The following is a 324,814-nucleotide window of genomic DNA, read 5'->3' on the forward strand; positions in this document are numbered from 1 at the left end:
TGTAGGCCAGCCCGCAAATGGTAATCTGCAATATTTAAGGTGTCAATGTGAAATTGGCTAGAAAATATTTAATTAATTATTGTTTTTCATTTAATTACACAATTAAGGAAAACCTTAAATATTGGCTTAATAATTTAAATTCTACTTTTACAACATCAATATAAAGTCCTCTCTATAACTTTTACCAAGCTAGATATATTTTTAAATAAAAAGATAATGATTAGAATGATATGTACTATAAAAATGGGCAAAATTAAAACAGGCATGTCCATCCCTTTTCTTTAATAGTTTTAATGGGTAATCTATGATTTTCAGAATAACTTATTAAAAATATGAAAAAGGGATTTAGTGTTCATAAGTATGTTGTTTCCAACAATAGAAAAGGTTTTTATCTTTGGGCAATCAAAAATGATAAAAAAGAGCTTTTTGAATCAATTTCTAAAGATTGGGTTGCATTAGAAACTTTCTCAGGGGACCGAGTTCCACTCGAAATAATCAGTCAAGAAATAAGAAACATGGCAACTCTTGCCAATGAACCGAATCTAGGTCTTAAAGTGATCGACAGTGGTGATATTAAACTTTCACCTTTTTATAAGATTATCAGCTTAAGCTTAGGGCCAGCCTTAACTAAAAAAATAGATTTACCTTTTATTTTTATTGTGCGATTAATTGTTCATTATTTCAGTATCTTAACAGAGGTTGTCTCTATTGATTTACAAGAATCTGGCAACAGTATCAATATCAAATTTAAGCCCAACTTACCTGAACTCTTTAGTTATCATCAAATTGAAGGATCTATGCTTGCAGTTACACGACTTATAGCTCATTTGCAAAACTTTTGGCCGGATCAAATCGAATTTCAACATAAGCCAGATGTTGTCCATTTAGATATTTACTTAAAAATGTTTAAAGCATACCCACTATTTTCAAAAGAAAAAAACCAATTAATTTATGATTCGACCAAACATGTCTCGTTAGATTCACCAATAGTTATCAATCCTTTCATAAACTCGATCGAGCAACAGTTTCCAGAAATTTCTTATAAAGAAAAAGTAAGTTTGGTGCTTTGTACGACATTAGGTTTTCTATTACCTAATATTAAAGATATAGCCACATCAATGAATATTAGTATCAAAACACTGCAAAGACGATTAAACAATGAAAGTACGACTTTTAATGACATTCTCTTAGAAATACGAAAAAAAAGAGTCATTGAATATCTGGCAACTGAACAGTTTACCTCTCAACAAATAAGTACCTTATTGGGCTATAAAGCAAAAAGCCAATTCCTAAAAGCATTTCAAATTTGGTTTGGGATGACTCCAAAAGAATATAAGGCGAGAATATTTCATCTCGCCCCATAATATTTATTTCATTAGAAATTTAATTTTTGGTATGCATTACATCCTAGAGCTTCAAACTCTGCTTTCGTGAAGTATTGCGCTTGTGGTAAGTACTCACCCAGTACAGTACTTTCGTCTCCTGGGGTTTTCGTATTTTGAACTGCATTATGGAAATTGCTCGATGGCAACATATTACGGATAACAATTCTCGCATCATTTTTATTGTCTGTACGACCTTGAGCAATCGAGAATCCATCTCCATTTTCAGACCATTTCAAAAAGTCTACACCACACTCTTTGGTTGCATTGCTTGGGCGATCACTACTAAGTCCCGTAACAATTGTATATTTCCCATCTGGATTAATTGTAATATTTTCATCAAATAAACAATCAGTTACTTTCTGAGAGTAATATTCATTCTGACACATTGACCAGTAACGGAGTTGTGCATTTTTACTATCAAAGCGATCCTCGCCATTAAATGTTTTTGGTACTTGTGGAATTTTGCCACGAATAACAACAATTGGTTTAATACTACGATCTAAGAATGTGCCTATGTACTGATTATCCAAATTTGCATAAAAAGCTACGCTTCGAACAGGGTTAGTATCGCATTTCCCACCAAAATCACATTGGAGTGAAAAGGCGGTGTTATAACTAGAACGCCATATAGGAACATCTTTAGCAGGATTGTTTTTACGAACTTGAGCATATGTTTCTGCTGGAATAAATGGAATACTAAGTATCTTATTATCACTATTCAATGCATTACAGGCTGCTTGTCCAGTTAATACTTGTCCTTGCCGTGTGGTTAACTCAATTTTTGGTAGGCTTACACCACCTAATAAGTTTTTCCCTTTATTTGGTATGTATACTCGATAAAGCAGTACAGCTGCTGCTCCATCTTTAGCGTAATCATACATCGTATTTGCAGCCCGACTTGCAGGGGCTTCGCCAGCCGCAACGGTTAAGGTGTATGACCGATTTGAATTGTTTCTAGCACTACCATCAACAAATGGATTAACGCCATTATTATTAGGAATAATTGTACTATCACTAATAGCATCAGCAGGTGAAGTATCAGCTTTATAACTATTCATAGACATATATCGAGCGTAAGGGAAATCTCCTTTTAGTCGAAGTACAGCACCTTCAGGTAAGCTATATTTAGCGCTCCAATATGCGCTGCCAGTATCAGGAAAAGCAAAGTTAGTGGCAGGATTTTCTTTTACATAGGGGCCTTGCCAAAAACAATCACTTGTTTCAACTGGTGGAGTGATTGTGACGTTTTCTTCACTCGAATTATCTCCGCATGCACTCAACCCAACTGTAATTAAACAAAGACTCGCGATAAAATTAATTGCTTTATACATATGTCCTCCTAACATTTTGTTATTAGCAATAACAATAATGATAGACAAAATATTTTTATAGATAAGTCGCTATGGAGGACATTTTTCTCTAAAGAGGTCGCATTTAGCGACAAAAGAATATTTCTAAACTACTTCTTTGAAATGAAGTGGTAGCCAATACCCTTTTACTGATTTTTCCTCCACCTTAATTGAAGATCTGTATCAACTGCTGCAAACCAAATATGCGTTGAATCATGCGCTTGATCCTATTACTTGGCTGAAAACAGCCTCTTGCCAATTGACACCAATCCTTAAGGTTAAATCCACAAAAAAAAGATCCTTTAATTTTGAATTAAAGGATCTTTTTTTGAATTCGTTTTGGTTTTAGGTAGTAGTTGATATCTGCGCGATCTCTTTCTTTTCTAGACGATTTAGCAATGTGCCAAAAATTGCTGCAACAATGTACATAAATAATGAATAAACTGCTGCTGGCATAGCGGCCATATTGCTTGCCATTACTGTAAATGCAATGGTCATGGCTAAGGTACTGTTATGAATCCCAATTTCAAACGCACAAGCTTTTGCCTGAAAGCTATTTACACCGAATAATCGTGGAACAAAATAGCCAACCATTAAACTACATACGCAGAACAGCAAAGTTGCCAACCCAATTTGCCCAATATATGTCATCAGATTTTGGTAATCTCGCGCAATTGCCAATATGATGATGGATACGAGAAAAACGATAGCAAAAATACGGACTGGTTTATTGAGCTTTTCAGCCATATGCGGTGAAAAATGACGGACTAACATCCCAATACCCACAGGTACTAAAATAATGAGAAAAACTTGTATGATTTTAGAGAATTGCAAACCTACATTTTGTCCATTTTCCATAAAGTGTTGTATTGCAAAATTCACGATTAATGGAAGTGTAAAGGCAGCAATTACCGAATTTATAGCCGTTAAAGTAATATTTAAAGCGATATCACCTTTATAGAGATAACTAAATAAATTAGCAGTTGGCCCGCCCGGTGACGCAGAAAGGAGCATTAATCCAACAGCAAGCATTGGTGGTAAAGCAAGAACCTTACAAATAATAAAAGCAATACTGACTAAAATAACCAGTTGGCAAAATAATGCGATAAAGACTGCTTTGGGGTGTTGTCGTACACGTTTGAAGTCATTTACGGTCAGCTCTAGACCTAAACCAGCCATAATAATTGCAAGTGCAATTGGTAAAAATACGGTAATTAATCCTGAACCCATAATCTCATTCCTTTTTTTCCATTTATTGATGGACCTTCTAGTCCTATACGCTTATGTTTTTAATTAAAAAATTAAAAATTCTTATTAAACCTTTAGTTCTTTTCTTAAAATTTTACCCACATTCGACTTTGGTAGTTCATTAATAAATTGAATATAGCGTGGTTGTTTATAACCTGTCAGGTTTTCTTTTGCATAGGTCTGGATTTCTTCAACCGATAAAGAGTCATCTTTTTTAACAATAAAGGCTTTAGGCACTTCACCCGACTTTTCATCTGCAATGCCGACCACGGCGACTTCTAAAATTTTTGGATGTTGAGCCAAAACTTCTTCAATTTCGTTCGGAAAAACATTAAAACCTGAAACTAAAATCATGTCTTTTTTACGGTCAATGATTTTGGTATAGCCTTTTTCATTCATGAAGCCAATATCACCCGTTCTAAAGAAACCGTCATCGGTCATGACTGCTTTAGTTTCTTCAGGTAAATTCCAATAACCTTTCATGACCTGCGGGCCACGAATTGCAATTTCTCCAGTTTCACCGGGTGCTAATTGATCACCTTCATCATCCAAAATAGCAATATCTGTACTCGGTACAGGAATACCAATCGTGCCACTAAAAAGATTAGAGATTGGCGGGTTAAAGGTAGCAACAGGCGATGTTTCTGATAAGCCATATCCTTCACGGATAATACGTCCTGTCAGTTTTTCCCATCCATCGGCAGTGGATTTTAAAATTGCCATACCGCCACCTGTGGTAATTTCTAAACGGCTATGGTCCAATTTATTAAAGCCTTCATGATTAAGCAGTGCATTAAATAAAGTATTTACGGCAGGAAAAACTGTAGGGCGATATTTTTCAAAACAATGCACGAGAGCATCTAAATCACGCGGGTTTGGAACTAAAACAGTGGCATAACCTTTATTCATTGCACTGTGCAATAAACACACAGTAAAACCAAAAATATGATAAAGCGGTAAAGCACAGATCGCTATTTCATCTTCAAAAGCATCTCGGTCACCAAAATAGCTTTTAAAAACCACATTATTTTGTAATAAATTGGCGACAATATTTTTATGGGTTAATTCCGCACCCTTTGATACACCTGTTGTTCCTCCCGTATATTGCAAAAGCACAGTATCATCAAGAACAAGTTCAGGACGTATATAGTCTTGGGCATTCACCTTCAATAAGATTTGCTTAAAATCGTAGTTTTTTGAATCTGATGTGTCTAATTCAGCAGGTTGTTCGACTAACATTTCAGTCATCGTGGTGGTAATAATCTGCTCAACCAACACTTGCTCTTTGATAGCCTCATAAACAGGTAAAAACTGTTCCAATATGAATAAGACTTTTGCGCCTGCATCATTTAATTGATGCTTTAATTCACGTGCTGTATAGAGTGGATTAATATTGACCAGAATGTAACCTGCACGAATTACGGCAAGTGAAATAATCGGGTATTGAATAATATTGGGCATCATTACGGCAACACGTGTACCTTTTTCTAGCCCTAAACTTTGCAAGAATGTTGCTACTTGTCGGCTATATAAATCGATTTCAGCATAAGAAAAAGATTTATCTGCAAATATAAAAGCATTTCTTTGCTGAAACTTATTAAAACTGTTGTCCCAAAAATCGAGAAGTGAAGTTTGTTCATCAGGCAATGTAATCGTACTTTCAATCTTCCATTGCTTATATTCATCTAACCAGATCTGATTTGTCATCTTATCGTCCTTTATGATAGAGAGGAATTTCGATTTTCTTCTGTGTCATCTATGTCATTATTGTTAAGTTAAAATTTATAACCAATTTTCAAACCATAACCAATTGAATAGTTATTTTTATATTCACCGACATAATATTCACTGCCTGCCTGAGCGCCAAGCTGACCTTTGGCATCACCTAGCCATAGATACTTCATTCCACCTGAAATAAAGTATTTTGAAGTTGGACTATATTGCGCACCAAGACCAACATTGTAATAACCTTTCGCTGGCCCGCCTGTGGACACACGTTCTCCTGCGCCCGAATCCCAACCAACAGAAACTGAACCTGACCATTTATCACTTAGACGTTGCCCAATGCCAAGATTGGCAGACCATTGATCGTCATAATAACGAACCAAATTAAAACCATTTGGACGACTTGGTGTTGATAAAACACCAACTACTTCTGAGATTTCGCCAAAACGATAGGGTTTAAACTCAAAATCATTCCAGTGAACCCAACGCACGTTACCAAACAATAAAGTGCCTTTGCGTAATCCGGTCTGAAATTCCAAATTCACTGACTCTGGTGCTCTAAATTTAGTTGGACCTGAGGTTCCTGCATCTGGTAAGCCCGCCACAATATGATTGAGCGCTTCTTTACGTGATTCAGTGAGTTGCCCTATAGAAACCATATACGCCAAATGCTGATCAAGAAAATCACGGCCTTGCTGCGTACTTAACATATCAACCATTGGTGCATTTTCATTGGCAGTCACTTCATGCATAATTTCTGAACGATAGGTCAATGAGGCTTTAATGGCTTTCTCGGGGATTTGATAAGCCAATCCTGCCGTCCATCCCCAATCTCCCACTTCTTTGGCATCAAAGTCATAGCCATTATATAAACTGAAAACTTGACCTCTTAAATTGACGTTACTTTTAAAAGTTTGATAAACAGGACCTGCATAAAAATTCCAGTTTTTATTCGGTTGATAACCAAAAATCAGACTAAAATTTTGCATAACAAAATTCGATTTGGTATTCCCTGTTACGACTTCTCCACCTGTCTTTTGGGCAAGTGTTGCAGAATTAATGCCTGGTACTAAAACCGTATCGTTCGGGGTAGCAACAAAGCTGTTCTTTCCATAATATTCGGAGTCGGATGTAAATGGCTGATCATAAAGAAAGCCAAATGAAAACTGCGGGGCTAACTGTAATTTCAAAGCTGCACTGGGGCGATAATCAGAATTTGCAATATCAGAAATAGCATTACGCGTTGGATTTGTACCCGCTTCTTGTCCTTCTAACGAAGTGTCTGAAACAGATAAACTTGCCTCAAAATAATTATCAGGTTGTAGAAATGCAGAAATTGATTGTCCTGTTCGATCAAATGCTGCTGCATAGAGTGGGCTCGTACAAAATGAAGCCATTACCATGACTAAAGTTTTCTTTTTCATCTTTTAATCCGTCCTAGATTTTTTATTTTTACTTATTAGGGCGCTCTTATACCGAACGCCCGAAGTTTGTTTCTACATGGTGGTTCTTATTCGGCAACTTCAAATAAACTGGCTGTTTCCACATCTCCCATTGATACCACGACATAACACATCTTCAATACACTTAGGTCCTTCTCCTGCCCATTCAACGGCGCGCTTAAGGAATGGTTCTTACTAGAACCATTCTTCTGCCATAGTGAGTGGAGTCGTCTCTACTGGATCAAGCACTGCTAACCAACTTATAATTTTTGGCATTTCCCAACCAAAGAAATAATCACAAGCTGCAAGCTTTCCACGCAGAAAATCAGGGTCTGTTGAATTTGGCATGAGTTTATGAATGACTACGGCTTGATCAAGCCATAACCACCCCACCACAAGATGCCCAAAGGCTTCCAGATAATTGGCGGCATTTGCCAGTTGGAGTTCTACATCGGTTAAAGCATGTAATTTCTCTGTTACATTCTGGATGAGTTGCCACTTTTGAGCTAAGTGATCTGCATGATCTTTTAACGAAGGCTCTGCTTTGGCTTGTGCGATCGTATTCATGATTTTTTCATGTAATAGTTTCATCGACAGCCCCTGATTAAGACGAGTTTTACGTCCTAATAAATCGAGTGCCTGAATACCAAATGTTCCTTCATGGATTGGATTGAGTCGATTGTCCCGATAAAACTGTTCAACATTATATTCACGGGTATAACCGTAACCACCATGAACTTGAATTGCTAAATCATTTGCTACAAGTCCCCATTCAGAAGACCAACTTTTCACCACCGGAGTTAATAGATCAAGTAATTGATTGGCTTGATTACGCTGCTCGGCATCTTCAAGTGAGTGGATATCATCGGTTAAGCGGGCTGCATATAGGCACAGTGCCAATGCACCTGAGACATATGCTTTTTGCGCCAACAGCATACGGCGGACATCTGCATGTTGAATGAGCGGGATTTGTGGAGAACTTGGATTACGTTCGCTACGAGAGCGACCTTGTACTCGGTTTTTTGCATAATCTAAAGCATGCAGATAACCTGTATATCCCAATGCTGCCGCCCCAAGTCCAACCGAAATTCGGGCTTCATTCATCATATGAAACATATAGGCCAGCCCTTTACCAGCTTCGCCGACTAGCTCGCCAATTGCACCTGCTTCTCCTTCGGGTGTGAAACGACCTTCCCCAAAATTCAGCACACAGTTAACTGTTCCCCGATAGCCCATTTTATGGTTAATTCCAGCCAATACCACATCGTTACGTTCGCTTGGCTGCCCATTTTCATCCAGTAATTTACGCGGTACGGTAAACAGAGAAATGCCTTGCACACCTGCTGGTAATTGTCCATTTTCATCTGGAATTTTTGCCAAAACTAAATGAACAATATTGTCAGAGATATCGTGCTCGCCGCCGGAAATCCACATTTTGTTTCCAAACAAGCGATAACGACCATCTTCTGTTTTAATCGCACGTGTACGGATATCAGCAAGACTTGAACCTGCTTGTGGTTCAGATAAACACATCGTTCCGAAGCATTTACCTTCCATCATGGCGTTGACATAGGGTTTCACTTTTTCAGGTTCACCATGAGCCATTAATAAATTTGCATTACCAATGGTTAAAAAGGCATAGCCTGCTGTTCCTGAATTGGCACCGAGTAGATATGCTATACCTGCACGCTCAATGGTATTGGGTAAGTTCATCCCATTCCAATCTGATGGAAAAGCTGCACTCATCAAACCCGCATCAGCAAAGGCCTTAAGCGCGACTCCGACTTCAGGATTGACAGTCACACGCTCACCATCAAAAACAGGTTCGTTACTGTCATTTTTTTTATTATGAGGAGCAAATAAATCGGTTGCCAAAGCCTCGTAAACGTTTAAAACAGACGTATATTCAAAACGGTCCTGTCCTGCAAAAGAATTGTGTTGACTAAGTTCTTCGACTTTTAGCCAATCGAATAGCAAAAAATCTACATCACGACGAGAGAGAATTAATTCATTGCTCATGGTTTATTCCTATACGTTCACAAGTGTAAGCCACTCTGTAACAAGTGCTGGCTTGGCTTGGTTTTCAATTTCAATCGTGACTTCCATGATCAATTGATAAACTCCCTTATTTTTTTCGGAAACATTCTTTAAGTGAAAATGTCCGCGCACACGCTTACCGCTATGTACAGGGCTGATAAAACGCAAATTATTGATGCCATAATTCACGGCAGATTGCTGCCCTTGTACAGTAGGAATGACTTGGGCGGCCATAGCTGAAAGTAAAGATAGCGTTAAAAAACCATGTGCAATCGTGCCACCAAAGGGAGTTTGACGAGCAGCTTCTTCATCCACATGAATAAATTGACGATCCAGTGTTACATCAGCAAAGGTATTGATCATGGTTTGCTCTATTGCAATCCAGTCTGAGCTACCGAGTGCCTTGTCTTGTAACTCAAAAAGCTGGTCGATGCTTAATGTATTTTTTGTCAAAATTATTCTCCTGCCATTAATGAAGCCTTTTTCAGCTCAAGCTCACCCTGAGCGCCTCCTCTGACAGGCACAAACTCATCTGTTCGGTCTGAAACATCAGCTAAACGGTGTGCTAAAACATGAGGAACTTGTTCATCTGTACCTAAATAAATTCCTTGTGTGAGGGTGATGTGTGCTGCCTCAAAACTACCTGCGCCAGCGCAAAGAATCATACGGGTAGGTGCATCTTCGCTAACCAAAGTCGCGATTGCAGGACTGACCGCACTTGGCGCAAGAGCTTTAAGTGCTTCTTCGGGTAACAACCCTTCAAGCATACGAGTTGCAGCTGTTGGTGCTAGACAGTTCACCCGAACATTAGATTTTTCACCTTCTAAAGCAAGCGTCTGCATTAAACCAACCAAAGCCATTTTTGCAGCACTGTAGTTGGACTGCCCAAAATTGCCATATAGACCAGAGGATGAAGTGGTCATGACAATACGACCATATTTTTGCTCACGCATGATATCCCATACCGCTTTAGTGCAATTTACCGCCCCCATGAGATGCACATCAATTACTGTACGGAAGTCATCTAGTGACATCTTACTAAAGGTTTTATCTCGAAGAATTCCAGCATTATTAATTAAAATATCTACACGACCCCAGCGGGCAATTGTTTCATCTACCATCTGTTGAACTTGTTCAATATCAGTGACTGAAGCGCCATTTGCCATCGCCTCGCCACCCGCTGCAATAATTTCATCCACGACTTTTTGGGCCGCCATGGTTGAGCCACCCTTTCCGTTTACATCACTACCCAGATCATTCACGACCACTTTTGCACCCAAACGAGCCAGTAACAGCGCATGTTCTCGCCCTAGACCAGCGCCAGCACCTGTAACAATAGCCACTCGATTGTTTAAATTAATTGTCATGATTTTTTCCTAAATAAATGAATAAGATGTATTTAATAAATGTTTTAATAAGCTGTCACGCCGCCATCAATTGCAATGGCTTGACCTGTGAGATATGAGTTTTCTTTGGCACACATCATCAGCATCATTGCCACCACTTCGCTGGGATGGCCAAGACGCTTCATTGGCGAGGCCTGCGCTAAAAAGTCTTGTTTCTCTTTGAGTTCACTGTCGACCACCATCGGGGTGGTTGTATAAAATGGACAAATTGCATTAACTCGAATGCCTTTATTTGCATATTCAATCGCTGCAGTTTTGGTTAATCCCACCACAGCATGCTTTGCCGCAGCATAGGCAGCCAATTTGGGAGCCGCGCCTAAACCTGCAACAGAAGCAACATTCAGAATAATGCCACCACCTTGTTGCAACATCTGACGAATTTGATGCTTTATTCCAAAGAACACACCTTTGGCATTGATGGCAAAACTCAAATCCAGATCTGCTTCATCGGTATCAATAAAGCTTTTCATCGGCGGACTCATACCTGCATTATTGATCCCGACATCGATTCTACCAAACTGAGTAACTGCACTTTGCACCAAAGCCTGTACATCTGCTTCACAGCTGACATCACACACTTGCGCAACCACCTCCACTCCTGCTTGGCGTAGCGGTTCAACTACCGTATTTAACCCTTCAATATTCAAGTCACCCAACACTAATTTTGCACCATACTTTGCCAGTTGCTCTGCCAGCAATGCACCAAATCCACTCGCCGCACCTGTGATTAAGACCACTTGACCTGAATAATGTTCGTACATTGCTATTCTTCCCTAAATAGTTAAACCGCCATCAACCACAATACATTCACCATTGGTATAACTTGCAGCACCGGACACAAGATACAGTACGGTACCCGCCATTTCACGTGGTTCTGCGTGACGGCGTAATGGAATTGAACTCATCCAGCTTGTATAAATATCTTCATTTTCAAATAGTGCTGAAGCAAATTTAGTCTTGGTAAGACCCGGCAATAAAGCATTCACTCGAATGCCCAATGGTCCGCATTCTTTTGCAAATGCTTTGGTCATATTCACCACCGCAGCTTTGGTAATAGAATAAATACCTTGTTGGTCTCCGGGTTGTAGGGCATTCACAGATGCGGTATTCACAATTGCACCGCCACCCTGTTCTTTCATTAATTTGCCGGCCTCGACAGACATAAAGAAATATCCACGAATGTTGACTTCAACCGTTTTGTTATAGGCCGCAATATCCGTATCCAAAATATGCCCAAAATAAGGATTGGCAGCTGCATTGTTGACTAAAATATCTAAACGACCATGTTCTTTACGAATATATTCAAAAATTTCTGCAATATCTTCTAGTTTACCCACATGACAAGCAACTGCTTCCGCTTTACCATTTGCTGCAATAATTTCATTAGCAACGCGTTGGCAATCTTCAACCTTGCGACTAGATACAATCACATGTGCGCCTTGTTCAGCTAAAAGTTTGGCAATTTCCTCACCAATACCACGACTTGCACCTGTAACTAAGGCTATTTTTCCAGTCAAATCGAATAAATTTGTAGCCATATCATTTCCTTATGTTCATGGGTTTTGTAAAGTCAGTTGTAAGCAACGCTCATATAAATTTTCGACAAAAATCCAAAAATTTTTAAATTCAGGATTTTGAGTTTCTTTATGGTAATAACGATAGTAAATCTGCTGAAGAATAGCGGCTAAACGAAATAAGCCAAATACCTCGTAAAACGTCCAATTATTGGTTTGTAAACCTGTTTTTTGCAGATAATAGTCCACGACTTCCTGACGTAAAAACATACCTTGTAAATAGGTTGGCTGACGACGCATAGATTTCAATGTTGCGTTATCGGCATCTTGTACCCAATAGGCCAAAGCACATCCTAAATCCATAAGTGGATCGCCCAGAGTCGTCATTTCCCAATCTAAAACCCCAATAATAGAAGTAGGTTGTTGTCGATCTAAAATAAGGTTATCAAATCGCCAATCGTTATGAATGACACAAGTCATACTATCTTGAGGGACATGCGCATGTAGCCATTGTCTTATCTCACTGAAATTTGGTACATCAGGCGTTAATGCTTTTTCATAACGCTTATCCCACCCTTCAACTTGGCGACGACAATAACCCTCGCCTTTACCTAGCATTTCTAAATCAGTGCCTTGATAAGGAAGTTGATGTAAGGCAATTAGAGAATCCAGCATATTTGTACAGAGAACTTTGAGCTGGTCTCTACTTAAACTTAGGTCTTGGGGCAGATCAGCACGAAGAATTATGCCTTCGATACGTTCCATCACATAAAAATCACAACCAATGACGGTGTGATCTGTACACAATGCCACCATTTCTGGAACCATAGGATAAAGTGGCTTAAGTGCTTTTTGCACCCGATATTCCCGCACCATATCATGAGCAGACTTTGCTTTTGTGCCTGATGGTGGGCGCCGTAAAATCAAATCGTGATTATCGCATTCAATCCGATAAGTCCAATTAGAGGCCCCACCCGAATATTGAGTTATTTTGGGTATACCTTTTAAACAAATACCTTGTTGAAACAGCCAGTCTTGTATAGCAGTTATATTGAGTTCTTCACCCTGACGTACCTGACCACCAACATCAATCACAGACATGGTTATTTCCCCTCTGCTCGATGGTGGCTATATCCACGCTTTTTTAACTCGATTTTACTAATAACACGTTTATGAACTTCATCTGGACCATCCGCTAAACGTAAAGTTCGCGCAAGAGCAAAAAAACGAACTAACGGCGTATCATTTGATATTCCCATTCCACCATGAATTTGAATTGCCATGTCCATGACTTGTTGCATTACATTAGGGGCAACTACTTTAATGGCTGAAATTTCAGTCATAGCTGCGACATTTCCCACAGTATCCATTTTCCACGCGGCATACAAAGTCAATAATCGAGCTTGATCAATCGCAATTCGGGCATCTGCAATACGCTCTTTATTGCCGCCTAATTCTAAAATTGGTTGACCAAATGCTGTACGGCTCATGCCACGATCAATTGCCAACTCTAGGGCACGTTCCGATGCTCCCACACAGCGCATACAATGGTGTATTCGCCCTGGCCCTAAACGCCCTTGTGCAATTGCAAAACCTTGTCCAGCTTCGCTAATGAAATTACTCACGGGTACACGTACATTATTAAAACTAATTTCACCGTGACCATGGGGTGCCTCAGTTTCATTAAAAACTGGAAGCATTCTTTCAATCTTGATTCCAGCCGTATCGATAGGTACTAAAACCATCGAATGCTGTTGGTGTTGACCTTTATTTTCATCGGGTGTACGTGCCATCACAATCAATATTTTAGCGTTCGGATCACCTAAACCTGATGACCACCATTTTCGACCATTAAGAACGATTTCATCACCCTCAATAACTGCGGTAGTTTGCATATTGGTGGCATCACTTGATGCAACTTCAGGCTCGGTCATACAAAAAACTGAACGAATTTCACCTTTTAATAATGGTTCTAACCATTGTTTCTTCTGCGCTTCATTCCCATAACGCCATAAAACTTCCATGTTGCCAGTATCAGGAGCATTACAGTTAAAAACGGTAGGAGCTAAAAAACTACGCCCCGTTTGTTCTGCGATATGAGCATATTCTTGAATATTCAAACCCGCACCTAATGTGTCATCAGGTAAGAACATATTCCACAAACCAGCTTCCTTTGCCTTATTTTTTAATGTTTCCAAAGCAGTCGGCCACTTCCATGTAGTCCAATCTTCATGGTCGCAAGTCCGTCGAACCTCAGCCCAAAACTCATCTTCAATAGGCTCAATTTCAGTTGCCATGAATTGCTTAACTTTTTCTAAATATTGTTTACCACGAGCGCTAAGTTCAAAATTCACGGTTTTAATCACTCTATTTGTTGTGCTATTTCCTGAACATACCTAACTTGCTACAATGAATAAAATGAATTGTTTGAATAACAAACCATGAATGAAATGAATAATAATGTCGCCTCTCTCGCTCGTATTGATCTCAATCTATTTCGGGTGTTTGTCACAATTTATAAAGAAAAAAATCTAACACGTGCGAGTGAACAACTTTTTTTAAGTCAACCTGCTGTTAGCCATGCGTTGGCTCGTTTACGCGATCATTTTAATGACCCACTTTTTATTCGAGATGGGCATGGTGTTGTTCCATCACCTTTAGCCAAACGTTTATGGCCTAAAATTGAACAGTCATTGCAACTGATGCATCAAGCAATTCAAAGCACTTATGACTTTGTGCCAGCACGAGATTTAAAGCATCTCACCATCGCTATGAATGATGAATATGAAGGGATTTTTTTACCCTCTATTATTCAACACTTAACTCAATTTAATCCTAATTTGCAGTTAAATAGCGTACGCATTGATCGTAAAAACTTAAGACATGAGCTTTCTACGGGTAAAATCGATTTTGCGATTGATGTTCAACATTCTGTTGAAGAGAGCATTGGTTATGAATGCTGTACTGAAGATCAGTTTGTGGTAATAAGTCGCAAGCAGCATCCCTTATTATCCTCTACTGATCTAACCAAAGAAATTTATTTAGATGCTAAGCACATTACTGTGTCCTCTCGTCCCACAGGTCGTGTCTTCGAAGATTTTTTCTTATCTAAACAAGGGATCAAAAGAACAATTAGTTTCCGCTGCCAACAATATGAAACTGCAATCCGATTAATTACACAAACGGACCATTTACTCACGATTCCTCAATGCCAAATTGCTTATTTTAAAGATAATTATCCTCAAATTAAGGTGCATCCACTCCCCATTGATATAGCTGGATACCAAATGAATTTATATTGGGATCAGCAAAAGTCCCATGAACACCAAATAGTATGGTGTAAGACGCAACTATTGCAGATTATGAATAATTTATAGAATTTTTTTCATAACCTAACTCTTTAGATTTATTTTTGAATTTAATACTTTGATTGATTCAGTTCCAATTTCAGATATACATCTCTAAGAAAAATTCATCATTTTTTAAGTTTCTTATTTAGTAAAAACAGTTATGTACTGTTTTTTAGCTCAAATTGCCCTACAATTATTTTTAAGTCTTACTTTATAACAAAAATCTATTACAGGGATGGAATAACTATGACAAATATCAATGATAGCGAACCTATATCGCCTCAATATAGCTTGCGCTTATCTTTAGAACTTCGCGAAAAACTTACAAATGCAGCAAAGAGCAATTCCCACTCGCTAAACAAAGAGATAATTATAAGACTTGAACAATCATTAATTTTAGAAAAGTGCCCTGAGTGTGTTAAGTACTTACAGACAGTGAAGAACCATGAAAAAATATTTGAAGAGCAATATAAAATGTTTGAGGAGTTAAATAAAAAAGATAAAGAATAGAAGTATGAAAATACGTTTATGCTAAGTCACATATATCCTATGTACAAAAAGCCCACCTTCCGATGAGCTTTTTATTTAATTAAAATTAACGGTATGTATTAGGCGTTAAATTCTGCTAATACAAAGTTTTTTACTATTTCATCAAAAGTTGGTTTCAGAAGAGCTGGCTTGCTATTTTTTATAGTTTCATACCAATAACTCGCTGCAACTCCCATACTGAACAAAGCTAACAATTTCATTGCTCACCTCACTTATTGGGAAGAGTGAAACTTAAAGTATCATTCGCGTTTGTAGCCTTCCAACTCGTTTTAGCGAGGTTTCTGTATATATTTCAAGCAATGTGTAATAAAAAGCGTACATCTTTGGGAGCTTTAGTTAGTTTACTTAACTACAAAAAATTTATCTGTATCGTTTCAATCAAATCATCACCTATCACTTCAAATTCTTTAATTTTTGCAGAATGAGTGTTCATTAAAGGATGATTTAAAGATATTTCATCTAATTCATCCAATGCCCTTAATTTATTAATCACATGAATTTCAAGTGGCAATAAAGTAAACGGAGGGCTAATAAATTTTGGAGGATACTTACGTAAATCATTATCTATTAATTCTTCACAGTGTAAATTTGCTATATCTATAAGTAATGGTTCTAAAAATACTGATTCACATGACCAATTATTTATCAAATCTTTAAATTTTCCGCCTATTTTTGCTTCTAATGTAAATTCTTCATTAATCCATTTGTAATAAGCCCATAATGAAAAATAGTCATAACTTAAAGGATAGTCAGATAGAAATTGTTGTTGTAAGCAAAATTCCACTTGGCGTGCTAATTTCTTTGCTAAATTTTTATTATTTAATAGAATCGCCCAAAAAAGTAATGCAGAAAATTCTGAAAAATACTTCTTTAACTCATGTACATTCATTTTATCTAAAGGTTTTCTTTTAAAATCTTTTAATTGTAATTCTCTTCCCACTTCTGCATACATCAAGGCAAGATTTAAACTATTTAAAGCATCTATATCTGTATTATTATTTTCAATTTTTAAGAATGCCAACTGGGCATAAGGTATAGACATACCTACTATATGATAGGGAAAAAGTATATCTTCCCCTTCTAAGGAATTTACTATATTTTTTTGATAAAATTTTAATGAATGAATCAAACTTTCAATACTATATGTTTTATAACATTTTAATAATTTATTTAATTCTCTTATTGCTTTCATCAGATAACCCCAATAGTTTTCACAATATAAAAAATTCTTTCTTAAGAATAGTTAACTTAATGATTATAAATTTAAAAACCAATATTTCTGGATAAAATAATTTAAAATTCATAAGATAGTTTAAATATATAGGTTGCAAGAATTTTTATAAATAAATTTGTATTATTTCTACTTAAATTTAGCTAGAAATCAATAATCTTCCTGTTGTTAACTCATCGAATAAAGTAGGATCTTCATCACCTCGAATTGTTCCTTGAGTTGAATATGAACCTAAACTCTTCCTATATCGAATTAAGTAATTAAACAGTGTTCCAAATCTTTTTACTGTATTAGTATTTTCATTCCACTCATAAACATAATCATTATCATCCTTTGTATACATGAAGAAAATATTAGCATGTTCATTCTCACCACAAATCTCAAAATATTGTTCTTCAGCTAAATCTAATTTCTCACCATTCTCTCTATAATTGATAGCAAGTTCTTCATCAGCCATTAAATTTTTTTGCCTTTGTATATTAAATCCAGCATTTCTATAATATCTATATATGTAAAAATCATCACCTAAAAATAAGCCTCCAGAGCACTTCCCCATTGTTATTAAAAACTCTTTTAACTGCCCATGTATAGAAATATTATTTAATTTCTCAATTTCAGCGATTTCTCGTTCTGAATATCCATTAACCTTTTCTAATTTTTCAATAAAATAATTTTTTTCAGCTTTAATAGAAGAAAGCATAGTCACCAAATTACTCATATAAAGTACCTTTTAGATTGGGAAGCCTTAAAATAGTTCTATAAACATTCAAAACTTAGAATACCAAATTAAAAAACTTTTACACATAATTACCATTCTCATCTAGTTCATCTTTTGGTCTATTATGATAATCAGAAATTAAAAAACTAAAATAATCCATCATATTAACCATGATACTTCTTGAAAAATCCAATGTCATATAAAGCCCATATTTTATATCTCTATGCGAATCAAAAAAAGTTTGCACTATTATATTAAAAAAAGCCAACCAATCCTCATCAATATTTTTATTGTTTTTATTGGTTATAATTACTGATAAAATTTCATCTCTTTTTTCTAGAAAAACACCAATGAGACATCCTCTTAAATAGTCATGAAATGCAGACAAGTTACTTCCAAAATGTTTTGTATTTGCATGAATGTCATTCAAATGCTCTCGATTATTTCCATATATTTTCTCGCCAAAAAAATCATAAACTTGTTGAAGTTCATCAAAATCAGAAATGTCAAAGCAAACTTTAATAAGTTGCTTACTATTTGTTTCTTGTTCATAAAAAAAATGGCATGAATCATTTTTAATTTTTATATTTTGCACAATACAACTCCAACACTATGAAAATATTAACGTATTTTTCATTTACATATATAGGTATTTAAGTTTAACGGAAAATTTAAATTGAAATTCACAAAAACTATATTTTCAAACAATTCAGTTTAAAATTTATACCTCAAAAAACCTCTCCACCACCACCTCCCTATCCTCCAAACTATTTGAGCTTAAAATCTGGAACATCAAGCCATCAATAAGATTTAAAACCATGTTGGCATCGGGTTTTAATGGGCGGTTTTCCAAACTAAAAACTAAATCAAAAAGCTCTCGAATCAGCCATTTTCTATACTCAATTGCCATTTGGTAGGCCTGAGAGTAAATCTGTTTAATTTCAAAAATGGCTTTAAGCAATAGATAGTACAGACTATTAAAATTGACATGTAAAACAATAATCTCTTTGATTTTATCGCTTGAGGTTCGGTAACGGCTTGAGTAAATAATTGCCAACACTTCTTCTTTCAATCGGCTTTTTTGAAAAGATACACACCTTTCAACAAGTCGCTCTTTTGAGTGAAAGTAGTTATAAAAAGTGGCTTTAGGAATTTTGGATTTTTTGGCGATTAAGTCCACGCCCGTATTGTGAAATCCATAGAGATTGAACAGCTCTATTGCAGTATGAATAACATGTAATTTTTTGGAAGATGTTTCTAAAGTTGGCATAGTTTTACCGTTATAAATTCTTGTTGTTTCTAAAAGAGATACTTTTTTGGGAGAAAAAAAGGCATAGCAAAGCCGTAAAGACTGTGCTTGGCACATCTCAAGTTTTATTGTTGAAATAAGTTTTTAGCCGTAATGACTTAAAGTCTGAAAAGCCGATGAGCCTTCAAACTGTTTAAAGATGAATTAAGTGGTGTCGTTATAGCTTTTGGCAATGGCTGCCAAGAAAAAATGAATGTGCAAAGCCAACTCCTTCTATTGGGAGTTCTGCCAAAGCATTATAAATTATGGTGGCAGAACGGAAGCAGGTTGACAGACTGGGTAAGACTCCAGCACACCCGAAGGTGTCCCACTCCCGTCCTACCGCTACGGGAGGGAACGGGTGTGCACACATAAAACTATCCCTCAGAAAGGAACAAGTCTGATGCGGTCTTACTACATGGTCTGTCAAAACCAGCTGGCAATGTAGGCCAGCCCGCAAATGGTAATCTTCAAAAATTAAGGTGTCAATGTGAAATTGGCTAGAAATTATTTAATTAATTATTGTTTTTCATTTAATTACATAATTAAGAAAAACCTTAAATATTGGCTTAACAATTTGCTTTTATAACAGCATTCCAAAGCCTCTCTATAACGTTTATCGAGTTAGATATATTTTAAATAAAAAATATAATGATATGTACTATATAAGATGACTTAGAGTTAAACGCACACTGTAGGTTTGTGTAGTACTCTTACCCCCTACTTTGTTATAATTACGAGTGCCCTAAAAAAAGAGACAAAGTATAGGGATCAATGGAAATGAACTTATCTTCTGAAGACCTACCAATTGACAGTGCTGTTTTAGTTAGCCTGATTAAACATATTCTAGACAATGCCACTATGTTCCAAACAAGCAGAGAAGATCTACTCTCTGCAAGTGGCATTGATGAAGAATCATTAGTTGATCCCAATGCATGTATTCCACTGTACTATTTAGAACGTATAGTTACCTATTGCTATCATATTAATCATGACCCACTTATTGGATTAAAGCTTTTACAGCGGCTTGATCCGGCAGCATATGGAGTTTTAGGTCACCTAGTTCCTTTAAGTGGTACGCTAGGCGATGCCATAGAAATGATGCAACGATATCAACAGTTAATAGGAAGGATTGGCAAGATATCATTAAAAAAAGAGTCTGGTCTTATTTATTGGGGATGGGCGTGTAGATCCTTAAATCCAATATTTATACGGTGTGCAACCGAATACAATCTCGGTTATTGGTCTATGCTAGTACGCTTGGTACGAGATAATGGATATCCCAATTTACTCGCCGTACATTTCAACCATGAAATTGCAAATAATAATTTAGATTTACTACGTATTTACGAACAAACTTTTCAATGCCCTGTATATTTTGGCCAGCCAGAATCAGCTTTAATTCTTTCCGAAAAAGCCCTTAGCATGCCATTGCGGACTATGAATGCCGTCTTATATGACACAGTCGAACAATTAGCTAGAAAGCTCATAAAACAGATGACCATAAAAACAACTCTGGTTGAACAAGTACGCTCCAGAATTCGCCTTATGCTTCATCAAGGTAAAGTATCAAGAAAAATTATAGCCTCACAACTAGGTATGAATGAAAGAACTTTAAGTCGAAATTTACAGCTAGAGAGTAATAGCTATAGTCAAATCTTGGATGAGGTTCGCTTTGAACTCGCTAAAATTCATCTTCACAATAAAGAAAATACTGTCGAATCAATAGCTAAATCTTTAGGATTTAATACAAGCAACTCATTTATAAATTGGTTTAGAGCATTGACCTCTTCCACTCCGGGGCAATATCAAAAAAATCTATCTCCCCAAAATGAATAACTATATATTTCATCTTGCGAGGTAAATATCTTCCATTATCTATAACATTTTAATAATGCCCTAAAATCACAATCTCATGTCCCATATACATTATTCTTTCTTTTTTTATTTACATTTATCATGATGGTTCATTGAATAATATCAGTACTTTGGAAAAGTATAAATCAGCAAAGGGATTGTGAAAAAATTTTAGCCTTGTGCTTTAAGTTGCAGATCATTATTGAGTCTTGTCTAAATCCAATTGAAAACTTATAGCATTCAAAAATTAAGATAAAACCACATATGGAGAAAGGAATGTAACAACGAAGAATATCGTAGGAACGATTGCCGGGAAAAGTGATGAACTTATTGTCCTCAATAGTCATACTGACGGTACAAATGGTGTTGAAGATAATGTCCCTAATGCTGTTATTGATATAGCGCAATATCTAACGAGGCTTCCTAAAAAATCATTAGACCGCAGTATCATGATTATGCTTTCAACAGGCCACTTCTATGTAAGGATTTTAGATTAAAAAGAAAAGTGTGAGACTTCTATACCACTTTGCTATAAACAACAATCATTGTAAGGATACAAAAAATGTTTAAAAGAGCTTTCGTTGTAAGTATTTTAATGTCTACTTTATGTCTAACAGCATGTAATAATGATAAGACAGATAGTCCTATCGTAGAAACATCACCAACAATTCCCAATAAAGATAATTTTGAAGTCAATAAATATTTACAAGTTAACACTTTAGTTGAGCATGGAGATGCCACTAGTCATGTCCGAATTTATAGCTTAGTAAAAGGCCAAGGAGAATATGTCACTATTCTTCCCTCATTAGGTCGAGGTGTTGAAGATTTTACAGAAGAATACAAATCTACAATTACATCAAAATTAGTTAAAAGTGGTTATCAAGTGATTTTAATCCAACCTAGAGGGATTGGACATAGTACAGGTGATTTGACACCAGCAAATGCTTCAATGAGTATGTTCGCTCAAGATATTATCAAAACATTTCAAAAATTAGGGATCGAAAAAGCCAGTTTTATTGGACATGCTTTTGGAAACCGTTTAGCAAGAACAATCGCAACTTTATATCCTAAATCTGTTGATAAATTAGTTTTAATGGCATCAGGTGGGGAGGAAGATTTAAATCAAGCACAAAGAAAATGCCTGTTAAATTCTTTTAATTTAAATTTACCAAGACAAGAACGATTAGATGCTATTCAATGTGCCTTTTTTGCCCCAGGAAATGATCCAAGTGTTTGGTATACAGGTTGGTACCCTAATCTTGCATTAGCACAAATTAATGCAGGTCAAATGATGAATGGAGAATTCTTTAAGAAAGCGGGTGGAAAAGAATTCTTAATCATTCAAGCTGGTGAAGATTTCATAGCTCCTCCTGAATTAAATGGTCAAAAATTAAAACAGGAATTAGGTGATCAGGTCGTATATGTTGAAATACCACATACAGGTCATGCTCTTAGCTCAGAAGAACCTGATTTAATTTCAGATTATATTATTAATTATTTTAAAGGCACTTTGAAATAATTAATTAAGTTCTTTTATAGTTGTTAAAAATACCAATGCTTGCTCAGTCGATCCCTCATTTAAAGGATTATGATGAGGCTTAAAGTATCGCAAGCAGGCACGTATTATATCGTCAACCTTAGGCACACGATCTTGTCGAGCTGCTCGGAAATAATCTTTGAAACGAAAACAATGTGGTAATTGCGCATCTTGTTTTACTAGATTTTCGACAGCAACATAAGCCAAAACAATAAATAGGGGGAACGTGAAAACCGCTGCCCCCACTCGAAGTACATTGCTATTGCTAAAATATCTAAACATTGCATCGGCTACTTCACGGTGTTCTACCTCTTCGGCCCCGTGCCATTGCAACAGACGTAGCATTTCTACATCGACAGGTGCTTGTTGTAGTCCCTCTGCATTGAGAACCCAATGTCCTAACACTCCAGTTAGATGTTCGGCAGCAGCCACCATTGCTAATCGGGTCGTTAGCCACATCGACTTTAAGCGTGGATGCTTCAATTCATAGCCTAATGGTTTTGGGCCAATCATGTCATTAAATATCCAATTCGTCATCTGGGTATAACGACTTAAATCAATCCCTAACGCCTCTATGTGCCGAGTTCCGAGAGTGTGCCCATAACTATGAGCGCCCTCTTGTTTAATGAAAGCAATTGCTGCCTCTTTAAGTTTTTCATCTTGAATGTAAGGCAATGCATCTCTAAACGTCTGACAAAACCAACGTTCTGGTGCAGGTGTAATCGGGTTAATTGAATTTAATATTTGTGAAACTATTGGATCGTCATAAATCCAATGCGTTGGCGTTTCAGTAAAATTAAATACAGGACGCCGCGGAACAATGACATGGTTTTGTCTGATTAAACTATTCATGATAACAACTCCTTATATCAAAAGCGCTTACCATTAATCCTGAGTCAAAATGTTAAAGCCCATGCGTGGACCAAAGGCAATCAATGTTCGTACTAAGCCCTTAATCGCTTTGGGTTGTTGCCCACTGCTAATACGGCGAAATTGCGAAGCATGCCAAGCAAGTTGCAAATAGGCATCAACGGGTTTGTATCCAATGGCTGGAATTTTTGCTAGTTTTAATACCGATTTTCCGGCTAACAGTTGTTTTGCTAAATCTGGCTGTACTGCAAAAGGCCGAGCCAACCCAACCAAATCAACCGTACCATTGGCAACAATGTGATTCATAAAATCTACATCTCGCAGTCCACCTGTTAACATCAGTGGTAATTTGCTTTGTTTACGAAGTGCGGTGGCATAGTCAATAAAATATGCATCACGTTGAGCAGAACGATCTGGTGCATAGCCTAACTGTGCAGGAGATTCATAATTCCCGCCTGAAATCTCTAATAGGTCGATCCCTTCTGCTTCTAAAGCTAATGCAATTTGTAGAGACTCTTCCTGACTTAAGCCGCCCTTTTGAAAATCGGCAGAGTTGAGTTTTACGCTTAATATTTTGTCTTTGCCTATTGCAGCCCGTACAGCTCGAACTGTTTCGATCAACATACGGCGTCGATTTTCAGGACTTCCTCCCCACCCATCTGTCCGAACATTTGAGAGTGGTGACAAAAATTGCGAGAGTAAATAACCATGTGCGGCATGTACCTGTACGCCATCAAACCCTGCTTTAACAGCAAGCTCTGCGGTTGTAGCAAAACGTTTAATTTGCTCCAAAATATCTGCTTCAATCATCGCTCGTGGAATACGAATAATATTCATAGCAGGTAAATCAAGCCCGACTGCTGAGGGCGCGATCGGCTTTTTCAAAAGTGGCAAAACCGCAACACGACCCGGATGGTTAATCTGCATAATGATTTTACTGCCATTGGCCTTAGCAGCCTGAGCCCATAACTTATTTGCTTGTAAAAATTGCTCATCTTGCAAAACGACGTTTCTTGGTTCAACAAAGGCACGATGGTCAATCATCACATTGCCCGTAACTAACAACCCAGTTCCACCTCTTGCCCATGCTGCATAAAGTTGCTGTAAGTCTGTGGTGGGTGAACCGTGTCGATCTGCCAATTGTTCACTCATGGCCGACTTTGCAATACGGTTTGGTATGGTTATGCCACATGCCAATTTTAATGGTTGCTGTAGCGAAGAATTTGTAAATGTAGACTGTGCCATGGTAATTATTCCTAAAATTGTTTGTTCTGTAGGGGCTGAATAAGCATCAACTTTTGATTATTTCAACAGCTCTTCATTGAAATATTGTTTTTTTAATAAGTTCATCATCTCCCGATTGTCATGCTGCCAAGGGTGAAAATCTGCGGAGAAAAAATCGCGATAATTTTTACCAATACGTCTGACTAGACCTTGTCCTCCAAACAAATAACGAAGACCTTCATAAAGTTCTTTTAAATCTCGTTGTTTTCCAGAAGCTCGTAACAGTTCTGCTGTTCCTCTGGTGGTAATGACAAGAAAAGAAAGCGTGGTTTCTATCATGACCCATCGCAAGAAATAAGGTCTATTGATCAAAGACTGATATACATCAAAAGCTACAGCCTTATGTTCCGTTTCCTCAATCGCGTGCCATGCCCAAATTTTTCTTATATGGGTATTAAATAATTCTAAATCTTGGGGCGCGGTACTAATAAAATAGTCAGCTAGAATTGCTGTGAGGTGTTCCATACATACGGTGCATGCAAGCTGATGAGCTGTAGAGAATTGCTCTTGCATTAAGCGATTCATCTTTTTAAAGCGCTTATAAATTCGGTCTACCGGATAGCCTTTTTTCAGCATGACCGCATTGAGCGCGTCGTGTTCTTTACCGTGATGTGCTTCTTGACCAATAAAAGCACGGACTTGTTTAAGCAGAACAGGATCTTCAATTTTTGCCTGATAATTACGTACACTATGAATAAATTGACGTTCACCATCTGGAAATGCGCTTGATAATGCAGTCAACAACATTGTGAGTAAAGCATTGTTATTAAACCAGAACTCAGGAATTTCATCTGAAAAAGTAAAATCCATTGTTCTTACAGGAATATCAATTGAAGCCGAGATTTTAGAAAAATCATGTGTTTGTTTTGACTTAAAGAACGCATTCATCTTTATTCTCCAGTTATAAAACGCGAGGATTAAATTGGCGCAATAAAAATAACGGCGTGCGTAGACGAGGTATTTGAATTGGAGGAATTAACCCGCCTGATAAATCAACTCGATGCAATCTTGCTTCAATGACTTTCCCTAGTCCCATATCATGTAAAGGATCATTTTCAGTACCCGTAAAACGTAAGTTCATTTCTACACGACGGACTTCAAGTGGATGTTCTTTCGGGGTAAATCGAACTTCACGTGGTAGACCAAGGCCCAACCCACCTGTGATATTACGATGTGGTAATCCTAAAATTGGAGGTGCATCATCAATGACTTCACCAAGCTTAGCTTCCATTTCAATGAGCGTTGTACCGCGGCGTGAAGCATTGCTAACAATACATTTTCCGTCATTTTCCCAACTAATCTCACCCATCTTTTTAGGATAGCCAAGCAACTCACGTCCAATAATCATGGCGCGATCATCGTCTAAAATCATCCAAGGGCAAAAGATTCCTGTTTTATTGCCTACTTTAATATGAACGAATAAACCCGCTTCATGGTAAGCACCCGTATAGACGTTTTCCGGGAAATAAGCACAGAACAAATCAGCTCTTGCAGGTTGAACCAGTGTCATTCCAGATGGTAACCAACGAGCCATCGCTTTTTCATCCACTTCAACAACAGCCGTCAAATACTGAGCATTGTGATAAAGCTTATTGCCAAGATTGGCTAAGCCCACTGGAACACTTAAATCATTGATGAGTTGTCTCATGATTTTAATCTCGAAAATACTTGTTTCAGAATTGGGAGCAAGATGATGCGCGGGGTATAACGTCCCCCAAAAGTTTGCGCCTGTGCTACAAACCCCGGAATCACAATACGGCGATTGCAATCCATGCCTTGAATCGCTTCTTTAGCTACTCTTTCAGCCGTTACCCAAACAAAATTTCCACCGACTCCATCAATTTTGGTAATTCCAGCAACTTCATTAAAACCTGTTTTAGTAGGACCCGGAGCAAGTAAAGTACAGGTCACGCCTGTACCACTTAGTTCGCTATGTAAAGACTCTGCAAATGAGTTTGCAAATGCTTTAGTTGCCGCATATGTGGCATTTGCCGGAGTGGGTTGATGACCAGAAGTAGAGCCTACAATCAGTATTGCTCCGGATTTTCGTTTGAGCATTTGTGGCAACACCGCTAAAGTTAGGTCGTGAATTGCCACACTATTGACTTCGACTTCTTCACGTTCTCGATCTGCATCTAACTCTTGAAGTCTTCCAAAAGTTGCAAAACCTGCGTTATTACAAAGAATGGAAACCTCAATACTTTCTAAATACTGACGAAACTTAGCTCTAGCTTGTCTATCTCCCAAATTACATGGATATAAATCTACAGATATTTGATATTCAGCTTTTAATTTTTCAGCCAGTACTTCTAATTTTTCGACACGGCGAGCGACTAAAACTAAGGAATAGCCTCGTAAAGCGAACTGTTTTGCTAACTCTTCACCAATGCCCGATGAAGCACCTGTAATCACAACGCGAGATGAGGCTCGTGGAATAGGTAGACTCATAATTCTTGCTCAAAATAGAATAAATTGATTATTCCGAAGTTTTAACTTGAGCGTGAGATGTAGATCAGACATACTGATAATCATTTTCGGCCACAACAAAAAAAAGAATATGAAAGATCCCTATGGGCTATCCAAAGCCAGCATTCCTATTTCTTATGCTCATTTATTATTAGAAATTATGGTGGACAAAGGGTTTTCTGCGCTTGAAATTTTGAAAAAAAGTAAAATTCCCTTAACACTTTTAGACCAATTAGACGCCCGAATTACCCCTATGCAATGGTCTAAACTGGCATGGGAAAGCTTAATATTGTCAAAAGATTCTGGCTTGGGATATGAGTATGGAATAAAACTGCGTTTAACTGCCCATGGGCCAATGGGATATGCCTTAATGAGCAGCCCCAATTTACGACAGGCCATTGAGGTTTCAACACAATTCTTTAACATGCGATTAAAAGATTATCGGATTGCTCTGCTAGACGGGCATGAATTTTCTATTCTTGAAATTAAAGAAACTCACCCTGTTGTCAGCAATCAAGCCGCACAAGCAGAAACGCTAAGACGGTTTTTTTATGAATGTCTAATGATTGGCGTGATTCAAGCTGGTCAATTTTTAAGAGAACATGATTTAGCTGATATTGAGTTATCAGTTGACTGGTCAGAACCTAGCTATCACAAAGCTTATCAACATTTATTACCTTCCATTCATTTTAATCAACCGACTAATCAAATTCGGTATAAAAAACAGCTTCTAGATTTACCCATTAAAATGGCAGATCCCTTTGCTTTCAAACAAGCTCTAGCCCAATGTGAAGCTGAGCAACTCCGCTTTTCCGAACAAATTAAAGATATATGCCTGACCGTAAAAGCAGAGTTAAATTTAAAACCACAGTTGGGTTATCCTTCATTTGATGAAATTGCGAATCGCTTAAATATGTCTAGCCGAACACTAAGGCGCCACTTAAATCAAGTCGGTTCTTCATATGTGCAATTACTCGAAGAAGCTCAACAAAAAGAAGCTGAAAACTTATTACTTAATAGTGATATGGAAATACAAGAGATTGCGCTTTATTTGGGCTATATCCAGCCCACAAATTTCACACGTGCCTTTAAGAAATGGACAGGAATGACGCCAATCCAATTTCGAAAGAAATATAAAAACTAAACTATCACAAACAAACGTGGGCATCGTGCTTCAAAGCATTTGATTTGGTTGTTATTTACTGACTCAATAATTTGGTCTACCCCGACTTTATGAAAGCCGTATTTATTAAAATATACAAAAGGCCTAAATCGGAAAAATTTAAGCCTTTTTGTTTTTAGATAAGAGTTATAGCGTTAACTTAAGACAAGAATTCTTTAATCGTCTCTTGCATACTTGTAGTGGCACGACCAATTAACTGGTGCAGATCTTTGCTATCACTATACAAGCCTCCTTTGGATACGCCTTCATCTGAATCTGCCAAGATGCCAGCAAATCCTTCTGGTATACCCAATTGTACCAACAGCGCTTTATATTCCTCTTCTGGTAGGTCTTGGTAAATGACTTCTTTTTTGCTAATTTCACTTGCCCATTTTGCTACATCATCAAGGGTATAACTCGTATCACCTGCTAGTTCATAAACTTTATTTTCATGCCCTTCTTGCGTTAATACCACAGCGGCAGCAGTCGCATAGTCTAAGCGTGAAGCAGAAGCAATTTTGCCATGATGCGTTGCCCCAAAAATTTTGCCATGCTCAACTGCTTGTGCAAGTCCCATTGCATAGTTTTCGCTGTACCAGTTATTACGTAATAGTGTATGTGGAATATCCGTTTTTTTTAAATATTGTTCAGTTTCAACATGTTCTTGTGCTAATAGAAGTGGTGATGTATCTGCATTTAATAAACTCGTGTAAACAATAAATTTTACGTCTGCAAGTTTTGCCGCATTAATCACATTTTGGTGTTGTACTGTACGTTGACCAATTTCATTTGACGAGATTAATAAAAGCTTATCAATACCAGCCAATTGAACCGAAAGTTTATCTGCGTCATGGCCATAATCAAAAGCACGCACTTCGATTCCTTTTGAGCTTAAATCTGATGCTTTTTCTGGACTACGAACTAATGCGACAATATTTTTTGCCTCAGTCCGTTCGAGTAATTGAGAAATAACCAATTGGCCGAGTTGACCTGATGCACCAGTAACTGCAATACGCATGATGATCTCCATCTGAGGTAGTTGATATATTTCAATCATCGTAGTACCTTAACTTACTAAAAGTAAGTACTTACCTAAAAGTAAGTTTAGAAACAAATGTAAACTTTTGTAATTAAGGTGGTGCACGATGAAAGGATACGTTTTTGCAGCAGATTGTCCCTCTCGAAAAATTTTATTAACTCTCACTAGCCGTTGGAGTGTTTTGATTTTAGTTGCACTTCGAGATCAACGTCTGCGTTTTAATGAGTTAAAGAAACTAATTGATGGCATTAGTGAAAAAATGTTGGCACAAACCCTAAAAACGCTTGAGCACGATGGTTTTATCGTACGTCAGGATTATGCAGAAATACCGCCTCGTGTAGATTATCAATTAACAGACTTTGGACGAGAGGCTTCCGAACGACTTTTTGATTTAACTACTTGGCTTGAAAATAATTTATCCAAATTATTAGAAAGTCAGCCTAGTGCAGACATAGTTGAAAATTGACTCGGGACATAGAGTTATTATTGTATATTAAGCATTCAAACTCGCTTAATTCGCCACTTTGTGTTACTATTTTTTTAGTAGTCACCATTAAGTTGATTAATGTTATATGAGTAAAAATATCGATCTAGAAGTCTGCCCAATCGCCCGAAGCCTTTCTGTACTAGGTGATGCGTGGAGCATGTTGATTTTACGAGATGCGCATGTAGGATCTACTCGTTTTGATCAGTTTCGTAAAAGTTTAGGTATTGCACCTACAATGCTAACAAAACGTTTGTCTGTGTTGGTAGATGAAGGCTTACTTGAAAAAAGACAATATTCTGAACACCCACCGCGTGAAGAGTATGTATTAACTCAAGCAGGCAAAGACTTCTTACCAGTTTTATTTGTGATTGGCGCATGGGGTCGAAAATACAAACCTTATGAACAGCCTGAAAAAATGGTGACTTTCCTTGATGCAGAACAAGGTACTGAAATCAAACCTATTGTGTTAGACCAAATGACGGGAGCTGAAATTGGCACTCGCCCTATTCGCCTAAAAAGCGAATAATATAAATATAAAAAAGCACTCAGTTAGAGTGCTTTTTACAGATTAGAGCTTGTTATATTCATTCATTATTAATTTACTCAAGCATGCCCAGATAAACTGGCGTTTCGGCTGTCAGTCCAGCATGCACGTTTTGGTTAATCTTATCTGCCAAGAGTTCAGATTCCCCTCTCTCTACAGCAGCTATCGTCATTTGTGCAATAATCTCAGGTGAAGTTTTATTTCCAGCTAATCCACGAACCATGTCTGTGTCCATGAAAGCAACATGCAGCGACAAAACCTCTGTTCCCTGTGCTTTTAACTCTTGTCGCATAGCATTGCTCAAAGCCCAAGCAGCTGCTTTTGAAGCACTATAACTACCTGTAACGCCAGGTAAAGTAGCCCAGCTTAACGCTGAGATCACATTGATTACAGCACTGCTATGGTGAGTAGCTAGAACTGGTGCAAATGCCTGAGTTACCCGCAGTGGCCCAACTGCATTTGTTTCGAACTGATCTCGAAGTAAATCGATAGATGATGGGGAAAGAATAGCCCCATGTCCACCGATACCTGCGTTGTTTATTAATAAATTTACGTCGCCCAGTTTTCGTGCTAACTCTTCAGCCTCATCTGGACTGGTCACATCCAAACGAACAGGTACTACACCTGACTCAATTGTTATGCTCGATGGATTGCGCGCTGCCGCATAGACTTTGCTGGCACCGGCAGCGAGTAATGCACGTACAAAAGCTGCACCCAGCCCTCTATTTGCACCTGTAACAAGTGCGACTGAACCTTTAGTATTCATAATAATATCTTCTATAAATTTAAGAAATTAGGCGTGTGAAGCCAAATGAAGCATGACGTAGTGCTCATAATGGCCGACACCATTTTTTACGATAGGGTCTTGTGACGTGAAGCTAGCGATATCCTCTTCATCTGCAATCTGGTAAAGCGAAAGGCCGTACCCATTCCCATCATTAATAACGGGACCATGGGCGACAATAACGCCTTGATCGAGAAGTTTATTTAAAAAATCGCCATGCTGTCCCATCCATTTCTTCTCATCGTCAGACATCGTTCCGAGAAAATCCGCACGTGGTGGGATCCATTTACATAAGTAATTTTTCATTTCATATCCTTAAAAAAAGAATGAGTAAATTGCGTAAATATTTAAGTATCTACTTGGCAGTTTTGACATTTTTAGTGCTGAAATATCTTTTCTATTAGGCTTTGGGGACTCAAACTCTTTTGCCCGAGCGTTTCAGGCAATTTATCCTAATGAAAAAATTGGTTATTTTGCTCGGCTACGTTGGGTTGCATACGTTCCCCAACCACTAAGTAAAACTGATTTAATAAATGCCCATAACCCACTTTCCTTAGGTTTCGGCTCTTTACCTTTACCAATCCGTTTGAGTTGTTGGGTATACCAAAGTACTTCCATAATCCCCAGACTATCAATTTTTTTGATGCCAGTTTTGATGGGTTGCACTGACTGAAAACCATTTTTTCCTGCCAGTAAAGATTTGGGTACATCAGGTTCAATTGCCATAAGTCTTGCAATTCCAATGACATCACATGCATGGGACTGCAAAGCTTGATCCATACCTTCTACAGTTCGGAATCCACCTGTTACCATCAATGGCGTTTTTACGAGTGTTCTCACTTTTTCTGCGAAATCAATAAAGAAAGCTTCGCGTGCGATTGTCGATGCTTTTTGTGGAGCTTTGGCTACTCCAGATTCGTAGGTACCACCCGATATTTCAATCAGGTCAATGCCTGCATTCGCTAATGCCTGAATTGTTTCTAAAGAATCTTGCTCGGTAAACCCACCTTTTTGAAAGTCTGCCGAGTTAAGCTTAATCGCAATAGGAAACTCTTTACCGACTTGTTTTCGGATCTCTGCATAAACTTCCATTAAAAAACGGCGACGTTTTTCTGGTGTACCACCCCACTCATCATTTCTTAAATTGTGCAAAGGTGACAAAAACTGGTTAATCAGATAACCATGTGCAGCGTGAATCTCAACTCCACTAAATCCAGCCTTTTTACATATCGCAGCACTACGCCCAAAACGCTGAATAATTTCTAAAATCTCTTCGTGTGTTGCTTCATCAGGTGTTGCAAATAAAGACTGCATTTCTGCACCAAATGGCACTGCCGATGCAGAAATGTTACGTACATTTAATCCTTTCGGTGATTGTTTTCCCGGATGATTTAACTGTGCCCACAATTGAGAACCTTGTTCGGTCACGGTTTTTGCCCATTTCTGTAAAATTGCAAAATCACGCTCATCCTCAACCACCACATTTCCAGCCTCACCTAAGGCTTTGCGGTCAATCATAATGTTGCCAGTTATGATCATCCCAATCCCTAATGCGGCCCAACGCTGATATAGCCGAACATGTTTTTCGTTTGGATTATTTGAATAGCTGGCTAAAGTTTCACTGGTTGCAGCCTTCGCTAACCGGTTTGGAATGATGACACCATTCGGTAAAGTTAAGGGCTGCTTCAAAAGATTCGTTTTTAATTGCAGATGAGTCATGGCTTATCTCACACAGTTAAAGAGGGTTTTGAATGGGGTTGAATAAAGTCCACTAAACTTTGAAACCACATCACATCCACAAAATTTCCGGTAATGACAAGGTCTTGTGTTTTAAGTGCAGTTAAAAAAGTGTTTACACTGTCTTTCGCTGACAACACGGCAAACCCTTTGCTACCCGTCTTAAACGTAAAGGTAAAACTTGGTAACTTGGTTAGCCCTGAGTAAGAGTTAATCTTGCCGTTTTTTACTTCGAAATAGCGGCCTTCACCACTTGCTGTTTGAATCTGAAAAATGACATTTTTATCTTTCACATAAGCTGCGCATTTCGGGTTCTTTTTTACAGCACGCTGCATGAGCTTGGTCAGCATCCACAGCAATAATTTAAATTTCATCATTTTTATCTTCTTGATTCATCAAATTGAATGGACCGAACTCATGGGCATTATTCATCTAAAAACTGGATTGCATGTTTTACGAAGCGTTCAGGGTACTGAAATTGGGCACCATGTCCTGCATCGGGATAAATAAATAGCTGAGCGTTTGGAATGTTAAGTGCCATGTGATATGCATTGATGGTCGGAATCATCACATCATCGACACCATTTAAAATGAAAGTAGGTTGTTTAATCTCACGTAAATGTGCAAAAGGATCTTGTTCATCAAGTTTAGGTAAAAAATGCATATTGGCTTCTATTTGTGCCTGCATGACTTCAACTGAACTTGCTGGATCTTGGTTTTTACGCTCATGGCGACGTTGCCAAAATTCATGACCTGCCTGAATAGCAGCTTCAGATCGGCCAAAAAATAAAAAGAGGAAGTTTTCTTCAGAAGGCACAGCAGTTGTTGCATACTTCAATACCAAAGCAGCGACTTCTGGATCATCTCCACGTGGTTTACCGCCTCTTGGTCCAGTACCTAAAAGTATGAGTTTTCTGACGAGTTCAGGATGTCGGCGTACTAAATCTTGTGCCTGAAACCCTCCCAGTGAAAAGCCTAATAGGTCAACCTGCTTTAAGCCTAATGCACGAATGACTACTGCCGCGTCGTCTGCCATATCTTCAATGCGAGTACGGGGCTGGCCAGTAGATGAAGCAACGCCGCGACCGTTAAACAAAATGACTTCACGCCCTTGCGCTAAACCATCAGTAATCAGTGGATCCCAATTGTCTAAACCACCTCGGAAATGCTGAAGAAAAAATAGCGGTGGTTGCTCTGTATTTGCATTACCCCATCGACGATAGGCAAAATTTTCTCCATCTACTTCAATGAATTGGGTCTCGGCTGTTTGGTGTGTAATTGTTGTCATGGTCATAGTCCTAAATTTAAGTTCTTATTTAGCTAAGAATGTAAGTGATTGTTTTACAAAATCTTCATTAAACTGAAATATTCCCCCATGACCTGCATCTGGATAGATTACAAGTGAACTATTCGGTAAACGCTTTGCTAAATCATAAGTATTTACTGTTGGCACCATTCGGTCATGATCACCATTGGCAACAAGAACAGGTTGTTGAATCACAGAAAGGTCAGCAGGTTTTTTACTTCCCCATTTTTTTAATGCTTTAAGCTGGGCACGATAGGCAGAAATGGTGATTTCTTTATCTCGGTTTTCAGTACGTTCATTAATACGTTGAATAAAGGCTTTTGCAGAAGCTTTACCATTTTCTGTACGAGTGAAGAAAAGATAAACCTTCGGGTCTTGACCAGTCACCATTCCACGAACTAAATCCCAATTAGAAATTCGCCCGACTGTACTAATTCCCGTACCGCCCGCAGGGCCAGTTCCCGATAAAATCATTTTTCGAACCAAATTCGGCTGTTTTAGCGCAATCTCTTGTGAAATCATGCCGCCCATCGAAAAGCCAAATAAATCAACCTGCTTAAAGCCTTTTGCTTGAATGAAAGCAATCGCATCATCTGCCATTTGTTCAATTGACTTTGCTGGTTCACCAGTCGAAGCACCAACGCCGCGATTATCAAACACAACAACATGATGTTTTGCCGCAATTCCATCAATAATTCGTGGATCCCAGTTATCTAGTACAGCAGCTAAATGGTTTAAGAAAATGACAGGCGTTCCACCGTTTTGTTGACCATATTCTCGGTAAGCGAAGTTAACGCCACCTGCACTAATAAATTGAGTTGGTACATTCTTCCAATTTGTATCTTGCTCGGCGTGTTGCCCTGCTTGCGGATTGCTAACAGCACTTGATGACACTTTATGTGCCTGAATTGATGGTTCATTAAAAGAAACCGATGGCACAACTTCTGCCTGAGTTAAGGGAGCACTAAAAATAGATATCGCCGTCAAACTCATAGCAACTGTATTTATTAAAAAATTCATTTCTCTGATCCTCAAATTTAATTCATTGATCTGATTCATCTGTTTTTATGAGTGATCTTTCAAAGGGAGAAAAGATAAAAACAGAGTAAGTATCGATTTAATACCCACTATACGCATGTAAAAAAATATTGTCACTATCTTTTTAGTAGTAACTATTTTATTTTTAGATTATGATTAAAAAATCAAGTCGAAATTCATTCGTTAATTGACTACAAAATTTAAGTAAGGAACATGATATGACTAGCAAAGTAGTTCTAATTACAGGCGCATCTTCTGGTATTGGTTTAGCAACAGCAAACCTTTTACATGAGGCTGGATTTATTGTTTATGGCACAAGCCGACAAGCAAAAGATTCATCAAAATACAAATTCCATCTTATTGAGTTAGACGTAAATCAAGACAATTCAGTTGCCCAAGCCGTTGAGAAAGTAATAGCAACCGAAGGAAAAATTGATGTCTTAATTAATAATGCTGGGTTTGCAATAGCGCCTGCTGGTGCCGAAGAAAGCTCAATGCAACAAGCACAGGCTATTTTTGATACCAATTTTTTTGGTGCGGTTCGAATGACTCGTGCAGTGATTCCACATATGCGCCAGAAAAAATCAGGATTGATCTTAAATATCAGTTCAATTCTTGGGCTTTTACCTCTGCCTTTTGGCGCACTTTACTCTGCATCAAAACATGCACTTGAAGGTTACTCTGAATCTTTAGATCACGAATTAAGATCTCAAGGCATTCGTGTGTCACTTATTGAACCTGCTTACACCAATACGTCTTTGGGAGTAAACTTACTCGAAGCAGACAATAAAATTTCTTTTTACGATCAAACGCGTGAAAAGCTACATAAACAAATGATTAATTCAATTAATAAGTCAGATGACCCGAGTGTGGTTGCCAATACAATTTTAACCGTCATTCAAAGCCAACAGGTCGTACCACGCTACACAGCAGGAAAAACTGCAAAAAGCTTAAAAGCGTTAAGACGATTTGCACCTGCAAAGATCTTTGACAAATTAATTCACCGCAGCTTGAAAGTTTAGAACAAACCCAAGCCTATAAAACTTTAAAAATAATTTCGAGAAATAGAGGTTTCAAATGAAAGCAGCCTACATTAGCCGTTATGGCAACATTGATGACGTACAGCTCAATGAACAATCTCAACCACCACTAACAGCAGACGCTGTGCTTGTTAAAGTTCATGCTGCAAGTATTAACCCTCTCGACTTAAAAGTTTTAGAGGGTGAACTTAAAGCAATTCTGCCACTGAAGTTTCCTTTCATATTAGGCAATGATTTTGCAGGTACAGTCGTAGAAGTTGGATCGAACGTTACTCAGTTTAAAGCCGGAGATGAAGTCTATGCCAAGACAGATTTAAACGGTGCTTTTGCTGAATATACTGTGGTTCAACAGTCTTCACTTGCACTTAAACCTCAAAATCTTTCTATGGAGCAGGCGGCCTCTTTACCTTTAGTTACATTAACAGCATGGCAAGCTCTGGTTGAAATGGCAAAAGTTCAGCCAGGACAAAAAGTACTGATTCATGCAGGTTCAGGCGGTGTTGGCTCAATCGCAATTCAACTTGCCAAATCGTTAGGGGCTATTGTTGCAACTACAACAAGTGGTAAAAACGCTCGTTGGGTTAGAGAGCTAGGCGCCGACATCATTGTTGACTATAAAACGACAGATTTTGAGCAAGAACTTAAAGACTATGACGTGGTTTTAGATACGCAAGGTGGAAAAGCCTTAGAGAAATCAGTCAATGTACTTAAACGTGGTGGGCGACTTATCAGTCTTGCAGGTCCACCCGATCAAGCAACTACAGACGCATTTAATCTGAACCGTTTTCTAAAATGTGTTATCCCACTTCTAAGCTGGTCAATCCGACATAAAGCAAAAAAACGTGGCGCTACCTATTCATTTCTATTTATGCAGCCAAATGGTCAGCAGCTCTCAAAAATTTCCGAATTGGTCGAAGCTGGAAAAATTAAACCCGTAGTTGACCAAACCTATGACTTTATTCAAATTAAAGAAGCGCTCCAATATGTAAATACTGGACGAGCAAAAGGGAAAGTCGTTTTAAATAATATTGCTGAACTTTGAGCATTTATTTAAATAAAAAACACTACGAATGGTCAAATCATTAAAGATCTTAATTACTCGACCATTCGTAGTAGCTTTATAAAATCAAAGAGGTAAATGATTCATCCTCTCTAACTCACGAATTAAACCAAAATGATCAAGCTCGCCGTCTCTAGCTCCCACCATATTTTGAAATAATTGACTGACCAATTCAGCAATAGGCAAATTCAACTCTAGTGATTTGGCATAGGTAAAGGATATTCCTTAAATAAAAAATCATGATATTTATAGGATGCTTTCTGCTACAAGAAATCGGCTTAAATACGTATAAAAAACCTCAATGAGATATTGAGGTTTTTTTATACATTTTCGATAGTTTTATCAGTTTTGCTGATCTTTTTGCCGCTGTATATCTTTCTGATCTTTCACGTTTTGTTGCCGCTGTTGATTTGGTATATGGTGTTGGTATTGGTGGTTTTGTTGCTGTTGTTGATCCTGTTGGTTTTGCTCGAATTGTTGATCTTGCTGTTTATTTTGGCGATCTTGATCAATCTCTTGTTGCCGGTGTTGATCATTTTTTTGATTAGCCATATTAATTGTCCATTCTTTAATATGATTCATTTTTAAATTTACATCCTTATCATTATAAAGCTACCTCCTTCATGTGACATTTCCTTTCATTGTAAATTTTATGATTGAAGATAAAAATATATGACTAATAAAGATGCATTTATTTAAATTTTCTAAAAATATAAATTACATTGACTACTTGATAAAACAAATTTTATTTTAGATTCATAGATTAAAATGCTTTTCTCTCACCCCAACCCCAACCCCAACCCCAACAAAAAATACTCAAGCAACCTCTCCCGTTCATCTGGTTTACTGGGGTCTAAAAGCTGAACCATTGCTCCATCAATCACAAACAAAAACATGTGCGCATCTTGTTTTGAAGCATTTACATTGGTTGTTAAAAGCAGATTATAAATTTCCTTGATCAACCAGTTTCGATAGTCAATTACGACCTGATACGCCTTTGGATGTGTTTTCGCAATTTCAAAAATAGCTTTAAATGGCAAATGATATAGCCCTTCTAAATCGGCATGTAAAAAGTATATTTTTCTAAGTTTTTCAACTAGCGTTAAGTCTTTTTGAACATAAATAATTGAAAGTAACTCTTCTTTTAAACCATCTTTTTGAAAGGTCAGACTCATTTCGATAAGACGTTCTTTTGAGTGAAAATAATTATAAAACGTGGCTTTCGGGATTTTTGCTGCTTCAATAATTCGGTCTACCCCGACATTGTGAAAGCCATGTTTATTAAAAAGATATCTTGCAGAATGAAGTACGCTTAAAGCACGAAATGGAAGATCTGAATGTGGCATAGTTTTACCGTTATAAAATAGATTTTTGTTGTATATAAATGAGATATAAAAAGCCTTGACTCTTTTAAGGGTAAAAAAGGCATAGCAAAGCCATAAAGACTGTGCTTGGCACATCTCAAGTTTTATTGTTGCTAAGTTTTAGACGTAATGATTTAAAGTTCGACAAGCCTAAAGGCCATCAAACCATTTAAAGATGGGTTAAGTGGTGTCGATATAGCTTTTGGCAAAGGCTGCCAAGAAATAATGAATGTGCAAAGCCAACTCCTTTAAGTATGGAGTTCTGCCGAAACATTATAAATTATGGTGGCAGAACGGAAGCAGGTTGACGGACTGGTTTGAACTCCAGCACACTCGAAAGTGTCCCACTCCCGTCCTACCGCTACGGGAGGGAACGAGGTGTGCACACAAGACTGTTCCTCAGAAGAAATAGTCCTGATGTGGTTCAAATATCGGTCCGTCAAAACCGACTGGCAATGTAGGCCAGCCCGCAAATGGTAATCTGCAATATTTAAGGTGTCAATGTGAAATTGGCTAGAAAATATTTAATTAATTATTGTTTTTCATTTAATTACATATTTAAGGAAAACCTTAAATGTAAGCTTAACAATATAAAATAAATCTATAATCTTTTTAAAATTCTGAGCTTATTGGCGTGTTCGTAAATTTGACCTCCTCTACAAAACATTTCTTGCACTCTAGCTATTTTTATGTATGATTGAGTAATCACTCAATTAATTTATTTGTGTATGGCTCGTCCTCGTAGTGAAGATAAACGTAATGCAATTTTAAGTGCTGCTATTGAAACATTGGCAGAGCTTGGCGAACGTGCGTCTACCTCAAAAATTGCCAAAGTCGCTGGCGTGGCAGAAGGCACTTTATTTACCTATTTTAGTAGCAAAGAAGAGTTGCTTAATCAGCTCTATCTTTCACTAAAAGCTGAACTGCGTCAGGTCATGATACTCAATTACCCTGATCACTCCGATTTGCAAACACAAATGTCTCATATTTGGCAAAGCTATTTGGACTGGAGTTTAGAAGCTCCACTCAAACGCAAAGTAATGGCACAGCTTTCAACTTCTGAACAAATTACCGAGCAAAGCAAACAAATTGGTATGCAAACCTTTTGCGATCTGACCCAAAATATTCAAGAACATATTAATGGCGGAACACTACGTGATTACCCACCGTTATTTATTGCTTCAATTTTGGGGGCGCTTGCCGAAGTCACACTGAATTTTATTGCCCAAGACCCTTCTCAAACCGAGCGTTATCGCAAATCGGGTTTTGAAGCATTTTGGCATGCAGTTTCAATATAAATAAAAAAATAAGGACCTACGGCGTCCTTATTTTTGAACCAATTAATGAGTGAGTAAATACTCATTTATATAGATATTAATAAGTACTCTTAAAGTTCTTATTTGCACATATAGGTTTATTCCACTAAAGGAAAAACAAGATGACTATTTCAAACACAACAGACTTGCCTTCTCCCTTAATGCCGTCACAGCAACACGATGGCAAATTTAGAAATACACGTCCGAACCAGCACAAGCCTTCTTTTGGTAAGTCGCTTCAGTTGATGTGGAAGTTTCTATTTAACAAACCGAAAGACACAGTTCCAAACAAACAAATTCCAGTTTTAAGCTTGTCAAAAGAACAACTTCTTAGTGCACCTGACCGCTCTCTCTTTCGTCTGGGGCACTCGACCATTTTGTTAAAATTACGCAATGAATTTTGGTTAACTGACCCTGTTTTTTCGGAGCGTGCATCACCTTTTCAATGGATTGGGCCAAAACGTTTTCACCAACCACCAATCAGCATTGCCGAACTACCGCCAATTAAAGGCGTGATTTTGTCGCATAACCACTATGACCACTTGGACTACCACGCAGTAATGCAACTTAAAGACAAAGTTGAGCATTTCATAACACCGCTTGGTGTGGGTGATGCCTTAATTAAATGGGGAGTTCCAGCAGAAAAAGTTCAACAACTCGACTGGTGGGATACGACACATATTGATGGTTTAGAACTGGTTGCCACCCCTGCACATCATTTTTCGGGCCGAAGCTTGAGTGACAGTAATGCAACGTTGTGGGCATCGTGGGTAATTATTGATAATGATCTACGTGTATTTTTTAGTGGTGACACGGGATATTTTGATGGCTTTAAAGAAATCGGACATCGATATGGCCCCTTCGATCTGACCATGTTAGAAACTGGCGCTTATGACCCAGAATGGCCAGATGTACATATGCAGCCCGAGCAAACGTTACAAGCACATATCGATCTAAAAGGACGTCATTTGTTACCTGTGCATAACGGTACTTTTGACTTGGCGCTTCATGCGTGGGACGACCCGTTTGAACGTATTGTCGGTTTAGCTAAAGAAAATGCGTTAGCGATTAGCACACCGCAAATGGGTGAAGTACTCAATCTAAACGAGCCAAATGTCGAAAATTATTGGTGGCGTTCGTAAGTTTTTTTGATAGTTTTTAAATTATTTATTTCTCTTTAAAGGTATTTAAATTCAGATATATAACGTCAATTTTCCTTATTTGCATTCTCTTCAAATAAAACTAAGACCAACTTTGTCTTAGTTTTATTGTTGACTATAAACACAGACCGAGTTAGTCTGTGTTTGTAATTGATCAATTATGAAATTAAATGGCTTATATCACTAGTAGCGTCGAGTATGCGATTCACTGTCTTCTTTTTCTTGTGAACAATGAAGATAAACCTTTGAGTAGTAAGGATTTGGCTGAATTACAAGGAGTCTCTCCGAGTTTTATGGCTAAGATTTTTCCTAAACTTGAAAAGGCAGGTCTCGTTATTGCTCAAGAAGGTGTTCGCGGTGGATATTTACTGGCCAAACCGGCTCATGAAATCAGTTTTTTAGATATTGTGAATGCAATCGAAGGTGAAAAACCGCTTTTTGAGTGCCAAGAAGTCCGTGGGAAATGTGCGGTCTTTAATCATGCCCCGCCAGATTGGGCAACCAGTGGTGTGTGTGCAGTGCACGCCGTGATGTTACAGGCCGAAAAAGCCATGCGAGATGCGCTAGGTGCTCATACACTTGGCGATATTGCAGACCGTTTTGGCCGTTATGCACCCGACGTATTTTTTAGTGATGTAAATGGCTGGATCAATGAACGCATCGAAGGAAGAACAGCAAAAATGCGGAAAAATAAAATATCGCGGGACACCCCCGACTAACGAGCTGATAGGGCCTCAAACCCTGACATAAAACTCCCCTAATCGTTTTAAACGCCTTCTCAGATTCTTCGGACAATCAGAGAAAGGATTCGCTCACCCTAAATTTTGTGATGAGCTGGAATTTGTTGTCCGAAAAATCGATCAAAAGGATAATCAAATGAGTAAGCGTATTATTATTGCAGGTTCTGGCTTTGCTGGTTTATGGGCTGCACTTGCGGCACAAAGAGCAATTCATTTAGCTTCGCAAGAACAAAATATTGAAGTAGTGATGGTTTCTCCTAGCCCGAATGTTGGTATTCGCCCTCGTCTTTATGAAGCTGTACTAGAAAACATGAACCCTGATATTTCAGAGTTACTAGGCGTGGTTGGGGTTAAATATCTAGCAGGTTGGGTAAATCAAATTGATGGCGACCAACAGACCATTGAGGTTTCAACCACCGATGGCAGCAAACAAACTTTAAGCTATGACCGTTTTATTCTAGCAACTGGAAGTACCACTTTTATGCCTCCTATACCGGGCCTTACAGAATATGGCTTTAGCGTAAGTACACTAGAAGATGCTGAAAAACTAGATCAACATCTTAAAAACTTAGCCAATAAACCTGCAAATGCAGCACGTAATACTGTGGTGGTTGCAGGTGGTGGGCTTACTGGGCTAGAAACTGTCACAGAAATGCCTGAACGTCTGCGTAGCATTTTAGGCGAAACTGATGTGCGTGTAGTTTTAGTAGATTCATCTACAGAAATTGGTGCGGCAATGGGTGACCAAGCTGCTACAGTTATTCGAGAAGCTCTTAGCGAGCTGGGTGTGGAAGGTAAAGCTGGTCTACGAGTTACAGCACTGGATGCATCAGGGGTAACGCTTTCAAACGGCGAAAAAATTGAAACAGACACCGTGATCTGGACAGCGGGCATGAGAGCTAACTCGCTCACCTCTCAAATTGCTGGTGAGAAAGATAATTTAGGCCGTTTGATTGGGGATGCTTATTTACATGCACCTGAAGCAAAAAATGTTTTTGTGACTGGTGATACTGTAAAAGTTCCAACCGATGATTTAGGTAATTTTAACGTGATGTCTTGCCAACATGCCATGAGCCTAGGCCGTGTAGCAGGTTACAATGCTGCAGCAGAATTGGTTGATTTACCACTTCATGCATATAGTCAACCGAAGTATGTGACTTGTGTTGATTTAGGCCCTTGGGGTGCTCTCTATAGCGAAGGTTGGGACCGTCAGGTTCAATTTATTCGTGAAGAAGCCAAAAAAATTAAGCAGGAAATTAATACTGTCTGGATTTACCCACCTGCGGCAGACCGTGAGGCTGTGTTTGCCATAGCAAATCCTGATTTTGTTATTGTTCCTTAAAGTTAGCTTTTCAAAATAGAACAATCCCCAAAAGTTGTAAGTCATGATTGACTTCTCTTTTGGGGATTATTTTTAATACATAAAACTTAAGTCTTTTCTAAAGTTTCTATAATTTCTAAAGCCGTTTTTTTAGCAGAAAATGGGTTCTGACCTGTAATTAAATTTCCATCTTGAACCACATGCGGTGCAAATGGAATTAAAGCCTTTTCATAGTCTGCACCATACTCTTTTGCTAACTCTTCGGCATTGTAAGGCACCTTTTTTGCTACCCCTGCTAAAATTTCTTCACTCCATGCAAAGCCAGTTAACTTCTTCCCGTCTATAAGCCGTTTACCATTGGAAAGCCTTACATTTAATAGACCACAGTAGCCATGACATACACTTGAAACAATACCGCCTTTTTCATAAATATTTTTGGTGATTTCTTGAAGTTCTGGGTTATCTAGAAAATCCCACATTACCCCATGACCACCCGTGTAATAGATCACGTCATAATCTTCCCAATGAATATCTGACGGTTTATGTGTATTGGCAAGCAAGGTCATAAATGCCTGATCATCTTCTCTCGCTTTTACCGATTTATCGGCAACCAATGCACCTAGTGATTTTGGTTCAATAGGTGTTTTTCCGCCATTCGGACTCACAATATCCTGAATATATCCTTGTTTTTCAAACTCATCATAGGCGTGGGTAAGTTCACCTAACCATAGGCCTGTGGGTTCATCTACATCTTTATAACGTGAAACATTGGTCACGACATGTAATATGCGTTTAGACATCTTTTCACCTCATTTTTGATATTTATAATTCTGTTCATTGATTTATCAAAGCATAGAAACCTGTTACTGAAAGTGTGTGCTTGGTAAAGTTATGAACTAAAAAAAGAGGCATTCAGCATGCCTCTTTTCAAAATCTGTTGTCTTTATTTTTAATTATTCACGGATAAAGGCTAATAAATCGGCATTAATAATTTCATGGTTCACGGTTAACATGCCATGAGAGAAACCTGGGTAGATTTTGAGTTGGCTATTTTGAAGCAATTCTGCCGATTTCACTCCAGATGTTTTATAAGGTACAACTTGGTCATCATCACCATGCAAGACTAAAACAGGAATGGTGATTTTCTTTAAATCTTCGGTAAAGTCAGTCTGTGAGAACGCCACAATACCATCGTAATGTGCTTTTGCTCCCCCCATCATTCCTTGACGCCACCAGTTGGCAATTATCCCATCAGATGGTTTTGCATCAGGTCGGTTAAAACCATAGAACGGCCCAGATGGAAGATCACGATAAAATTGTGCACGGTTATTCAAAACCTGTTTTTGTAAGTCATCAAATACATCTTTTGGTAAACCTTCGGGATTATTTTCAGTTTGAACCATCAGTGGCGGCACTGCGCTGACAAGCACAGCTTTTGCAACATTTCCTTCACCATGACGAGCGATATAGTGAACCACTTCGCCGCCGCCTGTTGAGTGGCCAATATGAATTGCTTTTTTAATGTTGAGATGTTTAACCACCTCTGCAACATCGTCTGCATAGTGGTCCATATCATGACCATCCCACACCTGACTAGAACGACCATGTCCCCGTCTATCATGAGCTACAACACGATAACCTTGTCCCAAAAAGAAAAGTAGTTGTGTGTCCCAATCATCTGAACTTAAAGGCCAACCGTGATGAAAAAATAAAACTTGGGCATCTTGTGGTCCCCAATCTTTATAGAAAATGTCTACGCCATCTTTTGTGGTTACATATCCCATCTTTATTCTCCTGCTGAAAATCTGCTTATAGGTTCGTTATTAAGGTTTGAATATTTATATCAAGCTTAAAGTTAACTTTAAGGCCAATCATCTTAATCGTATTTTAAAAATAAAATTTATATGAAGACTCTAATTAACTTTGTATCTTTTTAATCTTTAATTGTTTTTATTTTATTTCTTTTTAATTTCAAAGATTTTACATACCAAAATTAAAGCCTTGAATTTCAAGTTAACTTCAACCTTATAGTTTCTAAAAAAGTTCAACTAAAAAAACGATGGACCTTTAACAAAGTTGCTAAATGAACTAGGTGCCTCGACTATCTTACGTTTAGACGTTGTTGAAGATGCTCAGGTAGTATTAAATCTACCAGTTAAAATTTAGTAATCCGTTATTCAATAAGACTAGGAACAGATAAGGCCAAATCCTATCTGTTCCTAGATAATTTAAGCAACATTTTGATTCACTTTTATCTCTTCTAATATTTTTACCAATTCAGTTAAGTTTTGATTTGGATCTAACCACCAATCGACCGTCCAAACCGATAAAACTTCCCAACCTAATCCATTTAAAACCGTTGGTCTAAGTTGATCTCGATCTCGTGCAGTAGCAGCTTTAGCATAGTTTTCACCATCTACAATAACACCTGCAATATAACTACCCGAATTCAGATCATCCTTAATAGCTAAGTCTACACAGCTATCACCCTGTCCTATTCCAAGATCCACACTCCAGCCTTGTTCTTGTAGCTTAGTTTGTAGGTACTGTACGAACTCTTTTTTAGTCTGCTTTTTACTTTGATCAACATAATTTAAATGCAACTGACCACTGCGAGCAAAAACTAGGAAGTCTTTTAAATCTCTTACGCCCTCACTATTGGTGCGTGCCAAATTAATTTCTTCTGGACTCAAGGCAGAGAAAACATGTAAACCTTGACGGGCGCGAGTAATTGCTACATTTAGACGGCGCTGACCGCCTTGACGGTTAAGCGCACCAAAATTCATTGATAAGCGACCATCCTGATCTTTTGCATAGGTAATGGAGAAAACGATAATATCGCGTTCATCTCCTTGCACATTTTCTAAATTCTTAACGAATAAAGGTTCAATGCCTGATTTACTGAGTGTCTCTAACTCAGGATGATTTGCTAGCTCATTATCCAACAAATCTTCAATCAACTTTTGCTGCGTCATATTGAAAGTCACAACACCTAAGGTCAAAGGGTTCTCTTGTCCTAACTGTGACTGTAAATGCTGAATAATAAATTCAACAATTGCTTTAGCTTCATTCGTATTGGTACGCGTATCCCCTTTGTCGTAGACACCCTCAACCATATGAAGTTTTACAGCGGTATCTTTAGCAACAGGTGCAGGGAAAGTAAATAAACCACCTTTGTAGTATTTCTGGTTACTAAACTGAATAAGACTTTCATAACGACTACGATAATGCCAGTTCAAAGCCAATTCAGGTAACTGAGCAGCAAGACATTCATCCAGAATACTTTCTAAATCTTCAGTGACTTCTTCATCAACCTCTTCTTCAGAATCTCCCTTACCAAAGAAGCTTGTTGGCGGCATTTGTTTATTATCACCCACCACAATTGACTGCTTGCCTCTCGCTAATGCACCAATCGCATCCCATACTGGAATCTGTGAAGCTTCATCGAAAATCACCACATCAAATTTTGCTTCAGTATCCAGATATTGAGCCACAGATAACGGACTCATTAATAAGCATGGCTTTAGCCCCACTAATACGTCAGGAATCTGGCGCATTAGTTCACGTACAGGAATATGACGACGTTTCTTGCCCAATTCTTTATTTAGAACAGTCCACTGTGCCTTATATTTATCTTGTTCACTAAAAATAGCATTCCAACGATGAATAATCTCATGACTCGCAGCAAGCTGGTGTTCTCTATCTTGCTGTGCAAAAGTCTGAATTTTCTGTTCATGTTGCTGGCTATTGAATTGATTTAATTCTGGATGTTGACTAAATTGATGAGTAATCCAGTGTCTTGCTAAATTAATATTCAAGCTTTTTAAAGCAGCATCCAGTTCCAATCGGGTATTTAAAAGTTCAAAGGCGAAGGGTTTTAATCCTTGTTTAATCAACTGGCTCTTTATAGCTTGCCAATTTAACCAATGTCTCCAAGATGAACTGTGTTGCTGTAATTGCTTTTGTCTTTCAAGAATTTCACTAAAATTAATATCTAGATATGGAGTGAGTTGGATATCGCCTTTCAGTGCATGATCATTCAACAATTGACCGAATGTATTTTCCACCTGAGCTATATTTTGTTTTATTTCATCCAAACTATTATTTTTACTAAACTCTACAGCTTTTAATAAAGTTGCTTGATCTGTAATTGTTGATGCAACGATTTGCTTAATTTCTTGCCACTGATTGTGAATAGTTTCAAAACTTTGCCATGCACTATCTTCACCCTGCCAGTAAGAACCCAATTTACTTGCCAACTGATTTTCACATTCAGTGAATTGTCGTTGTTGACTTTGGATATGTTGCAATATTGGCAAGTCATGAGCAACTGCCAAAGCTGTAGGACGTTGAGTTGAGTTTTGATAAGTTTTGACTAAGTTTCTCAGTTGGAATTTAGCGAACCATGAAAATGGGAAAATTTTTGATTCTGCTTCACGCCATTTAAAGGCAATTTGATTTAAATCTGCTTGATAAACTTGAGATTGGTATTGTCCAACTAACGAAGAACGTTGCTGTTTTAAATCTTGGACTAACTGCTTCGCTTGTATAATCGTGTTTAAATCTAAATCTTTAATAACACTTAATAATTTTAAATCAGTTTGCTGAACAAGATCGGATAATGCCGTAAAAATAGAGACATCATGTTTAACCTGACTCAGATTTTTCTTTTCCCCAAATCCATAAACTTCTTGCCAAATAGAAACTGAACTTTGCAAACGCTGTATCTGATCTACAAGTTGATCTTGCAATATTTGATATTGTTCTTGCCATGCTAGGCTCCAAATCGGCTCAGACAAACCTTCCGCAAAACCATTCAATACATCTTTAACATTTTCATTGACGAGCTGACGTAAACTTACAGCTTGTGTCACGCTCTCACTCAGTAGCTCACGTTTTTCTGCTGTTAATGTCGCAATATTGATATCAGGAAAACGTAAATGCGGTGTATCCCGATAACGAAGTTCATCACTCATTGCGGCATACAAACTCCAGCCAATAGGGTGTGATGTATGGAGATTTTTTACATGTTGATTCAGCTCATCTCGTGTTTGAATTAATCTGTCTGAAAGTTTCTGCCATTCTGTTGTTTTAGGTTGAGCACTTAAAAAGTAAGGATCATTATTTTTCTGCGCTCTTTCTCTCAGTTGATCCAGTACTTCCATTTTTTGGGATTTGGATGAGTGTAACTGCAAACACAATTCACTTAAGCCAATTTGTGTCAAACGGCGATAAACAACTTCTAAAGCAGCCATTTTTTCAGATACGAATAACACGGATTTACCATCCGCCAAACATTGAGAGATCATATTGGTAATGGTCTGTGACTTACCTGTACCAGGAGGACCTGACAATACAAAGGTGCGTCCTAATGCTGCGGACATGACTGCAGCTAACTGCGAAGAGTCAGACGATAAAGGAGTAAATAATTGTTGTGGCTTATATTGTTGGTCTAATTGAGCAGGTTGAGGGAATTCATCTTGTTTAATAAAAGGTTCCCGTGGGGATTCAATTAGATGATTTACTACTGCTTGATTTTTCAGTTCATCCATCCGTGAAGACAAATCAAGCCACATTAAATATTTAGAGAATGAGAATTGACCAATAGCAGCCTCAGCTTTTACTTCCCATCCTGCTATATTTACAATCGCCTTCCGTACAATATGTAAAACCTGATTGACATCTACACCGGAGTCATCTGCTGGTAATGGATTCAAGCCAGCAATATCAAGTTCAAAGTCTTGTCTTAATAGTTGTAATAGAGTGGAGTTAAAACGTGGTTCATCATCGTACATAAATAGACGATAGCCTGTTTTAGCCGTCTCACGCGTAATCTGTACAGGAATAAGTAGTAATGGGGCCTTAAAAGTACGTTTCGAGCGTTCTGACTCTTTCCACTCAAGAAAACCAACCGCAAGAAATAATGTATTAGCCCCGCCTTCCTCTAAAGCAGTACGCGAAGCACGATAGACTTCAATCAGGCGCTTTTCTAATAAGGGTGTATCTAAAGGACTAAATAATAATTTTCTAGAAAGGCTTTCATCAACATACTGATAAATATGTTGGCTTTCATTTTCACGCTGGACATCTTTTAGCGAAATACTATCAATACTCTTAAATAAAAAACCCTCCTGATTTGCAAGCGCATCTTCAAGTTTGCTTAGTGTTAACTCAGAGCACTGTAAAGGAATACTGTAACGGTTATCTTTAAAATTTAAGAGTTTATTACGAAGACTTAAATCTAATAATCGACGTAACCAACGATCAACCCTTGTAGTTTTACTTTCAACAGAACGGTCAACATCGTAATTAGGAATAGATGCAGATGCCCATTCAATCTCTGTTTCATCTAGGTGATTCTGCTTTTCCAGATGTGCAGAAATTGGTTTAATACCACGCAATCGAGACTGACGAACATCAATTGCAAGATAAAATTTATTCTGACGAGATTCATCCTTAATATACTGTCTTGCAGTTTCAAGTGCGGAAGTGAATTTTGCTTGTTGTGTAAGTAACGTCGTTTCTATAAAAACGATCTCACCCAAATCATAACGTTTTCTTAATGCCTGAATATCATCAATAATTAAATCAACATTTGGGGTTTCATTTAACCAAACACCAAGATAGGCATGTCCTTCTTCAATAATAATTAACGTATCAAGACCAATTTGTTCAGCCAAGGCACTTAACAACATTGTAGTATCTAAACAGCACGCCAGTTTTTCTTCAAAAATCTGCTTTGCCAAACGGATTCGTTGGCCCGATTTAACAAAGCTTGCAGGGTTAACAATATAATGAATATCTTGTTGTAATAAAGATTCCCATAGTGCATTCAACTGAGATAGAACAGAATCCCGATCTCGTTCTAAATATCCACTTAATGAACCGAGTTGTTTTGTTTTTAAGATCTCACTCGCTTTAACTAAAATTGGGCTGAGTGCTGAAGAATTAGGTTGTGAAAAACTCGCCAACAACTCAATTGGCTGACGTTCTCCGCCCCAAGTATCAATAGTTAATACATCTATTTCTAACCGCTGTTCTGCCAGCACTTCTTCTTTTTCATTCAACCAGAGTACGTCAATACTCCCTTTCATATTTTCAGGTAGCTCTTGCAACATTTGAATATCAAAAGCTAATTTTGGTTTATCTAGAGCTAAGACTTGATCACTTTCTAAGCTTGAAATATGGATGGTATGTTCTTTGAAATATTCAGGATTAGAACGAATAATAATTCGAGAGTCAGAAATTGTTTCAGTAGAAGATATTAGAACTTGTCGGATTAGGGGCACTGAATTTTGCTGTAAAACGAAACTCAAAGCTGAAGCACAATCAACTTGTAATGAATATTCAGAATTAGTTTTTTGTTTATTGTCAACTTCTGACATTATTTACCCCTTATCAATTTTATTAGATCTAATTAAAGATGTGCTTAAAAACTAAAGGTACAATATTAAATGATTTATGTCTTATTTTAAAATTAAACAAACAGCAATATTAAATCTTTCTTGGCTGAGAAAAGTAAATTCTTAGTCTTAACAGGAGATTGTTTTTAACTACGCTTGAAAGTTTACAGATGACTTTCAAGCGTAGTTAATCAGACCACTATTGATAAGTTTAACTTAAAAAACTTTTTTTACAGACACTGTAAATGTTGAGTCAATCGGATTTGAAATAGGTGCATCTGGCTCACCATTACTATACTTTTTATAGAACCCATTTTTATCCCAAGCTTTGGTATAGGCCACCCCCGTATTCCAACCATCGCCTAAATCCTTAATAAGCTCGACTTTTATATCTTGGAAATTAGCTTCCGAGAAATTTTTAATTCTTTCATAGCCATAATGGGCACCAAAAGTCCAAGTGTCATTTATTGGCTGTGTAAAAGTTAAATCCAGATATGTAGTTCCTCTTGAACGTTTACCCTCAGGGCCGCCCATCGTCTTGGAGTTATAGCCAGCATAATCTGGGGTGTAGGTAATAAAGTATTTAAGCGTTAAAGGTCCATAACCAATTTGAGGCACAATTTCGCCATAGTTATAACTGGTACTGCCCGTTTCAGGCGTGCTTTCAGCTCCCGGATAGTAGTAATAAAAAACCGTCATGCCAGCCGAAAACTTATCGAAAGTTTTTATATAACCTGCATAAAAATCCCACTCAACTGAAGCATCTCTAAGATAGTTAGAACTCACATTCGATGCCCAAGTACCTACAAATAATCCATTCGGATTTGCATAATCTAAACCAATCTGTAAAGCTGGCTTACCCCATGTTTGTTGGAAACCACGTGATATATATTGACTCGCGAAGGTTACATTTGCACTGTATGGAGAAATTTGTTCTTGTTCATTTAATTGTTCAGCATGTACAACACCAGTAGACATAATGAGAGAAGCTAGTCCTAAAATTTTTCTCATTCAATAATTCCTTTTACATATTACCTATAGGTTTAAAGTTTTAAAATAACATGAAAATTCAATTTTAATCGTATTAAAAAGTTATAAATTCAAATTTCTAGACACTTGTTCTTCGCTATAGATCTCTTCAATACAATCTAAAATTTTAGGAATATACGAACTTTGATCCATGTTGCGCATAGATAGAGAAATAGGACTATAAGCTTCTAAGTCTAAGATATTTAAGTAAGTTAGATTCTTCATTCCAATGTCACAGGCACTTTCCGGAATAATACAAATACCCTCACCCGATGCCACTAATCCCAATGCCATATGAATTTCGCGGACTTCTGTAAGTTTGGCTGGAATTAAACCCAACTTGGTAAATAAAGCTTGAATGGTGGTCGAAAAATTTGGCTTAGGTGTAGTGGGATAAGAAAAAATCGTCTCATTAATGATTTGAGATAAGTAAATTCCTGAATCTTGAAATTCACTTAATGGATGCTTTTTATGAATCGCTAATTTTAATTTTTCTTTTCTGAGTAAAAGTCTCTTAATGGCAGGATCACTAATGGGTAATCGACCAAAACCTAAATCGATTTTGCCTAACTTTAAAGCTTCAACCTGATCTCGTGTTCCACATTCAATCAGTTCAACATGGATGTCAGGATTTTTTTGTCTAAATAGATAAATGACCTGTGGTAAGCGTCCGTAAAGAAGTGAACTAACATAGCCAACTTTGACAATGTTCTCTACCAGCTTCATTTTTTTAGCCATAGAAGCTGCTTGAGCCGTATGCGTTAAAATCTGCACAGCATGTTGGTAAAAAAACAGACCTGCTTCTGTCGCTTTTAATGGACGAGAGCCCTTCACAAACAAATCAATGCCTAACTCTTCCTCTAGTTTTTTGATTTGACGTGTTAAAGGTGGCTGGGCAATAAAAAGCTTTTCTGCGGCTTTAGTCAGACTTTGTTCTTCAACAACGGTAACAAAATAACGTAGATGTCTTAATTCCATTAATATACCTTTTTAGTATCTTAAAATACCGTTCTATATCTATTTTAGGCTATTACATTCTTCTATGGTATGTAAACAAGTTTGAAATAGTTGAAACTTCATGTATAGAACCATAGAAACCATACTTGTGGATATTCCAACTATCCGTCCTCACCAGTTGTCTGTAACCACAATGCGTACTCAGACTTTGGTGCTCGTTAAAATTACGACCATGGATGGTATTGTCGGTTGGGGTGAAGCGACCACCATTGGTGGACTGAACTATGGTGAAGAAAGTCCTGAAAGTGTCAAAGCCAATATTGATACTTACTTTGCACCATTACTCGCATCAGTTAAAGATTTAAACGTTGCTCAAACACTAAAACTGATTCGTAAAAATATTAATGGTAACCGTTTTGCGAAATGCGCCATTCAAACTGCCCTACTTGATATTCAGGCAAAACGTTTAGGCGTGCCATTAAGCGAAGTTTTAGGTGGTCGTCTGCGTAATAGTTTACCTGTACTTTGGACGCTCGCGTCTGGTGATACAGAAAAAGATATTGCTGAAGCTCGGAAAATGATTGAGTTGAAACGTCATAACACGTTCAAACTCAAAATCGGTGCACGCCCTTTGCAACACGATGTTGATCATGTGATTGCAATTAAAAAAGCACTAGGTGCAGATATTAGTGTACGTGTCGATGTAAATCGTGCATGGTCAGAGCTGGAATGTATCCAAGGTATTCAACAGCTGCAAGATGGCGGAATTGATTTAATTGAACAGCCCTGTGCTATTCAAAATACTGAAGCACTTGCTCGTTTAACACATCGTTTTGATGTGGCAATCATGGCGGATGAAGCTTTAACTGGGCCAGACAGCGCATACCGTATTGCAAAAAGCCATGGGGCTGACGTATTTGCGGTAAAAATTGAACAATCTGGTGGTCTGATCGAAGCATGTGAAGTGGCCAAGGTTGCAGGTTTGGCGGGAATCGATCTTTATGGCGGTACCATGCTTGAAGGCCCTGTAGGTAGCATTGCTTCTGCTCATGCATTTGCAACTTTTGAAACATTAGCATTCGGTACTGAATTATTTGGTCCGTTATTGCTTACCGAAGAAATTTTGAAAGAACCGCTACGTTACGAAAACTTTGAATTGCACTTGCCAACAGCTCCGGGCTTAGGCATTGAAATTGATGAAGATAAAGTCGAGAAGTTACGTCGTTAAGGCAACAGGATAAGGAGTTTCCCATGTTATTTCATGTACGTATGGATGTGCATATTCCACTTGATATGCCAGCCGACAAAGCAAATGAAATTAAGGCCGTTGAAAAGGCTTATTCGCAAGATTTACAACGTCAAGGTAAATGGCGTCACATCTGGCGAGTTACAGGCCAGTATTCAAACATCAGTATTTTTGATGTAGAGAGCAATGAAGAGTTGCACAATATTTTACAGGGATTACCTCTCTATCCTTACATGAACATCGAAGTGATGGCACTTAATCGTCACCCTTCTTCTGTTCGTGATGATGATTCGTAAACCAAGAAGAATTTTTTAAATGTGATTTCTGAAGTCCATTTAAAAACTAAGCATATTTATTCAGAAGGTAACAAGGAACGTGGCAGCAACAATTCGCTAGCAAAACAAAATGCCCGCAACACTGCCACCCAAAACCGTATTGCATACTTAAGGAGTTTTAGTATGAACCGTCAACAAATTGATGCGCTTGTAAAACAAATGAATGTCGACACAGCTAAAGGCCAAGTCGATGAACGTGTTCAGCAAATTGTAGTGCGCCTTCTCGGGGATTTATTTCAAGCCATCGAAGACTTAGACATCCAACCTTCAGAAGTATGGAAAGGTTTGGAATATTTCACAGATGCAGGTCAAGCAAACGAACTTGGACTTTTAGCAGCCGGCTTAGGTTTAGAGCACTATCTTGATTTACGTGCAGATGAAGCTGATGCCAAAGCTGGTCTTACTGGTGGCACACCTCGTACCATCGAAGGTCCACTTTACGTAGCTGGTGCGCCTGAATCTGTTGGTTTTGCGCGTATGGATGATGGCACTGAAACAGGCAAAATCGATACCTTAATTATTGAAGGTACTGTGACTGATGCCAATGGCAATATCATTGAAAATGCAAAAGTTGAAGTATGGCATGCTAACAGCTTGGGTAATTACTCATTCTTTGATAAGTCTCAATCTGACTTCAACTTACGCCGTAGTATTTTGACTGATGCTGATGGTAAGTATGTTGCGCTAACGACTATGCCTGTTGGTTATGGTTGCCCTCCAGAAGGTACAACTCAAGCCCTTCTTAACAAATTAGGCCGTCATGGTAACCGTCCATCTCACGTTCACTACTTCGTTTCTGCGCCAGGTTTCCGCAAGCTGACTACTCAATTCAACATTGAGGGTGATGAGTACTTATGGGATGACTTTGCCTTCGCTACTCGTGACGGTTTAGTTGCAACAGCAGTTGATGTAACTGACCCTGCTGAAATTCAACGCCGTGGTTTAGATCACGCTTTCAAACACATCACATTTAACATCGAACTTGTTAAAGATGCCGCTGCTGCACCTTCAACTGAAGTTGAACGTCGTCGCGCTAGCGCTTAATTGAAAGTGTATGTGAGTTAAAAGTTCGCTTTTGACTCACAAAATTTATTCCATTTATTACTACCATTAAGAATTTAAATAAATTTTTAGCGGTAGTAATACATCACGTTACCTCATGCTCTAAGGTTTCTCACATGATTGACAAAAGTAAGTCCTCTCTTAGCGAGGTTCTATCGCAGATTAAAGATGGTGCTACCATCCTGATTGGTGGTTTTGGTACCGCAGGACAACCCGCTGAACTCATTGATGGACTGATTGAACTCGGTGTTAAAGACCTGACTATTGTCAGCAACAATGCCGGTAATGGCGATTACGGTCTGGCTAAACTGCTTAAAGCTGGTTCGGTTAAAAAAGTCATCTGTTCTTTCCCACGTCAGTCAGACTCTTATGTGTTTGATGAACTGTACCGTGCTGGGAAAGTAGAGCTTGAAGTAGTACCGCAAGGTAATCTGGCTTGCCGTATTCAGGCAGCTGGGATGGGGCTTGGTGCTGTATTTACCCCAACAGGCTTTGGAACACTTCTAGCTGAAGGCAAAGAAACCCGCCAGATCGATGGCAAAGACTACGTACTTGAATATCCAATTAAAGCTGACTTTGCCTTGATTAAAGCCTACAAGGGCGATCGCTGGGGCAATCTGGTTTACCGTAAATCTGCACGTAACTTTGGCCCAATTATGGCTATGGCTGCTGATGTCACCATTGTTCAGGTTTCTGAGGTAGTAGAGTTAGGTGGATTAGATCCAGAGCACATCATCACCCCAGGTATTTTTGTACAGCACGTTGTTCAAGTACAGCCCGCACAGTAAGCAATAAGGAGAAATAACATGAGCTACCAGAAACTCAGCCGTGACCAGATTGCAAAACGTGTGGCACAGGACATTCCTGATGGTGCATATGTGAACTTGGGCATTGGCTTGCCAACCAAGATTGCGAGCTATTTACCCAACGACAAAGATATTTTCCTTCATTCTGAAAATGGTTTATTGGCTTTTGGCCCACCCCCAGTGGAAGGTGAAGAAGACCCTGAACTGATTAATGCGGGCAAAGAATTTGTGACCATGCTTGAAGGTGGCAGCTTTTTCCACCATGGCGACTCATTTGCCATGATGCGTGGTGGACACCTTGATATTGCGGTACTTGGAGCCTTTCAGGTTGCTGCTAATGGTGACTTGGCGAACTGGCACACGGGTGCACCGAATGCGATTCCTGCGGTGGGTGGTGCGATGGATTTAGCTGTGGGTGCCAAGAAAGTATTCATCACCACGGACCATGTGACCAAGCAAGGTGAGCCGAAGATTGTGGCTGAGCTGAGCTATCCGGTAACGGGTAAGCACTGTGTTGACCGTATTTACACCGACCTGTGTGTGATTGATGTGACCAAAGATGGTTTGAAAGTGATTGAGAAAGTTGAAGGTCTTAGCTTTGATGAGTTACAGGCTTTAACGGGTGCAACTTTGATTGATGCCACGAATTAAGTTTGTAAATGATGTAGTCGCTACAGTTAATAAATAGCATCACGGCCTTGAATTACATTGATATTCAAAAGCCTTTTGTATAGGCAATACCTTACTTTTCAAAGATGAAAAGTAACAAAAATCTATGTTGAACAGAGGAGGCTTCCTTGCCTCCCTGTCCAACGGGTGACATCCATGTCACCTGTCACGATAGCAAACTGCTAGTGGATACGAGGTGGCGACATGGATGTCGCCTCGTTGCTCAGCACAACAGGGATGTTGTGTCTGAGTAACAAAGGGTTTTGTCACTTTTGCCCTGTCAAAAGTGAGGCATTGCCTATGCAAAGGAAGAATGGATAAACCCATCATTTGTGGCAATGACAGCAACAGATTTCAAAATGGAAATGTAAGAATGAAAAATGCTTATATCATCGATGCCATCCGTACTCCATTCGGCCGTTACGCCGGTGGCCTTGCACCTGTCCGTGCCGATGACCTTGGCGCTGTGCCGATTAAAGCGCTCATGCAGCGTAACCCGAATGTAGATTGGGAACAGGTCGATGATGTGATCTATGGCTGCGCCAACCAAGCCGGTGAAGACAACCGTAACGTTGGCCGTATGTCAGCACTTCTAGCTGGTTTACCGTATCAGGTTCCAGCAACCACTATTAACCGTTTATGTGGTTCATCACTCGATGCCATTGCCATTGCTGCCCGTGCCATTAAAGCAGGTGAAGCAAATCTAGTGATTGCAGGTGGTGTAGAAAGCATGAGCCGTGCACCTTATGTGATGGGTAAGTCTGACAGTGCTTTTGGCCGTAGCCAGAAGATTGAAGACACCACCATGGGCTGGCGTTTCATTAACCCTCAATTTAAAGAATTGTATGGTGTAGATACCATGCCCCAGACTGCCGAAAACGTGGCTGAAAAGTTCAACGTGAATCGTGCAGATCAGGACCAGTTTGCCTTGGTGAGCCAACAACGCACCGCAAGCGCGCAAGCCAAAGGCTTTTTTTCTAAAGAAATCGTGGCAGTTGAAATCCCTCAGCGTAAGGGAGATGCTGTTGTGATTGATACCGATGAACAACCACGTGCTTCAACCCTTGATGGCTTAAGCAAACTTAAACCAGTTGTAAAGGCTGATGGCACAGTGACTGCGGGTAATGCTTCGGGCATTAACGATGGTGCTGCAGCTCTACTCATTGCTTCTGATGAAGCAGTTCAAGCTTATAACTTAAAACCGCGTGCCAAGATCATTGCTTCAACAGCGGTGGGTGTAGAACCACGCATTATGGGTTTCGCTCCGGCACCTGCGATTAAAAAATTACTTAAACAAGCCAACCTGACTTTAGAGCAGATGGATGTGATTGAGCTGAATGAAGCTTTTGCTGCGCAAGCATTAGCAGTGACCCGTAATTTAGGTTTACCTGATGATAGCAACAAGGTCAATCCAAACGGCGGTGCAATTGCTTTAGGTCATCCACTCGGTGCTTCAGGTGCACGCCTAGTCACTACAGCTTTAAACCAGCTTGAACAAACAGGTGGACGTTATGCCTTATGTTCAATGTGTATTGGTGTAGGCCAAGGTATTGCTTTGATTATTGAACGTATTGAAGCACTTTAAGGAGAAACAAATGCCATCTTTCCAATCTGCCGATGCACAAATTAACTATCAAACTTTTGGCGAACCTTCTTCCCCTGCTTTGGTGTTTTCCAATTCTTTGGGCACCAACTATGGCATGTGGCAAAAACAGTTTAACGAGTTAAAAGATCATTTTTTTGTGATCTGCTATGACACACGTGGTCACGGTTCATCATCTACACCTGACGGCCCATACACTGTAGAGCAGTTAGGTCAAGATGTTGTTCGATTACTGGACCATTTAAATATTAGCAAAGCTGCTTTTTGTGGTATTTCTATGGGCGGTTTAACGGGGCAATGGCTGGCAATTTACTACCCTGACCGTTTTAGTCATGTGGTTGTGGCAAATACTGCCGCTAAAATTGGGCAAGAACAAGCATGGCTTGACCGTGCAAGATTAGTACGTGAGCAAGGTTTACAACCGATCGCAGCCACAGCAGCTTCGCGATGGTTTACAGATCCCTTTATCCAAAGTCACGCTTCAATTGTCAACAACCTGTGTAACGACTTAAGTGCTGGCAGCGCAATGGGTTATGCCAATTGTTGTGAGGCTTTGGCTAAAGCGGATGTCCGTGAGCAGTTAAAAGACATCAAAATTCCTGTATTAGTGATTGCTGGAACTCAAGACCCTGTAACGACTGTTGCAGATGGTGAATTTATGCAGCAACGCATTCCGCAATCAAAACTTGCAGAAATAGATGCCTCACATATTTCCAATGTCGAGCAGCCAGAAGCCTTTAATAAAATCTTAAAAGATTTTTTATTAGGTTAATTTTAATAGCTCAAAAGAAATGGCCTATAAAGGCCATTTTTTATATCTCGTAGAATCTTTAAACTTAATAGCGAATCATGACCGATTTTAATTCGGTGTAATCTTCAATAAATGCATCCGAAAACTCTCTACCAATTCCTGAAGCTTTCACGCCACCAAATGGAACCGATGGGTCTAAGAAAGTATGCATATTCACCCACAAGGTCCCTGCTTCAATTTTAGGAATTAAACGTAAGGCTTTAGACAGATCATTTGTCCAAATACTTGCAGTTAAACCAAAGCGCGACTGATTCATAAGCTGAATAAGCTCTTCATCAGTTTCGAATGGCATTACTCCGACCACTGGTCCAAAGGTTTCCTCTGAAAATAAAGGATCATCGGTATTTTTGAAGGAAATTAAAGTCGGCTGCACAAAATATCCTGTCTGATCTAAAGCCTCACCCCCTGCAATAATCTGGTTGTTTGCTTTTGCCATATCTAAATAATGTTTCACTTTATGAAAGTGTGGCTGATTAGAGAGTGGGCCAAACATACTTCCCTCATCCATTGCTGACCCAATTTTGAATTGAGATAGTGCTTTAGAAAGTTTCTCGACCAGTTCATCATATTTTGTGTGGTGTACAAAAAAACGCTCTGGAGATGCGCAAACTTGACCTTGATGCACAAAAGTTGCTTGTAACAGAGTCGGTAAAATCTCATCGATATTTGCATCAGCCAAAACAGCTATGGCATTTTTACCACCCAGCTCCAGACTGACACGGGTTAAATCACTGCTCATCGCGAGCTTACCAATGGCAATGCCCGTTGATACTGAACCTGTAAACGAGACTTTCTTAACGAGTGGCGATTCAATTAAATATTGTCCTGTATCCCCTTTACCCGTAACCACATTAATTACACCAGCTGGAATACCTGCCTCGATGGCAAGTTCGGCTAACCGTAATAAAGACAAGCTGGCAAACTCACTTGGCTTAAGCACAATGGTACAGCCAGTTGTTAAAGCTGAGCCAATTTTCCAAACACCAATCATCAGTGAAAAATTCCAAGGCACAATACCTGCGACTACACCAATCGGTTGTCTTAAAGTAAAGGCCGTATATTTTTCACCTTGCATTGATGGAATAGAAGGTTGCATGGTTTGGCCATTAATTTTGGTTGCCCAACCAGCAAAATATCTTAAGAAAATAACAGATTGTGCCACTTCAAGATGGCGGGAAATATTGATGAGTTTTCCAGTAGATAAAGTCTCAAGCTGAGCAAGTTCTTCACCATATTGCTCAATTAAATCTGCCAACTTGTTCAGTTTAACGCCACGTTCATACGGCGTAGTTTCGGCCCAAGCATTTTGAAAAGCATGTTCAGCACTTTTCACGGCACTTTCGACATCGTGTTGACTACCAATACTAATTTGAGCAACCACTTGTTCAGTCGATGGATTTACAATATCTACTTTATCTAAATGCTCAGCAGCAACTAATTTTCCATCAATAAAATGTCCATGTTGACGCGCCATAAATTGCTGTACGCTTGCTAAAATTTGAACTTCACTCATTTTTATTTCTCTCAATTCATTTAAAAGGATCTATTAATAGATGTATTGCAGAATCAACTGTGCATACACATTGGTTTTGTCATCGTAGTTTTGAGTGCCGCCACTCTGGATATCCTGTTTAGGCTTATAGAGTCCAACCAACGGAATAACGTTGAATTTTTTATTGACGGACCAAACCGAGAACACATCCAGCTCATGTCCATCCACATTACTTAAAAACTTATTTACTGTTTTGAACTTATAGGCCAAAGCACCTAACATGAAATTTTCTTTTAGATTCATACTGTAAGAGACTTGATGGATATCTGCATTTTTATTAAATGGGCCAGCATAATTTCCAGCAACTTCTCCCTGAAACCACGTGCCAAAACCGACCGTATTCCCATAAAACATTGGATCGTATTGGTCTGAAAAATGGCTAAAACGGTAACCTAATGAGGGCGTATATTTTGAAGATAAAAAGTTATAGTTCAGCCCTACGTAACCTGCATTTTCTTGACTATCTTTTTTATCTTGAATAACAAACTCAGACTTAACTTGTAGCTCTGGTAAAAGTTGATAATTCAAACGCAAAGCATAGTTTTTAAGATCTTCGCGCCCTGAGACGTGTTCAGCATCTTCAAGGTCTAATACATTTAAGTAAGTAAATCCAACGCCCTTATCTTTAAGCTGATACATCAGATCAGTTACAAAGAGTTCAGATGAAAATTGTGCTTTATTATTCGATTTTAAATAAGCCAGTTTTAGCGTTGTATTCTCTTGCGGTTTGTATTGAAGCTGACTGGTAAAATCAAAACTTCGCCGAGCTGCCAGATAATATGCTCCGCCTCGGTCTAAGGCGCCATCTGCTGGAGGTTTTCCGAGATTTAATGCATCACCCGCAATGAAAAAACCATCACCAATCATGATATTTTGTCGACCAATACTTAAATCATAGGTCGTTAATTCATCTTTATTGGTACCGTCTTTAAAGCCAATGATCCATTCATTTACATCTGTTTTGCGCTCTTTGCCATTACTATTTTGGCCTGCGTCACCATCGCCAAATGTTGCTGAGCTTATACCGCTCAAACTTGCATAGAGCTGATTGTTTTTAAAGGTGTATTGTCCTTTCGCACCATATTTAAGATGGCCTTCTTGCCAATTGATTCTTTCGTCATCTAGGTTTTCACCGTTGTAACTTTTACCGCTGCTAAAAGCCCCAAAAGTTGCTTCAAAAGTCGGTTTAATTTCAAGCTCACCAGCATGCACAGTTGAAAAAAATGAGACAAAGAGAGTCCCTCTCATCACTTGAGAAAGTAGAGTTTTCATACAGAATTCCTTTTTGCGAACGGCTTACCAGCGCTCAGGAATGGGTAACTTATTCTTTACCCATTCTGGCTCATGCACATTTTTAGTGATGGTCGTGCTGCGTGTTTTGCTCTTCTTCACCCAAGTTTAAAGTCGGGGTGTTGTCAAAGAAGTTCCAAGGTTTGATGAGCGTATTGACCCACTCTGTAGGCATGATTGGCCATTCTTCAGCACGTGCCACATGCGTTGTCCCAGTTGTCATCCAAACCACGAGGTCTTTATTTTCAATATTTTCGTTGTTGCCAATGAATTGTCCTAACCCTGTGTCATGAGTCGAACGGTTTGAATATTTACCTTCAGGATAGCGCTCGTCTGGATTGTACTGAGTCACCCAAATTTGCTTATCCATAAAGTTCAAACGTTTAAATAACCATTCGTCTTTAGAAAAATTAGCACCTTTCGCAACAGGGTGTGTTCCACCCGCAAACGGAATCAATTGGTAAGAAACCGGATTACCTAATTTATTTTCCTTATTGAAATTCGTGAGTAAGCGAATAGTGGATGGATCAAATTTTTCAGCCGCATTTTGCTCATTCGTAATGACTTTACTGTCAATTTGCATTGAGCTTGTACGAACACCACCTTTGTCATTGGCTTTCACTACAGGGTCCATATGCATAAAGCTGTTGTTTTCTCCATCTACGTCCATGTCTAAGCGGAAGTTATAGATGTGTTGATGCGTTGTACCCACAATATTATGGTCAATTAAAGTTCCATATTTAGTGTCTTCTTTTGCGGTACTGTCATGCATGGTGCGTGATTTAACGCCTTTAACAGCTTCAATACCCGTTGCACCCGCATTAATTCCAATTACACCATTTTGGGCAAATACCCAGTCAAACATGTAATCATAGTTTCCAACTGTACTAATCCAGCGCACCACAAGTTCACGGCGGGCCTCACTGGCATCTTGATTACCAAAAATTTCGTGATGTTTATATTCAGGTCCAGCATAACGTTCAAATACAGCAATGGCATTTGGAATTACTTGTGGCTGGCCTTTATAGTCTGCAATCACGGCATCAAGTAAAACTGCGTTGTCGGGCGCATCTGTTCCCGGAAGAATAGATGAGGTAAGTGTTCCCATACCATATTCGCCAGAGTCTAAATAAGATTTGAAGTACCATCCAATATCAGGGTCGCCATATGGAACTACCATTCCACCCAAGTTCCCTTCATACATGACTTTCCGCTTCACACCTTTATCCTTATAGGTCACCGTTGAAAGCTGCAAGCCCACACGAGAATCTAGTGCCACATGTAAACACCAGTTCCCCCAATGTATGGTTTGACCTGTAATGCTAAAGTTCTTACCCTCTGGTTCAGTAATATTGAGTGGTTTTAGCTTACTTGCTACGGGCTTATTCGACATATAAGGTCGATTTGCCATTGGCACAGGAATGATCGCACCTTCTTCAATCTTAATAATTTTTTCTTTATCTAAATCGACTACAGCAACTAGGTTCTCAATAGGATGTGCCCAGTAGTTACCATCTCCAGTGTCTAGGTAAGCGACAACTTTTAATATATTGAGTTGTTTATCAAGTCCATCTTTACCGCCAAAATATCCAACAGTTAGTGGTGTAGCAATCACTTTCTTCACATCGGTAATGCCACGTTTCCGTAAAGCGTCTTGATATTCTTTACTTGTCTCAATTACACGCTGTACGGCTTCAAAATTATCTAGAAGCACCATTCCATGAGTGTCTTTAAGTACATTCCATTTTGTGACTTGTTGAGTGTTAAGATTAACTTCACCTTCAATCGCTTGACTGCCCTTTAACAAAATAAATGAGGCAATACGATCTTCTTTAAATTCTTTGTGATTAATAAAGTAATCCCAGACTTTGGCTTTTTCCGGTTCTTTTAACTTTAACTCGGCAAAACGCATATTTTTATAGGCGTATTTCGAGCGGTTAATCACATCAAATGTCTTTTTAATTTCGTTAGAATTTAAGCTATTGAGTGGATGAAAGGTATTTTCAATTTTAAAAGTTTGATCTAAACCAGACTGGAATACTTCATTAAAAAAATCTTTTCCAATAACAGGTTTACCATCTTTAATTAATAAAGGCACGCTGAGCTTGAAAGGTTTGCCATTCACCAAAACCTGATCTGAATTAGGTTTAGCTCGAACCACCATAGAACCTTTGGTGATCATATAAGTATTGGTAAAATCATCTTTTACAACTTTAGCGCCCTGCTCACTCATGTTTTGATAAAGTGACACCATTTCAGCCTTTCCACCATGAGCATAAGCTTGAGTATTTAATCCCCAAAAGCTAGCAGCTATTGATAAGTTAAGTGCCAATATTTTTTGTATGTCATTCAATAATCGTTGTTTACGCATTGGTTTCATCCTTTTCATCTATCCCTGAACTATCTGAATCAGACAGTTAAAAATGCACTTTCCTGTGAGTGAAATTCATTAGACTAACTTAATAGTTTTAAGGTTATTAAGCTTATCTAGCCTGCTCTAATGAATTTAATTTCAACACAGTTACATAGGGCTAGCTTGTTCAGGAATGACCCAGAACTTGTCTAAAAATGACATCAAGAGATGAAAGATTTAAGCCGACATACCCTCTCTAAATTCTTTAGGAGAAATACCATAAGTCTTCTTAAATATTTTTGAAAAATGCGCGCCATCCCAAAAGCCCCATTTCAAAGCAATTTGGGTAATCGAGCTTTGTTTATTTCTTTTATCGAGTAAATCTGCTTTTACTTTTTCTAAACGTTTGAGCTGTATATATTTGTTAATAGATAAATTTTCTTGAAGAAACAGACGATAGAGATGACGTAACGACACCCCAATATGTTCTGCAATTAATTTAGGTGTTAAATCCGGTTTTGCTAAGTTTTCTATAATATAGCGCTCGGCTTTTTCCATCAGATTATTTGAGCTATTAATATTTTTATAATTGATTGTGGGTTTGATTAAGGCAATCAGCGCATCTTCAAAAGCATTACCATCTTCGGTTGCGTACCAAAGTTTGATGTTTTCAGCAGACATATTTTTCAAAATATTCTTGAGTAAAAAACCACTCATATTTTGAGTAATCAGTTTTCCAAAATATTCAGTACTAATATTTTCTTTAAGTAATTTTTCACGGGACAAATGCACTGAAATCTGGCTAACCAACCCTTGCGGGTACATCGAAATTGTTTCGACCGGGTCCACCAACACAATATCGCCTTCATTCAGGCTTAGCGTTTCATTTTTATACTCGAGCAGCATTTTTCCCGAATACTGCAAAATCAAAAAACAAAAACGATTATTCACTCGATCGATTTCATCGGCTTTTCGGACAATCTTATTTGCATTATTTCTGATAAAAGCAATTTCGGTATCACCCAATAAGAAACATTGAACTTCTCCAATGAATAAATTACGGGTGCCGTCAAAATCTGTTTCAAAATTTCCGCAAACATTCTTGATATGGTGTGTCCAATTCAACAATGCATCACTTACATATTGGTTCATCCCTTACCTCTCTATACACGTGCCACCGCGAAATATTTTCTTTCGCTGTAGTTCACTGTCTTGGCTTATTTGCAATCATGTTTTATTGATAAACAAATTGTGTGCCAAAAATTCCTTATCCTTGGAATTCTTTTGATTATAGTCAGCTAGATGTAAAGAAGCTGATAAATCAATTCAATTTATCAGCTTAATGGGGCTTATGCTACTCCTGCAAAGTCTCGCAGCATGGTAATAAAAATATCCTTTTGTTCCTCAGAATATTTTTTAAACACTTCATTTTGGTGGCTATCGGCAATATCAAATAAATACTGCGCCGTTTGTTTACCTTTCTCGGTCAGTGCGTATAAATTATCGTGATCGACCAGTAATCCTTCAAATTTTAAAATTTCAGCCGATCTCTCTACCTCTTGCATTGGCATGGCAATATCTCGTGGTAAATCTTCTTTACTCGAAGCTGTACCACTTGCCAAAACAAGTAAGAGACGTGATTCACTAGTACGGAAACCAGAAGCCATTTGCTTAGGAATATAGTCCGTTTGATAGGCTTTAAAAGCACGGCTCATTAAGTAACATACATTATTATATAAGTGCCCATAATGAGTCTGGTCTACGCCATTTTCTTCAGTCTGTTTAACTTGAAGGCTTGGATGCGGCATTACACAAGAATATGCGCCTTGGTGGTAAACCAGCGGACTTCTGCCTTGATCATGGAATCGAACCACTTTACCAACAATAATCCAGTGGTCACCACCTTCAATAACCTGATAACGTTCGCACTCAAACACCGCAGAACAATTTTCTAAAATTGGTGCGCGTCCAGCACCAAGTTGAAAGTTTGTATCTGCAAATTTATCAATATTACGTCTCGAAAACTTATTAGACAGTTCAATTTGCGTGCCCGATAAAATATTGACGGCAAAATGTGTCGCTTCTTCAAACACCGAAAAACTCGAAGATTTTTTATCAATACTCCACAAAATAAGTGGTGGATCGAGTGACACCGAGTTAAAACTATTTGCGGTTACACCGACTTTCTCGCCTTGTGCATTTTGTGCAGTAACGATGGTAACGCCTGTTGCAAAATTTCCTAATGCCCGTCGGAACTGTAATGGATCGACCGTAAACTCATCTATTTGTTGTAATACATTCATCATCTTTCTCCTAAACCTTCTCTTACATCCATATAAATCACGAGAGCATTAGATATCTAAAACTAACCTCGGTGTTTTAGAGCGCGAACAGCACACCAATATTTGTTCATTACTGGCTTTTTCTTCATCAGTAAAATAAACATCTCGATGATCAGGTTCGCCTTCAATCACATCACACATACAGGTTCCGCATACGCCTTGCTCACAAGACATTTCAATCTCGATGCCTTCTTTAGCCAAAGCCTGCAAAATAGTTTCGCCAGCTTCGACCATAATGATTTTTCCGCTACGCTCAGCAACGACTTCAAATGAATCTCCCGAGGTGTCGGTTTCAACTTGGAAATATTCTTTGTGGATTTGCTGCTCAGGGAAATCGTGAGTCGTGGCAAGGTTAATCACCCAGTCCATGAAACCGACTGGACCACACGTGTAAATATGGCTTTCAAGATCAATATCTTTAATGGCAGATTCAAAAAACGCTCTGTAGCTTGCACCTTCGGATTTAAAATGGAAGGTTGTATATTTTGCTAACTCACCATTTTTAATTTCATCAACAAAAGCACAGTTTTCAGGGCTAGCACCACAGTAGTGAAGCTCAAAGGATGTGCCTTCAGAGGCAAGTTGATATGCCATTGTGATTAACGGCGTAATTCCAATTCCACCACCAATCAATACACTGTGTTTGGCTTTTAAAAGTGGAAATAAATTCTTTGGCTCACTAACCTGAATTTGCATGCCATCTTTGATTTCATCAAAAGCCGAGACTGAGCCACCACGTGATTCAGGATCTCGTAAAATTCCGAGGCGGAACTTACCTTCGTCATTTGGATTTTGACAAAGTGAATATTGACGCACCATCCCATTTGGTAAGTGCACATCAATATGCGCACCCGCTTCAACTTTTGGCAATGTTGCAGAAGTTGCAGATTCAAATTCCATGACTGCAATATTTCCGCCTTCCACATGGCGATTTTTAACGACAACATCATAAAGTGTAATCATGATTCAACTCCCTTTTCATGTGTAAGCTACGTGCTTAGCGCATGAATAAACCACCGTTAATATCCCATGTTGCACCAGTCACAAACCCCGCATTTGGACTCGCGAGCAACCCACAAGTTTCAGCAATAAAATGCATGCTACCTAAAGCTTTCACAGGAATATTCTGGATGAACTGTTCCATTTTTTCGTCTGACACCACACTATGAACAATCGGTGATTCCATTGGTCCCGGTGCAACCGCATTGACCGTCACACCTTTTGCAGCAAATTCTTTAGCAAAAATTTTGGTTAAAGTGACAATGGCACCTTTGGTTGCCGCATAGTGTGCACCCGTTGCAGTGCCACCGTTTTGCCCCGCTAAAGACGCCATATTAATGATGCGTCCATAGCCTTTTTTAGCCATATATTGGCCAATAATTTGGCAAGCCTGAAAAGTGCCACGTTGGTTAACTTGAGTCACCCAATCAAAATCGGCTGCGGTAATTTCTAATACCGGAGTTGCCTTGGTGACAGTTGCATTGTTAATCAACACATCAAGTTTAGAAAACCTCTCTTCAATCCATTGCACCACGGCATGAAAATCTGCTTCGACTGAAATATCTAATTTCACAGGAAACATATTTTGTGCATGCTGGCTTTGCGCCTTGGCTTTTTCGGCCTTTTCAAGCGTACTGGCTGACAAAATCACTTGATGGCCTTGGCTTGCAAAATATTCAGCAATAACATTACCGAGTCCAGAAGCAGCCCCTGTCACTAAAACAACTTGTTTCATTTGCTGCTCCTAAAGAATGTAGCTAATACCAGCCAAGGTATCAGTTGAATTAACCAAATTAATGATTTTACGATTAATTTTAAAACCTGTAGCCGCATCACGAACTAAATGGTAAGTAATATCTGCGGTATAATGTTTTAGGTTTTCTTTGCGAAACTCACGTAAGTTTTGAGCACAGCGTAAAACGATTTCATTATCTTGCTCTTGAATAACACGTACACGAGACACACTGCGCACGGTATTTGCCTTAGGTGCAGTTGAAATTGCTTCACCATTTTCAAGACGCTCTACCCGTAATGTGCGCATGTGGTTATCGTCATAGGCATAATTTAAGTTGTTTTCGTAGTCAGTTAGGTTTGGGTCAATCGGAATGATATAAACGCCTTTTTCATTCCATAAATTAAGCCATTCACGATATTCACTGTGGTCTAACATGTCTGCTTCAGCCCAGATGAAAGCAGTGACTTCATTTAATAATTGCAGATTCATATTCATTGCTCTCTCCTTAAGCCGTCATCATCTTTTTCCACTGCTGATATGCAGCACGCATACCTGTTTCAGCACTGACATCACTTTTTAAGCCATCTTCAGTTTTGACTTCACCCGGTAAACCACGATTCAGCATGATCCATAAATCATTGCCTGCATTGGCGCCGTGTTGTACGCGCTCCCAAGCTTCAGAGTCATCTGGCGTACCAAAACCAAATGGGCCTTGGAAATGTTCATGCAAACGTAAGCGATATTGGTTGGCAATTTGCGGACCACCATCCATCGTAATCACCGAGTGATGAATTTCTGTTTCAGCAACTGAAATTGGCTGCAACACACGGAAGAATGCCATTGAACATGCAATATTAGGGAATAAATTCAAGTTAAAGCCAGAACCACCGACTGCACGCACAATACGGCGCACTTCTAATTCTTCATGACCTTCATCACGCAAAGCTTGAGCCAAGTCTTCAAAACGCTCTTGAATTGGACGCTCCATGAGCTCTTCGTCTAAATCAACCAGTTCAGGAATCATTACCATCACACTGTGACCATTTCCTAAATCTTCAACAAAACCCGGCTGGTTTTCGAAGTTAAAGAGTTCTTCAGTTTTTTCATCAACAGAGCTTAAGAATGACTTGTGTACCAACGGGAAGTGATATGCATCGGTGGTATTTTCAAGCTGGATTTTCCAGTTACCAGGGAAACGGAAACGGTGTTCACCCAAAACTTTAATTGGATAACCCGCACCTTGTTTCATAAACAGGTCAATCCATTTTTTTGCTGGCCCAAGAAATTCTTCAAGCGGTTGAATGTCTTCTTTAAATGAAGCGAAGATCATGCCGTTATATTCTTCTACACGTAGACTCACCAACGGTAATTCAGATTTATCTAAACAATCACCGTAGCTTTCCGGAGATGGCACACCACGTAAGCTACCATCAAGTGCATAACTCCAACCGTGGTACGGACATACAAAACTATTGGTTTTTCCTTTTTTATGTTCGCATACGGTTGCGGCACGGTGACGGCAACGGTTTAAAAGCACATGGACTTTCTTTTTACGGTCACGTACCGCAACAACAGGTTGTTTACCAATATTAATGGTTTTATAGCTTCCACCTTCTGGAATTTCGCTGGCATGAGCAACCCACACCCAAGTGCTATAAAAGATTTTTTCCATTTCTTCATCAAAAATGCGTTCATCTTTATAAAGAGAAGTATGGGCACGGTCACTTTTAACTAAAGTTTCGTAATCAGTGCCAATGTTATGCGTTGGGATAATACTGTTCATATCAATAGTCCTTTTAAATATGTCCTGGGTCATTCCTGGGAAGGTACTGGCAGTTCGGCTTCACTGTGCCAATGCGATACGGGACGACTGAAAATATTCTGTGTTTGGAAATGTTTAATTTTCCATGTTCCATCTGCTTGCTTTTGAAACTTCACATTGAGCTTTGCTGCATTCAGATGACTACGGCCATCTTTAAAAGTTGAAGTTTGCAACATAAGCCATGAAGCTTTCGCATCATTTTGATTTACATAAATTTGCTCTGAATTTAAAAAGTGTGCATTCATAACAAAGTGAGACTCTTTTTGGGTGTAGCTTTTAAACATGTCGTAAATCGATTGCCAAGAATCATATCGACCAAAAGATTTGGCATATTTCTCACCAATACCTTCCCAAATGCAGTCCTGATCAAAAAGATTCATTAACTCATCAAGATCTGTATTTGCATTGAGCTCGTCGCAGATTTCCATATAACGGTTCAGGCAGTTACGAATGGCGTTATGGGCTTCTAACTGTTCTAGCCGCTCTATGATTTCTGCAATATTCACTTTGTCATTCATTGCAGTCGCCTTAACGTTGGATAATTAATTCGCGTCCAACACGAGCTTCAACTTTGCAATATTTCCAAAGTTTGTATGGACCTTCACCCACCACCGTAGTTCTAAACAAGTTACAAGCGGCATGTACGGTTTCAATATCTGGAACATCTGCAAGCAAGTACGTTGTCCAAGGCCAACCTGCACTTGGACCAACCATGCTTTGGTCATCATCAAGATTTCCAAAAACATGCACACCTGGTAAGTCATGAATGCCATTCCACATTTCACCAAATGCTGCCCAAACTGCTTTTGCTTCAGCAGGTTCCGCATCAAAAAAGTTTTGGTTAATACCCATGCAGAACAAAACGCGTAATGATTTTTTAGCTTCCATCTCAATATCCTTTTAAAAATTAAACTTATAAATAACCTGGGGTTGGCTTTAACCCGAAACTGATTGAGCCTGCATTTTGTAAAGTCGCATCACCCATAAAGGCATGCTGGGTCACTACATTGGTGTCGTTTACAAAACGGCTAAATGGATTGTTGGTATAAATTGCTGTCATGCCCGCAAGCATTTGCATTTTTCGGGTCACTTTGGCGCAAACTCGAGCTGCATGGGTACATGCCAGACGCATATCGCTAATTTGTTCAGCAGTTGCCTCATGTCCAGCAATAATTTCATTCCAAACAATGTCCATGGTTTGATAAAACCAAGACTTTGCAGCCTGAAACTCTGCGTCTGCTTGAGCGAACTCATATTGAGTCACTGGGCGGTTGGCAATTTCTGATCCACCTGTAATAGATGCTTTACCAGGTGCCAATTTTTCAAATTCCTCTAATGCAGCAGCTGCAACGCCAATACCCACCACCGTTAACACTTGAGTAGCTAAAGAGAGTGACGGATATTTAAAAAATGGTTCACTTAGTTTTGAAGGTTCACCACGTACAAAGGTCCATTTCTTTTCGACCAATACATCTTCGACTACCAAATCGTGGCTTCCCGTACCTTTTAGGCCAACGGTGTCCCATGTCATTTCGATTTTGGCTTTTTTGGCAGGCATCACTGCCATGCGTGGTAAGCCTTGCATTTCATTGTTTTTAAGCGGTGAAATTCCTACCCCAACAATGTCAGCTCCCATACACCCACTTGAGAATTTCCAGCGTCCACGAACTACGACACCTTCATCGGTAATTTCGGCAGGCTGCGGCGGAAAAATACCTCCAGCAAAGACCACATCCGGTCCGTTTTGGTACAATTCTTTAAGCGTTTCTTCAGGCAAACTTCCTAAATACGCAGGGCTCATACCGAAACTTGCCACCCAACCCACTGAACCATCAGCTTTAGATAAAGTTTCAATCAATTCACAAAACTGCCGTGGCGACCGTTCTTCACCACCAAAACGTTTAGGAACTAATGCACGGTAAACACCAATCTGCTTAAGTTTTTCGATAATGTCTTGGCTCACATACGCCTGATTATCGAATTCGCCTGTACAGGCACGCTCACGAATTTCTTGACACAAAGCATCTAAGTCAATTGCTTTATCTTGAGAAGTAAACTCCATTTTAGATAACTTATTCATCATCTAACTCCTTGTAATTTATTGTATTGCATCAACACAAAATTTAGCTATTGCGCATAATTTCTCATCTTTTTGATGCTTCGATACAATCTGTAAGCCCACAGGTAAACCTTCACTGGTTTCAAGTGGCACTGAAATGGCGGGATGTCCTGATAAGTTAAATGGACGAACTAAAGCCGTCAGATTCAAAAAAGCGACTGTATTTTCAGCTTCAGCAACTTTGGGTGGAATTTGCGGAAGTGTTGGTAAAATCAATGCATCATATTTTTCTAATAAAGCATCGAGTTCTTGAGTCAGTTGCGCTCTCACAACTTCGGCTTGTTTTACTTGCTCTAAAGTGGTGTGTGCTGCTTTTAATAAACGACCATTTACATCAGAACCAATTAAACCTGTTTTGGTTAACTCACCAAAAGCTTGCCAATTTTCATAATTAATAATCTGCATGCCTGCGTCATAAGCCGCGTCAAAATGTTCAACTTTTTCTAAAGTGGTCTGTAAATTCGCTTTTTGAAGCGCTTGATGAATACAGTTCCAAATAACGTCATCTGCTTTTACATCGAGAACAGCAAGTTTTGGTGCTTGAGTACATTCGGCAGGCTTAAAACTTGGGTCAATAATTTGCATGGCTTTTTCAATCATCTCGACTGAATTTGCAAAAGGACCAACACAATCTAAAGAACTGGACGGCGGATATACGCCTTTGCGACTTACCCGACCAAAAGTCGGTTTTAAACCAAAAACTCCGCAACATGCAGCGGGCATCCGGATAGAACCGCCCGTGTCTGTGCCTAGAGTAAAGTCAGCTTGTTTAGCAGCAACTGCCGCAGCCGAACCACTTGAAGATCCGCCTGGGATAAGTTCAGAATATTTAGGATTAATGGGTGTACCAAAAGCGTGGTTAATGCCCGTAATTCCAAAAGCCAATTCGTGCAAATTTGTTTTTGCAATAATTTCACAATCTGCTTTTAAGACGTTTTTAACGACCTCAGCATCATCCTGAGCAGGTTCAACATCTAATAAAGCTCGACTGCCAGCAATGGTTTTTAGACCCTGAATATCAATTGTATCTTTGACCATCACCTTGAGCTTGCCATTTCCTTTATGCACTCTTTGGCTAATAATATTCATTCACTTTTCCATGTATTTTTATCCATTGATTAAAATATGTGAAAATTTAATGGAATTGTCAAGTATTTTTTATAATTTGTACTCAAGGAAATATGCAAAATTTTGTTTATAATAGGATTACCCTTTTTCCTAAGTTATTGCTTAGCTATGCTTGATCATTTAGAACAATTTCTTCCTAATAAAGAACCGTCGAGTATTCAAAATTTCCCTTTTTTTTGGATTTCCCAAGTTAATGGAAAGTATTCTCAACTTATTGAAAAATCAATAAAAAAACTAGGTATCGACAATACACGCCGTAAAATTATTTTAAGTACCAATGCCCTTGGAGAAGCAAGTATTACCGATATTGCTAATCTTTCGACGTTAAAATTAACCACTGCAACCAAAGCTGTATATCGGTTAGTTGAAGATGAAATTGTTGAAGTCTACTCTTCTACTTCGGATGAACGGATCTCAATGGTGAAATTGACCGCTAAAGGTGTTGAGCTGGTTGAACAGATTAATCAGATTAGTGTTGTGACCTTGGCTGGTATTTTGAATGCTTTTTCAGAAGATGAGCTCCACAATCTAAATAACCAGTTGAAGAAATTATTTGATCTTATGCCTTCAAGCTAACTTAGGTCTCTTATTCATCTTGTTTTAAGCATGAAAGAGTAAGCAGAAAACCGATATGAGCTTCTGCTTACTTTTTTTAAAATATCAATATTTATCAAAAATTTAAAATCATAAAACATCATTTTCTTCCTATAAATCATAATAATTTCTAAATTTTCCGATTGTTTAAATACCTATTAGGTATCCAAACATACTTAATAAGTAATGGAATTTTACATATAAAAAGAAAATAATATTTCCATCATATAGGAATTCTAACCCTCTTCTTTAACTATCTTTGTCTGTATATGCAGTTTGTATGTAAGGCAATTCTTCAATCAAACAGGTTATTTATTTTTCAAAAGTTATTGGGGGGACACCAAACTATCTTTTAGGAAACATAGATAGCCGAGATTCAACTTCTCTAAAAGAGTTTTATACATAAGGATTAAGTGTATGAACCAAAGTAATATTGCTGTTGAAAGGACACAAAAGAAAACCAATGCATATGCATGGTACGTGGTCATACTTTGTATGTTGGCCTATATATTTTCATTCATTGATCGCCAAATTCTGGCACTTATGATCGAGCCGATCAAAGCCGATCTTCAACTTTCAGATACCCAGTTTAGTCTATTACATGGCCTTGCCTTTTCACTGTTTTACGCCGTAATGGGTTTACCTTTAGCCTATATTGCCGACCGTTTTTCGCGCCCAAAGCTTATTTCAATCGGTATTATTGTCTGGAGTTTGGCAACAGCCACTTGTGGTTTAAGTAAAAACTTTATTCAACTATTTTTAAGTCGTATGGCTGTTGGTGTAGGCGAAGCTGCCTTATCTCCTGCTGCATATTCAATGTTTAGTGACATGTTCAGCAAGGACAAACTAGGTCGCGCTGTTGGTATCTATTCTGTTGGAGCGTTTTTAGGTGGCGGTATTGCCTTTTTAGTCGGCGGTTATGTCATTAATTTACTTAAAGGCGTGACTTTAATTCAAGTTCCTTTATTAGGCGCACTTAAGGCATGGCAAATCGCTTTTTTAGTGGTGGGTTTACCCGGCATCATTATTGGTTTGTTATTTATTCTGACGGTTAAAGACCCAGCACGTAAAGGTCAGCAGCTGAACCAAAACGGACAAGTTGACCAAGTTAAATTCACACAATGTCTTCAGTTTATTAAAAAGCATTCGAAAACCTTTGCCTGTCACTATTTAGGTTTTACCTTCTATGCTATGGCGCTCTACAGCCTAACTAGCTGGACACCTGCATTTTATATTCGTAAGTTTCAACTCGCACCGACTGAAACAGGCTATATGCTCGGTACCATTCTATTAATTGCAAATACATTAGGGGTGTTTTGTGCAGGTTGGTTAAATGATTGGTTTATCAAAAAAGGACGCCAAGATGCTCCGATGATTACGGGTGTGATTGGTATTGTTGGTCTTATTATTCCAATTTCGTTTTTTACCCAAACAGATCAGCTTTGGTTGTCGGTTAGCTTATTAATTCCTGCGATGTTCTTTGCGTCTTTCCCTCTGGTAATTTCGGCAACTGCCTTACAAATGTTAGCGCCAAATCAATTTAGAGCACGCCTTTCAGCTCTCTTCCTTTTGATCAGTAACTTAATTGGGCTTGGTATTGGCACAACATTGGTCGCAATCATTACAGATAAAGTTTTTGCTAATCCTTTAATGGTTGGCTCATCTTTATCTATTGTCGGTGGGTTCTCTTGTGTGCTGGCTTTAATTTTACTTTTCAAAGGCTGCAAATTCTTTAGTGAAAGTATGAAGCTTGAAAAATTAAATTAATTGAAGAAATCACCCGCTATTTAACAGTGCTCCCTTTAAGAACTTAGGGAGTACTACACAAATATTTCACAATACGTAATGCCTAGGACTGGCGCATAGATTTTGGAAATGGATTATGGAATTATTACACCGCTTTAAACCGCAGCCTTTAGCTATAGCAACTTTAGTATTGATGTGTGGCAATTCATTCGCTGCAAATCCAAATCAGCAGGCTGAAGATGAATGGAAATTCACTTTAAAAAATGCCTACATTAATCGTAATTTTGATAACGATGCACTCAAAGACACAGGTAGCTGGTCTCAGGCAGCCTCTTTATTTTATAAATCGAAAATGCATGACACCCCACTAGTAATAGCAGACAAGCCAATCACCATTGGTGCAGATGCTTCTGTTCAGTATGCAGTACGTTTAAGTTCAGACAAACATGTCGCCGACACCGTTTTACCTTTTAATAAAGAAACACAATCTCAGGCATCAGACTATCTAAAATACGGTGGGACCTTAAAGCTGGGCTATGACAAAACACTTTTAAGTGTAGGTGAACTTTGGTTGGATTTACCCGTAACTGCTGTCGATGCCAGTCGTCAGTTACTCACTTCATATTGGGGAACCAATCTTAAGTCGCAACTTTCAGATCAACTCTATGCCGAAATTGGTCGGGTTGAAAAAGTCTCGCCACGAAATGAAGAAGACTTTAAAAAGTTTTCTTTCACTGCAAATGGAATTACTAAAGAATCTGATGGTTTGAATTATATTGACCTGCGTTATCAATTTACGCCGTCTTTAAAGGGTGAATATTACTTTGGTAATTTAGAGGATCTGTATAACAAGCATTATGTAGGACTTGAGCATACATGGAAGCAGCCAACTTTTGCCCTAACTTCCAAGTTTAAATACTTCAATGCCAAAGATGATGGCAATACTTTTGATATTGATGCGCAGAACATCGGCTTACTTGAAACTGTCAAAGTAAAAAACCATACCTTTGGTTTAGGTTACCAACAAATTATTGGTGAATCAGCTTATCCACTACCAGATGGCTTCTTACCTGAAACCTATTTCATTAACTGGAACGCAACCGGATTCTTTAAAGAAGATGAAAAGTCTTACCATGTGATGTATGGCTACGACTTTAAAGATTATGTACCAGGCTTAAATGCGATGGTGAAATATGTGTATGGCCATGACTTTAAAGCAGCCAATGGCGAGAAAAACCAAGAAACTGAGTCGAACGTGATTTTAAACTATGCGTTTCAGCAGCCGTTCTTAAAAGGTGTTGCTCTGCAATACATTCGCATTGATTACAATGTTAAACATGGCAATGACTTTGGTGAAGACCGTTTATTTGTCAATTACACCAAGAAGTTCTAAATATAAAAAATTACCCCCTAAAATTTAGGGGGTAATTTCTATCCTAATTTATTGACCAACCTTAAAGGCAAAACCTTCATTGCAATACTCATTGGCAACCATGGCCACTGCGGTACATAAGCTTTCACTGGTTGTTTTTCGATAGCTTTGACTAGTGCTTTGCACCCTGTTTTAGCATCGACTTCAAATGGCAAATGTTTAGCACCTTCATTCATTTCAGTGCGAATGTAACCTGGGAAAATTGTAGAAACTTTAATTGGCGTATCCAGTAATTCAGCACGAATACCTTCAGCCAAGTGAGCAACCGCAGCTTTACTTGCTGCATAGGTTGACAAATGTTTTGGTAATCCACGCATGGCACTCATGGATGACATCACCACCAAATGACCTGCGTTTTGCTCTCTAAAAATTTCAACCGCCGCTTCACACTGCGCTAAGGCAGAAATAAAGTTGGTTTCAGCGGTGGCTTTGTTAATTTCAAAATTGCCTTTACCAATACGACGACCATTTCCGACTCCAGCATTGACAATAATTCGGTCCAAATAACCAAACTCTTGCTTAAATGCACGAAAAACTTCGAAAACCTGATCGTAATGAGTCACATCTAGACTTTTTGCAATCACCTGAATGCCATATTCATTTTCAAGTTCGGTTTTTAAAGTCTCTAATCGATCTAAACGGCGTGCACAAATCGCCAAGTTATAGCCTTTCGCTGCAAATTCATGAGCCATACCCGCACCCAACCCAGAACTTGCACCTGTAATTAAAATTGTCTTTGCCATGCTTTTATCCTTATTTTTAAATCCATGTCAGTAAATCTGGACGCTCAGCTTTTATAAAATGATGTTCATTTAAACTTAAAACCTGAGCTTCATTTCCAACTAAGCGTAAAGTGGTGAGACTTGTATTGGTAATTGCCCAGTTCAAGGCAAAAGTTCGATTTGGACTCAGTTCAAGTAATTTGCCAATTGCTACAGAAATCACACCACCAGAGGTAAAAACCACTGCATAACGAGGTTTGGTTTTTGCCAATTCATCACAAAGTTGTTGTAGTGCCATTTCAACTCTGTCTTTAAAATGCGGCCATGACTCATCATATTCATGATGAAAATCGCCATCAGTCCATCGTCCAATTGCGCCTTCGAATATTTTGGCAAGATATGCACGCGGGTTCTGTTCTTGTGCTACGTCAGCTTTTAACAACTCAGGCTGTTCAAAACGTGGTTCATAGCGTGCAAAAACCTGCTGATGATTAAACTCGTTCCATAGACTATTGTGATCAATCACAGCATCTGGAAAGCATTCATTTAATGCGAGTTGTGCAGTTTGCTCGTGGCGCTGCATGGTTCCGGCCACAACATAAGGTTGTTCTTTCAATATTTGCTTAAAGTATTGCCCTAATAAAGTCGCTTGAGCCTCACCATTTTCAGACAACTCATCATAGTTACTTTTACCAAATGATGCCTGTCCATGTCTTACCAGATAAATTGTGGTCATTTTCTTAAAATACCCTGTATTTTCTGTAGAGATTGCTGGGCAAATTCCGATTCTTGAATTTTTTGTTGCCCAATAAGTTTTAAAGCTCTGATATGTAACGCATGAATGACGATCCAGAAGTCTTTAAACGCTGGGTTTCGGGTTTGTTTATGGTAATAGCGGTAATAGATTTGCTGAGCAATCACTGCTAAACGGAATACGCCAAATACCTCATAAAAAGCCCAGTTTTGAGGGTTCAAACCTGTTTTTTTCAGGTAATAATCAACAACTTCTTTACGAGAGAACATTCCCTTTAAATGGGTAGGTTGACGGCGTGTCGATCTGAAAATCATATTATCCGTAGGTTCAACCCAATAGGCTAAAGCACTGCCTAAATCCATTAATGGATCACCCAAGGTTGCCATTTCCCAATCCAGCACGCCAATCACTTCAGTTGGATGTTCTGGATCTAAAATCACATTATCAAATCGCCAATCGTTATGAATAATGCAAGTCGTGGAATCTTGAGGGACATTATCTTTCAACCATTTTCGAACATATTTAAATGAAGGAACGTTGAGCGTTCGAACCTTTTCATAACGCTTATCCCAACCTTCGACTTGTCTACGGCAATATCCTGTACCTTTGCCCAGTTCAGCTAAAGGCGTGTTTTCATAAGGAACTTGGTGTAATTCAATGAGCTTATCAAGCACATTTACACAAAGTTGGTGAACATCCTCTTCATTAAAACCAAGCTCGGGCGGCAATTTTGCACGGGGAATAATACCTTCAATACGTTCCATGACATAAAAATCACAGCCAATAACGGTTTCATCCTGACAAAGTGCCACCATTTTAGGAAGCACCGGATAATAAGGCGCAAGATTTTTTTGCACCATATATTCACGGGCCATATCATGAGCCGACTTCGCTTTTGTTCCTTTTGGAGGACGTCGTAAAATTAAATCGGTATTTTCATACTTTAAACGATAAGTCCAATTTGAAGCACCACCTGTATATTGGGTCACGATTGCTGGGCCAACCAACTCAACACCTTGGTTCTTTAACCAACTTTCAACTGCTCCAATATCAAGTTCTTCACCTTCACGTACTTCACCGCCTATATCAATTACCGACATTCTAATTTCCTTTAAACTTATACTTTCTTATGACGACCGTAACCACGTTTGGCTAACTCTAATTTGGCAATCATGCCTTTATGTACTTCATCTGGACCATCAGCTAAACGTAAACTACGCGCTTGAGCAAAGAAACCTGTTAATGGTGTATCTCTTGAAACGCCCGCTCCACCATGTAGCTGAATCGCCATGTCGACTACTTTTTCTAAAACACTTGGAGCGACCACTTTAATTGCAGATATTTCTGTTAAAGCGGCCATATTCCCTAAAGTATCCATTTTATAGGCTGCATACAAGGTTAAAAGCCGAGCTTGGTCTATCGCTACTCGCGCATCAGCTACCCGTTCGAGGTTCCCACCGAGTTTTAAAATTTCTTTGCCAAACGCCGTTCTAGACATACCACGGTCAATCATCAGTTCTAAAGCTTTTTCAGCAGCACCAATACAGCGCATGCAATGGTGAATACGTCCTGGTCCTAAACGGCCTTGAGCAATTTCAAAACCTTGACCCGCTCCACCAATAAAGTTATCAAGAGGCACTCGAACATTATTAAAATGGACTTCACCATGTCCATGCGGTGCATCGTAGTCTCCAAACACTGGTAACATACGCTGAATTTCAACTCCCGCCGTATCAATAGGCACTAAAACCATGGAGTGTTGATGATGACGGTCTTTGCTTTCATCTGGGGTATGAGCCATAAAAATAATGACTTTGGCATTTGGGTCACCTAAACCAGACGACCACCACTTTTTGCCATTTAAAACGATTTCATTTCCGTCGATGAGCGCAGTAGCTTGCATATTGGTTGCATCACTTGAAGCAACGTCTGGTTCAGTCATACAAAAAACAGAGCGAATTTTTCCGTCCAGTAAAGGCTGTAACCATTGTTGTTTTTGCTGTTCACTGCCATAGCGCCATAACAATTCCATATTCCCTGTGTCAGGTGCGTTACAGTTAAAAACGGTGGGTGCCAATAAACTACGACCAGTCAATTCGGCTATGTGTGCATATTCTTGAACTGATAACCCTGCACCGAGTTTGTCATCTGGTAAAAACATATTCCAAAGGCCAGCTTGCTTTGCTTTAGATTTCAGTGTTTCTAGAAGTTCGGGCCACTGCCATTTTTTCCAGTTTCCATCCGGATTTAGCTCATGAACTTCTTCCCAAAATTGGGCTTCAACAGGTTCTATTTCTTCTTGAATAAATTTTCTTGTCCGCTCGACAAAATCTTGAGCTATTTTTGAGAGTTCAAACATTATTTTTTTCCTTTACATCATTATCTTGCCTTTACATCAACATAACTTGAAACTTAATATGAATGAAATGATTTTATTAAATAACTCATCATGAATAATATTCATAACTTATATGGGCTCGACTTAAGCTTTTTCCATCGAATAGATATCAACTTATATCCGCTTTTTATCGCGATTTATGAGCAAAAAAGTATTTCCAATGCTGCAAGCAGCCTTAATATTACGCAATCGGCAGCAAGCCATGCCTTGCAAAGGTTACGTCAACAACTTGAAGATGATGTATTTATACGTGTAGGTAATAAAATGTCTGCAACGCCCTTTGCAGAACAGATTTACCCCACTGTGAAGCAAGCGCTTTTAACCATTCAAAATATTAGCCAGCAGAAACATGTCTTTGACCCAACCAGTTTAAAAAACTTAAAAATCGCCGTGCACGATGAAATTGAGCCTATTATTCTTCCAAGACTTGCTCAACATTTTCAAAATCTTAATTTAGATTTGCAGTTTGTAAGTATGAAGCTAGATCGAAAACATATTATGACGGACTTGGCGACGCAGCAGCTCGATTTCGTGATTGATTTGGAACAACACTTATCTCCAAAAATTACCTTTGACCATCTGGTAACAGATGAGTTTGTCATTTGCAGTCAACTTAAAGAAGTCGATTTATCTAATTATATCAATGGTCGACACATCGGTGTTTCGTCACGCCGTACGGGTGCTTTACTTGAAGATATTTATTTAAACCAACATCAAAAAATTTCAAGAAATGTATTTATGCGCTGTCAAAACTATTCAACGGCGTTACAAGTTTTGGGAGCTCAAGCTAATGCAATATTGACTATGCCCCGAATGATTTTGCAGCATTTATCCTATAGTTCAGAAATTCGTTTGCATTCACTCCCATTTGAGATAACCAATATCAAAATGGGGATGTTTTGGCATGAAGATTTAAGGGATAATTTAAGGCATCAATTTTTGCGACATGAAATTATTAAACTTTTTCAGTAAAGCAAATTGATCTACTAACGTCTACATCGTACAAGGACCAGTCATGAGTAAAGATGAACGAATAATCCAGAATCAGGACAACAAGAAAACTATTCGTCATGAAGATTACATTGCTGGCATTGGTAAAGGCATGGCAATTTTAGATAGCTTTAGTAGCAATCAACATCGCCTAAACATTTCTATGGCTGCTGAAAAAACCGGGCTTACCCGAGCGGCAGCAAGACGCCATTTATTAACCTTAGAATATCTAGGTTACCTTGAGTCAGATGGCCACTATTACTATTTAACCCCCAAAGTCCTGAAATTTTCAGGAGCTTATTTAGGTGCTGCTCAACTTCCCAAAGTATCGCAGCCTTTATTAAACCTATTAACTAACCAAACCTCTCTTATTTATTCAGTGATGGTACTTGACGGTTATGAAGCCATTACCATTGCACGTAGTGCCGCACACCAACAAACCGACCGCGTAAATCCATACGGCCTACACTTGGGTAACCGCTTACCTGCTCATGCGACCTCAGCTGGTAAAATTTTACTGGCACATTTAAGCCAAGAAGAACAATTGGACTGGCTTCAAAAATACCCACTACAGCGTTTAACCAAATATACGCATATTGAAAACGATAAATTTTTAGAGTTACTACAAGAGATTCGAGAACAAGATTGGTGTTATTCACGTGAAGAACATGAATTAGGTGTTCATGCACTCGCCGTACCTATTTATGGGCAAGACTTTAAAGTCGTTGCAGCTTTAAACATTGTTTCTCCAACCATGAAAACAACTGAAGAATATTTAATTCAACACATTTTGCCTTTATTGCAAGAGACTTCGCGGGATTTGAGACAAGTTCTTTAAGTCTTACTTAGGCTATTTTTATGGGATAAATTTTATTATTTGCTTAGGCTATTTTGTTAAGTGGTAATGATCGGATGAATTTGCTTAGGCTATTTCTAAAAGTAATTAAATGGAATTTTTAAATAACGGATACCATTCGCTTCAGGTTCCGGAAAATTTCCACCGTTCATATTAATTTGAATTGAAGGGAGAATTAATTTTGGCATTGCTAAAGTTGCATCTCTTTCTTGACGCATTTTTATGAATGACTCTTTAGAAACTTGTCGGTTTAAATGAATATTGCTTTGTTTTTGAGTTTTAATGTCTGTCTGGCATATATATTCATCACGACCTTCTGGCTTATAGTCATGGCACAAGAACACACGCATGTTATCAGGAAGTGTATAAAGCTTTTGTACCGAGTCATAGAGCTCAGCAGCACTCCCTTTAGGAAAGTCACATCTGGCCGAACCATAATCGGGCATAAATAAAGTATCACCCACAAAAACAGCATCAGCAATTACATAGCTTAAGCAAGCAGGTGTATGCCCTGGCGTAGGAATGTTATAGGCGGCTATATCCCCTATTTTAAAATGCTCATGGTCTTCAAATAAATAATCAAAAGGCTGATTTTCATTAAATTTTTTAAAATCAAAATTATAAATAGCAGAAAAAGTTTCTTGTACTACTGAGATTTTTTGACTAATGGCAATTGTGCCACCCAATTTAGATTTTAAATATTGAGCAGCAGTCATATGGTCGGCGTGGACGTGAGTTTCTAAAATCCATTGCACTTTAAAGTTTTGAGCCAAGATATAATCGACTATCAGATTAGCATTGGTTGTTTTTGTAGTTGCTGAAGCTGCGTCGTAGTCAAGTACACTGTCAATAATAGCGCATTGATGCGTAACCAAATCCGCAACAACATAGCTAAAAGTATTAGTATTTTCATCAAAAAAATCTTTTACTAAAGGTTGTTGCATAGGTTTAATTTCCTTTATTTAAAACTCGGTAAATAAACATTCCTAATAACATTGCGACAATAAAATAAAGCGCTTCAAAATGTCCTAACCCAATAAGCGTTAAAGCGGGCGCTGGACATATGCCTGCTATTCCCCAGCCTATACCGAAAATAAAAGCACCAACAATTAGCCTTTGGTCAATCTGTGTATTCATTGGTAATTGAATTTGTTCATTAAAAAGTGTTTTTGGACTTTTTATAGCCTTTTGAAACGGAATAAATGCTACAGCAATAGCACCTAACATTACAAACATTAAGCTGATATCCCACTGTCCAAATATATCTAGAAAACTTAAAACTTTTTCAGGATTAGACATGCCAGAGATCATTAAACCCAATGAAAACAAGCTACCAAATATAAAAGCAAAGATATTTTTCATAGGATTACCCCAACACATGACGAATGATATAAACAGTTAACATACCAGCAAACATAAAAACTGCTGTCGCTATCATCGAGCGTTTTGATAACCTGCTCATGCCACAAATACCATGGCCACTTGTACAACCAGATCCTAGTCGTGTTCCAAAGCCCACAATTAGACCTGCTAAAATAAGTGCATATGTGTTGGCTTTGATTTCAATTTCAGGCTGATAAAAATAGCCATATATGAAAGGTGTAATCACCAATCCCGCAATAAACCAAAATGCAGAACTTTTAAAGGTGTCTTTAGTGGGATTTATGATTTGAGCAAGCAATCCACTAATTCCAGCTATACGACCATTTATATATAAATATCCAACTGTTGCGATGCCGAGTAACAAACCACCCAAAAAGGCATAGACAATATTTGACATATAACCACTCTTAATAATATATGTTTTTATAATCTGTATTATACGCTGATTCTTTTAGAAATACTTAAAACAAAACTCTCAAGTATATAATTCTTCTTAACAAGAAAAAGCCCCAATATTTTGGGGCTTTCATCATTAAATTAGATCTTTAATGCCTAATTGTTCAGGCAGCTTTTCCATGACTTTATTCAGTCTATTATTCGCAGGAGAGATACAACCTGTGTAATGGCTTAATTTTGTTTCCGTGCCATTTGGTTGAATCCATGAAATGTAATAGCTAGACATATCAGTTGCAGTTTGCTGGCATCCACCAGTTTTCGCTTGTGTGCCTGTTTCTGGGCGATAAGTTTTTAAATCATCTGCAAGTTTTTGATAGTCTTTTACACTGCCTTGAATTTCTTTAACACCTATAGCTTTAGTATATTGCTTGCCTTCAAAACGAATTAAACCCGTAGGTGCTACTTCTACAGAATAAATTGGGCATGCGCCAAAGCATGGACTAGAAGCATAACGAATAGTTTCTTGTGTATTCGGTGCTTGTTGAACAGATGCACAACCCATCAAAGCTAAACCAGATAAAGTTGCAAGAACCAAAAATCTCATCGTATCACCTATTATTATCAAGTGTCTTTAATTTATCAAATCACACACTTCTTGTCATTAAAGACTATTTTTTGTGATTGTTTTCATTAATTAATACACACCACTGCTTAGGCTATTTTTATAATAATAAAATATTATGATCAAAATCGCATAAAAAAAGGCCCATCTTGCGATGAGCCTTAAGCCAATAAAAGCTTAAATTCCTGAAATACAAATTATTACTGGGTAGTAATAACCTGCGACGACCATTCTAACGTAATGCTATAAATTATATAAATATAATATAAATATATATTTACGATTGTTTTTTCAGCAAAAAGTTCCTACTTTTCAAGACTAAAAAGTTAATAATGTTTATTTCTAATTAAAATTCACAACTTTAAGTTAAACAAAACTTAATAAACAAATAAGATTTATTTATAGGTAAAACATTGTGAAAAAATATCTAACAGTTCGACTACATCTAGTGTTCAAGCGTTATCAATCTTAGGAATATTTTAGGTTTTGCAATAAGTTAAAGCACTTTTTTACTAGTTGGTAAACCTATCTATATAAAACAATAGAACTTACTCTCAAGCTTTAATACAAAAAATATATTAAAGTTAAAGGCAAAAGAGAAATGCACTCTTTTGCCTTATTTAATTACTGTTCTAAGCTATAAGCGACTACATAATCACCATGATCAGGAGACTGACGAGCACCGCCTGCCGTAACAACCACATATTGTTTCCCTGTTTTCGGTGAAACATAGCTTATTGGGGTTCCTTGGCTACCTACTGGCATACGTGATTTCCACAGTTCTTTACCTGTAGATGAATCAAAAGCACGTAAGTAGTAATCTTGCGTTGCAGCAAAGAAGACCAATCCACCTTGTGTTGCCATTGGTCCACCAATAGTTGGCATACCAATTGGTGCTTTTAAGCCCATTTTGATACCCATAGGCCCTGTATCTTCAACCGTGCCTAGCGGTACTTGCCATGCAACTTGACGTGTTTTTAAGTCAATCGCAGTCATGGTACCAAATGGAGGTTTTTGACACGGAATGCTAAGAGCCGACATAAAGCGGTTTTTATTCACTTTATATGGTGTACCTTTCATTGGCACAGCGCCCATACCCGTATTTACTTTCTCTCCACCACTCGCCTGAATCTTAATATCTTCAGGGGTCTGTTCCATTAACTGAATCCATAACCCAAGACGCATATCGTTGACGAACATATAGCGATGTGTCGGATCAAATGCGATGCTACCCCAGTTCATGCCACCCAAAGAACCTGGGAAGCTTAGTGAAACATCAGTGCCTGGTGCAGTAAATAAACCTTCGTAACGCATTGACTTAAAGTTAATACGACACATGAGTTGGTCAAACGGCGTTGCACCCCACATATCTGATTCGGTTAAAGTCTGATTACCAATTTGAGGCATTTCAACTGAACGTGGTTGAGTTGCACTGTATTGCTCACCCGGGATATTGGCAGGCTTAACTGGCTGTTCAATCACTTTAGTCAGTGGTTTACCTGTTACACGGTCAAGCACAAAGAATTGACCTGATTTGGTTCCAATCACAACAGCAGGTTTAGTCGTACCATCTTTCAATGGGAAATCAACTAGACTTGGTTGCATTGGTAAATCGAAGTCCCATAAATCATTATGAACAGTTTGATATACCCATTTTTCTTTACCTGTTGTTGCATCAAGTGCCAAAACAGAAGTGTTGTACTTATGATCTAATGGGTTACGGTTACCACCCCAAATGTCGACAGATGAACTACCCATAGGTAAGAACACCGTATTCATTTGCGGATCATAAGACATTGCAGCCCATGAGTTTGCCGAACTACGTTTATAAGTTTCACCTGGTTTAAGAACATAGTTAGGATCTGGGTTACGTGCGTCAAATGCCCAGCGAAGTTTACCGGTAATCACGTCATAACCACGGATAACACCACCCGGCATATCTGCAGCAACGTTATCGGCAATACGGCTACCCACTACAATGGTTGTACCCGCAATAGTCGGTGCAGAAGTCACTTCAAAACGTGGAGCTTTAGTTCCAGCTCCTAGACCTTCTAACAGATCAACCGTTCCATTTACACCAAAATCAGCACAGCGCTGACCGTTATCTGCATTGACTGCAATTAAACGACCATCAGGTGTATTGGTATATAAACGGCGTGGACATGCCGTATTGGTTGCAACTGTGGTTACTGCATTCGCACCAGCCGAAGTTGGTTGTACAAGTGGCTTAGTCGAATCAAAGTATGCAACACCACGGCAGCGCTCCCAAGCATCCGCTTTAGAGTTCACTTCAGCTTTCCAGAGCTGTTTGCCTGAATCAGCATCGATCGCAAAAATATTATTATGCGGTGTACATAAAAAGACTTTATTCCCAACTTGTAGTGGGGTCATTTGGTCTTCAGCACCATTACCACTACCCGTTGTAAAATCACCTGTTCTAAAACGCCAAGCTTCTTTTAGTTTATGAACGTTATCTCGGTTAATTTGATCGAGAGCAACGAAACGACTACCACCAGCATCATTACCATAGTTTTCCCAATTCACCTGTTTTTTAGCAGGGTCAACTGGCACTAAAGGTAGTTTTTCACCTGAACTTGCTACTGTTGGATGTGGTTGGAACATTTGATAGAACGCAATCAACATACCAACAACAACTAATCCACCTACCGCATAGGATGAAGATGCCAAACCGCTTTGGAATTGGTAACGTCGAATTGAAGGTAAGGTAAATAACAATGCAGCAAATAGACCAGCAGGAAACATTAACCGTGAGAATAACGGCCAGAATTCCCAACCTGCATCAATCAGCGACCAAATTACGGTGCCAACGAAAACAGCCGCAAAAATCCAGACACCAAGCGCCTTTTTACGAAAAATACTAAATGCAGAAATGGTAATAAACAGCCCAGCGACTAGGAAATACCAAGATCCACCTAACGACACTAGCTTTCCACCGCCTACGATGTAAAAAACACCAGTAGCCAATAAAACTAGGCCTAATAGAAAACACCATATTTTGAATAAGATATGAAACTTAGAATCTGACTCAGACATAGATCCTACTCCACATATACTGAACACAATAGTTCAAGCATTTGGGCCAGTTAAACTATGTCTAACCAGCCATCAACATTGTTAAAAATTGACTTTTACGCTAAGACCAGCCACCCAAGCATCATCGACCGCTTTTACACCGGCAGGTTGATGGATATATTGAATGTTTGGACGTAACATAACGGCCGGAGACCATTGATAGGTATAGTTCAACTCGACATTTAGTTCGTCGTCTTGAATTGGAATATAGTCAGATGCAATCGCATCATAGCTATAGTATCCACGACTTTCGTTCGTTGCGATCTGCTTATCTTTAGCACGATCATTGACCACATAATTGGCAATACCAAAACCAATCGAATCATTTGGACGACTATCAAACGGCCCTTTATACCAAAGTGCAAGTTGTTGTGTACTTTGAACAAAAGTGGTTGCTTTATCATTTACAACACCGTTCAAGCTTACGTATAAACCACGTTTAGGGTCTTCACCTTTATGGGTAAGTTGTTGCTGAGCATTAATCCAGAAACTTTGTTTTCCATCATGAACTTTGCCCGCAGTTTTAATGTCATTCGCTTCTGCGGTTGAGTACAACGCCCCTACTTTATATTCACCCGGTAAGCCATTAAAAGCAGCAAGTTTTGGTTTCCATGCAAGCTCAACAGGTATGGTTGCACCCTTCACGTTGTTCATATCCAGATTAAAACCATCACTGTTTGATTCGGTTTTAATGTTGTCTGGATTTACCTCATAAACACCGACACCCAATGTCCACTCAGGCGCAAACTGATATTTAACGTTTGTAGCCCAAACACCGACTGGTGAGTTGTACCAAATTGAACCGATTGATTTTCCTAACTGCCCACCGCAAAGCAATAAGTTCTGAAACTCACATTGAGAACTATTAAAGTCCTCTGACATACCCATACGGCCCACTTTGACCTGTACTGTGTTATCAGCGAAGCCTTTTTTGACCCATGCTTGAGATAAACGCCAGATTTTACCGCGGCCATAAATCTCTTGAGCATTGCCTAATTGACTAGAACGTGGGTCTTTAATCCGCTCTAAAGTGAGTGCATTCCCGTCACGTTTAGTCACGACTAGGCTCGCTGTTGTATCTTTCCATCCAGCAATTTTTTCTAAATCGAAGTTTGCACCTAAAGAAAGTTGTGCAGCATTTTCAAAAGTATTGCTGTCGTTGTAACCACCATCTAAATTTGTGGCAGCTTGGCTCATAATAGAAGCTGTAAATTTATAACCCTGTTGCTCTAGTTGCTGACGCTCACCATTCCAGTCGCCAAGCAACCATTGACGATCTTGCGACCACGGCTCATTCGCAAGCGCAAATTGGCTACCTAATACAGCGATTGTTAATACACTCAGTTTCATTAAATTCGGCATTTTAAGTCCCTTTTATCATTTCTATATTTCTATGCTGCGCCTCAGTTTGAGGCGCTTTCCTTATTGTTATTTAACACTTGTAAAACCAAGCTCAGAAGTTGCACCAAAACGATCAGTGATATTCGCTGTAATTGAGGCAACTTTTACAGTTGGCTTCCAATTCGCTTTTGCGATTCCTTGTGCATCTGTAGCAACTGTTATTGCCCCTAAATATTGCTCAGCTTCTTTTGATGCCGCATTTTGATTACCAAAAAATTCAACTTGGTAACGTTGATTTGGTAAACCATTAACTTCTACTGCAACTGAACCTTTATTCGCAGTTAATTTAGGAGCTTTAATACCCTGATTAGGTTGAGCATTACAGCCTTGTTGATTTGGTTGAGTACATGTTTTTTGTTGTTTAGATGGATCAACAACCACACCACCACCACGAGAACCTACAAATCCTTCGTGCTCAAGTGCAGGTACAGCAAATACAATTGCACCTAAACGCTGATTCGGTACACATGAACCACCCGCTTCACAGCGCTTAATATCTTTACCATTGTCCCAAATCAGGTTTTTAGTCAATGTAATTTTTGCAGTTGCATCTTTTTCAGAGCGAATCGCGACACCAATACGGTTACCATGAACTTTGTTGCTATCGAGAATGTTGCCATCGCCAGTCATGTTAAAACCAATCGAGTTATTGGTCATTTCGTTGTAGGCAATATAATTACGCTTACCCCAGTTAATCTGTAAACCATCCGAATAGTTTTCGAATTTATTACCGACTACGGCATTATCATTACCCCACAAAATTTCAATACCTTGTGATGGCTCTGGGTTTGCTTTAGTTGAAACAAAATGGTTATTTGCAATCAGGTTAAAAGCTGCACCACGGGTTAGTTCTAAACCATCGCCATTGTCTTGGAAGATGTTGTCTAAAACTTTGTTGTTATTGGTCGTGGTTGCCGTTGGGTTACCTTGTCCATCATCACCAGTAAGCATGACACCAGCACCACCGTAGTTATTGCTAATACGGTTGTGCTGAATGAGATTATTGCTTGAACGGTTAACCAATACACCAATACAGAAACGATGAATATCTAGACCTTTTAACGTGACGTTATTTACATCGCGTAGTACTAAGCCCGGTAAAGTCATCGTACGCACATTGGTCCCATACTGTTCAGGGTTTGCGCCTGGGCAAGCTTTCGCACCTTCGCCTTTAATATAGTTTGAACCATCGATAGCGATATATTCACCAGTTTTATCCCACTGGGTACCAATGATTTTGACCGGTGCTTTAATCTCAGGAAGCGCGCTGTTTAATTTGATTGCATAGGGTGCTTTGCCCACTGCCTGAATCAAGATTTCGCTCGCATCGGCTGAGTTAGCATTGGCTTGCTCAATTGCCCAACGTAAAGAACCTTTGTTGCTGTCGTCCTGATAACGGTCAACAACATAAGTTTGCGCAGCAGCTACACCTGAAACCATCAAACCTAATGCAAGAGTAGTTAAACGTAATGTATTCATTTCATCATGTCCTTATGATTTATGGGTTTGTTGGTTGAACGGTTTTTAAAATCTGTTTGAGCTTGGTCACATCAATTTGCCCCGGTGCGGATGCTTCACCAATCATGCCAAAGCTATAACTTCCGCCCATATTGGCTGTTGCAACACGAGAAATCGTACCTAGTTGGCCCATTGACATGGTCAATAAAGGTTTAGTGGTTTGCTGACTTACTTTTAAAGTCGCGTTCATTAGAGTGAAAACGTCTTGTTTAGATTTTGGCATCACTGCAATTTTGAGAACATCTGCGCCCATCTGATCTTGTTTTAACAAGCGTTTTTCAATTTCATCTTGGCTTGGTGTTTTCTGGAAGTCGTGATTAGACATCACAACCAACACTTTCTTTTGATGCGCTTTTTGAACGATTTCTGAAACTACTTTTTGATCACGGAACATTTCAACATCTAACCAGTCCATGAACGGATTTTTTAAATAAGCCTGATAGGTCTTACCATAATCCACATCACTAATTTCAAGTTGACCACCTTCGTTTTTAGTACGAATTGTGGCAATCATTGGCTTATTGCCTAAAATCTTTTTTAATTCGTGACCTAACGCAATGACTTGTTTTGTATCACTAGCAAAACTGAGTAAATCAATACGAAACTCTGCCAAATCAGCATCTGCCGTATTTGCAATAACTTGAGCTTGCGCTAAAGCTTGTTCTTTAGTTTTTGCTGTAATCGGAACAATCGTTTTAACGGCTGTACTCGCAGGTTGTGTTTGAGCGGCTAAAGCAACAGGTTCAGCATTCACCTGAGCTGTAAAAAATGGGAGTGCAAGCAAACTTAAGCTTAATAATGTTTTCATGTTCATATCATTCATCCTTAAAAAGGCTACACGCATCCATAGACGAGCATGTGTAGCCTTGGGTGTTTCTTAAATATCAAAAAATACGGTTTCGTCATCGCCTTGAATACGAATATCAAAGCGGTAAACAACTTCACCATTTTCTTCAAAACGCTTTGCAATAAGAGTTTGACGACGTGGTGCCCATTCAATGCTATTTAAAATCGGGTCATTGGCATTTGCTTCTGCTTCATCTTCAAAATAAACACGCGTATTAAGACCTAAATTAATACCACGAGCGAAAATCACTAAAGCAATATGAGGTGCCTGAGTTGAACCTTTACGGCCTGCTGTAGCGCCCGGTTTAATGGTATTGAAACTCCAAATACCTGTTTCAAAGTCTGCACCAGTACGGCCCCAACCTTGAAAAGCTGGGTCAGCTTTTTGCTCACGTGTATCAGCCTGACTTGGGTAAATACCATTTGCATCGGCCTGCCAAATTTCGATAAGCACATCGCGTAGAGGTAAACCTAACCCGTCAAATACTTGCCCTTCAAGACGGATACGCTGGCCTTGGGTCTGGTCTTGTACAAGCTGGTTATTAAAGTTGTTTTCAAAAACTTCGATATTTGCTTGTTGTGGTAACAAACCAATGTGAACGTAAGGACCACCCGTTTGAGATGCTGTTTCTTTTAATTCCTGAAAATTCCAGTTATTCATGCTAAGGCTCCTGATTAAGTCAATTCGTTTTCGAAGTAAGTCGCTCGACGTCCACGTAAAGTGATGTCAAAACGGTAACAACGGCTATCAGCTTCGATAAAGTTGTTTTTATCTTCTAGTGCAATTAGTGCACGACGTTGATCTTCAGAAGGAATGGTTTTTAAAATCGGACAAGAGTCGATTAAAGTATCACCTTCAAAATAAAACTGTGAAATCAGGCGCTGAGCCCAACCATCAGCAATTAAAGAGAAATGAATATGTGCCGGACGCCATTCATTAATACGGTTACGCCACGGATATGGACCCGGTTTAATGGTACGGAAAATATAAAAACCGTTTTCATCCGTTAATGTACGGCCACAACCACCGAAGTTAGGGTCCATGGCGCCAATAAATTTATCGTTTGGATGACGGTAACGACCTGAAGCATTGGCTTGCCATACTTCTAAAAGCGCATTTTTTACAGGACGACCAAATTGATCACGAACATAGCCATGAACAATGACACGCTCACCAATTGGCAAACCATCTTTGGCATAGTTCAAAATCAAATCGTTATCTTTTGGACCAAACAGATTTGAAGAAAAATGCGGTGCAGTGACTTCAGTTAAAGTCTCGTTAATAGAGATCAACGCATTTTTTGGCGAACGTAATACACTTGTTTTATAACCTGGCGTATACGCTGGTGGATGATCATCTGTATTACGTTGGGCGTAAGCACCCCAGCTATGTTGTGACATCTTTATCTCCTTAATCCTGTTCTTTCGCTGCAACTGGGCTTACTTCTATTCCCAATTCTTTAAAAACTTCTTCAGCCATATGCATTGCAGCGTTTGCAGCAGGTAAACCTGCATAGAGTGAGCTATGTAAGATCAACTCTTTTAAATCTTCTTTGGTTACACCATTGTTGAAGCAAGCACGTAAATGCATGCGTAGTTCATCTTCACGACCAAGCGCCAATAAAATTGCGATAGTCACTAAACTACGTGTGTGACGTGGTAAGCCTGGACGAGACCACACCTCACCCCATGCGTAACGGCTAATAAAATTTTGAAAATCTTGGTTAAAGTCATTCAAGTTCTGCAAAGACCGACCAACGTGCTTTTCACCTAAAACTTCAGTCCGCACTTCAATGCCTTGTTTATAGCGTTCTTCATCATTCATTGTGATAGACCTCCATTAAGTTGCATCGGTATGCGCAACAAGTGATTTAACAAATACAGCAACAGCCGCAGCAGTCGCTGGAATCAGTAATAAACTGAGAATGGCAGTAAACGACCAATCATTACCGAGTAGTACTGCACCAATCCAAGCACCAAATACTGCACCGAAACGTCCAATACCCGTCATCCAAGACACACCCGTTGCACGGCATTGGGTTGGATAGAAACGTGCACTTAAAGCTGGCATTGAGGATTGCGCACCATTAATTGCGATACCTGCACAAAGCACCAATACAGCAAGTAAAGTTGAATTTCCTAAGCTTTGACCCACAGCAATCGCAAATAGACCCGCAGTGAAGTAGAAAATAGCAATCACTCGGTTCGGGTTGAATTTGTCCATCGCCCAACCAATGAATAATGCACTTACCACACCACCGAACTGGAACAACCCACCAATAAATGCAGCACGCTCCATTGAAGCACCTGTTTCACGCATAAGCGTTGGTAACCAGCTTGTAAGCAAGTAAACAACAACCAATCCCATGAAATAGGTCAACCAAAGCAAAAGTGTTCCTTTCGCATATGGTTTAGAAAACATAATTCCAAAAACATTTTTCTTTTGAGCTGTTTCAGTTTTTTCTTCTGGAACATAAAAAGTGCTAACGTCTTTAACTTGAGTTGGCGCAATATGATTTAAAATTTTGCGTACTTTTTCAGGATCTTTACCTTTAACAATTAAAAAACGGTAAGACTCAGGTAAAACGAAAATCACTAAAATCATTAAGATCAGAGGTGACCAGCCACCCAGCAAAAATAGACTGTGCCAACCGTAAGTCGGAATAAGCCAGCTACTAATAAAGCCACCGGTTGCCATACCTAAGTTGTAGCCACAGAACATGCATGTCACCAGTAGTGAACGAATGCGTGTTGGACAATATTCAGAGAATAATGTTGTGGCATTTGGCATAGCTGCACCCAGCCCAATACCTGTCAAAAAGCGCAATACAACAAGGCTATCCAAATTTGTTGCATAGGCAGATGCCAAGGTAAAACCACCAAAAATCAGCATTGAAACGGCCAAAACAATTTTGCGACCGAAACGGTCAGCTGTCGGGCCAGAAACCAAAGCTCCAATAATCATTCCACCAAGTGCAGCACTCATTACTGGGCCTAACTGAGAACGATCAACGCCCCAGTCCTGAGCCAAAGCTGGAGCGATAAAACCCATTGCAGCAGTATCGATCCCATCAGTAAAAATAATTAAGAAACAGATGATTGCGATCATCCATTGATACTTACTGAGTGGAGCATCATTAATCAGTGCTTGAGCATCGATACTTTTGTTTGGTGCAGCGTAATCCTGAGACGCCATATTTGCCTCCTTAAGGCCAATTCCTTTTAAATCACTAAGCTATTAGATTTGCTGAATAAACCTAGTCAATTCCTGAGTAAATCTTTGTGGTTGTTCAATATTAGAAAGATGAGATGCTTCCAATTTTGCAAGTTGGCTATTGTTGATAGCACGCTGCATAAACTCAGCGTCTGCTACTGTAGTCACCGGATCATATGTCCCTGCAACCAGCAGTACTGGAATTTGGATTTGTGCAATTTCATCTCTTAAATCAGCATGTGCTAAAGCACGACATGCATTGGCATAACCTTGTGCTGGTGTGTTTGCGAGACTTTGAATCGTCGTTTGTGCAACCACATTATGTTGATAGTCGAATTTTTCGCTAAACCAACGTGTGTGCGTGGTCTTAACCAATTCAGCTAGTCCATTTTGTTCTACTGATTCAGCGCGGCTTAACCAAGCATCAGCCTGCCCAATTTTGGCTGCTGAATTTGCAACAGTAATGCTATGAAAGCGTTCTGGATAATGAATACCTAACCAAAGCCCTGTAATTCCACCCATTGAAATTCCACAAAAATGAGCTTTTTCAACATTTAAGGCATCTAAAATATCAGCAACATCTTCACCTAAATTTTGTAAAGATGATTCAGCGATTACATCACTTTGGCCATGACCACGTGTGTCGTATGTAATGACATTAAAATGACTTTTAAGCTTATCTACTTGCGGTTGCCACATTCCATGATCTGTTCCTAACGAGTTAGATAACACAAGCGCTGGAGCATCTTTTAATCCATCGGTATATACAGCGAGCTGTTTACCTTGTCGATTGGTTATAAGCTGTTTCACTTTATATCTCCTCCTTGTGCTTCTTGCAGAACAGCATCAATTTGAGCCTGAATGTTGCCCAAATAGTTTTCTGCTTTAAATATTTCCAAAATTTCTGTTTGACTAAAATGTTCTTTTACTTCATCTAACTGACTAACAACCTCAGATAAATGCTGCTTTTGAACCACGGCTGTTTTACACGCAGCTTCAACCACATGATGAGCATTTAAACGTCCAATTTTTGGAGCAAGCGCCATCATCACAGCTTCTGCCATGATTAGTCCGCTGGTACATTCAAGGTTCTGTTGCATATGCTCAACATTAACTTCAAAACCTTGTAAAACTTCACCAGTACGACTTAAAGCTCCAGCACAAAGCTGAAAAATTTCAGGGATTGCCAGCCATTCTGCATGCCACGCACCTAAGCTACGCTCATGTTCCTGCACCATACTTTGATAGATGCTAGACATAAGTGCAGGCACACGATTTGCTGCTGCAAGTACTGAAGCTGCTGCCACTGGATTACGCTTGTGTGGCATGGTCGATGAACCACCACGACCTTTTGCAGTTGGCTCAAACAATTCAGCAATTTCTGTTTGCATCATGAGTGACCAATCACGAGCCATCTTGCCTGTATTCCCAACAATCATGCCGAGCACACTTGCGATTTCTACAATACGGTCACGCTCACCATGCCATGTGCTTGTGGGTACAGTCAGATTCAACTGCTTAGCAAATGCATTTACCACAAGTGAACCTTGATCTTGCAAAGAAGCTAATGAACCCACAGCACCACCTAACTGAGCAGTGAGTACACGTGGTTTGATTGCTTGTATACGGTCCAAATCACGTTTAAATGCAGAAGCCCAACGTGCAAGCTTATGTCCTAAAGTAATTGGCAAAGCTTGCTGTAACCAGGTACGCCCAATCATGACCTGATGGCGATATTGCTTAGCTTGTTGTAATGCAGTGGTGTAGCACTGTTGAAGTTGTGCTTCCACAATGTTCAACGCATCACGGCATTGCAAAATACATGCTGTGTCTAAGATATCTTGACTGGTTGCGCCCCAATGCACATAACGTGAAGCATCTTCATCAACATCTTTAACTATTGCTGTAAGTTGCTTTACAAATGGAATTGCGATATTTCCAGCTAAGCCAGTTGCTACAGCCAACGCTGGAAAATCAAACTTTTCTAGTGCCTGCTCAGCTACTTGGGCAATTGTATGAGCAGCATTTTGAGGAATCACGCCAACTTGTGCCTGTGCTTGAGCTAGCGCAACTTCAACCTGAATCATATATGTGATTAAAGCTGAATCACTAAAGATGTCAGTGACGTCTTTTTGATAAAACAAGCTGGCATATAACTGGCTCATGATTAGACTCTCTCAATAATGAGTGCAATACCTTGGCCTACACCAATACACATTGAACATAAGGCATAACGACCGCCTGTTTGTTCAAGCTGGTTTAATGCTGTGGTCACTAGGCGTGCACCTGAGGCACCTAACGGATGACCCAAAGCAATTGCACCACCATTTGGATTGACCTTGTCAGAATCATCTGGCAAGCCTAAATCACGGGTCACTGCCAAAGCTTGTGCAGCAAAAGCTTCATTCAACTCAATCACATCCATCTGATCTAAAGTCAGGTTGGCTTGTTTAAGTAATTTTTTAATGGCAGGTGCCGGAGCAAAACCCATAATGCGTGGTTCTACACCCACCGCTGTTGAAGCAATGATCTTGGCACGCGGTTTTAGGTTATAAGTTTGAACTGCATCATCAGATGCGATCAGTAATGCTGCTGCACCATCGTTAATGCCCGAAGCATTCCCCGCAGTAACTGTACCATCAGCCTTTACAACTGGTTTAAGCTTGCTTAAACCTTCAAGGGTTGAAGCACGTGGTTGTTCATCGGTATCAATCACAACAGCATCTCCCTTACGCTGAGGGATTTCAACTGCCACGATTTCTTTAGAAAAAAAGCCTTTGGCTTGCGCGCTTGCGGTGCGTTGTTGGCTCGCCAAGGCAAACTGGTCCTGATCTGCACGATTCACGTTGAACTTTTCAGCTACGTTCTCGGCAGTCTGGGGCATGGTGTCTACACCATACAATTCTTTAAGTTTTGGGTTAATGAAACGCCAGCCCATGGTGGTGTCTTCAATCTTCTGGCTACGGCCAAAAGCACTGTCTGACTTACCCATCACATAAGGTGCACGGCTCATGCTTTCTACACCACCTGCAATCACCAAGTTTGCTTCACCTGCCTTAATGGCACGGGCAGCAATGGCAATCGCATCGAGTGATGAACCACACAAACGGTTAATAGTGGTCGCTGGAACCTGATACGGTAAACCAGCTAGAAGTGCTGACATACGGCCGACATTGCGGTTGTCTTCACCGGCTTGGTTGGCACAGCCATAGATCACATCATCGACCTGTTCCCAATCTACAGTTGGGTTACGCTGCATGAGAGCCTTAATCGGCACAGCGCCAAGGTCATCGGTACGGACAGGAGCAAGGCCACCGGCGTAACGACCGAATGGAGTACGGATGGCATCGATGATATAAGCGTTTTTTAAAGTCATTTCCCTACTTCCTTACCCTTGAGTCGCATCAATCAAAGTTGCACCTGTTAAAGCCTGTAACTCATCAAAGCTAAGACCTTCTACTTTCTCAATCACTTTCAAACCATCTTTGGTCACATCAATCACACAAAGGTCGGTGTAAATACGGTCAACACAGTGTTTACCCGTAACTGGGTAGCTCAGTTCAGCCACAATCTTCGGCTCACCTTGCTTGGTCACGTGGTCCGTGGTGATAAATACTTTTTTAGCACCAACCGCCAAATCCATCGCACCACCCACCGCAGGAATCGCATTCGGTGCACCCGTGTGCCAGTTCGCCAAGTCACCATTAGCAGCAACCTGAAAGGCTCCAAGTACCGCAATATCAAGATGACCACCACGCATCATGGCAAATGAGTCGCCATGGTGAAAAAAGCTACCGCCTTCAAGCATGGTCACAAACTCTTTACCTGCATTAATCAGTTCAGGGTCTTCTTCACCTGCCGCTGGTGGTGGCCCAAAAGCCAATAAGCCATTTTCAGAATGAAGGAAAATATCTTTATCGTTAGGTAAATAGCTCGCAATCTTGGTTGGTAAGCCAATACCCAAGTTCACATAGGCACCATCTGGAATGTCCTGTGCCACACGTTTTGCAATCTGGTCACGGCTGAGTTTCTGGTAGCTCATGTTATTTCTCCTTATTGCTTACTGTGCGGGCTGTACTTGGACAACGTGCTGTACAAAAATACCTGGGGTGATGATGTGCTCTGGATCTAATCCACCTAGCTCAACCACTTCAGAGACTTGAACAATCGTGACATCAGCAGCCATGGCCATAATTGGGCCAAAGTTACGAGCAGATTTACGGTAAACCAGATTGCCCCAGCGGTCGCCCTTGTAGGCTTTAATCAAGGCAAAGTCAGCTTTAATTGGATATTCGAGTACGTAGTCTTTGCCATCAATCTCGCGTGTTTCTTTACCTTCAGCTAGAAGTGTTCCAAAGCCTGTTGGGGTAAACACAGCCCCAAGTCCCATACCTGCTGCCTGAATACGGCAAGCCAGATTACCTTGTGGTACTACTTCAAGCTCGACCTTTCCAGCACGGTACAGTTCATCAAACACATAAGAGTCTGACTGACGTGGGAAAGAACAGATGACTTTTTTAACTGAACCAGCCTTAAGCAGTTTAGCCAGACCGTAATCGCCATTACCGGCATTATTGCTAACAATAGTCAGGCCTTTAACACCGAGTTCAATCAGTCCGTCAATGAGTTCAGCGGGTTGTCCTGCGGTACCAAAACCACCAATCAGGATGGTGGCACCATCTTTAATCTGCGATAGAACCTCGCTTAGAGAGGACTTACTTTTGTCAATCATTAGACAACTCCATTGTGCTCATTGAAGAAGAGATAGGTAAGAGAGTTAGGCACACTGAGGCGAGAAGAATAGATAAATATTTCACTCAATCCCGAGTGTTTCCCTTAGATTTCCCTTTTAAACATTCTTGATAATTTTTATAATTTGATCTAGTTATCGCACTATGGTTTTGTTCGGTATAAGTGAAATTTGTTCGATGATCGAACATTATCTAAGATAGTTGTATAATCCGAATAAATCGTAAAACTTATAAATGTAAAAGAATATGAGTTGTTATAAATAGATATGTAGAAAATTTTCTTAGACGATTTAATCATCCAAGCAATTTAAAAAATAATAGAATTAAGATTGAGATTGGAGAATCAAACGCGCAAGTTCTAAATCATCGGGATAGGTAATTTTTATATTATCAGAACGTCCCATCACGACCCGTACAGTTTCACCCATATATTCAAGTGCACTTGCTTCATCTGTAATAGTGACGTTATTTTCTAAAGCCTGTTCAATTGCTTTTTTGAGTTTACCGATTTTAGTAATTTGAGGGGTTTGGGCTTGCCATAATGAGTCTCGGCTTACTGTTTTATCAATATGATCGCCTGTCTTAACTTGCTTTAAAGTATCACGAACAGGAATTGCTAAAATAGCACTATCATTTGATTCAATTGCCTTTGCCACAAGTGCATTTAAACAATCAATTGTTACACAAGGTCGAGCTGCATCATGCACAAGGACCCAATCATTTTCATCGGCAAAATTTAAAAGATGATTTAATGCATTTAATACTGAATGAACTCGCTCAGCTCCACCAGTGCAAAAATGCGCCTTATCTATATTTTGAAATGCAAGAGTCTGAGCAAAGGTATCTTGTGTACCAATAGCCAAAACATAACCATTTAACGGAAGTTGACTTATACGCCGAATAGTGTGTTCTAAAACAGTCCTATCCTGAATATATTGATACTGCTTCAATTCAGTTTTAGAAAATCGACTTCCTGATCCTGCAGCTGGTATAACTGCCCATAATTTAGTCTGGGATATCTGGGGATGCAGGTGTCTCATTCGTTTCCAAATCAACTTTAGCGTTCGGGTCAATATAAATAGGTTTGTAATGGGTACTGATTGTACTCATTTGAACAAATGTCTCGTGAGGTTTAACCAAACCAAGATCAAGGCGAGCATGTTCTTCTATTGCTTCTGTACCATTTTTCAGGTCAAAAACCTCTGCTGCCAAAATACGGTTCCGTTCTTTAAGCTCTTCATTTACCTCAGCTTGTTGCTGAATTTGTTGCATGAGAGCTTGATGAGGGATATAGCCACCCTCACCTAACCAAAATTGATATTGCAGTATAGCTACTAAAACAATAACAAGTAGCAATATCAGTTTGCTTGAAGTGGATCGAAATACTTCTAACATATCATTAAGATTTTTAATTAAAAACTTTCGTTAAGAGTTTGTATTGTATAGTAATTAACAAACAACATGCGCAATTCCTGAAAAAATTTAAGCAAAATTATTAATGGGCATATTACTTTAATTGACCATTGTGACATGTTTCATTTTGTCAAAAATGAATGGAATTTGAAAGGGAAATAATATTTATAAGTACAATTGCTTATAAATCAATCTATGCACCTAAACACCAGTCTAACTATGATGAAATTATGCTGAGTAAATATAGAAAAGCCCTCATTAAAGGGCTCTTATAAATCGACTGCTTATGAGAGTCTAAATCAGAAATTATAACGAACACTCAACGTTGCATTTCGTGGTGTTCCCCAATTCATTGAGTTAGCACCAATACCTTCATAATACTTCTCATCAAAAATATTATCGATATTAAATTGAAGTTTGATATTTTTATCTACTTGATAGCCTAGCATTGCACTTGCTAAAACATAAGCATCCTGCTCAATACGGGAGCTTCCACTACCTGTATAGTATTTACTCTTATAATTTAAACCAAGTCCTGCACTCCATTGATCAAGTTTGTACTTAACAAATAGATTCGAGGTTGTTCGAGAGTTTGTCGTATTAACCTTTGTGCCTTTTGCATCTTTTGCTTCAAAATTAGCAATACCAAAGTTAATACCCCAATTGTCGTTAATCTCGCCATCAGCTTCAAACTCAAAACCTTTACTTTCAACCCCATCTACAGCTCGATAGGCCTGCTCTGTAGTTTGTGTACCATTGCGAATAATGAATCTGTCAGGTATGAGTTCAGCAAAATTAGACTGCTCGATCCGGAATACTGATAATGCTGTATTTAAACGCCCTCCAAACCATTCGCTCTTTAAGCCAGCCTCATAACTCTTACCTGTAATCGGATCTATATATTGATCATTTATATCTTTACGTTCTTGAGGTTTGAAAATTTCTGTATAACTCGCATATATAGAATGATCTTGGGCAAAATCATAAATAGCTCCAACATATGGTGCTAATTCATTGTTAAATTCACGGTTACCTTTATCATTTTCAGATTTATATTTCCAATTTGATAAGCGTGCCCCAGCAATAATTTTTAAAGGATAAAAAATTTGAAATTTTCCGGCAATATATGCGGCAGTTTGTGTAGTTTCATTTAGTGCATTTTTACCATTTAATACTACTGGTTGAAGCAACTCTTGAGCCATATCATTATAGTTAAGTGGTCCACCTAAATATTTTTCAATGTCTTGGTCTGTGTTAGATCCACCAAAAATATCCTTTGTTTTCTCATTCTTATTCCAAGATCCACCAATAATGATTTCTTGTGGACGATCAAAAAGCGTAAATGGAGCATTGATAAAAACATCAATATTGTTTTCTTCATTTGCAGCTTTTGCGCCATATACAGAAACATAATCAGGTTTATTCTTCTGATTATCATTTGGATTTTCTAATGGACTGGTATTGGTTGCCTTGTCTACTTTTCCAGCTGTATATAGCAACATGGAGGCTGTATCTTCTTTACGGAAGGTATAAGCAATATTTAAATTAACGTCATTAAATAAATTCTGCTTTAAGTTCGCAAATACTGCCGTTGTATTTACATCCCAATAAGTCCAAGGTGCACTTACTGTTAAGCTTCTAGAAAAATTGGTACGAGTCCCATCAGTATAAAAAGCCGGTGTCCCACCCCAGCGAATACCATCACGATGTAACTCTTGATAAGTAGCACCAAGTGACATGCTTGTTTTGTCACTCAAGTCATAATCAACTGCACCATAAAACACATTCCGTTCTTTCTCATAAAAATCCATAAATGATTTTTCATCAGAATGCTTTACAAACATACGACCACGTAATGATCCATCTGCATTAAGCGGTGTGGAAACATCCGCTGAGCTACTCCAAGAATTCCATGAGCCTAAAGATGTGCTGACATTACCAGTGAGTTCTTTTGAGTTTGCATGTTTCCGAATCATGTTCAGCGCCATCGCTGGGTTTCCAGCACCTGTGGTTAGGCCATTGGCACCCTTTACTACTTCGATACGATCATAAATATCTAAATCTAAATCACCAGTGCCTAAGTTTGTAGTACTAGGTATTCCATCAATTAAGTAATAATCCACCTCAAAACCACGTGCATAAACTCTTTGACGCTCATCAGTACGTGAGGTTGAAACACCCGTAATATTATTCATTAAATCTTGAAAGGAATCGATTTTTCGATCATCTAAATATTCACGGGTTAAAACTTTGACCGATTGAGGAGTTTCACGAAGAGATAAATTTAATTTTGTAGAAGTATTTGAACTTTTTGCTGTATAGCTGCCCGAGCCTTCAGTAACAGCCGGATTTTCTTGTTCTGCTTGTACTTTTATCGTTGCTAAAGTGGCTGTTTCGATTGGTTGTTCTGCATAAACAAATGAAGGTACCGTTAAAGCCATAGAAAGTACTAAAGGGTGAACTTTAAATGCTTTTCTAAAGGGCGGATTGTACATAAGAAAATTCCATAATAACTAATGTGCTGAACCATATTTTTAGCCTTCCACTACCTTGTTCCTTGTTACACAGTAGTAAAAGTTCGGCACAAAAATTAACACGAATGATAATTGTTATCAACTTTAAGTTAATAATTATTCTTATTTGCTTAATATGATTTACTAATCAATATTGCATAAATCACAGAATCGCTATCCACACATCAAAATTTGGATGTCTAACGGATTGAATACTCATCTTGTTGAGTCATGGTGCTGCAGCCATGGGCTTTATATTATTGATTCAAAAATATATAAACCAATTTTCAAATTCAAATTGACTATGGAACTGCTCAAGAACATGAGAAATAAAAAACTACACAGTATTTTCTTTTATATTTTATTATTCTTCATAAATCTCATAAAAGAGAATAAAGGTATAAACTGTAGTGCATAAAATTTTAGCATTTTCTTTAGCAAGCTTAGGTTTAAGTGCTTGTAATAACCCTACTGATGATAGCCCTTCAAAAATACTTAATATGGAGAGTAATCAGACACAACATACATCAGCCACCCCTTATATATTTGAATATAATGATATTGTGTACACACTAAAAGCTGGACAAGATCCAGATACTGTCCATTTAAAATTTAAAAACTTATTAAAAAAAATTCCCTCTAGCGATAATAATTTAGATATTTTAAAAACCAAACGCAAGGTACTTATTCACTTAGGTTGCCTTAAAGGAGCATATATAGTTACCGAAAAAATTCTAAATAAAACAGATAGTTCACAACTACAAGAGATGCAATGCATTTTCTTAAGAAAAATGAAAAAAGATGCTCATGAAATAAAAGAATGTTATGAAAAAACGGCCCATAGCTATTTAAACGAAATAAATTTAATTCCAAAGGCAGCTGTACGATATCAATATGTATTGTGGGGACATTATGCAGCAATGTTCCATGCCGGCCATATCGAATATAGAGATAAACTTCAAGAAATTATTGATTATCACAACATTGAAGATCACAAAAAAACATATCAACAAATGTATGAAAATATACTGAATGCCAGTGCTTTTCAAAAACGTTTAGATGCTATTCCGTATAGCCCGAATTGTCAGTAAAGTATATTAATGGATGTTATAAGCCACCATCCTCCTCAAAATTTTAGCTTGCTTTTAATAGAACCTAAAATAATTGAGATTAAAAATAAAACAGTATAAGCAAAATCCTCTGTATCATCCGTAGCTAAATAAATTTTCCATAATTAATCATCATAGATAAGATCATTTTCATCCACATTGATATAATCTGGCTGGGGATCCTTATCAAATTGTACAGCACATATTTTATCCTTACCTAAAATTTTTGCTTTTCCCACCCTATGCATACCATCCATTATTCTACCCTGTGAACATATTATTATTGGATAAGACAAATCTGCTTCTTGAATTAGTAGCATATGATTAATAATATCTTGAGTAGTAGGATGAGAATCTGGATACCAATATGGTTCATTTAATTCTTTTATTTCGGAAAGTAAAATTTCTTTTACTTTAAAATCTCTAGTTAATTCTACTAAATTATCTACATCCCAAATATAAGTATCATTTTCAATTTTTCTAAAATGATATTGTTTTCTCATGATATAAAATTCCTCATAAAATCCAAAAATATTAAAATATATCTATTAATATTAGATATTGTAAAAACGAAGTGCCGTAATTCCTAGCCAATATAGAAAAAGATATTTAAAATTAAAATAAATACTACTTTCATCCTATTCGACAACTTCAACAATCATTCTGTCTTGCTATTTATCTACAATTAAAACCCACGCTATATGTTTATTCTAATGCATAGTTTGAAAATGAAATTTATACAGAATCACAGAGAGTTCGAATTTTTAACCAATAACTACTTAAAAAGTATATTTTTTCTATTTTTAATTTGCTAAAAATTTTATAAAGACTTCATCCACCTATTAAAAGGAGAAAAAATGGATTTTTTTAATATTTTCATAGGTGACACCACATGGACCTTTATTTTGGAAATTTTGGTTCGATGCTTCCTCATGTTTATCATTATTATTAGTTTTTTAAGACTATCAGGTAAGCGTGGTGTTCGCCAACTTTCCCTTTTTGAACTCGCAATTATTTTATGTTTAGGCTCGGCTGCTGGTGATCCAATGTTTACCAAGGACTTACCTATTGCCCATGCTTTTATCGTATTTATCGTTATTCTTTTTCTCTATCGCCTAGTAACTTGGGCCATGGTGAAGCATAAGAAAATTGAAGATCTATTAGAAGGAAAAGCACTTTGCGTGGTCAAAGATGGACTTTTAGTCTACAAAGATTTCCAGAAACAATCATATTCACATGATGAGTTTTTCTCAGAGATGCGCCAACAAAATGTTGAGCATTTAGGCCAAGTGAGAACAGCTTTATTGGAGTCTGACGGTATCCTTAGCTTACTGTACTATGAAGATGAAGAAGTAAAATGGGGATTACCACTATTCCCTGATGCTTATTGCAAAGCTAACATACTTAAAATCGATAGCTTTTATTCATGTATGAAATGCGGTGAAACTAAAATTCTAAATACACTCGATCAAGAGTGTTCTCGTTGCAAACACCATAGTTGGGCTAAGTCTTTAAAAACCCGTCGTCTAGGATAATAAAAGAATTGAGTATTATAAGTGTCAGATATTAGGTTTTTCTAAAAAGGATCTAATAGATAGAATTTTGTATTTTCGAGATGCAATAAAAGAAGTAATAGAAAATGAAAAATTAATTTATTTTTATAAATTAAAAAGGCGCTATTTCCTATTAAAAGAGAGAAATAGCGCCTTAAAATGTTAAAAAACTAATTTTAACTTTTTATTTAAAGATTAGTTTAAACCTTTAAACTCAGCTTTACCGCGGTAAGCAGCTTTAGTCAACTCTTCAATACGAAGTAATTGGTTGTACTTAGAAACACGGTCAGAACGGCAAAGTGAACCAGTCTTAATTTGACCAGCCGCTGTACCTACTGCTAAGTCAGCAATAGTTGAATCTTCAGTTTCACCAGAACGGTGAGAAATTACAGTTGTATAACCATTTTCTTTAGCAAGGTAAATTGCATCTAGAGTTTCAGTCAAGGTACCAATTTGGTTGTATTTGATTAAGATAGAGTTACCTACTTTCTCATTAATACCACGTTGTAAAATCTTAGGGTTTGTAACGAACAGGTCATCACCAACCAATTGGATTTTGTCACCAAGGATAGATGTCAAGTAAGACCAACCTTCCCAATCTGATTCATCTAAACCATCTTCAATTGAGATAATTGGATATTGGTTTACAAGGCCTGCTAAATAGTCAGAGAACTGGTTGCTTGTGAATGCTTTATTACCTTCACCCGCAAGAACATATTGACCATTTTTGTAGAATTCTGAAGATGCACAGTCAAGCGCCAACATAATGTCAGAACCAGCTTTGTAACCAGTTTGACCAATAGCTTCAAGAATAACAGTGATTGCTTCTTCGTTTGAACGCAAGTTTGGTGCAAAACCACCTTCATCACCAACAGCAGTGTTTAAACCTTTTTTGTTTAAAACTGATTTTAGTGAATGGAAGATTTCAGCACCTGCACGTAATGCTTCAGCAAATGAAGTGAAGCCTACTGGCTCAATCATAAACTCTTGAATATCAACGTTGTTGTCTGCATGTGAACCACCATTGATGATGTTCATCATTGGTACAGGCATAGTCAAAATCTTTTGACCACGTAAGTCAGCGATGTATTGGAAAAGAGGAATTTTCTTTTCATCAGCAGCAGCACGTGCAGCAGCTAATGACACAGCCAAAGTTGCATTTGCACCCAACTTTTCTTTGTTTTCAGTACCATCAAGTTCGATCATCGTATTATCGATGTCTTTTTGTTCAAATACTGATTTGCCCACTAAAGCGTCACGGATAATCGTGTTTACGTTGTTAACCGCAGTTTTAACACCTTTACCTAAGTAACGCGATTTATCACCGTCACGTAGTTCTAGAGCTTCACGAGAACCAGTTGAAGCACCAGATGGTGCACATGCACGACCAACAACCCCAGATTCTAAAATTACGTCTGCTTCGATGGTTGGGTTACCACGAGAGTCCAAAATTTCACGTGCACGGATGTCAACGATTTGGCTCATGAACAATTCCTCTGTTGAATGAATATGAGCTGCGATTAAAGCAGCGTAAATGAGTAAAAACTCAATGGGTGTCTAACTTTTTGAATCCTTTAACCAAAGTATCCAATTCTTTTATTTGTGCCAAGAATGGCTCAAGCTGTGACATACGTAACGCACAAGGTCCATCGCATTTTGCATGTTCTGGGTCTGGATGACCTTCCAAGAACAATCCAGCCAAGCCTGTTGCCATTCCAGCGCGTGCTAAAGTTGTAATTTGAGCACGACGACCACCTGCCGAGTCAGCACGACCACCAGGAGTTTGCAACGCATGTGTTACATCGAAGAAAACAGGAACATTCATTTCTTTCATTATGTCAAAGCCAAGCATGTCTACAACAAGGTTGTTATAACCAAATGCTGAACCACGTTCACAAAGAATAAGTTTATCGTTTCCTGCTTCTAAACATTTATTTAGGATATGACGCATTTCATGAGGTGCCAAAAACTGAGCTTTCTTAATATTAATAATAGCTTGTGTTTTTGCCATCGCTTCAACAAGATCAGTTTGGCGACTTAAGAAAGCCGGTAACTGAATAATATCAGCTACTTCTGCAACTGCTTCAGCTTGGTGTGGTTCATGAACATCAGTAATGATAGGCACATTAAAATGTTTTTTAATATCGCCTAACCATTCAATACCTTTTTCAAGTCCAGGACCGCGGAACGAATGCAGACTAGAACGATTTGCTTTATCGAAACTCGCTTTAAATACATAAGGAATATCTAAGCGTTTGCAAATATCAACATAAGTTTCTGCAATTTCGAAAGCTAAATCTTTTGATTCAAGTACGTTCATTCCGCCAAATAATACAAATGGCAAATGATTTGCCATTTGTATATCGCCTAAACGTACAACTTCTTGTGGTTTTAATTGTGACATTTAAACTTTCCCAGTTTATTTAAAATCGCATTATTTACTTTTTTGATGCTGTGTTTTCGCAGCGTCAATAAAACTAGCAAATAATGGATGTCCATCACGTGGTGAACTTGTAAATTCCGGGTGGAATTGTACAGCAATAAACCAAGGATGTTCAGGAATTTCTACTGTTTCAACCAAATGTTGTGCCGAAGAATAGCCTGAAATCTTCATACCAGCTTGTTCAATCGACTCAATGAAACGGTTATTCATTTCATAACGGTGACGATGACGCTCAGTGATTTCTGCTTTACCGTAGACTTCACGTGTTTTTGTGCCTTCAACCAATTCAGATTTTTGTGCACCTAAACGCATAGTTCCACCTAAGTCAGACTCTACGCTGCGTTGTTGTAACTCGCCGCGCTCATCTAACCATTCGGTAATTAAACCAATCAATGGATACTTTGTAGAACGGTTAAACTCTGTAGAAGATGCTTCTGGCATAGCTGCAACATGACGTGCATATTCAATTACAGCCAATTGCATACCCAAACAAATGCCCAAGAATGGAATTTTGTTTTCACGTGCATATTGAATAGCTTTCATTTTGCCTTCAGTACCACGCTCACCAAAGCCGCCTGGGACTAAAATTGCGTCAGCTGTTTGCAAAATAGAAACGTCTTGGCTTTCAAGTTCTTCAGCATTGACATAATCAATCTGTACTTTCACACGGTTTTTGATGCCTGCATGTAACAATGCTTCATTCACAGATTTATAAGCATCTGGTAATTCAACATATTTACCAACCATAGCTACACGTAAAGTGTATTCTGGGTTAAGTAATGCTTCGACTACATTGTCCCAATCTTCTAGATTTGCTTCTGGAAGATCATTAAACCCAAAACGTTCACAAATGAGGTCATCAACGTTTTGTTCATAGAATGTACGTGGAATTTGATAAATCGTTTTCGCATCTTTACATACCACAACGGCACGCGCTTCCACGTTAGTGAACAATGCAATTTTACGTTTAGTATCAACATCTACATCATATTCAGTACGGCAGATTAAGATATCTGGCTGAATACCAATTGAAAGTAACTCTTTCACTGAATGTTGAGTTGGTTTGGTTTTTAACTCAGCCGCAGATTTGATATATGGCAACAAAGTTAAATGCATCAGCATGGTACGTTTATGACCAAGCTCAACCATTAACTGACGGACTGATTCCATAAATGGAAGTGATTCGATATCACCAACCGTACCACCAATCTCAACGATTGCAACGTCGTAACCTTCACCTGCGCGAAGTACGCGTTCTTTAATGTTGTCAGTAATATGTGGAATAACTTGAACCGTACCACCTAAGTAGTCACCACGACGTTCTTTATTTAGAACATCTTGATATACACGGCCACTGGTAAAATTATTCAGTTTGGTCATTTTCGCACGACGTAAGAAACGTTCGTAATAACCCAAGTCTAGATCAGTTTCGGCACCATCCTCTGTGACAAAAACTTCACCATGTTGGAAAGGACTCATTGTCCCCGGATCGACATTAATGTAAGGATCCATTTTAACCATTGTGACTTTTAAGCCACGGGCTTCCAAAAGTGCAGCAACTGAAGCAGCAGAAATACCTTTACCTAGCGATGAAACCACACCACCAGTAACAAAAATAAAATGGGTCATTAAGTTTCTCGTACAATCAAGCCGAAATCGGCCTACAATGTTGGGCAATTTTACTTTACTCTGCCCCTATAAAGCAAAGTCAAACCGCATCAATTCAAAGATCATTAAACAACTGGTTATTCTATCAGCATTTTTAATAAAAAATTAGGTCCATCTCACATGATTTTTTCATTCTCTTTTACTGTTATAATGCCAGCTCCTCAATTAAATGTTGTTTAGGACAATGGCAAATAAAAAACTTTTAATCTGTGCTGCAATTGCAGCTGGACTATTGTTAACCGCATGTGTCAAAAAAGAAACACCAGAAGAAGAGCAAGAAAAGGTTGAAACTGCTGTTTCAGAACCTAAGCCTGCTGAACCTGCAAAATTTGAGTCTTTAGAAAGCGTTAAAACTGAAGAAGCTCAAACGCAGGAACCAACGCAAGTTGAAGTTCATCACGAAGAAACAGCGAATACCACAACTGAAATTCGCCGTGAAACTCGCCCTGCCCATTCTGAGCAAAATTCACAAACAACTGTTTCTGAACAACCTAAAGCAGAGCCGAAGCCTAAGCCAGAACCTAAACCTGAGCCAAAAGCAGAACCGAAGCCTGAAAAAGCTCAGTCAAAACCAGCTAAGCCAGCAGAACCATCTCAAACTGAAGATGATGCTGTTGCCGCTGCAATTGCTGCTGCTACACCAGCGCTTAAAAACTAAGTTCCCCTATGAATATGCCCAAATTGAACAGTTGATTTGGGCTTTTAAAATATTATTAAAATTATCAATTCAATAATCAGTTCTACCTTTCTCTTTCTAATTTGTCTTTAAAGTTTTCCTAGATATCAATTTAGGACAATCTACTTATTCCCCTTGAAAAAGCATTGACGTTACTCACACTGAGATGTAGTTTTTTAACAAGTTCCTTTTTGGAACCTCAATTAAAAGAAGATTGGAGCTTAAAATGACTACTGTATCAAACCGTGCACCTGCCTCATTTCCAGTCCGTCGTATGGACTACAATTTTGAAAATACACCTCGTTACTGGTGCAATAACGAACCCTCTCTTACCCACTATTTTACGGGCTTATCTACATTGTTCCCTGAGGGTGAATCATATTTTGTTCGTTCAGTTCGAGCCTTACGTGCCAAAGCAAAATCAAATGAAATTCTAGATCGCGAAATCAGCGCATTTATTGGTCAAGAAGCAATGCATTCAAAAGAGCATCATGCCTTTCATATCAGCGCCCAGCAACATGGCCTTGATCCCGAGTCTTTGGAAAAAGCAACTGGTATCGTTTTAAAAAGTATTGAAAAAGTTTTTAGTAAAAAATGGAATTTGCTCGTAACAGTTGGCTTAGAGCACTATACAGCGGTACTTGTAGTTAGCATGATGCAATCTGTTAATGAACTGATGACAGACTCAACGATCCGTAATTTATGGTTATGGCACAGCATTGAAGAAACCGAACATAAAGCTGTCGCCTTTGATCTTTATAAACACTTATATGGAAGTGGGCTGAGCGCCTATCTCCCTCGCATTACTGTCTTTACTTTAAGTCTATTTTTAATTACAGGCTTCTCAACAATTTATCAATTCGTTCTTATGAAACGAGATCGCCAACTTCTAAACTTTAACTCTTGGCGTAATTTCTTTAGTTTTGCTAATAAACAATATAGAGCATTGATCCCTAAATTTTTTGACTATTATCGCTTTGATTTCCACCCTAACCAAACAGATGAAAAAGACCTCGTTGCTAGTACCAAAATCAAAATTGGACTGAAAGATCCAAAATTGCTTTTATCTTGAGCTGATAAAATCATAAAGCCCATTCAATAGATGGGCTTTATTTAATTTATTACAGCAACACCGTCATTGTTTATGATTAACCATAAAATAATTCGACATTAATTTGGCAGCCCAAGAGGTACTTTTCCAACCCTCATAAAAGCCACAATGACTTCCCTTTTTAGTGGTTACAACTGCAATATTACTCATTTGCTGAATAGTTTCTTTATAAGGCTCTAAATTTTTAATAGAACATACCGGATCATCTTCAGCATTAAGAATCATTAATGGAATTTTGACATTTTCAAATACATAAATTGGATTAATTGCCTGACAATAACTTTGATAATCCTGAAAGCCAGCCATTTCAAAGTATTCTTTTTCAAACTCTTCCAGACTAGTCGTCGCTAGAACTTTTTCTAAAGAAGGAATCTTGTTCCAAGTACTTTGATAAGGGTGAATAAAATATTTGAATAACTTTTTGGTCATCATTTTGCTATAGAACGGATGAACATTTTTAAAACCAATCTCAGTGTTATAGCCTGGACACATTGCAAAAGCAGCTTTAAATGGTGTGTCAGTGCCTTGCTCTCCCAAATAACGAACGAGTAAGCCAGTGCCTGCCGAAGAACCCACTGCATACAAATCTGATTCAGGAAACAAATTTTGAATATGCGTAAGCTGCTCTTTAAGATCACTTGTTGATCCAAAAAGAGAAATCTGTGGTACAGGCATAGGTAAACCAGCATGCCCACGGCGTAAGCAAAGCGCTATTCTCCACCCAGTATATTGATGTAAATCTTTCACCAGTTCACGCATACTTTCAGGTGTTCCTGTAATGGTATGCATAATGACAACTGTAGGAGTAGATTTTGGAAGATTATAGCCATACCATGCGATTGCAGTTACACCGCCATCTTTCATGGTGAGCTGATCAATACGGTCATATTCAAGCTTGATGGTTTTTTTTCTAATAATATCGAAATATAAAAGATGAACATGATTATTACTTAACCATGGCGTAGGACGATATTTTTGCTTAAGTTGGGGCAATTTATCCAAAACATCTTTAATTTTCCCTTGCGGGTCATAATAGACTTTTGGCTGTTCAGCACCTAGTACCGAATCAAACAATTCTGAACCGAAAGCTTTAATTTTATTTAAAGTAGATATGCCCATATCCAATCACGACCTCTGATTATGAGTTAAATGATTGCCGCACTAATGCTGCAACCTGCTGCCCCCAAATTGCATAAATTTCTTTGCTTGGATGAAAACCATCACTTGCCATAGGCAAATTCATCGCTTGAAAACTTTCAATATCATATTGAATGAATCTAAATTGGTTTTGTGATTCTAACCATTTATATAATGCCTGATTCATTTGCTCCGCATATTTTCCAAATAACCAAGCCAATGGATTCGGCAAAGCTGGAAAATGTTGCATTGGCGGCACGCCAGATACGATAATGAGTTTAGGTTGAAAACGCGTCTGTATTTGTTGAAACAATTGCTTTTGTTGTTTTAACCATAGATTTGCTGAGGTTAGTTTTGTCACATCATTAACACCAATAGATGTGACTACAACATCATAATTTTGTTGCTCTAAATGCTGTAGAGCTTGAAAAACCTGCTTGGTTGTATCGCCTGTTTTTGCATGAAGTTTCCAGCATAAAGAATACTCATCTTGCAACTCAGAAATAATTGCACCAGATAAAGCATCTTTTTGTGTTTCAACTCCAACGCCTGCCGCTGCAGAATCACCTAAAATAAGCAATGACAAAGGTCTTCCATCTCCGCATAGACCTTCACGCTCGCCAATGGCCTCTAATAGACGTGGTGTATTCTTACGAACCTTTGCGCCTTGTATAAATAATACAGGCAATAAGACTAATGTTGAAAGTTTTAACCACATTCTAATGACCTCAATAATATTACTTAGGCTATTTGCTAAAAATCATTGAGGTTGAAACTTGGCAATTCTTATACCCATTTGTTCAGCCAGCGCAGCTAATCCACTCATTGGACGAATCATTACCTCAAAATCAATAATTTTGCCTTGCTCATTAAAACGTATCATATCAATACCTTTTAATGACTTCCCACTTACATTTGCACTGAACTCAAGTACCACATTTTCGCCATCTTCCGTATAAAACTCACGATGATAAGTAAAGTCTTGGAATACCTGAATAACATTGCTCAGAATGAAGAAAACGACTTGCCTTCCTTCATAAGGTTTATGAGCAACAGGAGAACGGAAAACGACTTCATCTGCCAGTAAATCATTTAGATCGGACAAGTTACCTGCCTGAATCATGTGATGCCATTTTTCTAAAGAATGTTTTGTTGTTTCAAGTGCCATTATTATTTTTTCCTTTAGCTTACTTAATGAAATTATGGGCATTTCCTTTTCAAAGAAATGCCCATATAGATTTATAGTGTCGCTGCTAATTCAGCACCTTGTCGTATAGCTCGTTTTGCATCTAATTCACCGGCTTCTTTAGCTCCACCAATTAAATGAACATTTTTTCCGTCTTCTTTTAATTGTTCATACATTGCTGTAAAGGATTCTTGACCAGCACAAATCACCACATGATCAACTTCAAGTACACTCGGTTTTCCATCTACTGTTATATGAAGACCTTGATCATCAACTTTGTCGTATTGAACCCCACCAAGCATTTTGACTTGACGATTTTTCAGGCCTGTACGGTGAATCCAGCCAGTAGTTTTACCTAAACCAGCCCCTACAGCAGCAGCTTTACGTTGCAGTAAATAAATTTCTCGTTCCGAATCTTCAACTTTTGGCTGTTTTAACCCGCCAACATGCTCATATTGAGTATCAATTCCCCATTCAGCATAGAACTTTTCTGGGTTTAAGCTGCCACTTTCACCTTCGTGAGTAAGATATTCCGCCGTATCAAAACCAATACCACCCGCCCCAATAATCGCTACACGCTGCCCCACAGGCACACGTTCTCTTAGAACTTGTAAGTAGCTCAGTACTTTAGGATGATCAATGCCTTCAAATTGTAATTGACGAGGAGTTACACCTGTTGCAACTACAATTTCATCAAAATTTGCTTGGCTCAACTCTTCATAAGTTGCTTTATGATTTAATACAAGCTCAATATTTGGTCGCAATTCAATTTGACGGCCAAAGTAGCGTAAGGTTTCATAAAACTCTTCTTTTCCAGGAACAGTCTTTGCAATATTAAACTGACCACCAATTTGATGACTTGCCTCAAAAACTTTGACTTTATGCCCGCGATCAGCTGCATATACTGCAAAACTTAAACCTGCCGGACCCGCACCAATAACAGCAATATTCTTTTGAATCTGTGCTTCTTTAAAGATAAGTTCAGTTTCATAACATGCGCGAGGATTCACTAAACACGTTGCGATTTTCATTGAAAAAATATGATCTAAACACGCTTGGTTACACCCAATACATGTATTAATTTCATCGCTACGACCTTGGCTTGCTTTTAAAACAAACTCAGCATCGGCTAGCATTGGACGTGCCATTGACACCATATCAGCATGACCCGAAGCCAACACGTGCTCAGCCATTTCTGGGGTATTAATTCGGTTGGACGTAATCAAAGGAATAGAGACTTCACCTTTGAGTTTTTCAGTGACCCACGTAAACGCAGCACGAGGTACTTTGGTTGCAATGGTTGGAATACGTGCTTCATGCCAACCAATCCCTGTATTAATAATTGTTGCGCCTGCTTTTTCAATTTCTTTTGCAAGCTGAATCACTTCATCAAAACTTGAACCACCTTCCACTAAATCAAGCATCGATAGACGATAAATAATAATAAAATTTTCACCAACCAAAGCACGCGTACGTTTTACAATTTCAATGGGGAAACGAATACGATTTTCGTAACTACCACCCCACTCATCATCACGATGGTTAGTACGTGCAGCAATAAACTCATTAATTAAATAACCTTCAGAGCCCATGATTTCTACACCATCATAACCTGCATACTGAGCAAGTTTGGCGCAGTTTGCAAAATCATCAATGGTCTGTTGTACTTCGGCAGAACTTAAAGCTTTAGGCTTAATCGGGTTAATTGGTGCTTGAATTGCTGAAGGTGCAACGTTATTTGCCTGATAAGAATAACGCCCAGTATGTAAAATCTGCATAGCGATTTTACCGCCAGCTTCATGCACAGCTTGGGTAATCACTTTATGTTTCTCAGCTTCTTCAACTGTATCGAGCTTGGTACCGTGGCTAAATACAACACCATCATCATTTGGAGAAACACCGCCAGTTACGATCAATCCAACATCACCTTTTGCGCGCTCAGCATAAAATGCTGCCATGCGCTCATATCCCTGCGGTGCTTCTTCTAACCCAATATGCATAGACCCCATAAGCACACGGTTTTTTAAAGTAGTAAAGCCTAAATCAAGTGGCTTTAATAAATGTGGATAAGCTGACATATTTTCTCCTTTGGCTAGCAATTAGCTTGCTAATGCAACTTGTTGCATTAATTTATAATCAAATTTTGACTTTTATGCAACATGTTGCATAATCTCATCAGTCACACTTTACTTTTGCTTACAAACCGGATTGCTATGTCACTTCCTCATGTTTTATTGACCAGCTTGCTTGAACGACCAAGCACAGGGTTCGAACTTGCCCGCCGCTTTGATCGTTCAATCGGTTTTTTCTGGAATGCCACCCATCAGCAAATTTATCGTGAACTCAACCACATGCTCAAAAAAGGTTGGGTTTCAACGTTAGAAAATGAAATGGAAAATAGTCGAAAAAAGACTTATCAAGTTGAACAACTGGGACGTATTGAGCTAGCTTCATGGATGACACAACAAAGTGAACCTGCGCAGCTTCGTGATGACTTGATGGTTAGATTGCGTGCTGAAGCACAATTGAGCAATAATCAGATATTACCTGAACTGTTACGACACCTTGGTCTACATCAGGAAAAGCTTAAACTTTATCAAAGTATTTATGATAAAGATTTTAAAGACAGCAATGATCTAAATGACCGTGTGTTATACATCCATAAAATGATCTTAGAACTTGGAATTACGATGGAAAGTGAATGGATCAAATGGTTGGAACAAGTCATCCCTCAATTAAAACGCTTCGCCCAAGATAGCGTATCCGGAGAATAGCCATGCCATATTACACCATGCCCGATCGGGAAAATTTATTTGTACGTCGTGTTGGTCGTGGTGAACCAGTTTTGGTTTTATCTGGTCTTGGTATGCAAAGTTGGCAATGGCTACCTTTTATCTATGCAAACCGTAAAGATTATGAGTTTATTATTCCAGATTGGCGTGGGTTTGGTGGTTCAAAAAATTGTGCAATCCCTGAGCAAGATGCAATATCAAGTCATTGGCAAGACGTTGCTCATTTAATAGAACAATTAAAACTCGATAATTTTATCTTGATGGGTTATTCAATGGGCGCCACGACGGCCATGCATGGTATGAAACATGCTCATCTCGCACAGCAACTAAAAGCATATTTACATATCGACCAAACACCCAAAATATCTGTCGATTCAACATGGGAATATGGTTTATTTGGTTCTCACCATACTCAGTTCAAACAATTACTAAATGATATCTATCAATTGTTATCAAAGCACAAAAATGCCAAATATCTTTATGAATTATCACTTCCAGATCGACAGGAATTGGTTCGCCTTTGGGTAGATTTTATTGATTTACAAAGTAGTAATCCATTTAGCCCTTTAGTTTTTAAAACAGCGCTAAAACAACCGTTTCTACAAAAATATTTATTACCTATTCAGCGTTTAGATTATTTATTTTGGTATGTGGAAAATTATCTTTATCACAATGAAGATTATCGTGAAGCTATCCAGCAATTAGAGTGCCCAACCACTTTCTTTATTGGTCGTAATTCGACGCTTTATCCAGAAACTGGGCAGACACTTATTGCACAGAGTGTCGAGCATGCAAAAGCAATATATTTTGAGCGCTCAGGCCATACACCTTTATTGACCGAGCCGAAAAAATTTGGGCATGAAATCACAACATTCTTATCGGAATTAAAACATGCTTCTTAAAAAATAAAGGGATCTATTCGTAGATCCCTTTTTAAATGTGTAAATCATTAAGCAGAATGAGCTAACTCTTTCACTTTTAATTGCTCAGAAACACTTAACAAAAGTTGCTCGGTTTTTTCCCATCCCAAGCAACCATCAGTTACTGACTGCCCATAAGTCATATCACAAGAAATCTTTTGGCTACCATCAACCAAATGACTTTCAATCATGACACCTTTTACTTGTGTTTTTAAACGTTCAGCAACGATTTGCTGTAAAACTTCTGGCTGACGTAACGGATCTTTACTGCTATTACCATGACTACAGTCAATCACTAATGCAGGAAGATTTTGTTTGTGTTTTTCTCGTATTGCCTGAATTGAAGCTAAATCATAATTTGGTCCATGATTCGCTCCACGCAAAATCAAGTGTGGCAATGGATTGCCAGCACTTTGAATCACTGAAGGTAAACCTTGCTGATTCATCCCTAGAAATTGATGTTCATTTTGTGCTGACTGAATTGCATCTAATGCAATCTGAATTGAGCCATCAGTACCATTCTTGAAACCAATACTGTATGGCATGTGGCTTGAGATTTCGCGGTGAATCTGAGATTCACTTGTGCGAGCACCAATTGCACCCCAAGCCAATAAATCATCAAAATAACCAGTTGCCATTGGACTTAAAATTTCACTCGCAATTGGCAAACCCTTTTCAATAATTTGCAGGTAAAGTTCGCGAGACTTTTCTAAGCCAAGTTGTAAATTTGATGAACCATCTAAATTTGGATCATACATGAAACCCTTCCAACCCACAGTTGTACGTGGTTTTTCAATGTATGCACGCATCACGATAAAAATCTGATCTTTTACTTTTTCTTGTAGTTTTTGCAATTTTTCAGCGTATTCAAGTACTGCAACCGGATCATGAATGGAACAAGGCCCTGTAATTACCATTAACCGATGATCTTTGCCGATAAGAATATTTTGAATAGTTTGACGGTGTTCGGCAATTTGACGCACGAAACCGTGTGCAAGCGGATATTTTGCTTTTAACTGGACAGGTAAACTAACTGGAGTTTCTTTTGTATTGCTTTGTGTTAATAAAGTATTTAGGGCATTCATTGGTTTTTCCTTGGGACTGCAATCTATTCAGTCCGATCATTTATTTGAGCGTTTTGGATCTATTCGTTGGTAACGGTAAGCAAAAGTAAAACCAATAAAAGTTGCTAAAGTATGAATAAGTCATGTTGTTCATTTTAAGTTCCTCGATTTAAAAAGATAAAGCATAAAAAAACCTGATCGGGGTTGCCGATCAGGTATTAACTGTGATGGGCAACTTTCTCATGCCCGAATACGCTCAGGCAACTATCTAAATTGCCAAAAATAATAATATGCGTTAGTGTTCACAGATAGATTTAACATCTTTATCTCAAATATAAAAATATGTTCCTTAGATCTAAAATACGCATTGTTGAGGGCTTTGACAAGTCTTTTTTTTGAAAAAAACCTCTTATTTTCACGCTTAAGATTTGATTCACTCATTGTCTTAACGAATCAGCCCTTGAGGTTGCAAAATAATTAAGCCAGCTCCACAAAGCACGATTAGACCACCTAATATATCCCATCTTGTTAATCCGACTTGATCAACAAAGCGCAGCCACATTAACGCAGTAAAAATATAAATACCGCCATATGCAGCATAAATGCGCCCTGAAGCCGCTGGATGTAAGGTCAATAGCCATACAAAGACAGCCAAACTTAAAACTGTAGGTAACCACAGCCAAGCCGACTTGCCTTCTCTTAAAATCAGATAAGGGAAATAGCAACCCAGAATTTCAGCAATTGCTGAAATAATAAATAACCCGAATACACTCAGTATTCGGGTTATAGCAAGACTATCAATTAACATGAGTTATGCTGGTTCTGCCGTATGATGATCTTCAAACACTTCAAGTTTTAAGCCAACAGCTTTGCCATCTTCATTTTTCACTGATACAGCCACATTACCACCATGATCTGCCAGTTCACCAAACAAAATCATTTCAGCTAATGGTTTCTTCAAGTGTTCTTGAATGAGGCGTTGCATTGGACGTGCACCCATCAAGCGGTCATAACCATTTGTTGCCAACCAATCACGAGCACTTTGATCGACATCAAGTACAACTTGTTTGTCATCCAGTTGAGCTTGTAACTCTGTCAAGAATTTATCAACCACAGACTCAATAACAGTTGTTGGTAATGACTTGAATTGAATAACACTATCTAGACGGTTACGGAACTCTGGTGAGAAAGCACGTTTCATTGCTTCTTGGTTATCAGAACTATGATCTTGTTCAGTAAAACCAATACTCGCGCGAGAAATACTCTCTGCTCCCACATTCGTAGTCAGGACAATAATAACGTTTCTAAAGTCTGACTTACGTCCGTTGTTATCCGTTAAAGCACCATGATCCATGATTTGTAGCAATAGATTAAACACATCTGGATGTGCTTTCTCAATTTCATCTAGCAATAAAACACAGTGCGGGTTCTTATGGATCGCATCAGTTAACAGCCCACCTTGGTCATAACCCACATAACCCGGAGGTGCACCAATCAAACGTGAAACTGCATGACGTTCCATATATTCAGACATATCGAAACGCACCAGCTCCACACCTAACAACTTCGCCAGTTGTTTAGTGACTTCAGTTTTACCCACACCTGTTGGGCCAGCAAAAACAAAACTACCTACTGGCTTATCTGGTGATTTCAATCCAGCACGAGATAACTTGATCGCTGAGCCTAAAGCGGTAATCGCCTCATCCTGACCAAACACAACACGTTTTAAATCACGCTCAAGATTTTCAAGCACTGACTTATCATCTTTAGAAACAGTTTTTGGTGGAATACGAGCGATCTTGGAAACGATATCTTCGATATTCTCTACCGTAATCAAACTATCATCACTTTCAGCCTTCAAACGACGCTGAGCACCAGCTTCGTCAATCACATCAATTGCCTTATCTGGCAAGAAACGATCATTAATGAATTTAGCAGAAAGCTCTACAGCTGATACCAATGCTTTATCGTCATATTGTACGTGGTGAAAATCTTCAAATTTAGATTTTAAGCCACGCAAAATATCAATTGTTTCAGAAATACTTGGCTCATTGACATCAATTTTTTGGAAACGACGTGATAACGCATGGTCTTTTTCAAAAACCTGACGATATTCTTGGAACGTCGTTGAACCGATACAACGTAAAGTACCATTTGCCAAAGCTGGTTTGATGAGATTCGAAGCATCCATTGTGCTGCCCATACTCGAGCCCGCGCCAATGATCATGTGAATTTCATCAATGAATAAAATCGCATTTGGATTTTTCTTCAAAGCATTAAGCAATTGTTTTAAACGTTTTTCAAAGTCACCCCGATATTTGGTCCCAGCAACTAATGCACCAATATCTAAGCTATAGACTTCAGCCTGACTCAAAGGTTTAGGCGCCTTACCATTCACAATTAACCATGCCAAACCTTCAGCAATCGAGGTTTTACCAACGCCCGGATCACCTACCAGTAATGGATTATTTTTGCGACGGCGGCACAGAATTTGTGCTGTACGCTCAATTTCTTTTTCACGACCAATAAGTGGATCAGTTTTGCCTTTTTGCGCTTCAACATTTAAGTTCAGCGTATAAAGCTCTAATGGCCCTGCATTGCCCGTACTCGTTTCACCCTCAATATCTTCAACTTCTTCTTCAACTTGCACTTCATCTTTACGTGTCCCATGAGACAAGTATTGAGTCAATGTCAATCGATTGATTTGATGACGTTTAAGCAAATACACAGCAAAAGAATCACGCTCTGAATACATTGCGACCAAAACATCCGCACCTTCAACAGTACGATCGCCGCCACTTGATTGCACATGGAAAATAGCACGTTGCAAAATGCGGTCAAAACTTTCTGTTGGATGAGGCGCCTGCTCGCTATTTTCGCCAAGCTTAGGAGTATGTTGTTCTACATATTCTTCTAATTCTTTACGTAAAGAAACTATATCAGCCCCACATGCTTTTAATGCATTCACGGCCGAATCGTTGTCGAGTAGTGCTAATAATAAGTGTTCAACTGTAAGAAACTCATGTCTCTTTTGACGAGCCATGCTAACAGCCAAACGTAATGATACTTCTAATTGACGACTGAGCATGTAACCCCCTTATGCTTTAGGCTCAATCTGGCAAAGTAATGGATGACCTTGCGATCGAGCGTAATTATTAACAAGGTTTGCTTTGGTTTCCGCGATGTCTCTTGGATATACCCCAGCAATACCTTTACCTTCATAGTGTACTGTTAGCATTACTTGAGTTGCTTGGTCAAGATTCATTGCAAAGTATTGTTGTAAAATTTCAATTACAAAGTCCATTGGCGTGTAATCGTCATTCATTAAGACGACTGCATATAACGGCGGACGCTTGAGTTCAGGAGGTGCTGTTTGTACAACAACCTCTCCGTCATGATCTTCGTTTTGCGAATCACTTAAGCGTGGATGGAAGTGCCAATCGACATAACCAGACTGCTGAAAAGAAGCCTTGATATCTTTTAAGTTTGTTTGACGCTTATTTGTTCGCATAGGATGTTACTATTGTGAATTTGCTTCAGCTTGAGGAATTTCTGCCACGAAAGCAGAAGATGTTTCGACAGGTTTACCGCGCTGCCAACTAAAACGTTTAATAACTGGTGTATCAGAAACGCCTGTTAAACGTACCTCAATAAATTGAGGCGTAAAACCTTTAGGCATAGTCCAACGACCTGTTAAACGCTCAAAGTCAGTAAAGTTAAAGTTTTTAGCTTCAAGTGGCACAACCAAAACTTCTGTATCTTTAATGAGTCTTATCTCAATCGATCCTGAAGCACGGCGCTTGCTTGGGCTCACCTGCACTAAATCTAACTGATATTCATAAGCATTTTCAGGCAGAGGTTTGATCGCCAAATTTTGAATGGTCAAGCTTAGACCACCGCGCTGCCTCAAGATATCACGGTAGATATTACTCATACCTTCTTGCTGCGTTTTATCAGCATTGGCCTGGTTAAGGGCTTCAAACAGATCATTTGCATTTGTTACAGCAACATCACGCTCTTGTACTGCAGCGTTGAGGCTTTTATTAACTGCATCTAAAGCTGTTTTTTGCTTTTGCACCACTTCAACCAATTGCTCTGCATCTGCATCGTAACCTACAACAGTTAGACCTTGACGGTGCCCAATTGTATAGCCGAGCGCAAGACAGCCACTCATTAAAATAGCCGCACCAATAAACAAAGGTTTATTGGTATTTAAAAATTTTTTCTTTTGCAACGAACTTTCTGCCGAAGTCGTCTGTCCAGAGTTTTGCATCGTCATCTCAGTGTTTAAGATCAGAGTCAAGACACACATTTAAATCGAAATTTAAATGTGTGTGAAGCAAAAAAGAGTTTTTTATGGTAATAAACCAATCCCTTGTAAGCCTTCATCTTCATCAAAGCCGAACATAAGGTTCATATTTTGTACAGCTTGACCAGATGCACCCTTCACAAGGTTATCTTGTACCGCAAGAATAATAAGTTTATTCGGCTGCGGCTTATATAAAGCAATACGAAGCTCATTCGCACCGCGCACACTACGTGTTTCAGGCGAACTGTTAGCAGGCATCACATCAACAAATTTTTCATTTGCGTAAAATTGCTCATACAATGCCTGAATATCAGTTTGTTTTCCAGTTTCTGTCAAATCGACATAAATTGTGCTGAGCATACCGCGAATCATTGGAACTAAATGAGGAACAAACAAGAGCCCATCAAAACCACCTTTTTGCCCAGAAATATTTTCTAATGCTTCAACAATTTCTGGATGGTGACGGTGCCCTGCAACCCCATAAGCCTTGAAGTTATCAGCATTTTCGCTATAGATCATGCCTAAGCTTGCTTTACGGCCTGCTCCTGAAACGCCAGACTTCGCATCAATAATAATATTTTTTGTTTCAATCAATGCTTGTGCTGATTTCAAAAGTGGAGCCAAACCCAATTGAACGGTAGTCGGGTAGCAACCAGGGTTACCAATCACTTGCGCCTGTTTAATTTTTTCGCGGTTTAATTCAGCCAAACCATATACTGAGTTTTCCAGAATGTCTGGGCAAGCATGTTCCATGCCATACCATTTCTTAAACTGCTCAAGATTTTGTAAACGAAAATCAGCAGCCAAATCAATAACTTTAGTACCAGCTGCAATCAATTCTTTTGCATGCTGCATAGCAACACCATGAGGAGTCGCAAAAAATACAACATCACACTTTTTTAAATCATCAATATTTAAATCTGAAAATTGAAGATCAGTATGTCCACGTAAATTAGGGAACATATTTGTAACTGGTTTGCCCGCTTCTGTACGTGAAGTAAGAACTCGAACCTGCGCTTTAGGATGTCGTAATAAAATACGTAATAGTTCAACGCCTGTATAACCCGTCCCACCAACAATTCCGACAGAAATCACGTGCATTACCTCAATTTTTGAATCTATACTTGCGCAGTAGTATGACAGGATGTCCAAGCTTACAAAACCATTTCATGCTTGGTAATTTTAATTTTTTTAATTTTAGCGACAATTAGATAGAACTTATTGAACTGTCATAACTAAACAAATATCAGCAAATAAATACCAGATTTAATTGGAGAGCTAGGATGCTTCATCAATCAAAAGAAACAAAATTACACACTTACCTTGGCTTGAGCACATTAATTTTAAGTGCACTACTTGTAGGTTGCGGAGGTGGAGGCAGTAGTAGTGGCAACTCACCAAGCACTCCAACACCCGTTGATCCTACTCCGGAGGCAACGACTGATGTTACTCTTAAATCTCCTGTAGAAATGCGTAATATCCAACTAAAAGTATATGACAACACCACTAACTCTGTTTTGGTAGATACTTCAATTGCAAGTTTAAACAGCTTTAATGTCAAAATTCCTACCGCTAAATTAAGTCGTTTATATCGTGTAGAAATTACGACTCAAAATTCATCTCAAGTATTTGATCCAATTACTTCAACATACCAAAATTTCTCTGGCGTTTATCATGCGTTTATTACACCAAACAGTGTAAGTGGCAGAACCCTATTCATCAGCCCAAGTAGTGAAGCGATTTACCAACGCGCTGTTATACGTTCAGGACAACTTCCTCAAGAGACGATTGACCCAACACGCATTGAGCAATTGCATGTGGATTTAGCTTCTCAAGACGTTTATAGATCTCTTCTTAATGCGTTCAAAGATGCCGACATTCCAAGTTTAAGTCCAGTCAATACCCTCACAGTTCTAACTTTGTTGCAATACTCCACTAAACAGCCTAGTACGTATGTAGATAGCTATCTTAGCTTTGGCTACTTACAATATTGGTCAACTTTTCATAGCGGATTAACTACATACCAAGAACTCATTAAAAGTTTGGCAACAGATTTAAAAGATGGCTTTTTAGATGGGAAAAAACTTCACGGCGATCAAACGACATTCACCCCTATTTTCACGCCTGCTCCAGATAATATTGATCCGGTTAAAAATACACTGTTAGATATCGCAGCCAATCAAAAAACAACACGCGATTCTTTTGCAACCAATTTAAGAACCGCTACTTTAAAATTGGCAGATACCCAAAGTTTAGATCAAATAGGCTATGACTTACTGAAAAAGAAACTATATTCAGGGGTCGTACCTTCCGGAAATACGACTGACTTTTTCCGTATAGAGGGGGCTGGTGATTATCGTCGTGCTGTAGGTTTTAGCGGTATTACAGCAACCTGTAACGGTTCTATATATCCTTGTAAACAAGGTTTGACTAGCATTAATCTTTCCGACCCCAAACTACCAGCTACAGACTATTTAGTAGGTCACTATGAAGACACCTCAACAGGTTGTCAGCTTAATTTCCGTGCGAATGGTCAAATCGAACTTATTAAAGGATCACAGACTTATCGCTCTGCTTTAAGTGCGGATAGTACAGATAATTTATTGCAAACAGATGCTGCAAGCTCAAGTTATTTACTCAACTCAAGTTCAGCCGAACCAAATAACTCAACGCAGCAATACAACTTTATACAATTATCGATTAAAGCAAATAAAATCGTGAGTGCCAAAGCGGGTCTAGATAGCCGAAAAGCACCAGATAACTTACAAACACCACAATTAGAATGTAGTTTTAGTTAATTTGAAACATACCACCATGCAGGCAATGGATTTGATTTAAGTTGTCTGCGGTGTCTTTGAAAATATGGATCGTATTTTTCAACTTCTGCCCAAAATGCAGGGCTATGATCAAAATGTTTAGTATGAGCTAACTCATGAATAGCGACATATCGAGCAATCTCATATGGCATGAGCACCAAACCTGCATGCAGCATAATATTATGCTGACTACTACAGCTTCCCCAACGAGTTTTGGGACGGCGAATTGAACATTCGCTGTAATTTAGACGAGTTTGCTCACTTAAATCGTTTAAAAGCTTTGGTAATTCTTGTTTTGCAAAAGCAATAACTGCACTTTGCAACGCCAAATATGGCTGCGTATCTTTAATAAATAGACAGTTATTTTCCCAATCAAATTGGAAAACACGATGTTGCTTTTGAACAATAACTTGAAATGGTTGCTCTTTATTAAAAAAATAAATTTCTGAAGGAATCTCAAGCGAATTAGATTGAACGTGTTGTTGCTTATTCCACGTTTCGATCAACCATTGCTCAGATTGTGCTAAAAAAAGTTGAATTTGATTCTTACTACAAAACAAAGGAACTGTCAGGCATATTGAAGCTGGCTCAACACGTAAGCGCAATTTTCTTGCTCTTACGTGTCGAACGATTTTAATTTCTGGCATTTTTGCAGACATTACTGTGCTGTACGCTCTTCAATACCATTATTTGTTGCAACAATTGCAATCGTTGCTGGGTTTAAAGCGAAAATACCATTAGTCACAACACCTGGAATGTTATTAATGGTTTTTTCTACATCAATCGCATTTAAAATATTAAGATTAAATACATCCAAAATCACATTACCGTTATCTGTTACGACGCCTTCGCGATAAACCGGATCACCACCTAAAGCCACTAGTTTACGAGCAACTGCCGAACGGGCCATTGGAATAACTTCTACTGGGAGTGGAAAATCACGGCCAAGTTGATCAACCCACTTTGAATCATCAACAATACAAACAAATTTCTTAGCAATTGAAGCTACAATTTTTTCACGTGTTAATGCAGCACCACCGCCTTTAATCATATGCATATGACGGTCAATCTCATCTGCACCATCAACATAGGCATCTAAACCACCTACATGGTTCATATCTACAACTTCAATGCCTAATTTTTTAAGGCGATCAGCAGTTGCCTGAGAACTTGCCACAGCAGCTTCTAACTGTAATTCAGGCAATAAATCAATTAGAAAGTTTACTGTACTTCCAGTCCCCACCCCCAAAATGCCACCTTTGGGTAAGTGTTTTAAAGCAGCTTTCGCAGCAGCTTGTTTCTTTTCATCTTGGGTTGCGTATAGACTCATGACATCACTCAACTATTTTTTGACATTTATGCACCAATAATCGGCGCAAATGCACAGGGGTTTGCTACAATAACTTCCTATTTTAAACTGTTATAGGGAAGATGAACATGCTGTCTCGTGTGGTACGACAAATTTTACAAGCAACGGTTTATGATGTTGCAATTGAAACACCTCTCGAAGCAGCTCCACGAATTAGTCAAAAATTAAATAATATTATTCGTTTTAAACGTGAAGATTTACAACCTGTTTTTTCTTTTAAATTACGCGGTGCCTATAACCGTATTAGCCAATTACCTAAAGAACAACTCGAACGTGGGGTAATTTGTGCATCTGCTGGTAACCATGCTCAAGGCGTAGCATTATCAGGTCAACGTTTAGGAATTCCAGCGATTATTGTCATGCCAAGCACGACTCCGGACATTAAAGTTCAAGCAGTTAAACGCTTGGGTGGTCAAGTTGTGTTACATGGCGATAGTTTTGATATAGCAAATAAATATGCTCAACAACGTGCCGAAGTTGAAGGCCTTGTATTTATTCCACCTTATGACGATGAACTTGTCATTGCTGGTCAAGGTACTATTGCAAATGAAATCTTACGTCAATGGCGTGATGTAGAATATGTGTTTGTTGCTGTAGGTGGTGGTGGCCTTATTTCAGGCGTAGCGGCTTACCTTGGTGAAGTTGCACCTCACGTGAAAATTATTGGCGTTGAATATGAAGAATCTGCGTGCTTAAAAGCAGCCTTAGAAGCAAATGAGCGCGTAATCTTGCCACATGTAGGCTTGTTTGCAGATGGTACTGCTGTTGCACAAATTGGTGCTTTACCATTTGATATTATTCGTCTGCGTAAGTCTGATAATTCTGGTCCAATTGTTGACCCTGATATTGTAACTGTAAACACAGATGAAATTTGCGCAGCAATAAAAGATACCTTTGATGAAAACCGCAGCATTGTTGAACCATCTGGCGCAATGGCCCTCGCTGGTATCAAAAAATATATTACCGAACATAAAATCAGCAATAAAAACATTGTGTCGATTGTATGTGGCGCCAACATGAACTTTGACCGTCTACGTTATATTGCTGAACGTACCGAGTTAGGCGAACAGCGTGAAGCCATTTATGCGGTGACACTACCAGAAGAAAAAGGTGCATTCCTAGGCTTCTGTCGCGCTTTACAAGGCCGTAATATTACCGAGTTTAACTACCGAGCAAACAATACAGAAGAAGCGCAAGTCTTTGTTGGTATTAGCTTAAAAGGTGGTGACGCTGAGCGCCATGAAATTTTAGAACAATTAAAACAACAAAATTATGTGGTAGATGATCTATCTGATGATGAAGTTGCCAAACTACATATTCGTTATTTAATTGGCGGTCATGCAAATCTGGATGATGAAAGATTGTTTCGCGTTGAGTTCCCTGAACGTCCAGGCGCCCTCTTAACCTTCTTAACTCGTTTAGGCCCAACCCATAATATTACGCTATTCCATTATCGTAATCATGGTGCAGCAGAAGGACGTGTATTAGTCGGTTTACAAGCGACCGATGCGAAACAAAATCCTGATGGGTTAATTGAAACTCTTGAGCAGATTAGCTATCCGTATGCAGAAATTACGAATAATGTTGGCTACAAACGTTTCTTGAAATAATCTTTGATTTTGATAAATAAGCCGACAAATTTGTCGGCTTATTCTTATAATTATTTTAATATTCCCATCATATTTACATTGCCTCTCTTTATCTCAAAGAAAATATCCTTAAAAATAAACGTCTAATCAGGAAACAAGGACCAACATGGCACAGTTTGCAGTCATTGGCTTAGGGAGTTTCGGAGCAACTGTTGCTCAAGAGCTCACAAAATTAAATCATGATGTTATTGGCATTGATACGGTAAAAAAGAATGTTGAAAATCTTGCCAACGTTTTAACTCATGCCGTCATTGCCGATGCGACCGACGAACATGTACTTGATGAACTTAATATTCAAAATTGTGATGCAGTTGTGGTCGCAATTGGTGAAGATATTGAAGCAAGTATCCTATGTGTCCTGAATTTAAAAAATTTAGGTATGGACAAAGTTTGGGTAAAAGCAAAAACTAAAGCACATCACACCATTTTGTCGCACCTCAATATCAATAAAATCATTCATCCTGAAGAAGATATGGGGGTACGAGTCGCTCAAGCCCTAAACTATCCAATGGTGAGTCGTTATATGTCCTTAGACGATGACCACTACATTATTAAAATTGAAATTCCAGAGAAACTTAATGGCATTAACTTATATGGCATTATGCAGCAAGCACCACAGGTCAAAACATTGCTCGTAAAAAGACAGCAGCAAATTTTGTTTGAGACCGAAGAAAATTTCACCTTGCAAACGCATGATATTCTTATTTTAGAAGGTCATTTACCGCAGTTAAAGAAACTTTCTAATTGCTTCATATAAGAAACGAAATCTAGAATATGTCTATATATCCCAAGCCCCATAAAACATTAAATTTAAGCCCTCCTTCACTCTTGGCACTGGGGTTTCTGGGCTTTATTATTTTTGGCACGTTATTACTAAAGCTACCGTTTGCCAATACAGGTCATGTGAGCTGGATGGATGCGCTCTTTACAGCAACCTCAGCAGTCACAATCACCGGTTTATCTGTTTTAAATATTCATGAGTCTTTTACCCTGTTCGGGCAAACTATCATTTTGTTGCTCATTCAATCTGGTGGTTTAGGTTTCATGACTTTTGCCATATTGGCGGCACTAAGTTTGTCACCTAAAGTTGGCCTTAAACAACAAATGATGGCGCAAGATAGTCTCGGACAAACGAGCCTGTCAAAGGTTACTTTTGTTGCTAAGGGAGTTGTCACTTATACCCTTATTTTTGAGCTTATTGGTACAATTATTCTCACTATTGCTTTTACACCGACTTTCGGCTTTGCACGTGGATTGTACTATGCGATTTTTTACAGTATCTCCTCATTTAACAATGCTGGTTTTTCATTATTTTCCAATAGTTTAATAAGCTTTCAAAGTAACTACCTTATTTGTATAACTGTTAGCATACTTTATACATTAGGCGGGCTGGGCTTTTTGGTTCTCATGGACATTAAGCAAAATAAAAAATGGAAAAAACTCACGCCGAATAGCAAGCTAATTCTTACCACTATTACAGTGATTAATATTATTGCCTTTATTTTAATTTGGGCTTTAGAAGCTCAAAACCCTCATACCCTAGGAATGCTCAGTATCGGTGATCAAGCATTAAATGCTTGGTTTCAAGCCACTGTTCCACGCTCGTCAGGATTTAATACCATTGATACAGGAGCAATGACCAACAGTAGCTCCTTACTCATGATGTTACTTATGTTTATTGGTGGTGGCTCGCTTAGTACCGCAGGTGGAATCAAAGTTGGAACCTTTGTAATTTTAGTGCTCAGTGTTATTTCATTTTTACGGCGCACAGATGAAATTCGAATATTTAATCATTCAGTCTCACACGAAACGACCTATAAGGCTTTAGCTGTAACTGCAATTACGAGCATACTCATTTTCATGGGGTTCTTTATTATTTTGCTTTTAGAGCCTAAAGCAGACTTTATGAACTTGTTGTTTGAGGTTGTTTCCGCAGCGTGTACTGTGGGGCTTTCTCGCGGAATCACGCCGGAGCTACATAATGGTAGTTTGTTCATTTTAAGTTTGCTGATGTTTGCTGGGCGACTCGGACCATTAACACTGGCTTATTTAATTGCCACTCCGAAAAAAAGTCGACTCAAGCACCCTCAAGCCAATATTCAAATTGGATAATAAAAATGCCGCTATAAAAGCGGCATTTTTACAAGTAAAGACTTAATACCAGTTCATGAGTGAAACACCCAAGCCCGCGTAAGTTGCTCGATGGTTATAGTCAATTAAGCTTTCACCGTAACCATTAAACAACTGGAAGTGTCCACGCAGTTTGCCACTGATTGGAAAAGCCCAATCAAATTGAACAGCACCATGAGAATCATCACCACCTTTTAAAGAATGACGCAGCATTAAAGAGAAGTCATTTTCCTTCCACTTATAAAATGCTGTTAAATCACCACGACCGATGTAATTTTCCATATCAGGGTTATTATCGTCTTTGCTGTCTTCTTCAATGCGCACCCACGGACGAAGCATTAAAGCAAAGTTACCGCGCTCTAATCCCACATTGAAGATTACGCGATTCCAGCTACGAGATAATGGATCTGAACGACCATTTGATTGGTGGTTTAAAGTGACTCCAAGCAAACGACCATCTAGACCAAGCAGTTCATAGTTGGTTCTAAACATTAAACTTGCTTCAGGCTCATAATTCGTTTCACGGAAAGGGCGAGATTCTTCAGCATTAAATGTCTGCCAACGTGAAGATTGTGTATAACCTAACCACAAATCACCATTGTTGCCAAAAATATTTTCCCAAGCTTTGGTCTTTAAAGAAATCTGAAATTTACTTTCTGTCGATTTCAGATTTTGATCTTCTGTCACCGTATTGTTTGGGTTTGGACTATGTGGCAATTCATTTTTGTCACTGGTCCAGAATACAGGTAGCAAATAGACTGGTTGATAAGCACGGATATTCCAAACCCCTAGTTTACTTTTTTCAGACAACTCCCAACGTTGATCTAGTAAAGAAGTAGTAGGTTCAAGTTTTGGTGCTTTACCAATTATTTTGATATTACTCACTGTATCTACCACCTTCTCTTTAAAGGTTTCAGGTGGAACAGCAGGTGCATCAATTTTTTTAACAGGCTCTGGTACAGCAGCAGCTTGAATAACTGGTAAAGCTGCTGGTTTAAATACAGAGTCATAACAAGCCAGACGATCGGCATTCGAAGCAAGAGAAACACATGCATCTACTGTCGCAGGGGTTACAGGTGCCAAGGTGTCAGCATATGTCACAGACGCACACAAACAGCTAAGCACGATTCCCATGCTTAGCTGTAAAGATGTGCGTTCAAATTGTCTGAACGCCATGTTCATCTCCAATTTTTATTTTAATTAACTTGTTGAATGGTAAAACCTAATTGCTGCAATTCATCGCGTTTTGCAAATGGCGCAACTACAGCTTTTACAGGAGTTTGCTCAACCAAATATTGACGAGCAACACGTTGTAAATCATCTAATGTTACATGCAGTAAGCGTTCACGTAAGGTACGGCGGAAAGTTGGTGTTCTTGCATGCAACAATGCATAACATGCAGTAATCGCCTCACCCGCTGGTGAACCTGGTTTATCCATACTTGCAACGAGTCCAAGAATCGCTTCTTCAAGCTGATGAGGCTGTTGTTCCGCATTTAATAACCATTGCACACTTGCTTCGAAGTCTTTGAAAGTTTCTGCTAAACGTGGGTCACGGTAACTATAAAAACGGAATGAACATGCATTCCCATCATAACTTGCTCCGCCACCATAAGCACCGCCTTTTTCACGAATGGCACTGTGTAAGAACCCATTACGTAAATAAGCTGCCAATACCATTAAGGGAGCCGCATCTGGATGCGATACATCGACAGCCTGATAAGCAGAAGCACAGAACTGAACATTTGCCTGAATTAACCATGCTTCATGATTATTATCATTTGCTTGTTCTACGTGAGTTAACTCTGTTGCAGTTGCATCAACGTTTAGTTTATCCCAAACATTTTGGATTTCTTCAACCAAACGTTCAGACTGATGTTCTTCACATACAAGCAAGAACTGTTTAGGCGCTTGCAATAATTTACGATGAATACGCTTTAATTCTGCAATCAGCTCATCATAAGCTGCATCATTTTGGGTAATTTTAGCAACAAGCTCACCCAACCAGTTTAATGCACCTAAACCAGTGTTTTGATAATCACGTTGAGCCAAGGCACTCATATTACGTGATGCAATTTGCATTGCATAACTATGACCTGCTCCAGACAAACGAGATTGCCAACGTGTTTTACGCTGTTGCAATAACTCAATAATGCGCTCTTTCTCGTCAAAACGAAGCTGTTCAAATGCTAACTTTAATAAATGAATTGCATCATTTTTTTGAGTTAAAGATTTAGTTGTTAACGTTAACCAAGCACTGATTTTATCTTTATCATCGACTTTACTACGTAAAGAAGCCCCCATTCCCAAACCACCACTTACAGCTGTTTGTAAGTTTTGCAGCTCAAGATAGTCATACTCACCTGCACCCACTTCGCCCATCAAGATAGAAAGCAAATTGAAATAAGGTGACATTACAATATCTTCAGGAATTTGAATGAGTACTTGTTGATAGTAAATACCATTCGTACCAGCATGATACAAATTCAACGGCGTATCCATGCGATTGCAAAGAATCTCGCGCAATTGACCCTGCACAATATGTAAGTCAGCAGGTACATCTTCCAAGCCTACTTTGGGTAATAGTTCAAGGTTATCTGGAGTATCCTGACGCTCCTCTAAAGCCTTGGTATTAGCGATAATTTCAGCCTTATCAGCATCTGTTAATTTTTCACCAATAGCAGCTAAACGTGCTTTTTCTGCCTCTTGCTCTTTTACAGACTTAGTTGGGTCTGGAACTAAAGTCATCTGTACGCGATGTGGGTTGTCTAGCAAATGCGTTTGAATCAGATTTGATAACCACATTGGGTCTTTCAACTCTTCTTTAACTTGTGCAATTGCGCTGTCAACATCCCAAATTTGAATTGGGTCATTGTGGTGAATCGCACCGCTTAAGCCATTTAAAATTAGACTTAAACCATATGGTGTACCATCACCATTAATTTCACGTTGATGTAATTCAATTTGATGTAAAATTGCATCGACTAAATCGCTATCAATTGGTTTTGCAGCGACATCACGTAAAATATTTAAAACGCCATCTCTAAAGCTTTCAGCATGTTCAGGATTTGAACCTTGAACACCACAATAGAAAGTCATTTCAAAGTTACTGTCGTCTACACCCATTAATGGACCGGTTGATTGAGCATATCCACACGTTTCTAAATAATGGCGCAGAGGTGAAGCTGAATTTTCTAATAAAATTCCTTCAACTAAACGCATTCCCAAACGCAATTTAACATCGTTTGCTTCAGGTAATAACCAAGATAAGACATGATAAGTTTTATCTTTTAAATCATCACTATCAACGCCATAATTTTCTGTTACTTCAATTGGCGCAGCTAAACGTTTTTCAGGCTTAGAATATAAAGTTGTACCCGCAGAAAACTTATTTAGAGCTAGTTTTTCAAATTGCTCTTGTAACTCATAAGCTGTTTGATTCCCAAAAGTCATAAACACCGCATTACTTGGATGGTAATGAGTCTTATAAAACTCGACTAACTGCTCATACGTTAAATCAGGAATATCTTTCGGGTCGCCACCTGAATTGTAATGGTAGGTCGTTTCAGGAAATAAATGATGAGCCAACTGGTGATAAAGTTGGTCAGATGGCGCACTCATGGCACCTTTCATTTCATTAAAAACCACACCTTTATAAACAGGTTGTCCATTTTCCAGTTCAATACGAATACCTTCTTGAGCAAAATCAAGTGGATTCAAATTAGCAGCAAATGCCGCATCAAGATAAACAGAAAGTAAGTTTTGGAAATCTTTTTTATTTTGAGTAGCAAATGGATATGCTGTCCAATCTGCTGCTGTAAATGCGTTCATGAACGTATTTAAAGAACGGCGAATCATTAAAAAGAACGGATCACGTACCGGAAACTTTTCAGATCCACACAAAGCGGTATGTTCTAAAATATGTGCCGTGCCTTTAGAGTCCATAGGTTGTGTTCTAAAAGCAACAAGAAATACATTTTCATCATAGTCAGTTGCCAAGTGATAATGCACAGCACCTGTAACTTTATGCTTATATTCAGACACTAAAATATCTAATGCTTCTACATGGTGCTGACGTAGCAACTGAAACGCAGGGTGAACAGTTTGAGAAATGGTTTCAGTGACATCTACAGTCATGTGATCTCCTAACATATCGGATAAGTGAATAAGTCTCATTATAGCCTGAGTCAGCTTGAGATTGGCGAACAAAAGCCAAGTAAAATACTATGTTTTTGTTGAGTATTAGTTTTCATTGGCAGGGCTTTGATATCAAGCACATAGCCATGAACGTTTTATCCTACCAGAACAAAAGCTTTTAATTCTATTTATATATTACCCAATAAATAAAAAAGCCCATCAAGTCGATGAGCTTTTAGAAAAACTTTTACTTAAAAACGATAACGAAGCGCAATTTGAGCATTTAATGGATCGCCCATCATGTTTGAATCATTGGCTCCACTATGTCCTGAAACAAAGTAATCGCGATCAAATAGATTATTTAAGTTCAGGTTCACATCATAACGTTCACTTTGATAACCTACTGCTGCATTTACAACAGCATAACCTGGTAAAACATTCTTGTTATCTGGAGCACTAAAACGTGAAGATTCACCACGTCCACCAACAGCCGCATACCAATGATCATTAAGTTGATATTTCAACCATAAGTTTGCAGTGTTATTTGGGGTAAGCGCAGAATGATTGCCTGTAAATCCAATAGCCGATTTTTCAATCTTACCATCCATATAAGAATAACCAGCTAATACTGACAATTGATCAGTCAATTGACCTGTTAATGAGAGCTCAACACCCTTGGTTTTTTGCTCACCTGCTAACAATGCTTGATTTGGGTTTGCTGGATCTTGGTTTTGAATATTCGTTTGGCTCATTTCAAATAAAGCCAATGTCACATTCAATTGATCATTTACATCCCACTTTGCACCAACTTCAACATTTTCAGTTTTTGTTGGGCTTAAATCATCACTATTTTTATATAAAACAAATGAATCAGCTAAAGGCTGGAAAGATCGGTTATAAGAAGTATAGAAGGAAATATTACTTAAAGGCTGATAAACCACACCAATTCGCGGAGAATAAGTGTTATCAGTACGGCTTAGATCCAAATTCGCACTCGTTTTATCATCGCGATCTTGTGACAAATTATCGTAACGCAAGCCAACTAAAACTTTAAGCTGATCTGTAACTGTCATTAAGTCTTGCAGATAGATGCCATAGTTTTCAAAGGTGTTACTATTGTTATTACGTGCAGCTGTTGTGCCCGTATTAATGGGTGCCCAATACTCTAATTCAGGGTTATACAAATCAGTAGTTGTTTTAGCCCCTTGCCAAAGTATTTCATCTTTATGCTGCTTACTATACTCGGCACCAATCAAGGTATTGTGCTTTAAAAACCCTGTACTAAATAAGCTACTTAATTCTTGTTGAACATACACGCCATCTTCATTACGCAAACGTTTATTTTGAGTCAAAGTAATTTGTGACTTATCAGCGGGATGTGAATCAACACTGTATTGGCGGTCTAATGAGTAGTTATAGTGACGAACTGCTCCATGATATTTTAAATTATCATTAAACTCATGATCTAAACTTATGGTTTGGCTTGAGATTTCAGTATCAACATCACCGACTTCTTTACCGTTTAATGCACCATAAAAAGTTTTAGGATTTGTTTTAACAGGTTTACCTGTAATTGGATCTGTCGGAAAACCTTGATCTGCTAAACGATTATCATGCAAATAATCAGCCTGAATTAAAAGCTTCGTCTTATCTGAAATATCCCATTGTAAAGACGGAGCAACCGCTTGGCGTTTTAAAAAGGCCTGATCACGATAACCATCTGAATCTTCAACTGCGCCAGTTAAACGAAACTTAACATTCTCCGCTACTTTTTCATTCACATCGACTTCTGCACGGCGTTGCCCTGTTGTGCCCCCAATGAGACTCACCTCACGCAAAGATTCGTCCATTGGTTTTTTATTAATTTTATTGACTAACCCACCAGCAGAACCACGTCCATATAATACAGAAGCTGGCCCTTTTAATACTTCAATACGCTCAACATTCGACATGTCGCGAAAATACAAGGCATCATCACGAATACCATCTACATAGTTATCTGTAATTGCAGAAAAACCACGAATCATGACCTGATCACGTTGCCCATCCCCCACACTAAAGCTCAAACCAGCAACGTTTTGCAAGGCACCTTGCATTGAAGTGACAGTTTGCTCTCTTAAAACTTGTTTAGGCACCACATTTACGATTTGAGGAACATCTTTTAATTGCATAAGTCCTTTAGTTGCGCTCGATGCTTGTCCCACTTCTTGTTTTAAGCTTTGTTCCTTTTCAGCTTTTACTGAAATTGTTGGAAGGTTTGTTACAGCCTGTTGCTCTGCCTCTACGGCATATACATGGCTTGTCATCACCCCAACTGATGAAATAAATAAAATAGAACGCTTCATGTAAGTTCGCTAAGAAAAATTTCATGCGAAGTTTCAATGAAATACACTGTATTTGTAAATATTAGCAAGAATCATTATTAATTGATAATATTTATTAAAAATATGAATTCAATGGCCTTGTTAAATCAGACCTGAGTTAAAAATCATCTTATTTTTTTAGAAAATTACCATGCGGCCTATTTATTTCGCTAGACCCTATTTCTTAATAAAGTAATGGCTGCATCGAATCCCCCTCCAACTCACTGATGGCGATAATGAGAGTGCACATAAAAACGTCACTTTCTGAATTAACTGAATTTTATTCAACAAACTACAGCAAATCCAAGCAATGGTGTAAACTTAGCTACCTGATTTTTTTATTTGTGACAACACATATGGCAACTGTAGATCTTTTTGCAATTGGTAATGCATTAATCGACCAAGAATTTAAAGTGTCTGATGATTTTCTTAATCAACAAGGCCTGCAAAAAGGCACAATGCAGTTATCCGATGGTGACACTCAGTCTGCTCTATACGCAGAGTTAAAACAGCATCAAGACTACAAAGGTCAAGCAAGTGGTGGTTCTGCAGCAAATACGACTGTAGCTTTTAGTGCATTAGGTGGAAGCGCTTTTTATGGTTGCCGTGTTGGTCATGACGATTTAGGTGCGATCTACCTACAAGGTCTAAATGAAGCTGGCATCCAGACCACACCAAAATCGATCAGTGAAGGCGTAACTGGCACATGTATGGTGTTAATTAGCCCTGATTCTGAACGCACTATGCACACCTATTTGGGTATTACTGCTGAACTTTCTCAAGATCAAATCGACTTTGCACCATTAAAAACAGCAAAGTGGCTTTATATTGAAGGTTATCTTTCTACAAGTGAAACGGCTCGTAAAGCTGTAAAACAAGCAAGAGAAATTGCAAAAGCAAATGGCGTTAAAATTGCCCTCTCTCTTTCAGATCCTGCCATGGTGCAATACGCTCGTGAAGGCTTGGAAGAACTTATGGATGATGGCGTAGACTTACTATTTTGTAATGAGCAAGAAGCCTTAATGTATACCAATACAACGTCTGTAGAAGATGCTCTTGCTCAATTACGTTTTAAAAATCATACCGTAGTCATTACACAAAGTGCCAAAGGTGCATTAGTTTCTAACCCAACTCAGCACTTCCATGTTGCGGGACGTCATGTTGAAGCAGTGGATACAAATGGTGCAGGCGATGCATTTGCAGGCGCGTTCCTTTATGCCCTAAACCATCACCAAGATTTGAATGCTGCGGCTCAGTTAGCCATCTTAATTTCGAGTGAAGTAGTCTCTCAATTTGGACCACGTTTAGCTGTAAATGATTATGCTAAACTTCTTGAAAATTTTCAGAAGGAATGTGCTTGAAATGGAAAGGATCTGTATGACGGAAGAAGTTCCTGAGCGTGAAGCTAGAGCTTTTGACACTTTACAAGGAACTACTATTTTCGTTACGCAACGTGATGGCGCATTTTATGCTTATCAGAATTTATGCCCTCACCTACAAACTGAGCTTGAATATTTAGAAAATCAATTTCTCGATCAAGACCAAGAATACATCCAGTGCTCTACTCATGGTGCTTTATTTACTGTGGAAACTGGCGAATGTATTTCAGGACCATGTTTAGGTGATTTTTTAAATAAAGTTGAGCTTAAAGTACATTCAGATGGCGGTATCTATATCGTAGACTGAAGCTATAAACATTAGAGTTTCTGCCATGGCTGATTTCTTTTTCAATTATTATCTTATGCCATTTCACTTAAGTGTAGTGGCTTTGATATTGCTCAGCGTGGTAGAAACCATTGGTATGTATATTGGACTCCGTCCAAGTCAGTTACTTAAAAAAATTGCACCGGATTGGCTTTCTAACTCACCACTACTTAATGTTAAATTTTCTAAAGCTCTAATTTTCGTTTTTTTACTCATCAACTTCAGTTATGCAGGTTACTTTTTACAACTCTCTTTCTTCGCAATACAGCATTATTTTATTTCACCATTTTATTTAATCGTCCCAGCACTTGTGATCGCAATCTTTTTTACTGTGTTCATGATTCACTGCCTTGACCAAGTGATTAAGCCAAAGCTTACACATACCAACTATAACCTTTTAGGGCGATTAGCGACTATTTCCAGTGGTAATGCCAGACCAGGTTTTTCTGCTCAAGCACGCGTACGTGATGAATTTGGTCAACTTCACTATGTTCAAGTAGAACCAGAATATGGTGAACTCGAATTATATTCCCAAGTCATTCTTGTCAAAGTGCATAAAAGCCATTATGTAGCCAAAAAAATCTCTATCTCAAACGATCTTTTCGCACCCGATTAATCCTTAATAATTCTTCTCATCCATTATTGCTTTTTTGCAGGCTTTATTACGGCCTTATTTTATTATTTTCTTTTTTAATTAATTATTTATTATCCCGACTATTTCAGTTAGAAATAAAATTAACAAATATTATATACAACCATTTTAGTCGGAATTAAATTTAAAACAAACCATTTTAATCAACTTAATAATTTTATTTACAAGTGTTTTAGTAGGAATTAATAATCAATTCAAACTATTTTAGTATAGTATTATTTTTCAAATATTAAATATTTGTTTTTTATAAATTAATTATTTAAATATCCATTTAAAATATATTTATTGTTTATTTTTATTATATTTTGATTAATAATAAAATTAATATCAAATGAGGTTTAATTAATGAGCCTTAATTTTCAAAATCTTAATAGTCGTTTAATTAAAGAAATCACTATTATTCTAATAATAAAAATAGTGCTTCTTTTAACGATTAAACATATTTGGTTTGATGCTCCCACCATCCCCAAAAATTTTGACAATCAGGTCGCCGAGCATATTGCTGGCGATAACATTTCCAACATTAAGGAGACACGTTGATGATTTCTGAAAGCGTGGTTGATCTTTCGCGGTTTCAATTTGCAATGACCGCAATGTATCACTTTCTTTTCGTCCCTTTAACTTTAGGTTTGGCATTTATCCTTGCCATCATGGAAACAACCTATGTCATTTCCGGTAAAGAAATTTACAAGGATATGACTAAATTTTGGGGAAAATTATTTGGTATTAACTTTGCTTTAGGGGTAACAACTGGCTTAACCATGGAGTTCCAGTTTGGAACGAACTGGGCTTATTACTCACATTATGTAGGTGATATTTTTGGTGCGCCATTAGCCATTGAAGGCCTGATGGCTTTCTTCCTTGAGTCGACATTTATTGGTTTATTCTTCTTTGGATGGGACCGTTTAACTAAGGTTCAGCATCTAGGTGTAACATGGTTAGTTGCGCTCGGTTCTAACATGTCAGCGCTGTGGATTTTAGTGGCGAATGGCTGGATGCAAAACCCTGTAGGTGCTGCATTCAATTTTGAAACGATGCGTATGGAATTAGTCGATTTCGGCGCGCTTATCTTTAACCCCGTAGCTCAAGTTAAATTTGTACACACTGTATCAGCAGGCTATGTAACTGGTGCGATTTTCGTACTAGCTATCTCAAGCTACTACTTGCTTAAAAAACGTGATCTTCCTTTCGCTCGTCGTTCATTTGCAATTGCTGCGATTTTCGGTCTTGCATCTACACTTTCAGTGATTTTACTCGGTGATGAATCTGGCTATGAATTAGGGGATGTTCAAAAAACTAAACTGGCTGCAATTGAAGCTGAATGGGATACTCACCCTGCTCCAGCTCCATTTACTTTATTTGGTATACCGAACCATGAAGAAATGCGGACAGATTATGCAGTTAAAATTCCATATGCATTAGGTTTAATTGCAACCCGTTCAACAACCAAAGAAGTTACTGGGCTTAAAGATCTCATGCAGCAGCACGAAGTTCGTATTCGCAACGGTATGCTTGCCTATGCCGAACTTGAAAAACTACGTGCGGGTGATCGCTCACCAGAGTTATTAGCTTCGTTTGAAAAAAATCAAAAAGATTTAGGTTATGGCCTACTTCTTAAGAAATATGCACCAAATGTAGTTGATGCAAATGAGCAAAATATTAAAGCTGCTGTAAAAGATACAGTTCCAAATGTTACAGCACTATTTTTCTCTTTCCGAGCAATGGTTGCCTCTGGTTTCTTGATGCTATTACTTTTCATTTTAGCAACTTGGGCTGTAGCAAAAAGAAATGCTGAAAATAAACCTTGGCTACTTAAATATGCATTGTTTGCTCTGCCACTTCCATGGATCGCTGCGCAAACAGGTTGGTATGTAGCTGAGGGTGGCCGTCAACCTTGGTCTATTGGTGAAATTTTACCAACTCACCTATCTACTTCTAGTTTAAGTAGTGGTGATGTATGGGGGTCGATTCTTGCGCTAGCAGCGTTCTATACCGCACTTTTAATTATTGAAATGTACTTAATGATTAAATTTGCTCGTCTAGGGCCAAGCTCTCTGCACACTGGTAAATATCATTTTGAAAAGCAAGAACCAAAAGCAGCTGTTAATGGGGAGGCCTTATCATGATTGAATATGAACTATTAAAAATCATTTGGTGGGTTTTAGTTGGTGTACTTCTGATCGGCTTTGCTCTCACTGACGGTTTCGATATGGGTTCCATGGCTCTGATGCCTTTCGTTGGGAAAACCGATAACGAACGACGTGCGGCCATTAACACGATCGCGCCTCACTGGGATGGCAATCAGGTTTGGTTTATTACAGCAGGTGGTGCATTATTTGCTGCATGGCCAATGGTATATGCTGTAGCTTTCTCTGGTATGTATTGGGCATTACTACTGGTTTTATTCGCCCTTTTCTTACGACCAGTTGGCTTTGATTATCGTTCCAAACTTGAAAACACCAAATGGCGTAATTCATGGGATTGGGGCCTATGCATTGGAGGCGCTGTACCAGCGCTTGTGTTCGGTGTAGCCTTTGGCAATTTATTTCTAGGCTTACCTTTTGGTTTAGATGACACTTTACGCTCTGAATATACTGGCAGCTTTTTTGCTCTTTTAAATCCGTTTGCATTAGTTTGCGGTATTGTCAGTCTTTCAATGCTCTGTGCCCATGGCGGTGCATGGCTCATGTTGCGTACAGACGATGCTTTAAAGCAACGCTCTGCAAAAGCAACCCAGATTATGGCAATGCTATTTTTAGCTTGTTTTCTTGTTATTGGAGCTTGGTTGTATTTTGGTCAAATACCCGGTTATAGCTATGCAGTAGCAATTGATCCAAATGCTGCACTCAACCCTTTAGCAAAAGAGGTAGTTACCAATAGCAACCCTGGTTGGATGAACAACTACAGTACCTATCCAATTACTAAAGTTGCCCCAGTTCTTGCAATATTAGGTGCAATCATTGCAATTTTTGCATCCTCAAAAGCAAAAGCAGGTTTAAGTTTCACTGGTACAAGTTTAATGATTGTAGGAGCAATTTTAACCGCAGGTTTTGCACTATTCCCGTTCTTACTGCCATCTAGCATTAATCCTAATTCTAGCTTGACGATGTGGGATGCTGTCTCAAGCCACCTTACTTTAGGCGTTATGACTGTAGCTGCTGGCATTTTTGTACCACTCATTTTGATCTATACCAGTTGGTCTTATTACAAAATGTGGGGAGTCATTACCAACAAACACATCGAGTCAAACTCGCATAGCTTGTATTAAGGAGAAGCAAATGTGGTATTTCGCATGGATCCTTGGCATTTTGATGGCATGTTTTGCAGGTGTACTCAGTGCACTTTATATCGAGCACCATCAAAACTTAGATGAGGAATAAATCATGGCAAAAGCAATGACAGCATCAAATCATCGAAAAGTTCAAGCATTCGCAATGGCCCTTTCATTTCTGTTGGCATTGCCTCTTGCTGCAATTTTGCTGGTTTACCCTTCACTCATGTTAGATGCAAACGGACACTACAATCATAGTCAGCTGATGTTGGTGATGATCGGTATTTCTGGTGGTTTCATTTATGGAGTAGGGTTTGTACCAAACTTCTGGTTATGGAAATGGTTATTTAGTCCATGGATAGCATGGCCTCTCATGCTTTTAGGCTATTACATCTGGTTTCTAACCTAAACAAAAAAGACCTCATTTGAGGTCTTTTTTCATTTCAATTAATTTAATAGGTACCATTGGTACCCCTACATTTGCTTCAACCGGATATGGCTGTTCATTACCCGTTTTCACATATCCACGTCGTTCATAATAAGCAATCAACTCTGAACGTACATCTAGCACATACATTACGGCATTGACCAAACAAGGAACTTCTTTCAATGCATATTGCTCCGCATATTTTAAAACAGAGCGACCCACTCTCATATTTTGAACATCAGGATCTGTACAGAATGTCCCAACCTCAACCTGATTGTTTTCAAATGTAAGTCCAATACATGCAACAATTTTGGAAGAGTTAGTTTCACCTACCAATAATGTCGAATTCGAAAGTTGTAGCTGTTCTTCTAATTGGTGCTCTGTAATACGTTGCCCTTTTACAAACTCAAGCTCAGTTGTCCAACTTCTGCCTTGCTGTTCTCGATAAGACTTATTAATTAAATCTACGAGCTGTGGAATATCAGCGAATTGAGCTAAACGGAAATTTAAATTAGTCATAAAATATACTTAGGCTATTTATAAAAATTCTAAAAATAAAGCCGATATTAAATCGGCTTTATTTTAAATAGCAATTGATTAATTTGATTGTTCAGCTAGCCAAGCCATAAATTTTTGACGCTCAGCTTTTGAGGCTTTCTGCCAAGTTTCAACTAACCGTTGATCATTCGTTTGTGCTATCCCTGTTACTGGCATAGACGTTGGAGTTGGCACAACAACTTGAGCGGAAGTAGGTTTAGCCGATGCATACACTGCTTCAGGCTGTGGTTTAGATGATTTAGTCGTAAAGTCAGTTACTTTACCCAATAGGCCAGTTGCAAACCATGGTTTTGCTTCATTGTTTGCGCCCGTTTGTTTCACAATTAATTCATTATTTGCACTGTACAAAGCAACTGTTGGTTGTTCTGCATATTTTTTCGCATTTTCAAAGTCTTTAGGGACATCTACCATCGAAAGCTTGTAAGTTTTTCCATCTTGCAATGCAGGTGTTTGAATTGTGACTACACCAGATTTAACAATGTCATGCTCGCCATTTAAATGTTCAAAATATTCTTGGTAACGCACGCTTAAGCTAGTCTCACCCGCATCGACTTTATAGTTATTTTTAGATGAACGAAATAACCCAGAATTGACTTCTTGACCATTTACCGCAAGGATTACAATTTCCTCTGGTGCTGTAATTGTAACTGCTGAAAATACTGAACCACTGAGTAATAAACCAATTGCAGCAACACCTAATCTTAAAGTCATCTGTTTCTTTCTCTGTATTTGATAAGCTATTAAATCATGAGCAATATGCAATATGATTGTGACTATTTTATGACAGTGCAGTTATTGGCTAATTTTCAGATTTATTATTTTTAAAATATATATTTGAATTTCATCAGTTTCCGTTTTATTTAGTCCTTGCATTAATTCTCAAAACGTAAAAAAAGAGCACCTAAATAGGTACTCTTTTTTAAATTTGAATTAATTGAAAGTTTTGAAACGATCAGCATCATTAATAAATGCTTTTTCGCCTGCTGGCGCTTCAACTGAACCAAATACTAATTGAGCACGTAATTTCCAAGTTGCAGGCACATCAAATGCTTCAGCTGCTTCAGCATCAACAATCGGGTTATAGTGCTGCAAAGATGCACCTAAACCAAGCTCTGACAGCGCAGTCCAAGTTGCAAATTGAGCAATCGCGCTTGAATGTTCAGACCATACTGGGAAGTTATCTGCATATAATTCGAATTGCTCTTGTAAATTTTTAACAACAGCCTGGTCTTCATAAAATAAAACCGTACCAGCACCCGCTACAAAGCTATCAATTTTTGTGTTTGTACCAGCAAAAGCGTCTGTAGGAACAATTTTACGTAATGCTTCACGAACCAAATTCCAGAATTTAGCATGAGATTCACCATATAATGTCACCACACGTGAAGATTGCGAGTTAAAAGCTGAAGGGCTATGTTTAACCGCCTCACGAATTGTCTCTTCAATTTTAGTGCGATCTAATGCAACATTTTTACCAATTGCATAAATAGTACGACGGTTTTTAATTTTATCTAAGAAAGTAGACATTTTGTTATTTCCTACCTATTTGATTGACCATGGGCCGTTGTTTGGGAATGAATACAGTGTATTGAACTCATTTTTTATAATCAGCATTAAAAATATGACAGTTCGTTTTATTTTCGCAACAATAAAAAAAGATATAGATATAAAAAAGCTTCACCATTTAGTGAAGCTTTTTATTGCTGACAACCAATTATTTATCAGTTTCAAACAGCGCAGCAACAAATGATTTAGCCGAGAATGGTCTTAAATCATCAATTTTTTCACCGACGCCAATGAAACGAATTGGCACATGGGTACGGCTTGCAATATTAAAGAGCACGCCCCCTTTCGCGGTTCCATCTAACTTGGTAATTGTAATACCAGTTAAACCCACAGTCTGGTCAAACTCTTGCACTTGGTTAATCGCGTTTTGCCCTGTACCCGCATCTACGACTAACATAATTTCATGAGGTGCAGTCGCATCAATTTTTTGCATAACGCGCTTAACTTTTTTAAGTTCTTCCATCAGGTTGCTTTTATTATGTAAACGACCTGCTGTATCTGCGATTAATACATCAATTCCCTTAGCACGAGCACTCTCAAAGGCATCAAAAATAACAGAGGCACTATCAGCTCCATGACCTTGGGCTACAACTGCGATATCGTTACGTTCACCCCAGATTTGTAATTGCTCTGTCGCTGCAGCACGGAATGTATCACCAGCAGCCAACATCACTTTTTTACCTTCACCTTGCAAACGTTTCGCTAATTTACCAATAGTTGTGGTTTTACCAACACCATTTACCCCAACCATTAAAATCACATAGGGTGATTTGTTCGGGTCAATATGTAAAGGCTTAACACGTGGAGCCAACAAAGCAACCAACTCTTCTTGTAAAGCTTTATATAGAGAGTGGGAATAGATCAAATCACCACGAGCAGTACGCTCTGTTAAATTGGTAATGATCGTTTTAGTTGCCTCAACACCAATGTCTGCAACCAATAATTGCTCTTCAACTTCTTCGAGTAATTCATCGTCAATTTCCTTTCCACCAATCAGGATATTAACCATTCCATCAGCGAAATTACGACGAGTTTTGGTTAAACCTTCTTTCATCCGGCCAAAAAAACCAGATTTTGGTTGTTCAACCGCTGTTTCTGTTGAAGCCGATTCAACTTTGGCTACTTCAATGTTTTCTTGTGATTTAACAGGAGATTCAACGATGGGAACATCGATAGCAGGTAAATTAGGTAATGTGACATCGTCATCACCGATCTCAGCATCTATCAAGAATTTATTTTGCATATTCGATTGTTGCTCCATGCGGATTCCTTGAAAAACAGCGCGTTTAAAAAGAGAAAGTTTAGCATAAATTCAAAATTTTGCCTGCCACAATAGTGCTCAAAAAGCTTTGGAAACCAAGATTTAGCCTGATTAACCCAATTACTGAGTATCTTCCTGAGCGAGTGCCGGATATTGCTTAATATGAGCACCCTCAAATTGGTAAGCATGCATTAACTTTAAATACTCAGCTCGATGAATTTCTGACTGAGCTATAAGTAACTCAGCCATGTCTTGAGTTCTTGGATAAGTCGCCTGATGAGAAAGTTGTACAATTCGTTGATATTGATCCGGACTAATAGGCCGAAGTAATGCTAAATATGACAGCACAAAAATACAGCCAATGACAATAACCACAAACAGGTTAAAACATTGATCAACTTTTAACTCAGACTTTAATTTAAGAAAATTTTGTTTGAATATGAGCATGACCTACCTCGAATTAGTGTAGTGTAGGGTTCAATGCACATAAGCACAAGATCAAACATCCAGTAAGGTTAATAATCGTACCTTACTGGATAGTATGCTTAACTTATTAGTGAACGAATGACAGAAAAGTATAAAATTGCCGCAATAATAACCAAGACTAAAAACATGGCAAAAATACTTAACCCTTCTTCTGCATCTGCTGGATGCAACTCGTCTTCATCGGCAATTTTTCGAAGCTCCCCATCATAGACTTGATAAAACCAATTTTTTTGGGTGGGTTCTAAATGTCCTGCAAAATCAAATACCCTTTTGCGCTGTGCAAGACAATAATCCCCTAAATGGATTTCCTGATGAAAGATAGCTTCATCTAATAATTTACGGTGATAATGGGCCAGTTCTATGATTTGTTCCTCTTTAGGCGGAGTATCAAAAACAAAGCCATCGATTGTATTTGTCATATTTTATTCTCCTTGTCTTTTATTCTCATATTGATTTTAATCAAAATTATTTGTGAATAATGTTTAATCATGTATCCTAATAGTGAACTAAGCGATATGCACTAATAGTTGACAAATCCATCAATTTGTAATATTAGTTTAATAATTCTAAGTTAAATTAATTTAAAGGCAGTGGCCTTTAGAAAAAAGTAATCATAATTACAATAAGGAGTTTTCTATGATTCAACGTATCTCTCATCATGATTTAGAACATGTATATGCAACTGCAGTAAACACAATTCATTCTCAAATGAACTTTCAAGATGCAGTTACACAGTTAGAAGAAGTTGCTCGCGCTGGGCACGGTAAAGCTGCTCTATTCTTAGCAGAATTGTATTATCAGGGTTTCCGTGTTGAACGTGACTCACTTAAAGCACAATATTGGCAAAAGTTAGCCACAATGCAAGCATAAAGAAACGTCACTTAGGTGGCGTTTTTTTATGTCTGTAAAAATTCGATATAAACCAATTCATCCCTTATCTCTTCTTGCGCTTCACCAAAGCTTAATCGCTTTGTTTTGCTCAGGTGGCGTTTTTTATGCCTGTAAAAAACTTTCTATAAATGTAGCTCCCTACGCACTTCGTTTGTCTTGCACCAACCAAAGCTATAATAGCTTTAACTTTTAGGTGGCCTTTTCTTTAGCTGTGAATATTTGTTTACGATTTGATACCTGTTTAAACTGAAATGTCATCTGATTTTTCTATAATAAGCAAGACAAGTTAAGAACCATTAAATTGACAATGAATAGTTTAAGCAATCTACAACCGGTTTCAAAAGACTTGATGATTAAGATTTATATTTTAAGGACCATGATGTACTGCGGAGTTCTTTGGGGATTATTTCATGAAGGTTGGGCAATTAAATCGGATAATGAAGATTTTATTTTTCCTTTCTGGCTCAATGGATTGCAAGCTCACCGCTACGCCAAAGAACATTGGCCACATTACAAACCAAGAAGGATTACCACCAAAGATTTTCATGAATCTTTATTACCAACATTAACCCGACTCAACGTTACACCAGCTTTGTTTAATTCTTCTCACAGGAAGTTGAAATTATCTACTCAGCAAATGCATCATTTCTTTTTTAAACATCCGCACTGGCAAGAAGCCTAAAGTTTTCTTTAAGTTCTTAACCACTATATAGAATGCTTTTTGAACGCTTGAATGTAAAACTTGTATTTGAATGACTATCAAGTCTTTGCATTTTTATAAAATCAAGCTAATTTAAAACAAAATGATAAAACACGGGATAGAAGAAATGACAATCGTTGCACAAGTAATCAAAAACAAATCAGAGCAAGATATTTTTACAATTTCTCCAGAAGCCACTGTCCTTGAAGCTATTAAAATCATGGCTGACAAAGGAATTGGTGCGTTAGTCGTAGCCGATGGTGAAAAAGTTGTCGGAATTTTATCTGAACGTGACTACACGCGCAAAGTGACGCTTATGGAACGTTCTTCATATAGCACTACAGTCGCTGAAATTATGACATCTAAAGTACTTACTGTAAGTCTAAACAACACAGTTGAAGAATGTTTACAGCTAATGACAGATCGCCACTTACGTCATTTACCAGTATTGGACAATGAAAAATTAGTTGGTTTTATCTCTATCGGTGACTTGGTAAAAGCAGCAATGGAAGATCAGAAAAACTTAATTGAACAGTTAAAGCAGTATATCTCTGGTTAATGCTTTGAAATAAAAAATGGGCACATTAAGTGCCCATTTTTTATACTAGAACTTAAAGATAGCTATTAATCAAAGCAACTAAACGCTCTAACAAGTCATCGGCCTGCGCTTGAGTCATATTAATAGGCGGTAATAGACGAACTACCGAACCTGCTGTAACGTTGATAATAAGCTTATGTTGATCACGAGCAATAGCAACGAGTTCAGCACAGTCTTTAGGTAATTGAATACCAATCATCATACCAAAACCACGCACTTGAACATTCTTGTCAGCTAACTTTGCACGAAGTTGATCAACAATATAGCGTCCTACTACCGCCGCATTTTCTACAGCATTCTCTTTTTGAATTGTATCAATGACTGTATAAACCACACGAGAACCTAGTACAGTACCGCCATAGGTAGAACCATGACTACCAGGTCCCAACAAACCAACAGCTTTACCTTGTGTCATTACAGCACCTACTGGAAAGCCATTTCCAAGTCCTTTCGCAGTCGTCAGGACATCAGGCACAATGTTGGTGTGCTGATATGCAAAATATTTACCAGTACGCCCATTACCTGTTTGAATTTCATCTAGCATCATAAGCCAGTTATGCTGATTACAAATATTGCGAACTTCCTCAAGATAGCTAAAGCCTTGAGGAGCGGTATTAATACCACCCTCACCTTGAATTGGCTCAATCAAAATTGCAACAATATCTGGATGCTGCAAAGCGGCTTCCTGAATTGCTTCCACATCACCAAACGGCACACGAATAAAATCATTCACCAAGGGGGCAAATCCATCTTGTACTTTTTTATTACCAGTTGCTGAAAGTGTTGCCAAAGTACGACCATGAAATGATTGTTCTGCCACAATAATTTTTGGCAAACGTACACCTTGTTGGGTACCAAATTTACGAGCAATCTTAATTGCACCTTCATTTGACTCAGCACCACTGTTTGAAAAGAAGATCTCTTCCATGCCAGAAACCTCAGCAAGCTTCTGAGCAGCAGCAGTTTGCCAAGGGATTTCAAATAAATTACTTGTGTGCACAAGTGTTGCAGCTTGTTCAGCAATTGCTTCTGCAATAACTGGGTGCGCATGACCTAAACCACATACCGCAATACCAGTTAAGGCATCTAGATATTCTGTACCATCTTCAGTATATAGATATGCCCCTCGGCCTCGTACAAAACTGATCGCTTGGCGACCGTAAGTAGCCATTAAGTGTGATGGTTGATCAGGTTGTATTGGAGCTAGGGTAATATCAGTCATAACGAACTCTGTCTGTATGAGGTTTTAAGAAGGGTTTATATAAGCAAAAACTGGCTCTGATGAAAAGTCTCATCAATCATTTATCTAAAATTTCGTCCGCTTTTCGCTATCACTTCGGTTTATACAATAAAATATTGAAGATTCAATGCAACTTTAAGTAATCAGGTGGTTTGCAAAGCGATGTAAACACCCCCTATAATGCTGCTAGATTAGTTGAGGATCTATTTATGACTGAACAAGCACGTGATACTGAAGCGTTAATCCGCGATCAAATTGCGAAGCATCCCGTTTTACTTTACATGAAAGGCACTCCACAGTTTCCACAATGTGGTTTCTCTGCACGTGCTGTAGAGGCGCTCAGTCAAATTGGTCGTCCATTTGCATATGTAAATATTTTGGAAAATCCTGATATTCGTGCAATCTTACCAGCAATTGCGAATTGGCCTACATTCCCGCAACTTTGGGTAAATGGCGAACTTATTGGCGGTAGCGATATCATGCTTGAAATGTTCCAAAATGGTGAATTAAAACCATTAGTTGAACAATATAGCGCAGCGCCAGAAGCGTAAATAATAAAAAAGCCAATCAATAGATTGGCTTTTTTATGCTCTCAACTTTAAAAATCGCTCACTCCAACATACCGAAATAAACCCTCCACACCTAAATCAGATTTTAAAACAATCAGATTCTCATAAGGTGTCGTAGTTAGAGCTTCAAAAATCTTCATATTTGGATCTTCGTGTAACTCATCCACACTCTGATTCATGCACTCTTCAAATCGATCTGCAACAAATTCGAATCCCAAATCCATAGCAATAAATAAAGTATGTTCACATGGCTGAACGTATTGTTCTTGTGCCCAGTCAATTATCGCTTGTTTGCAAAATGGGCACTCAATATTCGTAGAGGCATCGTTAAGTTCTATCAATTGATAAGGCATTAGATTTGAAAAGTAGAGAAAAATTATAGTGTAGAAGAAATTGATTAATAGTTCTATAGACAACCCATAAACCCAATAAAAAAACACACATTAAAATTACAACGTAATTACGGTATAATTTCAAATTTATCTCCAGCAATTTGATAATGAATTTATCTCCTGCTTACAAAAAATTTAGTTTAAGAATTATCGTTGCAAAAATAATGATGTAAAATCATGGTTGTTGCAGAAATAGGATATTTTAATGCTCACTGATCTCGATGATTTTTATTGTTTTGCTCTCGTTGTTGAGCATGGTGGCTTTAGTGCTGCTGAGCGTGTAACAGATATACCAAAATCAAAATTAAGTCGTCGTGTGTACAGCTTAGAAGAAAACTTAGGCGTTCGCTTAATCCAACGTAGCTCTCGTCATTTTGCCGTTACAGATATTGGAATGGATATTTATAGACATGCTCAAGTCATGATGAATGCTGCACAAGCTGCTCATGATTTGGTTGATCATTTAAGTATTCAACCTAGAGGTGTGGTGAAGGTTAGTGTGCCCGTTGATATTGCTCAAAATCAACTTCCTAAAATCCTACCTGCTTTCTTAAAAAAATATCCTGAAATTCGTTTGCAACTTATGGTCAGTAACCGCCGAGTGGATGTCATTAATGAAGGGATTGATATCGCTTTACGTGTTCGCTCAAAACTAGATGATGATCCGAGTTTAGTTCTTAGACAGTTTGCCCTTATAGAACAAAGTTTATTCGCAAGTCAGGCATATTTAAATGAGTTTGGTGATATAAAAACCCCTGAGCAGCTCAGTGAACACCGTATTTTAAGTTTGTCTGAAGAGCATCTCGATCAACAATTCATCCTACACGGACCTGACAATCAACAGAAGAAAGTCAAAGTTAGCCCTATTGTAATGGGTACAAACATACATATGTTGGCTCAATTGGCGAGTCAGAACTGTGGTATCGCCTTACTGCCAGAGAGTGCAGCAGAAGATTTTCTGAAGTCTGGCCAGCTTTTACAAATCTTACCGGAATGGAAAGCACCTCATGGAATATTACATGCCGTATATCCATCACGCCGAGGATTACTACCCGCTGTTAGAGTATTCATTGACTATTTAGTCGAACATCTTTCTGAGCGTTAAAATAAAAAAGTTCGATAAGTTATCGAACTTTTTTATATTTTTTAAATTGCAGGATAATTCCCCACACCTTCGGGCCATGGTGTTAATAGTTCAAAGCCAGTATCTGTTACTGCAACCATATGTTCCCATTGAGCAGATAACGAAAGATCTTGAGTAATGACTGTCCATCCATCATTTAACTCTTTCACTTGCGGCCTACCTGCATTCACCATAGGCTCAATGGTAAAGACCATTCCTTTCTTTAAAACCAAACCTTGCCCACGCTGCCCATAGTGCAAAACATTAGGTTGTTCATGATAGACCTTACCAATCCCATGCCCACAATACTCTCGAACAATACTATAGCCCTCTCGGTGAGCAACCGATTGAATAGCATAACCAATATCACCTAATGTAGCTCCTGGCTTAACTGTATGAATACCAGCAACCATCGCTTCATATGTTGTATCAACAAGTTTTTTTGCTTGTGGGTTTACATTACCCACAAAATACATGCGGCTCGTATCACCAAAATAACCATCTTTAATTATTGCCACATCAATATTAATAATATCGCCATCTTTTAAGATTTTATTCGGCGATGGTATTCCATGACAAACAACTTCATTGACTGAAGTACATATCGTTTTTGTAAAACCGTGATATCCCACATTAGCAGGAATAACTTTTAAATTATTTACAATATAATCATTACAGAGGTTATCTAAATATTCAGTAGATACGCCTGGTTTAATATAGGCCTCTATCATTTCTAAAACTTGCGCAGCCAAGCGTCCAGAAACTCTTAATTTTTCCAGATCTTGTTCAGTTTTAATGGTAACAGTAGAAGCTCTCATTCAATTCTATCCTCGCAGACAAGAAACATGCCCGTCCCTACAAAACCTAAGGTAATTCAAAATATTTTAGGATGAATATAAGTCAGACCAAAAGCCTAAAATGCTCAAATATCCAGCATTCACAGTAAAAATTTAGCTTTTTATTCTTACATATTTTTTATAAAAAGTCAGAACTTAAAAAGAAGTTCTTTTGCCCTTTTAATGGCTTTTCAAGCACATACTTTAACCAAACAATCGCGTATAACACCATATATCGTTTTAACCACCCGAAAAAAAGCTTTTTCACATAAATTAGCGCTTGAACATGATTACTTTTGCTCTAAAATTCCTTCTTTTTTATTCACTTTTAATTTATGCAACATCTTCGCACTGGAGATATTATTGCCTTAGGTTTTATGACCTTTGCCCTTTTTATTGGTGCTGGCAATATTATCTTTCCTCCCATCGTCGCTCAACAAGCTGGTGAACATGTCTGGTTAGCCGCTCTAGGCTTTTTGATTACGGCTGTCGGCTTACCTGTAATTACCATTATGGCACTCTCTCGCATGCAGGGATCCATTGAAATTATTAGTTCTCCCTTAGGTCGAGTAGCAAGCCTGATTTTAACTGTTGTTTGTTATTTATCAGTCGGACCTCTATTTGCTACCCCACGTACAGCTACTGTTTCTTATGAAATTGGTTTTTCCTCTTATTTTGGAACCTCAAGTAGCAGTCTTCTAATCTATAGTGCAATCTATTTTTCATTTGTCACTGTAGTTTCACTCTATCCAAACAAGCTTTTGGATACAGTAGGACATGTACTTGCACCGCTAAAAATTATTGCTTTAGCAATTTTAGGCATTGCAGCAGTTATGATTCCTGCGGGTTACGTACCTGCTCCGATTAACCATTACGTTACATCTCCGGTTTCAGAGGGTTTTGTAAACGGTTATCTCACAATGGATACCTTAGGTGCACTCGTATTTGGTATCGTTATTATTCAAGCGATTTACTCTCGCGGTGTAACTGATAAAAAGTTAGTCACCAAATATGCAATTATTGCCAGTCTTATTTCAGGCGTTGGTCTTACTTTAGTTTATTTAAGCTTATTCAAATTAGGTTTAGGTAGCCATGAAGTAGCACCAAATGCAGCAAATGGCGCAGTAATTTTACATGCATATGTACAACATGCTTTTGGAAATATGGGTTCATTATTCTTAACTGGTCTCATCTTTTTAGCATGTATGGTTACAGCAATTGGCTTAACTTGTGCGTGTGGTGAGTACTTTGCTCAGTTAACGAAATTACCATATAAGCTTTTAGTCTTTATTTTAGTTGGTTTCTCTTTCATTATTTCGAATCTTGGCTTAACTAAACTGATTGCTATATCAGTACCTGTCTTAAGTGCAATCTATCCACCTGCAATTGTGGTGATTATGCTGAGCTTCTTTTGGAAATTTTGGCACAAACCTTCTTTTATTGTCGGTTCAGTAACAAGTATCGCTTTAATTTTCGGCATTATCGATGGTCTTAAAGTTGCAGGCTTCAGTAATTATTTACCTGAATTTCTTCAGCATTTACCATTAAATGAACAAAACTTAGCTTGGTTGATCCCATCTTTAGTTGTTCTTGCAATTACCGTAATTATCGACAAAGTTAAATTCAAAAACATTTAATCTAGTGGCTTTTTTGAAATCGAGTTTTATCCAAACATGATTTTATATATTGAATAAAATGCTGTGTTTACCCAACCAGCATTTTATTTCCACACTCATTTTTAATGACAAATCAACTATAGATATAATCAATTTTTACTGTAAAATTACACTAAAATAATTTTTAGCTTACTCAGGAAAGAAGAGCAACAATGAAAACTAAATATTACTTAACATTAGCAGATGCAGAGTTTTTAATGGAAGAAGCTCAAAAATACGCAATTGAACATAACTTTAAAGTCAGTATTGCAATTGTTGATGAAACAAGCTCCTTATTACTCATGAAACGTTTAGATGGTGCCTCTCCTTTAAGTTCACATCTATGCTTAGAAAAAGCAAAATGCTCTTCAATATCAGGTAGGCCCTCAAAGTTTTACGAAGAACTTCTGCAAAATGGACGTCTTGGTTTTTTAAGTATGCCCAGCGCTCAAGGGATGCTAGAAGGTGGAAAACCTATTCTTTATGAAGGTCAAATTTTAGGTGCTATTGGTGTATCTGGTGTTCAATCTTTTGAAGATGCGGAAATTGCTCAACACGCAATTGACACCTTTTTTAAAAAACAAAATAGCTAAAATAAAATGATAGGAAAGAGAAATTAATATACTTTTCACTTAAATAATTTCTCTTTCCTAAAAGAATAAGTATTTCATACAAAAATATTTAATATTTACTTTTTTAATACCTTAAGCTTTTATAAATATAGAGGTTTTTATAAAACTGCTCAAAAAAATTGCTATTCGCTATTGAATTGTATGAAAAATAGAAGTACAACATTAAACTTAAAACAAATTCTTGACTAAAACATTAGGTTTTAGTACCACCACAAGGAGGGATGGAGATGTTATCATTACATTTCAACAAACAAGTCTTCATTAACACTCTGAACAGCAAAGATTCAGTTGTGTATGGAGTAACGCCGCTTGCTCTTATGCTGACTTTACTGTTTCAAGGTATGATCAAAGGAAATTTAAAACCTGAATACTTTATGTATGCGATGGTTGTTTCTTTCATATTTTGTCTGTGGGCCTTTGTCGATCATAAGATGCGAAAATTAGCTAAACGACGTCTTAGTCAACAATAAATAATTGTAAGATTAAAAAAATGGATGAGTGATCATCCATTTTTATATACCTAAAAATAAAAAAATTGTTCCCATAACTAAAATAGCTGTAGCTAATAATTCAGCAATAATCAATGCAACCATCATTAAAGACATTAACCATGAAGGTAGGTTAAAGCAACCTAACCGATGGGGTTGTTTAAATTGATTTGTCGTGTCCTGTAAGTACCCATGTACGATATAAACTAAAATTGAAAAACTAAAAAACAAGAGATTTGCTAACACACACCACAAAGTAATATTTTCGCTTAAAACAGTAAAATAACTTAGCACAGCAAGAATTAAGCTGGCAGCTGCGTAAAGTAAGCTACTTCGATGAGCAATATCCACATAATAATGTGCACGACTTAATTCCGAACGGCGTATTTGCCAATATTTCCATACCCCTGTTAACATTCCTATCCATAAAAATATGCCACTAAAAACAATCGCTAACTGTACAGCTTTCGGTAAATCCATCTTTTCCCCAATTATTCGTTTTATTAAAATTTAATGAGCTGTATAGCATAAATCCTGACTTTATAGTCACATTTTAATCAAGTATCATTTTAGAACTCATGTAAATTAAAGTCATCAACAAGCTAATCATTACTTAATATTATGGATAACACTTTTGAATCATTTTGGATAACCTGCGAAGATGGTTATCAACTTGCCGCACAATTTTATCCAGCTCAATCAAAAAAATCGGCAAATCCTGTTTTGATTTGCCCAGCTACTGGTATTACCAAAAATTTTTATCATGCTTTTGCTACATGGTTAAGCCAACAAGGTTATGAAGTATTAAGTTTTGATTTCCGTGGAATTGGAGACTCATTGCATGGACCTTTAAAGCAAAGCGATGCAAGTATTAATGATTGGGGAACGCTTGATATTCCTTGTGCAATTGATGCTTTATTAGAAAAAACACAAGCAGAACAAATAACTCTTCTTGGCCATAGTGCTGGTGGGCAACTGTTAGGAATTGTGCCTAATTTTCGCAAAGTAGCAAAAGTTGTTGCGATAGCAGGTTCTACTGGCAACGTAAAAGGCCTAAAAGGTAAAACCAAGTTTCTGGCACCTGTCATGTTTAAGGTTATCTTTCCAATTTCTAGTACTTTAAAAGGTTATGGCGCTACTCAATTTATTGGGATGGGTGAAAACTTGCCTAAAAAAGTTGCTCAACAATGGAGAGAGTTTTGTAGTAACCCAGGCTATGTAAAAAATGCCATTGGTAAAACTGTCTTTCATGACTTTCATACTGAGATTATTTGCCCGATTACTTCGATTTGGGCAAGTGACGATGAAATTGCCACTCAACAGAACGTTGAAGAATTATTAAGTTTATATCCTAATGCATCTACTAAAATGCTAGAACTAAACCCTCTAAAACTCGGATATAAATCAATCGGACACATGTTAATGTTTAAAAAATCACATCAAAAGATCTGGCCTCTTTTAGAGCAAGAAATTCAATACTAATTTTCAATTCATCATTTACTTTTTGCCTCTATACCAGTAATCCGGTTTAGAGGTTTTTTTTATTATTAAAACGCCCTTCTCTTTTATAAAATAATCTTATTAAATTTATAGTTATCACAAGAAAGTAAAATATATTCGACATTCACTTCTTTGTATTAAAAACGAGCATTTTTTTACGTAAATACGTCGATATAGCTTTAAAGTTCTGCTATGGTAATTTATCTGAAGCTGTTGTTTAAAAACGGTTAAACTAACCTATTTTAATACAAACAGCTTCTTTTTTTCTGTTTTAGCTAAAGCCAAAGAAATTGTTCAAGGATAATTATGCTAGCACTAGAGCCTCAACATATTCATATGAATCAATATGCTGTTGATAAACAACATGCATTACAGTGTCTAGTAGATATATTAGTGAAAGATGGGCTGGTTACTCCTGACTATATAACAGGACTTATCAACCGTGAACAGCAAAGTGCGACCTATTTAGGTCAGGGAATTGCAATCCCCCATGGGACTCCTCAATCACGAGAATTTATTTTAAAAACTGGTATTCGTTTAGCCCATTTTCCAGAAGGAATAATATGGGATGGCGAAAATACGATTTATTTAGCTGTTGTTATTGCAGCAAAATCCGATGAACATTTACAAGTATTACAAATATTAACTAGAGCGTTAATGCAGGATGTAAGTGAACAAGTAAAAAATGCATCACAACCTGAGCAAATTATTGAACTATTACAAGCTCAACCATTATCTTTAACACTACATGAAAATTTAATTCAAACTGAAATTGAAGCTCATGATATTGAAGATTTGTTTTGGGCAGCAACTCAAGTCCTTAAAAAACAGAATTTCGTAAAATGTGGTTTTTTAAGTTCTCTAGATCCAGAGCAAGTCATTCAGTTGCAAGACCAGATCTGGTCTGTTTCTAGTAATCAGTTTGTTCAACAATCAGCTATTAGTATTGTAAAACCACGTCATCCCTTAGATTTAAACGGGCAGAAACTAAATACTTTAGTCTGTGTTGCTGCAAATGATCAGTTAGATAGCCAAAGATTTAATCGGCTGATTGATATTTTATTTAATCCAGAACAAGTTGCACAATTAGATCAAGCCCAAGCACCAAATGAAATTGCTAAAATTATTGGTGCGGAAGTGATTCCCGATTGGCCAAACCGTTCAGTTGTATTGGCCAATGCACATGGATTACATGCCAGACCCGCGACTCATTTAGTGAACTTAACAAAAACTTTTCAAGGCGATATTCAAGTCGCAGTAGATGAAGGTAGTTTTGTTTCAGCTAAGAGTTTGACTCGCTTATTGGCTTTAGGATGTAAACGCGGTCAAACTTTACGTTTCATTGCTGAACCAGAAACAGATGCAGTAGAAGCCTTAGATAAAGTGATTTTGGCAGTACAACAAGGCTTAGGGGAAGAAATTGAACCGCTACTCTCTTCAGATACCAAAGAAGACCAAACACCTCAAACCGTAACATCATTACCAAAAGCATTGAGTACAAATACCGGCATCCCAGCTTCTAGTGGTTTAGCTTTTGGCCCAGTACATGTCATTAAACCTAAAGTTTATCAATATGAACGTATGGGTTTAAGTGTTAAAGCTGAGAAAGAAAAACTTGATATTGCTCTTCATGCAGTTAAAAATAATATTCACCAAGTAATTGCGAAATCTGAAGCTTCTGAAATTAAGCAAATATTCCAAGCACATTTGGAAATGCTTGATGACCCCGATCTCATTAATGGTGTTTATCAAAAGATTAACTTAAATCTTTCTGCCCCTGCTGCTTGGCATGAACATATTGAAGCAGCAGCTAAAGAACAAGCCGCTTTACCAGACCGTTTACTGGCTGAGCGTGCTACAGACTTACGTGATATTGGTGATCGAGTTTTGGCTCAACTCTGTGGTGAAGTTATCATCGAAGAACCCAAAGAGCCTTATATTTTAATCATGTATGATGTCGGGCCAAGTGATGTCGCTCGCCTTAATAAAGATCGTGTTGCTGGTATTTTAACAGCTGTTGGCGGTGCTAGTGCCCATAGTGCTATTGTTGCGCGTGCTTTAGGTATTCCTGCCATTGTTGGTGCTGGGGATCAAGTATTAGATATTGAGCAGAAAAGCTCTCTTCTAATTAATGGAGACACGGGAGCTTTCGTTTTAGATCCAACTGCTCAACAAATCGAAAACGCAAAACAGGAACGTGAGCTTCAACAAAAAATTCGTGAAGAGGCTGAACGCCATAGCCAAGAACCTGCGATTACTCTAGATCAACACCAAATCGAAATTGCAGCCAATTTAGGAAAAGTTCAAGCCACAGCCCACGCAGTAGAATGTGGTGCCGAAGCAATTGGCCTACTTAGAACAGAGCTGGTTTTTATGGCTCATAGTAGTGCCCCAAATGAGGCAGCCCAAGAAGCAGATTATCGGGTTGTCTTAGATGCACTTGCTGGTCGCCCTCTCGTAGTACGCACTTTAGATGTAGGAGGTGATAAACCTCTGCCTTACCTACCAATTGCGGAAGAAGAAAATCCGTTTTTAGGACTAAGAGGCATTCGCTTAACCTTAAGACGACCTGAGCTATTACGTCAACAGCTTACTGCTTTGCTTAAAGCAGCAGATGACCGTCCTTTACGAATCATGTTCCCAATGATTGGCCGTGTAGAGGAATGGCGTGCTGCTAAAGCAATTCTTGATGAAGTAAAAGCTGCATATACATGTGCGAACTTACAAGTTGGCATTATGATAGAAGTTCCTTCTGCCGCATTACTTGCCCCTATTCTTGCGCAAGAAGTGGACTTTTTCAGCATTGGAACAAATGACTTAACTCAATATACCTTAGCCATTGACCGTAGCCATCCTATCCTCTCTGCTGAAGCAGATGGTCTTCATCCAAGTATTTTGCAATTGATTGATCAAACAGTAAAAGCTGCACACAAACATGGCAAATGGGTAGGAATATGCGGTGAGCTAGCAGCTGATCCAAAAGCTGTACCTATTCTTATGGGATTAGGTGTAGATGAACTCAGTATGTCACCGAATAGTATTGCCTTGGTAAAAGCACAGATTCGTACACTAAACTACAGCCAAGCTCAAATACTTGCACAGCGTGCACTTGAATGTGATAGCGCCCCTGCTGTACGTCAGTTATCCGAACAAGAACTGTAAAGATTAGGAATGGTAATGGCTAAAATTTTAACAATTACTTTAAATCCTGCAATTGATGTCACGATACAACTCAATGAGTTGCAGATAGGTGAAGTAAATCGTCAAGAATCTGTAGAGATTCATGCTGCTGGAAAAGGGCTTAATGTTGCACAAGTTTTAAAAGATTTAGGACATGATGTTATTGTTTCCGGTTTTCTAGGAACTAGTAATCGACAGATTTTTGATACACATTTTGAGCAAGTTCAATTTCAATCTGAATTTATTTATATTGAGGGTGAGACGCGCCAGAATATAAAAATTGCTGAACATTCCGGTCGTATGACCGATTTAAATGGAAAAGGATTTTTAGTATCTGAACTGGATAAAAAGAATCTATTCCAAAAAATCGAAATGATTTTACCGCAAGTAGATGTGGTTGCTATTGCTGGTAGCCTTCCGCAAGGTTTTAGTATTGATGAGTTTCAAAAGCTTATTAAGCTCATTCAAAAACATGGTAAAAAAGCTGCCCTTGATACAAGTGGTAAAGCGTTAGTCGCTGCAATTGAATGCCAACCATGGATGATTAAACCAAACACCGATGAGTTAGTAGAAAGCTATCAGCTTCCTGCCACAACCTATGTCCAACAAAAAGAGCTTTTTAAAAATTTAGCTAAAATTGAGCATGTCGTTATTTCGATGGGTGAAGACGGTGTAAACTGGCTACATGAAACACATCCACTACATGCCCAAGCCCCTAAAGTGGTCGTTAAAAGTACCGTTGGTGCGGGCGACTCTCTTTTAGCTGGCATGATTCACTGCTTAATAAATAACTTCTCTGCCGAAGAAACATTGAAAACAGCTACGGCAATTGCGAGCCATGCTGTAACACAAATTGGCTTTCGTATTCCAAATGCTGAAATGCTAAACCAATTAAAAGCCCAAACTACAATCAATTCATTGAGTGAATCTGATGCCAACTGCTAAACATTTATTATTTGTCATTAATAGTCCGCAACAGCAAGTCAATGCTTTGATTTTAGCTCGAAAGCTTGCACAGGTAGCATCCCAACAGGGTTACGAAAATAATATAATTTCGCTCGATGAATTCGAAGAAAATCAAAACTTTGATCAAATCATTGTTATTGGACAACGTCCGAAAAATCTTAATATTTTTGGTACACACTCTTTATCTTTAATTAGCATTGAAGAAATCAAAAATGATGCTCATTCAGCTTTCCAAGCTGGCTTAGATAATTTAAAGCCAGCTCAAGATTGGCAGAGTGATAATACGCCATCGCCAAATAAATCGACTAAATTTGTTGCAATCACTGCGTGCCCTACAGGTGTTGCACATACCTTTATGGCTGCTGAAGCATTACAACAAGGTGCAGAAAAACTTGGTTATGATATTGAAGTAGAAACACAAGGTTCCGTTGGTGCAAAAAATATTTTATCAGCCCAAGCTATTGCTGAAGCAGACATCGTGATTCTTGCTACTGATATTGAAGTTAATACAGACCGTTTTGTGGGCAAGCGTGTTTACCGATGCGGTACTAGTTTTGCATTAAAGCAAACAGATAAAGCTTTTGCTGAAGCGATTAGTAATGCACAAGTTTTAGATCAAGGTAAGCAACAAACATCAACAGAGAACAAGGATAAAACCGAAAAAGTTGGCGTATATAAACATCTCTTAACAGGTGTTTCTTATATGTTACCTATGGTGGTGGCTGGTGGCCTTCTAATTGCCCTATCCCTATGCTTTGGCTTAAATGCTGCTGAGCAAGCCGGCAGTTTACCAGCCATATTAAAACAAATTGGGGCCGCTGCATTTATGCTCATGGTCCCGATGTTATCGGGTTATATTGCTTACTCCATTGCTGATCGCCCTGGCCTCGCACCTGGTTTAATTGGCGGCTTACTCGCTTCTCAATTACAAGCAGGCTTTTTAGGCGGCATCGTTTCAGGTTTCCTTGCGGGCTATATCGCACTTTTTATTGCAAAAAAACTCAAACTTCCTACTAGTCTAGAAGCACTTAAACCGATTTTAATTATTCCTTTATTAGGTACATTATTTGTTGGCCTTATTATGTTCTATGTGGTTGGACAGCCTGTAGCACATATTTTCGAGCTCATGAAAGACTTCCTAAATAATATGGGTACAACAAATGCTGTGTTAATGGGAATTATATTAGCAAGCATGATGTGTATCGATTTAGGTGGCCCAATCAATAAGGCAGCCTACGCTTTTACTGTCGGATTATTGACAACAAATACCTATATGCCTATGGCAGCAACAATGGCGGGCGGTATGGTCCCTGCTATTGGTATGGCTATTGCGACTTTCGTGGCTAAAAATAAATTTAGTACAGGAGAGAAAGATGCCGGAAAAGCCGCTTTTGTATTAGGCTTATGTTTTATTTCCGAAGGTGCTATTCCCTTTGCAGCCAAAGACCCAATGCGCGTTATTCCAACTTGTATTTTAGGTGGTGCGGTGACTGGAGCACTTGTTGCACTATTCCACTGCGAGTTAGTTACTCCTCACGGCGGTGTATTTGTTCTTTTAATTCCCAATGCAATTAATCATGCTTGGTTATATCTTGCTGCAATTGCTGCAGGTAGTATCGTTACAGGAATAAGCTATGCAATTGTTAAGAAAAAAGTAGAAGAAAAAATTGTGACCATTTCATAATTTAAAAAAAAGGGAGAATATTAATTCTCCCTTTTTTTTAATTAAATACTATTCAACAATCTGTTTTAATAGTGCTTATATCACTTAATCTGAGTAGCTCTCGCCATAATCTGTGCAGGTACTTCTTCTGCTAACATAACAGTTAAAGTTGGTTCTTTTTTGGGGATTTAGTAGATGAGCGACATACTGCCTGAGTAAAAATTGTTAAAAATATAATTTATAGACAAAAAAGCTAAATTTATAACGCTAATCATTCAACTAGTTTTTTAATTTTATATAAAAAAATTAATAAGTTACTAAACAAACCCATTTTATTTTGCTAAATAATAGATGATTCATGTTAAATGTATGGTAAATTCCACCAACAATAAAATAAACTAAGGTACTGATATTTATAAATATTTTTTATTTGAATATCTTGATTTTTCATAGTTATGACTTTAGAGACAAAAACTATCTCGTACAATGCCACGGTCAAATCATAATTTTTTTTCTACGATGCGTTTGCAAGCCAATATCGTTTAATTAACGATCAAGTAAGCCTAGATGCAATCTTGTATATCTGTTCAAAGATTTTAAGGAATTAATGGCTATGACTTATCAAGTCACATTAATTTTCAACAAACTTTGACTATAGAAGAAAAGTATTTGTAGTTTGTGCAAAGTATAGGGATGTTTATCAAGACAAGCGTAACTAAACCATGTCATTGTTAAATTTAGCTATATAAATTTTGCTCAGCAAGCAAAGTCCTGATATAACTTGCTTGATGAAACTATATTTTTCAACTATTAAAGATAGTTCACCAGAAATGCGATCCACCAAGGTATGGGGAAAAGTCAATGACAAAGAAGTATGCGCGTTTTTTACCTACAACAGAATCTTTTACTCTTGAAGATTTTCCATATTATTGGATTACTCAAGTACATGCTCAGTATGTACAAAATATTGATAATGCTTTAAAAAAATATGGTTTAGATAACTCACGTAGACGCATTATGTTGGCTTTAAGCAGTAAGCCCCATGCGAGTGTTTCTGAACTTTCAGACATGATTATTTCAAAAATGTCGACGACGACTAAAATTGTCTATCGTTTAAAAGATGAAGGTTTAGTTGAAACTTATTCTTGTCAGACCGATGGTCGAATCACCCGCGTGGTACTTACAGAAAAAGGTACCGAAATGATCAATAAGATTAATGATCTAACCAGCGTAGTACTCGAGCAATCATTCGAAGGTATCACTCCATTGCAATTAGAAAAAATGATGGAAAGTTTAAAATTACTTTTAAAAAATCTTTCTCGTTAAAAATGGAATAGATGTTTTACTCGTTAGCAATAACTAAGCTCTCTGTCAGGAGAGCTTTTTCTATTGTAATGCCTCGTTTAAGCATTGATAGAAACAATACCCTACATAAAATAATCAATTAACTTCACATCTGTTGACTTGAGCTCTTAACTCCAGTAGAAATTCTCTTTCAATAACTGAATAGCAAATTTTTGAAAATGGCTAAAAGAAAATACAAAAGTGACAAGTTTCAAGTGCGCCGTATTAACCGTCAATGGTGGGTACTTGAAAAAGACCTCGAATCAAACTGCTATTTAAAACATGAACAAGTGGCAACCAAAACCTTAGCAAACAACTATGCAGATGATTATATTGAACAATACTATATGAATCTTTACATTCAACAAGAGTTGAAAAAACCTGAAACTGTATAAAAAAGCCATTTGGCTTTTTTTATTTTTAATAGTTTGAAATTATAAAATCAAAAATTAGGAATAAAAAAAACCTACATCTTGGGGAAAATGTAGGCTATAAAATGCACAAAAAGGAAATATATATCCTTCTTGATAAAAAGAATTTTACGATAATATAAGCCTTTATTTTATATTACTTTTGTAAACTTAATGGTGGTTATTGTATTTATTTAGAATTTTTTAAACCTGCCCCTCTTTATATATTATGGTTAAAATTTGAGTTATTAAAATTTTAATCATCACAATTTACTTCTCATCATTTTATAATTTATTTTCATTAGTTTTATTAAGATAGGTTTCTAAAGACAATTATAAGTTTCTGTTTTAATAAGTTTTTTACAAAAATAAGCATAAATCTTTTTTTAACTTAATACAGATAAAAATCAATAAATAACAAAAACATAAATTAAATATTAAGTATATAATATATTTAACACCTCAATTTTAGTTCAAAAAAAAGACAGGTGAAATTTATTTATTGCTGTTTTGATTACTACAGAAAGATTACAATAATGACTTATAAATAGATTAACCCCATACAATCTTTCTAGGCATGTTATGACTTCAATGTCGAACAACACCCAAAAGCATTTTATTGTTGAGCAAATTCCACTACCGACTTGGGTAAGTGATGAAAATGGCTTGATATTATATTGCAATGTAGAGTGTACAGAATATTGGCAGGATACTTTTTCTCCATTACCTCAGCAATGGTTAGATTTTATATCTCCTGTCGATTTAGATGAAGTCAAAAACAGATGGCTCGAAGCAATTCGCCTGCAAAAAAGAATAGAATTAAAATGCCGACTTTTACAAAGTGGCAATCAATATAGATGGTGCAAACTTTCTATTCAAGCCTCCAAATATCGCGGCTCTTCTCTAGCCAGTGAATGGTATGTCAGCTTTTTAGATATTGATCACGATATTCAAGAACAACAAAACTTGCAAAAGAATATTGAAATACAAAATCAAATGTTAGACATCAGTGTTGATTGCATTAAAGTATTAAATGTTGATGGCACAGTTTCTCATATGAATAAATCAGGATGCCTCGCTTTAGGCGTTCCTGTTGATGAAACAGAATTTGGAATGAAATGGCTTGAGCTTTTGCCACCTCATATTCGTAAACGTGGACGCGTTGCTTTAAAAAAAGCCCTTCAAGGCAAAGTTGCCAGATTTGCTGGAATGAGCTGTTTACCAGATCAGGACCCCGAATATTGGGATAATATGCTGACCCCGATTCATCGGGAAAATGGTGAAATCGGACAAATACTTTGTGTATCTCGTAACGTTACTCAACAGCATTTGACAGAAAATCAGCTCAGAAATATGAGTGAAAGAGATGACCTGACCGGTTTATGTAATCGGCGCTCATTTAAATTTCAACTTAAACGAACCCTTGCATATTCAAAAGATAGTCAAACAAGTGTGGGTTTACTATTAATTGATCTTGATCATTTTAAACATATTAATGACACTTTAGGGCATAGCGCAGGCGATCATCTTTTAAAAGTCTTATCCAAACGGTTTAGTCATTGTGTTGATGATGAAAGATGTTTTGTTGCACGACTGGGTGGAGATGAGTTTGCAGTTATTATTAATAACCTCAAATCTGAAAATGATGTACGTGACCTAGCAGCCATTTTGCTTCAGCAGTTAAATCAACCTATCACCTATTTAGGTAATGTGCTAAATGGTGGTATGAGTATTGGTTGTGCAATTTATCCTCAAGATGCCGTAGACCAGTCAGGTTTACTCAGTTGTGCAGATATGGCATTGCATGACTTAAAAGCGCGTGGTCGTGGTGGTATCCGTATGTATGATCCATGCATGATGCAAATGACCGAAACAGTTGCTTCTCAACTCAATTTAGCACGTCAGCTTATTCGTCATCATACCATCCAGCCCTACTACCAACCCAAAGTAGATTTAAGAACTCATCGTGTTGTAGGTTTTGAAGCTCTATTACGATGGCATACTACTTCAGCTCAAAGAGGTTACCCTGCACAAATTGCAGAGGCTTTTAAAGATTATAATTTAGCGAGTAAGATCGGTGAAACTATGCAACATCAAGTTTTACGTGACATCGCCAAATGGATAGATCTTGGTATTAAACCTCTTCCTGTTTCGCTCAATGCTGCACCAGTTGAGTTCTTAAGAGACAACTATGCTGAAAAGCTTTTGAAAAAGATCAATCAATTTCAAATACCGACACATTATATTGAAGTAGAAGTCACCGAACATATGCTAGGTGACCGAGGTTCAGAATATGTGATCCGAGCACTTAATAAATTAAAACAGCATGGCGTAAGTATTGCATTAGACGACTTTGGTACTGGTTTCTCATCGCTCACCCATATTCGCGATTATCCAATTGACAGTTTAAAAGTAGATTGTAGTTTTATACAAAAGATGCAACATGATCCATCAATTTATGCGATTGTCCAAGCAATTGGTTTACTCGCTCCAAATTTATCACTGGGGCTCATTGCAGAAGGAATTGAAACTCCAGAACAAGAAGAACTACTTCGACAATTTGGATATAGTATAGGTCAAGGATTCTTGTTTGAGTCCGCTATAGACGCTAATCAAGTCATTTCAATTCTCAAACAGAATCAACCCTACCTAGAAAGTCATTACAATGCTTTAAGATAAAATCTTTAATAAACTTTCTCGCTTCTATTCATACTAAAAATAAACAATAAATCTTTAAAAATTGTTCATAATATAAGCATAAAGATAATAAATCGGTGTTTTGGCACCATACATTGTCATAGGACAATAAGGAGCAATATATGAGTTATCACCATATCTTGGTTCCAGTCGATGGTTCTCCTACTTCACTCATTGCTGTCAACCATGCAGCAGCACTTGCTAAAGCCTTTGGTAGTAAAGTGACTCTAGTATATGCGCTTACGATAGATCCTTTCATTTCTGTAGAATTCATTGATAGTACAGAATTAGCACAGGATTATTTTAATAAAGCTAGAGCATCAATTCAGGGTATTTTAGATCAAGCAAAAGAACAATTTAGCCAACATGGAATTTATGTTGAGACAAAAATTGTTGAGGGTCAAACAATCCACACAGAAATTATTAAAGCAGCGACCGAGCTCAAAGCAGACTTGTTAGTCATTGGCTCTCATGGTCGAAAAGGGTTTAAAAAGTTCTTCTTAGGAAGTGTGACTCAAGCTCTTTTAGGAGAAATTCATTTACCGGTATTAGTCGTAACTGAATAGTTTTTCTGAAGCTGAAAAAAAAACCGATCTTATGTAGATCGGTTTTTTAATAGCCTATTTTACTGGGCTTTATATGTAAATCTAATCAGAGAACCTGGATTTTCCAATGTATTCGTTACAGAGCCATCATCTTTTTGGACATTTCCGGAAGTATCAGTCAATACATATAAAACATTCCCATCTGGACTTGCAATCACGTCACGATAACGGTTATTGCTCTTAAACATCGGCACAGCATCATCATAAGTAGCACTGTAAGTTGGATCTAGCTTAATACGGAAAATAACACCACGCTTTAAAGATGGAACCAATAATGTATTTTCCCAACCAGAAATTGCTTTTTTGCCTCCCTTATAGACATAAGCAGATGATGGCGCAACTGTTGGCCAGCAAATGTAGGTCATATCCCCACAAGTTGGGTCATTATAGTTATAGGTATCTTGGACGGTATATAAAGTTTTTAACGGCGGTACAAAGTTTTTACCAGTCCATTCAGACTCTTTAGTCACTGGAACGCCAGCTGCCACTTTTAAACCATTTTGTCCTAAATCTTTAGTTTGTGCTTTATTGCTTGCTGCTGAATAATTTGCATAAGCATAACCACTATCATCTTTATAACCCGCTACATTTGGCCAGCCATAGTTACCACCTTTGACAATGAGGTTAATTTCATCGTCAGAGTTTGGACCCTGTTCAGATTGCAACAGTTTACCATTTGGAGTAAATGCCAAGCCCTGTGGGTTACGATGACCGAGCGTATAAATATGGCTAATTACACCGTTAAAGCTTGGATTATCTTTTGGAATACTTCCATCCAGATTTAAGCGTAATACTTTACCCATATAGGTATGATAGTCTTTGCCGCTCAGTTCCTGTTGAGTCGGCGTATGCTGTGCTTGATTTGGCAAGAATAAATAAGCAAGCTGGTTACGCCCCTGATCACCAATCGTATAGTAAATCTTTTGGTCTGGACCAATCACAAGACGACCCGACTGATGGTCTTTCGATGAAGGTAATCCTGCTAATAAATCTACTGGTTTCTCAAGAGTATCTCTTGCTTTGTTATAGGTATATCGACGGATAATCGTTTGATTCGGTAATTCTTTATCTGTAGATTTCGGATTTTTAAATGTACCTGAAACATAGATATAAGGATTATTTTTAAAGTCAGGATGAAAGGCAAAACCCAATAAACCGTTTTGTCCATCAGCATCATTTACAATCTCAGGAACCTGAAAAACTGTTTTTACACTGCCCGACTCTGGATTAACTCTTAGAATCTTACCTGTTGCCCGCTCCGTTAACCAAATTTGATTATCAGGCCCCCACAACAAAGCATGTGGCTTATTTAAATTAGATAGAAGAACTTTCTTGTCAAAGCTTTCTGTTTTCGCTTTAGCAAATTGAGATGGAGTAAGAGGGACATCAGCAAATGCTGAATTGAGCGTAAGTAACTGAGCAGCACCTAATAAAGTAATTTTAGCCAATAAATGTTTATTCATATGTCCACCTTATAAATTGTCAAAATTTTCCGAGAATTTTTAAACCGTTAATAAAGGGTTTGTAGGAGTTCTCTATATGATTTGTATTATGATGAATAACGAATCTATTAAAATCTAAATTTCTGAAAGGCTCTGTTGCATAAAAGTAGCTATTAAAAATGGATAAACACTCTTACAAAGTCTTTTTAAGATGAGTAACTTAAAGCTAATTTTGATCTATTTTTATACACGCTCAATTAATTTTATATCTTAATGTTTTTTGAAATGGTCTTCTAAAGTTAGCACAATATAGCTATTAACCATGAATACAGATCAGTGTCCTCTCATAAAACAATTTAATAAACCCAATGATGAAAAACATTCAATTATAAAGTTTTTGCTATGCTAATTTCCTAAGCTCAGGTTAGTCAACCTTAAAAACTTATGCTATTCTTCGGCCACTTTTTAAAGCCTCAAATTCTCTATCATCATGACACTTACGCCACCTTAAGTTTATTTACCCTTACCCATTGTAAATAACTCATCACTGTTTAGTGATGTGGTGTAGTCGTTTGTGTTGATATATCACATCACTAGCCTTTTCAAAATTTAGAACTATAGGCTATCCCCCTCATGTTAACGAATGTCCGAGAACAATGGTTCTCTAATGTCCGTGCAGATATTCTTTCCGGTCTCGTTGTTGGTCTTGCTTTAATTCCTGAAGCAATTGCATTTTCAATTATTGCGGGCGTAGACCCCAAAGTTGGCTTATATGCGTCTTTTTGTATTGCAGTCATTATCTCATTTGTAGGCGGTCGTCCCGCTATGATTTCGGCAGCTACGGGTGCCATGGCTCTAGTCATGACTACACTGGTAAAGGACCATGGACTTCAATACCTATTTGCAACAACTGTTTTAACTGGCGCCATACAGATCTTAGCTGGATATTTCAAACTCGCCAAACTCATGCGTTTTGTTTCCAAATCAGTCGTTATTGGGTTTGTTAATGCCCTAGCCATACTCATTTTTATGGCCCAACTACCAGAATTGGTAAATGTGACGTGGCATGTCTACTTATTGGTAGCAATTGGTTTAGCAATTATTTACCTATTCCCTTATGTACCCAAAATTGGAAAGTTTTTTCCTTCCCCTCTTATTTGTATTGTCGTCGTTACACTACTCGCCATTTTTCTAGGTATTGATATTCGAACAGTAGGTGATATGGGATCATTACCAGATACCTTACCTATATTTTTAATTCCAGATATTCCTTTTAATTTAGAAACACTGCTTATTATTCTTCCCTATTCATTAGCCCTTGCTGCTGTTGGTTTACTTGAGTCAATGATGACAGCAACAATTGTTGATGAAATGACAGATACTCCAAGCGATAAGTTCCAAGAGTGTAAAGGTCAAGGCATTGCCAATATTGCCTCAGGCTTTATGGGAGGAATGGCTGGTTGTGCCATGATTGGTCAATCCATGATTAATGTAAAATCTGGTGGTCGCACACGTTTATCTACTTTTTGTGCAGGAATATTTTTACTGATTTTAGTTGTATTTTTAAGTGATTGGTTAAAGGTGATTCCTATGGCAGCTCTTGTTGCTGTCATGATTATGGTGTCAATCAGTACTTTTGAATGGAAGTCGCTGATTCACTTTAAATCGAATCCTAAAAGTAGCAATGTTGTTATGATTGCAACTGTCATTGTTGTTGTGGCTACCCATAACCTAGCACTAGGCGTATTAATCGGTGTTTTACTTTCCGCGTTATTCTTAGCCAATAAACTTGAAAATGATATTCATGTAAATACGTCCTTTGAAGGTGAAATGCGTGTGTATGATTTAAGAGGACAAATATTTTTTAGTTCTTCTGAAAAGTTTATGCAAGGATTTAACTTTAAGGAAGATATAAAAGAAGTCATTATAGATCTTACACACTCACATATTTGGGATGTAACTTCAGTAGCAATGCTTGATTCGGCTATCAATAAATTTCAAAAAAATGGCATAAAAGTTACTGTACGCGGCTTAAATGAAGCCAGTTCCATCATGATTGATAAATATGGTACTCACGCTAAAATTTAAAAAAGGTCCTTCGGGACCTTTTTACGATCTACAGATTACATTTTTTATTAAGGAGATTTATACAACAAACGATTTGGACTACCAGATGGATTTTTTACCACATTACTACTTGCTTGATTTAAAAGATTAGTAGAGATGGTTTGTGGTGTCGCAGTGGGTATGCTTTGCAGCATTTCAGCAACGACACCTGCAACATGTGGCGTAGCCATCGATGTTCCATTTAGAACTTTAGTAGCCGTATTACTGCCTATCCAAGAAGAATTGATTTGGCTTCCGGGTGCAAAGATGTCAACACAGCTTCCATAATTAGAATAGCTGGCTCGCGTATCAGTATTATCTGTAGCAGCAACTGTAAGTGCTTTACTTACTCTTGCAGGTGATGCACTGCAAGCATCAGTATTTGAGTTTCCAGCAGCCACCACCATGACATAACCATTATCAAATAAATTTTCAACTGCACTATCTAAAGAGGTACTCGCATCCCCACCTAATGACATATTCACAACAGCCGGTTTTTTACCATTTTTTAATATCCAATCTAAACCAGCAATCACATTACTAGATGCACCAGAGCCATCACATCCTAAAATCCGGATTGGAACCAAATTTACATTCTTAGCAACACCATAAGTACTTCCGCCAACCGTTCCTGCGACATGTGTACCATGCCCATTACAGTCAGTTGTACCATTCCCATCCGATATTGCGGTATACCCGCTTAATACCCGCCCAGAAAATTGTTGATTGCTAGACAATATACCTGTATCAACAATATAAGCTGTCGTGCCAGAACCCGTCTGTAAATATGAATAAGCAGAATTTAAAGGTAAAGCTTTTTGGTCAATACGATCTAGTCCCCAATCCGGATTACTCTGAGTAGTGGCATCAATTTTCATGACTATATCGTTTTCTACAGATAGTACTTTCGGATTTTTTTTCATTGCTTCGACAAAAGCAGTAGCCGCTGTATCGGGTAAATAAATTGCGAAACCCTTAAGTACAGTGTCATACGACTGTAAGACCTTAGCACCATGTTGCTTAGCAATATTTTGGGCAAAATCTATAGATGGTCCAGCATCTTTATTAAGAATAACAATGTATTGGTTTTTAATAATTCCCTTTGCTTGAGAAGAATCTAGTAAAGAATTGGTTGTGTTTGGTGCTGCATGGACTAGACTGATGGCGGCCATTGTTAAGAAAGCAGCCGATACTTGGCAAAACTTCATGAAAAATCTCCATATCTTTTATTCATACATCGTTGTTATGATCTGTACTGTCGTTATATTTAAGAATTATTTTTTTGGAAAGAAATTTTGCTTGAACTCCCATGTATCAAAACTAAATCATATTTTCATAAAACTTTGTTTTATACAACGCTAGTATCTTTTTTCGATCAAAAACGTGAACCAATTCTAAAAATTAGAGAATTATAGGTTTGCGTTTAAAGATTAATTATTATTCTTACCTATAAAACTTCAAGAAGGATCTACAATATAAAAATATATAATCATTACCAATAATATAAAAATAGAAATTGCAAGATAGGTACCAACTGTATTAAAACTTCGCAAAAATTTCCAGATATCCATAAACATATAATAAAACAATTGTTTATAAAAATTATTTCAGACTTTAAATAAAGCAGCAACTAGAAGAGATTTACAAATTTTTTAACTATAAAGGTTCAGTATCAAATACGTAAAAAATATTACTTTAAAAAAAGACAAATAAAAATAAATATATTATCCAATTATAAATTATTCTTGATTTTTAGTTCAGGCAATTCCAATTTTTGTCCCGCTAAATAATGTTTACAATTAAGAGAGTATTCAATAAAACCTTCTTCTATAAAATAATGACAACGCCCAATGATACTTATGCTTGGATTAAATGTTGGTTTTTCAAGGCTACCGTTAAAGAACCACTGATTCCCATTAGAAAAGGGGTGCTCTACCGGAATATAGTGGAAATGCCCACAAGCCGGACACATATGTACATACATCCCACCTTCAAAATATTGTACTTTCATAAAGGCTCCTTTTTAAATAAAAAAGCCAACCCATATGAGCCGACTAAATCTATCCACGTAAGAACACTACCTATTATTTAATTATTCTTTATAGTTTTCTCTTTTTTTTCTGCTTTTACTTTAACCAAGAGATATTACAGATTGATGAAGATTTTTTTAATTATATTTTACATAAATTTTATTATGAAATGATTTTATAAGCACACATTTAAAACCCATAGATTCTAAATAAGTTCTAAAATTAGAATAAACAACTATTATATTTTACTTTTAATTAAAAAATAAAAAAGTCCGTATCTTGGGAAGCTACGGACTTAAAAACTCATCTAAACAACAGCTAAACATTTTGTCGCTTAGTGAGAAAGCACTATCTTTTTAATCTAATTAAGTTCTATATTCAGGTCAAGAACAACTCACACTTTCTGTAAAAATCAGGGTAAGTTGTGATTTATCTCACATTTATCTTATGATCAGCTTAGGTTAAGAATTTTATAAAACAATATTGCATATATTATTTTTCAAATACTTAACTTAATATATGCCTAAAATAATACTCTAAAATCGTATAATGATTAATGTGAAGAATAAGTGTAAAAGATACTAACCCCTGTTCTTGATCTTTTTTACTTTCAAAATAGTTTTGGCTTTGCCATTTCAATTCTTCGAGTTCAAGTTCTCCACATAAAATTTTGCACGGGATATCAATCCGCTCTTTATGATGAATAGGGCTATATTTCAAAATATCTTCTTTTGTCAAATTCAGTGCATGATTTAAATGTGTCTTTTGTATTGGCTCTAAATCATAAATTCCACTTAATAAGACCATCTCAGATATGAGCGGATGGCCTACAACTAATGCGCCGAGATGTGCTCCAGCTGAGTGACCAACCAACATAACCTCATCAGTTATCCACTCTTGCTCTCCAATGAAATCGAGAGCTTGATGAACTTGAGTCACAATAGCTGCTATTTTACTCTGTGGCGCCAGATCGTATTCCAACAGAATACATTGAATACCTTGCGCTAAAACATGTGGTACGACAAATGCAAAATCTGATTTCTCACACCACTGCCAATATCCACCATGGATAAAAATAATGGTTTTATTCGCCTGTTCTACAGGAAATAAATCCAACGTTGATCTAGGATGAACACCATATTGAATATCTCGGATATGTCTATATTTTTGATAGTTCACCAAGCTTCTTAGCTGAAAGTCAGTCAGTATCTCATCCTCATTAGGCACTGTCGTCGCATTATCATATTCTCTCATGCTTTTCTCACTTTAATGATTCTTCATGGGCACTTAAAGAGAGCTTGGCTGATGAGCGTTTTAAATAATAGAAAAAAGTAAGAACGATAATTAGAGGAACACCAAATTGTAAAGTTGACTTAAATTCGTTAGTAAACCAAGTCGTAACCGTGATACTTAAAATTGCAATTAATCCCAACAAAGAAATTAACCGACTAGCAGGAACTTTAAACTTTAACTGCAAGCCTTGTTGCGCCATATTTCTTCTAAAAAACATGTGGGTAACAAAAATGCTGCCCCACGTAAACAATGCTCCAAACATGGATAGCGCAATCATGATCGGGAAAGCCGAAGCAGGATTAATCGTATAAACAATGCTCGCAATACCAATACCAACTGCAGACAAGAGTAGTGCGTTAACTGGCACCCCATTACTACTAATACGCCCAAAGAGTTTTGGTGCATCACCAGCTCGTGACAAGCTAAACAACATACGTGTTGAGATATAGAGCATACTGTTCATCGCCGATAGAGCTGCGACAATTACAATGAAGTTTAAAATACTGTCTGCATATGGAATGCCTACAATCTTCATTACCATTACAAAAGGACTAGTCGCCTCAGAACCAATTAAATCCGTCCAAGGAACGAGTGCTACAATTAAAAATAAAGATAATAAGTAAAACAGGATTAACCGAATAGCCGTACTCTTAAAGGCTGTTTTAACAGCTTGTTCTGGATCTTTAGCCTCGCCTGCTGCAACAGCAATCATTTCGATACTTAAATAGCTAAATATTGAAATAATGACCCCAATCCAGACCCCACTAAAGCCGTGGGGAAAAAAGCCACCATGTTCTGTTAAATTGGAAATGACTTGCCCAGTTCCTTCATGACTTTGAGTCAAGATACCAATAGACAAAAGAATAAATACAATAATGGCAAAAACTTTAATGATCGAAAACCAATATTCAACCAATCCAAAAGCTTTAACACTATATGCATTCACCACCAGCAAGGTCATTGAAAAAAAAGCAATCCAGATCCAAGAACCGACATGTGGGAACCATAATTTCATATAGTCAGCAACTGCTGTGATTTCTGTGCCCACGGCTAATACAATGCATGCCCAATAGCAATAACGGACTAAAAACCCGGCAAGTGGACTAATATAATGTTCTGCATAGGCTCCGAAGGAACCTGAAGTGGGATGCTGAACTGTCATTTCAGCTAAACAAGCCATGATAGCAAATGCAATTAAACCACCAATGGCATAGCTTACAATGACTGCTGGGCCAGCAAAGCTGATTGCAAACTTGCTTCCCATAAACAGTCCTGTACCAATCGCTCCACCAATTGCAATCATTCCCATTTGTTTTGCGGATAATTTCTTATGTAAGCCCGCTTCTCTATTTTGTATTTCGTCAAAGCTACCCATAGGCCCTCCTAGCCTTTTGCTGATTTTAATTCCTGAATATCAGGTCACTTCGCCTCTAACCAGATAACGCTCATTTTTCCATTCGTTATTCAGCATAATCTGCTTAAGATGCTGTACAGCATTCCAGACATCTTCAAAACCTAGGTATAGGGGAGTAATTCCAAAACGTAATACTTCTGGCTCTCGATAATCGCCGATTACGCCTCGGGCAATGAGTGCCTGAATAATTTCATAGCCATATTCGTGGCGATAACTCACATGGCTACCACGATATTGATGAGTCAAAGGTGTAATGAGTTCAAAACCAAACTGACCACATTCTTGTTCGACAAGTTGGATAAATAAATCGGTCAATTTAAGAGATTTCTCGCGTATTTTTTGCATATCCACTTGCAAGAAAATATCGACACCACATTCAATCAAACTCATAGAAATGATGGGCTGAGTTCCACATAGGTAACGACGGATACTATTGGCTGGCTCATAATGCTGTGCCATATCGAATGGCTTCTTGTGACTCCACCAACCTGATAAAGGTTGCCAAAACTGGTCACGATGCTTTCGATTTACCCATAACAAAGCTGGAGAACCAGGGCCACCATTTAAATATTTATAAGTACATCCAATCGCAAAATCACTATTACTCTGGTTTAGATCCATAGGAACTGCACCAACTGAGTGACATAAATCCCAAATAATCAAAGCATCTTTAGAGTGAATTTGTTGATTAATAGATTCCATATCATAGAAATATCCGGTCCGATAATTCACATGAGAAAGTACAACTACTGCTACGTGTTTTTCTAATACCCGTGATAAATCATCTACGCCATCAATCAATTCAACTTGATAACCTTGGTGAATTAAATCAATGAAACCCTCAATAATATAAATATCTGTTGGGAAAGCATCTTTTTCCGCCACAATAATTTTACGTTCTGGAAATTTTGCGGCTTGAATTTTTACCGCAGCTGATAGAACTTTAAATAAGTTCAGAGTGGTAGAGTCAGAAATAACAACTTCACCCTGCTCTGCACCAACAAGTTTAGCTACTTTATTGCCAAGTCGAGTAGGTAAACCCCACCAATCTGCTTTGTTCCAGCTATTAATTAAGTCCTCTCCCCATTCTTGGGAAATAATATGCTGAGCGACATCTAATGATTTCTTCGGTCTCGCACCTAAAGAATTACCATCTAAATAAATCACTTCTTTTGGAAGCGCAAATTCCTCTTTAAATTTTTTGAGTTCATCTTCCTGATCCCAATAGAGACACTGCTCATGAGTAATCATTGTTATTTCACCTATTTCAACATTTCCTTTGTTTTTGAATTTTATCATGGCAATTCTTATGATTTATTCGATAATATTTGATTAAAATCTTTAATTTTCGTATAAAATTCTAAATATAATTAAAAAATACGGATGAAATTCTAAAATGAATGTAGATGCAATCGATCTAAAAATCTTAAAGCATTTGCAAGATAACGCGCGGTTAAGTAACCAAGAACTTGCCGATCTCGTTAATCTTTCAGCATCGGCTTGTCATCGACGCGTTAAAATTTTAGAGGCAAATGGAGTAATTGAAAAATATCAGGCAAAAGTTAATTATGAAAAATTAGGCATAAAAATTGAGGCAATTGTCGAAATTAAACTTGCACAATTAACCGAAAACGATCACAACTTTTTTTTAAGTCAGATCAAAAATTTTGATGAAGTCATTAATGCTTATATTATTACAGGCGAATCTAATTATGTTTTGCACGTTGCAACTAAAGATTTAAATTCGTTTTCCCATTTTGTCATTAATACCTTAAACAAAATTAAAGGTGTCGTCAGTATTAATTCCAAAATCATTTTACAGAAGATTGTGCAGAAACCGCTTTAACCTTCTTATGAAAAAATTATCGTTTATTAAAGAGTTATTCTATGATTGAAACTGAACGTCTAATCCTAAGACAATGGAAAGAAAGTGACTTTGGACCTTTTATCAAAATGGGCCTAGATCAAGACGTCATGCAATTCTTCCCAAGCCTCCTAACACCTCAAGAAAGTCTTAACTTAATCCAGAAAATTTCACGTCTCATTGATGAAAATGGTTGGGGCTTTTGGGCAGTAGAATTAAAAGAAAGCCATCAATTTATCGGGTTTATTGGTTTACACAACCAACCTGAGCAATTTGATTTTTCTCCATGTGTCGAAATCGGTTGGAGACTTGCAAAAGAATTCTGGAAACAAGGTTACGCTACCGAAGGAGCAAAAGCAGTTTTAGACTATGGTTTTAATATACTTAATTTAGATAAGATCGTTTCATTCACAGCTACTCTTAATACACCTTCTCAAGCTGTAATGGAGCGGATAGGAATGCAAAAAGTTAAAAACTTTGATCATCCCAAAGTGCCCCTCCATCATGAATTAAGAGCGCATGTGCTATATGAGATCACTAACTATTCATTCAATTTATGATTAAAGTTAAAACTTACGCCTTTAGACAACTAAAAATTTAAAAATGCTTACTCATCGAAATCATACCCAACAGAAGTAGACTGTTCCCAATATTCATGGATTTTATTTGCTATTTCTTCTTTTTCCATTGTAGTCAGTACGTAAAAGAGTTTAGCCTCTTTATTTTTTCTTAGAATTAATAAGTTGTAATAATCATACTCGGGTCCACTAAGCCCTAGTGTAGGTTGCGATTCACAGTGTTTTTCTGCTTTGTAGTGCCATTCAAGCTTATAAGTATCGAGGCCATCGGCAGCATTGATTACGATACCGTCATTGGTTCCACCAATAAATCCAATTTTCATTGCTTTCTCTAAATTCTTATTAGGATAATTTTCAATATAGCGCTAATTGAGTACTCTTCAATTTATATATTGTTTATCAAAAAGTATCGTATGTAACTATAATTAGAGAAAACTATTAGATAATCATTTGGATTTCTAATTTAGAAGATGCTGACTATTGTTTTACTCCAAATAAAGGAAGAATTTTCTACTAAACTGTTTCATTATTATTTTTTGTTTTTGCAAACTTCCGCGTTATAATTTCAAACCATTTATCTTCCCTATCCATACCATTAATCTATACAATTTTTAGAAAAATTAATGGATGGAGCTTTGAATTAATTTATGATTTTAAAAGGATATATGGTAGATGTGTCTTAAAAAGTTTGCTTTGAATGATTTTGGAGATATTTAAAAATATGTCTAAAATCATAATGTTTGACATGGATGGTACGCTATTAGACTTAGCTTTTGATGACTTCATTTGGAATGAATGTCTCCCGATGAGACATGCGCAAATACATCAAATTCCCCTCGCCGAGAGCAAAAAAAAGCTATATCAGTTTTATCAATCACATCGGCACACTCTTGTTTGGTATTCATCAACCTATTGGACTAAAACAGTAGGCGTTGATGTACTCAAATTACAACAAGAATTTCAATCTAAAATCCAAGCTCGCTCGGGCTGTCTTGAGCTTCTACAGCAACTTAAAGAACTAGGATACACCTGTTGGCTAGTGACTAATGCTGACCGCCCTAGCTTACGCTTAAAACTCGATAATATTGCAATCGAACATTTTTTTGACGTAATCATATCAAGCGAACAAGTTGGTTATGCAAAAGAAGATATTAATTTTTGGAAAGAACTCCAACGATTACACTCCTTCAATCCAGATGAAACAATTTTTATTGACGATACGACTCCCGTATTAAAAACAGCAGAAAAATTTGGTATTAAACACTTGTTTACTATCTCACAGCCCTCAAGTCTAAATGTTATAAGACAGCATCAGGAACTAGAATATAAAGCACTAGATCGACTTACAGAGTTGCTGTCTATATTGAATCAAATTGATAGAAAGGATAACGATGTCAAAATTGCGTGAAGACGATGCTGTAGAGACCATGCGTGTTGACAAATGGTTATGGGTTGCTCGTTTTTTTAAAACTCGTTCAATTGCTAAAGCAGCAATCGAAGGAGGTAAAGTACATCACAACAATGAACGTGTAAAAGTTTCCAAAGAAATTCGAGTGGGAATGGAGCTTATTATTCAGCAAGGGTTTGATAAAAAAACTGTTGTGATAAAAGCGCTTTCTAATACACGTGGCCCAGCGCCAGTTGCACAGCAACTTTATGAAGAAACCGAAGTGAGTATTGCTAGACGGGAGTTGATTGCATCCCAACGAAAATTGCATAATCTAGCTCGACCTGACCATAGACCGGGTAAAAAGGATCGTCGACAAATTATTCGGTTTAAACAGGAGAATGATCAAAATTGGTCATACGATGATGAATAAAAACGTCGAGTTGTGTCGCACACACACATACAACACATAGAAGCTATAGAAAAAATCTGTCACTATTAACCTAGTGAAACAAGTTGAGATTCAATGCATCCACTTGGGTTAAACGTGATGAACATAGAGTATTGAGGTTTTTGAGATGGATGAGAATAAAAGCAAAGCATTACAAGCCGCGCTAAGTCAAATTGAGAAACAATTTGGCAAAAATACGGTGATGCGTCTCGGTGACAACACTGTTCAAGCTGTTGAAGCTGTATCTACAGGCTCTTTGACTTTAGATATTGCATTGGGGATTGGAGGTTTACCAAAAGGCCGTATTGTTGAGATTTATGGTCCAGAATCTTCTGGTAAAACCACAATGACTCTACAAGCGATTGCACAATGTCAAAAAGCTGGCGGTACTTGTGCATTTATCGATGCAGAGCATGCATTAGATCCACAATATGCGCGTAAACTCGGTGTAGACATTGATAACTTGCTTGTATCGCAGCCTGATAACGGTGAACAAGCTCTCGAAATTGCGGATATGCTAGTTCGTTCTGGCGCAATTGATATGATTGTTGTCGACTCAGTCGCTGCACTTACCCCTAAAGCAGAAATTGAAGGTGAGATGGGTGACTCTCATATGGGCTTACAAGCTCGCTTAATGAGTCAGGCACTTCGTAAAATTACTGGTAATGCTAAACGCTCAAACTGTATGGTTATTTTTATTAACCAGATTCGTATGAAGATTGGGGTAATGTTTGGTAGCCCTGAAACCACGACTGGTGGTAACGCGTTAAAGTTCTACGCTTCTGTACGCTTAGATATCCGCCGTATTGGTCAAGTAAAAGAAGGCGATGAAATCGTCGGCTCTGAAACTCGAGTTAAAGTTGTTAAAAACAAAATGGCTCCTCCTTTCAGAGAGGCTCTTTTCCAAATTCTCTATGGTAAAGGTACAAACCAGCTAGGCGAACTTGTAGATTTAGCTGTACAGCAAGATATCGTACAAAAAGCAGGTGCTTGGTATTCATATCAAGGTAATAAAATTGGTCAAGGTAAGAACAATGTTATTCGCCACTTTGAAGAGAACCCTCAAATGGCTGGAGAGATTGAACGTAATATCCGTGAACAACTTTTAACAACAGGTACTAATACGGCTCAAGTTGAAGATGAAGAAGAAGCTGATCTTTTATTAGAATCTTAATTGCTCATTCTTCATAGAACGCCCTTCGGGGCGTTTTTTTACAAGGGAATCCTAATATGTTCAAAAGAACAGAAGAACAGTCTCAACAACGAACTCCGCTTACTGGCCAGCGTTTACGCTCGTATGCATTTGCTTTACTAACTCGCCGAGACTATTCAAAAGCAGAACTTACTGAAAAATTGACTCGTTATGCCCAGAACCCAGAAGAGGTTAAGCAACTCGTTGAAGAGCTATCTGAACAAAATTATCAAAGTGATCAACGTGTTGCTGAACAAATGCTTGCTAGCCAAATTCGTAAAGGTAGAGGACCAAAACGCATTCAACAAGCTTTAAAAACTAAACAGCTTGAAAATGATTTAATTGCAGATGAAATTCATGATATTGATTGGGTAGAGCAAGCGTATGAGCTCAAAGTGAAAAAATTTGGTGAAGAAGTGGAAAAAGATCCAAAGCTTAAAGCAAAACAGATTAGATTTTTACAATATAGAGGATTTGATTTAGATGTAATTATTAAAGCAGTCCAACGGAGAGTGGACTAATAGAAATGGTGGCAGCCCCACTAGCAAAACTTCGGCACATCATAGATCTGCTACCGTTGCTACCTTCCGGTCCTGGCGGGGTTCACAGAGTACAATTGCGAAGCCACCAGCAGGGCTACCATTGCCAGACAAAGTATAGAGATTTTTAAAAGAGTTGCAAGCCTTCTTCCCAGTTTTAAGCAAGTTTATGTTTCGATTGATTAATTCATCAGCAAAAATACATAACTTTCTATACTTCTCTCTCCTTTATTCTTTCTTGTATCTTATTTTGGATAAAATATGCTTGAAGATTGTAAACTATTCTTGCATTTATATTGTTAGCTGTTTTAATTGCATTAACCAATTAAAACCTTAGATAGTTAAGTGAATAGTTTATATATTCCTTTCTCAAGTTGGCTTTTACATAAAATTATGGACCTATACTCATGCGATTGATGAAGCATTCTTTATTATTTATTGCCTTAATGAGCACTACCTCTCTCTATGCCAACATTCCAATTGAGTCTCGCGGTTTAAGCCAAAGCGGTGGCAGTCCAACTAACACGTCTTCTAATAATGTTTCGGTACCTAGTAATTTAAACTGGGAATTAATGCAAAAAACCCAACAATTAGAGAATGATATACGTACCTTACGTGGGCAATTAGAAGAGCAATCAAACGATATTGAACAATTGAAAAAAGATTTATCTAATCGTTATACTGACCTAGATCAACGCTTAGAGCTACTTAATCAGAAAGTTGATCCGGAAAGTGCGCCCTCAGATAATCCTGCAAACAGTGATACTCCAGCTTCAGCAAGCACAGAAACCTCCACAGTAGATAATAAAGTAGTAAATGCCACTCCAACAAGCAGCCCTTCTACCACTCCTTCACCACAACCAGAAGCGTCTCAACCACCAGCACAAAATCAAAACCCAGTAGAGCTTGAAAAGGCTGCTTATACTGTAGCTTTAGACGCCTATAAGCAAGGCGGCGCAAAAAAAGCCATCGCTCCAATGCAAAACTTTATTAAAAATCATCCAAATAGTGTTTATACGGGAAATGCTTACTTTTGGTTAGCTGAATTTAATTTAGCAACTGATCCAGTAAACTACAATGAGGCAAAAAAGAACTACAATGTAGTAGCAACTCGATATCCAAATTCAAGTAAAGCTCCTCGTGCCCTGTATCAACTCTATAGCATTGTTAAAGATGTCGATAAAAATCCAGCCTCAGCAAACCAATATAAAACTAAAATCCTAAATCAGTATCCAAAATCTGAAGAAGCCAAATTTTTTAATAAATAATAATTTTAAGCAAAAAAAAGACACTGCATATTGCAGTGTCTTTTTTTAATATATTGTCTTAGCGCACAATACCACGTTCTGACTGTTCAACAGAGTCAATTAATAATTGAGCTTCAGGAACATTCGGAAGAATATCATTTTTAATCTGCTCAACAGCTTGAACAGAGGTAAGCCCTGATTTAAAAATTAACTTATAAGCCTCTCTGAGACCTTGAATTGTATTTTTAGACCAACCCTTTCTACGCATTCCTTCGATATTAATACCAAATGCATGGGCTGGGTTACCAGAAGCCATAACGTAAGCTGGTACATCCTTTAAAATTAGTGATGCTCCACCCACCATACTGTAAGAATCGATTTTACAGAATTGATGAATGCCAGAATTACCACCAATAATGATATGATCACCTATATGTACGTGTCCGGCAACACCAACATTATTCGCGAAAATATTATGATCACCAACGATACAATCATGCGCAATATGTGTGTTAACCATCAATAGGTTATGACTTCCTATTTTAGTTAAAGCATTATCTTGCACAGTTCCTCTATGTAAACTGCAATGCTCACGAATTAAATTATGATCACCAATCTCTAACCAGGTTTCTTCACCTTGATATTTCAAGTCTTGGCAAACTTCACCAACACTTGCGAACTGGAAAATCTCATTATTTTGACCAATTTTGGTAAAACCACCCACTACTACATGTGAATGTAGCTTAGTACCCGCACCAATCGTCACATTTGGACCGATAACGCAATAAGGTCCTATCTGGACATCTGGAGCAATCACTGCAGATGGATCAATAATGGCCGTAGAATGAATTAAGTCGTGATTGCTCATGCCTGCTCTGTTTTTTGGTGTGAAATCATAATTTCAGCGGTTGTTGCTACAATACCGTCAACGGTAGCCGTACAGTTATATTTGTAGATACCGCGTTTTTGCATTACTAATTCAGATTTTAATACAAGTTGGTCACCGGCAACTACTTGTTTTTTAAATCTAACCCTTTCCGCACCAGCAAAGAGGAATAAAGAACCAGGTTTTGGCGTTTCATTGTTCATAATAAACCCTAGAACGCCTGAAACTTGAGCTAATGCTTCTACAATTAGAACACCAGGCATAATTGGATATTCTGGGAAATGTCCCTGTAGGAACTCTTCATTGATAGAAACATTTTTATAACCAACAATACTATTGTCAGTAACTTCAGTCACACGATCAACCAATAAGAATGGGTAACGATGCGGCAAATATTGACGAATCGTTTGAATCTGCATTGGTAATTCAGGGATGGCAAATTTAGGTGTAGTTGACTCGGTCATAATATTCTATTTACGCAAATTAAAGGTTGATTCAAGAGACTCTATTTGAGCTTGTATATGATCAAGTCGTTTAGTGATTTGGGTCAATGGCACATCTGCTAATTGTCGTAAGCGTACAATTGTCTTTTTCCAATGACTATTTTCAAACAATCCAATTCCTGAAGAGTAAGTACCAGCTTCAGAAATATTTTTTGTGACCATTGACATTCCTGTCAAAGTCACATTATCGGTAATAGAAAGGTGCCCTGATACACCGCAAGCCCCTGCTAGAATACAGTTTTTGCCAATTTTAACACTACCAGCAATTCCGCATTTAGCAGCGATAGCTGTATTTGAACCAATATGAACGTTATGAGCGATTTGCACAAGGTTATCAATAATTACCCCATCTTCCAAAATTGTGTTGTCGAGTGCGCCTCGATCAATACTACAATTTGAACCAATGCGAACATCATTACCAATAATAACTGAACCCAATTGAGCAATGCGATGCCACTTTCCTTGATATGGTGCAAAGCCAAAGCCTTCACTACCAATTACAGTACTTGCGTGAACTCGCACACGATCAGATAATTTAGATTCACCAGTAATGGTGACATGAGCATCAATAAAACAATCTTTTCCAATTTCCACATTATCATCCAGTCGAGTATGAGACTGAATAATCGTATTATCGCCTACCACACAATTTTCGCCAATTACGACGTAATGACCAATATATGCTGTTTCAGAAATGATCGCCGAAGGATGAATTTGAGCTGTACTTTCTATACCTACCGATGTGATTTTTTTCTCAAAAACATGAGTAAGTATGGCAAAAGCTAAGTAAGGATTATCAACAATAATAAAATTTTGTTTGTCAGGAAGCTGTTCTTTAATAAGACTTGTAACAATGTACGCACCCGCACGGCTAGCCTTTGCTTGGTCAATATACTTTTCGCCATTCACGAAAGCAATTTGATGAGTTTCAGCATTTTCTAAACTTGCTAAGTTTATAAACTGAAGACTACCCGTACCTACTAGCTCACCATTTACGAGGTGAGCTAGTTCATCTAAACGATAATGTTGCACTTTCATTAATTTATTTCATTGAATTAACCTTTTGTATCATTTTATCAGTTAAATCATATTTAGCGTCATAGGCAACGGTTGAATTTTTATTCAAAATGAAGTCAAGATTATTTTCTTTTCGTAATTGTTCAGCTGCTTGCTTCACACGACTCTCAAAAGTTGAGTTCATTCCTTGCAAACTAGTTTGAACTTTAGACTGCAAACCTTGTTGAGTAGAATTAAATTCATTGAGTTTTGTCTGATATTGCGCTTGGAGCTTTTTAATATCATCTTCTTTCATTTTTTGCCCTTGAGTTTGGGCTTGACGTTGAAGACCTTCTAATTCTTTGCCTAACTGCTCAAGACGAGTTGTAGTTGGCTTAACTGATTGATTTAAACTTGCGTTTTGTTGTTTCAAATAAGCACTGCTTTCAACAACTTTAGCAAGATCAATAACACCATAACCCGCAGCATTGGTCATAGCAGAAACTGTCAGACCTAGTCCTAACATTAATATATTTAATTTTTTCATTTAAATTTGTGTCCTTATTTCATGTTTAGTCAAGTCGTACTTAGAAAGTACGACCGATTTCAAACTGGATCTCTTTGGTTTCATCACCAGGCTTATCATTTAGAGGGAATGCATAGCTAAGAGATAATGGTCCAATCATGGTAATCCATGTGAAACCAACACCTACGCTATAACGCATATTACCTAAGTCGAAACCATAGTTATCTTCACAGTATTTTTTAGCGTCTGCAATTTGCTGGCCATTCATAATCATAGAATAAGAACCAACGTCGCACTTGGTATCGAATACCTGACCGCCTTCAGCAAAAATAACTGGTCTCACTTGGCGAGTCCAATCTCCTTTAAAAGGTAATGGTAAAGCTAACTCTGTACCAAATTGTACAAGAGCGTTACCACCCACTTCCTCTGGAGAAGTGTCATCTTTTTGCTCTTCTTGTAAATTTACACTCGAATATTTTGGACCCAAGGTACTATTATCATAACCACGAACAGAGCCATAACCGCCGGCATAGAAGTTTTTATAGAATGGTAAATCATTACCATAGCCAAGCTTACCATAGCCACGAAGTACAAAACCTGTACTACCGATAGGGAAGAATGCTTGAGCATCATAAGTTGCTTTTTGGTATTCAACATCACTACCCGGCAAACCGATTTCCAAACCTACACGATGTGACATTCCTGATGTCGGGAAAATTGGGCGGTTTAATGTATTGTATGACCAACCTAAATTCAAGTTATAGGTAAAGAACTCACCTTCAAAAGCATTGTCATACTTAGTAAGATCTAACGCATCATTATTCGAATTTACACACTTAGTTGCAAGATCATAACCTTCTGGCTTAGTAGTTGGAGGTGTAGTTCCATTTGCTTTATCAATATCAGCTTGAGACTTATAACTTCCTGAACAGTACTCTCCTTTACCAGTTGCCTTCCCGCCATTTTTTAACAAATAATCACGTACATAAGTTGATACAAATGCACCAGTAGTTACCTTAGTATTATCAATACCAACAGAGGCACTTAAACTTTGGTTTTCATCAATCGGATAACCAAAACTTAAACTACCACCAAAACTATCGGTAACGTAGTTGTTAACGTTATAGTCATCATTTAGTTTTGTTTTACGATAGTAAACGTTATAACCGCGGCTTACCCCATCAATTGTAAAGTAAGGATCGGTAACGCTTAAGTTATAGTAATCTTGAGTTTCTGAACGAGATAAATCGATCGCAACACGGTTACCTGTTCCCATAAAGTTAGTTTGACTCAAACCTGCTTGGAATGTGATACCACCACTTTGTGAGTAACCTACAGCTAATGTTGTAGTTCCCGAATGTTGTTCTTCAACATTTACGTTTAAATCCACCTGATCTGGTGAGTTTGGAATACGCGCTGGTTTAACATCAACCGTCTTAAAGAATCCTGTACGTTCTAAACGAACTTTAGACAGATCAATTTTTTCATTACTCGCTAAAGCACCTTCCATTTGACGCATTTCACGACGTAATACTTCATCGGCAGTTTTACTATTACCTGTAAAGTTAATACGACGTACAGTAACTTGCTGACCTGGGTTTACATAGTAATTTAAGTCAACAACACCTGTGTCGTTATTAATTTGCGGAACAATATTCACATCTGCAAAGTAATAACCAGCATTACCATATTTACGCAACAATAATTGCTTAACGGCATTCACTTTTTCTTGTGAATAAGTATCACCGTCTTTATAGATTTTTAGAGCCTGCAATTCTTCAGGCTTGTAAAGTGCATCACCTAAAAACTTGGTTTGACCAAATTTAAACTGACTGCCTTCCTCTACAGCAACTTCAATAAAGATGTTCTTTTTATCTTCACTAATATTAAGCTGTGAGTTATTGATATGGAAATTGATATAACCTTTATTGAGATACATCGCACGCAAAGCTTCAAGGCTCGCTGCCATTTTCTCTCTCGCATAACGGTCATTACGCGTTACAACAGAAGCCCAACCACTTTCTTTAACTGCAAAGGCTTGTTTAATTTCGCTGTCTTTAAAAACAGTATTACCAATAATATTGATATTAAAAACTTTAGCGGCTGTACCTTCATTAAAATTTAATTTAAGTTCAACACGATTATTTGGACGAGCGATCGTATCAACGGTTACATCAGCATCGTAACGACCCTGCTGGGTATATTGCTGCTCTAATTCAGTTTCAATTGTTTGCAAAGCTGATTTTTTGAAAACTTCGCCTTCAGCGATTCCCATTTTTTTGAGGCCCTGTTCCAATGCCTCTTTAGGAATAAGTTTATTACCCTTAAATTCAAGTTTTGAAATAATTGGGCGTTCTACGACATTAAAAACTAAAGTATCGTTATCTCTTGATGCTTTAATATCGTCAAAAAGTCCAGTGGCATACAATGTTCGAATTGCTTCTGCGATCATCGGTTCATTAACGCGATCGCCACTGTTGATTGGCAACATGGTATAAACATTTGCAGGAGTAAGACGGACCAACCCATCTACGCGAATATCTCGAACAACGAAATCATCAGCTGCATATGCTTGTTGTACCGCCGCCATAGCGCTAACAAGTGCCAAAGGCATTAAAAAATGTGTGTGCCGCATGCCAGTTTTTTCCAGTAAGTTATAAGTCCATATACGTTTACAAACGCATAAAATCATTAAATAAAGCCAAAAGCATCATACTACCGAGCAGTACCATACCAATTTTTAGACCAAACATTTGTATTTGTTCAGAAACAGGCTTCCCTCGAATAGCTTCAATAATGTAATAAACCAGATGTCCACCATCTAGCATTGGAATTGGTAATAAATTTAAAATTCCAAGACTTACGCTCATTAAAGCCATAAATGAAATAAAAGTCTGCCATCCCATTTCTGCACTTTGTCCCGCTACTTTCGCGATTGTAATTGGTCCAGAAAGATTCTCTAAACCAATTAAACCCTTAACCATTTTTACTATTGAACTCAATATCATGCTAGAGATTTGACCAGTTTTATCTAGTGACATCTCGAAAGCTTGTATTGGAGTATATTGAATTGTTTGCTTATATTCGTCAGGAATTGTAATTTTTCCTGCATCACTTTTCACGCCCAAAACACCGCTCACTTGCCCCATGTTATCCCGTTTCCCTTGAGGCATGACTTGCAAATGAACTAATTGACCATTACGCAACACATCAATATTGAGTAATTTTTCTGGAGAATGTTGTACTACCTCTACAACATCAAACCAGTCTTTCATTGCTTGACCATTAATTGAAGCAATACGGTCACCTACTTTCATTCCTTGACGAATTGCAGCTCCATCTTGAGTCAATTCAGTGACAACAGCTGGAATAACAGGACGATATGGTAAAAAACCTAACACATCTAAAGCTGATTCATTCTGATTTTTTAAGAAGTCTTTAATCGGTAAAACAATATTTTTCTCAGTACCAGCACGGTCTACATCAACATTTACACTACCCGTTTCACCTACACGATCAATCAAAGCAAAGTTAAGTTTTTCCCAAGTTTGCGTTTCTTTTCCATCAACCGCAATAATCTTGTCACCTACTTGCATTTGTGCAGTGGCTGCTGGTGAGTTTGGTATGACTTTACCAACTCTAGTGTTTAGTTGTTCTTGTGCTGGTAAAAATAAGATCCAGAAAAGTAAGACAGCAAAAATCAAGTTAATTAAGGGACCCGCTGCAACAATTGCTATACGTTTCCATGGTTTTTGACGGTTAAATGCATAAGGTAAATCCTGCTCTGCAACATTACCTTCACGCTCATCGAGCATTTTGACATAGCCGCCTAATGGTAAAGCTGAAAGCTGGTATTTGATTCCAGATTTTTTTGATGTCCATTTGAGTAAGGTTGGTCCAAAACCAATCGAATATACTAAAACCTTAACACCTAGTTTTCGTGCCACCCAGTAATGGCCGAACTCATGGATTGCAATTAAAGGACCAAGTAAAAGAGCTGCTGCTGCAATCATAAATAATGCGCTCATTTCAGCCTCCTATACTTGATATATATTGCTGTGCTACGTGTCGTGCTATTTCATCTTTATCTAAAATGCACTCAATATTTTCAGCAACTGAATTTTCCAATTTTTGCAAAGTATGTTCTACCACTTGTGGAATATTTGTAAATCCAATTTGTTCCTTTAAAAATGCAGCAACAGCAACTTCATTTGCGGCATTCAAAATAGTAGGTGCCAAACCTCCCTCACGCATTGCTTGACGTGCCAAATCAAGTGCTGGGAATTTTTGAATATCTGGCGCTTGAAAATTAAGCTGAGAATACTCAAATAAATTTAAAGCAGGAACATTAGTCTGTAAACGCTCAGGCCATGCTAGAGCATGCGCAATTGGCGTACACATATCTGGATTACCCATTTGTGCTAATGTTGAACCATCAACATATTGCACCATAGAATGAATAATACTTTGTGGGTGAACAACAACTGTAACAAAATGTTCAGATATTGAAAACAAATGGCACGCCTCAATCAACTCTAACCCTTTATTCATAAGAGTAGCCGAGTCAACTGAGATTTTCTGCCCCATAGACCAATTAGGATGCTTACAGGCTTGCTGAGGAGTAACTTCTTTTAATTGCTCTAAAGAATGGTTTAAAAAAGGGCCACCAGAGGCTGTTAATAATATTCTAGATACACCCTGCTGTGGCTGCCCATTTCTTTCGGCTTCTAAATAATTATGAGGTAATGACTGAAAAATAGCGTTGTGTTCTGAATCTACTGGCAATAACAACGCCTGATGATCACGTGCTGCTTGCATCATGATTTCACCAGACATAACCAAAGCTTCTTTATTCGCTAATAATACCCGCTTACCAGCTTTTACAGCAGCCAGAGTGGGCAATAAACCTGCAGCACCAACAATTGCAGCCATAACCACATCAACATCTGGATGTGAAGCAATACTTACCAGCCCATCTTGACCAACCAGAATTTCAATATTTTGTAATTTATTATCTGCAAATAATGCTGTTAATTCGACAACTTTTTGCTCTGGAACAACCACAACTTTTGGCTGGAACTGCTTACAAATTTCAACCAACTCAGAAATTCGGCTATGAGCTGAAACTGCAAACACTGAATACTTATCAGGATGTTGATTTAAAATTTTTAAGGTACTTTGACCAATGGAACCGGTTACACCTAATATGCAAACAGATTGTGTCATCTATAAATCTACACCAATAAGTTTTAATATATACATTCCCGTTGCAAAGATCGGGGCTGCAGCAAGTAAAGAATCAATACGATCTAAAACACCACCATGACCAGGTAGAACACGGCCAGAATCTTTAATACCGGCACGACGTTTAATCATTGATTCAAATAAGTCACCCAAAACTGAACCAAATACTGTAATTAATGACAATATAAGAAACAGAATTTGCTGAATTAAAGTTAAATTTAGATAATGATATTGAACAACTAACATTATTACTACGGTCGTAATAATACCACCGTACAAACCTTCCACTGATTTGTTAGGGCTTACAGTCGGAGCTAGTTTTCTTTTCCCAAACTTGCGACCAACAAAGTAAGCACCACTATCTGCGCCCCATACGAGCAAGAACAGATACATTAACCACCATGGTGAGCTCTGCCATACTACAAAAATTGAGGTTACCGCAGCACAGACTAAAATTATGCCAATCACATACAAGGTAGCGTTATACCAGCCATCAAATTCAGGAAATGACTTAACCCAATATACACTTACAATCCAAGTCAAAATTGAAGCAGACCACAAAAGTAATGCAATATCATGGAAAAATAGGGCAACACCTGAAACAAATGCAACAAGCAGACCGTAGCACCAAGCTTTGGGTTTAACAGCATTTGCAGTTTCGCGAGGCATTAATTTATACCATTCATACCCCGCAACCCCTGCTGCAACAATCATAAGAACCAACATTGGATAATGTGATTGCGTAGCAAACATACAGCCTAAAACAACTGCAACAAGTACCAATGCGGTAACAATCCGCTCTAACATTATAAATTCTCTATTTTCTCTTGCTGAATTTGTTCAGATGTTTTGCCAAAACGACGTTCACGCCCTGAAAAAACATTCAATGCATGATCGAACTCTTTTACTGTAAATTCTGGCCATAAAGTATCCGTAAAATACAGTTCCGCATAAGCTGCTTGCCATAACAAGAAATTAGATATGCGATAATCTCCGCCTGTACGGATTAATAGGTCCACAGCCGGCAGATCGTTTAGACTGACATATTTTTCGAACAAATCAACATTTATTTGATCAGCACCAAATTCACCACGGGAAACTGCTTGAGCAACCTGTTTTGCTGCATTTGCAATGTCCCACATCCCACCATAGCTGATTGCAATAGTTAGAGTCATAGTGTCATGGTGTGCTGTCTGTTGCTCTGCATCTTCCATTAAGGCAACTAAGTGTGAGGATAATCGAGAACGATCACCGATAAAACGCAAAGCAATATTAAATTTCTTCATGCGAGGTATTTGCTCATGAATACTTTCTTCCAGAAGCTTCATAAGCAGATCGACTTCATACTGCGGTCGATTCCAATTTTCACTTGAAAATGCAAAAACAGTTAAAGCACGAATACCAGTTTTTTTACAATGTTCAACGATAGGATCGAGAACATTTTTACCCTCCCGATGGCCATCACCTTTTTGCATTTGATTTTTTTTTGCAAAGCGGTTGTTGCCATCCATAATGATGGCAACATGCTTGGGAAGATGATACTCTTCAGAATCGGTCATAAAAATTAGACCTTCATCAATTCTGCTTCTTTCGCTGCAAGACGCTTGTCTACTTCTGCAACATATTTGTCAGTAATTTTCTGGATATCATCACCTGCACGGCGTTCATCATCTTCAGAAATTTCTTTTTCTTTTAGCAATGCTTTGATATCACCCAATACATCACGGCGAATATTACGAATCGCAACTTTTGCATTTTCAGCTTCATTACGCGCAACTTTTTGCATATCACGACGTGTTTCTTCTGTTAATGCTGGTAAAGGTACACGAATTGCATCTGCTGTAATCGGGTTTAAACCAAGATCACTTTCACGGATTGCCTTATCAATAGCTGAAACCATTGTACGCTCAAATGGCTGAACAACAAGCGTACGAGAGTCTTCGATACCCACGTTTGCTACTTGATTTAAAGGCACATCAGAACCGTAGTAAGGAACCATTACACCATTTAAGATTGATGGGTGTGCACGGCCGGTACGAACTTTAGCAAACCCTAGTTCCAAAGACTCTAGAGTTTTTAACATACGCTGTTCGCTGTCTTTTTTCAGATCGTTAATCATATGATCTACCTTACTTATTTATTCAAAGATATATTTAACAAATTTAATTTAGCGCTAGTATAAAGAGCTTTAGGTAACACGTACATTATTTAGTAACGCGCGTCCCTTCTTTTTCACCCATTACTACTGACAATAACGCACCTGATTTATTCATATCAAAAACTTGCAATGGCACATTATGGTCTCGACATAAACAAATAGCGGTCAAATCCATAACACCAAGTTTTTCATCTAACACCTGATCAAAGGTTAAATGATCGTATTTAACAGCATCTTCAAATTTACTTGGATCTTTATTATAAACGCCATCTACTTTAGTCGCTTTTAAAATCAAATTGGCTTCGATTTCAATACCGCGTAAACATGCTGCTGTATCCGTTGTGAAAAATGGATTTCCTGTACCTGCAACGAAAACACAAACTTCACCTTGACTCAAATGACGAATCGCATCACGACTTGAGTAAGACTCTACCACTGTACCAATTGGCAATGCAGACATAAGACGAGTTCTGATATTACGACGAACTAGAGCATCACGCATAGCTAAGCCATTCATTACAGTTGCAAGCATACCCATTTGATCGCCTGTTACACGACCAACCAGGCCATCTTTTTGCAACTGACTACCACGGTACAAATTACCGCCGCCCACAACGATGCCCACTTGCACACCTAAACCAACCAAGTGTGCAATTGAAAGGGACATATGATCTAAAACTTGGGCATCAATACCCATGTCTTTATTACCTGACAATGCCTCACCAGATAATTTTAATAGAATACGTGAATAACGAGGGCTAATTGTTTCCGCCATGACTTTGCTCCAAAACCTCTTAAACTGAATGCTCTTTAATATATTTCGATTAAACCGATTTAATTTTAATTAACTTTGCAAATAAATCGTATTCATCCGCATCGGTGATTTCGACTTCCAACATATCGCCCGGTTGAATAGTGTTCTTATCGATATCTTCGACAAACACATTACCGTCAATTTCCGGAGCATCAGCATAAGAACGTGCAACGGCAACAGGATATTCATCTTCTAAACTATCGACCAAAACAGTCATCGTTTGACCAATACGTTTTTGCAATCTGGCAGCAGAAATTTCTTGCTGGACTTGCATAAAGCGCTCGTAACGCTCTTGTTTAATTTCTTCTGGCACATGATCTGGCAAATCATTTGCCGTTGCACCTTCTACTGGTGAATAGGTAAAACAACCCACACGATCAAGTTGAGCTTCTACGAGCCAATCAAGTAACAGCTGGAAGTCTTCTTCAGTTTCACCTGGGAAACCCACCACAAAAGTAGAACGGATCACAAGATCAGGACATTTTTCACGCCACAACTTAATTTTTTCTAGTGTATTTTCACTATGAGCCGGACGCTTCATTAACTTAAGAATACGTGGGCTTGCATGTTGGAATGGAATATCTAGATATGGCAGGATTTTACCTTGTGCCATTAAATCAATTACCGCATCCACATGTGGATATGGGTATACATAGTGTAAACGCACCCAGATGCCCAGTTGGCCTAGTGCTTCACACATGTCGAAGAATTTTGTCTTAACAGGCTGACCATTCCAGAAGTCAAGTTTGTACTTGGTGTCTACGCCATAAGCTGATGTATCTTGAGAAATAACCAAGATTTCTTTAACACCCGCTCTTTTAAGTGCAGCAGCTTCTTCTAATACACTACCGACTGGACGAGAAACCAAGTCACCACGCATACTTGGGATAATACAGAAGGTACAACGATGGTTACATCCTTCAGATATTTTTAAGTAAGCATAGTGCTTTGGTGTTAAGCGAATTCCCTGTTCAGGAACTAAGTCAACAAACGGGTTATGTTTAGGTGGTGCTGGTACATATTCATGCACAGCTTCCATCACATCTTGATAAGCTGCTGCACCAGTAACCTTTAAAACGTTTGGATGCATTTGACGAATTTTATCTTCGTCTTTACCTAAGCATCCAGTAACGATCACTCGACCATTTTCACTCATGGCCTCGCCAATTGCATCTAGCGACTCTTGTACCGCAGATTCAATAAAACCACAGGTATTAACAACTACTAAATCAGCACCATCATAATCTGATGCAACTTGATAACCTTCAGTCTTTAACTGAGTTAAAATTCGTTCAGAATCTACCAATGCCTTAGGACAACCTAAAGAAACAAAACCGACTTTGGGGGTCTTCATGAATCTGCGCTCCACTTGAATGCGCGTATTGTATGTCTTTTCTTGTCTCAAGCATAGGTGGAAAGCCTACTCTTTGTGTAATGCACCAAAATACAACCAACATTTGCACCAAAACTCATCTTTGCACCAATTTAGATCATGTTATTATCTAAACTTAAGCCATCCGCTTTGATCAAAAGATATAAAGAACGATTTCAGCGCGTTTTTAAGTACCTTAAAACTTTAAAATAACCCATAAACAAAGTTGGCGTATATTTTGCATCGTCCATGTTCTATAACGGTGAAAATCCGATAACCAAGAAGATGCCATTGCGCTATTTTAAGACAGGAACGATTCGCTAATGGATCAACACAACCCTATCGACTATCGCCTATTGGTAGACAATTTAACTACTGCGATTTTATTAATCGATAGTAACTTGAACATTTTTTATTTAAATTCAGCCTGTGAAGCACTATTTGACATTAGTTTGCTCCGTGCTTCAGGACAGCCCGTTTTAAACTTGCTTCATGCCCCTGACGATACTTTTAATACGCATGAAGCTTTATTGAACACCATAAAAACCGGACAACCCTATACGCGTCGAGAAGCTGTCATTAATGTCAACTTTAAAGACCTCCATGTGGATTACACAGTTTCTCAATTAAATGCAGGTAAAAGCTACCATCCATTACTGTTGATCGAACTTAACCCAATTGATCGCATGTTAAAGATTTCAAAAGAAGAAAATCTGGTTCAACAGCATCAGGTAGCTAGACAACTCGTGCGTGGTGTTGCACATGAAATTAAAAACCCACTTGCAGGTATTCGGGGAGCAACCCAGTTACTCGCTCGTAGTTTAAATGATAAGACTTATGCAGAATTCACCGATGTCATCATTAATGAAGTAGATCGTTTAACTAACTTGGCTGATACCATGTTAGGTTCTAGACAACTACCAAGCTATGAAAATGTTAACGTACACGAACCCTTAGAACGAGTACGCTCTCTTATTGCAAACCAGACAAAAAAGAAAATTAAAATTATACGTGACTATGATTTGTCATTACCTGATGTTAATGCCGATCGAGATCAGTTAATACAGGTCATGCTTAATATTAGTGTAAATGCAATTCAAGCCATTACAGAAAACAAAGCATTTTTTATAGATCAGGAACCAGAGTTAATTCTACGTACGCGAATACAGCGTCTTGTCACGATTAATGGTGTACTGAATCGATCTACCGTTCGGGTCGACATTGAAGATAATGGACCAGGCATTCCTGAAAGTATTTTGGAGTCCGTGTTCTATCCATTGGTTACTGGACGAGCAAAAGGTACTGGGCTTGGCCTGAGTATTGCACAGAATATTATGCATCAACATAACGGAATGATTGAATGCCAATCTGTTCCTGGAAAAACTATTTTTAGCTTATATTTACCTTGGGAGTCAGACCGTGTCGCGAAATAAAATATGGGTTATTGATGATGATCGCGCCATGCGATGGGTATTGGAAAAGACCTTTAAAGAAGAGGGTTTTGATGTTACCAATTTTGAAGAAGCTCAAACTGCGCTTGAACGCTTGCATCATGACGCTCCCGATGTCATTTTAACTGACATACGCATGCCTGGGATTGATGGATTAACTTTCTTATCTAAAGTCAAAAACACTCATCCAGACTTACCTGTCATTATTATGACTGCACACTCCGATTTAGAATCTGCTGTTTCAAGCTATCAAACAGGTGCATTTGAATATTTACCAAAGCCATTTGATATTGATGAAGCTTTAGCTTTAGTAAATCGTGCAATCTTGCATATCAACAAGCTACAACAGCAAGAAGCTACAAAAACAGCTTTACCTCTTCAATCAACAGAAATTATTGGTGAATCTCCAGCAATGCAGGAGGTTTTCCGCGCCATTGGCCGTTTATCTCAATCTCATATTACCGTTTTAATTAATGGTGAATCAGGTACAGGTAAAGAACTAGTTGCGCATGCTTTACACAAGCACTCCCCACGCCGTGCTAAGCCTTTTATTGCTTTAAATATGGCTGCAATTCCAAAAGACTTGATTGAAACCGAGTTGTTTGGTCATGAAAAAGGCGCTTTTACAGGAGCAAACACTCAGCATCAAGGCCGCTTTGAACAAGCAAATGGCGGAACACTATTCCTTGATGAAATTGGTGACATGCCATTTGAAACACAGACTCGACTACTTCGTGTCCTTGCCGACGGTGAATTTTATCGTGTAGGTGGACATATCCCAGTTAAAGTTGATGTTCGAATCGTTGCAGCAACGCATCAGGATTTAGAAAAGCTGGTAAATGAAGGCCGCTTCCGTGAAGACTTATATCACCGCTTAAATGTGATTCGCATTCACATTCCTAAACTTGCTCACCGTAGCGAAGATATCCCAATGCTGGCTCAGCACTTTCTTGCGCGTGCAGGTAAAGAGCTTGGCGTAAGTCCAAAAATCTTACGTACCGAGACAACAGACTATATGCAACAGTTGCCATGGCCCGGCAATGTTCGACAACTTGAAAACACATGCCGCTGGTTAACTGTAATGATCACCGGGCGTGAAGTGTATCCAGAAGATTTACCTTCTGAACTCAAACAGGTTCCATTGCAAAAGAATACTGATGCTGGACAACCTGCCCCTTCATTTGAACGCATTTCTTTACACCATTGGGATGAACTGTTAAACCAGTGGGCAATTCAAAAGCTTAAGAATGGTGAAATGAAGATTTTGGATATCGCTACACCAATGTTTGAACGCACCTTAATTAACGCTGCTTTACAACAAACACGTGGACGCAAACGCCATGCTGCAGAATTACTGGGTTGGGGCCGCAACACTCTAACTCGCAAGTTAAAAGAACTTGGAATGGATTCTGCTGACGATGATGAAGAAGATGAACATAAGGTTACCCAAACTGAAGCCTAAAAAGCTTATTACCTAAATTAAAAGCGGCTAAGGTTGTCTTAGCCGCTTTATTTTTTTATTAAATTTAAAAATGAACATCAGGTTACATCATTAGAGCACCCTAAAAATAGATCTAACCAACTATTTTATATAAGTTAATTTTAAAGTTATTTTATTTAGTGTTCAGCAGTTGATCTAAAAAAATAGTGATGACCATCCTTAAAGATAGTTTTGCTATACTAAATAAGCAAAGTTAGTCGTTGTTATTAAATTTTATGCATGATTCAGTCCTTGAGTCACATCATTCAGTATGTGAAAAACCTCAAACACGCCGCGGTATTGAACGTCGTTTAGCTCTTCTGTTAAGCGCGACCGAGCTGTTCTTGGAAAAAGGATATGATGCTGTTTCACTTGATGACATTGTTAATCATGCCGGTGGCTCTAAGGCTTCTATTTATAAATATTTTGGCAATAAAGAGGGGCTCTTTGCCGCTATTTGTGATCATAAACGTGAAATGTTTTTTAAAGATGTATGTATTCCATTCCAACCAGAAAAAAGTACTTTAAGAGAATATCTTATTCAAACACTCAATCGTGTTTATGTTCACATTATTCAACCCGAACATGTTGCTTTTTTAAGACTTATTATCGAACAGACCGAGTGTAATACTGTGCTCATACAATATCTATATGACAAATGGGTACACAATTTACAAAACACGCTTACCCAAGCACTAGAGTCTGCAGATAAATCAGGGGAAATTACATGCAATTCTCCCTATTATTCTTCACTCATGTATTTTGGGATTTTACGCGATATTGAATGGCGTATGATTATGGGTATGCCTGCTCTACCAGATGAGAAAGAAGCTATTGATTATATTGAATATTGCGTAGATATTTTCCTCAAGGGCCACCATAAAGTCTAATTCTTTTGCATTTTAAAATGCTTATAGTATAGTAGACTTCTTTTTTCCACATCCACCCAGCCAACAACAGATAATTGTTGTATTTCCTAACAATTATTATGGAGTAGCTACATGGCTCTAAGACATTTCCTGACTTTACGTGATCTATCCACTCTAGAACTTAATCGCATTTTAGAACGCGCAAGCGAGCTTAAAAAAATGCAGCATGACAATAAGGTATTTCAACCTTTTGTTGGTAAAGTATTGGGAATGATTTTTGAGAAATCAAGCACGCGTACACGTATCTCTTTTGAAGCAGGCATTAATCAATTTGGTGGTAGTGCGATTTTTCTATCGCCTCGCGACACACAATTAGGTCGTGGTGAACCGATTGAAGACTCAGCACGTGTAATTTCAAGTATGCTTGATATTGTGATGATTCGTACTTTCGGTCATGACATTGTTGAACGTTTTGCATCGTATTCAAAAGTTCCTGTTATTAACGGTTTGACAGATGACCATCATCCTTGCCAGTTACTTGCAGATTTACAGACTTATAATGAACACCGCGGTAGCATTAAAGGCAAAACTGTTGCTTGGATTGGTGATGGCAATAATATGTGTAACTCATATATTGAAGCTGCACACATGATGGGCTTTAAACTCAAAATTGCATCGCCGAAAGGATATGAGCCTAAACCTGAATTTCTAGCAGAGTTTGGCCATTGTGTTGAAGTTTTTGACAATGCAGAAGACGCTGCTGTAAATGCTGACCTCATTGTGACAGATGTATGGGCAAGCATGGGACAAGAAGAAGAACAGAAGCTTCGTGAAAGAGCCTTTGCTGCTTTTCAGGTCAATGAAAAATTAATGGGACTTGCTCATCCTGACTGTTTGTTCATGCACTGTTTACCTGCCCATCGTGGTGAAGAAATTTCTGAAACAATGCTAGACCATAAAAATGCAGTGGTGTGGGATGAAGCCGAAAACCGCCTACATGCACAAAAAGCCTTGATGGAATTTTTATTAAATGAACATCTGAAATAAGCTTAATTCCTTTCTTTAAAAACAGCACTTTTATCGTGCTGTTTTTTTATTTTCTAAATTACTTCTTTTGTTTAGTATAATTTTTTTAATATTCTTGTTTAGGCTGATGAATATATAAGCAAGCCGTATTTTATCTATCATATATAATCGTGTATAACATTGAACACAATAAGCCAAACTCACTCTTGCTGAGTACGATCATGACCACTCTTGAACAATCATTAGCTCAAATCCCTACTTTTTCTGTTATTCATGAGCACTTATTTAGTTCAGCTCAACCCTCAATCGAACAACTGAAACTGATTAAAGAATATGGTTGCAGTACAGTCATTAATCTCGCTTTAAGTAACGCACCAAATCATATTGAAAATGAAGATCGCATTTGTTTAGACCTCGGTTTAAATTATATCCATATTCCAATTGATTGGGAGACTCCATCTGCCGAGCAATGTTTATTGGTACTCGATCTCATTGATCATTTAGTCCAGAATGAAATTGTCTGGATTCACTGTACTAAAAACGATCGCTCTAGTTGCCTCATGTATGTATATAGACAATTTTATATGAATATGGACATGCCTACTTCTCAAGATTTACTCCATGAAATTTGGGAACCTAATGAAACTTGGACAGGTCTTATTCATAGCATTACCTTACAGCTACAAGGCCGTAAGGCAACTCTAGAGCTTCAACAGTCTTTGCAACAGGTCGATCACTTAGTGTGATGAGAGACTAGAACAGTTGCTGTAGCTAAAATACCCTCTTGACGACCGGTAAACCCAAGTTTTTCGGTTGTCGTCGCTTTAATACTGATTTGATTAACATCTACATTTAAAACATCAGCAATACTTTGACGCATTTCTAAATTATGCTTAGCTAATTTGGGACGCTCACAAGCCACCGTAATATCAGCATTATTTAACTGATAACCGCGATCCAATATGAGTTGGTAAACATGCTTTAACAATACTCGACTATCTGCGCCTTTGTATTCTGGGTCAGTGTCAGGAAAGTGTTGTCCAATATCTCCGAGTGCCAGAGCACCCAACAAAGCATCACACAGAGCATGAAGAACCACATCGCCATCAGAGTGTGCTTTCAAGCCATGCGTATGTGGAATTTGAATGCCAGCCAATGTAACGAAGTCCCCCGCTTCAAAGGCATGTACATCCATTCCTTGTCCAATTCGAATTTGAGCAACCATATAACTATTACCTTCCATAAAAACTTAAGAAATCTTGTATTCAGCCTTTCTGTTTCGCTATAGTACACCTAGCAAAGTAGACTGAAAGTATAAGCGATCATGCTGTCTAATACTGATATGAATCAATTGAAAAGATTAAGTTTTGCCGTGACACTGAGTTGTTTATGTTCATCTCTTGTCTTTGCAGAATCAATAGACTGCTCCAACTCTGGAACTGAGCTTAAAATCTGCTCAAAAACATTTAGTGAATCGAAGAAACAACTCGATAATAAATATCTTTCCGCATATTTAGTTACTGATGCCCCCTTACAGCTTTTACAGGATACACAAAAGTTATGGTCTAAACATACTCAGCAATGCAAGAGTAATACATGCATTCAGCAACAGTTTGATTTACGTACTGATGACTTAAATTTTTATGCATCACTTAAGCAAACGCTTACCCAACATTATCTTAAGTTTGAAAATGGACGTATAGCTGCACAACCTGTTCACATTCAAGTCCATCAGCTTGCAAAGGATAAAATCAAGATTGAAGGAATCACATACCGCAATCCAAATAACCGTAAAGAAACTCAAACGATTTCCTTAATGGCCTATAGTTCACCTGAACAAAAAAGTGAAATTTTGGACAATGAGCACAACTGTAAATATCAGTTTAATTTTCAAAAAGCTTTACTTAATGTGAAAACCCAACAAAAAGGCTGTGAGCGTTTTAGCGGAATCTATCGATTATATGATTAATTTAATACTTTAGATAAAAGCCAGTGTTTGAACACTGGCTTTTTACTTTCTAGACCGGATATTTTTGAGCAATATCCTGACCAACTAAGACTGCTGTCGCCGCAGACAAAGTCCAACCTAAGTGCCCATGTCCGGTATTATAGAAAATACGAGGTTGTTTAGACTGCTTCACCACAGGCAGCATATTAGGCATCATCGGCCTTAGCCCAGCCCAAGGTACGACATGCTCAGTTGAAATATCGAAATTACGGTTTACCCAATTTACTAAAGGTTGAATACGATCAGCCCGTATATCGCGGTTGTAACCATTAAATTCAGCGGTTCCCGCCACGCGCAACCGATCTTTACCTAAACGAGAAGTCACGATTTTAGCACTTTCATCTAGTAAACTTACCCACGGTGCATTCTTTACACTTTGCTCATCTTTTAATTGCACGGTAATTGAATAACCTTTTACGGGATAAACATTTACTCGCTCACCAATCATATCGGCGAGTTGATAACTCCCTACACCACCACAAACCACAAGCACATCACCTTCGATCTGGATGCTCTCAGATTCAACAAGATAAGGATGCTCTGCGCTTGGCTGACAACTTACGATCACTTTGTCTGGATGACACTTAATATCTGTGACTTCCAAACCAAATTTATACTCAACACCATATTGTTTAGTCTTTTCAGCCAAAGAGGTTGAATATTTATGGATATCCCCCGTTGCATCACTTGGTGTGTAATAACCACCAAAATATTCACCCGTTAACGATGGCTCTATCGTTTTCATTTCATCAGGTGAAACTGAATAGCGTTCCAATTTACCTTTATTCAAGACATCATTGACTTGTTTAGCGGTCTCATAATCGGCCTTACTATGATACATATGAAGAATGCCACGTTTCTCCAAATCAAACTGAAGTTGCTCTTTTTCTGCAACTTCAAACAAGCGCTTACGGGCGAGTAATGCCAATCGGACCGTCTCGATCGTATTCGCTTCATAGTTTTTAATATGGGATAAGAACTCAACCAGCCAACTATACTTATGCAAACTAAATGAAGGATTCAGTAATAGCGGCGCATCTTTTTGTCTCATCCACTTAAAGCCCTTAACTACAGTGGCTTTTTGGTTCCATACTTCGGCATTACAAGCCGATAATTGCCCTCCATTGGCAAATGATGTTTCCATTGCAGGATATAGATGTCGATCAATCACTGTGACTTGATAACCCAGTTGCGATAATTCATAGGCAGAGGTAACCCCTGTGATTCCCGCACCTATCACAATAACATGTGGCATAACAGACTCCTCAGAAATGCAAAACATTTCATCAGTACAGCCCATCTGTCATTGGTACCTGAGAGTTTCGACCCCAACGTTACCTTTTAACGTTTAGATCTTCCCCTTCGGTGAGTTTATAATTTATAAGTTATTATTTTCAATTCTTATAAATCTAAGCTTCTCTCCAGATTTTTTAATTATTACAGTCCTTCTGCCTGAGAGTTTCCGGGCTTGTTGCTCCTTCGGCGGGTTCTTTCGAACCTCTCTCCCGCAATAATTTTGTATTTATATAAGCAATGTATCTGCCACTTTAAAAAAAACGCATTCTTTTCTTGTAAACTTTTGTACCGAGAATTATCAAGTTATAAATCTTTAATTTAATTATAAAAATAAAAAAGGTGAATCTTTATGAATTCACCTTTTGTGTTTAATTAGAGTTTTCCATTGAGCACTGGGTCTGAAACTGTACCCTTCCATTGCTCACGCAAGGTTGGTAAATAAAATTTCTCACCAATAGTGACCAGTTCTGCATCAATCAATGCATGAACTTCGTGCATAAAAATATAATCAAGTGCAACCAAAGAAAGTTCATGATTTTTTTGGGCAGTTTTTTTACGTTTCGCTTGAGCTTGTTTCACTAACTCATTCGCAAAGTTTTTATCTTTATAAGCCGTAATTGCATTTAAACGAAGTTCAATAACACCCCATCCAGCTAATAGTTTTTTAAACACATCAAAATCTTCTGAAGTTGATTCCCATGTTACATTTTCTAGATCGTTATCATCAGGTAAAACTGGCAATAACAGATCACCTGTACTTGGGAAAATCTTTTTAAGATTTAACAGAAACTTAACAGGCTGATCACCGGGATAATCATTAAATTGCACATGTTGTTGGGTATCTGTCAAATAAATAGAGAGCATTCAAAAATCCTTAGCTAAGCTTCTGTTTTCAATTACTTTATCCTCAATTCTGCAAATTAGATGCAAAACAAAAACAATATAAAAACAGGACAAGGTGCGCATTTTAACAATTATGACAGCTTATTCAACGCTAATTCGCCATTAATTAATGAAACTTACACCCTCTTGACAAAAAGCCCTCCGAAAAGAGCTCTTTGTTAATGCAGGTTCAATTCTTGCCATCGCTATAAACCCCACCAATAACTTGTCTTTAGCAGGGCTTCTTATGCCGTAATAGATATACAGCTAATAAAACTTTTTAATAAAGTTGTTCGCCCTAGTTCTAAACTAAACTGAAGAAATGAACTCTGCTGTAGTTTTTAACTGAGCAAAAGCATTGCTTAAAACTTGGTTATGATGATCAATGATTTGCGAAGCATTTAAAGCTGCTGAATCAGTTGTTGTATGTGCATCTGAAATTAGTGTCACTTTATATCCATACTCTGAAGTAGCCCTAACAGTAGTATCAATACAATATTCAGTTTTCATCCCAGTCATTATGATTTCATCAATATCAAGTTTCTCTAATACTTCTTTTAAAACAGTATTTTTAAAGCTGCTAGGGTACATTTTTTCAATGACTGTATCTTTATGTGGATTAAAAGGTAAATCTTTAATTAGTTGAGTGTTCGGGCCGTTTGGATCTAATGGTGTACCTTTCTCACCGACATGCCGAATAAAGATAATTGGTCTATCATTCAACCGGCAATATTCAATAAGGCTAAGAATGTTTGAAAGTACGAATTTGGCATTATGTGGCTTAGGCTCGCCGTTAAATAAGCCATTTTGCATATCAATAACGAGTAAAGCCGATTTTGAGTTACTACTGAGTTTTTTCATAATATTTCTCTGTAAAACCAATAATGAACAGAGAAAAATTAACCCAGCCATTATTGGCTGGGTTTGGTTATCTTATTAAGTCACTTTAATAAAAAATCACACACAGCCTTCCTTAAAGGTCGTGGTGGTGGTAGTGATTTTATTCAATAAACAGTTCATTTGTTTTAACTGCCATAATTAAAGCGTGATTAACCATACCATAGCTTTTTCAAAAGAAACAAAGCTTTTTAACTTTTTTATTTTGTGGAGTACCTTGTACTCTTAATTAGTTCTTACAGAAATACTTCATAATAGAAAGCTAATTTATTTAACTGAAAGTAAGTATTCATATGCTGTTTTTTCATCACTCTGTAGTTTAATGACTGCATCAGTTTCATCATTTAAAGTAAAGTTAAATACCTTCTCACCATCATAAGAAATTTGATGGCCCATACGGAATTCTGAATCAATTGACTCAAGAATAATAAAATTCCCTTCGATATTCGAAGCAATATAGTAAGTATTGTTCCGATGAACATATCTAATTGTGTACATCACTATTTAAATTCCATCTAAAAAATTATGTTTTTTCTTAAATAATAAAAAAAGCTCGCTTCCTCTTCTCAAGCAGAAATGAAGCTAGCGAAAAAAAGATCCGCCCTTCTTTTGATTTCTAGCACTAATCGTTCAGCGCCAAACTAATATATAAATATTACAGAAATACTTAACAATAAAAAACCCCGCCATTAGTCGATACTGAGTCGGGTTTCTTGTACCGTCATATGTCTGAGAGAACTAACTCTCACATGGGCTTACTGCTATTTAAATTAATCTTTACACTTAACTTTCAAAACGGCTGCTTTGGTATTCACTGGAATAAGCAGTCCTGAATTATAGACAGTATGATGATTTACGATTTTGTTATTGCTATCCAACTCATCAAAACCTTTATCTTTACATATTTCCTCTGCTTTCCCGATTAACTTTGACCTCAAAGCTTCTCTTGAACCAAATGCATTACTTTGAGCATGAAGTTGGTAAACACCAGGATTCACCTCAGCTACAGTAGGTGGAAACATTTGTAGACAACCGGACAAGGTACAAGCTGTTATTGTTAAAACAACTATTGATTTAGTCTTTTTCATTTATTGGAGCTTAGAATAAAATAACGTAGCAAAAATAAGGTTTAGTTATGACACTAACATTTCAAGGTATAAAAAAAAGCCCACTTTTTCAAGCAGGCCTTCCCCTTATGATTTTTTGCGCTGATCATTCAGGACTTTTGTTGTACTTAGCAACTCGCGGATATTACAGAAGTATTTGACAATAAAAAAGCCCATTAGAAGAGATTATTTACTATTTGGTGAAACCATTTTTTCAGGTTTAACCACTTCATCAAATTGCTCTGCCGTAACTAAACCAAGCTCAACAGCAACCTGCTTTAAAGTTTTATTTTCTTTATAAGCGGTCTTGGCAACTTTTGCAGAATTTTCATAACCAATCACTGGGTTCAAAGCAGTGACCAACATGAGAGAGTTATGTAAGAAGTGATCAATTTTATCCTGATTAGGCTCAATTCCCACCGCACAGTGATCATTAAAACTATTACAAGCATCGCCAAGCAACTGAATAGACTGCAATAAGTTGTAAGCAATCACTGGCATAAATACGTTTAATTCAAAGTTACCTGAAGCGCCTGCCACATTAATGGTCGTATCATTTCCAAGCACTTGAGCAACAACCATGGTCATTGCTTCACTTTGTGTCGGGTTTACTTTGCCTGGCATAATACTTGAACCAGGTTCATTTTCAGGAATACGGATTTCACCGAAACCACAACGTGGACCACTGGCCAACCAGCGAATATCGTTCGCAATTTTATTTAAACTGACTGCAAGCGTTTTTAATGCGCCAGAAGCAAAAACAGCAGCATCACGCCCTGCAAGTGCTTCAAATTTGTTTGGAGCAGTCACAAATGGTAAGCCCGTAAGTAAAGCAAGCTGATCCGCTGCTTTCACTGCATAGTCAGGATGTGCATTTAACCCTGTACCTACTGCTGTACCACCTAGTGGCAATTCATATAAACCACTTAAAGCTTGCTGTAAACGCACTACACCATGCTCAAGCTGAGAGACATAGCCACTGAATTCTTGACCCAATGTTAATGGCGTTGCATCTTGTAAATGGGTACGACCAATTTTAACAATAGATTGAAACTCATCAGATTTCTTTTGCAAAGTCGCTTTAAGTTGTTCTACTGCCGGAATGAGTAATTCATTAATTTGCAGACTTGCAGCAACATGGATTGCCGTTGGAAATGAGTCGTTCGTTGATTGAGCACGATTGACATGGTCATTTGGATGTACAGGCTTTTGGGCACCTAATGCTTGACCTAATTTTTGGTTTGCAATATTTGCAATCACTTCATTGCAGTTCATGTTACTTTGCGTACCAGAACCAGTCTGCCATACAACTAAAGGAAACTGTGAATCCCATTTACCATCAATTACTTCTTCAGCCGCGCCCACAATATATTGGCTCAAATCTTGCGGTAACTGTTCAAGTTCAGCATTGGTTATCGCAGCAGCCTTTTTTACTAGCCCCATTGCTCGAATCATGGCACGTGGTAATCGTTCTTGCCCGATTTTAAAGTTCTGTAAGCTGCGTTGAGTCTGTGCCCCCCACAATGCTTCATTCGGAACTTCAATCTCACCCATAGTGTCATGTTCAATTCGTGTTTGCATAGAAACCTCAGTTGTCTGGTTAAAGAACTTACGGGCTGAAGCAAGTATTTGCTCTGGCTAGTTAATTTTTAATATCGTACTCAAGCATTCCATTATTGTAAATAAGAATCATTATCTTATCTTCCATTTAATGTATTTTGATAAAAACGCCATTCATCTTCAATCATTTGTTTTAAAGAGCGTTTAGGTGTCCATTGCAATAATGTTTTTGCTTTCGTTATGTCTGCCCCAACCTGCCCTAACTCAACATGTTTATAAATCGCAGGTTGAGTCGCAATTTCAGCTTGAGTTACCTGTGAAATTTCATCTAGTAATTGACGAATAGAGTGAACTTGGTCATGGGCAATATTGAATGCCTCACAACAATGTGTTTGATCACGCAGCCAATGTAAGCTTGCAGTTACAGCTTCACACACATCTAAAACGTGTAGAAAACTGCGTTCAGTCGTATGGTCTGATGTTTCAGCTTGATCTTGTAATTCAATCAAATCGCGTTGCATTGCTGCAACTTGCATCGCAAGCGGTACAATATTTTTAGGGAGCTGTGCGACATACTCTCCGAGTACCCCATGTTCAAATGCACCTACAATATTAGATAAGCGCAAGATCGCAATTTTCCACTCATGATCAATTTTATAAGTATCACGGATAATTTCTTCAATCATCTGTTGAGACTTAATATAAGGATTAGGATAAGTGTAATTAAATTCTTCTGTTTCGCTTAATTGCAAACCAGATTTTCCATAAGCTGCAAGGCTTGACAGCTGAATAAAGTGACGAACACCTGTGCGTTGCATGGCACGCAGTAAACTCATGATGCAACTTACATTATCATTATAATATTCAAGAGGTTTAAGATTAGATTCTTCAATTGATTTAAACCCAGCAGTATGAATAACTGCATCAATTGAATATTGCTCGAAGACCTTATTCAATGCGGGTGTATTACGTACATCAAGTTTAACAAATGGAACGTACATACCAGAAATAAACTCTAGCCGTTCCAGCGTTTGCAAGGTCGAATTAGCCAAATTATCGACAATTACCACTTCTTGCCCTTGGGCCATTAGACTCAAAGCAATGTGTGAACCGATAAAGCCTAAACCACCTGTCACTAAAATCATTGTATACTTACCTTTCTCTTAATGCATCTACGCCCATTTAGACGTATGACCATAGTGAATTCTTAATGAGTACATTACTACTAATTACCTCTGCTCCTACTTCCATTCATGCTTGGCATGCGTTAGGACTTGCCCAGGCACTCAAAAGTAAAAATGAAGACTTTCGTGTATTCTTTTACCAAGATGGCGTGCAGGTTGCTAATGATTTTCAATGGGTTCCTGACGACCAGCGTAATTTAACGCATGAATGGCAAAAGCTTTCGATTCGACTTCCTGTATGTGTGAGTGCTGCCCTCGCTCGTGGTATTACCGATGCAGAAAATGCCAGTCGCCATCACCTTACTCATTACAACCTTGCCAAAGACTTTCAACTCGTCGGGTTAGGTGAACTTGCTGATGCGGTACAGTCAGCATCTCGTCTTATTCAATTTTAAGTTACTTTGTTTGCTTAGATTGTTGCTTTTAAAAGGTATATTGTGTGAAATCTGTACTCGTCATTTTAAGCCAAGCCAACTTAACTAGTCTTCAAATCAATGAAAGCCTTTCCGCTACTATGGTTTTAGCAACCTTTGGCTCGCCAGTCAAAGTATTATTGAAAGATGCTGCTCTTAGTCTCTTGCAAAATGACCTGAGCTTTAACCAGTTTCATCATACCTTCAAAGTAGCATCAAATATGGTCGAAAGCTTTGAATTTTATGATTTAAGCCCCATTCTTATCGAAAGCAAAAATCAACAAAATCCTTTTGTTCAGCAAACAGAACAAGAGCTCGAATTCATTCAGTTAAATAATGAGTTCATTCAATCTTTTGACCATGTCTTATATTGGTAGATGAAGGTGTAAATTTAATGAATCCATCAACACTTTATCTCGTGCAATCTACTTATCACAATACACCGAATATTATTGATGAATTAGGTCATCTTTATCAGGTAGGTGACCAAATTATTTTTATGGGTGATTCTGTTGCGCGGCTTTCAGCTCAAATTATTCAACAGTTTAAATCTGTTTCATGCTTAAGTATCGAAAAAGATTTACTCGATGCAGATACTTTAGCTCAGATAAATGTATTGGACTATGATCAATTTGCAGATCTGGTTTTAACATTTAATCGCTGTATTTCTCTTAAATAATAGATTTAGGCTAGTTTCATGAATTTAGAATTAGACCAAGATGGTCATTTGGTTGATTATACAATTTGGAATCCTGAAGTTGCACAAGAGCTTGCCAAGTCACTTGATCTTGAACTAACCGATTGGCATTTCGAAGTTTTAGCTGCTGTGCGTCAGTTTTATCAGCAGTTTGGGCACTCTCCAGCAACTCGCCCACTGATTAAATTTTTAATGAAAACAGTAAGTCCAGATATTAACAATGCCGTTTTACAGCAACAATTTAATACTGGTTTAGTTGCTCGCCATTTAAGTCGTTTGGCAGGTGTTCCTAAACCAGCAAATTGTTTATAAAGCTAAGCAAACTTTTTAGCAGCAGCGACGCATAAAAGGGTCGCTGCTGTAACCACCAACATCGACCAGCTCACATGTTCATGCAATAAGGCTGCCGCAATGGCTAGACCCATTAAAGGTTGTAAGAGTTGTAGTTGACTAATCGCAGCAATTCCACCTTGTGCGAGTCCTTTATACCAAAAAAAGAAACCAATAAGCATGCTAAACAAAGACACATAAACGAGACCGACTAGAGCTGATGTAGACACACTCTGAAATGAAGCTGGCATATAAAAAATAGTAAAAAATAGCATGAAAGGTAATGACAAAATGAGTGCCCAACAAATGACCTGCCACCCGCCTATTTTTCTTGAAAGTACACCGCCTTCTGCATAACCAAAGCCACAGAAAATAATCGCCATCAACATATAAAAGTCCCCTATTCCAAGTGATGTATCACCAGAAATAAAAAACATATAAGCGAAAACAACCGCACTCCCCAAGACTGCAAATATCCAGAAAAATTGATTCGGCTTTTCTCCACCTCTCAGTACAGCAAATATTGCAGTTGCAAGTGGCAAAAGACTAACAAAGACAATTGAGTGAGCTGCATTCATATATTGCAAAGCGAGGGCGGTAAATAACGGAAAACCAATCACCACCCCCAAAGCGACTATAGCAAGTGGCCACCAATCTTTCTTAGCTGGCTTTTTTTCTTTTAAAACTAAAATAAGGATAAGACCCAAAATACCAGCAATCGCTGCACGTGCTGCGGTTAAAAACCCAGGTTCAAACCCCATTACTGCTACACGTGTTGCTGGTAGCGAGCCTGCAAAAATAGCCACGCCAATAAAACCATTTACCCAGCCATTCATAAACCTATTCATAATTTTCTCCGTCACTATACGAAGAATTTAAGCTGTGCTAAGGTGATTAAACCAGATACAAAGCAGTACAATTTAAAAGAACTGTTATGTACTCACAACCAGTACAGTTGAGATTGTAAGCCCGTGAACCAGAGCAAAACAAAAATTGAAATTGTCATTTCAGAGATTGAGCAACAAATAAAAAATCGATCTTTAATGCCCGGAGCACGCTTACCCTCTGTTCGCAAGTTAGCAAATGATCTTGGCTTTTCAGTATCAACTGTTGTAGAAGCGTATGAAAGATTAATTGCTTTAGGCAAAATCGAATCAAGAACTGGATCTGGTTTTTATATTGTTGGTCCGCTCGCACCATTAGCTTTAAGTGAATTAGGCCCTAAATTAGATCGTTCAGTTGATCCATTATGGATTTCACGTCAATCTTTGGAAGCGAAAGCAGATGTTTTTAAGCCTGGTTGTGGTTGGCTACCAGATGACTGGATGCCACTAGACAGTATTCGTAAAGCTTTAAGGATGGCTGCAAGGAGTTCAGACGCTTGTTTAATGGGTTATTCAACCCCGTTAGGATTACCAGCTTTGCGGGATTTGTTAGCAAGGCGTGCACAATCAAAAGGAATAGATGCAAATCTGAATCAAGTACTTTTAACAGATTCTGGTACTCAATCGATCGATTTAGTTTTCCGGTTTTTACTAAAGCCCGATGACGTCGTTCTGATTGATGATCCTTGTTATTTTAACTTTCATGCATTGCTTAAAGTTCATCAAGTCAAGGTTATTGGTATTCCCTACACACCAACAGGTCCCGACTTAGACGCATTTAAAGAAGCAATTGATACTTATAACCCACGTCTTTATATCACCAACTCAGGAATTCACAATCCAACTGGAGCAACGCTTTCTCTTTCCACGGCGCACCAACTCTTAAAATTGATTGAGCAATCTAACTTAATAGTAGTTGAAGACGATATTTTCTCAGATTTTGAATATACACCAGCACCTAGACTCGCGGCTTTAGATAATCTTTCACGCGTAATTTTTATTGGAAGCTTTTCTAAAACGTTATCTGCTTCTATTCGTTGTGGCTATATTATTGCCAAACCTGAATGGATGGATCAGCTCACCGACCTAAAAATTGCCACAAGTTTTTCTCACAATGGTGTTTCTGCTGAAGTTTTGCTTACCGCTTTAACAGATGGCTCTTACCGTAAACATATAGAATTACTAAAAGTTCGTTTAGCAAAAGCGATGCACGATACCATTAGAAAACTTGAACCTCTGGGTATAAAGCCATGGATTAAGCCTCAAGCGGGAATTTTTGTTTGGTGCCATTTGCCAGAGGGTATTGAAGCTTCAAAAATTGCGAAATATTGCATTAATCATAATGTTATTCTTGCGCCAGGCAATGCTTTTAGCCAAGCTCCTAATGCTGGTCAATTCATACGTTTTAATGTAACACAGTCAAATCATGACCACATTTATAAGACTCTAGCTGATGCTATTCAACAAGAGTCTTCATAATTTATAGAGAGAAAAATTAAGCTTGTTTCTGTTTTTGTTCAATATATGCAAAATAACCTGGCCCAGCTGAAACTTGCACTTGTTTTGCATGTAAAGGTTCATGGCAAACCGAACATACCATGACTGGTTCAAACTTATGTCCACAAGTTTTATGACGATATTCTAGTGGCTTGCCTAAGCCTTGGTCCATCCATTTATCTGCCCAATTCGCCATAGACAAAATAATTGGATAAAGTTCAAAGCCCTTATCAGTGAGTTTGTATTCAAAGCGTTCTTGACGATCAAAATAAGGAGCTTTGGCTAATATTTCATATTCAACCAAACGCTTTAAACGATCTGAAAGGACATGACGAGTTACGCCTAATGATTTTTGAAAATCGTCAAAACGTCGTATTCCCATAAAAGCATTACGTAATATTAGCATCGTCCATCGATCGCCAATCACTGATAGCATACGAGCAACCGAACAAGGCTGATCACCGATGTCATCCCATTTCATCTTTATGCGTTCCTCGATATTTCCTAGCCTAACGGCCCTATTGCTTATACCCTAAACCACTTACTACGATTTATGCAAGATTCATTATAAAAATAACTTCTTATCAACTTTATAAAAAAATTTCATTATGAAAAAAGAGAAAGTTATTATTAAAAATTGCTAAATAAATATAACCCACTCATTTTTCATAATGAGTCATATTTACCATCTTTTATAATTAATTTGAAATAAATACGCCCTTTAATATATTGCCTGCTTCTAGTTTTGCACCTGCCGGAATACGAACCAAACAATTGGCCTGCATTAAATTACTCAGCATGTGCGATTGCTGTTTTGCCAGACTTTTTATTTTAAGCTGTCCATTTTCAAAATAAGCATACATTCGTAAAAAACGTTCACGCGCATCTTCTTTTAAATCATGATCTAAAATCGCACTAAACCACTCCGGCCCTGCTTGATTTCCCTGCAAAGTGTCAAGCAATGCCTTACCATACACCTGCATAGACACATAGACCGCAGCGGGATTACCCGGCAAACCGAGCAAATAACAACAATGATCTGTTTCTGGGTTTGAATATTCAGCAAAGAACAATGGCTTGCCAGGTTTCTGTTTTACTTTCCAAAAGATTTGTTCAAAACCAACCTCAAAAGCACATGGTCGTACAAAGTCATAATCACCTACAGAGACTCCACCTGTCGTTATAATGACATCATGGCTGTCTTTTAACTGATTAAAGTAATGCGTGACTTGCTCTGCCTCATCTGCCACATGAATCAGTTTAATATTTAAGCCATAATCTTCAAACCAAGCTTTTAATAATGGCCCATTTGCATCAAAGATTTTGCCGTCGACAAGATCTTCTGCCGTTTCTGCAACTTCATCACCAGTCACCAAAACAGCGACTTTCGGTGCACGATAAACTTCAACAGTTTGCACACCTGCCATACTTAAAGCAGCCAAGCTTCCAATATTAAGAAATTGGCCTGTTTGTGCCAGCAATTGTTCTTTCTGGACTTCTTCACCTGTAAATCGAATATCAGCTTGAGGACGTATATGCTCAGTTAAACAAATTTCTTGGCCCGAAAGAACCGATACAATTTCCTGCCGAGCAACATGTGTTGTTCCTTCTGGAATTTTACCGCCTGTGAATATACGAATAGCCTGACCTTCATGAAGGTTGTCATGGCTCTCACTTCCTGCACGAATCTCACCAGTAACCTGAAATTTTTGATTATTTAAATCTTCTGCATGGCTACAAAGTGCGTAACCATCTACCGCACTTTGAGAAAAGCTTGGCAGATTAATTTCTGAATAAATTTCTTTAGCGAGATATCTACTTAGACTGTTTTGAAGAACTTGGTTTATCGAACCCAACTTTTTTGGCTGCTTAACAATCAGCTCAAGTGCTTCATCTACACTAATTAATCCACGCTCTGTACCACAACCTGACATTACTCATATCCTCCCGGATGCGGTAAATCACGGCACACATCAAAAATATGGACCAATGCTGGTAAAATGGCAGCCATTGATTCGCTTGCTCCACCACGGCTTCCCGGTAAAGTCACCACTAGAGAACGGTCGATAAAACCTGCTACTCCGCGAGACATTGCCGCATATGGCGTGCGTTTTTGTCCAAAAGATCGTGCAGCTTCCATTAAGCCATCTAGCTTACGCTCAAGAAGTGGCTCTAGCGTATCAACCGTAATGTCACGCTTACCAATTCCCGTTCCACCGACCGTCATAATGCATGCGTATGACTTACTCAGCTCAAGCACTAAATCTTTTAGAACATCTGCTTCATCAGGCAAAATTTGATAATGAATCGGATCAAACCCTGCTTCAGTTAAAGTTTCAACCACAGATTTTCCGGCGGTATCGGGTTTTCTACCGGCTGCAACGGTGTCGGATAACACAATGACTGCTGCCGATACGGGCTGACGAAGAACACGTTTAAAGTGCGATTTCCCGCCCTTTTTCTTAAGCAGTTTACATTGATCCATCCAGAGTTCTTCTGGCTCACAATGTGGTTTCAACATGTCGTAAATGGTTAAACCTGCAAGACTTGCAGCCGTGAGGGCTTCCATTTCTACCCCAGTAGGGCCAATGGTTTCGACCACGGTAATAATCTTTACAAAATCATGTTCTAGTTCATATTCAACATCTGCACGATAAATTGGCAGTGGATGACACAAAGGAATCAGCTCATCGGTGCGTTTGGCTGCCAAGATTCCTGCAACACGTGCGGTTTTTAATGCATCACCTTTTTCGGTGTTCCCTTGTCTTAATAGCTCAATACAATGTGGAGGCGCATATAAAATCGCTTGTGCTTCAGCAACACGATAACTTTCCGGCTTCATTCCTACGTTTTTCATTATTTATCCTAGTGGTGCATATTTCAGTGTGAGTGTTCATGGCCGGCATGATGGTGGTGATGCTTGTGTTCTTGTGGCGCATCTTTGCGAATACAACAACCTTCTACATAATGACTTGTACCGTCTGTAAAGAACTCTTCTTTAAAAACTGGCACTTCATGCTTCACTCGCTCAACCGCTTCCTCACATGCTTGAAAAGCTTCACGGCGATGGGCTGCATAAGCAATCGCAATAATGGCTGTCTCACCTACATCCAGATGACCAATTCGATGAACGACCCGCACATAAGATACCTGATACTTTTTCTCAATTTCCAGTTCAATTTCACGTATCATTTTTTCAGAAAGTGGCTTATATGACGTATATTTCAACGCTTTAACAGCTTTACCCTCATGGTGATTACGAACCGTACCTATAAAAATATCGATTCCACCACATTCAGGAAATGATTGGATAGGATCAAAAGTATCTAAACTTAAAGCCTGCTCTTGTATACGTGCAAAATCTCGCATGACTCACCCTCCTGCAACTGGTGACAATAAGACCAATGTACATGGCTCACTTAAAGCAGATTGTCTCGTTATGACATTATCGCCAATCGCACATGCACATTTTTCCATGGCTTGTGTAGATTCTGGATGTAATGAAACAATTTCATCTAATACATCTTTAACCAAAATATGATTGGGACAAACCAACGAAAGGTTTTGAGGAAGCAATTTTTCAATTGCGCCAAACGCTTCGATTTTAATTTGGATAGATTGCTGCATTTATCCCCCAAGCATATGCATACTGATTTTACGGGTTTGTTGATGTTGTAAGGCATGAAAGCCTTTAGCTTTGTGCCAAATATACGGCATAACTATATCTGTTAACTGTTGAATATACATTGCATGATCAGCTGTCGTACGTGCACGTAATAATGATTGAAGCTGCGGTTTAATATTTAGACCTTGCGGTGCAAATAAACAGTTGTAGAGTTCGCCTTGTGCAGTTAACCGTATACGGTCGCATTGATGGCAAAATGAATGAGTGATTGTGGAAATAATTCCAAGAGAGTAGCTATTATTGATTAGATATTGGCGTGCTGGCTCATGCTGTTGTTCGACGACCTGTACTGAATAATGGGGTTGCAAAGCCTGTAAAATTTCAGCCTCACTCACTACATCTTTACTTGACCAAAGCGCATCGCCATCAAGTGGCATAAACTCAATAAAGCGTAAAGGAATATGATTGGCGATTGACCATTGAACCATCGGTAAGATCTGATCGTCGTTTTTATTTTTCATCAGTACGCAGTTAATTTTGAATGGTAATCCGACATCTTTAGCAGCTTGAATACCCTCGAGAACAGGTTCTAATTTTTTCTTGGTTAGCTCTTTAAACTGAATAGCATCAAGACTGTCTAAACTAATATTTAGGTCATCTAATCCCGCATCTTTTAACTGCCTAGCGTATTTTGCAAGGTAATGCCCATTTGTAGTCATTGAAATACGTTTTAAGCCTAACGCTTTCAAAGCTTGTAACTCACGAACAAAATGCACAATGCCTTGACGCATTAATGGTTCGCCGCCTGTAATGCGGATACTCTCAACACCATGTTGCACCATAAAATGACAAAATTGAAAGAGTGCCTCAAAACCAAGCAGATCTTGCTTATTTAACCATTCAGGATGTTCAGGCATGCAATATACACACTTAAAATTACAGCGGTCAGTTACGGAAATACGTAACTTTCGCTTTATACGGCCATATTGGTCTTGAAGAACCAAAGGCGTATTTTCAGAGTGATATTGTTTCATCATTTGCACTCATATCGAGAACAGTTCAAATATTGCTGGCACTTTTTCTGAGCAATTAAAATAGAAATTTGCTCTTCAATAGTGCTCTGCTGGTTAAGCAAAATTTGTTCCAATTCTATTTATCATCCATAACTTCTTAGCTTTTTAATAGATCTTTTGCCGCACCACTTCAACTGTAATTTTATAACTGTATAAATTTAGTGCGACTTCAATCTCTTGTATGCCCTACATTATTTCTAGCATTTTTCTAGACGGATGGGTACATATTTATGGTACGGTGTTTTCGATAAAGGATCACAATGTTCACCAGACACCAGAAGATTTAATTGTGGCCCTATTGGCTCTCCACCTTGAAAGCGCATGCCATAACCATGTGGAAGAGACACAACACCTTTTCGCATACCCTCATCAAAATCTACGGTTACCTGAATTTCTCCGTGTTGTGAGATACATTTGAGTTGATCTCCTACTGCTACATTCAGGTTTGTTGCATCTTCAGGGTGAATTCGTAAAGCCCCTTCTGCATCTACTTTTCGCCATGCAGGGTCACGGTAAATCTGATTAGCGTTATAGCTACGGCGCTCCCCTGACAAAAGTATGAAAGGAAACTCTTCTATACTAAATTGATGATTTTTTAAATTTTCCAACTCACTCAACATTTCGGGAATAGCCAGACGTATTTTTTTGTCTTTATATGCGATCAGTTTCCAGACTTCGTCATATTCATGTTGTGATAACACTACACCTGAACGCTGATTTAAAATTTGCTCAAACAAACGAACACCTAACGTTAAAAGGTTACCTTTATAACCTGCACGGCGCACAGCTTTAGTATGTAAAACAGAATATTGAATAGACAGTGGTAATAAAAAAGCAACTGAAGCAGCTGAGTTTTCTAAATGTTTACCTAAAGTGCGATAGAGAATTGAAGCTGCAAAAGGAATGTATTTTTTATGTCGAGCAAAAGTTAAACCTAAAGCAGACAGATAAGGTAAATATGCTGTTTTTTTCGAGTCGAGCGCGGCTATTTTTTCTAACACTGGAAAGCTTTTAGGAATGGCCTGCATGGCTTCAAGTAATCGTGTATAAATTTCTGCTTCGGGTAACGTATTGCCTTGGGCAGTGAATACTGGATGTCTTAGGTGAAAACCATTCTTAGGGAATTCCAAGTTAAACCCAGTAAATTCCCATTTTTCAAACTGAGTATGGGCCGGCAAAATATAATCTGCAAATCTAGCTGTTTCCGTCATGGCAACATCGACCACAACCAACAAATCTAATGCTTTAAATGCTTTTTCGTAGGCAGGTGTATCTGGATAGGTTAATAAGGGATTACAGCTATCTACAAAAACTGCGCGAATTCGTTTTTCGCCTGCTTTTAATATTTCGTCAGGTAAAATATTGGGTGGGAAAAAACCTGAGATCGGAAACATTTTATGGTAAACACTACGTCGATATTTCGATTTTCTTTCATCGGTATCGCTTAAAATTGGAATGAACATAGTGTGTAAATTATTGGTGCCTTGCTTTCCAAAGTTTCCGGTCAATAAATACAGTAGTTTTTCTAAATATCCGTTTAATGTCGTATTTAAAGTATGCTGAATACCTAAATCAATACGCACACAGCCTCTTTTAGCCTTGGCAAAATCTCTAGCCACTTGATAAATCAAATTGACTGGTACATCAGCTTTTGCAGTATATTCTTCAATCGGGACATGGCTAAAAGCTGTTTTTACCTCTTCAAACCCTTGTGTATGCTGTTCAATAAACGCTACATCATAAAGCTTTTCTTTAATAATAATGGCAATCATGGCCGACATTAAAAAAGCATCTGTTCCTGGTTTTAACTGCACATGAATATCTGCTTGTTTGGCCGTTTCGGTAACGCGCGGATCAAATACCACCATGGTACGATTGGGGTCTTTTTTAATATGCTTTAGCGTGTCTCGTGCATTTGGAATTCCATGTGCCTGAAACGGATTTGTACCAATAAAAAGTACATAATCAGCGTATTCAACATCTTCGGTGGTATGACAGGCCTGACTTCCAAATAAACGTCCATTAAGCCAAAAATCACCCGTTTTTTCTTGGGCAAGAGAGTTGTAAGCATAATAACTTTTCATGGCTAGCAAAAGTTGACGCCCGTAAGCTGCACCAAGATGATTACCTTGACCGCCTCCTCCTACAGAAGCAAAAGCGGTACCGCCAAAATTATCTCTAATCTGAACTAAACGCTCGGCAATTTCGTGTATGGCATTATCCCAACTAATTTCTTGAAATGAACCATCTAGTTGACGCTTCAAAGGTGTGGTTAATCGGTCTGCATGCTGCTGATAATGCTGTAATCTTGCGGCTTTTTGACAAATGTAGCCTTGTGAAAATGGATGTTCAGGATTACCTTTAATTTTGACAAATTGATTATCTTTAATTTCGACACTTAACCCGCAATTTCTTGAACACAAAATACATGCGGTAACATCCGTTTTGTTTTCCTTTAGCGCTTCTACCATTTCGATTGACTCCCTTTATTTTTATGCATATGGATAGAACTAAAACAACAAGTTCCAAAATAGAACTTATATAATAAATAGTCAACGGCACAAAGATTAAAAACGTTTTTCGCACGACCAATGTAAGTTTAAAAGCTATTCAAATACATCGTTAATTTGCTGTAAAAATTTCTTTAAATGCGGTGATTTGTTTGTATTGCTGAAGCTCATCTAGAGAATTGATACTATGAAAAAATAAATTTTGTTTTTGAAATATGGCGACTTGTGCATGCAAAAGCTTAAAGCACTCTTTCAAACTTAATCGTTGTTTTTCAATTTGCTCTGTTATCGTGATTAGGCTTTCACGCTTTAACAAGCAAAATGGGTACAAGGCATCTCCATTAATTGACACATAAGCTGCTTGAGCTTGTTTGTTTTTCCGAAGCGCACTATGCAATTTCGCAACGACTTGCGTTGGTATATAGGTCACATCACAAGGAATAAATAAAACATAGTCTGCTTCTACATTTGACCATGCGCTTTTCATACCCATCAGTGGGCCGAGAAAACCTGAAGCATCATCTTGAAAATATTTAATATCTGGCACAATACTTTGATAGATGGAGTAGTCGCGATGACTATTGACCCAAAGTTCAGATACCGATGATTTTAATTTCTGATGAATTTTAAGAAGTTGGGGTTCACCATCAAATTGCTGCAACAGCTTATTTAAACCGTTCATACGGCGGGCTTGTCCACCCGCCAGAATGACCAGATCAGTTACGGGATATCCCTTATTCACACTTCCACCTCCTGTTGGCAAGCTTTAATCAGGCCACGGATTTCAGGTAAACATGAACCACAGTTTCCACCTGCTTTTAAACAAGCAGTGACCTGTTTTTCATGGGTAATGTTTTGTGTTTTTATCGCTTCAATAATTTTATTCTTACCTACTTTAAAACAACTACACACTAAAGGCCCATCATTATTAGTAGCCGACATCGGCATACCTGCTAGCAAAGCTTTGCGGTGCAAGGCACTTAAACGTTCGCGTTTAAACAGACTAGCCACCCAATCACGGTCTGGCAATAAATCTGGCGGTGCAATATATAAGCTTGCAATTACAATGCCATCTTTCAAAATAACGCTATGACTCAGTTGTGAAGAGATATCTTCAATACTTAACCATTCAAAAGTTTCATCGGCAAATGGTAAGAAATTTTTCAGGTTCTTTTGAGTATCATGAAAAGTTTGGCGGTCTGCAAGTTCATAACGGTTGGTTTTAACCATTTTGACCTTAGTCCACCATGCACAGTGATGTAGCGATTGTTGGATATGCGAATCATATCCTTCACGAACATAGAGCACCCCTTGCCAAGTGGTATAGAACGGCTGAATGGTGACAGGTGTATGTTTAAACTCAGGCTCACCTGAAATTGCATCAACTTCTGGGTTAACGACTTTACCAATGCGGGCATCGGAAGCAACTTGTTCAGTCCAGTGAATCGGTGCAAAAATTTGCCCACGACGTACACCTGATGAGAATGTCACACGTAATACACAACTGCCCCACTTTGAACGAACTTCAACCAAACCTTGATCACGCACACCAAACTTTAGCGCATCGCTCGGATGAATCTCACAGAATGGTTCTGCACGGTGACTGGTTAAGTTTGACGACAAACCAGTACGGGTCATGGTATGCCACTGATCACGAATACGGCCAGTGTTCAAAATGAGTGGATAGTCTTCTGAAACTGCATGAACCGGATCAATTGCGACCGTTGGAATCAGTTTTGCCTTCGCATTTTTATAACTAAATTGGCCCTTGCCAAATAGTTGCTGAACGGCTTTAGCATCTTGGGTTTTATCCCACACTGGCCATTGTAGAGGTTGCAGAGCATCGTACTCAGCAGCATTTAAGTTCATCAGACCTTTAAGATTAAAATAACGAAAAATACTACTTTCTTCACGCGCATCTATATCTACATTATCTTGTGCCGATAGTGCCGCATGCTCATTAAAGATGTCACTAGGCCCCGCAAAGTCAAAACCATTAAAGCCTAATTTTTTCGCAACTTGGCTCACTGACCACCAGTCTGCTTTTGCTTCACCTGGAGCAGGTAGGAAAGCACGCTGACGAGAGATACGGCGTTCAGAGTTAGTTACAGTACCGTCTTTTTCTCCCCAACCTAAAGCAGGAAGTAAAATATCAGCATATGCTGTCGTATCTGTATCTGCACAAATATCTGACACCACGACCAGCTCGCATTTTTCTAATGCACGTTTGACTTGGTCTGCATCTGGCAAACTCACAACTGGATTAGTTGCCATAATCCAGATGGCTTTAATTTTTCCTGATTCAACAGCACGGAACAAATCAACTGCTTTTAAACCCGCTTGATTAGCAATAAATGGGCTATCCCAAAAGGTTTGCACGACTTTTTGATGCAGTGGGTTATCTAAATCCATGTGAGCTGCTAGCATATTTGCCAAGCCACCCACTTCTCGTCCACCCATCGCATTAGGTTGCCCTGTCATTGAAAACGGTGCTGCACCCAGTTTGCCAATTTTTCCGGTCAATAAATGACAGTTAATAATGCTATTGGCTTTATTTACACCCTGAGTAGATTGATTCACACCCATTGAAAATAGGGTTACCACTTTTTCTGTCTGAGCAAATTTCTCAAAGAACTGCTGTAACTTATCTAGCGCAATTCCTGTCCGCTTTGCCACATACTCCATATCAATTTCTGGCTGACTGCTCGCCAAAACTTCTTGTAGGCCTTCGGTATAGGTATCTACAAACGCCTGATCGGCATGACCATTTTGATATAAGTATTGAAATAAGCCATTAAACAAGGCGACATCTTGACCCGGTAAAATCGGCAAATGTAAATCGGCTTGTTCACATGTACTGGTAAAGCGGGGGTCAATCACCACCACAAACATATCTGGATTTTGGCTCTTTGCCTGCATAATCCGTTGATAAAGTACCGGATGACACCATGCAGTATTGGAACCTACCAATACCACCATGTCTGCGTGTTCAAAATCTTCATAGCTTGCTGGTACAAGATCTTCACCAAAGCTACGTTTATGTCCAGCCACCGCTGATGACATACAAAGACGCGAGTTGGTGTCGATGTTGGCTGTACCTAAATAGCCTTTTACAAATTTATTAACAACATAATAGTCTTCAGTAAGCAATTGTCCTGAAACATAAAAAGCGATGCTGTCACGACCATATTTATCGATACACGACTGAAATTTATCGGCAATCTTATCGATTGCATCGTCCCATGTAGTTACAGTCCGATGAGACTTACGTCCCATCATTGGCTGTAAAACACGTGTTTCTAACCCCAAAGTATCCGCAAGACGGCTACCTTTAATGCATAAGCGTCCAAAGTTGGAAGGATGCTCGGCATCCCCCTCAACTTGAACCACAGGCCCTTGAGGTTTTTGTTGAACGTGTACACTGACACCGCAACCAACACCACAATATGGACATGTTGTTTTAATTGTTTTTGCCACATGATCGGAGCTATCGATTTCAACGCTTGGAATACTGTTCATAACTGCTCCTTTCCCTATTTAGCCTGCATTTTTTAATGCAAAATCTCGACCAAATAACAGTTTATTTCTGAATGAAGAAACAGGGGTTTGATCTGCGATTAACTCTGCATACCACATACCATCTTCAGTATCACCAAACAATACTGCACCAATTACCCGATCGCTTTGAATGATAATGCGTTTGTAAATCTGGCGTTTTTCATCGTTCAGGATAATGTCCTCATAATCATCTTTAGGTTCAAAATTGCCCGCAGAGAATACATCGACACCACTGACTTTTAACTGGGTCGGTACAGTCGGTGCCTTAAAGGTCAAACTACCATGCTCAGCCAAGTGCGTCGCACAAATAAAGGCTTGGCCCCATAATGGCTCAACCAAACCAAATGTTTGTCCACGGTGTTCAATACACTCACCCACAGCATAAATACTTGGGTCAAAGGTTTGCATAGTGTCATTCACCAATACGCCGCGGTTACAGCGTAAACCCGCACTTTGTGCCAAGCTAATATTTGGTCGGATACCAACTGCAAAGACCACAAGGTCAGCATCTAAAACAGTACCGTCTTTTAGTCGAATCTGTTTTACATGACCATTTTCATCACCTACCAATGCTTCTGTATTGGCTTCGGTAATAATGTTAATACCTTTTTGTTCAATGCTATGACGCAGTAACTGACTCGCACGGCCGTCGAGTTGACGCTCCATAATACGGTCCATCAAATGCAATACTGTCACGTTCATACCACGTTGCTTTAAACCATAAGCTGCTTCCAAACCAAGTAAACCACCACCAATCACTACTGCATTGGTTTTTGAACCGCAGTACTCAATCATGGTGTTAACGTCATAAATATCACGGAAGGTTAAAACACCCTTTAAATCCACTCCTTGGACTGGTGGAATAAATGGCGCCGAACCTGTTGCCAAGATCAAACGGTCATAATCAACTGTTTGTTCCTTTTCGGTGTAAACCACTTTACGTGGGCGATCAATTTTTACAGCTTTGTCGCCTGCAATAAATTTGATGCCTTTATCGCTATACCATTTTGGTGGGTGCAGCATAATGTCTTCAATGGTTTTTTCACCAGATAAAACCGGAGATAACATAATACGGTTGTAGTTACCCCAAGGTTCTTCACCAATCACCGTGACTTCATAACGATCTGGTGCCATATCAAGTAAATCTTCTAGGCAACGCATACCTGCTAAACCATTACCAATCAGGACCAGTTTGAGTTTGTCTTGAGACACACCTGTATTGGTAATATAAGTTTTTTGTGGCGCAGGATTGATCAAAACACGACCATCAACAATTTTGCTTGGATAAACTGAAAGTTTTTGATCTTTATCTTCTAAACAACGACCTGTTGCTAAACTAAAATGTTGTTTATAAATTGGTGACGCAATTACACGCTCACCTTGTAAATCACCAATAATGCCGCGGCTCATCACATTTGCTTGGCTAAACGGATCTTTATTGCTTAACACATAAACGCGTTTTTCATGTCCAACTCGGAAGATTGCTACCGCTTGATCACCTACTAGCGCACCAGCGCCAGTGTTTGGGGTTAAATCATCTAGTGCACACACATCAATCCATTGATCATCAGGAAGCATATTTTTGTCTTGTACAATATTCATAGAAATTCTCCTGTTTATGCTTCAACCATTGGAATACGGTCTTCTGAACGCTCGACATCTGATAATGGGCGGATTTGACCGCGTTCAGTCGTAAATTGAATGTGTGGATCGGCCTGTTCACTCGCACTTGCATTGATATAAGTTTGGAAACGTTTACGAACTTCAGGATTTTCTACTGCAGTACGCCATTCATCTTGATATGTGCCAATCACATGTTCCATACGGCGTTCAAGCTCAGCAGCCAACCCAAGAGAATCATCAACCACCACAGATTTAAGGTAGTCCAAACCACCTTCCATGTTGTCGCGCCATACGCTAGTACGTTGTAAACGGTCTGCGGTTTGGATGTAGAACATATAGAAACGGTCGATATAACGAATTAATGTCTCTTTATCGAGGTCAGATGCGAGCAATTCTGCATGACGCGGTTTCATACCACCATTACCACACACATAAAGGTTCCAACCTTTTTCAGTCGCGATAATACCCACGTCTTTACCTTGTGCTTCCGCACACTCACGCGTACAACCAGACACTGCCATTTTTAATTTATGTGGTGAACGTAAACCTTTGTAGCGGTTTTCAAGCTCAATCGCTAAACCAACTGAGTTGTCTACACCATAACGACACCAAGTGCTACCGACACAAGATTTCACGGTACGTAATGACTTACCGTATGCATGACCCGATTCAAAACCAGCAGCATTCAATTCTTCCCAAATGAATGGAAGCTCATGAACTTGTGCACCGAACATATCGACACGTTGACCACCAGTGATTTTGGTATACAGATTATATTTCTTGGCAATTTGACCAATGGCAATCAAACCATCCGGAGTCACTTCACCGCCAGCCATACGCGGTACGACCGAGTAAGAACCATCTTTTTGGATGTTACCCAAGTAGTAGTCGTTACTGTCTTGCAGACCGGCATGACTTGGTTCAAGTACGAAGTCATTCCAGCAAGATGCCAAAATATTTGCAGCAGCAGGTTTACAGATATCACACCCTAAACCATGACCATGTTGATCAATCAAGTCGTCAAAAGTTTTGATTTCATTGACACGAACCAAGTGATACAACTCTTGACGTGAGTACGGGAAATGTTCGCAAATGTGGTTGTTAACGGTTACACCTTGACGTTGTAACTCAGATTTCAATACTTGAGTCACTAATGGTGCACAACCACCACATGCAGTTGCTGCTTTGGTGCATTTCTTCAATGCACCTAAAGAAGTCGAGCCATCGCTAATCGCTTGGCAAATGTCCGCTTTTGATACGTTGTTACATGAACAGATCGTTGCGCTATCTGGAAGTAAATCTACACCGCTACCACCTGATTTACCTGCTGATTGCTCAAAGCCCGGCATGATTAAACTTTCAGGCACTTCCGGTAAATCCAGACCGTTTAACATCATTTGTAAAAGGTCGTTATATTCTTTGGCATCGCCCACTAAAACCGCACCAAGCAATTTAGTTTTGTCTGCATTTACAACAATCTTTTTATAAACCAGTGCATGCTCATCTGTATAGAAGTAGCTTAATGCACCCGGAGTCATTGCATGCGCGTCACCTACAGATGCAACATCAACACCCATCAATTTCAATTTGGTGCTCATGTCCGCACCAGCAAAAGAATTACACTCTTCAGCTAGCACATGTTTTGCTGCAATACGTGCCATGTCATAGCCCGGTGCAACTAAACCGTAGATTTTGTTTTGCCAAAGCGCACATTCACCAATTGCGTAAATGTTGCTATCTGAGGTTTGGCAGTAATCATTAATCACGATACCGCCACGTTCGCCAATCGCCAGACCACTATTACGTGCTAACTCATCACGTGGACGAATGCCTGCCGAGAATAAAATGATATCTGCTTCAAGTTCACTACCATCAGCAAACTTCATGACATGTGTTGTGCTATCACCGCATTCAATGCATTGAGTCGCTTTTTGCGTGTGAACTTTTACACCCAAATCTTCAATTTTACGGCGTAGAACTTTACCACCCAAGTCATCAATTTGAACTGCCATCAAACGTGGAGCAAACTCAACAACATGTGTCTCTAAATCTAGGTCACGTAACGCTTTAGCTGCTTCAAGACCAAGCAAACCACCACCAATGACTACACCAGTTTTAGCGTTCAAGCTCGCTGCACGAATCGCATCTAAGTCTTCAATGGTACGGTAAACAAAGCAGTTTTCACGGTCATTACCCGAAATTGGTGGAACGAATGCATACGAACCTGTTGCCAACACCAATTTGTCATAGCTAATCACATCGCCATGATTGGTTGTTACTGTTTGTGCAGCAGTATCAATTGCAGTTGCTTTGGTATTTAAACGCAGGTCTATGCCATGAGCATCAGCAAAGTCAAAACGAGCTAAAGATAAATCTTTTGCCGATTTCCCCGAAAAATATTCAGTCAAATGTACGCGGTCATACGCGATACGAGGTTCTTCCGCGAGGATAGTGATTTCCAGTTCATCATCTGCTTTTTCTAAAATGGCTTCGATGAATTTGTGGCCCACCATACCATGACCAATCATTACCAATTTCATAGTGTTTCTCCTCAAATCACGTTGCTTTTAAGCTGCGTTATTGCGTTCTCAAATAGACGTTGTTCTTTTGCTTTGTGCTCTACCGAGAAGCGAATCAACATCACGAAGCATGTAGCTGCTTGAAACCAATATTTTTCACTCGTTGACGACGCCCAATGCACAGCAAAGTCATAAAAAGAAATAAAAAAAGCGAGCCCCCTCATAGAGAAGGCTCGCATCGCTGGAACTGAAAATTTAAATAATTCAGATGTAACTTTTTTATGCAATAAAAATAAAGACATGACCTTCACTCCGACTGAACGTAACTTCTTTGTGTGTACGGTTGCACTCACAAACTCGATCAGAACGGACATCGTTGGCCGTCTTTAAAACTCATGGTCGTCTTCGACCTGTAATTAAGTAAGCACTTTGCATGCCAATATTTAAAAAACTTAATAAGATAATATTTTTTATATTTAATTTCATATAGATAATGATTTTTAATGTGTGCATAAAGAATTAAGTCTTATTTTGCCTGCTCTATCACTGCACACTTATATGGTTTAAATAAAAATACGTGTTGCTACAAAATGAATCGTATTTTTGCACCAAGATTGATCAGACCCATACTTTGGCATGCTAAAGTGCCATTAAAGCTTGATTTTTTCTTTAGTTTTCGATGGCATTAATCTTGCTTAAAAAACTGATAACAAAAAACGCGTCGAATTGGCGCATTTTCTTAGCCTGATTTTCTGAACTTATGCCAAAACTCAAAATAGCCCTTATTGATGATGATCATGCGCGAGCCGACTATATAAGAAAAAGTCTGCTTGAAAATGATTTTGAAGTGGTCGCTTGCCTTACTTTGGACCACTTGAATATCTTTCGCCTCGAACATTTACAAGCTGATGTGATCTTGCTTGATATGGACCATCCGCACCGTGACATTATTGAAAGCTGTGTCAGTAGCTATGACCTTCCTACCGTTCTGTTCACCAAAAATTCAGATAAAGACACAATCAAACAAGCCATAGATGCGGGAGTGACTGCTTATATTGTTGATGGCATAGATCCTGCCCGCTTACATACCATTTTAGAAATCTCCATTGAGCAATATAAAAAACACAAAAAGCTCGAAGGAGATTTAAAAGATGCTCAAACTAAACTCGCTGATCGTAAAGATGTTGAAAAAGCCAAAGTTTTACTTATGCAACTCCATGGCCTTCCTGAAGATACAGCATTCCAGTTGCTCAGAAAAAATGCCATGAGCCACCGCATTACGATTGGGGAAATGGCGCGGCGTTTACTTGACGCCCAAAAATTACTTGGCAATCAACTAAAGGATGAATAAATGAGCACATTAGAAAAGACTCAGTTACAACTCGGCTATATTCCTTTGCTTGATTGTCTTGCATTGCTTTGGGCAAAACAAAGAGGTTTCTTTGACGAAGTAGGGCTCGATGTTACTTTAGTTAAAGAAGCTTCATGGGCAAGTCTTCGCGACCGCCTTGCTTTTGGTTTATTAGATGCAGCTCACTGCTTATCTGCAATGTTACCTGCGGCCGCAGTAGGATCAGATCAAATTGGTACTCCACTGCAAACCTCGCTAGTTTTAAGTGAAAATCGTGCATTTATCAGCTTAAGCCAAAAATTAACACATCAACTTAAACTTCAAGAAAATGATACAGCTCAAGTAACGGCACAAAAAGTGGTGCATTACATTGAACAAGGTCATTCCCTTTCTTTAGCACATGTGTTTAAGCACTCCATTCATCATTATTGTTTAAGAGAATGGTTAGCTTTAGCAAACCCTGAACTCGCTCAATCGATTCAGCTTAAAACCTTACCACCACCTTATATGGTCGAAGCACTAGATAAGCATGTGATTGATGGTTTCTGTGTCGGAGAACCTTGGAATACTCAGGGCGAGCTTCTTGGTTTAAGTAAAATGATTTGCTCAAGCCAGAACGTTATCCCACCTGTGGCTGACAAGGTTTTAGCCGTAACACAGGAATGGGCTGAACAGCATCCACAAACGCTGGTTGCACTCACCGCTGCAATTATGAAAGCTCAGCAAGAACTTAGCGAACTAGAAGACTTTGCTCCAATTTTAAAATTATTGGTCGAGTTTGGAATTGTTCGTTTTCATTGCTCAGAAGAAGTGCATGTCGACAAATACTATATGATTCAGAATATTGTCCGTCATTTGGTAAAAGAAAGCGCTCTTCCGAAAGTAGAAGACTTTTATTGGCTCTTTCAGCAAATGCAGAAGTGGGATGACCTTCAGCTAGACCAAACGCAAATCAATGCACTGGGTCATAAATGCATCAATCTTGCGGCTTATGAACAAGCTAAGCAGCTTAATTTCGTTTAACACACCCTATCAATCTACAAAAAAAAGCTGTCTTTTATATAAAAGACAGCTTGAAAGATCCATAAGACAAAATGCGAAACACGCATTACTATACTTTTTGGACTCAATTGATCCATTCAAAATATAGCGCTTATGGACATGATCATATCCATCTAAACGTATCATTTTCAGACATTTTCATATCAATAACTGACACATCATCAATTTCACTTAATCAGCTTTAACATTTTAATAAGTCCCCTTAAATATTGCTCTTTTTATAAGCATTAAATATGGTCATAAACTCTACAAAATGTAGGCTGCATAAAATATGTTAATCAGCACAAATATTCCGATTTAATTTTAAAGTAATTTCAGTCACGAGTTTTTATTTCCAAAACCCTATGCTCATTAAATTATTTTTTATAGGTGAAAAGTAATTTATTGCCTATCTAGTTATATTTAAAACATTTATTAATTAGTCACTTTATAAAATATAAATATTAACATTCAAATAATTACACAAAAAAATTTAGTGAAAATTCCTATAAGTCACCCCTGTTTTGCGTTACAAACCGCAACAATCATGTCACAATTGGTAATAATAATTAAATTAATAATCATTATCATTCACATCACATAAAAACCTGAGAAGATCTACCATGATCCATGAAAATATTCTCGACTGCATAGGTAAAACGCCACTATTACAATTATCAAGGCTATTCACGCATCAATCGATCTCAGTGATTGCGAAAATGGAATTGTTAAATCCAGGAGGAAGTATTAAAGACCGTCCAGCATTATTCATGCTACAGGAAGGCCTAAAATCTGGCGTAATTAATAAAGATAGTCATATTGTTGAAAGTTCTTCAGGAAACTTGGCTATTGCTCTTGCAATGGCATGCAAAATATATGGATTAAAATTTACTGCCGTTATTGACCCGAAAATTGCTTCAGCAAACTTACAAATGTTGAAGCTTTACAAAGCCAATATCGAAATGGTCTCTGAAAAAGACCAAAACGGCGGTTACTTAAAAACCAGAATTGATACTGTAAAGCGGCTATGCCAACAACTGCCGAATGCTGTCTGGATTAATCAATATGCAAATCCAAACAACTGGAAAAGCCACTATTTTGGTGAAGCAGAAGAAATCCTAAATCAAATTGATCGCAAGATTGATTACCTCGTGATCGGAGCAAGCACCTCCGGCACGATTATGGGTGTGTCACGTCGCCTTAAAGAAAAGTTCCCAGAATTAAAAGTGATTGCAGTCGATATTGTCGGCTCTGTCTTGTTTGGTGGTACATCTGGTCCACGTGAAATTCCTGGTATTGGAGCAAGTACTGTTCCACCTCTGCTCTCCCCCGATGAAATTGATGATGTCATTTATGTGGATGACTATGAATCGGCAGTCGGTTGCAGAGAACTTCTTGAACATGAAGGAATCTTTGCAGGCGGCTCAAGCGGCTCATCTATTTCAGCGATAAAAAAACTCATTCCAACCATTCCCGAAGGTTCATGCGTCTTAACGCTGCTACCTGATCGAGGCGATCGTTATCTAGATCTCGTTTATGCAGATGAATGGTTCGAAATGATCAAGAAACGTCACTTCAATCGAAACTTACGACGTCAAGAAAACCTTACTTTACAAAATGTTGTTTAACCTTCTCCTTAGGACATATTCATGAGCAATCTGGCTACCCTTCGTTATCTTAGTCAATCAGATTTATTAAATCTTGGCGCAAATCATAGCAATTCATTTATTGAAGCGATTACTGAAGGTTTAACCCTGCATGCAAATAAACAGTTTGTACAACCCTTAAAACCTTACCTCCGCTGGCAAGGTGCAGACCACATTGCTGACCGTATTATTGCAATGCCTTGTTATTTAGGTGGCAATGACCCGATTGCCGGAATCAAATGGATTGGTTCAAGACAACATAACCCTAAAAAATTCAATATTCCACGTGCCAGCGCACTGATTGTTCTAAATGACTCAGAAACAAATTACCCAGTTGCAGTAATGGAAGGCAGCTTAATTAGCGCAATGCGAACTGCTGCAATTACGGGTGTTTCGATTAAGTATCTAGCCAAAAAAGACTTTTCAGACATTACCGTGATTGGCTGCGGACCAATTGCTCAAATGCAGATTAAAACGGTACTTGAACAATACGCTCAAGTGAAAAAAATACATTTATTTGATGTGAACCCTGAAGCGGCGGAAAAACTCAAAGCATTGTTCCTTTCAGAATATCCACATCTAGAAATTGAAATTCATGACGGTGCCAAATCTGCAATTCAGCAAGCAGATGTGCTTATTACCTGCACAGTTTCAGATAAGCCTTACATCCCATTTGAATGGCTTAAAAAAGGCTGCTTTGTTTCCAATATTTCAATTATGGATATTGAGCCTGAAGTCTTCTTAAAAGTTGACAAAGTTATTGTGGACGACTGGGACCAATCAAATCGAGAAAAGAAAGTCATCAACGTACTGGTTGAAGATGGCTTATTCAGTCGTGAAAAACTGCATGCTGAACTGGGCGACATCATTATTGGTCATAAAAACGGCCGCGAACATGAAGATGAAATCATTTTGCTTAACCCAATGGGCATGGCGATTGACGACATCGTTTGCGCTAAATGGTTCTTCAATGCCGCACAAGAACAAAACGTTGGCACGGTTCTACCACTTTTATAAGAATAGGAATAACTAAAATGCTAGATCGGATTTACACAGCACAACTACAAAAAACAATAGATGCCCTCTACATGGAGAATTATGGAGATTTTAGAGATCATATTTCCTATAAAAAGCCTTATCTGGCAATCACTCTAAATGATGAGTTGGAACTCTATTTCAGCTGTTTAAAAGTAGATGGTGTAAATCCTTTCTATGTTACTCAACCCGAAGTTTTGCTTCATAACATCTTGAGTAATACGACTTCTAAAATTTCTATTTCTGAAGTTTTTACCTATTTAACAAAAGCATCTTGGTGGCCTTCACCGCATCATCAAAAGGCAATTGACTATTGGCTCGACAACTTAGTAACGGCTGAAAAAATCCCTCAGATTTTACAGTCAGCACTTTCATTTTCCTCACCTTTAATTACAAGTGAATTGCTCTCTCTTGTTGCTGATCGTCCATTTCATCCGTTCGCCCACTCAAAAGGTGAACTTGCACCACTTACGACTCAAAAAGAAATTGAGGTGTATTGGTGGGCTTTTAAGAAAGATGACGTGATCAATAATATGGAATCGATTCCTCATAAAGAGCTTCTGTTATCAGAAGCTGAGGACAATCATTTTACTGAAAAAATGGCCGAGCTTTCAGAAGACTACTTAGCCCTGCCTTTGTTAGAGACTCAACATCGCTATTTAAAGTTTGATGAAAATAAGTACGGTGGTATTGACCTGAACCATGTCACGACAATTGGTTTACCGACTTCATCTTTAAGAACTCTTATTCACAACTCAAACCATATTCTGCATTTAAAACTATCAACAAATGCCAAAACATTAGGTGCAATCCGCTCTATGCCGGGACGTTATTTAATGAATGGGCATAGAGCATATGATTTTTTAAATGAAGTTATTAATGAAACTTCTTTATTAAAAAATCGTCTCTTTCTGAGTAATGAAACTCACTGGTGGGTACTGGGTAAACAAGAGCCAATAGTAAAAAATTTAGGTGTAATCGGTTGCCAAGTCAGACATTTACCGGATTTTTGCCAAGATAAAAACGTCACCCCAATTACCATGTCGGCTTTAAGCTGTATCTATGTTGACCCTTGGGAAACTTTAGGCGTTGAAGGTGATAAATGGTCATTATTAAAAGACCTCAGTGTCCATTTTATTCAAACATTCTTAACGCTTTGGTCGAAAGGAATCATGCCTGAATGCCATGGGCAAAACACCATGGTGTGTTATGAAAATAATAAGTTCAAATGCTTTATTTTACGTGACCACGATACCTTAAGAATATGTACACCAGCTATTGAAGAAAGTGGCTTTACACCTCCAACGTATACCATTGATACCAGTACGCCAAACAATCTTATCTTTACTAAAAATGAAGACTTATTTAATTACTTCATTACTTTAGGGATTCAAATTAACCTCTATCCGATTGCTTTAGCTGCGTTGAAATATACAGATCGTTCAGAAAGCGATTTCTGGGAAATGATTCAAGACATTATTCATGATTTTGTAGAAACCCAACCAATTTCAGAACAGACAAAGTCTCAGATTCAAACCTATCTTTTTGACAATAAGACTTGGCCGTTCAAACAGCTACTTACGCCGCTGTTAGCCCAAGAAAGTGATTCGACGGGAATGCCAAGCAAAATCGGAACCACGTCAAACCCTTATCAAAGCTTATCTGTTTCTAGCTATGAGACCATGGATATCTAAATCATGCGCTCATCTCGCCTAGATCATTTCATTATTTTGCTCTGCCAGTTTTTTTCCACTTTCGGGCTCATGGTGCTTATTCCGATCATGCCGCTTTATATGGAAAAACTGACGGCGCATATGAGTGCTCCCACTATCTGGGCAGGTTTGGCACTCGCTGCACCCGCAATTGGCAGTTTATTTACCGCACCAATTGTTGGTCACCTATCCGACACTTTTGGCCATAAGAAAGCACTGCTACTTTCACTGGCTGGTTTCTGTATTTCAATACTGCTCATGGCTAGCGCCCAGCATTTATACCTATTTATTTTTGCGCGGATTTTACTTGGTTTTTGCGGCCTTTCCGTCATTCTGAATGCCTATGTTTCATATCTTTCTAATGAACAACAAAGAGGTGCGGCTTTTGGGCAACTACAAAGTAGTGTTGCGCTAGCTTGCCTGTGTGGTCCAGTACTCGGCGGTATATTTATGGACCACTGGCGGGTTGAAATATTACTTAATGCAACTGCATTTATTGTAGTTACATTAATTGTGATCGCATCCTTTTTATTAGCCAATCCAGTTAAAACTGAGGCTGTAAAAACCAAAGAAAAATCTAAAATTCCAGACTTTTTTGATAGAACAATTTTTTCTTGGTTGAGTGCCGGCATCTTGGTGCAAGCCGGTGGTTTTGGTTTAGTGTCTTGCTTCGTTTTATATATTAGTGAAATAAGCCAAAACATTCATTCGTCGTTATCTGCTGCAAGCTTAACGGGCACAATCCATGCGCTTTCATGGGGAGCTGCTTTTATTGCGGCAACCTATTGGGGAAAAAGAAATGATGATAAAGGAGATTCTTTTAACAACTTCGTTTATGCCTCTTTAATTTGTGGCATCACGATTTTCGCATTGATCTGGGTTTCCAATCTCTGGCTCATTCTCGTATTACGACTCATACAAGGTTTTTGCTTCGCAGCGCTTATTCCTTCGATCTTACACACGATTTCTCTAAAAGCTGGCACTCAAAGCCAAGGAAAAGTGATCGGCATTTCTAACAGTGCTTTTGTCTTAGGCCAACTTTTTGGTCCGATCACCATCACGCTTACCTACTCATTTTTCAATATTACAGCCGCATTAATCTGCACCTCTTTATTTTTTATCGGTGCGGGCTTAGTGGTGATTTTGAACAGATTCTTAATGGATACAATTTTAGAAGAGGCACAAGAATGAACTCAATTATTACAACCGATGCATGGTCTTATAAACTTTTCGAACAGTACCTGAATACTTTCTTTCGCGAACTTAAAGTAGATCTTGAAGAGCACATTATCTCAGCTCAAGATTCTCCTTTATTCACAATATATGCGGAACAGCCGAACTCGATCTATTTTTCTTACACGTTTAATGCGTCTAATACGATTGTTTATGGTGCAGTTCAACACTTCTCAACCACTGGCTATCATCGATATCAGCGTGGCTTTGCTCTGCAAAACTTAAGCGACAATACTTTTGACTCTCTAACTGATCCTAAAAATTTGGTGAAACTCATTACCGATGAGTTAAATAGCTTATTTAAAGACAAAAACCAGAACAAGAACCTTTATTCCGATATTGCCAATAGTATCGAGAACACAAAATTCTTTTTAGAAAATAGACCATCCCAAACCACATCTAAAGCTTTGAGTGGTTTTCAAGCTACCGAACAAGGCATGCTATATGGGCATCCTTTTCATGTCACCTCTAAAGCCAACTTAGGTTTTTCGAAAGAAGACATGAAGAAGTATAGCCCTGAGTTAGGCGCAAGTTTCCAGCTACACTACTTCGCGGTTCATTCTTCTTTAATCGAAAAGCTAGTCAGCGAGACCGAACCTTCTCACCGTATTGAAGATGAAGTTTTAGAAACTGCGAAAGAGCGTTTACAAGAGAACTTAGCAAACTATGAGCTCATGCCGACCCACCCGTGGCAAGCCAACTTCTTACTTCAACACCCATCTTTAAAGAAATATTTAGACAGTCAAGAAATCATACATCTGGGTGCATTAGGTCAAACTGTATGGCCAACTTCATCTGTTCGTACTGTGTGGTTACCTCAATCAAACCTATTCTTAAAGCTCTCAATTGATGTGCGAATTACCAGTTTCATTCGTAATAACCCAATGGATGAAATGGAGCGCGCCATTGATGCAAGCAAAATTATTATCAATCACAAGATTAATGAACAATATCCTGACCTTGTGATTCTGCCGGAGTTAGAGGCGAAAACAGTCAAAATTCCAGAGCTTGAAAGTTCATTTGGCATTATTTATAGAGCTGGACTCACACCTGAGGTATTAGAAAATACAAGAATGCTCGGTGGCTTGGTCGAAGAAAATGAGAACCATGAAATTCCTTTATTCAGCTTTATTCAACAAGCTGCACCGAACCAAAATTTGCAAGTGCCTGATGCAAAAGACTTCATTACTTTTTGGTGGAAACAGTACGTTAAAGTTTCACTCATCCCATTAGTCGAACTGTTTGCAAATAAAGGCATTAGCGTAGAAGCACATATGCAAAACAGTTTAATGGAATTTAAAAACGGCTATCCACACCGCCTCATTCTTCGAGATATGGAAGGCATTAGCATTGTTCCAGAAATGATAGAGGATGATTCATCTATTTCTGAAGATAGTACCGTTTGGTTCTCTCAAAAAGATGCATGGACCTTTTTAAAGTATTACCTCGTAATCAACCACATTGCGCATCTCATCAGCGCAATTGCACGAGTTACCGTAATTGAAGAATCTGTGCTTTGGCAAACCACCCGTCTTACGCTCATTCAAGAAAAATTTACCACCAAAGGTCAGCACTACCGCGATTTATTAATTAACTCACTCACATTACCAATCAAGGCAAATATGTTAAATACGCTCTACCACAGTGGTGGCAATCCAATCTGGATTGAAGTTGAAAATCCTATTTATAAATATCGCGGCGCAGAAGCCCTTTGCCCTCTTCAACCAACACAACAAACCAATTATAGAACCCTCGCAGAAAATCGAGTGATGGGCCAATTATTAGAAGCGCTTATTTTTGAAAATACCTTTAAATATGAACTTTCTAAAGGTCAGATCAAGTTTTATATTTCCGATACAGTTTTCTATACATGCGCCGCTAAACGACATTTCAGCTTTAAACGAATTAAGTTAGATCCTTCAAGCTTAGTCCGTTCTGATATTAGTTTAGGCGCTGAAACTAGTCCTAACTTAAAAACACTACTTGCCGACCTAAAAAATATTATTGAAGCAGATCCTGTTAAATGGCAAAACTTTAATGATGAGCTCAATTTAACTTATGTTAAACATGCGCAGACTTTGAGCCAAGCACCTACCCAACCTTTAAGAACTTTGCCTTATTTAGAACAAGAAGCAAGGATTACCAATGCGCATTTATATCATCCAAGCTTTAAGTCTCGTATCGGCTTCGATTTAAAAGAAAATCAAAAATATGCACCTGAGCTTTCTGAAGGTTTTACGGTTAAATGGACCGCGACTCATAACAGTTTATGCAAACTGGTTTTAAGTGAAACGATTAACTTAGAGCAGCTTTATAAACAGCATTTTTCAGAGAAAGATCTACAAGCCATTAACGATCAATTGAAAGAGCAAAATGTAGATTTTAAAGATTATATCCTCACCCCAATTCATCCGTGGCAGTGGGATAAAATTATTGAATTATATTATCAAGATGCGATTAGCAACCAATTGATCATCCCGTTAGACATTGAAGGTCCAACTTATTTACCACAACAGTCGATTCGAACCTTATCGAACATTAGTGATATCTCTGCACTTTCTCTCAAGTTGGCAATGAATTTGGTTAATACCTCTACATCTCGCGTATTGGCACCACATACCGTTCAAAATGCTGCAAAAATGAGTGACTGGCTTTATAAAATTGTCGAGCAAGACCATATTCTAGAAAAGCATCGCAAGCCTGTCATTCTAAGAGAAATTGCAGGCCTTTCAGTTAACCAACAAATTGCTTTACCTGTTCAATACGGCGCACTCGCCTGCATTTGGCGCGAAAGTATTTATAGTTACTTAAAAGAAGGTGAATCGGCAACTCCGGTAACTGGCCTCATGCAAGTCGACATTGACCAAAAGCCTCTAATTAATGAGTGGATTCAAGAATACGGTATCGAGTTCTGGTTAGAGAAATTACTCACCAATGCTTATTTACCTATCATGCATATTTTATGGTGCCACGGCTTAGCGTTAGAGTCACATGCACAAAACATGGTTCTGATTCATAAAAATGGCTTACCAGTCAAAGCTGCTTTGAAAGATTTCCATGACGGTATTCGTTTTAGCCGTCATCTTTTACGTGAGCCCGAACTTTTACCTAACTTGCAAGATGCGCCAAAAGAACATGCCAAAATTAACCCGAACTCGTTCTTGGAAACCCACTCTCCAAATGAGTTAAGAGACTTTACTCAAGATGCACTTTGGTTTGTAAACCTTGCAGAGTTAGCAATTTTCCTAAATGAACATTATGACTTCGATGAAATCAAATTCTGGACCATGTTAAGAACCATCATCAATCAACACAAAGAAGCACATCCAGAGTTTGCTGAGCGATATGAATTGTTTAACTTTACAGATGACACCATCGATATTGAACAGCTCGCAAGCCGCCGTTTCCTTCCTGAAATTCGTCTAAGAGTACAAACCACGCCGAACCCGCTCAGCCTCATTAAGGAAATCGAGTATGAATAAGCATTCGATTTCTTTTAAGAAACGAATAGCAAATGGTGAGATGCTCTACGGAATATTTTGTTCCGTAGCATCTCCCATTAATGTCGAACAACTGGCACTTGCGGGCTATGACTTTATTATTATCGACTTGGAACATACTTTATTTACCACGTCCCAAGTCGAGACCATGATTTTAGTAGCTAGAGCCACGTCTATTGATGTGTTTGTAAGAGTGCCTTTAAATGCTAATCACCTAGTTTTACCTTTGCTTGATGCAGGGGTAACTGGCATTGTTTTCCCGCGTATTGAAAATGCCCAGCAGGCACGAGAAGCTGTGAATTATTGCCACTATATGCCGCTTGGTCAAAGAGGAATGAATTCGACAAGATTAAATCGATACGGCATTGATGATTTAGCCAGTTTTGTTCAACAGGCTGCAAACGAGACTGTTGTCATTGCTATGATTGAAAGCTTAGAAGGACTAGAACATCTTGATGAGATTTTAAAAGTTGACGGCATCGATATTATTCTTGAAGGTGCAGCTGACCTTTCTCAGTCTATGGGAATGCCGTGGGAAACTAGCCATCCGAAGGTCAAAGAAAAAGTTCAAGAGATGTATATAAAGACTAGAAATAGCCGAAAGCATTTCTGCGCCATTCCCCGACAACCTGAAGATATCGCGGCGTGGAAACAACAGTCTGTTCAGCTTTTTGTGCTCGGAGATGACCGAAGCATTATTCGCCGTGCTCATCAAAATCACCTAAATGCTTTTAAAGAAATCTGATTACTGTTCAATTTTTTTGGGGGAATAAACACTTATTTCCCTAATGCATTGAATAAATTTCAGATATATTATTTTTTAAGCAATTAATAATATTGTTAATTACAATGATTCTCATTTATAATCCGCTCAATTTAAAATCACTCTCAGGGCGAGAAAATGGGAAATAAGATAAAAAGTAATAAACTTTTTACGAGAAAGTCAGAAGTTAAAAATATCATTCCACTCCTTTCACTTGGTGGGGCCATTTTTCTTTCAAATTCAGCATTTGCAGCTTCACCTTCTGAAACCACAGAAACAGAAAAAAAGCCTGAAGCACTCCCTACAATTACAATTACTGCTTCACGTGCAGATGAGCTCTCTACTTCTGCTAAGCAAGTCACCAAGCTAGATGAAAAACAAATTGAACTTTTAAGAAATGGTTCCTCTGGAAGTATTGCAACCGTTTTAGCCAAAGCTGTACCGGGCCTGTCTGACTCAAGCCGTACTATTACAGATTACGGTCAAACTTTACGTGGTCGTAATGCTCTGATCTTGGTCGATGGCGTTCCAATGAACCTCACACGCGACACATCAAGAGGACTTTCCTCAATTGACCCTGAAAGTATTGCGAACATTGAAGTCATTCGAGGCAGTAATGCAATTTATGGTGGTGGTGCTTCTGGCGGTATTATTTCAATTACCACGAAAGCTGCTGGTGGCGAACCTACAGCAAAAACAGTCGTTGGACTTCAAACACCTTTAACAAATTTCCGTTCTAATGCTCTAAGTGGCGATATTCATCAATATTTCACAGGCAGCTTTAACGCTTTTGACTATGCACTCGACTTTGGCTATCAACGTATTGGTAGTCCGTACGATGCAAGTGGTGACCGTGTTGCACCGGAACCAAGTCAGGGCGACCTTTATGATGCCGATGCCTACAGCGTAGGCGGTAAGCTGGGTTACCATATTGATGACAACCAATACCTACAATTCGCCGCAAACTACTATAATGCCGAGCAAGACTCAGATTATGCATCTGACATAAGTGTTAAGAATACCCCTGCCGGAACTGTACCAGCCAAAGCAATTAAAGGCTTAAAGCTTAAAGACCAGACTAAAAACGAAAACCAGATCTACAATTTAACCTATAACCATAAAGACCTGTTTGGTAATAAGGTTGATGCTCAAATTTATTACCGCAACTTCTTTACTCGTTTCTCACCATTTGATGCACGTGTTCCTGTAAATCAAGTCAGCCCACGTGGTGGACAAGTGGATCAGGTCTCTCAAGAAAATAACGTACTCGGTAGCCGTTTAACTGTGACCACACCCCTTGAGTTTTTAGGTGATACCTCATTGGTTTGGGGTGGTGACTTTAGCCGCGAAAAAAGCGAAATGCCTTTAGATATTTTTGATCGTGACATTTATGATCAATCGGGCGGCTTAGAGTTTGTAAAAACTGGCAAGCTTACTTATTTACCTGAACTTACCACGCAAAGTGTGGGTGGTTTTGTACAGTTAAAACACCGATTTAATGACCAATGGTCGGCTGAAGCTGGTACGCGTTATGAAGACAGCTACGCCCAAATTGATAGCTTTATTCCACTATCACAACTTGATCCTAACACACAATCATATAAGCCCAACCCTTATGTATATCAAGGTGGAAAAGTGAAAGCTGATTCATGGTTATACAATGCTAATGTGACTTTCTCACCGAATGACCAGCACTCGATTTATGCATCGTTTAATCAGGGTTTTCAATTACCTGATGTGGGTGTGATTATTCGTAATGCAAGTGAGGAAAAAAAATCTGAATTATCATCTTCATTTTTAGAACCTGTAAAAGTTGATAACTATGAGTTGGGCTGGAAAGGAAACTTCAATAATTTCTCATCAAGCTTAGCAATTTTCCACTCTACTTCTGACCTTGGTGCTGTGCAGCCAGTGAGTAATAGTTTGGTTATGCTTAGAACCAAAGAGAAAATCACTGGTGTTGAAGCAACTTTTGATTATCTTGATGATGCTAATGTTTGGGGAACTGGTGGTAGCGTTACTTGGATGAAAGGCCGTGAAAAACCTCAAAACGGTGCTGAACAAGACATGACGGGTTTCCGTATTCCACCATTAAAACTCACAGCTTATGTTTCTTATAGCCCAACTGAAACTTGGACGAACCGCCTACAAGCAACTTACTTCGGTTCAGAAGATTACCGCTTGAATGGTGTAAATAGTTTTGGTCGCTACGATGTAAAAACTTATACAACAGCCGATTTAATCAGTAGCTTTGCGCTTAACAAAAAAGACACTGTGACGATTGGTTTAGAGAACATGTTTAACCGCAAATACTACCCTCTCTACAGTCAATTATTAAGATCTGGTAATAACACTAGCCATTTAGTCGCAAATGGCGCAACGCTTAAAGTTTCTTATAGCCATAAATGGTAATTAAAATTAGATAGCATGTGTCATAAAAAAGGAGATCTAGTACGGTCTCCTTTTTTTATTTAAAAAATTATTTAAACTTTCTATTTTTTCTTTGTCGACTTGAAACCGACTGTCGGAACTACCCTAGCTTTCTACCATAAATTTTGTTAACTTGATTTTGTTACATATTCAAAATATGATTTTCTCCCAACACTTTTCAACATCGTGTTTATGAAACTCAATTCATGCATGTAGCTTTAGTAATATTTTTAAGGGGAATCATAATGGAAATCTCACATCGAGAAATTTATGCGCTTGTAGACATTAATAATTGTTATGTCAGTTGTGAGCGACTATTTAATCCCAAACTTATTGGTTTGCCTGTTGTGGTACTTTCTAACAATGATGGATGCGTTGTATCACGCAGTGAAGAAGCAAAAAACATGGGTATAAAGATGGGAATCCCATGGTATCAAATTGAAGAAGAAGCTCTCCAAGCAGGCGTACACGTCTATTCGAGCAACTACACTTTATATGCCGAGATGTCTCGTCGCTTTTTTTCGGTTCTTGGGGAGTTTTTCTCATCCGATGATTTAGAGGCTTACTCTATTGATGAATGCTTTATCCACCTTACCCCTTACCTCCAATCTCTAGATATCCATTCTTATTGTGTCAAAGTCGTAGAAACGCTAGAAGAATGGTTAAGCCTACCTTGCTGTATTGGTATTGGATATTCAAAAACTCAGGCCAAGTTAGCCAATCACTATGCTAAAAAAATTAAAAGCTTTAATGGGATTTGTAATTTCACTAGTTTAGATCCCCTACTTCTTGAAGACCTCATGCAACAAACTTCTGTTAAAGAAGTCTGGGGAATTGGCTATCAATTGGTCAAACAACTACGAAGCCATGAAATTTATTCATGCCTAGACTTAACTTTTGCCAATGAATACCATCTAGCCAAAGCTTTTTCTGTGGTTATGGCACGTACCATTCGTGAGCTAAAAGGCCAATCCTGCATTCAACTTGATGATCCTGCCATCTTAACAAAACGAATTTTAGCATCACGAAGTTTCGCTCAAGCTTTGTCCAACATTGAGATTATTAAACAAGCGCTTATCTTCCATCTCAATCGTGCTCATCGGCGTTTAATGAAACAAGAACAACTCTGTGCGTGCATTCAAGTCATGCTTTATGAAAAAACAGATAAACCACCTTATAAAAAAGCGTCATCTCAAGCAATTGGCTTAACTTATGCAACAGATGATCTATGCATATTAACCAAAGCAGCAATGCAACAAATTGATGTTTTATATAAAGAAAATAAAAGATACATTAAGATTGGAGTTTTATTTTGTGGTTTGCACGCCCGTCAACATCACATTGATGATTTATGGCAACCTCTTGAGTTGATCCAGCAAAGACAACAACTCATGAAAACATTAAGTACAGTCCGTAATCGATTCGGTAGTCACTATTTACAAGTGGGCTATCATTCGCGTAGCCCATCTTGGCATATAAAACAATGTCACCGGTCAAAAAACTATCTAACCCGATGGAATGAGCTACTCGTAATTGAAGAGAACTCTACAGCCGTTACACAAAATACATGAACTGTTTTTGTCAATTCAGTTTAAAATAAGCTTCATTAAATTACTTGAAATTTTGTCATTTTTTAACATTGCTAAATCATCGCAAAATTTACAATATATAAGCCGAATTTGGTGTACCATTTCTGCGACAATTAAAACAAATTATAAAAAAATTGTAGAAACATATGCCATAATAAGCAAACTTTGCAGACATCTTGCAAAGAATATTTGCAACTTTAGAGCTGGAGCAATCTGAATGAGTTCGACCATTTTGGTGATTCATGGACCGAATTTGAATTTGCTGGGAAAACGCGAACCAGAAGTATATGGTCATCTTACCTTAGGTGATATTAACCAACAACTTATTACCCAAGCTCAACGCGCATCAATTACATTAGATACTTTCCAGAGCAACTGGGAAGGTGCCATTGTTGACCGTATTCATCAGGCACAAACTGAAGGCGTAAAACTTATTATTATTAACCCTGCCGCCCTCACTCATACTTCTGTTGCTCTACGCGATGCTCTACTTGGCGTTGCCATTCCATTTGTTGAAGTACATTTGTCGAATGTTCATGCACGAGAAGCATTCCGACACCATTCTTATTTATCTGATAAAGCAATTGGCGTGATTTGTGGTCTAGGTGCAAAAGGCTATAGTTTTGCACTCGATTACGCCATTGAAAAAATTCAACCATCTAACCCAAACTAGTTTAGGAATAGTCGCCCATGGATATCCGCAAAATTAAGAAACTCATCGATTTAATGATTGAGTCTGACTTGCAAGCGATTGAAGTTAAAGAAGGTGATCAATCAATCGCTTTAACTCGTCGTAGTCCAGTCGTTGCTGCGGCTGGTGTAGCACTTCCGGCAGCTCCTGTTGCAGAAGCACCAGTTGCAAAAACACCACGTGGAGCAGTTGAACCTTCTCCAATGGTTGGCGTGTTCTACGCTGCTCCAAGCCCAGGTGAAGCACCATTTGTTAAAGTAGGTCAAACTGTATCTGCTGGTGAAACTTTGGGTATTATTGAAGCAATGAAAATCATGAACCCAATTGAAGCAACTCAAAGTGGCGTGGTTGAAGAAATTTTAGTGAAAAATGGTGATGTTATCCAATTCGGTCAACCTTTATTCCGTTATCGCGCGTAATTACCTCGGGGACGTCTATGTTGCAAAAAGTTTTAATTGCAAACCGTGGTGAAATCGCTTTACGAATTACCCGGGCTTGCAAAACATTAGGAATCAAGACTGTTGGTATCTATTCAGATGCTGATAAGGATTTGATGCATTTACGTTTTGTTGATGAAGCAGTATGTATTGGTCCGGGCGCAAGTAGTGATAGCTATTTAAATATCCCGGCAATTATTACTGCTGCAGAAATTACTGGTGCTGATGCCATTCACCCTGGTTATGGTTTCCTTTCAGAAAATGCTGAGTTTGCTGAAATTGTAGAAAGTTCAGGCTTTACTTTTATTGGTCCTCGTCCAGAACATATTCGCCTCATGGGGAATAAAGTTTCTGCGATTGTTGCCATGAAAAAAGCTGGTGTACCTACTGTACCGGGTTGCGACCATGCCGTGACCATCCACAATGCCTTGGCAGAAGCGAAAGAAATCGGTTTCCCGCTTATTGTTAAAGCGGCATCTGGTGGTGGTGGACGTGGTATGCGTATTGTTGAGCGTGTAGATACACTACTTGAATCAGTTCAAGCAGCACAACGCGATGCAGAAATGTGGTTTGGTGACGATACTGTTTACATGGAGCGTTTTTTACAAAAACCTCGCCATGTCGAAGTTCAAATTCTTGGTGATGGTAATGGTCATGCGATTCATTTATATGACCGCGACTGTTCATTACAACGTCGTCACCAAAAAGTGCTAGAAGAAGCGCCTGCACCAAATCTACCAGAACAAGCTCGAGCTGATATTCTAGAAGCGTGTGTTCATGCATGTCAGCTGATGCAATATCGCGGTGCTGGTACGTTTGAATTTTTATTTGAAGACGGTGAATTCTTCTTTATTGAAATGAACACTCGTGTTCAGGTAGAGCACCCTGTTACTGAAATGGTGACTGGTGTTGACATTATTGAACAACAGCTACGTATTGCAGGCGGCCTAGGACTAGAACTTCAACAAGAAGATATCAAAGTTCAAGGACATGCAATCGAATGTCGTATCAATGCAGAAGATCCAACAACTTTCTTACCTTCACCGGGTAAAATTGAAAGTTTCTATGCGCCAGGCGGTGCTGGTATTCGTTTAGACTCTCATATCTATCCAGAATATAGCATTCCACCTTACTATGACTCTATGATTGCCAAACTGATTTCTCATGGTAAAGACCGTGAAACGTCAATTGCACGTATGCGTCAAGCGTTAGATGAAATGATCCTTACAGGAATTAAAACCAATATTCCTCTGCATAAAGATCTTATTTTGCAAGATAAGAGCTTCTGCTCTCAAGCAATGGACATCCATTACCTTGAAAAACACTTGTTAAAGCAATTGGAAGAAAAAAAGAAAGCTGAAACTGCATAATAAAAAAAGCCTCTTATAAATAAGAGGCTTTTTTTATATCTATTACTTTATGGTAGTACTCTACGTAAAGTCGCAAAACACTGTTCACCCTTAGCGGTTGAACAGAAGTTAATAGTATGATCATTTTTCCACTGTACAAAATATTGGGAAACATCACCTGTCTGATCTTGTTTCTGTCCAGAACAATCCATTTTATTATTATCAAATTTAATTTGCATGACCAAAGCAGCTAACTGCTCTTTAGGATCATCAGATGGTTGATATTCATATAAGCCATATGACCATTCTTGACCACTTTTGATCACTACATCATTACTGCTACGGAAATTATAATATTCCACACATTTCTTATTATTTGGAATTTCCATTCCCCATAATCCCATAATTTCAGGACGCGTAACAATACGTATAGCATTAGGATTACTTGCTGTCCGAACGGGTTGTTCGGCTGGCTGCTGAGTCGCCGTTTCTGCCACAGCTAAACCAGAACAAGCCCACAATAATCCAATAATATAAATATTTTTCATAGATTTATTAATCATTAAACGCATGAACTTAAGTTAGCATATTTTTTGACAAATTCACTGGTTCATAACCATATAAAAACAATATTTTTCAACTGTAACGTGCTACAACAAGTCATCAAACAATTTTATATTTACTTGCTTTTTTCAATATAAATATCTTGTTTTTTTCATTATTTCGAGCTTATGCCTTTGAGGAATCGATTTGTTTAGGAAGCCACATTACAAAGCATAAGCCTAAGAGTACAACCAAACTGGCACACATAAAGATGATTTCACCGGAAAGAATTTTCCAAAAATGTCCAGCCAGAACACTACCAAAAGCCACACCTAAACCCCACATAGTGCTATAAAGCGCTTGTCCCCGCCCTTGTTGTCCAGCCGAGAAATTTTGAAAAATAACTCGCATCGCAATTAAGTGAAATAGACCAAAACTAAAAGCATGCAAACATTGTGCAAAAAGTTGACCAACAAAATAATGTGAAAATAGTGCAACCAACATCCAGCGTATGCTCGTCACTAGTAAACATACAATCACTAAACTACGCCACGAAAAACGTTGAAAAATCTTTGGAGCAATTGAAAACATAAAAATTTCTGCACAAACACCCATAGCCCATAAAAATCCAATTTCAGTCGTACTAAAATTCAAAGATTTTAGAAAATTACTGTAAAAACTATAAAAAGGCGCATGCGAAAAAAGTAAAATAAATTCAATTATAAAAAATGCAGCTACTGTCGGGCGCTTAAGTACCGGAAGTAAAGGCTCTAACTGCTTTTGTGAGGTAGGCGCACCATCCGGTTCTCGAATTGTGAAAGACCAGATAAATGCCAATGAAGCAATAATTAATAATAAAATCGGAAGCATCGAAATAGGTACTATTTCTAGAAGTGCACCAATAACGAAAACACCCACAATGAATCCAACAGATCCCCACTTACGGATTTTGCCATAAAGTTTAGCTTTTTGATCACCCAACCAAAATAAAGTAACCCCTTCAAATTGAGCTAAAATAGCATTTTGAAAGAAGCTAAAAATAAGCATGAGCAAAGCAATGGATTGAAACGTATTTGGAACTATAAAAATAGCCAACCATATACATGATTCCATCCAAGTCGCCAACCGTACTAATAGCATTCGCTTACCAGATTTGTCAGCAATCCATCCCCATACCAAAGGTGCGAAAAAACGCGTTACAATGGCAATTGACGATAAAACACCAATTTCTTGATAATTAAACCCTTGATCTTGAAGATATAAATTCCAGTAAGGCATAAATGTGCCAACAATGGAATAATAAAAGAAGTAGAATCCGCCGAGTCTAGTTTGGATTGTAAGTGGTTGCATTAAGTTGCTTTATTTTGCATTTTCAAATAGTTAATCATAATTAAAGTTGCATCCATTTGTACTGATATGCTGTGTTTTGCACTTCACTAGTCTACAAATTTACTTTCCAATCAATTTAAAAAAATTTGTAGACTGCATGTTTTTCAAGCAAAAACTACATATCAAATTACTGATCGTCGCAATTCTATCATTTTGGGTAAAACTAAATTGATTTATTGTTGATAGGGATAATAAAGAGGTGTCGATGTTTATCTGAGTTAAAAAGCTAAAAGTATTGATTTTCTCAAGTTGTATTAGCTCATAACATAAAAAAGCCCTCCGAAGAGAGCTCTTAAAGACGCGGGTTCAACTCCCACTATCTCCACCAAAATATTAATTTCTATTTAGTAAATGATAACGGTCCATGGGTGGTAAATGCCAAGGAAAAGTGCCTATGCGTTTGTGTAACTCAGCCCTCTTTTCTTTCTCAATAAATGACTAAGCCACAAAACCTCCGTCATTGAAATAGTCATGTATTGCTGCGGCCATGTGCGGATTAGCTGGCAAAAGTTGCTCGTATTTGTAATGGCCCAAATTCATTAATCTTAAATCTAGCTGCTGCTTTCAGGCGAACTATGGTATAGCCCATCTCTTCAGCTACATCATCACAATCAAGAATCCACGCCTTTGTTGCAAGCTTTCCCCTACGACCGCCAGACCATGGCCCACCAGCTATAAAAATCCCCATATAACGGGGATTCTAATCAAGAAAAAATTAAAGCGACGATAATTTTGCTTTTATTAATGGCACATAGTACGTAATTGTACTAACTTGCGCTGCATTAAATCCTATATCCCTCTTACCACCAGATGATCCAGTGCAAACAGTAGTCATGATATTTGTTGAAGTATTATAGGTAGCCCCGGGAGCACATACATGCTCTAAGCCAAAAGCATGTCCCATTTCATGCTCTTCAGGTGATTGAATATTGTGATTGATTCTTTGCCAGTCCAACATTACATATGGTCTATTAGAATTTCTTTTCCCATGACTATCTGCTTCATTAAAACCATTTGCTTCAGAATAACCATCATGAACATAAAAATTTAAAGCATTTTTATCTCTAACTTTAGGATCATTGCAATTATTAAACAAAGTAGCCCATCCATCTGAATCATATGGAGTAGCAGAATTAACAGTCGAAACAAATGAACATGTTGAGTTTTTTACATCATTATAAAAAGATACACTTTTGAAGCGAAACTTTACTACAGGAGATCTGTCTTCTTTTACAAAGTAATTATTTAAAATATTAACTTCTTCTTGCATTTGATTTAATGTTGCGACCATTTGAGCCGAGGGATTAGAAGTAAGAATGACAAAATGTATATCAAAAGTTTCGTAAGTCGTATCAGCATGCAAGGTAATTGGTTTACAGATAACCAATAAAAAAGCAAACAAAAACAAAAAGGCCTTCATTTCAAGTTAACCTTAAATTAAAATTAATATAAGGTTAACGATATATAAAAGCAGATTATATAAAAGCAAAAAAATAATTATCAACTTATCTATATGGTTTAGTTTAATATAATTAAATACACATGCATTTAAATTATTTTTAATCTTGAGTTAATATCTTATAAATCAGCCAACTTACTAACAAACATCGTAGCTTCAGGGTTAAAATAATGACATGATTTTTTTGATAACTCATCATAGATTTCAGAATATTTTATTTCTGATTCATATAGTTCTTCCTCATCCACAAACTTTTCTTTATTCTTTGCCACAGTTTTAGCAAATGAAAAAACTTCGCCTTTCAAACTTGGTTTAGCCCAATAATATGTATTATTAACTTTAGCTGCTCCGGAGTTAGAAAAATCTAGAATAAATGCTTCTGTATCCTTATATATAGAAACCTTATCTCCCTGTGATTTGCTATCTTCCCACCATTCTTTAATTGTATTTTGATCATATGGATCAACATTTGGTTCTGGATACCTTTCTAAAGTTAAAACATCACTATTTTGCTCAACTGATATGAGCTGAATACATTTTGATCCTAAAGGAAAATTACTACTATATAATTTTTTATAAAATTTCAATGCAGCAAGACCATATACATCATCAAATAATGGAACCCCATTAAATCTAATTGATAAATTAGGATCAAAAGTATCAAGAACATTTTGACCTGCTATATCTAAGACTCTGTACTTAGTCATTCGATTAAATTCGTCTGTTCCATTTAAGAGCGTTGGAGAAAAAGTCCATTGATTAATAGTCGATGTATTAATTTTCCCTAAATGATCACCATACTCTTGATGTTTTTCATTGCTGCCATAAAAACCTGTATAAGTGGCATAGCTAGGTGTCAATCTTTGTTCTTTTTCATTTAAGTTAAAGAAATCCTTTTTTTCAAATAAATTGTTATCATCAATTGTTAAAGTGGACCTTACTGTTGTAATTACATACTTAAAAGGAGCCTCTTCCACTCCAGTACCCATACTTCTTTCAGCAAAATGAAAACTTGACCATTGCTCAAATACCTTAGGCTTAGACTCACTGCTATTGCCATTTGACTCATTACTATCATGGCAAGCCACTATCAGTAGACTTGAAAAAATTACTATCAATATTTTATTTTTTTTAAACATATTTAAACTCCATTAAACATCTCTTAATATATTTTTTATTTGATAAAGTCACCGAAATACGATGAACTTATGTTACTGAATTACCATAATAATTAGACTAACAAATACGCGCTAGTATTTAATTCATAGCTATAAAATTAAATACATATAAAATATTTTCTTCAAATTTGACTTTAAGATTCTCAGTGGAAGTAGTTTAAGCCAAACAGATAATCTTAAAGGAATACTTAAAAATAAAAGCCCCGCCAATAATCGATATTCAGTGTGGGCTCTTGTGCCATAAGACGTTCGGCAAATTAAAATCAACTATTAAAAAACCCACCGAAGTGGGTCATGTTTACTCTATATAATAGCTGTTGCCATCGGAACTGTTGAAAACAAAATTTAAAGTAGGGTAAATACATTCACCTTTTAACAAAATATATTCAACCTTGGGTCTCTGAACTCTAGATGAATGATTGATTTTATTAGTATTTACTTCTGTATAGTTTGCCTGCGCTCTTTTTTCTTTGCCTTGGAAATCAATAATTGTAATGTCTTTTAGCATTAATATGCTCCAATTTAATCATACATATTATGCTCAACACTATTTTTATACTATCAATATTTTGTAGGAAACGAGATTGAATTAATTTTTAAAAATTTAGATATGTGTGCTTTATGTACCCCTACTTGAAAGTTGGATAACGTAATTTAAAAATTTAAAGGATAAGACTCAACAGGTTATATATAATTGATTTTATTCATGAAATAAGTCGTCGAGATAAAGATCTTTTCTGGGACAAATCAACACACATAAGTCTTAAAACTACCGCAATGTAAAGGCTTTTAAAGCGTACTATGAACTCTCCCTAGTGAAGATAAGAAGATAAAAATGTCGGGTTTTAAAAGTTTTTCTCAAAATACAACTAACCATGCCAATATCATCAAAGCTAAAGTGAATAAGCATTCTGCAGCAACACCACCTACTGAAACTCAGCCTTCACAAGTTCCTGGCACCGTAAAAGATCTGCCTGAGAATAATGAACAACCTGATCCTAATAACAAATAATTTCTTATTAACAGTGCCTTGGAAGTTGTTATGAGGCTCTGTTACTATAAAGAATAAATTAGTGCACTGATTTATTATACTATTAACTACTTTTATCAATTTGATTTGTTTAGTTATTTAAGAAATTACAGCCATTCATTCCAGAAAATTGATATGACTAGTCTCTCAGATATGAGGGGCTTTTTTAATTGTTTTTTCACTTAACCCGTATTTAGCCGACTCATCTTAGATAGATTAAGCCCAGCAAAATTGGCGGGCTTATTTTTTAATATCTGAATTATGAAAGGTATGGATGTTTTTGCGCCAAGTAATCATTCGCTATTTTTGTTGTCTCAGCATAAGTCAACTCCGCACATAGCCAAAATCGATATGTATTTTCACCAATAATATAGCTCTGGCGGTTGTATGTTGATTGTTTACTTGAATCTATTTCACTGGCTTCTAAGTACGTACCTTCACGGTTATTTATAACTTCACCGTCTAAATCACCACCAATGCAAATGAACATTGTACTAATCCATATAATTATAAAGAACAGCTTAACACATAAAGTAAAAGTCCCAGCCAATTATCGATATTTAGCGGGACTCTTTGTACCCAGTACCCAAATATGCTCGGCAAATTGAAATCAAATATTAAAGAACCTCCGAAAAGGGTCTTTAGTTAATCAAAGTCATATCACAAGTTATCTAAGAACTCCCCCTACAATCCTAATACTTTGTTTTTCAATGCAAATAACTAATTTATTAATAACTAGCTTTGCCTCTGAAAGCTTTTTTTATTGATAAGAAAGATTAAATAAAGCTAAGAGAACTGTAATTTAATTTGTACAATGTGTTAACTTGTGTAAAAATACATTTAATATTCATAAGGTATTTATTCATCAGATGTTTTTTCTTATTTTTTTAATTTGTCTTTTTCTGTTTTTACTTATCCTAAAACAACATTACCGTTAACCGTCTTTTTTCAACTATCTTTTCTTTAAAAATTTTTCTACTTTCTTTAAATCAGAACAATTAAAAAATCAGATTTATAGAGATCACTATTTAGAACTAAATTTTCAAATTAAGCTTAGCTTAAATATCGAATATCAAACTCACGGATATTCACATTACCAACACAAAAACATATTTAGCATTAAATTCATAAATTTAATCAATAAGTTACTGTAACAACTATCGTATCTGAGTAATTACCGGGAGTCGTTGAAATAGTAGTACCTTGTGGAATTTTTCCATACACATTTGTGCTTTGAGCACTCCCTGATCCCGTCTTGGAAACACCTCCAGAACCTCCAACCGCGGTTAAACCACCTGTAGTATCCCATACCGTACTATAAGTCGAGTTCTGATATAGCTGATAGGGAATATATTGACTACTACCATTTGTCATACGTCTAAAACCTCCAGCAATACGGTTATTCCCATCCCCCAAGTAAACACTGTATGGCGTTCCATTGTTACAAGTCGTATTCACCGCACCTTGCGCAGTGTAATCACGACTAGTCGAACCAATATCATTAATATTGCCAAAATCGACATTTGATGTTGAATCTAATTGACACAAGCTAGGTACAACATAATTAGCTGTTATAGTGGCATTACCTGAATCCCAACCGCCTCCGCTATTACCTTCACAGACAGTACTAGAGCTTGCCTGCATGTCCCAAAAAAGCTGAACCGTACCAGTATATGTGCCTTTAGGATATGCAATGAGCGAACCAGTACGGGCTGGTACTTTTACATTTACAGAGTAACTAATAATATTATTTGAAGCGACCGTTCTAACTGGTCCATACCAAACATTTGAAGTTTGATTTGTGGTAGAAGAACCTGCGCCCGCCACAGTTGCAGTGACTGTATAAGGTAATGAAACACTGTTATTGGTGTTTGTGGTTCCCGTAAATACGGTTTTCATACACATATAAGCTGAAATTTCAGGAGTAGTACGCCCACCAAGACAGCTAATCGTGCCAGAAAAGTTGATGTTTGCATCGCTATTAATTGTGGCAGCCGTATAGGTATACGTACTATTAGTCGTTCCAGTTACCGTACAAGCAGCATGTGCAGAGCTAAAAAATGCATATAATATAAAAGACAGAACAATTGCTAAAATATACTTTATGGCCAATGAAAACTTTTTACTCTTCATCCAAAAACTATGACTCACAGTAGTTATCGACATACATAAGGCCCCAACTTTTTAGCACTGTATTGCTTATTTTCATACGCAAAATTAACTTGGCATGAACCATGATCCAGAAGATCTACTTCAAGTTTGTTTTGTTTTAATAGGTTTGGAATAAATACTTCACCATCGTAGCCAACCACCCCATCTTGTTGCCCATTAATTCGAACCGTATAACCCGGCAATAACGCTGAGTTATTCGAATCAACAAGTTTTACTAACCCTGAAATGACCTGATGAGCGCCAAAATCAATAAGGCCACCTTGGCGATAACCTACAAATGCTGTTTGGTTAGTTGATGTGACATCCCATTCTAAAGGTAAATATGATGGGTCGAGATAGATATGATGAAGCTGATAAGGTCTTAAATTTGAAATTAAGAATCGACCAGTTCGATCAGTCGCTCCTAAATTGACTCCACCATTTAGAATTTGGCTTTGTGGTCCAGCATTGGTCACGACCGCGTAGCCGTCTCCAATTTCATTAGCTGCAAAAATCCGCCCAGCTGCCGCAACCAACGATCCTGTCGCTGAAAGTGCAACCTGATCGTTCTCTCCAATTCGATTATATCGACCTGTCAGATAAGCAGCACGGGCACGGTAAGATGCATAGATAGATGCATTGTTTTGATTGGCATCCTGATCATGCTCAACATAGCCTCCCCATCCAAATGCACCGATTTGTGGGTCACTAAATCCATTTATTTCTTGTCTATACGTTGTTTTACCACTTTCATTAGAAATACTTGTAATCGCATTGACTCTGGTAGATGGTGTATAACGCAACGCAAAGTAAATGCCATAGTCTTTGTGATTTTCATAATCTTTATACGCTGAGCTATAAAATCCCCAGTTCTTGTTTAGACTTCCGCTTAAATTGGCAGACACTAACTTATAAGAATTGTCGCTAAATTTGATCTGGTTATAACCCAGATAAGCTCCATACCCCTCATAAAAATTATAGTTAATTCCTGCCCTAAAAATCTCATCTGCCAGTGCGCTGTAGCTCAAATAATTTTTGGGTTCAGCATCGGTTTGATTATCTTTTAAATATCGAACTTGGGACACACGAGCAAGATCAAAATAGTTATCAAATACTTTGCGGTAACTGGTATTAAATGAAATATTCTTACTAATACGCCCTTCTAAACCAACCAAGGCAGAATAACCGTTTTCATCTTTATACTGGCTCGCTGCAATGTCAGCATTAATTACCCCAAAACCAAACAGGTTCTTGGCAAAACCAGTGCCCAGATTTGATAGCCCATCTGTTGAAGCCTCTGCACCACCGCTTAAAGTCAGTGAGTTACTATAACCATATCGAATCGCACCCGAAGCAAAGGTGGCATCATCATAATCGTTTGAATACAACCCATAGTTATAACGAGGAACCCCGACATCTACTGAAAATTCATTAATGCCTTTTGCTAAAATTTTAGATGAAAAATAATAAGCCTGTTTAGTAATGCTCTGCTGACCCGTTGCATCGGTGGTCACAAGCGTGACTTCATTACCCGAAATAAACGGTAGCTGCTTAATATCAAACGGACCTGAAGGCACAAGCCCTGAATAAATCTTTTGTTGGTTGACATATAAATCTAATGTCGAAGGCAGTGCAGCAGAACCGGAAAATTGCGGTAATGCCGAAGTGACAATATCACCACGTTGGGTGTAAGCACTCGACCACTGAAAACCAGCAAGACGTACACTATTCCCCCAATCAGAACTATTGGAAATAAAGTCCCCTAAGGTATATATCCTGATCTTTTCAGGGTCTACATACTGCCACTTACTTTCTAGACGCACCCATTTTTCATGGCTATAACTATTTTCATTACTACCGTTATATAAAACGCCTGATGAAAAGTTACCAATTGCACTGTTAAAAATCCCTTCTGCCGAACCGGAGAAAACATTCTCGTCATTGGTCACGGTGTGATACAGGCTATAGTTCAAAATGGCTGCGTTTAAGGGCTTCATTTTTAGTAAATGAGGACTGGTAATCTGCTGGCCATTTAAGTCAACTGAATAATCCGTCAACATGTTCGACGGAACTTGTAAGTTTAAAGCTTGCTCATTCTCTAAATATTTAAACTGAATTCCTTTTAGTTCATTAATACACACCCATTGGCTATCTGGAATGTGTTCATCCATTTTTACCCTTAAAACTTTTAAGTCACGAGCACGAATATACAGCTTTCTATCTTGATCTTGGTGTACCGAGATTAAATCTGTTGAAATATTCGAGTTAATAGAAATTTTTAAGAAAAGCTGTGTGTACGCCTTATCAGAACTGAATACCTGATGAGAAGAGCTTGTAACTTCCGGAATACTTGGTAAAGCAATATTGGTGTTATCTTGCAATGATTCAGCAAAAGCATGAATCGGCAAGTACATAACACATAAGGCACTTACGAGATATTTCATGTGTGCCTCTTTAAAGAGATGTTTGCTTACCGTTAATATTCAATGAAATATTATATTTATGATCCGTTTGAAATTTAAAATCAGGGCTAATATTAAAATTTCTTGCTTTGCCAGCAAGAATATAACCATTCACAGTATTTACTTTAATGGCATAGCTTTTATTTGCTGTCACATCAACAAGCGTTAAATTATTTAAAAGTGCATGTCGATTGCCAACATTGCTAATCATAAGAGAAGAATTATTTTGCTCTTGTTGAATTGACCAAGTAAGTTTAGTAATTGCATCTTTATTTACGACAAATAGAGGTAATGACGAACGTAGTAGTACGTTAATCCCTTGATCCGCTTTACGGTTATCAATCGGTTTTGGTAGTTCATCAATAATAATACGGTATGTTTGCTCACCAGAAACGGGTGCTGGATTAATTCTAACTACACGTAAGTTATAAGAATCATTAGGTTGTAATTTTAAAAACGGGGGGCTAACCGCGATCTCATCTGTAGGTATTAACTGATCTTGCCCAGCATTTTGGCGCCATTCAAATACACGTACCTGCAAATCAGTACTTTCATTTGACTGGTTATATAAACTGATTGAGGACGCCGATTGATCATTTAATATTTCAATACTTACAGGCGAAAGACGAATTGATGCAGCGTTCAGCATACTAGGCAAAAATAACAATAAACTTGTAATAACAAAGATATTTTTTCTCATGATTTGCCCAGAACTACTTTTCTCAAATTAGGCTAGCTCTCTCAATCAAGAGCTAGCAATGACACAATAAAACTTAATAAGTCACTGTTACAGTTACAGTGTCAACATAGCTACCTGCACTTGGCAAAGTTGAGCCAGCAGGGATACGACCATAGACGTTAATTGCTTGTGGCGCACCAGTACCAGTACCACTATATGCAGTAGTTGAAATACCAATGGCTGTTGCACGGTTAGTGTCAGAGAAGAGGTTGTAAGGAATAAATTCGTTGCTTGTTGCGCCACCAATCATACGACGTTGGGTAGTTTGAGCATTTTTGCCGGCATCAAAAGCCAAAGTCCATGGCACAGTGTTGTTACATAAAACTTTGATGGCAGTACCACCTGTCGTTGTAGTGTCTGCATCGACGTTGCTAGCAAGAGAACTTAAAGTACCAAAATCTAAAACTGCGTTAGCTGTTGTACCTGTAGCTGAAGTATTCAATACACAGCTATTTGTAATTGTTGCTTTAACAGTCAAGGTGCCTGTTGCTGTTGCAGCATTTGCGGCATTGATAGACATTAAACCCATAGCAATTGCTGGTAAACAAATGAGAGACTTTTTCATGGTAAAAAACCTTTTTTACATTACGCCAATAAAATTAATAGATGTAAAAACTAGCCTTCCCCATCACAATCACTAGCTTTTCTGATTGTTTTTTCAAAGCGTTATTTTTTTACTCTACTGATCGCGCATAATACAAAAAAACAACAAAAACACTAACATAAATTTCATTCTAAATATCAATTAATAATTCAACTTTTGATGAATTTCTCAATTAGAAAAATTTTTATGGTTTATCACACTTTTTATATCAATTTTCGATAATTCTATTCAGCTTTTATTAGTTTTACTAAAAAAATGATAGCTTTTCATTAGTTAAAATTTACCATAACTTTTAGTCTTTTATAATTTTTTAACCATTGGTCAAAAAAAACAAGAACAAAAAGTAAGCTACTGATTATTCTATATATTTTAAATGGATAAGAAAATGATATTTTATGAATAAGAAATCTAAGTAACTTATAACAGTTCTAGGATTTTTTAAGAATTTTCAGTAATTAAAACCACTTTTCACCTACCAAAAGAAGTTAGCGTTAGCTTAACTATTTCTAAAAATTAGATGAAAAAATAAGCCAAGAAATCCACCAACCATAGCAAAACCTAACTGTATATAGGCTTTGCCATACCAAGCCAGTTCCCTAAATTGATAGTCTGCAATGCTAGAGTTGATCACAAACATATTCCTAATATCCCAACTATGAAATCCTTTTGGTCTTTCAGCAAAAAAATCTAGAATAGGCGTAAACCCCAAAACAAATACAATGCCAAGTAAGGGATAAACGATACACCCCGGAAAAATAGGATTATTCTTTCGTTCCATAGAGTCAAATATGATAGCCGCAGCCACTAACAAACTTTGTATTAGAGCGACTTTTTTAAAAGTCTCTAAATCAAAACCTAAATAGAACATTAAAGTTAAGAAAAAGACTCCTGTTAGAAGAATAGAGTATATTAATAATTTCCAATTCATTTCAGTCCTTAAATAATTTTTAGAATCTTATATAGTTGTAGTAATGTCTATTAAAAAATATTATTTCAATTTATTTATATTAGCAAAGAATAATTAAATAGCACAGTCTTAATTAAACCAAAAATGTACAAATAGCATTCAAACAATTTTTCCATTTTTAAATAAATCTAAATTTACATTTAGTTTATATACAGGTTTTAAAAAAAATTTAACAAAATATATTTTTCAGTACAACTAAATATTTATAAAATCCATTAATTTTATAATTTATCTTAATGCTAAAATCTCCAGATTAAATATTATTTATAGTCAAAATACTTTCTATTTAAAAATATATTTCCAAATCAAGTGAACCTTTGAATGTACTCTTTCTTGCCCCCTAAAACTAACAATTTCATACTTGTAGTTTTACTTGCTTCTTGGCAAGGTATGTGCCAGTAAAACATTAGGAATTTGTTCCAATATGGCGAGTCCAGCACAAATCATTCGACATAAATTTCTCAATACATTCTTTTCACGCCATTCTCTCTGGTTCTTATGTATTTTTACTGCACTCAGCATTACATGGTTTCGCACCGTATATACCCCTCATAGTATCTATTATTTTCTTTCAGATACGCTACTTAACGGTTTATGGGTTCTCACAGGTGCACTAAGCTTATTAGGCCTTTATGATGTTTTGCAGAATAAACATTCAATTTTAAGAAACTACCCAATTATGGGGCATTTCCGTTTTTTGTTTGAAGATATACGCCCAGAAATTCGTCAATACTTTATTGAAGCGGATCAAGATGCTCTGCCCTTTTCTCGTATGCAAAGAAGTCTAGTTTATCAACGCGCTAAAAATGAAAATGCAGATAAACCTTTTGGTTCAATCATTGACGTTTATCAAGAAAACTATCGCTTTATTGTCCACTCAATAAGTCCTTGCCCACCAGCAGATCCAAAGAGTTTCCGTATTCAGGTTGGTAATGCTCAATGCCTTCAACCTTATAGCGCGTCCATAATGAACATCTCTGCCATGAGCTTTGGTAGTTTAAGTGCAAATGCAATCCGCGCATTAAATAAAGGTGCGCAGTTAGGTGGGTTTTATCATGATACTGGCGAAGGTAGTTTAAGCCCTTATCATCTAGAAAATGGCGGAGATATTGTTTGGCAAATTGCCAGTGGTTATTTTGGGTGCCGTACCCTAGACGGAAAATTTGACGAGCAAAAGTTTGCCAAACAATCTCAATTACCACAAATCAAAATGATTGAACTGAAGCTTTCCCAAGGTGCTAAACCAGGCCACGGCGGTATTTTACCTAAACATAAAATTACCGCAGAAATTGCCGAAATCCGCGGCGTTTCTCGCGATCATGACTGTATTTCTCCTGCAAAGCATTCTAGTTTTTCTACCCCAATTGAAATGATGCATTTCTTACAGAAGTTGCGCACATTATCTGGAGGTAAACCAGTTGGTTTTAAACTGTGTATTGGTCAACCTTGGCAATTTATGAGTATTGTTAAAGCAATGCTTGAAACAAAAATTGTTCCTGACTTTATTGTGGTTGATGGTTCTGAAGGCGGTACAGGTGCAGCACCAATTGAGTTTAGCGATAATATTGGTACGCCATTACGTGAAGGCTTGCGCTTTGTCCATAACACACTTGTCGGTGCAGGCCTAAGAGATCAAGTTAAGATTGGTGCGAGTGGTAAAATTATTAGTGCATTCGATATTGCCAGTACTTTTGCACTAGGTGCAGATTGGGTTAACTCAGCACGTGGTTTCATGTTTGCTGTTGGATGTATTCAGGCACAAAGCTGTCACACTAACCAGTGCCCTGTAGGTGTTGCAACCCAAGATAAAGACCGTCAAAAAGCAATTGATGTACCGACCAAATCAGAACGGGTATTTAATTTTCATAAAAATACCTTGCATGCTTTGTCAGAAATGATTGCTGCGGCTGGTTTACGTCACCCTTCAGATATTAAAGCCCATCATTTGGCTCAGCGAGTAAACGATCGTGAAATTAAGAACTATGCTCAATTGCATTTTTTCTTAAAAGAAGGTGAACTTTTACAATCTGAACTTAATAACGACGATGATAATTTTTATTATCGAATGTGGAATATGGCTGATGCCAATCATTTTTGATTTATATTAAGCCTATAATTTGAGCATTACATTCATAGTGTGATGCTCTTCCATATTTAAAAATAATATGTGATTTTTGATTAAATTCCACTCTCCTTTTAATTTGTATTTAATCGATTTTTCACCTAATATAAAAGTATAAATAACGTACATATTTTAATTTTATTTAATAAAAACTTTTTAATGCTTATAACAAGAAGGTATCTCATCATGTTGAAAAAAACATTCATCTCTTCGTTTGTTGCACTGGCGGTAGGCTTAAGTAGCTATGCTGTTGCTTGTACACGCGCTGTATATTTAGGCAATAACCAGCACATTATTACTGCTCGTTCGATGGACTGGAAAGTTGATACGGGTACAAATTTGTGGATTATGCCAAGCGGGGTTACCCGTGATGGTAGTGCAGGCTCCAATTCAATAAAATGGACATCTAAATATGGAAGTGTGATTGCTACAGGTTATGAGGTTTCCACAACAGATGGCATGAATGAAGCTGGATTGGTTGCCAATATTTTATGGTTAGTAGAATCTCAATATCCGGATATAAAAAAATCTAATAAACCATTACTAAGCATTGCTGCTTGGGCACAATATGTACTCGATAATTTTGCAACTGTAGATGAGGCTGTCAAAGCCTTAGAAAAAGAACCTTACAACATTGTTACCGACAATGTTCCAGGTGAATCAAGGCTTACCACCCTGCATTTATCTATTTCTGACAAAACAGGTGATAGTGCAATTATTGAATATATTGACGGAAAGCAGATTATTCACCATAGTCGCAGCTATCAAGTCATGACTAACTCACCTACTTTCGATAAGCAACTCGCACTTGCCGAATATTGGAAACAAATTGGTGGAACGATCATGCTTCCTGGTACAAACCGAGCATCTGATCGCTTTGCCCGTGCATCTTTTTACATTAATGCAATTCCTAAAAATGATGATAGTAAACAGGCTCAAGCCTCTGTATTTAGTGTAATTCGAAATGCGTCTGTTCCCTATGGACTAAATACTCAAGAAGAACCTAATATCTCTTCGACTCGCTGGCGAACTGTGGCCGATCATAAACAGCTGCTCTATTTTTTCGAATCTGCCCTATCACCAAATGTGTTTTGGGTTGACTTAAAAAAGATTAATTTTAAAGATGGTAAAACGCGTAGACTTGATTTAGGGCCCGATCAAAGCCATATCTATGCAGGTGATGCTACTTCTTCGTTTAAAATTGCAAAACCATTTGTATTTTTAAGCCCAACTACACGTTAATTTATGTCAAAATTATTGGCCTTAACATAAATAATATTAAACATACTATCTTGGAATTTATATGATGAAAAAATCTCTACTCTTATTGGGTTCTTGTCTACTTACAACGGCTTGCAGCACCACACAATTTGGTACAGATAAAGCAACAGCTCCTACAGTAGTAAAGACAGCTGGTCAGCTCAACTGTTTACCAACTGAATTATGTCCTAGCTTGCTCGTTAAATGGAACGAGAATCAAAAAGATCAGCTGCGTGTAGATGTTCATTTAAGTAGTAGTTATAACTTTTATGATATTAATGAGTTAATATTTGATATTGATGGCAAACGATTTACTTATCAGCCCGCTCAAGCGACTGAAAAAACGAATGTAAGTCGATTAGTACCTAAACATTCAACAACTTTCTTTATTATTCCAAGCCAATTCTTGCAAGAGTTTAAAAATGCTCAAAATGTAAACGTTTTGATAAAAACGGATAAAGGAACGATTGAACGCAATATGTATAGTCCACAAAAACAATCTTCAGTTTATAAGAACTTTATGCAGCTTTATCAAAATTCAAAATAAAGCAGATAGATTAAGTCATGCATCTATCCAGAATTATTGGATAGATGCATTATTTTTTAATAATAAAAATGTTTTGGTTTCGCATGTAAAAAGGCTGGAATCAATCCTGTTAAAGCCGCACGTATATCTGCACGTTCATTAATTAATTGATGTGAACCTTCTTCGAGCATTAGTAGCGTTTGAAGCCTAAATTTACGACGAATAAATTCAATGTTGTAACGCCAATCAACCGTCTGATCAAGAGCACCTTGTGCAAGCCAGACAGGGATACGGCAAGCGGGTCGTTCTTCCATTTCTTGCATCCATTTTGACATTGCCAAAATCCAGTCCATCCCCATCATCCGAGGTTGCAACGGATCTTTTAAGCGAATAAAGCGTAAGAATTCAGGATTATGATTATTACGTCTAAAGTGTCTTGGTACTTGGCGCTTAATACGGCGAATAATGCCTAACCCGACTGGGTTATGCCACCATGCTGTTTTTGCAGGACGAATCAAAGGAGAAAGTAATAAGACTCTATCTACAATCGGATCTTGACGTTTTTCAGCATATTCTAATAAATGATGCATCCAAATTGCCCCACCAGTGCTTTGCCCAATTCCAACCCAAGGTTTAGGCAACTGATCTGCATGTTTCACATATTGATAAACAGCCATCAAAACTTGTTGGTAGTGGTCAAAATTTTGAATGCTTGCCGGTGAACCATTACTGAGGCCATGACCAGGTAAGTCGTAGGTAATAACACTAAAGCCTTGTTCAAGAATTTCACGAATGATGGGCTGATAAATACCGCTATGCTCAAGATAGCCATGTAGCAAACAGACGGTACCTTGTATTTTTTCTATTTTAGGTTTGAAAACCTGCACATGTAAGCGAAATAAAGGCATTTGAACATAACCCTGCCAATGATCACATTCAAGTAAATGCAAACCATACAATTTGCGGTAGGCCAGCAAATCTCGCGATGATTCCTCTAGTGTATTTAAATTGAGTGGGCTTAAAACCTGTGGCGTAAGATCACGGTTGGGAACCGGCAAATCTAATTGTTTTAATACGGCAGGATTGAGAAATGGGATATCTGACATTAAGGTACCTCTCGACAATCACTTGAGCCAAACAACATGTCGCGAATTGTCGCAAGTAATTCATAATTTGCACGACGACTATGGTCATAATTTTGTTGACTAGGCTGCCAACGGGTAAGCGTTGTCGGCATTTGAGCTACCACAGGAATTGTTTCTATGCCATTTAAAGCAAATAGTCGGCGTGTACGCGGCATATGGTATTCATCTGTAACCAGCATGACCGTCGGTGCTCCACCCTTTTTCTGAAGCAATAAAGAGCTAAAACGTGTATTTTCACAGGTATTCATACTACGCTTTTCTAATAGCTTTGCATCAACACCGCGCTCTTTTAACCAAGCTTGCATATAGGGTGCTTCTACACCGCTAAGCACAATCGGGAGATGATTTTGTTTTTCAACTTCTAAAGTTTTTTCTAATCGTAAACGCGTATAGCCATTAACAACAATATCCTTACCATTTTTATCTAAAGTTAATCCTCCACCCAACACAACAATTGCATAAGGTTCTGATAACTTTTTAGGTTGCACTGGTAATGGATTTTTACGCACATATTCGATTTTCTGTTCAGGTTCACTAACAGCTTTTTGATGCTCTGGTACCACAGGTTTTCTTGCTAAAAACTCAGTATATTGCTCTGTAAGTGCTTTATTTTCCGAACTATTAATAAAGAGAGCTTCATCAATAGGGCCACTTGCTTCATCGGCAGCATCAATTTCTGAGTTTCTAACCACTAAAGGAACCGTTACGGAAGCGGCTGCCTCTGAATCTTGCTCCTTTTCTTCTAAGAGAATAATTTGCTGTAAAGCCTTATAGTTTTCTTGAAGATAGGTCAGATCTGTTGTCTTTTTTTCACGTAAAGCTTTTTCAGTCAGCTTTAAATATGCTTGACGAGCAATCCATAGATTTGAGCCTGGTTCTAAATTGTCATGCTCACTTAATGCAGCCTGTCTCTGGCTTTCAGCAGCGACTTGATTAACATCAACCGGTACAAAATAATTAAGTCCAGCTACAATTAATTTTGAATAAAACGGCGAATATAAAAAAACCACGAAACAGCCCAATAGTAAAAATAGTGCGGTGACTACTTGTACTAAACGTACCATTAAGTGTACTTGTGGCATAAAACTATTCCGTATGATTTTCAATTAAACCTAAACTGTTATAAAGCACAGGCTCTGGTTCTAACATAATATGGAAACGCTGATCAACATCATGTTGTACAGCCTGATAAGTTTTCTTTACATCAGTAAGAGATGCATTGGCATAATTGACCAAAACCAATGCTTGTTTATGAAACATACCCACCATATCAAGTTGTTTACCTTTCCAACCCACCTGATCAATTAACCATCCTGCTGCAATTTTAACGTTTCCACTGGCTTGAGGATAATGTGGAATTGTTGAGAATTGTGTGACTAACCGCTCAAATTCTTGAGGATTAACTATCGGATTTTTAAAGAAACTTCCGACATTTGGATATTCTTTTGGATCAGGTAACTTACTTTGACGAATATGAATGACTTGATTTTGTAAGTTCTCGGCAGTCTGATTATCTCCAACTGCTTGCTTCAAATCACCATAGTTAAGCTTTAAATGGGGATGCTTAAGCAATTTAAAAGTCACATGCGTAATGATATAACGGTTCGGATCATCTTTAAAAATACTATGGCGATAGGCGAAATGGCAGTCTGCTTCTAAAATTGTCTGAGTTTCTTTTAATTTACGGTCATATACTTGTACCGACTCAATAAACTCACCTACTTCTACCCCATAAGCACCAATATTTTGTACTGGTGAAGCACCGACTAAGCCTGGAATAAGTGCGAGATTTTGCAAGCCAAACCAATTTTGCTGAGTACTGTATAAAACGAAATCATGCCAGACTTGGCCTGCACCGACATTAACTCGAACAAAATCATCATCGTTCGATAAAACTTCGATACCTTGAATATCTAGATGAATAACCAACGCATTGATCTGTTGCGGCAGTAGCATATTGCTACCGCCCGATAGTACAAGTACATTTAAATTATGCTGCTCAGCAAAACCCAAAGCGTCCTCAATATCCTGAATAGTTTGGACTTTGGTGTAGTGAGACACTATTGCATCTAAACTCAAAGTATTGAATGGCTTAAGCTGTACCTGATTTTGAATTTGCATCGTATTGAAAAACCTATTCTTAAACATTCAATTGTTTTTTTAAAATATTTATCCACGCCAAACTACTGGACTCGCATTGATTGAGTACACGTTCAAAGCCCTCAGCTCCGCCATAATAAGGGTCAGGCAAGGCTTGTTGTGGATATTCAGGATCATGCTCGCTCATTAAAGCTACTTTTGCACGAATTTGATGTGTACCAAACTGAGAAACCGCACTTTGTAGCATGTCATGAATATCATCAAAGTTTTGATGATCCATTGCCAAAATCAAGTCAAATTCTAAAAAGTCTTGAGTTGAAAGCTGTCTTGCACGTAAAGAAGATAAGTCATAACCTCTTTTTTTAGCGTGTAGCTGACTTCGCTGATCTGGTGCTTTGTTTGGATGATAATTACTCGTTCCAGCAGAATCGACAATTACATTGAGTTGATGTGCATCACAATAATGTCTAAAAACCACTTCAGCCGTGGGAGAACGGCAAATATTTCCTAAACAGACACATAACACCTTATATTGTGTTTCCATTAGAAATTACTTCCAAATATTTGAATTACATAGAAATAAATATGGTGCATGCAAAATCCTAACAAAACTATAAATTATTGTCAGAATTGAATTGACCATTGTGACGTGTTGCATTTTGTCAAAACTCACATGGCTTGAAAAGGAAAATAATGTTTATCAATAGATTAAAAGTTGATAAATCAGTCGACAAACGATCTGATCTTCTAATTTTCAAGAAAATAATAAAGCCCTCATCAGAGGGCTTTTACACAAAGGAATAACTTTTTTATATTATTTTTTTCTGTTCATTTCATTTTTTGTTTAGACATAAAAAGGCCACTCGAAAGTGGCTGGCGAGGAGTCTTTTAATTTGATGGACTTTTTACAAAGCTACTCCACAAATATCTTTGGTACCAGTTGGATAACTTTGTGTAATTTTCGATTTATCAAGTAGGAACTCGATAGAGACATCTTTGTTCGTATCAGTTGCTGCTAAATCATAAAAATTAGAAGTTAATGAAAAATACAGGTTATCGAGTTTAGAAGGAAAGGTTGCAAAATACCCTTTGTTAACCCCATTAAAAACTAAACCAACTTGATTAGAGTTCTGATTGATATAAATACCAATTTTTTGGTAGCCATCGGAAGTAACTTCCGGAGCTAAGTTAAAGAGATCAGAAACTAACGTGTTATCATTTGATGTAGTTTTAATATAAAAGTTATTAACCGTAGGCCCATGTTGGTACGCAACAATAAAATTCACAGCCTTACCATTCTGCATAATACCAGCTGCTAGAGCTGGGAAAATATTTACATATCCTGTATTACCCAATGTAGGAACTTTAATTTTATATTCAAACGCTATAATCCCAGAAGTTGGTATTACTTTATCCCCTCTAGTATATAGCATTGCAGATGAATCATTGGCCGCTAAAAACCGTGAAAGGTAATCTTGACTGTAAGCCATGTAAATGGGACTTTGCTGAGATGTCTTATAGGAAAACTTATTTCCTGTAATAGTTGGGAACTTCTGTGCAGAAGTATTACCTAAAGATTGTAATTGAGTTAATGTTGCGTCAAAGCTATATGTACACTCAGCAAATACACTACTGATTCCACTGAAGCCCATTATTGTTGCTAAAATTATCTTTTTCACGTCGTTACCCTGTTTTTATTTTGAACACTCAGTATAAACAGGTATCTAAATAATTTAATTAAATCCGACAGATGACAAAAATATATGTGATCTAGTTAATAATATGGCCTAACGGAGGTTAACTATTTTGAATATTATCTCTGGCTTTTTTAACTTCTTTAATCACTTCTACAATCGTTTTTCGTCTATGAGATTAAGGATCTATAGGGCTAAGTATCATCACTACAACTGCGGTAATTAATGCGAATGCTAAAGTCGCTATAATTATAGGTTCATAAAGTTTTTAAATAGCAGTAATCCTACTTGTAAAAACTAGTTTCATTGATATATTAAGAAAACCTAAGCAAAAACCTAATTTTTTTGAAGGTTTAGATAGTTTTTTAATTAGTAATCTATTTATCTGATATTACTTACAAAAAAAGCCCAATATTATGGGCTTTTAAGTAAAACTTGGATAAAAATCATTTATTTTTAAAAAGTTTATCCGTCATTTTTCTATCAACTTTACTACGATGTCCATTTTCAAAGTATCGATCAACATGACATAGTTTTGTCTTAGTATCACAGAACACACCATTTGAGAGTGTGAATGCTGAAGTATCAAAATCACCTTGAGAGAATGCTCTGTTCGCTTTGTTAGTTCCTAAGTATTTGGCTGTAAGTTTTTTAGATACGCCCTTCTTATCAGCGCAGATATATTTGTCACAAATTACACCATTTTTAGGTGAATAGACGCTAGAGCTGGTTTTCGCCATTGCTGCTGAGCTAAGCATTAAACAAGAGCATCCAATAAGACTAAGTACAGTTTTAGAAATTTTCACTTTTGAACCGAATAAAATTATAAATTGTTAGGGCATTATATGAATTAGTAGCCTTCAGGAAAATCTACCGAAAGTATAAATAACAAAAAGCCCACCTTTCAATAAACGTTTAAATACCTTGCGTGATCTCCGCCTACCTTCCTCTTCCTACCATATGAAAGTAGTGCTTATCTCATACAACACTCAACATAATCACTTCAGAACTACTTTATTTTAAAGTGTCTTATGCTAAGTTACTTAAAGATTGAATCCTAAAGAACCCTTCTACAATAATGTTCAAAAATAAGGAAATAACGTATATGAGCCATTTTCAATTTCAAACCGTTCCAAATATCATCTCAGGCTTAGGCTCTATACAAGAATTACAGAATGTTTTGTCATCAAAAGCTTACCGTAAGTTATTACTCGTCACCGATGCAGGCATGATCAAAAATCAATTACATCTACCCATTCTTCAAATTTTAGATACGCTTAATATTGAACATGTCATTTATGCAGATGTTCAGGCTGACCCACCAGAACAAGTGGTATTAGATGCAGCTAATTATGCAAAACAGCAAAATGTAGATGCCATTATTGGTTTTGGTGGTGGTAGTTCTTTAGATGTTGCAAAAGTAATTGCCTTGCTCGCACACCCCGACCAAACTCAAAGTTTGCAAGATATGTATGGCGTAAATCAGGTAACCACAGCTCGCCTTCCGCTTATCTTAATTCCAACTACAGCTGGTACAGGCTCGGAAGTCACTCCAATTTCAATTGTGACCACGGGCGAGACAACAAAAATGGGGATTGTTTCTTCGGTACTGTATGCAGATACTGCTATTTTAGATGCCACGTTTACACAAAATCTTCCAGCACATATTACTGCCGCAACAGGTATTGATGCGATGGTGCATGCCATTGAGGCATATACCTCTAAGCATAAAAAGAATATTTATACTGATATTTTAGCCAAAAATGCTTTGAAGTTACTGAACCATAACTTACCGAAAGTTCTTAAAAACGGTAATGACCTAGAAGCAAGGCAAAACATGCTGTTCGCCTCGATGCTTGCAGGTCAAGCATTTGCAAATTCACCCGTTGCCGCTGTGCATGCTTTAGCTTACCCACTTGGCGGGCATTTTCATTTATCGCATGGCCACACCAATGCCTTAGTGTTGGTTGAAGTATTAAAATTTAATGCACCAAATGCAAAAAAATACTATGCGGAACTGATGCAATGGCTAGATCCATATAGCAATGGCAGCACAGATGGTTTGTGTGATCTGTTTATTGACCATATGCAAAACCATTTAGATCGTAGTGGTTTGGTCTTAAAACTTAGAGATTTGGATATTGAAGAGTCTAGTCTACCTAAGCTTGCTCAAGATGCCATGCTACAAACTCGCTTGCTACAAAATAACCCTCGTGACATGACAGAAGCTGCTGCTTTGGCAATTTATCAGGCGATTCATTAATGACTAAACCAGTTTTAAAAAACCGCGATCAATTTAAGTTCTTTTTAGACATTCAAACGCGCTGGGCAGATAACGATATCTATGGTCATGTGAATAATGTGACTTACTATAGCTATTTTGATACGGCAGCAAATGCTTTGCTCATTCAAAAAACAGGTTTTAATATTCATCAATCACAATCAATTGGCTTAGTGGTCGATTCAGCTTGTAGTTTTTTTCAGGAATTATCTTTTCCCGAAATTATTCAAGTAGGTGTTGCGATTGGTAAAATCGGTACCACTTCACTGCGCTATGAACTGGCCATCTTTAAACAAGGCCAAGAGCAAGCTTCAGCTCAAGGACATTTTGTGCATGTCTTTGTTGATCGTGAAACGCGTAAAACTGTTCCAATTTCTGAGTCTACTCGTGACGTTTTAGAGAAATTTTTATTATAAAAAATGAGGCAAAAAGAAAATGAGCTGTTCTTTTTGCCTCTTCATTATTTAGGTCATCGCAGGATCACTAAAAGAGTCCTCACCCGTTTCAACTCGACCAGCAAAGCGTCGGTAATAAGACACATCACTTTGGCATGTGATTTCAAAATCGTACCAATGCCCTACGTCAGCCAAAGCCCAGTGCTGCTTAATGACTTGCCCCACTTTTACGGTAAGTTGTAACGGTGCGTCTTGTCGATATGCACACGGTTTTACCGTTAATATTGCATCCTTAGCCCCGTCATTCATAAGCTCTATATAAACATCACCATTAGCAATGTCATAACACACTCGAATTTCAGGTTTAATTCCACTATCGACAATACGTTGAGTATCTCCTTTAAAATGACGATGATAACCATTTGGGCCTAACACCCATAAATCATAGCGACCTAAGTTATCTTTTAAAGCATCCCATTCATCATCTAAGGTTTTATTCGGCTCTACAATATAACGCTTCGGAATACGGTCGAGATTGAGCTTGTCATACACATGAAAAACCGCCGCTTGCTGACCTGTATTAGAGAAAATCAATTGCACCTTTCCATCTGCTTTACAACGCGCACTGGTATGCAACTCATAAGGCAATGCTCGTGACAGACGTATACCACTTTGCTGAATCGGTAACTTGCTATCTGTTGGTACTGGAACAGCAGGTAAAGCCTCTTGATTTTCTCTTAATTCATCTGCCTGTAAACGTGTTTGCTTTCCATTGAGCTGCGGTAGAACATCTGCATTTGGAGTTTTAAAATTAAATGCGCTGGTTAAATCACCACACACTGCACGGCGGTATGGACTAATATTCGGCTCTTTTACACCAAATCGTTTTTCTAAAAACATAAGCACGGACGTATGGTCAAAAACTTGCGAGTTGACCCAACCACCACGGCTCCATGGAGAAATCACATATAATGGAACACGAGGCCCTGGCCCATAAACACGCCCATCAGGTGTAGGCTGAGAATGGCTTCCCTCTGGTGCAGCATGATCAAAATATTCATCCTGTATATCGGCACTGCTTAATGTTGATTTCCCTGCGTATTGACCATTTTTAAGTCGAGATGGCGCAGATGGTGATGGTACGTGGTCAAAATAGCCATCATTTTCATCAAAATTGATAATCAGTGCTGTTTTACTCCAAACCTCTGGCACAGCAGTTAATGCATCAATAATTTCTTGAATAAACCACGCCCCTTGAACTGGGCTTGAAGGGTCTGGATGTTCACAATAAATTGATGGCGCATTAATCCAAGAGACTTGTGGCAATTTCCCTTCACGAATGTCTCGTTTAAAAGCGTCGAGATATTCTTCAGGTTGATTGCCCGGTAAAGTATTTGCAATACCCTTATATAATGGATTTTTGGCATTATCAGTCGCAGCATCATAAGCTTTATACGGTAATTTTTGTCCCGTGTCGGCATATGGTTTGTTCGGTTCACCACCACTTGCAACTGGATAACCAGATGCAATATTTGCCTTTCTAAATGAGCGGAATGCACCAAGCATATTATCGCCCCATTCATCTGGCATATTTTGATAACAAATCCAGTTTACACCGGCTTCTTCCAAACGCTCGGCATAGGTCTTCCATGTATAACCACGATCTGCCGTAGCTGGGTTACCATCAATCCAGTCCCATTCATTATTTACAAATGATCGCTTGGTTGGTGTTGCCCCATTCGTGCCTGTTAAGTGAAAAGACCGATTCGCATCTGTTCCAGTGTGCATAGAGCAATGATAGGCATCACAAATCGTAAAGGCATTTGCAAGCGCAAACTGATATGGAATTTCTTTTTCTTTAAAATACCCCATTGATATATCGGTTTTATGGGCTGGCCAATTCGCCATACGTCCATTGTCCCATGCTAACTGACTGTCATTCCACGTATGAGGCGTGCCATCTGCTCGCTGTGCATTATTGGCTGTACCATCTAAATGAAATGGCGTTAAGACTTGCCCGTTACTTCTGAGTTGTTCCCATACACGGCGCCCGCTTGGTAAAGGAATCGTAAAACGATCAGCAAAACCTCGAACGCCTTTTAATGTTCCAAAATAATGGTCAAAAGATCGGTTTTCCTGCATTAAAATAATAACGTGTTCGACGTCTTGAATTGTGCCTGTTTTATTGTTTGCAGGAATTGCCAAAGCTTTTTGAATACTAGATGGGAAAGCCGCCAATGCCGCAGCACCAAAGCCCATATTTAAAGAGTAATTTAAAAATTTACGACGTGTAATCATGATCAGATTCTTTTTATTATTTAAGTTTATGGAGCGCAGCGCATTACAGGCTTTTTACCTGTGTCTGGTGCATTTGAATTATCATTTGATGAGTCGTTACAGCCACTCAGCAAAAGTGCGCTGATCAATAAAAAACATGAATATTTAAAAGAAGTTATTCCTGCGTATTGCCTTTTCATGTCTATGTACAATCCATTTAAAATCTAAAATGGCTAACATAGAAAAGTACAATGACAGTGACGTGACCTGAATGTTTCAATCCCGTGAAAAAGCATGGAATTGTATAATTTCCAAGCTCATCACAGGACTAAAAAGTTAAGGCTTTAATTGAATATTTTGTAATTCGCCATCAAAGGTCTCTATGAGGCTTTTAATGACTGGCTGTTGTTGTAATAACTCAGCTGCTCTTTGAAAGGCTTTTTCTTTACGCGCACTTTGAATGATATATGGTGTAGCCGTATTTACAGCACCATATTCAACTGTAAATTGGGTATCAGGCCATTGCTCATTTAATGCATTAATAAGACCTTGTTGTAATTGAGTCAACATATTTTCATATTCTTGAGGAATATGGAAAACTGTATTGCCACCAATTTGACCTGTCATCACGCCATGCTGAGCAAGCTCTTGAACGGCTGGAGAGAGTTGACTAGTTCTAAACCAATATTCCCATTTTGCTAGTGTCCACTCGCCTTCTAAGGTTTGTGTGGTTAGCTTCAAAATGTCTTGAGGCATAAGCTGCGCATTATCGGTTGCACTAACTTCTTTTACAACTTCAACCTTCTCAATCGCCTCTGGGGTTTCCACCAGTAACGGTTGCTCGACAACAGGTTCTAAGGCTAAATCATTAGTAACAGGCGTATCTTGGGCAAGTGAAAAATCAGTGCTAGGCGCTTCAAATAAACCTATAGGCTCAGCAGTGAAAGCTGGTTCAGGTTCAATACTTCGGGTCTGGGTTTCAGCCTGAACTTGTACTGCCTTTTGTTCTGGTACAGGAATAAAATCTTCCTCCAAAACATTACTTGTTTCTTGAACAGGTACTGACTCAAGCCCAATCAGCTCATTATGATTTGGGTCAAATACCATTAAATCCTGATTAGACTGAGGTTCAGGTTCAGGTTCAGGTTCAGGTTCAGGTTCAGGTTCAGGTTCAGGTTCAGGTTCAGGTTCAGGTTCAGGTTCAGGTTCAACCATAGCGGGTTGGCTAATAACTTCAACTGGCTGCACAGCACTTACAGGAGCAATATCTTGAGCTGTTTGCTGAACTTGATGATTCACTACAACTTGCTGATTTTGTTGAACAGGCTCTGACACTACAATTTCATTTGGCATTAGAGGACGGAACGCTAATAAGCGTAAAACGCACATTTCAAAACCTTGTTCTTGTGTCACTGCAAGTTGTAGGTCAGATCGTCCTTTACATGCAATTTGGTAATAAAGCTGTAAATCTTGAGCAGAAATCAGCTTGGACAGTTGCATGATTTTGCGATTGATTTCATCGCTATATTTCAAACTCAAATCAGGCAGATATTGCAAAATTGCCAACTCATGCAATGTCGAAATCAACTGATCAAGCACAAGTGAAACATCAAGCGCTTGATGTCTAAATTGCAATAAAAGCTGACTCACTTTTTCACGTTGGTTCTGATGAATCGCTAAAATCAAATCATAAATGATCGTGCGGTCAATTAGACCGAGCATTTCTTTAACATCTTGATGCTGTACAGCACCCTGACCATAGGCAATTGCCTGATCGGTTAAAGATAATGCATCACGTAATGAACCTTGAGCAGACTCGGCAATTTGCCAAATTGCATCTTGGTCAGAAACAATCTGTTCTTTTTCAAGAATAGTGCCAAGATGCTTTGTAATTTCATCGACAGCTAAAGGGCGCAATGTAAATTGCAAACAACGTGAAATGACCGTAATCGGCAGCTTTTGTGGATCAGTCGTTGCAAATAAAAACTTAACGTGTTCCGGTGGTTCTTCTAATGTTTTTAATAACGCATTAAAGGAATGCGTAGATAACATATGTACTTCGTCAATCAGGTAAACTTTAAAACGACCTTGCGTTGGCGCATAAGGAACGTTGTCTAAAAGTTCACGCGTATCTTCTACTTTTGTTCTTGAAGCAGCATCAATTTCAATCAAATCAATAAAACGGCCTTCGTTTACCGCTTTACAAGTTGCACAGACTTCACATGGTGTAGAGGTCACACCTGTTTCACAGTTTAAACACTTGGCTAAAATACGTGCAATTGTGGTCTTCCCCACACCACGCGTTCCTGTAAATAAATAAGCATGGTGTAGACGACCGCGTTCCAATGCACTGCTTAATGCACGAGAAACATGGTTTTGCCCCACTAACTCATTGAAATTACGTGGACGGTATTTTCTAGCAAGTACTTGATACATGTATGCTCCTTGTTACAGGCATAAGCATACTTTGTTTTTAAAAGAGAGTGAACGCATAAAGCTCATATCCGTACAGATAAACTGCGAACTATACTCTTTTCTCATCTGAACCATTTATTTGACTAAGGGTGATCATGATGTAACTCCTGATCAGTGACTCCGTCATCCATCGTTTGTACCAGCCCAACACCATCTTTAATTTCAGCAGAATAATTTCCTTTCTCGGTAAAAATTTGCATGATCGTATAGTGGTCTTTTTGACTTTGAGTAATGGTAAAGAAATTCTGATTTGGATCTCCCTGATCAAATTTCCCAGTCCACCGAACAATATCTTGATCAACAGGTTCAATCTCTACAATTTTTCCTGTGCGGTTAATTCCATATTCCAACATTTGAAACTTAACCGTATCACCTACTTTTTTGAGTTCAATCACGTTTGGATCATACTTAATCACCATGCCTTGTCCATTTTTAATCAATGGAAAATTAAGATTAGAAGGCAGCTGATCCTTTTCTATCTCATTAAAAACAATTTGTTGCTTAGATAATCTTTCTTTCTCTGACGGACTCAGATTCATTGTATTTTGACGAGAAAAACCATTCTGACTTTCAACTCGCTTTAAGCTAACTTCACTTTTCAGGCTATCTGCAGATGATGTTAAAGCAGAAGAACTTTGCTGTGAAAATGCAAGCCAGATGAGAACTGCTAGCGCTAAACAAGAGATAGCAGTTCCTATTAACAATTTATTTTTTTTCATTATTTACAGCTAAAAATAGAGATTAGTTATATAGAGAAATTTTCTGTGCATTTAGGTTAATAACACTCACCGCATCAATTTTTCCTTCTACGCCCAAACGGACACCATATTTAGGGTTATATAAGTATGGGCTAGAGTAAAAATTAATATTATTACCTCCCATCGCAGTACTTCCTAAAGGATGGGCAAAGCCTGAACCAATATTGGTTGAACCATTATGGTATAGACCAAGATTATGTCCCACCTCATGGCGCATCGCAGCAAAAGAACAACCCGCAATATCATTTGCACCAATCATGTTATATGAAGATGCATTAATCCATGCCCAGCCACAACCGCCATCGCCTGGTTCATTACCTTGATAATAGACACCATCAGCCAATACACGTTTACGTTCATTTTGTACCGTCGTATCATCACGTCCAAAAGAAATCGCTTCTTTTAAAGTTGCAGCAGGGATTTTATAAGTCAAATAGCCCACATCTCTTAAGTAAAAACGTGCATTTGAATTTTCAGCAGTTAAATTTGTTAAATTTACACCTTCAATCATTCTCAATTTTGCAGCGCTCTCTCCTAAAATTGAATTTACTTCTGGACTAGAAACCAATAACATATCAATTGTATAGCTATCTACTGACCAGCCTTGAGCCGTGTAAATAAAACGGCGATTTTCACCATTTTTAATTGCTGTAGACAAACCATTGGCAGCATTAATATAGGTGTCGGCCGATGCATTTGACGCAATAACCACCTTATCCCCGACTTGAGCTTTAGCAGGTAATTGCAAGGTTGGCTGCCAATTTGAGGTAGAAAGTTTTACCTTTAAAGCGGGTTGAGTCATATTCGGTAAAATTGCAGGAATTGTTGCCGATGAATCAATCACCTTCGTTGGTGAAGAGATAAGCTGCCAATATCCTTTATCACTGACATACATAAACTCATATTGATCGCCTGTTTTTAGCGTTAAAGTCGCTTGGCTATTAATGTTGGTATTATTAATTTTTGCAGACCAAGTCGCCGTAGATTTAATAACAATTCTATCGCGATCATTTGCAGTCGCAGGAAGAGTAAAATTGGATACCCAGTTCCCATCTCCAAATGAAACTTCCGTAAGTGGACTATTTACAGCTGCTAGAGATGTTCCAATTTGCTGAACATTTAACTTCTGCGGTTTAATATACTCTGGTACCCATTTTCCTAAAGCAGAATAATATTTAAACCAATATTCAGACCCATTTTTCAATAAAAAACTGCTTGGAAATAGCAAATTTGCTTTATCTATATTGGAATCAGCACTTGCTGTGGAAACAATTTGTACAGTCGTTCCATCGCGTACGTCACTCGGTAATGCAATGGTTTGTGCCCATTTATCATTTTGAATAAGTACTTTTTGTATGGATGCAGTTGTTAACGGTACAACCTCATAGTTAGCACCATTCGTAGGACTCACTGTCGCTAACTGAGCAATCCATTTATTTTGAGCGGCATTAAAGACGAATTGGTAAACATCCCCGCTATTTATCTTCAACACTTCTAACGGAATATTCGTATTAGAAGTATCTAAATAACTACTATAAGCCGCACTAGAGCGAATTGTAATTTTGTCTAAATTATTAGCACTTGCTGGTAAAGAGAGATTTTTGACCCAATTCCCATTTGCTAAAGAAAATTCTAAATCTGAATAACCAGATGGAATTGATCCACTATTATTATTCTGATTGGGTGAAAGTACAGTTGCGGCATATACAAGTGAAGATGCAACAATTGCTCCGATAATAAGTGATGTTTTAAATTTTAAATTCACAGCAGCCTCTTTTATTTGTTTTTAGATTTTTCGAGTAGCAGATTAACAAACCATTTTTTTACAGTCAATTTTTGATCAATTAATTTTTTATTAAATTTCAATAATATGATCACCGAATCATTTTGAAATAAAAATATGAAACTTATTAAATAATAATTTTTTTATGAGAACTAAATAACTAATAATATTCTGAGATGAAGAAAACTTTATCAATTTATGTGTATTTAAAAATTATATTTATAACAAGAAAAAGAGAGAAATTTTTCTCTCTTTTTCCATAACTGTTAAGCTTGTTTAGATCATTAACTCACTTTCTTTGGAAAACTAAACCAGACAAATGCAGTTAAAAGAAAGAAACAAATGGCTGAGATTGTAAGTACCCAACTATGTGCATAGCTAAAAGCTTGCTGCGCAACTGCAATTAATTGTCCTCCCAAAGGACTTTCAAGGTTAGATGCTAATTGCATGGTTTCACCAATCGAAATACTCGCTTTTTCAATTAAGTTCGTCGGGAGTTCCTCTGGCAAAATAATTGAGCGACTATAAAACCAAGACAACATCAGGCCAAAAATAGCGACACCTAAACCAGCACCCAACTCATAGGCCATCCCTTCAATCGCACCTGCTGCACTCGCTTTGTTTGGTGGTACAGAAGACATAATGGCTGCTGTTGAAGCCAGTAAAGCAATCTCAATGCTAAAACCTAAAAAGACCATACACGTCCATGCTAAAAAGTGATCGGTCGAAAAGTTAAGCTGGGCAAGTCCCCATAGACTAAAGCCACTTATTAAAATCCCAACAGTAGATACAAGTCTAAGTCCCCATTTATTTAAACAGATTCCTGCTAATGGACCACCTAAACTAATTGCAATCATAAATGGAATAATAAACATGGCTGCTTGTAATGGAGAAAAACCATGCACAAACTGCAATTCTTGAGACAAGAGTAATTCAAATCCAACCAAAGCAATCATGGAAACGACAGCCATGACAATGCTGGTAGAAATGACTGGATGCTTAAATAACTCCAAATCAATCATTGGAGTGGTACTTCTTTTTTGACTTCGAATGAAGTGAATTAAAGCACTTACCCCAACCACAAACATCACGACTGTGAGTACTGAGAAGTTGTACATGGCCGATTTGATCGAATAGATCAGACTTAAAATCGCCACAACCAACACTAAAGCTTGGCCTAAATTAATTGGCTGGTCGGTTTTCTCTTCCTGCTTAGGAATGATCATGACAATCATGACCAGAACAACCAAAATAATTGGGATGTTAATGAGGAATACTGCTCCCCAATGGAAATGCTCTAGTAAAAAACCGCCAACTAATGGACCAAAAGCGGCACCACCGCCCCCTACTGTAGACCAAAGGCCAAGTGCAAAATTCCTTTGCTTTTCTTCGGTAAAAGCATTTCGAATTCCCGATAAAGTTGCAGGAATAAGCATGGCTGCCCCTAGCCCTAAAAGAGCACGGGAAGCAATTAAGGCATAGGCTGTTGGTGAAAAAGCAGCTGCCAGTGAACCGACTCCAAAAATTGCAGTTCCAATAAATAATAATTTTTTAAAGCCAATACGATCACCGAGTGCACCCATCGGCAAAATCAAACCCGCCATAATCAGTGAATAAATATCAATGATCCATAAAAGCTGATTGGCAGTTAAATTCAATGCTGCACTTAAAGATGGTGTTGCAACATGCATCACTGTTGCATCAATTGTAACCGGCAAATAAATAAGGACGATGATTGTCAGAATTAACCATTTCTTTTGCATAACGCTCTTCGATATCCAAAACTTGGACATGTGTTCAAATCATGGTTATTATATACACAATTGGACACTTGTCCAACTTTAAATTTTAATGTAGTTTGTCTCGAATTCAGTCAGGTGAAAGAAACATGGCCTATCTTAATCGTGATCAACGCAGAGAAATGATTCTGCAAGCTGCCATGCAAGTTGCTTTGGCTGAAGGTTTTACAGCCATGACGGTACGTAGAATCGCAAGTGAAGCCCAAACCTCGACTGGCCAAGTTCATCATCACTTTTCGTCGGCATCTCATTTAAAAGCTGAAGCTTTTTTAAAGCTTATGGAACAGCTGGATGAAATTGAACAAGCTCTACAAACAACTAGCCAATTTCAAAGGCTCTTTATCTTATTAGGTGCGGAAAACATAGACAGACTTCAACCCTACTTACGATTATGGAATGAAGCTGAACTCTTGATTGAACAAGATATAGAAATACAAAAAGCTTATAACTTGGCCATGCAAAGCTGGCATCAAACGATTGTTCAAGCGATTGAAAGTGGCAAAAAAGACGGTGAGTTTAAAACTCTATCTAACTCAACAGACATTGCTTGGCGTTTGATTGCTTTTGTATGCGGTCTAGAAGGTATTTATAAACTTGGATTACAAGGACTGGCTGAAGAAGATTTTAAACGTCATACAGAAGCGATTATTCGCTTAGAATTGTTATAAGCGTAGAGCTGGCATTTATTCAAATACCAGCATTTTTGAAAGTACAGAATTTAGAACCAGCCTTTTCGGCCTTTTAAAATTTGGTCGGTGCAACGTAAAGCTTCTTGAGTAAGCCCCCACAAACGATAGTCACCCGTTATTGAACCAATCTGAAAGTTATGAGTATAAGCAAAGCTAAGATCACGTTCAGGATCACACCATGCACCTGAACCATTATAGCCAATATGCCCAAAACCATTTTTAGCACGCTTACCCATGGTAATAATACGGTGATAACCTAAACGCCAATTCATTGGAATTGGCATAACACGATCACGTGCATAACTTTGGATGGTACTCAATTCTTTAAATATTTCTGGACGAATCAGTTGCTGTCCATCCCATTCACCGTGATTTGCTAGCATCGCATAAATTTTGGCAAGGCTACTTGCAGTAAATGTCCCATTTGCTGCCGGAATAACGGCTTGTAATCCTTCATCACTAAAGAAACTAAAATGCTTCATTCCTTTTGGAATCATAGCATCCTGAAAATCTTGCGGGTCTTGTCCAGTCCACGTAATCATTTTTTCAGAGAGTGAACTTTTGCGCGGCTGCGGCTTTTTTACTTTTTCAACTTGAGGAGATGCTGGTTTTTCTGGTTTCGGTTGAATAATTAGACGTGCTACACGATCTAATTCACTGGCAGGCGCTCCAAAATAAGCGCCATCTAACTGCAACGGTTCAACCAGATATTTTTGCATGAGCTGATATAAAGATTGACCAGTTGCTTTTTCAAGCACGCCCCCCACAAGCCAACCAAATGTTAAAGCTTGATAAGCATTACCCTCTCCTGCAACGAATCTTGGCTTAGCCGCCGCAACCACATCTAACATGTGTGACCAGTCGAGCATTTCTCTCGCACTTTCGATGGTATTTCGAATATCAAACATGCCGCTTTGATGGCTCAGCACATGACGCAATGTCATTTGCTCTTTACCATTTTGAGCAAACTCAGGCCAATAAGTCGAAATTGGTTTGTCGTATTCTAAAAAACCCTCACTTACCAAAATGTGAGCTAAAGTCGCAAGTATACCTTTACCTGTAGAGTAGCAAACTGCCAAGGTATTTGGTTGCCAAGCTTCAGTTTGTGATTTTAGACCTGTGTAGATATCTACAACTTTCTGACCTCTAAAGTAAACCGCTAAGGCAGCTCCACCTTGTCCCGTTCTAGCGTCTTGAAGACGGCTAAACTGGTGAGCTAAATCAATAAAACGTTCATCTAAAATACCGTGATAGTTTTGGGTATCGGCCAGTAAAATCTCTTTAATCACATGAAGTTCCTTGCATTTTTTGTTATTTTGCTCAAAAACAGCCCAAACACCTGTTCAGGCTGCTGATATTTTTATAATGCTTTTACAGTTCCTGCAACATGCGGTTTTTGTGATTTCGTATTACGAATCAAGAAATCAGTCTTTTTGTCTGCATTGGCAGTTAAAAACTCAACTTTTGAAGGTAGGTACATTGGCAGTTTAAACCACACATCTGCTTCATAAGCATTTGGTAATTCAAGGTTCGCTAGTGCTTTAGCTTTGCTCCACATGCCATGTGCAATTGCTTGCTTAAAGCCAAATGCTTTCGCAGTAAGGGCATGGATATGAATTAAGTTGAAATCACCTGACACTTTCGCATAACGGCGACCTGTGTTTTCTAAAATATCCCACTCTGCCTTTGGCACATAAGCTGGGACCTGCTCTTCTTTAGCTTTCTCGCCGACTCTTTTCTCAACTTTTTGACGAGATAAATAAGTCGTTAGACCTTCCATAACCACTTCATTGCCAACTTTTGCCGTGGTAATAAAGTCAAACTGAACACCTTTATCATGCGGTTTTAATTCCCCAAATTTACATGACAGGGTTAATTTTTCAGTTACACCAATCGGTCTGGTTTGTTTAATCTGGTTACGAATATGGACTAAACCTAAAATCGGAAATGGAAAAGCTTCTGCCGTCATCATGTGCATTTGCAAACTTTGAGAAAGCACAGCCAAATAAATTGCGGGTACAAAGCCATTATTTTTAAAGCCACATACTTCGTTGTAAGCTTTGAGATGACTTTGATCAATCTCAAGACTATCAACCACATATTCAACTTGCGGCAAGATTTTTGGCCCTTTAGGCTTTTTAAAGATTAAACCTTGCACAACTTTTGGATAAGCCAATGCCGCTTTTGGTAGCTGGCTAAAATGACGAGTATTCATACCTAACCTTTTATAATTTATAGATTCTTGAATAAAAAAGGGATGCCCAAGCACCCCCTATTTTTAGCTAAGAGTGCTTAAGCGCCTAACAAGCTTTGACCACACACACGTACCACGTTGCCATTTACGCCTGTAGATGCAGTTGATGCAAACCATGCAATCGTTTCTGCTACATCAACAGGTAAACCACCTTGTTGCATCGAGTTCATACGACGGCCAGCTTCACGAATTGCAAATGGAATCGCAGCAGTCATTTGTGTCTCAATAAAACCAGGTGCTACTGCGTTAATGGTAATACCATTTTTTAGAATAGGTGCAGTAAATTTAACTAAACCAATCACACCTGCTTTAGATGCAGCATAGTTCGTTTGACCAAGGTTACCTGCAATACCACTAATTGATGATACGCAAACAATACGGCCATTTGCATTTAGACCATCGTTTTCTAACAAGTAGTCATTTACACGTTCAGCAGCAGACAAGTTAATGTTAATTACCAAGTCCCAAAGCTCAGGCTTCATATTAGCCAAAGTCTTGTCACGAGTAATACCTGCGTTATGAACGATAATATCTAAACCACCTTGTTTTGCAGCAGCAGTTTTAATTTTTTCGCCCGCATCAGCAGCTGTAATATCAATTGCCAATGTAGAACCGCCAATATCAGCAGCTACACGGTCAAGATCAGCTTGCTGCTGAGGTACATCTAGGCAAATGACATGAGCACCATCACGTGCCAATACATGTGCAATTGCCTCACCAATACCACGGCTTGCACCGGTTACTAAAGCAGTTTTACCAGCAAGTGGTTTTGCCCAATCAACATCAACGACATCTGCTTTAGAAACACGAACAACTTGACCAGATACATAAGCTGAACGCGGAGAAAGTAAGAAGCGTAAAGTTGATTCAAGGTTTGCAGCAGCACCTTCATCTACATATACAACTTGAGCGGTAATACCTTTTTTAAATTCTTTACCTACAGACTTGATAAAACCTTCAAGAGCACGCTGAGCAATTGCCTGTTTTACAGTTTTTGCAGTTTCAGGTGTTGTACCAATCACAATAACTCGACCAGAAGTCGCAACTTGACGTGCAATCGGGTTAAAGAATTTATAAAGCTCATTTAACTGTTCTGAGTTTTGAATACCAGAAGCATCAAATACAACTGCTTTAAATTTTGATTCTTTATCGCCAGCATTGAATGGACGTAAATTTAAACCAACTTTTGCAGCGTCTTGTTGTAATGCAACATTATTGCCTACATAACTATCTGCATGAATATTGCTAAGTACTTGTGCAATCGCACCAGACAATACACTTGACGGCGCCGCGCCAACCAATACTGCGCCATTCACTACCGGCTGGGCATTTTCAAAACGCTCTAATGCTACAGGCGATGGTAAACCCAAATTTTTAACAACGAATTTACCAATTGGAGATTGTGTAAATGCTTGGTATTGATCAGTCATGATTATTATCTCTCAAAAAAATGATTTTCTACGACAGGCTTCATTATGTTAGGAAATGCAGAGAAACAATATGAAAGCAGTCGTTCATTAGAGTCATCCCAAATCATACTTGAGTTGATCTTTTGATGTCTTGACCTGAATGCTATCTACAATGTCATTCTAGTCAATACAGGTCTATTTGAATTGTGTTAAGGTAGCGTATAAGAATATCGTTAATATGCTTGGAAAAGCCTTATGAGCAAAACAACTCAAGAAAATCCAGCAGTCGAGAATTCTGCTCAGGAAAAAGTGTCAAATACATCAAAGTCGGCTTCTAACACGGCTAAGCGTAACAGCACTACTCCTAAAGCAGCAACTAATACACCAAAAACGACACGTACTCGTTCAACGACTGCACCTGCACGAAGCCCTCGTAATAAGAGCGCTGCTTCTGCATCCCCTTCTACATCTTCTAATGTAGCTGCAGCACCAAAAGCAACAAAAACCAAAACTTCTGTTCAACAGGATAAAACCATGAGCCAAAACACTGTTCGCCGCGTTGCAATTATTGGTGGCAACCGCATTCCATTTGCACGTTCAAATACTGCTTATTTTAAAGCATCGAATTCTGACATGCTGACAGCAGCATTGAATGGTTTGGTTGAGCGCTTTAACTTACAAGGTAAGCGTATTGGTGAAGTCGTTGCTGGTGCTGTTTTAAAACACAGCCGTGACTTTAATATGACTCGTGAAGTTGTATTGAGCACTGATCTTGCTCCTGAAACTCCAGCTTACGACATTCAGATTGCTTGTGGTACAGGCTTACAAGCTGCTTTTGTTGTTGCTAACAAAATTGCACTTGGTCAAATTGATGTAGGTATTGCAGGCGGTGTAGACACCACTTCTGATGCCCCAATCGCTGTTGGTGATGGCTTACGTAAAGTTTTGCTTGAGCTCAATGTTGCTAAAACTGGTAAAGACCGTCTTAAAGCATTAACAAAAATTGATTTTAAAAAGCTTCTTGATGCGCCAAGCAATGGTGAACCACGTACTGGCCTTTCAATGGGTGAACACCAAGCAATTACTGCATTGGAATGGGGTATTACTCGCGAAGCTCAAGACGAACTCGCTGCAAGCAGCCATCAAAAACTTGCTGCTGCTTATGAGCGCGGTTTCTTTGATGACTTAATCACTCCATTCTTAGGTCTAAACCGTGACAACAACTTACGTGCAGACAGTACAGTTGAAAAACTTGCTAAATTAAAGCCTGTTTTCGGTAAAGGCGAAACTGCAACAATGACAGCGGGTAACTCAACTCCGTTGACTGATGGTGCATCTGTTGTGTTACTTGCTTCTGAAGAATGGGCAAAAGAAAACGGTCATGAAGTTTTAGCTTACCTTTCTTTCTCAGAAACCGCTGCTGTTGACTTCATTGGTAAAAATGGTCCTAAAGAAGGCTTATTGATGGCTCCTGCTTATGCAGTACCTCGTATGCTTAAGCGCGCTAATCTTAAACTTCAAGATTTTGATTTCTACGAAATTCATGAAGCGTTCGCATCTCAAGTATTGTCTACCCTTAAAGCATGGGAAGACGAAAAATTCTGTAAAGAACGTCTTGGCTTAGATGCACCTTTAGGTTCAATTGACCGCTCTAAACTTAACGTAAATGGCTCATCTTTAGGTGCAGGCCATCCATTTGCTGCAACTGGTGGCCGTATCTTGGCAACTGCTGCTAAATTGATTAATCAAAAAGGTTCAGGCCGCGCATTAATCTCTATCTGTACTGCTGGCGGTGAAGGTGTAGTTGCAATTGTAGAGAAATAATTTCTACATCTAACTACAAAAAATAAGCACCCATTTGGGTGCTTATTTCATTTTAGGATTTATAAATTTAGTGCAGTGATGCAGCTTTTGCTTCAGGGAAAACTTATCTTCGATATGGTCATAACACCATTGGAAAATAAAGGTATAGACCAAAATACATAAGGTTAAACCAATATCTAAAATAAGCGCATCAATGACACTCATCTGTAGCATATAAGCAATCATTGGCACTGTTGCAATCAGCAAACCGCCTTCAAAACCAACCGCATGCAAAATCCTTACAGGGATTGTTCTTTCCCAATTATATTTATGCTCTACTTTTTCAAAGTAGTGGTTAAAAATCATATTCCAGAAAACTGAAACCACTGCCATAAACACACCGAGTGTTCCGGTTACGTCCATAGGCATATCAAAAATAAAACTTAATGCAATCGCAATGATGACCAATAAAATTCCTTCATAACTGATTGCATGAATGATCCTTCTCTTGGAAATCAACATTTTTAAATACTCAATAATACTTGGATAATGTGCATTTTATTTTTATAATATTGATTAATCCAATCAGGTTCTTTCAGTTTTTTTGACAGATGAATATTAATCAAGAACAATTACTCATGTTTCAGGCCGTTATAGAAACTGGTTCGTTTTCAGCAGCAGCACGTAAACTTGGAAAAGTTCCTTCGGCTGTAAGCATGTCTATTGCCAACTTAGAAATTGATTTGGACTTAACCTTATTTGATCGTAAAGGTCGTGAGCCCGTCCCTACTGACGAAGCACGGGTGTTATATGAAAAGACTTCTCAGCTTTTGATTGAAATGAATCAATGGAAACAACATGCCCATGCGTTAAGCACAGGATTAGAAGCTAACTTAACCATTGTGATTGTTTCCGAATTACTACACACCAACTGGACCGATTATATTTGCCTTTTAGAGGGTCGTTTCCCTGACCTACAAATTAATATTGTTTCTGCCCCTCAAGAAGATGCGTTACAAATGTTGTTAGATGGTTCTGCCCAACTTGCACTCATGTTTGAACGTGAACATCTAGATAACAGAGAACAGTTTGTAGAACTCAAGCCTGAGGCTTTAATTCCAGTTATTTCAAATAGTCATCCACTCGCAAGCCAAAATCAGGTTTCTTATGAACAGATCCTCACAACACGACAAATTGTTGTGGCAAGTCGAGATGAGACATTAAAACCCGAATTACTTTTTTCGAAACATTACTGGCGTACAGATAACCACCACTCTGCTTGCTTAATGATTTTACGTGATCTAGGCTGGGGTGTTCTTCCTCAAGAAATGTTTAAAGAAAATCCCGAACTAAAAAACAAGCTTAAAATATTGAATTTATTAGATTTCACTCCAAGATTTGAATATTACGTAGATTTGGTATGGAGTCGTGAAAGTGAGCTTGGTGCCGCTGCCAGATTCCTTATTGAACATATCCGTAAGCAACGAACGCAGCAGATCCCTTAAAATTATTTCAATTTAGATGCAGAACCTAAACGTTTTTCTTTGAAACATAACAATTGATATATCGACAGTATGGATAGACTTTGTGCTATAAAGAAAATATAAGATTTATTACTGAAGATGTTGAATATCAATGACTCATACAGCACTTGACCAATTAAAAACACTAACGACCGTTGTTGCCGACAGTAGCGACCTTGATGCAATTCGTAAATTTCGTCCATTAGACGCGACGACTAATCCTTCATTGATTACGGCAGCAGCAGAACAACCAGAAAGTAAAGAACTCATTGAAGATGCTTATTATCAAGCCAAAGAAGAAGGCTATAGCAACGATGAGTTAATCGAAAGAACTATTGATATTTTAACCGTAAAATTCGGTGTAGAAATTTTAAAACTGATTGAAGGTCGCGTTTCGACTGAAGTTGATGCTGCCCTTTCATATAACACCGAAGCGACCATTCAAAAAGCGCATGAATTATGTGAACTTTACAAAGGTTACGGTATTGATCAGTCACGTATTCTTATTAAAATTGCGTCGACTTGGGAAGGTATTCAAGCTGCAAAAGTACTCGAAGCTGAAGGAATTGCTTGTAACCTCACTCTGCTTTTCGGATTACATCAAGCTCAAGCATGCGCAGATGCAAAAGTAACTTTAATTTCACCATTTGTAGGCCGTATCTTGGACTGGTACAAAAAAGCTGAAGGTGTAGATTCTTACCCAATCGAAAAAGACCCAGGTGTCGTTTCAGTTAAAAAAATCTATACCTATTACAAACAGCAAAATATCCCGACTCAAGTGATGGGTGCGAGCTTCCGTAGTATCGATCAGGTTCTTGGACTTGCTGGTTGTGATTTGCTAACGATCTCTCCAGGGCTACTTACCCAGCTTGAGCAAGATACACGTACAGTTGATGCAGCTCTTGATGCAACTAAATCAAAGCAAGCAGATGCTATTGTTAGACCAGCTCAAGATGAACAAAGTTTTAAAGACGAACTTAATCATGACTTAATGGCATTCCAACTTTTACAAGGTGGTATTGATGGCTTTATTAAAGCTCGTGACCAATTAAGTTTTTTGTTACGTCAGTCTTTTGGAATTGATGCGGAAATTAAACCTTAAAAAACTGCACTTTTCATACAAAATCACCGATTTTTGTTATCATGGCAAAAATCGGTTTTTTATTGGGTTTCTCGTGTTCGGCATAACAGATTTAACAACATATATTATTGGTACATTCCTAATTGTGTTATTGCCGGGGCCCAATTCTCTTTATGTGATGTCAATTGCTTCACGTTATGGCATTAAAACTGGATATATGGGTGCATTAGGTATTTTTACCGGTGATCTCATTTTAATGCTTTGTACCGTCTTAGGTGCAGCCTCTTTATTAAAAGCATTCCCATGGGTATTTGTTATTCTTAAATTAACAGGTGCACTTTATCTGTCTTATTTAGGCTTTAAGCTCTTACAAGGTAGTATTCAACGCTGGAAACAACGTAATGAACCACAACCTGAAATGGCTGATTTACCAGCTTTAGATAAAATTCATCCTTATAAAACAGCATTAAGTATTAGTTTACTCAACCCGAAAGCGATTTTATTTTTCTTATCTTTCTTTGTTCAATTTGTTGAACCCGATTATGCCTACCCAGCACTAAGCTTTTTAATTTTAGCGATTATTTTACAGGTGATTAGCTTTAGTTATTTAACTGCATTAATCTTCTCTGGAATTAAACTTTCAGCATTTTTTAAACAGAACCATAAAATTGCAGCCAGTAGTATTTTTTTAGTAGGGATTCTATTTTTCGGATTCGGTTTAAAACTGGCAACCTCAACAATCTAATCATCTTTATCCTAGTTTTTGCATTATAAAGTTAAAACATAATGAACTGCTAAAATGCCAGCATGCCATCTGTTTTAACTTCATTGAGCACAAAAAATGTTCTGACTTGTCTTACCCCCGGTAAAGCAATAATTTTTTCACTATGAAATCGGTTAAAAGCAGCTAAATCTTTAACACGAATTTTTAGAAAATAATCGACTTCTCCAGCAACCAGATAGCATTCTAGAACATTCTCCAAATCACCCGCCGCCTGTTCAAATGCTTGAAAGCTATCAGGCGTTGAACGGTCCAAAACTACACCGACTAGCACCACCGTATCACGCTGCACCATACTCGGATTGATCCGAGCACGCACATCTAAAATTGCCCCAATTTTAAAAAGACGCTGTGTATGATTCCAACAAGATGAAGTACTTATGCCTACAAGCTTAGCCAGTTCAGCATTACTTAAACGCCCATTTTCTTGTAAAGCACGCATAATTTTAAGTTCAAGCACTGTCAAATTTTCAGTCTGCTCTTCCATAAAATAATATCCCAAATTTAGTGTCACTTCCGAAAGGAATAATAGCATTATTCAATATTTTGAAAATATTATTTCTATTTTAAGTAAAAAATAGAAAGCACCTTCTTTAAAAAAATTGTTAGATTTACCTAGCTGAAAGCAGAGACAGAAACATATTAATTTTTCAGGGATTTAGAACATTTAGCTATGCAAAAGATTCTTCAAGATTTTTCAATTCCAGCCGTATTTGCTGGCTTTATCACTTTTTTAATAGGTATTAGTGTTTCGGCCATTTTAGTGATTCAAGCGGCTCAAGCTTTAGGTGCTTCACCCGAGCAAATCACCTCATGGTTTTGGGCTTTAGGCTTAGGTATTGGTTTATCAGGATTCATACTTTCTTGGAAATTTAAATATCCTGTAGCAACGGCATGGTCAACTGCTGGCCTCGCTTTAATTATGGCAACAGGCAGTGGCTATAGCTTAAGTGAAGCGATTGGTGCTTTTTTAGTGGGTGGTTTACTGACTGCTATTTTAGGCTTTTCAGGTATATTTCAAAAAGCACTTTCATATATTCCTCAAAGCTTAACCAGTGCAATGCTTGCAGGTGTTTTACTCAAATTTGGTATTTCCCTGTTCGCCAGTTTGCAGAATGATTGGGAATTCGTTTTATCTTTACTGGTCATTTATATAATTACAAAAAGATTATGGCCCCGCTATAGCATTGTATTCACAGCACTTGCGGGTATTGCCCTGTGCCCTGTCTTTTTAGAATTTCATATGCCTACACTTCAGTGGTCTTTGGCTAAACCTATTTGGATTAGTCCAGAATTTAGCTGGTCAGCACTTTTGGGCTTAGCTCTACCACTTTTTGTGATTAGCATGGCTTCGCAATATTTACCTGGAATTGCCATGATTAAGAGTTATGGCTATAAACCGCATGTTAATCAACTGATTGGCTGGACAGGTTTAACCCAAGTTGTGCTTGCACCTTTTGGATGTTATAGCGTAAATATTGCTGCGATTAGTGCGGCTGTAAGCTTAGATGACCAAGTTCATCCTGACCCAAGTAAACGATATATTGCAGGTATGAGCTGTGGTTTTTTCTACATTTTAATGGGCCTGTTTGCCGCAACATTGACAAGCTTACTCATGTCTTTTCCACATATCTTTATTGTAGCTTTAGCTGGCATTGCATTATTTGGTACGATTAGCCACAACATTGCAATCGCATTTGCTCAGGTTGAAGATCGTGAAGCTGCATTATTTACCTTTTTATGTAGTGCTTCGGGCATTCAATTTTTCGGTATCGGATCAGCCTTTTGGGGACTTATTGTAGGTGTTGTTGTATATTTTATTTTAAAACTTAAAGTCAAAAAAAGTTAATAAAAAAGCGTTCATAGTCCCTATTTTCAATGCTATGAACGCTTTTTCGTCTTATTTATTATAGCTCTCTCACTACAACTGACTTCGCCATTTTGTCATGCCAGCCTTGTTTTTTAGCATCAAATGCGACCCAAAAAAGACCAATACCAAATACTAAAATTGATGGAATGTAGCCAATGTATCGAATAATACTCTGCATGACCGTTAGCTTATTGCCTGTTTTTTCATCTAAAACTTTTAATCGCATCAATCGTTTACCTGGAGTACCTGCAAAATACAGCCAACATAAAATTGAATACAATAAAGGAAATACATAGTTCACGATTAAATCAAACCCATAATTTTGTGGTTTCGCACTTAAGCCTGTGGCAAAGACTAAGTCATAATCCCCCTGATAAAAAATCCATGCCGCAGGAATAATTGCCAAAAAAAGAATAAGAGTATCAATAATCATTGCACCAAATCTTAACCAGAACCCTGCATACTCATACTTATAAGTCATGCTCACCTCGCTTTGTTATTGTTTAATAGCTACAAACGCCTTTACAATTTTACTTTTATCCTAAATGAAACTTTTTTATTTTTAAATACTTAAATAAATTTAAAATTTTCTACTTTTATATTTTATTGTAATAATTTCGATCAAAAAACGTTATTACACTAATATTCACCATAAAAACTAATTTAATCTTTTTAGAACTGAAATTTTTCGTTTCAGCTCTATTGAAACAGTTTTATAGATAATTAAAAATATAAATACATATTATATTTATCTCCAGAATAAAATATCTAATTTAAATTCTGTTTTTAATAATAATGCTGCAAATAATAGAGCTAATCCAATAAAAATTAAAAAAACAATTAAACTGACTAATCCATAAACAATAGCTACACTACCTAATATAGTTAAAACATAAAATATAATTACACTGAGTGTTGGCATCTCGATTTATTCCACTACTTAAAAATAAAAGCAATTTATTCTATCGAGTTTATAAACGATTGCTGTTTTCAAATGTTGGTTACACTATTAATTTGTTTCATCATACAATAATCATGTTATTAAACTTATTTAGTGTTACTTTACTTTAATAAGCAGTGATGTATTTCACATAAATTTTATTTGATTTCAAAGTAATGCTTTTCAGTCACAAGTTTGATTTTTAAATTTTTATATAACCGCTCTTTTGAATTTTCTAGTGAAGGGACAACTTTTTCTGCAAATTTATCTTCGGTCATCAGTCTGGCATACGTTTTATAACCAACGACTAATTTTTCTGGTTCTTTACCTGTTTGACGAAACTCTTCAATGAGTTTATTGATTTTCTTTGCTGTTAAATCAGCCATCTTCATCACTCCCCCTTAGTTTACTATTTTGTTATACGTTTTCTATATGACAGAAATATGAACGGTAATTTTTTGTAATTTTCATGTAAATATTATCAATTATTCAGCAATAGCTCTTAAATTCCATCACAATCAATATGAGAATAAACATAAGTTAATGATTTAAAATAATTTTATTTAATTTTCCTTTCCTTTAGTTGAATAGATGTTTACCGAGAATGAAATATGTTAATCTTTAATTAATAAATGCTTCATACATATAACAACTGTAAATAAGAGGAATAACATTATGAATTACCAACATATTATTGTACCTGTCGATGGTTCTGAAATTTCTTTAGCAGCAGCAAGACAAGCAGCTCATATTGCAAAGGCATTTGGGAGTAAATTGACCGCTATTAGCTTAGTTGCGGTAGATCCTTTTAGCGGCGTAGATTTTTATTACATCTCACCTGTTGTAAAAGATTATTTTGTTGAAGCACGTGCCAATGCAGAAAAAACTCTCGCAAAAGTAAAAGCTTTATGCGCTGAAGAAGGTATTGATGCCGAAACTCAGATTATCCAAGGTGAAATTTCTTCAGATGGTATCTTAAAAGCTGTAGAAGGCTTAGGTTCCGATTTGATTGTAATTGGTTCTCATGGTCGCAAAGGCTTCCAAAAACTTATTTTGGGTAGTTTTGCTCAAGATGTTTTAAACAGTACCAAAATTCAGGTATTGGTTGTAAAAGAATAAACTTTTTTAGATGCAAAAAAACCCAATCCAATGATTGGGTTTTTTAATAAAATAGATTGTATAAATTTTACACTAAGCAAAAACCCAGATAGAATAGTTTCTTATTCTTTCAATTTCGTGAGTCACGCCAATGAAGTAAGTCTTTTTTCTCATCATTTTTTCTTTTTTTGATGTGCAAAATAGACTATTTTTTTTGTGATTTAACGTCTCTGCTTAAAACTGCTTTTTCCTATTTTGTACATCCTGTATTTATGAGGTTTTTATGACTCAGCAGGCATGTGTAATATCACAGCTGACTTTAGAGCTTTCATCTAAAGTCATGTTTAAACAACTAAATTTTAGCCTTGAATCGAATCAGGTGTCTGCCTTAATTGGCCGTAATGGTCAAGGTAAATCTTTGCTTATGCAAATGTTAAATCAGACGCTTAAAGCAGATTCAATTCTTACATCTGGACAAATATCTTGGCATGTAAAACATGCTTATTTACCTCAACTACATCGGTTAACGGGACTGACCATAGCTGAAGCATTAGGTATCTTAGACATTTATCAAGCTTTTAAAAGAGTTGAGCAAGGTGTTGCCAACTTCGATGATTATGATTTACTGGAAGGCAAATGGGATTTACATACCTTATGGAATACTCTCTTAGAATCCGCTCATTTGCCCACTGATTTAGACTTTCCAGTTAAAAACTTAAGTGAAGGTCAAAAAACCAAGTTGGCCTTAAGCTGTTTATTTTTAAAATCAGATCACTACTTACTTCTTGATGAACCTAGCAATCATTTAGATCAAGAATCTAGAAAATGGTTAATTGATCATTTGAAAAGACACCCATCAGGTGCACTGATCATTAGTCATGACCGAACTTTGTTAAATGAGGTAGACCATATCTATCACTTAAATGAACATGGCCTACATCACACAACCGGAAACTATGAGAAATTTGATGAGCAATATCAAACTCATGTTGCAGCTTTAGAGCAATCTGTTCAACAAAGCCAACGCGATGTTAAGCATATGAAGCAAAAGCAACATGATGTATTAATGAAAGCTCAGAAACGTGAACGTGCTGGCAAAAAATTAAGAGAGTCAAATTCTCAAGCCAAAATTTTGCTCGACTTTAAAAAGGAACAAGCGGGCCAAAGTATTGCGGCTATACAGTCTCAGCACCAACGACAAATTACAAATAGTCAAAATGACTTAAAAGACAAAAAAATGCATCTTGAAACCGTCAAACCACAACAGTTTGTCTTCCCTACCTTTCAAAAGAAATCTGGAGAAATTCTTCGGATTAAGAAACTCAAACTGAACTATGGGACTCAACAACCAATAGATTTAGCTGTACATGTAGCCGAAAAAATCCACATAACGGGTCAAAATGGTATTGGAAAGTCAACGCTGCTTAAAGCAATCAATGCACAAAAGAATCAGTCCTTTGACAGCATTCAATTATTTGTAGAGTGCTTTTATCTCGATCAAAACTTTAGCTTTTTATGTGATGAAATGTCTGTTATTGAGAATTTAACTCACATGAATAATGAGCTTTCAGAATTGGAATGGAGAAATTTATTAGGCCAACTTCGAATTCGCGGTGATAAAGGTATCCAACTATTGTCTCAGCTAAGTGGTGGTGAAAAACTAAAAGTAGCTTTATTGGCCCTTAGCCAGATAGAACCTACACCTAGACTTCTGTTATTAGATGAACCCGAAAATCATTTAGATATTGAATCGAGAGAATTATTAGCTAGTGCTATTCAGAGTTATGAAGGTGCTGTATTACTAGTTTCACATGATCAAATGTTTGTTGAAAGTTGTGGCATTTACGAGTCATTTTCTTTAATCGAGTAGTGACTATCTCTATCATTTTCAAATTTACTAGCTCTCATATGAAAGCTAGTAAATTTTATAAAATATTATTTTTTTACTTTATTTAATAATTCGACATCTAGACTATATTTCACAGTTTTATTTTTACGAGCACTATTACGCATTTGATAAACTTGAATAATATAATCTCCATCAACTGGCAAAGTAAGTTCTCCTTTCGACCCTATAGTTGAGCCAATTAATAATGCATTATCTTTACCTGGTTTTTTACCTGGTGCAAAAATATTGACATAGGCTAAATTACCAAGACTATTAATATTAAATTTTAATACTTGTCCATTCTTTGCATAAACCCTGTACCTTACATCATCATAGCCCTGAAATTTTCCAGTTAATGTGGTATGTGTTGAACCTTGTAAAAAATTAACTTTTTGCTCAATATTTTTAGCTAAAACAGTGAAGGATGTAGTTGAAATCAGTGTAGATAATAATAAAGTTTTAATGATTTTTTTCAATTTTTAATCCTCAAAATATTTTAAATTATTATATTAAAAATAATTTTTATAAAATTTTACTTTATGTATGATTTTGATGAGTAGTAGTTACTTTTTATAATTAGTAACAAATAGGATATCTCAAAGTTTCAGTTTTACTTTCTCTTTGAGATACTCCATTTAAATAATTAAAATTTTAGAACCGATAGCCTACCCCTAAATAGGTAATCAGTGGATCAATATCAACTTTTGTTGTTGCGTGTATTAAGCGAGTTCCCGTGTTTTGATTAACTACATCAATTTGGGCTTTATTACTCAACTTTGCATAAGATACGGAAGCAACCGTATACCATGAATCATTAAAATCATAAGTAAAGCCAGCAGTAAAAATAGGAGCTATCGCATCATCGGCATCAACATTAACAACCATTTTTCCACTCGATTCTTTGCGGTCTAAAGCTGCTCCTGCTTTACCATCTAACACATTCTGAATCATATGGCCTGCGGAGACTAAATCAGAACGAATCCCATCATTGAGTTTAATATCATTAAAATGGGCATACATTAAACCAGCCCCAATATAGGGTCTAAATTTATTTACCCCACTTTTACCAAACTGATATTGTGCTTCTATGGTTGGCGTCCATGCTCGAATAGATGCAGCTTTAGATTTATTTCCTAGGTTAGTAATTGGAATCGCTTGACCCAAGGTAATCCCATTAGGAAAAAGATATTTCACCAAGTCATTAGGAGACATTGCGACTCCGCTTAATGGCGCTAGGATTTCTCCTTTTCCTTTAATATCTACTTTAGGTGGAATTCCGCCAATAAATTGTAAAGACACATGATCATTAAGATAATAGTTAAACGTTAAACCCAACGTGTCTGCATCATCGACCTCAAGACCTGCATCATTTTGTTGCCAGTTTTCTATTCCATGGATCGTCGCAGTACCAGAAACTTCGGGTTTAATATTACCGTTGGCATCAAGAATAATCTCTCGCATGTACTCATCTTTTAAAGCTAACTCTAGAAACTCCTTTTGATTAAAGACTTCTCCTCCTAAGTCTATTTCAGTGGCATTCGGATCAACCGAATTTAAAAAGCTTGTTGTTGAAATAGTACCGACTTTAGCAGCAGTTCCATTTTTAACAGCTGTATTAATATTAAATGGATTAGCTTTACCCTGTGGCATTATATGTATCCAACCAGCAGAGACAGAGAATCTTTTAAATTCCTGCGCATAACTCATGCTTGTGATTACAGATAATGAACTCAATATTGCTATTTTTATTACTCTTTTTTTCATTTTTATTCCATCCTAGAAATATATTGCTGATTTTGCAATATATGTATGGAATATAGACAAGCTGCCGTTTTTATCAATCGGTATATTTTTTAAACAGAATTAATTTAGACAAACCCATCAATTTATCTCATTAATTACATGAAATAGTTATCTAATTTTTCTGACAGATGGTAACACTATGCAAATTTATAATTTAACGATTGGTAAAATAATTCAAAAGTAAAAATAGTCTAATTTTAATACTCGTCCGCTTTTCTGATTGAACCAATTAGATAGAAATGAGGCCGAAATTTAACTCCACGCCTCACCCCACAATAATAAAAAGTTATCGTCTTTCAAAAGAAAACTCCTAAAAATAGGAGTTTTCTTTTTTGTTTACTTTGAGCAGTTTTTATACAAATGATCTAGTTTTATTTAACACGCTCAATCTTAAAAACCTCAATATCGGTAGGCTTAACTCTATGTGTGTCCACCTCTCCCACAACACGGACTTTATCTCCGGCTTTTAGTTGTAAAGGTTTCCATAAGTCATCATCTATATCAATTACAATTGATCCAGTTGCATCTTTAAACTCAAAATGATCACCAGCAATATGCTTTACGATGGTGCCAGTTAACGTAACACCAGACTCATCAGCCAAGGTTTTTGCTTTAGACACCGTGACTACATTTTTTGTCGCTTCTTTTAATAAGGCAGCATCTGGTTTAGCCAATACCGCATTACTACCCAATAAAGCCAACCCAGTGAGTGTTGCTAAGAATATTTTTTTCATTACGATGACCTACTTTTAATGTTCTTAGTTATATAAACAAATTATTTTAAAGTTATAGATTTAGCTTTTGTGGTTTTTTGTATCTTATAAGAGAGTTTCTTTAATCATGTCATGTAAAAACACCAAATAATTTGCGGCAAAAATTTAAGAAGATTCCATAGGGTCTTCCAGAAACGCTAACAATTATAAGAATAGAACTGACAGCCGTAACTACCTGCACTAAAGTTACTCCATTAAAAGCAAGTATTAAAATATATAGTGGTATTTGGAACGTTAAATTAGCGAGTGTATCTAGCAAAAAGCTTTGTACAGCTGTTTTATGTTTTCCCCATATTTTTTTAAAAATCCAATCGCGATAAAACCCATATGGTCGACCAATCACTAGAGAAATAGGTATTGCGGTAGCACGTATTTTAAATGTTTGTTCAAGTGTAAGACCCGTAATTACAAGCTCAACAAAAGTACCTATGGCTAGCGAAAATAGAACCATCGCAAATGTATCTGCAAAGAATTTCTTTAAGTTTTCTCTTCCAACAAGCATTTTCTAGCCTATAGCTTTATCGTTAATTTACTTAAGAAAACGCTTTCCTTAAGTAAATTAAACTCAGCATTAAAATATCAATTAATGGTTAAGCAACAAGTTGTCCTAAATTCGATAAAATATTTATGGCTTCCGTTTCATCCTCTGTTTGCCCAACAATCATTCGGTCATATGAAATTCCACCAATCTCAATATAAATTTTCGGATGTGGAAGTTGAGGGATATAAACTTTTAGTGGTTGATAAAGAGCTAGAAGATAACCAAATGAATCATAAGGATAATGATCATTTTTTAATGTCTTCTTTATCACCATGTAAGTGTTCAAAATATCTAGAATAAAACCATATTCATTTTCAGAATGAAATTTAGCGTCCATACCCACCTCCTTGATTAATTAATATTTTTATAATCAAATTTAAAGGTTAAATTTCTGATCTGATGGCATTTGAACCAATTTACTTTAAATATAGAGTTATATTTAAAATGATTGGTGTTGGATTTAAATATATTTAAAACCTAGCATATTAGTCAACATATTTTGAACAGCGCCATTAAAAATAAATATTGTGAGTTACAAATCACACTTTAGAGTAAAAATAAAAAGATATAAAAAAGCCCATCTTACGACGGGCCTAAGCATTCATCTAGATTATGAATCTTTGTCCATTGAATGAGGAGTTGTCGTTTTATCTTGCTGTTTTGTATCGTTTTCACCTTGGCAAGCGCTCACACTTAAAGAAATAATCGCAGCCAAACCTAAGGTAGCCATAATTTTTGTCATACTTCGCCTCATGAATTGTTCAGATAGTGAGTTAATAAATACTTTTTATTAGTTTTACGATCAGCATAGGTTTCTAGGCTTTTTTGTAGAGTTAGCGCAAAAATGTAAAGCTCTTTAGTTTTACATTTAAATATCAACTTAAGATTTGACCATTAAACGTTAACTGAGTGTCTGAGCGTTTTAATGAGTAATTCGTATAAATGATCTACAGCCTTCGACTCTAACGATGACCTACTCCGATAAACCGCAGCCTCCATCGGCTCTAAAGGTCCGAGGCCATGATCTGCACCTAATATGGTTAAATGCTCAGGAGCGCTACACTGTGTGAACACGGCGATTGCTAAACCGCTTTCAACTGCTGCAATTTGGCCCGCTAAACTTGAACTGTTGTAGACCACACGATAACGGCGCCCTTGTAATGCTAAAGAATGAATAGCGCTCTTTTTGGCTTGGCTCGTACTTTCGTAAACTGCAATTGGAAGTGGGTCTTCTCGCCAAAGTTCAAACTGTGGAGACCCTACCCACACCATCGGTTCATGGAATAAGAGTGTTCCTTGACGAGTGTTGTCTCTCGATATTAATGCCAAATCTATATCACCACTTTCTACCCGCGGAATTAAAGATGTAGATTGCTCACAGATCAACTCGATTTCAACCCCTCCATAACGCGGTGCAAAACGCTTGAGTACGGGTGTTAAATATTTAGCAGCATAATCATCGGGTACTCCAAGGCGTATACGGCCCTTCAACTCATCTCCATGAAATGCCATTTGTGCTTCTGCATGTAAATCGAGAATACGGCGCGCATAACCTAAAAGTAGTTGTCCTTGAGAGGTTAATTCAATTTGTCGGTGCGTTCGTATTAAAAGTTGGCAATGTAGAGCTTCTTCTAGTTTTTTCAATTGCATACTAACAGCAGATTGTGAACGATAAAGCTCAGGTGCTGCATTTGACAATGAGCCAGTATCTACTACTGTGACAAAACACTTCAGCCAATCAATTTGTAGGTTTTTTAAAGTCATTACAATTTATCTATTCGATTTTCAAATAGTATATAAAAGAATTATGCGCTTTTCTTTACATATTCTCTCTCCCATACTGAAATCATAATAAGTTCAAAGCGATTTATTTGTCCTATTCACAATTTTAACCAAGATCAGTACATGATTAATGACTGAACAACACATTAATAACTGCATTTACTAACAATTTTATCACTTCGTATTTCTTAGGTATTACACACTAGGAGGAGGTTTTATGCGCCTAAATAAACAGATGCTTGCATCACAAAGTGCAACATCCGCTTTTGTTTTACTCTGGGGTAGTGCCGCAATTTTTACTCGATGGGGGTTAGATAATGCCTCGCCCATAGCATTATTAATTCTGCGTTTTTCAACTGCTTTGATTGTTCTGTTCGTACTTGCTCTTTTTAGAAAAAGACTTTTACCCAAACATGGAACTCGAAAACAAGTTTTGCTCACTGGGCTACTTATTATTGCAGGTTATTCAATTTGCTATTTTAAAGCCATGGCCCATGGAGTCACTCCTGGCTTAATGGCAACAATTATGGGAATACAGCCCATACTCACGCTTTGCCTTCTGGAAAAGAACTGGCAAAAAGAAAGACTGTTAGGATTATGCATCTCTTTAGCGGGGCTCATACTTTTAGTCTGGAAAAGCCTGACAATGTCTTTTATTGCTCCAATTGGTGTGCTGTTTGCCTTGGCTGCCCTCATCTGTATAACTTTTGGGGCTATCATGCAAAAGAACATTCAACAAGCTCCGACTGATGTCTTACCGCTACAATATGTAATCAGTCTTATCGTCTGCTTATTTATAGTTCCCTTTGAACATTTTGAAATAACGTGGAATTCACAACTGATTATTTCAGTCCTATTTCTTGGAATTTTAATTTCTGTAGTTGCTCAGCTTTTACTTTACCGACTTCTAAGTCAGGGCAATATTGTAAATGTGACAAGCCTGTTCTATCTGGTTCCTATCGTGACTGCACTTTTAGATTTTCTAATTTTAAAAAATAAGTTACCACTAGCAGGTTTAATTGGGATGATTGCAATTTTGCTAGGCTTAATGCTCGTATTTAAAAAGAAATAATTCTCAAAGATTTTAGGGTAAACCCTCGATTGAGGGTCTTATTTTTAAATACAAACTTAGACCAATTTTTTCCAGTTAGTGCCGATTTGAGCTAATGCGGGTAATTCATCACTATTAAAAACATTAAAATTTTGGTCAATCGCAAATCGGTAGATAGGTATAGAATCAGCTTCAGTTTTCTTAAAGAAACTGAAGTTTTCAATAAGATGATAATTGCCAGCTTCTGTAGATTTTATTGCTGTTCCTGACGGTATATGAATATAACTTTCACACACTACTTCAACGTTCTTTCCATCAAGATCCTGATATGAAAATTTCATACTTCAATCCTTTTTAAATTTTTATGATTGAGAAAAACTTAACATGCTATTTGATTCGATTATGGAAACTTTTTTCAACTAATTGTTTAAGTGTGTATATTTGGTTAAAACTAGAATATTTTTTAAAGATAAAAAAGCTAATCAAATATTAAGCACCTTTCAAACACTTTAGTTAAGTCTATTGAAAGACTATATGAATAATTAAGAAGTTATCAAATAACTGTCATAAGTTTTCTTCTTTCTTGCTTCAATTTCAGATATACTGCACTTAGTATGAGATGAGCCTTATATAGTTCATTGCTAGATCAATGAACGACTAAGCCCTTCGCTTTCGAGCAAGGGCTTTTTTAATGCCTATAATTTGGGAAAATTATGCCTATATGAACTGTTCGGTCGACCATTGGTTTGCCTTTATAGAGCAGGTCTGTTAGATTGGTCTTGTTCATCAACTCCTATTGTCGATGAATACTGAAGCCTGATTCGTAGCATCAGGCTTTTTTACGCCTAAAACTTGTATAAATGATCCTGTCAAAATGATGACATACGATCTCGGCGCAAGCTGAAACAAAGTAAATAAAACTATAAAATAAACTGCACTATCTTACTTTTAGCCAAGAGCCAACTTCTTTTAGCATCTCAACTAAACCGTTTAATTTCTTACCATCTTCAGTCAATGAGTACTCAACTTTAACAGGAACTTCCGCAAAAACTTCCCTGTTAATAAAACCTTCTTCTTCAAGAAAACGTAACTCCAAAGTTAACATTCTTTGAGAAATATTAGGAATTGCTCGTCTTAACTCATTAAAACGCATAGGTCTTTCGATGAGAAATGAAATAATTAATATTCTCCAGCGACCACCCAATACTGTCATTGCTTCTTCTACAGAACAGCCAGAAATATTATCTTTCATTGTCTAATTAGGTATAAAAAATATACCTATATAACAAAATAGTGCCTAATTTACAATCTATACCTAGTGATGAATAATAGTTTTTTATCACCAAATGACTGGCCTATATGATGGAATATAAAGAAGTTGCTAAAAAAACGATTAATCATTTGTACTCAGCACACGCATCTATACGAACCTCCGGCATTGATCCTCAAATAGTTGCTTTAGCTGAGTTGTATGTGTCACAAATCAACGGCTGTGCTTACTGCTGCGCTTCTCATGCTCAAGAATTAAGAGATATGGGAGTAAGCCAAGAAGTCATTGATAAAATTCCGGGCTATAAACACTCAAATGTCTTTTCAAATAAGCAGCTTCTTGCTCTTGAACTTGCGGAGGCAGTCACTTTTTTATCTGAAAAAATTGAAACTGTAAAAGCTCATTTAGCTGAATATTTTAGTGAAAGAGAGATTGTAGAGTTAACGACTAGCATTTCGCTTATGGGAGCATTAAACCGGCTCAGAATCACTTTAGGTGATAAAAGTTAATTTATTCAGCTGCTATATGAAAAAGCCCTGACCATTCGAGGCTTTTTCATGACTTTTTAACCAAGTGTAATAAGAAATTGAGACAACTACTTTAATGATAAAAACAATTTCTTTTCCATTGCACGGCGATTAACCAGCCCTTTCAAACGCTTACCGCCTGCATTTACCCAGACATCAAACTGGTTTGCTGCTTCTTTGTAATCACCTGAATTTAACTTTTTGAGTAAGGTCGAATGTTTAAAGGCACCTACCCCAATGTTATACGTTAGAGAGACTAGTGCATCAAATTGATTCTGTTTTAAAGGCACTTTTACAGAACTATTTACTGCACGCTCAAATATCTTTAAATCGTGCTGCATATAGGTTTTAGCTTGTTCAAGAGAGCATCGGTCTCCTTCACTTACACGCTTACCATTAGGATATCTCGTCGTGCCATATCCAATAGTCCAGACGCCTGTACCGTCATCATATGCACTGAGTTTTAACCCCTCAAAATTACAGATTTGGTTTACACCATCCACACTAAGAGACATCTCATCAACAGCAATACCTGTCAATTCATCGCCATGATCAGTTGCCGTAGCAATGAGGTGATCCTCTGTTGCATCTTGCTGAGGCTTGGCAGTAAAAATTTTGCGGAGATAATCCAATATTTTTTGCATTTAATGCCCTACTATTTACTTTTTCTCTGTAACCCAAAGCGTAATATATCCTTGAACTACAGGCTGTCCATCCGCTCTATAAGCATTAATTTTTATTTGCATATCTCCCACCTTCCATTTCTCATCAATTGTTGCCACTAACTTAATATCAGAATCTGCCTTAGCGACATAATTTACGCTCATGCCTTTAGGTAGCCATCTTAAATGTTGAGGCACAGATGCTTCAGCTAACACACCCATGACAAATTCCAGCCCATTACATATCGCAATAACGTGTACCGTCCCGATATGATTTTCGATTGACTTATTTTTTTTGATCGAGGCTTCACACACATCTACATCTAATTTTTGGATAATTGGATTTACAGTCTGAAAATATGGAGCAACTCGACTAACGACTTTTGACAATAGCGTTAATCCGCCTGGTACATTTTTCAAAGTCCTAAAAGCAATCAAAACATCATTGACAGGTGGAACTGCTTTATTTTTGATTTTGTTGGTAAATGTAGAAATATAATTACTCATAGTTTTACTTCAATTCGAGAATAAATCATTCAATAAATATATATGTACACATCTCTACACTCATTGCTTAGGTATCAATTTCTTGAGTCATTAATGATAATGATTGAATAACCTCTAGCATATCGTACTGTTCAGATAAAAAAATCAAACCTATTAAAAATGCCCAATATTGGATTGGGCTTTGAGTTATTGTTCGATTTCGATCGGATCCCCATCTTCAGGGCGAATGTGTCGCTCACCATCATCTGCGGGATCTACACTTGAGCCATCTTTTGTAATGCTGTTATATAACTCATCCTCTTTTTTATCATCGATAAATTCTTCATCGGCAAAATCGAGAGGCTCTTCATCATCGTCAAAATTTAAGGGTTTTTCTTCATCAATCATGAGATTCATCCTTTACTTAACTTGTGTCATTCCATGCTTAAATAATTAACGGATACATTCAACACCAAACAATCACCATTTGTGTAACTGACACTTTAAGATACATTTACCCCCTAAAAAGCGGTTAATAAGCTCTTACGAATTAGTTTTTATTATTTTCAAGATGGTTCAAAATACTACTAATTTTTAAAAGTAAGTAACCGAACAGTAGTCCATTAAATATAATGAAGAGACCCACTGTAATCATTTCTTTAGACCAGATTTGAATAATATCTAGATTATCATTTCTTGTTTCAACTTGCCCATATGACAAAATAAAGGCAATTCCTGCAACAATTCCAAATAAAATTACGCTCCACGCTACAACTGAAGTTGCCTTACTTTCTTTAACAGATTTCTTTGCTTCATTCATACTTTGTCTTTGAACATATTTATGGATTCACATATTTTTTATAATAATTTAATACCCTTTTAAAGTTTTGTTTATGTTATGTTTTGATAGCAATGTAACTAATTTATATACTTTGTTTACCAATAAATAAAATGTCTTATTTGTTCTCTAGAATAAAATATTTCTTTTTTTATTTTAAAGAAAACCTTCATAGCAATTAAACTAACTATTTTAGATTTTTCATGAAACTAGAGAGCAAATTTAATATACCTTAACAATTTTAAATTCGCCCCTAATGATTAAGAAGAACTCATTTATTTCGCCTGAAATTTCATATTGAATTTTCTTGCTTGTTTTCTTACTTCTGGGTTGGAAGGCAAAGCAAATGGACTTGCACGCCAGATCGCTTTTTCAATACTTGTTTTAAATTTTTGTTCTTCTTTATCTAAAAAGATGATTTGCTCGATTTCCCCGCTATCACTTAAAAATACTTTAACGCTTGCACTCATCCCTGTAGAAGACTCTGGAACATCCCATATTTTATAAATTTTCTTTTGATATTGTTTTTTATATTTATCAGCCTCAGAAGTGATTTTATTATCAGTCACTTGAACAGGAGTGGCTTGTTTATGACCAATAGTACACCCAACCAATAAAAATAAGGAAGCAATAATAGTGAAGTTTTTCATTTTAAATACCTTTTCAATAACTAAAATTTAACAGTTTAAAATTTAAAAAACCACCCGAAGGCGATATTAATCATTAATTATTCCTCGTCAGCAAAGGTGGTAAGCTCCCCTTATTCCACCTTTGTTTAAATTAATTTTTTATTTTTCTTTAAAAAGGGACTTCATAACGGATATTCATGTTTGAATTTTCTGGAATATTATAGATATCTTGATCGGTAAAAATTCCGTGTTCAGGTGCTTTAAAACTATTAAAGGCTTTATTTTCTGGAACAATTAGAGGTTTATTTAAGTAATTTTCTTGAGAATTATATGTAGATGAAGCACAGCCAATCAGCCCAAAACCCAATAAAGATATAACTAAAAACGTCTTCATAAATTTCGCCCACTGTTATAAAAACCACGCAATTTAACAAATTGAATCACCATTGTCACACCAACACTGTTTAGCTCAACTTAACAACAAATTTATAAATAAGTATTTTAAAAAATTAGAATCTGTTACGGGACAAATATTAAAATTAGATAATGGACAAACACTCTAAAGTTAAGAATTTTAGATTTTATTTTATATAAAATTCTTTGTGTGAAGCTTTCAATAGAACTTCACACAAATCTGTCGATTCACCCTATTATTGACCAGATGATCAAATCCATTCAAAATTTAATCTTCAAAAAATCAACTTTAATGTTACAATACAGTGATTTACTCAATTTCAATTGGACTTCAAAAGAAATGAATAGATTGTTATTAACTTTTTTATTTTTAAATATTAGTCTTTTTTCTCCCGTAGCTTTTTCTGAAACAAACACATTTCAAATGAAACAAGAATATAATCACCCTAACTTTAATCAGCATAAGAGCATGCTTGCGGTAAACGCGAGTTCTCAAGACCATAAATTTAATGGGCAACCAAAAGAGTTTTCAAATTCTAACACTCCTCCTCATAATGTAGATTTTTTTGAAATTGCAAAACAATATCAAGAAAAGGAGGCTAAGCCGTCCTACTCTACTGATGAAACAGTAAATATGAGTGATCATGAGCGTAGTCTTTACTACATTAGAAATCATGATAATGTGAATATTCAAAGAGAAATTCATGGTCAGCAGTTTAAATCGCTCAAACAACAGCGAGATAAAGGCGTCATTTCCAACGATGTATATAAAGAAAAGGTCTACAAAATCTTAAGCCAACCTTCTTTTAAATAAGTTAAAAGCCCTCGCTAGAGGGCTTTTTGAATATTACTTTGCGGCTTGTGGGGTATTTCTAAAACTAATCGCCATACGGTTATATGCATTCATCAAACTAATAGCTATCGTTAAATCAACCAGTTCTTTTTCATCAAATACAGAATGGGCAAGTTGATAAACATCATCAGGTACTCCGGTTGTAGAGACTTTAGTTACTGACTCAGCCCAAGCTAAAGCAGCTCTCTCCCTTTCATTAAATAGATGACCACCTTCTTGCCAAGCCTGAACTAAAGCTAGTTTTTCAATTGCTACGCCTTTCTTGATTAAATCTCTCGTATGCATGTCCAAACAATATGCACAGTTATTAATTTGCGATATGCGTAGATAAACCAATTCAACTAGCTCTGCTGCCAAACCACTTTGCATTACGTAGCTATAGACACCACCTAGAGCTTTAACACCTGCTGGAGCGACCTGATTATAATCAATACGTTGAACCATAATAGACACCTGTTTACTTTCAATTATTTTACTGGGGTAACTAACCCTTTATCGTCAGTATCTACAACAAATACTGCCAATAGCTTTGCTGGTTTAGTCTTACTTACATTGCGACTAATAGAATGAACTGCTCCTGGCTCTTCAAACCAACTCTGACCTGCCTGATAGATTTTTGGCTTCTCATTATTCACTTTAGACTCAATGCTACCCTCAACCACATAGGCATATATAAAAGATGATTTCGCATGAGTATGAGGAATAGAAGCGCCACCAGGCGGATAATCCACCTCTAAAGCGATAAGAGACTTGCCCGGTATATTAGAAATTGCATGTTGAAAATTAGGCGTAACTTTTTCCACTGGCTCATGTGCCATAGACGGTGTAATACTCGCAAGCATTAGACCTATCCCTAAAAAGAATCTGCTTTTGATTATTTTCATTTCAAATTAAATCTACATAAAGATAGGAAGTTGTTTTTATTTTATAGATCCGTAGTATAAATTCATGAACCAAAAATGCATTAAAAGGCTGTACCACGAATGTCCCAGCGGCTCAAAATTAATTTAGATCGCAAATTAAAGATTCCGTTAGCCGAACAAATACGCCTTGGGATTGAACAAGCCATTATTTCTGGAACGCTACAACTAGGTGATCGTCTACCCTCATGGATCGATTTAGCCAGTCAACTTGGTGTTTCTAGAGGTACCGTAAAAGTTGCATACGAAAGACTTTCCGATGGTCAATTTATCATTGCGTCCAGATCACAAGGTACACGTGTTGCCTACCAAGCAGCTAAGCCACCCTCTATTCAAGATGACTATAAAAATAGTTCGTTTACACAGATGTATTTAGATATGACAACTGTGCAGGGCATTTTTCAATTAGGCGTCCCCTCAAAAGAAATCTTTCCAGCAAAGTTATTTTCAAAAATCAGATCAAAATCTGTTCGCAATGAATCTAGTGGGTGGCCTAGCTATCCAGACGCTCGGGGTGAACATGGTCTTCGTCGAGAAATTGCTGCTTATTTAGCTCTATCAAGGGGCATTCAATGTATTCCTGACCAAGTATTTATCACTTCTGGTTTCTCTGGTGGGCTGGGCCTTACATTACATGTTTTAGGATTAGGAGGAAAAAAGGCATGGGTTGAAGATCCCGGTTTCCCTTTCTCTAAACATGCACTTAAAGTTGGAAGACTGGAAATATGTCCAATTCCCGTTGATAAAGATGGGATAGATGTAGAGTTCGCAATGAAAAATGTACCAGATGCCTCCCTTGCATTAGTCACACCGGGACAGCAAGCACCTTTAGGAATGTCACTTTCTTTGACCAGACGATTAAAGTTACTTGATTGGGCTAACCAGAACGGAAGCTGGATTATTGAAGATGATTATTTAGGAGAATTACAATTAGATGGCCGAGCAGCACCCGCTTTATTTTCATTAGATACTACTGGAAGAGTTATTCACTTAGGAAGCTTTAGCAAAACTATCAGTCCCAAATTACGGATTGGATTTGCGGTTGTACCTTTTCACATGATTAATCACTTTGCAGAAACGACAGCAACTTTAGTACCCGCTCCATCTCCATCTTTACAACTTTCAATTCAAGAGTTTATGCATGAAGGTCATTTTTTAAGACATTTAAGACGAACAAAAAGAACTTATAGTGCTCAGCGTGATGAATTAATTAAGTGTTTAAAACGATTTAATCTGCAAACCTATACTGCTGGCTTATCCGTACTCATTAATTTACCACCCTCATTATCCGATCAAAAAATTGTGAATGAAGCATTAGCTTTCAATCTGGCTCCCTCTCCATTATCACTTTGGTACCAAGACCCTAAAAATGCTGTTTCAGGTTTAATGTTAGGTGTTGCAACCTCACCTTTATCAAAAGTAAATCAGTCATGTGAACAGTTAGTGCAAATCATCGAACAAAATAAAGTTCAGTCATGAAAGAATTTAAAGTTTGGTTGTACAGTAAATACGACTTTTCACACTACTTTTTATTCGTACTCTAATATTATTAATTTCATAACTTTCTTTGGAAAAAATTGGCTTCTAACTTTTAATATTTAAATCAAGTATTTTTACTTTTTACCATAATACTTTTTATACCAAATGGTTTACAATTAAGACTAATATCATTGGTTTTCAAATAGATTTTTTTACCCACTACTAAAAAATCCTTAGTAATCAATTTAAATATAAATAAGCCATTAGCAGAGGAACTAAATGGATTATCACCAAGAGTTAATTGAAAATGGTTTATCAGCTACGCCTTCGCGAGTTGCTATTTTCCGTTTTTTACATGAGAACGATAAGGGAATAACCGCAGAAGAAATATATCTGTTATCCCAAAAGAAAAACCTAAAAATTAGTCTAGCCACTACATATCGTACTTTAGCTGAGCTTGAACATAGAAAATTAATTAAAAGAGTTGTTTTGGGTAAAAGTAATAGAGGAATTTATAGACCAGCCTCTAATAAAATTAGTTTAAATCTTATTAATACTCAAACTGGGAAATCTCATCCTTTCGAATATGATGAAAAAGTAGAAGAACTATTAGAATGTTTATTGAAAAAAATTGATGAAAAAGCATTAAATATTGAAGTAAATATCTATAAGTAGCGTATTAAATAATTTACGCTACTTAATTACTTTTGTTGTTATTTAAACCTCAGCCCACTTACGAATTAAGTTGTGATAAGTATTTGTTAAGTTCAAGACTTCTTTGTGATCATCACCCAGTTGCATACGTAAGTTCTGAATAGTTTGATCTAGGTTAAATAACATATGTCGCTCTGCATCATCACGAATCATGCTCTGTACCCAAAAAAAAGATGCTATACGACAGCCTGAAGTAATAGCTGTCACTTCATGTAGACTGGTAGATGGATACAAAATCATATCACCAGCAGGCAATTTAATTTCGTGGTATCCATACGTATCTTCAACTACCAGTTCTCCCCCCTCATACTCTTCTGGCTCACTTAAAAAAACTGTACAAGACAAGTCTGTTCTTAAACGCTGATTACTACCACGTATGAGACGTATTGAATTATCTACATGAAAACCAAAAGATTCATGATTTTCATAGCGATTGAATAAAGGCGGTATGATATTTAGTGGAATTGCAGCAGATAGAAATAATGGATGTTTACCTAAAGCATCAAGGATGATATTACTCAGTTGATGGGTTAAAGGATGATCTTCAGGCAATTGTTGATTATGTTTTACTGTAGCTGAAAGTGTACCAGCAGTGACTTTTCCATTAACCCATTCTACTTTGGCCATTTCTTGACGGAAAAACTGGACTTGTTCTTTACTAAGTACATTAGGAATATGGTGAATCACGGCGATACCTTTAAAATAGCTTTAATTAATAAAATAGCCTCAAATTGAGGCTATTTTAGATTACTTTTTTAGACTAATAAATTTTTAAACTTATTAGTATTTGAAGTTAACTGATAATACTGCACTACGTCCTTCTGCTTCAGTTGCATAGTGTGAAGCATACGCTTTAGTAAAGTAACGCTTATCAGAAAGGTTATTTAAGTTAAGTTGCAAATTAACATTCTTGTTAACGTCATAACGAGCCATTGCATCATATCGAACATATGATGGAACCCATTTTGTATTAGCTGCATCACCATATACTTTGTCAGCATAGAAAGCGCCAGCACCAACAGTAACTTGTGGCAATACTTTATATGTAGTCCATAAAGTTGCTGAGTTTTTAGGTACGTTTGGAAGTTGCTTGCCTTTAGCTGCATTTTCAGGAGTACATACACCAGCACGGCTACAACTTGGCCCTGGATCAGTATTTTCACTATCTAAGTAGGTGTAACCTGCGCTCATAGCCCATTTATCAGTGATATTACCATTTGCTGAAAGTTCAATACCGTCAACTTTACTATCACCGCCATTCGTATAAGTACTTGAGTCTACTTGAATACGTGTATTTTGTTTCTCTGTACGGAAAATGGCAGCAGTCAAATTAAGTTTTTCGTTTAAAACATTCCACTTCGTACCAAGTTCAATAGTTTGGCTTTCTTCTGGTTTAAGGTCCATATAAGCTTGACCAATTGACTCAGAACCGTCACCACCATCTACACCTACAGGGTTCGCAGATGTTGCATAACTCGCATAGATACTACCGTTTTCGGTAGGCTTAAAGGTGATGCCAGCATTGTAAGTAACAAAATCTTTATTACTTTCAATTTTTGCTCCAGTCGCATTTGTTACTTGCTCTGTATCAAACTTATCCCAACGAACACCTAGATCCAATAGCCATTGAGGATTAAATTCAATATTATCTAATAGGTAAACCCCAGTAGTTTTAGTTGTAGTTGTAGTTGTTGCTTTATTTGCGATACGGTCCCCTAACCACACATCTTTAGAATTAGGGTTAGTTAATGAAGTACACCAAGCATCGTTTATAGCACAATCACTATTAAAACCACCTGTTGTAGAACCCGCATACCCTGGGTATGTAGTTGAATAACTACCTTTATCTGACTCTTGATCACTATATTCTGCGCCAGCATTGAAACTATGCTTGATAGCTCCAGTATTAAACTTACCTCTTAAAGATAACTGATCGGTAAAAATATCAGTGTCTGTAATTCGAGAGTTAATACGACGCCAAACTTTGCCGTTTGCTACATTACCTTTTGAATCATCTGGTTGAGTCCAAAGGTAATCATTTTTTGATTTGCTGTAGAGTAAGGTGTTACTAAGCGTAAGATTTTCATTTAAATCATGTTCTACTTTAAAAGTACCAATATGATTTTCTTGTTTTTGGAAATCACGGCCTTTTAAACCATAGTAAATACCTTGTTTAACATCAACAGGTTTACCAACAGTAGCCTTCTTAGTCGTATCGTAATTATATGGAACACCTGAATCCGGAGTATCATCAGATCTTAAGTAGTAATAACTTAAAGTTGCACGTGTTGGCGTATCCAATCCAAATGTAATGCTAGGCGCGATACCTACACGCTTGTATTCAGCACCATCACTTTGACCAGCTTTTTCATTTTTGTGCCCCATTAGGACAACGCGAGCAGCCGTACCATTACCAAAGTCTTTATTACCATCTAAGGTGATACGTTGGTAGTTATCAGTACCTGCTTGAACAGAACCCTCTAAAGAGTCACCTTTTTTAGCCACTTTAGAAATCATGTTGATGCTACCACCAACAGAACCTGCACCACCCATAGAAGAAGCAGAACCTTTCGTCACTTCAACTTGCTCAATAGAAAACATTTCACGGTTTTGTGATGATGAGTTACGAATACCATCAACATACATTGAACTTTCTGAGTTGTAACCACGAATAAACGGGCGATCTCCATTCGGGTTACCGCCTTCACCTGCACCTAAGGTAATGCCTGGTACAGTACGAAGTGCATCACTCAATGTATTTACTTTCGTATCTTCAATAAGTTGTTTTGAAATTACTGAAACTGATTTTGGAGTATTTAACAGAGGTGCTACGAATTTAGAATTAGCAGATTGATCAACTTTAAGGCTCTGTACAACTTCTGCGTCTGCTTGAACATGAATTAATGGAAGTGGTACAGAATTTTCCTGAGCAGCCATTGCTGTTGTAGCTACAATTGATAATGAAGAGGCTATTGCTGATTTAGCAATCTTCTTGCGAGACTTAATAAATTCCATATGTATTTTGTGTGTTCATGTAAATATTAGCGCGAATAATAATGATTATTGATTAATAAAACAATAATTTAATATAAAAATCCTATAACAAATATTCAATAAAAATTAATAATTCTTTGATTTCCATTAAAAATATTTATTAAATTATTTTCCTTTTCACACAAATAGCGTTTAAACTCAACTTATTACTGTTTTATCAATACCAAGATGACAACAATCCACTTCTGAGTACCCTAATACTTTTATACTTATAGTGTCTTTAAACAGAAGTTGTACATTGCTCTACATAAGAAAACAGCATTCTATTAACGTTCATTGTCTAGCTAAAACTTTATTGTTTATACCTAAATTATAGTCAGCACTTTGAAATTACTATCAAATCTAATTCTTTAGAAATTGTTTAAAACTCTGAGAAAAAACATAAACCCTTTTATAAAATTTTGTTACTTTTTCGCTATAATGATTATAATTATCGTTTAGAATTTCGATACATAAACATGGAACGGTAGGCTATCGCTACTTAAAAGAAGAAAGCTCTGAGTTTGCCGGACGTACTGCATCTTATGCAGCAGATTCATCAGCTCCAGATTTTGCTCCACGTAGTAGTAGCGAAGGTGGCACCAAAGCGCATGCGGTATATATCGACAACCGTATGGAACTGGGTCGTTGGACGATTACACCAGGCGTTCGTTTCGAATCAATTGAAACCCATAATAACTTCACAGGTTATAACAAAGGACAACCTAATACTGTTTATCCAAAATTGATTCAGACGAATTTTTGCCAAGTTTATCTGTGATGTACTCGGCAAATGAAAATTGGAATATATTTGCAAACGCTGGTGTATCTTTTGGTCCACAGCAATACAGCCAATTAGCACGTCTTGAAGGAACAACCGCAACGGCTACAACCGAAGGTTTACATCCAGAGAAGTCTAATAACTATGAAATTGGAACCAAATATTTAGGTAACGGTTTAAATGCCGAATTTACCGTGTTCTATCTAGACTTTGATAAAGAGCTTTCATTAGTACGTGATGCTGGCAATAACGGAATCTGGACAGATTTAGGTGCAACCAGCCATAAGGGTGTCGAAACAGGTATTAGCTATGATTTTGGTCAATTAACAGATACGTTAGAAGGCTTAAAAGTATATGGAAACTATACTTTTACCAAAGCAGTAGCTGAAGCAGGTCAATTTAAAGATAAAGACCTACCGTTTTACTCGCGTCATGTTGGTAACGTCGGTCTAGGTTATACACTTGATAAATGGGCTTTAAATGCTGATATGTTTGCGCAGTCTAAGCAGCATTCCCCAGATCTGCCAGATAGTAATGTCTATCAAACAGAAGAAACTGCTGATGGTAAATATGGAGATATTTCAGGTTATACCACTTTTGCGGTCCGTACCTCTTATGACTTAAGTTCACAAGTTAAAGGTTTAAAAATCGCTGGTGGCATTAAGAACGTCTTTGATAAGCAATATTTTACCCGCTCAACTGACTCTACAGGTGGTAAGTATGTAGGGCAACCACGTACTTTCTATCTACAAACATCTTTTGACTTTTAAAGCTAAATCAAATTGAACAAAAAGCCCTCTTCTGAGGGCTTTTCTAAAGGCATTAAACACTCGAGTATTAATCAACCTAAACGAGCATCGACATAAAATATTCTAATAACTTATCTCTTTCATCGATCTTATTTGCACTTAAAAGCTGAACCATCGCGCCATCAATCACAAATAAAAACATGTAAGCATCTTCAACTGTGGCTGTAACTTTTACGGTTAAAAGTAGCTTATAAATTTCGTTAATGAACCAATTTCGGTAGTCAATGACGAGTTTATAGGCTGCTGGATAAAGCTTTTCAATTTCAAAAATCGCTTTAAATGGCAACCGATAAAAGCCATCTAAGTTCGCATGTAAGAAGTAGATTTTCTTTAACTTATCGAAAACCATAAGTTCTTGGTACGAATGAATAATAGAAAACACCTCATGTTTTAATGCATCTTTTTGAAAAGTCAGCGACATCTCAACAAGTTTTTCTTTAGAGTGAAAGTAATTATAAAAGGTGGCTTTTGGAATTTTGGCTTCACTAATAATTCGGTCGATACCAATGTAAAACCCATGTTGATTAAATAAATCTTTTGCCGCGTGGAGCACTTGTAGTGCTCTAAATAAAGCTTCTAAATTTGGCATAGATATACCGTTTAAAATAATTTTTTGTTGTATATAAAAGAGATAGAAATGCCGTCACTCTTAAAATGAGCGCTAAAAACAGGCATGTGAAAACGACACAAAAGTGGTGTGTTCGCCTATCTCAGGTTTTATTGTTGCTATGATTTTTTAGTCGTAATGATCTAAAGGTGTAGAAAACCTAGAGTCGATTAAACCGTTTTAAAAACTGTTTAAATGGTATGAATAGAGAGAATTTGGCAAAGGCCAAGAAATAAGAAGAATTAGTACGCATAGCGGACTCCTAGATGAAATAGAAGTTCTACCAGATCACTGCTAAATGATTATGGTGGCAGAACGAAGAAGGGTTAGCAGACCAGTCATCTAGGAACCGGCACGCCCGAAGGCGTCCCTCCTCCGTCCTACCGCTACGAAGGGAGACGAACGAGTTCGACACCAAAAAATTGCTTTTTTGATGTCCTAGATGAAAACGGTCTGCTAAAACCGACTGGCAATGTGGCCAGCAGGCAAAGAATAATCGTAGAGGTTTTGAGTGTCAATGTGATATTGACTAGAAAATGGTTAAATAATTATTGTTTTTCATTAGATTAGAGTATTAAATTACTTAGTTAAAAACTCATTATTAGCTCATCTTTAGTTAATATGAACCACTACTTAATAATATATTTTATCAACTACTTTAAAATAAGGATAATTATGTTAGACCTAGACGAAATGAATGGGAATTTTTTTAATTTTGATCATGTAGATACATTCAAGCTAGAACATGATCCTATAATGAATTGCTACAACCTTGTTTTGATTCTATCTAAGGATTTACATGATCCTTCATCCCCTAAATTTAATGTATGCTTTAACCATATTTCAGATTTAAGTCTGAATGATAGTTTTAGAAATAATTCTCAACAATTCCCTTCTTTAATTATCGAAAAGCACAAAAATCAGTGGGATAATGTTAATTATGAAATCAGACAAGTGGAAGATGAAGACTTAAGTTTCAAATGCAAGAGTTTTAATGCTTTCTTAAGTTAATATTTTGATATTTAATACCTTATCCGATCTCTAAAGAGTCCTGTTTAGTCACTCTTAATGAAACAGTACTCTTTAGTCTATCAAAACTCCTATTCAGAAAAGTTTGATGTATAGAAACAATGTAGGGTTGCTCAGCCCAAAATATTGCTTGAATAATCAGTTTCTAATGAACCTTATGAAATTCATTCTTTTAATTTAATTTTATTTAGTGCCACACATAAAGCTTTCTTATCGGCTTCTTTAAGTTGAGGATGCTGTACAGACCACATGTAGCCACAGCTATGAGGTGCTTTGTTATTATTTTTCTTAAGTTCATAGGCAATATTTTTTAAAAGCTCCGTGTTTAGCGTACTAATTTTTAAACGTACTTCTGCTAAATCTTGGGGCTTCCTATTGGTTTCCGGACTCGATAACCAGTCTGCTCGATATCGGTACTGAATTGCCTTAGCAACATTCATTTGAGTCACGATAAATGGCTTCACTGTTTCGCTATTTAAACCAAAAGATTCAGCTTCGGAAACAGATTGATCGAGAACTTTCTTTTCTTGAGTTAAATCTTCAATCGGCAAATGCTGCTCTGCTTTATAACCCGCTACATCCTTCATATAAGATAAGCGCTCGTTAATTAAACGGGCAGTTTGATCATATTGATATGCTTGCGCTAATGAAGAAAAGCACATGAAAACTGCCAACGTACAAACCGCCTTAACAGCTTGCTGAACACGCTTAATTTTTGCCATGTAATACCTATCGAAATTATTGTTTTGTCATCATTCCAGATCAGTACTGTATTTTAACAACATGCAAAAGTAAAATTTCAAGATAGGCTAAGTTCTTGGCTCCATGCCGAATCAGGCTGCTGATAGATGTGTTGGCACACTTGCTTTACAGATGAAATAAAGTACTGGTTTTGTCCATCCCATTTCTCAACCATACAATAGGTGATATGAATGCCTTTAGGTTGAAACTCTCTTGCCAATGACTGGGCTAAAGCACGAACGCCCGCAAACATGCTTTGGCTTAATACATCATAATGAGTCGAGTTGCTAAATGGCGCTCCAAGAAAAATAACTGTGCCCCGCTGTTGTTTTAGCATGGGCTTAATCACAGCTTGCGCTACACTCACAGCACTTAAACCTGTGGTCTGCCAACGGTGCTCAATCTCTTCTAAAGATAAAGTCTCAATATTTGGCGAAGATGAAAAGTTCGGCTGAAACACACACAGTTCAATTGTATGTCTGTGACTGGAAATATAACTCAACAAGCTTTTTAAATGATCAGCATTCACCAAATTCAAATGAACTGCTGTTACGCCATCATTTATAGAATGGGCTTGCATATTCTGCACGGCTAAATCATGCACAACTTGATAAAGATGTAAGGAAAATTGTGCGTTTTTATCTAGAATTACAAAGTCACGCTCAATCAGTTGTAAATCATGACCAGCAACGACAACACAACCCTGCTTTTTTTGAAATCTTAGAAATATTTTTTTTAGCATTTTAGTCTCTCAAAATTTTTCTTGATAAGGGCGTAAATCCAACTCATGTGTCCAAAGCTCAGGTGTTTGTTGGTAAAGCATCCAATAGTTTTCTGCAATTGCGTCAATATTGAGTCCACCCGTTCCACGCGTAAGACGGGCTAAACGCCCTAGGCCAAATAATGCTTTATTCACTCTATCGCCATCGACCATTCCATCAATAATCACATGGGCAATATGTATGCCTTGTGATTTATAGATTTGAGCTAAATTTAGTGCATACGCTCGTAAGGCAGACTTACCCATCGTAAAAGCTGCAAAAAAAGGTTTCCCGCGCAAAGAAGCACTCGCCCCAGTAAAAATAAGCGTACCGTGGTTTTGATCTTTAAAGATTTTTAGACAGCTTTGAGAAACTAAATACGCCGATAGAAAAGTGGATTGCCACATTTGAGTAAAAAACGATAGCGGACTGCGTAAAAAAATTGAGGGAATATTCCCTCCTACATTGTGAATTACAGCAGTAATGCGCTCATTTTGACTAGTAATTGTGTCAAACAAGGCTTGTACTTGCTTTACATCTTCTGCATCTAAACGAAATGCAACAGCGTCACCGCCTTTCGAATGGATTTCGGCAGCCACTGCTTCAATTTTTTGGAAAGTACGCCCAGCGACATAAACTTTTAAGCCTTCTTTTGCAAAACGATGGCACACGGCTGCACCAATACCTTGTGATGCCCCAACGCCAATAACAACTACACAATCTAATATTTTATCTGGTGTTGCTAATGCCATAATCGTTTCACCCTGTTTGTTTTTTATACCATAATGCAATAGACGGACGATCCAAAATTTCTTTACGAAACTTTTTGCTTGTGCGAATCACTTCACCTAGTTGAGCGACAACAGCAATGTCTGCAATTGTCTGAGAGTCTCCAACCAACCACTCACTTTGTGATAAGACTTGTTCAATGCGGCCTAAGTGTCTTCTAAACTCTTCTTCAACATGCTCAGCTTTCATTCGGCCAAGGCCCTGAAAGAAAAGCTGTGTTTTCAATTCGGCTAAAATAAATCCTTTTACCATTGGCTTTTCATAAGATGGGCGGCCAATACTACTAATACGAATTGCTTCATCTAGGGCTTCTGGATCATTTACTCGTAAATAGACTTCATAAAAATAGAGAGACTCATCTGCCCAGTCTTCCCATAACTCTGCAAGTGCCTTTTGATTTGGATCTTCTGGATAGAGCCGAGGCGTATCTGGATAAGTTTCATCCAGATAACGAGCAATTCGAGTACTATCTTGAATACGCTGACCATTGTGGTCAATTACAGGTACTTTGCCCACTTTACTCAATAAAGGAACTTTTGCTCCCAAAATGCCGTTATAGTTAACTGTTTCAAATGAAATTCCTTTAAATTTCAAAATTCTTGAAACTTTCTGACAAAATGGGGAAATCTCCCATTGATGCAAAATAATATCCGACATTGATTTACCTTTATTTTAATTGCCTGTTTTGCTTACTAGTTCTTTTTTAGAACTAATCAATAAATATACAGTATGTATTTTTAAGTCAAACTGTTTTTGATGACGGATAAGTTTCAAAAAACCAAAATTATTTGATTTATATCGTTTTATGCTCAGCCAATTTTAATGAATATAATTAAAATTACGCGGAACCATTTTTACTAAAATAGAACCGCGTATAGACTCGAAAAGTTAATAAGTCACTGTAACAACAACACTGTCAGAATAGCTGCCTGGTGTACTTGCGATGGAAGTACCTTGCGGAATTTTTCCATACACTGGAGTAGTTTGAGCACTGCCTGAGCCTGTTTTTGAGACTCCTCCTGCCCCTCCAACATTGGTTACGCCTCCTGTAGCATCCCACACCGTACTATAGTTAGAATCTTTATATAACTGATAGGGAATAAATTCATTATTGCCATTGCTCATACGCCTAAATCCACCAGCAATACGGTTGTTTCCATCGCCTAAATAAATGCTATATGGCGTTCCAAAATTACAGGTCGAATTTACAGCTCCTTGCGCTGTGTAATCCTGCTTAGTCGTACTAATATCATTAATATTGCCGAAATCTACAGTTGAGGTTGAGTTTAATTGGCACATACTTGGTACCACAAAGTTTGCTGTTAAAGTTACATTTCCAGAATCCCAGCTGAGTAAATCGCCTAAACATAACACCGCTAGAAGATCCATATCCCAAAATAGTTGAACCGTAGCTGTATAAGTTCCTTTAGGGTATGCAATGAGCGACCCCGTTCGGGCTGGTACTTTCACATTTACTGAGTAATTAAGAATATTATTTGAAGCGAGTGTTACCACTGGACCATACCAAACATTCGAAGTTTGGTTGGTGGTAGAAGAACCTGCACCACCTAAAGTTGCCGTGACTGTATAAGGTAATGAAACACTGTTAATTGCATTTGTGGTTCCCGTAAATACAGTCTTCATACACATAAACGGAGAGATCTGAGGTATTAGTCCTCCATTCGTGCAAGTAATTGTTCCTGAAAGGTTTACAGTTGCATCACTATTAATATTTGCTGCCGTATAGGTAAACGTATTATTTGTGGTTCCAGCTACCGTACAAGCAGCATGTGCCGGACTAAAAAATGCATAAACGAGATAAAACAAGCAAATACCTATAAAGTATTTTAAAGACAATGAAAATTTCTTATAGCTCTCTATTTGAGCCTTATTCATAATATTTAATGACATACATAAGGTCCCAATTTTTTAGTTGAGTACTGATTACTGTTATAGGTGAAGTCAACTTGGCATGAACCATGATCCAGAAGATCTACTTCAAGTTTGTTTTGTTTTAAGAGGTTTGGAATAAATACTTCACCATCGTAGCCAACCACCCCATCTTGCTGCCCATTAATTCGAACGGTATAACCCGGCAATAACGCTGAGTTATTCGAATCAACAAGTTTTACTAACCCTGAAATGACCTGATGAGCGCCAAAATCAATAAGGCCACCTTGGCGATAACCTACAACTGTTTTTTGATCTGTAGATTTAACACTCCAATTCAAAGGAAGATACGATGGATCTAAATAAATATGGTTCTCTTTATATGGCATGAGACTAGGAATCAGAAATCTGCCAGAATTATCAGTTACGCCCAAGTTGATTCCACCATTTATAATTTGGCTTTGCGGTCCAGCATTGGTCACAACTGCATAACCATCTCCAATTTCATTGGCCGCAAAGACTCGTCCCGCTGCCGCAACCAATGAACCTGTCGCTGAAAGTGCAACTTGGTCGTTATCTCCAATTCGGTTATATCGACCCGTCAGGTAAGCCGCGCGAGCACGGTAAGAGCCATAAATCGATGCATTGTTTTGATTCGCATCCTGATCGCGTTCAACATAGCCGCCCCATCCAAATGAACCGATTTGAGGTTCTGATAAACCGAATATTTCTTGTCGATAACTCAGCCTGCCACCATCATTAGATACACTTGTAATCGCATTAACTCGAGTAGACGGTGTATAACGCAGCGCAAAGTAAATGCCATAGTCGTTGTGGTTTTCATAATCTTTATACGCTGAGCTATAAAACCCCCAGTTCTTATTCAGGCTTCCGCTTAAATTGGCAGAGACTAACTTATAAGAGTTCTCACTAAATTTAATCTGGTTATAACCCAGATAGGCGCTATACCCTTCGTAAAAGTTATAGCTCATCCCCGCTCTAAAAATCTCATCTGCCAGTGCACTGTAGCTCAGATAGTTCTGTGGCTCAGAAGTAATCTGGTTATCTTTTAAATATCGAACTTGGGACACACGGGCAAGGTCAAAGTAGTTATCAAATACTTTGCGGTAACTGCTATTAAATGAAATATTCTTGCTGATACGCCCTTCCAAACCAACCAAGGCAGAATAACCGTTTTCATCTTTATATTGGCTTGCTGCAATGTCAGCATTAATTACCCCAAAACCAAACAGGTTCTTGGCAAAACCAGTGCCCAGATTTGATAGACCATCTGTAGAAGCCTCTGCACCGCCACTTAAAGTCAGCGAGTTGCTGTAGCCGTATCGAATCGCACCCGAAGCAAAGGTGGCATCATCATAATCGTTCGAATACAACCCATAGTTATAGCGTGGAACTCCAACGTCTACTGAAAATTCATTAATGCCTTTTGCCAGAATTTTAGATGAAAAATAGTAAGCCTGTTTAGTAATGCTCTGCTGACCCGTTGCATCAGTGGTCACAAGCGTGACTTCATTTCCCGAAATAAACGGGAGCTGCTTAATATCAAATGGGCCTGAGGGAACAAGCCCTGAATAAATCTTTTGCTGGTTAACGTATAAATCTAAAGTCGAAGGCAGTGCAGCCGAGCCAGAAAATTGCGGTAATGCCGAAGTGACAATATCACCACGTTGGGTGTAAGCACTCGACCACTGAAAACCAGCAAGACGTACACTATTCCCCCAATCAGAA

At 37.8% G+C, this 324,814-nt stretch carries 313 protein-coding genes, 1 other RNA gene, 4 pseudogenes and 1 riboswitch; of the genes and pseudogenes, 115 read left to right on the forward strand and 203 right to left on the reverse strand.

The features are described from left to right. Window positions 1-332 precede the first annotated feature (332 nt). The gene (locus ACLBWE_RS10530; protein WP_447602737.1) at window positions 333-1,364 is read left to right on the forward strand and encodes a helix-turn-helix domain-containing protein; all 1,032 of its coding nucleotides are present in this window, start codon (window positions 333-335) and stop codon (window positions 1,362-1,364) included. 11 nt (window positions 1,365-1,375) lie between these two features. Here the strand turns inward: ACLBWE_RS10530 and ACLBWE_RS10535 are convergent, their stop codons facing one another. The 11 genes from ACLBWE_RS10535 to ACLBWE_RS10585 form a co-directional block, all read right to left on the reverse strand. Beyond that, window positions 1,376-2,716: a hypothetical protein gene (locus ACLBWE_RS10535; RefSeq protein ID WP_348950679.1), complete on the reverse strand. Its 1,341-nt coding sequence runs from the start codon at window positions 2,714-2,716 to the stop codon at window positions 1,376-1,378. Between the two features lie 363 nt (window positions 2,717-3,079). Next, the gene (locus ACLBWE_RS10540) at window positions 3,080-3,964 is read right to left on the reverse strand and encodes a bile acid:sodium symporter family protein (protein WP_447602740.1); all 885 of its coding nucleotides are present in this window, start codon (window positions 3,962-3,964) and stop codon (window positions 3,080-3,082) included. 84 nt (window positions 3,965-4,048) lie between these two features. Next, on the reverse strand, window positions 4,049-5,689 hold the full coding sequence (locus ACLBWE_RS10545; protein ID WP_447602742.1) for an AMP-binding protein: 1,641 nt from the start codon (window positions 5,687-5,689) through the stop codon (window positions 4,049-4,051). Between the two features lie 68 nt (window positions 5,690-5,757). Then, window positions 5,758-7,131, reverse strand: a complete 1,374-nt coding sequence (locus tag ACLBWE_RS10550) for a long-chain fatty acid transporter (RefSeq protein ID WP_447602744.1) — start codon at window positions 7,129-7,131, stop codon at window positions 5,758-5,760. A gap of 213 nt (window positions 7,132-7,344) precedes the next feature. Continuing rightward, window positions 7,345-9,168: an acyl-CoA dehydrogenase gene (locus ACLBWE_RS10555; protein ID WP_447602746.1), complete on the reverse strand. Its 1,824-nt coding sequence runs from the start codon at window positions 9,166-9,168 to the stop codon at window positions 7,345-7,347. 9 nt (window positions 9,169-9,177) lie between these two features. Then, window positions 9,178-9,639 (reverse strand): MaoC family dehydratase, encoded by a 462-nt coding sequence (locus tag ACLBWE_RS10560; RefSeq protein WP_447602748.1) that lies wholly within the window; start codon window positions 9,637-9,639, stop codon window positions 9,178-9,180. Window positions 9,640-9,641: 2 nt separating this feature from the next. Beyond that, window positions 9,642-10,553: an SDR family NAD(P)-dependent oxidoreductase gene (locus ACLBWE_RS10565; RefSeq protein WP_447602750.1), complete on the reverse strand. Its 912-nt coding sequence runs from the start codon at window positions 10,551-10,553 to the stop codon at window positions 9,642-9,644. 44 nt (window positions 10,554-10,597) lie between these two features. Beyond that, window positions 10,598-11,353 carry an SDR family NAD(P)-dependent oxidoreductase gene (locus ACLBWE_RS10570; protein WP_447602752.1) on the reverse strand — a complete coding sequence of 252 codons (756 nt, stop codon included), beginning with the start codon at window positions 11,351-11,353 and terminating at the stop codon, window positions 10,598-10,600. A gap of 12 nt (window positions 11,354-11,365) precedes the next feature. After that, window positions 11,366-12,130, reverse strand: a complete 765-nt coding sequence (locus ACLBWE_RS10575) for an SDR family oxidoreductase (RefSeq protein ID WP_447602754.1) — start codon at window positions 12,128-12,130, stop codon at window positions 11,366-11,368. Window positions 12,131-12,145: 15 nt separating this feature from the next. After that, window positions 12,146-13,207 carry a phosphotransferase family protein gene (locus ACLBWE_RS10580; RefSeq protein ID WP_447602756.1) on the reverse strand — a complete coding sequence of 354 codons (1,062 nt, stop codon included), beginning with the start codon at window positions 13,205-13,207 and terminating at the stop codon, window positions 12,146-12,148. A gap of 2 nt (window positions 13,208-13,209) precedes the next feature. After that, window positions 13,210-14,460: an acyl-CoA dehydrogenase family protein gene (locus ACLBWE_RS10585; RefSeq protein WP_082249273.1), complete on the reverse strand. Its 1,251-nt coding sequence runs from the start codon at window positions 14,458-14,460 to the stop codon at window positions 13,210-13,212. Between the two features lie 87 nt (window positions 14,461-14,547). Here ACLBWE_RS10585 and ACLBWE_RS10590 point away from each other — a divergent pair, with 87 nt between their 5' ends. Continuing rightward, window positions 14,548-15,483, forward strand: a complete 936-nt coding sequence (locus ACLBWE_RS10590) for a LysR substrate-binding domain-containing protein (protein WP_447602759.1) — start codon at window positions 14,548-14,550, stop codon at window positions 15,481-15,483. Window positions 15,484-15,702: 219 nt separating this feature from the next. Beyond that, window positions 15,703-15,966, forward strand: coding sequence for an Arc family DNA-binding protein (locus ACLBWE_RS10595; RefSeq protein WP_447602761.1), 264 nt, complete (start codon window positions 15,703-15,705; stop codon window positions 15,964-15,966). A gap of 98 nt (window positions 15,967-16,064) precedes the next feature. On the opposite strand, the gene ACLBWE_RS10600 is transcribed toward ACLBWE_RS10595, so the two are convergent. The 5 genes from ACLBWE_RS10600 to ACLBWE_RS10620 form a co-directional block, all read right to left on the reverse strand. After that, window positions 16,065-16,205 carry a hypothetical protein gene (locus tag ACLBWE_RS10600; protein WP_005040355.1) on the reverse strand — a complete coding sequence of 47 codons (141 nt, stop codon included), beginning with the start codon at window positions 16,203-16,205 and terminating at the stop codon, window positions 16,065-16,067. Window positions 16,206-16,354: 149 nt separating this feature from the next. Further along, a complete protein-coding gene (locus ACLBWE_RS10605; protein WP_447602763.1) occupies window positions 16,355-17,197 on the reverse strand; it encodes a hypothetical protein in 843 nt (280 codons plus the stop codon). A gap of 178 nt (window positions 17,198-17,375) precedes the next feature. Further along, on the reverse strand, window positions 17,376-17,954 hold the full coding sequence (locus tag ACLBWE_RS10610) for a hypothetical protein (RefSeq protein ID WP_447602765.1): 579 nt from the start codon (window positions 17,952-17,954) through the stop codon (window positions 17,376-17,378). Between the two features lie 79 nt (window positions 17,955-18,033). After that, window positions 18,034-18,549: a hypothetical protein gene (locus ACLBWE_RS10615; RefSeq protein WP_447602767.1), complete on the reverse strand. Its 516-nt coding sequence runs from the start codon at window positions 18,547-18,549 to the stop codon at window positions 18,034-18,036. Between the two features lie 126 nt (window positions 18,550-18,675). Beyond that, the gene (locus ACLBWE_RS10620; protein ID WP_447603109.1) at window positions 18,676-19,224 is read right to left on the reverse strand and encodes a TetR/AcrR family transcriptional regulator; all 549 of its coding nucleotides are present in this window, start codon (window positions 19,222-19,224) and stop codon (window positions 18,676-18,678) included. A 792-nt stretch (window positions 19,225-20,016) separates the two neighbouring features. Between ACLBWE_RS10620 and ACLBWE_RS10625 the strand changes: the two genes are divergently transcribed. From ACLBWE_RS10625 to ACLBWE_RS10635, 3 genes are all read left to right on the forward strand, one after another. After that, window positions 20,017-21,081: an AraC family transcriptional regulator gene (locus ACLBWE_RS10625; RefSeq protein WP_004642941.1), complete on the forward strand. Its 1,065-nt coding sequence runs from the start codon at window positions 20,017-20,019 to the stop codon at window positions 21,079-21,081. Between the two features lie 311 nt (window positions 21,082-21,392). Continuing rightward, window positions 21,393-21,596, forward strand: coding sequence for a hypothetical protein (locus tag ACLBWE_RS10630; protein WP_447603111.1), 204 nt, complete (start codon window positions 21,393-21,395; stop codon window positions 21,594-21,596). Between the two features lie 65 nt (window positions 21,597-21,661). After that, window positions 21,662-22,618: an alpha/beta fold hydrolase gene (locus ACLBWE_RS10635; RefSeq protein ID WP_004642942.1), complete on the forward strand. Its 957-nt coding sequence runs from the start codon at window positions 21,662-21,664 to the stop codon at window positions 22,616-22,618. Here the strand turns inward: ACLBWE_RS10635 and ACLBWE_RS10640 are convergent, their stop codons facing one another. From ACLBWE_RS10640 to ACLBWE_RS10660, 5 genes are read right to left on the reverse strand one after another with little or no spacing between them, the layout of a single operon-like run. Then, window positions 22,619-23,488, reverse strand: a complete 870-nt coding sequence (locus tag ACLBWE_RS10640; protein ID WP_447602770.1) for a metal-dependent hydrolase — start codon at window positions 23,486-23,488, stop codon at window positions 22,619-22,621. 33 nt (window positions 23,489-23,521) lie between these two features. Continuing rightward, entirely contained in the window at window positions 23,522-24,751 is a 1,230-nt protein-coding gene (locus tag ACLBWE_RS10645) for an NADH:flavin oxidoreductase/NADH oxidase family protein (RefSeq protein WP_447602772.1), read from the reverse strand. 57 nt (window positions 24,752-24,808) lie between these two features. Further along, window positions 24,809-25,678 (reverse strand): metal-dependent hydrolase, encoded by an 870-nt coding sequence (locus tag ACLBWE_RS10650; RefSeq protein ID WP_447602774.1) that lies wholly within the window; start codon window positions 25,676-25,678, stop codon window positions 24,809-24,811. Between the two features lie 13 nt (window positions 25,679-25,691). After that, window positions 25,692-26,438 carry an acetoacetate decarboxylase family protein gene (locus tag ACLBWE_RS10655; RefSeq protein ID WP_447602776.1) on the reverse strand — a complete coding sequence of 249 codons (747 nt, stop codon included), beginning with the start codon at window positions 26,436-26,438 and terminating at the stop codon, window positions 25,692-25,694. Continuing rightward, a complete protein-coding gene (locus ACLBWE_RS10660; RefSeq protein WP_447602778.1) occupies window positions 26,435-27,238 on the reverse strand; it encodes an SDR family NAD(P)-dependent oxidoreductase in 804 nt (267 codons plus the stop codon). Before ACLBWE_RS10660 ends, ACLBWE_RS10655 begins: the two co-directional genes overlap by 4 nt. A 109-nt stretch (window positions 27,239-27,347) precedes the next feature. Here ACLBWE_RS10660 and ACLBWE_RS10665 point away from each other — a divergent pair, with 109 nt between their 5' ends. Continuing rightward, entirely contained in the window at window positions 27,348-28,400 is a 1,053-nt protein-coding gene (locus ACLBWE_RS10665) for an AraC family transcriptional regulator ligand-binding domain-containing protein (RefSeq protein ID WP_447602780.1), read from the forward strand. Window positions 28,401-28,578: 178 nt separating this feature from the next. Here ACLBWE_RS10665 and ACLBWE_RS10670 read toward each other — a convergent pair whose 3' ends face one another. Continuing rightward, window positions 28,579-29,436, reverse strand: coding sequence for an SDR family oxidoreductase (locus tag ACLBWE_RS10670; protein WP_447602782.1), 858 nt, complete (start codon window positions 29,434-29,436; stop codon window positions 28,579-28,581). Between the two features lie 127 nt (window positions 29,437-29,563). On the opposite strand from ACLBWE_RS10670, the gene ACLBWE_RS10675 reads away from it, so the two are divergent. Together ACLBWE_RS10675 and ACLBWE_RS10680 are read left to right on the forward strand one after the other, a co-directional pair. Beyond that, window positions 29,564-29,923 (forward strand): winged helix-turn-helix transcriptional regulator, encoded by a 360-nt coding sequence (locus tag ACLBWE_RS10675; protein WP_005040301.1) that lies wholly within the window; start codon window positions 29,564-29,566, stop codon window positions 29,921-29,923. A gap of 106 nt (window positions 29,924-30,029) precedes the next feature. Then, window positions 30,030-30,470 carry a winged helix-turn-helix transcriptional regulator gene (locus ACLBWE_RS10680; protein ID WP_003651925.1) on the forward strand — a complete coding sequence of 147 codons (441 nt, stop codon included), beginning with the start codon at window positions 30,030-30,032 and terminating at the stop codon, window positions 30,468-30,470. Window positions 30,471-30,543: 73 nt separating this feature from the next. Here the strand turns inward: ACLBWE_RS10680 and ACLBWE_RS10685 are convergent, their stop codons facing one another. From ACLBWE_RS10685 to ACLBWE_RS10710, 6 genes are all read right to left on the reverse strand, one after another. After that, a complete protein-coding gene (locus ACLBWE_RS10685) occupies window positions 30,544-31,254 on the reverse strand; it encodes an SDR family oxidoreductase (RefSeq protein WP_447602785.1) in 711 nt (236 codons plus the stop codon). Between the two features lie 27 nt (window positions 31,255-31,281). Next, window positions 31,282-31,578, reverse strand: a complete 297-nt coding sequence (locus tag ACLBWE_RS10690; protein ID WP_447602787.1) for a YciI family protein — start codon at window positions 31,576-31,578, stop codon at window positions 31,282-31,284. A gap of 162 nt (window positions 31,579-31,740) precedes the next feature. Beyond that, window positions 31,741-32,991, reverse strand: coding sequence for an NADH:flavin oxidoreductase/NADH oxidase family protein (locus tag ACLBWE_RS10695; RefSeq protein ID WP_447602789.1), 1,251 nt, complete (start codon window positions 32,989-32,991; stop codon window positions 31,741-31,743). A gap of 8 nt (window positions 32,992-32,999) precedes the next feature. Next, window positions 33,000-33,386 (reverse strand): helicase, encoded by a 387-nt coding sequence (locus ACLBWE_RS10700; RefSeq protein WP_447602791.1) that lies wholly within the window; start codon window positions 33,384-33,386, stop codon window positions 33,000-33,002. A gap of 47 nt (window positions 33,387-33,433) precedes the next feature. After that, a complete protein-coding gene (locus tag ACLBWE_RS10705; RefSeq protein ID WP_447602793.1) occupies window positions 33,434-34,297 on the reverse strand; it encodes an alpha/beta fold hydrolase in 864 nt (287 codons plus the stop codon). A 24-nt stretch (window positions 34,298-34,321) separates the two neighbouring features. Then, window positions 34,322-35,335 (reverse strand): alpha/beta fold hydrolase, encoded by a 1,014-nt coding sequence (locus tag ACLBWE_RS10710; RefSeq protein ID WP_447602795.1) that lies wholly within the window; start codon window positions 35,333-35,335, stop codon window positions 34,322-34,324. Between the two features lie 236 nt (window positions 35,336-35,571). Here ACLBWE_RS10710 and ACLBWE_RS10715 point away from each other — a divergent pair, with 236 nt between their 5' ends. Beyond that, complete coding sequence (locus tag ACLBWE_RS10715) at window positions 35,572-36,375, forward strand: oxidoreductase (RefSeq protein ID WP_004642960.1); 804 nt, start codon at window positions 35,572-35,574, stop codon at window positions 36,373-36,375. A 55-nt stretch (window positions 36,376-36,430) separates the two neighbouring features. Further along, entirely contained in the window at window positions 36,431-37,435 is a 1,005-nt protein-coding gene (locus tag ACLBWE_RS10720) for an NADP-dependent oxidoreductase (protein WP_005046858.1), read from the forward strand. 84 nt (window positions 37,436-37,519) lie between these two features. On the opposite strand, the pseudogene ACLBWE_RS10725 reads toward ACLBWE_RS10720, so the two are convergent. From ACLBWE_RS10725 to ACLBWE_RS10735, 3 genes and pseudogenes are all read right to left on the reverse strand, one after another. Continuing rightward, window positions 37,520-37,666 (reverse strand): annotated as a pseudogene (locus tag ACLBWE_RS10725) (NAD(P)-dependent oxidoreductase); the annotation flags it as partial. A gap of 129 nt (window positions 37,667-37,795) precedes the next feature. After that, window positions 37,796-38,005, reverse strand: a complete 210-nt coding sequence (locus ACLBWE_RS10730; protein WP_035357968.1) for a hypothetical protein — start codon at window positions 38,003-38,005, stop codon at window positions 37,796-37,798. Window positions 38,006-38,232: 227 nt separating this feature from the next. Beyond that, a complete protein-coding gene (locus tag ACLBWE_RS10735) occupies window positions 38,233-38,799 on the reverse strand; it encodes a TetR/AcrR family transcriptional regulator (RefSeq protein ID WP_447602798.1) in 567 nt (188 codons plus the stop codon). A gap of 746 nt (window positions 38,800-39,545) precedes the next feature. On the opposite strand from ACLBWE_RS10735, the gene ACLBWE_RS10740 reads away from it, so the two are divergent. The 4 genes from ACLBWE_RS10740 (at window position 39,546) to ACLBWE_RS10755 (ending at window position 43,375) form a co-directional block, all read left to right on the forward strand. Beyond that, window positions 39,546-40,115, forward strand: coding sequence for a TetR/AcrR family transcriptional regulator (locus ACLBWE_RS10740; RefSeq protein ID WP_035360958.1), 570 nt, complete (start codon window positions 39,546-39,548; stop codon window positions 40,113-40,115). Window positions 40,116-40,255: 140 nt separating this feature from the next. Next, complete coding sequence (locus ACLBWE_RS10745; RefSeq protein WP_447602801.1) at window positions 40,256-41,275, forward strand: MBL fold metallo-hydrolase; 1,020 nt, start codon at window positions 40,256-40,258, stop codon at window positions 41,273-41,275. Between the two features lie 188 nt (window positions 41,276-41,463). Next, window positions 41,464-42,012 carry an RrF2 family transcriptional regulator gene (locus ACLBWE_RS10750; protein ID WP_348951350.1) on the forward strand — a complete coding sequence of 183 codons (549 nt, stop codon included), beginning with the start codon at window positions 41,464-41,466 and terminating at the stop codon, window positions 42,010-42,012. A gap of 157 nt (window positions 42,013-42,169) precedes the next feature. Then, window positions 42,170-43,375: an NAD(P)/FAD-dependent oxidoreductase gene (locus ACLBWE_RS10755; RefSeq protein WP_447602803.1), complete on the forward strand. Its 1,206-nt coding sequence runs from the start codon at window positions 42,170-42,172 to the stop codon at window positions 43,373-43,375. Window positions 43,376-43,461: 86 nt separating this feature from the next. Here the strand turns inward: ACLBWE_RS10755 and ACLBWE_RS10760 are convergent, their stop codons facing one another. Continuing rightward, entirely contained in the window at window positions 43,462-44,154 is a 693-nt protein-coding gene (locus ACLBWE_RS10760) for a type 1 glutamine amidotransferase domain-containing protein (RefSeq protein ID WP_447602805.1), read from the reverse strand. A 153-nt stretch (window positions 44,155-44,307) separates the two neighbouring features. Next, the gene (locus tag ACLBWE_RS10765) at window positions 44,308-45,138 is read right to left on the reverse strand and encodes an alpha/beta fold hydrolase (protein ID WP_447602807.1); all 831 of its coding nucleotides are present in this window, start codon (window positions 45,136-45,138) and stop codon (window positions 44,308-44,310) included. A gap of 268 nt (window positions 45,139-45,406) precedes the next feature. On the opposite strand from ACLBWE_RS10765, the pseudogene ACLBWE_RS10770 reads away from it, so the two are divergent. Continuing rightward, a pseudogene (locus ACLBWE_RS10770) lies at window positions 45,407-45,520 on the forward strand (acetoacetate decarboxylase); the annotation flags it as partial. Window positions 45,521-45,582: 62 nt separating this feature from the next. On the opposite strand, the gene ACLBWE_RS10775 reads toward ACLBWE_RS10770, so the two are convergent. The 3 genes from ACLBWE_RS10775 to ACLBWE_RS10785 all read right to left on the reverse strand — a co-directional run bounded on the left by ACLBWE_RS10775 (window position 45,583) and on the right by ACLBWE_RS10785 (window position 52,764). Beyond that, window positions 45,583-50,739: a DUF4011 domain-containing protein gene (locus ACLBWE_RS10775; protein ID WP_447602809.1), complete on the reverse strand. Its 5,157-nt coding sequence runs from the start codon at window positions 50,737-50,739 to the stop codon at window positions 45,583-45,585. A 234-nt stretch (window positions 50,740-50,973) separates the two neighbouring features. After that, window positions 50,974-51,768: a TorF family putative porin gene (locus ACLBWE_RS10780; RefSeq protein WP_447602811.1), complete on the reverse strand. Its 795-nt coding sequence runs from the start codon at window positions 51,766-51,768 to the stop codon at window positions 50,974-50,976. An 81-nt stretch (window positions 51,769-51,849) separates the two neighbouring features. Next, window positions 51,850-52,764, reverse strand: coding sequence for a LysR family transcriptional regulator (locus ACLBWE_RS10785; protein ID WP_045431386.1), 915 nt, complete (start codon window positions 52,762-52,764; stop codon window positions 51,850-51,852). Between the two features lie 100 nt (window positions 52,765-52,864). Here ACLBWE_RS10785 and ACLBWE_RS10790 point away from each other — a divergent pair, with 100 nt between their 5' ends. The 7 genes from ACLBWE_RS10790 to pcaD (ACLBWE_RS10820) all read left to right on the forward strand — a co-directional run bounded on the left by ACLBWE_RS10790 (window position 52,865) and on the right by pcaD (ACLBWE_RS10820) (window position 59,236). Beyond that, window positions 52,865-53,971: a muconate/chloromuconate family cycloisomerase gene (locus ACLBWE_RS10790; protein WP_151743708.1), complete on the forward strand. Its 1,107-nt coding sequence runs from the start codon at window positions 52,865-52,867 to the stop codon at window positions 53,969-53,971. A 23-nt stretch (window positions 53,972-53,994) separates the two neighbouring features. Then, window positions 53,995-54,285 carry a muconolactone Delta-isomerase gene (catC, locus tag ACLBWE_RS10795; protein WP_003651954.1) on the forward strand — a complete coding sequence of 97 codons (291 nt, stop codon included), beginning with the start codon at window positions 53,995-53,997 and terminating at the stop codon, window positions 54,283-54,285. 162 nt (window positions 54,286-54,447) lie between these two features. Further along, on the forward strand, window positions 54,448-55,368 hold the full coding sequence (gene catA, locus ACLBWE_RS10800) for a catechol 1,2-dioxygenase (protein WP_447602814.1): 921 nt from the start codon (window positions 54,448-54,450) through the stop codon (window positions 55,366-55,368). Window positions 55,369-55,502: 134 nt separating this feature from the next. Further along, a complete protein-coding gene (locus tag ACLBWE_RS10805; protein WP_013197703.1) occupies window positions 55,503-56,174 on the forward strand; it encodes a 3-oxoacid CoA-transferase subunit A in 672 nt (223 codons plus the stop codon). A gap of 18 nt (window positions 56,175-56,192) precedes the next feature. Further along, window positions 56,193-56,843, forward strand: coding sequence for a 3-oxoacid CoA-transferase subunit B (locus tag ACLBWE_RS10810; RefSeq protein ID WP_447602816.1), 651 nt, complete (start codon window positions 56,193-56,195; stop codon window positions 56,841-56,843). Between the two features lie 391 nt (window positions 56,844-57,234). Then, the gene (gene pcaF, locus ACLBWE_RS10815) at window positions 57,235-58,446 is read left to right on the forward strand and encodes a 3-oxoadipyl-CoA thiolase (RefSeq protein WP_447602818.1); all 1,212 of its coding nucleotides are present in this window, start codon (window positions 57,235-57,237) and stop codon (window positions 58,444-58,446) included. 10 nt (window positions 58,447-58,456) lie between these two features. Further along, the gene (gene pcaD, locus ACLBWE_RS10820; RefSeq protein ID WP_447602820.1) at window positions 58,457-59,236 is read left to right on the forward strand and encodes a 3-oxoadipate enol-lactonase; all 780 of its coding nucleotides are present in this window, start codon (window positions 58,457-58,459) and stop codon (window positions 59,234-59,236) included. Window positions 59,237-59,300: 64 nt separating this feature from the next. Here pcaD (ACLBWE_RS10820) and ACLBWE_RS10825 read toward each other — a convergent pair whose 3' ends face one another. The 13 genes from ACLBWE_RS10825 to ACLBWE_RS10885 form a co-directional block, all read right to left on the reverse strand. Further along, window positions 59,301-60,788 (reverse strand): NAD-dependent phenylacetaldehyde dehydrogenase, encoded by a 1,488-nt coding sequence (locus ACLBWE_RS10825; protein ID WP_447602822.1) that lies wholly within the window; start codon window positions 60,786-60,788, stop codon window positions 59,301-59,303. Between the two features lie 33 nt (window positions 60,789-60,821). Further along, complete coding sequence (locus ACLBWE_RS10830; RefSeq protein ID WP_447603113.1) at window positions 60,822-62,039, reverse strand: hypothetical protein; 1,218 nt, start codon at window positions 62,037-62,039, stop codon at window positions 60,822-60,824. Between the two features lie 142 nt (window positions 62,040-62,181). Continuing rightward, a complete protein-coding gene (gene tynA, locus ACLBWE_RS10835; RefSeq protein WP_447602824.1) occupies window positions 62,182-64,497 on the reverse strand; it encodes a primary-amine oxidase in 2,316 nt (771 codons plus the stop codon). 210 nt (window positions 64,498-64,707) lie between these two features. Beyond that, window positions 64,708-65,622, reverse strand: a complete 915-nt coding sequence (gene feaR / locus ACLBWE_RS10840; protein ID WP_005040201.1) for a transcriptional regulator FeaR — start codon at window positions 65,620-65,622, stop codon at window positions 64,708-64,710. Between the two features lie 197 nt (window positions 65,623-65,819). Then, the gene (locus ACLBWE_RS10845) at window positions 65,820-66,776 is read right to left on the reverse strand and encodes a p-hydroxyphenylacetate 3-hydroxylase reductase component (RefSeq protein ID WP_080592267.1); all 957 of its coding nucleotides are present in this window, start codon (window positions 66,774-66,776) and stop codon (window positions 65,820-65,822) included. 45 nt (window positions 66,777-66,821) lie between these two features. Then, a complete protein-coding gene (locus ACLBWE_RS10850) occupies window positions 66,822-67,775 on the reverse strand; it encodes a PDR/VanB family oxidoreductase (protein WP_447602827.1) in 954 nt (317 codons plus the stop codon). Between the two features lie 34 nt (window positions 67,776-67,809). Next, window positions 67,810-68,547: an SDR family NAD(P)-dependent oxidoreductase gene (locus ACLBWE_RS10855; protein ID WP_447602829.1), complete on the reverse strand. Its 738-nt coding sequence runs from the start codon at window positions 68,545-68,547 to the stop codon at window positions 67,810-67,812. Between the two features lie 9 nt (window positions 68,548-68,556). Next, window positions 68,557-69,042, reverse strand: coding sequence for an aromatic-ring-hydroxylating dioxygenase subunit beta (locus tag ACLBWE_RS10860; RefSeq protein WP_447602831.1), 486 nt, complete (start codon window positions 69,040-69,042; stop codon window positions 68,557-68,559). 10 nt (window positions 69,043-69,052) lie between these two features. Next, complete coding sequence (locus ACLBWE_RS10865) at window positions 69,053-70,330, reverse strand: aromatic ring-hydroxylating oxygenase subunit alpha (protein ID WP_017388273.1); 1,278 nt, start codon at window positions 70,328-70,330, stop codon at window positions 69,053-69,055. A 29-nt stretch (window positions 70,331-70,359) separates the two neighbouring features. After that, window positions 70,360-70,887, reverse strand: a complete 528-nt coding sequence (locus ACLBWE_RS10870; protein WP_447602834.1) for a nuclear transport factor 2 family protein — start codon at window positions 70,885-70,887, stop codon at window positions 70,360-70,362. Window positions 70,888-70,897: 10 nt separating this feature from the next. After that, complete coding sequence (locus ACLBWE_RS10875) at window positions 70,898-71,257, reverse strand: hypothetical protein (RefSeq protein ID WP_000387554.1); 360 nt, start codon at window positions 71,255-71,257, stop codon at window positions 70,898-70,900. Window positions 71,258-71,282: 25 nt separating this feature from the next. Next, the gene (locus ACLBWE_RS10880) at window positions 71,283-72,431 is read right to left on the reverse strand and encodes an acyl-CoA dehydrogenase family protein (protein WP_427959296.1); all 1,149 of its coding nucleotides are present in this window, start codon (window positions 72,429-72,431) and stop codon (window positions 71,283-71,285) included. A 36-nt stretch (window positions 72,432-72,467) separates the two neighbouring features. Further along, window positions 72,468-73,577, reverse strand: coding sequence for an amidase (locus tag ACLBWE_RS10885; RefSeq protein ID WP_447602836.1), 1,110 nt, complete (start codon window positions 73,575-73,577; stop codon window positions 72,468-72,470). 147 nt (window positions 73,578-73,724) lie between these two features. On the opposite strand from ACLBWE_RS10885, the gene ACLBWE_RS10890 reads away from it, so the two are divergent. From ACLBWE_RS10890 to ACLBWE_RS10900, 3 genes are all read left to right on the forward strand, one after another. Beyond that, on the forward strand, window positions 73,725-74,192 hold the full coding sequence (locus tag ACLBWE_RS10890) for a MarR family winged helix-turn-helix transcriptional regulator (protein ID WP_004642999.1): 468 nt from the start codon (window positions 73,725-73,727) through the stop codon (window positions 74,190-74,192). Window positions 74,193-74,627: 435 nt separating this feature from the next. Then, window positions 74,628-75,977 carry a spinster family MFS transporter gene (locus tag ACLBWE_RS10895; protein ID WP_045431323.1) on the forward strand — a complete coding sequence of 450 codons (1,350 nt, stop codon included), beginning with the start codon at window positions 74,628-74,630 and terminating at the stop codon, window positions 75,975-75,977. Window positions 75,978-76,092: 115 nt separating this feature from the next. Next, a complete protein-coding gene (locus ACLBWE_RS10900) occupies window positions 76,093-77,349 on the forward strand; it encodes an OprD family outer membrane porin (RefSeq protein ID WP_447602839.1) in 1,257 nt (418 codons plus the stop codon). Between the two features lie 38 nt (window positions 77,350-77,387). Here the strand turns inward: ACLBWE_RS10900 and ACLBWE_RS10905 are convergent, their stop codons facing one another. From ACLBWE_RS10905 to ACLBWE_RS10920, 4 genes are read right to left on the reverse strand one after another with little or no spacing between them, the layout of a single operon-like run. Then, window positions 77,388-78,131, reverse strand: a complete 744-nt coding sequence (locus ACLBWE_RS10905; protein WP_005040180.1) for an SDR family oxidoreductase — start codon at window positions 78,129-78,131, stop codon at window positions 77,388-77,390. Window positions 78,132-78,147: 16 nt separating this feature from the next. Beyond that, window positions 78,148-78,846, reverse strand: coding sequence for a histidine phosphatase family protein (locus ACLBWE_RS10910; protein WP_447602842.1), 699 nt, complete (start codon window positions 78,844-78,846; stop codon window positions 78,148-78,150). Then, window positions 78,843-79,964 (reverse strand): phosphotransferase family protein, encoded by a 1,122-nt coding sequence (locus ACLBWE_RS10915; RefSeq protein WP_447602844.1) that lies wholly within the window; start codon window positions 79,962-79,964, stop codon window positions 78,843-78,845. Before ACLBWE_RS10915 ends, ACLBWE_RS10910 begins: the two co-directional genes overlap by 4 nt. A 17-nt stretch (window positions 79,965-79,981) precedes the next feature. Beyond that, complete coding sequence (locus ACLBWE_RS10920; RefSeq protein WP_447602846.1) at window positions 79,982-81,223, reverse strand: acyl-CoA dehydrogenase family protein; 1,242 nt, start codon at window positions 81,221-81,223, stop codon at window positions 79,982-79,984. Between the two features lie 90 nt (window positions 81,224-81,313). Here ACLBWE_RS10920 and ACLBWE_RS10925 point away from each other — a divergent pair, with 90 nt between their 5' ends. Together ACLBWE_RS10925 and pcaU are read left to right on the forward strand one after the other, a co-directional pair. Then, window positions 81,314-82,234 (forward strand): LysR family transcriptional regulator, encoded by a 921-nt coding sequence (locus ACLBWE_RS10925; RefSeq protein WP_447602848.1) that lies wholly within the window; start codon window positions 81,314-81,316, stop codon window positions 82,232-82,234. 43 nt (window positions 82,235-82,277) lie between these two features. Further along, window positions 82,278-83,090, forward strand: coding sequence for an IclR family transcriptional regulator PcaU (gene pcaU, locus ACLBWE_RS10930; RefSeq protein ID WP_003652006.1), 813 nt, complete (start codon window positions 82,278-82,280; stop codon window positions 83,088-83,090). A gap of 95 nt (window positions 83,091-83,185) precedes the next feature. On the opposite strand, the gene ACLBWE_RS10935 is transcribed toward pcaU, so the two are convergent. The 20 genes from ACLBWE_RS10935 to ACLBWE_RS11030 form a co-directional block, all read right to left on the reverse strand. Continuing rightward, window positions 83,186-84,052 (reverse strand): MBL fold metallo-hydrolase, encoded by an 867-nt coding sequence (locus tag ACLBWE_RS10935; RefSeq protein ID WP_348951395.1) that lies wholly within the window; start codon window positions 84,050-84,052, stop codon window positions 83,186-83,188. A 4-nt stretch (window positions 84,053-84,056) separates the two neighbouring features. After that, window positions 84,057-84,470 carry a DUF6691 family protein gene (locus ACLBWE_RS10940; protein ID WP_270904125.1) on the reverse strand — a complete coding sequence of 138 codons (414 nt, stop codon included), beginning with the start codon at window positions 84,468-84,470 and terminating at the stop codon, window positions 84,057-84,059. A 4-nt stretch (window positions 84,471-84,474) separates the two neighbouring features. Then, on the reverse strand, window positions 84,475-84,888 hold the full coding sequence (locus ACLBWE_RS10945) for a YeeE/YedE family protein (RefSeq protein ID WP_045125584.1): 414 nt from the start codon (window positions 84,886-84,888) through the stop codon (window positions 84,475-84,477). Between the two features lie 135 nt (window positions 84,889-85,023). After that, window positions 85,024-85,482 carry a DUF6438 domain-containing protein gene (locus tag ACLBWE_RS10950; RefSeq protein WP_016802115.1) on the reverse strand — a complete coding sequence of 153 codons (459 nt, stop codon included), beginning with the start codon at window positions 85,480-85,482 and terminating at the stop codon, window positions 85,024-85,026. 651 nt (window positions 85,483-86,133) lie between these two features. Further along, a complete protein-coding gene (locus tag ACLBWE_RS10955; RefSeq protein WP_447602851.1) occupies window positions 86,134-88,563 on the reverse strand; it encodes a glucose/quinate/shikimate family membrane-bound PQQ-dependent dehydrogenase in 2,430 nt (809 codons plus the stop codon). Window positions 88,564-88,644: 81 nt separating this feature from the next. Beyond that, a complete protein-coding gene (locus ACLBWE_RS10960) occupies window positions 88,645-89,964 on the reverse strand; it encodes a carbohydrate porin (RefSeq protein WP_045431279.1) in 1,320 nt (439 codons plus the stop codon). Between the two features lie 66 nt (window positions 89,965-90,030). Next, complete coding sequence (locus ACLBWE_RS10965; RefSeq protein ID WP_447602854.1) at window positions 90,031-91,482, reverse strand: NosD domain-containing protein; 1,452 nt, start codon at window positions 91,480-91,482, stop codon at window positions 90,031-90,033. Between the two features lie 19 nt (window positions 91,483-91,501). Further along, window positions 91,502-92,329 (reverse strand): type I 3-dehydroquinate dehydratase, encoded by an 828-nt coding sequence (aroD, locus tag ACLBWE_RS10970; protein WP_231765292.1) that lies wholly within the window; start codon window positions 92,327-92,329, stop codon window positions 91,502-91,504. Between the two features lie 69 nt (window positions 92,330-92,398). Further along, window positions 92,399-93,028: a protocatechuate 3,4-dioxygenase subunit alpha gene (pcaG, locus tag ACLBWE_RS10975; RefSeq protein WP_003652024.1), complete on the reverse strand. Its 630-nt coding sequence runs from the start codon at window positions 93,026-93,028 to the stop codon at window positions 92,399-92,401. 14 nt (window positions 93,029-93,042) lie between these two features. Continuing rightward, entirely contained in the window at window positions 93,043-93,768 is a 726-nt protein-coding gene (gene pcaH, locus ACLBWE_RS10980) for a protocatechuate 3,4-dioxygenase subunit beta (RefSeq protein ID WP_003652026.1), read from the reverse strand. A 10-nt stretch (window positions 93,769-93,778) separates the two neighbouring features. Further along, complete coding sequence (gene pcaC / locus ACLBWE_RS10985) at window positions 93,779-94,192, reverse strand: 4-carboxymuconolactone decarboxylase (RefSeq protein ID WP_005040148.1); 414 nt, start codon at window positions 94,190-94,192, stop codon at window positions 93,779-93,781. A gap of 15 nt (window positions 94,193-94,207) precedes the next feature. Then, window positions 94,208-95,563 carry an aromatic acid/H+ symport family MFS transporter gene (locus ACLBWE_RS10990; protein ID WP_447602857.1) on the reverse strand — a complete coding sequence of 452 codons (1,356 nt, stop codon included), beginning with the start codon at window positions 95,561-95,563 and terminating at the stop codon, window positions 94,208-94,210. 42 nt (window positions 95,564-95,605) lie between these two features. After that, window positions 95,606-96,391, reverse strand: coding sequence for a 3-oxoadipate enol-lactonase (gene pcaD, locus ACLBWE_RS10995; protein WP_447602859.1), 786 nt, complete (start codon window positions 96,389-96,391; stop codon window positions 95,606-95,608). After that, window positions 96,388-97,746 (reverse strand): 3-carboxy-cis,cis-muconate cycloisomerase, encoded by a 1,359-nt coding sequence (pcaB, locus tag ACLBWE_RS11000; protein ID WP_447602861.1) that lies wholly within the window; start codon window positions 97,744-97,746, stop codon window positions 96,388-96,390. The genes pcaD (ACLBWE_RS10995) and pcaB overlap by 4 nt, the downstream gene beginning before the upstream one ends. A gap of 2 nt (window positions 97,747-97,748) precedes the next feature. Further along, window positions 97,749-98,957, reverse strand: coding sequence for a 3-oxoadipyl-CoA thiolase (gene pcaF / locus ACLBWE_RS11005; protein ID WP_447602863.1), 1,209 nt, complete (start codon window positions 98,955-98,957; stop codon window positions 97,749-97,751). Between the two features lie 12 nt (window positions 98,958-98,969). Then, window positions 98,970-99,623 (reverse strand): 3-oxoacid CoA-transferase subunit B, encoded by a 654-nt coding sequence (locus tag ACLBWE_RS11010; protein WP_045431262.1) that lies wholly within the window; start codon window positions 99,621-99,623, stop codon window positions 98,970-98,972. Window positions 99,624-99,641: 18 nt separating this feature from the next. Continuing rightward, complete coding sequence (locus tag ACLBWE_RS11015) at window positions 99,642-100,313, reverse strand: 3-oxoacid CoA-transferase subunit A (protein ID WP_003652034.1); 672 nt, start codon at window positions 100,311-100,313, stop codon at window positions 99,642-99,644. Between the two features lie 342 nt (window positions 100,314-100,655). Beyond that, window positions 100,656-101,372: a 2-C-methyl-D-erythritol 4-phosphate cytidylyltransferase gene (gene ispD, locus ACLBWE_RS11020; protein ID WP_447602866.1), complete on the reverse strand. Its 717-nt coding sequence runs from the start codon at window positions 101,370-101,372 to the stop codon at window positions 100,656-100,658. Continuing rightward, entirely contained in the window at window positions 101,338-101,727 is a 390-nt protein-coding gene (gene ftsB / locus ACLBWE_RS11025; protein ID WP_004643028.1) for a cell division protein FtsB, read from the reverse strand. The genes ispD and ftsB overlap by 35 nt, the downstream gene beginning before the upstream one ends. Window positions 101,728-102,044: 317 nt before the next feature. Beyond that, window positions 102,045-104,240 (reverse strand): TonB-dependent siderophore receptor, encoded by a 2,196-nt coding sequence (locus ACLBWE_RS11030; protein ID WP_447602868.1) that lies wholly within the window; start codon window positions 104,238-104,240, stop codon window positions 102,045-102,047. Window positions 104,241-104,668: 428 nt separating this feature from the next. On the opposite strand from ACLBWE_RS11030, the gene ACLBWE_RS11035 reads away from it, so the two are divergent. After that, entirely contained in the window at window positions 104,669-105,349 is a 681-nt protein-coding gene (locus tag ACLBWE_RS11035; RefSeq protein WP_447602870.1) for a hypothetical protein, read from the forward strand. A gap of 143 nt (window positions 105,350-105,492) precedes the next feature. Here ACLBWE_RS11035 and ACLBWE_RS11040 read toward each other — a convergent pair whose 3' ends face one another. Beyond that, on the reverse strand, window positions 105,493-105,870 hold the full coding sequence (locus tag ACLBWE_RS11040) for a hypothetical protein (protein WP_045431246.1): 378 nt from the start codon (window positions 105,868-105,870) through the stop codon (window positions 105,493-105,495). A 354-nt stretch (window positions 105,871-106,224) separates the two neighbouring features. Between ACLBWE_RS11040 and ACLBWE_RS11045 the strand changes: the two genes are divergently transcribed. Next, window positions 106,225-106,902 (forward strand): DUF421 domain-containing protein, encoded by a 678-nt coding sequence (locus tag ACLBWE_RS11045; RefSeq protein WP_447602872.1) that lies wholly within the window; start codon window positions 106,225-106,227, stop codon window positions 106,900-106,902. Window positions 106,903-107,115: 213 nt separating this feature from the next. On the opposite strand, the gene eno is transcribed toward ACLBWE_RS11045, so the two are convergent. The 3 genes from eno to ACLBWE_RS11060 form a co-directional block, all read right to left on the reverse strand. Then, window positions 107,116-108,405, reverse strand: a complete 1,290-nt coding sequence (eno, locus tag ACLBWE_RS11050) for a phosphopyruvate hydratase (RefSeq protein WP_056480502.1) — start codon at window positions 108,403-108,405, stop codon at window positions 107,116-107,118. A gap of 61 nt (window positions 108,406-108,466) precedes the next feature. Then, a complete protein-coding gene (kdsA, locus tag ACLBWE_RS11055; RefSeq protein WP_003652054.1) occupies window positions 108,467-109,324 on the reverse strand; it encodes a 3-deoxy-8-phosphooctulonate synthase in 858 nt (285 codons plus the stop codon). A 30-nt stretch (window positions 109,325-109,354) separates the two neighbouring features. Beyond that, entirely contained in the window at window positions 109,355-110,992 is a 1,638-nt protein-coding gene (locus ACLBWE_RS11060) for a CTP synthase (RefSeq protein WP_004643040.1), read from the reverse strand. A 223-nt stretch (window positions 110,993-111,215) separates the two neighbouring features. Between ACLBWE_RS11060 and ACLBWE_RS11065 the strand changes: the two genes are divergently transcribed. Both ACLBWE_RS11065 and ACLBWE_RS11070 read left to right on the forward strand, forming a co-directional pair. Next, entirely contained in the window at window positions 111,216-111,689 is a 474-nt protein-coding gene (locus tag ACLBWE_RS11065; protein WP_013197658.1) for a hypothetical protein, read from the forward strand. Window positions 111,690-111,933: 244 nt separating this feature from the next. Beyond that, entirely contained in the window at window positions 111,934-112,779 is an 846-nt protein-coding gene (locus ACLBWE_RS11070; protein ID WP_447602876.1) for a metal-dependent hydrolase, read from the forward strand. Between the two features lie 63 nt (window positions 112,780-112,842). On the opposite strand, the gene ACLBWE_RS11075 is transcribed toward ACLBWE_RS11070, so the two are convergent. From ACLBWE_RS11075 to ACLBWE_RS11090, 4 genes are all read right to left on the reverse strand, one after another. Continuing rightward, window positions 112,843-113,937 carry an alpha/beta fold hydrolase gene (locus ACLBWE_RS11075; RefSeq protein ID WP_447602878.1) on the reverse strand — a complete coding sequence of 365 codons (1,095 nt, stop codon included), beginning with the start codon at window positions 113,935-113,937 and terminating at the stop codon, window positions 112,843-112,845. 19 nt (window positions 113,938-113,956) lie between these two features. Next, on the reverse strand, window positions 113,957-114,673 hold the full coding sequence (locus tag ACLBWE_RS11080; protein WP_447602880.1) for an SGNH/GDSL hydrolase family protein: 717 nt from the start codon (window positions 114,671-114,673) through the stop codon (window positions 113,957-113,959). A 42-nt stretch (window positions 114,674-114,715) separates the two neighbouring features. Then, on the reverse strand, window positions 114,716-115,123 hold the full coding sequence (locus ACLBWE_RS11085; RefSeq protein ID WP_447602882.1) for a nuclear transport factor 2 family protein: 408 nt from the start codon (window positions 115,121-115,123) through the stop codon (window positions 114,716-114,718). 71 nt (window positions 115,124-115,194) lie between these two features. Further along, the gene (locus tag ACLBWE_RS11090; protein WP_092707115.1) at window positions 115,195-117,219 is read right to left on the reverse strand and encodes an NADPH-dependent 2,4-dienoyl-CoA reductase; all 2,025 of its coding nucleotides are present in this window, start codon (window positions 117,217-117,219) and stop codon (window positions 115,195-115,197) included. Between the two features lie 135 nt (window positions 117,220-117,354). On the opposite strand from ACLBWE_RS11090, the gene ACLBWE_RS11095 reads away from it, so the two are divergent. Next, a complete protein-coding gene (locus tag ACLBWE_RS11095) occupies window positions 117,355-117,915 on the forward strand; it encodes a PadR family transcriptional regulator (protein WP_042896087.1) in 561 nt (186 codons plus the stop codon). 2 nt (window positions 117,916-117,917) lie between these two features. Then, window positions 117,918-118,835, forward strand: coding sequence for an alpha/beta fold hydrolase (locus ACLBWE_RS11100; protein ID WP_004643050.1), 918 nt, complete (start codon window positions 117,918-117,920; stop codon window positions 118,833-118,835). A 47-nt stretch (window positions 118,836-118,882) separates the two neighbouring features. Here ACLBWE_RS11100 and ACLBWE_RS11105 read toward each other — a convergent pair whose 3' ends face one another. The 6 genes from ACLBWE_RS11105 to argC all read right to left on the reverse strand — a co-directional run bounded on the left by ACLBWE_RS11105 (window position 118,883) and on the right by argC (window position 125,327). Next, entirely contained in the window at window positions 118,883-119,938 is a 1,056-nt protein-coding gene (locus tag ACLBWE_RS11105) for a 3-deoxy-7-phosphoheptulonate synthase (RefSeq protein ID WP_092707113.1), read from the reverse strand. A gap of 424 nt (window positions 119,939-120,362) precedes the next feature. Then, the gene (locus ACLBWE_RS11110; protein WP_080027241.1) at window positions 120,363-120,725 is read right to left on the reverse strand and encodes a YnfA family protein; all 363 of its coding nucleotides are present in this window, start codon (window positions 120,723-120,725) and stop codon (window positions 120,363-120,365) included. Between the two features lie 3 nt (window positions 120,726-120,728). Beyond that, window positions 120,729-123,005, reverse strand: coding sequence for an ATP-dependent Clp protease ATP-binding subunit ClpA (gene clpA, locus ACLBWE_RS11115; RefSeq protein WP_003652076.1), 2,277 nt, complete (start codon window positions 123,003-123,005; stop codon window positions 120,729-120,731). A 9-nt stretch (window positions 123,006-123,014) separates the two neighbouring features. Then, window positions 123,015-123,428: an ATP-dependent Clp protease adapter ClpS gene (gene clpS / locus ACLBWE_RS11120; protein WP_002121129.1), complete on the reverse strand. Its 414-nt coding sequence runs from the start codon at window positions 123,426-123,428 to the stop codon at window positions 123,015-123,017. Between the two features lie 9 nt (window positions 123,429-123,437). After that, window positions 123,438-124,196 carry a DUF6776 family protein gene (locus ACLBWE_RS11125; protein WP_092707111.1) on the reverse strand — a complete coding sequence of 253 codons (759 nt, stop codon included), beginning with the start codon at window positions 124,194-124,196 and terminating at the stop codon, window positions 123,438-123,440. A gap of 75 nt (window positions 124,197-124,271) precedes the next feature. Beyond that, on the reverse strand, window positions 124,272-125,327 hold the full coding sequence (gene argC, locus ACLBWE_RS11130; RefSeq protein WP_447602887.1) for an N-acetyl-gamma-glutamyl-phosphate reductase: 1,056 nt from the start codon (window positions 125,325-125,327) through the stop codon (window positions 124,272-124,274). A 182-nt stretch (window positions 125,328-125,509) separates the two neighbouring features. Here argC and ACLBWE_RS11135 point away from each other — a divergent pair, with 182 nt between their 5' ends. Further along, window positions 125,510-127,024, forward strand: a complete 1,515-nt coding sequence (locus tag ACLBWE_RS11135; RefSeq protein ID WP_447602889.1) for a hypothetical protein — start codon at window positions 125,510-125,512, stop codon at window positions 127,022-127,024. Here ACLBWE_RS11135 and ACLBWE_RS11140 read toward each other — a convergent pair. Both ACLBWE_RS11140 and rpiA read right to left on the reverse strand, forming a co-directional pair. Continuing rightward, on the reverse strand, window positions 127,021-127,701 hold the full coding sequence (locus ACLBWE_RS11140; protein WP_447602891.1) for a YgjP family zinc-dependent metalloprotease: 681 nt from the start codon (window positions 127,699-127,701) through the stop codon (window positions 127,021-127,023). The genes ACLBWE_RS11135 and ACLBWE_RS11140 overlap by 4 nt on opposite strands. After that, a complete protein-coding gene (gene rpiA / locus ACLBWE_RS11145; protein ID WP_003652085.1) occupies window positions 127,701-128,372 on the reverse strand; it encodes a ribose-5-phosphate isomerase RpiA in 672 nt (223 codons plus the stop codon). The genes ACLBWE_RS11140 and rpiA overlap by 1 nt, the downstream gene beginning before the upstream one ends. Before the next feature lie 101 nt (window positions 128,373-128,473). Between rpiA and ilvA the strand changes: the two genes are divergently transcribed. From ilvA to ACLBWE_RS11160, 3 genes are all read left to right on the forward strand, one after another. After that, window positions 128,474-130,021: a threonine ammonia-lyase, biosynthetic gene (ilvA, locus tag ACLBWE_RS11150; RefSeq protein ID WP_170834049.1), complete on the forward strand. Its 1,548-nt coding sequence runs from the start codon at window positions 128,474-128,476 to the stop codon at window positions 130,019-130,021. A 145-nt stretch (window positions 130,022-130,166) separates the two neighbouring features. Further along, window positions 130,167-130,817: a potassium channel family protein gene (locus ACLBWE_RS11155; RefSeq protein ID WP_017392252.1), complete on the forward strand. Its 651-nt coding sequence runs from the start codon at window positions 130,167-130,169 to the stop codon at window positions 130,815-130,817. A 17-nt stretch (window positions 130,818-130,834) separates the two neighbouring features. Further along, complete coding sequence (locus tag ACLBWE_RS11160; RefSeq protein WP_198079272.1) at window positions 130,835-132,172, forward strand: TrkH family potassium uptake protein; 1,338 nt, start codon at window positions 130,835-130,837, stop codon at window positions 132,170-132,172. Window positions 132,173-132,214: 42 nt separating this feature from the next. Here ACLBWE_RS11160 and ACLBWE_RS11165 read toward each other — a convergent pair whose 3' ends face one another. From ACLBWE_RS11165 to ACLBWE_RS11175, 3 genes are all read right to left on the reverse strand, one after another. Beyond that, window positions 132,215-133,366, reverse strand: a complete 1,152-nt coding sequence (locus ACLBWE_RS11165; RefSeq protein WP_447602895.1) for a phospholipase A — start codon at window positions 133,364-133,366, stop codon at window positions 132,215-132,217. Window positions 133,367-133,386: 20 nt separating this feature from the next. After that, the gene (locus ACLBWE_RS11170) at window positions 133,387-136,326 is read right to left on the reverse strand and encodes an insulinase family protein (RefSeq protein ID WP_447602897.1); all 2,940 of its coding nucleotides are present in this window, start codon (window positions 136,324-136,326) and stop codon (window positions 133,387-133,389) included. Between the two features lie 251 nt (window positions 136,327-136,577). Further along, window positions 136,578-138,671 carry a TonB-dependent receptor gene (locus ACLBWE_RS11175; protein ID WP_447602899.1) on the reverse strand — a complete coding sequence of 698 codons (2,094 nt, stop codon included), beginning with the start codon at window positions 138,669-138,671 and terminating at the stop codon, window positions 136,578-136,580. Between the two features lie 374 nt (window positions 138,672-139,045). On the opposite strand from ACLBWE_RS11175, the gene ACLBWE_RS11180 reads away from it, so the two are divergent. From ACLBWE_RS11180 to ACLBWE_RS11215, 8 genes are all read left to right on the forward strand, one after another. Continuing rightward, window positions 139,046-140,050: an adenosine kinase gene (locus ACLBWE_RS11180; protein WP_447602901.1), complete on the forward strand. Its 1,005-nt coding sequence runs from the start codon at window positions 139,046-139,048 to the stop codon at window positions 140,048-140,050. A gap of 16 nt (window positions 140,051-140,066) precedes the next feature. Then, complete coding sequence (locus tag ACLBWE_RS11185; RefSeq protein WP_003652095.1) at window positions 140,067-140,375, forward strand: Rieske (2Fe-2S) protein; 309 nt, start codon at window positions 140,067-140,069, stop codon at window positions 140,373-140,375. Window positions 140,376-140,400: 25 nt separating this feature from the next. Further along, window positions 140,401-141,009, forward strand: a complete 609-nt coding sequence (locus ACLBWE_RS11190) for an OB-fold-containig protein (protein WP_003652096.1) — start codon at window positions 140,401-140,403, stop codon at window positions 141,007-141,009. A gap of 381 nt (window positions 141,010-141,390) precedes the next feature. Next, window positions 141,391-141,585 carry a cytochrome oxidase putative small subunit CydP gene (gene cydP, locus ACLBWE_RS11195; RefSeq protein WP_003652097.1) on the forward strand — a complete coding sequence of 65 codons (195 nt, stop codon included), beginning with the start codon at window positions 141,391-141,393 and terminating at the stop codon, window positions 141,583-141,585. After that, window positions 141,585-143,171, forward strand: a complete 1,587-nt coding sequence (locus tag ACLBWE_RS11200) for a cytochrome ubiquinol oxidase subunit I (protein ID WP_005040081.1) — start codon at window positions 141,585-141,587, stop codon at window positions 143,169-143,171. Before cydP ends, ACLBWE_RS11200 begins: the two co-directional genes overlap by 1 nt. Continuing rightward, the gene (gene cydB / locus ACLBWE_RS11205; protein ID WP_017392250.1) at window positions 143,168-144,313 is read left to right on the forward strand and encodes a cytochrome d ubiquinol oxidase subunit II; all 1,146 of its coding nucleotides are present in this window, start codon (window positions 143,168-143,170) and stop codon (window positions 144,311-144,313) included. Before ACLBWE_RS11200 ends, cydB begins: the two co-directional genes overlap by 4 nt. A 10-nt stretch (window positions 144,314-144,323) precedes the next feature. Next, window positions 144,324-144,425, forward strand: coding sequence for a cytochrome bd-I oxidase subunit CydX (cydX, locus tag ACLBWE_RS11210; protein WP_000270276.1), 102 nt, complete (start codon window positions 144,324-144,326; stop codon window positions 144,423-144,425). Then, a complete protein-coding gene (locus ACLBWE_RS11215) occupies window positions 144,426-144,725 on the forward strand; it encodes a cyd operon YbgE family protein (RefSeq protein ID WP_128814366.1) in 300 nt (99 codons plus the stop codon). It abuts the gene before it with no gap. A 12-nt stretch (window positions 144,726-144,737) separates the two neighbouring features. Here ACLBWE_RS11215 and ACLBWE_RS11220 read toward each other — a convergent pair whose 3' ends face one another. The 6 genes from ACLBWE_RS11220 to ACLBWE_RS11245 all read right to left on the reverse strand — a co-directional run bounded on the left by ACLBWE_RS11220 (window position 144,738) and on the right by ACLBWE_RS11245 (window position 149,033). Then, window positions 144,738-145,262, reverse strand: a complete 525-nt coding sequence (locus tag ACLBWE_RS11220; protein ID WP_447602904.1) for a GNAT family N-acetyltransferase — start codon at window positions 145,260-145,262, stop codon at window positions 144,738-144,740. 78 nt (window positions 145,263-145,340) lie between these two features. Continuing rightward, a complete protein-coding gene (locus ACLBWE_RS11225; protein ID WP_447602906.1) occupies window positions 145,341-146,012 on the reverse strand; it encodes a YccT family protein in 672 nt (223 codons plus the stop codon). 219 nt (window positions 146,013-146,231) lie between these two features. Beyond that, the gene (locus ACLBWE_RS11230) at window positions 146,232-146,828 is read right to left on the reverse strand and encodes a nitroreductase family protein (protein WP_447602908.1); all 597 of its coding nucleotides are present in this window, start codon (window positions 146,826-146,828) and stop codon (window positions 146,232-146,234) included. A 187-nt stretch (window positions 146,829-147,015) separates the two neighbouring features. Beyond that, window positions 147,016-148,128: a signal recognition particle-docking protein FtsY gene (gene ftsY / locus ACLBWE_RS11235; RefSeq protein WP_005040068.1), complete on the reverse strand. Its 1,113-nt coding sequence runs from the start codon at window positions 148,126-148,128 to the stop codon at window positions 147,016-147,018. A gap of 120 nt (window positions 148,129-148,248) precedes the next feature. Continuing rightward, window positions 148,249-148,575 (reverse strand): hypothetical protein, encoded by a 327-nt coding sequence (locus tag ACLBWE_RS11240; RefSeq protein WP_004643075.1) that lies wholly within the window; start codon window positions 148,573-148,575, stop codon window positions 148,249-148,251. A 98-nt stretch (window positions 148,576-148,673) separates the two neighbouring features. Beyond that, entirely contained in the window at window positions 148,674-149,033 is a 360-nt protein-coding gene (locus tag ACLBWE_RS11245) for a hypothetical protein (RefSeq protein WP_005046658.1), read from the reverse strand. A 217-nt stretch (window positions 149,034-149,250) separates the two neighbouring features. On the opposite strand from ACLBWE_RS11245, the gene ACLBWE_RS11250 reads away from it, so the two are divergent. From ACLBWE_RS11250 to ACLBWE_RS11260, 3 genes are all read left to right on the forward strand, one after another. After that, window positions 149,251-149,484, forward strand: coding sequence for a hypothetical protein (locus tag ACLBWE_RS11250; protein WP_003652111.1), 234 nt, complete (start codon window positions 149,251-149,253; stop codon window positions 149,482-149,484). A 328-nt stretch (window positions 149,485-149,812) separates the two neighbouring features. Continuing rightward, window positions 149,813-150,187: a DUF2750 domain-containing protein gene (locus tag ACLBWE_RS11255; protein WP_347019948.1), complete on the forward strand. Its 375-nt coding sequence runs from the start codon at window positions 149,813-149,815 to the stop codon at window positions 150,185-150,187. A 145-nt stretch (window positions 150,188-150,332) separates the two neighbouring features. After that, the gene (locus tag ACLBWE_RS11260) at window positions 150,333-150,764 is read left to right on the forward strand and encodes a CBS domain-containing protein (RefSeq protein ID WP_003652114.1); all 432 of its coding nucleotides are present in this window, start codon (window positions 150,333-150,335) and stop codon (window positions 150,762-150,764) included. Between the two features lie 52 nt (window positions 150,765-150,816). Here ACLBWE_RS11260 and ACLBWE_RS11265 read toward each other — a convergent pair whose 3' ends face one another. Next, window positions 150,817-152,025, reverse strand: coding sequence for an aspartate aminotransferase family protein (locus tag ACLBWE_RS11265; RefSeq protein ID WP_004643079.1), 1,209 nt, complete (start codon window positions 152,023-152,025; stop codon window positions 150,817-150,819). Between the two features lie 227 nt (window positions 152,026-152,252). On the opposite strand from ACLBWE_RS11265, the gene grxD reads away from it, so the two are divergent. After that, entirely contained in the window at window positions 152,253-152,594 is a 342-nt protein-coding gene (gene grxD / locus ACLBWE_RS11270) for a Grx4 family monothiol glutaredoxin (RefSeq protein ID WP_004643080.1), read from the forward strand. A 47-nt stretch (window positions 152,595-152,641) separates the two neighbouring features. Here the strand turns inward: grxD and ACLBWE_RS11275 are convergent, their stop codons facing one another. Then, entirely contained in the window at window positions 152,642-152,965 is a 324-nt protein-coding gene (locus ACLBWE_RS11275; RefSeq protein WP_447602913.1) for a hypothetical protein, read from the reverse strand. 244 nt (window positions 152,966-153,209) lie between these two features. Here ACLBWE_RS11275 and ACLBWE_RS11280 point away from each other — a divergent pair, with 244 nt between their 5' ends. Beyond that, window positions 153,210-154,109, forward strand: a complete 900-nt coding sequence (locus ACLBWE_RS11280; RefSeq protein WP_447602915.1) for a LysR family transcriptional regulator — start codon at window positions 153,210-153,212, stop codon at window positions 154,107-154,109. Window positions 154,110-154,150: 41 nt separating this feature from the next. Here ACLBWE_RS11280 and map read toward each other — a convergent pair whose 3' ends face one another. Further along, window positions 154,151-154,945 (reverse strand): type I methionyl aminopeptidase, encoded by a 795-nt coding sequence (gene map / locus ACLBWE_RS11285; RefSeq protein WP_003652125.1) that lies wholly within the window; start codon window positions 154,943-154,945, stop codon window positions 154,151-154,153. 353 nt (window positions 154,946-155,298) lie between these two features. On the opposite strand from map, the gene brnQ reads away from it, so the two are divergent. The 3 genes from brnQ (at window position 155,299) to ACLBWE_RS11300 (ending at window position 157,720) form a co-directional block, all read left to right on the forward strand. After that, complete coding sequence (gene brnQ, locus ACLBWE_RS11290) at window positions 155,299-156,600, forward strand: branched-chain amino acid transport system II carrier protein (protein ID WP_447602918.1); 1,302 nt, start codon at window positions 155,299-155,301, stop codon at window positions 156,598-156,600. A 191-nt stretch (window positions 156,601-156,791) separates the two neighbouring features. Then, complete coding sequence (locus ACLBWE_RS11295) at window positions 156,792-157,211, forward strand: GlcG/HbpS family heme-binding protein (protein ID WP_447602920.1); 420 nt, start codon at window positions 156,792-156,794, stop codon at window positions 157,209-157,211. A 266-nt stretch (window positions 157,212-157,477) separates the two neighbouring features. After that, a complete protein-coding gene (locus ACLBWE_RS11300) occupies window positions 157,478-157,720 on the forward strand; it encodes a hypothetical protein (RefSeq protein ID WP_004643085.1) in 243 nt (80 codons plus the stop codon). 42 nt (window positions 157,721-157,762) lie between these two features. On the opposite strand, the gene ACLBWE_RS11305 is transcribed toward ACLBWE_RS11300, so the two are convergent. Further along, on the reverse strand, window positions 157,763-158,218 hold the full coding sequence (locus ACLBWE_RS11305) for a hypothetical protein (protein ID WP_447602922.1): 456 nt from the start codon (window positions 158,216-158,218) through the stop codon (window positions 157,763-157,765). Between the two features lie 141 nt (window positions 158,219-158,359). On the opposite strand from ACLBWE_RS11305, the gene ACLBWE_RS11310 reads away from it, so the two are divergent. The 8 genes from ACLBWE_RS11310 to ACLBWE_RS11345 all read left to right on the forward strand — a co-directional run bounded on the left by ACLBWE_RS11310 (window position 158,360) and on the right by ACLBWE_RS11345 (window position 170,064). Further along, window positions 158,360-159,220 (forward strand): alpha/beta hydrolase family protein, encoded by an 861-nt coding sequence (locus ACLBWE_RS11310; RefSeq protein WP_447602924.1) that lies wholly within the window; start codon window positions 158,360-158,362, stop codon window positions 159,218-159,220. A 324-nt stretch (window positions 159,221-159,544) separates the two neighbouring features. Beyond that, complete coding sequence (gene ptsP / locus ACLBWE_RS11315) at window positions 159,545-162,400, forward strand: phosphoenolpyruvate--protein phosphotransferase (RefSeq protein ID WP_447602926.1); 2,856 nt, start codon at window positions 159,545-159,547, stop codon at window positions 162,398-162,400. 15 nt (window positions 162,401-162,415) lie between these two features. Further along, window positions 162,416-163,363 carry a 1-phosphofructokinase gene (pfkB, locus tag ACLBWE_RS11320; protein ID WP_447602928.1) on the forward strand — a complete coding sequence of 316 codons (948 nt, stop codon included), beginning with the start codon at window positions 162,416-162,418 and terminating at the stop codon, window positions 163,361-163,363. Continuing rightward, on the forward strand, window positions 163,350-165,068 hold the full coding sequence (locus tag ACLBWE_RS11325) for a fructose-specific PTS transporter subunit EIIC (RefSeq protein WP_447602930.1): 1,719 nt from the start codon (window positions 163,350-163,352) through the stop codon (window positions 165,066-165,068). The genes pfkB and ACLBWE_RS11325 overlap by 14 nt, the downstream gene beginning before the upstream one ends. Before the next feature lie 840 nt (window positions 165,069-165,908). Next, window positions 165,909-166,373, forward strand: coding sequence for a MarR family winged helix-turn-helix transcriptional regulator (locus ACLBWE_RS11330; RefSeq protein ID WP_002121027.1), 465 nt, complete (start codon window positions 165,909-165,911; stop codon window positions 166,371-166,373). A 197-nt stretch (window positions 166,374-166,570) separates the two neighbouring features. After that, entirely contained in the window at window positions 166,571-166,786 is a 216-nt protein-coding gene (locus tag ACLBWE_RS11335; RefSeq protein WP_003652142.1) for a hypothetical protein, read from the forward strand. A 597-nt stretch (window positions 166,787-167,383) separates the two neighbouring features. Beyond that, on the forward strand, window positions 167,384-169,480 hold the full coding sequence (locus tag ACLBWE_RS11340) for a sensor domain-containing protein (protein WP_198495628.1): 2,097 nt from the start codon (window positions 167,384-167,386) through the stop codon (window positions 169,478-169,480). Window positions 169,481-169,620: 140 nt separating this feature from the next. Then, window positions 169,621-170,064: a universal stress protein gene (locus tag ACLBWE_RS11345; protein ID WP_005040033.1), complete on the forward strand. Its 444-nt coding sequence runs from the start codon at window positions 169,621-169,623 to the stop codon at window positions 170,062-170,064. A 59-nt stretch (window positions 170,065-170,123) separates the two neighbouring features. Here the strand turns inward: ACLBWE_RS11345 and ACLBWE_RS11350 are convergent, their stop codons facing one another. Beyond that, the gene (locus tag ACLBWE_RS11350) at window positions 170,124-171,566 is read right to left on the reverse strand and encodes a glucose/sorbosone family PQQ-dependent dehydrogenase (RefSeq protein ID WP_447602934.1); all 1,443 of its coding nucleotides are present in this window, start codon (window positions 171,564-171,566) and stop codon (window positions 170,124-170,126) included. A gap of 612 nt (window positions 171,567-172,178) precedes the next feature. Here ACLBWE_RS11350 and ACLBWE_RS11355 point away from each other — a divergent pair. Then, entirely contained in the window at window positions 172,179-173,633 is a 1,455-nt protein-coding gene (locus ACLBWE_RS11355) for a SulP family inorganic anion transporter (protein ID WP_447602936.1), read from the forward strand. Window positions 173,634-173,680: 47 nt separating this feature from the next. Here ACLBWE_RS11355 and ACLBWE_RS11360 read toward each other — a convergent pair whose 3' ends face one another. The 6 genes from ACLBWE_RS11360 to kynU all read right to left on the reverse strand — a co-directional run bounded on the left by ACLBWE_RS11360 (window position 173,681) and on the right by kynU (window position 179,639). Continuing rightward, window positions 173,681-174,859, reverse strand: a complete 1,179-nt coding sequence (locus ACLBWE_RS11360; RefSeq protein WP_447602938.1) for a S8 family peptidase — start codon at window positions 174,857-174,859, stop codon at window positions 173,681-173,683. Window positions 174,860-175,108: 249 nt separating this feature from the next. Then, entirely contained in the window at window positions 175,109-175,222 is a 114-nt protein-coding gene (locus ACLBWE_RS11365) for a hypothetical protein (protein WP_447603117.1), read from the reverse strand. A gap of 161 nt (window positions 175,223-175,383) precedes the next feature. Next, window positions 175,384-175,662, reverse strand: a complete 279-nt coding sequence (locus ACLBWE_RS11370) for a DUF6527 family protein (RefSeq protein ID WP_447602940.1) — start codon at window positions 175,660-175,662, stop codon at window positions 175,384-175,386. Between the two features lie 526 nt (window positions 175,663-176,188). Further along, the gene (locus ACLBWE_RS11375) at window positions 176,189-176,935 is read right to left on the reverse strand and encodes an alpha/beta hydrolase (RefSeq protein ID WP_447602942.1); all 747 of its coding nucleotides are present in this window, start codon (window positions 176,933-176,935) and stop codon (window positions 176,189-176,191) included. A 7-nt stretch (window positions 176,936-176,942) separates the two neighbouring features. Continuing rightward, window positions 176,943-178,349, reverse strand: coding sequence for an amino acid permease (locus tag ACLBWE_RS11380; protein ID WP_447602944.1), 1,407 nt, complete (start codon window positions 178,347-178,349; stop codon window positions 176,943-176,945). Window positions 178,350-178,388: 39 nt separating this feature from the next. After that, window positions 178,389-179,639 carry a kynureninase gene (gene kynU, locus ACLBWE_RS11385; RefSeq protein WP_447602946.1) on the reverse strand — a complete coding sequence of 417 codons (1,251 nt, stop codon included), beginning with the start codon at window positions 179,637-179,639 and terminating at the stop codon, window positions 178,389-178,391. Window positions 179,640-179,784: 145 nt separating this feature from the next. On the opposite strand from kynU, the gene gigD reads away from it, so the two are divergent. Both gigD and ACLBWE_RS11395 read left to right on the forward strand, forming a co-directional pair. Beyond that, entirely contained in the window at window positions 179,785-180,234 is a 450-nt protein-coding gene (gene gigD, locus ACLBWE_RS11390) for an Lrp/AsnC family transcriptional regulator GigD (RefSeq protein WP_017392227.1), read from the forward strand. 41 nt (window positions 180,235-180,275) lie between these two features. Then, window positions 180,276-180,812, forward strand: coding sequence for a GNAT family N-acetyltransferase (locus ACLBWE_RS11395; protein WP_447602949.1), 537 nt, complete (start codon window positions 180,276-180,278; stop codon window positions 180,810-180,812). 47 nt (window positions 180,813-180,859) lie between these two features. Here the strand turns inward: ACLBWE_RS11395 and ACLBWE_RS11400 are convergent, their stop codons facing one another. Continuing rightward, entirely contained in the window at window positions 180,860-181,153 is a 294-nt protein-coding gene (locus tag ACLBWE_RS11400; RefSeq protein WP_045431062.1) for a hypothetical protein, read from the reverse strand. A 398-nt stretch (window positions 181,154-181,551) separates the two neighbouring features. On the opposite strand from ACLBWE_RS11400, the gene ACLBWE_RS11405 reads away from it, so the two are divergent. From ACLBWE_RS11405 to ACLBWE_RS11420, 4 genes are all read left to right on the forward strand, one after another. After that, complete coding sequence (locus ACLBWE_RS11405; protein WP_270902199.1) at window positions 181,552-182,238, forward strand: HAD-IA family hydrolase; 687 nt, start codon at window positions 181,552-181,554, stop codon at window positions 182,236-182,238. Beyond that, window positions 182,222-182,650, forward strand: coding sequence for an RNA-binding S4 domain-containing protein (locus tag ACLBWE_RS11410; protein WP_045431059.1), 429 nt, complete (start codon window positions 182,222-182,224; stop codon window positions 182,648-182,650). Before ACLBWE_RS11405 ends, ACLBWE_RS11410 begins: the two co-directional genes overlap by 17 nt. A 145-nt stretch (window positions 182,651-182,795) precedes the next feature. Further along, window positions 182,796-183,842: a recombinase RecA gene (gene recA / locus ACLBWE_RS11415; protein ID WP_005040004.1), complete on the forward strand. Its 1,047-nt coding sequence runs from the start codon at window positions 182,796-182,798 to the stop codon at window positions 183,840-183,842. Between the two features lie 56 nt (window positions 183,843-183,898). Continuing rightward, window positions 183,899-184,381, forward strand: a complete 483-nt coding sequence (locus tag ACLBWE_RS11420) for a regulatory protein RecX (RefSeq protein ID WP_133746769.1) — start codon at window positions 183,899-183,901, stop codon at window positions 184,379-184,381. 15 nt (window positions 184,382-184,396) lie between these two features. Here the strand turns inward: ACLBWE_RS11420 and ffs are convergent. Then, window positions 184,397-184,493, reverse strand: an RNA gene (gene ffs, locus ACLBWE_RS11425) — signal recognition particle sRNA small type. A gap of 313 nt (window positions 184,494-184,806) precedes the next feature. Here ffs and ACLBWE_RS11430 point away from each other — a divergent pair. Continuing rightward, window positions 184,807-185,667, forward strand: a complete 861-nt coding sequence (locus tag ACLBWE_RS11430) for a YbgF trimerization domain-containing protein (protein WP_447602953.1) — start codon at window positions 184,807-184,809, stop codon at window positions 185,665-185,667. 58 nt (window positions 185,668-185,725) lie between these two features. Here the strand turns inward: ACLBWE_RS11430 and lpxA are convergent, their stop codons facing one another. The 12 genes from lpxA to rimO form a co-directional block, all read right to left on the reverse strand. After that, window positions 185,726-186,514 carry an acyl-ACP--UDP-N-acetylglucosamine O-acyltransferase gene (lpxA, locus tag ACLBWE_RS11435; RefSeq protein ID WP_003652175.1) on the reverse strand — a complete coding sequence of 263 codons (789 nt, stop codon included), beginning with the start codon at window positions 186,512-186,514 and terminating at the stop codon, window positions 185,726-185,728. Next, window positions 186,511-186,996, reverse strand: a complete 486-nt coding sequence (fabZ, locus tag ACLBWE_RS11440) for a 3-hydroxyacyl-ACP dehydratase FabZ (RefSeq protein ID WP_003652176.1) — start codon at window positions 186,994-186,996, stop codon at window positions 186,511-186,513. Before fabZ ends, lpxA begins: the two co-directional genes overlap by 4 nt. A 6-nt stretch (window positions 186,997-187,002) precedes the next feature. After that, on the reverse strand, window positions 187,003-188,073 hold the full coding sequence (lpxD, locus tag ACLBWE_RS11445; protein WP_045431049.1) for a UDP-3-O-(3-hydroxymyristoyl)glucosamine N-acyltransferase: 1,071 nt from the start codon (window positions 188,071-188,073) through the stop codon (window positions 187,003-187,005). Window positions 188,074-188,077: 4 nt separating this feature from the next. Further along, complete coding sequence (locus ACLBWE_RS11450; protein WP_042894155.1) at window positions 188,078-188,578, reverse strand: OmpH family outer membrane protein; 501 nt, start codon at window positions 188,576-188,578, stop codon at window positions 188,078-188,080. A 40-nt stretch (window positions 188,579-188,618) separates the two neighbouring features. Continuing rightward, window positions 188,619-191,249 (reverse strand): outer membrane protein assembly factor BamA, encoded by a 2,631-nt coding sequence (gene bamA / locus ACLBWE_RS11455; RefSeq protein WP_348947822.1) that lies wholly within the window; start codon window positions 191,247-191,249, stop codon window positions 188,619-188,621. Next, window positions 191,230-192,585, reverse strand: a complete 1,356-nt coding sequence (gene rseP, locus ACLBWE_RS11460; protein ID WP_133746771.1) for an RIP metalloprotease RseP — start codon at window positions 192,583-192,585, stop codon at window positions 191,230-191,232. Before rseP ends, bamA begins: the two co-directional genes overlap by 20 nt. 1 nt (window position 192,586) lies before the next feature. Then, entirely contained in the window at window positions 192,587-193,783 is a 1,197-nt protein-coding gene (gene ispC, locus ACLBWE_RS11465; RefSeq protein WP_347019926.1) for a 1-deoxy-D-xylulose-5-phosphate reductoisomerase, read from the reverse strand. Beyond that, entirely contained in the window at window positions 193,784-194,608 is an 825-nt protein-coding gene (locus tag ACLBWE_RS11470; RefSeq protein WP_003652182.1) for a phosphatidate cytidylyltransferase, read from the reverse strand. Then, a complete protein-coding gene (uppS, locus tag ACLBWE_RS11475) occupies window positions 194,608-195,360 on the reverse strand; it encodes a polyprenyl diphosphate synthase (protein ID WP_133746773.1) in 753 nt (250 codons plus the stop codon). The genes ACLBWE_RS11470 and uppS overlap by 1 nt, the downstream gene beginning before the upstream one ends. Window positions 195,361-195,365: 5 nt before the next feature. After that, a complete protein-coding gene (gene frr, locus ACLBWE_RS11480) occupies window positions 195,366-195,920 on the reverse strand; it encodes a ribosome recycling factor (RefSeq protein WP_003652184.1) in 555 nt (184 codons plus the stop codon). An 85-nt stretch (window positions 195,921-196,005) separates the two neighbouring features. Beyond that, window positions 196,006-196,734 carry a UMP kinase gene (gene pyrH, locus ACLBWE_RS11485; RefSeq protein WP_003652185.1) on the reverse strand — a complete coding sequence of 243 codons (729 nt, stop codon included), beginning with the start codon at window positions 196,732-196,734 and terminating at the stop codon, window positions 196,006-196,008. Between the two features lie 49 nt (window positions 196,735-196,783). Then, window positions 196,784-198,127, reverse strand: a complete 1,344-nt coding sequence (gene rimO, locus ACLBWE_RS11490; RefSeq protein ID WP_080027282.1) for a 30S ribosomal protein S12 methylthiotransferase RimO — start codon at window positions 198,125-198,127, stop codon at window positions 196,784-196,786. Between the two features lie 341 nt (window positions 198,128-198,468). On the opposite strand from rimO, the gene glnL reads away from it, so the two are divergent. From glnL to ACLBWE_RS11515, 5 genes are all read left to right on the forward strand, one after another. Next, on the forward strand, window positions 198,469-199,578 hold the full coding sequence (gene glnL, locus ACLBWE_RS11495; protein WP_003652188.1) for a nitrogen regulation protein NR(II): 1,110 nt from the start codon (window positions 198,469-198,471) through the stop codon (window positions 199,576-199,578). Then, complete coding sequence (gene glnG, locus ACLBWE_RS11500; protein ID WP_005039979.1) at window positions 199,565-201,058, forward strand: nitrogen regulation protein NR(I); 1,494 nt, start codon at window positions 199,565-199,567, stop codon at window positions 201,056-201,058. Before glnL ends, glnG begins: the two co-directional genes overlap by 14 nt. A 254-nt stretch (window positions 201,059-201,312) precedes the next feature. Continuing rightward, a complete protein-coding gene (locus ACLBWE_RS11505; protein ID WP_005039977.1) occupies window positions 201,313-201,966 on the forward strand; it encodes a TetR/AcrR family transcriptional regulator in 654 nt (217 codons plus the stop codon). 111 nt (window positions 201,967-202,077) lie between these two features. Further along, entirely contained in the window at window positions 202,078-202,992 is a 915-nt protein-coding gene (argF, locus tag ACLBWE_RS11510) for an ornithine carbamoyltransferase (RefSeq protein WP_003652194.1), read from the forward strand. 200 nt (window positions 202,993-203,192) lie between these two features. After that, window positions 203,193-203,717: a protein tyrosine phosphatase family protein gene (locus ACLBWE_RS11515; RefSeq protein WP_004643117.1), complete on the forward strand. Its 525-nt coding sequence runs from the start codon at window positions 203,193-203,195 to the stop codon at window positions 203,715-203,717. Here ACLBWE_RS11515 and ispF read toward each other — a convergent pair. Next, the gene (gene ispF / locus ACLBWE_RS11520; RefSeq protein WP_003652198.1) at window positions 203,705-204,196 is read right to left on the reverse strand and encodes a 2-C-methyl-D-erythritol 2,4-cyclodiphosphate synthase; all 492 of its coding nucleotides are present in this window, start codon (window positions 204,194-204,196) and stop codon (window positions 203,705-203,707) included. The two genes, ACLBWE_RS11515 and ispF, sit on opposite strands and share 13 nt — an antisense overlap. Before the next feature lie 99 nt (window positions 204,197-204,295). On the opposite strand from ispF, the gene ACLBWE_RS11525 reads away from it, so the two are divergent. Next, on the forward strand, window positions 204,296-204,940 hold the full coding sequence (locus tag ACLBWE_RS11525; RefSeq protein ID WP_447602962.1) for an A1S_1983 family putative colistin resistance protein: 645 nt from the start codon (window positions 204,296-204,298) through the stop codon (window positions 204,938-204,940). Between the two features lie 49 nt (window positions 204,941-204,989). Here ACLBWE_RS11525 and ACLBWE_RS11530 read toward each other — a convergent pair whose 3' ends face one another. The 7 genes from ACLBWE_RS11530 to ACLBWE_RS11560 form a co-directional block, all read right to left on the reverse strand. Then, window positions 204,990-206,234, reverse strand: a complete 1,245-nt coding sequence (locus ACLBWE_RS11530) for a D-amino acid dehydrogenase (RefSeq protein ID WP_447602964.1) — start codon at window positions 206,232-206,234, stop codon at window positions 204,990-204,992. Window positions 206,235-206,409: 175 nt separating this feature from the next. Next, window positions 206,410-206,497, reverse strand: a riboswitch (glycine riboswitch). Window positions 206,498-206,647: 150 nt separating this feature from the next. After that, window positions 206,648-207,139 carry a hypothetical protein gene (locus tag ACLBWE_RS11535; RefSeq protein WP_092707038.1) on the reverse strand — a complete coding sequence of 164 codons (492 nt, stop codon included), beginning with the start codon at window positions 207,137-207,139 and terminating at the stop codon, window positions 206,648-206,650. Between the two features lie 327 nt (window positions 207,140-207,466). Beyond that, complete coding sequence (locus tag ACLBWE_RS11540; protein WP_447602966.1) at window positions 207,467-208,018, reverse strand: cysteine hydrolase family protein; 552 nt, start codon at window positions 208,016-208,018, stop codon at window positions 207,467-207,469. Window positions 208,019-208,321: 303 nt separating this feature from the next. Then, a complete protein-coding gene (locus ACLBWE_RS11545) occupies window positions 208,322-208,552 on the reverse strand; it encodes a hypothetical protein (protein WP_348948313.1) in 231 nt (76 codons plus the stop codon). Window positions 208,553-208,824: 272 nt separating this feature from the next. Then, entirely contained in the window at window positions 208,825-209,142 is a 318-nt protein-coding gene (locus ACLBWE_RS11550) for a hypothetical protein (RefSeq protein WP_348947835.1), read from the reverse strand. Between the two features lie 204 nt (window positions 209,143-209,346). Next, a complete protein-coding gene (fumC, locus tag ACLBWE_RS11555; RefSeq protein WP_199989675.1) occupies window positions 209,347-210,741 on the reverse strand; it encodes a class II fumarate hydratase in 1,395 nt (464 codons plus the stop codon). 116 nt (window positions 210,742-210,857) lie between these two features. Beyond that, window positions 210,858-211,865: an NAD-dependent epimerase/dehydratase family protein gene (locus ACLBWE_RS11560; RefSeq protein ID WP_045431017.1), complete on the reverse strand. Its 1,008-nt coding sequence runs from the start codon at window positions 211,863-211,865 to the stop codon at window positions 210,858-210,860. 65 nt (window positions 211,866-211,930) lie between these two features. Here ACLBWE_RS11560 and tusD point away from each other — a divergent pair, with 65 nt between their 5' ends. Genes tusD through ACLBWE_RS11580 form a run of 4 tightly spaced genes read left to right on the forward strand, consistent with a single transcriptional unit; the run spans window position 211,931 to window position 213,326 of the window. Next, a complete protein-coding gene (gene tusD, locus ACLBWE_RS11565; protein WP_003652216.1) occupies window positions 211,931-212,299 on the forward strand; it encodes a sulfurtransferase complex subunit TusD in 369 nt (122 codons plus the stop codon). A gap of 44 nt (window positions 212,300-212,343) precedes the next feature. Continuing rightward, entirely contained in the window at window positions 212,344-212,694 is a 351-nt protein-coding gene (locus ACLBWE_RS11570) for a hypothetical protein (RefSeq protein ID WP_003652218.1), read from the forward strand. Window positions 212,695-212,711: 17 nt separating this feature from the next. Beyond that, the gene (locus ACLBWE_RS11575) at window positions 212,712-212,996 is read left to right on the forward strand and encodes a hypothetical protein (RefSeq protein ID WP_056480647.1); all 285 of its coding nucleotides are present in this window, start codon (window positions 212,712-212,714) and stop codon (window positions 212,994-212,996) included. 18 nt (window positions 212,997-213,014) lie between these two features. After that, window positions 213,015-213,326 (forward strand): TusE/DsrC/DsvC family sulfur relay protein, encoded by a 312-nt coding sequence (locus ACLBWE_RS11580; RefSeq protein WP_003652222.1) that lies wholly within the window; start codon window positions 213,015-213,017, stop codon window positions 213,324-213,326. Window positions 213,327-213,328: 2 nt separating this feature from the next. On the opposite strand, the gene ACLBWE_RS11585 is transcribed toward ACLBWE_RS11580, so the two are convergent. Then, entirely contained in the window at window positions 213,329-214,192 is an 864-nt protein-coding gene (locus ACLBWE_RS11585) for a DMT family transporter (protein WP_447602971.1), read from the reverse strand. Window positions 214,193-214,315: 123 nt separating this feature from the next. Here ACLBWE_RS11585 and ACLBWE_RS11590 point away from each other — a divergent pair, with 123 nt between their 5' ends. Then, window positions 214,316-215,707, forward strand: a complete 1,392-nt coding sequence (locus tag ACLBWE_RS11590; protein WP_447602973.1) for an aminotransferase-like domain-containing protein — start codon at window positions 214,316-214,318, stop codon at window positions 215,705-215,707. Between the two features lie 16 nt (window positions 215,708-215,723). Here the strand turns inward: ACLBWE_RS11590 and ACLBWE_RS11595 are convergent, their stop codons facing one another. The 12 genes from ACLBWE_RS11595 to ACLBWE_RS11650 all read right to left on the reverse strand — a co-directional run bounded on the left by ACLBWE_RS11595 (window position 215,724) and on the right by ACLBWE_RS11650 (window position 231,007). Then, the gene (locus ACLBWE_RS11595) at window positions 215,724-216,206 is read right to left on the reverse strand and encodes a winged helix-turn-helix transcriptional regulator (protein WP_004643133.1); all 483 of its coding nucleotides are present in this window, start codon (window positions 216,204-216,206) and stop codon (window positions 215,724-215,726) included. A gap of 217 nt (window positions 216,207-216,423) precedes the next feature. After that, window positions 216,424-217,659: a molybdopterin molybdotransferase MoeA gene (locus tag ACLBWE_RS11600; RefSeq protein WP_447602975.1), complete on the reverse strand. Its 1,236-nt coding sequence runs from the start codon at window positions 217,657-217,659 to the stop codon at window positions 216,424-216,426. Continuing rightward, the gene (gene moaCB / locus ACLBWE_RS11605) at window positions 217,659-218,582 is read right to left on the reverse strand and encodes a bifunctional molybdenum cofactor biosynthesis protein MoaC/MoaB (RefSeq protein WP_003652229.1); all 924 of its coding nucleotides are present in this window, start codon (window positions 218,580-218,582) and stop codon (window positions 217,659-217,661) included. The genes ACLBWE_RS11600 and moaCB overlap by 1 nt, the downstream gene beginning before the upstream one ends. A gap of 23 nt (window positions 218,583-218,605) precedes the next feature. Continuing rightward, window positions 218,606-219,094, reverse strand: coding sequence for a molybdenum cofactor biosynthesis protein MoaE (locus ACLBWE_RS11610; RefSeq protein WP_004643135.1), 489 nt, complete (start codon window positions 219,092-219,094; stop codon window positions 218,606-218,608). A gap of 3 nt (window positions 219,095-219,097) precedes the next feature. Then, window positions 219,098-219,352, reverse strand: a complete 255-nt coding sequence (locus tag ACLBWE_RS11615; RefSeq protein ID WP_003652232.1) for a MoaD/ThiS family protein — start codon at window positions 219,350-219,352, stop codon at window positions 219,098-219,100. Then, window positions 219,353-220,393 (reverse strand): GTP 3',8-cyclase MoaA, encoded by a 1,041-nt coding sequence (gene moaA, locus ACLBWE_RS11620; RefSeq protein ID WP_447602978.1) that lies wholly within the window; start codon window positions 220,391-220,393, stop codon window positions 219,353-219,355. It lies immediately after the preceding gene. A 227-nt stretch (window positions 220,394-220,620) separates the two neighbouring features. Next, on the reverse strand, window positions 220,621-222,894 hold the full coding sequence (locus ACLBWE_RS11625; RefSeq protein WP_447602980.1) for a molybdopterin-dependent oxidoreductase: 2,274 nt from the start codon (window positions 222,892-222,894) through the stop codon (window positions 220,621-220,623). Between the two features lie 151 nt (window positions 222,895-223,045). After that, on the reverse strand, window positions 223,046-223,675 hold the full coding sequence (mobA, locus tag ACLBWE_RS11630; protein ID WP_005039948.1) for a molybdenum cofactor guanylyltransferase: 630 nt from the start codon (window positions 223,673-223,675) through the stop codon (window positions 223,046-223,048). Continuing rightward, window positions 223,672-226,452, reverse strand: coding sequence for a molybdopterin-dependent oxidoreductase (locus ACLBWE_RS11635; RefSeq protein WP_447602983.1), 2,781 nt, complete (start codon window positions 226,450-226,452; stop codon window positions 223,672-223,674). Before ACLBWE_RS11635 ends, mobA begins: the two co-directional genes overlap by 4 nt. Before the next feature lie 18 nt (window positions 226,453-226,470). Then, window positions 226,471-228,093, reverse strand: a complete 1,623-nt coding sequence (gene nirD, locus ACLBWE_RS11640) for a nitrite reductase small subunit NirD (RefSeq protein ID WP_447602985.1) — start codon at window positions 228,091-228,093, stop codon at window positions 226,471-226,473. Window positions 228,094-228,107: 14 nt separating this feature from the next. Next, entirely contained in the window at window positions 228,108-230,654 is a 2,547-nt protein-coding gene (gene nirB / locus ACLBWE_RS11645; protein WP_447602987.1) for a nitrite reductase large subunit NirB, read from the reverse strand. A gap of 11 nt (window positions 230,655-230,665) precedes the next feature. After that, window positions 230,666-231,007, reverse strand: a complete 342-nt coding sequence (locus tag ACLBWE_RS11650) for a hypothetical protein (RefSeq protein ID WP_447602989.1) — start codon at window positions 231,005-231,007, stop codon at window positions 230,666-230,668. A gap of 386 nt (window positions 231,008-231,393) precedes the next feature. Here ACLBWE_RS11650 and ACLBWE_RS11655 point away from each other — a divergent pair, with 386 nt between their 5' ends. Next, a complete protein-coding gene (locus ACLBWE_RS11655; protein WP_003652246.1) occupies window positions 231,394-231,984 on the forward strand; it encodes an ANTAR domain-containing response regulator in 591 nt (196 codons plus the stop codon). Further along, window positions 231,985-233,007: an ABC transporter substrate-binding protein gene (locus tag ACLBWE_RS11660; protein ID WP_447602992.1), complete on the forward strand. Its 1,023-nt coding sequence runs from the start codon at window positions 231,985-231,987 to the stop codon at window positions 233,005-233,007. A 14-nt stretch (window positions 233,008-233,021) separates the two neighbouring features. On the opposite strand, the gene ACLBWE_RS11665 is transcribed toward ACLBWE_RS11660, so the two are convergent. Then, entirely contained in the window at window positions 233,022-233,123 is a 102-nt protein-coding gene (locus ACLBWE_RS11665) for a hypothetical protein (RefSeq protein ID WP_447602994.1), read from the reverse strand. 525 nt (window positions 233,124-233,648) lie between these two features. On the opposite strand from ACLBWE_RS11665, the gene sbnA reads away from it, so the two are divergent. From sbnA to accC, 11 genes are all read left to right on the forward strand, one after another. Next, window positions 233,649-234,653: a 2,3-diaminopropionate biosynthesis protein SbnA gene (sbnA, locus tag ACLBWE_RS11670; RefSeq protein ID WP_003652249.1), complete on the forward strand. Its 1,005-nt coding sequence runs from the start codon at window positions 233,649-233,651 to the stop codon at window positions 234,651-234,653. A 21-nt stretch (window positions 234,654-234,674) separates the two neighbouring features. After that, the gene (gene sbnB / locus ACLBWE_RS11675) at window positions 234,675-235,688 is read left to right on the forward strand and encodes a 2,3-diaminopropionate biosynthesis protein SbnB (RefSeq protein ID WP_447602996.1); all 1,014 of its coding nucleotides are present in this window, start codon (window positions 234,675-234,677) and stop codon (window positions 235,686-235,688) included. 71 nt (window positions 235,689-235,759) lie between these two features. Beyond that, window positions 235,760-237,400 carry an IucA/IucC family protein gene (locus ACLBWE_RS11680; protein ID WP_447603120.1) on the forward strand — a complete coding sequence of 547 codons (1,641 nt, stop codon included), beginning with the start codon at window positions 235,760-235,762 and terminating at the stop codon, window positions 237,398-237,400. A gap of 3 nt (window positions 237,401-237,403) precedes the next feature. Further along, entirely contained in the window at window positions 237,404-238,609 is a 1,206-nt protein-coding gene (locus ACLBWE_RS11685) for an MFS transporter (protein ID WP_209733831.1), read from the forward strand. Then, window positions 238,606-242,133: an IucA/IucC family protein gene (locus ACLBWE_RS11690; RefSeq protein ID WP_447602998.1), complete on the forward strand. Its 3,528-nt coding sequence runs from the start codon at window positions 238,606-238,608 to the stop codon at window positions 242,131-242,133. Before ACLBWE_RS11685 ends, ACLBWE_RS11690 begins: the two co-directional genes overlap by 4 nt. Beyond that, window positions 242,126-242,896, forward strand: coding sequence for an HpcH/HpaI aldolase family protein (locus ACLBWE_RS11695; RefSeq protein ID WP_447603000.1), 771 nt, complete (start codon window positions 242,126-242,128; stop codon window positions 242,894-242,896). The genes ACLBWE_RS11690 and ACLBWE_RS11695 overlap by 8 nt, the downstream gene beginning before the upstream one ends. A gap of 156 nt (window positions 242,897-243,052) precedes the next feature. Further along, complete coding sequence (locus tag ACLBWE_RS11700) at window positions 243,053-245,326, forward strand: TonB-dependent receptor (RefSeq protein WP_447603002.1); 2,274 nt, start codon at window positions 243,053-243,055, stop codon at window positions 245,324-245,326. 263 nt (window positions 245,327-245,589) lie between these two features. After that, window positions 245,590-246,915: a Y-family DNA polymerase gene (locus ACLBWE_RS11705; RefSeq protein WP_447603004.1), complete on the forward strand. Its 1,326-nt coding sequence runs from the start codon at window positions 245,590-245,592 to the stop codon at window positions 246,913-246,915. 235 nt (window positions 246,916-247,150) lie between these two features. Continuing rightward, window positions 247,151-247,606 (forward strand): type II 3-dehydroquinate dehydratase, encoded by a 456-nt coding sequence (gene aroQ / locus ACLBWE_RS11710; protein ID WP_005039909.1) that lies wholly within the window; start codon window positions 247,151-247,153, stop codon window positions 247,604-247,606. Between the two features lie 17 nt (window positions 247,607-247,623). Beyond that, window positions 247,624-248,043, forward strand: coding sequence for an acetyl-CoA carboxylase biotin carboxyl carrier protein (locus ACLBWE_RS11715; protein WP_003652263.1), 420 nt, complete (start codon window positions 247,624-247,626; stop codon window positions 248,041-248,043). 17 nt (window positions 248,044-248,060) lie between these two features. Continuing rightward, window positions 248,061-249,431, forward strand: a complete 1,371-nt coding sequence (accC, locus tag ACLBWE_RS11720; RefSeq protein WP_003652264.1) for an acetyl-CoA carboxylase biotin carboxylase subunit — start codon at window positions 248,061-248,063, stop codon at window positions 249,429-249,431. Between the two features lie 47 nt (window positions 249,432-249,478). On the opposite strand, the gene ACLBWE_RS11725 is transcribed toward accC, so the two are convergent. The 6 genes from ACLBWE_RS11725 to ACLBWE_RS11750 form a co-directional block, all read right to left on the reverse strand. Beyond that, window positions 249,479-249,982 (reverse strand): hypothetical protein, encoded by a 504-nt coding sequence (locus tag ACLBWE_RS11725; protein ID WP_003652266.1) that lies wholly within the window; start codon window positions 249,980-249,982, stop codon window positions 249,479-249,481. A gap of 157 nt (window positions 249,983-250,139) precedes the next feature. Continuing rightward, the gene (locus ACLBWE_RS11730) at window positions 250,140-251,303 is read right to left on the reverse strand and encodes an MFS transporter (protein WP_447603008.1); all 1,164 of its coding nucleotides are present in this window, start codon (window positions 251,301-251,303) and stop codon (window positions 250,140-250,142) included. A gap of 535 nt (window positions 251,304-251,838) precedes the next feature. After that, window positions 251,839-252,030, reverse strand: a complete 192-nt coding sequence (locus ACLBWE_RS11735) for a hypothetical protein (protein WP_447603125.1) — start codon at window positions 252,028-252,030, stop codon at window positions 251,839-251,841. A gap of 27 nt (window positions 252,031-252,057) precedes the next feature. Continuing rightward, window positions 252,058-252,762, reverse strand: coding sequence for a hypothetical protein (locus tag ACLBWE_RS11740; protein WP_447603010.1), 705 nt, complete (start codon window positions 252,760-252,762; stop codon window positions 252,058-252,060). A 158-nt stretch (window positions 252,763-252,920) separates the two neighbouring features. After that, window positions 252,921-253,940 (reverse strand): hypothetical protein, encoded by a 1,020-nt coding sequence (locus tag ACLBWE_RS11745; protein WP_447603012.1) that lies wholly within the window; start codon window positions 253,938-253,940, stop codon window positions 252,921-252,923. A 337-nt stretch (window positions 253,941-254,277) separates the two neighbouring features. Then, the gene (locus ACLBWE_RS11750) at window positions 254,278-254,487 is read right to left on the reverse strand and encodes a hypothetical protein (protein ID WP_348947885.1); all 210 of its coding nucleotides are present in this window, start codon (window positions 254,485-254,487) and stop codon (window positions 254,278-254,280) included. A gap of 327 nt (window positions 254,488-254,814) precedes the next feature. On the opposite strand from ACLBWE_RS11750, the gene ACLBWE_RS11755 reads away from it, so the two are divergent. Next, on the forward strand, window positions 254,815-254,991 hold the full coding sequence (locus tag ACLBWE_RS11755; protein WP_003652272.1) for a hypothetical protein: 177 nt from the start codon (window positions 254,815-254,817) through the stop codon (window positions 254,989-254,991). Window positions 254,992-255,268: 277 nt separating this feature from the next. On the opposite strand, the gene ACLBWE_RS11760 is transcribed toward ACLBWE_RS11755, so the two are convergent. The 6 genes from ACLBWE_RS11760 to ACLBWE_RS11785 form a co-directional block, all read right to left on the reverse strand. Continuing rightward, the gene (locus ACLBWE_RS11760) at window positions 255,269-255,499 is read right to left on the reverse strand and encodes a hypothetical protein (protein ID WP_005046549.1); all 231 of its coding nucleotides are present in this window, start codon (window positions 255,497-255,499) and stop codon (window positions 255,269-255,271) included. A 647-nt stretch (window positions 255,500-256,146) separates the two neighbouring features. Then, the gene (locus ACLBWE_RS11765) at window positions 256,147-257,175 is read right to left on the reverse strand and encodes a Csu type fimbrial protein (protein WP_447603015.1); all 1,029 of its coding nucleotides are present in this window, start codon (window positions 257,173-257,175) and stop codon (window positions 256,147-256,149) included. Then, complete coding sequence (locus ACLBWE_RS11770) at window positions 257,166-259,574, reverse strand: fimbria/pilus outer membrane usher protein (RefSeq protein ID WP_348948317.1); 2,409 nt, start codon at window positions 259,572-259,574, stop codon at window positions 257,166-257,168. Before ACLBWE_RS11770 ends, ACLBWE_RS11765 begins: the two co-directional genes overlap by 10 nt. Before the next feature lie 40 nt (window positions 259,575-259,614). Beyond that, a complete protein-coding gene (locus ACLBWE_RS11775) occupies window positions 259,615-260,322 on the reverse strand; it encodes a fimbrial biogenesis chaperone (RefSeq protein ID WP_348947890.1) in 708 nt (235 codons plus the stop codon). Between the two features lie 73 nt (window positions 260,323-260,395). Beyond that, on the reverse strand, window positions 260,396-260,926 hold the full coding sequence (locus ACLBWE_RS11780) for a Csu type fimbrial protein (RefSeq protein WP_348947892.1): 531 nt from the start codon (window positions 260,924-260,926) through the stop codon (window positions 260,396-260,398). 535 nt (window positions 260,927-261,461) lie between these two features. Continuing rightward, window positions 261,462-261,893 carry a hypothetical protein gene (locus tag ACLBWE_RS11785; RefSeq protein WP_348947894.1) on the reverse strand — a complete coding sequence of 144 codons (432 nt, stop codon included), beginning with the start codon at window positions 261,891-261,893 and terminating at the stop codon, window positions 261,462-261,464. A 463-nt stretch (window positions 261,894-262,356) separates the two neighbouring features. Between ACLBWE_RS11785 and ACLBWE_RS11790 the strand changes: the two genes are divergently transcribed. The 3 genes from ACLBWE_RS11790 to ACLBWE_RS11800 all read left to right on the forward strand — a co-directional run bounded on the left by ACLBWE_RS11790 (window position 262,357) and on the right by ACLBWE_RS11800 (window position 265,861). Then, window positions 262,357-264,030 carry an FMN-binding glutamate synthase family protein gene (locus ACLBWE_RS11790; RefSeq protein ID WP_447603019.1) on the forward strand — a complete coding sequence of 558 codons (1,674 nt, stop codon included), beginning with the start codon at window positions 262,357-262,359 and terminating at the stop codon, window positions 264,028-264,030. 210 nt (window positions 264,031-264,240) lie between these two features. Next, on the forward strand, window positions 264,241-265,296 hold the full coding sequence (locus tag ACLBWE_RS11795) for a linear amide C-N hydrolase (RefSeq protein ID WP_447603021.1): 1,056 nt from the start codon (window positions 264,241-264,243) through the stop codon (window positions 265,294-265,296). A 61-nt stretch (window positions 265,297-265,357) separates the two neighbouring features. Then, a complete protein-coding gene (locus ACLBWE_RS11800) occupies window positions 265,358-265,861 on the forward strand; it encodes a hypothetical protein (RefSeq protein ID WP_005039888.1) in 504 nt (167 codons plus the stop codon). A 56-nt stretch (window positions 265,862-265,917) separates the two neighbouring features. On the opposite strand, the gene ACLBWE_RS11805 is transcribed toward ACLBWE_RS11800, so the two are convergent. The 6 genes from ACLBWE_RS11805 to ACLBWE_RS11830 all read right to left on the reverse strand — a co-directional run bounded on the left by ACLBWE_RS11805 (window position 265,918) and on the right by ACLBWE_RS11830 (window position 271,537). Further along, complete coding sequence (locus ACLBWE_RS11805) at window positions 265,918-266,946, reverse strand: alpha/beta hydrolase (protein ID WP_447603023.1); 1,029 nt, start codon at window positions 266,944-266,946, stop codon at window positions 265,918-265,920. Then, window positions 266,946-268,067: a YdcF family protein gene (locus ACLBWE_RS11810; protein ID WP_198495578.1), complete on the reverse strand. Its 1,122-nt coding sequence runs from the start codon at window positions 268,065-268,067 to the stop codon at window positions 266,946-266,948. The genes ACLBWE_RS11805 and ACLBWE_RS11810 overlap by 1 nt, the downstream gene beginning before the upstream one ends. 4 nt (window positions 268,068-268,071) lie before the next feature. Further along, window positions 268,072-269,106, reverse strand: coding sequence for a UDP-N-acetylmuramate dehydrogenase (gene murB, locus ACLBWE_RS11815; RefSeq protein WP_447603026.1), 1,035 nt, complete (start codon window positions 269,104-269,106; stop codon window positions 268,072-268,074). A gap of 19 nt (window positions 269,107-269,125) precedes the next feature. Continuing rightward, window positions 269,126-269,629, reverse strand: coding sequence for a low molecular weight protein-tyrosine-phosphatase (locus tag ACLBWE_RS11820; RefSeq protein ID WP_447603028.1), 504 nt, complete (start codon window positions 269,627-269,629; stop codon window positions 269,126-269,128). Window positions 269,630-269,990: 361 nt separating this feature from the next. After that, complete coding sequence (locus tag ACLBWE_RS11825; protein ID WP_447603030.1) at window positions 269,991-270,764, reverse strand: DUF4882 family protein; 774 nt, start codon at window positions 270,762-270,764, stop codon at window positions 269,991-269,993. 461 nt (window positions 270,765-271,225) lie between these two features. Beyond that, window positions 271,226-271,537, reverse strand: coding sequence for a YcgJ family protein (locus ACLBWE_RS11830; protein ID WP_004643179.1), 312 nt, complete (start codon window positions 271,535-271,537; stop codon window positions 271,226-271,228). A gap of 347 nt (window positions 271,538-271,884) precedes the next feature. Here ACLBWE_RS11830 and ACLBWE_RS11835 point away from each other — a divergent pair, with 347 nt between their 5' ends. Both ACLBWE_RS11835 and ACLBWE_RS11840 read left to right on the forward strand, forming a co-directional pair. Next, window positions 271,885-273,042 (forward strand): iron-containing alcohol dehydrogenase, encoded by a 1,158-nt coding sequence (locus tag ACLBWE_RS11835; protein WP_447603032.1) that lies wholly within the window; start codon window positions 271,885-271,887, stop codon window positions 273,040-273,042. Then, complete coding sequence (locus ACLBWE_RS11840) at window positions 273,042-273,476, forward strand: acyl-CoA thioesterase (RefSeq protein ID WP_447603034.1); 435 nt, start codon at window positions 273,042-273,044, stop codon at window positions 273,474-273,476. Before ACLBWE_RS11835 ends, ACLBWE_RS11840 begins: the two co-directional genes overlap by 1 nt. A 48-nt stretch (window positions 273,477-273,524) precedes the next feature. On the opposite strand, the gene ACLBWE_RS11845 is transcribed toward ACLBWE_RS11840, so the two are convergent. The 5 genes from ACLBWE_RS11845 to amvA all read right to left on the reverse strand — a co-directional run bounded on the left by ACLBWE_RS11845 (window position 273,525) and on the right by amvA (window position 282,511). Continuing rightward, a complete protein-coding gene (locus ACLBWE_RS11845; protein WP_447603036.1) occupies window positions 273,525-275,753 on the reverse strand; it encodes a phosphocholine-specific phospholipase C in 2,229 nt (742 codons plus the stop codon). Between the two features lie 315 nt (window positions 275,754-276,068). Further along, window positions 276,069-278,168 (reverse strand): DNA polymerase III subunit gamma/tau, encoded by a 2,100-nt coding sequence (locus ACLBWE_RS11850; RefSeq protein WP_447603038.1) that lies wholly within the window; start codon window positions 278,166-278,168, stop codon window positions 276,069-276,071. A 122-nt stretch (window positions 278,169-278,290) separates the two neighbouring features. Continuing rightward, window positions 278,291-278,926: a metalloprotease secretion chaperone CpaB gene (gene cpaB, locus ACLBWE_RS11855; protein WP_447603040.1), complete on the reverse strand. Its 636-nt coding sequence runs from the start codon at window positions 278,924-278,926 to the stop codon at window positions 278,291-278,293. Window positions 278,927-278,948: 22 nt separating this feature from the next. Next, entirely contained in the window at window positions 278,949-280,730 is a 1,782-nt protein-coding gene (gene cpaA / locus ACLBWE_RS11860) for a metalloendopeptidase CpaA (protein WP_447603042.1), read from the reverse strand. Window positions 280,731-281,032: 302 nt separating this feature from the next. After that, complete coding sequence (amvA, locus tag ACLBWE_RS11865; protein WP_447603045.1) at window positions 281,033-282,511, reverse strand: multidrug efflux MFS transporter AmvA; 1,479 nt, start codon at window positions 282,509-282,511, stop codon at window positions 281,033-281,035. A gap of 125 nt (window positions 282,512-282,636) precedes the next feature. Here amvA and ACLBWE_RS11870 point away from each other — a divergent pair, with 125 nt between their 5' ends. Then, the gene (locus ACLBWE_RS11870; protein ID WP_045430860.1) at window positions 282,637-283,215 is read left to right on the forward strand and encodes a TetR family transcriptional regulator; all 579 of its coding nucleotides are present in this window, start codon (window positions 282,637-282,639) and stop codon (window positions 283,213-283,215) included. Between the two features lie 50 nt (window positions 283,216-283,265). Here the strand turns inward: ACLBWE_RS11870 and ACLBWE_RS11875 are convergent, their stop codons facing one another. The 3 genes from ACLBWE_RS11875 to ACLBWE_RS11885 all read right to left on the reverse strand — a co-directional run bounded on the left by ACLBWE_RS11875 (window position 283,266) and on the right by ACLBWE_RS11885 (window position 286,920). Then, entirely contained in the window at window positions 283,266-284,525 is a 1,260-nt protein-coding gene (locus ACLBWE_RS11875; RefSeq protein ID WP_447603047.1) for a serine hydrolase domain-containing protein, read from the reverse strand. A gap of 71 nt (window positions 284,526-284,596) precedes the next feature. Next, window positions 284,597-285,451: a MaoC family dehydratase gene (locus ACLBWE_RS11880; protein ID WP_447603049.1), complete on the reverse strand. Its 855-nt coding sequence runs from the start codon at window positions 285,449-285,451 to the stop codon at window positions 284,597-284,599. Window positions 285,452-285,528: 77 nt separating this feature from the next. After that, on the reverse strand, window positions 285,529-286,920 hold the full coding sequence (locus ACLBWE_RS11885; RefSeq protein WP_045430851.1) for a 3-oxoacyl-ACP reductase: 1,392 nt from the start codon (window positions 286,918-286,920) through the stop codon (window positions 285,529-285,531). A gap of 234 nt (window positions 286,921-287,154) precedes the next feature. Between ACLBWE_RS11885 and ACLBWE_RS11890 the strand changes: the two genes are divergently transcribed. After that, window positions 287,155-288,723 (forward strand): acetyl-CoA C-acetyltransferase, encoded by a 1,569-nt coding sequence (locus ACLBWE_RS11890; RefSeq protein ID WP_447603052.1) that lies wholly within the window; start codon window positions 287,155-287,157, stop codon window positions 288,721-288,723. Window positions 288,724-288,765: 42 nt separating this feature from the next. Here ACLBWE_RS11890 and ACLBWE_RS11895 read toward each other — a convergent pair whose 3' ends face one another. Continuing rightward, on the reverse strand, window positions 288,766-289,224 hold the full coding sequence (locus ACLBWE_RS11895; protein WP_447603054.1) for an AceI family chlorhexidine efflux PACE transporter: 459 nt from the start codon (window positions 289,222-289,224) through the stop codon (window positions 288,766-288,768). An 89-nt stretch (window positions 289,225-289,313) separates the two neighbouring features. Between ACLBWE_RS11895 and aceR the strand changes: the two genes are divergently transcribed. From aceR to leuE, 3 genes are all read left to right on the forward strand, one after another. Next, window positions 289,314-290,207, forward strand: a complete 894-nt coding sequence (gene aceR, locus ACLBWE_RS11900; protein ID WP_424607581.1) for an HTH-type transcriptional regulator AceR — start codon at window positions 289,314-289,316, stop codon at window positions 290,205-290,207. A 130-nt stretch (window positions 290,208-290,337) separates the two neighbouring features. Continuing rightward, window positions 290,338-291,327 carry a transaldolase gene (tal, locus tag ACLBWE_RS11905; RefSeq protein WP_447603057.1) on the forward strand — a complete coding sequence of 330 codons (990 nt, stop codon included), beginning with the start codon at window positions 290,338-290,340 and terminating at the stop codon, window positions 291,325-291,327. A 73-nt stretch (window positions 291,328-291,400) separates the two neighbouring features. Beyond that, entirely contained in the window at window positions 291,401-292,051 is a 651-nt protein-coding gene (gene leuE, locus ACLBWE_RS11910; protein ID WP_447603059.1) for a leucine efflux protein LeuE, read from the forward strand. 49 nt (window positions 292,052-292,100) lie between these two features. Here the strand turns inward: leuE and ACLBWE_RS11915 are convergent, their stop codons facing one another. Beyond that, on the reverse strand, window positions 292,101-292,574 hold the full coding sequence (locus ACLBWE_RS11915; RefSeq protein WP_004643202.1) for an Lrp/AsnC family transcriptional regulator: 474 nt from the start codon (window positions 292,572-292,574) through the stop codon (window positions 292,101-292,103). A gap of 186 nt (window positions 292,575-292,760) precedes the next feature. Here ACLBWE_RS11915 and ACLBWE_RS11920 point away from each other — a divergent pair, with 186 nt between their 5' ends. Beyond that, window positions 292,761-293,936: a benzoate/H(+) symporter BenE family transporter gene (locus tag ACLBWE_RS11920; protein WP_447603061.1), complete on the forward strand. Its 1,176-nt coding sequence runs from the start codon at window positions 292,761-292,763 to the stop codon at window positions 293,934-293,936. 58 nt (window positions 293,937-293,994) lie between these two features. Here ACLBWE_RS11920 and ACLBWE_RS11925 read toward each other — a convergent pair whose 3' ends face one another. From ACLBWE_RS11925 to ACLBWE_RS11935, 3 genes are all read right to left on the reverse strand, one after another. Next, complete coding sequence (locus ACLBWE_RS11925; protein WP_092706924.1) at window positions 293,995-294,438, reverse strand: RDD family protein; 444 nt, start codon at window positions 294,436-294,438, stop codon at window positions 293,995-293,997. Between the two features lie 267 nt (window positions 294,439-294,705). Next, complete coding sequence (locus ACLBWE_RS11930) at window positions 294,706-294,879, reverse strand: hypothetical protein (RefSeq protein ID WP_045430822.1); 174 nt, start codon at window positions 294,877-294,879, stop codon at window positions 294,706-294,708. A gap of 176 nt (window positions 294,880-295,055) precedes the next feature. Next, window positions 295,056-295,283: a hypothetical protein gene (locus ACLBWE_RS11935; RefSeq protein WP_003652322.1), complete on the reverse strand. Its 228-nt coding sequence runs from the start codon at window positions 295,281-295,283 to the stop codon at window positions 295,056-295,058. Between the two features lie 289 nt (window positions 295,284-295,572). On the opposite strand from ACLBWE_RS11935, the gene ACLBWE_RS11940 reads away from it, so the two are divergent. Both ACLBWE_RS11940 and ACLBWE_RS11945 read left to right on the forward strand, forming a co-directional pair. After that, complete coding sequence (locus tag ACLBWE_RS11940; protein ID WP_004643207.1) at window positions 295,573-296,016, forward strand: universal stress protein; 444 nt, start codon at window positions 295,573-295,575, stop codon at window positions 296,014-296,016. Window positions 296,017-296,278: 262 nt separating this feature from the next. Continuing rightward, window positions 296,279-297,865 carry an ATP-binding cassette domain-containing protein gene (locus ACLBWE_RS11945; protein WP_447603065.1) on the forward strand — a complete coding sequence of 529 codons (1,587 nt, stop codon included), beginning with the start codon at window positions 296,279-296,281 and terminating at the stop codon, window positions 297,863-297,865. Window positions 297,866-297,930: 65 nt separating this feature from the next. Here ACLBWE_RS11945 and ACLBWE_RS11950 read toward each other — a convergent pair whose 3' ends face one another. From ACLBWE_RS11950 to ACLBWE_RS11985, 8 genes and pseudogenes are all read right to left on the reverse strand, one after another. Continuing rightward, window positions 297,931-298,359, reverse strand: a complete 429-nt coding sequence (locus ACLBWE_RS11950; protein ID WP_151745572.1) for a DNA breaking-rejoining protein — start codon at window positions 298,357-298,359, stop codon at window positions 297,931-297,933. Window positions 298,360-298,392: 33 nt separating this feature from the next. Next, window positions 298,393-298,479: pseudogene (locus ACLBWE_RS11955) on the reverse strand (hypothetical protein); the annotation flags it as partial. Between the two features lie 55 nt (window positions 298,480-298,534). After that, on the reverse strand, window positions 298,535-299,647 hold the full coding sequence (locus tag ACLBWE_RS11960) for an OmpW/AlkL family protein (RefSeq protein WP_045430812.1): 1,113 nt from the start codon (window positions 299,645-299,647) through the stop codon (window positions 298,535-298,537). A 410-nt stretch (window positions 299,648-300,057) separates the two neighbouring features. Beyond that, window positions 300,058-300,420: a NirD/YgiW/YdeI family stress tolerance protein gene (locus ACLBWE_RS11965; RefSeq protein WP_205468996.1), complete on the reverse strand. Its 363-nt coding sequence runs from the start codon at window positions 300,418-300,420 to the stop codon at window positions 300,058-300,060. Window positions 300,421-300,529: 109 nt separating this feature from the next. After that, on the reverse strand, window positions 300,530-300,961 hold the full coding sequence (gene alaE, locus ACLBWE_RS11970; RefSeq protein WP_447603068.1) for an L-alanine exporter AlaE: 432 nt from the start codon (window positions 300,959-300,961) through the stop codon (window positions 300,530-300,532). Window positions 300,962-301,049: 88 nt separating this feature from the next. After that, complete coding sequence (locus ACLBWE_RS11975; RefSeq protein WP_004643212.1) at window positions 301,050-301,337, reverse strand: hypothetical protein; 288 nt, start codon at window positions 301,335-301,337, stop codon at window positions 301,050-301,052. 273 nt (window positions 301,338-301,610) lie between these two features. Continuing rightward, window positions 301,611-301,742 carry a hypothetical protein gene (locus ACLBWE_RS11980; RefSeq protein WP_004643213.1) on the reverse strand — a complete coding sequence of 44 codons (132 nt, stop codon included), beginning with the start codon at window positions 301,740-301,742 and terminating at the stop codon, window positions 301,611-301,613. A 152-nt stretch (window positions 301,743-301,894) separates the two neighbouring features. Beyond that, window positions 301,895-302,764 carry a LysR family transcriptional regulator gene (locus ACLBWE_RS11985; RefSeq protein ID WP_017388154.1) on the reverse strand — a complete coding sequence of 290 codons (870 nt, stop codon included), beginning with the start codon at window positions 302,762-302,764 and terminating at the stop codon, window positions 301,895-301,897. Between the two features lie 235 nt (window positions 302,765-302,999). On the opposite strand from ACLBWE_RS11985, the gene ACLBWE_RS11990 reads away from it, so the two are divergent. Continuing rightward, the gene (locus ACLBWE_RS11990) at window positions 303,000-303,854 is read left to right on the forward strand and encodes a DMT family transporter (RefSeq protein WP_447603071.1); all 855 of its coding nucleotides are present in this window, start codon (window positions 303,000-303,002) and stop codon (window positions 303,852-303,854) included. Between the two features lie 56 nt (window positions 303,855-303,910). Here the strand turns inward: ACLBWE_RS11990 and ACLBWE_RS11995 are convergent, their stop codons facing one another. Next, on the reverse strand, window positions 303,911-304,174 hold the full coding sequence (locus tag ACLBWE_RS11995; protein ID WP_447603073.1) for a hypothetical protein: 264 nt from the start codon (window positions 304,172-304,174) through the stop codon (window positions 303,911-303,913). A gap of 596 nt (window positions 304,175-304,770) precedes the next feature. After that, on the reverse strand, window positions 304,771-305,085 hold the full coding sequence (locus ACLBWE_RS12000; protein WP_447603075.1) for a winged helix-turn-helix transcriptional regulator: 315 nt from the start codon (window positions 305,083-305,085) through the stop codon (window positions 304,771-304,773). A gap of 110 nt (window positions 305,086-305,195) precedes the next feature. Between ACLBWE_RS12000 and ACLBWE_RS12005 the strand changes: the two genes are divergently transcribed. Continuing rightward, entirely contained in the window at window positions 305,196-305,612 is a 417-nt protein-coding gene (locus ACLBWE_RS12005) for a carboxymuconolactone decarboxylase family protein (protein ID WP_447603123.1), read from the forward strand. Window positions 305,613-305,698: 86 nt separating this feature from the next. Here ACLBWE_RS12005 and ACLBWE_RS12010 read toward each other — a convergent pair whose 3' ends face one another. From ACLBWE_RS12010 to ACLBWE_RS12035, 6 genes are all read right to left on the reverse strand, one after another. Continuing rightward, window positions 305,699-306,274, reverse strand: coding sequence for a lysozyme (locus ACLBWE_RS12010; RefSeq protein WP_447603077.1), 576 nt, complete (start codon window positions 306,272-306,274; stop codon window positions 305,699-305,701). Between the two features lie 15 nt (window positions 306,275-306,289). Next, window positions 306,290-306,799, reverse strand: coding sequence for a hotdog fold domain-containing protein (locus tag ACLBWE_RS12015; RefSeq protein WP_447603079.1), 510 nt, complete (start codon window positions 306,797-306,799; stop codon window positions 306,290-306,292). 186 nt (window positions 306,800-306,985) lie between these two features. Then, the gene (locus ACLBWE_RS12020) at window positions 306,986-307,186 is read right to left on the reverse strand and encodes a hypothetical protein (protein WP_003652344.1); all 201 of its coding nucleotides are present in this window, start codon (window positions 307,184-307,186) and stop codon (window positions 306,986-306,988) included. A 142-nt stretch (window positions 307,187-307,328) separates the two neighbouring features. Beyond that, window positions 307,329-307,598, reverse strand: a complete 270-nt coding sequence (locus ACLBWE_RS12025) for a hypothetical protein (protein ID WP_447603081.1) — start codon at window positions 307,596-307,598, stop codon at window positions 307,329-307,331. A gap of 293 nt (window positions 307,599-307,891) precedes the next feature. Continuing rightward, the gene (locus ACLBWE_RS12030) at window positions 307,892-308,266 is read right to left on the reverse strand and encodes a TonB C-terminal domain-containing protein (RefSeq protein WP_447603083.1); all 375 of its coding nucleotides are present in this window, start codon (window positions 308,264-308,266) and stop codon (window positions 307,892-307,894) included. Between the two features lie 148 nt (window positions 308,267-308,414). Beyond that, window positions 308,415-308,639: a hypothetical protein gene (locus ACLBWE_RS12035; RefSeq protein WP_447603085.1), complete on the reverse strand. Its 225-nt coding sequence runs from the start codon at window positions 308,637-308,639 to the stop codon at window positions 308,415-308,417. Between the two features lie 312 nt (window positions 308,640-308,951). On the opposite strand from ACLBWE_RS12035, the gene ACLBWE_RS12040 reads away from it, so the two are divergent. After that, window positions 308,952-309,473: a hypothetical protein gene (locus tag ACLBWE_RS12040; protein WP_348948321.1), complete on the forward strand. Its 522-nt coding sequence runs from the start codon at window positions 308,952-308,954 to the stop codon at window positions 309,471-309,473. Between the two features lie 33 nt (window positions 309,474-309,506). On the opposite strand, the gene ACLBWE_RS12045 is transcribed toward ACLBWE_RS12040, so the two are convergent. Together ACLBWE_RS12045 and ACLBWE_RS12050 are read right to left on the reverse strand one after the other, a co-directional pair. Next, window positions 309,507-309,956 carry a carboxymuconolactone decarboxylase family protein gene (locus ACLBWE_RS12045; protein ID WP_017388144.1) on the reverse strand — a complete coding sequence of 150 codons (450 nt, stop codon included), beginning with the start codon at window positions 309,954-309,956 and terminating at the stop codon, window positions 309,507-309,509. Window positions 309,957-309,979: 23 nt separating this feature from the next. After that, window positions 309,980-310,354 carry a cupin domain-containing protein gene (locus ACLBWE_RS12050; RefSeq protein WP_447603088.1) on the reverse strand — a complete coding sequence of 125 codons (375 nt, stop codon included), beginning with the start codon at window positions 310,352-310,354 and terminating at the stop codon, window positions 309,980-309,982. A 141-nt stretch (window positions 310,355-310,495) separates the two neighbouring features. Here ACLBWE_RS12050 and pdxR point away from each other — a divergent pair, with 141 nt between their 5' ends. Then, complete coding sequence (pdxR, locus tag ACLBWE_RS12055; RefSeq protein WP_447603090.1) at window positions 310,496-311,911, forward strand: MocR-like pyridoxine biosynthesis transcription factor PdxR; 1,416 nt, start codon at window positions 310,496-310,498, stop codon at window positions 311,909-311,911. Between the two features lie 279 nt (window positions 311,912-312,190). Continuing rightward, entirely contained in the window at window positions 312,191-312,586 is a 396-nt protein-coding gene (locus ACLBWE_RS12060; RefSeq protein WP_045430754.1) for a Fur family transcriptional regulator, read from the forward strand. A 42-nt stretch (window positions 312,587-312,628) separates the two neighbouring features. Here the strand turns inward: ACLBWE_RS12060 and ACLBWE_RS12065 are convergent, their stop codons facing one another. Together ACLBWE_RS12065 and ACLBWE_RS12070 are read right to left on the reverse strand one after the other, a co-directional pair. Continuing rightward, window positions 312,629-313,312 carry a Fe2+-dependent dioxygenase gene (locus ACLBWE_RS12065; protein ID WP_092706883.1) on the reverse strand — a complete coding sequence of 228 codons (684 nt, stop codon included), beginning with the start codon at window positions 313,310-313,312 and terminating at the stop codon, window positions 312,629-312,631. A 93-nt stretch (window positions 313,313-313,405) separates the two neighbouring features. Then, a complete protein-coding gene (locus ACLBWE_RS12070; RefSeq protein ID WP_447603092.1) occupies window positions 313,406-315,640 on the reverse strand; it encodes a TonB-dependent receptor in 2,235 nt (744 codons plus the stop codon). Between the two features lie 502 nt (window positions 315,641-316,142). On the opposite strand from ACLBWE_RS12070, the pseudogene ACLBWE_RS12075 reads away from it, so the two are divergent. Further along, window positions 316,143-317,209 (forward strand): annotated as a pseudogene (locus ACLBWE_RS12075) (TonB-dependent receptor family protein); the annotation flags it as partial. 76 nt (window positions 317,210-317,285) lie between these two features. Here ACLBWE_RS12075 and ACLBWE_RS12080 read toward each other — a convergent pair. Beyond that, window positions 317,286-317,837, reverse strand: coding sequence for a TetR/AcrR family transcriptional regulator (locus tag ACLBWE_RS12080; RefSeq protein ID WP_447603094.1), 552 nt, complete (start codon window positions 317,835-317,837; stop codon window positions 317,286-317,288). A gap of 693 nt (window positions 317,838-318,530) precedes the next feature. Between ACLBWE_RS12080 and ACLBWE_RS12085 the strand changes: the two genes are divergently transcribed. Beyond that, window positions 318,531-318,866, forward strand: a complete 336-nt coding sequence (locus ACLBWE_RS12085) for a hypothetical protein (protein ID WP_447603096.1) — start codon at window positions 318,531-318,533, stop codon at window positions 318,864-318,866. Between the two features lie 182 nt (window positions 318,867-319,048). On the opposite strand, the gene ACLBWE_RS12090 is transcribed toward ACLBWE_RS12085, so the two are convergent. From ACLBWE_RS12090 to ACLBWE_RS12115, 6 genes are all read right to left on the reverse strand, one after another. Then, on the reverse strand, window positions 319,049-319,606 hold the full coding sequence (locus ACLBWE_RS12090) for a chorismate mutase (RefSeq protein ID WP_447603098.1): 558 nt from the start codon (window positions 319,604-319,606) through the stop codon (window positions 319,049-319,051). A gap of 77 nt (window positions 319,607-319,683) precedes the next feature. Further along, window positions 319,684-320,367 carry an SDR family NAD(P)-dependent oxidoreductase gene (locus ACLBWE_RS12095; protein WP_447603100.1) on the reverse strand — a complete coding sequence of 228 codons (684 nt, stop codon included), beginning with the start codon at window positions 320,365-320,367 and terminating at the stop codon, window positions 319,684-319,686. A gap of 9 nt (window positions 320,368-320,376) precedes the next feature. Beyond that, the gene (locus tag ACLBWE_RS12100; protein ID WP_447603102.1) at window positions 320,377-321,138 is read right to left on the reverse strand and encodes an SDR family NAD(P)-dependent oxidoreductase; all 762 of its coding nucleotides are present in this window, start codon (window positions 321,136-321,138) and stop codon (window positions 320,377-320,379) included. A gap of 7 nt (window positions 321,139-321,145) precedes the next feature. Beyond that, window positions 321,146-321,832 (reverse strand): glutathione S-transferase family protein, encoded by a 687-nt coding sequence (locus ACLBWE_RS12105; RefSeq protein WP_281830951.1) that lies wholly within the window; start codon window positions 321,830-321,832, stop codon window positions 321,146-321,148. A 231-nt stretch (window positions 321,833-322,063) separates the two neighbouring features. After that, entirely contained in the window at window positions 322,064-323,086 is a 1,023-nt protein-coding gene (locus ACLBWE_RS12110; RefSeq protein ID WP_447603105.1) for a Csu type fimbrial protein, read from the reverse strand. Beyond that, window positions 323,077-324,814, reverse strand: a 1,738-nt coding sequence (locus tag ACLBWE_RS12115) for a fimbria/pilus outer membrane usher protein (protein ID WP_447603107.1), incomplete at its 5' end; no start/stop codon positions are given. The genes ACLBWE_RS12115 and ACLBWE_RS12110, both read right to left, overlap by 10 nt.

Source organism: Acinetobacter sp. M5A5_2a, from assembly GCF_053345265.1.

Coding starts and splice junctions, on each gene's coding strand:
- ACLBWE_RS11600 (WP_447602975.1), bottom strand. CDS start 217,659: ATGTCAGGTTGTGGTACAGAGCGTGGATTAATTAGTGTAGATGAAGCA.
- ACLBWE_RS10810 (WP_447602816.1), top strand. CDS start 56,193: ATGAGCTACCAGAAACTCAGCCGTGACCAGATTGCAAAACGTGTGGCA.
- ACLBWE_RS11200 (WP_005040081.1), top strand. CDS start 141,585: ATGATTTCTGAAAGCGTGGTTGATCTTTCGCGGTTTCAATTTGCAATG.
- ACLBWE_RS10955 (WP_447602851.1), bottom strand. CDS start 88,563: ATGTCTGAGTCAGATTCTAAGTTTCATATCTTATTCAAAATATGGTGT.
- ACLBWE_RS11775 (WP_348947890.1), bottom strand. CDS start 260,322: ATGAGAAAAAATATCTTTGTTATTACAAGTTTATTGTTATTTTTGCCT.
- ACLBWE_RS11890 (WP_447603052.1), top strand. CDS start 287,155: ATGAGCAAAACAACTCAAGAAAATCCAGCAGTCGAGAATTCTGCTCAG.
- ACLBWE_RS11180 (WP_447602901.1), top strand. CDS start 139,046: ATGGCAACTGTAGATCTTTTTGCAATTGGTAATGCATTAATCGACCAA.
- ACLBWE_RS11940 (WP_004643207.1), top strand. CDS start 295,573: ATGAATTACCAACATATTATTGTACCTGTCGATGGTTCTGAAATTTCT.
- ACLBWE_RS11340 (WP_198495628.1), top strand. CDS start 167,384: ATGACTTCAATGTCGAACAACACCCAAAAGCATTTTATTGTTGAGCAA.
- ACLBWE_RS10625 (WP_004642941.1), top strand. CDS start 20,017: ATGGAAATGAACTTATCTTCTGAAGACCTACCAATTGACAGTGCTGTT.
- ACLBWE_RS10675 (WP_005040301.1), top strand. CDS start 29,564: ATGAAAGGATACGTTTTTGCAGCAGATTGTCCCTCTCGAAAAATTTTA.
- lpxA (WP_003652175.1), bottom strand. CDS start 186,514: ATGAGCAATCACGACTTAATTCATTCTACGGCCATTATTGATCCATCT.
- ACLBWE_RS10915 (WP_447602844.1), bottom strand. CDS start 79,964: ATGTCGGTAATTGATATAGGCGGTGAAGTACGTGAAGGTGAAGAACTT.
- ACLBWE_RS12105 (WP_281830951.1), bottom strand. CDS start 321,832: ATGTCGGATATTATTTTGCATCAATGGGAGATTTCCCCATTTTGTCAG.
- ACLBWE_RS10750 (WP_348951350.1), top strand. CDS start 41,464: ATGGCTTATATCACTAGTAGCGTCGAGTATGCGATTCACTGTCTTCTT.
- ACLBWE_RS10610 (WP_447602765.1), bottom strand. CDS start 17,954: ATGAGTAATTTGGTGACTATGCTTTCTTCTATTAAAGCTGAAAAAAAT.
- ACLBWE_RS11810 (WP_198495578.1), bottom strand. CDS start 268,067: ATGCCACAAGTACACTTAATGGTACGTTTAGTACAAGTAGTCACCGCA.
- ACLBWE_RS10580 (WP_447602756.1), bottom strand. CDS start 13,207: ATGTCTGTGATTGATGTTGGTGGTCAGGTACGTCAGGGTGAAGAACTC.
- ACLBWE_RS11165 (WP_447602895.1), bottom strand. CDS start 133,366: ATGGCGTTCAGACAATTTGAACGCACATCTTTACAGCTAAGCATGGGA.
- ACLBWE_RS11155 (WP_017392252.1), top strand. CDS start 130,167: ATGGCACAGTTTGCAGTCATTGGCTTAGGGAGTTTCGGAGCAACTGTT.
- fabZ (WP_003652176.1), bottom strand. CDS start 186,996: ATGACCGAGTCAACTACACCTAAATTTGCCATCCCTGAATTACCAATG.
- ACLBWE_RS10670 (WP_447602782.1), bottom strand. CDS start 29,436: ATGCGTATTGCAGTTACTGGTGCATCAGGTCAACTCGGCCAATTGGTT.
- catA (WP_447602814.1), top strand. CDS start 54,448: ATGAACCGTCAACAAATTGATGCGCTTGTAAAACAAATGAATGTCGAC.
- ACLBWE_RS10695 (WP_447602789.1), bottom strand. CDS start 32,991: ATGACTCATCTGCAATTAAAAACGAATCTTTTGAAGCAGCCCTTAACT.
- ACLBWE_RS11530 (WP_447602964.1), bottom strand. CDS start 206,234: ATGCCACATGTTATTGTGATAGGTGCGGGAATCACAGGGGTTACCTCT.
- lpxD (WP_045431049.1), bottom strand. CDS start 188,073: ATGAAAGTGCAACATTATCGTTTAGATGAACTAGCTCACCTCGTAAAT.
- pcaU (WP_003652006.1), top strand. CDS start 82,278: ATGAGTAAAGATGAACGAATAATCCAGAATCAGGACAACAAGAAAACT.
- ACLBWE_RS10875 (WP_000387554.1), bottom strand. CDS start 71,257: ATGGAAGCTAAAAAATCATTACGCGTTTTGTTCTGCATGGGTATTAAC.
- pdxR (WP_447603090.1), top strand. CDS start 310,496: ATGTCCCAGCGGCTCAAAATTAATTTAGATCGCAAATTAAAGATTCCG.
- map (WP_003652125.1), bottom strand. CDS start 154,945: ATGAGAGCTTCTACTGTTACCATTAAAACTGAACAAGATCTGGAAAAA.
- eno (WP_056480502.1), bottom strand. CDS start 108,405: ATGAGCCAAATCGTTGACATCCGTGCACGTGAAATTTTGGACTCTCGT.
- argC (WP_447602887.1), bottom strand. CDS start 125,327: ATGCACGTGATTTCTGTCGGAATTGTTGGTGGGACGGGTTATACAGGC.
- ACLBWE_RS11700 (WP_447603002.1), top strand. CDS start 243,053: ATGGGAAATAAGATAAAAAGTAATAAACTTTTTACGAGAAAGTCAGAA.
- ACLBWE_RS10565 (WP_447602750.1), bottom strand. CDS start 10,553: ATGACAATTAATTTAAACAATCGAGTGGCTATTGTTACAGGTGCTGGC.
- ACLBWE_RS10890 (WP_004642999.1), top strand. CDS start 73,725: ATGCTTGATCATTTAGAACAATTTCTTCCTAATAAAGAACCGTCGAGT.
- ACLBWE_RS11030 (WP_447602868.1), bottom strand. CDS start 104,240: ATGTACAATCCGCCCTTTAGAAAAGCATTTAAAGTTCACCCTTTAGTA.
- ACLBWE_RS12050 (WP_447603088.1), bottom strand. CDS start 310,354: ATGCTTGCGAGTATTACACCGTCTATGGCACATGAGCCAGTGGAAAAA.
- ACLBWE_RS10720 (WP_005046858.1), top strand. CDS start 36,431: ATGAAAGCAGCCTACATTAGCCGTTATGGCAACATTGATGACGTACAG.
- ACLBWE_RS11870 (WP_045430860.1), top strand. CDS start 282,637: ATGGCCTATCTTAATCGTGATCAACGCAGAGAAATGATTCTGCAAGCT.
- ACLBWE_RS12095 (WP_447603100.1), bottom strand. CDS start 320,367: ATGCTAAAAAAAATATTTCTAAGATTTCAAAAAAAGCAGGGTTGTGTT.
- ACLBWE_RS11250 (WP_003652111.1), top strand. CDS start 149,251: ATGATTCAACGTATCTCTCATCATGATTTAGAACATGTATATGCAACT.
- clpA (WP_003652076.1), bottom strand. CDS start 123,005: ATGCTCAGTCGTCAATTAGAAGTATCATTACGTTTGGCTGTTAGCATG.
- gigD (WP_017392227.1), top strand. CDS start 179,785: ATGAATGTAGATGCAATCGATCTAAAAATCTTAAAGCATTTGCAAGAT.
- ACLBWE_RS10665 (WP_447602780.1), top strand. CDS start 27,348: ATGAAAGATCCCTATGGGCTATCCAAAGCCAGCATTCCTATTTCTTAT.
- ACLBWE_RS11470 (WP_003652182.1), bottom strand. CDS start 194,608: ATGTTAGAGCGGATTGTTACCGCATTGGTACTTGTTGCAGTTGTTTTA.
- kynU (WP_447602946.1), bottom strand. CDS start 179,639: ATGATTACTCATGAGCAGTGTCTCTATTGGGATCAGGAAGATGAACTC.
- ACLBWE_RS11185 (WP_003652095.1), top strand. CDS start 140,067: ATGACGGAAGAAGTTCCTGAGCGTGAAGCTAGAGCTTTTGACACTTTA.
- ACLBWE_RS11550 (WP_348947835.1), bottom strand. CDS start 209,142: ATGAAAAAGACTAAATCAATAGTTGTTTTAACAATAACAGCTTGTACC.
- ACLBWE_RS11930 (WP_045430822.1), bottom strand. CDS start 294,879: ATGCCAACACTCAGTGTAATTATATTTTATGTTTTAACTATATTAGGT.
- ACLBWE_RS11820 (WP_447603028.1), bottom strand. CDS start 269,629: ATGGAAACACAATATAAGGTGTTATGTGTCTGTTTAGGAAATATTTGC.
- ACLBWE_RS11985 (WP_017388154.1), bottom strand. CDS start 302,764: ATGACTTTAAAAAACCTACAAATTGATTGGCTGAAGTGTTTTGTCACA.
- ACLBWE_RS11750 (WP_348947885.1), bottom strand. CDS start 254,487: ATGCTAAAAGACATTACAATTATTGATTTCCAAGGCAAAGAAAAAAGA.
- brnQ (WP_447602918.1), top strand. CDS start 155,299: ATGCAACATCTTCGCACTGGAGATATTATTGCCTTAGGTTTTATGACC.
- ACLBWE_RS11065 (WP_013197658.1), top strand. CDS start 111,216: ATGGCAAATAAAAAACTTTTAATCTGTGCTGCAATTGCAGCTGGACTA.
- ACLBWE_RS11140 (WP_447602891.1), bottom strand. CDS start 127,701: ATGTCTGCAAAAATGCCAGAAATTAAAATCGTTCGACACGTAAGAGCA.
- ACLBWE_RS11725 (WP_003652266.1), bottom strand. CDS start 249,982: ATGCGTTTAATGATTAATAAATCTATGAAAAATATTTATATTATTGGA.
- ACLBWE_RS10845 (WP_080592267.1), bottom strand. CDS start 66,776: ATGATGAATGTATTACAACAAATAGATGAGTTTACGGTCGATCCATTA.
- ACLBWE_RS10925 (WP_447602848.1), top strand. CDS start 81,314: ATGAATAATATTCATAACTTATATGGGCTCGACTTAAGCTTTTTCCAT.
- ACLBWE_RS11540 (WP_447602966.1), bottom strand. CDS start 208,018: ATGAAAAAACTCAGTAGTAACTCAAAATCGGCTTTACTCGTTATTGAT.
- glnL (WP_003652188.1), top strand. CDS start 198,469: ATGGATCAACACAACCCTATCGACTATCGCCTATTGGTAGACAATTTA.
- ACLBWE_RS11735 (WP_447603125.1), bottom strand. CDS start 252,030: ATGGGGATTTTTATAGCTGGTGGGCCATGGTCTGGCGGTCGTAGGGGA.
- nirB (WP_447602987.1), bottom strand. CDS start 230,654: ATGAAATTGGTAATGATTGGTCATGGTATGGTGGGCCACAAATTCATC.
- ACLBWE_RS11070 (WP_447602876.1), top strand. CDS start 111,934: ATGACTACTGTATCAAACCGTGCACCTGCCTCATTTCCAGTCCGTCGT.
- ACLBWE_RS10935 (WP_348951395.1), bottom strand. CDS start 84,052: ATGCAACAACCTTTAGTAAAAGATTTTTTTGATGAAAATACTAATACT.
- ACLBWE_RS11260 (WP_003652114.1), top strand. CDS start 150,333: ATGACAATCGTTGCACAAGTAATCAAAAACAAATCAGAGCAAGATATT.
- ACLBWE_RS11990 (WP_447603071.1), top strand. CDS start 303,000: ATGCGCCTAAATAAACAGATGCTTGCATCACAAAGTGCAACATCCGCT.
- ACLBWE_RS11935 (WP_003652322.1), bottom strand. CDS start 295,283: ATGGCTGATTTAACAGCAAAGAAAATCAATAAACTCATTGAAGAGTTT.
- ACLBWE_RS11615 (WP_003652232.1), bottom strand. CDS start 219,352: ATGCAGCAATCTATCCAAATTAAAATCGAAGCGTTTGGCGCAATTGAA.
- murB (WP_447603026.1), bottom strand. CDS start 269,106: ATGCAAATTCAAAATCAGGTACAGCTTAAGCCATTCAATACTTTGAGT.
- ACLBWE_RS11895 (WP_447603054.1), bottom strand. CDS start 289,224: ATGTTGATTTCCAAGAGAAGGATCATTCATGCAATCAGTTATGAAGGA.
- ACLBWE_RS11705 (WP_447603004.1), top strand. CDS start 245,590: ATGGAAATCTCACATCGAGAAATTTATGCGCTTGTAGACATTAATAAT.
- ACLBWE_RS11125 (WP_092707111.1), bottom strand. CDS start 124,196: ATGACGATGCAAAACTCTGGACAGACGACTTCGGCAGAAAGTTCGTTG.
- clpS (WP_002121129.1), bottom strand. CDS start 123,428: ATGCGAACAAATAAGCGTCAAACAAACTTAAAAGATATCAAGGCTTCT.
- ACLBWE_RS10865 (WP_017388273.1), bottom strand. CDS start 70,330: ATGAACAGTATTATCCCAACGCATAACATTGGCACTGATTACGAAACT.
- ACLBWE_RS10705 (WP_447602793.1), bottom strand. CDS start 34,297: ATGACAACAATTACACACCAAACAGCCGAGACCCAATTCATTGAAGTA.
- ACLBWE_RS10855 (WP_447602829.1), bottom strand. CDS start 68,547: ATGAAACAAGTTGTTTTAGTGACAGGGGCTGCTTCTGGACTCGGTAAT.
- ACLBWE_RS12060 (WP_045430754.1), top strand. CDS start 312,191: ATGGATTATCACCAAGAGTTAATTGAAAATGGTTTATCAGCTACGCCT.
- ACLBWE_RS11690 (WP_447602998.1), top strand. CDS start 238,606: ATGAACTCAATTATTACAACCGATGCATGGTCTTATAAACTTTTCGAA.
- ACLBWE_RS10660 (WP_447602778.1), bottom strand. CDS start 27,238: ATGAGTCTACCTATTCCACGAGCCTCATCTCGCGTTGTGATTACAGGT.
- ACLBWE_RS11660 (WP_447602992.1), top strand. CDS start 231,985: ATGAGCACATTAGAAAAGACTCAGTTACAACTCGGCTATATTCCTTTG.
- ACLBWE_RS10635 (WP_004642942.1), top strand. CDS start 21,662: ATGTTTAAAAGAGCTTTCGTTGTAAGTATTTTAATGTCTACTTTATGT.
- ACLBWE_RS11255 (WP_347019948.1), top strand. CDS start 149,813: ATGAATAGTTTAAGCAATCTACAACCGGTTTCAAAAGACTTGATGATT.
- amvA (WP_447603045.1), bottom strand. CDS start 282,511: ATGCAAAAGAAATGGTTAATTCTGACAATCATCGTCCTTATTTATTTG.
- ACLBWE_RS11755 (WP_003652272.1), top strand. CDS start 254,815: ATGTCGGGTTTTAAAAGTTTTTCTCAAAATACAACTAACCATGCCAAT.
- rseP (WP_133746771.1), bottom strand. CDS start 192,585: ATGAGCGCATTATTTATGATTGCAGCAGCAGCTCTTTTACTTGGTCCT.
- ACLBWE_RS11090 (WP_092707115.1), bottom strand. CDS start 117,219: ATGTCAGCTTATCCACATTTATTAAAGCCACTTGATTTAGGCTTTACT.
- bamA (WP_348947822.1), bottom strand. CDS start 191,249: ATGATTTTATGCGTTTGTAAACGTATATGGACTTATAACTTACTGGAA.
- ACLBWE_RS11880 (WP_447603049.1), bottom strand. CDS start 285,451: ATGAATACTCGTCATTTTAGCCAGCTACCAAAAGCGGCATTGGCTTAT.
- ACLBWE_RS10860 (WP_447602831.1), bottom strand. CDS start 69,042: ATGAATATGAATCTGCAATTATTAAATGAAGTCACTGCTTTCATCTGG.
- ACLBWE_RS10550 (WP_447602744.1), bottom strand. CDS start 7,131: ATGAAAAAGAAAACTTTAGTCATGGTAATGGCTTCATTTTGTACGAGC.
- ACLBWE_RS10735 (WP_447602798.1), bottom strand. CDS start 38,799: ATGCCACATTCAGATCTTCCATTTCGTGCTTTAAGCGTACTTCATTCT.
- pcaD (WP_447602820.1), top strand. CDS start 58,457: ATGCCATCTTTCCAATCTGCCGATGCACAAATTAACTATCAAACTTTT.
- ACLBWE_RS10990 (WP_447602857.1), bottom strand. CDS start 95,563: ATGGCGTCTCAGGATTACGCTGCACCAAACAAAAGTATCGATGCTCAA.
- ACLBWE_RS11635 (WP_447602983.1), bottom strand. CDS start 226,452: ATGAACAGTATTCCAAGCGTTGAAATCGATAGCTCCGATCATGTGGCA.
- ACLBWE_RS11060 (WP_004643040.1), bottom strand. CDS start 110,992: ATGACCCATTTTATTTTTGTTACTGGTGGTGTGGTTTCATCGCTAGGT.
- ACLBWE_RS10605 (WP_447602763.1), bottom strand. CDS start 17,197: ATGAAAGCAATAAGAGAATTAAATAAATTATTAAAATGTTATAAAACA.
- ACLBWE_RS12035 (WP_447603085.1), bottom strand. CDS start 308,639: ATGAAGACGTTTTTAGTTATATCTTTATTGGGTTTTGGGCTGATTGGC.
- ACLBWE_RS10575 (WP_447602754.1), bottom strand. CDS start 12,130: ATGGCTACAAATTTATTCGATTTGACTGGAAAAATAGCCTTAGTTACA.
- ACLBWE_RS11265 (WP_004643079.1), bottom strand. CDS start 152,025: ATGACTGATATTACCCTAGCTCCAATACAACCTGATCAACCATCACAC.
- ACLBWE_RS12010 (WP_447603077.1), bottom strand. CDS start 306,274: ATGCAAAAAATATTGGATTATCTCCGCAAAATTTTTACTGCCAAGCCT.
- ACLBWE_RS12090 (WP_447603098.1), bottom strand. CDS start 319,606: ATGGCAAAAATTAAGCGTGTTCAGCAAGCTGTTAAGGCGGTTTGTACG.
- uppS (WP_133746773.1), bottom strand. CDS start 195,360: ATGACCGATTCTGAAGAGTATCATCTTCCCAAGCATGTTGCCATCATT.
- ACLBWE_RS11325 (WP_447602930.1), top strand. CDS start 163,350: ATGCCAACTGCTAAACATTTATTATTTGTCATTAATAGTCCGCAACAG.
- ACLBWE_RS11730 (WP_447603008.1), bottom strand. CDS start 251,303: ATGCAACCACTTACAATCCAAACTAGACTCGGCGGATTCTACTTCTTT.
- ACLBWE_RS10885 (WP_447602836.1), bottom strand. CDS start 73,577: ATGAATATTATTAGCCAAAGAGTGCATAAAGGAAATGGCAAGCTCAAG.
- ACLBWE_RS10680 (WP_003651925.1), top strand. CDS start 30,030: ATGAGTAAAAATATCGATCTAGAAGTCTGCCCAATCGCCCGAAGCCTT.
- ACLBWE_RS11945 (WP_447603065.1), top strand. CDS start 296,279: ATGACTCAGCAGGCATGTGTAATATCACAGCTGACTTTAGAGCTTTCA.
- ACLBWE_RS11355 (WP_447602936.1), top strand. CDS start 172,179: ATGTTAACGAATGTCCGAGAACAATGGTTCTCTAATGTCCGTGCAGAT.
- ACLBWE_RS11795 (WP_447603021.1), top strand. CDS start 264,241: ATGTTGAAAAAAACATTCATCTCTTCGTTTGTTGCACTGGCGGTAGGC.
- ACLBWE_RS10945 (WP_045125584.1), bottom strand. CDS start 84,888: ATGTCAAATATTGTCTATGCCTTTTTGGGTGGTTTGTTACTCGGCATC.
- ACLBWE_RS10710 (WP_447602795.1), bottom strand. CDS start 35,335: ATGAATTTTTTAATAAATACAGTTGCTATGAGTTTGACGGCGATATCT.
- ACLBWE_RS12030 (WP_447603083.1), bottom strand. CDS start 308,266: ATGAAAAACTTCACTATTATTGCTTCCTTATTTTTATTGGTTGGGTGT.
- ACLBWE_RS11015 (WP_003652034.1), bottom strand. CDS start 100,313: ATGATTGACAAAAGTAAGTCCTCTCTAAGCGAGGTTCTATCGCAGATT.
- ACLBWE_RS12045 (WP_017388144.1), bottom strand. CDS start 309,956: ATGGTTCAACGTATTGATTATAATCAGGTCGCTCCAGCAGGTGTTAAA.
- ACLBWE_RS11610 (WP_004643135.1), bottom strand. CDS start 219,094: ATGCGAGATTTTGCACGTATACAAGAGCAGGCTTTAAGTTTAGATACT.
- frr (WP_003652184.1), bottom strand. CDS start 195,920: ATGATTAACGATCTGAAAAAAGACAGCGAACAGCGTATGTTAAAAACT.
- ACLBWE_RS11695 (WP_447603000.1), top strand. CDS start 242,126: ATGAATAAGCATTCGATTTCTTTTAAGAAACGAATAGCAAATGGTGAG.
- ACLBWE_RS10655 (WP_447602776.1), bottom strand. CDS start 26,438: ATGAGACAACTCATCAATGATTTAAGTGTTCCAGTGGGCTTAGCCAAT.
- ACLBWE_RS10535 (WP_348950679.1), bottom strand. CDS start 2,716: ATGTATAAAGCAATTAATTTTATCGCGAGTCTTTGTTTAATTACAGTT.
- ACLBWE_RS10900 (WP_447602839.1), top strand. CDS start 76,093: ATGGAATTATTACACCGCTTTAAACCGCAGCCTTTAGCTATAGCAACT.
- nirD (WP_447602985.1), bottom strand. CDS start 228,093: ATGAATATTGTACAAGACAAAAATATGCTTCCTGATGATCAATGGATT.
- pcaF (WP_447602818.1), top strand. CDS start 57,235: ATGAAAAATGCTTATATCATCGATGCCATCCGTACTCCATTCGGCCGT.
- ilvA (WP_170834049.1), top strand. CDS start 128,474: ATGAACATGCTGTCTCGTGTGGTACGACAAATTTTACAAGCAACGGTT.
- ACLBWE_RS11680 (WP_447603120.1), top strand. CDS start 235,760: ATGGAGAATTATGGAGATTTTAGAGATCATATTTCCTATAAAAAGCCT.
- tynA (WP_447602824.1), bottom strand. CDS start 64,497: ATGAAACCAATGCGTAAACAACGATTATTGAATGACATACAAAAAATA.
- ACLBWE_RS10730 (WP_035357968.1), bottom strand. CDS start 38,005: ATGGCTAATCAAAAAAATGATCAACACCGGCAACAAGAGATTGATCAA.
- ACLBWE_RS10825 (WP_447602822.1), bottom strand. CDS start 60,788: ATGAGTGAAGTTCAAATTTTAGCAAGCGTACAGCAATTTATGGCGCGT.
- ACLBWE_RS11625 (WP_447602980.1), bottom strand. CDS start 222,894: ATGGTAGAAGCGCTAAAGGAAAACAAAACGGATGTTACCGCATGTATT.
- fumC (WP_199989675.1), bottom strand. CDS start 210,741: ATGCAAACACGAATTGAACATGACACTATGGGTGAGATTGAAGTTCCG.
- ACLBWE_RS12080 (WP_447603094.1), bottom strand. CDS start 317,837: ATGCCAAATTTAGAAGCTTTATTTAGAGCACTACAAGTGCTCCACGCG.
- pcaG (WP_003652024.1), bottom strand. CDS start 93,028: ATGAATAACTGGAATTTTCAGGAATTAAAAGAAACAGCATCTCAAACG.
- ACLBWE_RS11965 (WP_205468996.1), bottom strand. CDS start 300,420: ATGAAAAAAATATTCTTAGCAACACTCACTGGGTTGGCTTTATTGGGT.
- ACLBWE_RS11105 (WP_092707113.1), bottom strand. CDS start 119,938: ATGAATGCCCTAAATACTTTATTAACACAAAGCAATACAAAAGAAACT.
- ACLBWE_RS10960 (WP_045431279.1), bottom strand. CDS start 89,964: ATGCCGAATTTAATGAAACTGAGTGTATTAACAATCGCTGTATTAGGT.
- ACLBWE_RS11160 (WP_198079272.1), top strand. CDS start 130,835: ATGTCTATATATCCCAAGCCCCATAAAACATTAAATTTAAGCCCTCCT.
- pcaB (WP_447602861.1), bottom strand. CDS start 97,746: ATGAGCCAGTTATATGCCAGCTTGTTTTATCAAAAAGACGTCACTGAC.
- ACLBWE_RS11310 (WP_447602924.1), top strand. CDS start 158,360: ATGGATAACACTTTTGAATCATTTTGGATAACCTGCGAAGATGGTTAT.
- ACLBWE_RS11655 (WP_003652246.1), top strand. CDS start 231,394: ATGCCAAAACTCAAAATAGCCCTTATTGATGATGATCATGCGCGAGCC.
- ACLBWE_RS10850 (WP_447602827.1), bottom strand. CDS start 67,775: ATGATTACACTTTATGATGTTGTCGTTAAAAATCGCCATGTGGAAGGC.
- ACLBWE_RS11335 (WP_003652142.1), top strand. CDS start 166,571: ATGGCTAAAAGAAAATACAAAAGTGACAAGTTTCAAGTGCGCCGTATT.
- ACLBWE_RS11850 (WP_447603038.1), bottom strand. CDS start 278,168: ATGTATCAAGTACTTGCTAGAAAATACCGTCCACGTAATTTCAATGAG.
- ACLBWE_RS11450 (WP_042894155.1), bottom strand. CDS start 188,578: ATGAAAAAATTAAATATATTAATGTTAGGACTAGGTCTGACAGTTTCT.
- ACLBWE_RS12020 (WP_003652344.1), bottom strand. CDS start 307,186: ATGATTGATGAAGAAAAACCCTTAAATTTTGACGATGATGAAGAGCCT.
- ACLBWE_RS10780 (WP_447602811.1), bottom strand. CDS start 51,768: ATGAGAAAAATTTTAGGACTAGCTTCTCTCATTATGTCTACTGGTGTT.
- ACLBWE_RS10785 (WP_045431386.1), bottom strand. CDS start 52,764: ATGGAATTAAGACATCTACGTTATTTTGTTACCGTTGTTGAAGAACAA.
- rpiA (WP_003652085.1), bottom strand. CDS start 128,372: ATGAGTCTATACGCAACCCAAGATGAAAAGAAACAAGCTGCTGCGAAA.
- ACLBWE_RS10760 (WP_447602805.1), bottom strand. CDS start 44,154: ATGTCTAAACGCATATTACATGTCGTGACCAATGTTTCACGTTATAAA.
- ACLBWE_RS10540 (WP_447602740.1), bottom strand. CDS start 3,964: ATGGGTTCAGGATTAATTACCGTATTTTTACCAATTGCACTTGCAATT.
- sbnA (WP_003652249.1), top strand. CDS start 233,649: ATGATCCATGAAAATATTCTCGACTGCATAGGTAAAACGCCACTATTA.
- ACLBWE_RS11085 (WP_447602882.1), bottom strand. CDS start 115,123: ATGGCACTTGAAACAACAAAACATTCTTTAGAAAAATGGCATCACATG.
- ACLBWE_RS11835 (WP_447603032.1), top strand. CDS start 271,885: ATGAGCCATTTTCAATTTCAAACCGTTCCAAATATCATCTCAGGCTTA.
- ACLBWE_RS11525 (WP_447602962.1), top strand. CDS start 204,296: ATGCTGTCTAATACTGATATGAATCAATTGAAAAGATTAAGTTTTGCC.
- tal (WP_447603057.1), top strand. CDS start 290,338: ATGACTCATACAGCACTTGACCAATTAAAAACACTAACGACCGTTGTT.
- ACLBWE_RS11075 (WP_447602878.1), bottom strand. CDS start 113,937: ATGGGCATATCTACTTTAAATAAAATTAAAGCTTTCGGTTCAGAATTG.
- ACLBWE_RS10690 (WP_447602787.1), bottom strand. CDS start 31,578: ATGAAAAATTACTTATGTAAATGGATCCCACCACGTGCGGATTTTCTC.
- ACLBWE_RS11995 (WP_447603073.1), bottom strand. CDS start 304,174: ATGAAATTTTCATATCAGGATCTTGATGGAAAGAACGTTGAAGTAGTG.
- pcaH (WP_003652026.1), bottom strand. CDS start 93,768: ATGTCACAACATAGCTGGGGTGCTTACGCCCAACGTAATACAGATGAT.
- ACLBWE_RS11170 (WP_447602897.1), bottom strand. CDS start 136,326: ATGACTGTAGATGTCACTGAAACCATTTCTCAAACTGTTCACCCTGCG.
- ACLBWE_RS10645 (WP_447602772.1), bottom strand. CDS start 24,751: ATGGCACAGTCTACATTTACAAATTCTTCGCTACAGCAACCATTAAAA.
- ACLBWE_RS10880 (WP_427959296.1), bottom strand. CDS start 72,431: ATGGAGTTTACTTCTCAAGATAAAGCAATTGACTTAGATGCTTTGTGT.
- argF (WP_003652194.1), top strand. CDS start 202,078: ATGGCTCTAAGACATTTCCTGACTTTACGTGATCTATCCACTCTAGAA.
- ACLBWE_RS11560 (WP_045431017.1), bottom strand. CDS start 211,865: ATGATTTTAGTGACAGGTGGTTTAGGCTTTATCGGTTCACACATTGCT.
- ACLBWE_RS11505 (WP_005039977.1), top strand. CDS start 201,313: ATGCATGATTCAGTCCTTGAGTCACATCATTCAGTATGTGAAAAACCT.
- ACLBWE_RS11925 (WP_092706924.1), bottom strand. CDS start 294,438: ATGACTTATAAGTATGAGTATGCAGGGTTCTGGTTAAGATTTGGTGCA.
- ACLBWE_RS11405 (WP_270902199.1), top strand. CDS start 181,552: ATGTCTAAAATCATAATGTTTGACATGGATGGTACGCTATTAGACTTA.
- ACLBWE_RS11740 (WP_447603010.1), bottom strand. CDS start 252,762: ATGAAGGCCTTTTTGTTTTTGTTTGCTTTTTTATTGGTTATCTGTAAA.
- ACLBWE_RS11395 (WP_447602949.1), top strand. CDS start 180,276: ATGATTGAAACTGAACGTCTAATCCTAAGACAATGGAAAGAAAGTGAC.
- ACLBWE_RS10755 (WP_447602803.1), top strand. CDS start 42,170: ATGAGTAAGCGTATTATTATTGCAGGTTCTGGCTTTGCTGGTTTATGG.
- ACLBWE_RS11585 (WP_447602971.1), bottom strand. CDS start 214,192: ATGAATAGGTTTATGAATGGCTGGGTAAATGGTTTTATTGGCGTGGCT.
- ACLBWE_RS10765 (WP_447602807.1), bottom strand. CDS start 45,138: ATGGGATATGTAACCACAAAAGATGGCGTAGACATTTTCTATAAAGAT.
- ACLBWE_RS10545 (WP_447602742.1), bottom strand. CDS start 5,689: ATGACAAATCAGATCTGGTTAGATGAATATAAGCAATGGAAGATTGAA.
- ACLBWE_RS11715 (WP_003652263.1), top strand. CDS start 247,624: ATGGATATCCGCAAAATTAAGAAACTCATCGATTTAATGATTGAGTCT.
- pyrH (WP_003652185.1), bottom strand. CDS start 196,734: ATGGCGGAAACAATTAGCCCTCGTTATTCACGTATTCTATTAAAATTA.
- ACLBWE_RS11430 (WP_447602953.1), top strand. CDS start 184,807: ATGCGATTGATGAAGCATTCTTTATTATTTATTGCCTTAATGAGCACT.
- alaE (WP_447603068.1), bottom strand. CDS start 300,961: ATGCTTGTTGGAAGAGAAAACTTAAAGAAATTCTTTGCAGATACATTT.
- cydX (WP_000270276.1), top strand. CDS start 144,324: ATGTGGTATTTCGCATGGATCCTTGGCATTTTGATGGCATGTTTTGCA.
- ACLBWE_RS11380 (WP_447602944.1), bottom strand. CDS start 178,349: ATGGGTAGCTTTGACGAAATACAAAATAGAGAAGCGGGCTTACATAAG.
- ACLBWE_RS11665 (WP_447602994.1), bottom strand. CDS start 233,123: ATGGATCAATTGAGTCCAAAAAGTATAGTAATGCGTGTTTCGCATTTT.
- ACLBWE_RS10600 (WP_005040355.1), bottom strand. CDS start 16,205: ATGAAATTGTTAGCTTTGTTCAGTATGGGAGTTGCAGCGAGTTATTGG.
- ACLBWE_RS11360 (WP_447602938.1), bottom strand. CDS start 174,859: ATGAAGTTTTGCCAAGTATCGGCTGCTTTCTTAACAATGGCCGCCATC.
- ACLBWE_RS11800 (WP_005039888.1), top strand. CDS start 265,358: ATGATGAAAAAATCTCTACTCTTATTGGGTTCTTGTCTACTTACAACG.
- ACLBWE_RS12015 (WP_447603079.1), bottom strand. CDS start 306,799: ATGAGTAATTATATTTCTACATTTACCAACAAAATCAAAAATAAAGCA.
- ACLBWE_RS11045 (WP_447602872.1), top strand. CDS start 106,225: ATGGATTTTTTTAATATTTTCATAGGTGACACCACATGGACCTTTATT.
- ACLBWE_RS11350 (WP_447602934.1), bottom strand. CDS start 171,566: ATGAATAAACATTTATTGGCTAAAATTACTTTATTAGGTGCTGCTCAG.
- ACLBWE_RS11345 (WP_005040033.1), top strand. CDS start 169,621: ATGAGTTATCACCATATCTTGGTTCCAGTCGATGGTTCTCCTACTTCA.
- ACLBWE_RS10590 (WP_447602759.1), top strand. CDS start 14,548: ATGAATGAAATGAATAATAATGTCGCCTCTCTCGCTCGTATTGATCTC.
- ACLBWE_RS11765 (WP_447603015.1), bottom strand. CDS start 257,175: ATGTCGATAACTACTGTGAGTCATAGTTTTTGGATGAAGAGTAAAAAG.
- ACLBWE_RS11400 (WP_045431062.1), bottom strand. CDS start 181,153: ATGAAAATTGGATTTATTGGTGGAACCAATGACGGTATCGTAATCAAT.
- ACLBWE_RS10895 (WP_045431323.1), top strand. CDS start 74,628: ATGAACCAAAGTAATATTGCTGTTGAAAGGACACAAAAGAAAACCAAT.
- ACLBWE_RS11110 (WP_080027241.1), bottom strand. CDS start 120,725: ATGTTAATTGATAGTCTTGCTATAACCCGAATACTGAGTGTATTCGGG.
- ACLBWE_RS11240 (WP_004643075.1), bottom strand. CDS start 148,575: ATGCTCATATTCAAACAAAATTTTCTTAAATTAAAGTCTGAGTTAAAA.
- cydB (WP_017392250.1), top strand. CDS start 143,168: ATGATTGAATATGAACTATTAAAAATCATTTGGTGGGTTTTAGTTGGT.
- ACLBWE_RS11280 (WP_447602915.1), top strand. CDS start 153,210: ATGCTCACTGATCTCGATGATTTTTATTGTTTTGCTCTCGTTGTTGAG.
- ftsB (WP_004643028.1), bottom strand. CDS start 101,727: ATGTTAGAAGTATTTCGATCCACTTCAAGCAAACTGATATTGCTACTT.
- kdsA (WP_003652054.1), bottom strand. CDS start 109,324: ATGTCACAATTAAAACCACAAGAAGTTGTACGTTTAGGCGATATACAA.
- ACLBWE_RS11100 (WP_004643050.1), top strand. CDS start 117,918: ATGCCATATTACACCATGCCCGATCGGGAAAATTTATTTGTACGTCGT.
- ACLBWE_RS11295 (WP_447602920.1), top strand. CDS start 156,792: ATGAAAACTAAATATTACTTAACATTAGCAGATGCAGAGTTTTTAATG.
- ACLBWE_RS12085 (WP_447603096.1), top strand. CDS start 318,531: ATGTTAGACCTAGACGAAATGAATGGGAATTTTTTTAATTTTGATCAT.
- ACLBWE_RS11135 (WP_447602889.1), top strand. CDS start 125,510: ATGCTTCATCAATCAAAAGAAACAAAATTACACACTTACCTTGGCTTG.
- ACLBWE_RS11760 (WP_005046549.1), bottom strand. CDS start 255,499: ATGTTCATTTGCATTGGTGGTGATTTAGACGGTGAAGTTATAAATAAC.
- aroD (WP_231765292.1), bottom strand. CDS start 92,329: ATGAAAACATTATTAAGCTTAAGTTTGCTTGCACTCCCATTTTTTACA.
- ACLBWE_RS11330 (WP_002121027.1), top strand. CDS start 165,909: ATGACAAAGAAGTATGCGCGTTTTTTACCTACAACAGAATCTTTTACT.
- ACLBWE_RS11300 (WP_004643085.1), top strand. CDS start 157,478: ATGTTATCATTACATTTCAACAAACAAGTCTTCATTAACACTCTGAAC.
- ACLBWE_RS11915 (WP_004643202.1), bottom strand. CDS start 292,574: ATGGAAGAGCAGACTGAAAATTTGACAGTGCTTGAACTTAAAATTATG.
- pcaC (WP_005040148.1), bottom strand. CDS start 94,192: ATGAATGATGAAGAACGCTATAAACAAGGCATTGAAGTGCGGACTGAA.
- catC (WP_003651954.1), top strand. CDS start 53,995: ATGTTATTTCATGTACGTATGGATGTGCATATTCCACTTGATATGCCA.
- ACLBWE_RS10715 (WP_004642960.1), top strand. CDS start 35,572: ATGACTAGCAAAGTAGTTCTAATTACAGGCGCATCTTCTGGTATTGGT.
- ACLBWE_RS11515 (WP_004643117.1), top strand. CDS start 203,193: ATGACCACTCTTGAACAATCATTAGCTCAAATCCCTACTTTTTCTGTT.
- ACLBWE_RS12000 (WP_447603075.1), bottom strand. CDS start 305,085: ATGAAAGATAATATTTCTGGCTGTTCTGTAGAAGAAGCAATGACAGTA.
- ACLBWE_RS12025 (WP_447603081.1), bottom strand. CDS start 307,598: ATGAATGAAGCAAAGAAATCTGTTAAAGAAAGTAAGGCAACTTCAGTT.
- pfkB (WP_447602928.1), top strand. CDS start 162,416: ATGGCTAAAATTTTAACAATTACTTTAAATCCTGCAATTGATGTCACG.
- ACLBWE_RS11960 (WP_045430812.1), bottom strand. CDS start 299,647: ATGAAAAAAAGAGTAATAAAAATAGCAATATTGAGTTCATTATCTGTA.
- ACLBWE_RS11230 (WP_447602908.1), bottom strand. CDS start 146,828: ATGTCTACTTTCTTAGATAAAATTAAAAACCGTCGTACTATTTATGCA.
- ACLBWE_RS10555 (WP_447602746.1), bottom strand. CDS start 9,168: ATGAGCAATGAATTAATTCTCTCTCGTCGTGATGTAGATTTTTTGCTA.
- ptsP (WP_447602926.1), top strand. CDS start 159,545: ATGCTAGCACTAGAGCCTCAACATATTCATATGAATCAATATGCTGTT.
- ACLBWE_RS11225 (WP_447602906.1), bottom strand. CDS start 146,012: ATGACTTTAAGATTAGGTGTTGCTGCAATTGGTTTATTACTCAGTGGT.
- moaCB (WP_003652229.1), bottom strand. CDS start 218,582: ATGAAAAACGTAGGAATGAAGCCGGAAAGTTATCGTGTTGCTGAAGCA.
- ACLBWE_RS10620 (WP_447603109.1), bottom strand. CDS start 19,224: ATGCCAACTTTAGAAACATCTTCCAAAAAATTACATGTTATTCATACT.
- ACLBWE_RS10700 (WP_447602791.1), bottom strand. CDS start 33,386: ATGATGAAATTTAAATTATTGCTGTGGATGCTGACCAAGCTCATGCAG.
- ACLBWE_RS11840 (WP_447603034.1), top strand. CDS start 273,042: ATGACTAAACCAGTTTTAAAAAACCGCGATCAATTTAAGTTCTTTTTA.
- ACLBWE_RS10910 (WP_447602842.1), bottom strand. CDS start 78,846: ATGACCACAATTTATCTGGTAAGACATGGACAGGCATCATTTGGTAAA.
- ACLBWE_RS10920 (WP_447602846.1), bottom strand. CDS start 81,223: ATGTTTGAACTCTCAAAAATAGCTCAAGATTTTGTCGAGCGGACAAGA.
- feaR (WP_005040201.1), bottom strand. CDS start 65,622: ATGAACCAATATGTAAGTGATGCATTGTTGAATTGGACACACCATATC.
- ACLBWE_RS11805 (WP_447603023.1), bottom strand. CDS start 266,946: ATGTCAGATATCCCATTTCTCAATCCTGCCGTATTAAAACAATTAGAT.
- ACLBWE_RS10790 (WP_151743708.1), top strand. CDS start 52,865: ATGTATAGAACCATAGAAACCATACTTGTGGATATTCCAACTATCCGT.
- sbnB (WP_447602996.1), top strand. CDS start 234,675: ATGAGCAATCTGGCTACCCTTCGTTATCTTAGTCAATCAGATTTATTA.
- ACLBWE_RS10530 (WP_447602737.1), top strand. CDS start 333: ATGAAAAAGGGATTTAGTGTTCATAAGTATGTTGTTTCCAACAATAGA.
- ACLBWE_RS11685 (WP_209733831.1), top strand. CDS start 237,404: ATGCGCTCATCTCGCCTAGATCATTTCATTATTTTGCTCTGCCAGTTT.
- ACLBWE_RS11410 (WP_045431059.1), top strand. CDS start 182,222: ATGTCAAAATTGCGTGAAGACGATGCTGTAGAGACCATGCGTGTTGAC.
- ACLBWE_RS12110 (WP_447603105.1), bottom strand. CDS start 323,086: ATGTCATTAAATATTATGAATAAGGCTCAAATAGAGAGCTATAAGAAA.
- ACLBWE_RS11780 (WP_348947892.1), bottom strand. CDS start 260,926: ATGAAAAAGTCTCTCATTTGTTTACCAGCAATTGCTATGGGTTTAATG.
- ACLBWE_RS10650 (WP_447602774.1), bottom strand. CDS start 25,678: ATGAATGCGTTCTTTAAGTCAAAACAAACACATGATTTTTCTAAAATC.
- ACLBWE_RS11220 (WP_447602904.1), bottom strand. CDS start 145,262: ATGACTAATTTAAATTTCCGTTTAGCTCAATTCGCTGATATTCCACAG.
- ACLBWE_RS11365 (WP_447603117.1), bottom strand. CDS start 175,222: ATGGATATCTGGAAATTTTTGCGAAGTTTTAATACAGTTGGTACCTAT.
- ispC (WP_347019926.1), bottom strand. CDS start 193,783: ATGACACAATCTGTTTGCATATTAGGTGTAACCGGTTCCATTGGTCAA.
- ACLBWE_RS10570 (WP_447602752.1), bottom strand. CDS start 11,353: ATGTACGAACATTATTCAGGTCAAGTGGTCTTAATCACAGGTGCGGCG.
- ACLBWE_RS12040 (WP_348948321.1), top strand. CDS start 308,952: ATGTTACAATACAGTGATTTACTCAATTTCAATTGGACTTCAAAAGAA.
- pcaF (WP_447602863.1), bottom strand. CDS start 98,957: ATGACTTTAAAAAACGCTTATATCATCGATGCCATCCGTACTCCATTC.
- ACLBWE_RS12005 (WP_447603123.1), top strand. CDS start 305,196: ATGGAATATAAAGAAGTTGCTAAAAAAACGATTAATCATTTGTACTCA.
- ACLBWE_RS11010 (WP_045431262.1), bottom strand. CDS start 99,623: ATGAGCTACCAGAAACTCAGCCGTGACCAGATTGCAAAACGTGTGGCA.
- ACLBWE_RS10870 (WP_447602834.1), bottom strand. CDS start 70,887: ATGAATGACAAAGTGAATATTGCAGAAATCATAGAGCGGCTAGAACAG.
- ACLBWE_RS12100 (WP_447603102.1), bottom strand. CDS start 321,138: ATGGCATTAGCAACACCAGATAAAATATTAGATTGTGTAGTTGTTATT.
- ftsY (WP_005040068.1), bottom strand. CDS start 148,128: ATGGAGCAACAATCGAATATGCAAAATAAATTCTTGATAGATGCTGAG.
- ACLBWE_RS12070 (WP_447603092.1), bottom strand. CDS start 315,640: ATGGAATTTATTAAGTCTCGCAAGAAGATTGCTAAATCAGCAATAGCC.
- ACLBWE_RS11845 (WP_447603036.1), bottom strand. CDS start 275,753: ATGATTACACGTCGTAAATTTTTAAATTACTCTTTAAATATGGGCTTT.
- ACLBWE_RS11275 (WP_447602913.1), bottom strand. CDS start 152,965: ATGCCTTATCAATTGATAGAACTTAACGATGCCTCTACGAATATTGAG.
- ACLBWE_RS11885 (WP_045430851.1), bottom strand. CDS start 286,920: ATGACTGATCAATACCAAGCATTTACACAATCTCCAATTGGTAAATTC.
- ACLBWE_RS11080 (WP_447602880.1), bottom strand. CDS start 114,673: ATGTGGTTAAAACTTTCAACATTAGTCTTATTGCCTGTATTATTTATA.
- ACLBWE_RS11305 (WP_447602922.1), bottom strand. CDS start 158,218: ATGGATTTACCGAAAGCTGTACAGTTAGCGATTGTTTTTAGTGGCATA.
- ACLBWE_RS11535 (WP_092707038.1), bottom strand. CDS start 207,139: ATGCTCTCTATTTATTTGACAGATACCCAACAACATGTGCAATTTAAT.
- ACLBWE_RS10965 (WP_447602854.1), bottom strand. CDS start 91,482: ATGAATACATTACGTTTAACTACTCTTGCATTAGGTTTGATGGTTTCA.
- tusD (WP_003652216.1), top strand. CDS start 211,931: ATGAGTACATTACTACTAATTACCTCTGCTCCTACTTCCATTCATGCT.
- rimO (WP_080027282.1), bottom strand. CDS start 198,127: ATGAAGACCCCCAAAGTCGGTTTTGTTTCTTTAGGTTGTCCTAAGGCA.
- ACLBWE_RS10745 (WP_447602801.1), top strand. CDS start 40,256: ATGACTATTTCAAACACAACAGACTTGCCTTCTCCCTTAATGCCGTCA.
- ACLBWE_RS10595 (WP_447602761.1), top strand. CDS start 15,703: ATGACAAATATCAATGATAGCGAACCTATATCGCCTCAATATAGCTTG.
- ACLBWE_RS11650 (WP_447602989.1), bottom strand. CDS start 231,007: ATGTCCGTTCTGATCGAGTTTGTGAGTGCAACCGTACACACAAAGAAG.
- ACLBWE_RS10805 (WP_013197703.1), top strand. CDS start 55,503: ATGATTGACAAAAGTAAGTCCTCTCTTAGCGAGGTTCTATCGCAGATT.
- ACLBWE_RS10685 (WP_447602785.1), bottom strand. CDS start 31,254: ATGAATACTAAAGGTTCAGTCGCACTTGTTACAGGTGCAAATAGAGGG.
- ACLBWE_RS11375 (WP_447602942.1), bottom strand. CDS start 176,935: ATGAGAGAATATGATAATGCGACGACAGTGCCTAATGAGGATGAGATA.
- ACLBWE_RS11595 (WP_004643133.1), bottom strand. CDS start 216,206: ATGAAATGGGATGACATCGGTGATCAGCCTTGTTCGGTTGCTCGTATG.
- ACLBWE_RS11420 (WP_133746769.1), top strand. CDS start 183,899: ATGTTCAAAAGAACAGAAGAACAGTCTCAACAACGAACTCCGCTTACT.
- ACLBWE_RS10775 (WP_447602809.1), bottom strand. CDS start 50,739: ATGTCAGAAGTTGACAATAAACAAAAAACTAATTCTGAATATTCATTA.
- cydP (WP_003652097.1), top strand. CDS start 141,391: ATGAGCCTTAATTTTCAAAATCTTAATAGTCGTTTAATTAAAGAAATC.
- ACLBWE_RS10640 (WP_447602770.1), bottom strand. CDS start 23,488: ATGAATAGTTTAATCAGACAAAACCATGTCATTGTTCCGCGGCGTCCT.
- grxD (WP_004643080.1), top strand. CDS start 152,253: ATGACTGAACAAGCACGTGATACTGAAGCGTTAATCCGCGATCAAATT.
- ACLBWE_RS11785 (WP_348947894.1), bottom strand. CDS start 261,893: ATGAATTGGAAATTATTAATATACTCTATTCTTCTAACAGGAGTCTTT.
- ACLBWE_RS11920 (WP_447603061.1), top strand. CDS start 292,761: ATGCAAAAGATTCTTCAAGATTTTTCAATTCCAGCCGTATTTGCTGGC.
- ACLBWE_RS10740 (WP_035360958.1), top strand. CDS start 39,546: ATGGCTCGTCCTCGTAGTGAAGATAAACGTAATGCAATTTTAAGTGCT.
- ACLBWE_RS11245 (WP_005046658.1), bottom strand. CDS start 149,033: ATGACAAATACAATCGATGGCTTTGTTTTTGATACTCCGCCTAAAGAG.
- aceR (WP_424607581.1), top strand. CDS start 289,314: ATGAATATTAATCAAGAACAATTACTCATGTTTCAGGCCGTTATAGAA.
- ACLBWE_RS11770 (WP_348948317.1), bottom strand. CDS start 259,574: ATGTACTTGCCGATTCATGCTTTTGCTGAATCATTGCAAGATAACACC.
- cpaB (WP_447603040.1), bottom strand. CDS start 278,926: ATGAAAAAAAATAAATTGTTAATAGGAACTGCTATCTCTTGTTTAGCG.
- ACLBWE_RS11545 (WP_348948313.1), bottom strand. CDS start 208,552: ATGTACACAATTAGATATGTTCATCGGAACAATACTTACTATATTGCT.
- ACLBWE_RS11575 (WP_056480647.1), top strand. CDS start 212,712: ATGAATCCATCAACACTTTATCTCGTGCAATCTACTTATCACAATACA.
- ACLBWE_RS11975 (WP_004643212.1), bottom strand. CDS start 301,337: ATGGACGCTAAATTTCATTCTGAAAATGAATATGGTTTTATTCTAGAT.
- ACLBWE_RS11040 (WP_045431246.1), bottom strand. CDS start 105,870: ATGAGAAAACAATATCATTTTAGAAAAATTGAAAATGATACTTATATT.
- ACLBWE_RS11175 (WP_447602899.1), bottom strand. CDS start 138,671: ATGAAGCGTTCTATTTTATTTATTTCATCAGTTGGGGTGATGACAAGC.
- ACLBWE_RS11190 (WP_003652096.1), top strand. CDS start 140,401: ATGGCTGATTTCTTTTTCAATTATTATCTTATGCCATTTCACTTAAGT.
- ACLBWE_RS11370 (WP_447602940.1), bottom strand. CDS start 175,662: ATGAAAGTACAATATTTTGAAGGTGGGATGTATGTACATATGTGTCCG.
- ACLBWE_RS11095 (WP_042896087.1), top strand. CDS start 117,355: ATGTCACTTCCTCATGTTTTATTGACCAGCTTGCTTGAACGACCAAGC.
- ACLBWE_RS11580 (WP_003652222.1), top strand. CDS start 213,015: ATGAATTTAGAATTAGACCAAGATGGTCATTTGGTTGATTATACAATT.
- ACLBWE_RS11830 (WP_004643179.1), bottom strand. CDS start 271,537: ATGCTTAGCTCAGCAGCAATGGCGAAAACCAGCTCTAGCGTCTATTCA.
- ispF (WP_003652198.1), bottom strand. CDS start 204,196: ATGGTTGCTCAAATTCGAATTGGACAAGGAATGGATGTACATGCCTTT.
- accC (WP_003652264.1), top strand. CDS start 248,061: ATGTTGCAAAAAGTTTTAATTGCAAACCGTGGTGAAATCGCTTTACGA.
- ACLBWE_RS11790 (WP_447603019.1), top strand. CDS start 262,357: ATGGCGAGTCCAGCACAAATCATTCGACATAAATTTCTCAATACATTC.
- ACLBWE_RS10940 (WP_270904125.1), bottom strand. CDS start 84,470: ATGAAAAATATCTTTGCTTTTATATTTGGTAGCTTGTTTTCATTGGGT.
- ispD (WP_447602866.1), bottom strand. CDS start 101,372: ATGAGACACCTGCATCCCCAGATATCCCAGACTAAATTATGGGCAGTT.
- aroQ (WP_005039909.1), top strand. CDS start 247,151: ATGAGTTCGACCATTTTGGTGATTCATGGACCGAATTTGAATTTGCTG.
- recA (WP_005040004.1), top strand. CDS start 182,796: ATGGATGAGAATAAAAGCAAAGCATTACAAGCCGCGCTAAGTCAAATT.
- ACLBWE_RS11745 (WP_447603012.1), bottom strand. CDS start 253,940: ATGTTTAAAAAAAATAAAATATTGATAGTAATTTTTTCAAGTCTACTG.
- ACLBWE_RS10905 (WP_005040180.1), bottom strand. CDS start 78,131: ATGGCAAAGACAATTTTAATTACAGGTGCAAGTTCTGGGTTGGGTGCG.
- ACLBWE_RS11980 (WP_004643213.1), bottom strand. CDS start 301,742: ATGACAAAAATTATGGCTACCTTAGGTTTGGCTGCGATTATTTCTTTA.